The organism is Streptomyces sp. NBC_00076, assembly GCF_045041235.1.
In the GTDB taxonomy this organism is placed as follows: domain Bacteria; phylum Actinomycetota; class Actinomycetes; order Streptomycetales; family Streptomycetaceae; genus Streptomyces.
Window position 1 is genome coordinate 7,184,587 of the sequence record NZ_CP108242.1, and the last position, 461,373, is coordinate 7,645,959.

The following is a 461,373-nucleotide window of genomic DNA, read 5'->3' on the forward strand; positions in this document are numbered from 1 at the left end:
ACTCACCGAGCGCATCAGCTGGTTGAAGATCGCCACGCTGGTCCTCAACATCCTCGCCGTCGTCTACATCGCGCTCGCCAAGCGGCTGTTCGGGCTGCGGGGCGGGCGCGGGGCGTTCGAGGAGGAGCGGCGGAGCGCCTCACTGCTGGAGGTGGAGGAGTCGGCGGGGTCCGCTGACTGATCCTCCGGCGCAGGGGGGGGGCGGCCGACGCGTGGGAAACCTCGGCCGTCGCGGCAGTGACGGTGTTGCCTTGACGTCGGCGTCAAGGCTTACGTTCGACCCATGCGCATCGGCGAGCTGGCGGCGCGGGCCGGGACCACGACCCGGACGCTGCGGTACTACGAGTCACGGGGTCTGCTGCCCGCGAGGCGGAACGGCAACGGATACCGCACCTACGACGAGAACGACCTGAAGCTGCTGAGGCAGATCAGGACGCTGCAGGACTTCGGGTTCGACCTGGAGGAGACGCGGCCGTTCGTGGAGTGTCTGCGGGCCGGTCACCCGGAGGGCGACACGTGTCCCGCCTCGCTCGCGGTCTACCGGCGCAAGCTGGACGAGCTCGACGCGCTGATCGGCGAGTTGCGGGCGGTGCGCGAGCAGGTCGGGGCGCAGCTGGCGAGGGCGGAACGGGCCCGTGACGAGCTGGCGGCCGATGCGGAGGCTCCGGGGGGTCCGGAGCCGGGGTGCGAACTGGGAGGGAACCTCAGATGATCAAGGCGGCGGGTGTGGCCGAGGTGACGGACGCGGACTTCGAGACGGAGGTGGTCGGCGCGGAGCTGCCGGTGCTGGTGGAGTTCACCGCCGACTGGTGTCCGCCGTGCCGGCAGATGGGGCCGGTGCTCAGCGCCCTCGCCGAGGAGGAGGGCGAACGGCTCAAGGTGGTCCAGCTGGACGTGGACACCAACCCGGAGACCACGAACGCGTACAAGGTGCTGTCGATGCCGACGTTCATGGTGTTCCGCGGCGGTGAGCCGGTGAAGGCGATGGTGGGGGCCCGGCCGAAGCGGCGGCTCCTGGAGGAGTTGGCCGACGTCCTCTGAGTCCCCGGCGAGCTCCCGGACGAGCTCCTTCGATACGAAGAAATCCCCCGAGCAATTGCGCTCGGGGGATTTCTTTGCGTATATTTACTGGTTCGCGACTTCACGGGAATTGGTCGCGAATGAGGCTTAGTGAGCACAGTATATCCGGGCGGGAGTGGAATTGTCAAACACCGACTTTCCAGATCGTGAATTGAAGCGCGAACAGGAATTCATCGACGAGCTGTACGCGCGCGTGGACGCCCTGCGCGGCGACACCGAGGTCTCGGTCACGGACGCGCTCGCCCAGGGCAACACGCCCATGCAGTTGCGGCTGGAACGGGACATCCTGGTCGCCGAGCGCTCGGGACTGCTGGCCGCGCTGAACGCGGTGGACGGTTCGCTCTGCTTCGGCCGGATCGACCTCAGCTCCGGCGTCACCCACCACATCGGCCGGATCGGTCTGCGCACCGACGACGCCGAGCACACCCCGATCCTGATCGACTGGCGGGCCGACGTCGCCCGACCCTTCTACCTGGCCACCGGCCACACCCCGATGGGCATCGGCCGGCGCCGGCACATCACCACCGAGGGCCGCACGGTCACCCACCTGCACGACGAGATCCTCGACCTCGGCGACGCCACCCGCACCGGCCACGAGGACCCGACCGGGGACGCGGTGCTGCTGGCCGCGCTCAACTCCGCCCGCACCGGCCGGATGAGCGACATCGTGCAGACCATCCAGGCCGAGCAGGACGAGATCATCCGGGCTCCGCACCGCGGGGTGCGGGTGGTCGAGGGCGGCCCCGGCACCGGCAAGACGGCGGTCGCCCTGCACCGGGCCGCCTATCTCCTGTACGAACACCGGGAACTGCTCGCCAAGCGGGCCGTCCTGATCGTCGGCCCCAACCCCGCCTTCCTCGGCTACATCGGCGAGGTGCTGCCCTCCCTGGGCGAGACCGGTGTCCTGCTGGCCACGGTCGGTGAGCTGTACCCCGGTGTGAGGGCGACGGCGACCGACACCCCCGAGGCGGCCGCCGTCAAGGGCCGTGCCGACATGGCCGACGTCCTCGCCGTCGTCGTACGGGACCGGCAGGCGCTTCCCGACCCGGTGATCGCGATCGAGCACGACCGCGAGATCCTGATGCTCGACGACGACCTGGTGAACATGGCCCGCGAGCGCACCCGGGCCACGGGGCTCCAGCACAACGCGGCGCGCGAGACCTTCGAGGGCCACATCCTCAACACGCTCACCGACATGGTCGCCGAGCGGATCGGCACGGACCCGTACGACGGATCCAACCTGCTCGACCCGAGCGACATCACCCAGATCCGCGACGAACTCGCCGAGAACCCCGAAGTCTGGTCGGCGATCGGCCAGTTGTGGCCGAGGGTGACAGCGCGGCGCCTGGTCGCGGACTTCCTCGCCGCGCCCGAGGGATACCTCGGCGACGAGGACGCGGCCGCCATCCGCCGCCCGGTGACCCGGGCGTGGACCGTCTCGGACGTACCGCTGCTCGACGAGGCGGCCGAGCTGCTGGGCGAGGACGACCGGGTGGCGCGGGCGCGCGCCGAGCGGGAGCGGGAGACGCAGATCGCGTACGCCCAGGGCGTGCTGGACGTCTCGTACGCGTCCCGGACCTACGAGTTCGAGGACAAGGACGAGGAGGACTCCGAGGTCCTGTCCGCGCACGACATCATCGACGCCGAACGGTTCGCCGAACGGCACGAGGAGGACGACCACCGCAGCGCCGCCGAGCGCGCGGCGGCCGACCGCACGTGGGCGTTCGGGCACATCATCGTCGACGAGGCGCAGGAACTGTCGCCGATGGCCTGGCGGTTGCTGATGCGGCGCAGCCCGACCCGTTCGATGACCCTGGTCGGCGACCCGGCGCAGACCGCGGAGGCGGCGGGCGTCGGCTCCTGGGCGGGGATCCTCGAACCGTACGTCGAGGACCGCTGGGAGCACACCCGCCTCCGGGTCAACTACCGCACCCCGGCCGAGATCATGGACGTGGCGGCGGCCGTGGTGCGCGCGGAGCACCCCGGCTTCGAACCCCCGAGTTCGGTCCGGTCGACAGGGGTACGACCCTGGGTGCGCGCCACCGACGACCTGCCCGGCGCCGTGGCGAAGGCGGTGGCGGAACTGACCCCCGCCGAGGGCCGGCTCGCCGTCATCGCGCCCCGCGACCTGCACCGCGCGCTGGCCGCCCGGCTGGACGGAGTGACGGCGGGCGCGGAGCCCGACCTGACGCACACCGTCGTCCTCCTCGACCCCCGCCAGTCCAAGGGCCTGGAGTTCGACTCGGTGCTGGTGGTCGAACCGGCGCGGTACGGCACGAGCGACCTCTATGTCGCGCTGACCCGGGCGACCCAGCGGCTCGGGGTGCTGCACGCCGACAAACTCCCGGCGACGCTGGCCGAGGCGTTCGCGGGCGCGGCGGAGGCGGGCGGCTGAGGGCCTGCCGTGCCGCCTGCCGTGCCGTCTGCCGCGCCGTCCCAGGGAACCGAGCGCCCTGGGACGGCGCGGCAGCCTATGCCGGACGTAGCCAGACCGTCGCCAGCGGCGGAAGCGTCACGCGGATGCTGGCCGCGCGGCCGTGCCATGCCGTCGCCTCCGGCTTCACCGCGTCGGGGTTGGTGACGTCGCCGCCGCCGTACCGCCCGGTGTCGGTGTTCAGGGCCTCGTACCAGGCGGGGACGTCGTCGGGGACGCCCAGGCGGTAGTCGTGGCGGACGACCGGCGCGAAGTTGGACACCGCCAGCAGCGGGGCGCCGTCCGCGTCGTGGCGGAGGAAGGCGAAGACGTTGTCCTCGGCGGCGTCCCCCACGACCCACTGGAATCCGGACGGGTCGGTGTCGCGCTCCCACAGCGCCGGGGTGTGCAGGTAGACGGTGTTGAGGTCGCGGACCAGGTCACGCACGCCCCGGTGGTCGGCCTCCGCCCCGTACGCCGGGTCCAGCAGCCACCAGTCCGGGCCGCGCGCCTCGGACCACTCCGCGCCCTGTGCGAACTCCTGGCCCATGAAGAGGAGTTGCTTGCCGGGGTGGGCCCACATGAAGCCCAGATAGGCGCGGAGGGTGGCGCGCTGCTGCCACCAGTCGCCCGGCATCTTCGACACCAGCGAGCCCTTGCCGTGGACGACCTCGTCGTGCGAGATCGGCAGCACGTAGTTCTCGCTGTAGGCGTACACCATCGAGAACGTCATCTCACCGTGGTGGTACTTGCGGTGCACCGGCTCATGACTCACGTAGTCGAGCGAGTCGTGCATCCAGCCCATGTTCCACTTCAGTCCGAAACCGAGGCCCCCGAAGCCGCCCGGGCCCAGGTGGTGGGTGGCGCGGGTGACGCCGTCCCAGGCCGTGGACTCCTCCGCGACCGTCACCACGCCCGGCACCCGCCGGTACACGGTCGCGTTCATCTCCTGGAGGAACGCCACCGCGTCCAGGTTCTCCCGCCCGCCGTGCTCGTTCGGCGTCCACTGGCCGGGCTCGCGCGAGTAGTCGAGGTAGAGCATCGAGGCGACCGCGTCCACCCGCAGGCCGTCGATGTGGAACTCCTCGCACCAGTACACGGCGTTGGCGACCAGGAAGTTGCGCACCTCGCGGCGGCCGTAGTCGAACTCCAGCGTGCCCCAGTCGGGGTGCGCGGACCGCAGCGGATCCTCGTGCTCGTACAGCGGACGCCCGTCGAACTCCGCCAACGCCCACTCGTCGCGCGGGAAGTGCGCCGGCACCCAGTCCATCAGCACGCCGATCCCGGCCTGGTGCAGCGCGTCGACCAGGAACTTGAAGTCGTCGGGGGTGCCGAGCCGGGCGGTGGGGGCGTAGAAGCCGGTGACCTGGTAGCCCCAGGACCCGCCGAAGGGATGCTCGGCGACCGGCATCAGCTCCACATGGGTGAAGCCCAGGTCCTTGACGTACGCCGGCAGCTGCTCCGCGAGCTGACGGTACGTCAGCCCAGGTCGCCAGGACGCGAGATGGATCTCGTAGACCGAGAAGGGCGCCTCGTGCGCGGGGGCGTCCGCGCGGCGCGCCAGCCACTCCTCGTCACTCCACTCGTAGTGCGACGAGGTCACGATGGACGACGTGCTGGGCGGGACCTCGGTACGGCGGGCCATCGGATCGGCGCGCAGCGTCTTCGAACCGTCGGGCCGGGTGATCTCGAACTTGTACAGCTCGCCCTCGCCGATCCCGGGCACGAACAGCTCCCAGACACCGGTGCCGCCGAGCGAGCGCATCGGGAACGCGGAGGCGTCCCAGAAGTTGAAGGTGCCGGCCACCCGCACGCCCCGCGCGTTCGGCGCCCACACCGTGAACCGGGTCCCGGCCACACCGTCATGGATCATCGGGTGCGCCCCGAGCGCCCGCCACAGCTCCTCGTGCCGGCCCTCGCCGATCAGATGCAGGTCCAGATCGCCGAGCGCGGGCAGGAAGCGATACGCGTCCTCGGTGTCCTGGGCCGCCCCCTCGTACGCCACGAGGAGGCGGTACGCCGGGACGTCCCGCAGCGGCAGCAGACCCGAGAAGAACCCGTCCCCGTCGTCGTGCAGGTCCGCCCGCAGGTCACCGGCGACGACCGTCACGGACCGTGCGTACGGCCGGAACGCGCGGAAGGCGATCCCGCCGGGCACCGGGTGGGCGCCGAGCACCTCGTGCGGGGCGTGGTGGGTCCCGGAGAGCAGCCGCTCGCGGTCGCCGGCGGGTGCCTGTGGCGACGCGGCGGGCTCAGCCGCGGTGACCGTCCTCGCGGCGACCGTGTCGGCGGTGACCTTCTTCGCCGTGGTGGAGGTCTTTTTCGTGGTGGATTTCTTCACGGCGGCCTTTTCGGCGGCGGTTTTCTTCGCGGCGGGCGCGGACTTCTTGGCCGTGGCCTTCTTCGTGACCGCCTTCTTCGTGACCGCCTTGTTGGCGACCGCCTTCTTCGTGACTGCCTTCTTCACGGCGCTCTCCCCGGCCACCGTCTTCTCGGCGGCTTTCTTCACGCTCTTCTGCACACTCTTCTTCTCGGGCTTCTTCCCGGTCGTGTTCGCAGTCGTGCTCTCGGTCTTCTTCCCGGCTTTCGCAGCCGTCTTCTTCGGATCCGAACCGCTGGACGGGGGGCGGGGCGTCACGGGGGAATGCCTCCTCGGCGAAAGTCTGTCGGTCAGATCTGGTCGGATGTGGCGTACCGCTGTATCGCGGTCATCGGTACGGGCAGCCAGTCCGGGCGGTGCCGGGCCTCGTAGACGACCTCGTAGATCGCTTTGTCCGTCTCGCAGGCCCGCAGCAGCACCGGGTCGGTCCGCGGGTCCACGCCGCTGACCTCGGCGTATCCCGAGCAGTAGGCGGCCCGGCAGGTCTGCGCCCAGCCCGGGGCGGGTGGGTCGGCGGAGAGCGCCGCGTAGTCGAAGGAGCGGAGCATCCCCGCGATGTCCCGGGCCGGAGGCTGCGGCATCCGGCGCTCGGCGAGCGGTTTGGACGGCTCGCCCTCGAAGTCGATCAGCGACCACTGCCCGGCGGGCGAGCGCAGACACTGCCCGAGGTGCAGATCGCCGTGCACGCGCTGCGCGGTCCAGGTACGGCCCTCGGCGGCCAGGTCGGCGAGCGCGGTGAAGGCGGAGCGCAGTCCGGGCGCGTACGGTCGCAGCGCGGGCACCGCCTGCGTGGCCGCCTCCAGACGTTCGATCATGCCGTCGACCAGCAGGTTCAACTGGGTGTGGCCGAGGGTCGCGGTGGGCAGCGCGCGGGCGAGTGCCGTGTGCACCTCGGCCGTGGCCCGTCCCAGCGACCGTGCCTCCGCGCCGAAGTCCTCGCCCTTGGCCAGCTCAAGCAGCGCCAGCTCCCAGCCGTCACTCGCGCCCTGCACGAACGGCTGGAGCACGCCCAGGACGTACGACTCCCCGTCCGGCTCCGCCCGTATCCACCCCGTCGGCGCGGGCACCCGGGGGCAGTCCTCCCGGGCCAGCGCCAGCGGCAGCTCCAGGTCGGGATTGACGCCGGGCAGGACCCGGCGCAACAGCTTGAGGATGAACGTATCTCCATAGACGACCGACGAGTTGGACTGCTCGGCGGTCATCAGGCGCGGCACCAGCCCGTCCCGGATCTCCTGCCGCTGGTCCCGTTCGAAGCGCAGCCCGCCGATGCGGGCCTGGGAGCGCATCGCCTCCAGGAGCAGTTCGGCGGGCCGGGTGTCGTGCAGGGCCTCGTACACCGTGTGTCCGGCGAGCGGGCCCTCCTCGACGTGACCGATCAGCGCGGGCGCCAGCCTGGGGGGCAGCGCCTCGCGCACGCCTATCAGGAGCTGGTAGCAGTCGCCCGGGTGGGGCGCGGAGCCCAGGGCGAGCGGCTGGTGGGCACGCACCAGCAGGTGGTAGAGGCCGATCTTGGCTGTGGGCGGCAGCAGCTCGGTGGCGGCCACCAGGGAGAACCCGGTGACCGGGCGCCCCTTGCCCGCGAACCAGCGCTGTCGCGGCAGCCACTCCCGCAGCAGCGGATCCAGTGACGCGAGGAGGCCGGGGCTGCCGGAACTGGATGTGGCGGTACGTATGACGGCTTCCGACATGGCGTCGCGTCCTTTCCCCGGGATGGTCGGGGTGTTCCTTCTGCGTGCCCCGGGCGGGACGGGGGAAACCGTCCCGCCCGGGGTTCGACCGGGCTCGCATGGCCCTACGCGGCGTCCTTGCGGAGCCGGAACCAGTAGAAGCCGTGCCCGCCCAGGGTCAGCAGATACGGCAGCTCTCCGACGGCCGGGAAACGGACCCCGCCGAACAGCTCGACCGGGTGCCGCCCCCCGAACGCGCTGAGATCCAACTCGGTCGGCTGCGCGAACCGGGAGAAGTTGTTCACGCACAGTACGAGATCGTCCTCGTATTCCCGCAGAAAAGCGATGACCGCGGGATTGGAGGACGGGAGTTCCCGGTACGACCCCAGTCCGAAGGCGGGGTTCTGCTTGCGGATCTCGATCATGCGGCGGGTCCAGTGCAGCAGCGAGGACGGCGAGGCCATCGCCGCCTCGACGTTCGTCACCTGGTAGCCGTGGACCGGGTCCATGATCGTGGGCAGGAACAGCCGCCCCGGATCACAGGACGAGAAGCCGGCGTTGCGGTCCGGGGTCCACTGCATCGGGGTCCGTACGGCGTCCCGGTCGCCGAGCCAGATGTTGTCGCCCATGCCGATCTCGTCGCCGTAGTAGAGGATCGGCGAGCCCGGCAGGGACAGCAGCAGGGCGGTGAAGAGTTCGATCTGGTTGCGGTCGTTGTCGAGGAGGGGGGCCAGACGCCGGCGGATGCCGATGTTCGCGCGCATGCGGGGGTCTTTGGCGTATTCCGCCCACATGTAGTCGCGTTCCTCGTCGCTGACCATTTCGAGGGTCAGCTCGTCGTGGTTGCGCAGGAAGATGCCCCACTGGCAGTTCGACGGGATGGCCGGAGTCTTGGCGAGGATCTCCGAGACGGGGTAGCGGGATTCCCGCCGGACCGCCATGAAGATACGTGGCATGACCGGGAAGTGGAACGCCATGTGGCATTCGTCGCCGCCGGTGGCGTAGTCGCCGAAGTAGTCGACGACGTCCTCCGGCCACTGGTTCGCCTCCGCCAGCACCACCGTGTCCGGATAGCTCGCGTCGATCTCCTTCCGGACCCGCTTCAGGAAGTCATGGGTCGCCGGAAGGTTCTCGCAGTTGGTGCCCTCCTCCTGGTACAGGTAGGGCACGGCGTCGAGGCGGAAGCCGTCGATGCCCAGGTCCAGCCAGAACCGCAGTGCGGAGATCATCTCCTCCTGGACCGCCGGGTTCTCGTAGTTGAGATCCGGCTGGTGGGAGAAGAAGCGGTGCCAGTAGTACTGCTTGCGCACCGGGTCGAAGGTCCAGTTCGACGCCTCGGTGTCGACGAAGATGATCCGGGCGTCCTGGTACTGCTTGTCGTCGTCCGCCCACACGTAGTAGTCGCCGTAGGGGCCGTCGGGGTTGTTGCGGGACTCCTGGAACCACGGGTGCTGGTCGCTGGTGTGGTTCATGACGAAGTCGATGATGACGCGCATGCCGCGGTGGTGGGCGGCGTCCACGAACTCCACGAAGTCGGCGAGGTCACCGAACTCCGGAAGTACGGCGGTGTAGTCCGAGACGTCGTACCCGCCGTCCCTCAGGGGTGACTTGAAGAACGGCGGCAGCCACAGACAGTCGACGCCCAGCCACTGCAGGTAGTCGAGTTTCGCGGTCAGGCCCTTGAGGTCGCCGACACCGTCGCCGTTGCTGTCCTGGAAGGAGCGGACGAGGACCTCGTAGAAGACGGCACGCTTGAACCACTCGGGGTCCCGGTCCTTGGCGGGAGTGTCCTCGAAGGTGTCCTGGACGGGCTCGTTGACGATCATGTTGTGGGTGACCCTCCGATCTGCGGGGTGGACGGTCGCAGGACGGTGCTGTGCTCGTCCGAGGACGCCACGTCGGCGGATTCCGCCGCACGGCCCTCGGGCCCTGGGCCGACCGTAAGCACATGTGCCCCGCCAGGCCGAAGGCGCACATAATTGGCCCTGCCCCAGTGATAGGTCTCGCCGGTGAGCTCGTCGCGCACCGGCGCCGACTCGTGCCATTCCAGGCCGAGTTGCGGCATGTCCAACGAGACCGTGGCCTCCTGGGTGTGGTGCGGGTCGAGGTTGGCGACCACCAGAACCGTGTTCGATCCCTGCCGCTTGGAGTACGCGATCACCGCGTCCTTGTCCGCCTGGTGGAAGTGGAGATCACGCAGTTGGCGCAGGGCCGGGTTCGCGCGCCGGATGGTGTTGAGTCGGGTGATCAGGGGGCTGAGGCTGCGTCCTTCGTGTTCGGCCGCCTCCCAGTCGCGGGGTTTGAGCTGGTACTTCTCGGAGTCGAGGTATTCCTCGCTGCCCGCTTTGAGGGGGGTGTTCTCGCACAGTTCGTAGCCGCTGTAGATGCCCCAGGTGGGGGAGAGGGTGGCGGCGAGGACCGCGCGGACCTCGAAGGCGGGCCGGCCGCCGTGCTGGAGGTACCCGTGCAGGATGTCGGGGGTGTTGGCGAAGAAGTTGGGCCGCATGTACGAGGCCGCCTCGCCCGACAGCTCGGTCAGGTACTCGGTCAGCTCGTCCTTGGTGGTACGCCAGGTGAAGTAGGTGTACGACTGCTGGAAGCCGATCTGGGCCAGCGTGTGCATCATCGCCGGGCGGGTGAACGCCTCGGCCAGGAAGATCACGTCGGGGTCGGTGCGGTTGACGTCCGCGATCACCCGTTCCCAGAACACCACCGGCTTGGTGTGCGGGTTGTCGACCCTGAAGATCCGCACCCCGTGCGCCATCCAGTGCCGCAGCACCCGCACCGTCTCCGCGATGAGGCCGTCCAGGTCCGCGTCGAAGGCGACGGGGTAGATGTCCTGGTACTTCTTGGGCGGGTTCTCCGCGTAGGCGATCGTCCCGTCCGGCCGGTGGTGGAACCACTCCGGATGTTTCTGCACCCAGGGGTGGTCGGGCGAGCACTGCAGGGCGAAGTCGAGGGCCACCTCCAGGCCCTGCTGCCCGGCCTGCTCCACGAACCACTCGAAGTCCTCGAGGGTGCCCAGGTCCGGGTGGACGGCGTCGTGGCCGCCCTCGGGGGAGCCGATCGCCCACGGCACGCCGACGTCGTCGGGACCGGGGGACAGGGAGTTGTTGCGGCCCTTGCGGAAGGTGTGCCCGATGGGGTGGATCGGCGGCAGGTAGACGACGTCGAAGCCCATCCGGGCGATCGCGGGCAGCCGGCGGGCGGCGGTGCGGAAGGTGCCGTGCGGCTGCTGCGCGGTGCCCTCGGAGCGGGGGAAGAACTCGTACCAGGCGCCGTACAGGGCCCTCTCCCGCTCGACCAGCAGCGGCAGCGGGTCCGAGGCGGTGACCAGTTCCCGCAGCGGATACCGGGCCAGGACCGCGTCCACCTCCGGCGTCAACGCCGCGGCCAACCGGGTCGCGGCGGGCCGGGTCTCGTCCCTGAGGATGTCGACGGCGGCTCGGAGAACCTGCCGTTTGCCCTTCTTGGGGACACCGGAGGCCGCCCGCTCGTACAGCCGCGCGCCCTCCTCCAGCACCAGTTCGATGTCCATCCCCGCCGGGATCTTGATCTGCGCGTGGTGCCGCCAGGTGGCGACGGGATCGCCCCAGGCCTCCACCGTGTACGACCAGTGGCCGGGTTCGCCGGCGGTGACGGTGGCGCCCCAGCGGTCGGTGCCCGGGGCCAGCTCCCGCATCGGGGTCCAGGGGCCGGGGCGCCCTTCCGGATCTGTCAACACGACGTTGGCGGCGACGGCGTCATGACCCTCGCGGAACACGGTGGCCGAGATCTCGAACGGCTCGCCGGTCACCGCCTTGGCGGGCCTGCGGCCGTGCTGGACGACCGGGCGGACGTCGAGGACGGGTATGCGCCCGACGGCCGTGCCATGACCCGCGGAGGGTGGCTCCGCGTCCGGAGGGCCGTCGACCGGGCGCACGAGGTGCGCGTCGGTAGTGGGTGTCGGGGGTGCTGACGAGTGGTGCGTGGCGGGCATGACCGCTCCTGTCCGCGTCAACGTGGGTGGGCGGATGGCTGTGGGGAGGTGGGTCCTGCGTGGCATCCCCGGGGTGCCTGTGCTGTACCTGCGGGGGTACCGGTGAAGCCTTCCCACCCTATTCGGGTGGGCAATCCGGCAGGTTGCTAACTACTCACACGTACATCAACACACGAGAACGGCCCCGTTCTGGCCGAACGGGGCCGGTGTCGCACGTGGCCTCGGTCAGCGCGGCACACGCAGGAGTTTGTTCGGTGAACCCACGCCACGGCCGGACACCTTGCCGGATGTGGCCGCGCCGACCAGTGCTTTGCCGACCTGGGCGGGGGTGGCCCGGCGATGGTCCGCGAGATAGAGCGCGGCGGCGCCGGCCGCGTGCGGCGACGCCATCGACGTGCCGGAGGAGGTCACGCGGCCGGTGTCGCTCGCGTACGACGCCGAGGTGATCGACACGCCAGGGGCGAACAGGTCGAGGGACGCCCCGTAATTGGAGAATCCCGGTTTGGCGTCTTTTGTGTCGATGGCGCCGACCGTGATCGCCTCCTTGACAGCCGCGGGGGAGTAGAGGGAGGCCGGCAGCCCGTCGTTGCCCGCCGCGACCGTGTACGTCACGCCGGACCGGATGGAGTTCCGCACGGCGGCGTCCAGCTGGGCGTTGCGGTAGCCGCCGAGACTGAGGTTGGCGACCGCCGGTTTTTTGGCGTGTTTCGTCACCCAGTCGATGCCGGCGATGACCCGGGCTGTCGTGCCCGCGCCCGCGTTGTCGAGCACGCGTACGGCGACCACCTCGGCCTTCTTGGCGACGCCGTACCCGGCGCCGGCCACGGTGCCGGCGACATGGGTGCCGTGCCCGTTGCCGTCGCCCGCGTTCCGGTCGCCGCCCACGAAGTCCCAGCCGTGGCTCGCCCGCCCGCCGAAGTCCTTGTGACCGATCCGGATCCCGGTGTCGATCACGTACACGGTCACCCCGGCGCCCGCCGAGGCCGGCGAGGTGTAGCTCCGGTCGAGCGGCAGCGAGGGCTGGTCGATCCGGTCCAGGCCCCAGGACTGCGGGTTCCTCTGCGCCTCGTCCAGGGCCACGCGGCTGTCCTGGACGACCGAGGCGACCCTCGGGTCCGCCGCGAGGAGTCTCGCCTGTCTCTCGTTCGCTCGCACCGCGTAACCGTTGAGGACCGTGCCGTAGGTGTGGCTGATTCGCGCCCCGTACTTCTCGGCGAGGCCCTTTCCGGCCGCGGAGGGCGCCTTCGTTTCCCCCTTGAGTGTCACGAGGTAACTTCCGCCGACGGAGCCGGGCTCTCCGGCGCCGAGTATCCGCCCCTGGGGTGCGGCGTACGCGGGCAGGGTGATGGCCGAAAGCGCCGCGGTGCAGGCCACCGCGGTCAGACCCCCCGCCACGCGCAGACGCCGTGTCCGCGTCCGTGCCATGGCTGTGTACCCCCTCCTGAAGTCGGCGTGGACGGCCGTGTGCCGCCGGGTGCGCCCGGCGGCCGACCGGCACGCCACTGGCAGCCTCTCGTGTGGGTTGAAGCACCACAAGGACGCCTACAGGGGTGGAATCGGCCATATCGGAAGGCTTGGAAGGGGCGGAAGAGGGCGGCAGCGGGCATCTCGGCCAGGCGCGGCCGAGTCATGATCAACAGCCTGATCCCTGACTGGACGAAGACTGACCCCCGGCACGACCCCACCGACCCCCGAGGAGCGACTACCGTCGAAAGTGAAGCTGGGACGCACAGCGCCGTGAGTCCCCTCCGCACGCTTGACGAGGTGGCAAGTGAAGGCGATCCGTCGATTCACCGTCCGTCCCGTTCTCCCCGACCCCCTCCGGCCGCTGAGTGACCTGGCGCGCAATCTGCGCTGGTCCTGGCATGCGGAGACGCGTGATCTGTTCCAGTCCGTCGATCCGGAACGGTGGGCCGCCCAGGGCGGTGATCCCGTGCGGCTGCTCGGCAGTGTGCGGCCCGGGCGGCTCACCGAACTCGCCGAGGACCGTGACTTTCTGCGCCGGCTCACCGCCGTCGCGGACGATCTGCACGACTATGTGACCGGCGACCGCTGGTACCAGACGCAGACGACCGACCTGCCCCAGGCCGTCGCCTACTTCTCGCCCGAGTTCGGCATCACGGCCGCGCTGCCCCAGTACTCCGGCGGCCTCGGCATCCTCGCCGGCGACCATCTCAAGGCGGCCAGCGATCTCGGCGTGCCGCTGATCGGGGTCGGGCTGCTGTACCGGCACGGGTACTTCCGGCAGACCCTGTCCCGGGACGGCTGGCAGCAGGAGCACTATCCGGTGCTCGATCCCCATGAGCTGCCCGTCGCTCCGCTGAAGGAGGCCGACGGCACCCCGGCCGACGTCTCCCTGGCCCTGCCCGGCGGCAAGCGGCTGCGGGCCCGTGTCTGGCTGGCCCAGGTGGGCCGGGTGCCGCTGCTGTTGCTGGACTCCGACGTGGAGGAGAACGACCTCGGCGAGCGTGGGGTGACCGACCGGCTCTACGGCGGCGGCAGTGAGCATCGGCTGCTCCAGGAGATGCTGCTCGGCATAGGGGGTGTGCGGGCGGTGCGGACGTACTGCCGGCTGACCGGGCACCCCGGACCCGAGGTCTTCCACACCAACGAGGGCCACGCGGGCTTCCTCGGTCTGGAGCGGATCGCCGAACTCTGCGACCAGGGGCTGGACTTCGACTCCGGGCTGGAGACGGTCCGGGCCGGGACCGTCTTCACCACCCACACCCCCGTTCCGGCCGGCATCGACCGCTTCGACCGGGAGCTGGTCGCCCACCACTTCGGGCCCGACGCGGAACTGCCGGGGATCGATGTCGGACGGGTGCTGCAACTGGGCATGGAGACCTACCCCGGCGGTGAACCGAACGTCTTCAACATGGCCGTGATGGGCCTCAGGCTGGCCCAACGGGCCAACGGTGTCTCCTTGCTGCACGGCAGGGTGAGCCGGGAGATGTTCTCCGGACTGTGGCCGGGATTCGACCCCGAGGAGGTGCCGATCACCTCCGTGACGAACGGGGTGCACGCCCCGACCTGGGTCGCCCCGGAGGTGTTCCGGCTCGGCGCCCGGCAGATCGGCGCCCAGCGCACCGGGGACGCGATGACGGTCGGCGGCTCGGAACGGTGGGACGCCGTCGCGGACATCCCCGACCAGGACATCTGGGAGCTGCGGCGCGATCTGCGCGAGCAACTGGTGACGGAGGTGCGGGAGCGGCTGCGTGCCTCCTGGCGGCAACGCGGCGCCGGTACAGCCGAGTTGGGCTGGATCGACGGGGTGCTCGACCCCGATGTGCTGACGATCGGGTTCGCGCGGCGGGTCCCGTCGTACAAGCGGCTGACGCTGATGCTGCGCGACCGGGACCGGCTGATGGACCTGCTTCTGCATGCCGAGCGGCCGATCCAGATCGTCGTCGCCGGGAAGGCGCACCCGGCGGACGACGGGGGCAAGCGGCTGGTGCAGGAACTGGTGCGGTTCTCCGACGACCCCCGGGTGCGCCACCGTCTCGTGTTCCTGCCGGACTACGGCATGGCGATGGCGCAGAAGCTCTACCCGGGCTGCGACATCTGGCTCAACAACCCGCTCAGGCCGCTGGAGGCGTGCGGGACGTCCGGGATGAAGGCCGCGCTGAACGGGTGCCTCAACCTGTCCGTCCTGGACGGCTGGTGGGACGAGTGGTTCCAGCCCGACTTCGGCTGGGCGATCCCCACCGCCGACGGCGTGGACACCGACGACCGGCGCGACGACATCGAGGCCGCGGCGCTCTACGACCTGCTCGAGCAGCGGGTGACCCCCCGCTTCTACGAGCGCGGCCAGCACGGCCTGCCCGACCGCTGGATCGAGATGGTCCGCCAGACCCTCACCCTGCTCGGCCCCAAGGTGCTGGCCGGCCGCATGGTCCGCGAGTACGTCGAGCGGCTCTACGCCCCCGCCGCGAACGCCCACCGCACGATGGCCCCCGACTCCGCGCGCGAACTGGCGGAGTGGAAGTCCCGGGTGCGTGCGGCCTGGCACGGGGTGACGGTCGACCACGTCGAGGCGACCGCCGCGACGGCCACCGCGGAACTCGGTACGACCCTGGGGCTGCGGGTGCGCGTCGCTCTGGGCGACCTCGGCCCCGACGACGTCGAGGTGCAGGCGGTCTCCGGCCGGGTGGACGAGGAGGACCGCATCACCGACGCCGCGGCCGTCCCGCTGAAGCCGGTGGGCGGCCCCGACCCGGAGGGACGCCGACTGTACGAGGGACCGCTGTCCCTGGACCGTACGGGACCCTTCGGCTACACGGTCCGCGTCCTGCCCGTGCACCGCCTGCTGGCGTCCGGCGCGGAGCTGGGGATGGTGGCCGTGCCGTCGGAGGAGGTGGTGGAGGCGGCCGGGGTGCTGCTGAGGTGAGGGTGCCGCCGGGTCCCGGCGGTCACTCGAGGTCCGCGCACAGCCTGCGCAGCGCCGCCCCGCAGCGTCGGGCGTAGGCCTGCTGCAGGCCCCGGGTCGCCGGACCGCCCGCCCGGCTGTACCACTTCGCGGCGCGGCTGAAGGCGGAGATCGTCAGCCAGACCGTGCCGTCGCCGGTGCGGTCCACGACGAAGGACTCCTCGCCGCACTCCGGGTGACCGGCCAGGGTGCCGTAGGCCCAACCGACGCGGCGGGGTTCCTCCAGCGTCCAGACCACCCGGCAGGGCGCCTTGATCACGCCGCCGAGGGTGACCGTGACGTCGACGTCGGGAGCGGCACGGTCCGCGCTCACGTCGACGCCCACGCCCAGCGCGCGGTGCATCTCCCAGGTGAGGAGCGCCTCGGAGGCTCTGCGAAAGACCTCCTTGCCCTCGCCGATGCGGCTGCGCACGTGCATGGGGTGGAAGCCGGGCGGGCAGAAGCCGGCTTCCCTGGTCGCGCCGACGTCGTCGTACGTGAAGGACATGGGTCCCAAGAGTAGGGCGGCACCCCGGAACGTCTTCGTTCCGGGGTGCCGCCCCTGTCACGGTGCCGTCAACTGCCCGACAGTCAGCTGACGTTGACCGCCGACCAGGCCGCGGCGACCGCCTTGTACTCGGTGCTGGTGGAGCCGTAGAGGGCACTGGCCGCCGAGAGGGTGCCGGTGCGGGCCGCCTTGTAGTTGGTGGTCGACGTGAAGTACGTCGTCAGCGCCTTGTACCAGATCTGCAGCGCCTTGGCGCGGCCGATGCCGGTGACCGTGGAGCCGTTGGACGTCGGCGAGTTGTACGAGACGCCGTTGATCGTCTTCGCGCCGCTGCCCTCGGACAGCAGGTAGAAGAAGTGGTTCGCGACGCCCGAGGAGTAGTGGACGTCCTTGTTGCCGACGGTGGAGGACCAGGAGTCCGCCGAGCCGCCGTCCTTGCTGGGCTTGTCCATGTAGCGCAGCGGGGAGCCGTCCCCGTTGATGTCGATCTCCTCGCCGATGAGGTAGTCACCGGGGTCGTTGGCGTTGTTGGCGTAGAACTCCACGCCGGTGCCGAAGATGTCCGAGGTGGCCTCGTTCAGACCGCCGGACTCGCCGCTGTAGTTGAGGCCCGCGGTGTTCGAGGTGACGCCGTGGCTCATCTCGTGGCCGGCCACGTCCAGCGAGGTCAGCGGGTTGACGTTGCCCTCGCCGTCGCCGTACGTCATGCAGAAGCAGCTGTCGTCCCAGAACGCGTTGACGTACGCGTTGCCGTAGTGGACGCGGGAGTAGGCGGCCACGCCGTTGTTCTTGATGCCGCTGCGGCCGAACGTGGACTTGTAGAAGTCCCAGGTCTCCTGCGCGCCGTAGGCGGCGTCGACGGCGGCGGTCTGGTCCGTGGCCGAGCTGGAGGCCGTGCCGGTGCCCCAGGTGTCGTCGGCGTCGGTGAACAGGGTGCCGGCCGACGAGCTGGTGCCGTGCGACTTGTTGTACGTCTTGTGGCTGCCGCGGGTGCCGTCGGTCAGGTTGTACGTCGTGCCCGACTTGGTGGTGCCCAGGGTGACCGTGCCCGAGTAGAGGCTCTTGCCGGTGCCGGTCTCGATGCCCTGGTACTCGTAGAGCTTCTTGCCGGTGGCCGCGTCGGTGATGACGTGCAGCTCGTTCGGGGTGCCGTCGTCCTGGAGGCCGCCGACGACCGTCTCGTAGGCGAGGACCGGGGTGCCGGAGGCGGCCCAGACCACCTTGCGCGGGGCCTGGTCGGCGGCGGTCTTCTCGGAGCCGGCGGCCTGTGCGGCGGTCAGCGCCTGCTTCTCCGCCTTGGCGGCGGCGAGCTTCGGCGTCAGGGAGGCGACCTTGACGGAACCCTTGAGCGACTTGGTCACGCCCTTGGTCGTACCGGTGGGCGACTGGTGGACGACCAGGTCGCCGCCGAGGACCGGCAGACCCGCGTAGGTGCGCTCGTAGCGGGTGTGGACCGCGCCGTCGACGTCCTTGACGACGTCCTTGACGACCAGCTTCTCCTTGGCGCCGAGGCCTATCTCCTGGGCGGTGCCGGCCGCGTCGGCCTGCTGCTCCTGGATCAGCGAGGTGCGGGCTGCCGTGGACAGTTGCAGCGGGGCGGCGGCGAGCGTGGATCTTCCGGTGTCCGCCGTGGTCTCGGCGGCGGCTGAGGTACCGGTGGTCAGGCCGGTGGTCAGCAGTGCTCCGGCGGCGACGGCGGTGGCGATGGCCAGAGTGGTTCGCTTGTGACGCGCGTAGAGGGGGGTCACGCATGCTCCTTCGTGGGGAGTCCGTCCGTTGGTTGGGGTCAACGGGCGGAGTGAGTTGTGGAGTTGCTGTGCTGAAGCGGCGTGAGGGAAGACTGGCACTGAGGCGCGTACATGTCATGACCCCCAAGTGATGTTGGCTGAAAACTGACGTTCGAGCGAATATTGCCGTCATGTAAACGGAGTTGACCTCGGTCAAGGGCCAACCGGCGGTGCGTATAGAGGTGGCAAAAAAGGAGGGCGCCGCCCGGGGAGTCGAACCACCGGAGCGGCGCCCTGTCATGGGGGCCCGTGGGGCGCAGGAGGCCCGTGGGGCCTACGGGAAGGTGAGCTTCCAGCTGTTGATGTAGCCGGTGTCCTGGGCCGCGTTGTCCTGGACCCTCAACTTCCACGCACCGTTGGCGACTTCGGAGGACGCGTTCACCGTGTAGGTGGTGTTGAGGTTGTCCGCGCTCCCGCCGGTGCCGTACGCCTTCAGCGTGTACGCCGTCCCGTCCGGGGCGACCAGCTGCACCTGGAGGTCACCGATGTAGGTGTGCACGATGTCGACCGCCACCGCGAGGTTCGACGGCGCGTTGCCCGTACGTCCCGAGACGGTGATCGACGACGTGACCGCGGCACCGTTGTCCGGAATTGATACGTCGGCCGCGTTCTCGAAGGAGGTGCCGCCGCCCCCGCCGCCGCCGCCGTCGGAGCGGGCGCCGACCGCGATGGCCGCCCAGGCGTCCTGCACGGCCTTGTACTCGGCGCTCGTGGTGCCGTACAGCTCACCGGTCGCCGCGAGCGTGCCGGTGCGGGCCGACGCGTAGTTGGTGGTCGAGGTGAACTTCGTGGTCAGCGCCCGGAACCAGATCTTCTCCGCCTTGTCCCGGCCGATGCCGGTGACCGGAAGCCCGTCCGAGGTGGCCGAGTTGTAGGTGACACCGTTGATGGTCTTGGTGCCGCTGCCCTCGCTCAGCAGGTAGAAGAAGTGGTTCGCGGGGCCCGAGGAGTAGTGCACGTCGATCGAGCCGAGGCCGGAGTACCAGCTGTCCTTGGACGCGCCGTCCTTGCTCGGCTTGTCCATGTAGCGCAGCGGGGTGCCGTCGCCGTTGATGTCGATCTCCTCGCCGATGAGGTAGTCACCGACGTCGGACGAGTTGTTGGCGTAGAACTCGACGGTCGAGCCGAAGATGTCGGAGGTGGCCTCGTTTAGGCCGCCGGACTCGCCGCTGTAGTTGAGGCCGGCCGTGTTGGAGGTCAGGCCGTGCGTCATCTCGTGCGCGGCAACGTCGATCGCCGTCAGCGGGTTGGCGTTGCCCGAGCCGTCGCCGTACGTCATGCAGAAGCAGCTGTCGGACCAGAACGCGTTGACGTAGTTGTTGCCGTAGTGGACCCGGGAGTACGCGCCCACGCCGTCGCCCTTGATGCCGCTGCGGCCGTGCACGTTCTTGTAGTAGTCCCAGGTCAGCTGGGCGCCGTAGTGCGCGTCCGCGCCGGCCGACTCCAGGTTCGAGGCGGTGCCGTTGCCCCACACGTCGTCGGGGCCGGAGAAGAGCGTGCCGGTGCCGGAGGTGCCGCGGTTGAGGTTGTACGTCTTGTGCCCGCCGCGGGCGCCGTCGGTGAGGTTGTACGTCGACCCGGACTGCGTGGTGCCGAGGGTGACCGTGCCGCTGTACACCGTGTTGCCGGTGCCGGTCTCGATGGCCTCCCACGAGAACAGCTTCGCGCCGGTGGCCGCGTCCGTGACGACGTGCAGCTCCTGCGGGGTGCCGTCGTGCTGGAAACCGCCCACGACCGTCTCGTACGCCAGGGTCGGCTTGCCGTCGGCCGCCCAGATCACCTTGCGCGGGGCGCGGTTGACGGCGGGGCTCTTGGCGTCCTCGGCCTCGGCGGCCTTGAGTGCCTGCGTCCTGGCCTTGGCCGCGGGCAGCGCGGCCGAGGTGGTGGCCGGCTTGATGGCGGCGCGGGTGGCCTTCACGACCGCCTCGGTGGCGTCGGCCTTCGTGCTCTCGACGACGAGGTCGCCGCCGAGGACGGGCAGGCCGTCGTAGGTGCGCTCGTAGCGGGTGTGGACCGTGCCGTTGCCGTCCTTGAGGACGTCCCGGACGACCAGCTTCTCCTTGGCGCCCAGGCCCAGGTCCTTGGCGGTCTCCGCCTTGGCGGCGTCGGCCTTCCGGATCAGCTCGGCGCGCTGGGCGGGGGTCAGCTTCACGGACTCGGCGCCCGGTATGACCTTGCCCGCGGCCGACGGTGCCCGCTCCGGGGCGGCGGTGGCGGCGCCCGACTGGACGGCCGCGGCGATCAGGGCGGAGACGCCGACCAGGGCGACCGCCGCGGCCTTGCGGCGCGCGGAGTGGGGGACGGCGTGAGAGGTGGTGTGGGAGGTGCGTCTGTGCGAGGAACTTCTCAACACTGACTCCTTCTGCACGGCCGCGGGTCTCGCGGCCAGGGGAGACCGTCGGCGGTGGGCCGAACGGGCAGAACAGGGGCGGTGCGCAGAACCTCGTGCGGGTGCTCGGCCACGGCACAGCGGTGGAACATGTGAGGTTGCTGTGGAGGGGCCGTGGGAAGAGTGGCAGGAGATCGCGGTTTCTGTCAGGAGCGCGTCAGTAACTTGGCCGGAAATCCTCCGTTGTCCGGGAGTTCATGTCCGATATCCGGAATGGTTGGCCGGGCGGTGGTGCCGGCCGGGACCCCTGCCTCAGGTCAGTCGTGCGGGTGCGCGCTCGGCTGCGGGCTCGGGTCGTGGTCCCCGTGCCACGACCACCACAGCGCCGCGTACGCACCCTTCGCCGCCACCAGCTCCTCGTGCGTGCCGAGTTCGGTCAGACGGCCGTCCTCCATCACGGCCACCCGGTCCGCGTCGTGCGCGGTGTGCAGGCGGTGCGCGATGGCGATGACCGTGCGGCCCTCCAGTACGGCGGCCAGGGCGCGCTCGGTGTGCCGGGCCGTCGTCGGGTCCAGCAGGGCGGTGGCCTCGTCGAGGATCAGGGTGTGCGGATCGGCCAGGACCACCCGGGCCAGGGCGAGTTGCTGTGCCTGCGAGCCGTCCGTACGGCAACCGCTCTCACCCAGTTCGGTGTTCAGCCCGTCGGGCAGCTCCCGCACCCAGGCCTCGGCGCCGACCGCCACCAGCGCCGCCCACAACTCCTCGTCCGTCGCGGTGGGTTCGGCGATCAGCAGGTTGTCGCGGACCGTCCCCAGGAAGACATGGTGCTCCTGGGTGACCAGCACCACCTGCCGGCGCAACTGTTCCGGGCCCAGCTCGACGACCGGTACCCCGCCCACCGTCACCGCGCCCGCGCTCGGCATGTCGACGCCCGCCAGCAGCCTGCTCAGCGTGGTCTTCCCGGCACCGGACGGACCGACGACGGCCAGCCGTTCCCCGGGCCGTACGGTCAGGTCCACCCCGTGCAGCACCTCACGCCCCCGGTCGTAGGCGTAGTGCACGCCGGTCACGTCGATGCGGTCGCCCGCCGGAGTGGGGGAGCCGCCGTCCGCGGCGGTGCGCGGCGCCCCGGCCAGGCCCTCCACCCGGGCGAAGGAGGCGCCGCTGCTCTGCAGTTGCTCGACCCGGACCAGGATCTCGTCCAGCGGCCCTTCGAACTGCCGCAGGTACAGCGCGGCCGCCACGACCGCCCCCAGACTCACCGCCCCGTGCGCGTGCAGCACCCCGCCGAGCAGCAGCACCCCCGCCACCGGGAAGAGGTACGCCACCTCCACCACCGGGAAGAACACCGAGCGCAGATACAGCGTGAACAGGCGCCTGCTCCGGGACCGGTCCAGCGCCTCACGGCTCGCCGCGACCCGGCGCTCCCGCAACCGGAACGCCTCCACCGTGCGGGCCCCGGCCGCGGTAGCCGCGAGGATCTCGGCGACGTCCGAGTTCGCCGCGCCCTCGGCGAGATAGGCGTCCCGGGCCCGGCGCAGATACCAGCGCAGGGCGAACCAGACCGGGGTGAGGCCGAACACGCCCACGGCACCCAGCAGCGGATCGATCACGAAGACCGCGCCGAGCAGGAACAGCGCCTGCACGACGTTGATGAGCAGTTCGGGCCCGGCGTCGCGCAGCGTGGTGCCGACGGTGGCCACGTCCGCGGTGCCGCGCGCCGTCAGATCGCCGGTGCCCGCCCGCTCCACCACGGACGCGGGCAGCGCCAGCGTCCGGTCGACGAACTCCTCGCGGACCCGGGCCAGCGTCCGCTCCCCGAACCGGTGCCCGGCGTACCGTGCCCAGCGCGCCAGCAGCAACTGTGCCGTCGCGCAGGCCACGATCCCCAGTGCGGCCCGGTCCACCGCGTCGACACCGCCCCCGGCCCGCACCTGGTCGATGATCCGGCCCAGCAGCCACGGTCCGGCGAGCCCCGCCCCGGCGGCCGCCGCGTTCAGCGCGAGCACCGCGGCGAAGGCACGCGCGTCGGCGCGCACCAGACGCCCGGAGGCCCGCCGCACGTCCGCGGGCTCGGCGATCGGCAACTGTCCCCGCGTCACCCCAGGACCTCCTCGGCGTCCCGGCCGGACCCGTCCTCGCGCGGGCCGGCCTCTTCGATGTCCGCGTCCCGGGTCACCAGCGCCCGGTAGCCGGGCTCCTGAGCCAGCAGCCGCTGATGGCTGTCGGCGGCCGCGACCTTCCCGTCGACCAGGTAGAGCACGGTGTCCACACGGTCCAGCACGAGCGGCGAGGTGGTGGTGACGACGGTCGTACGTCCCCGGCGCGCGTCCCGCAGCCGGGACGCGACCGCCGCCTCCGTGTGCGCGTCGAGCGCCGAGGTCGGCTCGACCGCCAGCAGCACCTCCGGGGCGGCCAGCAGAGCCCGCACCAGCCGGACCCGCTGCCGCTGTCCGCCGGAGAGGTTGCGCCCCTGCGCGTCGACCGCCGAGTCGAGCCCGTCCGGCAGACCCCGCACGAGGTCCTCCGCCGCGGCGGCCCGCACCGCCGCCATGATCTCCGCGTCACCGGGGTCCCCGCGCCCGCCGACCAGTTCACGCAACGGCCCCGCGAACAGGTCGGCCTCGTGGTCGGCGACCAGGATCCGCGCCCGCACCTGCGGCAACGGCACCTCGTCGAGCCGTACGCCGCCCCAGGTCGCCGCCGACGGCGCGTACCGGCCCAGCCGGTCGACGACGGCCGCGGTGTCGGCCGGCCGGGCCCCGGCCAGCGCGATCAGCCGCCCCGGCGGCACCCGTACCCCGGACTCCGGGTCGTACAGCACCGACGGCTCCGCGGGAGCGTCGCACACTCCGTCGTCCGGCTCCGGTTCCACCCGCAGCAGTCGTACGACGCGCCGCGCGGCCACCACACCCCGGCCGAGCTGGTAGGCCCAGTCGATGAAGTACGCCACCGTCGGCACCAGCACCGCGACATAGCCGTACACCGACACCAACTCGCCCACCGTGAGGGCGCCCTGGGCCGCCATCCGGGCCGCCATCCAGGTCACCACCGCGAGGTACAGCGTCGGCAGGCCCACTCCGAGCGCCTGCATCCAGCTGGTCACCGCTCCCACCCGGTACCCCTGCTCGCGCAGCCGCGTCGAGTCCCGCCGGAAGGCGTCGGCGACCAGCCCCTTGCCGCCCAGCCCGTTCAGGACCCGCAGCCCGCCCGCGAGGTCCCCGATCCGCGCGGTCAGCACGCCCTGCCGCTCCCGGTACTCCGACTCCGTGCCCTGCAGCCGGAGCATCAACGGCCCGACGAGCACGGCCACCAACGGCACCCCGAGCAGCACCACCACGGCGAGCTGCGTGGAGATGGTCAGCAGCAGCCCCGCGACCACCAGGTAGGAGACGACCGCGCCGACACCGGGGCCGATCACCGTCAGGGACGAGCTGATCTGCTGCACGTCCCCCACACCGATCGTCACGACCTCCCCGGCCCCGACCCGCCGAGGCAGCGCCGCCCCGAGCCGCACCGCGTGCCCGACGACGACCTTGACCGTGCGGAAGTTGGCGTCCATCCGCACCCGGGTCATCGTGCGGTGCCGCATGATGCTCAGCCAGGCGTTGAAGGTGCCGACCACGACCATCAGACCGGTCCACAGGGCCAGCGCGCCCATGTCCCCCTTCTCCAGGCCCTCGTCCACGGCCCGCGCCATCAGATACGGCGTCGCCGTGAGCAGCACCATCCACACGCTGGCCAGCAGCGCCCCCGCCACCGACCGCCACGGCTGCCGCAGCACCAGCCACCACAGATACCACCAGCCGCCCCGGCTGTCGGGCGTGCCCGGATCCTCGTACGTGTCGATCAACGCTCCCCCTGGAAGATCACGCCAGACTGTCCCGCCACGCCCGGTGCAGGTCCGCGAACCGGCCCGTGCCCGCGACGAGTTCGGCCGGGGTGCCGTCCTCGACGATCCGGCCGTGCTCCATGACCAGCACCCGGTCGGCGATCTCGACCGTGGACAGCCGGTGCGCGATCACGACCGCCGTACGTCCCCTCAGCACCGTCGCCATCGCCCGCTGCACCGCCCGTTCGCCCGGGATGTCGAGCGAGCTGGTCGCCTCGTCCAGGATCAGCACCGCCGGGTCGGCGAGCAACGCCCGTGCGAAAGCGACGAGTTGGCGCTGACCGGCGGAGATGCGGCCGCCCCGCTTGCGGACGTCGGTGTCGTAGCCGTCCGGCAGGGCGCTGATGAACTCGTGCGCGCCGATCGCCTTGGCGGCCCGCTCGATGTCGCCACGGGTGGCGTCCGGCCGTCCGATCGCGATGTTCTCGGCGACCGTGCCGGAGAACAGGAACGCCTCCTGCGTCACCATGACCACACCGCGCCGCAGCTCGGGCACGGACAGCTCGCGCAGGTCGACGCCGTCGAGGAGGACCCGGCCCTCGGAGGGGTCGTAGAAGCGGGCGAGCAGCTTGGCCAGCGTCGACTTGCCCGCGCCGGTCGAGCCGACGACGGCGACCGTCTGCCCGGCCGGCAGCGTCAGGTCGAAGCTCGGCAGCACCTCGCCGCCGGTGCGGTAGGCGAACCGGGTCCCGTCGAAGACCACCTCACGGCCGGGGAGTTCGGTCTCGAGCGACGGAAGCTCCCGGGGAGCCGCCGGCTCCGGCACGGACGGCGTCTGCGCCAGCAGCCCCGCGATCTTCTCCAGCGAGGCGGCCGCCGACTGGTACGAGTTCAGGAACATGCCGAGCCGGTCGATCGGGTCGTACAGCCGCCGCAGATACAGCACCGCCGCCGCCAGCACGCCCAGCTCCAGCGAACCGCCCGCCACCCGCTGGGCGCCCCACAGCACGATCAGGGCGACGGCGGTGTTCGCGACCAGCCGGGAGCTGACGACGTAGCGGGCCATCTCGAGCAGTGCGTCGCCGTTGATCCGCTCGTGCCGCTGGTTGAGGGCGGCGAAGTCGGCGTCGTTGGCGGCCTCCCGGCGGAACGCGCGCACCGGCCTGATGCCGTTCATCGTCTCGACGAACTTCACGATCACGGCGGCGATGGCTGTGGACCGCAACCGGTACACCCGCCCCGCCCGCCGCCGGTACATCCGCACGAGGAGGTACAGCGGCACGAAGGACGCCACCGCGACCGCGCCGAGCGCCAGGTCCAGCCAGAGCAGCAGGGCGGAGATGTAGACGAAGGACAGGATGACCGTGACCAGCTCCTGCAGCCCCTCGCTGAGGAGTTCGCGCAACGACTCCACGTCCGTGGTGGAACGGGAGATGAGCCGGCCCGAGGTGTACCGCTCGTGGAAGTCGATGCTCAGCGCCTGCGCGTGCCGGAAGATCCGGCCGCGCAGGTCCAGCAGCACGTCCTGGTTGACGCGGGCGGAGGCGATGATGAACGCGTACTGGAGCCCTCCGGAGGCCAGCGCGCACAGCAGATAGCCGACGGCCACGGCGACGAGCGGGCCGCTGTCGTGGTCCCGGAACGCCGGGACCGCGCTGTCGATGGCGTACGCCACCAGCAGCGGTCCGGCCTGCACCGCCGCCTGCTGGAGCAGCAGGAGCAGCGTCGTGAACGCGACCCGGGCCCGCATCGGGGCGAGCAGGGAACGCAGCAGGCCGGCGGTGGCGCCCGGGGGAGTGGGCAGGACGTCACGGTCGAAGGGGTCGCCCGACCCGTGGGGCTCCCCGGCCGGCTTCCTCTTGTCCGGTGCGGTGGTCGTGGTCGCCGTCATCGGCCGTCCTCCTCGTCGCTGCCGGCCATCAGATGGGCGTACTCGGCGTTGGTGCGCAGCAGTTCGTGATGGGTGCCGACGGCGGTGATCCGGCCGCCGGACAGCAGCGCGACGCGGTCGGCGAGCAGGACGGTCGACGGGCGGTGCGCCACGATGAGGGCGGTGGTGTCCGCGAGGACGTCCCGCAGGGCGGCCTCCACGGCCGCCTCGGTGTGGACGTCGAGGGCGGACAGCGGGTCGTCCAGGACGAGGAACTCGGGCCGTCCCACGACCGCCCGGGCCAGCGCGAGACGCTGCCGCTGGCCGCCGGAGAGACTGTGGCCCTGCTCGCCGACCTGGGTGTCGGTGCCCTGCGGGAGGCGGTGCACGAAGTCGGCCTGAGCCACGGCGAGGGCGCGATCCAGCTCGACGGTCCCGGCGTCGACTCCGGCGCCCATCAGGACGTTCTCGCTCACGGCGGCGGAGAAGAGGGTGGGTTCCTCGAAGGCCATGGCGACCTTGGACCGGAGCTCTTCCCGGGACATGGCCGTGATGTCCTGCCCGTCCAGGGTGATCCGGCCCGACGTCGCCTCGTGGAGACGGGGGACCAGCGCGGTGAGAGTGGTCTTGCCGCTTCCGGTCGCGCCCACGAGGGCCATGGACTCGCCGGGGAGGATGTGGAGGTCGATGCGGTCGAGGAGGGGCGGGGAGTCCTCGGGGGCGTCGGGGTACCGGAAGCGGACCTGGTGGAAGCGGAGTCCGCTGTCCTCGGCGGGCGTCGCGCCGGTACCGCCCCTCGACTCCGGCTCCTCGTCCATCACCTCGAAGTACCGCTCGGTCGCCGACGCCGCCTCCTGGCTCATCGCCAGCAGGAAGCCGATGGAGTCCACCGGCCACCGCAACGCGAGGGCCGTGGACAGGAAGGCGACCAGTGTCCCCGCCGACAGCTCCCCGTCCGCCACCTGCACGGCGCCCAGCACCAGCGCCGCCCCGATGGCCACCTCCGGGAGGGTCACGATGACGCCCCAGATGGTGGCGAGGAGTCCCGCCTTGCGCAGCTCGGTCCCCCGCAGGGTCCGGGACAGTTCACGGAACGCCCGTGCCTGGCTGCGGTGCCGCCCGAAGCCCTTGATGATCCGGATGCCGAGCACGCTCTCCTCGACGACCGTCGTCAGGTCCCCCACCTGGTCCTGCGCGCGCCGCGCCACCAGGGAGTACCGCCTCTCGAAGACCACGCACGTCACCATCACGGGGACGGCCGGAACCAGGATCACCAGGCCCAGCGACCAGTCCTGCACCAGCATGATCCCCACTCCGACGATGATCGTCACGGCGTTGACCAGCAGGAACGTCAGCGGAAAAGCGAGGAACATCCGAAGCAGCATCAGATCGGTGGTGCCCCGGGACAGCAACTGCCCCGACGCCCACCGGTCGTGGAAGGCGACCGGCAGCCGTTGCAGACGCCGGTACAGATCCGCCCGCATCTCCGCCTCGACATGCGACAACGGCCGCGCCACCAGCCACCTCCGCAGCCCGAACAACAGCGCCTCGGCGCCCCCGAGCAGCAGCAGGTACAGCGCCCCGAGCCACACCCCCGTCCCGTCCCGGTCGGCGACCGGCCCGTCCACCAGCCACTTCAGGACGAGCGGGATCACCAGCCCCGTGCAGGAGGCGAGCACCGCGACGACCGCGGCGGTCAGCAGCCGCGCCCGCACGGGCCGGACGTACGGCCACAGCCGCAGCAGGGTTCTTACGGCAGAGCGGTCCTTGGTGGTGACAGGTGTCGTTGCAGGTGTCGTGGCCATCAACAGCGAGCCTACGGACCGGCACTGACATCGCCCACCGAGTTTTGGGCCGGACCCGGATCACCGCTGGTCCTATGACCTGCATGTTCGAAGAGTCGTACAAGGTCGTGCCGCAGGTCGCAGCACGGCATCAACCGATCGGTTGATGCCGCTTCGAGCGCGACGGCCGATGTGCGCGGGGGCCGCTCGCCGGGACGCTGGTGCCATGTCCGTCATCGAAGTCAGCGACCTGCGCAAGTCCTACGGCGGCCGAGCCGTCGTCGACGGTGTCTCCTTCACCGTCGAGGAGGGCGAGATCTTCGGCATCCTCGGCCCGAACGGCGCCGGCAAGACCACCACCGTCGAGTGCGTCGAGGGCCTGCGCGTCCCCGACGCGGGCCGGATCCGGGTGACCGGCCTCGACCCCGTCACCGAGCACCGGGCCACCCGCGAGGTCCTCGGCGCCCAGCTCCAGCAGAGCGAGGTGCAGGCCAAGCTCACCGTCCGCGAGGCGCTGGAGCTGTACGCCGCCTTCTACCCGAACCCCTCGGACTGGCGACCGCTGGCCGAACGCCTGGGCCTGACGCCCAAGTTGGGCACCCGGTTCGGCAAGCTCTCCGGCGGCCAGAAGCAGCGTCTGTTCATCGCGCTGGCCCTCATCGGCAATCCGAGAGTCGTCGTCCTGGACGAGCTGACCACCGGGCTCGACCCGCGCGCCCGCCGGGACACCTGGGAGCTGATCGAGGACATCCGCGAGCGTGGGGTGACCGTCCTGCTCGTCACCCACTTCATGGAGGAGGCGCAGCGGCTGTGCGACCGGATCGCCGTGATCGACCAGGGGCGGCTCGCCGCCCTGGACACCCCGGCCGGTCTGATCCGCCGCTCCGCGGGCGCCACCGTCATCAGCTTCACCCCGTCCGAGCCCCTCGACGACCGTGACCTGAACGCCCTGCCCGCCCTCGTGTCGGTCGAGCAGCACGGGGACGGCCGGATCACCCTCGCCGGCACCGACGAGACCGTGAACGCCGTCATCACCCTCCTCGCCCGCACCCACGTCACCGCCCACCAGCTCCGCGTCACCGACGCCACGCTCGACGACGCGTTCCTCGACCTCACGAAGGAGGCAGCGGCATGACCACGGCCGTCGTCGACACCGCCGTACTGAAGACCGAGATCCGGCTGTTCCGCCGCGAACCCGGCAGCCTCTTCTGGATCCTGGGGTTCCCGACCCTGCTGCTGGTGATCCTCGGCTCGATCCCGTCGTTCCGCGACCACGAGGCCGACCTCGGCGGCCTGCGCACCATCGACATCTACGTCCCGGTGGCGGTGCTGCTCGGGATGATCGTCGGCGGTCTCCAGTCCATGCCGCAGACCCTCACCGGCTATCGCGAGCGCGGCATCCTGCGCCGCATGTCCACCACCCCGGTCCGGCCCGTCGCCCTGCTGTCCGCGCAGATGCTGGTGTACGGCGGGGCCGCCCTGGCGTCGGCGCTGCTCGCCCTCGCGGTCGGCCGGTACGCCTTCGACGTACGCCTGCCGAAGCAGCCCTTCGGATACGCCGTCGCCCTGGTCCTGGCGATCCTGGCCGCCCTCGCGCTCGGCGCGGTCGTCTCCGCGCTGTCCCGGACCACGAAGATCGCGGGCGCGATCGGCTCCGCCGTGTTCTTCCCGGCGATGTTCTGCGCGGGCGTGTGGGCGCCGGTGCAGACCATGCCGGACCTGCTGGCCCGGTGCGTCGGCTACACCCCGTTCGGCGCGGCGGCCGAGGCCCTGAACCAGGCGGCGGCGGGGCACTGGCCGGGGTGGGGCCACCTGGGCGTGCTGGCGATGTGGACGCTGCTGCTCACGGGCGCGGCGAGCCGCTGGTTCCGCTGGGAGTGAGCGTGCCCGTGCCCGACACTGGGCCCATGGACCAGGACGTGGCGGGAGTCGAGCAGCGGTGGGCGATGGTCAACCACCGGGGCCCGTACCTGCTGCTGCTGATCGGCGCGATCCTCGCGGTGCCGACCGCGGGCATGGTCGGCATGGAGCCCGGCGACTGGTACGCGGTCGGGGGCCTGGTCGCCGCCGGCCTGGCGCTCCAGGTCTGGTGGGGGACCGTCGCCGAGATGCCGAGCGGCCCGTCCGGCACGAGCGTCTGTTACTACGCCGTCCGCTGGGTCATCGCCTTCGCCCTCACCTGGATCAACCCGCTCTTCTCCTTCTACGCGTTCACCGGTTACTTCGGCGCCCGCCGACTGCTGCCGCGACCGCTGCGGAACGTCGGGCTGTTCGCCACCGCCGTCACCATGTCGGGCGCGCAATCCGGCGGGTTGCCTCCGAGCGGGCGGTCCCAGTGGCTGCTGTTCGGGGCGATCCTCGCGGTCACCGTGGTCCTGGTCGCCGTCTCCGACCGCGTGTTCGCCACGGAGGACGAACGCGCCCGCGTCCAGGCCGCCACCATCGCCGAACTCGAGCGCACCAACACGGCGTTGCAACAGGCCCTCGACGAGAACGCCTCCCTCCACGCCCAACTCCTCGTCCAGGCAAGGGAAGCCGGGGTCGCCGACGAACGCCGCCGCCTGGCCGCCGAGATCCACGACACCCTCGCCCAGGGCCTGACCGGCATCATCGCCCAGCTCCAGGTCGTGGCGAACGCCCCCGACCTGGAGATCGCCCGCACCCACCTGGAGCGCGCCTGTGACCTCGCCCGCCACAGCCTCGGCGAGGCCCGCCGCTCGGTGCACAACCTCGCCCCCGTGGCCCTGGAGAACGACGGACTCGCGGAGGCTCTGAAGAAGACGGTCGCCGAATGGGGCGAACGGGTCGGTGTGCGCGCCGAGTTCACCGTCACCGGGACGGCGGAACAGCTCCACGAGGAGGTCGCGGCGACGCTCCTGCGCATCGTGCAGGAGGCCCTCTCCAACGCCGCCCGGCACGCGGCCGCCACCCGGGTCGGGGTGACCCTCAGCTTCCTGGGCGACGAGGTGATCCTCGACATCCGTGACGACGGCCGCGGCTTCGACCCGCTCGCCGTCCCGCCGCGCACCGGAGCGGGCGGCTTCGGCCTCGACGGCATGCGCGCCCGCGCCGCACGCATCGCCGGCGCCCTCACCGTCGAGTCGGAGCCGGGGCACGGCACGGCACTGTCGGCTCGCGTACCGTTGGTCCGCCATGAGTGACGAGGCGTTGATCTCCCTGCTGATCGTCGACGACCATCCCGTCGTACGCGACGGTCTGCGCGGCATGTTCGAGTCGGCGCCCGGGTTCACGGTCCTCGGCGAGGCGGCGAACGGCGTCGAGGCGCTGGAGAGGGCCACCGTGCTCGACCCCGACGTGATCCTCATGGACCTGCGGATGCCGGGCGGCGGCGGAGTCGACGCGATCGCCGCGCTGGCCCGCCGCGGCGCCCGCGCCAAGGTCCTCGTGCTGACGACGTACGACACCGACTCCGACACCCTGCCCGCGATCGAGGCGGGCGCGACGGGCTACCTGTTGAAGGACGCCCCGCGCGACGAGCTCTTCACCGCCGTCCGCGCGGCGGCACAGGGCCGTACCGTCCTGTCCCCGGCCGTCGCCTCCCGCCTGGTGTCCGCGGTCCGCACGCCCCGCGCCCCCGGCAACGAGCCCCTCTCGGCACGTGAGCGCGAGGTGCTGGCCCTGGTCGCCAAGGGCACCTCCAACCGCGAGATCGCCCGCGAGCTGTTCATCAGCGAGGCCACCGTGAAGACCCATCTCACCCACCTGTACGCCAAGCTGGGCGTCAAGGACCGTGCGGCGGCGGTGGCGACGGCGTACGACCGCGGGATCCTGGGCTGATCAGGAGGCCGGGTAGGGCAGCAGCCCGCCGGCGGTCTTCTCCCAGGCGGTCTTCAGCTCGGCCAGCAACTCGGGCCTGTCCGGGGCGAGATCGGCCTGCTCGCGCAGGTCGGCGGCCAGGTTGTAGAGGTGGTCCTGGCCGGCGTCGTCCTGGTAGTACTTCCAGTCCCCGCGTCGCAGGGCCCGGTTGGCCCGCACCCGCCAGAACAGATCCCGCTCCGGCAGCTCCTCGCCCCGCAGCAGATATCCGGCCAGGCTGGTGCCGTCCAGCGGGTACGCCGGGTCCGGCCGGGCGCCGCCCAGCTCCAGCAGGGTCGCCGTCCAGTCGGGGGAGAAGTTCGGCTCGTGGCTGACCTGGTGGCCGTCGATCCGGGCGGGCCAGCGCACGATGGTCGGCACTCGGATGCCGCCCTCCTGGAGGACGAACTTCTCGCCGGAGAGCGGCCAGAGGTACGACCAGCGCTCGCCGCCGTTGTCGCTGGCGAACAGCACCAGGGTGTTCTCCTCCTGCCCGGACCGGCGCAGCGCGGCCAGCACCTCGCCGACGGCCGCGTCGAGGCTCTGCACCATCTGCGTGTACTTCTCGACCGAGCCGCCGTCGAAGTGGTTGAGCGCGGCCGAGACCTCCGCCTGGCTCTTCGCGGCCCGGATCTTCGCCGCGATCTCCGCGCCGGTCTCCTCGTCGCCCTCCGCCAGCCAGGGCCAGTGCGGGGTGGTGAAGTTGAGGTTCAGCAGCCAGGGCCTGTCGTGGTCCCGGCCGACGTACTCCACGGCCCGCTCGGTCAGGACCTCGGTGTAGTAGCGCAGGTCCTTGTACTCGGCGTCGCCCTCGTAGAGGTCGTAGGTGCCCAGCTGGCCGAGCTTGGAGTAGTACTCCAGCACGCCCCCGAAGTTGCCGAAGAACTCGTCCCAGCCCGACTTGGTGGGGCTGTGGTCGGGGAGCCAGCCGCAGTGCCACTTGCCGATCAGGGCGGTGGCGTACCCGGCCTTCTTCAGCAGGGAGGCGAGGGTGGGGTGGTTCGGGTCCAGCCCCTGCGACGTGTTGGCGACGGGCTCGGCGAGGCCACCGGGCGTACGCCCCGGATAGCGCCCGGTGTACAGGCTGAACCGGGTCGGGGAGCAGGTCGCCGACCCGGAGTACGCGTCGGTGAAGCGCACCCCCTGCCGGGCCAGCCGGTCCAGGTTCGGTGTCTTGATGTGCGGGGCGCCGTAGGAGGAGAGATCGGCCCAGCCGAGGTCGTCCCCGAGGATGACCAGCAGGTTGGGGCGCTTGCCGGAGGCGGCGGGGCGTGCCGTGAAGGGGCGTTCGGCAGGGGCGGCGTCGGCGGCCACGGCGGCGGTGGCCGTACCGGCGACGGCGGTCACCGCACCGCCACCGACGAGCCCACCGAAGGTACGACGGGATATTTCGGGCATGCGGAGTCCTTGGTGCGGAAGGCGAAGGAGGGCGAGCACATGGCGCGCGGCTTCCATGTGATCAGCCGACGGACCTCAGGACCAGGGATCCCACCCGGAGTTCATGGGGCTGAAACGTTGCCTCAGCCGACCACCCTCAGCAACAGCACGGCCCGCGCCGGCACCGTGATCGCCGTTCCCGCCCGATGGACGACCCCGGGAGCCTCGCCCTGTTCCTCCCTCGACGTGTCGACGACCACCTCGTAGCGATCCGCCCACGGAGGCCCCGGCAGGACGAAGGCCGCCGGGCGGTCCCCCGCGTGCAGGACGGCGAGGAAGCTGTCGTCGACGATCGGGGCGCCGCGCTCGTCCCGGCCGGGGATGTCCCGCCCGGAGAGGTACATACCGAGGGTGGCGGTGGGCGCGTACCAGTCCCGTTCGGTCATCTCGGCGCCCAGCGAGGTGAACCAGGCCAGGTCCCGCAGACCGTCCGCCGAGTGCGCCCGCCCGGAGAAGAAGGCGCGCCTGCGCAGGACCGGGTGGCGGTGGCGCAGGTCGATCAGGCGGGCGGTCAGGTCGAACAGGGCCTTCCACGCGGGATCCTCCAGCAGCGCCCAGTCGACCCAGCTGATCTCGTTGTCCTGGCAGTACGCGTTGTTGCTGCCGCGCTGTGTGCGCCCCAGCTCGTCGCCCGCGACCAGCATCGGCACGCCCGTCGACAGGAGCAGGGTGGTGAGCAGGTTCCGCAGCTGGCGGCGCCTGAGCGCCCGTATCCGCTCGTCGTCCGTCTCTCCCTCCGTGCCGCAGTTCCACGACCGGTTGTCGTCCGTGCCGTCCCGGTTGCCCTCGCCGTTGGCCTCGTTGTGCTTGCGCTCGTACGACACGAGGTCGCGCAGGGTGAAACCGTCGTGCGCGGTGACGAAGTTGACCGAGGCGTAGGGGCGCCGGCCGCCCCAGGCGTACAGGTCGCTCGAGCCCGACAGCCGGTAGCCGAGGTCGCGTACGTCCGGCAGCGCGCCCCGCCAGAAGTCCCGCACCGCGTCGCGGTACCGGTCGTTCCACTCCGTCCACAGGGGAGGGAACGCCCCGACCTGGTACCCGCCCGACCCCACGTCCCACGGCTCGGCGATCAGCTTCACCCGCCGCAGCACCGGGTCCTGCGCGATGACGGCCAGGAACGGGGACAGCATGTCGACGTCGTGCATGGAGCGGGCCAGTGCCGCCGCCAGGTCGAAACGGAAGCCGTCCACGCCCATCTCCGTCACCCAGTAGCGCAGCGAGTCGGTGATCAGGCGCAGCACGTGCGGCTGGACGACGTGCAGGGTGTTGCCGCAGCCGGTGTAGTCGGCGTAGCGGCGGGCGTCGTCCTGGAGGCGGTAATAGCCCCGGTTGTCGATGCCCTTCAGGGACAGCGTCGGGCCCAGCTCGCCCGCCTCCGCCGTGTGGTTGTAGACCACGTCGAGGATGACCTCGATCCCGGCCGCGTGCAGGGCCCGCACCATCCGCCTGAACTCGCCGACCTGCTGTCCCGTCGTACCGGAGGCGGCGTAGCCCGCGTGCGGCGCGAAGTAGCCGATGGAGTTGTAGCCCCAGTAGTTCTTCAGGCCCTTGCGCAGCAGATGGTCCTCGTGCGCGAACTGGTGGACGGGGAGCAGCTCGACGGCCGTCACGCCCAGCTTGACCAGGTGCTCGATCGCCGCCGGGTGGGCGAGGCCGGCGTACGTCCCGCGCAGCTCCTCCGGAATCCCCGGGTGCAGCCGCGTGAAGCCCCGCACATGCACCTCGTAGATCACCGAGTCCGCCCACGGTGTCTTCGGCCGCCGGTCGTCCATCCACTCGTCCTCGGAGGCGTCGTCGTGGACGACCACGCCCTTGGGGACGTACGGCGCCGAGTCCCGCTCGTCGCGCACGGTGTCCGCGATCTGCTGCTGCGGCCAGTCGCGGACGTGCCCGTACACCTCCGGCGGCAGGCCGAAGTCGCCGTCGACCGCGCGCGCGTACGGGTCGAGGAGCAGCTTCGCCGGATTCCACCGGCCGCCGGTCCACGGATCCCAGCGGCCGTGCACCCGGTAGCCGTAGCGCTGGCCGGGCATCACGCCGGGGACGAAGCCGTGCCATATCTCGTGGGTGAGCTCGGTGAGCCGGGCGCGGGTCTCCTTGCCCCGTTCGTCGAAGAGGCACAGCTCGACCGCCTCCGCCCCGCCAGCCCACAGCGCGAAGTTGGTCCCCGCCACGCCGTCCGGACCGACCCGGAAACGGGCGCCCAGCGGCATCGGAGCACCCGGCCACACGGGGACACCTGGCGCCCTGTGCTGGTGCCTGCCGTTCACCACGGCGGGGCGCCCGTCCTCGGCGGCGCGTTCTTCGGCCACCGCCTTCTGCTCGGCTGCGCTGGACACCGTTCAGCCTCCCACGGCTCGTGGAACGACAGGGAAAAGGGCGTACGGCGTCCCGGTCGTGGCACCCTCTCGAGTCATTCTCCCCACTGTTCTGCCCAGCGCTTGGCTCGCACTCACGTTTCCCAGGAGCATGCCCGCTCGTTGGGGTCGTCGTGAGGCACGTAACTGGGCGCGCAGGGCGCGTGGGGGTCGCACTGACCGCCGTACTGACATGGGCAGGACTCGTCGCCGGAGCCGCGGGATGTACGGCGGACGGCGCGAGCGGCATCGACATCGGCGGACTCGGCAAACCGCCGGCGCCCGAGGACGTCATCCGGATCTCCCCGGACGACGGCGCCAGGAACGTGCGCCCCGGGGAGAGGTTCCGGGTACGGGTGCCCAGCGGGCGCCTGGAGTCGGTCCGGGTCGTCAAATCCCAGGACGCACAGGAGTTCCCGGTCCCCGGGCAGATCTCCGGCGACCGCCTCAGCTGGGAGCCCGACGAGGAGAGACTGGCGCTCGCCGCCGAGTACACCGTCGACGCGGTCGCCCTGGACGGCCACGGCCGCCGCTCCGCCCGGCACACCACCTTCACCACGAAGGTCCCCGAGGAGCGCTTCATCGGGTACGTCACCCCGGAGAACCGCGCCACCGTCGGCACCGGAATGATCGTCTCCCTGGAGTTCAACCGGGAGATCGAGCACCGCGCCGCCGTCGAACGGGCGGTCCGCGTCACCGCGCGTCCGCCCGTGAAGATCCGCCCGCACTGGTTCGGCAACGGCCGCCTCGACTTCCGCCCCAAGCGGTACTGGAAGCCCGGCACACAGGTCACGGTCTCCCTGCGGCTGCGGGACGTCGAGGGGGCACCGGGGGTCTACGGCGTCCAGCACAAGACGTTCTCCTTCACCGTCGGCCGCAGCCAGGTCTCCCTGGTGGACGCGGCCCGGCACACCATGGAGGTCCGGCGGGACGGCGAACTGCTCGCCACCGTGCCGATCACCGCCGGCGCCCCGAAGACGACCACGTACAACGGCCGGATGGTCGTCAGCGAGATGCTCGAAGTGACCCGGATGAACAGCCGCACGGTCGGCTTCGGCGGCGAGTACGACATCCCGGACGTCCCGCACGCCATGCGCCTGACCGACTCCGGTACCTTCCTGCACGGCAACTACTGGGCGCCGGACGCCTTCGGCCAGGTCAACGTCAGCCACGGCTGCGTGGGCCTCATGGACGTGAAGGGCGGCGGGTCGGACACGCCCGCGGGCTGGTTCTTCGACCGCAGCCTCGTCGGGGACGTCGTCGAGGTCGTCCACAGCAACGACAAAGAGGTCGATCCCGCCAACGGTCTCGGAGGCTGGAACATGGGCTGGAAGGATTGGAAGGCGGGCGGGGCGGTGAAGTAGTCCCACAGGGGGGAAGGGTGGTCCGACTGCCCGTTGATGTTGGGACGGAACGGTGACCTTTGGCTCACACGATGCTCAAAACCCTCCGGTTAATATGCGCCGATGCGCGTGCAGCGCGCTTGGGGCGCGGGCCTGACCAGGCCCGTCGAGGGGAGCAGACTTGAACGTGCGACCGATATCGGGGGCGTCGGTTGACGCGCGGGACCGAGGCGGCAGGGGGGCGTTGGCGCTGATACTGGGCGTCCTGCTGCTGACCGTCACCGCGTGCGGCGGGGGAGGCGACTCCGGCTCGGGGTCGGGTGAGGGGAAGAACGGGGACGACGGGGCGGCACAGGCCAAGCAGTCACAGGCCGTTGTCACCATCGCCCCCAAGGACGGCGCGAAGTCCGTCGACACCAGCGGCGCTCTCGAAATCAGCGCCGCCCGGGGCAAACTGATCGAGGTCCAGGTCAAGGACGCCGAGGGCGCCGCGATATCAGGGAAGACAACCGGCGGCGGCGCCTCCTGGACGCCGTCCGCGCACCTGGCCTCCGGCACCAAGTACAGCGTGCACGCGGTCGCCAAGGACTCCGAGGGCCGTACGTCCGCCGAGGACTCCAGCTTCACCACGCTCACGCCGAAGAACACGTTCGTCGGCACCTTCACGCCCGAGGACGGCTCGAAGGTCGGCGTGGGCATGCCGTTCTCGATCCGCTTCACCCGGGGCATCACCCACCCCGAGGACGTCGAGAAGGCCATCAGCATCAAGACCGAGCCGGCCGTCGAGGTCGCGGGCCACTGGTTCGGCAACGACCGTCTCGACTTCCGGCCCGAGGACTACTGGAAGGCCGGCACCAAGGTGACGGTGAAGCTGAACCTCGACGGCGTCAAGGGGCGCGACGGGGTCTACGGCAAGCAGGACAAGACCGTCTCCTTCACCGTCGGCCGCAACCAGGTCTCCGTCGTCGACGCCGACAAACACACGATGAAGGTCATGCAGGAGGGCAAGGTCGTCAAGACCATCCCCGTCACCACCGGCAAGCCCGGCTACGACAGCTGGAACGGCCAGATGGTCATCAGCGAGAAGCTCGCCGTGACCCGGATGAACGGAGAAACGGTCGGCTACAAGGGCGAGTACGACATCAAGGACGTCCCGCACGCCGCCCGCCTGACCAACACCGGCACCTTCATCCACGGCAACTACTGGGGCGGCGACGCTTTCGGCAACTACAACGCCAGCCACGGCTGCATCGGCCTGCGGGACGTCAAGGGCGGCTACGACAGCGGCGTACCGGCCGCCTGGTTCTTCAACCACTCGCTGATCGGCGACGTCGTGGTCGTCAAGAACTCCGACGACGGGACGGTCGCCCCGGACAACGGACTCAACGGCTGGAACATGTCGTGGGAGAAGTGGACGGCGTGAGGCGCGGCGCCTGACGGATGGCGCTTGAGGAATGGGGTCACGGTCCCGGTGTGAGGTACCGCACCGGGACTGTCGCCGTCAGTCCCCGTGCTGTGTCTGCCTGGGGGGCAACCCCCAGACCCCCGGCCGGGTGTGACCCACCGCACCGAGCCCACCCCCGTTAGTCCCCCTTAACCTGCCTGCATGACCGTGAATCTCGAAGTCGCCGAAGGTGTCGGCACGATCCGGCTCGACCGTCCGCCGATGAACGCGCTGGACGTGGCCACACAGGACCGGCTCAAGGAGCTCGCCGAGGAGGCCACGCGGCGTGCCGACGTGCGTGCCGTGGTGCTCTACGGCGGGGAGAAGGTGTTCGCGGCCGGCGCGGACATCAAGGAGATGCAGGCGATGGACCACACGGCGATGGTCCTGCGCTCCCGCGACCTGCAGGACGCGTTCACCGCCGTGGCCCGTATCCCCAAGCCGGTGGTCGCGGCCGTCACGGGCTACGCCCTGGGCGGCGGCTGCGAGCTCGCACTCTGCGCGGACTTCCGGATCGCCGCGGACGACGCCAAGCTGGGCCAGCCCGAGATCCTGCTCGGCCTGATCCCGGGCGCCGGCGGCACCCAGCGGCTGTCCCGGCTGATCGGCCCGTCCAAGGCGAAGGATCTGATCTTCACCGGCCGGATGGTGAAGGCGGACGAGGCGCTGACGCTCGGCCTGGTGGACCGGGTCGTCCCCGCCTCCGACGTGTACACCGAGGCGCACACCTGGGCGGCGAAGCTGGCGCAGGGACCGGCGCTCGCGCTGCGCGCGGCCAAGGAGTCGATCGACACCGGCCTGGAGACGGACATCGAGACGGGCCTGGCGGTGGAACGGAACTGGTTCGCGGGCCTGTTCGCCACGGAGGACCGGGAGCGTGGGATGCGCAGCTTCGTGGAGGAGGGACCCGGTAAGGCGAAATTCCTCTGAACCACTTGCAATTGACGCGCTGTCTGACCCGGGTCCCTCGAAGGGGCGGTTTACCAGAACCTCGGAGCGCCCTTGAGCCCGCCTTTTCGAGGGTTTGTCGATTGCCTCTGGTGCAGCCTTTGTCGCAGGTCGGAAGGGTCATGCAGGGCTCCGAGATGCCGTTGGCATATGCCGTTCGTCTTCTGCGGAATAGGGAATTCCGGAGGGCGTATTCCCCGGGAACAGCCCCGGAGGGTGCTCTGGGCGGCCATGATGGGGGCATGGCGGGGCTGGAGGATGTCGAACAGCCGCGGGGAGAGAGCCGTGCGACCGCGGCGCGCTGGTCTCCGGCGGTCGAGGACGAACGCGCGCTCAAGGCACTCGAACTGTTCGGCAACCCCACGGAGGCGGAGGTTCCGCTCCCGTCCCGCCCCGAGTCCGCGGCCACGGCCCGCAGACTGGCCCAGGTCGTGGTCCTGCGTGAGTGGGGTCTGTCCCCCAGGATGACCGAGGACGCGGTCTTACTCGTCTCCGAACTGGTCGGCAACGCCGTCCGGCACACCGGCGCCCGCGTCTTCGGCCTCCGTATGCGCCGCCGTCGCGGCTGGATCCGCGTCGAGGTCCGCGACCCCTCCCGCGGCCTTCCCTGTCTGATGCCGGTCCAGGAGACGGACATCAGCGGACGGGGTCTGTTCCTCGTCGACAAACTGTCCGACCGCTGGGGCGTGGATCTGCTGCCGCGCGGCAAGACGACATGGTTCGAGATGAGGGTGGCGGACCGCTGACGGTCACCGTCGGCGGTGGGGCGCAGGGCCCGGGCGTGCGCGGTGCGCCGCATGCCTGAGGGGTCTGGAGTCCCCGCCTGCCTGACGGGCCGCCAATCGGGCCAATCGCCCGTTTCTCCCCACGTTCCCCCTTAAATGGTGCGGGTGACCACGACCGACCGCCGGACGGCGCTCCGCACAGGCGTCGCCCTAGTCGCGGCAGGCGCACTGACCGCCGACTGCACTCCCCACGGAGCCGCCGCCCACCCGGCCCCCGCCACCACGTCGCCCGCGCCCACCCACCCGCCCGTGCCCGTCCCCGTCCCGCGCCGCTTCCCCGCCCACCCCACCCAGCTCACCCACGGTCCCCGCACCCGCCCCCAAGTCGCCCTCACCTTCCACGGCCAGGGCGATCCCGGCATCGCCCGGTCCCTGCTCGGCGAAGCCGAACGCGCGGGTGCCCGCGTCACCGTCCTCGCGGTCGGCACCTGGCTCGACGAGCACCCCGACCTGGCCCGCCGGATCCTCGACGGCGGTCACGACCTCGGCAACCACACCCTCCACCACCTCGACATCAACGCCATGTCCGAGGCCGACGCCCAGGCCGAGATCATCGGCTGCGCCGACCGCCTCACCCGCCTCACCGGCTCCATCGGGACCTGGTTCCGCCCCTCCCGCTCCGTCCGGGCCTCGCCCCTCGTCGAACGCCTGGCCGGGCGCGCGGGCTACCCGCACGTCCTGTCCTACGACGTCGACTCCCTCGACCACACCTCGCCCGGCGCCGCAGCCGTCACCCGTCAGGTCCTCGGCGAGATCCGCAACGGATCCGTGGTGAGCCTGCACTTCGGGTTCCCGGACACCGTCGCCGCGCTCCCCGCCGTACTGGAAGAACTCGACCGCCGCGGCCTTCGCGCGGTGACCACCACGGAGCTGCTCAGCTGATGACGCACCGCACCCTCTTCAAGCACGCCCTGATCCGCGGCGCCGCCCTCGGCGCCCTCGCCGCGCTCGCCGCCTGCGGTGCCGGATCCGAGGACCGCGCCACCGAGCCCCCCGGTACCAGGGCCGCCGTCCCCGCGCCGGCGAAGAAGAAGACCGTCCAGGGCCTGCCGGGCATGCCGCCGGTCCTCGATCCGAAGGACGTCTACGCGGCGGACCGCCCGAACCAGCTCTCCCCGGTGGTGAGGGACTTCCCGTCCCGGATCTACGTCCCCAACTCCGAGTCCGACACCGTCTCGGTCATCGACCCCAAGACCTACGAGATCGTCGAGACCATCCCGGTCGGACGCCAGCCCCAACACGTCGTCCCCTCCTGGGACCTGAAGACCCTCTGGGTCAACAACAACCGCGGCCACACCCTGACCCCCATCGACCCGAAGACCGGCAAGGCGGGCAAGGAGGTGAAGGTGCACGACCCGTACAACCTCTACTTCACGCCCAACGGCAGGTACGCCGTCGTGATGGCCTCCCTCGACCGTGAACTCGTCTTCCGCGATCCGCACACCATGAAGACGATCAAGACCGAACCCGTCGCCTGCTACGGCGTCAACCACGCCGACTTCTCCCTGGACGGCCGGTACTTCATCGTCTCCTGCGAGTTCAGCGGCGAACTGCTCAAGGTCGACACGGAGAAGATGAAGGTCGTCGGCAGCCAGAAGCTCCCGTTCGACGGCGCGATGCCGCAGGACGTGAAGATCTCCCCGGACGGCAAGCGGTTCTACATCGCCGACATGATGGCCGACGGCGTGTGGGTCCTGGACGGCGACAGGTTCACCGAGCCGACCCTCATGCGCACCGGCAAGGGCACCCACGGTCTCTACGTCAGCCGCGACTCACGCGAGATGTACGTGTCCAACCGCGGCGAGGGCACCATCTCGGTCTTCGACTTCACCAGGAACAAGCTCACCAAGAAGTGGCACCTGCCCGGCGGCGGCGCCAGTCCGGACATGGGTGGCGTCTCCGCGGACGGCAAGGTCCTGTGGCTGTCGGGACGTTACGACGCCGAGGTGTACGCCATCGACACCCGCACCGGCACCCAGCTCGCCCGCATCCCCGTCGGCAGCGGCCCGCACGGCCTCGCGGTGTACCCGCAGCCGGGCCGCTACTCGCTGGGCCACACGGGCGTCTTCCGCTGACGTACGTCATCGGGGTCCGCCCGGTCGTGCACCGAGCAGCACCTCGGAGCCCACCGGCAGGTGACCGGCCGCCTGGAACGCCCGCAGACTACGGGCGTTCCCCGCCGAGACCTGGGGCCCACACCGGCTCGCCCCCCGCCGAGCTGCCGTGCCGCGCGCACCAGCGCGCGCCCCAGTCCCCGGTGTCGTACGTCCTCGTCCACCTCGACCGAGACCTCCAGCCGCCCCGCGACCCCGCGTCCCAGGACGAGCAGGCCGCCGTCCGCGGCCCACCCCGCACCTCGTCGCGCCGCCCGCGTGAGCTGACGACGCGGGGGTGGCCGGGGTCCTCGATCTCCCGCAGCGCGAGCGGCGGCTCACCCGGCGGCGGGGCGCCCACCGCCAGCACGTCGATGGTGTCGCTCGTGCGTCCGGTCCGCTCCATGAAGGCCGTGAGCAAGCACGCGTTCATGGTCGCGGCGAGCCCGTCGCAGTCGACGAGAATGTCCCGGAGAGTCTCCACGCCCGCTCCTTGAGTCTCCACCCACTGGAGGGCCCACACTCGCAGACATGATCGACGACGGCACCGGACTCTTCACCATCGGCGAGCTGGCCCGGACCACCGGACTGACGGTACGCACCATCCGCTACTGGTCCGACGAGGGCCTCCTGCCCCCGGTGACCCGCTCAACGGGCGGCTACCGGCTGTACGACGCCGCGGCCGTGGCCCGACTGGAGCTGATCCGCACCCTGCGCGAACTGGGCCTCGGCCTGGAGGACGTACACAAGGTGCTGGCCGGCGAGACCACGGTCGCGCAAGTCGCCGCCGCGCACGTGGCGGCGCTGGACACGCAGATCCGGTCGCTGAAGGTGACCCGTGCGGTGCTGTCGTCCGTGGCGCGACGCGGTTCGACCGCGGAGGAGATGAGGTTGATGAACAGACTGGCCCGGCTGTCGGCGGCCGAGCGGAACCGGATCGTCGAGGACTTCATGGCAGAGGTCTTCGACGGTATCGACACGGCCGATCCCGACATCCGTACCCGGCTGCGGTTCGCGTCGGCCGATCTGCCCGACGACCCCACGCCCGAGCAGGTGGACGCGTGGGTGGAACTCGCCGAGCTGATCCAGGACCCGGAGTTCCGGGCGACCATGCGCAGGGCGGTCGAGTTCAACGCAGTGGACCGGGGGCCCGACATCCCGCCGGGCACCTCCCTGTGGTTCATGAGCCGTCTGGTGCAGCTGGCCGGCGAGGCGCTGCGCGCGGGCACCGCCCCAGAGGCACCGGAAGTGGACGAGGTGCTGCGCTCGATGCTCGGCGACGCCGACCTGGACGAGGTGCTGGAGCGCCTGGAGGCGGCCTCGACCGCGCGGCTCGCCCGGTACCGCGAACTGTCGGCCGTGGTGAAGGGACTCGAACCCCAGTCGGCGTACGCCGAGGAGTTCTCCTGGGTGGTCGCCGCACTGCGAGCCCGGACGGGCGGTTAATCTGACCTGCGTCAGTACGGCAGCACGTCATGAACAGCGCTCATGGCCGGCGCGTCATGAGCAGCACGAGAAAAAGGGGCGGATCGGTGGCGGACATCGACGAGGCACGCAAGCACTTCGAGCGGATCGACACGGACGGCGACGGAGTCATCACCGCGGCCGAGTTCAAGACCGCCCTGGCTCAGCAGGGCGACTGGAACGTCACCGAGTCGGTCGCCGAGGTCATCATCAAGTCCCGCGACCTCGACGGGGACAAGGTCCTGTCGTTCGACGAGTTCTGGGCCTACCTGAACAAGTGACCCGAGCGGTAAGGGGGGCGCCCAAGGGTGCCCCCCTTCCTCATGCCCGGCGCGCCACGCGGACGTTCCAGCGGCCGTCGTGCCGAAGCCCTGGATCGCCCGGAATAGCCCTCGGGTACACAGGGTTGACGCACCACAGACGTATGCATGTGCATCGATTCTGGAAGGGTCTTTCATGGAGATCGGCATCATCGGCGCGGGCAACATCGGCGGCAACCTCACCCGGCGGCTCACCGCCCTCGGCCATGACGTCTCCGTGGCCAACTCCCGTGGCCCGCACACGCTCACCGAGCTGGCCGCGGAGACGGGCGCGACCCCCGTCCCGGTCGCGGAGGCGGCGCGCGGCGCGGACGTCGTCATCGTCACGATCCCCTTGAAGGCGGTGCCGGACCTGGCGTCCGGCCTGTTCGACGAGGCGGCGGACGGGTTCGCCGTGATCGACACCGGCAACTACTACCCGCGACAGCGCGACGGCAGGATCGCGGGGATCGAGGACGAGGGGCTCACTGAGAGCCGCTGGACCGCGCGGCACCTCGGCCACACCGTCATCAAGGCCTTCAACGGCACCTACGCCCAGGACATCCTGGACCGGCCGCGCCCGGCCGGCGCCCCCGACCGCCTGGCACTGCCGGTGGCGGGCGACGACCAGGCGGCGAAGAGCAGAGTGCGGGCCCTGATCGACGAGCTCGGCTTCGACACGGTCGACGCGGGCGGCCTCGACGACTCCTGGCGCCAGCAGCCCGGCACCCCGGTGTACGGACTGCGGGAGGGTGTCGACGGCGTCACGAAGGCGCTCGCGGAGGCGAGCCCGGAGCGAGGGCCGGAGTGGCGGCACTAGGATCCCGTCCTCCCGGCGCGACCGGCCCGGTGAGAGGGCTGCATCCGCTCAGGCGTCCGCGGCCCACTCCCGCAGGGCGGCCTTGCTCGCGAAGTTCGCCACGTTCTTGTCCAGCGGATCGTCGGTGTACTGGTGGAAGCGCCACTTCGCCTTGATGCGGGGCTTGCCGGCCGTGACGTAGTCGGCGATCCACAGGCCGTCACCGGCGTACGACGTGTCGTCCACATTGAGCCAGTAGCTGCGGTTGCAGTACAGGACGACCCGGTTGTTCGGCCGCAGCGCCCGGACCTTCCGGATGAAGCTGTCCTTCTCCGCGTTGCTCGCGTGTGTGCCCTCCCCGGACGTCTCCCAGTCGACGGCGAGGATGTCGCCCGCCTTCTCGGGGGCGTGTTTGACGAAGTGCTCCGCCTGGGCGGTGAGGTTGCCCGGCCAGAGGAAGTGGTAGAAGCCGACGACCAGGCCGGCGTCGCGGCCGTGTTTCGTCTGGGCGGCGAGTCTCGGGTTGACGTACGAACGGCCCTCCGTCGCCTTGATGAAGACGAAGGAGAGGCCGTCCGTGCCGTAGGACGAGGACTGGTACGCGCTGACGTCTATGCCACGCAGCATGGGGGCTCCCTGAGTGCCTGTGGGGGGACAGGAGTTGATCCGTAACCGCTGTCCCACCCTGGCACGGGTAATCCTCGCGCGACCTCGAAACGTCGACCCGCGGCCTTTGTCGAACGTCCGGGCGGCCGTGGGCGACGGGGACGTCAGGCTGATGGGCGTCAGCACACCTTCAGATGCCGTGGCCCGCGAAGGCGATGAACTGGGTCACCTGGCGTGCGGCGAAGTTGTCGTCGGAGACCAGGACGACGGTCCGGCGGCCGTCGGGGAGGCGGGGGCCGACGGTGATGCCCTCGACGTTGTCGACTCGGGTCAGCCCGGGGACATCGGACAGGTCGGTCACGAGCGTTTTACGGACCGGCTGCACGGGATGCGCGGAGGTGTCGGTGAGGGAGTCGCGGCCGAGGACGTCGGTGGCGCCGTGGAGGTCGACCAGATAGACGCGGGCCTTCCAGTTGTTGTCGCTGTAGATCGAGGCACGTTCGAGGACCAGGAAACGGTCGTCACCGAGGGCCACGATGTCGCTGACGCCGTTGGTGTCGGTGCTGCCCTCCGGTGGCGTGGCGAACAGCGGTTCCAGGGGGTAGGCGTACTGGGCCAGTGGCAGTCCGGTGCGTGCGTCATGGACGGTGATGCGGGTGAGCGCGCCGTGCTCGGGGGTGGGGTCGTCGCCGTCCTGGTAGAGGGGGTCCTCCATGGCGGTGACGATCCGCCGGCCGTCCGGGGTGAAGGTGACCCCTTCGAGGGTCTGGTTCTTGCGGGGGCCGAACTCCTGGGAGTTCATGTGCAGTTGTGGTGGCAGCGGGAGCTGTCCGGTGGAGGCGCCGGTCGTGGTGGCGCGGCGGATCCAGGGATCGCCGAGGAGGGCGGGCCCGTCGGACGGGACGATGCGCTCGCCCTCGCTCGTCCAGGCCAGGCTGCCGTCGCGCGGGTCCACGGCGATGCCCTCCGGGTCGGGTGCCACCGTGGAGCCGGCGGTCGAGGTCGGGGGGAAGGCGGTGCCGTCCGGCCGGCGCCACACTTGGGTGCCGGTGAGTTCGACGCCGGTCAGGGCGCCGTCGGTGAAGTCGACCTTGGCGGTGTAGAAACGGGCGGGGCCGGTCTGCGACCGGTCGTCGCTGATCACGTAGTACGTGCCGGTCCTCGCGTCGTAGCTGATGGCCGACAGGCCACCGACGGTGGTGCCCTGAAAGGCCATCGCGCTGGGCAGCTCGCGCTCCCCGAGGAAGTCCAGCCGTACGCCGCTGTCCTGGGCGGAGGACGGGGTGCCGACGAGGGCGGGAAGGACGGCGAGTACGACTGCGGAGGCGATGATCCGGGCGCGGGCGGCTCGGACGCTCATGGGGTCTCCAAGGTGGGCAGGGCGGGCGGTGAGATGGGCGCGGCGGCGGTGCGTGCCGCGCTACGGCGGCGCCAGGCGAAGAACGCCAGTGCCAGCAGGGTGAAGACGTACGGGATCGCGGAGACCAGCTGGGACGGGATGTCGAGGTTGCCCAGCTGGACGGCGAGTGCCTCGGCGGCGCCGAAGCCGAGCGCGGCCACGAACACACCCCAGGGACGGAGGGCGCCGAGGAAGACGGCGGCCAGCGCGATGTAGCCGCGGCCGGCGGTCATGCCGGTGACGAAGAAGGACACGGCGCCCATGCTCAGGAACACTCCGGCCGCCCCGGCCAGCGCGCCGCTGAGCGCGAGGGCGCGGAACTGGACCCGGTGGACGTGGATGCCGACCGAGCGTGCCGCCTCGGGGTGCTCGCCGACCGCGCGCAGGTGGAAGCCGAACCGGGCCCGGTACAGCAGCCAGGCGACCGCCGGGGTGGTGGCCAGGGCGGCCCAGGTCAGCACGTTCTGCCCGCTGAGCACCGCACCGAGGCCGGGAACGTCCTCGACCAGCGGCAGCCGGACCGAGGGCAGCGCGCCGCTGTGCAGTCGGCTGGTCCCGCCCTTGTCGCCGAGCAGCGCGTACACGGTGTACGCGGTCGCGCCCGCCGCCAGGAGGTTGAGGCCGATGCCCGCGATGATGGCGTCCGCGCCCAGGTACAGATGCAGCACGCCGAGCAGCAGCGCGAGCAGCGCACCGGCGGCGATCCCGCAGCCCGCTCCGGCCCACACCGAGCCGCTGTACCCGGCGACCAGCGCGCCCGTGCAGGCGGCGGCCAGCATCGAGCCCTCCAGGGCGATGTTGGGCACCCCGGCCCGCTCGGCCAGCAGCCCGCCGAGGGCGGCGAGGACGTACGGCGTCGACACCCCGAGGATCGCCGCGAGGAATCCGGTGCTGAGCACCACGTCGAGGACGGGACCCATCAGCGGGCCTCCCTTCGGGCGAGGTACCGCTTGACGAGTTCGGGCAGTGCCCGGGCGGTCACGAGCAGCACGATGACCGCCTGGATGATGGTCACGGCCTCGGAGCCGACGTCGGTCTGCTGCTCCATCACGTCGCCGCCGACCCGCAGATACGAGTAGAGGAGCGCGGCGGCGACCACCCCGACCGGGTTGTTGCGGCCCAGCAGCGCGACGACGATGCCCTCGAAGGCGAGGCCGCCGGCCATGTCGGGCTGGAGTCCGCCGTAGATCCCGAGCGCGAGGTGCGCTCCGGCGAGGCCGGCCAGCGCGCCGCCGATGACGAAGCTCCACTCGATGGTGCGGGGCACGTCGACGCCGCCGAACCGGGCGAAGTCCGGGTTGGAGCCGGTCATGCGGATGCGGTAGCCGAGCGGGGTGCGGGCGAGCAGGAACCAGACGGCGGCGGCCACCGCGAGCATGCCGAAGAGGCCGATGTTGGCCTGGTCCAGGGGGACGCCGAAGAAGTCGGAGAGGAGCGGCAGCGCCGAGTCGGGGCGTACCGGGGACGACTGCACGGCGGTGCTGCCGGGTGCCTTGAGGTGATCGGTGAGGAGATAGTCGAAGACCCGCACGACCACGGCGTTCAGCATCAGCGTCGCGACGATCTCGTTGGCGCCGAGGCGGGCCTTCATCACCCCGGGGACCGCGCCCAGCGCGCCTCCGGCGAGGGCGGCGGCGCCCAGCGGCACCAGGACGGCGGCGACGGGCGGCAGGTGGAGGTTGATCGCCACCAGGGCGCTCGCCAGAGCGCCGGCGTACACCTGGCCCTCCGCGCCGAGGCTGATCTGCCGGGCGCGGAAGGGAATCGCGACGGACAGGCCGAGCAGCGACAGGGTGGTGGCGTCGGCGAGCCAGCGGCCGATCCGGGGGGTGCGTTCCAACGGGCCGGTGAGCAGGGCGTTCAGCGCGCCGGTGGCGTCCTTGCCGGTGGCCAGGACGACCAGGAAGGCGATGAGGACGGCGACGGCGACGGTCAGCACCGTCATCGTCAGCTCGACGACCACCGTACGGCGCCGGGCGGCCAGGAACTCCCGGCGTCCCTGCGTCTCGGGCCGCCTCTGCTGTTCCGCCGCCGGTTCCAGGGTCGAGGTCATCGGACACCTGCCGTGATCCGCTCGTCCGGGTGCCGCCGCACCCCGAGCATGTACAGGCCGGTGGTCTCCTCGGTGAGTCCGGCCGGGTCGTCGAAGCGGGCGACGAGGCGGCCGTCCTTGACGACCAGCAGCCGGTCGGAGAGCGCGAGGAGTTCACCGAGGTCGGCGGAGACCAGCAGGACCGCCGCGCCCGCGTCACGGGCCTCGACGAGCCGTTCGTACATGAAGTGCATGGCGCCGATGTCGACGCCCCGGGTCAGCTGCGCGGCCAGCAACAGGCGTGGCCGGGCGGACAGTTCGCGGGCGACCACGACCTTCTGCAGATTGCCCCCGGACAGCGCCCCGGCCGCCGCGTCGGGGTGCGGGGCGCGGATCGCGTAACGGCCGATCAGGTCCTCTGCCAGCTCGCGTATGCGACGGGTGCGCAGGATGCCGCGGTGGGCGATCGGGGGCCGGTCGTGGCGGTCGACGATCAGGTTGTCGGCGATGGAGCGGTCCAGGGCCGCCCCGTTGGACAGCCGGTCCTCGGGCACGTGGGCGACACCGGCGCGGCGGTGGCCCGCCGCGTCGAGGTGGGTGACGTCGACGCCGTCCACGGTGACCGAGCCCGCGGTGGGGCGGCGCAGTCCGGCGAGCAGTTCGACGAGTTCGCTCTGGCCGTTGCCCTCGACGCCCGCGAGGCCGACGATCTCACCGGCCGCGATGTCGAGGGAGACCCCGTGCACCGACGGGCCGGAGAGTCCGCGCACCCGCAGCACTCCCGCTCCGGGCCGCGCCGGGGGCTTCGGTACGTCGAGCGAGATCTCCCGGCCGACCATCATGGACGCCAGCTGCGCGGGCGTCGCCTCTTCGGTGCGTACGGTGCCGATCACCGACCCGGCGCGCATGACGGTGACCCGGTCGCTGATCTCCCGTACCTCCTTGAGCTTGTGCGAGATGAACAGCACGGTCATGCCCGAGTCGCGGAGCCTGCGGACCGCCGTGAAGAGGTCAGTGGTCTCCTGGGGGGTGAGCACGGCGGTGGGCTCGTCGAGGATCAGGATGCGAGCGCCGCGGTGCAGGGCCTTGAGGATCTCGGCGCGCTGGCGCATCCCGACGGACACCGCGTCGACCCTGGCCTCCGGGTCGACGGCGAGCCCCGCCTCCTTCGCCAGCTGGGCGGTACGTTCGGCGGCGGCCGCGCGGTCGACCCGGCCCGCCCGGCCCGGTTCGACGCCGAGGACGACGTTCTCGGCGATGGTGAACGACGGGACCAGCATGAGGTTCTGGTGGACCATGCCCACGCCGAGGGCGATGGCGTCCTGCGGCCCGGAGAACCTGACCCTCCTGCCATGAACGCTGAGCTTCCCGGTCGACGGCTGTTCGAGCCCGTACAAAAGCTTCATCAGGGTGGACTTGCCGGCGCCGTTCTGCCCGACGATCGCCCTGATCTCGCCGGCGGGCACCGACAGGTCGACGTCGCTGACGGCGCGGGTGCCGTTGGGGTAGGTCTTGCCGAGGCCGGTGGCCTCCAGGACGGGCGGGGCCGCGTCCCCGGGCTTGTGCAGGGAGCCGTCGGGCTCGGCGGGTTCGGTGGTTGCAGTGGTTGCAGTGGTTGCAGTGGTTGCAGTGGTTGCAGTGGTTGCAGCGGGTACAGCGGTCTCGGCGGTTTCGTTGACGGGTTCCACCAGTGTTCCTCGGAGCTCAGAAGGCCGAAGGGACCTTGACGGCACCGGATTTGACCTTCGCGGCCTGCGCCTTGAGGTCGGCGCGCACGGCGGCGGGGACGAGCTTGTCGAAGTTGGCGTTGTCCACGTAGCCCACGCCGTCCTCGGCCAGACCCACGGCCGCGGGCTTCCCGTACGCCAGCGTGCCGGCCGTGTTCGCCTTGGCCGCCAGATAGAGGGCGTTGCCGGCGTTCTTGAGGATGGAGGTGACGACGGTCTGCCGCTGGTCGGGGTCGGTGAGCGTCTTGTACTGGTCGGAGTCGACGCCGAAGGCGTACCGCTTGGCGGCGACGGCCGACTCGAAGGCCCCGAGGCCCGAGGATCCGGCGACGGGCCACACCAGTTCGGCCCCCTGCCCGTACATCGCCGAGGCGATCTGCTTGCCCTTGGCCGGATCGCCGAACGGGTTGTCGCCGCCGACGTACTGCACGAGGACACCGGAGGACGGATTTCCGCCCGCCGCCTTGAAGCCCGCCTTGAAGCCGACGACGAAGTCCTCGATGACCGGTATCTTCACGCCGCCGATCACGCCCACCTTGCCGTTTCCGGTACTGCCGGGAAGGGCCTTGGCGGCGACCAGTTTGTCGGCGAGGAATCCGGCCAGATAGGCGGCCTCGTTCTGCTTGAAAGTGACGGAGTAGACGTTCGCGCACTTGTTGGAACAGCCGCTCTTGCCCGTGTAGTCGACGGATCCGTCGAAGAGCCAGAACTTCTTGTCCGGGTACTCCGGGGCCAGTTTGGAGACGAAGCCGACGGTGTCGACGGTGCCCGCGGCGAGCACGTCGTAGTCGTCGCCGGCGGCCGCGTCCTCGAAACCGGAGGACCACTTGGTGCGGTCACTGCCCAGCTCGACGACCTTCAGGCTGTAGCCGAGGTCCTTCTCCGTCTTCTTCAGGCCCGCGTAGGCCGAGTCGAAGAAGGAACGGTCGCCGAGATTTCCGTTGATGACGAACTTGATTCTCGGCTTTCCGGATTTCCCCGACTGGGCGGAGTCCGTGGCGGTCGAGGCACCGCATCCGGCGAGGGTGAGGGAGAGCGCCGCGACGCTCCCCAGAATTCTGATCTTGTGCATTGTCCGGATTCTCTTTCTGTAGTGGGATCTTCAGCGGGATCTTCAACGGGGGATTCAGTGGGGGACGTTCTTCGCCATTGGCCGAAAGGTATGCAATGCAAAACGTTTTGGCTATGGGCTTCTGTGTGAGGAGATTGTTTCCGTGATCAGCGCGATGGCCGCGATGGTGACGGCACGGTCGAAGTCCGTCTCGCGCTCGGCCGGAGTGAGTGCCTCCGCGCGGCGCACGTGATCGCTGACCGTCAGCACGGCGAGCGCACGACCGCCCTCGGCGGCGGCGGTCGCGTACAGGCCCGCGGCCTCCATCTCCACGGCCAGCGTGCCGTGCGCCTCCAGCCGCTCGAACAGCGCCGGACGCTCCAGGTAGAAGTGGTCGGTGGTGAACACGGGCCCGATGTGCACGCGAGGTCCGGATCCGCCCCCGGTCGCGGCGGCCCGTGCGGCGGCCCCGGCCAGGTCGAAGGAGGCGACGTGGCTCAGGTGCGCCCCGTCGATACGGTGGCCGCTCATCGCGGAGTCCGTGTGGGCGGCGGTGGCCACGACGACGTCGCGCAGACCCACCGAGGCGGGGATGCCGCCCGCGGTGCCGACCCGCGCGATGCTGCGCACCCCGTAGTGCCGGAAGAGCTCGGTGGCGTAGATGGTCACCGACGGCATCCCCATGCCGGAGGCCAGGACGGACAGCGGCACGCCCCGGTACGTTCCGGTGTACCCCTCGATGCCGCGCACGTCGGTGACCAGGCGCGCGTCCTCGAGGACCGTCTCGGCGATGCGGCGTGCCCGGCGTGGGTCGCCGGGCATCAGCACGTCCGGTGCGAAGTCGCCGACGGCGGCCGAGATATGGGGAGTGACCATCAGGCCACCTCCTCCACCGGGGCCTGCGCCAGCCAGCGCACCAGCCGGTCCCACAGCTCGGCGTAGCCCTTCCACTCGAGAAAGCCGGGCGGGGCCCAGTGGGGCGCCAGATCGGACGTGAAGGCGGCCGATCTTCCCGCGCCGTAGCCGCCGACCGCCAACAGCGGATGGCCCGCGCACTCGACGAGCAGTTCCGACCCGTCCCGCAGCGTCACCTCGTTGAGCCCGAGCAGATCCGGCCAGGTCCCGTCCAGCCCGTCGACCACCGCGTGGCGGGCGACGATTCGCGGTGCGGCCCCGGCGGGCAGCTCCACCCGGTCGTCCCGGTCGTGCAGAGAGACCGGCAGTGCCGCCGCCAGCGGTGTGCGCCCCCAGCGGGCCTTGGCGTCGATGCCGGTGAAGGTGAGGTAGCCGCCCACCATCAACAGGCCTCCGCCGCGCTCGACGTGGGCCCGCAGCAGCTCGGTCCGGTCGGGCGAGGGCACCGAGTGGGTGAAGGTCTCCGGCGTGAGCTGGAAGCTGTTGGCCCCGACATCGCTGATCACGACGACGTCGTAGGGCTCCAGTCCTTCGGCCGTGGTGGGCAGCCTGCTGGGTATCTCGTGCGACGGGACGTAGGTCACCGTGTGGCCCCGGCCGCGCAGCGCGTCGAGGAAGACCTGGGCGCCCTCGGTGTACTCGGAGGTGAAGAAGGAGTCGAACCCCTTCTGGTGGACGGATTGGGTGAACCAGGACTCACCCACGACGAGGACATGGGGCATCGCTGCACGGCCTTTCATGTGAAGTGTGCGGAGGAGGAGAAGAGGGGGAGGGGGCGGCAGCGCCCGGTCAGGGGGTCGGGCTCACGGGAGCCGTGCTGGCGCGGATCTTCAGCCGGACCGGCAGGATGTGCCGGGAGGCAGGGGGCACCTCGTCCCGGTGGACGTAGCTCAGCAGTTGGGCGCCGGCCGTGCGGCCGACGTCGTAGGCGGGCTGGTGGACGGTGGTGAGACGGGGGTGGATGCGGGAGGCGAGCATGATGTCGTCGAAGCCCGCCACCGAGACGTCGTCGGGGACGCGCAGACCCGCGTCCTCCAGGGCGGCGACCGCGCCGAGGGCCATCAGGTCGTTGGCGGCGAACACCGCGGTGAAGCGGCGTCGGCCGCCGCCCTCCAGGGCCGCGGCGACCAGGCTGTAGCCGGACCGCTCCACGAAGGCGCCCTCGACCTCGGTGACCCCCGCGTCGCCGAACGCCTCCCGGAAACCGGCGATCCGCTCCAGGCTGCTGACCAGGTCCACCGGGCCACTGATCGCCAGCACCCGGCGGTGGCCCAACTCCCGCAGGTGCTGCCCGATCAGCCGGCCTCCCGCACGGTGGTCCGCGGTGACGAGGATGGTCTGTTCCAGCAGGTCGGGAACGACCTCGTCGGCCAGGGCGATGGGGAACCGCCCGAGCAGCGACGCCAGCCGGCCTCGGGACGGCGGCGACCCGGAGGCGTACACCATGCCGTCGATGAACCGGCCGCGCAGCATCTCCAGATAGCGGTCCTCGCGGTCCGGGTCGAACTCGGTGTTGCACAGGATGACCCCGTAGCCCAGGTCGTGGGCGGCGTCGTCGACACCCTTGGCCAGTTCGGCGAAGAACTGGTTGGTGATGTCGGGCACCAGCAGGCCTATGACGTTGGTCGAACCGGCCTGGAGATTGCGGGCCGTCGAGGCCGGTACGTAGCCGAGTCGGCTGACGGCCGCGCGGACCCGCTCGGCCGTGTCGTCGGCGACCGGCCGGTTGCCGCTCAGCACGTGCGACACCGTGGTCGGGCTCACCCGGGCGGCGGCCGCCACGTCCTTGATCGACGCGGGCCGCCGCACCCGGCGGCGCCCCACGTCCTGGTCCTGCTCACGGGTCATAGTGCTGGACCGCCCTGCCGTGCGAGGTGTCCAGCAGTGCGGGCACGCGTGCCTCGATCTCGGCCAGCAGCCCCGGCAGGTCCACCGTCAGCAGCCGGCCGTCACGCACCACGACCCGCCCGTCCACCACGACCGTGCGCACATCACTTGCCCGCACGTTGTAGACCAGCGCCGCCACCGGGTCGTGCACCGGCCGGCAGTGCGCCCCGCTCAGATCGACGAGGACGATGTCCGCGGCCCGGCCCGGTTCCAGCGCGCCGATCCGGTCCCCGAGTCCGAGCGCCCGGGCGCCTCCGCGCGTGGCCAGCCGGACCGTGTCGGAGACGGTCATCCAGGTTGCGTCCCGCTCGGCCTGCTTCTGGGTCAACGCGACCAGCCGCATCGCCTCCCACACGTCCAGCGTGTTGTGCCCGGCCGCCCCGTCCGTCCCGGCCCCGACGGCGACACCGGCGTCCAGCAGGCTCCGCACCGGCGTGAGCGGACGCAGGGCGTGCTTCAGATACACCTTCGGGCAGCAGGCCACGCCCGTACGGTCCCCGACCGCCTCCAGCACCGGCAGGTCGGCCGGTGTGATGCCGCATCCGTGCGCGATCAGCGCCCCGGCGTCCAGCACCCCGGTCCGCTCCAGCACCCCGATGGGGGTGACGCCACGCCGCGCCAGGCTCGACTCGGTCTGCTCCAGGTGCTCGGCGGCGTGGATGTGGATCCGTACGTCCATGTCCCGGGCCAGCTCCGCGACTCGGACCAGGTCCGCGTCCTCGACCGTGTACGGCGCGTGCGGGCCAAGCGACGCGGTGACCCGTCCGTCGCCCGTGCCCCGCAGGGCGGCGGCGGTCTCGGCGCTCTCCTCCAGGGCCGCGCGGCCCCGGCTGCTGAAGTACGTCGGTGCGATGTCGGCCCGGATTCCGGTACGCACGACCGCGGCGGCGATCCGCTCGGCGTGGAAGTAGTGGTCGGCGAACGTGGTCACCCCGCTGAGCAGCATCTCCGCACAGGCCAGCTCCGCGCCGAGGCCGATGTCGGCAGGGGTGAGGTTGACCTCCATGGGCCACACCCGCTCGTTGAACCAGGCCTCGACACCCACGTCCTCGGCGGCGCCGCGCATCAGCGTCATCGGGCCGTGCGTGTGGGCGTTCACCAGCCCGGGTACGGCGATCAGTCCCGTACCGTCCACGGTCTCGGCCCCGGCCGCTTGAGGCCCGGCGCCCGCCGGGCCCAGCCAGACGATCACTCCGTCCTCGACCAGGATGTCCTGGCCCGTCTCCACTCGGCAGGGGCCCCGCTCGGGCACCACGAGCACCGAGCAGGACGTCACGATCAGTCGGCGCGTCATGCGGAATCCTTCCGTCCGAACCGGACGCTAAGGATCCAAAACGTTTTGCACAAGCCCCTGAAATGCCGGGTGATCGACGGGCGCCGACGCCGGCACGTCGAACGAACCCACGCAAGGCTTGATCCCTGGAGAGGATGCCACTGCCAACTCCGCGGCAGGCGAACATACGTAGCCGATTGCGTAGTTCTACTGATTTCTTCAGCGTCCGCTCAGGGGAGGGTCTTAACCGAGGATGAGCCGTGCGCGACCGGTAGAGCCACTGAGCACAGGTCGGGATGATGACGTTGCTGGAGTCTGCAGGAGACCGGGTGCGGTGGCTGGTCCGGGCCGTCACTCCAACGGGACGTAACCGGCCGGCTCGGTATGCCGCCGCTCCGGTCACTGCCTTGCTGGCGGCCGTCGCGCTGCTGACGGCCGGCTGCTCGGGCGACGGAGTCGGCACCGACGCATCGGCCGCCACGCCCTCCGTGACGGGCACTGCCACCGCTGCCCCGACCACCCCGTCGGCCACGCCCTCCCCGCTCTACCCGACCAACGCCAAGGGCTGCCACCCCAACGGGGAGTGGACGACGGAACAGGCCGTGAGCTGGGTGCGAATAGCGGCCGATGCCCCCGCCGCAGGCGTCGACACCTCCAAGGATCCGGTCACGATCCACGAGAGCGTGGAGGGCTACAACGGCCCGCTGTGCGAAACAGTCACCGTTCAGGTGGAGTTCTGGAAGCTCACCTACGGCTCGGCGGGCGCCGGAGAGTACACGCCCGGCGCCACGGAGGCCCCGCCGGACTACTACTTCGACATGGACTCCGTGAAGCGGACCGAGCTGCGCATTGACGGACGCAAGGAGCACCTCGTGAAACCGCCGGAGAGGCTCTACGCCGGCGACCGCAGCGTCTGTGTGGGGGCCCTGGTCGCGGTGTACGTCGGCAGGCCCCTCAAGAGCAAGGAACTGCCCGAGCAGATCAGCACCGGGGGCCTCGACATCTACGGCGGGGACGTGAAATTCAGGACCGAGCGGGTGGCCGAGTACGAGCTGTCACCTCCAGCGGCGCCGCACGTCTGCAGCCCCGAGGGCAAGCCCACCGCCGACCCGTACGACGTGCCCGACACCACGGGTGTGCCCGACCCGCTGTACCCGACGCCGACGTTCAGCTTCGACGTGGACGACGTCCTGCGCACCCCGAGTTACGGACATTGAGCATGTGGGGGCCCGGCGTCCGACGGGGCCGTGGGCTCACGGAACAGCTGGTGGGGGAAGGGCCGATCGATTGTCGGGACGGTCCGACAGGTATCTGACATAGGGAGGCTGCTATGGGTAAGCGGGAATTGGGGCCGTATCCAGGTCTGAGATATGCGCACATGGTGTCCAAGGACGTCCACAGCAGCCATGTCGTCCGCCGGTTTGCTCTCCATCCGATCGATATCGAGCGTCCGGAGAAGGGCCGGCGGGTGGAGGCGCGGGAATGCGGGAGCTGCCAGAAGCCGCTGAAGTTCAAGGTGCTCAGTGTCGCGGCGACCAGGAGCCGCCGGTGGGTGTGGCTGGTGCTGGGCCTGGCCGGGGTAGCGGCGGCGCTCGGGTTCGGGGTGGCGCTCTTCGAGGTCGGCGGGCAAGTGGTCGAGGAAGGGGCCCCCAACCCGGTGGGCCCGCTGGTGCTGGGCTTCCTCGCCGGGTTCCTTTCCGGGATCGTCGGCCTGAGCTACTGGTGGTACGAGGACGGGGTGCGCGGGCCCGGCTCGCCGCTGATGTCGTTCGGTGTGCACGTTCTCCGGTGGCCGCGGCACTAGCGCGACCCCCAGCGCGACCCCCTGGCGAGATGCCTGGTAGGCCTCAGTCCTGGGCGGGGATGTCCAGGGCGGTCCCGTACAGGCGGGACACCCGGATCAGGATCACCACACGCCGGTCGGGCAGCGGCTGCTCGCCGGGGGCCGCCCCGTCGGCCGGGTCCACTATCTCCGCCTCGCCCTCCGCGACGGCGAACGACCAGACGTCCGGACCGCTGACGTGCAGTGAGGTGTGCGGGTCGCGGCGCAGCCGGCGGACCTTGAGGCGGTCGGCGGTGGAGGAGACGCGCAGGACGCGCTCCTCGGCGTTCCAGTCGTAGAGGACGGTCGACAGATGCGGGTGGCCGGTGCTCCTGACGCTCGCGAGTACGCCGAACCGCTGCTGCCGCAGTAGCTGGGATAGCTCCTGGTCGGTGAGCACCCGGGGGGCCGGGCCGTCGTTCTTGGTGGTGCCGGGAGTGGTCTCGGTGGCGGTGGTCTCGCTCATGGGGATCAGCCTTTCGGTGGTCGGGGTGTGGATGGGGGAGAGGGCGGGTCAGACGGCTGCGGCGTGGGCGGGAACCTGCGGGTCGGCGGCCGGCTCCTTGGCGGCCTGGCGCTCGGGGCGGCGCAGCATCGTGAAGGCGACGGCGAAGGCGATGACGAGGAGCCCCGCGCCCACCGCGAAGGCGAGCCGGTAGCCGCCGGTCAGCGCCTCGGCCGCCGTCCGGCCGTCCGCCGCGAGGCTCTCGGTGCGGGAGGCGGCCAGGGTGGACAGGACCGCGACGCCCAGGGCCATGCCGATCTGCTGGGTGGTGTTGAACAGGCCGGACGCGAGACCGGCGTCCTCCTCGTTCGCGCCGGACATACCGAGGGTGGTCAGCGCCGGCAGCGCGAGGCCGAAGCCCGCGGCGAGCAGCATGACCGGGAGGAGGTCGACGGCGTAACTGGCCTGCACGGGGACGCGGGCGAGGAGGGCGAGGACGCCGATGAGGAGCACGATGCCCGCCAGCAGGACGTTGCGCTCACCGAAGCGGGCGTTGAGACGGGCGGAGACTCCCAGGGAGACGGCACCGATGACAGCGGCTGCCGGGAGCATCGCGAGACCGGTCTCGGCGGCGCCGTATCCGAGCACCTTCTGGAGGTACAGGGCGACGAGGATCTGGAAGGAGAAGAGCGCGGCGACCATCAGGATCTGGACCAGGTTGGCGGCCAGGACGCTGCGCGAGCGGAAGATCCGCAGCGGCATCAGGGGGTTCTTCGCGGTGGCCTGACGGACGAGGAACGCGGCGAGCAGTACGGCGGCGAGGGCGCCGAAGCCGAGGGTGCGGCCCGAGGTCCAGCCGTACTCCTCGACCTTGACGACGGTGTAGATGCCGAGCATCAGACTGGTGGTGACCAGAGCCGCGCCGAATACGTCCGCGCCCGCTCTGAGGCCCAGACCGACGTCAACGGGCAGGACGCGTAGGGCGATCGCGAGGACGGCGATGCCGATCGGCAGGTTGATGAAGAAGATCCAGTGCCAGTTGAGCGCGTCGGTGAGTACGCCGCCGAGGACCTGGCCGATGGACGCGCCCGCGGCGCCTGTGAAGCTGAAGACGGCGATGGCCCTGGCGCGCTCCCCGGGCTCGGTGAACAGCGTCACGAGGATGCCCAGGCCGACGGCGGAGGCCATCGCGCTGCCGATGCCCTGGAGGAAGCGGGCGGCGATCAGTACGGCGGGCGAGGTGGCCGCGCCGGCCAACAGTGAAGCGACGGTGAAGACGGCGGTGCCGGCCAGGAACATGCGCCTGCGGCCGATCAGGTCGCCGAGCCGGCCGGCCAGCAGGAGCAGGCTGCCGAACGCGATGAGGTAGGCGTTGACGACCCAGCTGAGGCCGGCGGGGGTGAACCCCAGGTCGTTCTGGATGGCCGGCATCGCCACGGTCACGATGGAACCGTCGAGGACGATCATCAGCATCCCGGTGGCGATGACGCCGAGGGCGAGTCGGCGTGAGCGCGGTGCGGCGGGAGAAGCGGGCGACGGCGCGGAGTCGGATGCGGCAGACATGCGGTCTCTCCTGTCAGTTGGGACGACAGGAGAGACCGTAGCAGATGGTTTTGTTGCAGACTATTTTTTTCGGTCTTACTTTAGGCCGCACTCCCCCCGCTCACCTGGACTGGCGCGCCCGGCGGGCGGTGCGCGGGGCCTCGACGGGGGTTGCCAGACTGTCGTCGACCAGGTGATTCAGGGCCCGCAGGAGGGCCTCCCTGTCCCCGCCGGGAAGGGTGGCCAGGGCGTCGCGATGTACGCGATCGACGATCTTCTGGCTCTGCCCGGCGACGCGGGTGCCCTCGTCGGTGACTGCGATGATCCGGGCCCGCCGGTCCGTACTGGAGGGGCGGCGCTCGGCCAGGCCCGCCTTCTCCAGGGCGTCCACCGTCACCACCATCGTGGTCTTGTCCATGTCACCGATCTCGGCGAGCTGGATCTGGGTGCGCTCCTCCTCCAGGGCATGGACGAGCACGCAGTGCATTCGAGCGGTCAGGCCGATCTCGGCGAGGGCGGCGGACATCTTGCTCCGCAGGACGTGGCTGGTGTGGTCGAGGAGGAACGACAAGTCCGGTTCGGTGCGGGCGGGCGTCATGGCGGTCATGTCTGCCAGCGTAGAGCAAATCGATCCGAGGCGGATTATCCAGAAGAGACCTTAATGCGATCGCTGTACCCGTCGACGCGGTGTGAGATCGAGGACACGAAGTCACAGGTTGTCAGTGGCGTACGACAGGATGTGCGGGGGCACCAACTGTCGTGGGGGCGTGAGGATATGGCGACGGAACGGACACCGCTGGTCGGCAGAGAGGCGGAACTCGCGCGGCTCGACCGGCTGCTGGCGGAACTGGTGGGGGACGTGCCCGGCCGCCCGGCGGTGCTGGACGTCGGCGGTGAGGCGGGCATCGGCAAGAGCCGGCTGGTCCACGAGCTGTGCCTGGCCGCGACGCGGCGCGGGGCGGCGGTGCTGCGCGGCCGGGCGACGGAGTACGAACGTCACATCCCGTTCCAGCCGTTCACCGACGCCTTCTCCGACCTCGCCCCGGAGGCCGTCGAATCCTTCCCGGAGGCTGCCGAGGTCGCCCCGGTGCTGAGCGGCGCTCCCCGCAGCACGGACCGCTTCCACCTGCACCGGGCCACCGCCGCCCTGTTGACCCACGCCGCGGCGTCTCCGCTGGTCGTGGTCCTGGACGACATGCACTGGGCGGACGCCGCGTCGCTGGAACTCCTCGACCATCTCGTACGGCACCCCGTGCGCGCCCGCGTCCTGCTGGTCCTCGCCCGCCGCGACCGGCAGAGCCCCGCGCTGCTTGCCGCGACCCTCACCCGCGGCACGGAGACCGGCGCGGTACGGCGGACGGTCCTCGGCCCGCTCGGCGAGCGGGACTGCGTCGAACTGCTCACCCCTGACCTGGCCCGCGACCAGGCCGTACGGCTCTTCACAGCGAGCGAGGGCAACCCGCTGTACCTGCTGACCCTGCTCCAGGCGCACCGCGAGGGCGCGTCGGTGAGCCGACTGTCCACGACCGGCCTCGGGGCGCTGCTGCTCGACGAGTTGACCCCGCTGACGCCGTCGCAGGGCCGGCTCGTCCAAGTGGTGGCAGCTCTGGGCGACCACGCCACGCCCGCGCTGCTCGGCCCGGTGACCGGCCACGAGCCGGGGCAACTGGCCGACGATCTCGCCGTACTGACCCGGCGCGACCTGCTGCGCACCGGCACGCACGGGCGGATCGCGCTGCGTCACCCCGTGCTGCGCAGCCTCGTCCGCGACGGCACCGACCCCTGGCAGCGCACGGAGATCCACCGGCTCGTCGGCGCCGAACTCGCCCGTACCGGCGCCCCGTTGGCCGGGCGGGCGCACCACGCCGAGCAGTCGCTGTCCGGCTGGGACCCGCAGGCGGCGGCGGTGCTGGACGAGGCCGCCGAGCAGGCCGCGCAGACGGCGCCCGCGAGCAGCGCGCACTGGCTCGAGGTGGTGCTGCGGCAACTTCCGCACACGCCGGAACACGCGGCCAGACGGCGCGAGTTGATGCTGCGGCGGGCCCGGGCGCTGGGCGTCGGCGGCCGACTCCGGGAGAGCCGGGACCTGTTGCACCAGGTGATCGCCCTGCCCGACCCGGGCGACGGGACGGGGTCGCGGGCGTCCGCTGTCGTGCTGTGCGCCGTCATGGAGCGCCATCTGGGGCGTTACTCGGAGGCGGTCGCCCTGCTCCGCCGCGAGTTGCACCGCACTGATCCCGCGCCGTCGCTCGCCGACCAGGTGGCGCTGGGCCTGGAGCTGGGCTCCTCGGCCCCGCACGACACCTCGTACCCGGCGGTACGCTCCGAGGTGGCACACACCCTGGAGGTGGCCCGCTCCCTCGGGGACGACACGGGGGTGGCGGGTGCCCTGAGCGTCGCGGCGCTGGGGGAGGCGTACGAGGGGGAGACGGCTGCGGCGGACGACTTCACCCGCCGGGCGGCGGCCCTCGTGGACTCGCTGCCGGACGGTGATCTGACCGGCCTGTGCGAGCCGCTGGTACGGCTGGCCTGGGCGGAGGCGTTCCTGGAGCGCTTCGCCGACGCCGAGCGGCACGCCGATCGCGGCCTGGCCATTGCCCGCCGCACCGGCCAGATCTACCTCCTGCCCCACCTTCTCCTGTGCAAGACACACGTGCGCACCCAGACCTGCCGGCTCGCGTCGGCGGTGGAACTGTCCGAGGAGGCCGAGGACATCGCCCGCGGCATCGGCAGTGACGAACTGCTCGCCTTCGTCCTCGCCACCAGGGCCCACGCCCTGGTCGACGCCTGCCCACCCGGCGATCCGCGGCCACTGGCCACCGCCGAGGAGGCGGTGGCCGCGGCGGGTCTGGGCGTCAACTGGTGGGCGTCCATCGCTTGGTGTGTACTCGGCTACGCGGCGCTCATCGCCGGCGACCCGGCTCGTGCCAGGGAGGCGGTCCTGCGTGCCGGCGGCCCCGGCCTTCGGCGGATGCAGCCCTCCATGCGTCCGCTGTTCCTGGAGGTCCTGGTGACCGCCGCCGTCACCATGGGTGACCTGGACGCGGCGAAGGACTGGGCCGAGCGGGCCCGCGAGGAGGCCGAGCGGCTCGATCTGCCGGTGCAGCGCGCCTCTGCCATGCGCAGCGCCGCGCAGATACGACTCGGTCTCGGTGACGACAATGCGGCGGCGGACCTGTTCGTGGCGGCGGCCGACGAGAGCGCCCGCAGTGGAGGGGTGTTCTGGGAGGCGTTCTCCCTGCTCTTCGGCGCCTCCCTGTCGGCGGCGGACCCGGGCCGCTCGCGGCGCGGGCAGGCGGCCTGGCACCGGGGGCGGCGGCTCGCCGTGGCCGGGGGCTGCGGGATGCTGACCGGTCTTGCCGACGTGGTTGGCCCGGTGGTGGCCGCCGCCGCTGACGGGCCCGAGCGCCGCCTCGCCGAACTGACCGCCCGCGAACGGGAGATCGCCGACCTCGTCGCCGACGGCCTCACCAGCCCGGCGATCGCCGAACGACTCTGCCTGAGCCGCCGCACGGTCGAGACCCACATCTCCCGGGTCTACCGCAAGACGGGAGTCTCATCGCGGGCAGCTCTGGCGGGCCTGATGGCGGGGCGCACGCCGAGGCCTGCCTCGGGAGGATGAGCCACGCACGGTTCGAGCCGCGGATTCCGGGGGTCCTGTGCATCAGCCACACGTCACAAGTCAGCGAGCCACGAGGCGGGACTCCCATCGCGTCGACGCCATCCTCCGCCTTGCAGCTCGACACACCAGGCCCCGCTCGCCTGCGTCGACAAGGCGCCGCAGATTTCCTGCGACCTGATCCGCCGGACAGGCCCTAACACTCGATGATGTTCACCGCGAGCCCGCCCCGGGCCGTCTCCTTGTACTTCACGCTCATGTCCGCGCCGGTGTCCTTCATCGTCTTGATGACCTTGTCGAGGGACACCTTGTGGGAGCCGTCACCGCGCATCGCCATGCGGGCGGCCGTGACCGCCTTCGCCGCGGCCATGCCGTTGCGTTCGATGCAGGGGATCTGGACCAGGCCGCCGACCGGGTCACAGGTCAGGCCGAGGTTGTGTTCCATGCCGATCTCGGCGGCGTTCTCGACCTGTTCCGGAGATCCGCCGAGCACCTCCGCGAGCGCGCCCGCCGCCATCGAGCAGGCCGAGCCGACCTCGCCCTGGCAGCCGACCTCGGCGCCGGAGATGGACGCGTTCTCCTTGAAGAGCATGCCGATCGCCCCGGCGGCCAGCAGGAAGCGGACCACTCCGTCCTCGTCGGCGCCCGGCACGAAGTTGATGTAGTAGTGCAGGACGGCGGGGATGATCCCCGCGGCCCCGTTGGTGGGCGCGGTCACCACCCGTCCGCCCGCCGCGTTCTCCTCGTTCACGGCCATCGCGTAGAGCGTGATCCACTCCATCGCGCGCGCCAACGGGTCGCCCTCCGAACGCAGTTGGCGTGCGGAGACGGCCGCGCGGCGACGGACCTTCAGGCCGCCCGGGAGGATGCCCTCGCGGGACATGCCGCGCGACACGCACGCCTGCATCACCCGCCAGATCGCCAGCAGTCCCTCGTGGATCTCCTCGTCGGTGCGCCAGGCCCGCTCGTTCTCCAGCATCAGCGCGGAGATCGACAGGCCCGTGTCCTTCGTCAGGCGCAGCAGCTCGTCGCCCGTGCGGAAGGGGTACTTGAGGACCGTGTCGTCGAGCTTGATGCGGTCCGCGCCCATCGCGTCCTCGTCCACGACGAAGCCGCCGCCGACCGAGTAGTACGTCTTCGACAGCACCTGCGAGCCCGCCGCGTCGTACGCCCACAGGGTCATGCCGTTCGCGTGCTGGGGGAGGGTCTTGCGGCGGTGCAGGACCAGGTCGTCGTCGTAGGAGAAGGGGATCTCGTGCTCGCCGAGCAGGCTGATGCGGCCCGTCTCCCTGATCCGTGTCACCCGGTCGTCCGCCGACTCCACGTCCACCGTGCGCGGCGAGTCGCCCTCCAGACCGAGCAGCACCGCCTTGGGCGTGCCGTGGCCGTGCCCGGTCGCGCCCAGGGAGCCGTACAACTCGGTGCGCACGGAGGCGACCTGCTCCAGCAGGCCCTCGTTGCGCAACCGGCGGGCGAACATGCGCGCCGCGCGCATCGGGCCGACCGTGTGGGAGCTGGACGGGCCTATGCCGATCGAGAACAGGTCGAAGACCGAAATGGCCACGGTGACTCCTCCGTACGGGGTGGTGCGGGGTGCCGCACACGCCTCTCAGTGTGCGCGGCACCCGGGAAAAGGAACTACTTGCCCAGACCGGGATACAGCGGGTGCTTGTCGGCGAGGGCTTCGACCCGGGCCTTCAGCGCCTCCACCGCGGACCCCTCGAAGGGAGCGGGCGCCTTCAGGGTCTCGGCGATGACGTCCGCGACCTCGGCGAAGTCCGCGGCGGTGAAGCCGCGGGTGGCGAGGGCGGGCGTACCGATCCGCAGGCCCGAGGTGACCATCGGCGGACGCGGGTCGTCGGGGACGGCGTTGCGGTTGACCGTGATGCCGACCTCGTGGAGCCGGTCCTCGGCCTGCCGGCCGTCCAGCTCGGACTCGCGCAGGTCGACCAGGATCAGATGCACGTCGGTGCCGCCGGACAGCACGTTCACGCCGGCCGCGCGGGCGTCCGGCGCGGTGAGGCGCTCGGCGAGGATCCGCGCGCCGTCGACCGTGCGGCGCTGACGCTCCTTGAAGTCCTCGCTCGCGGCGACCTTGAACGAGACCGCCTTGGCCGCGATCACGTGCTCCAGGGGGCCGCCCTGGAAGCCCGGGAAGACGGACGAGTTCAGCTTCTTCGCGAACTCCTTCTTCGCGAGGATGATGCCGCCGCGCGGGCCGCCCAGCGTCTTGTGGGTGGTGGAGGTGACGACGTCCGCGTACTCCACCGGGTTGGGGTGCAGACCGGCCGCGACCAGACCCGCGAAGTGCGCCATGTCCACCCACAGATGGGCCTCGACCTCGTCGGCGATCCGGCGGAACTCCGCGAAGTCCAGCTGGCGCGGATACGCCGACCAGCCCGCGATGATCACCTTGGGACGGTGCTCCTTGGCGAGCCGCTCCAGCTCGGCCATGTCGACCAGGCCGGTGGCGGCGTCCACGTGGTAGGCGACCACGTCGAACTGCTTGCCGGAGAAGTTCAGCCGCATCCCGTGGGTCAGGTGGCCGCCGTGCGCCAGGTCCAGGCCGAGGATGGTGTCGCCGGGCTGGGCCAGCGCGAACAGGGCGGCCTGGTTGGCCGAAGCGCCCGAGTGGGGCTGCACGTTGGCGTACTCGGCGCCGAACAGCTCCTTGACCCGGTCGATGGCGATCTGCTCGGTGACGTCGACGTGCTCGCAGCCGCCGTAGTAACGGCGCCCCGGGTAGCCCTCGGCGTACTTGTTGGTCAGGACGGAACCCTGCGCCTCCAGCACCGCGAGAGGCGCGAAGTTCTCGGAGGCGATCATCTCCAGGGTGGACTGCTGGCGGACCAGCTCGGCGTCGACGGCGGCGGCGACCTCGGGGTCGAGCTCGTGCAGGGGCGTGTTCAGAACGGACATCGGGTGTACGACTCCTCAGCCGGCGGAAAAGGCGGTGTACTCGTCGGCGGAGAGCAGGTCGGCCGGCTCCTCCGCGACGCGTACCTTGAACAGCCAGCCGCCCTCGAAGGGGGCGGAGTTCACCAGCGACGGGTCGTTGACCACGTCCTCGTTGACCTCGGTGACCTCACCGGACACCGGGGAGTACAGGTCGCTGACCGACTTGGTCGACTCCAGCTCGCCGCAGGTCTCGCCCGCGGTCACACCGGCACCGACCTCCGGGAGCTGCACGAAGACGACGTCACCGAGCGCGTTGGCCGCGTGCTCCGTGATGCCGACCGTCGAGACGCCGTTCTCGGCGCCCGACAGCCACTCGTGCTCCTTGCTGTAGCGCAGCTGCTGGGGGTTGCTCATGGCCTGAATTCTCCTGTACGCGGGGGAGTGCTGATGAAGGGGGGACTGCTGGAAACGTACGTGAGCAGCGGAAAGTGCGCAGGGTCACGCACGCCGACTGCTTCCGGCCGCTACTTCTGACGCTTGTAGAACGGCAACGCCACGACCTCGTACGGCTCGTGACTGCCCCGGATGTCCACACCGACACCGGTCGTGCCCGGTGCCGCGTGCGCCGCGTCGACGTACGCCATCGCGATCGGCTTGCCCAGCGTGGGGGAGGGGGCGCCGGAGGTGACCTCGCCGACCACCCGGCCGTCCGCGACGACGTCGTATCCGGCGCGCGGGACCCGGCGGCCCTCGGCGACCAGGCCGACCAGGACCCGCGGGGGGTTCTGCTCCGAACGGGCGGCGGCCTCCTGGAGGGCCTCGCGGCCCACGAAGTCTCCCTCCTTCTCGAACTTCACGACCCGGCCGAGGCCCGCGTCGAAGGGCGTCAACGACGTGGAGAGCTCATGCCCGTACAGCGGCATGCCCGCCTCCAGGCGCAGCGTGTCCCGGCAGGACAGTCCGCAGGGGACCAGGCCGACGCCCTCGCCGGCCTTGGTCAGGGCCTGCCACAGCTCGACGGCGTGCTTCGGCTTCACGAACAGTTCGAAGCCGTCCTCGCCGGTGTAGCCGGTGCGGGCGATGAGAGCGGGGACCCCGGCGACGGTGCCGGGCAGGCCGGCGTAGTACTTCAGGCCGTCGATGTCGGCGTCGGTGAGGGACTTCAGGACACCGGCGGACTCCGGACCCTGTACGGCGATCAGCGCGTACGCGTCCCGGTCGTCGCGCACCTCGACGTCGAAGCCGGCCGCACGCTCGGTCAACGCGTCCAGCACCACCTGGGCGTTGGAGGCGTTGGCGACGACCATGTAGTGAGCGGACCCGGCCTCCGTCTCGGCGAGCCGGTACACGATCAGGTCGTCCAGGATGCCGCCGTCACTCCGGCAGATCATGGTGTAGCGGGCGCGGCCGGTACCGACGGACGCGATGTTGCCGACCAGCGCGTGGTTCAGGAAGGAAGCCGCCTGCGGCCCGGTGACCGTGATCTCGCCCATGTGCGAGAGGTCGAAGAGCCCGGCACGGGTGCGTACGGCGGTGTGTTCGTCGCGCTCGGAGCCGTAGCGCAGGGGCATGTCCCAGCCGGCGAAGTCGGTCATCGTCGCGCCCAGTGAACGATGCAGGGCGTCGAGCGCGGTGTGACGGGGTGCGGTACTGCTCATCGGACGGTCGTCTCCCAAGGCATGACGGCGAGGTCGTTCCTCCCCATCTGTCATCGGAACCTGAGAGGTTCGTCAGGACCCCGCGAAGCGGTGATCATGACTTGCACCTTGGGTGGAGCCACTGTCGCAGCGGCCCGCTTTTCAGATGTGCCTCGCCCGCGCGGTAACGGGGCCTGAGAGATTCAAGGGAGGGACTTGCTCCTTCGGCGCCCGGGCACCCGTACGAGGGACGTACGACCCGGAACTCTCCCGCGCGGATTCAAGCGGCCGGTATGCAGTTGGCGCCGACATCATTGCACGCATCGGTCGAGCGCGGCAGGGCCGCATCTGTAACCGGCTTGTGGCAGGACGAGCACGAAAACACGAGACACCGCGCATTACCTTCTCTTTACACTCGACGGGGAGGGAACTCGTGACCACCCCAGGGGAGGACGACCACGGTGAACAGGACCACGGCGTACGCGACCACCTCGGCTCTCGCGCTGCCCCCGCAGCCGACGGTCCCGGCCACGGAGGCCTGCGGCCCGCTCGGCGCACCCGTCGTCCGCGACCTCCGTGAGCGCGGCGGCCACAGCCCGCACGCACTGCTCTTCGGTCCCCAGGACCTCGTCGCGATCACCGGCCTGCCCGGCAGCGGCAAGTCCACGCTGATGCGACGCACGGTCAAGGGCCTGCGCATCGACTCCCAGGACGCCCGCGACCGCTGGGCGACGCGGATGCCACGCTTCCTGCCGTACGCGGTCTACCGCCCGCTGGTCCGCCTCGCGCACTACGCCGGTCTGCGCCGCGCGCTGCGCTCGGGCGAGGGGGTCGTGGTGCACGACTGCGGTACGCAGGCCTGGGTGCGCGGCTGGCTGGCCCGCGAGGCGCGGCGCCGGGGCGGCACCCTGCACCTGCTGCTGCTCGACGTCACGCCGGACACCGCGCTGGCCGGGCAGCGCGAGCGCGGCCGCGGTGTCTCGCGGTACGCGTTCCTGCGCCACCGGGGTGCCGCCGCGCGCCTGATCGGCTCCGTGGGGAAGGGCGACCTGCCCCCGGGCTGCGGCTCGGCGGTGCTGGTCGACCGGGACGCGGCGAACGTGCTGCGGCGGATCGGCTTCGCCGGTTGAGCCGGATCGGCTCGGTGGCCGGTTCGCACCGGTCGCCCGTCTCTCATGAGCGCTCCGTACCCGTTAGCCTTTTCAGCCACAGCAGGCGGTACCAGGCAGGCGGTAGGCAGGCAGATGGACTTCCCGGCGGATCTCCCCGCTGACTTCCCGGGTTTCCCGGCACAGGCACACCCTCATCCGCACGGCGGATGGCCCGGCAACGAGCTGGAGGAGGTGCTGTCCGCCTCCCTCGGCGTCCCCGGGGCGGGCGGGCGGATCATCGAGGTGCTCGGCCGCAGCTTCGTCTGGGTGCCGCTGCCCAACGGCGGCGGCCCGCACAGCGGCCCGCTGGACCTGCCCACGCTGGAGATCGAGGGCCAGGTGCATGTCCCGGTGTTCAGCTCCGAGGAGCAGTTCCGCCAGGTCGTCGGCTCGCACCTGTCGTACACCATCGCTCCAGCGGTCGAGTTCGCCCGGGGTCTGCCGCCCCAGGTCGGCCTCGCGGTGAACCCGGACGGCACGGTCGGTGTCCCGTTGCCGCCGGCCGCCGTCGCCGAACTGTGCCGGATGGGCCGTACCCCGCTGGACGGTCCCGCGGCCGGCGGCCGGGTCCGTCTGTTCGAGCCGGACTGGCAGGACGACCCGGTCGACTTCCTCGCGACGGCCTCGTCCGAGTTCGCCGCCACGGGAGTGGTGCGCACCGCCCGCCGCTGCCTCGCCGTCATCGAGACGGCCGAACCGGTCATGTTCGTGGGCGTGGAACTGTCCCAGTGGGAGGGCGACTTGAGGGCCCTGCCGATGGAGGCCCTGGCCCGGGCCCTGGGCACCACCCCCGTCCGGTGGCCGGTCAACCTGGTCCTCCTGGACGTGGCGGACGACCCGGTCGGCCACTGGATGCGGCAGAGCGTGCGGCCCTTCTACCAACACGGCTACTGAAACAGCTCAACGGCTGAACCCGGCGGAGCGCCTAAGCTGGGTCCCTATTCAGGGGCCACATCACGAAGGGTCGGTAAAAGGTGAGCGCCAGCAGCACCGCGGCCGGGCAGGTCGAGCACATGCTGCGCCAGGTGACGCCGGGGCGTTACGACGCCTACGAGGCGCTCCTGCGCGCGCTCGCCACCCCGTCCTCCGGACAGGTGTGGATGCTGCTGTGGCACGGCCAGGCCGGTTCCCCCGACGCCCAGTACGGGAACATGCAGGTCGAGGGGTTCGGCTACGCCCCGTGCGTCACCTCCGCCCAGGAGTTGTCGGCCAGCGGCTGGAACAGATCGTACGAAGTGATCGACGGCCTCGACGCGGCCCGCACCCTCTACCCCGACCACTACGGCCTCTGGCTCAATCCGCATGCCCCGGGCGGCGGTGTCGGCATCCCCTGGCTCGACCTGCGCCGCATCGCCACCGGCCTTGAACGCCAGCCGGCCGGGCCCCTCAGGCTCTCCGAACCCGGCATCGAGATCCCGCAGTTCTACGCCCTGCTCGCCCAGAACGCGCACCGCACCCCGGCCGTCCGCGCCCTGCGCCGCGCCTGGGTGCAGCCCGCGCTCGGGGCGCCGTATCTCGCCATCGGTCTCGACGTCTACGACACCAGCCCGCCGGCCGTCGACTCGGTGCGCGCGATGATGCAGCAGTCCATCGGCGCCGTCCCGGACGGGCTGCCGGTGTCGACCGTGGCCATGTCCGACGAGTACGACCCGGTCGCCCTGTGGATGCGGGTCAACGCCCGCCCGTTCTACGACCGCGAGGCACACGCGGCCCCCGCCTCGGCCCCGGCGGCCGGGTACGGGTATCCGCAGGCGGGTGGCCGGTACTGATCGTCGCGGACCCGGGAAAGAGTGCCGGGTCCGCCAATAGGTGATACGTGAATGTGCGGCACCCCGAAAGCCCGGCATTTGAGCTTCCCCTGAGCTTTTCAGGTTTCCAGAGCTGGAGTCCCCTATGCAGTAAGTCCGTTTGGTTCTCGGACGGGCGGAAATGGGATGCGGCGCAGGGGAATTCGTTGCGACGCCTTTGCGGAATCTTGGCTGGTGACGGCTTTCGCACGTCACTTCGACCTCGTAGGTTTTTCCTCGTTGAATCCCTGGGGCGATGACCACGCCCCAGGGCAACGAGCACGGGGAGTGCACACAAATGCATACGACGACGGTACGGAGATATGCCGTTCGCGGCCTGGCCGGAGCGGGTGTGACGTCCTTGTTCGCCCTTCTGGGGGCGACTCCGGCGATGGCGCAGGTCGCGGCGCCTCAGGGCTGCCCGCCCGACCCCACGTACAGCTACTCGAACGTCAGCACGCACCACGTGGGAATGGTGCCCCCGGCGAGCGCGCCGGGCGGACACACCCTCAGCATCGCCATCACCGCCGGGACCAGCGTCACCGGAACCGTCGGCGGTTCGGTCTCGGGTGACGTCCACGCGATCGTGGCCGGCGCCAAGGCCCAGGTGAACGCGTCGATCGCGCTCACCCTCAGCGCGAGCGTCACCTACACCGACTCCTGGAAGGTCCCTTCTTCCTGGCGGATCGGGTACCTGCACGCGGGTGCGCAGCGCAAGGAGATGACCTGGAAGTACGGCCACTACAAGGCCAACTGCGCCTGGCGCACCGACCGCAGCGGTACGGCCAAACTCCCATACCACATCCCGGCCTTCTGGTCGACCAAGGGATGAGCACGAGACGGCGAACCGCCGTCTGCGGGTTGGCCCTGACCCTGTCACTCGCCGCGACAGCCGGTTGCGGGAGCGGGTCACATCGCGCGACGGACAATGCGCACCGCCCGGTAAGCAGCCCGTCGGGGAATTCGACTCCGTCACCCGAAGACGCGAAAGTGGCACCGGTAATTCTCCCGGGCATTGTCGATCTGAAGGGATCGACAACACCGGCGGGTGCCATGGTGAAATCCACTGCCGGAAAAGGCGAGAGTGACGTCGCGCTCACCGCTCTCGCCAAGAAAAGCAAAAAGGTGACCATCCGGTTCGTGTGCTCCGGTAAGGGGCCGGTTAAGGTCACCGATTCCTCCGGCGGCTTCATCCTGAACGTCGCCGGCTGTGACGGCACGTCGGTGTACACCACCGGATTCCGCAGTTCACCGGCAGACGCTCTCGTCCACCTGTCTTTGGAGCAGGGCGTCAACTGGAGATTCGCCGTCTGGGCGGCTTGAAGTGACCGCGGGAGTGGGACTGCCCTCCCGCGGCGGGTATGACCACAACTAGGGGGAGTACACACAAATGCATACTACGACGGTACGGAGATATGCCGTTCGCGGCCTGGCCGGAGCGGGTGTGACGTCCTTGTTCGCCCTTCTGGGGGCGACTCCGGCGATGGCGCAGGTCGCGGCGCCTCAGGGCTGCCCGCCCGACCCCACGTACAGCTACTCGAACGTCAGCACGCACCACGTGGGAATGGTGCCCCCGGCGAGCGCGCCGGGCGGACACACCCTCAGCATCGCCATCACCGCCGGGACCAGCGTCACCGGAACCGTCGGGGGCCAGGTCGAAGGCAGCATCAACGCGATCGTGGCGGGCGCGAAGGCTCAGGTGAACGCGTCGATCGCGCTCAAGCTCGAAGCGAGCGTCACTTACAAGGACACCTGGACGGTTCCGAAGTCCTGGCGGATCGGGTACCTGCACGCGGGTGCGCAGCGCAAGGAGATGACCTGGAAGTACGGCCACTACAAGGCCAACTGCGCCTGGCGCACCGACCGCAGCGGTACGGCCAAACTCCCCTACCACATCCCGGCCTTCTGGTCGACCAAGGGATAGCCGGGCGGCAGGGAGCTCCCAGGCTTCCGTCGCGAACGAAAAGGGACCCCGCACCGGTGCGGGGTCCCTTTTCGTTCGCGACGGAAGCTGATGAGAGGCGGACAGGCCAACCACGCTCGGTGATGTGCGTCACAATGCCGACCGGGCTCCTCTCGTGGAGCATCTGGGTGGTCTCTGCGCGTAGATTGGCTTCTGACAACCCCAATGCTGCCCGTTTCACCCCGGTGTCCCAACTTCCACACGTCCGACAGGTGTTACCCACTGTTCGGATAACGGAATCGCTGGCGGAGCATCACGGTTGCGCATCCATTCACCGCCAAGGCTGGCACCTGATCGCCGAGGCGTTGAAGACTCCCCGTCCAAGGGGGGTCGCCCCTGTGTGTTTGTTGGAAGTTGAGGCCGCTACAGCGGCAAGTGCGGGCCGGCTACCGCCGGTTGAGAGGGGTCCCTGCCATGACGGCGCCATTGCACGACACCGCTGCGGAAGCGGTGCCGACCGCTCCGGTCGATCCCGCGGACTCAGGCGCCAAGAAGGTCGAAGGCCGGTCCCTGAAGCAGATCGCCTGGCACCGCCTCAAGCAGGACAAGGTCGCCCTCGCGGGCGGTGTCACCGTGCTCGTCCTCGTACTGGTCGCCGTGTTCGCCCCGCTGATCGTCTCGCTGCTCGGACACCCGCCGAACGAGTTCCACCAAGAGGAACTCGACCCGCTGACCAACCTGCCGCAAGGCGACTGGGGCGGCGTGAGCGGTGACTACCTGTTCGGCGTCGAGCCCAACAAGGGCCGTGACGTCTTCAGTCGCATCGTCTACGGCGCCCGCATCTCGCTCCTCGTGGCCTTCCTGGCCGCCGTTGTCGCGGTGGTCCTCGGCACGCTCTTCGGGATCGTCGCCGGCTACTTCGGCGGCTGGGTCGACGCACTGATCAGCCGCGTCATGGACGTGCTGCTCTCCTTTCCGCAGCTTCTCTTCATCATCTCCCTGGTCTCGGTCCTCCCGGACGATCTGCTGGGGCTGACCGGTTCGGGCGTGCGGATCGCCGTACTCGTCCTGGTCATCGGCTTCTTCGGCTGGCCCTATGTCGGCCGGATCGTCCGCGGTCAGACGCTGAGCCTCCGTGAGCGCGAGTACATCGAGGCTGCGCGCAGCCTGGGCGGTGGCAGGCGGTACATCCTGTTCAAGGAGCTGCTGCCCAACCTGTTCGCGCCGATCATGGTCTACGCGACGCTGATGATCCCGACCAACATCCTCACGGAGGCGGCGCTCAGCTTCCTCGGCGCGGGTGTCCGGCCGCCGACGGCCTCCTGGGGCGGCATGCTGCGCGACGCCCTGCAGACCTACGAGCACGACCCGATGTTCATGGTCTTCCCCGGTGTCACGATCTTCATCACCGTCCTGGCCTTCAATCTCTTCGGCGACGGCCTGCGGGACGCGCTCGATCCCAAGGGGACCCGCTAGCCCAAGTCTTGCCCCTGCCGCACCGTCAGGTGGCTCTTTCCATGGTTCTCCGGCGCAGGCCCGGGACCGCGAATCTCGGAGGTTACGAGAAAATGCCCACAGGTTCCCCGAAGCGGCGGCTCGCTGCTGGCGCAGCCCTCGTTGTCGCGGCGCTGGTGACCACCACGGCGTGCGGCGGCGGTGACGGTGACGACAAAGGCGAGAAGGGTGCCGGCTACAACGCGGCGCTGAACAAGGTCGTCAACGCGTCCGCCAAGAAGGGCGGGACGCTGAAGTTCGTCGGCAAGCAGGACTTCGACAACCTCGACCCGCAGCGTACGTACTACGGCATGACCTGGGACTTCATGCGGTTCTTCACCCGCACCCTGGTCACCTATGACACCAAGCCGGGCGCGGCGTCGAACAAGCTGGTCGGCGACCTGGCCACCGGCCCCGGCGAGGTCTCGGCCGACGGCAAGACCTACACGTACAAGCTGCGTGACGGTCTCACCTGGGAGGACGGCTCCGCGCTGACCTCCAAGGACATCAAGTACGGCATCGAGCGCATCTGGGCGACCGACACCATCACCGGTGGCCCGGCGTACATCAAGCAGACGCTCGACCCCAAGGGCGAGTACAAGGGGCCGTACAAGGACAAGTCCGCGGACAAGCTGGGCCTGAAGGCGATCGAGACGCCCGACGACAACACCATCGTCTTCAAGCTGCCCAAGCCCAACGGTGACTTCGAGCAGTTCCTGGCCATGCCCACCGGCGCTCCGGTGAAGCAGAGCAAGGACACCGGCGCCAAGTACACGCAGAAGCCGTTCTCCTCCGGCCCTTACAAGATCCAGTCCCGCAAGGCCAACAAGAGCCTGGTGCTGGTCCGCAACGCCGCCTGGAAGAAGTCGTCGGACCCGCTCCGCACGGCCCTGCCGGACAAGATCACCGTGACGATCTCCGCCAACCTGGAGGAGAACGACAAGCGGCTGATGGAGGGCGACTACGACCTCGACGTCAACGGCACCGGCATGACCCAGTCGGGCCGCGTCAGCGCTGTCGAGGACCACAGGTCGGACATCGACAACATCCAGACGTCCTTCGTCCGTTACGTGGCCCTCGTCCACACGGCGAAGCCGCTGGACAACGTCGACTGCCGCAAGGCCGTCTTCTATGCCACGGACTTCGCCGGTCTGCAGCAGACCCGCGGTGGCGCGGTCGCCGGTGGCGACATCGCCAACTCCATCTTCCCGAAGACGATCCCGGGCTACACCGACTACGACCCGTACGGCGTCCTCGCCCGCAAGGGCAAGCCGGACCTCGCCAAGGCCAAGGAGGCGCTGAAGGCGTGCGGCAAGCCGTCCGGCTTCTCCACCAAGCTCTCCGCCCGTAGCAACAACCCGGGCGAGGTCGACGCGGCCGAGGCCCTGCAGGAGCAGCTCGGCAAGGCCGGCATCAAGGTCGAGGTTGACCCGATCGACGGCGCCCAGTCCTCCAGCATCACCGGTTCGCCGAAGGTCGTGAAGGAGCGCGGCTACGGCATGACGATGAGCGGGTGGGGTCCGGACTTCCCGACCGGCCAGGGCTACGCACAGCCGCTGTTCGACAGCCGTTTCATCTTCGAGAACGGCAACTACAACGAGTCGCAGATCAAGGACAAGGCGGTCGACCAGCTCTTCGACGACGCGATCGCCTCGACCGACCCGGCCAAGTCCAAGGGCCTGTACGAGCAGATGAACAAGCGTGTGCTCGACAACGCCGACTGGATGCCATTCATCTACGAGAAGAACATCTCGTGGCGCGGTCCGCGACTGACGAACGTCTACTCGTCCGCCGCGTACAACGGCCGCTACGACTACGTGTCCCTGGGCGTCGTGAAGTAGTCGCCGACCGAAGCTGATTGATCCCTTGCCGCCGAATCCCGCCAGTCCGAAGGGCAGGTGATGGCTCTGGTGGCGGTCGGGACCTCCCACAAGGAGGGCCCCGGCCGCCGCCGGGCCGCGCACAGTGCTTGCTTATCTCATCCGGCGTCTGGTCGCCGTTGTCATCATGGTGCTGGTCGTACTGCTCGCGACCTTCACCGTCTTCTACATGCTGCCCAAGTGGGCGGGACAGGACATCGCCGTCCTCTTCGCCGGCAAGGCCACCGGTGCCGAGCAGGTCGAGGGCATCCGGACCAAACTGGGCCTGGACGATCCGCTGTTCATCCAGTTCTGGGACTTCGTCAAGGGCATCCCACTGGGCCGGGACTACGCCAACGGCAGTGACGTCACGCACTGCCCGGCCCCCTGCTTCGGCTACTCCTTCGTCACGGAGGAGCCGGTGTGGAACACGCTCAAGGAGGCGCTCCCGGTCACCGCCGCGCTCGCCGCCGGTGCGTGCGTCCTCTGGCTGATCGCGGGTGTCAGCACCGGTGTCGTCTCCGCGCTCAAGCGGGGCTCGGTCTGGGACCGTACCGCGATGATCGGCGCCCTCGGCGGCGTCTCCCTGCCGATCTTCTTCACCGGCATGGTGGCGATGGGCATCTTCGTGCACAGCCTCGGGTGGGTGCACATCGAGGACAACCTCAGTACCGATGACTCCATCGGGGTCTGGTTCGAGACCCTGCTCCTGCCATGGATCGTGCTCGCCCTGCTGAACGCCGCGATGTACGCCCGCCTCACCCGGGCCACCATGCTCGACGTGCTCGGCGAGGACTACATCCGCACCGCCCGGGCCAAGGGGCTCGGGGAACGCGTGGTCATCACCCGGCACGCACTGAGGTCCGCGATGACGCCGATCCTGACCGTCTTCGGTCTCGACATCGGCGTCCTGCTCGGCGGTGCCGTCCTGACGGAGTCCACGTTCAACCTTCCCGGCCTCGGTCTCGCCGCGGTCCAGGCCATCAGCAGCAAGGACCTGCCGGTGATCCTGGGGGTGACCCTGTTCGCGGCCCTCGCGATCGCGGTCGCCAACCTCGTCGTGGACCTTCTGTACGCCGTCATCGACCCGCGAGTGAGGCTGGGATGACCGAACTGCACAAGACCGGATCGGCCGTGGGGGAACCCGTGGCCGGCCGGCCCGCACCCACCGCCTTCCTCGAAGTGCGCGACCTGAAGGTGCACTTCCCGACCGACGACGGTCTGGTCAAGTCCGTCGACGGGCTCAGCTTCCAGCTGGAGAAGGGCAAGACCCTCGGCATCGTGGGCGAGTCCGGATCCGGCAAGTCGGTGACCTCGCTCGGCATCATGGGCCTGCACACCGCCGGTCAGTACGGCAAGAAAAAGGCGCAGATCTCCGGTGAGATCTGGTTGGACGGCACCGAGCTGCTGAGCGCCGATCCGGACGCGGTGCGCAAGCTGCGCGGCCGCGAGATGGCGATGATCTTCCAGGACCCGCTGTCCTCGCTGCACCCGTACTACACGATCGGCCAGCAGATCGTGGAGGCGTACCGGGTCCACAACGACGTGGACAAGAAGACCGCCAAGCGCCGTGCGGTGGAGATGCTCGACCGGGTCGGCATCCCGCAGCCCGACAAGCGGGTGAACAGCTACCCGCACGAGTTCTCCGGCGGTATGCGCCAGCGCGCGATGATCGCGATGTCGCTGGTCAACAACCCCGAGCTGCTGATCGCGGACGAGCCGACGACCGCCCTGGACGTCACCGTCCAGGCGCAGATCCTCGACCTCATCCGGGACCTGCAGAAGGAGTTCGGCTCCGCGGTCATCGTCATCACCCACGACCTGGGCGTCGTCGCCGAACTGGCCGACGACATCCTGGTGATGTACGGCGGCCGCTGCGTCGAGCGGGGCCCAGCCGAGGACGTGTTCTACGAGCCGCGGCACCCGTACACCTGGGGCCTGCTCGGCTCGATGCCGCGCCTGGACCGTGAGCAGCAGGAGCGCCTCATCCCGGTCAAGGGATCCCCGCCCTCACTGATCAACATCCCGTCCGGCTGCGCCTTCAACCCGCGCTGCCCGTACGCCGACATCCCCAAGGACAACGTCACCCGCACGGTCCGCCCCGAGCTGACCGAGGTCGGTGGCCGGCACTGGGCCGCCTGCCACATGACGCAGGAGCAGCGGGAGCGTATCTGGATCGAAGAGATTGCGCCGAAGCTGTGAGCGACCAGAAAGCCGAGAAGGCCGGGAAAGCCGGGAAAGCGGGGACGATTCCCGCGCAGAGCGGTGGCAGGCGTCCCGGCGGCGAGGTGCTGCTGAAGGTCACCGGCCTGCAGAAGCACTTCCCGATCAAGAAGGGCCTGCTGCAGCGGCAGGTCGGCGCCGTGCACGCGGTCGACGGCATCGACTTCGAGGTCCGCTCCGGTGAGACGCTCGGGGTCGTGGGCGAGTCCGGCTGCGGCAAGTCCACGATGGGCCGGCTGATCACCCGGCTGCTGGAGCCGACCGGCGGCACGGTCGAGTTCGAGGGCAAGGACATCACCCACCTCGGCGTGGGCGGGATGCGTCCGCTGCGCCGTGACGTGCAGATGATCTTCCAGGACCCGTACTCGTCGCTGAACCCGCGGCACACCATCGGCACCATCGTCGGCGCCCCCTTCAAGCTCCAGGGCGTCTCGCCCGAGGGCGGTGTGAAGAAGGAGGTGCAGCGGCTGCTGTCGGTGGTCGGTCTCAACCCCGAGCACTACAACCGCTACCCGCACGAATTCTCCGGCGGTCAGCGCCAGCGCATCGGCATCGCCCGCGCGCTCGCCCTCAACCCCAAGCTGGTGGTGGCGGACGAGCCGGTCTCCGCGCTGGACGTGTCGATCCAGGCGCAGGTGGTGAACCTGCTGGACGACCTCCAGCAGGAGCTCGGGCTGACGTACGTGATCATCGCGCACGACCTGTCCGTCGTCCGGCACGTCTCGGACCGGATCGCGGTGATGTACCTCGGCAAGATCGTCGAGCTGGCCGACCGTGACGCGCTGTACAGGGCGCCGATGCACCCGTACACCAAGGCGCTGATGTCGGCCGTGCCGATCCCGGACCCCAGGCGCCGGGCGGCCAAGAGCGAGCGCATCCTGCTCAAGGGCGACGTGCCCTCGCCGATCTCGCCGCCGAGCGGCTGCCGCTTCCACACCCGGTGCTGGAAGGCGACGGAGATCTGCCGGACCACGGAGCCGAAGCTCATCGAGCTGAAGCCCGGCCAGCGCGTGGCCTGCCACCACCCGGAGAACTTCGAGGACCAGGCCCCGCAGGAGACGGTCCTGCTCTCCGCCGCCAAGGAGGCGGCGGAACTGGTGCCGGACGCGGTGCTGGAGGAGTCGGCGGAGACGTCGGCGGCGGTGGCCGCGGAGGTGGCCGAACCTGTCGGGCAGACGGAGGTCGCCGAAACCGTCGAATCGGCCGAGTCCGCCGAGCCCGTCACGAAGGCCGATGGCGCCGCTGAGAGCCAGGAGTCAACCGACAAGTAACGCATGACGAGTTGGCAAAGTCATGCACATGCCTAAACGGGAGAGCGCAGAGTCCTCCGTGTCCGAATCAGCGGCACACGTTCGAAGGGACGACTCATGGCGCTCTCCCGTTCGGCACGTTTAGGGGTCCTCGCGACCGCGGCGGCCTCCTTCCTGGTCATCGCCGCCGCCCCCGCCCCGGCCCCGGGCGCACCCGGCATCGGCGACCCCTACTTCCCCGACCTCGGCAACGGCGGCTTCGACGCCCGCCACTACGCCCTCGACCTCGCGTACGCCCCGGACACCGACCGCCTCGACGGCCGTACGACGATCACCGCCCGCGCCACCCGGAACCTGTCCTCCTTCGACCTGGACCTGCAGAAACTGGAGGTCACCAGAGTCGAGGTGAACGGCAGACGGGCCCAGTTCACGCGCGCCGGAGACGAACTGCGCATCACTCCGCGCGCCTTTCTGCGCAAGGGCCGCACCTTCACGGTCACCGTCACCTACGGCGGTGTCCCCGAGCCCCTCGGCGGCCCCATCGTCTTCGGCTCCGACTACGGCTGGATGAAGACCGAGGACGGCGTCTTCGTAGCCTGCGAACCCAACGCCGCCTCCACCTGGTTCCCGTCCAGCGACCACCCCTCGGACAAGGCCGCCTACGACATCCGGATCAAGGCCCCCAAGGGGTTGACCGCGATCTCCAACGGGCGGCTGGTGTCGACGTACGACAAGGGCGGCTCGACGTACACCCACTGGCGCGAGAAGAAGCCGATGGCGACGTACCTCGCGACGGCCACCATCGGGAAGTTCGACGTACGGACCGGGAGGACCCCCTCCGGCATCCCGATCTACGTGGCCGTCGACCCGGTGCTCGCGGACGCCAACACCGTCGACGTGTACGGCGTGACCGCCGCCGCCACCGACTACTGGGCGCAGGTCTTCGGGCCGTACCCCTTCGAGGAGACCGGCGCGATCGTCGACGACATGCCCCAGGCCGGGTTCTCGCTGGAGGTGCAGTCGAAGCCGGTCTACTCGGCGGTGCGCAACGAGACGACGATCGTGCACGAACTGGCCCACCAGTGGTTCGGCGACTCCGTCTCGGTGGCGCACTGGAAGGACATCTGGCTCAACGAGGGCTTCGCCACCTACGCCCAGTGGCTGTGGGCCGAGCACCAGGGCACCCGCTCGGCGCACGACTCCTTCCTCGCCGGCTACAACTCCCGGCCCGCCGACAACGCCTTCTGGCAGGTGACGGTCGGCGACCCGCAGCGCGACACGATGTTCGCCTCGGCCGTCTACCAGCGCGGCGCGATGACCCTCCAGGTGCTGCGCGAACGCATCGGCGACACCGCGTTCTTCAAGCTGCTGCCGACCTGGACGAAGCTGCACCGGTACGGCAACGCCGACACGGACGACTTCGTCCGCCTCGCCGAGAGGATCAGCGGCAAGCAGCTGGACGATCTGTTCCAGACCTGGCTGTTCACCACAGGGAAGCCAGCTTTGTAGGCCTCGTGAAGCCTTTGGGCCTTGTATTGCAAGGAGCACCCGGGTTCTGAGTAACAATATGGGGTGCTTCAGCAACTGTTCAGTCCCTCCGTCCAGCACACGCTCGAGGTCGTCGGCATCTTCGTGTTCGCGATATCCGGCGCGCTGCTGGCCGTCCGCAAGAACTTCGACGTCTTCGGCATAGCCGTCCTCGCCGAGGTCACCGCGCTGGGCGGAGGGCTGTTCCGCGACCTGGTCATCGGAGCCGTGCCGCCCGCCGCCTTCACGGACCTCGGCTACTTCATCACCCCACTGTTCGCCGCCCTCCTCGTCTTCTTCCTGCACCCGCACGTGGAACGCATCCAGGGCGCGGTCAACGTCTTCGACGCGGCCGGCCTCGGCCTGTTCTGCGTCGCCGGCACCACCAAGGCGTACGAGTACGGACTCGGCCTCACCTCGTCGGTGGCCCTGGGTCTGGCCACCGCGGTCGGCGGCGGTGTCCTGCGGGACGTGCTCGCCAACGAGGTGCCGTCGCTGCTGCGTTGGGACCGCGACCTGTACGCGGTCCCCGCGATCGTCGGCTCCACGATGGTCGTACTGTGCCTTCGCTACTCCGCCCTCACCCCGCTCACCAGCGGGTCCGCGGCCCTCACGGCCTTCGTGCTGCGGTTGCTCGCGATGCGGTTCCACTGGCGAGCTCCGCGTGCCTGGCACCGGCGGTCGACGGTACGGGAGGAGTAGCGCCCCGCCCGGGACGGCTCTGGCCCATCTCCACGGTCAGCCAGCGGAACGACGGGACCACCTGGGGCCGCCACAGCGCCATGGTGTGTCCGCCCGCGCTCTTCGGGACGTAGACCACGTGCACGGTCGTCGGCGCCTTCGCGCTCTGTTCGAGAGCCACCGCCGCCTCGTAGCCGTCGTGCGGCTGGCCGGAGAGGTAGAGCGCGATCCGGGGCGGGGTGCGGGCCTCCCTCAGCTTCAGGAGCGGGTTGTTCGCGTTGCGCAGGGCGGGGCTCTGCGCGGTCAGCGAGTTGCGTTCGCCGATCGGGTCGTCGTAGCCGGACAGGCTGACCGCGGCCCGGTAGCGGTCGGGGTGGGCGACGGCGAGCTTCGTCGCACAGTGCCCGCCCGCCGAGTACCCGGCGACCGCCCAGCCCGCCGGAGCCGGCTCGGCGCGGAAGTTGTCCATGACCATCTTCGGCACGTCGACACTGAGCCAGCTGTCGGCGTTCACCGTGCCCGGCAGATTGGCGCAGCCGGTGTCCACCCCGGCCAGCAGGTTGGTGCGCGGCGCGACCAGGATGAACGGCGCGACCTGGCCGTCCTTCATCAGCGGCAGCAACTGCTCATGCACCCGCAGGGACCCGAACCATGCCTTCGCCGACCCGGGATAGCCCGGCAGCAACTCCACCACCGGGAACCTGTGATGACGGTAGGCGGGCTCGTGGTACTGCGGCGGCAGCCAGACGTAGACCTCGGCGTTCACGCCCGACACCCGGCCCTTGAGCTGGGTGACCCGCACGCCGCCCGCGGCGCGCATCCCGGACCCGCCGGCCTGCTCGAACGTCTGCCGGACCTTGGGCAACCGGTGCAAAGCGATCCCGCCGGTGCCGTCGGCGCCCAGGTCGGCGGCCTGCTGGACGTGGTCGCCGGTACCGAGGACGTCGCCCCAGTTGTCGTAGAGGTTGTTCTCGTTGTTGACCAGAACGAAGACCAGGGCCACCGCCGTTCCCTGGGCGAACAGCAGCATCAGCACACGAGCCGCGGCCCGCGCCACTTTGGGTCCCGGCAGCCGTGACCACAGCACGAGCGGCAGCACGACCGCGACGACGGCCAGGGCGATCAGTGTGTAGAGGAAGGTAGTCCCGGTGAGGCTCATGCCCCTACAGAGGGGAAGCCGGGGCCATGGGTTTACGGACGAGTACGGACACTTACCGAGATATTGCCGAGGCCTCACCTGAGATCGAGCCGACCTCGAGCTGACCTCGACCTGATCTCGCCGGAGGGCGTCATGCGCCCGTAACGTTCAAAGCTACCGCTTAGTAATCTACTGTTGTACCGTTCAGGCATGCCAGAAGCAGCTATCGCGCGCGCCGTCGTCGGCGACAGCGAGTTCGACCGGGACACCGCGCTCACCCTCCGCGAGCCCGGGGTCTACGACATCGACCTCTCCGCCGGCTGGACGATCATCAGCGCCGTCAACGGCGGCTACCTGCTGGCCGTCCTGGGTCGCGCGCTCGCGCACGCCCTGCCGCACGACGACCCGTTCACCATCTCGGCGCACTACCTGACCGCCTCCCGGCCGGGCCCGGCAGTGGTGCGCACGGACGTCGTCCGTACCGGCCGCACGCTCTCGACCGGCCAGGCCTCGCTCTTCCAGTACGACGACCAGGGCCGCGAGATCGAACGCATCCGCGTCCTCGCCTCCTACGGCGACCTGGACTCCCTTCCGGACGACGTCCGTACGACCGCGACGCCGCCCGCGCTCGCGCCCGTCGAGCAGTGCTTCGGCCCCGAGGACGGACCCGCCCCGGTGGAGGGCAGTTCGGCCATCGCCGACCGGCTGATGCTCAAGCTCGACCCGTCGACGCTGGGTTGGGCGCTCGGCGCGCCCTCGGGCAAGGGCGAGATGCGGGCCTGGTTCGGGCTCGCCGACGGCCGCGACGCCGACCCCCTCTCGCTGTTGCTCGCGGTCGACGCGCTGCCGCCGACCGCGTTCGAGATAGGCCTGTCCGGCTGGGTGCCCACGGTCGAGCTGACGGTCCATGTCCGCTCCCGTCCGGCGCCGGGCCCGCTGCGGGTGTCGATCACCACGCGCAACCTGGCGGGCGGCTTCCTGGAGGAGGACGCCGAGGTGTGGGACAGCGCGGACCGGCTGGTGGCGCAGTCGCGGCAACTGGCCCGGGTCAGGCTCGGCTGAGCGGTCGGTGCCGGCCGCGTTCGGCCCCTTCTGTCACGGTGCTGTACCAGCGGGTGGATGAGGTGTCCGGGGAGAAGGGCAGGTCAGGGCGCTCCCTATAGGGGCACTTGACCTGGCGCACAGACCCGGCACAGGGCGGCCCCAAGGAAGGCCTAAGCGGCGTTGGTTGAGTGCCCGCCTCAGGACGTCCTCATCTTCCTTGGAGTTGATTCCCATGCGGCGTGTGCGTCTCGTCCCCGCGGTGGCCCTGCTCGCGCTCTCGCCCCTGGTCCTGGTGGCCTGCGGCTCGGGTGACTCCTCGTCGTCGAACAGTGGCAACTCCGGTCAGCAGCAGGCATGCCAGGCGCCGTCCGGAGCGCCGAGCGGCAACCCCTCGGGGATGCCGAGCGGCGCTCCTTCGGGCGCTCCGTCAGGCGCTGTGTCGGGTGCCCCCACCGGCAATGCGACGGGGAAGCCGACCGGCACCCCTTCGGGCATGCCGAGCGGCGCGCCCAGCGGCGGGCAGGGCGGCGGGCAGGGCGGCCCCGGAGGGGGTCAGGGAGGCGGCTGCGGCGGGCCGGGCGGGGGCGGCGGCGCGGGCGGCGGTGGCGCGGCGCCCAGCGGGGCCCCAAGTCGGCAGGCACAGCAGGGCTGACGACCGCGCGGGTCGTGTGCGGGGGCGGAACACCCGGCCGACGGGTGGGCCGCCCTTGTGTGGTGTCCGGGCCCGCCCGTCACGTGTGCGTTGTCCGGACCCGGCCGCGCGAAGGTCGGCCGGATCTGGCCGATGGTTGTCGGCCCTGGACCCTTGGCCCCTTGGCAACTGGTCGTTGGACTGGCGGTTGGCGGTGGCCACCCGGTCCCGCTCAGTCCAGCCAGTGCCGGCGGCCGATGCTGATGAGCCGCATCTGGCGCTCCGCCACCTGTGCGACCCGCTCCCGTTCCTCCTCCGGGGACTCCTGGGCCTCCAGGAACAGCGAGGCGGTGATCAGCATCTGGTCGACGTAGAGGTTGGCGAGCATCAGGAGGTCGTCGTCGTCCCAGTCGGCGGACTCGGGGTCCTTGGCCAGTTCGTCCCTCACCTCCTGGCCGAACCTTGACAGTTGGTCCCGTATCGCCTGCCGGACCGGCTGGACCCCGCCGTGCCGCTCGCGGGCGATGAACCGGACATGTGCGGGGTACACGGCCACGTGGTCGGCGATCAGCTCGATGGCGCGCTCGATGCGCTGGCCGCTGCCGTCGGCGGTGGACACCGTCGTCCGGATCATCGGGTGCAGGCTGCCCAGCGCCTCCTCGACCAGGGCCACGCCGAGATCCGCGATGGAGCGGAAGTGCCGGTAGAAGGCGGTGGGCGCGACGCCGACGGCGCGCGTGACCTCGCGCAGCCCGAGGCTGCTCAGGCTCTGTTCCTCCAACAGGCCCAGCGCCGCGTCCAGGAGGGCCTGGCGGGTCTTCTGCTTCTGGACCTGTCGGATGCCGAGAGTGTGACTCATGACATGCAGTTAACAACTGTTCTCTGGAATTGAAAAGCCATGGGGAGCGCTAGACTGGGAAGTCAGTGAACAACTGTGACTACAACCGTTCACCCAAACGTAACGGAGGGGGATTCCCGCCATGCTGTTCCTCGTTGCCGCGCTCCTGCTGCTCGGCGTCGTCATGGGCACCGTCGCCCACGCGCCGCTGTCCTTCACCCTCGTCGCCGCCGCCGTCATCGCCGTCTGGCTCGGCATCTTCGCGATCCGCGAGCACCATGGCCGCCGTCGCGGCACGACCGCGAACTGACGCGCACCGACGCGAACCGACCAGCCGTCCGCCCGTACGACCTCTCGTCCCCAAGGAGCTGACCCGTCATGCAACTCACCGCACCGGCCAACGCCACCACCACGCGCCGCAGCGGCGCCCGCGACGCCAACGGCATGGCCGTCGCATCCTTCATCCTCGGCCTTCTCGGGCTGCTGGTCCTCAACCTCTTCCTCGGCCCGATCGCCATCGCCCTGGCCGGAGCGGCCCTGTGGCGCGGCACGACCCGCAAGGGCCGTGCGTACCTGGGCCTGGGGCTGGGCGTGGCGGACCTCCTGGTCCTCGTCACCTTCATGCAGATGGACAACACGGTGTCCTGGAGCTTCTGAGGCCGGCCGAGGAGTCTGTCCGGCCGCCCCCGAGGCCGCCTGCTGGCGACCCGTAGAATCGGGGCCACCATGGCATACCTCGACCACGCCGCGACCACCCCGATGCTCCCCGAGGCGGTCGAGGCACTCACCGCGCACGTGGGTACCACCGGCAACGCCTCCTCCCTCCACGCGTCCGGCCGTCGCGCGCGGCGATCCGTCGAGGAGGCCCGAGAAGTCCTCGCCGAAGCGCTCGGCGCCCGCCCCAGCGAGATCGTGTTCACCTCCGGCGGCACCGAGGCCGACAACCTCGCGGTCAAGGGCCTGTACTGGTCCCGCCGTGACGCCGATCCGGCCCGCACCCGGGTCCTCGCCAGCCCCGTGGAACACCACGCCGTCCTGGACGCCGTTCACTGGCTAGGCGAACACGAGGGCGCCACGATCGAGTACCTCCCGGTCGACCCGCACGGCCGAGTCCACCCCGAGGCGCTGCACGAAGCCATCGCCCGCAACCCCGACGACGTGGCCCTCGCCACCGTCATGTGGGCCAACAACGAGATCGGCACGGTCCTGCCGGTCCGTGAACTCGCGGCGACCGCGGCCGAGTTCGGCGTCCCCCTGCACTCCGACGCCGTCCAGGCCTTCGGCCAGATCCCCCTCGACTTCGCCGCCTCCGGCCTCGCCGCGATGACGGTGTCCGGCCACAAGATCGGCGGCCCCTACGGCATCGGCGCCCTGGTCCTCGGCCGCGAGCACACCCCCGTCCCCGTCCTGCACGGCGGCGGCCAGGAGCGACACGTCCGCTCCGGCACCCTCGACGTGCCCGCGATCGCCTCGTTCGCGGTGGCCGGCCGTCTGGCCGCCGAGCAGCGAGAGTGGTTCGCCCGGGAGATCGGCGCCCTGCGCGACAGCCTGATCGAGGCGGTTCGTACGGCGGTCCCGGACGCGATCCTCGGCGGTGACCCCGTCGACCGACTCCCGGCCAACGCCCACTTCACCTTCCCGGGCTGCGAGGGCGACTCCCTGCTGCTCCTGCTGGACGCCCAGGGCATCGAGTGCTCCACCGGCTCCGCCTGCACCGCGGGTGTCGCCCAGCCCAGCCACGTCCTCCTCGCCACCGGCACCGACCCCGACCTGGCCCGCGGCACCCTGCGCTTCTCCCTCGGCCACACCTCCACGGAGGCCGACGTGGAAGCGGTCGCCAAGGTGATCGGCCCGGTGGTGGAACGGGCGCGGGCGGCGGGGCTGACCTAGTGTCCGGGCCCTGGTCCGGGACCAAGGATCGGGACCCCGGGCCGGGCGCGCACGCTCACGCCGCCGCCGTACGGGCCTGCCGGACGAGCTTCATGTACCGGTCCCAGTCCCAGTGCTTCCCGGGATCGGTGTGGTCCGTCCCCGGCACCTCCACGTGGCCGATGATGTGCTCACGGTCGACGGGGATGTCGTAGCGGGCGCAGATCCGGGCGGTGAGCCGCGCCGAGGCGCCGTACATCTCGTCCGTGAAGTCCTCGGGCCGGTCGACGAATCCCTCGTGCTCGATGCCGACACTGCGTTCGTTGTAGGCGCGGTTGCCCGCGTGGTACGCCACGTCCAGCTCGCGGATCATCTGTGTGACGTGGCCGTCCTTGCGGACGATGTAGTGGGCGGCCGCCCCGTGCCCCGGGTCCTGGAACACCTTCACGGCGCTGTCGAAGCTGCCCTGGGTGACATGGACGACCACCATGTCTATGCCGTAGTCGTCGGGGCGGTCCGCGCGCCGCCAGTTCGCGTCGGAGGCGGCCACCCACTTCGCGCCGACGTAGTCGACCTCGCCATCCTTGCGCGGCTTCTCCACGCCGGGCGCGCGCCACCACAGGCGCGCCAGCTCGTCACGGGCCAGCACGGCGGTGCCCGCCGCGGCCGCCGTCCCGCCGATCGGCAGGGCACGCCGACCGATGCGCCGGTCGGCGTCCTTCTCGTTGGCTCGTCTCGCCCCCATGTGATCGTGAACGGATACTCGGCGGTTCCGGTTCCCGCGCCCCCGTACCCTGGAAGGGTTATGACTGACACCACGCAGCCCACCCGTCCGCTCCGCGTCCTCGCCGCCATGTCGGGCGGGGTCGACTCCGCCGTCGCCGCCGCCCGCGCGGCCGAGGCGGGGCACGACGTGACCGGCGTCCATCTCGCCCTCTCCGCGAACCCGCAGTCGTTCCGCACGGGAGCGCGTGGCTGTTGCACCATCGAGGACTCCCGCGACGCCCGCCGCGCCGCCGACGTCATCGGCATCCCGTTCTACGTGTGGGACCTCGCCGACCGCTTCCGCGAGGACGTCGTCGAGGACTTCGTCGCCGAGTACGAGGCCGGCCGTACCCCGAACCCCTGCCTGCGCTGCAACGAGAAGATCAAGTTCGCGGCACTGCTCGACAAGGCGCTCGCTCTCGGCTTCGACGCGGTCTGCACCGGCCACTACGCCCAGGTGATCGTGAACTCCGACGGCACCCGCGAACTGCACCGCGCCTCCGACATGGCGAAGGACCAGTCGTACGTCCTCGGCGTCCTGGACGACCGGCAGCTCGCCCACGCGATGTTCCCGCTCGGCGACACCGTCACCACGAAGGACGAGATCCGCGCGGAGGCCGAGCGCCGCGGCCTCGCGGTCGCCAAGAAGCCCGACTCGCACGACATCTGCTTCATCGCCGACGGCGACACCCAGGGCTTCCTCGCCAAGCGCCTCGGCAAGGCCGAGGGCGACATCGTCGACGAGTCGGGGACCAGGCTCGGCACCCACGAGGGCGCGTACGGCTACACCATCGGCCAGCGCAAGGGCCTCAGGATCGGCACCCCGGCCCCCGACGGCAAGCCGCGCTACGTCCTCGACATCTCCCCGGTCGACAACACGGTGACGGTCGGCCCGGCGGCCGCGCTGGACGTGACCGCACTGACGGCGATCAAGCCACGCTGGTGCGGAGCCGCACCCGTCGGCCCCGGCACCTACACCGCCCAGCTGCGCGCCCACGGCGGCGAGACCGAGGTACACGCGGAACCGGTCGACGGCACCCTGGAGGTGACGTTCGCCGAACCGGTCCGCGGCGTCGCCCCCGGCCAGGCCATCGTCCTGTACGACGGCACGCGCGTGGTGGGGTCGGCGACGATCGCGTCGACGGTGCGGGCGACGGCCGGGGTCGCCTGAACCGACGGCCGGGGCGGCCCGGTCCGTACCCCTACTGACCCAGGAACTCCGCCAGCACAGGTGCCAGCACCTGCGGATCCACCATGTGGGTCTGCCCCTCCAGTACCCGGTACGTGCCCTCGGGTGCCGCCTCGGCGACCGCCTGGGCCGCCTCGCGCAGCCACCCCGGGCTCGCGCCGCCCGCGGCGGACAGGACCGGGACGGTGACCGACGCCAGCAGGTCCCGGGGCACCAAGCCGTCGCCCATGACCGTGTTGTCGTGGGCGAGGCTCGGGGCGATGGCCTCCATGCCGGACCACATGGGGGACTGGCGGGCTCCCTGGATCATCTGCTCGGCCAGGCCGGTCAGCCTCAGGAACAGCTCCACCGCGTCGCCGCGCCGGCCGTGTGCGAGCGCCTCGTCCAGGCGCTCGGTGTACTCGGCGCGCTCCTTGGTGCCGCCCTCGTACACGGCGTACGGCACCTCGTACACGGCCACCCGGCGCACCGGCAGTCCGCTCGCCGCGGCGTGCAGCGCCAGCGCGCCGCCGGACGAGATGCCGTACAGCGCCGCCTCGCCGCCCAGCAGCTCGATCAGCGCGGCCAGGTCCTCGACCTCCCGGTCCACCGCGTAGGGGGCCGTGTCGCCGCTCTCGCCGCGGCCCCGACGGTCGTACACGACGACGTCGAAACGGTCCGCCAGGGCGGCGGCCAGCGGCCGCATAGTGCCGCCCGTCGACATCGCGCCGCTCACCAGGACGACCGCCGGGCCCTGTCCGGTGCGTTCGTACGCGACAGGGGTGCCGTCGCGCGAAAGGGTCTTCTTGTCCATGCCTCAGAAGACTGCCCCACAGCACCGGATTAATCGGTCACCACACCGGCTACTCCACTTCTTCCACTTCGTAGAAGCAGAGGTGGTCCTTGATGCCGGCCACGTCCGGCTTCGGTTCGGGGTAGGCCCACACCACGTCCGCCGCGTCCGGCAGCGACCAGTAGGAGGCCGTGCCCTTGAACGGACAGTACGTGTGGGTGTCGGAGGGGGTCAGCAGGTCGAGCCGTACGTCCTCGGGCGGGAGGTAGTAGCGCACCGGACAGCCCGTCTCCCGCAGGAGAAGGGGCCGTTCACTCTCCGCCAGCACCTGGCCGCCATGGACGGCCCGTACGCGCCGCGTGCCTTGCTCGATGGTGATCGTGTGTCCTTCAGCCATACCGTGAAAGCACTCGCAGGCCCCCGGTTCTTCCCGCGTACCGTGACCGTATGCGAATCTGCGTCTTCCTCTCCGCCGCCGACCTCGACGACCGCTACACCCGCCCCGCGCGCGAGTTCGCCGAACTGATCGGCAAAGGCGGACACACCCTCGTCTGGGGAGGCTCCGACGTCGGGCTGATGAAGGTGGTCGCGGACGGGGTGCAGGAGGCGGGCGGCCGGCTGTGCGGGGTCTCCGTGGACTTCCTGGCGGCCAAGGCGCGGCAGGGCGTCGAGGAGATGGTGATCGCGAAGGACCTCGCCGAGCGCAAGAAGCTGCTCCTGGACAGGGCCGACGCGGTGGTCGTCATGGTGGGCGGCACCGGCACGCTGGACGAGGCCACCGAGATCCTGGAGCTGAAGAAGCACGGGCACACCGACAAGCCGGTGGTCCTCCTCAACACCGCGGGCTTCTACGACGGCCTCAAGGAGCAGTTCCGCCGCATGGAGGACGAGGGATTCCTGCCTCGGCCGCTGACCGACCTGGTGTTCTTCGCCCAGGAGCCGGTGGGGGCGCTGGCGTACCTGGAGGAGAGCGCGGGCGTCGAGTGAGGTGGGTGCGGTGCCCGGCCACGGTGATGCGAGCATGGCGGACATGGCGACACATGTGATCACCGGGGCCGGATCCGGCATCGGCGCGGCCGTGGCCCGCCGGCTGCACGCGCGCGGGGACGATCTCGTGCTGCACGCGCGCGACGCGCGCCGTGCCAAGGAACTGGCGGTGGAGTTTCCCGGGGCGAGGACACTGGTCGGCGATCTCGCGGACCCCGACAAGCTGTCCTGGGCCTTCTCCCACCAGACGCTCCCGGACCGGGTGGACTCCCTCCTGCACATCGCGGGCGTGGTCGACCTCGGGCCGGTCGGCGAGCTGACTCCCAAGTCCTGGCGCCATCAGCTCAACGTCAACCTGATCGCGCCCGCCGAGCTGACCCGCCACTTCCTGCCCCAACTGCGCACCGCCCACGGCCACGTGGTGTTCGTGAACTCGGGCGCGGGGCTGCGGGCGAGCGCCGAGTGGTCCGCGTACGCCGCCAGCAAGCACGGCCTGAAGGCGCTCGCCGACTCGCTCCGCAACGAGGAGCACGACAACGGCGTCCGCGTCACCACGGTCTACCCCGGCCGCACCGCGAGCCCCATGCAGGTCAAGGTCCACCAGCAGGAGGGCAAGGAGTACGACCCCGCGCGGTGGATCGACCCCGAGTCGGTCGCGACGACGATCCTGCTAGCCGTCGACCTGCCGAGGGACGCGGAGATCAACGACCTGACGGTGCGGCCGGGGCGGTGAGGGAGGCTTCGCGGGCGAGGTCGCACCGAGCCCTACGTAGGCTTCACCCGTGAACGCACACTTCAGCTTCGGCCCCGCCACCGGTATCGGCTCCATGCCCGGCGGTGACGCCCGCGAGGCCGCCAAGACCGTCACCGGGTCCTTCGAGGACTTCCCGTTCCTCACCGAGCTGCCCGCCCGGGGGCCGGGCGCGGACATGATCGGCCGCACCGCCGGTCTGCTCGTCGAGCTCTACGCGCGCGTGGAGCCCAGCGGCTGGCGGATCGGTGACCGCCCGGGACGGGACACCAAGCGGGCCCGGTCCTGGCTCGGCGAGGACCTGGACGCCCTGGAGGAGTTCACCCAGGGATACGAGGGCCCGCTGAAGGTCCAGGCGGTCGGGCCCTGGACCCTGGCGGCCGCCCTGGAGCTGAGGAACGGCGAGGCAGCCCTCTCCGACCCGGGCGCCTGCCGTGACCTCGCCGCCTCCCTCGCCGAAGGGCTGCGCGTGCATCTGGAGGAGGTCCGGCGCCGGATCCCCGGCGCCCAGGTCGTCCTCCAGCTCGACGAGCCGTCCCTCGTCGCCGTACTGCGCGGCCATGTGAAGTCCGCCAGCGGCTACCGCACCCACCGCGCCATGGACCGCCAGGTGGTCGAGGACACGCTCCGGGACGTCCTCGGGGTCCACGGCGGCGGACCGGTCGTGGTCCACTCGTGCGCGCCGGACGTCCCGTTCGCCCTGCTGCGCCGGGCGGGCGCGGCCGCGGTCTCCTTCGACTTCTCGCTTCTCACCGAGCGTGACGACGACGCGATCGGTGAGGCGGTGGAAGCGGGGACCCGGCTCTTCGCCGGAGTGGTGCCGGGCACGGACGGCCCATTGTCAGACCCTGCCGGTAGCGTCATGGGTGTCAGAACGCTGTGGCGCAGGCTGGGGCTGCATCCGGGACTTCTCACGGAGGCGGTCACGGTGACTCCGGCGTGCGGCCTCGCGGGGGCTTCTCCCGCGTACGCACGCGAGGCGCTCGCCCACTGCGTCCGGGCGGCGAGATCCCTCGCGGACAACCCTGAGTAACGGGAGGACAACACGGTGGCCGGCGAAAAGCAGGCGGAGACGACGGTGCCCACGGAGGCACGGGAGAAGCACGCGCAGCTCGCTGAGCAGATCGAGGAGCACCGCTTCCGGTACTACGTGAAGGACGCTCCCGTCGTCAGTGACGCGGAGTTCGACCAGCTTCTGCGCACCCTGGAGGAGCTGGAGGAGGAGCATCCGGAGCTGCGTACCCCGGACTCGCCGACCCAGAAGGTCTCCGTCGAGTACGAGACGGACCTCGCCGAGGTCGAGCACCGCGAACGCATGCTCTCCCTCGACAACGTCTTCGACGACCAGGGCCTCGCCGCCTGGGCCGACCGCGTCGCCAAGGACGTGGGCACAACCGGCTACCACCTGCTGTGCGAGCTCAAGGTCGACGGCCTCGCGGTGAACCTGACCTACGAGGACGGCAGGCTCACCCGGGCCGCCACCCGGGGCACCGGCCGGATCGGCGAGGACATCACGCCCAACGTCATGACGATCGCGGAGATCCCGCACCGGCTGAAGGGCGACCGGGTCCCGCGGCTGGTCGAGATCCGCGGTGAGGTCTACTTCCCGATGGAGGCCTTCCAGGACCTCAACGCCCGCCGGGTGGCCGCCGGCGAGAAGCCGTACGCCAACCCGCGCAACTCCGCCTCGGGATCCCTGCGCCAGAAGGACCCCAAGGTCACCGCGACGCTGCCGCTGCACATGGTGGTCCACGGCATCGGCGCCCTGGAGGGCTTCGACGGCATGACCCGGCTGTCCCAGGCCTACGACCTGCTGAAGACCTGGGGCCTGCCGACCTCCCCGCACAACAGGGTGGTCGACGACCTCGACGGCGTACGGGAGTTCATCGCGTACTACGGCGAGAACCGTCACTCCGTGGCGCACGAGATCGACGGTGTGGTGGTCAAGCTCGACGAGATCCCGCTCCAGGGGCGCCTCGGCTCCACCTCGCGCGCCCCGCGCTGGGCCATCGCGTACAAGTACGCGCCCGAGGAGGTCAACACCAAGCTGATCAACATCCGCGTGGGCGTGGGCCGTACGGGCCGGGTCACGCCCTACGCCCAGGTCGAGCCGGTCACCGTGGCCGGTTCGGAGGTCGAGTTCGCCACTTTGCACAACCAGGCCGTCGTCAAGGCCAAGGGCGTGCTGATCGGCGACACCGTGGTGCTGCGCAAGGCCGGCGACGTCATCCCGGAGATCCTCGGCCCGGTGGTCGACCTGCGCGACGGCGGCGAGCGTGAGTTCGTGATGCCGAGCGAGTGCCCCGAGTGCGGTACGGCGCTCCGGCCGATGAAGGAGGGCGACGTCGACCTGCGCTGCCCGAACGCCCGCAGCTGCCCGGCCCAGTTGCGCGAACGCCTGTTCTATCTCGCCGGGCGCAAGTCGCTGGACATCGAGCACTTCGGCTATGTCGCCGCCGCCGCCCTCACTCAGCCGCTCGAGCCCGCCGAGCCGCCGCTCACCAACGAGGGCGACCTGTTCGACCTCACCATCGAGCGGCTGCTGCCCATCAAGGCGTACGTCCTCGACCAGGACAGCGGGCTGCCCAAGCGCGACCCGAAGACCGGCGAGGAGAAGGTCGCCACGGTCTTCGCGAACCAGGAGGGCAACGCGAGGAAGAACGCGCTGGCGATGCTGGAGAACATCGCGGCCGCCAAGGAGCGCCCGCTCGCCCGCGTTCTCACCGGCCTGTCGATCCGTCACGTGGGCCCGGTCGCCGCCGAGGCGCTGGCCCGCGAGTTCCGCTCCATCGAGCGGATCGACCAGGCCACCGAGGAGGAGCTGAAGAACACCGACGGCGTCGGCCCGATCGTCGCCGCCGCGGTCAAGGAGTGGTTCGCCGAGGACTGGCACCGCGAGATCATCCGGAAGTGGCAGGCCGCGGGCGTCCGGATGGAGGCGCAGAGCTCCGGCGAGGACGAGGGGCCGCGTCCGCTCGAAGGGCTCACCCTCGTCGTGACCGGCACGCTCGAACACTTCACGCGGGACGGCGCCAAGGAGGCGTTGCAGAGCCGTGGCGCGAAGGTGACCGGTTCTGTTTCGAAGAAGACGTCATTCGTCGTTGTGGGTGACAATCCAGGATCGAAGTACGACAAGGCGATGCAGCTGAAAGTCCCGGTTCTGAACGAGGACGGGTTCGCAGTCCTGCTGGAACAGGGCCCTGAGGCGGCTGCCGAAGTGGCGCTTCCGGCGGAGGAGTAGCGAGGAACAGCGGTTGAAGGCCACCCGATCAGCGCATACCAGATGCATACGGGTGGCCGGGGCGCATTCGGGCAACCGTTGACGACCGCCGCCCGTAAAAGCCTTCTGCGGCCTACTGTTGAGAGGTGCGCCTGCCGTGCCCAGCTGCGGCCGGGGCATCCCTTTGCTCCTGAAGAGCCTTCAGGGGTGGTGGGAAGGGTTGACCAACGCGGCGCCGTCGAGGGTTGTTGTCGGGCACCGGGCCGCGTGGCGTGGGCACCGCCGGCTGTGAGAGGGACGGGAATGGAACCGAGCGAGAGCGCCGCCCCGGACTCACGGCTGCGCCTGCGCCGGATGGTCGGCGCATGGCGGGAGAGCCGGTGGACCGGGCTGACCGGGGAGCGTCCGGGCGCCGAGGGGCACGCCGCCGGACAGTACCCGGCCGGACCCTACACGGCGGCCGAAGGCCTTGCCGCCTCCCCCCGCACCACCGAACGCACGCCCGGACTGCCGGGCGAGGAACCGGACCGGCACCTGTCCTGGCCCACGCTGCCCGCCGCGATCGTCGCGTCCGCCGGATTCGTGCTGGGCGCCGGCTTCTACCGGGCCTTCACCGGAGGCCACGCGCTCTTCCCGTCCGGCACGGTCGGCTGGTCCCTGGCCGTGCTGACCGGAGTCATCGTCGGCCATCTGGTCGCGCTCGGCCGCGCCCGCTGGTTGGGTGGCACCGGCTCCGGCGCCGCCCTCACCCTCGCCGTCCTGCTGTTGTACGGCTGGGTGTCGGCCGGCCTGGTCAGCCTGACCGTGGTCCTGCTGGTCGGTGTGGCCCGCCGGCACCGCTGGCGACAGGGCGTGCTGCACGGCGCGGTGGACATCCTCGGCATCGCCGCCGGTGCCCTGCTGCTCGGCGCGTTCGGCCGGGTGCCGTCCGTCGAGCGCCCCTGGAACTCCGAATCCTGGACGTTCTACACCGCTCCCCAGGTGGTGCTGGTCGCGGTCGCCTATCTCGCGGTCACCCGCATCCTGGGCTGGTACCTCCACGCCCCGCGCTCCAGCGGTCTGCCGACCGTCGCGCGCACCGCCCTGGTCAGACAGGGCCTGGTCGCCGTCGCGCTGCTCGGCATCGCGCCCCTGATCTGTGTGGTCGCCACCGCCGAGCCCATCCTGCTGCCGCTGTTCGCCATCCCGCTCATCGCCCTCGACTCCACCCTCTGGATGGCCCGGGCCCGGGCCGAGGAGCAGCTGCGCGATCCGCTGACCGGGCTTCCCAACCGCCAGTGGCTGCTGGAACGCATCTGGACCGCCCTGGACGACGCGGAACGCATCGGCGCCCGCTCCGCCCTGATGCTCATCGACCTGGACCGCTTCCGGTCGGTCAACGACACGTTGGGCCACCTCGCCGGTGACCGGCTGCTGTTGCAGATCGCCGACCGGCTCCGGCTGGCGCTGCCCCGAGGCGCGGAGGCGGCGCGGCTCGGCGGTGACGAGTTCGCCGTCTTACTGCCGGTCGCCGACTCCACCACCTCCGCGACCCGGGTCGCCCGCGGCCTCGTGGCCGCCCTCAGCTCCCCGCTCGACCTCGACGGCCTCACCCTCGTGCTGGAGGCCAGCGCCGGAGTCGCCGTCTTCCCCGACCACGCCCTCGACGCCGAGGGACTGCTGCGCCGGGCCGACGTGGCGATGTACCAGGCGAAGCGCGACCGTACGGGCGTCGAGGTCTACGAGTCCAAGCGGGACTCCAACACACCGGACCGGCTCGGACTGCTCGGTGATCTGCGCCGGGCCCTGGACGCCCACGAGGTCCAGCTGCACTACCAGCCCAAGGTCCGCTTCGACGGACAGGTGGCCGGGCTCGAAGCCCTCGTCCGCTGGGTGCACCCCGAGCGGGGCAAGGTCCCGCCGGACGAGTTCATCGCCATCGCCGAGTCGTCCGGGCTGATGCCCTATCTCACGGAGTACGTCCTCGACACGGCTCTCGCCCAGGTCGCGCTGTGGCGCTCCCAGGGGCTGTTCGTCCCGGTGGCGGTCAACGTCTCCCCGCGCGATGTCCACACCCCCGGCTTCGCGGGATCGGTGGCCGCCCGGCTGGCCCGTCACGGTGTCCCCGCGGGAGCGCTGCAACTGGAGATAACCGAGCACGTCCTCCTGGAGGACCCGCAGCGTGCCGCCGACACCCTCGCCGGGCTGACCGCGCACGGCGTGAAGATGTCCCTGGACGACTTCGGCACCGGCTACTCCTCGCTGGTGCACCTGCGTCGGCTTCCCGTCAGCGAGCTGAAGATCGACCGGTCCTTCGTGGCCCGCCTCGCCGTCGACAACGAGGACGCGGCGATCGTGCGCTGCACGGTCGACCTCGCGCATTCCCTGGGCCTCCTCGTGGTCGCCGAGGGCGTCGAGGACGACGAGACCTGGGAGCGGCTACGCGACCTGGGCTGTGATGCCGTACAGGGCTGGCTGGTCGCGGCGGCGATGCCGCCGGAGGAGACGACGGCGTGGCTGCTGGCGCGGGGTTCGCGGGGCTGGCAGCGGCCACGTGCGGCGCTGCCGGCCGCCGAGTAACCGCAGGTACGCCGTCACAACGGCCGGTCCTCGCGGAGTGCGGTCGGGGAGCGGCAGCGCGCAGCCGCCGGTGGTGCGGGGAAACCGTTTAACAGGCACAGCGCGCCGCCCCATAGGATTGGTCCCAAACCACTCACTCACCCCAGAGGATCGCTGCATGCCTGGCATCACGCGCGAGGAGGTCGCCCACCTCGCCCGGCTGGCGCGTCTGGAGCTGAAGCCCGAAGAGCTCGACCACTTCGCGGGACAGCTGGACGACATCATCGGCGCGGTCGCCCGCGTCAGTGAGGTCGCCGACCAAGACGTACCGCCGACCTCGCACCCGCTCCCGCTGACGAACGTCATGCGGAAGGACGAGGTCCGTCCGTCGCTCACCCCCGAGCAGGCGCTCTCCGGCGCCCCGGCCCAGGAGCAGCAGCGTTTCAAGGTGCCGCAGATCCTGGGGGAGGACTAACCGCCATGACGGACAACATCACCATCATCAAGCTCACGGCCGCCGAGACCGCCGCGAAGATCGCCTCCGGCGAGCTCACGGCCGTCGAGGTCGCCGAGGCGCATCTGGCGCGCATCGAGGCCGTCGACGAGAAGGTGCACGCCTTCCTGCACGTCGACCGTGAGGGCGCTCTCGCGCAGGCCCGTGCCGTCGACGAGAAGCGGGAGAGGGGTGAGAAGCTCGGCCCTCTCGCCGGCGTCCCGCTCGCGCTCAAGGACATCTTCACCACCGAGGGCGTCCCGACGACCGTCGGTTCGAAGATCCTCGAGGGCTGGATCCCGCCGTACGACGCGACCGTCACGAAGAAGCTGAAGGCCGCCGACGTCGTCATCCTCGGCAAGACCAACATGGACGAGTTCGCCATGGGGTCCAGCACCGAGAACAGCGCCTACGGCCCGACCGGCAACCCCTGGGACCTCACCAAGATCCCCGGCGGCTCCGGCGGCGGTTCCTCCGCGGCGCTCGCCTCCTTCCAGGCCCCCCTCGCCATCGGCACCGACACCGGCGGTTCCATCCGCCAGCCCGCCGCCGTCACCGGCACGGTCGGCGTGAAGCCGACCTACGGGGCGGTCTCCCGCTACGGCATGGTGGCGTTCTCGTCCTCCCTCGACCAGGGCGGGCCCTGCGCCCGTACGGTCCTGGACGCGGCCCTCCTCCACGAGGCCATCGCCGGGCACGACCCGCTCGACTCCACCTCCATCGACGCCCCGGTCCCGCCGGTCGTCGAGGCCGCCCTGAACGGCAGCGTGGAGGGCATGCGGGTCGGTGTCGTGAAGCAGTTCCGCGGCGAGGGCTACCAGGCCGGCGTCATCCAGCGCTTCGACGAGTCCGTCGCCCTCCTCAAGGAACTGGGCGCCGAGATCGTCGAGCTGGACTGCCCGTCCTTCGACCTCGCCCTGTCGGCGTACTACCTGATCGCGCCCTCCGAGTGTTCGTCCAACCTCGCCCGCTTCGACGGCCTGCGTTACGGCCTGCGTACCGGCGACGACGGCACCCACTCGGCCGAGGCGGTCACCTCCCTCACCCGTGAGGCGGGCTTCGGCCCCGAGGTCAAGCGCCGCATCATGCTCGGCACCTACGCCCTGTCGAGCGGGTACTACGACGCCTACTACGGCAGCGCCCAGAAGGTCCGTACGCTCATCACCCGCGACTTCGAGAAGGCGTTCGAGCAGGTGGACGTCATCGTCTCGCCGACGACACCGACCACCGCCTTCCCGATCGGCGAGCGCGCCGACGACCCGATGGCGATGTACCTCGCCGACCTGTGCACCATCCCGACCAACCTGGCGGGCAACGCGGCCATGTCGCTGCCCTGCGGTCTCGCCCCGGAGGACAACCTCCCGGTCGGGCTGCAGATCATCGCCCCCGCGCTGAAGGACGACCGCCTTTACAAGGTCGGCGCAGCCGTCGAGGCCGCCTTCGTGGAAAGGTGGGGTCACCCGCTGATCGAGGAGGCTCCGTCGCTGTGAGCGCACTGACCAAGGCCAAGGGCTTCAAGAAGTCCAAGTCCGGTACCTACCTGTCCATCGCCGGGACCGCGTTCGGCGCGATCGGCGTCGCCAAACGGCTGAAGAAGGCCCGCGCCGACAAGGACACGCTGGTCCTGGTCGACGCCACCGTGTCCGCCGTCGCCATCGTCACCGGCCTCGCCATCCTCTACCGCGAGCTGAAGCGGCTGGGCGACGACGACGTCCTGCTGGGCTGAGAGGGAAGTTTCACCGTGACCACCACGACCGACCTGGTGTCGTACGAGGACGCGCTGGCGTCGTACGACCCCGTCATGGGCCTCGAGGTCCATGTCGAACTCGGCACCAAGACCAAGATGTTCTGCGGGTGTTCGACCGAGCTGGGTGCCGAGCCCAACTCGCAGACCTGCCCGACCTGCCTCGGCATGCCGGGCGCGCTCCCGGTCGTCAACGCGATCGGCATCGAGTCCGCGATCAGGATCGGTCTCGCGCTGAACTGCGAGATCGCCGAGTGGTGCCGCTTCGCCCGGAAGAACTACTTCTATCCGGACATGCCGAAGAACTTCCAGACCTCCCAGTACGACGAGCCGATCGCCTTCAACGGCTACCTCGACGTCCAGCTGGAGGACGGCGAGACCTTCCGGGTGGAGATCGAGCGCGCCCACATGGAGGAGGACACCGGCAAGTCCATGCACGTCGGTGGCGCGACGGGCCGAATCCACGGCGCCTCGCACTCGCTCCTCGACTACAACCGTGCCGGCATCCCGCTCATCGAGATCGTCACCAAGCCGATCGAGGGCGCGGGCGAGCGTGCTCCCGAGGTGGCGAAGGCGTACGTCCGTGAGCTGCGCGAGGTCATCAAGGCACTCGGCGTCTCCGAGGCCCGGATGGAGATGGGCCAGATGCGGTGCGACGTGAACCTGTCGCTGCGCCCGCACGGCCGCGAGAAGTTCGGCACCCGGTCCGAGACGAAGAACGTGAACTCGCTGCGGTCCGTGGAGCGTGCGGCCCGCTTCGAGATCCAGCGGCACGCTGCCGTGCTGAACGGCGGCGGCACGATCATCCAGGAGACCCGGCACTTCCACGAGGACACCGGGTCCACGACCTCGGGCCGCGTGAAGGAGGAGGCCGAGGACTACCGGTACTTCCCGGAGCCGGACCTGGTACCGGTGGCCCCCTCGCGCGAGTGGGTCGAGGAGATCCGGTCGGGTCTGCCCGAGTTGCCGCTGGTCCGCCGCAACCGGCTGCGCGAGGAGTGGGGGGTCAGCGCCAACGAGATGCAGTCGATCCTCAACGCCGGCGCGCTGGACCTGATCGTCGCCACCATCGACGCCGGTGCCGACGCGGCCTCCGCCCGCAAGCGGTGGATGGGTGAACTGGCCCGCAGCGCCAACGAGTCGGGCAAGGCGCTGGACGAGTTGGCGATCACGCCGGCGCAGGTCGCCCGGGTCACCGAGCTGGTGAGCTCCGGCGACCTGAACGACAAGCTGGCCCGCCAGGTCATCGAGGGCGTCCTCGCGGGCGAAGGCACCCCGGACGAGGTCGTCGACAAGCGCGGTCTGAAGGTCGTCTCCGACGAGGGCGCGCTCACCACGGCCGTCGAGGAGGCCATCGCCGGCAACCCGGGCGTCGCCGACAAGATCCGCGGCGGCAAGGTGGCCGCGGCGGGCGCCCTGGTCGGCGCGGTCATGAAGGCCACGCGCGGTCAGGCCGACGCGGCCCGTGTCAAGGAGCTGATCCTTCAGAAGCTGGGCGTCAGCGAGGGCTGAAGCACGCGACTCGGGGGGCTGTGTCGGCGTACTGACACAGCCCCCCGAGTCGTGTCATCTCACAGACGGCGACCGACGGCCCGTACGAAGCCCAGCGCGCGGCCCTCGTCGACGCGCACCATCTCGCCGACCTCTCGGGCCATGTGCCGGTGGAACTCCTCCGGACTCTCCTCGGCGACCACCTCGCACCAGAGCAGCCAGTCCTTCCAGCCGTCCGGCAGCCAGTCGGCCGCCTCGACCTCAACGGCCCCGCTGCGCGTCCAGTGGCGCCGCCACCAGTCGGCGGTGTGGAAGCACCAGAAGTCGGGCTCCCACCACGGCGTGAGATGCTCCGGCGGCTCGGTGTCCACCGGCTCCTCCCGCAGTGCGGGGACGACCACTCCGATCCGCCCGCCGGGCTTCAACAGCCACGTCAGTGTGGGCAAGTAGAGGTCGTCGGTACCGAAGTACTGGTACGCGTCGATCGACACGATCGCGTCGAAGCTGCCCTCGGCGAACGGCAGGTCGTGCGCCTCGGCGTGCACGGGCAGCACCCGGTCGGCGACGCCCGCCTGGGCGACGCGTACGGCGTTCTCGTCGGGCTTCACCCACAGGTCGGCCGCGGTGACCTGGACGTCGTACTCCTTGGCGAGGAAGACCGAGGTCATCGCGCGCCCGCAGCCCAGGTCGAGGACCCGGGCGCCGGAGGGCAGCGTGTCCAGGCCGAGGGCGGGGGCAAGCCACTCCAGCAGCCACAGCGCGTGCGGGCCCATCTGGTTCTCGATGGTCCAGCGGGCGTCGTAGCGGCTGCTGCGCGGCCAGTGCGGGTGGGTCAGTCGGTTAGTGAGGTCGTCGTTCGAGGTCGTGATGTCGGGTGAGGTGTCGGACATCGGTGAACGGGCTCCTTGAGTCCTCCGTAGGGGAATGTGATGCGTAGGAGCTCGGTCGGACCTTCAAACAATGCACCTGCTTCGGTCGGCGGCGATGTGCCGGAGACGACGGACGTCGGGACGCTAGCAGTGCGCCGTGTCACGGCGCACCCCGTTTCTCGGCCGGAGGCGCTACCCTCGCCCGCCATGAGCGGACGCGGTGATTCCGGGACCTCCGAGCCCCCTGAGGGCATGACGGAGGACTTCGCGGACCCGGTGGAGGACGCGCGGCGGGCTCGCTGGGCGGCGGCCGGGACCGGGGCTCTGCTCGCCCTCGCGGGCCTGGCAGCGTCGCTGCTCCGCCTCACGGGCTCCGTGCCGACGCTCGTCCCCGCCGCCTATGCCGTCGGCGCCGCCGTGTGCGCGCTGGCGTCGGTCCTCGGCTCCCGGGGACGTACGCGAAGGGCCCTGTGGCTGTTGGTCGCCGGTGTGATGGTGATGGCGCTGGGCGATCAGTTCGACTGATGTGACAGAGTGGCCGTTACTGTCCTGTGATCTAAATCCTATTCTTGTGAATAAGCGCACGAACGCCATAAACGATCACTTTCTGCTGCGAGAGTGGTCGTCACATTGCTCATGCGTTCTTTGCGGGCTGTTCACATCATCGAGTGTCATGAACGTCTTTTCCCGGTCAAAGATCCATACAGCCCCCCGGGAGCACGTTCGTGGCAGCCCTCGCACGCTGGTGTGTACGACGACGTCTTGTCGTCGTCCTGCTGTGGCTCCTCACGCTCGGCTCGCTGGGTACGGCCGCCGTCGTCACCGGCTCCGCCTACTCGAACGACTACCAGGTCCCCGGCACCGAGTCGGGCCGCGCCACCCAGCTGCTCCAGGACGGCTTCCCGGGTCTCGGCGGTGACAGCGACACCGTCGTCTGGCACACCACGTCCGGCACCGTCCGCGCCGCCGCCGTCGAACAGACCATGACCCGCGCCCTCGACCGGATCGAGGCCGTGCCCGGGGTCGCCGCCGTCTCCGGCCCCTACGACGGACAGGGCGGCGGCCGGATCAGCGCGGACGGGCACACCGCGTACGCCACGGTCACCTTCGACGACCCGGCCGAGAACATCGACGTGTCCGAGGCGCGGGCCGTGGTGCGGGCGGCGGAGGACGCCGAGACCGGCGGGCTGCGGGTGGAGCTCGGCGGCACCGCCATCGGGCTCACCGAGTCGTCCGGCGGGCATCTCGCCGAGGTGGTCGGCGTGGTCGTCGCCGCGGTGGTGCTGTTCCTCGCCTTCGGCTCGCTCGCCGCCTCGCTGCTGCCCATCGCCACCGCGCTGGTGAGTGTCGGCGCCGCGTACGCCGGGATCGAGCTGCTCGGACACGTCATGACCGTCGCCGACTTCGCGCCCATGCTCGGCATGCTGATCGGGCTCGGCGTCGGCATCGACTACGCGCTGTTCATCGTCACCAGACACCGGCGCGGTCTGAAACGGGGGCTGTCCGTCACCGAGGCGGTCACCAACGCGGTCGCCACCACCGGACGGGCGGTCGTCTTCGCGGGTGCCACCGTTTGCATCGCGCTGCTGGGGATGCTGATCCTCCGGCTCGGCTTCCTCAACGGCGTCGCGATAGCCGCCTCACTGACCGTCGTCCTGACCGTCGCGGCCTCCGTGACCCTGCTGCCCGCCCTGCTGTCCCTCATCGGCCCGCGCGCCCTCAGCCGACGCGAGCGGCGCCACCTCGTGGAGCACGGGCCGCAGCCCGAACTGCCGACGGGGTTCGCCGCCCGCTGGTCGGCGTTCGTGGAGCGCCACCCCAAACTGCTCGGCGGCCTCGCCCTGGGCGTCATCACCCTCCTCGCGCTGCCCACCTTCGCCCTCCACCTGGGCACCTCCGACCAGGGAAACAACCCGCGGGCGTCGACCACCCGACAGGCCTACGACCTCCTCGCGGAGGGGTTCGGACCCGGCGTGAACGGGCCCCTCACCCTGGTCACGCACGTCGACGGGGCCGAGGACAAGCTCGCCCTGGACAACCTCGACGCCACCCTCCGCAACACCGAGGGCGTCGGGTCGGTGACGCCGGTGACGTACGACACCGGCGGCGACACCGGCTACCTCACGGTCATCCCGGAGTCGTCCCCGCAGTCGAAGAGCACCAGTGACCTCGTCGACCGGCTGCGCACCGAGGTGCTGCCGCGCGCCGAGACGGGCACCTCCCTCGACGTCCAGGTCGGCGGCGTGACCGCGGGCTACGACGACTTCGCCGACGTCATCGTCGGCAAGCTGCCCCTGTTCGTCGGCGTCGTCATCGGGCTCGGCTGTCTGCTGCTCCTGTTCGCCTTCCGGTCCGTCGGCATCCCGCTGAAGGCCGCCGCGATGAACGTGGCCGCGGTCGCCGCCGCCTTCGGTGTCGTCGTCGCGATCTTCCAGTGGGGCTGGGGCAGCGAACTGCTGGGCCTGGGGCGCGCGGGCCCGATCGAACCCTTCCTCCCCGTGATCATGGTGTCGGTCCTCTTCGGGCTCTCCATGGACTACCAGGTGTTCCTGGTCAGCCGGATGTACGAGGAGTGGCTGGAGACCGGCGACAACCGGCGGGCCGTCCGCGTCGGCCTCGCCGAGACCAGCCGGGTGATCAACTCCGCCGCGGTCATCATGATCTCCGTCTTCCTCGCCTTCGTGCTCAGCGGCGACCGTGTGATCGCCATGTTCGGCATCGCGCTCGCCGCAGCCGTCGCCCTCGACGCCTTCGTCCTGCGCACGCTGCTGGTGCCCGCCCTGATGCATCTGCTCGGCGGCGCCAACTGGTGGCTGCCGCGCTGGCTGGACCGCCGTATGCCCCGCCTCAGCATCGAGCCGCCCGAATGCCGCACCGCCCATGAGAGGCTGGCCGCTGCGACGGACGCCGAGGCGGCGGACGTACTGGCGAAGGGGCAGCGGCGGGATGTACGCGATATCCCTGGGTGACGACGGAGCCGAACTGCGTCCCCTGGAGCCTTGGCACGCCGAGGAGTTCCTGGCCCACCTGGACCGGGGGCGCGAGTTCATCAACCGTTTCATTCCGTTCGGCGAGAAGGCCACCGACCTGGACGGCGCCCGCGACATGCTCCAGCGGTACGCCGACCTGCGCGCCGCCGACAGCGCCTCCCTGCACGGCCTGTGGCTGGAGGGGAAGCTCGTCGGCGGGGTGCTCTTCCTGAACTTCGACGCGGAGAACGGCAACTGCGAGGTCGGCTGCTGGCTGGAACCCGCCGGCACCGGACACGGTCTGGTCACCCGGGCGATGCGGGTGCTCCTCGACTTCGCGATCGAGCGGCGCGGCATGCACCGGGTCGAGTGGATCGCCGCCGTGGACAACCTCCCCAGCCTGAACGTGGCCCGGCGCCTGGGCATGTCCCGGGAAGGGGTGCGGCGGTCGAGCTACCCGCACCACGGCGCACGACTCGATCTCGAGGTGTGGTCCATCCTCGCCCCCGAGTGGCGCGCAGCATGCGCGCGTGGCGCACACAGCGATCATTAAGAAACTTCTCAGACAGGATCCGTACGGTGCGCACCATGGGAACCAAGACAGCTGACGAGACCGGCACCACCACGGGTGCCGAGACCACGACCGACGAGGAGAAGGTGAACGTCACCAAGGCCGACGAGGTGACGGAGTCCGAAGCAGAAGCAGGCGTCGACAGGGCGGCCGGGGACGCGGACGCCCGGGACGCGGATGTCGAGGATCTCGCTGCGGGGAAGATCGAGGACGAGCGCCCCGCGGGTGTCGGCCAGGGTGCGGGTGCGGTCGTCTCCGCCGCGCTCGGCGTCGTCTCGCTGACCGGCAGCTGGGTCGGCACGATCGCGGCCGCGCGCCAGTCGCTCGTCGGACAGATGGGCGCACAGTCCACCAACTCCTCCGACATCAGCAAGCTGCTCAAGGACGGCTACGGCGACGCCTGGCATGCCACCGCGCTGTGGGGCGGCGTCTTCGCGCTGCTCGCGCTGGTCGTCGGTGTCGTGGTGCTCGCCCGTCCCGCGTTCGGCGCCCCCGGCAAGCCGCAGGCCGTGTGGATCAAGTCGGTCTCCTGGGGCGGTGTCGCCCTCGGCGTCATCGGCCTGCTCCTGGCCGTCCTGAAGTACACCGACGTCCTGCTCGCGCTGCCGTCCGTGCCGTCCGCCGGCTGAATCACCGCAGGTCCTGAGGGGCCTTAGGGCATCCGTAAGCACCTTACGGAGCTTCTGAGGCCCCTCACGCACGTCTAAGGCCCCGGGCGCCCCCGAAGATGCGGAACTCTCCCGATGTGGCACACCCCCCTGGGAGACGAAGGTTGAGGCATCGCAACGAGCGAAGCCGAAACCGACCTTCTCGAGGGACACACCATGTACGAGTACGAGATCCACCAATTTCGTTCCGCCGAACTGATCCGCCGGGCCGAGCAGGACCGGCTGGCCCGCCGGGCCGTCCTCGGCAAGCGCGCCGCCCGCCGCGAAGCGGCCCGACGCACCGCCGAGAGCGATCCGCATACCGGCCGCCCACGCCGGCACCGGTTCGTCCGCACCGCGTGAGCGCGGGGACGGGGACGGCGACGGGGATGGGGACGGCGACGGCGACGGGGACGGGGACGGGGACGGCGACGGGGCCGGGCGACCGTATGACGCCGCCCGTCCCCGTGCGCGCCGAGGCCGTCGAGGTTCTGCCCAGTACGGGTGCCGGGTCGCCGGATCTGCCAACGCCGGGCACCGGACCGTCGGACCTGCCGAGGACGGGTGCCGAGCCGTCGGCCCTGGCGACAGCCCGCGTCGCACTGACGCATCTGTCGAAAACAGGTGCCGCTCTGTCAGACCCGCGTGCGATGCTCGGGCCCGTGGAGACCAGGTCCGTCAGTCCCGTGTTCGTCGGCCGCGCCGATGAACTGGACACATTGAACGACGCGCTCGCCCGTGCCGCCGCGGGCGAGCCGCAGGCGTTACTCCTCGGCGGCGAGGCCGGGGTCGGCAAGACGCGCCTGGTCGAGGAGTTCGCCACCGCCGCCTGCCGCCGGGGTGCCGTCGTCGCACTCGGCGGCTGTGTCGAGATCGGCGCCGACGGCCTGCCGTTCGCCCCCTTCTCCACCGCCCTGCGTGCCCTGCGCCGCGAACTGCCGGACGAACTCGCGGCCGCGGCCGCCGGCCAGGAGGAGGAACTGGCCCGGCTGCTGCCCGAACTCGGCGAGACGGGCCCCGGACGGCACGACGAGGAGGGCATGGCCCGCCTCTTCGAACTCACCGCCCGGCTGCTGGAACGCGTCGCCGCCGACCGCACGGTCGTCGTCGTCCTGGAGGACCTGCACTGGGCCGACGCTTCCACCCGCCACCTCCTCGCCTACCTCTTCCGCACTCTGCGCACCGGCCGCCTCGTCGTCCTCGCCACCTACCGCGCCGACGACATCCACCGCCGCCACCCACTGCGCCCCCTCCTTGCCGAACTCGACCGGCTGCGCACCGTCCGCCGTATCGAACTCGGCCGCTTCAACCGTGCCGAGGTCGGCCGCCAGATCGCGGGCATCCTCGCCTCCGAACCCGACCCGATCCAGGCCGACGACATCTTCGAACGCTCCGACGGCAACGCCTTCTTCGTCGAGGAACTCGCCGTCGCCGCCCACGAGGGCTCCTGCACCGGCCTCACCGACTCCCTGCGGGACCTGCTTCTGGTGCGCGTCGAGGGGCTCCCGGAGAGCGCCCAGCGGGTCGCCCGGATCGTCGCCGAGGGCGGCTCCACCGTCGAGTACCGGCTGCTCGCCGCCGTCGCCCGGTTCGCCGAGGACGACCTCATCGAGGCCCTGCGGGCCGCCGTGGGGGCCAACATCCTGCTCGCCGCGCCCGGTGGCGACGGCTACCGCTTCCGCCACTCGCTGGTCCGCGAGGCCGTCAGCGACGACCTGCTGCCCGGCGAACGCTCCCGCCTCAACCGCCGCTACGCCGAAGCCCTGGAGGCCGACCCCACGCTCGTCCCGGCCGGCGAACGCGTGATGCGCCTGGCCAGCTACTGGTACCACGCCCACGACGCCGCCAAGGCCCTGCCCGCCGTCCTGGCCGCCTCCGTCACCGCCCGCCGCCGGCACGCCTACTCCGAACAACTGGGGCTGCTGGAACGCGCGATGGAACTGTGGGACACCGCGCCCGAGGACGTCCGCGCGCGACTGCGCCCCGTCGACTACACCGAGGTCTATCCGCCCTGCGGTTGCGACCCCGCGACCACTCCGCTCCGCTACCTCGACCTGATGGCCGAGGCAGCCGTCGCCGGACGGCTGTGCGGGGAACGCGAACGCGCCCTGAAGATCATCAAGCGGGCGCTGCGACTGCTGGGCGACGAGGGCGACCCGCTGCGCGCCGCCTGGTTCTGGACCCAGCGCTCCCGCCTTGTCCAGGCGCAGTCCCGCGGCGACGGCTGGGCCGAACTGGCCACCGCCCAGGACCTCGTACGCGGGCTGCCGCCCTCGGAGGTGCACGCCGAGGTCCTCGCCAGCGTGGCCAACTGGTCCATGGTGCACGCCCCCGGCCCCGACGCCTTCACGGCCGCCGAACGCGCGGTGGAGTACGCGCGGATGCTCGGCGTCCGCGACACCGAGATGAACGCCCGCCTCACGCTCGGCGGCCTCATGGTCGAGGCCGGTGACGTGGCGGCGGGTCTCGCCGAGATGTCCGAGGTCAAGGACCGAACGGTGGAGTACGGCATCTCCACCATCGCCGGCCGTGCCTATGTGAACCTGCCCGACGCCCTCGAATCCGTCGGCCGCTCCAAGGAGGCCGTGCCGGTCCTGGAGGAGGGACTCGCCCACGCCCAGAAGTTCGGCCTGCTGGACGCCGAGGCCTGGATCTGGGGCAACCTCACCGAGACCCTCTACTCCCTGGGCCGCTGGGACCAGGCCGCCGAAGCGGGCACCAAGGCCGAACACGTCGGCCAGAGCGCCAAGCCCCGCGGCTTCCACGCCACTCTCCGCGCCGAACTCGCCCTCGACCGAGGGGACCTGACCGCCGCCGCCAGCCATCTGACCGCCGCCCGCGCCCACTTCGGGAACCACCGCGCCCCGCAGAACGAACTCCCCCTCGTGCGTGTCGCGATCGGTATCGCCGCCGCCGAGGGCCGCCTCCTCGACGCCCGCGCCGAACTCGCGCGCGCCCTGGACGCCGGCTTCCCGCCCGGCACCCAGCGCTACGTCTGGCGGATGCTGCTCGCCTCGGCCGCCGCGGAAGCCGACGCGCGCGACCTGCCCACCGTCGCACCCGGCCGCCCCGAGATCGTCGAACGCATCCGCGCCACAGCCAAGCCCCTGACCACCCATGTCCCGGTATGGCAGGCCTACGAACGCTGGGTCCACGCCGAGCTGCTACGAGCAGAGGGCGCCGCCCGAGCGGACACCTGGGCGCAGGTCGTCACCGCCTTCGAGGCCCTGGAGCGCCCCTACGATCTCGCCCGCGTCCGGCACCGCCTGGCCGAGGTCCTCCTGCTGTCGGGGGAGAGCGACGACGACCGGGACCGCGCCACGGAACTCTTGCGCCTGGCCCACGCAGCCGCCGAACACCTCGGCGCGCGTCCCCTTGCCGCATCCACCGCCCGCCTGGCCCAGCGCGCCCGCCTTAGCCTCACCGGCGCCCGCCCCCTGAACGGCGGCCGGACCGCCACCGACGGCGGGGCCGATGACGGCACCCCGGAAGACCCGGCCCGCGCCCTCGGCCTCACCGGCCGGGAACGCGACGTCCTGCGCCTGGTCTCCGCCGGCCGCACCAATCGCCAGATAGCCGAGGCGCTGTTCATCTCCCCGAAGACGGCCAGCGTCCACGTCTCGAACATCCTGGGCAAGCTCGGCGTCTCGGGCCGGGGCGAGGCGGCGGCGGTGGCACATCGTCTGGGACTGTTCGCGGCCGATGTCTCCCATGTGCCGACCTCCGGCTGAGGCGTAGGCTGCAAGTGACTGGCATGGAGGCGCCGTGTTCAACATGTTCGAGGAACTGTTCGCACCGGGCCGCAAGCACACCCGCGACGAGCAGAACCGGCTGGAACTCACCCGGGAGGACGTCGGAGACGGCGATCCCGGGCACGGGCCCATAGACCTCACGTCCGGGAAGGTCGTCGTACGACCGCCGAAGCCGGACGAGGAGCCCTCCTCGCGGGAGTGAGCGCCGGGGCCGGGGCAGGCCCTCAACGCACCTGTATCTCCAGGATCCGGTCGTCCCCGTCCTTCGGGTCCCCGCGGCCGTCCGTGTTGCTGGTCACCAGCCACAGCTTGTCGCCGCCTGCCGATACCACCGTGCGCAGCCGGCCGTACTCGCCCTGGAGGAAGGCCTGAGGGCCGGCCGAGGCCGCCGTGCCCTTGAGGGGGATGCGCCACAGACGCTGGCCCTTCAGGCCGGCCATCCAGACGGAACCCTCGGCGTAGGCGATGCCGCTCGGGGAGGCGTCGTCCGTGCGCCACTGGGCCACCGGGTTCTGGTACTCGGAGCTGTCCGACCTGCCCTCCGCGTCCGGCCAGCCGTAGTTCCCGCCCGGCTTGATCGCGTTCAGTTCGTCCCAGGTGTCCTGGCCGAACTCCGAGGCGAACAGGCGCTGCTTGGAATCCCAGGCCAGACCCTGCACATTGCGGTGGCCGTACGAGTACACGGGGGAGCCCGGGAAGGGGTTGCCCGGCGCCGGTTCGCCCTCCGGGGTCAGCCGGAGGATCTTGCCGCCCAGCGACTTGGTGTCCTGGGACAGGCCGGTGTCCCCGCTCTCGCCGGTGCCCGCGTACAGCATCCGGTCCGGGCCGAAGGCGATCCGGCCGCCGTTGTGGATCACGCCCTTGGGGATGCCCTTGAAGATCGTGTCGGGCGCGCCCAGTTGCTCGCCGGAGGGCTTCTTCTCGTCGTACAGCATGCGGACGACGCGATTGTCCGAGGCCGAGGTGAAGTAGGCGTAGACCATGTGGTCCGAGGCGTAGTCCGGGGAGATCGCGATGCCGAGCAGGCCGCCCTCACCCGCCGGGGAGACCCCCGGCACCTCGCCCAGATCGGTCTTCTTGCCCGACTGCCCGTCGATCCGGGTGATCGTGCCCTCGTCGCGGGACGAGACGAGCAGGTCGCCGTCCGGGAGGGGGGCCAGGCCCCAGGGGCTGTCGAGGCCTTCCGTGACGGTGCGCACCACCTTCACCGAACCCTTGGCGGGGGGTGCCTGCTCAGCGGGTTCCCGGGAGGCCGACGACCCCGAAGCCGTACGACTCGGTGTGGGGCTGCCGGCGCCGGACGACGGTCCGCCGCCTCCGCCGTCGGACGAGCATCCCGCCGTCAGCAGGAGGGCGGCCGCGGCCAACGCGGCCGGTACAGCTCGGTGTTGCACGATTCTGGTCCCTTCGACGGGCGGTCTCGCGGCAGGTTCTACTTGTCATACACCGCTCGCGCCTCACAGGTTCCCGATTCCTAGTCCCAGGATCCCTGTGCCCGTGGGAGCTCCGCCACTTCCGCCAGGTCCTGGGCGGTCAGGCGCAGGGTCGCCGCCCGTGCGTTGTCCGTCACCCAGCGCTCCTGCTTGGCGCCGGGCACCGGGACCACATGCCTGGCCTGGGCGAGGACCCAGGCCAGGGCCACCTGAGCCGGAGTGACGTCCGCGCCGTGGCGGCGGGCCACCCGGCGCAGACCGGCCACGATCGGCTGGTTGGCGGCCATCATCTCCGCGGTGAAGCGGGGGTGGCGGGCCCGCAGGTCGTCCCGTTCGAAGCCCTCGCCCGGCGTGAGCGTGCCGGTCAGGAAGCCGTTGCCGAGCGGCATCGCGGCCAGGAAACCGATGCCGCGGGCCTCGCACCACGGCAGCAGCGACCACGCGGCCTCCGGCGACCACACCGACAGCTCCGCCTGCACCGCGCTCACCGGGAAGACCTGCTGGACCCTCCGCAGCTGCCGGATCGTCGTGTCGTGCAGTGCGCCCTCGGACCGGCGGCCACCTCGCGGACCCATCGCGCACAGCCCCAACGACCGCACCTTTCCGGCCCGCACGAGCTCCGCCATCGCACCCCAGGTCTCCTCGACCGGAACCTCGGGGTCCGCCCGGTGCAGCTGGTAGAGGTCGATGACGTCGGTCTGCAGTCGGCGCAGGGAGGCGTCGCAGGCCCGTCGCACATAGCCCGGGCGGCCGTTGGCCACGATGTGCTGCTCGCCCACCAGCAGGCCGACCTTGGTCGACACGAAGGCGTCCTGGCGCCGTTCCTTCAGCGCCCGCCCGATCAGCAGCTCGTTGGTGAACGGGCCGTACATGTCGGCCGTGTCCAGGAGCGTCGAGCCCAGGTCCAGCGCCCGGTGCACGGCCCTGATCGACTCCTCGCCGCGCTGCCGTGACCCGCTGTACGCCCAGCTCATCGGCATGCACCCGAGTCCGACGGCTCCCACCGCGAGCGCCGCCGCGCCGATCGTCCTGCGCTCCACCTGCTCGTGACCCTCCCTCTCCTGGCCCCCAACCTAACCTCTGCGCTGCCGCGTCCCTGACATAGCCTCCTGACCATGACTGCTGCTGATGTGTGGCTCCCCGTTCCGCCGGAGGAGATCGAGGGAATCCCCGAGGGCCTGAACTACCGCTTCTGGAACGGGGAGGAGGACTTTCCCGCCGACCCCGCCGACTGCGTCTACTACGTGGTCCCCTACATGAAGCCCGTAGAGGTCGTGCTGCGACCGATGCCGCGGCTGAGCTCGGTGCAGGTCGTGCAGACCTTGTCGGCGGGCACCGACGCCGTCGAGCCGGGCCTCAAGCACCTGCGCCCCGGCGTGCGGCTGTGCAATGCCCGCGGGGTGCACGAGGCGAGCACGGCCGAACTAGCGCTCACGCTGGTCCTCGCATCGCTGCGCGGCGTACCGGGCTTCGTCCGCGCCCAGGACCGGGGGGAGTGGCGCGGCGGGTTCCGGCCCGCGCTGGCGGACCGGAACGTCCTGGTCGTGGGATACGGCTCGATCGGATCAGCGATCGAGGACCGGCTCGTTCCGTTCGAGGTGGCGCGTGTGGCGCGCGTCGCGCGCTCCGGGCGCACCACGGCGCGCGGACCCGTGCACCCACTCACCGAACTCCCCTCCCTGCTGCCGGAGGCGGACGTCGTGATCCTGTCCACACCGCTCAGCGAGACCACCCGCCACCTGGTGAACGCCGACTTCCTGGCCCGTATGAAGGACGGCGCGCTGCTGGTCAACGTGGCCCGCGGCCCCGTCGTCGACACCAAGGCACTGCTCGCCGAGCTCGAGAGCGGCCGCCTCACCGCCGCCCTCGACGTCACCGACCCCGAGCCGCTGCCCCCGGGCCACCCCCTGTGGCACGCGCCCGGCGTGCTCATCAGCCCCCACGTCGGCGGACCCACGTCCGCGTTCCTGCCGCGCGCCAAGCGGCTCCTCGTGGACCAGTTGAACCGATTCGTGAACCAGGAGCCGCTGCGCAACGTGATCCTCACGACGGGCGCAACCGGCGCCTGACGCCCACGGCTTGAGCCCCACGCGCGCGATCCGCGCGACGGGCGCAACGGGCGCACAATCCGTTTCCGGCACCCTCCGCAACCTTCCGGACGCGGTCCGTGCCCGCATCGCCGCTGGTCGTCACGGAGCGTAGAGGAACTATGTCCCTGAGTGACGATACTGGTGTATCGTCCCGACAGGGGCTGCGCCGAGAGCCATTCGGCGCCGGGGATGGACATTGCAGAATGTGAGGGGGGCGACGGGCGATGCACGGCCTATGGACGAACGATCCGACGCGGCGAGGCCGCCGGCGACGACCCTGGAACACGGCCGCGCATGGACGCGGTCACCACGGCAGCCACCACGACGGGCATGCCGGACCCCCCGGCCATCAGCATCACAGCCACCACCGCGGGTACGGCAGCCGCAGTAGGCACGCGCACCCAGCGCACCGGGACCCGAGGGACCTCAGGGCGGCGCGGACCGGGAGGGCCCGGTGAGTTCGCCCCCGTCCTCCACGACCACCCTCGACTCGGCGCCGCGGGTCCGGCGCGTAACCGGCCCGTCGACCACCCGCCCACCGGCTTCGGGCAGCGGATCGAGCATGGTCCGCCAACTCGTGCTGGCCCTGGTGTGCGCCGGATACGCCCTGGGTTCCGCGCTCGGCTGGGGCTCGCGCGAAGCCGCCCTGATCATGGGTGACTTCGGGCTCAGTGCCGCGGCGGGCGCCGGGGCCGTCTCCTGCTTCCTCTACGCCCGAAGCCGCCGGATCCGCTTTCGCCCCGCGTGGATGCTGTTCGCCCTCTCGTCGACGATGGCGGCCCTGGGCAACCTGGTGTGGGGGTGGTACGAGGTCGTCCTCGGTATCGAGGTGCCCAGCCCCAGCTACGCCGACCTGTTCTTCCTGTGCTTCGCGCCACCCGCCATCGTGGGACTGCTGGTGCTCGCCAAGCGGCCGGTGACGAAGGCAGGTTGGGTCTGTCTCGGCCTGGACGCCTGGCTGATCGGCGGCTCCCTGCTCACGCTCTCCTGGAGCCTGGCCCTCGCGCAGGCGGCCAGGGTCGAGGGGTCGAGCGTTTCGCACGCCGCGCTCTCGCTCGCCTATCCGCTGCTGGACATCGCCCTGGTCAGCATGGTGCTCGCCCTGCACTTCAGGCGCTCGGCGGTGAACCGGACGGCGGTCAACACCGCGATCGGGGCGCTCGCCCTGACCGTGATGTGCGACGCCCTGTTCACCTCGCCATTGCTGCACCACACGTACCGCTCCGGACAGCTGCTCGACGCCGGCTGGTTCGCCGGCTCGCTGCTGCTCGCGTACGCCCCCTGGGCCGCGTCGGAGTCCGGGGCCGACGCCGACCGTCCACCCCCGCCCGGGGGCACCCGCGTGGTGCGCGAGCACCTGCCCGGACAGCGTCCCGGCCCGAACCACCATCCCCCCGCGCAGGGAGATGATCCCAGCCGGTACCCGACCGCCCGGCCCATCGCCGGCTCCCTGGCCGCCCTCACGCCCTACCTCGCCGCCGCCGTCTGCACCCTGGGGATCCTCTACAACGTCCTCAACGGCCGCAGCGTCGACCGCGTGGTGCTGCTCACCGGCGGCACGGTGGTGCTCGCTCTCGTGGTGCGCCAGGGCATCATGCTGCTCGACAACATCACCCTCACCCAGGAACTGGCGCAGCAGGAGAACCACTTCCGTTCTCTGGTGCAGGGCTCCAGCGACGTCATCATGATCGCCGCACCCAACGGCATCCTGCGTTACGTCTCCCCGGCCGCCGCCGGAGTGTACGGGTGCCCCGCGGAGGAGCTCGTCGGCACGGAACTGGCCGGACTCATCCACCCGGAGGACCTGGGCTGCGTGGTGCACGAGGTGCGCCGCTTCCTCGCCGCCAGCCCCCTGGAGGAGCCCACCACGCGCATCGAATGCCGCTTCCGGTCCGGCGAGGGCGGTTGGCTCAATGTCGAGTCCACGGTCAACCGTCACCACGGCGGCCTCATCTTCAACAGCCGGGACGTGACCGAGAGGGTCCGACTGCAGGCGCAGCTCCAGCACAACGCCGAGCACGACCCGCTGACCGACCTGCCCAACCGCGCCCTGTTCACCCGGCGCGTCCAGCAGGCCCTGTCCGGCCGCCGCGCCTCGGACCGGGGCGCCGCATTGCGCGGCACGGCCGTGCTCTTCATCGACCTGGACGGCTTCAAGGCCGTCAACGACACGATCGGGCACCAGGCCGGCGACGAGCTGCTGGTCCAGGCCGCCCGCAGGCTCCAGGACGCCGTCCGGCACGGGGACACCGCGTCCCGGCTCGGCGGCGACGAGTTCGCGGCCCTGATCGTCGGCGACGGCACCCGTGACCGCCCCGCCCGCGAACGTCACATCCTGGAGCTCGCCGACCGCCTCCGGACCAAGCTCTCGCAGCCGTTCCTCATCGACGGCAACGATGTCCGGGTCAACGCGTCCATCGGCGTCGCCTTCGCCGAACCGGGCCTCGGCGCGGGCGAACTGCTGCGCAACGCGGACCTCGCGATGTACCGCGCCAAGGCGGGGGGCAAGGGCCGAGTCGAGTTGTACGCCCCACAGATGCAGCAGGACGTCGTACGGAAGGCCGAGCTGGCCACGCGTCTGCGGGCGGCGCTGCACGACGGCGAGTTCACGCTGCTGCACCAGCCGGTGGTGTGCCTGGAGGACGGCCGGATCACCTCGGTCTCCGCCCAGGCGCGCTGGCGCTCCTCCCAGGGCGTGCTGTTCACGCCCGCCGAGTTCCTGCGGGTGGCCGAGGACAGCGACAAGACCGCCGAGCTGGGGCGCTGGATGCTGGAGGAGGCCGTCGAGCGGGCGGCCGAGCGGGCGGCGGCCGGCCTGTCCGTACCGGTGGCGGTCCGGATGGGCGCGCGCCGGCTGCTGGACCGCTCGATGCCGCTCGGCTCGACCGAGGCTCTGCTGACCCGGCACGGACTGCCGTCCGGCTCCCTGGTGATCGAGCTGGCCGACATCGACCCCCGGGTCCCCCTGGACGAGCTGGAGCGTCGACTGAGCGCGTTGCGCAGGCTCGGGGTCCGGATCGCTCTGGACGGCTTCGGAAGCGGATACGCGGCCATCACGGCCCTCAGGCGACTCCCGGTCGACGTGCTGAGACTCGACCACGGCCTGGTCGAAGGTGTCGTCGAGTCCGCGCGGCTGCACAAGATCACCAGTGGGCTGCTGAGGATCGCCGGGGATCTCGGGCTGCAGTCCGTGGCGGACGGCGTGGACCTGCCGGAGCAGGTCGTGGCGCTGCGCGCGATGGGCTGCACCCACGGGCAGGGCATGGCGTTCTCGGGTCCGCTGGACGAGCACCGGCTGCGCCGGGCGCTGAGTTCCGGCCACTGCCCGGCGCCGCACGGCCCGGCCGAGCCCGCGTTCGCGGGCGGCGGCGCGGGGGTGTACACCACAGGCGTGGTGTCGGTTCTCGGATGCGGCACGGCCCTCCGCTCACATAATGAGACTCCCGTCCCACCCACTTGACAGTAGGTGCGTGCCGGGGGGAGGGTCAGTGCCATGCGCACCCGAATTCTCGTACTTGGAAAGCGCGTCGGCTGACGCTGGTGACCTCCGGACGGACCCGGAACTCCCAGCGACCCCACCCGGCGCGCTCCCCTCGCTTGCCTTATGGCACGAGGGGTTTTTTGTTGCACAGACACCTCCTGTGCGGCAGCCGAAAACCGCACAAACTTCGCAAAAACCCTCAGCATCGAGAAGAGAATGCCGATGACCGAGCAGGCCACCGGGGCCCATCACCCGCAGCCGCGGCCCCGATCCGGAGGACAGTCCGCCCCCGAGCACGTCACGGGTGCGCAGTCCCTCATCCGCTCTCTCGAGGAGGTCGGGGCCGACACGGTATTCGGCATTCCCGGCGGTGCGATCCTTCCCGCGTACGACCCGCTGATGGACTCCACCCGGGTGCGCCACGTCCTGGTCCGCCATGAGCAGGGCGCAGGACACGCGGCCACCGGTTACGCGCAGGCCACCGGCAAGGTCGGCGTCTGCATGGCGACCTCCGGTCCCGGTGCCACGAACCTGGTGACGCCGATCGCGGACGCCCACATGGACTCGGTGCCGCTCGTGGCGATCACCGGGCAGGTGGCTTCCAAGGCGATCGGCACGGACGCCTTCCAGGAGGCGGACATCGTCGGCATCACGATGCCGATCACCAAGCACAACTTCCTGGTCACCAAGGCCGAGGACATCCCCCGGGTGATCGCGCAGGCCTTCCACATCGCCTCCACCGGCCGGCCCGGCCCGGTCCTGGTCGACATCGCCAAGGACGCCCTCCAGGCGCAGACGACCTTCTCCTGGCCCCCGGTCATGGACCTGCCCGGCTACCGCCCGGTGACCAAGCCGCACGCCAAACAGATCCGCGAGGCCGCCAAGCTGATCACCGCCGCGCAGCGGCCGGTCCTGTACGTCGGCGGCGGCGTCCTGAAGGCCAAGGCCACCGCCGAGCTGAAGGTCCTCGCCGAACTCACCGGAGCGCCCGTCACCACCACCCTGATGGCGCTCGGCGCATTCCCCGACAGTCACGAGCTGCACGTGGGAATGCCGGGCATGCACGGTGCGGTCACCGCCGTCACCGCGCTGCAGAAGGCCGACCTGATCGTCGCCCTCGGAGCCCGCTTCGACGACCGCGTCACCGGCAAGCTGGACAGCTTCGCCCCGTACGCCAAGATCGTCCACGCCGACGTCGACCCGGCCGAGATCGGCAAGAACCGCGCCGCGGACGTGCCGATCGTCGGTGATGCCCGCGAGGTCATCGCGGACCTGGTCCAGGCCGTGCAGAAGGAGCACAGCGAAGGCCACCGGGGCGACTACAGCGCTTGGTGGAAGGACCTCAACCGCTGGCGCGAGAACTATCCGCTGGGCTACGACCAGCCCGCGGACGGATCCCTCTCGCCGCAGCAGGTCATCGAACGCATCGGCCAACTCGCCCCGGCGGGCACGATCTTCGCGGCGGGCGTCGGCCAGCACCAGATGTGGGCCGCCCACTACGTCCAGTACGAGAACCCGGCGACCTGGCTGAACTCCGGCGGCGCGGGAACGATGGGCTACGCGGTCCCGGCCGCGATGGGTGCCAAGGCCGGCGCGCCCGGACAGACCGTCTGGGCGATCGACGGCGACGGCTGCTTCCAGATGACCAATCAGGAGCTCACCACCTGCGCCCTGAACAACATCCCGATCAAGGTCGCCATCATCAACAACGGCGCCCTCGGGATGGTCCGCCAGTGGCAGACCCTCTTCTACAACCAGCGCTACTCCAACACCGTGCTGCACTCGGGCCCCGGGGCCAGCGGCAAGGAGCCGAGCGCCGGCACCCGCGTCCCCGACTTCGTGAAGCTGTCGGAGGCCATGGGCTGCTACGCGATCCGCTGCGAGTCGCCGGAGGACCTCGACAAGGTCATCGAAGAGGCGAACTCGATCAACGACCGCCCGGTCGTCGTGGACTTCATCGTCCACGAGGACGCGATGGTGTGGCCGATGGTCGCCGCCGGCACCTCCAACGACGAGATCATGGCCGCCCGGGACGTCCGCCCCGACTTCGGCGACAACGAAGACGACTGAGCGAGAGAGACCCAAGAGACATGTCCAAGCACACGCTCTCCGTCCTGGTGGAGAACACGCCGGGCATCCTGGCCCGGATCGCCGCCCTGTTCTCCCGTCGCGGCTTCAACATCGACTCGCTCGCCGTCGGTGTCACCGAGCACCCCGACATCTCCCGCATCACCATCGTGGTGAGTGTCGTGGACGAACTGCCGCTGGAGCAGGTGACGAAGCAGCTCAACAAGCTCGTCAACGTGCTCAAGATCGTCGAGCTGGAGTCCGGATCGGCCGTCCAGCGCGAACTCGTTCTGGTGAAAGTGCGCGCCGACAACGAGACGCGCTCCCAGATCGTCGAGATCGTCCAGCTGTTCCGCGCCAAGACCGTCGACGTCTCCCCGGAGGCCGTCACCATCGAGGCCACCGGCTCCAGTGACAAGCTGGAGGCCATGCTGAAGATGCTCGAGCCGTACGGCATCAAGGAGCTAGTGCAGTCCGGCACCATTGCGATCGGACGCGGCGCCCGTTCGATCACGGACCGGTCGCTGCGCGCCCTGGACCGGTCGGCGTAAGACAGCGGAAACGGGCGGTCGCCGCTGTCGGCCGCCCGTATACCGAGACCCCGAAACTTCCCTTCCGCCCTCCGTCATACGGTGGGACGCAACACCTGCACACCAAGGAGAGAACCCAAAGTGGCCGAGCTGTTCTACGACGCCGACGCCGACCTGTCCATCATCCAGGGCCGCAAGGTCGCGGTCATCGGTTACGGCAGCCAGGGCCACGCCCACGCGCTGTCGCTCCGTGACTCGGGTGTCGACGTGCGTGTCGGTCTGCACGAGGGCTCCAAGTCCAAGGCGAAGGCCGAGGAGCAGGGCCTGCGCGTGGTGACCCCGTCGGAGGCCGCCGCCGAGGCCGACGTCATCATGATCCTCGTGCCGGACCCGATCCAGGGCCAGGTCTACGAGGAGCACATCAAGGACAACCTGAAGGACGGCGACGCGCTGTTCTTCGGTCACGGCCTGAACATCCGCTTCGGCTTCATCAAGCCCCCGGCCGGCGTCGACGTCTGCATGGTCGCCCCGAAGGGCCCGGGCCACCTGGTCCGTCGCCAGTACGAGGAGGGTCGCGGCGTTCCCTGCATCGCGGCCGTCGAGCAGGACGCCACCGGCAGCGCCTTCGCGCTGGCCCTGTCGTACGCGAAGGGCATCGGCGGCACCCGCGCCGGCGTCATCAAGACGACCTTCACCGAGGAGACCGAGACCGACCTGTTCGGTGAGCAGGCCGTCCTCTGCGGTGGCACCGCGGCTCTGGTCAAGGCGGGCTTCGAGACCCTGACCGAGGCGGGCTACCAGCCGGAGATCGCCTACTTCGAGTGCCTGCACGAGCTGAAGCTGATCGTCGACCTCATGTACGAGGGCGGCCTGGAGAAGATGCGCTGGTCGATCTCCGAGACCGCCGAGTGGGGCGACTACGTCACCGGCCCGCGGATCATCACCGACGCCACCAAGGCCGAGATGAAGAAGGTCCTCGCCGAGATCCAGGACGGGACCTTCGCCCAGGCCTGGATGGACGAGTACCACGGCGGTCTGAAGAAGTACAACGAGTACAAGACCCAGGACTCCGAGCACCTGCTCGAGACCACGGGCAAGGAACTGCGTAAGCTCATGAGCTGGGTGAACGACGAGGACGCGTAACACTCGGTGAGGTTCGGCCGTGACGTCGGGCCCGCCCGGGCCGCGGCCGAACCGTCCACCGGGGGTCCGACGCGGGGCTCGGCCCCGGACCCCGCCCGGCACGCCCGAGGGGCCGGCTTTCCCGTCCGAGTGATCCTTTCTCGGGCAACGCGAGACGGCCCCTGCCGCGCCACTACACTGCCGTACTACATACGCGTCAGGCCCACAGCGTCGTGCGTCTTCCACGCGGCTAGCACCCCTCCACCGCCTGCGGCCGTCGGGACGGCCGTCCGCACGCAATGGACTTGTGAGGACTCACGTGAGCTCGAAACCTGTCGTACTCATCGCTGAAGAGCTGTCGCCCGCGACTGTCGACGCGCTCGGCCCGGACTTCGACATCCGGCACTGCAACGGCGCCGACCGGGCCGAGCTGCTGCCCGCCATCGCCGACGTCGACGCGATCCTGATCCGTTCGGCCACCAAGGTCGACGCGGAGGCCGTCGCCGCCGCGACCAAGCTGAAGGTCGTCGCGCGAGCCGGCGTCGGCCTGGACAACGTCGACGTCTCCGCCGCCACCAAGGCCGGCGTGATGGTCGTCAACGCCCCCACCTCCAACATCGTGACCGCCGCCGAGCTGGCCTGCGGTCTGCTGCTCGCCACCGCGCGCCACATTCCGCAGGCCAACACCGCGCTGAAGAACGGCGAGTGGAAGCGCAGCAAGTACACCGGTGTGGAGCTCGCGGAGAAGACCCTGGGTGTCGTCGGCCTCGGCCGTATCGGCGCGCTCGTCGCCCAGCGCATGTCGGCCTTCGGCATGAAGGTCGTCGCGTACGACCCCTACGTCCAGCCTGCCCGAGCCGCGCAGATGGGCGTGAAGGTCCTGTCCCTCGACGAGCTGCTCGAGGTCGCCGACTTCATCACCGTGCACCTGCCGAAGACCCCCGAGACCCTGGGGCTCATCGGTGACGAGGCGCTGCACAAGGTCAAGCCGTCGGTGCGGATCGTCAACGCCGCGCGCGGCGGGATCGTCGACGAGGAGGCGCTGTACTCCGCCCTCAAGGAGGGCCGGGTCGCCGGTGCCGGTCTCGACGTGTACGCCAAGGAGCCCTGCACGGACTCCCCGCTGTTCGAGCTCGACCAGGTGGTGTGCACCCCGCACCTCGGCGCGTCCACCGACGAGGCGCAGGAGAAGGCCGGTATCGCCGTCGCCAGGTCGGTGCGGCTCGCCCTCGCCGGTGAGCTGGTCCCGGACGCGGTGAACGTCCAGGGCGGTGTCATCGCCGAGGACGTCAAGCCGGGTCTGCCGCTCGCCGAGCGCCTCGGCCGCATCTTCACCGCGCTCGCGGGCGAGGTCGCGGTCCGCCTCGACGTCGAGGTGTACGGCGAGATCACCCAGCACGACGTGAAGGTGCTGGAGCTGTCCGCCCTCAAGGGCGTCTTCGAGGACGTCGTCGACGAGACGGTGTCGTACGTCAACGCCCCGCTGTTCGCGCAGGAGCGCGGCGTCGAGGTGCGGCTGACCACCAGCTCGGAGTCCAGCGACCACCGCAATGTCGTCACCGTGCGGGGCACGCTCGGCAACGGCGAGGAGGTGTCGGTCTCCGGCACGCTGGCTGGCCCGAAGCACCTCCAGAAGATCGTCGCGGTCGGTGAGTACGACGTCGACCTCGCGCTCGCCGACCACATGGTGGTGCTGCGGTACGAGGACCGGCCCGGTGTCGTCGGCACGGTCGGCCGGGTCTTCGGCGAGGGCGGGATCAACATCGCCGGTATGCAGGTCGCCCGGGCCGCGGCCGGCGGCGAGGCGCTCGCGGTGCTGACCGTCGACGACGCGGTGCCCGCCGGGGTGCTGGCGGAGGTCGCGGAGGAGATCGGGGCGACGTCCGCGCGTGCGGTGAACCTGGTCTGAGACAGCCGTCGGCCGGGGTGAGAGTGGCCGGGGGCAACCGCCCCCAGACTCCCGCTTCGGCCTGAACGGCCCCGTCGTCACACGCCGGACGGGCTGAGGTCACTCAGCTCCTCCGGCGTTTTGCTGTGCGGCCGGACCTTCCGCAGTGTCACCGCCGCCAGCACCGCCGCTCCCGCCAGCACCACCGCACCCGCGATCGCCGCACCCTGCATCCCACTGGTGAACGCTTCCCGTGCCGCCGCGGCCAGGCCCGGGACCCGGTCCGCGACAGCCAGTGCCCCGCCCAGCGTCTCGTGGGCCGGCGCCGGCGCCGAGGCCGGGATCTCGTGGCGGTAGATCGCCGTGCCGATGGCCCCGAGGACGGCCATGCCGAGAGCGCCGCCGAACTCCGTGCCGGTCTCCATCAGCGAGGACGCGGTGCCCGCCCGTTCCACCGGCGCGGTGCCCATCGCGAGGTCCATGATCTGGGACATCACGGTGACGCCGCCGACCGCGAGGACACCGCAGGACGTCAGCACCAGCCACATCGAGTCCGTACCGGCGAGGGCCAGCAGCGCGAAGCCGCACGAGGCGATCGCGAAGCCCGCGGTGACGACGTGGGCGCGGTCGACGCCCCGCTGGACCAGGGCGGCGGCGACCGGCGCCGCGGCCCCGATCGGCAGCGAGGGCAGCAGCGCCCACAGGGCCGCCTCCAGGGCGCTCTTGTCGAGCACCGACTGCAGGTACTGCGTGGTGAAGTAGGCCGACCCCATGAATCCGAACGCCGAGACGAGGTTCAGGGCCACGGACGGCGCGAAGCCGCGGCCGCGGAACAGGGCCGGGTCGATCATCGGTGAAGCCGTGGTGCGCTGGCGGTGGACGAAGAGGGCCGCGAAGAGCAGACCGACGGTGATCGAGACGACGTAGCGGACGTTCCAGCCCTCGGAGGGAATCTCCTTCAGGCCGTAGATCACGGGGAGTACGGCGGCCATCGACAGCGGGACGCTCAGCCAGTCGAAGCGGCCGGGCGCGGGGTCCTTCGACTCGGGCAGCAGGATCGGGCCGAGGACCAGCAGCAGGGCCAGCGCCGGCAGGTTGACCAGGAAGACCGAGCCCCACCAGAAGTGCTGGACCAGGATGCCGCTCATCACCGAGCCGAGCGCGATGCCGGCCGTCATCACGCCGGACCACAGGCCGATCGCCTTCGCCCGCTGGCCCGGGTCGGTGAACATCGTGCGCAGCAGCGCCATCGTCGAGGGCATCAGGGTCGCGCCGCCGATGCCGAGGACCGCGCGGGCCGCGATCAGTGTCTCGGCGCTGTTCGCGTACGCCGCGACCAGTGAGGCGGCGCCGAAGGCGGTGGCGCCGATCAGGAGCAGCCTGCGGCGGCCGATGCGGTCGCCCAGCGAGCCCATCGTCATCAGCAGGCCGGCCAGCACGAACGCGTAGATGTCGAAGATCCACAGCTGCTGGGTGCCGCTCGGTTCCAGGTCGGCGCTGATCGCCGGGATGGCGAAGTAGAGGACCGAGACGTCCATCGAGACCAGCAGCAGCGGCAGCATCAGCACGCCGAGGGCGGTCCATTCGCGGCGGCCGGCCCGGACCGGGGGCGGGGTGGTGCTCGTCGGGTTCGTCGTCATGCCGAGGAATGTACGCACGTCTTAAACGCTTGTCTAGAACGGTTGTGTAATACGTACGTCTAGGACGGTTGTATGGGGCGGCGGTAGGGTGGACCGCATGGGACACCGTGAGGATCTGCTCGAAGGCGCCAAGCGCTGCCTGTTGCAGAAGGGATTCGCGCGGACGACGGCGCGCGACATCGTCAAGGAGTCGGGGACCAACCTGGCCTCGATCGGCTATCACTACGGCTCGAAGGACACGCTGCTGGCGCAGGCGTACGTGTCACTGGTCGAGGGCATGGGCGACGCCTTCGAGGGGGACGGGACCGCCCTGAGCGCCGAGCCAGGCTCACTCGAACGGTTCCAGGAGGTGTGGTCGAACGTCATCGCCACCATGCGGGAGCCGGGCTCGCTCTGGCACCTCAGCATGGAGATCGTGGTCATGGGTGACCAACTCCCCGAGGTGCGCGACCACTTGGCGCGGGCCCAGCGGGAGGCCGGGCGCGGGTTCGTGCCCATGCTCATGGGCGGACGCGAGGAGGACGTCTCGGACGAGACCGCCGACACCCTCGGCATGTTCTACGTGACCCTCATGACGGGCCTCATCGCGCAGTGGACCTTCGACCCGAAGACCGCGCCCGGTGCGGAGCAGATCGCGGCGGGGCTGCGCCAGGTGATCGCCGCGGCCACGAAGAGCTGATCCGCCCGGACCACCATGTCGCTGGTCTCCTCGGCGGCGTCACCCCTTGACGCCGACGACCTGGCGGATGGCGGTGGCGGTGTCCCGGGCGATACGGGTGGGCCGGTAGCCGACCTCGGTCCACGGCAGGCCGCCCGACACCCACACGCTGTGCGCGTCGACACCCTTCGCGCCCCGGACGTCGGCGTGCGGTGAGTCGCCGATCATCCAGGCGCCGCCCAGCTGTGCGCCGACCAGGGACGCGGCCGCGTGGAAGATCTCCGGAGCGGGCTTCTTGTGGCCGACGGCCTCGGAGACCACCCAGCCGTGGACGAGCCGGTCCAGCCCGGTGGTCCGGATCTTCGTCTCCTGCTGGGCGACGCGGCCGTTGCTGACGATCACGCAGGTCCAGCCGGCCGCGACGGCCTCACCGAGAGCACGGTGGGTCGGCTCCGGCAGGGTGACGCGTTCGGCGGCGCCGTGGTCGAGCAGGGCGTGCACGGCGGAGTCGGGGACCGCGGCGCCGTAGCGGTCGATCATGGCCCGGGCGACGTCCGGGCGTGGCGTGTAGCCGCTCGCGTCGAGGGCCAGCAGTCGGGGGAGATCGTCGGCGGGCAGCGCGTACTCGGCCAGGAACGACGCGAGCGCCTCCCGGAAGGCGGCGTCCCGGTCGACCAGGGTGTTGTCGAGATCGATCATCAGCAGGCGCATGTCTGTAGCATCCCGCGGCGCGGCCGTCCCGGACGTGCCTACAACCGTGCCCGCTTCAACACCATGTGCAACAACAGTCGGTCCTCGCCGTCGTCCAGATCGAGACCGGTGAGCTTCTCGACCCGGGACAGGCGGTAGTAGAGGGTCTGGCGGTGGATACCCAACTCGGCGGCGGTGCGGGCGGCCTGGCCGGCGCAGTCCAGGTAGAGCTCGGTGGTGCGGGCCAGTTCGCGGTGGGCGGGGGACAGGAGCGCACGTACGGCGGGGTCCTGGGCCGTCTCCGGAGGCAGTGAGGTCAGCAGGCGGTACGGACCGATGTCCGCCCACTCGGCGACCGGCCCGAACCGCGGTTCCGCCAGGGCCGCTCGGGCGGCGGCCGAGGCCTCACGCCAGGCGGCGCCCAGCTCGGCGAGGCCGACGCGGGCGACGGCGATACCGGCGCCCACCGCGCCGACCCCGTCGCCGGACGTCACCGGGTCCACCGGCCCGCTCCCCGTTGCGGTACCGGCGACTGACGGTCTGCCCCCGGCGCCGCCGCCCGTGACCTGCGTCCCGCCCACGCCTCCGGTCGGTGATCCCGCCCGCTCCAGCAGACGTCCCGCTGCCGACGTCGCCGGTGTCAGGACGTCCGGTGCGCGGAGCCGGACCAGCAGGGCGAGGGAGTGGGCCGTCGCTCCCCAGGGCACCGTGCACAGGGCCGTCGCCCCCGGCACCGTACGGACGGACGGGGCGTCCTCAGGGTCGGCCGACGGCCACGGGGCCACGCAGACCACGGTGTGGAGGGTGTCCGCGCGCGGTCCGAGGGCCGTGCGGAGTTCGGCGACGGCCATGTCGTGCTGCCAGCCCCGCTCGGCGATGAGGACCGCCCGCAGTTCCCTGCTCAGATCCGCGCCGTGCTGCGCCTCGTCCGCGAGCAGCGCGCCGATGCGGGCCGTCACCTCCATCGCCGCCGCCAGCTGCCGCTCGGTCGGCCCCGGGTCGTCGTCCAGCAGCCAGACGTAACCGAGCACGACACCCCGATGGCGTACGGGAAGGCAGATCCGCCCCCGGTGGACGCCCGCCTCGGGGGTCGGCGGGATGCGGACCGGCCCGGTCGCCCGGGTGATGCCGAAGCCCTCGAACCACGAGCGGACGGCGGCCGTGGAGCGCCGCGCGAGGATCGAACGGGTGCGCACGGGGTCCAGCGCCGAAGCGTCCAGGTCGCCCTCACTGTCGTACGCACCGAAGGCGATCAGCTCGAAGTCCCGGCTCTCCAGGGTCGCGGGAGCGCCGAGGAGCTCGGAGATCTCGTCGACCAGCTCCTGGTAGTCACTCACGTTCCTGAAAGGCGCAGCGTCCGACGTCACCCAGGCATTCTCCCCCATCGGCGCGAGGCCTTCATACATCTGTCTGAGATCCAGGCCACGAATGCGTGACAGCTGTCGATGGCACACGATCGGAGAGATCCTTAGGTTTCACGGTGGTTCCCCGTGCCGTTCCCGAATCTTCGGGTATCGGCCTCATCCGGGTTGGTATGTGGAGGTGCCCCGTGCTGGGTCCCGTGATTCTCGCCGCGTCGCGCAGCGACCTGATCCGAAGCCTGATCTCGGCGGCCCCGATGACCAAGCAGGTCGTCGACCGCTTCATCCCCGGCGAGACCGTCGACGAGATCGTGTCGATCGTCCGGGACCTGACCGACAGGGGCCTGGAGCTGACGATGGACGTCGTCGGCGAGGACATCACCACGCCCCGACAGGCCGCCGCCGCCCGGGACGCCTACCTGGAGCTCGTGGACCGGCTCAAGGGGCTGGAGCTCGGCACCCGCGCCGAGATGTCCGTCAAGCTGTCCATGTTCGGCCAGGCGCTCGACGGCGGTCACGAGCTGGCCCTCGCCAACATCCGTCCCGTCGTCGAGGCCGCCGCGGAGATCGGGACGACCGTCACCCTCGACGCGGAGGACCACACCACCCTCGACTCGATGTTCGCCATCCACGAGGACCTGCGGAAGGACTTCCCGCAGACCGGCTGCGTCATCCAGGCCTACCTCCACCGCACCGAGGCAGACGCCCGCCGCCTCGCCGCGAACGGCAGCCGCGTGCGGCTGGTGAAGGGTGCGTACAACGAGCCCGCCGAGGTCGCCCACCAGCACAGGCACGAGATCGACAAGGCGTACGTGCGGATCCTGAAGATCCTGATGGAGGGCGAGGGGTACCCGATGGTCGGGTCCCACGACCCGCGCCTCATCTCCATCGCCCAGGAACTCGCCCGGCAGGCCGACCGCAAGCTCGACGAGTACGAGTTCCAGATGCTGTACGGAATCCGCGGCGAAGAGCACCTACGGCTCGTCGCCGAGGGCCACCGCATGCGCGTCTACACCGCCTACGGCACCGACTGGTACGGCTACTTCATGCGGCGGCTGGCGGAGAAACCGGCCAACCTGCGGTTCTTCGCGCGCAGCATGATCACCAAGGGCTGAGCCCCGGAAACACACCGCTCTAGAAGGAGTACGGAAATCATGGACGCTGTGACCCAGGTCCCCACCCCCGTCAACGAGCCGGTGCACGGCTACGCCCCGGGCTCGCCGGAACGCGCTCGACTGGAGACGAAGCTCAAGGAGCTGGCCGACAACCCCGTTGATCTGCCGTGCGTCATCGGCGGCGAGAAGCGACTGGGCGGCGGTGAGCGCTTCGACGTCGTGCAGCCGCACAACCACAAGGCCCGCCTCGGCACGTACGGCAACGCCACCCGGCAGGACGCCCAGGACGCCGTCGACGCGGCCCTCGCCGCCGCGCCCGCCTGGCGTGCGATGTCCTTCGACGACCGAGCGGCGATCATCCTGCGCGCCGCCGAGCTGCTGGCCGGTCCCTGGCGCGAGACGCTGGCCGCCTCCACCATGCTCGGCCAGTCCAAGACCGCCCAGCAGGCCGAGATCGACACCCCCTGCGAGCTGATCGACTTCTGGCGCTTCAACGTCAAGTACGCCCGCGACCTGCTCGCCGAGCAGCCCCCGGCGAACTCTCCGGGCGTCTGGAACCGCCTGGACCACCGCCCCCTCGAGGGCTTCGTCTACGCGATCACGCCCTTCAACTTCACGGCGATCGCGGGCAACCTGCCCACCGCGCCCGCGCTGATGGGCAACGTCGTGGTCTGGAAGCCGTCGCCCACGCAGACCCACGCCGCCGTGCTGCTGATGCGGCTCCTGGAGGAGGCCGGTCTGCCCAAGGGCGTCATCAACCTCGTCACCGGTGACGGCATCGAGGTCTCCGAGGTCGCCCTGAACCACCGCGACCTCGCGGGCATCCACTTCACCGGCTCGACCAGGACCTTCCAGCACCTGTGGAAGACGGTCGGCGCCAACATCGAGAAGTACCGCACCTACCCGCGCCTGGTCGGCGAGACCGGCGGCAAGGACTTCGTCGTCGCCCACCCGAGCGCCGACCCCGCGATCCTCAAGACCGCCCTGACCCGCGGTGCCTTCGAGTACCAGGGCCAGAAGTGCTCCGCGACCTCCCGGGCCTACATCCCGGCGTCGATCTGGAACAGCGGCTTCCGCGAGGAGTTCGCCGCCGAGGTCGACTCCATCGCCATGGGTGACGTCACCGACCTGTCGAACTTCATCGGCGCGGTCATCGACGAGCGCGCCTTCGCCAAGAACAAGGCAGCCATCGACCGGGCGAAGTCGGACCCGAACTGCGCGATCGTCGCGGGCGGTTCGTACGACGACTCGGTCGGCTACTTCGTCCGCCCGACCGTCATCGAGTGCGGCGACCCGGAGAACGAGGTCTTCACGACGGAGTACTTCGGCCCGGTTCTCGCGGTCCACGTCTACGAGGACGACGCGTACGACGAGATGCTGACCCAGATGGAGTCGGTGTCCGACTACGCGCTGACCGGCTCGGTCATCTCCGCCGACCGCGCGGCGGCGGCGTACACGATGGAGAAGCTCCGCTACGCGGCCGGCAACTTCTACATCAACGACAAGTCGACCGGCGCCGTCGTCGGCCAGCAGCCCTTCGGCGGCGGCCGGGCTTCCGGCACCAACGACAAGGCCGGCGCCCCGCAGAACCTGATGCGCTGGACCCTGACCCGCGCGATCAAGGAGACGTTGGTCCCGCCGACCGACTACCCGTACCCGCACATGGGCTGAGCCCACGCGCACACGGACGGGCCAGGTCGTCGACCTGGCCCGTTCCTGTGCGTCCGCGACGAGGACGGGGCGCAGGTCGGCGCGGTGTTGGGAGGGCGCCGTCTCAGATAGTAGGAAGTCCGAGTAATTGTGGAGACAGACAGGCCGTCCTCCCTTAACTTTGTAGGAGCCGAACGTCTCGCTCGACCCAGCGAATGGCGGTCGTGAGCCGGGCCCCGTGCAGGCAACCCCTGCGGCACCGCTCCCCGCCTCTTCCGGCGTCTCGTAACCCCCTTTGTGCACTCCGGAATCTCGAAGGAGTCGATTCCCCATGGCCGAGACGACCGCCCGCCGTCGAGTCCGTCACACCTCTCGTACCAGCGAGTCGGACCGCAAGAACGCCGCCGCCGCACTCCAGCGCGCCCTCGACCGCCGCGACAACGGCGGCTCGACCGGCCACTGACCTGCGAAAGCGGGACACGCGAGTCCGCAGAGCCTGGATTCGCACAAGACGGGAGCCGCACCCGCATCGAGGTGCGGCGCGGTTTCACGCGCCGCGCCGCACCTCGAAATGGTCGATGCGCTTCCCGTTCTGCGCCAGCGCCGACACCGTGAGCTTCGGTCGCGTACCGCTCTCCGCCTCCACCGAGAGGAGGGAGAACCCGCGGTAGCGCACCCGGGACCACTCGACAGTCTCCTTCCTGGACTGCTGCGTCTTCGTCCACTGGAAGGACTCCACGGACTCGCGGTCCTTGACGTGTCCCTCGTAGCTCTCCTTCACGCCCGCCGGGAAGCCGTACAGGTCCCTGCCGCCGCCGCCCGCCGTGACGTACACGATCCCGTCCCTCGTCGGGTCGGTCGTCGCGCCGATCGGGACCGGCCGGCCCACCTCCCCGTCCCTGATGGCGTCCGTGCGCTCGTAGACGTGGTTGTGGCCGTTGATCACCAGGTCCACCTGGTGCTTGGCGAACAGCGGCAGCCACTCCTTGCGCACGCCCCCGTCGGAGGCGTGCGAGGAGGTCGAGTAGGCGCAGTGGTGGAAGAAGACCACGACGAAGTCCACGGCGGCGTCCGCCCGCAGCTCGGCCAGCTTCCGGTCCAGCCAGGCCGTCTGCTTCCCGCCCGTGTAGCCGAAGTTGGCGGGGATCTCGTACGAGACGTCGTTCGCGTCCAGTGCCACGCAGGCGACGTTGCCGTACCTGAACGCGTACACGCCGGGCGCGGTGCGCGGGTCGAAGCCGTTGTCCGGGAGGGACCAGCGGGCCAGCTGGCCGCCGTAGCCCTCCGGTGAGTACCAGGCCTCCATGTCGTGGTTGCCGGTCGTCACCATCCAGGGGACCGACTTCGCGACGGGCTCGTTCTGCTTGAGGAACAGGTCCCAGTAGGCGGGGTCGTAGCCGTCGCTCTTCTCGCCGTGGCCGGTGCCGTCCGCGTAGCAGATGTCACCCGCGTGCAGGTGGAAGGCGGGCTTCTGGTCCAGCAGGACACGGTCGTTGGCGGCGGCCGCCCGGCTGACCCCCTGGTCGCCGAACGCGGTGAACACGAACCGCTCCGGTGTCGCCGGCGCCGTACGGAACGAGCCGATCGTCGACCGGTGGGCGGGCGCGGCCGGGTCGAAGCCGTCGTGGCCGACGCCGTAGTAGTACGTGGTGCCGGGGAGCAGGCCGTCCAGGGCCGCGTGTCCGTAGAACTGGTCGAGCGCCAGGCGCACCCCGCTCACCCCCGGCGTGTGCAGGTCGCGCACCTCCGCGTCGATCTTCCGGCTCAGGTCGTCGGGCCGGGTGCCGATCCGGACGTACGGCCTGCGCACCGCGAACGGGACCTGCCAGGAGATCCGCATCCCGGTCCGGGGATCGGCGCCGAAGGCGAGATGCCGGCCGAACGGGACGGCGGCCGAGCCATGGGCCCCTGACGCCGACGCCGACGCCGACGAGGCCGAGGTGGCCGTCGGGCTGACCGCGGTGCGCGGCGAGTTGCCGCCCGAACAGCCCGTCAGCAGCCCGCCGGCCACCGCGCCCGCCGTCACCAGGGTGCGCCGCCGGGACAGCTTCGTGCGCAGGTACTCGTGCTGCTCGGCCATGCTCATCCGGCGCGCGAGTTCGGGCGGGATGCCGCAGTCGGGTGTCTCCATGAGGGTGAACTTCCCAGCGGAGCTCAACACCGGTCATACGTACGGGTGAACGCGCGGCAACGGGTTGGCGTGCACGTCCCTCCGACAGTGCTCCCGCATGTCCGTATCGCGGACAACGCATGTCATCCCATGGGACAAGGAGTACGGTGCCGACATGTCTCGCAGCCTCAATCTCGCAGTGATCCCCGGTGACGGCATCGGCCAGGAAGTCGTGGCCGAAGGCCTGAAGGTCCTCTCCGCCGTCCTTCCGCAGGATGTGAAGCTGGAGACCAAGGACTACGACTTCGGGGCCAAGCGCTACCACGCCACCGGCGAGACCCTCACGGACGCCGACCTCGACGCCCTCAAGAAGCACGACGCGATCCTGCTCGGCGCGATCGGCGACCCGTCGGTGCCGTCCGGTGTCCTGGAGCGCGGCTTCCTGCTCAAGCTCCGTTTCGCCTTCGACCACCACGTCAACCTGCGTCCCTCGAAGCTGCTGCCGGGTGTCGCCACCCCGCTGGCCGGCGAGCCGCAGATCGACTTCGTCGTCGTCCGCGAGGGCACCGAGGGTCCGTACACCGGCAACGGCGGCACCATCCGCAAGGGCACCGATCACGAGGTCGCCACCGAGGTCTCCGTCAACACCGCCTTCGGTGTGGAGCGCGTGGTCCGGGACGCCTTCGCCCGCGCCCAGGCCCGCCCGCGCAAGCAGCTCGCGCTGATCCACAAGAACAACGTGCTGACCTTCGCCGGTCACCTGTGGACGAACATCTTCAACAAGGTGGCCGCGGAGTTCCCCGAGGTCACCACCGAGTACATGCACGTGGACGCGGCGACCATCTACCTGGTCACGCAGCCCGAGCGCTTCGACGTGATCGTCACCGACAACCTCTTCGGCGACATCATCACCGACCTCGCCGCGGCCGTCTCCGGCGGCATCGGCGTCGCCGCGAGCGGGAACATCAACCCGTCCGGCGAGTTCCCGTCCATGTTCGAGCCCGTGCACGGCTCGGCCCCGGACATCGCCGGCCAGGGCAAGGCCGACCCCACCGCCACGGTCCTGTCCGTCGCCCTGCTCCTGCGTCACCTCGGCTACGAGGCCGAGGCCGCCCGCATCGACGAGGCGGTCTCCGTAGACCTCGCGGAGCGCACCGGCAAGCCGGCCCGCAGCACCTCCGAGATCGGCGACGCGCTCGCCGTACGCGTAGCCGGCTGACCCGCCGCGCTTCCCGCAAGCCGCCGGGTCACTGAGAACCCGGCGGCTTTCGCATGTCCCCGCCGGGTGCCACCATCATCCCCTGGGTCGCATCTCACGCCGTTCTCGCCCCCGACAGCCTCAAGGGCGCTGGCGGTACCTCATCGGACTCCCGCTTGCGATAATCGAACGCGGAGCCGCGGAATGAGGGAAAGCTCGGACGTCCTAGCACTGGCCACGGGCAGTACGGGCGTGAGCGCGGCCCGTCACTACGACCGGTGAAGGACACCACTCATGACGACGCCCACGACGATCGAGCTCAAGCCGTCCGCCAGCCCGCTCTCCGCCGCCGAGCGCGAGGCGATCCTGGCCAACCCCGGGTTCGGCCGCCACTTCACCGACCACATGGTGACGATCAAGTGGACGGAGGGGCGCGGCTGGCACGACGCGCAGCTCGTTCCGTACGGGCCGATCTCCCTCGACCCCTCCACCCACGTCCTTCACTACGGCCAGGAGATCTTCGAGGGCCTCAAGGCGTACCGCCAGTCCGACGGCTCGGTCGCGGTCTTCCGCCCCGAGGCCAACGCCCGCCGCTTCCGCAACTCGGCCCGCCGGATGGCCATGGCCGAGCTGCCCGAGGAACTGTTCATCGCGGCCCTCGACGCGCTGCTCGGGCAGGACGCCGACTGGGTGCCGCCGCACGGCGGCGAGGAGTCCCTCTATCTGCGCCCGTTCATGTTCGCCACGGAGGCCGCGCTCGGCGTGCACCCGGCGAACGAGTACCTCTTCATGCTGATCGCGTCCCCCTCCGGCGCCTACTTCGCCGGTGGCGTCAAGCCGGTCACCATCTGGGTCTCCGAGGACCATGTCCGCGCCGTCCCCGGCGGCACCGGTGACGCCAAGACGGGCGGCAACTACGCGGCCTCCCTGCTGCCCCAGGCCGAGGCCGCCCGCAACGGCTGCGACCAGGTCGTCTACCTCGACGCGGTGACCCGCACCAAGGTCGAGGAGTCCGGCTCGATGAACATCGCCTTCGTCTACGGCGACCGCATCGTCACCCCGTCGCTCACCGGTTCGATCCTGGAGGGCATCACCCGCGACTCGCTCCTCCAGGTCGCCCGCGACCTCGGTTACACCGCCGAGGAGGATGTCGTCACGCTGGAGCAGTGGCGCGCGGACGCCGCCTCCGGCGCCCTCACCGAGGTCTTCGCCTGCGGCACCGCGGCCGTCGTCACCCCGGTCGGCCACGTCAAGACCAAGGACTCCGCCTGGACCCACGGCGACGGCACCCCCGGCCAGGTCACGCTGCGGCTGCGGGAGGCCCTGCTGGGCATCCAGCGGGGGGTCAACGAGGACAAGCACGGCTGGATGCACAAGCTGGGCTGAGCCGCGCGGATCCGGAGCGCGCGGATCCGGAGCACGCGGATCCTGAGGCCCGCCGCGTCCTGCGGCGGGCCTCGGTTGGTCCGCCGCTTCGCGGGCCGCCCCGGAGCCCGGGCCACCCCGGCCGGGGCGTCGGTGGCAGCTTCTTGCAAGATCACAGGCTCGCATTCTGAGACGGCCGGTGAGCGCCGGGGCGGGTTGTGCCAGACTGCGTCCGTGCTCTCGTTCGCCATGATTATTGGCAGCAGGCGCGCCGGTCCGCAGTGACCGCCACGTACGACCAGGTACGGGCGGACACCGTCGTCCTCGACCCGCGCGCAGACCTCTCGCACCCGCGAGGGGTTTTTCGCTTTTTCTGGCCCACCCGCAGCCGGAGGCGAGAGCGCGAGGGACCATGTGGGGACGGTGGAGCCGGTCATTCCGGTAGACCGAGATCCAACACAGGAGCCTTGACACCATGACCGAACCCAGCGAACTCGACGATTCGTTCCACGTCTTCGACACCACTCTGCGCGACGGCGCGCAGCGGGAGGGCATCAACCTCACCGTCGCGGACAAGCTGGCCATCGCGCGGCACCTGGACGACTTCGGCGTGGGCTTCATCGAGGGCGGCTGGCCCGGCGCCAACCCGCGGGACACCGAGTTCTTCGCCCGCGCACAGCAGGAGATCGACTTCAAGCACGCCCAGCTGGTCGCCTTCGGTGCCACCCGCCGGGCCCGCGCGAAGGCCTCCGAGGACCCGCAGGTCAAGGCCCTCCTGGACTCGGGGGCCCCGGTGATCACGCTGGTCGCGAAGTCGCACGACCGGCACGTGGAACTCGCCCTGCGCACCACGCTGGACGAGAACCTGGAGATGGTCCGCGACACGGTCTCCTACCTGACGGAGCAGGGCCGCCGGGTCTTCGTCGACTGCGAGCACTTCTTCGACGGCTACCGCGCCAACCCCGAGTACGCGAAGGCGGTCGTACGGGCCGCCTCTCAGGCCGGCGCGTCCGTGGTGATCCTCTGCGACACCAACGGCGGGATGCTCCCCGCGCAGGTCCAGGCGGTCGTCTCCACGGTGCTGGCCGACACCGGCGCCCGGCTCGGTATCCACACCCAGGACGACACGGGCTGCGCGGTCGCCAACACCCTCGCAGCGGTCGACGCCGGCGCGACCCATGTCCAGTGCACGGCGAACGGCTACGGCGAGCGGGTCGGCAACGCCAACCTGTTCCCGGTGGTCGCCGCGCTGGAGCTGAAGTACGGCAAGAAGGTGCTGCCCGAGGGCAAGCTCCGCGAGATGACGCGCATCTCGCACGCGATCGCGGAGGTGGTCAACCTGACCCCCTCCACCCACCAGCCCTACGTGGGCGTCTCCGCCTTCGCCCACAAGGCCGGCCTGCACGCGTCCGCCATCAAGGTCGACCCCGACCTGTACCAGCACATCGACCCCGAGCAGGTCGGCAACACCATGCGGATGCTGGTCTCCGACATGGCGGGCCGCGCGTCGATCGAGCTCAAGGGCAAGGAACTCGGCATCGACCTCGGCGGCGACCGCGAGCTGGTCGGCCGGGTGGTCGACCGGGTCAAGGAGCGCGAGCTCCAGGGCTACACGTACGAGGCGGCGGACGCGTCCTTCGAGCTGCTGCTGCGCGCCGAGGTCGAGGGCAGGCCCCTGAAGTACTTCGAGGTCGAGTCCTGGCGCGCGATCGTCGAGGACCGCCCTGACGGCAGCCACGCCAACGAGGCCACGGTCAAGCTCTACGCCAAGGGCGAGCGCATCGTCGCCACGGCGGAGGGCAACGGCCCGGTGAACGCCCTGGACCGGTCCCTGCGGGTCGCACTGGAGAAGATCTACCCCCAGCTCGCCAAGCTCGACCTGGTCGACTACAAGGTCCGCATCCTGGAGGGCGTCCATGGCACCCAGTCCACCACCCGTGTCCTGATCTCCACGTCCGACGGGGCGGGGGAGTGGTCGACGGTGGGTGTCGCGGAGAACGTGATCGCGGCGTCCTGGCAGGCGCTGGAGGACGCGTACGCGTACGGGCTGCTGCGGGCGGGGGTGGAGCCGGCGGAGTAGGACCGCCCCTGGGGGTGGTGCCGACTCGGCGTACCGCGGGGCGTCTTGACGGCCTGAGGGCCTGCCGGTGGAGTTGTGGGGCCAGTGCCGTGCGATTCCCGAGCCGCCCGGAGGGACGTTCATGCGAAGGACAGTCCTGCTCGTCTCCACCGTCTTACTGACCGGTCTGCTGCCCCTTGCCTCCGCGGGATCCGCCGCGGGGGCCCGTGCCGCGGACGACCCCGTTCCCGCCTCCGTCTCCGTCGACCGCTTCGAGGGCGAGGGGGCGTCGCGCGCGAGCGTGGCGACCGACGCCGCTGTCCACCCGGTCGAGGAGGGCGGCACGGCAGGCGTCCGGCTCACCGTCGCCACCACCGGCTCCGCCCCGATCGACGAGCCGGTGACCGTCGCCTACGAGACGACCGGCGGCACCGCCTCGGGCAGCGACTACACACCGATCAAGGGCAAGGTCACGTTCCCGGCCGGCACCGCCTCCGGCACCTCCCGCACCGTGCGGGTCCGCACCCTCGAGGACAGGTCCGCCGAGGCCGCCGAGACGATCCCGCTCAAGCTGACGGTCACCGGCGCCGAGCCCCCCGCCGAGACCCCGCAGGTCGTGGTCGACGCCCACGGGCTGCCGTATCTGAACAGCGCGCTGCCGGTGAAGAAGCGCGTCGCCGACCTCCTGTCCCGGATGTCCCTGGCGGAGAAGGCCGGTCAGATGACCCAGGCCGAGCGCGAAGCCGTCACCACCCCGGGAGACATCGCCGCGTACGGCCTCGGCTCGCTGCTCTCCGGCGGCGGCTCCACCCCGACGCCCAACACCGCAGAAGCCTGGGCGAAGATGATCGACGCCTTCCAACTGCGGGCGCGGGCAACCCGGTTCCAGATCCCGCTGATCTACGGCGTCGACGCCGTGCACGGTCACAACAACCTCGTCGGCGCCACGATCATGCCGCACAACATCGGCATCGGGGCGACCAGAGATCCCCAACTCGCCCGCAGGACCGGCTCGGTGACCGCCGCCGAGGTCCGCGCCACCGGCATCCCCTGGGACTTCGCCCCCTGCCTGTGCGTCGCCCGCGACGAACGCTGGGGCCGCACCTACGAGTCCTTCGGCGAGGACCCCGCCCTGGTCGAGGCCATGGAGACGGTCGTCCAGGGTCTCCAAGGCGCCCGAGACGGCAAGGACTTGAAGAACGACGACAAGGTCCTGGCCACCGCCAAGCACTTCGTCGGCGACGGAGGCACGGCGTACGGCTCCTCCACCACCGGGACGTACACCATCGACCAGGGCGTCACCAAGGTCACCCGGCAGCAGTTGGAGGCAGTCCACCTGGCGCCGTACCAGAAGGCCGTCGACCTCGGCGTCGGCACGGTCATGCCGTCGTTCTCGTCGCTCGACATCGCGGGCGACGGCCAGGGTCCGGTGAAGATGCACGCCCGCGCCGACATGATCAACGGGGTGCTGAAGGGCCGGATGGGCTTCGACGGCTTCGTCGTCAGCGACTGGGCCGCCATCGACCAACTCCCCGGCGACCTCGCCTCCGACGTCCGTACGTCGGTCAACGCGGGCCTCGACATGATCATGGTCCCGTACGCGTACCAGGACTTCCACCGCACCCTCGTCGACGAGGTCGAGGCGGGCCGTGTCAGCGAGCGGCGGATCGACGACGCCGTCTCGCGCATCCTCACGCAGAAGTTCCGGCTGGGGCTCTTCGAGAAGCCGTACGCCGACACCGACGGCGCCGCCGCGATCGGCTCCGCAGGGCACCGCGCCGTGGCCCGCCAGGCCGCCGCCGAGTCGCAGGTGCTGCTGAAGAACTCCGCGGGCCTGCTGCCGCTGAGGAAGAGCCAGAAGGTGTACGTCGCCGGGTCCGACGCCGACGACATCGGCAACCAGACCGGCGGCTGGACCGTCACCTGGCAGGGCTCCTCCGGCGACATCACCCCGGGCACGACCATCCTGGAGGGGATGCGCAGGGCCGGCGGTGACGTCACCTACTCCGAGGACGCCTCGGCATCGACGCACGGTTACGACGTCGGCGTGGTCGTCGTCGGCGAGACTCCGTACGCCGAGGGCGTCGGCGACGTCGGCAACGGCCACGACCTGGAGCTGTCCGCCGCCGACCGGGCGGCCGTGGACAAGGTGTGCGCCGCTATGCGGTGCGCGGTGCTGATCGTCTCCGGGCGTCCCCAGCTGATCGGCGACCGGCTCGGCGACATCGACGCCCTGGTGGCCTCCTGGCTGCCCGGCACGGAGGGCGACGGTGTCGCGGACGTCCTCTACGGCAGGCGGGCCTTCACCGGACAGCTGCCGCTGACCTGGCCGAAGTCCGAGGCCCAGCTGCCGATCAACGTCGGCGACGCGGCGTACGACCCGCTGTACCCGTACGGCTGGGGCCTCACCACGCTGACCAAGGTCCCGCAGGGCGACCGGGCGACGCTGCGGGCGCTGGCGGCGGAGGCCAGGGCGGCGGAACGGGCCGGAGCCCAGGAGAAGGGCCGCGGGCTCGTCACCGAGGCACGGCTGATCGTCCAGCAGAAGGTGGGCCGGCACATCACGGCGGCGGTGGCGAAGCCCTTCGCCGACGCGGACCACCTGCTGCTGACCGGGCGCTACGGAGAGGCGGTGGAGCGGCTGACGGCGGCCTACCGGGCGGTGTGAACGCTTCTCCTGCCGACATGCCTGATTGTCCGCCTTTCGGGTAGTTTCGAGGTATGAAGGCCGCGCTGCTGACTCGAGGCCCGACCCGGTTGCTGCTCGCGCCGGCGCTCGCCGTCCTGGCCCTTCTGACGGGCCTGGCGGTGGGCGCCCCGAGCGCCGACGCGGCCCAGCACACGACGGCGGCGACGAGCGCCATGGCGGTTACGAGTGCCACCGAGGCGAAGCGTGCCACCACTGCCACGAGTGTCTCGGCCGTCGCCGAGGCCCTGCGCGAGAGTCCGGTCTACGTCGACCCGGCCGCCCGCGCACAGCTCTCCGCGGCCGACGCCGCCACCTTGACCCGGCAGATCAAGGACGCCGACAAGCCCTTGTTCGTCGCCGTGCTCCCGGCCGGCTACCCGACCAAGAACCTCTTCACCGACCTGCGCACCGCCACGGGGATCACCGGCCTCTACGCGATCCGCCTCGGAGCGGACTTCGACGCCCGCGCGGACTCCGCGGTCCTGCCCCAGGCTGCCGTGCGGAACCTCGTGACCAGCGTCAAGGGCGAAAGCGACGCCACGAAGCAACTCGACGACTTCACCGACCGCGCCCTGACCAACATGGGCGGTTCGGCGCCCTCCACCTGGGGTTCCTCCTCCGACGGCGCCGGCAGGGTGTCCACCGCCGCGCTGATCACCGTCGGCGCGGTGCTGGTGGTGGGCGGCGCGGGCGCCTACACGGTGGTCCGGCGCAACCGGCGGCGTCACGAGGAGGAGCAGCGGGCCGCGCTGGAGAAGCTGCGGGTCGTCGTCGACGAGGACATCACCGCGTTCGGCGAGGAACTGGACCGCCTCGACTTCCATCCGGCTCAGGCGGGCGCGGACGACGCCATGCGCGCGGACTACGAGCGATCGCTGGACGCCTACGACCGGGCGAAGTCGGCCATGGCGGAGGCCGGGAAGCCGGAGGACGTGCGGGCTGTCACCGAGGCCCTGGCGGACGGCCGCTTCTCGCTCGCCGCACTGGCCGCCCGCCGCGAGAGCCGGCCGTTGCCCGACCGCCGACCGCCCTGCTTCTTCGACCCGCGGCACGGTCTGTCGGTGGCCGACGCGACCTGGACGCCCCCGGGCGGCACGACCCGTGAGGTCCCCGTCTGTGCGGCCGACCGGACCCGGCTGGCCGACGGCCGCGACCCGGAGGTCCGCGAGGTCGACACCGAGCACGGCCGCCGTCCGTACTGGGAGGCGGGCCCCGCCTACGGCCCCTGGGCGGGCGGCTACTTCGGCGGCGGCATCCTGCCCGGCCTGCTCGTCGGCACCCTGCTCGGCAGCATGATGGCCACCCCGGCCTACGCGGCCGACTACGGCTCCGGCTACGGCGACTTCGGCGGCTACGAGGGCGGCGACGTGTCCGGCGCGGACTTCAACTCCGACGACTTCGGCGGCGGCTTCGGCGGAGGGGACTTCGGGGGCGGCGACTTCGGCGGAGGCGGGGACTTCGGCGGCGGGTTCTGACCGCCGGACGGACTGAAGGGGTGCGGGTGCGGGCCCGGCGCGGAATGGCGCGCCGGGCCCGTGGACGTCGTACGAGAACAGACGTGTCAGAGCGAGGACGCGTCAGAGCGAGGAAGGGTCACAGCGTGGACGCGGCCGAGGCGATGGCGGAGGCGAAGGTGGAGACCTCGGTGTAGACGCCGGGGGCGTTCGGCTGGGCGCAGCCGTCGCCCCAGCTGACGATGCCGACCTGGACCCAGGCGTTGGCGGAGTCCCGGCGGAACATCGGGCCGCCGGAGTCGCCCTGGCAGGTGTCGACGCCGCCCGCGGCGAAGCCGGCGCAGATCTCCTGGGCGGAGACGAGGCCGCTGTAGAGGCCGCCGTACGCCTTGCAGGTGGCGTCGCTGATGAACGGCACCGTGGCCTTGAGCATGTAACGCTGCTGGGCGCCGCCCTCGCGGGCCGCTCCCCAACCGGCGACGGTGAAGTCGCCGGTGTTGTACTGCGTGGTGGTGGCGATCTTCAGCGTGGGCAGGTTGATCGGCTGGGCGAGCTTGATGAGCGCCCAGTCCTTGCCGGTGCCGTTGTAGCCGGGGGCCTGGAGGACCCTGGTGGACCTGACCTGGACGCGGCCGGTGCTGGACTGCAGGTCGACGACGCCGGCGGTGGCCGTGATGCTGGTGTTGGCGCCGGAGCCGCTCACACAGTGCGCGGCCGTGAGCACTATCTGCTGGGTGTACAGCGCGCCGCCGCAGCCCATCGAGAGCCGGACCATGAACGGGAACTCGCCCTGCGCGGCGCGGGTGCCGCCGACGACGGGCGAGGGGGCGGCCTGGGCGGCCGAGACGGGCTGAAGACTGGCGACCGCGAGGGCGACGGCGCCGACGGCCGCGCATCTCTTGAGGGCCGTGAGGAGTCTCTTCAACGTGGTGCCCTTTCGTGGGGGTTCAGCTGCGGACTCGTGCATCCGGAAGAGCCAGATTTGGCGTGCGCATGTCATAACGGACTGCAAAAAAACACCCATTGACTGGCATGGGCAGGACAAATTCTGCTGCTGGATTATGAGAACGCTGTGAGCACTCACACAAGGGGCGTGATCCGGCCACCGGTGTCCGGATCGGCCGGGCCCGTGGTCGGCCGAGCCCCTTGCAGGCGGAGACCCTCGCACCGCCCGGATGACGACAGAGCCCGTCGCACCACCCGGTACGGGGGCGGTGCGACGGGCTCATGAGGCTGTGTGGCCACCGGCCACATCACCGCGGCGGTTCAGGCGTTCTTGATCGCCGAGATGTCGAAGTTCAGCTTGATCTTGTCGGAGACCAGGACCCCGCCCGTCTCCAGGGCGGCGTTCCACGTCAGGCCCCACTCGGAGCGCAGGATCTCCGCCTTGCCCTCGAAGCCGACGCGCTCGTTGCCGAACGGGTCCTTCGCGGCGCCGTTGAACTCCAGGTCGATGCTGAGCGGCCTGGTGACGCCGAGGATCTCCAGGTCACCGGTGATGCGGTAGTCGTCGCCGCCCAGGGCCTCGGCGGAGGTGGAGCGGAAGGTCATGGCGGGGAACTCGTCGGTCTTGAAGAAGTCGGAGCTCTTGAGGTGTCCGTCGCGGTCCGGGGAGCCCGTGTCGATGCTGTCCATCGTGACGTCGAGGGACGCGGTGGACGCGGACGGGTCGCTGCCGTCCAGGTGCAGCGAGCCGCTGAAGTCGAGGAACTTGCCCTTGACGTTCGTGACCATGGCGTGCCGGGCCACGAAGCCGAGGGTTGAGTGGGCCGGGTCGATCGTGTAGTCGCCGGTCAGTGCGGCCAGGTCCGGGTTCACGGCGGCGGGCGTCGCGGCGGTCGAGTCGGCGGTGTCCTTGCGGCCGAAGATGCTCATGGTCTGCTCCCGGGAGAGAGGATGTTTAATGTTCAACGACTCCAACAAGGGCGACCATAGACCTATTCCGTACGCACTTCAACACGCCCTTCAACGTCTTTCGCGAAGTGTTGGCGGGCCGGGGACGAGGTGGTAGACGACGAGGCATGACTCCCCAGCGCCGGGCCCCCGCCTCCGTGCGGCCCACCCGCCGAGCCCTCCTGCTCACGGCCGCCCTCATGGCGACGACCGCCGCGGCGACCCCCGGCACGCGGACCGGGGGTGACCCCGCCGCCCCCTTCGCAGCCCTGCGCCGCCGCTGGCTCGACATCACCCTCGGGGCCGGTTACGACCCCGCCGCCGAGCCGTACGCCTCCCGCCTTGCCGAGACCGGCGTGCTCGCCCGCGGCTTCCGCGCCACCATGGCCCCCACCGCGACCTCCCTGTGGCCGGGCCGGCCCTACGACCCACCCGCCGGCATCACCCAGAGCTACGGCCGCCTGTGGACCATGGCCCAGGCGTACGTCCGCGAGGGCACCGGCTCGACCGGCGACGAGGGGCTGCTCACCGACGTGCTCCGCGGGCTCGACCACCTCTCCGTCACCGTCTACAACCCGTCCACCACCCGCTACGGCAACTGGTGGGAATGGCAGATCGGCAGCCCGCGCCTGCTCATGGACATCACGGCCGCCCTGTACGACCACCTCGGCGACGACCGCCGGGAAGCCGCCTGCGCCGCGGTCGACCACTTCATTCCGGACGCGCTGCTGGCCGACTACTCCGGCACCTCCACCGGCGCCAACCGCGTGGACCTGTGCCGATCCGTCGCCCTGCGCGGCATCCTGGGCCGCGAACCCACCAGGATCGCCCTCGCCCGCGACGCGCTCTCGCCGGTCTTCCCGTACGTCACCCAGGGGGACGGCCTCTACGCGGACGGCTCGTTCGTGCAGCACACCTGGGTCGCCTACTCGGGGACGTACGGCCAGGTCATGCTCGACGGACTCGGCCGTCTCTTCGCGCTGCTGGCCGGCTCCGCGTGGGAGGTGACCGACCCCGGCCAGCAGATCGTCCTGGGCAGCGTCGAGTACGCCTACGCCCCGCTGATCCATGACGGGTTGGTGATGGACGCCGTCAACGGGCGTGCCATCAGCCGGGGTTACCTCAAGAGCGACGACCGCCACGTCCTGCGCAGCGACCACTACCACGGACAGGGTCTCATCGCCGCCATCGCGCTGCTCGCCGCCGGCGCGAGTCCCGCGGAACGCGATCGCTGGTACGCCCGCGTCAAGGGCTGGATCGAACGGGACACCGTGACACCGGTCCTGACGGCGCCTCAGTACGACGTGGCCGATCTGGCCCGACTCCACACCGTGGTCGCCTCCTCGGTGCCCGCCGCCCCGGAACCCGTCGGCCACCGGCTCTTCGCCGCGATGGACCGGGCCGTCCACCGCCGCCCCGCCTTCACCGCGAGCATCGCCATGGCGAGCGACCGCATCGCGTCCTACGAGTGCGGCAACGGCGAGAATCCGCGCGGCTGGCACACGGGCGCCGGGATGGTCTCCTGGTGGCCCGCCGGCACCGGCCGGTCCGATCAGTACACCGACTGGTTCTGGCCCACCGTCGACTGGTACCGCCTCCCCGGCACCACCGTCTCCACCAAGCGGCTCCCCGACCGCGCCGGCGGCGAGTGGGGCGCGCCCAAGCCGGACGTCCGCTGGGTCGGCGGCACCACCGACGGCGAGTACGCGGCGGTCGGCCAGCACCTGAAGGGGCTGGACTCCACCCTCCAGGCCCGTAAGTCCTGGTTCTGCGTCGCGGACGCGGTGATCTGCCTCGGCGCGGGCATCACCTGCGCCGACGGCGTCCCGGTCGAGACGGTCGTCGACAACCGCAACCTGGGGGAGGGCGGCACCGCGGCCTTCGTGCGCGGCCACGGCTGGGCCCACCTGGAGGGCCACGGCGGCTGGGTGATCCGCCGGGGCAGCCTGCGGACGCTCCGTGAGGACCGCACCGGTGCCTGGTCCGACATCAACACCACCAGCACGACCGAGCGCCGCACCCGCCGCTGGCAGACCCTCTGGCTGGACCACGGCACCGACCCGACGGACGCCGCATACGTCTACGTCCTGCTGCCCGGAGCCTCCCGCCGTACGGTCGCCGCCCGCGCCGCCGACCGGCACTGGCTGTCGGTCCTCGCCAACGACGCCGCCTGCCAGGCGGTCGGCGTCCCCTCCCTGGGCCTCACCGCCGCCAACTTCTGGCAGTCCGGATCGGCGGGCGGGCTGACCGCGTCCGGCGGCGCGAGCGTGCTGCTCCGGCGCCGGGGGCGTACCGCCACCCTGTGCGTGAGCGAGCCGCCCCGAACGGGCGAACCCCTGGAGATCACCTGGGAGCACCCGGTACGCACGGTGATCCGGGCGGACGACACGGTCGAAGTGCTTTCGGCGGACCGCCGACTGGTCCTCCGCGTCACTCCGGGGAGGGCATCTGCCACCCATGAATGTGAGGTGACTCTCAGCTGACGACTTTGTGCGACCTCTACAAGCGGAAAGCCCCCTGAGCAGTCCGAAGGGGTGTACGCCGCCATGGTTCTGTTCAGTGGCACCAGGAAAACGGTCCGGAGACTGTACGGAGTCAACGGCGAGCTTTTCGCGCTCTGGTTCGTATGGTCGCTACATGACCGTTTTGGATGAGGCGCCGGGTGAGACGACGGGTGAGCCGACGGACGCGCGGGGACGGGTGGCCGAGCTGCACGAGATCCGTGCGCAGGCGCTGGCCGGCCCGAGCGAGAAGGCCACCGAGGCGCAGCACGCCAAGGGCAAGCTGACCGCGAGGGAGCGCATCGAACTGCTGGTGGATCCGGGTTCGTTCCGGGAGGTCGAGCAGTTGCGCCGGCACCGGGCGACCGGGTTCGGCCTGGAGGCCAAGAAGCCGTACACGGACGGTGTCATCACCGGCTGGGGCACGGTGGAGGGCCGTACGGTCTTCGTCTACGCCCATGACTTCCGCATCTTCGGCGGCGCGCTGGGCGAGGCCCACGCCACGAAGATCCACAAGATCATGGACATGGCCATCGCGGCCGGTGCCCCGCTGGTGTCGCTGAACGACGGGGCGGGCGCCCGGATCCAGGAGGGTGTCTCGGCTCTCGCGGGTTACGGCGGCATCTTCCAGCGCAACACCAAGGCGTCCGGGGTGATCCCGCAGATCAGCGTGATGCTCGGCCCGTGCGCGGGCGGCGCGGCCTACAGCCCCGCCCTCACGGACTTCGTGTTCATGGTCCGCGAGACCTCGCAGATGTTCATCACGGGCCCGGACGTCGTCAAGGCGGTCACCGGCGAGGAGATCACCCAGAACGGCCTGGGCGGCGCGGACGTGCACGCCGAGACCAGCGGTGTCTGCCACTTCGCCTACGACGACGAGGAGACCTGCCTCGCCGAGGTGCGCTACCTCCTCTCGATGCTCCCGCAGAACAACCGCGAGAACCCGCCGCGAGTGGAGCCCTCGGACGCCTCGGACCGCCGTTCGGACCTCCTCCTGGACCTCGTCCCGGCGGACGGCAACCGTCCGTACGACATGACCAAGGTCATTGAGGAGATCGTCGACGACGGCGACTACCTCGAGGTCCACGAGCGCTGGGCCCGCAACATCATCTGCGCGCTGGCCCGCCTGGACGGCCAGGTGGTCGGCATCGTGGCCAACCAGCCTTCGTCGCTGGCCGGCGTCCTGGACATCGAAGCGTCGGAAAAAGCTGCACGCTTTGTCCAGATGTGTGACGCTTTCAATATCCCGATCGTCACGTTCCTGGACGTCCCCGGGTTCCTTCCGGGTGTCGACCAGGAGCACGGCGGAATCATCCGCCACGGCGCCAAGCTGCTGTACGCCTACTGCAACGCGACCGTCCCGAGGATCTCCCTGATCCTGCGCAAGGCATACGGAGGTGCGTACATCGTCATGGACAGCCAGTCCATCGGTGCGGACCTGACGTACGCCTGGCCGACCAACGAGATCGCCGTGATGGGTGCTGAAGGCGCCGCCAACGTCATCTTCCGCAGGCAGATCGCCGAGGCGGAGGACCCCGAGGCCATGCGGGCGCGCATGGTCAAGGAGTACAAGTCCGAGCTGATGCACCCGTACTACGCGGCCGAGCGCGGCCTCGTCGACGACGTCATCGACCCGGCGGAAACCCGCGAGATCCTGATCCAGTCCCTGGCGATGCTGCACACCAAGCACGCCGACCTGCCGTCCCGCAAGCACGGCAACCCTCCGCAGTAACCCAGCGGATCCTTCGCGGTACCCCCGCGGAAACCTCTCTCACGGAGACTGACGCCCATGAGCACCCCTGACATTCGTGTCGAGAAGGGCCACGCCGAGCCCGAGGAAGTCGCCGCCATCACGGCCATCCTCCTGGCCCGCGCCGCCGCCCAGCCGTCCGAGGCCCCGGCCCACCGCGGCCACCGCAAGGCCGGCTGGCGCCGCCTGGAGCGCGAGCCCGGCTTCCGGGCACCGCACAGCTGGCACTGACCTTTCAGCGCGTCCACGGCCCCGTTCTCCCTTCGGGAGGGCGGGGCCGTGGTGTGTCCGAGGGGATGGAGACGTCCACTCCGAAGACGTCGAGGGACTCTGGCGCCGCGGACCTCCACGCACGACGGCCCCCGCTCCTCCAACCGGAGAATCGGGGGCCGTCGGGAAAACCCGCAAAGGGCTAGCGCAGGCGGGCCATCAGAGCGTGCTCCACCAGCGTGATCAGCGCAGACTTGGCGTCCGCGCGGTGGCGGGCGTCCGTCGTGATGATCGGGGTGTCGGGGCCGATCTGCAGGGCCTCGCGGACCTCGTCCGGGTTGTACGGCTGGTTGCCGTCGAAGCCGTTGAGGGCGATCACGAAGGGAAGGCCCGAGTTCTCGAAGTAGTCGACCGCGGGGAAGCAGTCGGCGAGACGGCGGGTGTCCACGAGGACGATCGCGCCGATGGCGCCGCGCACCAGGTCGTCCCACATGAACCAGAAGCGGTCCTGGCCCGGCGTACCGAAGAGGTAGAGGATCAGGTCCTGGTCGAGCGTGATACGGCCGAAGTCCATGGCGACCGTGGTGGTCGTCTTGTCCCCGGTGTGGGTCAGGTCGTCGATGCCCGCGCTGGCGGACGTCATGACGGCCTCGGTGCGCAGCGGGTTGATCTCCGAGACGGCGCCGACGAACGTGGTCTTGCCCACGCCGAAGCCGCCCGCCACCACGATCTTCGCGGACGTGGTGGAGCGGGAAGGCCCTCCGCTAGAGCTTGCGAAGTCCACTGAGCACCCTTTCGAGCAGTGTCACGTCTGGCTGGCCGCCGGCGTTCTCGTCGCCGCCGGGCTGATGGATGGCGACCAGGCCCGCCTCCGCCAAGTCGGCGACGAGGATCCTGGCCACGCCGAGAGGGATCGTCAGGAGGGCCGAGATCTCGGCCACCGACTTGATCTCACGGCAGAGGTTGCAGATCCGCTGATGCTCGGGCAGCTGGCCCTGCATCTGGTGCGGCTGCGCGGTGGTGTGCACCAGTGCCTCGATGGCGAGCTGGTAGCGCGGGCGGGTCCGGCCGCCGGTCATGGCGTACGGACGCACCAGGGGGTTGCTGGCGCCTCCAGCGGGTGAAGGCTCAGGGGCGCGGCGGTGCGGCTGCACGGGCTGGATGCGCGGGGCCGGCGGCTGGTCGTACGGCGACGGCCCGGGACCCTGGGGGTTCTGGGGGGCGTACGGCTGCTGACGCCGGTGGCTCGGAGTGGAGGGGAAGTTGTAACGGTTGGGGTTCTGGGAACCGTCGCCCTGACCCTGGCCAGGGCCGTACGACCAGTTACCCGAAGGTGAACCGCCTGGGGGTGTTGCCACTTTCTCTCCTCCTCCGACTGTGCCGGGCACCCATCAACGTGGAGCCGCGTCTCGAAACCTTATGGCCTCAGGACGCCAAAACGCACCGTCTGTCTGTTAGTTGAGCAGGCTCCCCTGGAGCTCCGCACGCAGATCGGGCGTCAGGACCGTCCCGGCACGGTCCACCAGGAGCGCCATCTCGTAGCCGATGAGACCGATGTCCGCCTCCGGATGTGCGAGAACCGCGAGCGAGGAACCGTCCGAGACGGACATGATGAAGAGGAATCCACGCTCCATCTCCACAACCGTCTGGTTCACGCTGCCGCCCTCGAAGATGCGGGAGGCGCCTGCCGTCAGAGACGTCAGACCGGACGCGACGGCCGCGAGCTGGTCGGCTCGGTCGCGGGGAAAGCCTTCGGACATAGCCAGAAGGAGTCCGTCGGCGGAGACCACCACCGTGTGGGACACCCCGGGGGTGTTGTCCACGAAGTTGGTGATCAACCAGTTCAGGTTCTGTGCCGCCTGGCTCATCGGGCTCACACTAACGCTCCTGGTTGTAGGTGCTGTCAGGACCACCGTGTTGATTCCCAGTGGCCTGGCCGTTCGTTTCGCTGCTTGCGTTGCGTCCCCGCTCGACCCCGCGGCGCAGGTTGCTCAACCTGCCCCGGACGTCCTCGGGAGCGCGGGAGACCTGTGGGCCCCCCTGCGGGGTGGACTCGGCGGCTCCCTCGACCAGGTTGGCCTTGGGTACCCGCCGCGGCAGACCGGAGGAGGTCACCCCGCCCGCCTTGGGCTTCCGGAGCTGCGAGGCCTGCTGCCAGCGCGCGTCGTTGGACGAGCGCCAGGAGTCGGTGCCGTTGCTCTCCGGTGTGGGAGTCGACGGCTCCTGGGGCGTGTGCCGCGCACCGCCCGAACCGTTCGCGCCACTCGTGGTCGACCCACGGCGGGGAAGCCCGGCATCGGTCAGCGTGTGGGCGACGGAAGAGGTCGGTCCCGGACGTTCGAAGCCTACGCGGTCCCGCTCACTCACGTCACCGGCCTGCGCAGATTCCGCTTCCGGAGCGTACTGGTCCGGGTAACCGTTGCGGTAGCCGTTCGGCTGCGGCCAGTCGTCCCGGTAGGACTGCTGGTCGAAGGCCGAGAACGCCTCCGGCGCGGCATCGCGGGTCTGCGCGGGCTCCTCCTGGACCGGCTCCGGATACGAGAGCTCCGGGTAGCCACCGTTCGTGGAGAAGCCGTCGCGCTGCGGCAGACCGCCGTTCGGCGCGTAGTACGACTCATCGTACGACGGCTGCTGCCGCTCCTCGTACGGGCGCTGCTGCTCCTCGTACGTGGGCTGACGAGGCTCTTCGTACGACGGCTGACGCTGTTCTTCGTACGACGGCTGAGCAGGCTCCTGGTACGGCTGCTGAGGGTCGTACGAGGCAGGCTGCTCGGGGAAGCCGCCCTGGGCGTTGTCGTAGCCGGGCCGGGCGTCGAACGCCTCCGGGTACGACGGTGTCTCGGGGGCGTCGCCGTGCGACTGGGCCTCCAGGGCCGCACGACGCTCCTCACGCATCAGGGAGCGGCCCACCGGGTCCAGCTCCCGGATGTCGTCCGGGACCTCGGTGTAGCGGCTGTCGTCGAAGCCCAGCTCCGCGGCCGTACGCATCGGCAGGCCGTTGTTGAAGTCCTCGCCCTGGTAGCTCTGCTCCGGGATGATCTGCGAGACCGTGAACTCGTCGCGTGGCTGCTGCTGTTCGCCGCCACCGCCGTGCGTGATCGCGTCCGGCAGCATGACCAGCGAGGTCGTGCCGGCCTGCTCGCCGGAGGGGCGCAGCTGGACCCGGATGCCGTGCCGGTCGGACAGTCGGCCGACCACGAACAGGCCCATGCGCTGCGAGATCGCGGCGTCCACGGTCGGCGGGTTGGCCAGCTTGTGGTTGATGTCCGCGAAGTCCTCGGCGGTGAGACCGATGCCCTTGTCGTGGATCTCGATCATGATGCGGCCGTCGGGGAGACGGGTCGCGGTGACGCGGACCTTGGTCTGCGGCGACGAGAACGTGGTGGCGTTCTCCAGCAGCTCGGCGAGCAGGTGCACGAGGTCGGTGACCGCGCGGCCGTGAATCTCGGCCTCCGGGACGCCGGAGAGCTCGACGCGCTCGTACTGCTCCACCTCGGAGGAGGCGGCGCGCAGCACGTCGACCAGCGGGACCGGCTGGTCCCAGCGGCGGCCGGGCTCCTCGCCCGCGAGGACCAGGAGGTTCTCGCCGTTGCGGCGCATACGGGTCGCGAGGTGGTCCAGCTTGAAGAGGTTCTCCAGCTGGTCCGGCTCGGCCTCGTTGTTCTCCAGGTCGGTGATGAGGGTCAGCTGGCCCTCGATCAGCGACTGGTTGCGACGCGAGAGGTTGGTGAAGATCGCGTTGATGTTGCCCCGCAGCAGGGCCTGCTCGGCGGCGAGCCGGACCGCCTCGCGGTGGACCTGGTCGAAGGCCCGGGCGACCTCGCCGATCTCGTCCCTCGTGGTGATCGGGATCGGCTGCACACGGGTGTCCACGCGGCCGGGATCGGTGCGCGAGAGCTGGTCGACCAGCATCGGCAGCCGCTGCTCGGCGATACCGAAGGCGGCGTTGCGCAGCTGACGCATCGCGCGGCTCATCTGGCGGGCCACCATGCCGGCCAGGATGAACGCGGCGAGCAGGGCGACGACGACCGCGGCACCGGTGATGAAGGCGTCCTGGCGGGCGTTGTCGGAGATGTCCGCGGCCTCGTTCACCGCCGTGTCGGCCAGGTCGGACTCGATCTGGCGGTAGGCGTTGAACTTGAGGGTGGTGACCGCCCACCAGTTGGGCGCGCTGATGCCCTGCGTGGCGAGCGTCTGGCGCGCGGCGGGGTCCGTGGTCTGCAGCGCGGACATGGCCGTGACCATGGTGGTCGGGTTGGACGGCGGCGGAACGTAGTCCGGGTTCTTGGCCTTGGCCTCCTTGGCCAGCGCAGCGCCGTCGGCCTGGATCTGCTTCGTGGCCGTGTCCAGCTTGGCGATGTCCTGCGCGGTACCGCCGCCCTGGTACTCCTGGATGGCGATGCCCTCCAGGTAGGCGTACGAGGTCAGGGCTACCCGCTGCTTGGCCAGACTGCTCTCGCTGGTGCCCGGCTTGATCAGCAGGTGCATGCCGATGGAGCGCTGCAGGGACAGCGCGCCCTTGGTGAGCGAGATGGCGTAGACCGTACGGCCGTAGCTGGTGATGTTTCCGGTGCCCAGACCGAGCTCGTTGGAGAACTCGAGCAGCTTGTGCTCGACCTCGACGTAGCCCTCTTCGGTCTTCACGCCGTCGAGCTTGCCGGTGTACGCCGCCGCACGGATCTTCTGGAGGTCCGGCTCCACCTCACGGAAGCGCGCCAGGCGACGAACCAGGTTCGGCCGGTTCGGCATGCTCTTGGCCGCCTCGTCGAAGGCGTCCGCGGATTCGTCCGTCTTCTTGCGGGCGGCGACGACCGTCTTGTCGTCCTGGCCCTTGCCTTGCAGCAGGGGGGCGGCGGTGACGTCACGCTCGACGAGCAGCTCGTTGCTGTAGGTCAGCGCGGCCCGCACCAGACGCGCGGTGTTCTCCGCGTCCTCGGCCTCCTGCCAGGTGTCGATCGAGCTCTTCACCTGGAAGCCGCCCATGACGAGGCCGACCACCACGGGTATGAGCAGGATCGCGTTCAGCCGGGTCGGTACCCGCCAGTTGCGCGGGGAGAAACGGCCGCCGCTGGAAGCGGAGGGCGCCGTTGGTTCCGATCCGGGTACGGGGGCGGGCGCCGCTCCGCGCGGCGGCGGGGTGAAGTTGCCCCGGGCCGACGGCTCGGGACCGTTCTTGCTTCGCCTCACTCGACCAACAACCTTCCGGCGGTCGGCACCAACGTTGTGCCGCAGTGTCTCAGAGCCCGGTACGCCTCGACGGTGAGTACGTCTTTGACTATTGGGCAGTTCACGCATTCCAGCACGTCGCCCTACGCACCTCCAAACAGTGGAAGGGATGGAATCGACGTGATGTAAGCCCCAGATAAAACGGTCATAAAGAACGAGCCCCGTCAAAAGACGGGGCCTTTGTGCGCGCAGCGAGACCAGTTGACCGCGACGCGTGGCGGTACCATCTGATTCCTCTGCCGAAACGTTATGAACACCGGGGCCGACCGTGTCAAAGGACACAGCCGTCCCCGTGAACATCTACGACAACTGCCGTACGGCACTGACGTTTTGGGTGCGGCCCGCTACCGCAGGCGGGCCATCAGAGCGTGCTCCACCAGCGTGATCAGGGCCCCCTTGGCGTCGGAGCGGTGCCTGGCGTCGGTGGTGATGATCGGGGTGTCGGGGCCGATCTGCAGGGCCTCGCGCACCTCCTCGGGCTGGTACGGCTGGTGTCCCTCGAAGCCGTTGAGCGCGACGACGAACGGCAGTCCGCTGTTCTCGAAGTAGTCGACCGCGGGGAAGCAGTCGGCGAGACGGCGGGTGTCCACGAGGACGATCGCGCCGATGGCGCCGCGCACCAGGTCGTCCCACATGAACCAGAAGCGGTCCTGGCCCGGCGTACCGAAGAGGTACAGGATCAGGTCCTGGTCGAGCGTGATACGGCCGAAGTCCATGGCGACCGTGGTGGTCGTCTTGTCCCCGGTGTGGGTCAGGTCGTCGATGCCCGCGCTGGCGGACGTCATGACGGCCTCGGTGCGCAGCGGGTTGATCTCCGAGACGGCGCCGACGAACGTGGTCTTGCCCACGCCGAAGCCACCCGCCACCACGATCTTGGCGGAGGTGGTCGCCCGGCCTCCGTCAGAGCTTGCGAAGTCCACTGAGCACCCTTTCGAGCAGTGTCACGTCCGGAGCACCGGTGCTCTCGTCGCCACCCGGCTGGTGAATGGCGACGAGTCCGGCCTCCGCGAGGTCCGCGACAAGAATCCGGGCCACACCCAGGGGCATGGCCAGCAGTGCCGAGACCTCGGCTACCGACTTCACCTCTCGGCACAGATGGCAGATGCGCTGGTGCTCAGGGAGCAGCCCCATGAGCGCCGCCGGGTCGGCCGTGGTGCTGATCAGGGCCTCGATGGCGAGCTGGTAGCGCGGCCGGGTCCGGCCGCCGGTCATCGCGTAGGGGCGTACCAACGGCTGGTCGCCCTCATCCTCGTACGGCTCCGCGTACGGATCATGAGAGGCGGTGGGCGGGGTCATGAGTCCTCCGGGCGGGACAGCAAGTCGATAAGCCAAGCCGTCTGACGTGGCCGGTGGGGGGAGTGTGGCGGCCGGACGGTGATTTGGTGAGGCGGGTGGATCCAGGGCGGGTCAGTGGAGCAGACTTCCTTGCAGTTCGGCGCGCAGGTCGGGCGTGAGCACGGCGCCCGCGCGATCGACCAGGAGCGCCATCTCGTAGCCGACGAGGCCGATGTCACAGTCGGGGTGGGCGAGTACGGCCAGGGAAGAGCCGTCCGAGATGGACATCAGGAACAGGAATCCCCGTTCCATCTCGACGACGGTCTGAGCGACTTCGCCGCCCTCGAAGATCCGGGAGGCGCCGGCCGTCAGCGAGGTGAGTCCGGACGCGACGGCCGCCAGTTGGTCGGCTCGGTCGCGCGGGAAGCCCTCGGACATGGCGAGCAGGAGACCGTCGGCGGACACGACGACGGTGTGGGACACCCCGGGGGTGTTGTCCACGAAGTTGGTGATCAACCAGTTGAGGTTCTGTGCCGCCTGGCTCATCGGGCTCAACTAACGCTCCTGCTGGTGAGTGGGGCTCGGGAAGCTGCCGGTCTGGCCGGTACCGGCCTGTCGACCTTGCGCGATGCCCCGACGGAGATTGGTCAGCCGGCCGCGTACGTCGTCAGGCGAACGCGAGACCTGCGGACCGGGTTGGTGCTGTTGCTGCTGAGCCGTGCCCGGTACGAGGTTCGCTCGGGGCACCCGGCGCGGCAGACCGGAGGTGGTGACGCCGCCCGCCGCCGGCTGCCGTACGCGCTCTGCCTGCCGGACGAGATCGTCGTTCGGCGAGCTGCGCCAGGAGCTGGCGACGGGACGTTGAGGGGCCGCCGGGGCCTGCGGCTGCTGCTGCGGGGCCGCCGGGGCGGGATCCGTCGCGCCGCTGCCCTGCTGGCCGTTCTGCTGCCCGTGGAACCAGTTGGTCTCGAGCGTGTCGTACAGCGGCGTGCGGCCGTCACCGGGACCCGCGGGCGGCAGCGCCTCGGACTCCTGTCGGGCGGGCCGCTGCTGCGGACGCTGCGGGGCCGGCGGGCGCGGAGCACCGAAGTCGGTGCCGCGGCCGTTGGTCTGAGGCCGCTCGAACTGGCCCGTCGACGACGAGGTGTTCGACGGGGTCTGGCCGCTCGGCAGGGAGTGCTGGCCGGTGGAGCCGTCCTCGTAGCCGGGCTGGGCGAACTGGCCGGTGGAGCCGCCGTCGTAACCCGGCCGCGGGAACTGACCGCTCGTGCCGTCGTCGTAGCCCTGCGGGGGCGTGAACTGGCCCGGGGCCGACGGTGCTGCCGGAGTGTTCCGGCCGCTCGGGGTGTTCGGGGCGCCGAAGATGTCCGAGCGGACGAACGGGCCGTCCGTGATCTGCTCGGGCCGGCTGTTCTGGCCGGTCTGTCCGTCGCCGCTCGTACCCGGGCGGGCGAACTGTCCGGTGCTCTGCGGGGCACCGGGCGGCGGCGCGTCGTAGTCCGGGCGGGCGAACTCGGAGGTGGACCCGGGACCCTGCCGGCCGTCGAGCCGAGGGATCGCCGGCATCTCCGTGGTCGCGCCCGGGCCCTGCCGGTCATCGATCCGCGGCATCCGGGAGGTCTGTGACGAGTCCTGCTCGTCGTGGCCGCGCGGGGCGTCCAGGGAGGCACGCGGCACCGGCGGCTGGGCGTTCTCGTCGCTCCAACTGGGGGTGCGGGGCTGCTGGTTGCCGCCGGGCAGCTCGGCCCGAGGACCACCACGCCCCGGCAGCTGAGGCCGACGGCGCCGACCCTGCTGCTCGGAACCCTTGTTCGAGGGCGGCGACTGCGGGGGTACGGCCCCCCGGGCACCGCCGAACGAGTCCTGGCTGCTCCCGAAGGCGTCCTGACCGCCGCCGAAGGCATCCTGGCCGCCTCCGAAGGGGGCCTGGCCCTGCGGTCCACCGGTGCCCGCGGCCTGCAGGCCCTGCGGAGCCCCCGGAGCCTGACCGCCGAAGCCGGCGCCCGCACCGGCCGGAGCCGGCCGGCCCTGCTGGGGCGCACCCGGACCCTGCGGTCCGCGCGCTCCGCCCGGCGCACCGGGACGGCCGCCCGCGTCACGCCCGGGCAGCGCGGCCCGCGGTCCCTGACCGGCACCGAGCAGGCCGCCGGGCGCGCCCGCGCCCGGTCCGCCGGGAGCACCGCCGAGGGCGCCGCCGGGCTGGCCGGTGCCACGGCGGGCCGCGGCCACACCGGCGGCCGCGGCGGCGGCACCGCCACCGGCACCCTGACCGGGCTTCGGCTGCGGCTTCTTGCCGCCCTGGGCGACATCGACGGGGAGCATGACCAGCGCGGTCGTACCACCGGAGTCGGACGGGCGCAGCTGGATGCGGATGCCGTGGCGCTGCGACAGCCGGCCGACCACGAACAGACCCATGCGGCGGGAGACGGAGACGTCCACGGTGGGCGGCGAGGCGAGCCGCTCGTTGATCGCGGCGAGGTCCTCGGGGGAGAGGCCGATGCCGGTGTCGTGGATCTCGATCAGGACGCGGCCGTCGGGCAGCGCGTGACCGGTGACCTTGACCTTGGTCTGCGGGGAGGAGAACGAGGTGGCGTTCTCCAGCAGCTCGGCGAGCAGGTGCACGAGGTCGTTGACGACCCGGCCGGCCACTTCGGTGGTCGGCACGGAGGCCAGCTCGATGCGCTCGTACTGCTCCACCTCGGAGGCAGCGGCGCGAAGCACGTCGACCAGCGGGACCGGGCGGGTCCAGCGGCGGCCGGGCTCCTCACCGGCGAGGACGAGGAGGTTCTCGCCGTTACGGCGCATGCGGGTCGCGAGGTGGTCGAGCTTGAACAGGGAGGACAGCTGGTCCGGGTCGGCCTCACGGGACTCCAGCTCGGAGATCAGTGAGAGCTGGCGCTGGATCAGACCCTGGGAGCGGCGCGAGAGGTTGGTGAACATCGCGTTGACGTTGCCCCGCAGCAGGGCCTGCTCGGCGGCGAGCCGGACGGCCTCGCGGTGCACGTCGTCGAAGGCCGCGGCCACCTGGCCGATCTCGTCCCGGGAGTGCACACCGACGGACTCCACGGACGTGTCGACGTCCTGCGGGTCGGACTCGGACAGCTGCTTGACCAGCTCGGGCAGGCGGTCCTGGGCGACCTTGGTGGCGGTCTCCTGGAGGCGGCGCAGCGAGCGGATCATGGACCGGGCGACGACGAACGCGCCGACCAGCGAGATACCGAGGACGAGCAGGATCAGGACACCCGAGATGATCGCGTCACGCTCGGACTCGTTGCGCAGCTCGCGGGCCTTCTGCTCCATGTCCTCGAGCAGCGTGTGCTCGACGTTGCCCATCTGCTCGATCTTGATCGAGCTGTCGTCGACCCAGTCCTTGTAGGAGCGCTTGTCCAGGTCGGCGAGGCCCGAACGCATGGCGCGGTTGCCGTACTGGTCGGTGGCCTGGATGGTCGGGTTGCCCTCTTCGACCGGCTTGAGGAGCTCGATGGCGCTGTCCTGGCCATAGATGCTCTGGAAGCTGGAGAGGTCGGACTCCTCGCTCTCCAGGGCGCCCTCGCCGTACAGGCGGTCGCTCTCGGAGAGCTTGCCGGTCGTGGTGTTGCTGGTGGGCAGCGCCGCCGCGAGGATCGCGCGCTGGATCGACGCGTACTCCTTGGCCGAGGAGAACGCCGCCAGGGCGCGCGTGCGCTGGATCATCTCGGGGTTGCTGGTGGCCTCCGCCATGTCCTGCGAGAGGTCGAGCAGGTGCGTGATGAGGCGGTGGTAGCCCTCGACCGTCTGCGAGGCGTTGTTCTCGGTCGCATAGGCCGAGTTGCGGATCCTCGCGAGGCCGCCCAGGTCGCGCACGAGGCCGACGAGGCTCTCACGGACGCCCGGGAGGTTGGCGGCGTCGATGTCCTCCGCGGCGCCCTTGAAGGTCTCCACGGCCCGGTCGGTCTTGGTGCGGAAGCCCTTGACCGTGAAGTCGTTCGACGCCGAACCGTGGGCCAGCGGGCCGGCCGACTGGTCGCGCTCCGCCTGGAGCGCGTCCGCGAGTTCGGTGGCCTGCTTGGTCATCTCGGTCAGCAGCTTCATGTTGTCCAGCTGCTGGATGTCGTCCATCGAGTCGTTGATGCGCACCGCGCCCAGCGTGGTGGCCGCGACCACCGGGAGGGTGAGCAGTGCGACCAGACGCGTGGAGATGCGCCAGTTGCGCAGGGCTGCTCGCGGGCCCGGGCCGGACGCCCCACGAGGCGGCCTCACCGGTGGTGTGGTCGGGGCGGCCGGGCTGGACGACGTGGACGCGCCGGGGCGCCCGGGGCGCTCACCGCCGTCGCCGGACGGGCCCGGGTTCTGGGCGTGCTGGGGCGAGGAACTGCCGGCCGTCGGGCCAGTCCCGCCGTGCGGCCCCGGCTCCGCCGAAGCACTGCCATCCCTCTTGAAACGTCCCTGCACTAGCGTCGCAACCTCTGGACCAGGCGCCCTCCCGCGCGAACGGAAGGACGGTGTCGGCGTCGTAGGGGGCGTCCTGAAATACGCACCCTGATGGTCGTGAGTGACCGGCGCTGGCTCCCCCATTCTCGCCGCCACTCGGCGCTTCTCTGCGCCCCCTGTGCGCCGGCTCGATCCTGCGGCGGTCCGTGGAATTCCAGCACAGTGCCGGATCTCCAACAAGGCCCACGGGTCAGGCCGTGACGTACGTGACAGAACGTGAGTGCGAAGTCACCACCTGTGTCGCATGATCTCCTCCATAACGGACTTATGCCCGCGAGTCCCCCGGGGATCAAAGGTGTCCCAGTCGCCATGATCAGGAGCGGAATGATGGCTTCAGAGGTGCAATGTCCGTTTCGCTGGGATGGATCGCGGGCCCGCTATGACCGGTTTGACCGTTGAGTCGTGAGGAAACTCACACGCTGATCAAGGGGTGTTCGCGGCTTCGCCTGGGAATCGCGTGTTTAGCCTGACGCTTTACATGGATGGCAAATCCGACAACCCGCGCCGATCGCGGAGCCCCTGGGGGCGCCCGGTGCACGTACAGAACAGGGTCTCGTAAGAACCGTGAAGACGACGATGATGTTCCACAAGATCGCCAACCCGCGGCGCACGACGCTGGCACACCTGAACCACGCCGACGAACTGCGGACCCTGGAGCAGCCGGAGCACTCCGTCGACCTCCCGGAGCAGACCGCGAACCCCAAGCGTACGGTCCTGATGGAGGTCCCCGTCGCCGCGCAGGCTTCCGCCGCCGAGTAGCCGGTGCCGGGTGCCGGTGCCGGGTGCCGGTGCTGAGGGACCGGCGTCGGACGGCTGGTGCTGAGTGACCGATGAGGCTCTCCGGGCGAAGGGGAGCCTCGTTCGATCGGGCACGCCTACCGCCTAAGGGCGCCCTTGCCGCCCCTTTGTACGGGTGACCAGGTGCCCGCCACCGGCCGATGATCACGCCCCTTGACCGGTTAGCCTGGAGCGTCCAGCGTCGGCTCGCGGCCAAGCCGGTCGGCCGACACGCACACCAGTTCTCAGTGAGGGGCGCCAGGATCCCGTGCGCATCGCCAGATTCTCCATCGACGGGAACGTCGCCTTCGGCGCGGTAGAGGGCGACAAGCCGGACGAGCTCGTCCTCGACATCATCAAGGGCATCCCGTTCGCGGACTTCGAGCTCTCCGGTACGAAGGTCCCGCTGGCACCTTCCGACTCGAAGGCGAGGGTGCGGCTGCTGCCCCCGGTGCTCCCCAACAAGGTCGTGGCCTTCGGCCGCAACTACGCGGAGCACGCGAAGGAACTGGGCAACGAGGTCCCCGACGCCCCGTTCGCCTTCTTCAAGCCCTCCACCTCGGTGATCGGCCCCGGCGACGAGATCCAGTACCCCTCCTTCTCCGAGGACCTGCACCACGAGGCCGAACTGGCCGTCGTCATCGGCCGGATGTGCCGCGAGGTCCCGCGCGAGCGGGTCAAGGACGTCATCCTCGGCTACACCTGCGCCAACGACATCACCGCCCGCGACGTCCAGAAGCGCGAGAAGCAGTGGGCCAGGGCCAAGGGCTTCGACACCTCCTGCCCGCTCGGCCCCTGGGTGGAGACGGACGTCGACCCGTCCGACCTCACGATCCAGCTCACGGTCAACGGTCAGCAACGCCAGCTCGGCCGGACCAGCGAGATGATCCACTCCATCGAGGATCTGATCGTCAACATCACCGAAGCCATGACGCTGCTCCCCGGCGACGTGATCCTCACGGGCACCCCGGCAGGCGTCGGGCCGCTCACCGTCGGCGACGAGGTCGCCGTCACCATCGAAGGCATCGGCACTCTCACCAACAAGGTTGTCAAGCGTGGCTAGCGCACCCGTCCCCGCCGTCCGAGTACGTTTCTGCCCCTCGCCCACCGGTAACCCCCACGTGGGCCTGGTCCGCACCGCCCTGTTCAACTGGGCGTTCGCCCGGCACCACCAGGGCACGCTCGTCTTCCGCATCGAGGACACCGACGCGGCCCGCGACTCCGAGGAGTCGTACGGCCAGCTGCTCGACTCGATGCGCTGGCTGGGCTTCGACTGGGACGAGGGCCCCGAGGTCGGCGGCCCGCACGCGCCCTACCGGCAGTCGCAGCGCATGGACCTCTACAAGGAGATCGCGGGCAAGCTCCTGGTCGCCGGCCACGCCTACCACTGCTACTGCTCCCAGGAGGAGCTGGACACCCGCCGCGAGGCCGCCCGCGCCGCCGGCAAGCCGTCCGGCTACGACGGCCACTGCCGCGACCTGACCGCCGAGCAGGTCGCCGACTACCAGGCCCAGGGCCGTACGCCCATCGTCCGCTTCCGCATGCCCGACGAGACGATCACGTTCACGGACCTGGTCCGCGGCGAGCTGACGTTCACGGCGGAGAACGTGCCCGACTACGGGATCGTACGAGCGAACGGCGCCCCGCTGTACACGCTCGTGAACCCGATCGACGACGCGCTGATGGAGATCACCCACGTCCTGCGCGGCGAGGACCTGCTGTCGTCGACGCCCCGCCAGATCGCTCTGTACAAGGCGCTGATCGAGCTGGGCATCGCGAAGCAGATCCCGCAGTTCGGCCACCTCCCCTACGTCATGGGTGAGGGCAACAAGAAGCTGTCGAAGCGCGACCCGCAGTCGTCGCTCAACCTGTACCGCGAGCGCGGCTTCCTGCCCGAGGGCCTGCTCAACTACCTCTCCCTGCTGGGCTGGTCGCTCTCCGCCGACCAGGACGTCTTCGCGATCGACGAGATGGTCGCCGCCTTCGACGTCGCGGACGTGAACCCCAACCCGGCGCGCTTCGACCTGAAGAAGTGCGAGGCGATCAACGCCGACCACATCCGCCTGCTGGACGTGAAGGACTTCACGGAGCGCTGCGCCCCGTGGCTGCGGGCCCCGTTCGCCCCCTGGGCTCCTCAGGACTTCAACGAGGCCAAGTGGCACGCGATCGCCCCGCACGCCCAGACCCGCCTCAAGGTCCTCTCCGAGATCACCGACAACGTCGACTTCCTGTTCCTGCCGGAGCCGGTGTTCGACGAGGCGAGCTGGACGAAGGCGATGAAGGAGGGCAGCGACGCCCTGCTCCGCACCGCCCGCGAGAAGCTGGAGTCCGCGGACTGGACGTCCCCTGAGTCCCTGAAGGAAGCCGTCCTGGCCGCCGGCGAGGCCCACGGCCTCAAGCTCGGCAAGGCCCAGGCCCCGGTCCGGGTGGCCGTCACCGGCCGCACGATCGGCCTGCCCCTCTTCGAGTCCCTGGAAATCCTGGGCAGGGACCGGACGCTGGCCCGCGTCGACGCGGCACTGGCCAAGCTGACGGCGTAACCCGCACACCCGTGAGGTGCGGCGCCCCCGGTGTGGGGTGCCGCACCTTCGTCGTTCCGCCGGACGGGCCACGGATCCCCGCGTTACCGTCGGAGCATGAGCATTCGGGCCGTGGTCTGGGACGTCGACGACACCCTCTTCGACTACACCACCGCCGACCGGGTCGGCATGAGCGGGCATCTCGCGGCCGAGGGCCTGCTCGACGGGTACGACAGCGTCGATCAGGCCATCGCGCGGTGGCGGGAGATCACCGACCGGCAGTGGGCGCGCTTCTCGGCGGGGGAGGCGACCTTCCAGGGGCAGCGCCGGGACCGCGTACGGGTCTTCCTGGGTGACGGCACGGTCAGCGACGCCGATGCCGACGCGTGGTTCGAGCGGTACATCGGCCACTACGAGACCGCGTGGGCCCTCTTCCCGGACGTCCTGCCGGTCCTGGACGCGCTCGCCGCCAGCCACCGACACGCCGTGCTGTCCAACTCCAGCATCCATGTCCAGGACCGCAAACTGCGCGTCCTCGGTGTGTACGACCGCTTCGAGGTCATCCTGTGCGCGGCGGAACTCGGCGTCTCCAAGCCGGCGGCCGGCGCCTTCCTCGCGGCCTGCGACGCCCTGGAACTGGCCCCGCACCAAGTGGCGTACGTGGGTGACCATCCGGAGATCGACGGACAGGGCGCCGACGCCGCCGGACTGCTGTCGGTCTGGATCGATCGCGGGGGTGCGTACGCGACCGTCGCGCCGCCGGTCGGCCCGCGCCGGATCGCCTCGCTGGCCGAACTCCCCGCGATCCTCGGCGCGGATACCCGTTTTGGAGCCCCGTCCACCTTCGGGTAATGTTCTTCCTGCGCCGCCGGGCAGGAACCGAAAGGTTCGGAGCCGGAGGCGCAAGCTAAACAAGATCCCCACAGGGGATTGTGTTTCAGTGGCCTATGGTGTAATTGGCAGCACGACGGTTTCTGGTTCCGTTAGTCTAGGTTCGAGTCCTGGTAGGCCAGCTCGCAGAGCTCATCTGCAACCGCGGAGATCAACTCCGCAAAGCCCCCGTTGTGTAGCGGCCTAGCACGCTGCCCTCTCAAGGCAGTAGCGCCGGTTCGAATCCGGTCGGGGGTACAGATCCATCCCGCGAGGACGGTACGGGTAGCTCCCGCTGACCTCACGGTGACAACATCCGGCTAGCGCCGGGTGAGGATCGCTAGGGCCCCCGTTGTGTAGCGGCCTAGCACGCCGCCCTCTCAAGGCGGTAGCGCCGGTTCGAATCCGGTCGGGGGTACGAACTGGTCTGAACCACATTGGTCTATGGTGTAATTGGCAACACTACGGTTTCTGGTACCGTCATTCTAGGTTCGAGTCCTGGTAGACCAGCTCGGATTCTGCGGAAACGCAAGATCCTCGCCCCCGTTGTGTAGCGGCCTAGCACGCCGCCCTCTCAAGGCGGTAGCGCCGGTTCGAATCCGGTCGGGGGTACGCAAGGCGAAGGCCCTCCACTTCGGTGGAGGGCCTTCGGCGTTCCAGGGTCCGGACGCCGTACGGCTCAGGTCGAGGACGGCCGCCTTGTGCATCAACCGGGCGTAGGACAACAGGAGTTCGGGCCCTCATGTGCAGCCCAGCCGCGGGAGCGCGGCGACCGCCACCACGAGTGAGCGGTAGACGGGGGAGATCGCGACCAGGGCCCGGGCGTTCGACCAGCCCAGCGACTCCAGCAGTTCGGGACGTGTCACCAGCCGGGCATTGTTCGGACGGACAGTGCCGCCATCCGATCCGGGAACCGGGGCGCCGTGCGTGGAGGTGTACGAGTCGATCCGTTCGGAATGAGCTGCCGCGGCGTTGAGGCCGCTCGTTCCTACGGTTCGGTGTGGTGTTTTCAGCCCGTGCGGCGCAGGGCCTCGGAGAGACGGGCGGCGGCGTCGATGACGGCCTGGGCGTGCATGCGGCCCGGGTGGCGCGTCAGGCGCTCGATGGGACCGGAGACCGAGACGGCGGCCACCACGCGGTTGGAGGGGCCACGTACGGGAGCGGACACGGAGGCGACACCCGGTTCGCGCTCGCCGATCGACTGGGCCCAGCCGCGGCGCCGTACCCCCGACAGGGCCGTGGCCGTGAAGCGGGCGCCCTGCAGGCCCCGGTGCAGGCGCTCCGGCTCCTCCCAGGCCATCAGGATCTGGGCGGAGGAGCCCGCCTTCATCGTGAGCGTCGAGCCGACCGGGACCGTGTCCCGAAGGCCGGACAGGCGCTCCGCCGCGGCGACGCAGATGCGCATGTCGCCCTGGCGGCGGTAGAGCTGCGCGCTCTCGCCCGTGATGTCCCGGAGGTGAGTGAGCACCGGGCCCGCGGTGGCGAGGAGGCGGTCCTCGCCTGCGGCCGCGGCCAGCTCGGCCAGCCGGGGGCCGAGAATGAATCGGCCCTGCATGTCGCGCGCCACCATGCGGTGGTGTTCCAGAGCCACGGCCAGCCGGTGGGCCGTGGGTCGTGCCAGCCCGGTCGCCGCGACCAGACCCGCGAGGGTGGCCGGACCGGACTCCAGGGCGCTCAGGACAAGGGCTGCCTTGTCCAGAACGCCGACGCCGCTACTGTTGTCCATGAAACGATACTCGCGTCTCACTCTGTGAAACGCAAGTTCAATTTTCCGTGGAACGCGCCACTCTTGAAGACACAGCGGCCCGCAGCACGAGGGGCCCGGCGGCGGATGCCAGGACGCAGGGGCGCGGGCGCCGCTTACTCAAGATCTCTAGTTGGGCCGGCTCACCACTTGCCGGCCGGAGGGAAAGCGATGGGTAGGACACTCGCGGAGAAGGTCTGGGACGACCACGTCGTCCGGCGCGCCGAGGGCGAGCCCGACCTCCTCTTCATCGATCTGCACCTGCTGCACGAGGTGACCAGCCCGCAGGCCTTCGACGGCCTCCGCAAGGGCGGTCGCCAGGTGCGCCGGCTCGACCTGACCATCGCCACCGAGGACCACAACACCCCGACCCTCGACATCGACAAGCCCATCGCGGACCCGGTCTCCCGGGCCCAGCTGGAGACGCTGCGCAAGAACTGCGCCGAGTTCGGGGTGCGGCTGCACCCGCTCGGTGACGTCGAGCAGGGTGTGGTGCACGTCGTCGGTCCGCAGCTGGGTCTGACCCAGCCCGGCATGACCGTCGTCTGCGGCGACTCGCACACCTCCACGCACGGCGCCTTCGGCGGTCTGGCGTTCGGCATCGGCACCTCCCAGGTCGAGCACGTGCTGGCCACCCAGACGCTGCCGCTGGACCGGCCCAAGACCATGGCCATCACCGTCAACGGCGAACTGCCCGACGGCGTCACCGCCAAGGACCTGATCCTGGCGATCATCGCCAGGATCGGCACCGGCGGCGGCCAGGGCTACGTCCTGGAGTACCGCGGCTCCGCCATCGAGAAGCTCTCGATGGAGGCCCGGATGACCATCTGCAACATGTCGATCGAGGCCGGCGCCCGCGCGGGCATGATCGCCCCCGACCAGACCACCTTCGACTACCTCGAGGGCCGCCCGCACGCCCCCAAGGGCGAGGACTGGGACGCGGCCGTCGCGTACTGGAAGACGCTGAGGACGGACGAGGGCGCCGAGTTCGACGCCGAGGTCGTCATCGAGGCCGCGGAACTGTCGCCGTTCGTCACCTGGGGCACCAACCCCGGTCAGGGCGCGCCGCTTTCGGCCGACGTCCCCGACCCTGCTTCGTACGAAGACGCTTCGGAGCGCGTGGCCGCCGAAAAGGCCCTGGAATACATGGGGTTGGAGGCCGGACAGCCGCTGCGCACCATCAAGGTGGACACCGTCTTCGTAGGTTCGTGCACCAACGGGCGTATCGAGGACCTGCGCGCCGCCGCCGAGATCGTGAAGGACCGCAAAGTCGCCGACGGCGTACGGATGCTGGTCGTCCCCGGTTCCGCGCGGGTCGGTCTGCAGGCCGTCTCCGAGGGCCTGGACGTGGTCTTCAAGGAGGCCGGCGCCGAGTGGCGGCACGCGGGCTGTTCGATGTGTCTGGGCATGAACCCGGACCAGCTGGCCCCGGGTGAGCGCTCGGCGTCCACCTCCAACCGCAACTTCGAGGGCCGGCAGGGCAAGGGCGGTCGTACGCACCTGGTGTCGCCGCAGGTCGCGGCGGCCACCGCGGTCCTGGGCCACCTGGCCTCCCCGGCCGACCTGTCCGACGCCGAGACCCGTACGCCCGCTGGAGTCTGAGATCATGGAAGCATTCACCACGCACACCGGTCGGGCCGTCCCGCTGCGCCGCTCCAACGTCGACACCGACCAGATCATCCCTGCTCACTGGCTCAAGAAGGTCACCAGGGACGGGTTCGAGGACGGGCTGTTCGAGGCTTGGCGCAAGGACCCGCAGTTCATCCTCAACCAGCCCGAGCGCAAGGGTGCGACCGTCCTGATCGCCGGCCCCGACTTCGGCACCGGCTCCTCCCGTGAGCACGCCGTCTGGGCGCTGCAGAACTACGGTTTCAAGGCGGTCCTCTCGTCCCGCTTCGCCGACATCTTCCGCGGCAATTCGCTCAAGAACGGCCTGCTCACAGTGGTTCTGGAGCAGAAGGTCGTGGACTCGCTGCAGGACCTCACGGAGAAGGACCCCGAGGCCGAGATCACGGTGGACCTGGAGGCCCGCGAGGTGCGCGCCGAGGGCATCACCGCCGCCTTCGAACTCGACGAGAACGCCCGTTGGCGGCTGCTGAACGGGCTGGACGACATCTCCATCACCCTCCAGAACGAGCCCCACATCGCCGCGTACGAGGCCAAGCGCCCGTCCCACAAGCCGCGGACGCTCCAGATCTGACCAAAGTGGTCGGCAGAACCAACTGAACAGGTCGAGTTTCGGCCACCGTGACACCCCCGCCGTACCCCCGATCAGCCCCATCGGGGGTACGGCCATGTCTGCACCCGAACGGCCCTGTGCGCCGTTGGGGGGCCTCTCAACTTCCCACGTTAGAAGGGTTGTTGTCGGGGTACGCGTGGTGTGAAGCCGCGGCTTGCCCATGCGCTGCGGAGGTCGTTTGAGGCGGCAGTTGCACCCTGAGCGGGCGACAACTCGCCCCAGATGGCACAATCTGTGCATGGAACACGACGGCCAACTCCAGCTCTATGCGGCAGTCGCGGACCGACTCAAGGAAGCGCACGCAAGGGTGCGCGCACTGCAAGTCCCGGAGGGCGTACGGATGGCGCTGACCCGGAAGCTGCTGGTCATTACGGCCGCGGCCAAGCACGATCTCGCCGATGCGGCAAGGCGTCTGGAGGGGTTCGTGGCAGATCTCGACGCGGGTCGATTCCCCGAAGAGGAATGCTGAACAAGTCCAGAACAGCCGAGTTCGTTGCGGCGCACGGGTGATTAGCCCGTTTCGTGTTTGATTTGCGGTATATATCTGCCTAACGTGCGAAAACGCTTGAACACTTTCGTTCTGGCAATGTCTCCGAAGGGGAAGACGTGAACAAGGCGCAGCTCGTAGAAGCGATTGCCGACAAGGTGGGCGGCCGCCAGCAGGCCGCCGACGCCGTCGACGCGGTCCTGGACGCCATCGTCCGCGCGACCGTAGCGGGTGACCGGGTCTCGGTCACCGGGTTCGGTTCGTTCGAGAAGGTCGACCGTCCGGCCCGTTACGCCCGCAACCCCCAGACGGGCGAGCGGGTTCGGGTCAAGAAGACCTCAGTGCCGCGCTTCCGCGCGGGCCAGGGCTTCAAGGACCTGGTGAGCGGCTCGAAGAAGCTCCCGAAGAACGACGTCGCCGTCAAGAAGGCGCCCAAGGGCAGCCTGACCGGCGGGGCTTCCGCGACCGTCAAGAAGGCCGCGGCCAAGAGGGCCACGACCAAGGCGGCCGCCGCGAAGAAGACGACCGCGAAGAAGACGACCGCCAAGAAGACCACGGCCACCGCGAAGAAGACGACGGCCAAGAAGGCGCCCGCCAAGAAGACCACGGCGACCGCCAAGTCCACCGCCGCGAAGAAGACCACCGCGAAGAAGGCGACGGCCAAGAAGGCCCCGGCGAAGAAGGCCCCCGCCAAGAAGTCGACGGCCCGCACGACCACCGCCAAGAAGGCCACCGCCCGCAAGAGGTAGGGGCACAGGGGCACTCACGCGCCGGGCCGGACTCCGTACGGAGTCCGGCCCGCGGCGTGTTCGGGGGCGCCCGGACAGGGCTCACGGATTTCCGGGGGGGGGCTTCGCTTTCGGCTTCGCTTTCGGCTTCAGAACGTCTGCAGCGTCACGAGCGTGATCCGGCGACCCTCGCTCTCGCCCTCCGTCTCGATGCGCACCCGCTGTCCGGGCCGCAGCAGCCTCAGCCCGCCCGCGTCGAACGCCGGCGCGTCGAAGGGCAACGGGGTGCCGTCGTCGAGCAGCACCTGTCCGCTGCGGCTTTCGGGGTCGTACGTATATGCGGTGGCCTGCATGACGGCAGCCTACTGCCCGGGGATCAACAGCCGCGCTGCCTGAGCCGCCGTGCGGGGGCCGACCCCCAGGGCCAAGGCGGCGCGCAGATCGGCGCCGGTGTCCACGTCCTGCCGTACGGAATCCACCGTGTCTAGGACGAGTTCCTCGGCTCCGGAGGCGCGATGGCGGGCTCGGGAATCCGTACCGAAGGCGGGCCGCAATTCCACGCCTTCCCGGGCGGCCAGCAGAGTGGTACCGATTGCGGCGGCGTCCGGGAGGAAAGCACGGGGGAATTCCGTTGCCGCGTCCAGAACGCGGGCCAATTCCAGGGGACGCAGCGCCGGCAGATCCGCGTTGAGGGCCGCCACGGCGCTTTCGGGGCGTGTGGCGCGCACGACGGCCGCCGCGTGCGCCAGAGCCGCGTTCAGGCCGCCGTGCGGCTCGTCGGCGACGATGCGGGCACCCAGCGCGCCCAGCTCACGGCCTGCCAGGGGGTCGTCCGTGACGACTGCCACATCCTTCACCGCCGGGCAGGCCAGCGCGGCCGCGACGGTGTCCTGGGCGAAGGCGAGGGCCAGCCCTGGGCGCAGCCCGTCGGCGGCGGTGTCCGAGAGCCTGCTCTTGGCCCGCGCCAGGGGTTTAACGGGTATGACCAACGTCCACTGCACGCGTGTTCCGTCCCTCTCTTGTAGCCGCCATTGTTACTCAGCCGTCACCGGTGCATCTGGCGGTGGCGGAGTCGGGGCGTACGGTGTTCTCGACAGACCGGCGGCCTGGGGCGACACTTGTGCGGCCCCCAGGCCCTAGAGGAAGGTGTCCGCGTGACCCGCCGCAGAATCGGGTTCTGGTACCGCTTCGCAGCGGTCCTCTGCAAACCGCCGCTGGTGGTTCTGATCAAGCGGGACTGGCGCGGAATGGAGCACATTCCGGCTGAGGGTGGATTTATCACCGCGGTGAACCACAATTCGCACATCGATCCCTTCGCCTACGCGCACTTTCAGTACAACACGGGCCGTGTTCCGCGATTCCTCGCGAAGAGCGGCCTTTTCCGGAAGGGATTCGTGGGGGCCGCGATGCGCGGCACCGGGCAGATCCCCGTCTACCGCGAGAGCACGGACGCGCTCAGCGCCTTCCGGGCCGCCATCGACGCGGTGGAACGCGGTGAGTGCGTCGCCTTCTACCCCGAGGGCACCCTCACCCGCGACCCGAACGGCTGGCCCATGACCGGCAAGACCGGTGCCGCCCGGGTCGCCCTGCAGACCAAGTGCCCGGTGATTCCGGTGGCCCAGTGGGGCGCCAACGAGGTGCTGCCGCCGTACGCCAGGAAGCCCGATTTCCTGCCGCGCAAGACCCACCGTGTGCTCGCCGGACCCCCGGTGGATCTTCGGCCCTTCTACGACCGGGAGATGACCCCGGAGCTCCTGAAGGCGGCGACCGAGGTCATCATGGCCGCCGTCACCCGCCAGCTGGAGGAGATCCGCGGCGAGAAGGCGCCCGCCACGCCCTACGACCCGCGCCATGAGCGGATCGAGCAGCGGCAAAGGACCCGGGCGCAGACACAGCCGCAGACGCAGGCGCAAACACAGTCGCAGGCGCGGCCGCCGGCGCAGCGGAAGATCGGACAGGAAGAGGGGCAGGGCACGTGAGCAAGCCGGTCAAGGCGACCGTCTTCGGCACCGGATCGTGGGGCACCGCCTTCGGCATGGTCCTCGCCGACGCGGGCTGCGAGGTGACCCTGTGGGGCCGGCGTGCCGACCTCGCGGAAGCGGTCAACTCCACGCGTACGAACCCCGACTACCTCCCCGGCGTCCAACTCCCCGAGAACCTGCGGGCGACCGCGGACGCGGCCGAGGCCGCGCGGGACGCCGACCTCACCGTGCTCGCGATCCCCTCCCAGACGCTGCGTGCCAACCTCGCCGAGTGGACACCGCTGCTCGCGCCGGACACGGTCCTCGTGTCGCTGATGAAGGGCGTCGAACTCGGTTCCGCCATGCGGATGAGCGAGGTCGTCGAGGACGTCGCCAAGGTGGGCCCGAGCCGCGTCGCGGTGGTCACCGGACCCAACCTGGCCCGGGAGATCGCCGCGAGGATGCCTGCCGCGGCCGTGGTCGCGTGCACCGACGAGGGCGTCGCCCAGCGGCTCCAGGCCGCCTGCCACACGCCGTACTTCCGCCCGTACACCAACACCGACGTGGTGGGCTGCGAACTCGGCGGCGCGGTCAAGAACGTCATCGGGCTGGCCGTCGGCATCGTGGACGGCATGGGCCTCGGTGACAACGCCAAGGGCTCGCTGATCACGCGCGGGCTGGCGGAGACGACCAGGCTGGGTCTGGCGATGGGCGCCGACCCGCTGACGTTCTCCGGACTCGCCGGGCTCGGCGACCTGGTGGCGACCTGTTCCTCGCCGCTGTCGCGCAACCACACCTTCGGCACCAACCTCGGCAGGGGCATGACCCTCCAGGAGACCATCGCGGTCACCAGGCAGACCGCCGAGGGCGTCAAGTCCTGTGAGTCGGTGCTGGATCTGGCCCGTCGGCACGGTGTCGACATGCCCATCACCGAGACGGTCGTGGGAATCGTCCACGAGGGCAAGCCTCCCGTGGTCGCTCTCAAGGAGCTGATGTCGCGCAGCGCGAAGCCGGAACGACGCTGAGCGAACCCCCGGGGCGGACGCTGTCTCGGGGCCCTACCACCGGGTACCCTCAACGCGATATGAGCACCGAGAACCTCCCCCAGAACCCTGAGCAGTCGTCTCGCAAGCCGCGCGTGGCCGTCGTGTTCGGCGGGCGCAGTTCCGAACACGGGATCTCCACGGTCACCGCCGGCGCCGTCCTGAGGGCCATCGACCGGACCAAGTACGACGTCCTGCCGATCGGCATCACGCGGGAGGGCCGGTGGGTGCTCACCGCCGACGAACCGGAGCGCATGGCGATCACCGAGCGTCGTACGCCCGATGTCGAGGGGCTCGCCGATTCGAGCGAGGGCGGCGTGGTGCTCCCGGTCGACCCCGCGAACCGCGAAGTCGTCTACAGCGAGCCCGGATCGGTGCCCAAGGCGCTCGGCGAGGTCGACGTGGTCTTCCCGGTGCTGCACGGCCCGTACGGCGAGGACGGCACCCTCCAGGGCCTCCTGGAGCTCTCCGGGGTGCCGTACGTGGGTTCGGGTGTACTCGCCTCGGCCGTCGGCCAGGACAAGGAGTACATGAAGCGGGTGTTCATCTCCTTCGGGCTCCGGGTGGGCCCGTACGTGGTGATCCGGCCGCGCGAGTGGGAGCAGTCCGCCCCGGACGGGGACAAGGGTGCCGCCGCCCGCAAGAAGATCGTCGACTTCGCCGGCGAGCACGGCTGGCCGCTGTTCGTGAAGCCCGCGCGCGCGGGCTCGTCGATCGGCATCACCAAGGTCGACGACCTGGCGGGCCTCGACGACGCGATCGCCGAGGCACAGCGGCACGACCCGAAGATCCTCGTGGAGGCGGCGCTGCGCGGCCGCGAGATCGAGTGCGGGGTGCTGGAGTTCGAGGACGGCCCGCGTGCCTCCGTCCCCGCGGAGATCCCGTCGCCGGACACGCACGCCTACTACGACTTCGAGGCGAAGTACATCGACTCGACGCCCGGCCTCGTCCCCGCGCCGCTGACGCCCGAGGAGACGGCCCGGGTGCAGCGGCTCGCGGTGGAGGCCTTCGAGGCGGCCTCCTGCGAGGGCCTCGTCCGCGCGGACTTCTTCCTCACGGAGGACGGCGAGTTCGTGATCAACGAGATCAACACGATGCCCGGCTTCACGCCGATCTCGATGTACCCCAAGATGTGGCAGGCCAGCGGCATCGAGTACGGCGAGCTGGTGGACCGGTTGATCCAGGCGGCGCTGCGTCGTTCGACGGGCCTGCGCTGACGCCTTCCGTGACCGGCGGAGCATCCGGGAGTGTTTTCCAGGAGGCCTGAGTGTCTAGTCGGCGATCCCCTCGGGGATCGCCTTCTTGACGGCCGGCGCCAGATCGATCAGCACCCCGGAGGTGTCAGGTCCCTTCGGCACCGTCACCTCGACGTAGACGCTGCGGTTGGCGGTGGTGAAGCGGTTCCCCCCGTCGTCCCGCGTCTCCATCAGCCAGTCGACGCCGTTCACGCCACCGGCGACCGCGTCCGGGTCGGCTCCCTCCGCCACCTTGGGGTCGATCATCTTCGGAGGCTGCCGGACACCGCAGCGCAGTATGATCGCCGGGCCTCCCCAGCCCGCGGTCAGTGCGGAGGCCGGATCGGGGTCGTGGCGGGTCTCACCGTCCACTTTCGACGGCAGTACCTTGTCCAGGTTCCGGCACAGCTTCGTGACCTTCGCACTCGGACTGGGAACCGCCGCCGAAGCGGTGTCGTCTGCTGTGGAGCAGCCCGCGACCGTGATCAGCACGGCGATCGCGGGCGGCCCGATGGCAATGCGGCGCCGGTGACGGAAGAAGTTCACCGGTCAAGGGTAGACGGGGGCTACAGATGGACGACCGGACAGGTCAGGGTGCGGGTGATGCCGTCCACTTGCTGGACTTTCGCGACCACCATGCGGCCGAGGTCGTCCACTGTGTCGGACTGGGCGCGCACGATGACGTCGTACGGTCCTGTCACGTCCTCGGCCTGGATGACTCCAGGGAGTTTGCTGATCGTCTCTGCGACGGTCGACGCTTTGCCGACCTCCGTCTGGATCAGGATGTACGCCTGTACCACGGAACCTCCAGGGCGGCCACGAGGATCATGTGGGGAAAAGGAACGCCACGGTATCGCGTCGCAGCTCGCCGCGGGGAGACCCGCGGGGACCAGGACGCCCGCGCCGGGGTACGGGCAGGACAGAAGTTGACGGTCACCTCGACCGTATCGAGGACACTGGTGACGCGCGAGCGGGCACGGACAGGTACAGAAGGGGCGTAAGGGCAATGAAGGGCACTGTTGGTGAGCTGGGGGAGTTCGGGCTCATCAGGGAGCTCACCTCCCGTCTGACCACCACCCCGGCGGTCCGGGTCGGCCCCGGCGACGACGCCGCGGTGGTCGCCGCGCCGGACCGACGGGTCGTGGCCAGCACCGACATCCTCCTGGAGGGGCGGCACTTCCGCCGCGACTGGTCCACCGCCTACGACGTGGGCCGCAAGGCGGCCGCGCAGAACCTCGCGGACATCGCCGCCATGGGCGCCGTACCGACCGCGCTGCTGCTAGGCCTGGTCGTCCCCGGCGAACTCCCGGTGACCTGGGCGAGCGAGCTGATGGACGGCCTGCGCGACGAGTGCCAGGTGGCCGGCGCCTCCGTGGTGGGCGGGGACGTCGTACGCGGTGACACGATCATGGTGTCGATCACCGCGCTCGGCGACCTGCGCAACAACGAGCCGGTCACGCGGGGCGGTGCCCAGCCCGGGGACCTCGTCGCGGTGACCGGATGGCTGGGCTGGTCCGCGGCCGGTTACGCGGTGCTGTCCCGGGGGTTCCGTTCGCCGCGTGCCTTCGTGGAGGCGCACCGGCGGCCCGAGCCGCCGTACCACGCGGGTCCGGCCGCCGCCGGGCTCGGGGCGACCGCGATGTGCGACGTGAGCGACGGTCTGATCGCGGACCTCGGGCACATCGCCGAGGCCAGCAAGGTCCGCATCGACATCCGCTCCGGCGCGATCGACATCCCGTCCCAGATGAACGACATCGGGCAGGCCGTCGGCGTCGACGCCATGCAGTGGGTGCTGACCGGGGGAGAGGACCACGCGATCGTGGCGACGTTCCCGCCGGATGTGAAGCTGCCGGCCCGCTGGAAGGTGATCGGCGAGGTGCTGAACCCGTCGGCGCTGCCCCAGGTGACGGTCGACGGGGCGCCGTGGACCACAAAGGGCGGTTGGGACCACTTCGGGGACATCGAGTCATGAGCGCGCCGCCGAGGGTGCTGACGGTCGCGGGTTCCGACTCCGGGGGCGGAGCCGGGATCCAGGCCGACCTGAAGACCATGCTCGCGCTCGGCGTGCACGGCATGAGTGTCGTCACGGCGGTCACCGCGCAGAACTCCCGCGGGGTGCAGGGGGCTTGGGAGCTGCCGGTGGAGGCGGTGCGGGCGCAGTACCGCAGCGTCGTCGACGACATCGGCGTCCAGGCGGTGAAGACGGGCATGCTCGCCTCGGCCGAACTCGTGGAGGCGGTGGCCGAGTTGGTCGCGGGCACGGATGCCCCCGTCGTCGTCGACCCGGTCGGGGTCTCCAAGCACGGGGACCCGTTGCTGGCCGCGTCCGCGCTGGACTCCGTACGGACCAGGCTGCTGCCGGTGGCCACCGTGGCCACCCCGAACCTCGACGAGGTGGCCCAACTCACCGGCGTACGGGTGGAGTCGGAGGACCAGCTGCCGCTGGCGGCGGCGGCCGTGCTGGCCTACGGGCCCGCGTGGGTGCTCATCAAGGGCGGTCATCTGACCGGTGACGCCGTGGACCTGCTCACGGACGGCTCCGAGGAGCACTGGCTGCGCGCGCCGAGACACGACAACCGGCACACGCACGGCACGGGCTGCACCCTCGCGTCGGCGATCGCGTCGCAGCTGGCGAAGGGGCGGACCGTGCCGGAGGCGGTGGCGGCGGCCAAGGAGTACGTCACCGGAGCGATCGCGGCCGGGTACGCGCTCGGCGGGGGGATCGGCCCGGTGGACCATGGATGGACCTTCCGGCCTCGGGAAGGGTGAGCAGGGCACGGGGCCGGGGCTTGGGGGCCGTCGGGCAGGTGCTGGCCTTACGAGCGTACGAGCAATGCAAAAAGCCGGTCCACACGAGGTGGACCGGCTCAGAGCAGCGAACCAGCTGTGGCCGCGCGCTTAGCTGTGCGTCAGCGCGAGACCTTGCCGGCCTTGATGCACGAGGTGCAAGCGTTCACGCGCTTCGGCGTCCCGCTCACCACGGTACGCACACGCTGGATGTTCGGGTTCCAGCGGCGGGACGTACGGCGGTGCGAGTGCGAGATGTTGTTGCCGAAGCCCGGCCCCTTGCCGCAGACGTCGCAGTTGGCAGCCACGGGTCACTCCAAAGACTTCAGATGCACTTACGGTGGATCCCGGGCATGCCGGGATCGAGATCGCAGGATCAGAGATCTGAGTGGCGGTGCCAGGGAGGTGGCCCGATGTGGATCGGGCAACCGGAGCAGCATACAACGACTGCGCCAGTGGAACGAAACTACCATGGCTGCTCAGGGCTCCGCTCCAGGCCCTCTTCCGGTGGACACCGTCCCGAGGTCTACGCTGCGTCCCACGTCCGGAAGCTCAAGGAGGCGTAGGTGGCGCAGGTGCCGCAGACATTTTTCGATGCTCTCGCGGTGCGCACCTGGTGCTCTCTCGCGCTGGCCGCGCTCGGACGGGCGCGCGAGGAGATCGACGCGATCAACGTCTATCCCGTGGCGGACGGGGACACCGGTACGAACCTGTATCTGACCGTGGAGTCCGCCGTCGGGGCCGTCGAGGCGGTCTTCGCGGGGCACGAGGCGGGCTCCCGGGCCGCCGGAGGGCCGGCGCTCGCCGATGCCGTCCGGGCGATGGCACACGGGGCGCTGATAGGCGCGCGGGGCAATTCGGGGACGATCCTCGCGCAGCTGCTGCGGGGCATGGCGCAGGTGCTCGCCGCCGAGGGTGAGACCGCTCACACCGACGGGCGGGGCCTTGGGCTCGCCCTGCGACACGCGGCCGACTCCGCCCGCCAGGCGGTGGCCCACCCCGTCGAGGGAACGGTCCTCACGGTCGCCTCGGCCGCCGCCGACGCCGCGGCCGTGGCCGAGGGCGACTGCGCGACGGTGGCCCGGGCCGCCTACGAGGGCGCGCGCACGGCCCTCGCCGCGACCCCGGGGCAACTGGCCGTCCTGGAGCGCGCCGGAGTGGTGGACGCTGGCGGGCGGGGCCTGGTCGCGGTCCTCGGGGCCCTGGTGGAGACGTTCACGGGGGAGACGCCGGGCCCGGCATCCCCTTCGCACGCCCACGCCCGCGTGGGACACGGCGACCCGGCGGGATCCGCCGGCACTGTGCCCGGGGCCGGTGCGGACGCCGTTCACGCGCGCGTGGGGCACACCGGGCAGGCGGGACTCGGCGATCGGACGTCGTCCGCGGGCGGGCCCGCGGATCCGGCGGCGGATCCCGACGACGCGGGGGAGTGCGCGGACGGCCCGCACGCCCCCGGCCGGCGTGGGCCGGCCTTCGAGGTGATCTACCTCCTGGAGGCGCGGGACGAGGCGGTCGCGCGGCTGCGGACCCGGCTCGACGCCCTCGGGGACTCGCTCGTCGTGGTCGGCGGCGACGGGCTGTGGAACGTGCATGTGCATGTGGACGACGCGGGCGCCGCCGTGGAGGCGGGCGTCGAGGCCGGGCGGCCCTACCGGATCCGGATCACCCACTTCGGGCTCGGCGACGTGCACACCACCGGTGCCGAGCGGCCGACCGGGGAGCGGGCCCAACGCGCGGTCGTGGCCGTCGTGCCCGGCGAGGGACTGGCCGGGCTGTACACCGAGGCGGGCGCGACCACCGTCCTCGCGCGCCCCGGGGAGCCGCCCGCGAGCGGGGAGCTGGTGGACGCCGTACGGCGGGCCCACGCGCGCGAGGTGGTGCTGTTGCCGAACGACGCGGACCTGCGCCACACCGCCGCGGCGGCGGCCGAGCAGGCCCGCACCGAGGGCGTCCGCGTGGCCCTGATCCCGACCCGCTCCGCGGTCCAGGGCATCGCCGCGCTCGCCGTTCACGAGCCGGGGCGCCGCTTCGACGAGGACGTCGTGACGATGACCTCGGCGGCGGGGGCCACCCGGTACGCCGAAGTCGTGGTCGCGGAGCGGCAGTCCTGGACCATGGCCGGCATCTGCCAGGCAGGTGACGTCCTCGGGCTCATCGACGGCGACGTGGCCGTGATCGGCGCGGACGTCGGGGCGACCGCGGAGACGGTCCTCGACCGCATGCTCTCGGCCGGCGGTGAACTGGTCACCCTCGTCCTGGGCGACGAGGCCCCGGCCTCGGTCGCCGACCACCTCGAGGCCCGCGTACGGGAGTCGTACCTCGCCGTCGACACGGTCGTGTACCGGGGCGGGCGGCAGGGGTCCCTGCTGCTCATCGGCGTCGAATAGCCCCCGGACCCGTCGGCGTCAGCGCGGCCCGTCCCGCCGTCGACGTCCCGGTGCGATACCGCGCGTACGCAGGCTCGGCCGCTCCGTCACGCGCACGGGCGTGGACGATGGGGCACTTCCCTGGCTGTCGGCCGGGACGGGGCGGACCTCCGGCTTGGTCGGCGACCAGCCGGGGCAGTCGGCCCGCGTCGCCTAGCCCGCCGCCTGTTCCTCCACCACGCCGAGCAGTTGCCGTGCCTCGGACCGGCGCGCCCGCGCTGTCTCGTCCTCGTCCTCGTCGTTCGGGTAGGCCGACAGCACGGCACGCGCGCGTGCCGCCGCGTCCGAGGGGCGGCCCAGGTCGGCCTCCAGCCATCCCGCGGCGAGTTCGGCGCCGGTCCGGCTGGGCAGGGCGTCGGCCCCGAGGGCGGCGAAGACGACGATCGACTCCGCCACCTGGGCCAGGGCCTCCTCCAACACCGCCCGGATCGAGTCGTCCTCGGCGTCCTCGGCCACGGAACGGGCGAGCAGGTCGCCGAACTGCCGGTGCGTGTGGCCGAGTTCGCCCACCAGCCGCTGCCGGTCCTCCTCGTCGTCCGCCGCCGGGTCCAGCGCCGCCTCGCACTCCCGGACCGAGACCGCCATCAACTCCCGCGCCGCCTGGGCCCCGTCCTCGGTGCGCAGCGCGAGCCAGGCACGGGCCCGCAGCGAGCGGACCAGACCGTGGACGTTGCCGAGCGTGCGCCACAGCTCGCCCGCGCGCGCGTAGGCCAGGTCCGCCTCGGCGGGCAGCCCCGCGTGCCCGAGGGACTCGGCGGCGAGGTGGGCGAGCGTCGCGTGGTCGTGCTGCTCCGGCCAGTGCCGGGCGATCTCGGCGGCCTGCAAGCGACGTTCGGCGGCCTCGTGGTGTTCGCCGAGCTCGCTCAGACAGTCGCCGAGCCACCACTGCGTCTGCACGATCGCGCCGTCGCCGTGCGTCTCGGCGCCGAGGTCGGTCAACGCCGACTCCAGCACCTCCGCGGCCTCCGCCCACCGCCCCTGCCGCAGCAGGAACCCGCCGAGCTGGTGCCGGGCCCAGGCGCCCAACGTCGGTCCCTCGCCGGCCTCGTCGGCCCAGTGCGCCGCCTCCAGGGCGTGCTCGGCGGCCTCCTCGGACAGTCCCCGACCGCCGACGACCTCGGCCAGCTGGAGGTGCAACTGTGCCCGTCCCGTCGGCTCCAGATGCGGTCCACCGTGCTCCAGGGCGCACCGCAGCGCCCGTTCCGTCTCGGCCAGGTCGCCGAGGTGGTGCGCGAGTGCGGCGAGCCTGGCCTCGTACTCCACGGCGAACCACGGCAGCCCCGCGCCGACGAAGCCCTCCGCGGCCCGCGCGAACAGCTCCTGGGCCGCCGCCATGTCCCCGCCCTGCGCGGCCAGCTCCGCGAGCATCGCCTGCGCCTCGGCGGCCCGCGCGGCGAGCCGGACGTCGTCACCGGTGCGCCCCTCGACCAGCGCCAGCACCTCCCGGGCGGCCCCCTCCGCCTCGGTGAGGACCGAACCGAACGCGGAGCCACCGGCCGTACTCACGCCGCCCCGGGCCGGGTCGGCTCCGGCGGGGCCCGCCGGGAGACCGTCGGTCGCGGCCGGAGCCTCCACCGGGGTGCCGGCGCCCGCCTCGGCCACCACCGGGTCCTCCGGCGGCCCGTCCGTCTCGTGCACCCGTCGCATCAGGATCCGCGCCCGCCCCATCAGCACGGACGCCGTCTGCCGTACGCCCGTACCGTCCTCGGCGTAGAGCGCGAGGACCTCGTCGTAGGGATCGGCCACCGCCGCGAGCGCCTCGGCCACCTCGCCCGTGAGGGCGTGGACGTAGGCGGCACGCGCGCGTGCCGCCAGTGCCTCGCCGGGGTCGCCCGCCTCCGAGTACAGCTCGGCGGCGCGTTCGAACAACGTGATGCCCTCCGGGCCCAGGTCCATCGCCTGGTGGTCGGCGATCTCGGCCCGGTCCCGGGCCTCCAGCTCGACGCCCTTCGCGGCGTGCGCGACGGCCGCCCACGCCTCGATCGCGTGCGGCTGCAAGGTGTCCGAGAGCCGCCGTGCCTCGATGAGCAGCGCGGGCAGATCGGGCTGACCGGGTTGACCGGGCCCCTCCGGGGACGTGGCCCTCGGCGCCGGGGCGACGGCGGCCCTCGGCGCCGAACGCACCCCCAGCGGCAGCCGCTCGGCCAGCGGCCGCTGCGCCATGCGCACGCGTGCCCGCTCGCTGACGTGGCGCGTGCCGTTGCGATCGTCGAAGCGGGCGGCCAGGGCGAGCGCCTCCCCGCGCGCGTGGGCGGCGAGGTCCCGCGCGGTCCACTCCCGGCCGGCCGGCCCGGGCACCCGCTGCTCGCCGAGCCCGAGCTCGGTGAGCCGGTCCATGAGCAGGGCCACCACGGCCATGAAGTCCAGGCCGCTGCGCGGGTCCCCGCCGTCCGTGAAGTACGTCGGCCGCTCCGCGAGCAGCTCCAGGCCACGCGCCTCGTTCCCGGTCAGCGCGCAGAACTCGACATGGTCCGCGTAGGCGCCCCGCATGCTCTCCATCGCCCGCACGAGCCGGAAGCCCCGCAGATGGTGGGCCCGGGCCTCGTCGACGCGGCCCAGCCGCAGCAGGGGCGTCAGGGAGGACGCGAGGACTGTGTGCGGCTCGTGCGCGCAGGTGAACTCGCCCGCAAGGACGGGGCTCCACAACTCAAGCGCCTCGCCGTCCCGGCCCCGCTCCGCCTGCCACCAGCCCTGCCCGTGCAGCTCGCACGCGTGGCAGTCGGCCATGCCGTCCCGGTCGGCGGCCAGCCAGGCGGTGTACGCCCGCTCGGCGCGCGCCACGTCCCCGATGTGCGCGGCCACACTGAACTCGGCGCCGCGCACGGCCCGTTCGGAGTGTCCGGCGAGCCGGTAGCGGTGCTCCATCTCGCCGAGCCACTTCTCGATGGACGCCAGCGGAATGTGCGGCTGGTCGAGCATTCCGGCCGACATCCACTTGAAGACCCAGTGCAGCGAGTGCGTCTCGTACTCGTCGAAGTCCTCGGGCCGCTCGTCCCACATGCGCAACAGGCGCGCGAAGGGGACGAACATCTTGTCCTTCTCGGAGCTGTAGTTGTAGACCTTCAACTGGTGTCCGAGCGCCTCGATCACCGCGAGCGGTATGTTCAGCCGCTCCGCCTCGGCGAGCAGGTGCTCCGCGCGCGCGTTGCGGGCCGGCCCCTCCGGCTGCTCGGAGTTCTCCGCCATCGCCTGACGGAGGTCGTCGAAGTCCGTGATCCGGCTCATGGGTGACCGTCCTCGCTGTGCGTGGCCCACTCCAGGAGGCCGATGAACGCCCGGTTCAGCAGCGCCGAGTCCGCGGGCCTGAGCGGGCGCTGCGCCATCAGCAGCGCCTGCCCGTACAGAGACTCCGTGGCGGTGCCGATCAGTTCCGGGTCGCCGAGTGAACTGATGCGCCGGATCAGCGGGTTGAGATGGTTGAGCACCAGACGCGCGCGCGGTGCGCTGCCGCGCAGCGAACCGAGGATGCCCGCCCACAGGTCGTCTGCCTGCTCCGCGGCCTCCGCCCGGGCCTGCTCGTGGCGGGCCGAGCGGTCGTCCAGATGCAGCGCGGGCACCGAGAGCGGGTGGAAGGCCCGCAGGACGACATCACATCCCAGCGGGTCGAGCTTGGCCCGCGCGGCCGTCAGGAAGCCGGACAGCGCCAGTTCCTCGGCCGGATCGACCGCGTCCAGGTGCGCGGTCACGGTGTCGGCGTCCAGCTCGGCGACGACCGTCCCCGGCCGCACCGACGGCAGTGCCTCGATCAGCTCGCTGTCGTACGTGTAGCCGCCGTTGATCACCCCGACGCCCTGCGCGGACGCGATCGGCGCGACCTGCCGGTACTCCTCGACGGTCCGGGTGAAGTGCACGACCGGGTGTCGCCGCGCGAACTCCTCCAGGGACAGCTGTCCGTCGGTCGTCTCGAAGGGCAGCCACGGCAGCATCGTGCGCAGCACCTCGCTGTCGTGCCGCGCCAGTGACTTCACGCCCAGGTGGTGCACGGCCAGGAAGTCCGCCAGCCGCTCCGGATCGCCGGCCGCCAGGCCCGTCAGCCAGGACCGGATCCGCTCGCCCAGCGCCTCCCGTACCGCGGCCAGCGTCTCGTCCTCGTACAGCGACTCGCGCGAGGCCGTGGGCCGCAGGCTGTCGGTGTCCAGGACGCAGCGCACGAAGAACGCCCAGTCGGGCAGCAGCTGTTCGCCCCGCTCGGTCAGCAGCATGCCCTTCAGGTGCACGCGGTGACCCGCCCGCTGGGCCGGGCTGACCGCCGACGGCAGGACGTACGCCACCCCGCGGATCCCGGCGAGCGGCACGGCAAGGTCGATCGCGTCCAGCGGAGTGAACCCGAACAGGTCGTGACAGTGCCGCGCCAGCGCCACCCGGCGGTTGGCGGGACTCGGATACGTCCGGTCCCAGGGCGCGGGCAGATCGGTGACCGCCTCCTCGCCCACCCGCACGTCGTAGGGCAGCAGCGACCCGAAGTCCCGTGCCAGCGCCAGGACGCGCTCCCCGGTGAGCCACTCGCCGGCACCGGCCCTTGCCGTCAGGTGCACGGTGGTGCCCGGTTCGGGCCGGGCCGTGTCAGGCAGCGTCCGCACGGTGTACGAACCGTCGTCGCTCGCCGTCCACTCCACGGGCGGCGCATCCGGCGTACGAGCGCTGCGGCTGACCACCCGGATCCGCTCGGCGACCACGAAGCAGGCGAGCAGCCCGATGCCGAACTGCCCGAGGAAGTCGGCGCGGACCTCCTGGAGCCCCTCGGCCCGCTTGGAGCTGCGCCCGATGGTCGCCAGCAGGGTGTGCACGTCGGACTCGCTGAGTCCGACGCCCGTGTCCTCGACACGCAGGGAACCGGCTTCGGCGTACAGCCGCACCTGGGCGGGGGCGTCCGGTTCCTCGGCACGCCGGGCGGTGATCGCGTCCACCGCGTTCTGCAGCAGCTCGCGCAGATAGACCTTGGGACTGGAGTAGAGGTGATGGGAGAGGAGGTCCACCAGGCCGCGCAGGTCGACCTGGAACGTGTGAGGCGACTGGGGTGCCTGGGATGACTGTGAGGTCTGGGAGTCCATCGTCACAGCGCCGGTGGGGAGTACTCGACGGCGCGGGGTCGGGCGGTCCCGTATGAGGCGGTGACCGCGGGGAGGGATGGCCGGAGCGCGTCATCCTAGGGCCCGAACGAGCGTCCTGACCAGGGGTTTCCCGGCACGTATACGGCAATGTCAGTGGTGTGGTGTGCAATGGATCTCGTGCCCGCACTGGAAGAACCCCTCAAAAAGGTGCTCGGCCCCGCCACCGCGAAGGTGATGGCCGAGCATCTCGGCCTGCACACGGTCGGTGACCTTCTGCACCACTACCCGCGCAGATACGAGGAGCGCGGCCAGCTCACCGACCTCGCCGACCTGCCCATGGACGAGCACGTCACGGTGGTCGCCCAGGTCGCCGACGCCCGTCTGCACAGCTTCGCCTCGGCCAAGGCCCCTCGGGGCAAGGGCCAGCGCCTCGAGGTCACGATCACGGACGGCAACGGCCGGCTCCAACTGGTCTTCTTCGGCAACGGCGTTCACAAGCCCCACAAGGAGCTCCTGCCGGGCACCCGCGCGCTCTTCGCGGGCAAGGTCTCCGTCTTCAACCGACGCCTCCAACTGGCCCACCCGGCATACGAGTTGCTGCGCGGTGCCGAGGGCGAAGCGGCGGAGGCCGTCGACACCTGGGCCGGCGCCCTCATCCCGCTCTACCCCGCCACCGCCAAGCTGGAGTCCTGGAAGATCGGCAAGGCGATCCAGACCGTCCTGCCGAGCGCCCAGGAAGCCCTCGACCCGCTTCCGGGATCCCTGCGCGAGGGCCGCGGCCTGGTCTCCCTTCCGGAGGCCCTCCTCAAGATCCACCGCCCGCACACCAAGGCCGACATCGAGGACGCCCGCGCCCGCCTCAAGTGGGACGAGGCCTTCGTCCTCCAGATCGCCCTCGCCCGCCGTCGCCACGCCGACGCCCAACTCCCCGCCGTCCCCCGCAGACCGGCCCCCGACGGCCTCCTCACGGCCTTCGACGCCCGCCTGCCGTTCACCCTCACCGAGGGCCAGCTCAAGGTCTCCGAGGAGATCTTCGACGACCTGGCCACCGACCACCCGATGCACCGACTGCTCCAAGGAGAGGTCGGTTCCGGCAAGACCCTGGTGGCGCTGCGCGCCATGCTCGCCGTCGTCGACACCGGAGGGCAGGCCGTCATGCTCGCGCCCACCGAGGTCCTCGCCCAGCAGCACCACCGCTCGGTCGTCGAGATGATGGGGGAGCTGGCCGAGGGCGGGATGCTTGGCGGTGCCGACCAGGCCACCAAGGTGGTGCTGCTGACCGGCTCCATGGGGGCCGCGGCCCGGCGGCAGGCACTGCTCGACCTCGTCACCGGCGAGGCCGGGATCGTGATCGGCACGCACGCGCTGATCGAGGACAAGGTGCAGTTCCACGACCTCGGACTGGTCGTCGTCGACGAACAGCACCGCTTCGGCGTCGAACAGCGCGACGCCCTGCGCGGGAAGGGCAAGCAGCCGCCCCACCTGCTCGTCATGACCGCCACGCCCATTCCGCGCACGGTCGCCATGACGGTCTTCGGCGACCTGGAGACATCCGTCCTCGACCAGCTCCCGGCCGGCCGCTCCCCGATCGCCAGCCATGTCGTGCCGGCCGCCGACAAGCCCCACTTCCTGGCCCGGGCCTGGGAACGGGTGCGCGAGGAGGTCGAGAACGGCCACCAGGGCTACGTCGTCTGCCCCCGCATCGGCGACGAGGAGGACGACCCGAAGAAGGCCGGCAAGAAGAAGACCCCCGAGGACGAGGCCGAGAAGCGCCCGCCCCTGGCCGTCCTCGACGTCGCCGACCAGCTGGCCAGGGGCCCCCTGCAAGGCCTCAAGGTCGAGGTCCTGCACGGCCGTATGCCTCCCGACGACAAGGACGCGGTCATGCGCCGCTTCGCCGCCGGGGAGACCCACGTCCTGGTCGCCACCACCGTCATCGAGGTCGGTGTCAACGTCCCCAACGCCACCGCGATGGTGATCATGGACGCCGACCGCTTCGGCGTCTCCCAGCTGCACCAGCTGCGCGGCCGGGTGGGGCGTGGCTCGGCCGCAGGCCTGTGTCTCCTGGTGACCGAGATGCCCGAGGCGAGCCCGGCCCGCCAGCGGCTGAACGCCGTCGCCGCCACCCTCGACGGCTTCGAGCTCTCCCGCATCGACCTCGAACAGCGCCGCGAGGGCGACGTCCTCGGCCAGGCCCAGTCCGGCGCGCGCACCAGCCTCAGGATGCTCGCCGTCATCGAGGACGAGGAGATCATCACGGAGGCGAGGGAGGAGGCGGCAGCGGTGGTGGCGGCCGATCCCGAGCTACTGGGCCTCCCAGGCCTGCGCACAGCCCTGGACGCCCTGTTGGACGAGGAAAGGGAGCAGTACCTGGAGAAGGGCTAGGGGCGAGCCACTCGAGGGGCGCTGGGCGGTGTCGATCGCGGCCCCGCCGCGTGAGCGCGGCCAACCCCCGTGAACCCGCACCGGCCGACGGTGACCGAGCACCCCTCACCTCCGCCTGCCAGACTGACCGCACGAAGACACCCACGAACAAGGACCCCAGATGACCCGCGTGATCGCCGGCACGGCCGGCGGACGTCGCCTGGCCGTCCCGCCAGGGACCGGCACCCGCCCCACTTCCGACCGCGCGCGCGAGGGTCTCTTCTCCACCTGGCAGTCCCTGCTGGGCGGCCCCCTGGACGGCGAGCGGGTCCTCGACCTGTACGCGGGCTCGGGCGCCGTCGGCCTGGAGGCCCTGTCCCGGGGCGCCGGTCACACCCTGCTGGTCGAGGCCGACGCCCGGGCCGCCCGCATCGTCCGGGAGAACGTGCGGAGCCTGGGCCTGCCCGGCGCGGAGGTCAGGGCGGGCAAGGCTCAGCAGATCATCCAGGTGCCGCCGGAGCAGCCGTACGACCTCGCGTTCCTCGACCCGCCGTACGCCGTCTCGGACAGCGATCTTCGCGAGATTCTGCTCACACTCCTGGCCGGGGGCTGGCTCGCGCCCGAAGCCCTCGTCACCGTGGAGCGCAGCACCAGAGGCGGCGAATTCCACTGGCCGGACGGTTTCGAAGCGATCCGGGCCCGTCGTTACGGCGAGGGAACGTTTTGGTACGGTCGCGCCGCCTCTACGTGCGAAGACGCACGATGACCGGACCGGAGAGCGAGGGATCTCAAGTGCGCCGCGCCGTCTGTCCCGGGTCGTTCGACCCGATCACCAACGGACACCTCGACATCATTTCGCGCGCCTCGCGTCTCTACGACGAGGTCTATGTCGCGGTCATGATCAACAAGTCAAAGAGAGGCCTGTTCGAGATCGACGAGCGGATCGACCTGATCCGCCAGGTCACCGCCGAGTACGGGAACGTCCGGGTGGAGGCCTTCCACGGCCTCCTCGTCGACTTCTGCAAGCAGCGCGACATCCCCGCCATCGTCAAGGGCCTGCGCGCGGTCAGCGACTTCGACTACGAGCTGCAGATGGCCCAGATGAACAACGGCCTCTCGGGGGTGGAGACCCTCTTCGTGCCCACCAACCCCACCTACAGTTTCCTCTCCTCCTCCCTGGTCAAGGAGGTCGCGACCTGGGGCGGCGACGTCTCCCACCTGGTGCCGCCACTCGTCCTGGAGGCCCTCGCCGAGCGGCTCCGGCAGGACTGAGCCGCTGACGGCCCGTCAGCCGGTGTCCGCCGGTCGCGTCATGGCCTTACAGTCGACGGGTCCGTCTCCAACACAGCTGTAGAGAGTGGCGAGCACAGGTGGACGTGCAGAAGAAGCTCGACGAGATCGTGTCCGCGGTCTCCGGTGCCCGGTCGATGCCCATGTCGGCCTCGTGCGTGGTCAACCGCGCCGACCTGCTCGCGATGCTCGAAGAGGTGCGCGCGGCCCTGCCCGGCTCCCTGGCGCAGGCCCAGGAGCTGATCGGTGACCGTGAGCAGATGGTCGAGCAGGCCCGCCAGGAGGCCGAGCGGATCATCGGGCAGGCGCACGCCGAGCGCGGTTCCCTGATCTCCGACACGGAGGTCGCCCGCCGCTCCCAGGCCGAGGCCGACCGCATCCTCGCCGAGGCCCGCCAGGAGGCGGAGGAGGTCCGCGCGGAGGCCGACGACTACGTCGACTCCAAGCTCGCCAACTTCGAGGTCGTCCTCACCAAGACCCTCGGTTCGGTGGGCCGCGGCCGGGAGAAGCTCCTCGGCACCGGCCCGGGCATAGACGAACAGGGCTACGAGGACGAGGACGCCCCCGAGCGCAGCCACGACCCGGAGACCCTGCGCCGCACCGCCGACGAGTACGTCGACGTCAAGCTGGGCGCCTTCGAGGCGGTCCTCGCCAAGACCCTGGAGGCCGTCGGCCGCGGCCGTCAGAAGCTGCACGGCCGGATCGCCACCGACGACCTCGGTGCCCTCGCGGACGACCTCTCCACCGTCCAGCACTCCAGCGACGCCGACTACCTCGCCGACCTCGCGGCCCTCACGCAGCGGGAGACCGCGGCGGCCCCGGTCGAGCAGCCCGTCCCCCAGCAGTACGACCAGCAGGACATGCAGCCGGCCTACGGCTATCAGCAACAGCCCGACACCTACGGCGGCGGCTACCAGCAGCAGTACACAGGTCAGCCGGACCCGTACGGCTACCAGCAGGCCGACCCGTATGCCCCCACCTCCGGCTACGCTCCGGCGGGAGGTGCCCCCTTCCAGGGCTACGACGGTCAACAGGGCGTCTACGACCCGCACCAGGCCCAGCAGGCACACCAGGCCCACCCGGACCACCGCCAGGGAGAGCCGGAGCAGCAACAGGGGTACGTGCCGCAGCAGGCGCACGCCCTCGACGAGACCAGCCTCTTCGACACCGGCATGATCAGCGCGGAGCAGTTGCGGGCCTATGAGCAAGGGCGCGGAAACGGCTGAGCCGCCTCTCGCGGAGGGGCGGCGACCGGGAGACGCACACCGGATTGGGCCGTGAGCGAAAGGTCCAGTATCCTGGCTCTTCGGTCGCGTGTACGTCCGCGATCAACGCTGCCCGGGAACACCGAAGGGCAGCGACCCCGAGCTCAGCAGATCGAAAGTTGGAATGGCCCTGAACGCCCGCCTCGACCACCGCAACCCCCTCGTGTTCGACACACACGAGCTGGGTCGGCGGCCTGGTGCGCTGCAGCGCCTGACCCGCTCGATCGACGCCCCCAAGGATCTCGGTATCCAGGGGGTCGTCGGAGTGCCGGAAGGCGCCCCGATGAAGCTCGAACTCCGACTCGAGTCGGTCATGGAAGGGGTGCTTGTCACAGGCACCGCCCGTGCAACGGCCGAGGGGGAGTGCGTAAGGTGTCTGGAGCCGCTGGAGCTGAAGCTCGAAGCGGACTTCCAGGAGATGTTCTCGTACCCTGACGCCGACGACCGGGGCCGCCCCAAGGCGGAGCCGGCCGACGACGCCGAGGACGACGAGGACATGCTCTTCATCGAGGACGGCCTGTTCGACCTCGAGCCCGTGCTGCGCGATGCGGTGGTGCTTGCACTGCCGATGCAGCCGGTGTGCCAGGAAGACTGCCCAGGACTGTGCGCCCAGTGCGGAGCACGCCTTGCGGACGACCCGGGCCACCACCATGACGCCGTCGACATCCGTTGGGCGGCACTGCAGGGACTCGCCGGTTCACTCGAAGATGGCGAGAAGGACGACACCAGCGACGCCGAAGCGGGCGTCGACGAGAAGCAGGAGAAGTAGCCGTGGCTGTTCCGAAGCGGAAGATGTCGCGCAGCAACACGCGCCACCGCCGGTCGCAGTGGAAGGCTGCGGTCCCCACCCTGGTTGCGTGCGAGCGCTGCCACGAGCCCAAGCTGCAGCACATCGCGTGCCCGGCTTGCGGCACCTACAACAAGCGCCAGGTCCTCGAGGTCTGAGCGGCCGGTGAGAGGCACAGTGTCCACGCCCAAGAAGAACGCGTCCCGCGTGAGCGGGAACGCCCCGGCGGACAACACGGCCTCGTCCCACACGCTGTTGGAAGGGCGGCTCGGGTACACACTCGAGTCCGCCCTTCTGGTGCGTGCGCTGACCCACCGTTCGTACGCGTACGAGAACGGCGGCCTGCCGACCAACGAACGCCTGGAGTTCCTCGGGGACTCCGTGCTCGGCCTCGTGGTCACGGACACGCTGTATCGCATCCACCCCGACCTGCCGGAAGGCCAACTGGCCAAGCTGCGGGCCGCGGTGGTCAACTCGCGTGCGCTGGCGGAGGTCGGCCGCGGGCTCGACCTGGGTTCCTTCATCCGGCTCGGCCGCGGTGAAGAGGGCACGGGCGGCCGGGACAAGGCGTCCATCCTTGCCGACACCCTGGAAGCGGTGATCGGCGCGGTCTATCTCGACCAGGGACTGGACTCGGCGGCGGAGCTGGTGCACCGCCTGTTCGACCCATTGATCGAGAAGTCCTCGAACCTCGGAGCCGGCCTGGACTGGAAGACCAGTCTCCAGGAGCTCACCGCGACCGAAGGCCTCGGTGTCCCCGAGTACCTGGTCACGGAGACCGGCCCCGACCACGAGAAGACCTTCACTGCTGCCGCCCGCGTCGGAGGCGTCTCGTACGGCACCGGCACCGGCCGCAGCAAGAAGGAGGCGGAGCAGCAGGCCGCGGAATCCGCGTGGCGGTCCATCCGGGCCGCGGCGGACGAGCGCGCCAAGGCGGCGGCCGAACCGGCCGCCCAGGACCACGAAGGACCGTCGTCCGTCTCCGCCTGACCGAACAAGCGCGTCCGAGCGCCCGCCCCTGGGCTTTGGCCCCGGGGAGGGCGCTCGCCTCATACACCGCTTCGTGACGGGGGAGCCCATGCCCGAGTTGCCCGAGGTCGAGGTCGTCCGGCGCGGCCTGGCCCGGTGGGTCGCCCACCGTACGGTCGCCGAGGTCGAGGTGCTGCATCCGCGGGCGGTACGCCGTCATGTCGCCGGCGCGGACGACTTCGCGCACCGGCTCAAGGGCCACCGCATCGGCACACCCAGCCGCCGCGGCAAGTATCTGTGGCTGCCCCTGGAGGACACCCACCAGGCGATCCTGGCTCACCTCGGCATGAGCGGTCAGCTCCTGGTCCAGCCGCACGCGGCGCCCGACGAGAAGCACCTGCGCATCCGGGTCCGGTTCGCGGACCCACTGACACCGGACGCTTCCGCGGCGGAGCCCACCGAACTGCGTTTCGTCGACCAACGCACCTTCGGCGGCCTGTCGTTGCACGAGACGAGCTCCGACGGGCTGCCCGACGTGATCGCCCACATCGCCCGCGACCCCCTTGACCCGCTCTTCGACGACGAGGGCTTTCACCAGGCCCTGCGTCGCAAGCGCAGCACCGTCAAACGGGCCCTGCTGGACCAGTCGTTGATCAGCGGCGTCGGCAACATCTATGCGGACGAGGCCCTTTGGCGCTCCCGCATCCACTTCGAGCGCCCGACCGCGAACTTCACCCGCCCACGCACCGCCGAACTCCTCGGCCACATCCGGGACGTGATGAACGAGGCCCTCTCCGTCGGCGGCACGAGTTTCGACAGCCTGTACGTCAATGTCAACGGAGAGTCGGGCTACTTCGACCGGTCGCTCGACGCGTACGGGCGTGAGGGTCTGCCGTGCAAGCGCTGTGCCACACCGATGCGCCGACGGCCGTGGATGAACCGGTCCAGCTACTTCTGCCCGCGCTGTCAGCGCGCCCCGCGCGTCTCGTCGTAACGCTCCCGGGCCGCGAGGACGTCGTCCATCCTGCCCTCCACGAAGTGGATGAGGTTCAGCAGACGCTGGGCGACCTCGTGGCCGAGGGGGGTCAGTTCGTAGTCCACCCGGGGCGGATTCGTCGGCTGGGCCTCACGGTGCACCAGGCCGTCGCGCTCCAGCGCGTGCAGTGTCTGGGACAGCATCTTCTCGCTCACGCCGTCGACCCGGCGGCGCAGTTCGTTGAAGCGCAGCGAGCCCTCGTGCAGGGCGCCGAGCGCGAGCGCGCCCCAGCGTCCCGTGACGTGCTCCAGCGTGCCGCGTGAGGGGCAGGCCTTGGCGAACACGCTGTAGGGGAGATCCTGCGCCTCCGAGCGCTCCTGCGTGATGTCCATAGGTCAAGCGTACGCGAGCACAGCGCTAACCGACAGGTTGCACTAACTAAAAGTTAGTGCAACCTGTCGGTTACTAGTACCCGAAGTCCTGCGTCCACCACGGACCGCCCGACCCGAAGTGCACGCCGACCCCCAGCGTCTTGAAGTCGCAGTTGAGGATGTTGGCCTTGTGGCCGGGGCTGTCCATCCACGCCTTCATCACCGCGGCCGCGTTGGCCTGCCCCCGCGCGATGTTCTCGCCGCCGAGATCGCTGACCCCGGCCTTCGCCGCACGGTCCCACGGGGTCGCGCCACTCGGGTCGGTGTGATCAAAGAACCCCCCCTTGGCCATGGCGTCACTGAAGTCATCGGCGAGCTCGGACAGTGCGCTGTTGGCGGACAGCGCGCTGCAGCCCACCTTCGCCCGCTCCTGGTTGACGAGCCTGAGCACCTGGGCCGCGGCCTGGGTCTCGGCGGACACGGTGACCGGGGCGCTGGTCTGCTCCGGCGCCTTCGTGGCCGCACGGGAAGCGGGGGCCTCAGGCTTCTCGCTGGGCGTGGTCTCCGGCTTCTCCGTCTTCTTCGGCGGAGCCGTGGTGGGCGTCGCCGAAGACGTCGAGGGCGAGGGTGTGGGTGTTACGGAGCGGTCGGAGCCGCGGCTGGTCGAGGTGGAGTCTTCGCGGCTCTCGGCGCTGCCGGAGGTGCCGCCCTGCTCGACCGGGCTGTTGGTCGGAGTGCCGGCGGCCTGCACACTGCCGCCGCCGCTGTTGCTGTCCCCGCCGATCCGGTAGTTGTCGAGGCCGGGCACGGCGCCCGTGGCGACCGCGACCGTCCCGAGCGCGACCGCCGCGGAGACCCCGAGCAGACCGGTCTTTACCGGCGTCGACGTCTTCCTCCTGCGGCGGTGCGACCGACCGGCCCGGGAACCTCCGTCGGGCGTGAAGCCACCGTCACGGGAGGACGCGGCGTCGGTGCCCAGGAACGTGGCGTAGTCCTCTTCCGTCGCGAAGAGATAGGCGGCACTGCGCGCGGAGGTCTCGGTGTACGCCTCGGGGTGCAGATAGGGGGCCGCGCCGCCCGTGGGGTGGCCGTTCCCGGCGTACGGGTCCTGCGGGTCCTGGGCGTACGAGTGCTGCGGGTCCTGAACGGAAGTGCTCCGCGGCCCGTAGTCGACGCTGTACGAGTCCTGCGGGTCGTGGCTGCCCCGGTACGAGCCCTGCGCTGGTGCGACCCCCGTGGCGCGGCCCGTGGCGGCGCGGCCGGCGGCGGAGCGTCGGTGGCGTCCCATGTCCTTGCCTTCCTCGTCCTTGCGGTCGACGCGTCCCCCCGGTCAACCAAGGTCACAAAACTCACACGATGAAGTGAGTTTCGTATGAGATTCATTGGTGGGGGACGGTACCGCATGGCGCCGGAGGAGGAAGTGTCCGAAGAGACATTTGCGCGGCTAGGTTGCACTCATGAGTGACGACGTACGGCTGGTTGCCTGGGTGCGGGGACGCGTCCAAGGTGTGGGTTTTCGCTGGTTCACGCGGGCCAAGGCGCTGGAGATCGGCGGGCTGAGTGGTTTTGCTCTCAATTTGGCCGACGGCCGGGTCCAGGTGGTCGCCGAGGGCCCGCCCACGGGGTGCCAGTGGCTCCTCGACTGGCTCCAGGGTGACGACACGCCCGGGCAGGTGGATGGCGTCACGGAGATCTGGGACACACCTCGCGGGGGCTACGACGGGTTCGCCATCCGCTGAGCCGGTTCTGTAAAACAGCCCAGGCGGAAGCAGAGGGACATGCCACTGGCACGTGCCCGGAGCAGAAAGGGGCTGGTGGTTGCCAAGAACCCCCTTGCGCTGACAGGCTCCCCAGGTAAGGATGATCGCCTCGCCCCGAGGGCCCCGTGGAGAGCCGCAGCGTCGCCGTTCCAGGCCGCGTGGATCCGGGTTGCCCGCCGATACGGGGCGTGATCGTGTTGACCGTCAAACTTTTTGGTGAGACGCTGAAAGCACCCCGCGCACCTTAGCTGTTTGGCATGGATGAACGGCAGCACAACTCAACAGTGCCAAGCATCGCGGGTGCGAATCCCTCACGACCCACACCGCTTCGGTCGGTCACTCATTGTGGAGGACCATCCATCATGGCAAAGGCGCTTCTCGGTTACGTCGGCGGCTCCGACCCTCGACTCCTCGCCGAGATGCGACGGCTCCAGCAGCGCGTCCAGGACCTGGAATCCGAGCTTGTACGGATCCAGGCCGAGAACGACTCGCTCGCGGCTGCCGCTTCTCACGACAGGATCATGGAGAGCATCGACGCACACCAGGCGGAGCCTGCGCTCACCTGATCACTGCATCGCTCCACGACAGCTCACGCAGTGGTTGGGCAGCCTGTATCAACCGCTAAGTTGTCAGAGTTGCAAGGGACGCTTCGGCGTCCCTTCTTTCTTTCCCCCGCCTTCTTCGCCCCCGCATCCTTTCACTCTCTTCAACGTCTGATGTGCCCTGCATGTTCATGAGTGAAACCGCGGGTTCATGGAGTGAGACACCCCCGGAAGGTAGAGTCCAGCGGCGTGCACCTCAAGGCCCTGACCCTCCGGGGGTTCAAGTCGTTCGCCTCGGCGACCACGCTCCGGTTCGAACCGGGGATCACGTGTGTCGTCGGACCGAACGGCTCGGGAAAGTCCAATGTGGTGGACGCGCTCAGCTGGGTCATGGGCGAGCAGGGCGCCAAGTCGCTGCGCGGCGGCAAGATGGAGGACGTCATCTTCGCCGGCACCACCGGCCGTCCTCCGCTGGGCCGCGCCGAGGTGTCCCTGACCATCGACAACTCCGACGGGGCGCTGCCCATCGAGTACGCCGAGGTCACCATCACGCGGATCATGTTCCGCAACGGCGGCAGCGAGTACCAGCTCAACGGCGACACCTGCCGGCTCCTCGACATCCAGGAACTGCTGTCCGACTCCGGCATCGGCCGCGAGATGCACGTCATCGTCGGCCAGGGCCAGCTCGACTCCGTCCTGCACGCCGACCCCATGGGCCGCCGCGCCTTCATCGAGGAGGCCGCGGGTGTCCTCAAGCACCGCAAGCGCAAGGAGAAGGCGCTGCGGAAACTGGACGCGATGCGGGCCAACCTCGCGCGTGTGCAGGACCTGACGGACGAACTGCGGCGCCAGCTCAAGCCCCTCGGCCGGCAGGCCGCGGTCGCCCGACGGGCCGCGGTCATCCAGGCCGACCTCCGCGACGCCCGCCTCCGTCTCCTGGCCGACGATCTCGTACGGCTGCGGAACGCGCTGCAGGCGGAGGTCGCCGACGAGGCCGCGCTGAAGGAGCGCAAGGAGACCGCGGAGCTGGAGCTGAAGAGGGCCCTCCAGCGCGAGGCGCTCCTGGAGGACCAGGTACGGCAGCTCTCCCCCCGCGTCCAGCGCGCCCAACAGACCTGGTACGAGCTGTCCCAGCTGGCCGAGCGGGTGCGCGGCACGATCTCGCTGGCCGACGCGCGCGTGAAGAGCGCGACCTCCGCGCCCCCCGAGGAACGACGCGGGCGCGACCCGGAGGACATGGAGCGCGAGGCCGCCCGGATCCGTGAGCAGGAGGCCGAGCTCGAGGCGGCCCTGGAGGCGGCCGAGCACGCCCTGGAGGACACCGTCGCGCACCGCTCCGAGCTGGAGCGCGAACTCGCCCAGGAGGAACGGCGTCTCAAGGACGTGGCCCGGGCCATCGCGGACCGCCGTGAAGGTCTGGCCCGGCTGAACGGCCAGGTCAACGCGGCCCGTTCCCGGGCGGGCTCGGCCCAGGCCGAGATCGACCGGCTGGCCGCCGCCCGGGACGAGGCGCAGGAGCGGGCCGTCGCCGCGCAGGAGGAGTACGAGGCGCTCAAGGCCGAGGTCGACGGACTCGACGCCGGCGACGCCGAACTCGCCGAGCGGCACGACGTGGCGAAGCACGAGCTCGCCGAGGCCGAGGCCGGGCTCACCGCGGCCCGGGAGTCGGCCACCGCGGCGGAGCGCAGACGGGCCGCGACCCAGGCCCGCCACGAGACGCTGGCACTGGGCCTGCGCCGCAAGGACGGTACCGGCGCGCTGCTCGCGGCGAAGGACCGCCTCGGCGGCCTGCTCGGCCCGGCCGCCGAACTGCTCACCGTGACCCCGGGGCACGAGGTCGCCCTGGCCGCGGCCTTCGGTGCCGCCGCCGACGCCCTCGCGGTGACCACCCCGTCCGCCGCGGCCGAGGCGATCCGCCTGCTGCGCAAGCAGGACGCGGGGCGGGCGGCGCTGTTGCTGAGCGGCGCCGCCGACGACGTACCGCGGGAGGCCCGGACCGACGGGCCGCCGTACGCGGCCGACCTCGTCCGCGCCCCCGTCGACCTCATGCCCGCCGTACGACGTCTGCTGCGCGGGATCGTCGTCGTCGGCACGCTTGAGGACGCCGAGGATCTCGTCTACGCGCGGCCCGACCTCACCGCCGTGACCGCCGAGGGCGATCTGCTGGGCGCGCACTTCGCGCAGGGCGGGTCCGCCGGGGCGCCGAGCCTGCTCGAGGTTCAGGCGTCCGTGGACGAGGCAGCCGCCGAGCTGGAAGAACTGGCTGTGCGGTGCGAGGAGTTGACCGAGGCGCAGCACGCGGCCGTGGAGCGGCGCGGGGAGTGCGTCGCGCGGGTCGAGGAACTGGGGGAACGACGCCGGGCCGCAGACCGGGAGAAGTCGTCGGTGGCCCAGCAGTTGGGGCGGCTGTCCGGGCAGGCCCGCGGTGCCGCAGGAGAGGCCGAGCGGTCCGTCGCCGCGGCCGCTCGGGCGCAGGAGGCGCTCGACAAGGCCCTCCAGGACGTCGAGGAACTGGCCGAACGGCTCGCCGTCGCCGAGGAGATGCCGGTCGAGGAGGAGCCCGACACGTCGGTACGCGACCGGCTCGCCGCCGACGGGGCCAACGCCCGGCAGACCGAGATGGAGGCCCGCCTCCAGGTCCGTACGCACGAGGAACGGGTCAAGGGGCTCGCCGGGCGGGCCGATTCGCTCGACCGGGCCGCCCGCGGGGAACGCGAGGCACGCGCGCGTGCGGAGCAACGGCGGGCGCGTCTCAGACACGAGGCCGCCGTCGCTCAGGCCGTGGCCTCCGGTGCCCGGCAGCTGCTCGCGCATGTCGAGGTCTCCCTCACGCGGGCCGACGAGGAGCGCACCACCGCCGAGGCCGCCAAGGCCCGACGGGAGCAGGAGCTGACCGCCGCCCGCAGCACGGGGCGCGACCTCAAGGCAGAGCTCGACAAGTTGACGGATTCAGTCCACCGGGGCGAGGTACTCGGCGCCGAGAAACGGCTGCGGATCGAGCAGCTGGAGACCAAGGCGCTGGAGGAGTTCGGTGTGGAACCGGCGGGGCTCACGGCCGAGTACGGCCCCCACCAGCTGGTGCCGCCCTCGCCCCCCGCCGAGGGCGAGGAGTTGCCGGAGGATCCGGAGCATCCGCGCAACCGGCCGAGGCAGTTCCACCGGGCGGAGCAGGAGAGGCGGCTGAAGGCGGCCGAACGGGCGTACCAGCAGCTCGGCAAGGTCAACCCGCTCGCCCTGGAGGAGTTCGCGGCGCTGGAGGAACGCCACCAGTTCCTCAGCGAACAGCTGGAGGACCTGAAGAAGACCCGCGCCGACCTGCTCCAGGTGGTGAAGGAGGTCGACGAGCGCGTCGAGCAGGTCTTCACCGAGGCCTACCGGGACACCGCCCGGCAGTTCGAGGGCGTGTTCAGCCGGCTGTTCCCGGGCGGCGACGGGCGCCTGATCCTGACCGACCCCGACAACATGCTCACCACGGGTGTGGACGTCGAGGCGCGTCCGCCGGGCAAGAAGGTCAAGCGGCTCTCGCTGCTCTCCGGCGGTGAGCGCTCGCTGACGGCCGTGGCGCTCCTCGTGTCGATCTTCAAGGCCCGGCCCAGCCCGTTCTATGTGATGGACGAGGTCGAGGCGGCGCTCGACGACACCAACCTCCAGCGGCTGATCCGCATCATGCAGGAGTTGCAGGAAGCCTCGCAGCTGATCGTGATCACGCACCAGAAGCGGACCATGGAGGTCGCCGACGCGCTGTACGGCGTCTCCATGCAGGGCGACGGTGTCTCGAAGGTCATCTCGCAGCGGCTGCGCTGATCTCCTTCATTTCTTCAACTCTTGAACGCAGCACTGTCACTTGCCGGGGTAGAGGTCACAGCGATGGCCTCTTGACTTCGAAACTTGAAGGCATAGTCTCGGCAATGTTGCTTTTACCTTCAGGTACCACCTACCTCGAAGGGCCGACCCCCGCCGGCAGCGTTGCCGGTGGCCCGAGGAGTACACGTGACCAGCACAGCGCAGGGAACCAAGTCAGGAGCCGCAACGGCTCACCCCGATCATCTCGGGCACGTCATCTTCATCGCGGCGGCGGCCGCGATGGGCGGATTCCTCTTCGGCTACGACAGCTCCGTGATCAACGGTGCCGTCGAGGCCATCCGCGGCCGATACGACGTCGGGTCGGCGGCCCTGGCGCAGGTCATCGCCATCGCACTGATCGGCTGTGCCATCGGCGCCGCGACCGCCGGCCGCATAGCCGACCGCATCGGCCGCATCCGCTGCATGCAGATCGCCGCCGTCCTCTTCACCATCAGTGCCGTCGGCTCCGCGCTTCCCTTCGCGCTGTACGACCTGGCCTTCTGGCGGGTCGTCGGCGGCTTCGCCATCGGCATGGCCTCCGTGATCGGCCCCGCCTACATCGCCGAGGTCGCCCCGCCCGCCTACCGCGGCCGGCTCGGTTCCTTCCAGCAGGCCGCGATCGTGGTCGGCATCGCGATCTCCCAGCTGGTCAACTGGGGTCTGCTGAACGCCGCCGGCGGCGACCAGCGCGGCAAGCTCATGGGCCTGGAGGCCTGGCAGGTCATGCTGGGCGTCATGGTGATCCCGGCCGTTCTCTACGGTCTGCTCTCCTTCGCCATCCCCGAGTCCCCGCGCTTCCTGATCTCCGTCGGCAAGCACGAGCGCGCCCGCGAGATCCTCGCGGAGGTCGAGGGCGACAAGATCGACCTTGACGCCCGGGTCGGCGAGATCGAGCTCGCCATGAAGAGCGAGCACAAGTCGACCTTCAAGGACCTGCTGGGCGGCGGCTTCTTCTTCAAGCCGATCGTCTGGATCGGTATCGGCCTCTCGGTCTTCCAGCAGTTCGTCGGCATCAACGTCGCGTTCTACTACTCCTCGACGCTGTGGCAGTCGGTCGGCGTCGACCCGACGGACTCGTTCTTCTACTCCTTCACGACGTCGATCATCAACATCGTCGGCACCGTGATCGCGATGATCTTCGTGGACCGGGTCGGCCGCAAGCCGCTGGCCCTCATCGGCTCCGTCGGCATGGTGATCGGCCTGGCGCTGGAGGCCTGGGCGTTCAGCTACGACCTCGTCGGCGGCAAGCTGCCGGCCACGCAGGGCTGGATCGCGCTGATCGCCGCCCACTTCTTCGTCCTGTTCTTCGCCCTGTCCTGGGGTGTGGTCGTCTGGGTCTTCCTCGGCGAGATGTTCCCGAACCGGCTCCGCGCCGCAGCCCTGGGTGTGGCCGCCTCCGCGCAGTGGATCGCCAACTGGGCCATCACCGCGAGCTTCCCGTCGCTGGCGGAATGGAACCTCTCCCTGACCTACGTGATCTACACGGTCTTCGCCGCGCTCTCCATCCCGTTCGTCCTCAAGTACGTCAAGGAGACGAAGGGCAAGACCCTGGAGGAGATGGGCTGAGTCTCCTGCCGAGGCTCCCCGCACTCGGGGAGAAGGGCCAAGTCCCCGCTGCCCCTCTCCCCGTACCGTCCGCCGCCCCCTGCTCCGCCGCCGAGCGAGCAGGGGGCGGCGGTGTCGTACCGGCGTTCACCGGACGTGCCGCGGGCGATCGCGTCCGCTCGGCGACCGTTCGGGTTCGACGGCTTCGGCCGAGGACCGGCCGGCGATCGGTTGCCGACGCCGGTCAGTCGCCCAGTGCTGGAAGGACCCGCTCCGTGAACAGCCGCAGGCTGCGCCACCCCTCGTCCACCGGCATCCCGCCCGCCAGTGGATGCAGGACCAGGTTGTCAAGGCCCTGAGTCACGCACTCGTCGGGTGTGAGGATCCGGTAGACGCCTTCCGCACGAAGTTCCTCCACCGTCGTGGCCGCGGATCGCACGGCCGAGCGGATGTCGCCGGACTGCCAGGAGGCGTACGTCCGCGCCTCGTGCAGGAAGTGCTCGCCGTACGCCGCCCACGCCTGGTCGGGGTCCTCGGCGAGGTGCAGCAGGGGTGTCTCGGCGGCGGGCATCATCGTCCAGCCCTCGGTGCCGTACTCGACCAGCCGCTCCTTGTAGTACGCCTCCAGCTCCGGCAGATGCGCGCTCGGGAAGAAGGGCAGACCGAGCCGGGCGGCCCGGCGGGCGGCGGCCTTCGAGGAGCCGCCGACCAGGAGCAACGGGTGCGGGTCGGAGTACGGGCGTGGGGTGACCCGTACCGTACGGCCCCGGTACGTGAACTCCTCCCCGGTCCAGGCCTTCAGCAGGGTCTCCAGGACCTCGTCCTGGATCCGGCCGCGGCGTTTCCACTCCACGTCGAACAGGGCGTACTCCTCGGGCCGGTATCCGATCCCGGCGACGGTGACCAGCCGTCCGCCGCTCAGCAGATCCAGTACGGCGATGTCCTCGGCCAGGCGCAGCGGGTCGTGCAGCGGGCCGATGACCGCGGAGACCGTCACCGCGATCCGGCGCGTGGCCCCGAACACCGCGCCCGCGAAGGCGAACGGCGACGGCAGCCAGTTGTTGCCGACGCCGTGGTGTTCCTCGGTCTGCACGGTGGTGATCCCGTGCTCGTCGGCGTAGGCGGCCATCTCCAGCGCGGCCCGGTACCGGGCGCTGAGCGAGGCGGGGGTGGCACCGGGCTCGACCAGGTTGAAGCGGACGACCGTGACGGGCATGGGGAGTCCCCCTTCGCGCGGTGGGCGGGAGCGGATTGGTGTCGATGGGAGTGGCGCGAGAGGACGGTAGCTGACGGGCCATCAGACAACCAGAGGCGCGGGCGCCCGGCAGTGGCCGATGCCGGACCGGCTCTGCCGGGCAGCGGGACTCGATCCGTTCCTTTGGAGGAAGACACAAGCTGGGTTCGATCGGACCCATGGCTGATACTGGGTGGGTTATGGAAATCGTCATCCTTGCTGTAGTCATCGCCGTGGTCGTGCTCGGTGCGCTCGGCGGGCTGGTCGTCGGCAGCCGGCGCAAGAAGTCGCTGCCCCCTCCGCCCCCCTCCGCTCCCGACATCACCGCCCCTCCGGCCGAGCCGCACGTCGGCGACGAGGCCGAGACACCGCGCGACGAACCGCGCCGGACCATAGAGGAGGTGGATCTCCCGGACGGCTCCGCTGGGGCCGTCCTCGACAAACCCGCTGCCGCGGAAGCGCCCGAGATCGAGATCCCGGAGCCCACGGCCGGCCGGCTGGTCCGTCTGCGCGCCCGGCTCTCCCGCTCGCAGGGCGCGCTCGGTCAGGGGCTGCTCACGCTCCTGTCGCGCGAGCACCTCGACGAGGACACCTGGGAGGAGATGGAGGACATCCTCCTGACCGCCGACGTCGGCGTGCAGCCCACCCAGGAACTGGTCGAGGGTCTGCGGGAGCGGGTGAAGGTGCTCGGCACCCGTACTCCGGACGAGCTGCGCGCCCTCCTGCGCGAGGAGCTGCTCAAGCTGGTCGGCACCGACCTCGACCGCACGGTCAAGACCGAGCCGGAGGCGAGCAAGCCCGGCATCGTGATGGTCGTCGGCGTCAACGGCACCGGCAAGACCACCACCACCGGCAAGCTCGCCCGGGTGCTCGTGGCCGACGGGCGCAGTGTCGTCCTCGGTGCCGCCGACACCTTCCGTGCCGCCGCCGCCGACCAGCTGCAGACCTGGGGTGATCGGGTCGGCGCGCACACCGTGCGCGGGCCCGAGGGCGGTGACCCTGCCTCCGTCGCGTTCGACGCGGTCAAGGAGGGCAAGGAGATGGGCGCGGACGTCGTGCTCATCGACACCGCGGGACGGCTGCACACCAAGACCGGTCTCATGGACGAGCTCGGCAAGGTCAAGCGGGTCGTCGAGAAGCACGCCCCGCTGGACGAGGTGCTGCTCGTCCTCGACGCGACGACCGGCCAGAACGGCCTGGTCCAGGCCCGGGTGTTCGCCGAGGTCGTCGACATCACCGGCATCGTGCTGACCAAGCTGGACGGCACGGCCAAGGGCGGCATCGTGGTCGCTGTGCAGCGCGAGCTGAAGGTGCCGGTGAAGCTGGTGGGTCTCGGTGAGGGCGCGGACGACCTGGCGCCCTTCGAACCGGAGGCGTTCGTTGACGCCCTTATCGGGGAGTGAGCACCGCTCCTCCGAACCATCCGAGTGCGCCACCCGCGTACACGTCAAGGCGCCCGCCCCCGACCGCACCTCGGGGGGCGGGCGCCGTGCTGTGTACGGCTGTGCGGCGCGACGTTCGTACGGCTACGCGCGCGACCGGTGGGCCACGTAGGCCAGCGTCCCCAGCAGCAGCCTGGCCGCCGGTGGCTTCGTCGCCGTGTCCAGGGCCGGCGGGCGCAGCCAGCGCACCGGGCCCAGGCCGGCCCGGTCGGACGGCGGGGCCGTGATGTACGTGCCGGGGCCGAGGCCGCGCAGGTCCAGGGAGCTCGGGTCGTCCCAGCCCATGCGGTAGAGAAGCTCGGGAAGGCCGGCGGCGGCGCCGGGGGCCACGAAGAAGTGGACGCGGCCCTCTGGGGTCGCGGTCACCGGGCCGAGGGGCAGGCCCATGCGTTCCAGGCGGACCAGGGCACGGCGCCCAGCGGGCTCGGCCACCTCGATCACGTCGAAGGCGCGGCCGACCGGCAGCATCACCGCGGCGCCGGGGAACTCCGCCCAGGTCCGGGTCGCCTCGTCGAGCGTGGCGCCGGCCGGGACCGGGGGAGCGAAGCCGAGAGGATGGGCGCCGGGGGCGCCGCACTCGGCGCGACCGCACGAGCAGGCGCCCGCCGCGGCGCGCGCGCCCGGTACGACGTCCCAGCCCCAGAGTCCGGTGAACTCGGCGACGGAGGTGCACTCCGACGAGCGGCCGCGCCGACGCGAGCCGGTGCGGATCTCCCGAATGCCGCCGATCGTGAAGCCCATGCCCCCTCCAACGTGTCCGGCGCGCCGTGGTTACGCGGCGAACGCGAGAGGTGACTCTCCGTCGCCACTTTCGGGTTCACGCGGCGCGCGGAGGCCCCCTGGGTGGTGTGCTCGGCCAAGTGCGCCCCTGAGTGCGTCGCTCCGCCCGCTCGCGCTCGTCCTGTGTCAAGTGAATCGTGTGGAGGCCACCGGGAGTTCATTCGAAGGGGTGGCGAATGGTGGCGTTTCCGAGACCGCCATGGCTGGACGCGTGATCGTGGGATTACTTTGAGTGCACGAGTCCTGGGGCACATGCACTCCTGGGTATGCCGGAGGCAAGCCGGGTTCCCGTTCGAAGGATGGCAACCACCGGACGGGAGGCCGTATTTACCGGCATTCTGATAAGGCTTGGCGCACTCAGTGACAAGTGGTCTCAGGGATGGGGGCGTTCCAGTGAGCGGCAACGGCGGTAGCGGGACGAGCGCGACGAACGCGACGGCCGCGATGAACGCGACGACCGCGACGAACGCGACGACTTCGACGAACACGGACAAGCGCCCCAACGAGCTGCTCACGTCGTGGTTCGTGCGCAGCGGGTGGTCCAAGGGCGAGCTGGCGCGCCAAGTCAACCGCCGGGCCCGCCAGTTGGGGGCCAACCACATCTCCACCGACACCTCGCGGGTACGTCGCTGGCTGGACGGCGAGAACCCCCGCGAACCCATCCCCCGCATCCTGTCGGAGCTGTTCTCCGAGCGGTTCGGCTGTGTCGTCTCCGTCGAGGACCTCGGACTGCGCACCGCCCGGCAGTTGCCCTCCGCGACCGGCGTCGACCTGCCCTGGACGGGCCCGCAGACCGTGGCCCTGCTCAGCGAGTTCTCGCGCAGCGACCTGATGCTGGCGCGGCGCGGCTTCCTCGGAACCTCGCTGGCCCTGTCCGCGGGCCCGTCCCTCATCGAGCCCATGCAGCGCTGGCTGGTGCCCGCGCCCGCGGCCTCGCACCAGGAGCCCGAACCGGCCTCGTCCTCGGCCCGCCGCGGCCGGCTGTCCAGGCCCGAGCTGGAGTTACTGGAGTCGACCACGGTGATGTTCCGCCAGTGGGACGCCCAGTGCGGCGGCGGCCTGCGTCGCAAGGCGGTCGTCGGCCAGTTGCACGAGGTGACCGATCTCCTCCAGGAGCCCCAGCCCGAGGCCACCACCCGCAAGCTGTTCAAGGTGGCCGCCGAGCTCGCGGAACTGGCCGGCTGGATGTCGTACGACGTCGGACTGCAGCCCGCCGCGCAGAAGTACTTCGTCCTCGCCCTGCACGCCGCCAAGGAGGCGGGCGACAAGCCGCTCGGCTCGTACGTGCTGTCCAGCATGAGCCGCCAGATGATCCACCTCGGCCGGCCCGAGGACGCGCTGGAGCTGATCCACCTCGCTCAGTACGGCAGCCGGGACTGCGCGAGCCCGCGCACCCAGTCCATGCTGTATGCGATGGAGGCCCGCGCCTACGCCAACATGGGGCAGCCCGGCAAGTGCAAGCGGGCGGTCCGGATGGCCGAGGACGCCTTCGGCGACATCGACGAGTGGGACGAGGCGGACCCCGACTGGATCCGCTTCTTCTCCGAGGCCGAGCTGTACGGCGAGAACTCCCACTCCTACCGCGACCTCGCCTACGTCGCCGGCCGCAGCCCCACGTACGCCTCCCTGGCCGAGCCCCTGATGCGACGGGCCGTCGAGCTCTTCGCCAAGGATGACGAGCACCAGCGGTCGTACGCACTGAACCTCATCGGGATGGCCACCGTGCACCTCCTCCAGCGGGAGCCCGAGCAGGGCACCGTACCGGCCGCGCAGGCCATGCAGATCGCCAAGAAGGTGCGCTCCGAGCGCGTGAACACTCGTATCCGCAAGACCGTCGACACGGCTGTACGCGATTTCGGCGAGCTCGCCGCGGTCGTGGACCTCACAGACCAGCTCGCCGTGGAGCTGCCCGAGACCGCCGAGGCGGTCTGACGGGGGCGGCGCCACCCCTGGACCCCGGCCGCGGCCGGCCCTCCCGAACTGCCCGACTCGGCTCCCCCATGCCAGGTCATCGGAAGGCCGACCGCGGCCGGCCTGCTTCCTGCACCGAAGGTTGCGCCACGATAACGATCGACTCGGCCGAAATCCGCCAGTTCATCGACGCGTAACACAGAAGGCGCCTTCGTCACGGCGGCGAAACAACGAGGGGCTTCCATCGAAATGGTGCTGCGCCAATCTCATGGCGCATAACCGGCCCACCCCTCATACCGCTCAGGCTTCGCCCGCACGGGGCCGTACCAATGACGAGGAGACGCCGATGGCATCAGCCGCCATCACGCTTGCGGCGGAGGCACCCAAGTTGTCGTCCGCCAACACAGGCTTCATGCTTATCTGTTCCGCCCTGGTGCTGCTCATGACCCCGGGCCTGGCCTTCTTCTACGGAGGCATGGTCCGGGTCAAGAGCACCCTGAACATGCTGATGATGAGCTTCATCAGTATCGGGATCGTCACGATCCTGTGGGTCCTGTACGGCTTCTCCCTTGCCTTCGGCACGAGTAACGGCTTCATCGGCTTCAATTCCGACTGGCTGGGACTCAGCAACATCGGGCTGACGGAGCTCTGGGACGGCTACACGATCCCGATCTTCGTGTTCATGATCTTCCAGATGATGTTCGCGGTCATCACGCCGGCCCTGATCAGCGGTGCCATCGCGGACCGCGTCAAGTTCTCGGCCTGGGCGCTCTTCGTCGCCCTGTGGCTCACGATCGTCTACATCCCGGTGGCCCACTGGGTATGGGGCGCCGACGGCTGGGCCTTCAAGCTCGGTGTGATCGACTTCGCCGGTGGTACCGCGGTCCACATCAACGCCGGTGCCGGCGCTCTCGGTGTGATCCTGGTGATCGGCAAGCGCGTCGGCTTCAAGAAGGACCCGATGCGTCCGCACAGCCTCCCGCTGGTCATGCTCGGCGCCGGTCTGCTGTGGTTCGGCTGGTTCGGCTTCAACGCCGGCTCGTGGCTCGGCAACGACGACGGCGTGGGCGCGCTGATGTTCGTCAACACGCAGGTCGCCACCGCCGCCGCCATGCTGGCGTGGCTCGCCTACGAGAAGATCCGCCACGGCGCGTTCACCACGCTGGGCGCCGCCTCCGGCGCGGTCGCCGGTCTGGTCGCCATCACCCCGTCCGGCGGAGCCGTCTCCCCGCTCGGCGCGATCGCCGTCGGCGCCATCGCCGGCGTCGGCTGTGCCGCGGCCGTGGGCCTGAAGTACAAGTTCGGCTTCGACGACTCCCTCGACGTGGTCGGTGTCCACCTGGTCGGCGGTATCCTCGGCTCCCTGCTGATCGGCTTCTTCGCCACCGGCAAGGGCCAGTCCACCGCGACCGGCGTGTTCTACGGCGACCACTCGTTCACCCAGCTGTGGAAGCAGTTCGCCGGTGTCGGCGCGGTCCTCGCCTACTCCCTGATCGCCTCCGCGATCCTCGCCTTCCTCCTCGACAAGACCATCGGTATGCGGGTCACCGAGGACGAGGAGGTCGCAGGCATCGACCAGGCCGAGCACGCCGAGACCGCATACGACTTCAGCGGCGCCGGCGGCGGTGTCGTCGCAGCCTCCGGTCCCGCCCTGGCCGCGACGCAGAGCAAGAAGGTGGACGCATGAAGCTCATCACCGCCGTCGTCAAGCCCCACCGGCTCGACGAGATCAAGGAAGCCCTCCAGGCCTTCGGAGTCCACGGCCTGACGGTCACCGAGGCGAGCGGCTACGGTCGTCAGCGGGGCCACACCGAGGTCTACCGCGGTGCCGAGTACACGGTCGACCTGGTCCCCAAGATCCGTATCGAGGTGCTGGCCGAGGACGACGACGCCGAGCAGTTGATCGACGTCATCGTCAAGGCGGCCCGCACCGGCAAGATCGGTGACGGCAAGGTCTGGTCCCTGCCGGTCGAGACGGCCGTACGGGTCAGGACCGGCGAGCGCGGCCCGGACGCGCTCTAACAGAAGAAACGACAGGAGTCGCTGGGTGACGAGTACGGACGTGCGCAAGGAAGCAGAGGACTCGGGACCCAGCGGCTACGCGGCGGCCCGGCTGCGCCTCCTCACTGAGGGGGCGCAGTCCGGGCCGCCGCGCCGTACGGCGCTCTCCGAACTGACGGACGACTGGCTGTCGGGGCTGTTCGGCGCCGGCGCCGAGAACCTGCGCGGGGTCTCCCTCGTCGCGGTCGGCGGCTACGGCCGCGGGGAACTGTCCCCACGCAGCGACCTGGATTTGCTCCTGCTGCACGACGGCAGCGACTCCGGCGCGGTCGCCGCGCTGGCCGACCGCATCTGGTACCCCGTCTGGGACCTGGGCCTGGCCCTCGACCACTCGGTCCGCACCCCCGCCGAGGCCCGCAAGACGGCCGCCGAGGACCTCAAGGTGCAGCTGGGGCTGCTCGACGCCCGCCACCTCGCCGGTGACCTGGGGCTGACGGCCGGCCTGCGGACCACTGTCCTCGCCGACTGGCGCAACCAGGCCCCGAAACGCCTCCCCGAGCTCCAGGAACTGTGCGCGGAGCGTGCCGAACGGCAGGGGGAGCTGCAGTACCTGCTGGAGCCCGACCTGAAGGAGGCGCGAGGCGGGCTGAGGGACGCCACGGCGCTGCGCGCGGTCGCCGCCTCCTGGCTGGCCGACGCCCCGCGCGAGGGCCTCGACGACGCCCGGCGCCGACTGCTCGACGTGCGGGACGCCCTGCACCTGACTACGGGCCGCGCGACCGACCGGCTCGCACTCCAGGAACAGGACCAGGTCGCGGCCGAGCTCGGCCTGCTCGACGCCGACACGCTGCTGCGGCAGGTGTACGAGGCGGCGCGGGTCATCTCGTACGCCAGTGACGTCACCTGGCGCGAAGTGGGCCGCGTGCTCAGGTCCCGCTCGGTCCGGCCGCGCCTGCGCGCCATGCTGGGCGGCGGCAAGCCGGTCTCCGAACGCTCGCCCCTGGCGGAGGGCGTGGTGGAGCAGGACGGCGAGGTGGTGCTCGCCCGTGCCGCGCGCCCCGAGCGCGATCCCGTCCTCCCGTTGCGTGCCGCGGCCGCGGCCGCGCAGGCCGGTCTTCCGCTCTCCCTGCACGCCGTACGGCGTCTGGCCGCCACCGTGCGACCCCTGCCCACGCCCTGGCCCGCCGAGGCGCGTGAACAACTGGTGACCCTGCTCGGATCCGGCAGTCCCACGATCGACGTCTGGGAGGCGCTGGAGGCCGAAGGCCTGATCACCCGTCTGCTGCCGGACTGGGAGCGGGTGCGCTGCCGCCCGCAGCGCAACGCCGTGCACATCTGGACCGTCGACCGGCACCTCATCGAGACCGCCGTACGCGCCTCCGAGTTCACCCGGCGCGTCCACCGCCCCGACCTCCTCCTGGTCGCCGCGCTGCTGCACGACATCGGCAAGGGCTGGCCCGGCGACCACTCCGTGGCCGGCGAGATCATCGCCAAGGACGTGGCCGCCCGCATCGGGTTCGACCGCGCGGACGTGACCGTGCTCTCCACCCTCGTACGCCATCACCTGCTGCTGGTCGACACGGCCACCCGGCGCGACCTGGAGGACCCGGCCACCGTCCGTTCGGTCGCTGACGCGGTCGGCTCGCAGAGCACGCTGGAGCTGCTGCACGCGCTCACCGAGGCGGACGCGTTGGCCACCGGCCCGGCCGCCTGGTCGTCCTGGCGGGGCTCGCTCGTCGCCGATCTGGTCAAGCGCGTCTCCGCGGTCCTGTCCGGCGACGTACCGGATGACCCGGAGGCCGCCGCGCCCACCGCCGAGCAGGAGCGGCTCGCCATCGAGGCGGTCGCGACCGGCGGCCCGGTGCTGGCGCTGCGCGCACAGACCGAACCGCCGACGGAGGAGCAGCCGTCCGGCGATCCGGAGCCGCTCGGCGTCGAACTGCTCATCGCCGTACCGGACAGAGGGGGCGTGCTGCCCGCCGTTGCCGGTGTGCTCGCCATGCACCGCCTCACCGTCCGCACCGCCGAACTGCGCGCCCTGGACCTGCCGGACGGCGTCGACGACTCCGTGCTGCTGCTGAACTGGCGGGTCGCCGCCGAGTACGGCTCCCTGCCGCAGGCCGCGAGGCTGCGCGCCGACCTCGTACGGGCCCTGGACGGGTCGCTGGACATCGCCGGGCGCCTCGCCGAGCGGGACGCCGCGTATCCGCGCCGCCGGGGTGTCGTGGCGCCCGCCGCGCGGGTGTCGGTCGCCCCGGCCGCGTCCCGGCTGGCGACCGTGATCGAGGTTCGCGCCCATGACGCGCCCGGTCTGCTGCACCGGATCGGGCGGGCGCTGGACGAGGCGAAGCTCCGGGTGCGCAGCATGCACGTCTCCACACTGGGTGCCAACGCCGTGGACGCCTTCTACGTGACCGGCCCCGAAGGGGCGCCGCTGCCCAGCGAGGAGGCGGCCGTGGTGGCGCGGAGACTGGAGGAGACACTGCGCGGCTGACCGGCCAGGACCCGGTCTTCGACCGACCGTGACCCGGTCCGGTGGAGGCGGGATACCCTGGAGGGCGATTCCGAAGCCTGCCACCGACGACCCCGAGGACCGCGAGCGCCGTGTTCGATACTCTTTCCGATCGCCTCTCAGCGACCTTCAAGAACCTGCGCGGCAAAGGACGGCTCTCCGAGGCGGACATCGACGCCACCGCGCGCGAGATCCGCATCGCGCTCCTCGAGGCGGATGTGGCCCTGCCGGTCGTCCGGACGTTCATCAAGAACGTCAAGGAGCGTGCCCTCGGCGCCGATGTCTCCAAGGCGCTGAACCCGGCCCAGCAGGTCCTGAAGATCGTCAACGAGGAACTCGTCACGATCCTCGGCGGCGAGACCCGGCGCCTGCGCTTCGCCAAGCAGCCGCCGACCGTGATCATGCTGGCGGGTCTGCAGGGTGCCGGTAAGACCACTCTCGCGGGCAAGCTCGGCCGCTGGCTGAAGGAGCAGGGCCACTCGCCCCTCCTGGTCGCCGCCGACCTCCAGCGCCCCAACGCGGTGAACCAGCTCAGCGTGGTCGCCGAGCGCGCGAGCGTCGCCGTGTACGCGCCCGAGCCGGGCAACGGCGTCGGCGACCCGGTGAAGGTCGCCAAGGACTCCATCGAGTTCGCCAAGACCAAGGTCCACGACATCGTGATCGTGGACACCGCCGGCCGCCTCGGCATCGACGCCGACATGATGCAGCAGGCCGCGGACATCCGGGACGCGGTGTCGCCGGACGAGATCCTGTTCGTCGTCGACGCGATGATCGGTCAGGACGCGGTCAACACGGCCGAGTCCTTCCGGGACGGCGTCGGATTCGACGGCGTGGTGCTCTCCAAGCTCGACGGTGACGCCCGCGGTGGTGCCGCCCTGTCGATCGCCTCGGTCACCGGCAAGCCGATCATGTTCGCGTCGAACGGCGAGAAGCTCGAGGACTTCGACGCGTTCCACCCGGACCGGATGGCCTCCCGCATCCTCGACATGGGTGACCTGCTCACCCTGATCGAGCAGGCGGAGAAGACGTTCAGCCAGGAAGAGGCCCAGAAAATGGCCTCCAAGCTGGCGTCCAAGAAGGGCCAGGAGTTCACGCTCGACGACTTCCTGGCGCAGATGGAGCAGGTCCGCAAGATGGGCTCCATCTCCAAGCTGCTCGGCATGCTCCCGGGCATGGGGCAGATCAAGGACCAGATCAACAACCTGGACGAGCGCGACGTCGACCGTACGGCCGCGATCATCAAGTCGATGACCCCGGCCGAGCGCCACGAGCCGACGATCATCAACGGTTCCCGCCGCGCCCGTATCGCCAAGGGTTCCGGAGTGGACGTCAGCGCCGTCAAGAACCTGGTCGAGCGGTTCTTCGAGGCGCGCAAGATGATGTCCCGCATGGCCCAGGGCGGCGGCATGCCCGGTATGCCGGGGGTTCCGGGCATGGGTGGCGGCCCCGGCCGCTCCAAGAAGCAGCCGAAGAAGGCCAAGGGCAAGCAGCGCTCCGGCAACCCGATGAAGCGCAAGCAGCAGGAGCAGGAGGAGGCCGCGCGCCGCGCCGCCGCGGCCGAGGGCGGCGCCTTCGGCGTGCCGGGCCAGCAGGCCCCGCAGGACTTCGAACTGCCGGACGAGTTCAAGAAGTTCATGGGCTGACGGATGGTGGACGCGGCTCAGTGCTGAGCCCGTCCGTACGTCGCCGGGGGTGCCTCTCCTTTCACGGAGGGGCACCCCCGGCGCGTACCGCACGCCGGTGAAGCAGGGGCCCACACGGGTCTACGGGACCCGCGCGATCAGGTACCGGAACACGTTGGACATCCACACCGTGCCGTCCCGGCGCTGATGCGGATGCAGCGCCTCCGTCAGTTCCTTGTCCACCTGCGCCTGGTCCGTCGCGGAGATCGCCGCGTCGAAGAGTCCCGTCGACAGCAGCCCCCGTACGGCGCTTTCGGTGTCGGCGTACCCGAACGGGCAGGCGACCCGGCCGGAACCGTCCGGCTTGAGGCCCGTCCGGTGGGCGACCTCCTCCAGGTCGTCACGGAGGGCGGGGCGCCAACTGGCCGCGCCACGCAGTGGATCGGCCAGCTTGGTGGCCACCCGCAGCACGGACGTCGTGGCGCAGCGCTCCGGCGGACCCCAGCCGGCCAGCACCACGGGCGTCCCGCGCTCCGCCAGCGGCGACGCCGAGGCGAGCAGCTCACCGAGCCCCTCCGAGTCACCCGCGAGACATCCGATGGGCTCGAAGGCGGTCACCAGGTTGTACGCGGGCGACTCCGCGTCGGCCGTGTCCTCGGGCGTTCCCTCGACGAGCCGGGCCTCGCCACGCGCGCGCGTGCCCCTCGCCTCCGGCAGCAGCCGCTCACGCGCGAGGGCGAGCCGTTCGGGGGAGTCGTCGACACCGGTGACCGCGGCGCCTCTGGAGGCTGCCATCAGCAGGGCCAGCCCGGAACCGCAGCCGAGCCCCAACAGCCGTGTGCGCGGGCCCACTTCGAGTCGCTTGTGGACGGCCTCGTAGAGCGGCACCAGCATCCGCTCCTGGATCTCGGACCAGTCACGCGCGCGTGCACCGCGGTCCGGACGGAAGGTCTCTCCCGTGCCGGGCCGGTGCTGCCGCACGAGCGTAGGTGTCATAGGTAAGCGCCCCAATCCGCCGAGTTTCCCCTGTGCCCGTTTCCTGAGCCCCCGTGCAGTGCGCTCGCACTTCCCCCGTATGCCAGGTAACTCCGCACTCGACCGCGCGTCCAGGGGTTGTCGAGCCCCGCTTGCGGATGGACTGTGCCAGTGGCGAGATTTCACATGCCGGCAACCTGGGCCCGTACCATCGCGCCATGGCAAAGGCACCCGTTCTCACACCGCGGGCGGAAGACTTCCCGCGCTGGTACCAGGATCTGATCGCCAAGGCCGAACTGGCCGACAACGGGCCGGTGCGCGGCACCATGGTGATCCGACCGTACGGGTACGGACTGTGGGAGCGGATGCAGGCCGAGATGGATGCCCGGATCAAGGCGACGGGCACGCAGAACGCGTACTTCCCGCTGCTGATCCCGCAGTCGTACCTCACCCGCGAGGCCGACCACGTCGAGGGCTTCGCGCCGGAACTCGCGGTCGTCACCCACGGCGGGGGCAAGGAGCTGGAGGAGCCGGCCGTGGTCCGCCCCACCTCCGAGATGATCGTCAACGACTACTTCTCGAAGTGGGTGCAGAGCTACCGCGACCTGCCCCTCCTCATCAACCAGTGGGCCAACGTGGTCCGTTGGGAGCTGCGCCCCCGTCTGTTCCTGCGGACGACCGAGTTCCTGTGGCAGGAGGGCCACACCGCACACGCCACCTACGAGGACGCCCGGGACTTCGCCTCCCGCATCCACCGCGAGGTCTACGAGGACTTCATGGTGAACGTCCTCGCGATGGACGTCGTCCCCGGTCGCAAGACCGTCAGGGAGCGGTTCGCCGGCGCCGTCAACACCCTCACGCTCGAAGGCATGATGGGCGACGGCAAGGCCCTGCAGATGGCGACCAGCCACGAGCTGGGCCAGAACTTCGCCAAGGCCTTCGACACCCGGTACCTGTCGAAGGAGGGCACGCAGGAACTGGTGTGGCAGACCTCCTGGGGATCGACCACCCGCATGATCGGCGCCCTGGTGATGATGCACGGCGACGACAACGGCCTGCGTGTCCCGCCGCGGCTCGCCCAGACCCAGGTCGTCGTCCTCGCCATCAAGGGCGACGACACGGTTCTGGCCAAGGTCCACGAGATCGGCGATCAGTTGCGGGCGGCGGGTCTGCGTGTCCATGTCGACGACCGCACCGACACGCCGTTCGGGCGCCGCGCCGTCGACTGGGAGCTGAAGGGCGTACCCGTACGCGTCGAGGTCGGGCCCCGTGACCTGGAGAACGGCACCGTGATGCTGGCGCGGCGGATCCCGGGCGGCAAGGAGGCGGTGCCCCTGGACGCGTTGCCGGGACTGCTTCCCGCCGTCCTGGAGGAGGACCAGGCGCTGCTGCTGGAACAGTCCCGCGAACGCCGGAAGTCCCGCACCTATGACGCGTCCACGATCGAGGAGGCCGTCGAGGTGACCGGGGCCGGCGGCTGGGCGCGCATCCCCTGGGCGGTGCTCGGCGAGGAGGGCGAGGCCAGGCTGGGCGAGCACGCCGTGACCGTACGGTGTCTGGTCGCCGAGGACGGGTCGGTGCCGGAGGCCGACGAGGCGCCCGGTAACGTCGCGATCGTCGCGCGCGCTTACTGAGGTAACGCCTTCCGGCGGCAGAGCGACCGAAAACGCCTCTTGCGCAACGGCTGACCGCAGGTACCCCGGCGCGTGGACACGATCTACGTGCCGGGTCGTACGGGAGACTACGCACCAGCTTGGTACGAGCTGTGAGGCTTCTCCGCAGATCAGCGCACCCGCCCTCGTCCGGACGCATCAGTGCCAACTGACGGGTACGTGCAAATTATTTGGGATGCCCCGGAATAGGAACACAGCGGCACCCTGGCTCGTTGTCATTACGTGAGCACGACACAGACACCACCTGTTCTCGCCGCAGAGCTGGCACAGGCGTGGGCCGACATTCAGCGGTACCACCCCGAGCTGCCCGATCTTGCCGCGCCAGAGTCCCTGATCGGGGAGTCGTCGTCCGCGTGCGGTCACGAGCTCTCCTTCGAGCGACTGCTTCACGAGGCAGTCCATGGCATCGCCGCCTCGCGCGGCATCCGCGACACCTCGCGGGCCGGCCGCTACCACAACCGCAGATTCCTCGCGATCGCCGAGGAGATGGGCCTGGACCACCCCGAGGAGCCGCACCCCAGCAGCGGTTTCTCCCTGGTCACGCTCACTCCCGAGGCGAAGCGCCGCTACCGCCCGACCATCGAGCGCCTGCAGCGGGCCCTCAAGGCCCACACGGCCGCGACCGCCGCGGACACGGCCCGCTCCTTCCGCGGCCCGGCCGCCCGCCACGGTTCCTCCGGTGGCGGCGTCCGAGTCAAGGCCGTCTGCGACTGCGGCCGCAACGTCCGGGTCGTCCCGTCGGTCCTGGCCCAGGCCCCGATCGTCTGCGGCGGCTGCGGGAAGCCGTTCAGAATCCCGGAGGTCGTGGGCGCGGCGGCGAGCTGACGCGACCGCGAACCGACGCCCCCGCGTGATCGGGTACCGGCATCTCGTGGCTGCCGGTCGAGCCTGAGGCGTGGGCGTGGGTGCCGCTGCGGAGTCGCAGGGGCACCCACGGCGCCGGGCCGTGCGGCTTCGCGACGGCACCCGAAGCGCCGGAAGTGCCGGGTGCACCTCAGACGTGCCCAGCTCCAGCTCCCTGCGGCCCCGGTCCAGAGCGACTCGCGGGGTGTGGCACAATGGCTAGCTGTACTCGACAGCCGCACAGGAACCCTCTCGCCTCCGGCTGACGCGTCCATCGGGCACTCGGGTACCGCAACCCCACGCGGCCATCTGCCGTGCCCAACCACGTCAAAACCAGGAGAACCCACTCCCGTGGCAGTCAAGATCAAGCTGAAGCGTCTGGGCAAGATCCGTTCGCCTCACTACCGCATCGTCGTCGCCGACTCCCGTACCCGTCGTGACGGTCGTGCGATCGAGGAGATCGGCCTGTACCACCCGGTGCAGAACCCCTCGCGCATGGAGGTCGACGCCGACCGCGTCGCCTACTGGCTCTCCGTCGGCGCCCAGCCGACCGAGCCCGTGCTCGCCATCCTGAAGAAGACCGGCGACTGGCAGAAGTTCAAGGGCGAGCCCGCCCCGGCTCCGCTGCTCCAGCCGGCCGAGAAGTCCGCGCGTCCGCTGTTCGAGGCTCTCGGCGGCGACGACGAGGGTAAGGGTGAGGCGATCACCCAGAAGAAGAAGGCTGAGAAGAAGGACGAGGCTGCTGCCGAGTCCCAGTCCACCGAGGCCTGAGCACCATGCTCGAAGAGGCGCTTGAGCACCTCGTGAAGGGCATCGTCGACAACCCTGACGACGTGCAGGTCGCCTCGCGCGACCTGCGTCGTGGGCGCGTGCTGGAAGTCCGGGTCCACCCGGACGACCTCGGCAAGGTGATCGGCCGCAACGGCCGCACCGCACGCGCCCTGCGTACCGTCGTGGGCGCCATTGGCGGCCGCGGTGTCCGTGTCGACCTCGTCGACGTGGACCACGTCCGCTGACGCGTCGCAGCACCGGCTCGGGCCGGGGAGGGCCACTGGGCCGTCCCCGGCCCGTCGTCGTAGATCAGGAGAACCAAGCACAGTGCAGCTGGTAGTCGCTCGCATCGGCCGTGCCCACGGCATCAAGGGCGAGGTCACCGTCGAGGTCCGCACCGACGAGCCGGAGCTGAGGCTCGGGCCCGGCGCCGTACTGCTCACGGACCCCGCCTCGAAGGGCCCGCTCACCATCGAGACCGGCCGCGTCCACAGCGGCCGTCTCCTTCTGCGTTTCGAGGGCGTGAAGGACCGCACCGGCGCCGAGGCGCTGCGCAACACCCTCCTCATCGCCGAGGTGGATCCGGAGGTGCTCCCCGAGGAGGAGGACGAGTACTACGACCACCAGCTGATGGACCTGGACGTGGTGACGAAGGAAGGTGTTGAGGTCGGCCGTATCACCGAGATCTCGCACCTGCCCTCGCAGGACCTGTTCATCGTGGAGCGCCCGGACGGCAGCGAGGTCCTGATCCCCTTCGTCGAGGAGATCGTCACGGAGATCGACCTGGAGGAACAGAGGGCCGTCATCGACCCCCCGCCCGGCCTGATCGACGACCAGGCCGAGGTCGCCTCCGCTCGGGACTCGTCCGGAGAAGAGTCGTAATGCGCCTCGACGTCGTCACGATCTTCCCCGAGTACCTGGAGCCCCTGAACGTCTCCCTGGTCGGCAAGGCACGCGCGCGTGGACAGCTGAACGTGCACGTGCACGATCTGCGCGAGTGGACGTACGACCGCCACAACACGGTCGACGACACCCCGTACGGCGGCGGCCCGGGCATGGTCATGAAGACCGACCCCTGGGGCGACGCTCTGGACTCCGTCCTGGCGGACGGCTACGAGTCGGGCTCCCACGCGCCGGCCCTGATCGTCCCCACGCCCAGTGGTCGGCCCTTCACCCAGGAACTCGCCGTCGAGCTCTCCGAGCACCCCTGGCTGGTCTTCACGCCCGCCCGCTACGAGGGCATCGACCGCCGCGTGATCGACGAGTACGCGACCCGGATGCCGGTCCACGAGGTGTCCATCGGCGACTACGTCCTCGCCGGTGGTGAGGCGGCCGTACTCGTCATCACGGAGGCCGTGGCGCGGCTGCTCCCCGGTGTTCTCGGCAACGCCGAGTCCCACCGTGACGACTCCTTCGCGCCCGGCGCCATGGCGGGCCTCCTGGAGGGCCCCGTCTACACCAAGCCGCCCGAGTGGCGCGGACGAGGGATACCCGACGTGCTGCTCAGCGGTCACCACGGCAAGATCGCCCGCTGGCGACGCGACGAGGCCCTCCGGCGTACGGCGACCCACCGGCCGGACCTCATCGAGCGCTGCGACCCCAAGGCCTTCGACAAGAAGGACCGCGAGATGCTCTCCATCCTCGGCTGGGCACCCGACCCGGCGGGGGAGCCGTACGGCCGATTTTGGCGCAGGCCAGAAGGCATGGAACAATAGACCGCTGTTGTGCGCCGTCTGGCGTGCGCCCCTGCCACAGGGGGACACGACGCCCGCCCCGACGTGGACAGCATCCTTCCGAAACCTATGTGCCGCTGATGACCTGTGGCATCAGCGAAGAAAGCAGACGAAATGTCTCACCTGCTCGACACCGTCGACAACGCGTCGCTGCGCAGCGACGTCCCGGCCTTCCGCCCGGGTGACACCGTCAACGTCCACGTCCGCGTCATCGAGGGCAACCGCTCCCGTGTGCAGCAGTTCAAGGGCGTAGTCATCCGTCGCCAGGGCGCCGGTGTCCGCGAGACCTTCACGGTCCGCAAGGTCTCCTTCTCCGTCGGCGTCGAGCGCACCTTCCCGGTGCACACCCCGATCGTCGAGAAGATCGAGCTCGTCACCCGTGGTGACGTGCGTCGCGCCAAGCTCTACTACCTGCGCGAGCTGCGCGGCAAGGCCGCGAAGATCAAGGAGAAGCGCGAGAACTGATCTCGCGCGGGAGTCCACAGAAGGGCCGGATAGCATCTGGCCTCGATGGACACCGAAGCACAGCCGACGGAGCGCGACCGCTCCTCCCGCCCTTGTGATGCCGAGGAGATCTCGGACACAGGAGGGCCGGAGGACCGGTCGCGTTTCGCGTTGGTGTCGCGGGCCGCCGCATGGCTGCCCGGCGGGCGGATCGCCCTGACCCTGCTGCTCTGTCTGCTGTTCCTGCTGCTGCTCAGCAACTTCGTCGTGCAGCCCTTCCAGATTCCCAGCGGATCCATGGAAAACGGATTGAGGATCGGGGACCGCGTTCTCGTAAATAAGTTGGCGTACCGTTTCGGTGCCGAGCCGCGGCGAGGCGATGTCGTCGTGTTCGACGGAACCGGGTACTTCGGGGACGCCGACTACGTCAAACGCGTTGTCGGGGTGGGGGGAGACCACGTGGTCTGCTGTGACAAGGAGGGATGGATCGAGGTGAACGGTCGGTCCGTCGACGAGTCGACGTTCCTCTATCCCGGTGACAGCCCCTCCACGGTGCCCTTCGACGTGGTGGTGCCCCGCAGTGGTCTCTTCGTCCTCGGCGACCATCGCAGCCGCTCCAGCGACTCCCGCGACCACCTAGGCTCCCCGGGCGGCGGGATGATCCCCGTCGACGACGTCATCGGCCGGGCCGACTGGGTCCTGTGGCCCGCCGGCCACTTCACCCGACTGGACCGGCCCGCCTCCTACGCGCGTGTGCCCGCCGTCGAAGGGGCGAGCGAGCCGACCACCAGGGCGGGCGCCCATGGGTAACCGGGGCAAGCCGCGCGGCGCCTTGACGAGCGCGGCCGACAACCTGCTGCCCACCGGCTCCCGGCGCTCGTCCGCCGGCCCCGCGGACGGACGCAGCCGGGCCGATCGACGCAAGCTCCAGCGCAAGGTCAAGCGGCGCCGCAGGCGCTCGGCCATCAAGGAGATCCCGCTCCTCGTCGGCGTCGCCGTCCTCATAGCCCTCGTCCTGAAGACCTTCCTCGTCCAGGCGTTCGTGATCCCGTCGGGTTCCATGGAGCAGACGATCCAGATCGGCGACCGGGTCCTGGTCGACAAGTTCACCCCGTGGTTCGGCTCCAAGCCCGAGCGCGGGGACGTCGTCGTCTTCAAGGATCCCGGGGGCTGGCTCCAGGGCGAGCAGCCGACCACCAAGAAGGACGACCCCATCGTCGTCAAGCAGGTCAAGGAGGGGCTCACCTTCATCGGCCTGCTGCCGTCCGACGACGAGAAGGACCTGATCAAGCGGGTCGTCGGCGTCGGCGGAGACAAGGTCAAGTGTTGCGACGCGCAGGGACGGGTCACCGTCAACGGCGTTCCCTTGACCGAGACCTACCTGTATCCCGGCAACGCCCCGTCCTCGACCCAGTTCGACATCACAGTCCCGCCGGGGCGGCTGTGGGTGATGGGTGATCACCGGGCCAACTCCGCGGACTCCCGCGCGCACCAGGACACCGACTACGGGGGCACGGTCTCCGAGAACTCGGTGGTGGGCCGGGCCATGGTCATCGCCTGGCCCTTCGGTCACATGACCAAGCTGAAGGAGCCGGAAACCTACTCTTCCGTGTCCGACTCGGCAGTCGGGTCGACCGCTGCCGCTCCGCCGTCGCTTAGGGTTGCACCCGACGATCCGAACAGATCGGTCCAACTCCCGAGCCCTGCGGAACTCCCGCTCGTTATGGGAGTGGTGGGCCTGCGCCGTGTATGGGGCAGGCGGCAGCGGCGCAGAGTAAGGAGTTGGCGTGGGGGATGTGGCGGTTGGCGCACGGTCCGGGCACGACGGCGAGGAGCACCGCGGACGCCCCGCGGAGACAGCCGTCCCGGCCGCGGACAGCGCCGTGACCTCCGGGAGTGACTCCGGGGCTGCCGAGGACGGCGGGGCGACCGAACAGACCGGGACGGGCGGACGGGGGTCCGGTGACTCGGCTCCCGCGCAGAGGAAGCAGCGCTCCTTCTGGAAGGAGCTGCCCATCCTGATCGGTATCGCGCTCGTGCTCGCGCTGCTGATCAAGACGTTCCTGGTGCAGGCGTTCTCGATCCCCTCGGACTCGATGCAGAACACCCTCCAGCAGGGCGACCGGGTCCTGGTCGACAAGCTCACCCCGTGGTTCGGCTCCGAGCCCGAGCGCGGCGAGGTCGTGGTGTTCCACGACCCCGACAACTGGCTGGCGGGCGAGCCGACGACCGACCCGAACGCGGTGCAGACGTTCCTCAGCTGGATCGGCCTGATGCCGTCCGCCGAGGAGAAGGACCTGATCAAGCGCGTCGTCGGCGTCGGCGGCGACACCATCTCCTGTAAGAACTCCGGTCCGCTGACGGTCAACGGCAAGGCGCTGAACGAGACGTCGTACGTCTACCCCGGCAACACGCCGTGCAGTGTCGACGACCAGGGCGGCCAGTTCACCGTGAAGGTGCCCAAGGGCTACATCTGGGTGATGGGCGACCACCGGCAGAACTCGCGTGACTCGCGCTACAACCAGAGCGACAAGCACAAGGGCATGGTGCCGGTGGACGAGGTCGTCGGGCGGGCCGTCGTGAAGGCCTGGCCGATCAACCGCTGGGGCACCCTGCCGGTCCCGGACACCTTCGACCAGAGCGGCCTGAACGCCCAGTCGTCGGCCTCCACGGCGCTCACGGTCGCCCCCGACGGGATCGCGCTCGTCGGAGTCGTCCCCGTGGCCCTGTGGCGGCGCAGGAAGACCAAGGCCGCGGAGACCCGCTGAAGCAGGTGGTGGACCGTGGGCGGCAGGACATGACTTTCCCGTCGTACGGTCAAGGCTCTTCAAACCCTCGGGCCGTGGTGACCTTGGTCGGGCCGCAGGGCTGACCGGGTCAGGTACCGCCGGGTAGGGTGCGGACCCATGGGTGGCGAGAGCACGACGCGTACGGCCCCGCGCAGCGGCGGCACAGGAACGGGCCCGGTGGGCAGCCGGACCGGACAGCGACTGTCCGGAGTGGCCGTCGCACTGGGCCTTGTGCTGTTCCTGGCGGGATTCGGCTGGGGAGTGGTGGTCTACCGGCCGTACACCGTGCCCACCAGCTCGATGACGCCGACGATCAACGCCGGTAACCGGGTCCTGGCCGAGCGGGTCGACGGTGGCGAGATACGCCGTGGCGACGTCGTCGTCTTCAAGGACACGTCCTGGGTGACCAACGCCCTGGTGGTCAAGCGAGTGGTCGCCGTCGGCGGGGACACGGTGTCCTGTTGCACCGACGGCAGGCTGACCGTCAACGGCAAGAAGATCGAGGAACCGTACCTGCCGGCGGGCAGTGTCGCCGAGAGCACGAACTTTCCGGAGGTGACCGTGCCGAAGGGCCGGCTCTTCCTCCTCGGTGACGAGCGCGAGGGCTCCCTGGACTCCACGGCCCACCTCACGGACGCCGCCCAGGGCACGGTGTCGCAGAACGCCGTGACCGCCCGTGTGGACGCCGTCGTGTGGCCCATGGACGGCATGCTGGAGCGGCCCACCGGCTTCGAGACGCTCGGCGCGCTCTCCACACCGGGCCCGCTGCGCACGATCCTCGTCCTGATCGTCGTCGGCGGGGTGCTCGTCCTCGGCGGTGGCGCGTACGGCCCGATCGCCAAGCGAACGGGCGGCCGCTCCCGGACGGAGCCGGCCGGTGCCCGCTGAGGCGGCGGACGGCGCATTCCACGAGGTCGCGCACTCGGGCGGACTGCGCAAGGTGGCCCGGGTGGTGCTGCTCGACCCGAGCGACCGCATCCTGCTCCTGCACGGCCACGAGCCGGACGATCCGGCCGACGACTGGTGGTTCACCCCGGGCGGCGGCCTGGAGGGCGAGGAGACTCGTGAGGAGGCCGCGCTCCGGGAACTCGCCGAGGAGACCGGCATCACCGAGGTCGAACTCGGCCCGGTGCTGTGGCGGCGGATGTGCTCCTTCCCGTTCGCGGGCCGACGCTGGGACCAGGACGAGTGGTACTACCTGGCCCGCACCACCCAGACGACCACTCGGGCGGCGGCCCTGACCGAGCTGGAGCGGCGCAGCGTCGTCGGAGCGCGCTGGTGGACGTGTCGGGAACTGAGCCAGGCACATGAGACGGTGTATCCGACCAGACTCGCCGAGCTGCTCCAGAGGCTGCTCGACGAAGGTCCCCCGGCCGGGCCCGTGACCCTGGACACCGAAATCGCCTAGGGGCTCGCGGGACTGGCGCACAATGGTGGGATCGCACGGCTGAAGGGGAACATGCCATGAGCGCCGAGGACCTCGAGAAGTACGAGACCGAGATGGAGCTCAAGCTCTACCGGGAGTACCGCGATGTCGTCGGTCTGTTCAAATACGTGATCGAGACCGAGCGGCGCTTCTACCTCACCAACGACTACGAGATGCAGGTGCACTCGGTTCAGGGAGAGGTGTTCTTCGAAGTGTCCATGGCGGATGCCTGGGTGTGGGACATGTACCGGCCGGCGCGCTTCGTGAAGCAGGTCCGTGTCCTCACGTTCAAGGACGTGAATATTGAGGAACTGAACAAGAGCGATCTGGAGTTGCCGGGCGGCTGATCGTCCCCCGTGGGGGTGGTGAAGTTTTCCACAACCGGCGAGTAGCCCACCAAGATCAACTCGCCGGGTCCGTGTGCGTGACGGTTGGTGCCGGAGGTGGTGCCGACATGAACACGCATGAGGCACGCGGTAACACGCATCAGGCACGCAGTGCACTCGGCAGGTACGGCGAGACGCTGGCCGCGCGGCTGCTGGTGGCGGCCGGGATGACGGTCCTGCAGCGCAATTGGCGCTGCGGCAGGACCGGCGAGATCGACATCGTGGCGCGGGACGGCGACGTCCTGGTCGTCTGCGAGGTCAAGACGCGGCGGGCAGGGCTCTTCGAGCATCCGATGTCCGCGGTGACACCCGACAAGGCGGAGCGGCTGCGCGGCCTCGCGGAACGCTGGATCCACGCCCACGGAGGAGCGCCGCCCGGAGGCGTCCGTATCGACCTGGTGGGCGTCGTCCTGCCCAGCCGTGGCGCACCCGTCGTCGAGCACGTCCGAGGGGTGGCCTGAGATGGGGTTCGCGCGGACGTGCTCGGTGGCGCTGGTGGGCGTCGAGGGCGTGGTGGTCGAGGTCCAGGCCGACCTCGAACCGGGGGTCGCCGCGTTCACGCTGGTGGGACTGCCGGACAAGAGCCTGACCGAGAGCCGGGACCGGGTCCGGGCCGCCGTGGTGAATTCCGGCGGCGAATGGCCGCAGAAGAAACTGACGGTGGGGCTCAGCCCCGCATCGGTACCGAAGGCGGGGTCCGGGTTCGATCTCGCTGTGGCCTGTGCCGTTCTCGGCGCCGCCGAGCGGATCGATCCGCGGGTGCTCGCCGACATCGTGATGATCGGCGAGCTGGGACTCGACGGACGGGTGCGTCCGGTCCGGGGCATCCTCCCGGCGGTGCTGGCGGCGGCCGACGCCGGCTACGAGCAGGTCGTCGTGCCCGAGTGCGCCGCCGCCGAGGCGGCCCTGGTGCCGGGCGTTTCCGTACTCGGGGTGCGCAGTCTGCGGCAGCTGATCGCGGTCCTCGCGGACGAGCCCGTGCCCGAGGAGGAACCGGACGAGACCGGCCGCCCGGACCCGCTGCTCGCCGGACTGCGGATGCCGGGCACCGGTGCGGCCACGGGCATGCACAGCATGGGTGCCGCCCAGCTCGACCACGGCCACGACCTCGCCGACGTGGTGGGACAGATGTCGGCGCGTACGGCGGTGGAGGTCGCCGCCGCGGGCGGACACCACCTCTTCCTGTCGGGTCCACCCGGAGCCGGCAAGACGATGCTCGCCGAGCGGCTTCCCGCGGTCCTGCCCCCTCTCAGCCGGGAGGAGTCCCTGGAGGTCACGGCGGTGCATTCGGTGGCGGGGTTGCTTCCCCCGGGCAAGCCCCTGGTCGGTGTCGCCCCCTACTGCGCCCCGCACCACTCGGCCACGATGCAGGCGCTGGTCGGCGGCGGTCAGGGTGTCGCCCGGCCAGGAGCGGTCTCGCTCTCCCACCGCGGTGTCCTGTTCTTGGATGAGACGCCCGAATTCAACAGTCAGGCCCTGGATGCCTTGCGCCAGCCCCTGGAGGCGGGGCACGTGGTGATCGCGCGCAGTGCGGGGGTGGTGCGTTTCCCGGCGAAGTTCCTGATGGTGCTCGCGGCCAACCCCTGCCCGTGCGGACGCTTCTCCCGGACGGACGACATGTGCGAGTGCCCGCCCTCGGCGATCCGGCGTTACCAGGCCCGTCTCTCGGGCCCGCTGCTCGACCGGGTCGACCTCCGTGTCGAGGTGGACCGTGTCACCCGCGCCGAGCTGACGGGGCGCGGCGCCCGGGGGGAGTCGACAGCGGCCGTGGCCGACCGTGTCCGGGGCGCCAGGGCGCGGGCACAGGCCCGACTGGCCGACACTCCCTGGCGTACCAACAGCGAGGTGCCCGGGCGTGAGCTGCGCGGTCGCTGGTACGCCGCGTCCGGCGCCATGGACGAGGCGGAGCGGAACCTGGAGCGGGGCGTGCTGACCGCGCGCGGGCTCGACCGGGTCCTGCGGGTGGCCTGGACCGTCGCGGACCTGGTGGGACACGACAGGCCCGACGCGACGGACGTCGCCCTGGCCCTGCAACTGCGTACCGGCGTGCCACGCGGCGTGCCCATGGCCATCGGGGCCCTGACATGAGCGTCGAAGAGGATCCGGGCGAGCGACTGCTCGACCGTGTGTTCCTCACCCGTGTCATCGAGCCCGGAGACGAGATCGCCGGGCGGTGGGTGCGGGAGTTCGGGGTGGAAGGGGTGGCGAGAAGGCTGAGGGAGGGTGAGGAGGCGCTGCCCGGGGTGAGCGACAAGCGATGGGCCGGGCTGTTGGCCAGGGCCGGTCGGGCCGAACCCGGGCAGGACCTCGCCGCCGCTCGGGCATGCGGGGTGCGGTTCATCTGCCCGGGTCACACCGAGTGGCCGGGACAGCTCGACGATCTGGGGGACGCTCGGCCCCTTGGGCTGTGGGTGCGCGGGCTGCCCCACCTCAGGATGTGGGCGCTCAGATCGGTGGCCGTGGTCGGCGCCCGCGCCTGCACCGAGTACGGCGCCCACATGGCCGCCACGCTCGCGGCCGGCCTCGCCGAGCGCGGCTGGGTCGTGGTGTCGGGCGGGGCCTACGGAGTCGATGGCGCCGCCCACCGCGGTGCCCTGGGCGCCGGCGGCGCGACCGTCGCCGTGCTGGCCTGCGGGGTCGACCGGCCCTATCCGCGCGGACACACCCAGTTGATCACCAGGATCGCGGAACAGGGGCTGGTGGTGGGGGAGTTGCCGCCCGGGGAGCATCCGACGCCGAGCAGGTTCGTGCTGCGTAACCGGGTGATCGCCGCGCTCACCCGGGGCACGCTGGTCGTCGAGGCGGCCTATCGGAGCGGTTCCCTGGTCACGGCGCGGGCGGCACAGCGGTTGGGCCGGTACACCATGGGGGTGCCGGGGCCGGCCACCAGCGGACTTTCCGCAGGTGTGCACGAGCTCCTGCGACAGGACGCGGTACTGGTCACCGATGCCGCGGAAGTCGTCGAACTGGTCGGCGACATGGGGGAGCTGGCCCCGGACCGGCGCGGGCCCGTGGTGCCGCGTGACCTGCTCGACGCTGCCGCACTGAGAGTCCTGGCCGCGCTGCCGGGGCGCGGCGCGGCGACGGCCGACGAGATCGCACGCGGCGCGCAGACCACCCCGGACGACGCGATCGCGAGACTGTACGAACTGCGAGCACTGGGTTACGTCGAACGACATGGCGACGGCTGGAAGTTGACACGCCAGTCGATGATCTCCGTACGCGGTGGTCGACATGGGTGCTGACCGAGTGTGTTCGGCCGTCCGGGGGAACCCCGAAGCCCTTGCCGATTCCCGCAGTTGGCCCGATGTCGCCATCACACAGAGCGATCGAAATGACGCGGTGGAGCGTCCGAGGAACGTATCTGCGCACGGTCCGGGCTATGTCCTTCGCGCACCGCGACACTTCAGTCACGCTACGCTCACCAGGATTCCGACGCAGACAGGCAAGTCGGCATCAGACCGACAGCTCACCCAGGCAGCACCACTTCACGGCAGAACGGTACAAGGCGACGAATGCCCCAGCACACCTCCGGGTCCGACCGGGCGGCGATCCCCCCAGCCGCCCGCGAGGGTGGCAGCGTGCGGCCGCCCGCTCCCTCGACGCTCGACGAGCTGTGGCGGTCCTACAAGGCGACGGGCGACGAGCGCTTACGCGAGCAGCTGATCCTGCACTACTCGCCGCTCGTGAAGTACGTGGCGGGGCGGGTGAGCGTAGGCCTGCCGCCCAACGTGGAACAGGCGGACTTCGTGTCCTCCGGAGTTTTCGGGCTGATCGACGCGATCGAGAAGTTCGACATCGACCGGGAGATCAAGTTCGAGACGTACGCGATCACCCGGATCCGGGGCGCGATGATCGACGAGCTGCGGGCCCTGGACTGGATCCCGCGGTCGGTTCGGCAGAAGGCACGAAACGTCGAGCGGGCGTACGCGACGCTGGAGGCGCGGCTCAGGCGGACGCCGAGCGAGGGTGAAGTGGCCGCCGAGATGGGAATCGGCGTGGACGATCTCCACGCCGTCTTCAGCCAGTTGTCGCTCGCGAACGTGGTGGCCCTCGAGGAGCTGCTACACGTCGGCGGCGAGGGCGGCGACCGGCTGAGCCTCATGGACACGCTGGAGGACACCGCCGCCGACAACCCGGTCGAGGTGGCCGAGGACCGGGAGCTGCGGCGGTTCCTGGCGCGGGCGATCAACACCCTGCCCGAGCGGGAGAAGACCGTGGTGACGCTGTACTACTACGAGGGACTCACGCTCGCGGAGATCGGGAACGTGCTGGGTGTGACCGAGAGCCGGGTGAGTCAGATCCACACCAAGTCCGTGCTTCAGTTGCGGGCGAAACTGGCCGGCTTTGGTCGTTGACCTGGCCGAACGACTACCGGTCGGGGCGCGGACTCCCGTCGGGGGTTGTCCCTCCGTAAAGTGGTTCACGTGCCAAGGATTCGAGCGGCCTCCGTGGCCGAGCACCGGTCGATGCAGCGAGCCGCCCTGCTGGACGCGGCTCGTTCCCTGCTGTCCGAGGGCGGGACGGAGGCGCTGACCTTCCCCGCACTCGCCGAGCGGACGGGCCTCGCGCGCTCGTCCGTGTATGAGTACTTCCGGTCGCGGGCCGCCGTGGTCGAGGAACTGTGCGAGGTCGACTTTCCCGTCTGGGCGGCGGAGGTGTCGGCGTCGATGTCCGCGGCCGACGGGCCGGAGGCCAAGGTGGAGGCGTATGTGCGCCGCCAGCTGGCGCTGGTCGGGGACCGGCGGCACCGGGCCGTGGTGGCGATCTCCGCGAGTGAACTGGACGCGGGCGCCCGGGAGAAGATCCGGGCCTCGCACGGGGGACTGGTCGCGATGATCGTCGAGGCGCTGGCGGAGATGGGGCACGAGCAGCCCCGGATGGCCGCGATGTTGCTGCAGGGGGTCGTGGACGCGGCTGTGCGGCGGATCGAGCTGGGCGCCGCGGAGGAACCTGCGGTGATCACGGAGGCCGCGGTGGGGATGGCCTTGCGGGGGGTCCGGGGCTGACATCGCCCGGGGGCGGGCCTGGGTGTGGATCTCGGGGTGGGTGTGTGGCCCGGGGTGACAGGGCCCGCGTTCTTTGGACCGGAACGCTTCGGCTGCACAACCGCCCGCAGCTGGACGAGCCTGACCGACTGGCCGTGCCGGGCGGATGAGGCTAACGGCAGCGGCTGAGCGTCGGGTCCGGGTTACGTCGACGACCAGAAGCGCCATCCGGAGCCGCATCGGCCAACAGTGCCGGCTACTCAAGCCGATGAGTGCCGACCACCGCAGTCAGTGAGCGCCGGTGGCACGGCGGCGGATGTGCCTGCCCGCCGGTCCGGTCGGCGATGAACGCACCTGCCCGGCCGGTCTGGTGGTGGCCGCCGCGCGTGCCTGGTCTGCTGGCGGTCACCGCACCTGCTCCGCCGGTCCGGTCGGCGATGAACGCACCTGCCCGACCGGTCTGCTGGTGGCCGCCGCGCGTGCCCGGTCTGCTGGCGGTCACCGCACCCACCCCGCCCGCAGGCGGCCATAACAGCCGTCCCGCCGGCCGTCGGTCGCCGGGACGGCGGCCCGCTGCGCCGGTCGGCGGCGAACGCACTCGCCTCGCCCGTCGGGGGCCGGTGCACCCCCCCGTTCGGCGATCGGCGCACCGGGCCCACTACGACGGCACAGGCACGCCGATCACCGGCAGTAGGCGTGACGGGCCCCGGCTCAGGAGCCATGGGGGGAGCAGGGACAGCGGGTCCAGGTAGGTCTCGGCTCTTCGCAGGCCCCAGTGGACGCAAGGGGTCGTGCAGTGGGAGCCCGTCGGCTCCACCGTGCCCAGGACCGCGCCCGCGGCCATCTCCTCCCCCTTCTTCACCGACGCCCGGACCGGCTCGTACGTCGTCCGGAGCGGGGGATCGCCGGTCCCGGCCAGCTCCACCGAGACGACCCCCTTGCCCGCCACCCGCCCCGCGAAGAACACCCGGCCCGCAGCCACCGCCCGTACCGGAGCGCCGGGTGCGGCGGACAGGTCGACGCCTCGGTGGCCGCGACCGTACGCCGTAGCCGGAGGCTCCCAGCCACGCAGGACGGCCGGACGGTTGCCGACGGGCCAGGCGCGGCCGATGGCCGGTACCGACGTGTCCGCGGCCGCCGGGGCGAGGGGGACCGCACGGTCTCCGGGCAGGGCCGGGCAGGTCAGCAGGGTCGCCGTGAGCAGCGACAGCGACACCGGCAGTCCCAGAAACCACCGCCACGTTCCCGTCCATGTGCCCGCACTTCGTTTCGCTCTCATGCCCGAACCGTCGCGTATTCGCCCGGTTCGGGGCCGGGACCTGTGGACTACTCCCCGGTTGTGGACAGTGGCGTCACCCGGGGGGTCGCGGGTCCCGTACACTTCCTTTGGCGATCCGGGTCACCGGGTCGACTTCGCACGCCCCGACATCAAGCCGGTTTCCGGCCGGTGTCAGCGCTCCTCGGTCCTTTGCGGCACGGCGCACGCGGGCGTCAGGCGCGGGAGCTATCCGGCACCCGCGGCACAACCGAGAAACACAAGGAGAACGGCCATGGCCGTCGTCACGATGCGGGAGCTGCTGGAAAGCGGCGTCCACTTCGGTCACCAGACCCGTCGTTGGAACCCGAAGATGAAGCGATTCATCTTCACGGAGCGCAACGGCATCTACATCATCGACCTGCTGCAGTCGCTGTCGTACATCGACCGCGCCTACGAGTTCGTCAAGGAGACCGTCGCCCACGGCGGCACGGTCATGTTCGTCGGCACGAAGAAGCAGGCGCAGGAGGCCATCGCCGAGCAGGCCACCCGCGTCGGCATGCCCTTCGTCAACCAGCGCTGGCTGGGCGGCATGCTCACCAACTTCTCGACCGTCTACAAGCGTCTGCAGCGCCTCAAGGAGCTCGAGCAGATCGACTTCGAGGACGTCGCCGCGTCCGGTCTGACCAAGAAGGAGCTTCTCGTGCTCTCGCGCGAGAAGGCCAAGCTGGAGAAGACCCTCGGTGGTATCCGCGAGATGCAGAAGGTGCCCAGCGCCGTCTGGATCGTGGACACCAAGAAGGAGCACATCGCGGTCGGTGAGGCCCGGAAGCTCAACATCCCGGTCGTCGCCATCCTCGACACCAACTGCGACCCCGACGAGGTCGACTACAAGATCCCGGGCAACGACGACGCGATCCGCTCCGTCACGCTGCTCACCCGTGTGATCGCGGACGCGGTCGCCGAGGGCCTCATCTCCCGCTCCGGTGTCGCCACCGAGGGCAAGGGCGACAAGGCCGCGGGCGAGCCGCTGGCCGCGTGGGAGCGCGACCTGCTCGAGGGCGAGAAGAAGGCCGACGAGGCTGAGGCTCCGGCCGCCGCCGAGGCCGAGAAGCCGGCGGAGGCCGAGAAGGCCGCCGAGGACGAGAAGCCGGCCGAGGCCGCTGCGGAGGCTCCGGCCACCGAGGCCCCCGCCGCCGAGGCTCCCGCCGCCGAGGCTCCTGCCGCGGACGCCGAGCAGGCCTGACCCCTCACCACCTTCGGGTTCTGGACGGCGGGGGCCCACAAGCCCCCGCCGTCCGGCACCGGTAGATCTTCAGACTTCGAGAGAGATTCCAGAATCATGGCGAACTACACCGCCGCCGACGTCAAGAAGCTCCGCGAGCTCACCGGCGCCGGCATGATGGACTGCAAGAAGGCGCTGGACGAGGCCGAAGGCAGCGTCGAGAAGGCCGTCGAGGCGCTCCGCATCAAGGGCCAGAAGGGCGTCGCCAAGCGCGAGGGCCGCTCCGCCGAGAACGGCGCGGTGGTCTCGATCATCGCCGACGACAACTCCTCCGGTGTCCTCGTCGAGCTGAAGTGCGAGACGGACTTCGTCGCCAAGGGTGAGAAGTTCCAGGCCGTCGCCACCGCGATCGCCGAGCACGTCGCCAAGTCCTCCCCGGCCGACCTGGAGGCGCTGCTCGCCTCCGAGATCGAGGCCGGCAAGACCGTCCAGGCGTTCGTGGACGAGGCCAACGCCAACCTGGGCGAGAAGATCGTCCTGGACCGCTTCGCGGTGTTCGCGGACGGCTTCGTGACGGCGTACATGCACCGCACGATGCCCGACCTGCCCCCGCAGATCGGTGTCCTGGTCGAGCTCGACAAGCCCAACGCCGAGATCGCCAAGGGCGTCGCCCAGCACATCGCCGCCTTCGCGCCGAAGTACCTCTCCAAGGAGGACGTGCCGGCCGAGGTCGTCGAGTCGGAGCGTCGTGTCGCCGAGGAGACCACCCGCGCCGAGGGCAAGCCCGAGGCCGCGCTGCCGAAGATCGTCGAGGGTCGCCTCAACGGCTTCTTCAAGGACGCCACGCTGCTCGGCCAGCCGTACGCGCTCGACAACAAGAAGTCCGTCCAGAAGGTCCTGGACGAGGCCGGTGTCACCCTGAAGCGCTTCACGCGCATCAAGGTCGGCATCTGAGTCCGTACCGCGCTCGACGCGCGACCCCGATAGGGTCGTAGTAGTCGCCGCGTACGCTCCCACGCACGCGTGCGTGGGGGACGACAGCAGATCTGACGAGGAGGCCATTGCCGCGCATGGGATGCGAACGACACCCCACCGGCAGTGGCCTTCTTCGCATGTGCACCACGTGAAAGAGGCGGGATCTCCATGACCACCAAGGCCCAGAAGAGCGACGACGGCAAAGTGAGCGGCCGGTTTCTGCTGAAGCTGTCCGGAGAGGCCTTCGCCGGCGGCGGCGGCCTGGGGGTCGACCCCGACGTGGTGCACAAGATCGCCCGTGAGATCGCGGCGGTCGTGCGGGACGGCGCGGAGATCGCGGTCGTGATCGGCGGCGGCAACTTCTTCCGCGGTGCCGAGCTCCAGCAGCGCGGCATGGACCGGGCCCGCTCCGACTACATGGGCATGCTCGGCACCGTCATGAACTGCCTCGCCCTCCAGGACTTCCTGGAGAAGGAGGGCATCCAGTCCCGGGTGCAGACCGCCATCACCATGGGGCAGGTCGCCGAGCCGTACATCCCGCTGCGTGCCGTGCGCCACCTGGAGAAGGGCCGCGTGGTCATCTTCGGCGCCGGTATGGGCATGCCGTACTTCTCCACCGACACCACCGCCGCCCAGCGTGCCCTGGAGATCGACGCCGAGGCGCTGCTGATGGGCAAGAACGGCGTGGACGGGGTCTACGACTCCGACCCGAAGACCAACCCCGACGCGGTCAAGTTCGACGCCCTCGGCTACGGCGAGGTCATCACCCGCGACCTCAAGGTCGCCGACGCCACCGCCGTCACACTGTGCCGCGACAACAAGCTCCCGATCCTGGTGTTCGAGCTTCTGGCAGAGGGCAATATCGCCCGCGCCGTCAAGGGTGAGAAGATCGGCACGCTTGTTGGTGACCAGGGCAGCCGGGACTGACGACCCGTTGAACCACCCCGTCCGGGGGACGGACGGGACGGACCCTGGCCGGGGGATGGACAATGTCCTGCCGGTCGGGAACCGTGCAGGAAGAAGACGCGACGCAGCCGGCCGCCGCCCTGACCAAGGAACCGCAGCCGGGCCTACTCAAGACACGCAGGAGCAAGTGGTGATCGAAGAGACCCTCCTCGAGGCCGAGGAGAAGATGGAGAAGGCCGTCGTGGTCGCCAAGGAGGACTTCGCCGCGATCCGCACCGGCCGTGCGCACCCGGCGATGTTCAACAAGATCGTGGCCGACTACTACGGCGCGCCGACGCCGATCAACCAGCTGGCTTCGTTCTCCGTGCCGGAGCCGCGCATGGCGGTCGTGACCCCGTTCGACAAGAGCGCGCTGCGCAACATCGAGCAGGCGATCCGTGACTCGGACCTCGGCGTCAACCCGAGCAACGACGGCAACATCATCCGAGTGGTGTTCCCCGAACTCACCGAGGACCGCCGCCGCGACTACATCAAGGTCGCCAAGAGCAAGGCCGAGGACGCCAAGGTGTCCATCCGCGCCGTCCGCCGCAAGGCCAAGGACGCGATCGACAAGCTGGTCAAGGACGGCGAGGTCGGCGAGGACGAGGGCCGTCGTGCGGAGAAGGAGCTCGACGACACCACCGCGAAGTACGTCGCCCAGGTGGACGAGCTCCTCAAGCACAAGGAAGCGGAGCTGCTCGAGGTCTGATGAACGACTCTTCCTGGGGAGCGCCGCCACAGACCGGGTACTGGGGGCCGTCCGACCAGGGGCCTGCCCAGGGGGCTGTCCCGGCGGGTCCCACGTACGATGCGCATGACGCGCAACACACTCGCCCCATGCCCATCGTGCCCGACCCACCGGCGTATGGCGGTGACCAGGATGACGACCGGGGGGCCGCTCGGTCGGGCGGCCCCTTGTTCCGCGACGACATGCCGCAGACGTCGCCCTACGGGGCGGCGCCGCAGAATCCGGAGCCCATGCCCGACGCCTCGCAGCCGGCGTCCGCGCCGAAGAAGAGCGCGGGCCGTGACCTGGGTGCGGCCATAGGGGTCGGCGTCGGACTCGGTGTGGTGATCGTCGCCTCGCTCTTCGTCGTCAAGGCGATGTTCGTCGGCGTGATCGCGGTCGCCGTAGTGGTGGGCCTGTGGGAGCTGACCAGGCGGCTGGAGGAGCGCAAGGGCATCAGGGTGCCCCTCGTGCCCCTGGCGGTCGGCGGCGCTGCCATGGTCGTCTCCGGCTACGTCCGTGGTGCCGAGGGCGCGTGGGTCGCCATGGCGCTCACCGCGCTGGCCGTCCTGGTCTGGCGGATGACGGAACCGCCGGAGGGCTACCTCAGGGACGTCACCGCGGGCGTCTTCGCGGCTTTCTACGTCCCGTTCCTGGCCACCTTCGTCGCCATGATGCTCACGGCCGACGACGGTCCGTGGCGCGTCCTGACGTTCCTGCTGCTGACCGTCGTCAGCGACACCGGCGCGTACGCCGTCGGCTGGCGCTTCGGCAAACACAAGCTCGCCCCGCGCATCAGCCCCGGCAAGACCCGCGAGGGCCTGCTGGGCGCGGTGTCGTTCGCGATGGTGGCGGGCGCGCTGTGCATGCAGTTCCTGATCGACGACGGCACCTGGTGGCAGGGACTGCTGCTCGGCCTCGCGGTCGCGGCCAGCGCCACGCTCGGCGACCTCGGCGAGTCGATGATCAAGCGGGACCTGGGCATCAAGGACATGGGCACGCTGCTGCCGGGCCACGGCGGCATCATGGACCGGCTGGACTCACTGCTGCCGACGGCTCCTGTGGTGTGGCTGCTGCTGGTGATCTTCGTCGGGTCGGGCTGATCGTCGTGGCCGGCCGGCGTACAGCGTTGTAGTACCTGCTTGTCGTAGTACCAGTTTGTCGTACGGCGTTTTCGTGGGCCCCCGCTTCGGCGGGGGCCCTGCGCGTTCTGGGGAACTCTGGGGAACCGGATTCGCGCGAGCGGCGAAGTACGGGTGAAAGCCCAATTCTTCGGAGCGTGTGAATCGACGAAAGGAGCCCCGATGACCGTCGAACCAGGCGTCAGGGTGGGGCAGGACAGTGACGCCTCGGTGATCGAACGGTCCTGGGACGAGCCCGAGGCCTTCGCCGTGCTCTTCGACCGCCATGCCGACTCGGTGCACAGATATGCGGCGCGCCGACTCGGTGCGGAGGCGGCCGAGGACGTGATGGCAGAGACGTTCACCACCGCTTTCCAACAGCGATTCCGGTTCAACACGGAGTTGGCCGATGCCCGCCCGTGGCTGTTCGGTATCGCGACCAACCTCATCGGCCGCCACAGGCGCGCCGAGGGCCGGCGTCTGAAGGCGATCGGACGGCTGCCTTCGGGCGTCCCCGGTGACCAGGCCGAAGAGACGGTCGCGGACCGGGTGGCGGCGCGGGTCAGCGCGCAGGCGTTACGCCGCGAACTCGCCGGTGCCCTGGCCCGGTTGCCCGCCCGCCACCGGGACGTGCTGCTGCTGGTCGCCTGGGCCGACCTCGGCTACGAGGAGGTCGCCTGAATCAAGGCGGACCGTCCCTGGGCCGTCCGAGGCCCACCAAAGCCGACAGACGCCACCCACAGGTGACCACCCCCACCCCGCTCCGGCCTGGGCTCCCCGAGTTGATCTGCGACACTGGGAGGGTTATGCCTGCACCCGGAGAACTCATGTTCTGTGGGTACGAAGAAGCCCCCTACCAGCGCGTTTGTCGCCAGTAGGGGGCCGTCTTGTGCCTGGTGGGCCGTTTCTGGGCCGTCAGGGCTCCTGGGCCGTGCCGAAGACACCATCCAGGGCCCGGCGGGCTCGCTCGTTACTGCTGGGCATCAGGTGCGCGTACACCCGCAGCGTCATCGCCGGGTCGGAGTGCCCGAGGTATTCGCTCACGGCCTTGATGCTCTCGCCCGCGTCCAGGAGGACCGAGGCGTAGAAGTGGCGAAGGGCGTGCATTCCATGCTGCCGGGCGGAGGCGTACGGCTCGCCGGGTTCGGGAGTCGGGATAAGGCCGGCGGTCGCAAGAGCGGGCTTCCACTCGTGGATGTTGAAGTTGCTCCGCCAAACGATCCCGTCGGCGGTGTTGGTGAAGATCAGACGCCGCTCGACGAGGGGCCCGTCCGGCCTCATCCACGGCAGCTTGATTCCCACGGGCGAGTGCTTCTCGGTGTGCCGCCGCAAGGCCGAGGCAACGGAGGACGGCAGCGGGACGTCTCGCTCCTTGTTGCCCTTGGGCGGGGCGAAGATGGCGACGCCCCGGATCAGCTTGACCTGAGTGGTGACCCGAAGAGTGCCCCTGTCGAGTCGCGCAGCGTCTTCGGCCAGGCCCAGGATCTCGCCCTGGCGGAGGCCGCAGCCGCTGCCGACGTCGACCATGGCCCGGTAGCGCTCGGACAGGGCGTCGCGGACCGCGCGCACCTGGGAGGGGATCCAGGGCACGACCCGGGCGGCGGAGATGGCGGGCGGGCGGACGGAGGCCGCCGAGCACGGATTCCGGGCAAGGTGGCCGTCATCGACGGAGGCCGACAGGACCGCCCGGACGTTGGCGTAGATGGTGCGGGCGTAGGTGCCGGCCATCGGGTCGTGCTCGAGGTCGCGCACGAACTCGCGGATGTGGACCGGACGGAAGGACCCCAGCGGCCGGGCCCCGATGCGCGGGAACGCGTGCAGCCGGAGGCGCGTTTCCACGGCGATGCGGGTGGTCGGGTCGGTCGTCTGACCCGCGATCCAGCGTTCCGCGTACTGCTGGAAGGTGGTCCGGGCAGCTCGGGGATCGACGTACTGACCACGGGACATGTCGGCAGCGGTCTCGGCCAACCACTCTTCCGCCCGGCGCTTTTGACGGTCTGGGAAGGACCTGCTCTTCTCGGTGCCGTCCGGCCCGACGTACCGGGCTCGGTAGCGAAGTCCGTTGCCGTAGCGGTCGGTCTTGACCTTTACCGGCTTGCCGTCCGGACCCGACTCGCTCTTGTACCAGCGGTCTTGGATGTGCCCAGCCATCAGGCAGCCTCCCCGAGCTGGGAGTCCACCCAGGCCCGTACGTCGTTCGGGTCGAAGCGAAGATGCCGGCCGACACGGAAGCCGCGGGGGCCGGTGCGCTTGCGGCGCCACTGGTAGACCGTCTCGACGCTGGGCAGCTCGAACATGTCCACCAGGTCGTCAGGGGTCAGGAAGCGGCGCGGCAGCTCGGAGGTCATGTCACCACTCCCTTTCGTCGGCGGACTGGTCGCGTAGGGCTTCGCGGGCGGTTTCGCGGTTGAGCTGGAGGTCGCGGGCGATGGTGGCGGCGAGGGCGGATTCGCCGGGGGAGTGGCCGTGTCCGGCGTACTGCCAGTCGGCGAGGACGAGGACGGTGTCCGGTTCGACGTCGTCCAGGCCGAGGGCTTCGCGTTCTTGGGCTGCGCGGAAGTCGGCGCGGGCCTGGCGGAGTTCGCCGAGGGTGGTCGAGTAGCGGCGGGACTTCGAGCTGAAGTGGCCCCGGAAGCCGAGCATGTGTGCCCAGGCCCAGATACGGCGGTCGGGGTAGATCGGGTCGAGCCGCTTGCAGGCTTCGATGAGTCGGCGGGTGTGGTCGGGGACTTGGTGGCGGTCGAGTTCGGAGAGTTCGCCGATGCGGCGGTCGAGGGTGCCGGTGTTCTCGGCGGCTTTGGTGGCGTACTTGGCGACGTAGGAGGCGACGGCCTGTTCGGTGATGTCGGAGCCGTCGCCGAAGGCCTTGACCGGGCGTACGTCGAGCTGTGCGCCCCAGCGGAAGGTGCGGGCGGGCTGGTCCTCGGCGGCGGGGACCGAGACCGAGGTGTAGGAGTGCGCGGCGGCGGCATGGATCGCGTCGTCGAGCAGCTGCACGGTGGCCCACGCCGGAGGTGGGGTGCCAGGGCCGTCGGGGCCGTCGATGCGGATGACGGCGTGGAAGTGCAGGGCGCCGCGCTTTTGGAACTCGGCGACCTTGCCGTACGAGACGCGGGCGTGGTCGGCGAGCTCGCCACGGGTGAGTCCGGCGCGGGCGGCGATCTCACGGCGCAGGCGGGTGGTGAAGCGCTGCCACAGGTTGCCTGCGTGGTTGTTGAAGAGGACGGCGCCCGCGTAGTCGTAGGTAGTCGGGTCGAGGGCAGTGCCGAGGGTGCGGTCATCGGCGGGGTGGACGGTGCCGCAGCGGCAGACGCCTTTGTCGGGGCGGTTGTGGACCGGGCCGAAGGAGGGGGCGGTGAGGGTCGCGAAGACGCGGGGGTGGTCACGGACGTTGGCGGGGATGTCGCGGCGGTCGTCTCCGGCCAGGCCCGCGCGAATGAGGTGGTAGGTGTCCCCCGCGTAAGTGAAGGCGCAGGAGGGGCAGCGGGAGGCGCGGCGGTTGCCGCATGCGACGCGGAGGCGTCCGCCGGGCTCGTTCTCGGTGGAGTAGTGGTGCAGGGTCTCGCCGGTCGTCTTGTCCTTGGCGAGGGTCCAGCCGGTGAGGTGGATCGGGTCGGAGCAGCCACCGGTGCGGCGGACCTGTTCGTGCCAGCGGTCGTAGTCATCGGCCGAGGCCACCCTCAGCAGATCGCCGAGGGTGGCCGGGTCGAGGAGCAGGTCAGGCACGGGCGCCCTCCCGGTTGCTGCGGGTGCGGCGGTGGGTAGTGCCGGTGCCGTGGCAGGCCGGGCAGTACGCGGTGATCGTGCGCCGGTTGCCCTGCGCGTCGCGGCCGCCAAGTGTGATGGCGGCGGAGGCGTGCCCGTCGCAGTTGGGGCAGATGCGGGGCGGCGGTGTGGTGCGGTGCGTCATGCTGGGGGTTCCTTCCGGCTCTTCGGTTCGGTAGGGGCAGGGCTCCCGGGCGGCGGAGACTTGGCGGTTGAGGCCGCCCGGGGGCCGGTCAGCGTCGCTTGGCTTCGCTGTTGATGAGTGAGCGGATGACCAGGGCGCAGATGGCGAGCGAGGCGCCGGTGATGGCGACCGCGAGGAGCATGGAGACCAGGACCGCACCGACGACCAGGACTACGGCCGTCCCACCACCGACCAGGGCGACGACGGCGCCGGGGGTCACCTGGACGGTGGGCCGGGTAGACGCCGAAACCGGGGCCGGGGCGACCGGTGCGGGGGTGGTGGTCGGCTGCTGGACGACGGCGGGCGGAGTGGTGATGCCGGTCGGCTGGGGCATGACCGGGATCTTGGGGCGGATCATGGTGGATCTCCTTTCGCGGGTGGGTTACTTGACGGCGGTGTCGATGACGGGGGCGAGGAGGCTGTCGGCGATGAGGTAGCCGCCCAGGAGGAGCACCAGGACCAGCCAGAGCGGCGGGCGGATGAGCTTGCAGCCGAGGTAGCCGACGACGGCGAGGGCGAACCAGAGGGGGACGTCCATGGCGGTGGTCTCCTAGCGGACGGTGCAGCGGTGGGTGCGGGCGGCGAGCTGGGCGGCGCTCTGGCTGGAGTAGTCGGAGGACCAGCCGCAGCGGTCGTTGGTGCACACGGCGGCGTGCTTGGTGCGGCCGTGGCGGTCGCGGTGGGTGCCGATCTGCACGGGGCCGATCCGCATGACGGAGTGGAAGTGATCGCGGGCAGGCATCGAGGACGTTTCCTTTCGCGTTCAGGCGAGTTGGGCGGCGATGGCGTCGGCCAGCTGGGGCGGGACGCCGAGGCGGGCGCGCAGGGTGTCGGTGTCGATCGGCGATCCGGTACGGGTCTGGTGGTCGTCGGCGACCTTGCGGGCGTGGTCGACCAGCGCGGCCGGGACAGACGGAGCCGGGGCGGCAGGCGCAGCCGTGGCGGGCTCCGGGGTCGGGACGGGTTCAGCGGCTGGAAGCGCGGGAGTTTCCTCGGCCTCGGTCACTGCGGCCGGGACGGCTTCCGGCTCAGGCGAGGCGACCGATTCGAGGTCGGGTGAAGTGGCCGGCACTTCGGGCTCGGGGTGGTCGGTGGCGGAGTGGGCGAGGAGGGTTCCGCCCATGAAGGCCAGCGCGGGCCAGGCGGCGACCAGGATCCGCAGCCAGGCTGGTACCTGCTGGAGGTCGAGGAGTCCGGCGGTGGCGACGTTGGCGCCGAGGGAGGCCACCAGCGCGATCACGAACCAGCACCAGGCCAACCGGGACGGGCCGTCCGAGCGCAGCCGCCGCCAGGAGGCGACCAGGAGCAGGTCGACCGAGATCGGGTAGGCCCAGGCCTTCCAGCCGTCTTGTCCGGCAGCGGCGGCGAGGTCGTGCAGGTGGGCGAATGACAGTGCCCCGGCGATGACGGCCTGGACGAGCACGGCGTCGACGCGGAGGGCGGGGCGGGCCATCACGGCTCCTTCCTGTGATGAGGCATGGCGGGGGTAGGGACCTGGCGCGAGGCGGTCACGCCGACCGGGGATGCGGGGTGGTCAGGCGGTGGCGGGGGCTGTCTTGGACAGCGGCACGCGGGCCGAGGGCAGCGGGGCAACCGCGGGGCGGAAGGCCGCCAGGGCGGGAAGGTCCGGGACGCGGTCGGCGTGCTTGTTGCAGATGTTGACGGCTTCGCGCAGCGTGGTGTGCGGGGCGCGGATGCGGGCCCAGCCGCCGGAGGCGTCGCCGGTGACGGCGATGCCGGGGGTGTCGGTGGGGATCTGGATGGCGGCGAGGACGGCGTCCGGGGCGATGTCGCCGAAGGCCATGTTGGCGGAGGTCTCGTCGTTGACGCGGTGGGCGGTGCGGCCGGTGAGCTGGGCGCGGAGCATGGTGATGCCCTTGCCGAGTTCGGAGCCGAAGCGCTGTCCGCAGATCTCCAGGTAGATGCCGGCGGCGCGGCCGAGCTGGGCGAGACGGACCAGGGCGGTGATGATGCGGTCCCGGCGCTTTTCCTCGTCCTTGGTGGCGAACAGGGCGAGTTCGGCGACCTCGTCGACCAGGACTACGACGGGGACCGGGCGTATGTTGTCGGGCAGGTCCCAGATGTCGGCGGCGATCTCTGCATCGGGCACGTTGACGCTGATGCGCTGTTGAGCGCGGATGAGCTGGTAGACGTCTTCCATGTGGGAGACGAGTGCTTCGAGGAGTTCGAGGGCGGTGTCGGGGTTGTCGGCGAGGGCGGAGAACCGGCGGGCGAGCGGGAAGAGTTCGACGCCCTGCTTGCAGTCGATGCCGACCAGGGCGACGTTCCGGGCGGCGAGTCCGGCGACCAGGTTGCGCTGATAGACGGACTTCCCGGACTCGGTGGCGCCCAGGGTGAGCCCGTGAGGAACGGTCCGGTAGTCGCGGTAGTGGATGGCCCCGTCTTCGCGCAGGGCGACGGGGATGCGCATCGGAGCCGAATCGGTCTTGACGGGCATCTGCACGCGCCTGAGGACGTCGTAGCCGGTCATGCGCAACTCAACGACACCGGATCGCAGTTCACGGGACGTGACGCCGTACATCCCGAAGGAGTGCCGCAGCCGGTCCGAGGCCGCCGACACGTCAAAGGCGTCCTGACCCGGGCGGAGCTTGAGCCGCAGGACCAGGCCAGTCCGGGTGGGCCGCAGTCGCAGGATGCGCGGGGCGCGGGACTCCGGCGCCGGACGGTTCGTCATGCGGGCGAGGGCGAGCCGCCAGCGGGAGGGCGGGACGGTCAGGCCGCAGGCGTCCATGACCGAGGCGTAGCGGACCAGGACCCGCAGCGTGGCGAGGGTGACCCCGAAGGTCAGCCAGTACCAGGCGGGGCGCCGCCACCGCAGGATCACTGCGGCAGCGACGACCAGCACCAGAGCGACCGTGAAGGCGGTCATCGTCAGGCCGCCTTGGACTGCGAGGCAGCGGCGGCGAGGGAAGTAACCGCGACTGCGCGGAAGGCGATCCCGTGCCGCTTCTGACCGTTGAACTCGTTCTCCCACGCCGAGGCGACCAGGCCCGTCAGAGCGACCGGGGTACCCATGGTCAGCTCCTCCGAGACGCCCGGCTGAGGCACGGTGAGCTTGAGGATCTCCACCTCGTCCGGCGTGGAGAACATGACCTCCACCGTCATCAGCGTGACGCCGTCCTTGTCGAGGGCGATCTCACCGGTACGACGGTCCTTGACCTTCGGCTGCGGAGCCTTGGCGACCATCACGGTTGCGTTGGAGGTGTCGACGGGAATCTGACGCATGACGCTCTCCTTTGATCGAGCAACTTAACGTACTTAGTACGTCGTCTTGGGTTAGAGGATGGACCTGTACTACTTGGTGTGTCAAGTGATTGTCTCGACGGCTGTCGGCGCGATGTGCTGCACTAGGTACGACAACCACTGAGAGGGGCTATGGCCGACTTCACTGGACGGGCCGCGTACTTGCAGATCGCGGACGACTTCAAGCGCCGGATCCGCGACGGAGAGCTCACACCGGGGGACAAGCTCCCCTCAGAGTCGGACCTGATGGCGCAGCACTCCGTGTCTCGCACAGTCGCCCGGCAGGCGATCTCGCGTCTCCGCGAGGACGGCTACGCCATCTCCCACCAGGGCAAGGGAAGCTTTGCCGCGTTGCCAGGCGAAGGCGGTCCCGCCAAGCGCAGCCCTGAGTTCGAACAGATCACGGAGTTCCTGTCTGAGGTCCGCCAGGATGTGCGTCGCCTTGCGGAGCGGATGGATCAGCTGGAGGACCTGGTTCGGCAGCAGGCTCAAGGGCGATGACCAAGGCGTCAGCTCGACGCGCAACTTCTGCCAGCTCCTCACCGAGTCCCCTTACCTGGTCGATCAGTTCTCGCTTCTCTGCCGCGCTCAGCACGGTCGCAGCCCCTTCGTTGCCCTTTCGATCTGACAGCCTCTCGGCTTGTAAGCAACGCTAGGACCGGACGCACTCACCACCCCGGAAAATCTCTCCGGGGCCGTAGAGAGAGACGGGTGGACGCTCTTCCCATGCGAGGAATGACGACGAACCTGACGATCGGTGAGCGAGTTGCTTGGTACCGCCGTAGGCGCGGCATGTCCCAGGAGGTCCTGGCCGGGTTCGTCGGCCGGACGGTCGACTGGCTGAGCAAGGCGGAGAACAACAGGCTGGAACTGGACCGACTCTCGGTCATCAAGACTCTGGCCGACGCCCTCGACGTGTCCCTGGGCGACCTGCTCGCCGAGCCGACGCTCATGGAGTGGACCCCCGACAGCGGGCACCGCACAGTGCCGGCACTTCGGTCGGCGCTGATGAACTACCGGCAACTCACGCCCTTGTTGGGAGTGCCGACCGAGGGCGAGCCCACGCCACTGGATGAGCTTCGTACCAGCGTCGTCGAGATCATGGACGCCTACCAAGCCTCCCGCTACGGCTTCGCCACCCGCCGCCTGCCTCTGGTGCTGGCTGACGCCCTCATCGCAGCGCAGTCCTACGACGGCCGCGACCGAGAGCAGGCCAACGAGCTGTTGTCGCTGACGTATCAGAGCGCTGCCATGGTCCTCGGGAAGGTGGGCGAGGTAGATCTCGCCTGGATCGCTGCCGATCGAGGGCTGAGCGCGGCGCAGCAGTCCGCCAATCCGGCGATCATCGGATCCCTCTTCCGCTCTGTAGCTCACTGCCTCCTGTCGACGGGGCGTTTCGATGCCGCCGTACAACTCATCGGCGACGCTTCCGACTACCTTCGCCCTGGCCTCTCCGGAGCCAGCCCGGAGTTCCTGTCGATCTACGGGACGCTCTTCCTCGCCGGTTCCATGGCCGCAGCCAGGGCTGACGAGCGCTCGACCGTCCGCGAGTTCCTCAACGAGGCCGATCAGGCCGCCCGCCAGCTCGGTCGGGACGCGAACCACATGTGGACCGCCTTCGGCCCGACCAACGTAGCCATCCACCGGGTAGCCACCGCGGCCGAGCTGGGCGACATGCAGGTAGCCGCCGACCTGGGACCACGCATCGACACCAGCGGCCTCCCGACGGAACGACGCACGCGACACAACATCGAGGTAGCCCGCGCTCTCAGCGCACACAACCGCATCGACGACGCCCTGGCGATGATCCTTGAAGCCGAGTCCTGGGCACCGGAGCAGGTACGCAGCCACTACCTGGCGCGCGAACTCGTACTCACGTGGGTGCGCAACCAGCGCGGCCGACCGAGCCGGAGCATGGCAGATCTCGCAGATCGGCTGCACGTGGTCTAGGTGGGTACGCTCGGCTGCATGGCAGCGAATGAGCACGAAGCGAAGATGGCGCATCCGCGTATGGCAGCGGGTGCGCTTTTCTTTGATGCCGGCGGGCGCGTCCTCATGGTGGAGCCCACGTACAAGGACTACTGGGACATCCCCGGGGGCTACGTCGAGACCGGTGAATCCCCGCTCCAGGCTGCCAGCCGCGAAGTGGAGGAGGAACTCGGGCTCACGCCGACACTCGGCCGTCTCCTGGCCGTCGACTGGGCACCCAACGCCACCGAGGGCGACAAGGTGCTGTACCTCTTCGACGGCGGCGAGCTTGCCCCGCAGGCCGTAGAGGACATCCGCCTACAGGCCGAAGAACTTAAGAGCGTCGTGTTCGTGGCCCCGAGTGAGATCCCAGATCGGACGATCCCCCGGTTGGCCCGACGCATCCTCGCGGCGATCGAGGCCCGAGCGGCAAGCACCCCGGTGTACCTGGAACATGGCCAAGCGCCCAACGACGTAGCGGCGTAGCCGAAACGGCACCCAGTAGTCCCAGCGGGATAAGACTTTCCCTACTTCATCAAGGCCCGCGCACGGCGCGGGCGCGCGCCGCCTCTGCGGCGCGGCCTGCCTCCTGTCTGCGCCCCGGCTGGCCGCGCCCGGCGGCGCGCTGGCGAGCTGCGGGCATGAAGGGGGAGACACCCTCTGGGGCTGGGGCGGTCGGCTCCACGGCTTTAGGCAGCCACTTTGGGGCGAGCCTCTAAGATCATGGCCCCAACGTCGTGCTTTAACGGGCAGGTCCACAGACTGCCCGACTCGCCGGAAGCTTACGGGGCCATGATCACTCGCCCCAAAGCAGCTCCAGCCCAAAGCCGCTCCGCCGACCTACAGTAAGAGGCCGTGCACTTGACGACGTAACCATGACACGCAAGTGCAGCTCGATCTATAGTGTGCCAACCTAGACACCTCCCTTTCGGAGTGCGAGTGGCACAGCTTGAACAGGGTCTACTCGAAGCGGATTTTCCGGACGTCCAGCGTTCGGCAGATGCGGCCTCGATGCAGGGCCAACGAATGTACCTAAGGTTGACCAAGGGACGCCTCTATCTTGTAGTTGCTGCCGCTGTCGCCGGGGCGTTGACTATCGGGCTAACGAGTACATGGCAGAAGCAAACTCTGACGAGCCTATCCCTGTGCTTCTTCCTGCTCGCGTTCGCAGCCGAATTGATCCTTCTGAGTACCCACCCAGAAGATACGTGGTACCACGGCCGCGCAGTCGCTGAGTCGGTGAAGACCCTAGCGTGGAAATTTTCAGTCTGCGCCGATCCGTTCCCTCGTTCCGTCCTATCCAGCGAAGCTGAGCGTCTATTCCACCAACAGCTAAGCGATGTAGTGGCGGAATCGCCGATCTTCGTAGATTACAGTTCAGTCGGCACACAGCAGGTGAGTCCCAAAATGAGGGACCTGCGAACCGCTGAGCGAGCTACTCGAATGAAGGCGTACTGCAATGCGCGCATTGAAGATCAGAGGGCCTGGTACTCGAAGAGCGCGAATCGAAATGAACGAAGTGCATTCCGCTGGCGTGTTGGTCTCGTGAGCCTCGAAGTGCTTGGAGCGACCAGCGCTCTTCTCAGTTTGCTTAACGTTACACCATTCGACATGGGTAGCGCTCTCGCAGCGGGAGTGGCAGCGGGCGGCGCCTGGATCGAAGTGAAGCAATTCGATAATCTTGCGAATGCCTACGCGCTGACCGCAACTGAGCTGGCTCTCGTCCATGCTGCCGCCTCTCACGTCACCGGTGAGGAATCGTGGTCAAAGTATGTAATTTCTGCCGAGCAGGCGATCAGTAGAGAACACACGATGTGGCTGGCGAGGCGGGTACGGACGCGCATGCCGAGGAGGACTACGTGACGTCATTTGAACGCATCTACGCTAACCGGCAGGCCGAGCGTGAGCTGCGCCGAATCTCAAACTACTACGCAAGCTCCAAGGATGCCCCCACACGACACAAATGCTTTATCAGCTATCACCGAGCTGACGCGACCGAAGTTTTGGAATTCGTGCAGCGATTTGAGCAGGTATTTATCCCTCGAGTCATCGGTATAACAGAGGATGACCCGGCGATCAACAGCAACAATACTGATTACATCATGGATACCATCCGCGAGAAGTACCTGTCCGATTCTACTGTCACTATTGCGATGGTAGGCTCGTGCACTTGGTCGCGAAAGTTCATTGATTGGGAGATCTACAGCAGTCTACGGCGAGGTAAAGTCAACCGACTCAATGGAGTAATGGGAGTCGAGCTACCGAGTGTCAAAAACTCAGGAGCCAAACTCCCTGACCGGTTCAGCGATAACCTTGGTAGGCGGAATGGAGACGGTTATGCGTGCTACTGGCCTTATCCACGAAGTGACCAAGATCTACGCGACTGCATCCAGGATGCATTTGATGCGCGCAAAACTCGAGATGACCTGATCGCTAATTCCCGAACCCGGAAGGTGCGGAATTTGAATTGCGATTAACAATTCCTCATCCTCCCGGCTTACGCGACTGTCTTGAGGCTCCTCAAAGATCACCTGGACGTCAGCCGATCCCGAATGTACTCGTACATATCTGACGTCTTGGACAATGGCTTGATACTCATCATTCGGACGTTACCAGCCGCGAGCGTGAAGGTGATCGAAGAGATCCCGCGGTCCACGTTCAAGATGTGGGCATACGGGAGAAAGTATGTCGGAATATCTTTCCGCCAGGGAATTCCGATGATCCTTCGTTGCGTTAGGGATATCAGTGCTCTACGTGTATCTAGGGACCGCGCGGCCTCCATGAACCCTACTGATTCTGGTGTAGAAAGAGCACCCAAGGTTAGATGTGCAATATCTTCATCCGGGTCGACTGTGTCAGCTAGGAGATCGAGTTGCCTCCTTCGACTCGTCGGCTGGATGAAAGGGTCGTGACGATATCGTAGATCCTTAGCGTCGAAGAGAGATCGATAAATCTTGTCGATCTCAGTAAACCTTGACGTTCGGCTGCGCTCTATTCGTTTGGCGTGGCTCGTTTCGAATACCCCGGTGGTGGGGAAATCGAGCGCGCTGATGAGTCGGCGAACGTCATCACTGAACGTGGTGTAAGAAAGTGTAAGGCAGTTCTTATCGCGGATCCTCTCAAGGCTGCTGGGCAGTGCCCCCGGACTCGGAACCTGCGCACCTTGCACAAGGAGCGGGATCACCCTGATTCCTTGATTTAGTGCCGATTCTATCTCAAGACGGACCCAGTCGGCAGGATCTTGTATTCTGCTATTTCCGTCGACAGTGAGGCCCAACCAGTCCGTGCCGATCAAAGCAATGAGTGCGTCGCACGTGGCTATCGCTTGTCCGATGATCCGAGGGAAGTCAGTACCTGGTTGCAGGTATGCAACGTCCATAAAGACCTTTGATGCGCCGTAGTGCTGAGCGAGCCTATCTTGTAGCCACCCAGCGTACGGCGCCGTGTCTTCACGCCTGTAACTGATGAAGATCTTCTTTTCGTCTGCGGCCATAGGTGCTACCAATCAATCCGGGATATATGGCACCTCCAGCCTATCTGAGAGTCGTCATGTTTGGCCTCATGTCGAACCAAGGAATAGGAGCACGCCACCGCAGGTGCGCGCTCCGTCTGACCGCTAGTGCGCCCCCTTGCACTCATTTTCGGCGTGCACTCGCGTCAGCAGGCGCGTTGGCCGACCATCAGGGCAGATGGGTGGCCAAAATTCTGACTTGGTCCCTGCGCTGTGCAGCCGAGTGCCGGCGTCTAGGATGACCCTTAAGCCGGATGGGTCTGGAAATCCTGCAGAGGCGGAATGAGCGCATGCTGACTGTCGGCAACTGCTCGCACTACATAAGTGGGGATGCTCCGCCTGTGCGCTTATTTGAGGTTATTGCTGCCGCAGCGATTAGCGCAAGTGTAGGACTTTCACCGCTTGCGGCCAATCCGGTTGCAAGAAGACGTCATTTCAATGACATCATGCGCATGCCGATAATTCGTTGCAAATCTGCGGGTGTAAAACTTGCGGCCTCCGTGGCGCCGACAGGGGAAAGACGACTGTTGACCTTCATGTGGTGCACCTACTCCACCGGCATTCGTTTAGCTCAAGCCCTTTTCGCGAATGCATTGCGGACAGCAGGCGTACGTCCTGAGAATGTCCTTCTCATGTGGCTTGGCCAACCGAATCGCTTCCCGGAGCTGTTTGCAAATACTTTCATCCCGGAGGCATCCAACTTTTCCGTCATGGCGCCGCGAAATGGATATTCCGCAGCAGCCAAGTCCCGCGTAAGACGTTCCATCCGGCACGAATTGGAGTTCGAATAGCTTGCTGAGGCCTAAGTGCTCAGCTAAAGTCATTGTTCGAACCGTTTCGTCCCATCCCGATACTCTATTCGTGACATTGCAATGTGCTCCCCCGTGCAAGTCAAAACATATAACGGAGTAGTACTCGGTATGCCATCGCTGATCGGCGGGAAGCTTGACGGGTGCGGAAGTTAGTGAGACGGCTACAAGATGTTTTTGGTAGGCCTGTTCGAGGCCCCGAGCCGACGAGAAGTACTCATAAATTCTAGCCATGTAATCCGTGGGGAGTTGACGACGGGGGAGCAATAGCACAATCCGGCCTAGAGGGATATGCTTCGCTACATACGAGATTTCCCACTCGATCCAGCGACCTTCGCTTAACTGGATCATCACCAGACTGGCTTTACCTGTCAAATCCTGGACGGCCTTTTGCCAACTGTCATCCGCTGCGTATAGCCGCTGAGCGCCGGGGAAAGGCAGGCGGTCCCTGGGGCTTCCCAGTCCGATCACTTTTCCGTAGACGCGACTCATAACAGAGCAGAGGAACTGCTCGTCCGTTATGGTGGCTTCCTCGTTGATGGTATGGAAGATTCCATAGTGAAAGGCGGCTGCCGGGTGATCGCTTTGGAACGTCCTCAGATACAGGACGAAGGGGCCGCTAGCCTCGTCTGCGGATACTAACGTAGGTGCTGAAATTCGGTCAGCGAAGCGGGTAATGAAGGCAGGCAGCATTTGAGGTGGGACAACGAGCAAGTCTATCGCAAAATATGTGGCCCCGATGAGAAACATTGGGAGGGCAAAATTTGCGGACCAGTTGGTTTTAGGGCCGTACGTAAGCTCAATGCTTAGCATGCACAAGGTGAAGTTGCGCCGCTCTAAAATCTTTTGAAGAACATGGGAAAGCAATTTCAGTGAGAATACCGTAACCTTCCGCAGCATGCCCCCCCCCGGGGTCCTACCCTGCTCTACCGTCACACCATTTTCCAGGCGTCCTGGGGGACCTGTACCCAATACAAGAGGGGCTTAGGCCATGGTCGCAAATCAGTCTGATGCCGCGCATATGATCTGGCAGGTCAGAGTCAGGGCGCCCGAGGTCAAGCGAGCGACCAACCGCTTCAGGGCGAAGGGGCCAAGCGCAGCAAGTGCTCCGCGTGAGGGGAGATGGTCAACTACGGAGTGGTTCAGTCGAAATGAGGCTCGCGATGGGGAGCGCCCTGGGCCGTCCCTGGGCCGTGGGAAGCCGACCAACGCTGACAGGCGACGCCCACGGGTGACCACCCCCACCCCGCTCCGGCCTGGTCCCCTGGAGTTGATCTGCGACACTGGGAGGGTTATGCCTGCACCCGGAGAACTCACTTTCGTCGCCCCGCGCGGAGCCAAGAAGCCGCCGCGGCATCTCGCCGACCTCACGCCCGCCGAGCGCAAAGACGCGGTGGTCGCGGTCGGGGAGAAGCCGTTTCGTGCCAAGCAGCTGTCGCAGCACTACTTCGCGCGGTACGCGCACGACCCGCAGGAGTGGACGGACATCCCGGCCGGTTCCCGCGGCCGGCTCCAGGAGGTGCTGCTTCCGGAGTTGATGTCGGTCGTGCGGCATCTGTCGACCGACCAGGACACCACCCGCAAGACACTGTGGCGGCTGTTCGACGGGACGCTCGTCGAGTCGGTGCTGATGCGCTACCCGGACCGGGTGACCATGTGCATCAGCTCGCAGGCGGGGTGCGGGATGAACTGCCCGTTCTGCGCGACCGGGCAGGCGGGGCTGGACCGGAACCTGTCCACCGCCGAGATCGTGCACCAGATCGTGGACGGCATGCGGGCGCTCAGGGACGGCGAGATCCCCGGCGGCCCGGCGCGGCTCAGCAACATCGTGTTCATGGGCATGGGCGAGCCCCTCGCCAACTACAACCGCGTCGTCGGCGCCATCCGACGGCTCACCGACCCCGAGCCGGACGGACTCGGGCTCTCGCAGCGCGGGATCACCGTCTCGACGGTCGGACTGGTCCCGGCGATCAACCGCTTCACCGACGAGGGCTTCAAGTGCCGCCTCGCCATCTCGCTGCACGCCCCCGACGACGAACTGCGCGACACCCTCGTCCCCGTGAACACGCGGTGGAAGGTGCGCGAGGTCCTGGACGCCGGCTTCGCGTACACGGAGCGGTCCGGGCGCCGGCTGTCCATCGAGTACGCGCTGATCCGGGACATCAACGACCAGGCCTGGCGCGGTGACCGGCTCGGGCGGCTGCTCCGGGGCAAGCCCGTGCACGTCAATCTCATTCCGCTGAACCCGACGCCCGGGTCGAAGTGGACCGCCTCGCGCCCCGAGGACGAGAAGGCGTTCGTCGAGGCCATCGCCGCCCATGGTGTGCCGGTCACCGTACGGGACACCCGTGGGCAGGAGATCGACGGGGCGTGTGGTCAGCTCGCCGCGACCGAGCGGTAGTGTGGCGATCGTAGGTACATCTTCATATTCCGACAGGGGAGCGCCACAGCGCTGAGAGTGCGGCACCGGCCGCAGACCCTCTGAACCTCGCCCAGGTCATTCTGGGTAGGAAGTTCGGTCACTACTCGAGCTGTTGCGCCCTGCCCGGGAGTCCTCGGTCCGTCCGAGGGCCCGGGCAGGGCCGCGTCTCTTCCTGGTCACCCCAGGAGGAATCCAGTGAGCATCACCCACAAGGCCACGGCCATGGTCGTCGGACTCGGTCTCGTCACGCTCTCCGCGTGCGGGTCGGGGTCGTCCGACGGCGGCAGCGGCGGCGACTCCAAGACCGTGACCCTCGTCAGCCACGATTCATGGGCCGTGTCGAAGAACGTCCTCGCGGACTTCGAGAAGCGGTCCGGCTACAAGGTCAAGGTCCTCAAGGACGGCGACGCCGGCCAGGCCGTCAACAAGGCGATCCTGACCAAGGACAACCCGCAGGGCGACGTCTTCTTCGGCGTCGACAACACCCTGTTGTCCCGGGCGCTCGACAACGGGCTCTTCCAGTCGTACGAGGCGAAGGGCTCCGACCTGATCAAGCCCGAGTACCGGGCCGACCAGGACAAGCACCGGGTCACGCCCATCGACACCGGCGACATCTGCGTCAACTACGACAAGGCGTACTTCAGCGAGCACAAGCTGACCCCGCCCGACTCGTTCGACGACCTGATCAAGCCGGCGTACAAGAACCTCCTCGTCACCGAGAACGCCTCCACTTCCTCCCCGGGGCTGGCCTTCCTCCTCGGGTCCGCGGCGAAGTACGGCGATGGGGGCACCTCCCGCTCGAGCGAAGCCGAGAGTGGGGGAGGCTGGCCGGACTACTGGAAGAAGCTCAAGGCCAACGGCGTGAAGGTCGTCGACGGCTGGGAACAGGCCTACAACGAGGAGTTCTCCGGCTCCGCCGGCGGCAAGAAGGCCAAGGCCGACCGGCCGCTCGTCGTCTCCTACGCCTCCTCGCCGCCCGCCGAGGTGATCTACGCCGACCCGAAGCCGAAGACCGCGCCCACGGGCGTCGCCGCCGGCACCTGCTTCCGCCAGGTCGAGTACGCGGGCCTGCTGAGCAACGCGTCCAACGCAAAGGGCGGCAAGGCGCTCCTCGACTTCCTGCTCACCAAGGAATTCCAGGACGACATGCCGCTGAACATGTTCGTCTACCCGGTACGCAAGGGCGCCCAGGTGCCGCCCGAGTTCTCCGAGTTCGGGCCGCAGGCCAAGGATCCCGAGACCCTGGACCCGGCCCGGATCGCCGACAACCGTGACCAGTGGGTCAAGTCGTGGACCTCGCTCGTACTGAAGTGACCCGGCGCGCCAAGGGGAACGCGGCGCGGCTCGGGCTCGTCGCCCTGCCCGTCGTGTTCTTCGCGGTGTTCTTCGCCTATCCCGTGACCGCGATCGTCGCGCGGGGTCTGAAGGTCGACGGGGTGTGGCGGCTGGGGCGGATCGCCGACGTGGTCGGGCAGTCCGACGTCCGGCACGTGCTGTGGTTCACCACCTGGCAGGCGCTTGCCTCCACCGCGCTCACCCTGCTGGTGGCGCTGCCCGGCGCGTATGTCTTCGCCCGTTTCGACTTCCCCGGCAAGCAGGTCCTGCGGGCCGTGGTGACGGTCCCCTTCGTACTGCCGACGGTCGTGGTCGGTACGGCGTTCCTGGCCCTGGTGGGGCGCGGCGGGCTGCTGGACGAGCTGTGGGGCGTACGGCTGGACACCACCGTGTGGGCGATCCTGCTCGCTCACGTCTTCTTCAACTACGCGGTCGTCGTGCGGACCGTCGGCGGGCTCTGGGCGCAGCTCGACCCGCGCCAGGAGGAGGCCGCGCGGATGCTCGGCGCGTCCCGGTTCGCGGCCTGGCGGTGGATCATCCTGCCCGCGCTCGGGCCCGCGGTGGCGGCGGCCGCGCTGATGGTCTTCCTGTTCACCTTCACGTCCTTCGGCGTGGTGCAGATCCTGGGCGGGCCGACCTTCTCGACCCTGGAAGTGGAGATCTACCGGCAGACCTCCGAGATCTTCGACCTGTCCACGGCCGCCGTGCTGACGATCATCCAGTTCGCGGCGGTGGGCGCGGTCCTCGCGCTGCACGCCTGGACCGTACGGCGGCGGGAGGCGACCCTGCGGCTGGTGGACGCGTCCGTCACCGCGCGCCGGCCGCGCGGGGCGGGGCAGTGGGCGCTGCTGGCCGGCGTCCTCGGCTCGATCGTCGTGCTGCTCCTGCTGCCGCTCGCGGTGCTGTTGCAGCGGTCCCTGGACGCGCCCGACTTCGGCTACTACCGGGCGTTGACCCGCGACGACGGCGGGCTCTTCCTGGTCCCGCCGATCGAGGCGGTCGGCAACTCGCTGCGGTACGCCGTCGCCGCGACCGCCATCGCCGTGCTGATCGGCGGGCTGGCCGCGGCCGCGTTGACCCGACGGGACGCGGGTCGTTTCGTACGGGGATTCGACGCGCTGCTGATGCTGCCGCTCGGGGTGTCCGCGGTGACCGTCGGGTTCGGGTTCCTGATCGCGCTGGACGAGCCGCCGCTGGACCTGCGGTCCTCGTGGATCCTGGTGCCGCTCGCGCAGGCGCTGGTCGGTGTCCCGTTCGTGGTGCGGACCATGCTGCCCGTGCTGCGGGCGGTGGACGTACGGCTGCGGGAGGCGGCGGCCGTGCTCGGGGCCTCGCCGTGGCGGGCGTGGCGCGAGGTGGATCTGCCGATGGTGCGGCGGGCGTTGCTGATCGCCGCGGGGTTCGCCTTCGCGGTGTCGCTGGGGGAGTTCGGGGCGACGGTGTTCATCGCGCGGCCGGACAACCCGACGCTGCCGGTCGCCGTGGCGCGGCTGCTCGGCCGGGCCGGTGAGGTCAACTACGGCCAGGCGATGGCCCTTTCGACGATCCTGATGATCGTGTGCGCGGTGGCGCTGCTGGTCCTCGAACGGCTGCGCACCGACCGGACCGGGGAGTTCTAGATGTTGTTGAGCCTTGAGGACGCGACCGTACGGTTCGGTGGGCGGGCCGTGCTGGACGAGGTCGGCCTCGGTGTCGCCGAGCACGAGATCGTGTGTGTGCTCGGGCCCAGCGGCAGCGGCAAGTCGACGCTGCTGCGGGCGGTGGCCGGGCTGCAACCCCTGGACGGTGGGCGGGTGTCGCTCGACGGCCGCGACCAGGCGGGCGTGCCCGCGCACAAGCGGGGCGTCGGGCTGATGTTCCAGGACCACCAGCTGTTCCCGCAGCGGGACGTGGGCCAGAACGTGGCGTTCGGGCTGCGGATGCATGGCGTGACGAAGAGTCAACAGGACGATCGCGTAAGGGAGTTGCTGGAACTGGTCGGGCTGCCGGGGGCCGGACGGCGGGCCGTCGCCTCGCTCTCCGGAGGCGAGCAGCAGCGGGTGGCGCTGGCCCGGGCGCTCGCCCCACGACCCCGGCTGCTGATGCTGGACGAGCCGCTCGGCCAGCTGGACCGGTCGCTGCGGGAGCGGCTGGTCGTCGAACTGCGGGAGCTGTTCGGGCGGTTGGGGACGACCGTGCTGGCCGTGACGCACGACCAGGGTGAGGCGTTCGCGCTCGCCGACCGGGTGGTGGTCATGCGGGACGGGCGGATCGCGCAGTCCGGTACGCCGCTGGAGGTGTGGGAGCGGCCGGTGGACGAGTTCGTGGCGCGGTTCCTGGGCTTCGAGAACGTGGTCGAGGCCGTGGTGGGCGGGGAGGCCGCGGACACGCCGTGGGGGAAGGTGCCGGTGCCCGCGGGGGCCTCGCAGGGGGAGCGCCGCGTGCTGGTGCGGCCGGCCGGGGTGCGGCTGGTGGCCGCGGACGAGGGGCTGCGGTGTGCGGTGGCCGCGCGGACCTTCAAGGGCACGCATGTCGCCGTGCGGTTGCGGCCGGAGGACGGCGGGCCGGCTCTGGAGGCGGCGTGCGGGCTGCGGGGGGCGCCGGGAGTGGGGGACGTGGTGGGCGTGCAGTTCGACGTGGCCGAGGTTGTGGTGCTGGACTGACCGGCGGTACGGCGTTGCGTGGCCGTACAAGGCTGTGGCCCGCCCCGGAAGGGACGGGCCACAACAGTGTCGGTGCGACGCGGGCGTCAGCGGCCGCTGTTCGCCCCACGGCGACGGAAGCCGAAGAAGACGGCGCCGCCGCCGACGGCGACCAGGGCGACCGCGACACCGGCGATGACGCCGGTGTTGGAGTTCGCACCGGTCTCGGCGAGGTTGGAGTCACCGGCCGCGGGGGACGGGGCGTTGCTCACGGTGCCCGCCGGGGCGGTGCTCTCGTTCTCCGAGGGCGTCGGGCTCGGGGTCGGGCTGTCGGTCTCCTCGGCCGGGGTCGAGGCGGAGTCCGACGGAGTCGGGGTGGGCGTCGGGGTCGGGGTGTCCTCGGTCTTGCAGGCCGTGGACGGGGTGGTCAGGTTGGGCTTGATGTCCTCGTCGACCAGGTTTCCGGCCTTGACGTGGACGCGGTAGACAGCGTTCGGCTGCCAGTCCTCGGCGAAGGTGATGGTGGCACCCTCGCGCGAGCCCTTGACCTCCTGCTGGCCGACCTTCTTCGCGTCGGCGCCGTTCTCCTCCAGGAAGACGGAGACGACGGCCGGGACACCGGAGGGGTCCACGTCGGTGACGGTGATGACACCCTTCGTGCCGTCACACTTCGCCTCGGCGGAGAACTCACTGATGTTGCAGGCCAGCGCGCTGCCGGCGGCGCTGAGCGCCAGCGCGGCCGAGGCGGAGGCGACACCGAGGACGCGGGCGGTGCGTACGGCGGTACGACGGGATATGGGCAGGACTGCCACGTTTGTCCTTCACAGGAAGCGCAAATGCGGGGGGTGGAAGGGGTGGTGAGGTGATGTCAGCACCACATCAGCACCCCCACGAGACTCACAGGTCTATAAGTGCTGCATAAGTAGTGTCAATGCATATGCAGGTTACAGGGGTTGGCTTTGCCGTCTTATTAACCACCGAGACGTTTCAGTGCCCCCGCGGCCTCCTCGATCCGGTCAACCAGGGCGATTCGGGCCTGCATCGACCGATCCCGCGCGAGCGCCTGCAACAGCGGCCACGTGGGCAGCTTCTCCGTCCAGTGGGCCCGGTCCACGAGGACCATCGGCGTGGGCTCGCCCCGCGACTCGTAGTAGTTCGGCGTCGCGTTGTCGAAGATCTCCTGTACGGTCCCGGCGGCGCCCGGCAGGAAGACCACGCCCGCGGTGGAGCGGGCCAGCAGGCCGTCCTCGCGGGTGGCGTTGGCGAAGTACTTGGCGATGTGCCCGGCGAAGGCGTTGGGCGGCTCGTGGCCGTAGAACCAGGTCGGGATGCCGACGGAGGGCCCGCCCTTGGGCCAGCCGGCACGCACCTCGAAGGCGGCCCTCGCCCACTCGGTGATCGAGAGCGTGAAGGTGGGCGTCTTGCCGAGGACGCGGAGCGAGTCGGTCAGCATCTCGTCGTCGTACGGGGCGGCGTACGCGCCGAGGTTCGCCGCCTCCATCGCGCCCGGGCCGCCGCCGGTGGCGACCGTGAATCCGGCGCGGGCCAGCTCCCGGCCGAGCCGCGCGGCACCGGCGTACTCCTCGGTCCCTCGCGCCATCGCATGGCCGCCCATCACGCCCACCACCCGCGCCCCGCGCAGGAGTTCGTCGAGGGCATCCGAGACGGCGTCGTCGTGGATCGCGCGCAGCATCGAGGCGAATATGTCGCCGTCGGCCTTGGTCCGCTGGAACCAGGCGTACGCGCGGGCGTCCGGTGTGGCCTCGTAGCCGTCCGACAGGAAGGCGAAGAGCTCGTCGGGGGAGTAGACCAGGCCCCGGTACGGGTCGAAGGGCAGGTCGGGGACGGGCGGGAAGACCATGGCCCCGTCCGCGCGGACCTTGACGGCGGCGTCCTCGCGCATCCGGCAGCCGAGGAAGACCGCGCCTGCCGTGTCCGTGCCGAGCAGTTCGCGCGTACGGTCCGTCAGGTCGACGGCCTGGACGCGGAATCCGGCGAGCGTGCCGCGCGCCGAGACGGTCGCGTCGAACTCCTCGAGCGTCTCGATCTCACGGTCGTTGTGGTGGGCCGCATGGGCGGGCATCATCTGCACCCGCCCATGCTAGGCGCGGCGCGTCTCAGCCCTCCACGGCAGCCGGGTCCATCCAGATGACCTCCCAGGTGTGGCCGTCGGGGTCGTCGAAGGAACGGCCGTACATGAAACCGTGGTCCTGCGTCTCACCCGCCGGGGAGCCGCCCGCCGCGAGCGCCTTCTCGACCAGTTCGTCGACCTTCTCGCGGCTCTCGGCGCTCAGCGCGAGCAGCACTTCGCTGGACTTCGTCGCGTCGGCGATCTCCTTCTTGGTGAAGGTCGCGTAGAACGGCTTGGTGAGCAGCATGGCGACGATGCTGTCGCTGATCACGACGGAGGCCGCCTTCTCGTCGCTGAACTGCGGGTTGATCGTGTAGCCCAGCTCGGTGAAGAACTTCTTGGAGGCGTCCAGGTCGTTCACGGGCAGGTTGACGAAGATCATCTGCTGGTACGTCGAGGTCATCGGTCTCTCCCATCGGGTGCGTGCTGTTCGGTGGTTAGACGGCGCGTCCCACCGGAACTCATCGGCCACCGGAGAAGTTTTCCTACGGGATTCACGTACGGGATTCACGCACGGGCCGCCCGTGCTGTCAGCGGGCCAGGGGGAGCGCCGCCAGTTCGGCCACGACCAGGGTGAGCGGGCCGAAGAGGGCCAGCAGCGCGCCGGCGCGCAGGGCGGCGGCGCTGCGCAGCGTGGTGCTGGGCGCGCCGAGCCGTACCAGGGCGGCCGTGGTGTCGGCGCGGGCGTGCTTGGCCTCCACGGCGGCGGTCACGAGGGTCGCCACGGTGCAGCCGGTCACCAGGAGCAGGCCGAGGATGGTCAACGGGCCGAAGGAGGGGCCTGACGTGTCGTCCAGCGCGGCCATGGCGTACGCCCCCGACGCCACCGCGCAGACGACGCCGAGGGGTCGGCCGATGCGGGTGGCCTCCGCCATGAGGACGCGACCGGCGAGGAGGCGGAGGGCGCCGGGGCGGGCGGTCTGGAGGAGCCGTCCGCAGAGGTGGGTGAGGCCGGGGCCGGCCAGGGCCAGACCGACGGCGGTGAGGATCCACCCGACGAGGATTCCGGCGGGCCCTGCTGTGGCGAGGCCGCCGGGCATGGTGAGGGCGGCGGTGGGGGCGGGCGCGGTGCGGTTGGCGTAGGCCTCCACGGCCAGGCCCGCGGCGAGGATCGCGATGCCCCAGGGGAGGCCTCGGGGGGCGTCCTCGGAGGCCGGGGGAAGCGCGCCGGGGGCCAGGTCGGCGGTGCCGGTGTCCGGGATGGAGAGAACCGCGGTGCCGGTGCCCGAGGTACAGGTCACCGTGGTGCCGGGTTCGCCCGCGCCGGCCGGGGCGGTGGTGCCGCCGTGACTCGGGCCGGGAGCCGCACCGGCGACCGGACAGTCCGTGTCACCAGCAGTGCCCGGATCCTGAGCCAGCCGCCCGCCCGGCGCCTGGCGGGACCGGAGGCGGACGCCGAAGGTGCCCCGTGCCGCGGGGCCGCCGTACGCCCCGAAGCGGCCGAACGAGCGGACCCCCGTCAGGGCAGCCGCCGGTCGGCTTTCCCGTGGCCGCGACACCAGGCCGACAGCCAGTGACGCGGACGCCGGGACCAGGGCCAGCAACGTCAGAGCGGCGGGGAGCGGCAGGGGCGCGTCCGCCGCCAGGAACTCCGCTGCCGCCCCGTCGAACGGCATGCCCGTCAGGTCGCCCCGGAGGTGGAGGAAGACCAGCAGGGCGAGCATGGAGCCCAGCGTGCAGGAGAGGGCCGTCGTGGTGGCCGAGACGGCCATCAGGCGGGCCGGGCCCAGACCGATCGCCGAGAGGCCGGTGCGCGGCCTGGCGGCCGGGTCGGTGCGGGCCACGGCGAGCGCGAAGTACACCGTCGTGGCCAGGGGGGTCGCGCACCAGGCCAGCCGGAGAAGCGAGCCCGCCGGGTCGTCCGGGTGGCTCATCGCGTAGCCGAGGGTGCAGAGCAGGAGGAAGCCCGTGCCGGCCGACGCCGCCGCCACCAGGAGACGGCGGAGCTGGACGGCCGGGTGGGCGCCGCGGGTCAGACGGAGAGCGAGCACGTGGCCCGGCCTTCCGTCTCGGGCACCGGCGGCAGGTGCACGGTCTTCACACGCCGTCCGTCCAGCAGCGACACCGTGCGGTCGGCGAGGGCGGCCGTCTCCGCGTCGTGGGTGGCGAGCACCACCGTGATGCCGTGCGAGCGGGCCGCCGTGGTGAGCGTGCGCAGGACGTGGGTGCGGTCCGCGCGGTACAGAGGAGCCGTCGGTTCGTCGGCGAACAGCACCGTGGGCGCCGGGGCCAGGGCCCGCGCGATGCAGACGCGCTGGCGCTCGGACTGGCGCAGTTCGTGCGGGCGCTTGCGGGTGGTGTCGCCGACGTCCAGGCGCTCGAGCCACTCCAGCGCCACCGTCCTGGCACGGCGACGGCTGGTGCCGCGCAGCATCAGGGGAAGGGCCGTGTTCTCCCAGACGGTGAGCTCGGGGACCAGCACCGGGACCGGGTCGATCCAGCCGAAGCGGTCCCGCCGCAGCCGCTCGCGGGCCATCGGGCCCATGGTGTGGACGGGTGCGCTGTTGAACCAGACCTCGCCGCGCTGTGCCGGGACCAGTCCGGACAGGCACCCCAGCAGGGTCGTCTTGCCGCTGCCGCGCGGGCCGCTGACGGCGAGGATCTCGCTCTCACGGACGCCCAGCGAGACGCCGGCCAGTCCGGGTGAGCCGTCGCGGTGCGTGAAGTGCAGGGACCGTGCCCAGAGCACGTCGTTGTCCGGCGGGGCCTCCATGGGCGTACACCTCGGTTCTGATCGGAAATGCTGTGCCGTGTCCCCCGGACGGGGGAACGAGCGCCGAGACCCGTGGTCACGGTCTCGGGCCCTCGCAGGAGGCGCGGACAGTACGTCGCGAGAACCAGGCACGTGCTGCCTCCTAGGCGCTTTTGCCGCCCGGGCTGGTCTCAACCCGGGCGGCGTCGATCGCGTCAGACTCGGCCGCTCGTTCAGCGACTGGGCGACGTGAGCCAGGAATCCCCGTCGTCCGACGAAGGGGAGGAGTCAGTCGCACGCTAGGCAGCCCATGTCGGCGGGCCGGACAGCACACGGCCCCGGGCCGCCCTTTCTCACTCGAACGGGCGACACCGGGGCCGTGATTGATCTTCCTTAACGAAGATCCTTCCGGAAGAAGCGAAGATCCCTTCGATGAGGTCAGAGCTTCGTCCACGCCTCCGTCAGCGTCGCGCGCAGGATCTGCTCGATCTCGTCGAACGTCCCCTGGTCGGAGATCAGCGGCGGGGCGAGCTGGACGACCGGGTCGCCGCGGTCGTCCGCCCGGCAGTACAGGCCGTTGTCGAACAGGGCCTTGGAGAGGAAGCCGTACAGGACGCGCTCGGTCTCCTCGTCGTCGAACGACTCCTTGGTGTGCTTGTCCTTCACCAGCTCGATCCCGTAGAAGAAGCCGTTGCCGCGGACGTCTCCGACGATCGGCAGGTCGTGCAGCTTCTCCAGGGTCGAGCGGAAGGCGCCCTCGTTGTCGAGCACGTGCTGGTTGAGGTTCTCGCGCTCGAACAGGTCGAGGTTGGCGATGCCCACGGCCGCGGAGACCGGGTGGCCGCCGAAGGTGTAGCCGTGCAGGAAGGTGTTGTCGCCCTTGTAGAACGGCTCGGCCAGGCGGTCGGAGATGATGCAGGCGCCGATCGGGGAGTAGCCCGAGGTCATGCCCTTGGCGCAGGTGATCATGTCCGGGACGTAGTCGAACTTGTCGCAGGCGAACATCGTGCCCAGGCGGCCGAAGGCGCAGATGACCTCGTCCGACACGAGCAGGACGTCGTACTTGTCGCAGATCTCGCGGACCCGCTGGAAGTAGCCGGGCGGGGGCGGGAAGCAGCCGCCGGCGTTCTGGACCGGCTCCAGGAAGACCGCGGCGACCGTGTCCGGTCCCTCCATGAGGATCTGCTGCTCGATCTGGTCGGCGGCCCAGCGGCCGAAGGCCACGGGGTCGTCGCCGAACAGCGGGGCCCGGTAGATGTTGGTGTTGGGGACCTTGTGCGCGCCCGGGACGAGGGGCTCGAAGGGTGCCTTCAGGGCCGGCAGGCCGGTGATGGACAGGGCGCCCTGCGGGGTGCCGTGGTAGGCGACCGCGCGCGAGATGACCTTGTACTTGGTGGGCTTGCCGGTGAGCTTGAAGTACTGCTTGGCGAGCTTCCAGGCGGTTTCGACGGCCTCGCCGCCACCGGTGGTGAAGAAGACCTTGTTGAGGTCGCCCGGCGCGTGGTCCGCGAGGCGCTCCGCGAGCTCCACGGCCTTGGGGTGGGCGTACGACCACACCGGGAAGAACGCCAGCTCCTGCGCCTGCTTGGAGGCCGCCTCGGCCAGCTCCACGCGGCCGTGTCCGGCCTGGACCACGAACAGGCCCGCGAGGCCGTCGAGGTAGCGCTTGCCCTTGTCGTCGTAGATGTGGGTGCCCTCACCCCGGACGATCGTCGGGACGGGGGAGTTCTCGTACGAGGACATGCGGGTGAAGTGCATCCACAGGTGGTCGTACGCGGTCCTGCTGAGGTCCTTGGGGCTGTCGGTGCTCACGATTATCGGGTTCCCCACATGTAGGTCTGCTTCTTGAGCTTGAGGTAGACGAAGCTCTCCGTGGAGCGCACGCCGGGGATGGCTCGCATGCGCTTGTTGATGACCTCCAGAAGGTGGTCGTCGTCCTCGCAGACGATCTCCACCATCAGGTCGAAGGAGCCTGCGGTCATCACCACGTATTCGCATTCGGACATGGCGGTCAGGGCTTCGGCCACGGACTCCACGTCGCCTTCGACGTGAACGCCGACCATCGCCTGTCGGCGGAAGCCCACGGTGAGCGGGTCCGTGACGGCGACGATCTGCATCACGCCCTGGTCGAGCAGCTTCTGCACGCGCTGGCGCACGGCCGCCTCGGAGAGGCCGACGGCCTTGCCGATGGCGGCGTACGGCCGGCGGCCGTCCTCCTGGAGCTGCTCGATGATGCCGAGGGAGACGGCATCCAGATGCGGGGTGCTGCTGTTCCTGGACTCGCGGGGGGACTCGCGGGACTCCCGTGAGTCCCCCCGTTCTGCGCTTCGACTGGCCACGACGTCACTGTGCACGACGTCTCGACACTTTCGCAAGGCTCCATCAATGAAATTCGTTGTTTACGTGGGTGAGATCTGCGAATTCCGCAGCCTTGGCGTGATCAGGGGTGTTGAAAACGTGGCCCCGCGGATTAGGCTGGGTGTCTCAGTAATCGGACACCCCACAACAGTTCAACCCTGACAGGAGGCCGGCAGTGAGCACCGAGCTGCGTCGTCTGCGCAACCACATCGACGGAGAGTTCCGGGACGCCGTCGACGGACGGACCACCGAGGTCGTCAACCCCGCGACGGGCGAGGCGTACGCGACCGCGCCGCTGTCCGGACAGGCGGACGTGGACGCCGCGATGGCGGCCGCCGCCGCGGCCTTCCCGGCCTGGCGCGACACGACTCCCGCCGAGCGCCAGAAGGCCCTCCTGAAGATCGCGGACGCGTTCGAGGAGCGCGCGGAGGAGCTCATCGCGGCGGAGGTGGAGAACACGGGCAAGCCGATCGGGCTGACCCGCTCCGAGGAGATCCCGCCGATGGTCGACCAGATCCGTTTCTTCGCGGGCGCGGCCCGGATGCTGGAGGGACGCAGCGCCGGCGAGTACATGGAGGGGCTGACCTCGATGATCCGCCGGGAGCCGGTGGGTGTCTGTGCGCAGGTCGCGCCGTGGAACTACCCGATGATGATGGCCGTGTGGAAGTTCGCCCCGGCGATCGCCGCGGGCAACACGGTCGTCCTGAAGCCCTCGGACACCACCCCGGCCTCGACGGTCCTGATCGCCGACATCCTCGGCTCGATCCTGCCCAAGGGTGTCTTCAACGTCATCACCGGCGACCGCGAGACCGGCCGCATGATGGTCGAGCACCCGGTCCCGGCGATGGCCTCCATCACCGGTTCCGTGCGCGCCGGCATGCAGGTCGCCGAGGGCGCTGCGAAGGACCTCAAGCGGGTCCACCTGGAGCTGGGCGGCAAGGCGCCGGTCGTCGTGTTCGAGGACACGGACATCGCCAAGGCCGTCGAGGACATCTCGGTCGCCGGCTTCTTCAACGCCGGGCAGGACTGTACGGCCGCCTGCCGTGTCCTCGTCCACGAGGCCATCCACGACGAGTTCGTGTCGGCGCTCGCCAAGGCCGCCGCCGACACCAAGACCGGGCAGCCGGACGACGAGGACATCCTCTTCGGCCCCCTGAACAACCCCAACCAGCTCGCGCAGGTCGAGGGCTTCATCAGCCGCCTGCCCGCCCACGCGCGCGTGGAGACCGGCGGCAAGCGGGTCGGCGACAAGGGGTACTTCTTCGCCCCGACCGTCGTCTCGGGCGTCAAGCAGGACGACGAGATCATCCAGAAGGAGGTCTTCGGCCCGGTCATCACCGTCCAGTCCTTCACCGACGAGGACCAGGCGGTGGAGTGGGCCAACGGCGTCGAGTACGCCCTCGCCTCCTCGGTGTGGACCAAGGACCACGGCCGCGCGATGCGGATGTCCAAGAAGCTCGACTTCGGCTGCGTGTGGATCAACACCCATATCGCGCTGGTCGCGGAGATGCCGCACGGCGGCTTCAAGAAGTCCGGCTACGGCAAGGACCTGTCGGGATACGGCTTCGACGACTACACGCGGATCAAGCACGTGATGACGTCGCTGGAGGCGTAGTCCGTACGACGTGACGCGCGGCCCCGGACGGGATGGGTTCCCGTCCGGGGCCGCGGCGTTTCCCGGCCCCGGGTCCGACCGGACGACTACAGTTTTGAACATGTTCAATTATAGGCGTACGCTCCCGCCATGAGCGACAGAGCCGCCCTTCTCAAGGGCATCCGCGCCTGGTTGGTCTTCTTCGTCCTGGGTCTGGTGCTCAGCGGCGCCACGGCCTTCCCGCTGGTCCACGAGCTGCGCTGGACCGAGGACCTGCTGCGGGCGCTGTCCGCGCCGGAATTCGTGCCCGCCCTGACGGAGTGGATCGAGCACGTCCGCCAGGGTCTCGACACCGTCGACGCCGAGTACCCCTTCGTGCTGTACGGCACGGACTGGCTGGCCTTCGCCCATCTCGTCATCGCGGTTGCCTTCTACGGCCCCTACCGCGACCCCGTCCGCAACATCTGGGTCGTCGAGTTCGGGATGATCGCCTGCGCCGGCATCGTCCCGCTCGCCCTGATCTGCGGACCGGTCCGGGGGATCCCGTTCTGGTGGACCGTGATCGACATGTCGTTCGGCGTCTTCGGGGTGGTCCCGCCGTACGTCGTACGGAAGAAGATCAAGCGCCTGGAGGCGCTCACCGCGAACGCCCGCCTCGTTCCCGCTACTTGAGCGCAGCGCGATCCGCTCGGTCACCGGGTTCATGTCCTCGCTCTTCACGTCCGTGCCGCCGACGGAGACGACCAGCGTGCGTGACAGGTTCCGGGTCGCGGCGATCACCGTGCCGTAGCCGTACCGGGCGCCCGCCCTGAGCCAGTAGACCCGGCCCTCGAACTCGAAGCGCTGCAGACCGGCGCTCATGTCGGCGCCCTTGATGTGCCTCGGGACCGTGAACATCTCCTTCAGCTGCGGCCGCGGCACCAGGTCGCCGCGGAAGAGGCGCTTCAGCAGCCGCTCCAGGTCGGCGCTGGTGGAGATCATGTCCCCGGCCGCCCACCGGTCGGCCTGGTTCCAGTCGGTCACGTCGACGAGGTCCGTCGTGCCGTCGGCCCGCTTCACCGTCTGGTAGCCGCGGTTGTGCGGTCCGTGGATCACCGGGTCGGTGCCGGGGAAGTAAGTGTCCCGCATCCCGGCGGGCAGCAGCACGCGCCGGGTGGCCTCGGAGGCGTAGGAGTGGCCCGTCACCTCGACAGCAGGCCCGGAAGGTAGTGCTGCACGGGCGTGTTCAGGTGGATCTTCCCCTCCGCCGCGAGCTGCAGGACGACCGCCGCCGTCACCACCTTCGTCGTCGAATCCGCCCGGAACCGGGCGTCCGGGTCCGCCGCCCCGCCGCTCTCCAGATCGCGCACGCCCGCGCTGCCGCGCCGGCTGCCGTCGGTGCCGCCCACCCGGACGAGGGCGAAGGTCGCGTCCTTGTCCGGGAGGCCGACGAGCGCGGCGCGTAAGGCGGCGGTGTCCAGCTCGCCGGTCGTCGTGGCGTGCGCGGCGGCCGGGGCGGACCCGGTCGCGGCCAAGGCGGGGGACGCCAGCGCTGCCGCCCCCAGGGCGAGGACGAGGGACGCGGCGAGGACGGTCGTACGACGACGGATGCGCATGCGGCTGCTCCAGGGTCCGTGGGTATGTGGCGGTGATCATCCTCCGGGCGTACGGCGGTCACCGGATCGTCGGCGAGGAGGGTGCCCGCCCTTGACGCGACCCCGACCAAATGCCGTACAGGGCAAGAGGGTTGTCGGGGGAGGCCCATAAGGGAAGAAAAAACTGTTATCCCGGCGGCCTTCACACCGTCTCCGCACTGTGATGCCGGACATACGACAGTCTCGGCCCGCCTGAGAGGGTGCGTGCACAAGAAATCCGACCTCAACCGTCACACCGGTCACCGAAAGGGCATCGTGGACACGCGGCACTGGAGCTCCACCGTCTCGGCGGCACAGGACGGTGACCGGCAGGCGCTGGACGAGCTGGTCGCGGGCTGGCTGCCCCTGGTCTACAACATCGTCGGCCGGGCACTGAACGGCCACGCCGACGTGGACGACGTCGTGCAGGAGACCATGCTGCGGGCCGTCGACAACCTCGGATCGCTGCGCGACCCGGACAGCTTCCGGTCCTGGCTGGTGGCGATCGCCATGCGGCAGATCCGGGACCGGGCCCGCCGCAGCACGCCCGCCCGGCTGGACGAGTCGGCGCCGCACGAGGCCGCCGACTTCGCCGAACTCACCGTGCTGCGACTTAGGTTGGAGGGGGAGCGGCGCGAGGTCGCGGAGGCGGCGCGCTGGCTCGACGACGAGGACCGGCAACTGCTGTCCCTGTGGTGGCTGGAGGTCGCCGGCGACCTCACCCGGCGTGAGCTGGCCGAGGCCGTCGGCATCAGCCGGCAGCACGCCGCCGTGCGTGTCCAGCGGATGAAGGAGCGTCTGGAGGCCTCGCGCGGCATCGTCCGGGCCCTCGACGGCGCCTGCCCGGACCTGCGCGAACTGACCGCTCGCTGGACCGGCCGCCCCGACTCCGTCTGGCGCAAGCGGCTGGCCCGGCACATCCGCGGCTGCGGGTACTGCGGCGACGCCCGCGAGTCCGTCGTACCGGCGGAGCGCCTGCTCGTCGGGATCGCGCTGGTCCCGCTCCCGGTCGGCTTCACGCTCTCCCTCGCCTTCGGCGGCAAGACGGCCGTGGCCGCCACGGCCGTCGGCACCTCCGTCGGCTGGTCCGCCAAGGTGTTGGGTGTGCTCGCCAAGCCGGCCGTCGCCGTGACCGCGGGCGCGACCCTCGTCGCGGGCGGCGCGTACGTCGTCACCCGGCCCCCGGATCCCGCCCCGCCCCCGCGCGCGGCCCTCACCGCCCCCAGCCGGACGGCCACCTCCGCCCCACCACCCCCCTCGGCTTCAACTCCCTCGGCCTCTCCGACTCCCACGGCCTCGCCGTCGGTGACCCGGTCGAAGAAGGCCGACCTGTACGGCTCCGTCGTCGACGCCGTCGACCGGGCGCCCGACCCGAACGCCGAGCCGGCCGTCCTGCCGCACCGGCCCGAGACAGGCATCACCAGCAGCGGCGGCGCGCACGCCACCATGAACCACCGCGGGGACAGCGTGACGCTCAGCGGCCGGGGCTATGTCCTCGTCCGCTGGCAGATCTCCCCGCAGTACCGGGCCGGCGGCCTGGTCATGCCGACCTGGACCGGGCTGCGGGGCGAGCTCTTCCATGTGGCCTCGGGCGGCGGCCGGCGCATGGACGACCCGGTCAGCGCCACCGACAGCTCCGCCACCGGCATGGGCGACTCGGCCACCGGCTATGCCGTCCCGCCGTCCGGCACCCAGCAGATGTGGCAGAACGAGTACTTCTACGTCGACGGCAGCGTCACCCTCACCGTGAACGAGCGCGGCGCCGACTACGGCCTGAACGTCTTCCCGTCGAGCTGGGACGCGGTGGAGAAGGACGTCACGACGGGCCCCGACCAGGGCGCGAAGCGCTACGGCCTGGTCCGCGACACCGGCAAGGACGACACACCGGTGCCGCAGTACGTCACCCGCGCGACCCCGGCCGATCCGGCGACCGTCCCGCAACGCTCCCGCCTGTAGCTCTCTTCGGTTGCCTCCGGGCCCGGATCAGACGCCGGGCCGCCGGGCGGCCGCTGGTTCGCGGGGCTGGTCGCGATCGCGCGGGTCGCGGTCGCTCAGGGCGCCGTCGCGGAGGGCGCACAGGATGTCGACGCGGTTGGTGGTGATCGAGTCGACGCCCATGCCGACGAGGCGGCGCATCGAGCGGCGCGTGTCGGGAGTCCACACGGAGAGCAGACAGCCGTCGGCGTGGACGCGCTCGGCCAGGGCGCGATCCACCAGCCCGAAGCGGTAGTTGAGCCAGCGCGGGCGTACCGCGTCCAGCAACGCGGGCCGGGGCGGGGCCAGCGTGGTCCAGGTCAACGCGATCTCGGCGGCCGGGTCGGCGGCGCGTACGGCGAGCATGGCCGAGGCACCCGCGCAGTAGTACACCCGCTCCCGCGCCCCGCACTCCCGCACCACGTCCACGACCCGGCGGGCCGCCCGCACGTCCGGCGTGCCCGGCAGGTCGAGCAGCACCCGGCTGCCCTCGGTCGCGGTCAGCGCCTCGGCGAGCGTCGGCACCCCGCCGTCCGTGAGCCCGCGCACCTCGTCCACCGACAGCGACAGCAACGGCCGTTCGTGCTCCCACAGCCGCTTCAGTGAGTCGTCGTGCAGCAGGACGGGCACGCCGTCCCGGGTGAGACGTACGTCGATCTCGACCGCGTCCGCACCCCGTCGGAGCGCGGAACGCAGCGAGTCGACGGTGTTCTCACGGACGCGGTAGGGGTCGCCGCGATGGGCCACGGCGGTCAGCTTCTGCATGCACCCATTGTGGTGCGGTCAGGGGGCGAGCCGACCAGCGGTGTACGTGTCGATCTCGTCCTTGATCCGGGACTTGCCGGTCTCGTCGAGGAACGAGGCCTCGACCGCGTTCTTCGCCAGCTCGGCCAGGCCCCGCTCGTCGAGGTCCAGCAGCCGGGCGGCGACGGCGTACTCGTTGTTGAGATCGGTGCCGAACATCGGCGGGTCGTCGGAGTTGATCGTGACCAGCACGCCGGCCTTCACGAAGTCCATGAGGGGGTGCTCGTCGAGCGTGCGCACCGCGCGCGTGGCGATGTTGGAGGTCGGACACACCTCCAGCGCGATCCGGTGCTCGGCGAGATGGGCGAGGAGCTTCTCGTCCCGCGCGGAACTGGTGCCGTGTCCGATGCGCTCGGCGCGCAGGTGGGTGACCGCGTCCCACACCGTCTCCGGGCCGGTGGTCTCGCCGGCGTGCGGAACGGAGTGCAGACCGGCCGCGATCGCCCGGTCGAAATACGGCTTGAACTGCGGCCGGGGTACGCCGACTTCGGGCCCGCCGAGCCCGAACGACACCAGGCCCTCCGGACGCAGACGCTCGTCCGTGGCCATCCGTACCGTCTCCTCGGCGGACACCAGCCCGGCCTCCCCCGGAATGTCGAAGCACCACCGCAGGACCGTCCCGAACTCGGCCTCGGCCCCCTTGCGGGCGTCCTCGATGGCCTCCATGAAGGCGAGTTCGTCGATGCCGCGCCGGGTCGAGGAGAACGGGGTGATGGTCAGCTCGGCGTACCGCACCTGCTGCCGGGCCAGGTCCCGGGCGATCTCGTACGTCAGCAGCCGTACGTCCTCCGGCGTGCGGATCAGGTCGACGACGGACAGGTACACGTCGATGAAGTGGGCGAAGTCCGTGAAGGTGAAGTAGTCGACCAGCGCCTCGGGGTCGGTGGGGACCTTGGAGTCGGGGTGGCGGGCGGCCAGCGTGGAGACGATGCGCGGGGAGGCGGAACCGACGTGGTGCACATGGAGTTCTGCCTTGGGCAACGAGGCGATGAAGGCCCGCAGATCGCGTGGCGCACGGGCGTCGACGAGGTGCTCGGTCATGGGGGCCTCCCCGGGCAGGGCGCCGGGCACCGGTCGGGGTGCGGCGCGGGTGATCGGCTGATCGAGTGCGGTGACATCGTAGGCCGTGGGCGGGGTGAACCCCGGTGCGGGGCCGGGCCCGCACCGCCTCCGACACGCGGTGGGCGAGGCCGTAGCATGGCGGCACGAACGACCTAGGGGGACATGACGTGACGGACGCAACGCAGCCGAGCGGGGAGGCCGGAGGCGGCCGCGACCCTTGGGCGCCGCCGGAGAGCCGGCCGTCCCTGGACAAGAACCAGGCACCCGGCTCCGGCCAGGCCCCGGAGGCGGGCCAGGGCCCTGGAACCGGTCAGGCGCCCGGCACCGCCCCGGCCCCCGGCACCGCCCCGGCCCCCGGCGCGGCCCAGCCGCCCGGGTCGCCGCCCCCGTCCGTACACGACCAGATCACGGTCACCTCGATGCCCGCCGACGCGTACACCGCACCCGGCTACACCCCGCCGGGCTACCCGACGCCCGGCAGCGCCTACCCGGGTGCGGACGCTCCCGGCGCCGCCCTGCCTCCCCCGCCCGTCGCACCCACCGGCCCCGCGGCTCCCGGCGGCTACGGGTACCCGTCCTACCCCGCCGGCTACGGCTGGCCCGGTATGCAGGCGCCCCCGCAGAACGGCATGGGCGTCGCCGCGATGGTCCTGGGCATCCTGTCCTGCTGTCTGTTCTGCCTCTACGGCGTCGTCTCGATCGTGCTCGGCATACTCGCCGTGGTCTTCGGTCTCAAGGGGAAGAAGCGGGCCGAGCGCGGCGAGGCCGACAACCACGGTCAGGCGCAGGCCGGCCTGATCACGGGCGTCATCGGCATCATCCTCGGCGTCGCGGTCATCGTCCTCATCGCCATCGGGATCACGGCGGCGATCAACATGGACGACGAGTACGACGACTCCTACGGCGCCTTGCGGGCCGTGCCGGTGTCCGTACTCGCCAACGACTGAGGCACCGGCCGAATCAGCCATCGAGCACCGGCCGAAGCACCAGCCGAAGCAACTGCCGGACCCACCCGCCGAATTGACCGGACGAAACGGTGCGCCCCGAGGTGAGCAGGGCCATTACGATGCCCTGGCAGTCAACGAGGGGAGAGCAGTTCATGTCCGACGCCAATCCCGGATCCGGTGGATTCGGGCCACCGCCGTCGCAGCCGCCGCAGCCGCCTCAGCAGCCGGCAGGGGGATACGCCTATCCGCAGTCCGGGTCCGCTCCGGGGTACGGCTACCCGAACCAGGAGCAGGCCTACGCGAGTCCGGCTCCGTCCTACCCGGCCGCCGCTCCGGTGGGCGCCTACCCGCAGATGCCCGGCTACGGCATGCCACCGCAGCCGAGCAACGGCATGGGCACGACCGGTCTGGTGCTGGGCATCATCGGCGTCGTGTGCAGCGTGACGTTCTTCCTCTGGTTCATCGGGGTCATCCTCGGAATCCTCGGCATCATCTTCGGCGCGATCGGCCGCGGCAAGGCCAACCGGGGTGAGGCGACCAACAGGGGAGCGGCGACCGCGGGACTCGTCTGCGGCATCGTGGCCACGGTGATCCTGCCGCTGCTGGGGCTCCTGGTCTTCGCGAGTTTCATGAGCGCCTTCTGACACCGCGGCTGAGGCGGGGCCGGCCCGACGGCCGACCCCTGCCTCAGTCCGTCCGGTCAGCGCGGTCCGCGCGGTCGGCCAGGTCTGTCCGGCCCGTGAGGTCCGTCCCGTCCACGAGGCCGGTCCGCAGCCGCTCCCGCGCCTCCATCAACGCGAACCCGAGCAGGTTCGGCCCCCGCCACCGCCGCGGATCCGAGGCCGCCTCGTCGTCGGCGGCGAGGCCGATGCCCCACACCCGGTCCAGCGGGCTCGCCTCCACCAGTACCCTCTCGCCCGTGGCCAGCAGGAAACCCCGCAACTCGGGATGCGCGGCGAACTTGTGGACGCTGCCCTCGACCACGATCTGGAGCCTCTCGCGCTCCCACACTTCCTCGTCGAAGCCGCGCACCAGCCGCCCCGCCTTCTTGGCCTCGGCCGGGTGCCCGGCCGCCAGCACCCGCTCCTCGGCCTCCGCGTCGTCGAAGAGCCGCGCTTTGCGCGCCATCATCCAGTGCTCGGCACTCGCGTAGGACACGTCGGCCACCGTGAACGGCGAGGGCCACCACTGGCTCAGACAACTCGGCCCCACGCCGCCGTCGCTGCGTGGCCGGTGTCCCCAGAAATGCAGGTACTTGATCCTGGAGCCGGCCTGGATCTCCCTGACCAGCGAATCCCGCGAGTCGATCTTCCCCGTGATCCCTTTCATGCACGCGAGTCTGGCAGGCACCACTGACACAACGTCCTTCCTTTTCGGAGCCGACTCGACACCCGGTCGACAGATTTCGTCGCGTAACCAAAAGGCAACAACGGAATCACTTGTTGGGTGCCCTTTGCTCTGTCAGGATCGGCACTCAAATCGAGCTGGAGCTACGCCTCCCGCATCCATGGACGCGGGGCGACGGCGGAGGAGAGCGACATGCACAACCCGGGCACTGGCACCCCGGACCGGTTCGCGGCCCGGGAGCGCTTCGCCGAGGGCGCCCAGTTCATCGCGGGCCGTCCGACGAAGGGCACCTCCGGCCGTACGCACGCGGTCGTCGACCCCTCGACCGGCGAGGAGGTGTACACGTACGAGCTGGCGGGCGCCGCCGACGTGGACGCGGCCGTGGCCGCCGCCCGCGCGGCCTTCCCGGGCTGGTCCTCGGCCACCCCGGGCGAGCGCTCGGACGCCCTGCACCGTTTTGCCGGCGTGCTCGCCGACCGTGCGGAGGACCTCGCCCGCGCCGAGTCCCTCCAGTGCGGCAAGCCCCTCAAGCTGACCCGCGAGTTCGACGTCCCGGGCACAATCGACAACACCGCCTTCTTCGCGGGCGCCGCCCGGCACCTCCAGGGGCAGTCCGCGGGCGAGTACTCCGGCGACCACACCTCGTACGTCCGCCGCGAGCCGATCGGTGTCGTCGGCTCCATCGCGCCCTGGAACTACCCCCTCCAGATGGCCGCCTGGAAGATCCTCCCGGCGATCGCCGCGGGCAACACGATCGTGTTGAAGCCCGCCGAGCTCACCCCGCTCACCTCGCTGCTGTTCGCGCAGGCCGCCACCCACGCCGGGATCCCCGACGGTGTGATCAACATCGTCAACGGCGCCGGCCGGGAGGCAGGGGAGCACCTCGTCGGCCACCCGGACGTGGCGATGACGTCGTTCACCGGCTCCACCACCGTCGGCAAGCGTGTCGCCGAGATCGCCACCGCCACCGTCAAGCGCCTCCACCTGGAGCTGGGCGGCAAGGCCCCCTTCGTCGTCTTCGACGACGCGGACCTGGAGGCGGCCGTCAACGGCGCGGTCGCGGGCGCGCTCATCAACACCGGGCAGGACTGCACGGCGGCCACTCGCGCGTACGTACAGCGTCCGCTCTACGAGGCCTTCGTCGAGCAGACGGCCGCCCTCATGGAGACCGTCCGCCTGGGCGACCCGTTCGCCCCCGGCACCGATCTCGGCCCGCTGATCTCGCACGTCCAGCGCGACCGGGTCGCCGGGTTCGTCGACCGGGCGCGCGGCTACGCACGCGTGGTGACCGGAGGCGAGGCTCCGCAGGCGGATCTCAAGAACGGTGCCTACTATCGCCCCACCCTGGTCGCCGACGCCGCTCAGGACAGCGAGATCGTCCAGTCCGAGGTCTTCGGGCCGGTGCTGGTCGTCCTGCCCTTCGACACCGACGACGAGGGCCTTCGGCTGGCCAACGACACGCCGTACGGGCTCGCCGCCTCCGCCTGGAGCCGGGACGTCTACCGGGCGAACCGGGCCACCCGGGAGATCAAGGCGGGCTGCGTATGGATCAACGACCACATCCCGATCATCAGCGAGATGCCCCACGGCGGGTACCGGGCGTCCGGCTTCGGCAAGGACATGTCCGCGTACTCGTTCGAGGAGTACACCCAGATCAAACACGTCATGTTCGACAACACGGCGGTGCCCCGCAAGGACTGGCACCGGACGATCTTCGGGGACCGATAGCGACAACGGGCCGTCTGACCTGCGGCCGGACCATCGCACGAAGGACATCAGACACAGGGCAATCTCCCGAAAGGGCACCACGCGCATGGAGCAGTACGAGCCCGACCGCCTGTCCCCGGCCCAGGTGGCCGCCATGCGGCGCAGCCTCAGGAACGGCAGGGCCGCCATGACCCGGCGGTCCGTGCTGCGTGCCTCCGCGGGCGGCGCGTTCGCGATCGGCGGTCTCGGGGCGCTGAGCGCCTGCGGCATCCCCGCGGCCGGCAAGACCCAGGGCGGTGTCTCCGCGGACGACCACTCGGCCAAGGAGAAGACCGTCAACTTCTCCAACTGGACCGAGTACATGGACGTGGACGAGAGCGAGAAGCACCACCCCACGCTCGACCAGTTCACCGAGCGGACCGGCATCAAGGTCAAGTACACCGAGGACATCAACGACAACAACGAGTTCTTCGGCAAGATCAAGCCGCAGCTCGCCGCCGGCCAGGACACCGGCCGTGACCTCATCGTCCTCACCGACTGGCTGGCCGGCCGCCTCATCCGCCTGGGCTGGGTCCAGAAACTGGACCCGTCCCTGCTGCCGCACGCCTACGCCAATCTTTCCGCCCAGTTCCGCAGCCCCGACTGGGACCCGGGCCGCGCCTACTCGTACGTGTGGCAGGGCATCTCGACGGTCATCGCCTACAACAAGAAGGCGCTCGACGGTGTCGAGGTGAAGTCCCTCTCCGACCTGCTCGACAACCCCAAGCTCAAGGGCAGGGTCGGCTTCCTGTCGGAGATGCGCGACAGCGTCGGGATGACCCTGCTCGACATGGGCAAGGACCCGGCGACCTTCACGGCGGACGACTACGACGCGGTGATCGCCCGCCTCCAGAAGGCCGTCGACAAGGGCCAGATCCGCCGCTTCACCGGCAACGACTACACCTCCGACCTGACCAGCGGCGACTTCGCGGCCTGCGTCGCCTGGGCCGGTGACGTGGTCCAGCTCAAGGCGGACAGCCCGGACATCGACTTCCTGATCCCGGACAGCGGCTACATGACGTCCACCGACAACCTGCTGATTCCCAACAAGGCCCGGCACAAGACGAACGCCGAGCGGCTCATCGACTACTACTACCAGCCGAAACCGGCCGCCGAACTCGCCGCGTACATCAACTACGTGTGTCCCGTCGACGGTGTGAAGCCCGAGCTGGCGAAGCTCGACAAGGATGCGGCGAACAACCCGCTGATCATCCCGGACAAGGCCATGGCCGCGAAGTCCCACGCCTTCCGCTCGCTGAGCTCGAAGGAAGACACCGAGTTCGAAGAGAAGTTCGCGAAGCTGACTGGGGCGTGATCACCGTGAAGACGACCGACAAGACCGACCGCGGCGGCGATGTCCGCCTCTCCGGCATAACCAAGACCTACGGCTCCTTCACCGCCGTACACCCGCTCGACCTGACCGTCCCGCACGGCTCCTTCTTCGCCCTGCTCGGCGCCTCCGGCTGCGGCAAGACCACCACCCTGCGCATGATCGCGGGTCTGGAGGAACCTTCCTCCGGCACGGTGTTCCTCGGCGACCAGGAGGTCACCGACCTGCCGCCGTACAAGCGGCCGGTAAACACCGTCTTCCAGTCCTACGCCCTCTTCCCGCACCTGGACATGTTCGAGAACGTCGCCTTCGGCCTGCGCCGGCGCGGCATCAGGTCGGTGAGGAAACAGGTCGAGGAGATGCTCGACCTGGTCCAGCTCGGCGAGCAGGCACGCAAGAAGCCGCACCAGCTCTCCGGCGGCCAGCAGCAGCGCGTCGCCGTGGCCCGCGCGCTGATCAACACCCCCAAGGTGCTCCTCCTCGACGAGCCCCTCGGCGCCCTGGACCTCAAGCTGCGCCGCCAGATGCAACTGGAGCTCAAGCGCATCCAGACCGAGGTCGGCATCACCTTCATCCACGTCACCCACGACCAGGAGGAGGCCATGACCATGGCCGACACGGTCGCCGTGATGAACGCGGGCCGGGTCGAACAACTCGGCTCGCCCACCGACCTCTACGAGAACCCGAACACCACGTTCGTCGCCAACTTCCTCGGCACCTCCAACCTGATCGAGGCCGAGGTCGACTCCAGGAGCGGCGACGACATCGTCCTCAAGGCGGGCGGCGGCAAGCTGGTCCTCCCGAAGGCACGCTGTTCCGCACCGACGACGACCGGCGGCCGGGTGCTCGTCGGGATCCGCCCGGAGAAGATCACCCTCACCCACGCCGACCAGGCGGGCGGGATCCCCGAGGGCCGCAACCGGATCACCGGCCAGATCGCCGACTCCAGCTTCATCGGAGTCTCCACGCAGTACGTCATCGACTCTCCCGTCTGCCCCGAGTTCGAGGTCTACGCCCAGAACATCGACCGCGACGCCCGGCTCGTGCCCGGCGCCGAGGTCGTCCTGCACTGGAACCCCGCGCACACCTTCGGGCTCGACGCGGCCCAGGACATCGACGCCGGCATCGACACGGCGGAAGAGGCGGCCTGATGTCGACGCTCACCGAGGCACCCCCGCCGCTCTCCCCGACGGTCCCGGAGCACAAGCCACCGCGAAAGCGCGGCCGCATGGTGCCGTACTGGCTGCTGCTGCCCGGCATCCTGTGGCTGCTGGTCTTCTTCGCGCTGCCGATGATCTACCAGGCCTCCACGTCCGTGCAGACGGGCTCCCTGGAGGAGGGCTACAAGGTCACCTGGCACCTCGCGACCTACTGGGACGCGCTGAGTGAGTACTGGCCGCAGTTCCTGCGCTCGGTCCTCTACGCGGGCGCCGCCACGATCCTGTGCCTGACCCTCGGCTACCCGCTGGCCTATCTGATCGCCTTCCGCGCGGGCCGCTGGCGGAACCTGATCATGATCCTGGTGATCGCGCCGTTCTTCACCAGCTTCCTGATCCGCACCCTCGCCTGGAAGACGATCCTCGCGGACGGCGGCCCGGTCGTCGGCGCCCTCAACACCCTGCACGTCCTGGACGTCACCAGCTGGCTCGGCTGGACCTCCGGCGACCGCGTGCTGGCCACCCCACTCGCCGTGGTGTGCGGTCTGACGTACAACTTCCTGCCGTTCATGATCCTGCCGCTGTACAGCTCGCTGGAGCGCATCGACTCACGCCTGCACGAGGCGGCGGGCGACCTGTACGCCAGGCCGTGGACCACCTTCCGCAAGGTGACCTTCCCGCTGTCGATGCCGGGCGTCGTCTCCGGCACGCTGCTGACGTTCATTCCGGCGGCCGGCGACTACGTCAACGCCGAACTGCTGGGCTCCACCGACACTCGCATGATCGGAAACGTCATCCAGACGCAGTTCCTGCGCATCCTGGACTATCCGACGGCCGCGGCCCTCTCCTTCATCCTCATGGCCGGGATTCTCCTCATGGTCACGATCTACATTCGCAAGTCCGGGACGGAGGATCTGGTCTAAATGCCCTTCGTCAACTGGCTCAAGCGCCATCTCGTCGTCATCGCCGGACTGGTGACACTCGGATATCTCCTGCTGCCCAACGTCGTCGTCACGGTGTTCTCCTTCAACAAACCGAAGGGGCGCTTCAACTACACCTGGCAGCAGTTCTCCACGGACGCGTGGAAGGACCCGTGCGGGGTCGCCGACATGTGCGGCTCGCTGTCGATCAGCCTCCAGATCGCCTTCTGGGCGACGGTCGGTGCCACCGTCCTCGGCACCATGATCGCCTTCGCGCTGGTCCGCTACCGCTTCCGCGCGCGGGGCACCGTGAACTCGCTGATCTTCCTGCCCATGGCCATGCCCGAGGTCGTCATGGCGGCCTCGCTGCTGACCCTGTTCCTCAACCTGGGTGCGCAACTGGGATTCTGGACGATCCTGATCGCGCACATCATGTTCTGCCTCAGCTTCGTCGTCGTCGCCGTCAAGGCGCGCGTGATGTCGATGGACCCGCGTCTGGAGGAGGCGGCCCGGGACCTGTACGCCAGTCCCACGCAGACCTTCCTGCGGGTCACCCTGCCCATCGCGGCGCCCGGGATCGCGGCGGGCGCGCTGCTGTCCTTCGCGCTCTCCTTCGACGATTTCATCATCACCAATTTCAACGCGGGTTCGACCGTCACCTTCCCCATGTTCGTCTGGGGCTCGGCACAGCGCGGAACTCCCGTTCAGATCAATGTCATCGGTACGGCCATGTTCCTCGTCGCCGTGCTGCTCGTCCTGGCCTCGATGGTCGTCGGCAATCGCCGCAACAGGCAGAAGGCATAAGACCCCGTGGGGAGTTGACATCATGGCCCCAGGCGCCATGAGCCGTTGGACCAAGGCACTGTCCGAAGCCCAGCCGGTCCCGTTCTGGCTGGACGACCCCGGCAAGCCCCACCCCGAACCCGCCCTCACCGGCGTCGAGACCTGCGACCTCCTGGTCGTCGGCGGCGGCTACAGCGGACTGTGGACCGCGCTCCTCGCGAAGGAACGTGACCCCGAACGGGATGTCGTGCTGCTGGAAGGCCGCGAGGTGGGCTGGGCCGCCTCCGGCCGCAACGGAGGCTTCTGCGCCGCCTCCCTCACCCACGGCCTGTCCAACGGACTGACCCGCTGGCCGGACGAGATCCACAAGCTCCAGGAACTGGGCGCCCGCAACCTCGACGCGATCGAGAAGGCGGTCGCCCGGCACGACCTCGACTGCGACTTCGAGCGCACCGGCGAGATCGACGTGGCGACCGAGACGTACCAGGCGCGGGAACTGCGCAGCTGGTACGAGGAGATGGAGCGCACGGGTCTCGCCGACGGCGTGGAGTTCCTGGACGCGGAGGCGGTACGGGAACAGGTGGCCTCACCGACCTTCCAGGCGGGCCTCCACGACCGCCGGGGCGTGGCCCTGCTCCACCCGGCGAAACTCGCCTGGAACCTGAAGCGGGCGTGCCTCCGACTCGGCGTCCGCGTGCACGAGCACACCCCCGCCCTCACCCTGAAGCCGGCCGGTGCCGGGATGGCCGTACGCACTCCGTACGGCCAGGTCCGCGCCCGCAAGGTCGCGCTCGGCACGAACGTCTTCCCCAGCCTGGTCAGACGCGTGCGGGCGTACACGGTCCCGGTCTACGACTACGCGCTGATGACCGAGCCCCTGACCGCCGGCCAACTGGCCTCGATCGGCTGGAAGAACAGACAGGGGCTGGGGGACAGCGCCAACCAGTTCCACTACTTCAGGCTGTCGGCGGACAACCGCGTCCTGTGGGGCGGCTACGACGCGATCTACCCGTACGGCGGCCGGGTGCGCGCCGAGTACGACGACCGTCCGGAGACCTACGCCAAGCTCGCCGGGCACTTCTTCACCTGCTTCCCGCAGTTGGAGGACGTCCGCTTCACCCACGCGTGGGGCGGCGCGATCGACACCTGCTCGCGCTTCTCGGCGTTCTACGGCACGGCCCATGACGGGAAGGTGGCGTACGCGGCGGGCTACACGGGCCTCCGGGTCGGGGCCACCCGGTTCGGCGCCGACGTGATGCTGGACCTGCTGGCGGGGGAGTGCACGGAGCGCACCTCGCTCGAGATGGTCCGCAGGAAACCGCTGCCGTTCCCGCCGGAGCCCTTCGCCTGGACGGGCATCGCCCTCACCAAGTGGTCGCTGGCCCGGGCGGACGCGCACGACGGCCGGCGCAACCTGTGGCTGCGGACGATGGACCGCCTGGGCCTGGGCTTCGACAGCTGATCCGGCGTAGCTGATCCGGTTCACCCCAACGTGGCGTCGAAACCGGCGTAATGCATGCCGACGGCCACCCTCTCCCTCGTGACGCGATCCGCGTGCACAGAGAAAGGGAGGTTCCCTCATGACTGGGGCGAAGACGGCGCTGGAGTGGCTCGCATCCGCCGCACCCGACCCCGGGGCCTGTCGCCGGGAGTGGGAGCGCAGCCCGCTGGGGACCGCGCTCCTGCCCGCCGGCAAGGCCTGGGACGTGGTGATCCTGCCGGACGAACTCGGCTGTCCCACCCTCGACGTGGTCACCCGCATCCTCGCCCGGCCCGGCCCGGTGCTCGTCGACGTCGACCATGCCCGGATGGGTTTCCTCGTCCCGCCGGGCACCGCGGCCGGCTGGCTCGGCACGGGCATCCGTACGGCGGGCGCCGGCACCTGGATCGTGGTGCCGTACCCGGGGCGCTCCACCGGCACAGTCCGCTGGCTGGTTCCCCCCGACGGCTTGGGCACCCTCACCGACCTGGCTCTCCTCGAACTGGCCATGCACGAGGCGGCGGCGGACCTGGCGAGGGAAAGGAGGAACTAGGGCCTGTCCTCGACGTGGCGGTCCGCGCCTCGACCGGCGGGCGTCCTCCGCCCGAGGAACAGCCAAAGCGACGAGAGCAGCACCGCACACAGACACCAACTGGCCACGACATCCAGGGGCCAGTGGTAGCCGCGGCGGACCAGGCCGAAGGAGACACCCAGGACGAGCAGCGCGCAGACGGCGAGGAGGGCGCGGCGGGCGTGGGTGCGCAGCCAGGGCAGCAGGAGCAGGGTCGCGGAGCCGTAGGCGAGGGCGGCCGTGGCGGTGTGGCCGGAGGGGAAGTAGCCGGTGCCGGGAGGTACGGCCGGGGTGCCCGGGCGGTCGACGAGTTCCTTCAATGGGACGATCAGGGCCGGGGCCAGGGCCATCAGGAGGGCGGCGGCGGTGGCCGGGAGCCACCAGCGGTCTGTGCCGGCGCGGCGGGAGCGCCGGGCGACAAGGACCAGGGTGATGACCAGGACCGGGACCGCGACCTGGACGTTGCCCAGGTCGGCGAGGAGTTCCGAGAGGCGGTCCGGGTGGACCAGGGCGCGGCTGACGCGCTCGTCCACGCGCACCAGCGGGCCGTCGGCGGCGACCTGCCAGGTGATCAGCGCGAAGAGAAGGGCCGAAAGCCCCGGAATCCCGAGAAGGAGGAAGGAGGCCGGCCGCCCCGGAACAGGGGGGGTGGTTCCGGGGCGGCCGATCGGATCGGATGGTCGCGCGCCCCGGGGGGTTTGGGGCGAGCGACTGTCCGATCGGTGAGGAGATCCGGAGCCAGAGGCCCCGGTTGTGTGCGCGAGGGCACGACCAGGTCGAAGCTGGGGAGGCCTCAACCTGAACTCGCCCGCGGTTTCCCGCGGACGGGGTGTATCTCTCATCTGGGTAGAACCTACGGCAGGGGGTGGGCGGAGGACAGGCGGATTCGAGTCCTGTCATCTACCTCGCACACTCTCTTCACACCGTCTGCCCGACGCTGCGATCAGGTGTGCGGGGCGACCGTCAGATGCGCGCGAACGCCTGCTCGATGATGTCGAGGCCCTCGTTCAGCAGGTCCTCGCCGATGACCAGCGGCGGCAGGAAGCGCAGAACGTTGCCGTAGGTGCCACAGGTCAGGACCAGCAGGCCCTCCTGGTGGCAGGCCTTGGCCAGCGCGGCCGTCGCGGCCGGGTTCGGCTCCTTCGTCGTACGGTCCTCGACCAGCTCGATGGCGATCATCGCGCCGCGGCCGCGGATGTCACCGATGATGTCGAACTTCTCGGCCATGGCGCCCAGACGGGCCTTCATCGTCGTCTCGATCGCCTTCGCCCGGGCGTTGAGGTCGAGCTCCTTCATCGTCTCGATCGCGCCCAGCGCGCCCGCGCAGGCGACGGGGTTGCCGCCGTAGGTGCCGCCCAGGCCGCCCGCGTGCGCGGCGTCCATGATCTCGGCGCGGCCCGTCACCGCGGCCAGCGGGAGGCCGCCGGCGATGCCCTTCGCCGTGGTGATCAGATCCGGGACGATGCCCTCGTCCTCGCAGGCGAACCACTGGCCGGTGCGGCAGAACCCGGACTGGATCTCGTCGGCGACGAAGACGATGCCGTTGTCGGCGGCGAACCTGCTGATGGCGGGTAGGAAGCCCTTCGCCGGCTCGATGAAGCCGCCCTCGCCGAGCAGCGGCTCGATGATGATCGCGGCCACGTTGTCCGGACCGACCTGCTTGGTGATCTGGTCGATGGCCTGCGCGGCGGCCTCCGGGCCCGCGTTCTCCGGACCGGTCGGCCAGCGGTAGCCGTAGGCCACCGGCACCCGGTACACCTCGGGCGCGAACGGGCCGAAGCCGTGCTTGTACGGCATGTTCTTCGAGGTCAGCGCCATGGTGAGGTTCGTACGGCCGTGGTAGCCGTGGTCGAAGACGACGACCGCCTGGCGCTTGGTGTGCGCGCGGGCGATCTTGACCGCGTTCTCGACGGCCTCGGCGCCACTGTTGAACAGGGCGCTCTTCTTGGCGTGGTCACCCGGCGTCAGCTCGGCGAGCGCCTCGGCGACCTCCACGTAACCCTCGTACGGGGTGACCATGAAACAGGTGTGGGTGAAGTCGGCGAGCTGGGCGGAGGCCCGGCGTACGACGGCCTCGGCGGAGGCGCCGACAGAGGTGACCGCGATGCCGGAACCGAAGTCGATCAGACGGTTGCCGTCGACGTCCTCGATGATCCCGCCGCCCGCGCGCGCGGTGAACACGGGCAGCACGGAGCCCACACCGGCCGCGACCGCGGCGGTACGGCGGGCCTGCAGCTCCTGCGACTTCGGGCCGGGGATGGCGGTGACGACGCGGCGCTCCTGCGGAAGTGCGGTCATGAGAGCTCCCTGAAGATCTTGCGAACCGGAGATTCCGGGTGGGCGTCTTTCGGACGGTTGAGGTCTTTTCTCGCAGGCTAGGACGGGGCATGGGGGGTGGGCATGCTCCATGTGGGCGGTGTCGGCCACGTCTGTTGTCCGCCGTGGACATTGCGGGGGACGCGGCGGCCGGACCGCGCAGCATCGGCCACCCGGCCGGGTAACGGTGAACTCCCCTTCCGGGGGCGTTAGATTGACTCGCTGATGGTGGACGGAACGGCTGGTCAAGGGGCGAGGGCGATGGACAGCGACGGGACGCAGGACGCGCGGGGCACGCATGCGAACCCGGTGCCACGTCCGGCGGGGCCGCCGGAGGTGCCCGCGGTGCCGCCGCGGCCTCCCGCGGCACCGGGCATGCCACCGATGCCGGACGGGTCGGCCTTCCTCACCTGGCTGCGGACCCCGCGCCCGGAGGCGGCACCGGGGATGTGGCGGTTCGGACACCGGCCCCGCCCCGAGGAGGAGCCCGAGCAGATCCCGACGCGGCAGCTGCTCAGCGGTGCGTTGATCGCGTTCCTGGTGGGCTGGCTGGTCTGGTCCCTACTGTGGAACGGCTACCTCGGCGGCTGGTGGGTGCTGCCCCTGGAACTGTTCACCCCGGACTCCTGGCGGCACAGCAACGACCGTGTCGGCAACGCGATCCTCTGGTACGGCTACTACACCCTGATCGCCTTCGCGATCATGCTCGTGGTCGGCCGGCTCGGCCGCTGGGGCGAGATCTGGCGCCGCTTCGGCCCGCCCGCCTGGAGCCGGGCCGTACCGACGCCCGACCGAACCCCCGCCCCCGAGCAGGACCCCGCCGGATGGCCCCAGCTGCGGGCCGCCGGCGCCGCGGACGCCGCCGAACGGCTCGCCGCCGAGGCCCGCGCCGGGCTGATGCGGGACGTCGACCACGCCCGGATCACCCGCGCCTGGCAGGGCGTACGCAGTGGCCGGCACAGCCTCGCCACCTTCACCGGAGCCGTGCTCCAGGAGGGTGCCGCCGCCTGTCTGCACCCCTCCGGCGAACGCGACCTGCCGACCCGGCTCGCCCGCCACGACCTGGTCACCGGCCAGGTACGCCTGGGCACCACGGCCGACGACGCCCGCAACCCGTACGCCTACCGCGGCACCGGCCTCGGCCTCGATCCGGACCTGCTCGGCACCTCCCTGCTCGCCGTCGGACCGGCCGGCTCCGGCAAGACCGGGACCGTCGTGCGGCCGCTCACCGAGTCCCTGTGCCTGCACGCGCTCGCCGGCCGGGCGGCCGTCGTCGTGGTCGGCGCCGCGGGCGCGGGGCTCGGACCGGCCGATTCGTACGACGTCGTCGTACAGATCGGGAATCCGGAGTCCGTCTACGACCTCGACCTGTACGGCGGGGCCGGCGACCCGGACGAGGCCGCCGCCGTGCTCGCCGAGGCGCTCGTCGGAGACCTCGCCGAACCCCACCAGGGCGGGGACACCCGCCGGTCCACCACCGTCCTCGCCCAGCTCCTCGGGCCGTTCCGGGCGGTGCACGGACGCTTTCCGTCCGTCCCGGAACTGCGGCAGCTCCTCGACGGCGCTCCGGTGCCGCTGGCCGCGCTGCGCAAGGGGCTTGAGGACGCCGGCCAGGAGTCGCTGCTGCGCGAACTGGACGCGCGGGAGCGGCAGATGGGGCACCCGGGGGATGTCGGCGGGGTGCTCGCCGACCGGGTCGCGCTGCTCGACCGGCCGGCCTTCGCCGGGTTCTTCGACACCTCCGGACAGTCCCGGCCGTTCTCGCTGAAGGCACTGGACCACCCGGTGCGGGTGCGCGTCGACCTGCCCCAGCGCGGGCACGCCGACGCCTCGAAGATGCTGGCGCGGCTGGTACTGGCCCAGTTCACGGCGAGCGTCGCGGTACGGGACGACCGGTCGCTGTTCGCCTGCCTGGTGCTCGACGACGCGACCGGCGTGGTGACGCCCGAGGCGGTACGGGGCGTCCAGCGGCTGCGGTCGGGCAACGCCGGGGTCGTGCTGACGCTGCGCACCCTGGACGACGTGCCGAGGCCGCTGCGCGGGCCGCTGCTCGGGGCCACCGGCTGCCGGATGGCGCTGTCCGGGCTCACCCCGTGGGACGGGCAGGACTTCGCCGAGGTGTGGGGCAAGGAGTGGATCGACGCCACGGACGTCACCGACCGGCAGATCATCGCGGAGACCCCGGCCGGCAAGGCGCTCCACATGGTCCGACGGGTGATCACCGGGAAGGCGCCGACCGCGCGGGCCGTGACCGTGCGGCAGGTCGAGCGGGAGCGGTGGTCCGCGTCCGAACTGGCGCACGGGGTGCCGCCGGGGCACGCGGTGCTGTCGCTGACGAACGTGAAGGGGGAGCACGCGCCGCCGCTGCTGGTGGACCTTCGGGGCTGAGGTGACGCGCCGACCGTACGGTGAGGCAGAATCACCATAGGTCGTTCATACGTGGCGGCCAAAAGATCACAAAGATCACAACGGTCACACATACCTGAAGGCCTCATGCCCCCGACGCTCGCCTCGCTCGTCCATCACTCCGCGCTCAAGCTGACCGTGCGAGCGGGTGGCGATCGCCTGGACGTCCCCGTCCGCTGGGCGCACCCCAGCGAGCTCGCCGATCCCGTGCCCTACATGGAGGGCGGGGAACTGCTGCTGATCACCGCGCTGAAGCTGGACGCCGAGGACTCGGAGATCATGGGGAGCTATGTGCGGCGGCTGGTCGAGGCCGGCGTCGCCGGCCTCGGGTTCGCCGTCGGGGTCAACTACGAGCAGACGCCCAAGGCCCTGGTCGACGCGGCCGAGAAGGAGGGGCTGCCCCTCCTGGAAGTACCGCGCCGCACCCCGTTCCTCGCCATCAGCAAGGCCGTCTCGGCGGCGATCGCGGCCGACCAGTACCGGGCGGTGACCGCGGGCTTCGCCGCGCAGCGCGAGCTGACCAGGCAGACCCTCACGGACGGCCCGGAGGGGCTGCTCGCCGCGCTCGCGTCCGAGGTGGACGGATGGGCGGCGCTCTACGACGCCTCGGGCGCCGTCGTCGCCACCGCGCCGGAGTGGGCGGGCCGACGGGCCGCCCGGCTGACCGCGGACGTGGAGCGGCTGCGGGAACGGCCCGCCCCCGCCTCGTCGGTGGTGGGCGGCCCCGAGCACGAGGACCGGGTCGAACTGCACTCGCTGGGCACCGGCCGTCGGCCCCGGGCCGCGCTGGCCGTCGGCACGGCCGCGGCGCTCGGTACGGCCGAGCGGTACGCCGTCCACTCGGCCATCGCCCTGCTGACGCTCACCACGGAACGCTCGCGGTCCCTGCACGCGGCCGAACAGCGGGTCGGGGCTGCGGTGCTGCGCATGCTGCTCGCCGGTGAGCCCGACCACGCCCGGGCGGTCGCCGGGGACCTGTACGGGGAGTTGCTCGACGCGCCCTTCCGGATGATCGTCGCCGAGTCGGCCTCCGCGGCGTCGGCCGCACGGGTGCAGGCGGACAGCCACCCGCGTGTGCCGCTCACCAAGCCGACGGCCGCGACGCTGGCCGCCGCCGACGCCCAGGGCGATCCGCTGGGGTCGCTCACCGAGGTCCTGGAGTCGGCGGCTGCGCGGGCCGGGGAGAGCGTGCTGATCGTGCCCCAGGGTGACGGCGAGGGGGAACGGCTGGTGGCGCTGGCCGCGGACCGGGGTGCGGCGGTGGCCGCGTGCGCGGAGTACGCGACGGCGCTGGAGGCCGCGCGGGAGGGGGGCGACGCGGTGGCGGAGCAGGCTGTCGGCACGGGTTCCGGTTCCGCTTCCTCTGCCGCTTCCTCTTCTTCCTCCGGAACCGTCGGCTACGACGACGAGCTGGTCGTGGGGATGTCGGCGCCGGCCGGGCCGATCGCGGCCGCCGCCGCGTACAAGCAGGCCGAGCAGGCGTTGTCGGTGGCCCGGCGGCGGGGATGGGTGTGTGTCGAGCACGAACAGATGGCGGCGGGGTCGGTCGTGCCGTTGCTCGCGGACGACGCCGTGAAGGCCTTCGCGGACGGCCTGCTGCGGGCCCTGCACGACCATGACGCCCGCGGACGGGGGGACCTGGTTGCCTCCCTGCGAGCGTGGTTGTCGCGGCACGGGCAGTGGGACGCCGCCGCCGCGGACCTGGGGGTCCACCGGCACACGTTGCGGTACCGGATGCGGCGGGTGGAGGAGATCCTGGGCCGGTCGCTGGACGACCCGGACGTGCGCATGGAGTTGTGGCTGGCCCTGAAGGCGACGTCGTCGGAGTAGGAGGCGGGGGAGCAGGGGAGCGCGGGAGCAGGGGAGCAGTGGGCCGGCGTGTGAGGCCGGAGGAGAGGTCGGGGCGGGAGGCGCCGGAGGTCGGAGCAGGGCCTCACCGACCCTGCCGAACTGGAGTGCCGCTGAGCCCGATCACTCCACCCCGGCCAACCACCGCCCACCCACCCTCGCCCTACCGTGGTACGCACCGCACCACCCACCCCCAAACGCGAAGGGCCGGGACTCGTACATGCCCAACGACACTGTGGCTGCCACCCACGCCTTCTGGCTCGCCGGCCGCCAGGCCACCGGCGACGACACCTTCGCGGTCACCTCCCCGTGGGACGGCCGTCTCGTCGGCGAGGTCGCCGTACCGACCGACGCCCAGATCGAAGAGGCCGTGGCCGCCGCGTACGCCGTCCGCGAGGACTTCGCCGCCACCCCGGCCCACGTACGCGCCGCCGCCCTCGACCACGTCAGCAGGCGGCTCGCCGAGCGCACCGAGGAGATCGCCCAGCTGATCTCCGGCGAGAACGGCAAGCCTCTCAAGTGGGCGCGCGGCGAGGTCGGCCGGGCCGTCTCCGTCTTCCGGTTCGCGGCCGAGGAGGCCCGCCGGTTCAACGGCGGCGAGGCCCAGCGGCTCGACACCGACGCCGGCGGCCAGGGGCGTCTCGCCCTCACCCGGCGCTTCCCGAAGGGCGTCGTGCTCGGCATCGCGCCCTTCAACTTCCCGCTCAACCTGTGCGCCCACAAGATCGCCCCGGCGATCGCGGCCGGCGCGCCGATCATCCTGAAGCCGGCGCCCGCCACCCCGCTCTCCGGCCTGGTCATCGGCGAACTGCTGGCGGAGACGGACCTTCCGGCCGGTTCCTGGAGCGTCCTGCCCGTCCCGAACGACCGGATGCCCGCCCTCGTCCAGGACGAGCGGCTCCCCGTGATCTCCTTCACCGGTTCCGAGAAGGTCGGCTACGCGATCATGGACTCGGTTCCCCGCAAGCACTGCACCCTGGAGCTGGGCGGAAACGGCGCCGCCGTCGTCCTCGGCGACTACGCCTCCGACGCCGACCTCGACTGGGCCGCCACCCGTATCGCCACCTTCTCCAACTACCAGGGCGGCCAGTCCTGCATCTCCGTGCAGCGGGTGATCGCGGACGCCTCCGTGTACGACCGTCTCCTGCCGCGTGTCGTCGCCGCCGTCGAGGCCCAGGTCACCGGTGACCCGGGCGACGACAAGACCGACGTCGGGCCGCTGGTCAGCGAGGACGCGGCGAAGCGGGTCGAGGCGTGGGTGCGGGAGGCCGTCGAGGCGGGGGCCAAGCTCCTCACCGGCGGCGAGCGGGACGGCGCCTCCTACGCGCCGACCGTCCTGGCCGACGTACCGGCCGACACGACCATCTCCTGCGAGGAGGTGTTCGGACCCGTCCTCACGGTGCGGAAGGTGGACGGGGAGGCGGAGGCCTTCGCCGCCGTCAACGACTCCAAGTACGGCCTCCAGGCGGGCGTGTTCACCCACGACCTCCAGACAGCTTTCCGCGCCCACCGCGCGCTGGAGGTCGGAGGTGTCGTCATCGGCGACGTGCCGTCCTACCGCGCCGACCAGATGCCGTACGGCGGCGCCAAGCAGTCCGGGGTGGGCCGCGAGGGCGTGAAGTTCGCGATGGACGACTACACGTACGAGCGGGTCCTGGTTCTGACAGGCCTCGCGCTCTGAGTCGAGCCGTGGACTGATTCGTGGACCGAGTCGTGACCTGAGCAGTGACCCGAGCAGTGCCCCGAGTCGTGACCTGAGCCGCGATCTGAGTACATGGGCTGACGAAGGGGCCCGGCACCGATGTCTTCCGGTGCCGGGCCCCTTCTCTGTGCCGGCTTCCTCCGGACCCTCAACCGGAGAAGCCGACGTGCGCGAGCCGCAGAGCGCCGCGCAGTCCGATGTGGACGTCCCGTACGCCCTCCGCGGTCATCGCGGCGTCGAGGGTGGTGTAGTCATAGGGGCCGCTCCCGGGCGCGTCCGCCGTGAGGACGGCTCGTGCCGGGCCGCCGTCGAGGGAGATCTCCACCGTGCCCTCACCCGCCACCGACACACTCACCGCCGTCGCTCCGGCGCCGAAGTCGCAGGAGCGGTAGACCAGTTCAGCGGTCCGGCCCGGTGCCGCCGTCACCGCGTCGCCCCGAGCCTTCGTGCGGTCGACGATGTCCACGCCGCTCTGCTCGTCGAAGTCGGCCGCGTCCAGGCGGCGTGCGAGTACGGCACGCGGGGCGGTGGGCTCGCCGTCGAGCAACACCGTCGTACGCAGGCGGACATCCTCGCTGGAAGCGCCGGCCATGAGCTCGTACGAACCCGGCTCCAGGCGTGGGCGGCCCTGCGCCACGTCCCAGAACTCCAAGGCGGACAGGGGGACTTCGAAGGAGAGTTCCGTCCGTTCGCCGGGTGCGAGTGTCACCCGGCGGTGTGCCACCAGCTCGCGGTGCGGGCGCGGGACCGAGGGGTCCGTGGCGTGGATGTAGAGCTGGGGTACCTCGTCGGCCGTCACATCACCGGTGTTCGTGATCGCGAAGGAGACATGCAGGGCCTCGGCGGCGGCCCGCACCGCCAGATCGTCGTAGGAGAAGGTCGCGTACGACAGTCCGTGGCCGAACGGGAACAGCGGGGTGCCCTCGAAATAGAGGTACGTCTGACGGCTGCCGATCACGTCGTAGTCGAGGAGGCCGGGCAGGTCGGCGTCGTCGGCGTACCAGGTCTGCGGGAGTCGGCCCGCGGGTGAGACGTCGCCGGCCAGCACCCGGGCCAGCGCGGTGCCGGCCGCCTGGCCGCCGTGGGCCGTCCACAGAACGGCGGGCAGGTCCGTGGTGTCGACCGCGTACGGGTACGCGGAGGTCAGCGCGAGCACGGTGTCCGGGTTCGCCGCGCGGGCGGCGCGCAGCAGCCGCTCCTGCTGGGCGGGCAGCCGCAGCGTCGTACGGTCCTCGGTCTCGCGGCCGTTGATGTGGGGGTCGTTGCCCGCGACCACCACCACCACGTCGGCCTCCGCCGCGACCCGGGTCACGGCGTCCTCGCCGCGTTCGACGACGATGACCTCGAACGTTTCCGGATTCCCGTCGGCAACCCTTACTCCGTCGGCGGCGACCGACACATGGCGACCCGTACCGATGTGCCTGAGGAGGTGACCGTTCCCATGAGGTTCCTGGGGTTCCTGGGGTTCCGATTGCGGTTCCCCGCGCGGTTCCCACCGGAACGTCTCCTGGACGACCCAGCCCCCCGGCTGGTCGGCGGAGGCGCGCAGCCGGCCGTCCTCGGCGACCGAGAGATAGCGGCCGTCGGGCGCGCGCAGGGTCAGCACGCCCTCGCCCCAGTCGACGAGCGCGAACTCGGTGCCGACCGCGTCGGTGGTGAGCGGGGGCAGGTCCGTGCGGCCGGCGAGCAGCGCCGGGTCCAGGGCGCCCTCGGCGCCGCGCACCTCGTCGGAGACGCCCTCGGCCTCGGGTACGTGCAGAAACGTACCGGCGGAGGTCTTCAGCAGGACCCGGTCCACGCCCTCCGTGAACTCCACGCGCTCGGCGCCGAACCGCTCGTACAGGCCCTCCAGCGGGGTCGAGCGGTGGATGAGGGTACCGCTGTACCAGTCGAGCTTGCACTCGTCGGCGAGCAGACCGACCACGGCGATCCGGGTGTCCGGGGCCAGCGGCAGCACGCCGTCGTTCTTCAGAAGCACGACCGCCTGCTCGGCGGCCTCCTGGGCGAGCGCCCGGTGCTCCGGCGTGTCGAAGTCGCGGGTGCCCGCGTACGGGTCGTCGTGCGGGTCGAACTCGCCGAGCCGGAAGCGGACGGAGAGCTGGCGGCGCACCGCCGCGTCGATGTCGGCCTCGGTCAACAGGCCCCGCTCCAGGGCGCCTTGGATCCGCCGGACGATCTGCGAACTGTCCGTGCCGTGGTCGGTGAAGCTGTCGACACCGGCGAGCAGCGAGGCCGCGGTGGCCTCCTCGTGGGTGTCGAAGTAGTGCTCGGAGTCGACCAGGTTGGTGGGCGCCCCCGCGTCCGAGCAGACCAGCAGCTCCTCGTCGGTCCAGGCGCGCAGGTGATCGCGCAGATACGGCGAGACGTGGTTCGGTCGGCCGTTGACCAGGTTGTACGCCGGCATCACCCCGGCCGTGGCGCCCGCCTCGACCGTCTCCCGGAACGCCCGCAGGTCGTACTCGTGCAGGACCCGCGGACGGACCGAGCTCGACGTGGTGGCGCGGTCCGTCTCGTTGTTGTGCGCGAGCCAGTGCTTGAGGACCGGCGCGGTGCGCCAGTACGTCGGATGGTCGCCGCGCAGGCCACGCGTGTACGCGGTGGCGATGGCCGAGGTGAGCTTCGGATCCTCCGAGTAGCCCTCCTCGTTACGGCCCCACAGCGGGTGCCGGAGCAGGTTCACCGTCGGCGCCCAGACGTTGAGGCCGACCCGGTCGTCGCGGGCGCGCATCGCGCGGGTCTCCTTGGCCACGGCTTCGCCGACCCGGCGTACGAGATCGGTGTTCCAGGTCGCGCCGAGGCCCACGGCCTGGGGGAACACCGTCGCCGGGCCCATCCACGCCACGCCGTGCAGTGCCTCCTGGCCGGTGCGGAAGGCGGCGAGGCCGAGCCGCTCGACGGCCGGGGTGAACTGGTGCAGGAAGCCGGCCTTCTCGTCGAGGGTCAGCCGCGACAGCAGGTCGTCGATGCGCTTCGCGAACGGCAGGGCCGGATCGCGGAAAGGCGGCGTAGGCGGCGTTTGTGCGGTCACGTGGGGTTCCCCTTGCGATGGAGCGGCAGGCGCTTTCGAAGCGCTTCGATGCTCATTCGGTGCGGGGGTGGGTGTCAAGACACCACGGGGCAACAAGTCCGACCCGCCGCCGACATTTCAAGTCGCGTAAGACCTCGGTTGTTTCCTCCATAGCAGGCAGGAATCTTGGGAACGACCCTTGTGCACCCCTGGGTGTTCACTTAACCTCGCAGCAACATCGAAGCGCTTCGACTACGTCGATCGCGAGGCCTGCCCGCCGGACGGCGCGCAGGCCACCGAGGATCAGAGAACCGCTTCGGCTCAGCCAGTTCCACTCAAGACACCGCAGCCGACGACTTCACCGCCGGGTGTCCTGGTGCGCCATGAAGGGTTGACGCAATGACGCCGAACGCCGCTTCCGACTCCTCCGCCCCCAGTCGGAGAAGCTTCCTCGCCTCCACGGCGGTCGCCGCCGCCGCGGTGGCGGGCGGGATGCCGCTGCTCTCCGCCTGCGGCGGTTCGGAGGGCGGGTCGCGCGAGGGGACCACGTCGGGCAAGGACGCGAAGAAGATCCTGCCGGCCTTCGTGGCGAGCAACGTGGTGACACCGGACATCCCGTCCAAGAACGGTTCGTCGATGGGCTTCACCGCCAAACTCGACGGTGCCGCCCTCAAGACCTCGGTCGCGAAGAAGCTGGGCAAGGGCGGCAAGGTCACCATCATGTCGCCGTTCTGGGGCTCCCCGCCCAAGGGGAACAACCCCTACTACACGTCGATGAACGACATGATCGGCGTCGACGTCCGGTGGCGGAACCAGGACGGCAACACCTACGACCAGAAGCTCGGCGCGGTCCTCGCCTCCAGCGACGTCCCGGACGTGGTCGTCGTCCCCAGCTGGAACATGATGGGCAAGATACCCAGCGCCATCATCAGCAAGTTCGCCGACCTCGGCCCGTACCTGTCCGGGGACAAGGTCAAGGAGTACCCCAACCTCGCGGCGATCCCCAGCGACGCCTGGCAGCGCTCCATCTTCGGCGGCAAGCTGATGGGCCTGCCGCAGCCCGCCCCGTCCGTGCCGACCATCGTGCCCCTCTACCGCCAGGACATCTTCGACAAGAAGGGCTACGAAGTCCCGCGGTCCGCCGCGGAGTTCATGGCCCTGTGCAAGGAGATCACCAACGCCCGGGCCAAGGTGTGGGCCTGCGGTGACATGAAGTGGACCGCGATGAACACCTTCGGGGTCCTCGGGGGCGGGGAGAAGCCGCTCTGGTGGAACCTTGTCGACGGCAAGCTGATCAACCGCCTCGAGACCCCGGAGTACCTCGAAGCCATCGAGTGGACGCGCAAGCTGTTCGCCGCGGGAGTCGTCCACCCCGACTTCGAGCTGGGCAAGAGCCAGGCGACCGACCCGGCCCCCAAGTTCGCCGCCGGCGAGTTCCTGATCTGGAACAACAACATCGTCAACTGGTACGGCCAGCAGGCCTCTCAGGCCACCCAGAACCCCGACTTCAAGGTCTGGGGCATGGACATCTGGAACCACGACGGCGGTGACCCGACGCTGTACGCCCAGAATCCGGCCGGCATCTTCTCCTTCATCAGCAAGAAGGCCTCCGAGTCCGTCATCCGCGACGTGCTGGCCGTCGCCAACGTCACCGCGGCGCCGTACGGCACCAAGGAGTGGATGATGACCAACTACGGCGTCGAGGGCACGCACTACACGATCAAGAACGGCGTCCCCGTCAAGAACGACAAGGGCAACAACGAGGTTCTCAACGCCTACGTGATGGTGGCGAGCCCGGCGGCGACCACCGCCCACCCCGACCTGCCGGACGACACCAAGGCCATGGTCGAGTGGGAGCAGCGGATGGGCGCCTTCACCAAGAAGTCGTCCTTCTGGGGCCTGCAGATCACCGAGCCCTCCCGCTACACCAACCTCGCGAACGACTTCGAGCAGCTCGAGGACGACATCATCCGCGGGCACAAGAAGATCAGCGACATGCAACAGGCCGTCTCCGACTGGAAGGGCAAGGGCGGCGACAAGCTGCGCGACTGGTACAAGAAGCTTCTCGACGAGAACGGCACGGCGGCGAGCTGACCAGGCTCTGAGGCGAGGAGAACGGCCGTGTCCAATAGCACGGTGCCTCGGAGCAGTGCCGAGGCCAGCACACCGGTGAAGACCGCGGTGCCGCCCGTCACCGGGGCCCAGAAGGAACAGCGCTCGGGCAAGCTGAGCCTGCGGCTCAGGTTCAGGCGCGACCGTGTCCTGATCCTCATGACGCTGCCGGCCGTCCTGCTGGTCCTGGTCTTCAACTACCTGCCGATCCTCGGCAACGTCGTCGCCTTCCAGGACTACGACCCCTACATCAGCGACAACGGCATCGTCTCCATCCTGCACAGTCCCTTCGTGGGCATGGAGAACTTCCAGCGGATCTTCGAGGACTCGGCCTTCTGGAACGCCGTCCAGAACACGCTGGTGCTGTTCTTCGTCCAGCTAGTGCTGTTCTTCCCGATCCCGGTCCTGCTCGCGCTGCTCATCAACAGCGTGGTCCGGCCCCGGATCCGGGCCGTGGCGCAGGCGGTTCTCTACCTGCCGCACTTCTTCTCCTGGGTGCTGGTCATCGCCGTCTTCCAGCAGATGTTCGGCGGCGCGGGGATGCTCTCCCAACTGCTCAGGCAGAACGGGCACGACGGCCTCAACATCATGACCAACCCGGACACCTTCGCCTTCCTGATCACCGCGCAGAGCGTGTGGAAGGACGCCGGGTGGGGGATCATCGTCTTCCTCGCCGCGCTGGCCTCGGTGCCCACGGACATGTACGAGGCCGCCGCCATGGACGGCGCGGGACGCTGGCGCCGCATGTGGCACGTCACGCTTCCCGCGCTGCGCCCGGTGATCGCCCTCCTGCTCGTGCTGCGCGTCGGCGACGCCCTGACCGTCGGGTTCGAACAGATCCTGCTGCAACGCGACGGCGTCGGAACGGGCGCGGGGGAGGTCCTCGACACCTTCGTGTGGTGGAACGGCGTGCGCAACCAGGACTTCGGCTACGCGGCCGCCGCCGGTCTCGTCAAGGGCGTGGTCAGCATCGGACTGGTCCTCGCCGCGAACAAGGTGGCCCATCTCATGGGCGAGCAGGGGGTGTACAAGAAGTGACGTCCGTGATGTGGGAGCCGAGCCAGGACACCGAGCCGGTACAGCAGAAGGCGCCCCGCTGGTGGGCCGCGCCTTCGCGCCCGGCGTGGGAGGAAGAGCCCTCGAAGGCCGGCCTCGCGGGCAAGGGCATCGCCCTGACGATCGCCTGCCTGGCGGTGGTCTTCCCGCTGTGGATCGTGATCGTCACCAGCCTGTCCTCGCGGAAGACCATCGACGAGGCGGGCGGCCTCGTGATGGTGCCCAAGGGCATCACCTTCGTCGCCTACCAGGAACTGCTCAGCGGCGGCCAGGTCACCCGCGCCACCATCGTCAGCCTCCTCGTGACCCTGTTCGGCACGCTGTTCTCGATGACGGTGTCCGTCCTGTGCGCCTACGGACTGTCCCGCAGCGGATCCCTCGCCCACCGCGGGATCCTGATGACGCTGTTGGCGACCATGTTCTTCAGCGCCGGCCTCATCCCGACCTACCTGCTGGTGCAGTCCCTCGGTCTGACGGACAGCTATCTCGCGCTGATCCTGCCGAGCGCGCTGAGCGTCTTCAACATCCTGGTGCTGCGCAGCTTCTTCATGGGCATCTCGCAGGAACTCGTCGACGCCGCGCGCATCGACGGCGCGGGGGACTTCCGGATCCTGTGGCAGATCGTCATGCCGCTGTCGCGGGCGGTCCTCGCGGTGATCACGCTGTTCTACGCCGTCGGGTACTGGAGCGCCTGGTTCAACGCGTCGATCTACCTGAACGACCAGGACATGATGCCGTTGCAGAACGTCATGATCCAGCTGGTGCAGAAGCAGGAGGCGCCGGTGGGTCTCGGCCAGGCCATCAAGACCGGGCAGCTGTCGGGACTGGCCATACAGATGGCGGTCATGGTGATGGCGCTTCTCCCGGTCGCCGTGCTGTCCCCCTTCGTCCAGAAGCACTTCAAGAAGGGCATGCTCACGGGCGCGGTGAAGGGCTGACCTGCGCCTTTCCAACGGGGGCTTCTGTCGTTCGCCGGCTGCGGGTTGTTTGTGGCTGGTCGTGCCCAGGCGGCGGAGCCGCACATCGATACAGCCCCGCGCCCCTGAGGTGCGTCCACTTCCCCCTTTCTTGCAGATCGAGGTCTGTCATGCGTACGTCCAGCCTGAGTCGCCGTGCTGTTCTCGCCGGGACCGCGGCCGCTGCCGCGCTCACCACCGTCCCGTTGCTCCCCGGGCGTGCGCAGGCCGCTGACAGCGCCGCCGCCCACGCCTACCGCTGGCGCACCGCCGTCATCGGCGGCACCGGCTTCGTCACCGGCGTGCTGTTCCACCCCTCCGTACGGGGTCTCGCCTACGCCCGTACCGACATCGGCGGTGCCTACCGCTGGGACGACCGGGCCGCACGGTGGACCCCGCTGACCGATCATCTCGGCTGGGACGACTGGAACCTCCTCGGTGTCGAGGCCATCGCCGTCGACCCCGCGCATCCGAACCGCGTCTACCTCGCCCTCGGCACCTACGCCCAGTCCTGGGCCGGAAACGGAGCCGTCCTGCGTTCCGAGGACCGGGGCGCCACCTGGTCCCGCACCGACCTCACCGTGAAGCTCGGCGCCAACGAGGACGGCCGGGGTACGGGGGAGCGGCTGCTCGTCGATCCGCGGGACAGCGACACCCTGTGGCTGGGCACCCGGCACGACGGGCTGCTCAGGTCCACCGACCGGGGGGCCACCTGGGCGGCGGTGAGCGGCTTCCCGGGCACGCCGAGCGCGTCCGGCCAGGGCGTCACCTTCCTCGTCGCCGCCGGCCGCACCCTCTACGCCGGCTGGGGCGACTCGGACGGGACGGCCCCCAACCTGTACCGCACCGCCGACGGCACCACCTGGAAGGCCGTCCCCGGGCAGCCCTCGGGCACCTCCGCCAAGGTCCCGATCCGCGCCGCGTACGACAGGACCACCCGCGAGCTGTACCTGTCGTACGCCAACGCGCCCGGACCGAACGGCCAGTCCGACGGCAGCGTGCACAAGCTGCGCACCACGGACGGGAAGTGGACCGAGGTCACGCCGGTGAAGCCCGGCGGGACGACAAGCGACGGTTCCGCGGACACCTTCGGCTACGGCGGCGTCGCCGTCGACGCCTGTCGCCCCGGCACGGTCGTCGTCTCCACCAACAACCGCTGGGCTGCGATCGACACCCTGTACCGGACCACCGACGGCGGCCGTACCTGGACGTCCCTCAAGGACGCCGCCGTGTTCGACGTGACCGAGACTCCCTTCCTCAACTGGGGTGCTGACAAGCCGAAGTTCGGCTGGTGGATCCAGGCGGTCGGCATCGACCCGTACGACTCGAAGCACATCGTTTACGGCACCGGCGCCACCCTCTACGGCACCCGGGACCTCAAGCGCTGGGCCCCACAGATCCGCGGTCTGGAGGAGACGGCCGTGCGCCAGCTGATCTCGCCCCCGGTCGGGGAGGCGCATCTGCTCAGCGGGCTCGGGGACATCGGCGTGATGTACCACGAGCGCCTCACCGCGTCTCCGTCTCGCGGCATGGCGTCGAACCCCGTGTTCGGGTCGGCGACGGGACTCGCGCAGGCCGCGGCCAGACCGGCGTACGTGGTCCGCGCGGGCTTCGGTGACAACGGCAACGGCGCCTACTCGAACGACGGCGGGCAGACCTGGGCGCCCTTCAAGGCCCAGCCCGCGATCGCCAAGGACGCACCGGGACCGATCGCCGCCAACGCCGACGGCAGCGTGCTGTTGTGGTCCTTCGTGCACTGGGACGGCACGAAGTACGCGGCCCACCGCTCGGCCGACAACGGTGCCACCTGGACCGAGATCGCCTCCTTCCCGAAGGGCGCCACGCCGGTCGCCGACCCGGCCGACCCGACGCGCTTCTACGCATACGACACCGACACGGGAACGCTACTCGCCAGCACTGACAGTGGCCTCTCGTTCACAGCGCGTGCGACCGGACTGCCCTCCGGCGACAGCCAGTTCAAGCTGGTCGCGGCGCCGGGCAGATCCGGTGACCTGTGGCTCTCCGCGAAAACGAACGGCCTCCACCGGTCCACCGACGGCGGGGCGACCTTCTCGAAGATCGACAGCTGCTGGGCCTCGTACACCCTCGGTTTCGGCAAGGCGGCCGACGGGGCCGACCACCCGGCGATCTACCAGGTCGGCTCGACCGGGACCATCACCGCGGTCCACCGCTCCGACGACGGCGCCAAGACCTGGGTGCGGATCAACGACGACCAGCACCAGTGGGGCTGGACCGGTGAGGTGATCACCGGTGACCCGCGGGTGTACGGCCGGGTCTACCTCGCCACCAACGGGCGCGGCATCCAGTACGGGGAGCCCGTCTGATGCCCGGCCTGAGCACGGTGACGAACGGCCGCATCCTCTACGGCGGCGACTACAACCCCGAGCAGTGGCCCGAGGAGACCTGGCACGAGGACGTCCGCCTCATGAAGGCCGCCGGCGTCAACTCCGTCACCGTCGGAGTCTTCTCCTGGGCGAAGCTCGAACCCCGCCCGGGGGAGCGGGACTTCAGCTGGCTGGACCGGCTGATGGACCTGATGCACGCGGGCGGCATCGGGGTCGTCCTGGCCACCCCCACCGCCTCCCCGCCGCCGTGGATGGGCCATCTGCACCCCGACACCCTGCCCGTCGACCAGGACGGCCGCACCGAGTGGTGGGGCGGACGCCAGCACTTCTCGCACTCCAGCGCCACCTACCGCCGCTACGCCGCCGCCATCACCGAGGACCTGGCCGCCCGCTACGGCGACCACCCGGCCCTCACCATGTGGCACATCAACAACGAGTACTGCACCTACGACTGGAGCGACGAGGCCGCCGCCCGCTTCCGGGGCTGGCTCCAGGGCAGGTACGGCACCCTCGACGCCCTCAACGAGGCCTGGGGCACCGCCTTCTGGAGCCAGGGCTACGGCGACTGGGCGGAGATCCACACGCCCCGCCACGCCCACTACCTGAAGAACCCGAGCCAGGTGCTGGACTTCAAGCGGTTCACGTCCGACATGCTCCTGGAGTGCTACGTCGCCGAACGCGACATCGTCCGCCGGGCCACCCCGCACCTCCCGGTCACCAGCAACTTCATGCCCCTGTGGGTCGGCCAGGACGCGTGGCGCTGGGCCGAGGAGGAGGACGTCGTCTCCGTCGACCTCTATCCCGACCCGCGTGATCCGCTCGGCGCGCAGAACGGCGCCCTCGTCCAGGACATGACGCGTTCGCAGGCCCGTGGCCCCTGGATGCTGATGGAACAGGCGGCCGGTCCGGTCAACTGGCGGGGCGTCAACCACCCCAAGCCGCGCGGCCTCAACCGACTCTGGTCGCTCCAGGCCGTGGCCCGGGGCGCGGACGCCGTCTGCTACTTCCAGTGGCGGCAGTCCCGGCAGGGCGCGGAGAAGTTCCACTCCGGGATGGTCAGCCACGCGGGGGAGGAAGGCCGGACGTACCAGGAGGTGAAGCGGCTCGGCGCCGAACTCGCCGAGATCGGCGCGGAGGTGACGGGGACTCACACCGCGAACGACATCGCCGTCCTGCACGACTGGCACGCCTGGTGGGCCGGAGCCCAGGACGGCCGGCTCTCCCACCAGGTCGACCACCCCGACCTCCTCAAGGCCTGGCACCGCGCCCTCTGGGAGGCCCACCTCACCACGGACTTCGCGCACCCCGAGCACGATGTGAGCGGCTACCGGCTCGTCGTCGTCCCGCAGTTGTACGCCCTCACGGACGCGGCGATCGACAACCTCCTCGCGTACGTCCGCGACGGCGGCACCCTCGTCTCCGGCTTCCTCACCGGCATCGCGGACGAGGACGACCGGGTCCGGCCCGGCGGCATGGACGCCCGCCTGCGTGAGCTGTTCGGCATCCGCACGCTGCACGAGTGGTGGCCGCTGGACGTCGGCGAGCAGGTCGAGTGCGACGGCTTCCGCGGCACCCTGTGGTCGGAGGAGATCGAGAAGACCGAGGACTGCGCGACGGAGGCGGCCTACAAAGGCGGCGAACTCGACGGACTGCCCGCCGTGCTCCGCAAGGGCCGCACCTGGTACCTCTCGACGCTCCCCGAACCGACCGCGATGCGCGACCTGATCGCCCGGATCGCCACCGACGCCGGTGCCCGCCCCGCGCTCGAGGCGCTGCCCGCCGAGGTCGAGGCGGTCCGCCGCGGTGACCTGCTGTTCCTCCTCCATCACGGGCGCGACTCCGTGACGTTCGAGGTACCCGGCACCCACCGGGACCTGCTGACGGGCGCCTCCGTGACGGACGAGATCACCCTCGGCCGCTACGGAGTGGCGGTGCTGAAGCCATGACCCACGGAGGCGCGACCGAGGCAGCCGCGACCCAGGCAGGCACGACCACCGGTCCCGTCCATGGCACCTGGGAGCCGCGCCCCGCCGCCCGCTGGGAGGACGCCTTCCTGAGCGGCAACGGCCGCCACGGCGCCCTGGTGTTCGGCGATCCGAACGACGAGCGTGTCATCGTCACCCATCACGCCCTCGTCCGCCCCAACGGCGCCGAGCACGCCCGCCCGCCGCAGCTCGCCGCCGAACTCCCCGCACTCCAGGACCGGTTGCTGGCCGGCGAGACCACCGCCGCCGAGACCTTCACCGACGGCCGTGACCTCCAGTGGGTCCAGCCCTTCCACCCCGCCTTCCAGATACGGCTGCGGAGGCCGAAGCCTGCCGAGCCGCGCGGGTACCGCCGGCGTGTCGACTTCACCACCGGCGAGGCGACGGCGGAGTGCGCGGGCCTGCACAGCCGCGTCTTCGTCTCCCGCGCCGACGACGTCGTCGTCCAGCGGATCGACACCCCCGACCTGGACGTCTCCCTCGACCACCGGCTCCCGGGCGCGCCCCACGACCTCGCTCTCGGCCAGGGTGTCGTCCTCACCCCCGAGGGTGCCCTGCTCACCCTGCGCGCCCGCTACCCCGGCAGTGACCGCGCGTACACCGGCGTGACGCTGGTCGTGGTCTCGGGCGGCCGTACCTCCCTCACACCCCCCGGCCTGCGGATCACCGGCGCCGAGTCCGTGCTGCTGCTCACCCGGGTCCTGCGCCACCCGGACCACCAGAACCACCAGCGCGGCCCGGACGCCCCGAACGCCGAAGAGACCGACCCGGACGACCTGGCCCAGGCCCGCGCCCTCGGCGACCTGCTCCCGGCCGACGAGGACCCGTACGCCGTCCTCTTGGCCCGCCACACCGCCCCGCACCGCTCGGCCTACCAGCGGGTGACCCTCGACCTCGCCGCGGACCGGGCCGAACGCGCCCTGCCCGGCTCGGAGTTGCTCGCACGCCCCGACAGCCCCGCCCTCATGGAACGCCTCTTCGCCGCCGGCCGCTACCACCTGCTCTCCGCCAGCGGCGTGCTCCCGCCCCGCCTGGTGGGCCTGTGGACCGGAGACTGGAACACGGCGTGGTCGGGAGCCTTCACCAACGACGCCAACCTCAACCTGCAGACAGCCTCCGCCGCGGCGGCGGCCCTCCCCGAAGTCACCGAAGCGCTCGCTCGCCTGATCGACCGTCAGCTGGGCGACTGGCAGGAGAACGCCCGTGCCGTCTTCGGCACCCGTGGCGTGGTCGCTCCCGCGCACACCGACGGCGAGTCCGGACTGGCCTACCACTTCAGCCGCGAGTACCCCCTCCACCTGTGGACCGCCGGCGCCGACTGGCTGCTCAAGCCGCTCGTCGACCACGACGAGACCCGCGGCGAGCGAGACCCGCGCACCGCCCGCGCGCTCGCCGAAGTCGCCCTGTTCTACGAGGACTTCCTCACGCGCACGGACTCCGACGGGCACCTGGTCGTCGTCCCCTCCTACTCGCCGGAGAACCGGCCGGCGAACGCGAGCTGGGGCACGGTCAACGCGGCCATGGACCTCTCGGCCGCCCGGCACGCCCTGCTCACCGCCGCCGCCTACCACCCGGACCAGCCGGAACGGGCCGACCGCTGGCGCGCGCTCGCCGACCGCCTCCCACCCCACCGGACCAACGCCGACGGCGCCCTCGCCGAGTGGGCCAGGCCCGGCCTCGACGACACCTACGACCACCGCCACCTCAGCCACCTCTACGGCGTCTGGCCGCTGGACGAGATCACCCCGTACGACACCCCGGACCTCGCGGCAGCCGCCCACCGGGCACTCGAACTGCGGGGCTCCGAGAACGACTCGGCGCACGGCCACCTCCACCACGCCCTGGTCGCGGCCCGGCTGCGCGACGGCGAACGAGTCGCGCACGCCCTCGGTCAGGTGCTCAAGGGGGACTTCTTCCACGACTCGCTCATGAGCGCGCACTACCCGGACCGAAACGTCTACAACGCGGACGCCGCGCACACCCTGCCCGCCGTGCTCGTCGAGATGCTCGTCCACTCGACGCCGGACCGGCTGGTCCTGCTGCCGGCGCTGCCGACGACGTACCCCAAAGGCGAACTGCGAGGCATCCGAACCCGGTTCGGGGCGGAGCTCGACCTCGTCTGGAGCCCGCACAAAGTGACCGCGGTCGTGCGCCCCACCCGCACGCACCGGGTCGAACTCAGGACTTCCTCCGGCGCGGAGCCGCTCGACCTCGTCGCCGGAGAAGACCACGTCATCACCCTGAGGGCGTGGTAACTCCCCCCGCGTTTCCCCCCACCCATGGAAGGAACACCATGGCAAAGAGCACACTCCGCAAGCTCACCATGGCCGTACTTGCCCCGGCGATGGCGATCGGCGCCACCGTCTCTCTCGCCTCCGCCCCCGCCTCGGCCGCCGTCTGGAGCTCCTGCGACCAGTGGGGCAACACCAGCCTGAACGGCTACACCCTCTACAACAACATCTGGGGCTCAGGCGCCGGCAGCCAGTGCATCTGGGCCAACTCCGGCACCAACTGGGGAGTCAACGCCAACCACCCCGACACCGGCGGCATCAAGTCCTACCCGAACTCCAAGAAGGTGATCAACAAGTCGATCACCTCACTCGGTTCGCTCTCCAGCAACTACAACGTCACGGTCCCGTCGTCCGGCGCGTACAACACGTCGTACGACATCTGGGACACCGACTACGACTACGAGATCATGCTCTGGGTCAACAAGACCGGAGCCGTCGGACCCCTCGGCACCTCGCAGGGCAATGTGACGCTCGGCGGCCACACCTGGACCGTCTACAAGGGCACCAACGGCGCGAACGAGGTCTTCTCGTTCATCCGCACCTCGAACTCGACCTCCGGCACCGTGAACATCCTGCCGATCCTCAAGTGGATCAAGGACACCAAGGGCTGGTTCGGCAACGAGACCATCGGTGACGTCCAGTTCGGCTTCGAGATCACCTCGTCGTCCGGCGGCAAGGACTTCGCGGCCAACAACCTGACGGTCAGCAGCAGCTGACCGGTCGCCCGGGCCGGGGCCGGCCGTGCCGTCAGGCGCGGTCGACCTCGGCCCGCAGGGTGTTGTAGTCGGCGAACGCCGCCTCGACCTCGTCCCGCGTCAGACCGTAGCGGCCCAGGTCGTAGCGGTGCGGGCGGCTGCCCCTGAGATGGGTCGCCACCTCGGGCAGCCGTGCGGCGTCGGCGTCGGTCCAGCGGGCGCCGACGGCCTCGTACAGCTTCGGGGCGCCGGCCGCCGGGTCGGAGCCGAGCCAGGAATACGGCACGTCCACCACCGCCCCGGGGGGCGCGTCCGCCCTGGCCGCGAGCCCGCGCCGAACCGAGCGGCTCAGCAGGTCGAGCCAGGTGGCCCCCAGGGCGTGCGGGTCGACCCTGCGACGGGACAGGGCCATACCGCACTCGACCAGACTGCAGAACGAGGCGACCGCGGTCACCGGGTCGCGGTGGGTCCACACGAGGGTGGCGTCCGGGAAGACGGTGAGCAGGGCGTCGAGGTTCCCGGTGTGCATGGGGGACTTCAGGATCCAGCGGCGGCGCGGCCGGCCGTACTGAAGCACCTGCAAGCACTCCTTGAGGTGCCGGTAGTCGGGGACGAAGTCCCGCTCGAACTGCCGGGCGTGGTACTCCGGCAGCTGGGCCTGGGACAACGGCACCAGGGCGTGCGGCAGGAGGAAGGTGCACTCCTCGGGGCCCTCGGCGGTCATCGGGTGGATCTCGCGGAAGCGCGGGGTGAGCAGATACGTGCCGTCCAGCATCCGGCGCGCGGACGTGATCGCCTTCTGCCGCTCCCGGGGCGAGGGCGCGAGGCCGGGGGCGAGCAGCTCCCACAGCCGGGGACAGCGGTGCTCGTCGGAGAGGGACAGCACGCCGTGGGTGAGTGTGGTGGCGGTGCGCGGCAGACCGACCACGAACACCGGCTTCTCGACGGGTTCCCGCGCGATCGCGGGGTGCTCGGCGTGCAGCCGCCGGATCCGGGCCCGGTTGGTGAGATGCCGGCGGACGTGGGACCGCGCGGACTGCCAGCCGATCGGTGACAGGCCCTCGTCGGCCGCCCACTCACGCAGCAGCAGCCTGAAGTCGTCGGTGAACCACTCGTCCCCTTCCCGTTGCCCGGCCTTGCCGGCTATCCGGTCGAAGACCCGGTCCGGGTCGCGCCGGGAGGCCAGCGCGGGGCGCAGTAACTGATTGGCCAGCGTCAGAGGGAGGGGAGTGGAAGACACGAGGCGAGTTCCTTTTCCGGGGGCGGGTGGCTCGGCAACAAGTGTGCTGAACAAGCAGGTTGACGAAACCACCGCCCCCCTCGGGGTGCCGCTACTCGGCGACCGGAAGGCTCGCCCCGTCCCGCAGGAACAGCGGGATGCGATCCAGCGGGGCGTCGACCGTCACGGCCGCACCGCCCTCGTACGTCTCCCTGGTCCACGCGTCCGTCCAGGCAGCGCCCGCCGGAAGGTACGTGGTGCGGGTCGTGGCGCCCGCCGTGAGCACCGGCGCGACCAGCACGTCCCGGCCGAACAGGTAGGCGTCGTCGACCGACCAGGCCGCCTGGTCCTCGGGGAACTCCAGGAAGAGCGGGCGCATGACCGGCAGGCCCTCCTCGTGGGCCTCGCGCATGACCTCCAGGACGTACGGCTTCAGTCGTTCGCGCAGCCGCACGTACCGCTCCAGGATCGCCCCGGCCTCCTCGCCGTACGACCACACCTCGTTGGGGCCGCCGGTCATCTCCGGGCCGAGCGGCATCGCCGGGTCGCGGAAGCCGTGCAGGCGCATCAGCGGGGACAGCGCGCCGAACTGGAACCAGCGGACCATCACCTCGCGGTACGCCGGGTCGTCCGGGTCGCCGCCGTGGAAGCCGCCGATGTCGGTGTTCCACCACGGGATGCCGGACAGCGCGGTGTTGAGACCGGCCGCGATCTGGCGGCGCAGGGTCGGGAAGTCGGTGCCGATGTCACCGGACCACAGGGCGGCGCCGTAGCGCTGACTGCCCGCCCACGCCGACCGGTTGAGGGTGATCACCTCGTCCTCGCCGGACGCCAGCAGGCCCTCGTGGAAGGTGCGGGCGTTCTCGGCCGGGTACATGTTGCCGACCTCCAGACCCGGGCCCGCCCAGTAGCGCAGGTTCTCCGGGAAGCCCGGCTTCAGCTCCGGCTCGCAGGCGTCCAGCCAGAAGGCCGTGATGCCGTACTGCTCCAGGTAGTTGCGCCGGACCCGCGACCACACGAAGTCACGGGCGTCGGGGTTGGTGGCGTCGTAGAAGGCGACCTGGACGGTGGAGGCGACCTCCTTGTCCGGCCAGTCGGCGTGCGCCATCGGGCCGTACTGGGTGCCGATGAAGTATCCGCGCTGCTCCATGACGGGGTGGTTCTCGCTCAGCGGGGACACGGACGGCCACACGCTCACCACCAACTTGACGCCCATGTCGTCGAGTTCACGCACCATCGCCGCCGGGTCCGGCCACTCCGCGGGATCGAACTTCCAGTCGCCCAGGTGAGTCCAGTGGAAGAAGTCGCACACGATGGCGGCGAGGGGCAGGCCGCGCCGCTTGTACTCCCGGGCCACGGCGAGGAGTTCGTCCTGGGTGCGGTAGCGCAGCTTGCACTGCCAGAAGCCCGCCGCCCACTGCGGCATCATCGGCGTACGGCCCGTCACCGCGCTGTAGTGGCGCTGGCCGTCCGCCGGATCGCCCGCGGTGATCCAGTAGTCGATCTGACGGGCCGAGTCCGCCACCCAGCGGGTGCCGTTGCCGGCCAGTTCCACGCGCCCGATCGCCGGGTTGTTCCACAGGAGGGTGTAGCCGCGGCTGGAGGTGAGGACGGGGATGCCGACCTCGGCGTTGCGCTGGACCAGGTCCAGGACCAGGCCCTTCTGGTCCAGCCGGCCGTGCTGGTGCTGGCCGAGGCCGAACAGCTTCTCGTCGTCGTAGGCGGCGAAGCGCTGCTCCAGACGGTGGTGGCCGTTGCCGACGGCGGTGTAGAGGCGCGAGCCGGGCCACCAGAAGTGGGCGCGGTCCTCGGCCAGCACCTCGAAGCCGTCCTCGGTGCGCAGAAAGCGGACCAGGCCCTCGGCGCTGACCTCGACGGTCAGTGTGCCGACGGTCAGTGATCCCAGGCCGTCTTCGATCTTGACGGTGGACTCGGTGAGGGGCGGCTCGTCGAGCAGCGCGCCCGGCAGCCCCTCCAGGATCGGACCGCCGAGCCGGGCCCGGACCCGGACCGCGTCGGGGCCCCAGGGCTCGACGCGCACGGTCTCCTGGCGGCCGCTCCACTCCAGCGCGCCGTCCCGCTCCCGGAAGGTGCCGACGGTGGGTGACGACTGCGCGAGGCTGACCTGGGGCTGGTCCCCGGCCAGGTGCTGGGTTTCGGCGGGCTGGTTCACATTGCTCCTTGAAGCAGGGCAGAAGCAGGGCAGAAGCAGGGCAGAAGCAGGGCAGAGGGAGTCAGAAGGAGGGCAGGCAGACAGGGGCCCCTGGCGGGGCGGGGCGTTGCCCGGGCGGGCACGGCGGGAGAGGTGGGCGTGAAGGCGGACGCGAGGCGAGGAGAGGTGCGGGAGAGGAGACGCGGGCGAAGAGGTGCGCGAGGAGGCGAGGAAGGGGCGAGGTCGGAGGGGTCAGGAAACCGTGGACGGAGCCGGTCCCGTGCTCGTCCGGACCGTCAACTCGGGCGCGATCAGCACGACTTCGTCGCTGCCACTGCCGACGAGCTTGGCGATCAGACGCTCCACGGCGTGCCGGCCCATCTCCTGGGCGGGGATGGCGACGGAGGTCAGCCGCACCGAGGCCTGCACGGCGACCTGGTCCGGACAGATCGCCACCACCGACACGTCCTCGGGCACGGCCCGGCCCTGCTGGCGCAACAGGGCGAGCAGCGGCTCGACCGCCGACTCGTTCTGCACGACGAACCCGGTGGTGCCCGGGCGTTCGTCGAGCACCCGGGCGAGGGTCACGGCCATCGCGTCGTACCCGCCCTCGCACGGCCGGTGCAGCAGCCGTACGCCCAACTCCTGGGCGCGGGAGCGCAGTCCGTCGAGGGTGCGCTCGGCGAAGCCGGTGTGCCGTTCGTAGACGGCCGGTGCCTCGCCGATGACAGCGATGTCGCGGTGTCCGAGCTTCGCGAGGTGCTCGACGCACAGCGCCCCCGTCGCCCGGAAGTCAAGATCCACACAGGTCAGGCCGGTGGTGTCGGCCGGCAGTCCGATGAGCACGGACGGCTGGTGGGTGCCGCGCAGCAACGGCAGCCGCTCGTCGTCGAGCTCGACGTCCATCAGGATCATCGCGTCGGCGAGCCCGCTGCCGGTGACCCGGCGTACGGCGTCGGGGCCCTCCTCGCCGGTGAGCAGCAGGACGTCGTATCCGTGGGTGCGGGCCGCGGTGGCCACCGCGATGGCGATCTCCATCATCACCGGCACGTAGATGTCGGTGCGCAGCGGGATCATCAGCGCGATGATGTTCGACTTGCTGCTGGCCAGAGCGCGGGCGCCCGCGTTCGGGTGGTAGCCGAGGTCACGGATGCTCTGCTCGACCCGCTGCCGGGTGGTGGTGGAGATGGACCGCTTGCCACTGAGGACATAGCTCACCGTGCTGGCCGAGACTCCGGCGTGCTGGGCGACCTCGGCGAGGGTGACCATCCAGCTCTCCAAGCTTTGTGAAGCGCTTCGACAGTGCGCCATACGAACAGGGGCGGGTGAGAGTGGTTCGACAGTAGCTTTAGCGGAGGTGGGTGTCCATAGGTTGTCGAAGCGCTTCGACAGAGACTTCCGGACGCGCGGCCGGGATGCGGATTCCTGAGTACCACGACCGGCCGTCGGGGGCCATGGACAGGCCGGACGGGCGGCGGGCCGGGGAACACACCACCACCTCGTACGGCGCCCTCGACGAACCCCTGCGTTCGGGCGCCCGCGGGGCCGACGTCCCGGACACCGCCGGCGGTGGCCTCATCGGCCGAACGGACGCGCGAGGGGTGGTGGGGTCGGGTCGGATCGGGTACATACGAACGGGTAGCACCCGTCAGTAACCAAACGGCCCCAAGGTCCCGATTCGCGGCGAGGTGAGCCTCAATGTCCGCACCACCCACCCAACCCACCGTCACCGAGCGTGAAGCACGCCAGGTGGCGGAGGCCGCCCGGGAGCAGGACTGGCGTAAGCCCAGCTTCGCCAAGGAACTGTTCCTCGGCCGCTTCCGGCTCGACCTCATCCACCCCCATCCGATGCCCCCCGACGAGGCCGCCCAGCGCGGCGAGGAGTTCCTCGCCAAACTGCGCGACTTCTGCGAGACGAAGATCGACTCGGCGCGGATCGAGCGCGACGCGCTGATCCCCGACGAGACGGTCAACGGGCTCAAGGAGCTCGGCGCCCTCGGCATGAAGATCGACACCAAGTACGGCGGCCTGGGCCTCACGCAGGTCTACTACAACAAGGCCCTCGCCCTGGTCGGCTCCGCGAACCCGGCGCTCGGCGCGCTGCTGTCCGCCCACCAGTCGATCGGCGTTCCACAGCCGCTGAAGATCTTCGGCACCCAGGAGCAGAAGGACACCTTCCTGCCCCGCCTGGCCCGCACGGACATCTCGGCGTTCCTGCTGACCGAACCGGACGTCGGCTCCGACCCCGCGCGCCTGGCCACCACCGCCGTCCCGGACGGCGACGACTACGTGCTCGACGGGGTCAAGCTGTGGACCACCAACGGCGTGGTCGCCGACCTGCTGGTGGTCATGGCCCGGGTGCCGAAGTCCGAGGGGCACAAGGGCGGCATCACCGCGTTCGTCGTGGAGGCCGGCTCCGAGGGCATCACGGTCGAGCACCGCAACGCCTTCATGGGCCTGCGCGGCCTGGAGAACGGTGTCACCCGCTTCCACCAGGTCCGCGTCCCCGCGGCCAACCGCATCGGCGCCGAGGGCGCGGGCCTGAAGATCGCGCTGACCACCCTCAACACCGGCCGGCTGTCGCTGCCCGCGATGTGCGTGGGCGCCGGCAAGTGGTGTCTGAAGATCGCCCGCGAGTGGTCGGCGGCGCGGGAGCAGTGGGGCAAGCCGGTCGCGTTCCACGAGGCGGTCGGCTCGAAGATCAGCTTCATCGCGGCGACGACCTTCGCCCTTGAGGCCGTGGTCGATCTCGCGAGCCAGATGGCGGACGAGGACCGCAACGACATCCGCATCGAGGCCGCCCTCGCCAAGCTGTACGGCTCCGAGATGGCCTGCCTGATGGCCGACGAACTGGTCCAGATCCGCGGCGGCCGCGGCTTCGAGACGGCGGCGTCCCTGGCCGCCCGCGGGGAACGCGCGGTACCCGCCGAGCAGATGCTGCGCGACCTGCGCATCAACCGCATCTTCGAGGGCTCGACCGAGATCATGCACCTGCTGATCGCCCGCGAGGCGGTGGACGCCCACCTGTCGGTGGCCGGTGACCTGATCGACCCCGACAAGTCCCTGTCGGACAAGGCGAAGGCGGGCGCGAACGCGGGTGTCTTCTACGCCAAGTGGCTGCCGAAGCTGATCGCGGGACCGGGGCAACTCCCGCGCTCCTACAGTGAGTTCAATCATGAGGTGGACCTCTCCGGCCACCTGCGCTACGTCGAGCGCACCGCCCGCAAGCTCGCCCGCTCCACCTTCTACGCCATGTCCCGATGGCAGGGCCGGATGGAGACCAAGCAGGGCTTTCTGGGCCGGATCGTGGACATCGGCGCGGAACTGTTCGCGATGAGCGCGGCCTGCGTGCGCGCGGAACTCCTGCGCACCACCGACGACCACGGCCGGGAGGCGTACCAGCTCGCCGACGTCTTCTGCCGGCAGTCCCGCATCCGGGTCGAGGAACTCTTCGGCCGTCTGTGGAGCAACACCGACGACCTCGACCACAAGGTCGTCAAGGGCGTGCTCTCGGGCACGTACGAGTGGCTGGAGGAGGGCATCGTCGACCCGTCGGGCGACGGTCCGTGGATCGCGGACGCGACCCCGGGGCCGAGCGAGCGGGACAACGCCCACCGCCCGATCCGCTGACCGACGCATGACAGGACGCGTCCCCTTCGGCCCCCCCATGCGGGGGACGAGGGGGACGCACTGTCCTCACACACCGTCCTTACGGCAACAATGGGGGGATGAGCGACAGTCCAGCCCCCTCAGGGCACGGGTCGGAAGCCCCGTCCACCCCGCGACGCCACGCACTCACTCTCGCCGCACCGGGCCCTGACCCGAGTACGCCCGGTACGAGGACCGGGGCCCGGCACGCCGAGAGCACGCACCGGACGCCGCAGGGCCCGCCCTCCGGGCCGGCCACGGGGCTCGCGACCCGCGCCCTGGCCGACCCGCACCTCGTCTACGACCCGGTCGTGGGCGACGGGCCGAAGGACGTGGTGATCCTCGGCTCGACCGGCTCGATCGGCACTCAGGCCATCGACCTCGTGCTGCGCAACCCGGACCGGTTCCGGGTCACCGGGCTCTCCGCCAACGGCGGCCGCGTCGCCCTCCTCGCCGAGCAGGCGCACCGGCTCGGGGCGAGGACCGTGGCCGTGGCCCGCGAGGACGTCGTACCGGCCCTGCGCGAGGCCCTGAGCGCCCAGTACGGCGCCGAGCGGCTCCCCGAGATCCTCGCCGGACCGGACGCGGCCACCCAGCTCGCCGCATCCGACTGCCACACCGTCCTGAACGGCATCACCGGCTCCATCGGTCTGGCCCCGACCCTCGCCGCCCTGGAGGCGGGCCGCACGCTCGCGCTCGCCAACAAGGAGTCGCTCATCGTGGGCGGCCCGCTGGTCAAGGCCCTCGCCGAGCCCGGTCAGATCATCCCGGTCGACTCCGAGCACGCGGCGCTGTTCCAGGCGCTGGCGTCCGGCACCAGAGCCGACGTACGCAAACTCGTCGTCACCGCGTCCGGGGGTCCCTTCCGGGGCCGTACGAAGGCACAGCTGGCGGACGTCACGGTGGAGGACGCCCTCGCCCACCCCACCTGGGCCATGGGCCCGGTGATCACGATCAACTCCGCGACCCTCGTCAACAAGGGCCTGGAGGTCATCGAGGCGCACCTCCTGTACGACATTCCCTTCGATCGGATTGAGGTGGTCGTGCACCCGCAGTCGTATGTCCACTCGATGGTTGAGTTCACGGACGGATCCACGATCGCGCAGGCGACGCCCCCCGACATGCGGGGGCCGATCGCCGTCGGCCTCGGCTGGCCCGAACGCGTGCCCGACGCGGCGCCCGCCTTCGACTGGAGCAAGGCGTCGACGTGGGAGTTCTTCCCACTCGACAACGAAGCCTTCCCGTCGGTGAACCTGGCGCGACACGTGGGGCAGCTCGCGGGCACCGCCCCGGCGGTGTTCAATGCCGCAAACGAGGAGTGCGTGGAGGCCTTCCGGGCCGGCGCGCTGCCGTTCGACGGGATCATGGACACCGTGACCCGGGTGGTGGACGAGCACGGCACCCCGGACACGGGAACCTCGCTCACCGTGGCGGACGTCCTCGAAGCGGAGACCTGGGCGCGGACCCGGGCCCGGCAACTGGCGGCACAGACGGCGGAGGCCCGTGCATGACGACCCTGATGTTCATCCTCGGCATAGTGCTCTTCGCCGTCGGCCTGCTGGTGTCGATCGCGTGGCACGAGCTGGGGCACCTGTCCACCGCCAAGCTCTTCGGCATCCGCGTGCCGCAGTACATGGTCGGCTTCGGACCGACGATCTTCTCCCGCAAGAAGGGAGACACCGAGTACGGCATCAAGGCCATCCCGTTCGGCGGCTACATCCGCATGATCGGCATGTTCCCGCCGGGCCCGGACGGCCGCCTGGAGGCCCGGTCCACCTCGCCCTGGCGCGGCATGATCGAGGACGCCCGCTCGGCCGCGTTCGAGGAACTCCGACCCGGTGACGAGAACCGCCTGTTCTACACGCGCAAGCCCTGGAAACGGGTCATCGTGATGTTCGCGGGCCCGTTCATGAACCTGGTCCTGGCGGTGGCGCTGTTCCTGACCATCCTCATGGGCTTCGGCATCTCCCAGCAGACCACCACCGTCAGCTCGGTCTCCAAGTGCGTCATCGCCCAGAGCGAGAACCGCGACGACTGTGAGAAGTCCGACGCGGCCTCCCCGGCCGCGGCCGCCGGCCTGAAGGCGGGCGACAAGATCGTCTCCTTCGACGGTGTGCGGACCGACGACTGGAACAGGCTCTCCGACCTGATCCGCGCCAACCCCGACAAGGAGGTGGCGATCGTCGTCGACCGCAAGGGCCAGGAGGTGACCCTGCACGCGAAGATCGCCAGCAACCAGGTCGCCAAGAAGGACTCCAGCGGCCAGTACGTCCAGGGGCAGTACGTCAACGCGGGCTTCCTCGGCTTCAGCGCCGCCACCGGCATCGTGAAGCAGGACTTCGGCGACTCCGTGACCTGGATGGGCGACCGCGTCGGTGACGCCGTCGACTCGCTCGCCGCGCTGCCCGGCAAGGTCCCGGCCCTGTGGGACGCGGCGTTCGGCGACGGCCCGCGCGAACCGGACTCCCCGATGGGCGTGGTCGGCGCGGCCCGGGTGGGCGGCGAGATCTTCACCCTGGACATCCCGCCGACCCAGCAACTGGCGATGGCCCTGATGCTGGTCGCGGGCTTCAACCTGTCGCTCTTCCTCTTCAACATGCTTCCGCTGCTGCCGCTCGACGGCGGGCACATCGCGGGCGCCCTGTGGGAGTCGCTGCGGCGCGCCGTGGCGAAGGTGCTGAGGCGGCCCGACCCCGGCCCGTTCGACGTGGCGAAGCTGATGCCGGTCGCCTACGTGGTGGCGGGTATCTTCATCTGCTTCACCCTGCTCGTCCTGGTCGCGGACGTCGTCAATCCCGTACGGATCAGCTGACAGAAGGTCGTTCTCTCCGCAAGAACGGCCCAAACGGCACCCTTCGCTCGTGCCACACGTACGAGCGAAGGGTGCCGTTTCGTCTGCCCGGCTCTACCGCGACTTTCGTACCCGGCACCGCCGGGCACGGCGAGCGGCCAAGGAGTATGTCCTCCCGATCGACGGCCATGCCCGGTGTGCCGCGATGGGACGCCATTGGGCGAACCGAGGGGACGCCGTGCGCTCGTGTTCACGCTCGTGCCGTAATCTCGAAGCCCGGAGCCCGCTGCTGACGGGACCGGACTTGATCCACGACTTGGGGTTGCACAGCAGATGACTGCGATTTCTCTCGGCATGCCGTCCGTTCCGACCAAGCTCGCCGAGCGCCGCAAGAGCCGGCAGATCCAGGTCGGCTCCGTGGCGGTCGGCGGAGACGCCCCGGTGTCCGTGCAGTCGATGACCACGACCCGTACGTCCGACATCGGCGCCACCCTCCAGCAGATCGCCGAGCTCACCGCCTCCGGCTGCCAGATCGTCCGGGTGGCCTGCCCCACCCAGGACGACGCCGACGCCCTCGCGACGATCGCGCGCAAGTCGCAGCTCCCGGTCATCGCTGACATCCACTTCCAGCCGAAGTACGTCTTCGCGGCCATCGAGGCCGGCTGCGCCGCGGTCCGGGTGAACCCCGGCAACATCAAGCAGTTCGACGACAAGGTCAAGGAGATCGCCAAGGCGGCGAGCGACCACGGCACCCCGATCCGTATCGGTGTGAACGCGGGCTCGCTGGACCAGCGCCTGCTCCAGAAGTACGGCAAGGCGACCCCCGAGGCCCTGGTCGAGTCCGCCCTGTGGGAGGCGTCCCTCTTCGAGGAGCACGGCTTCCGGGACATCAAGATCTCGGTGAAGCACAACGACCCGGTCGTGATGATCGAGGCGTACCGCCAGCTGGCCGCCGCCTGCGACTACCCCCTCCACCTCGGTGTGACCGAGGCCGGCCCGGCGTTCCAGGGCACGATCAAGTCGGCGGTCGCCTTCGGCGCGCTGCTGAGCGAGGGCATCGGCGACACGATCCGCGTCTCCCTCTCCGCGCCCCCCGTGGAGGAGGTCAAGGTCGGCAACCAGATCCTGGAGTCGCTCAACCTCAAGCAGCGCGGACTGGAGATCGTCTCCTGCCCGTCCTGCGGCCGTGCCCAGGTCGACGTCTACAAGCTGGCCGAAGAGGTCACCGCGGGCCTGACCGGCATGGAGGTCCCGCTGCGCGTCGCCGTCATGGGCTGCGTCGTCAACGGCCCGGGCGAGGCCAGGGAGGCCGACCTCGGTGTCGCCTCCGGCAACGGAAAGGGGCAGATCTTCGTCAAGGGCGAGGTCATCAAGACCGTCCCCGAGTCGAAGATCGTGGAGACCCTCATCGAGGAGGCCATGAAGCTGGCCGAGGCGATGGAGGCGGACGGCGTGCTCTCGGGCGAGCCGTCGGTGTCGGTGGCGGGCTGACGGTGTCGGCCGCCGTCTGACGGGCTGGGCGCGGACTTGTGGTTTCGGTGGTGGGCTGACGTCTGGGCTGCGGTCTGACGGGCTCGGTGTCGTTCTGACTGGCTCGGTAGCCGTCTGACGGGGTGGGTCGCGGGCTTGCGGTGTCGGTTGGTCGGCTGACGCGTGGGCCGCAGTCTGACGGCTTCGGTCGAGGGCTGACATGGCCGTTTCCAAGTACCGTCCGGGCAACAACCCCAGCCCGCCCGGCGCTTGCGGAACGAGGTCCGTTCAGGGCCGAAGCAGCGGCTCGGGGCGCCGGCCCCCAGGGCGGCTGCGGCGGCGGATGGCCAAGGGCAAGCGGGTGGCGGCGCACAGGGCGGCGCGGCTCAGCTTCCGCAGGTACAGTGCGGGGACCAGCAGACCCCAGTGTGAGGCCCCGCCCGTGTTGACCCAGACGACCTCCCGGGTCCTCGAACCGAGCGACCTGGATGCCGCGCTCGCCGTCCTCGACCGCGAGCCGGTCGCCAACGCCTTCGTGACATCCCGGATCCAGGTGGCGGGCCTCGACCCGTGGCGGCTCGGCGGCGAGATGTGGGGCTGGTACGAGGACGGCATGCTGACGTCCCTGTGCTACGCGGGCGCCAACCTGGTCCCGATCTGCGCCACCCCGCGGGCCGTCCGGGCCTTCGCCGACCGGGCCCGCCGGGCCGGCCGCCGCTGCTCCTCCATCGTCGGCCCCGCCGAACCCACCGCCCAGCTCTGGCGGTTGCTCGAACCCAGCTGGGGCCCGGCCCGCGAGGTCCGCCGTCAACAGCCCCTGATGGTCGCCGACCGCATGCCGGCCGACACCGCCCCGGATCCCTACGTCCGTCGCATCCGCAAGGACGAGATGGAAACGATCATGCCGGCGTGCGTGGCGATGTTCACCGAGGAGGTCGGGGTCTCCCCGATGGCCGGTGACGGAGGGCTGCTGTACCAGGCCCGGGTCGCCGAACTCGTCGGCGCCGGCCGCTCCTTCGCCCGCCTCGACCACCACGGCAAGGTCGCGTTCAAGGCGGAGATCGGCGCCGCGACCGACCGCGCCTGCCAGATCCAGGGCGTCTGGGTGGCCCCGGAGTACCGGGGCAGCGGCCTTGCCGCCCCCGGCATGGCAGCGGTGCTCGGCTACGCCCTGGCCGACGTGGCCCCGATCGTCAGCCTCTACGTGAACGACTTCAACACGGCGGCGAGGCGCACCTATCGGAGGGTCGGCTTCCAGGAGGTGGGCGCGTTCATGAGTGTCTTGTTCTAGGCGCGCGGTGCCCGGACCCACCCGAAGGGCCGACGGGCCGTATCGATGCGCGGCTCGGCCGCGGGGCTCGACCAGCCACTGATCACCCGCACCCGCCAGGACACGCGCACCCCCCTGTACGCTCCCCGCATGGACCTCGTCATCGGCCCCCTGGACCTCTCCGCCCACGTGGACGAGGCCCTGGCAGTCCAAGCCGTCGCCTTCGGACTCGGCCCCGACGAGGTCGCCGTACGCCGTCAGATCGTCCTCCGCCACATGACCCACCCCGGAGCGAGGGCCCTCGGCGCGAGTGCCGGAGGCAACCTCGTGGGGTTCGTCTACGGCCTGCCCAACAACCGCACCCACTGGTGGTCCACCGTCGTGGAGCCGTATCTCAGGGCGCGGCACTGCGACGACTGGCTCGACGACTCCTTCGTGATCACCGAGCTGCACGTCCACCCCCGCTACCAGAACCGCGGCATCGGCCGGTCGCTGATCACCACGATCACCGACGGCGCCGCCGAACCCCGCTCGATCCTCTCCGCGATCGACACCGACAGCCCGGCCCGCGGCCTCTACCACTCGCTCGGCTACCAGGACCTCGCCCGTCAGGTCCTCTTCCCCAGCGCCCCGAAGCCGTACGCGGTGATGGGCGCCCCGCTGCCGCTCCGCAGGCGGTAGCGACAGCCGAATCGATTTCCAACGGGATGGACCACCCGGCTAACCTCCTGCCAACACCCTTAATCAGCAGGAGTACGGAAACCATGGCGAACGCACCGGTCCAGCGCATGTCCCAGTTGATGGCGAAGACGCTGCGCGACGACCCGGCGGACGCCGAGGTCCTCAGTCACAAGCTGCTCGTCCGGGCCGGCTACGTCCGCCGTACCGCCGCCGGTCTGTGGAGCTGGCTGCCGCTGGGCAAGAAGGTCCTCGCCAACGTGGAGCGGATCGTCCGCGAGGAGATGGACGCGATCGGCGCCCAGGAGGTGCTGCTCCCCGCGCTGCTGCCGCGCGAGCCCTACGAGGCGACCGGCCGCTGGGAGGAGTACGGTCCCGAACTGTTCCGCCTCCAGGACCGCAAGGGCGGTGACTACCTCCTCGGTCCGACCCACGAGGAGATCTTCACGCTGCTGGTGAAGGACCAGGCGTCCTCCTACAAGGACCTGCCGGTCATCCTCTACCAGATCCAGCACAAGTACCGTGACGAGGCCCGCCCCCGTGCCGGCATCCTGCGCGGCCGTGAGTTCCTGATGAAGGACTCCTACTCCTTCGACACGGAGGACGAGGGCCTCGCCCAGTCCTACGCGCTGCACCGCCAGGCGTACCAGAAGGTGTTCGAGCGTCTCGGCCTCGACTACCGCATCTGCGCCGCCACCGCGGGCGCCATGGGCGGCTCGAAGTCGGAGGAGTTCCTGGCCCCGGCAGGCGCCGGCGAGGACACCTTCGCCGACTGCCCGAACTGCGACTTCGCGGCCAACACCGAGGCGATCACGTACGAGCTGAAGACGGTGGACGCCGACGGCGTGGCCGCGATCGAGGAGATCCCGACCCCCGACACCCCCACCATCGAGACCCTCGCCGCGCACCTCGGGGTCCCGGCCTCCGCGACCCTCAAGAACCTCCTCGTGAAGGTCGACGGCGAGATCGTCGCCGTCGGCGTGCCCGGTGACCGCGAGGTCGACCTGGACAAGGTGGAGGCCCACTTCGCGCCCGCCGCGGTCGAGCTGGTCACCGCCGAGGACTTCGTGGGCCGCCCGGAACTGGTCCGCGGCTACGTCGGCCCGCAGGGCCTGGAGAAGGTCAGGTACATCGCCGACCCGAGGGTGGCGCCCGGCACTTCCTGGATCACCGGAGCCAACAAGGAGCACACGCACGCGAGGAACGTGGTCGCGGGCCGTGACTTCGAGGTCGACGCGTACGTCGACGTCGTCGTCGTCCAGGAGGGCGACCCCTGCCCGAAGTGCGGCACCGGCCTCAAGCTGGACCGAGCCATCGAGATCGGCCACATCTTCCAGCTGGGCCGCAAGTACGCCGACGCCCTCAAGCTCGACGTCCTCGGACAGCAGGGCAAGCCGGTCCGGGTGACGATGGGTTCCTACGGCATCGGCGTCTCCCGCGCGGTCGCCGCCCTCGCCGAGCAGACCGCCGACGACAAGGGCCTGTGCTGGCCCGCCGAGGTCGCCCCGGCCGATGTGCACGTCGTCGCCGCGGGCAAGGCCCTGCAGACGGAGCTGGCGCTGGAGGTCTCCGAGAAGCTGCGCGCGGCCGGCCTGCGCGTCCTGGTGGACGACCGGGCCGGTGTCTCCCCGGGCGTGAAGTTCACCGACTCGGAGCTGATGGGCGTACCGCAGATCCTGGTGGCCGGACGGCGTGCCGCGGATGGTGTGCTGGAGCTGAAGGACCGCCGCACCGGTGAGCGCGAGGAGCTGACGGTGGACGAGGCGATCGCGCGCCTCACGACCGCCTAGCGACGAGCGCCGGGGTTCCGCTCCGCCGGAACCCCGGCCCGGCCGGGCCACGCCCTCCGTCGAGCTCATGCCACCCTCGGGCTGATCGCCCGCGGCGGTCCGCCGTGTGGCGCGCAAGCCACGGCGCTGCCCCAGGGACAGGACGAACCCGCACCACCCCGAATCCGTCAGAGCCGCCCTAAAGCCACCCGGCAAACTCCAACAACAACTCCGCATCCTTGGGCCGCCCCACCCGAAGGGCCCGCACCCCGGACTCCACCGCCCGGAACAGCGTCCAGCCCCGCAGCCGCTCCTGGTCCACGTCCAGGGACTCCGCGAGCCGCTTCACCCGCCGCCGGGTCGTCGCCGCGCCCGACGGCGAGGCGATCAGGTCCTCCACCCGGTCCCGCACCAGCCGCGCCAGATCGAAGGCGCACTCGCCGACCACCGGATCGGGCCCCACGGCCAGCCACGGCATCCGCTCCCCGGCGAGTACCTTGCTCTGCCGGAACGTCCCGTGCAGCAACCGCCGTTCGGGGGGCGCGGACAGCAGGTCCGCACGGGCCGCGAGCGCCGCGTCCACCAGCGGAGCCACCTCCGCGTCGGCGGCGGCACTCGCCCGCATCGCCCCGGCCTGCCGCCCGGTCCGCTCGGCCACCGTCTCGAACGCGTGGTCGCCCGGCTCCACCCACAGCCGCCGCAGGGCCCCCGCCGCCTCCAGCAGCGCCTTCGCCTCCGGCAGCGAGCGCACCGACACATCCGGATGCAGTCGCTCCAGGAGCAGCACACCCTCCGCCGTGCGGGGTTCGAGCAGCTGAACAGCGCCCAGGCCGTCCCACTGGACGAGCGCGGCCCGCTCGCTCTCCGGACGGGCCCGGGGCGGGGCCAGCTTCAGTACCGCGGGAGTCCCGTCCGGCCGCCGCACCAGCACCACCAGGCTGCTGCGCCCGCCGGGCACCTGCACCCGCTCCATGGTCGACTCACCCAGCGCGACGGCCTGTCGGGCCGCCTCGGGCAGCTTCTCCAACCAGCCGTCACCGTCCGGTGCCGTCTCACCGAGCGCCCTCACCAGACGCGGCGGCGGTTCGAAAGCCATGCGCGAGCCGTTCCCTTCCCGTGCGAACCGAGCCGTACACCGTACGCGTTACGCAGTACGCGTTACGCGGTGGGCGTGGCCGAGCCGAAGCCGACGTTCAAGCGGTCCCCGCCCGCTCGGCCAGCCCAGGGAAGGCTACGCTCTCGCCGCGCCAGCGCACCGCCCGCACCGCCGCCTCGCGCAGCGCCTCGGCCGCAGTGCCCCGCCGTTCGCCCGTGGCCGCGCGCACCAGATCGGAGTACACCCCTGCCACCCGGTCCTCCAGATCGGCCGCCAGCCGCACCGCCGAGGCCGGGTCCGGCACCGGGAAGGGCAGCGCGTACGCCGCCGCCGCGGACACCGGAGTGCCGTCCAGATCCCGCACCTCCCGGACCAACGCGTCCCGCCTGGCGCGGTGGGCGTCGTAGGCGGCCTGCGCCTCGGTACGCCGGCCCTTAGGGACCCGGCCGCCGACGACCCCGTAGCCGTACACGGCCGCGTGCTCGGCGGCCAGCGCGGCCTGCAGGGCCTTCAGTTCTCGTACAGGCGCCCGTTCCGTCACTTCGTGTCCTCCGTCAGCAGGTACGCGTGCGCCGCCCCGGCCGCCGCGACCGAGGCCAGCAGCCGTGCCAGCTCGCCCGGCACGTCCAGCAGCGCCTTCGCGCGCCGGTCCGCGACGGACCGCTCGGCGGCGGCCAGCTCGGCGAGGGCGTCCCGTTCGGTCCCCGGTACGGCGGGCGACGGGGGAGCGGAGGGCGGAGGAGAGGGAGAGGCCTCGGACGCCTTCGGGGAGGCCCCCTGGGCGGCGACCCTGGGTGCGGTGCCCCCGAACGCCTCCGTGTGCCGCGCGACCGCCGCCCGCAACGGCCCCAGCAGGCCCGCCAGCACGGGATAGGCGGTGAGGACGGCGTCGTACCGCTCGGTCAGTCCCCGGCTGTCCCGGGCCGCACGTGCGCGTGCCCGCGTCTCGGCCGACGGGCTGCTGTCGGCGCTCTCCCCGGATCCGTCGGAACCGGCGGAGCAGCCCGCCGACAGGGCGGCCCCGGCGGCCGAGACGAGGAGCGCTCTTCTGCGCGGCCCTGACGGGGTGTGCGGCGGTGGGGGGTACGGCACGGCAGACGTCCTCGGGAGCTCGTACGAACACACGGGCGGGAAGGGCGGGCCCCGCAGGTGATCACGGTACCCGGGCACCGGCCCGCGGCCGCTCATCGGCGCCGCCCGTGCCCGCACCGGGGGCCGCGGGGCGCACGGTGGACGGCAACACACCCTGGGACCGGATACCCTTTGACCAGACACGCGACGTTCCCACAACAGCACACGCGGCCGAGGAGTCACCCGGATGAGCACCACCCAGAGCGAGAGGCTGCGAGAACTTCTGGAGCCGCTCGTCGGCTCCCAGGGCCTCGATCTCGAGGAGATCGCGGTGGACTCGGTCGGACGCAAGCGTGTGCTGCGCGTCGTCGTCGACTCCGACACCGGTGCGGACCTGGACCAGATCGCCGATGTGAGCCGCGCGCTCTCGGCGAAGCTCGACGAGACGGACGCGATGGGGGCGGGTGAGTACACCCTCGAGGTCGGAACCCCCGGCGCGGAGCGCCTCCTCAAGGAGCACCGCCACTTCGTACGCGCGATCGACCGGCTGGTGAAGTTCCAGCCGCACGAGGGCGACGAGCTGGTCGCCCGGATCCTCCAGGTCGACGACGAGGGTCTCGACGTGGAAGTGCCCGGCGTGAAGGGCCGCAAGGCCACCACCCGCAGACTCGCCTTCGCGGACATCGACAAGGCGCGCGTGCAGGTCGAGTTCAACCGCAAGGACAAGAAGGACATGACGGAAGAAGAGGAGGCGTAGCCGTGGACATTGACATGAGCGCCCTGCGGGGCTTGGTCCGGGAGAAGGAGATCTCCTTCGACCTGCTCGTGGAGGCGATCGAGTCGGCCCTCCTCATCGCCTATCACCGCACCGAGGGAAGCCGCCGTCACGCGCGCGTGGAGCTCAACCGGGAGACCGGGCATGTGACCGTGTGGGCGAAGGAGGACCCGGACGACCTCGAAGAGGGCCAGGAGGCCCGCGAGTTCGACGACACCCCGTCCGGCTTCGGCCGTATCGCCGCCACCACCGCCAAGCAGGTCATCCTGCAGCGGCTGCGCGACGCCGAGGACGACGCGACGCTCGGCGAGTACGCCGGCCGCGAGGGCGACATCGTCACCGGTGTGGTCCAGCAGGGCCGTGACCCGAAGAACGTGCTGGTGGACATCGGCAAGCTGGAGGCCATCCTGCCGGTGCAGGAGCAGGTGCCGGGCGAGACGTACCAGCACGGCATGCGCCTTCGGTCGTACGTCGTACGTGTGGCGAAGGGGGTGCGCGGTCCGTCCGTGACCCTTTCGCGTACGCATCCCAATCTGGTGAAGAAGCTCTTCGCCCTCGAGGTGCCGGAGATCGCCGACGGTTCCGTCGAGATCTCCGCCATCGCCCGCGAGGCCGGACACCGCACGAAGATCGCCGTCCGGTCCACCCGTTCGGGTCTGAACGCCAAGGGTGCCTGCATCGGCCCCATGGGCGGACGGGTGCGCAATGTCATGGGCGAGCTCAATGGTGAGAAGATCGACATCGTCGACTGGTCGGACGACCCGGCCGAGATGGTGGCGAACGCGCTGTCCCCCGCCCGCGTCTCCAAGGTGGAGGTCGTGGACATGGCGGCCCGGTCGGCGCGGGTGACCGTGCCGGACTACCAGCTGTCGCTGGCGATCGGCAAGGAAGGGCAGAACGCCCGGCTCGCGGCCCGTCTCACCGGCTGGCGGATCGACATCCGTCCGGACACCGAGCAGCCCGGGGAATAGATCCAAGCCGCAGGTCGCTCAGATCACGACAGTTTGGTGCGCGGCAACTGTTCGATGCTTGCCCCAAAGGGGTGAGGTCGGTGCGGGGAGGTAGACTTAAGAGTGTCTGGCCGGACGCGAGCCCGCGCATGCCCTGAGCGCACCTGTGTGGGGTGCCGGGAGCGAGCGGCCCAGAAGGACTTGCTGCGGACCGTGGCGATCGAGGGCGAATGCGTCCCCGATGATCGCGGTACGCTGCCCGGCCGGGGTGCGTATGTGCACCCCGCCCTGGTCTGTCTCGACCTGGCGATACGCCGTCGGGCGTTCCCAAGGGCGTTGCGCGCCCCGGGACCGCTCGACACCAAGGCGTTGCGCCTCCACGTCGAGCAGGCAACACCGTAAGAAGCGTCGCGCGGAACCCCCGCGCGGCCCTGGTACCCCGCGAGTTGGAAGTAGGTCGAGATTGCGATGAGCACTCGATGAGCACGCGATGAGTACGCCCATGAAGTAGCGACGGTCCGGACGCAACCCGGACCTAAAAGGAGCGAAGTGGCTAAGGTCCGGGTATACGAACTCGCCAAGGAGTTCGGGGTGGAGAGCAAGGTCGTCATGGCCAAGCTCCAAGAACTCGGTGAATTTGTCCGTTCGGCGTCCTCGACGATCGAGGCGCCCGTTGTACGCAAGCTGACCGATGCCCTCCAGCAGGGCAACGGAGGCGGCAAGCCCGCCGCACGCAAGGCTGCCCCGGCCAAGCCGGGCGCCCCCTCTCCCGCGCAGGCCGCCCGTCCGGCTGCCCCGCGCCCGCCGGCCCCGAAGCCGGCCGCCGCCGAGAAGCCCGCGGCTCCCGCCGCGCCGGCCGCTCCCGGCCCCCGTCCCACTCCGGGCCCGAAGCCCGCGCCGCGGCCCGCCCCGGCGTCCCCGGCTCCGACCACGCCCGAGTTCACGGCCCCCCCGGCGGCTCCCGCCGCACCGGCCGCCTCCTCCGGTGCCGGTTCTGGTTCCGGCTCCGGCCCCCGTCCGGGCGCTCCGCGTCCGGCACAGGGTCAGGGTCAGGGCGGCCAGGGTCCGCGTCCGGGTGCCCGTCCGTCCGGCCCCGGCCAGGGCGGCCAGGGCCGTGGTGACCGCGGCGACCGTCCCGGCGGTCAGCGTCCCGGTGGCCAGGCCCCGCGTCCCGGTGCCCGTCCGGCCGGTCCCCGTCCGGGCAACAACCCGTTCACCTCTGGTGGCTCCACCGGCATGGCGCGCCCGCAGGCGCCCCGTCCGGGCGGCGCCCCGCGTCCCGGCGGCCAGGGCGGCCCCGGCGGCGCTCCGCGTCCCCAGGGCGCCGGTCAGGGCGGTCCCCGTCCCCAGGGCGCGTCGGGCGGTCCCCGTCCGCAGTCTCCGGGCGGCGCTCGTCCCACCCCGGGCGGCATGCCCCGCCCGCAGGGCGGCGGTCCCCGTCCCGGCGGCGGCCCCGGCGGCGCCCGTCCGAACCCCGGCATGATGCCGCAGCGTCCGGCTGCCGGCCCCCGTCCCGGTGGCGGCGGCCCCGGCGGTCGCGGTCCCGGCGGCGGCGGTCGTCCCGGCGGCGGCGGTGGCGGTCGTCCGGGTGGCGGCGGCTTCGCCGGTCGTCCGGCCGGTCCCGGTGGCGGTGGCGGCGGCTTCGCCGGTCGTCCCGGCGGTCCCGGTGGCGGTGGCGGCGGTTTCGCCGGTCGTCCCGGTGGCGGTGGCGGCGGTCGTCCCGGCTTCGGTGGTCGTCCCGGTGGTCCGGGCGGTCGTGGTGGCACGCAGGGCGCCTTCGGTCGTCCCGGCGGTCCCGCGCGTCGCGGTCGCAAGTCGAAGCGGCAGAGGCGCCAGGAGTACGAGGCCATGCAGGCCCCGTCGGTCGGCGGCGTGATGCTGCCTCGCGGCAACGGACAGTCCGTCCGCCTGTCGCGCGGTGCGTCCCTCACCGACTTCGCGGAGAAGATCAACGCCAACCCGGCGTCGCTCGTCGCCGTGATGATGAACCTCGGCGAGATGGTCACTGCCACGCAGTCCGTCTCCGACGAGACGCTGAAGCTCCTCGCGGATGAGATGAACTACATCCTCGAGATCGTCAGCCCCGAGGAGGAGGACCGCGAGCTGCTCGAGTCCTTCGACATCGAGTTCGGCGAGGACGAGGGCGGCGAGGAATTCCTCATGCCGCGTCCGCCGGTCGTGACCGTCATGGGTCACGTCGACCACGGTAAGACCCGACTGCTGGACACCATCCGCAAGACGAACGTCGTCGCGGGCGAGGCCGGCGGTATCACGCAGCACATCGGTGCGTACCAGGTCGCCACCCAGGTCAACGAAGAAGAGCGCAGGATCACCTTCATCGACACCCCGGGTCACGAGGCGTTCACCGCCATGCGTGCCCGTGGTGCGAAGTCGACCGACATCGCGATCCTGGTCGTCGCGGCCAACGACGGCGTCATGCCGCAGACGGTCGAGGCGCTCAACCACGCCAAGGCGGCCGACGTCCCGATCGTCGTCGCGGTCAACAAGATCGACGTCGAGGGTGCCGACCCGACCAAGGTGCGCGGTCAGCTGACCGAGTACGGCCTCGTGGCCGAGGAGTACGGCGGCGACACCATGTTCGTCGACATCTCCGCCAAGCAGGGCCTCAACATCGAGAGCCTGCTGGAGGCCGTGGTCCTCACCGCGGACGCCTCGCTCGACCTGCGGGCCAACCCGGAGCAGGACGCGCAGGGTATTGCGATCGAGTCCCACCTCGACCGTGGCCGCGGTGCCGTCGCGACCGTCCTGGTGCAGCGAGGCACCCTGCGGGTCGGCGACACCATGGTGGTCGGCGACGCGTACGGCCGTGTCCGCGCGATGCTCGACGACAAGGGCGAGAACGTGGAAGAGGCGGGTCCCTCGACCCCGGTCCTCGTCCTCGGTCTCACCAACGTCCCGGGCGCCGGCGACAACTTCCTGGTTGTCGACGAGGACCGCACGGCGCGTCAGATCGCCGAGAAGCGTGCCGCTCGTGAGCGGAACGCCAACTTCGCCCGCCGGGGTGTCCGGTTCTCCCTGGAGAACCTGGACGAGGCCCTCAAGGCCGGTCTGGTGCAGGAACTCAACCTCATCATCAAGGGCGACGCGTCCGGTTCGGTGGAGGCTCTCGAGTCCTCGCTGCTCCAGCTCGACGTCGGCGAAGAGGTCGACATCCGCGTCCTGCACCGCGGTGTGGGTGCGGTCACCGAGTCGGACATCGACCTGGCGACCGGCTCCGACGCCATCGTCATCGGCTTCAACGTCCGCGCTGCGGGCCGCGCGGCGCAGATGGCGGACCGCGAGGGCGTCGACGTCCGCTACTACTCGGTGATCTACCAGGCCATCGAGGAGATCGAGGCGGCCCTCAAGGGCATGCTCAAGCCGGAGTACGAGGAGGTCGAGCTCGGCACGGCGGAGATCCGCGAGGTCTTCAAGTCGTCCAAGCTGGGCAACATCGCCGGTGTCCTGGTCCGCTCGGGCGAGGTCAAGCGCAACACCAAGGCGCGCCTCGTCCGCGACGGCAAGGTCATCGCGGAGAGCCTCAACATCTCCGGTCTGCGTCGCTTCAAGGACGACGTCACCGAGATCCGCGAAGGCTTCGAGGGCGGTATCAACCTCGGAAACTTCAACGACATCAAGATCGACGACGTCATCGCGACGTACGAGATGCGGGAGAAGCCGCGCGTGTAAGCGCTCGGACTTCCGAGACGGTCCGGTCCGGGGCCGGTCGACGGAGATTATTTCCGTCGACCGGCCCCGGCCGTTCGTTGTACGGTTCTGATGTCCCTGCCACATGGATGGCGGGGCCATCGATCCCGGACCGGCGGGTGAACCGGTTACACACATGTATGTGGGGACTCTGTCCTTCGACCTCCTCCTCGGCGACGTACGGTCGTTGAAGGAGAAGCGCTCCGTCGTCCGCCCGATCGTCGCCGAGCTCCGGCGCAAGTACGCGGTGAGCGCGGCCGAGGTGGACCACCTGGACCTGTACCGGCGGTCCGGCATCGGACTCGCGACGGTGTCCGGTGACGTGGGGCACGTCACGGAGGTACTGGACCAGTGCGAGCGGCTGGTGGCCGGGCGGCCCGAGGTGGAGCTGCTGTCGGTGAGACGGCGCTTGCACGGCGACGACGACTAGCTTTTTCGGGCGACCAGATTTTTTGAACGTGGAACAGGAAGAACGGGAGACGACCAGTGGCCGACAACGCGCGGGCTAAGAGGCTGGCGGACCTCATCCGAGAGGTGGTGGCCCAGAAGCTGCAGCGCGGGATCAAGGACCCGCGGCTCGGCTCCCACGTCACCATCACGGACACCCGGGTCACGGGTGACCTGCGGGAGGCGACCGTCTTCTACACGGTGTACGGCGACGACGAGGAGCGGGCGGCCGCGGCTGCCGGACTCGAGAGCGCCAAGGGCGTGCTCCGCTCCGCGGTCGGCGCCGCGGCGGGCGTGAAGTTCACGCCGACGCTGACCTTCGTGGCGGACGCACTGCCCGACACCGCCAAGACCATCGAGGACCTCCTCGACCGGGCGCGTCAGTCCGACGAGAAGGTGCGCGAGGTCTCCGCCGGTGCCCACTACGCCGGTGACGCGGACCCGTACAAGAAGCCGGGTGAAGACGAGGACGACACCGCCGAATGACCCAGAAGAACCAGACGCCCGACGGCCTTGTCATCGTCGACAAGCCGTCGGGCTTCACTTCGCACGACGTCGTCGCCAAGATGCGCGGGATCGCGAGGACGCGGCGCGTCGGGCATGCCGGCACGCTCGACCCGATGGCGACCGGCGTTCTCGTACTCGGCGTCGAGAGGGCGACCAAGCTCCTCGGGCATCTCGCGCTCACCGAGAAGGAGTACCTGGGCACGATCCGCCTGGGGCAGACCACCCTCACCGACGACGCCGAGGGCGAGATCACGAGGTCGGTCGACGCCTCGAAGGTCACCCGCGACGCCGTCGACGCGGGGATCGCCAAGCTGAGCGGCGACATCATGCAAGTGCCGTCCAAGGTCAGCGCCATCAAGATCGACGGCGTCCGCTCCTACAAACGGGCGCGTGAGGGCGAGGAGTTCGACATCCCGGCCCGGCCGGTCACCGTCTCGTCCTTCGCGGTGTACGACGTCCGGGAGGCCGTCGCCGAGGACGGCACCCCTGTCCTCGACCTGGTGGTGTCGGTGGTCTGCTCGTCCGGCACCTACATCCGGGCCCTGGCCCGTGATCTCGGTGCCGACCTCGGCGTCGGCGGTCACCTCACGGCGCTGCGCCGGACCCGCGTGGGTCCGTACAAGCTCGACTCCGCCCGGACTCTCGACCAGCTCCAGCAGGAGCTGACGGTGATGCCGATCTCCGACGCCGCCACGGCCGCGTTCCCGCGCTGGGACGTGGACGCCCGGCGCGCCCGGCTGCTGACGAACGGCGTACGGCTCGACATGCCCGACGAGTACGCGGGCCGGGGTGCCGTGGCCGTCTTCGACCCCGAGGGCGTCTTCCTCGCCCTCGTCGAGGAGCAGAAGGGCAAGGCCAAGAGCCTGGCCGTCTTCGGCTGACGTACGCAGGGCCGGTCCTCCGCCCGTGGAGCGGCAATCACGGGGTCGTCACTGACGCCGCTCCACGGTCCCCCTCGGTTCCCCCACCCCTAGGGTGTCCAGTTGCCCCCGTCCATTCACCCGTCCGGGCAGGCGCTCGGAGTGAAGCGGGGGAGCGGAAGGGGGCGCGTTCGCCAGAGGATCTGTCCCGCTGATCACCTCACACCTACCGTCGAAAACAGGCACGTGCGTGCGTACGGAAGACACGCACACGCGTACGGCGGGGAGGTTCAACCATGGCGGGACTCAGTCCGCCGGCCGGGGACGCCGACGACACCGCACGGCCGCCTGGGCCCGACGACACCGCCCTCCCGCCCCGACCGGCGGACGGCTCCCAGGACGCGCGCGGCGGGTGCGACGAGGCGCTCGTGCGCATCCACGACCCCGCCGGGCGCCCTCGGGGCACCGGTTTCCTGGCCGACCACCACGGCATGGTCGTCACCAGCCACGAGACCGTCGACGGCCTGCCCCGGCTCGCGCTGCACGCCCCCGGGGACCGCAGGTGCGTCGTGACCGCCGACGCGGTGACCCCGTTGCCCGAGCTGGGCCTGGCCCTCGTACGCACCGAGGGCCTCGGCGTGGCCCCGCTCCCCGTGACCGTGCGGGACCGGGTCGAGACCGGCGCGTATGTGCGGATCCCGGCCGGGTGCTGGCGCGAGGCGCGGGTGCTGGGAGCCGCCGGTGTGACGTACGCGGCCACGGACCGCTCGCATCTCCTCGACGGTGTACTGGAGTTGGCGATCGGCACGGCCGGACGGGACGCGTTGCGGCCCGGCGGCGGGGCCTCCGGCGGCCCGGTGCTCGACGCCGGGACCGGCGCGGTGATCGGCGTCCTCGGCACGGCCCTGCGCAGCGGCCACCGGGACGCCGGCTTCGCGGTCCCGCTGCGCCCGGCCCCCGACGGTCCCCTCGCCGCCCTGCTCGCCGAGAACGCGAGCACCGTCCCCGCCTACGGCGCCGACCTCAACCTCGCGGGCGTACTGGAACTGACGGTCACCTCTGTGGCGCAGGACGGGCCGCAGCGGGTGGCGGAGGCCGTCGAACGGGCCGCCACGGCCGCGGAGTTCGCCGCGTTCGCCCAGGGGCCGACCACCGTTCTCGGGCTCGTCGGGGACCCCGGGAGCGGCCGTACGACGGAACTCGCGGCCCTGGCCGACCGGCGCCACCGGTGTGCGGAACCGGCCCCCACACTGTGGCTGCGCGGGGCCGATCTCGAGGACGGGGACCACTCGGTCGAGGACGCCGCGCGCCGGGCGCTGACCCGGGCCGCCCGGATCGTCGCGGCAGCACGGTCCGCCCTCGCCACCGACCTCGGTGACCTCACCCCGGACCGTCTCGCCCGCCTCTCGCACACCGCCGGACGCCCCCTCCTGCTCCTCCTCGACGGCCCCGAGGACATGCCGCGGGTCCTGGCCCGGCGGCTTCCCGAGTGGACCGCCGGCACGGCGACATGGCTGCGGCAGACGGGCGCACGGCTGGTGATGGCGTGCCGAGGAGAGTACTGGGAGGAAGCGGGGGCGGGGTTCCCGGCGGAGATGCTGTACGACCCCAGGGACGGCATGGGCCGGCGTGGCAGGCGTGGGGACGGTGGGGACCGGGACGGCGAGGGCGGGACTTCGCCCAGAGGTGGCATGGGCCGAAGCGGCGGCGGGGGCGAGGCCACCCTGCGGCTCCTCCCTCCCGGTGTGCACCTGGGGGACCTGCGCGAGGACGAGGCCCGCCAAGCACGCGCGCGCTACCGCGTCCCCGACAACGCCCTCGCGGATCCCGACGCCCGTCACCCCCTCACCCTCCGGCTCCTCTCGGAGATCCACGCCGCCCTCCCGGACGCGCCTCAGGCACACCCCCACGTCGACAGAGACGACGTGTTCTCGGCCTACCTCGACCTGATGTGCCTCCGCGTCGCCGTCCGCCTGGCCGCCGCACGCGGGCTGCGCGGCTCCGCCGTGCGCCGGCTCGCCGCCAAGGTCTCCGGGCAGGTGCACGAGGCCGCCCGCCGCAGCCTCGGCTCCCGCCGGGGCGAACTGGACCGGGAGTCGTTCGAGGCGGTGTTCCCGTGGGGTCAGGCCCCCGCGCGGCTCGGCGGTGGCACCGGCTGGGCGTCCGCCGTCCTCACCGAGGGCCTCCTCGTCCCCGCCGGCACCGGCTACCGCTTCGCCCACGAGGAACTCGCCGACTGGCTCCAGGGCACGCACCTCGACCTGGACGAGGCCCTGCGCGCCCTGGTCCACAGCCGCCGCTCCGACCCGCCCGGCACGGCACCCGCAGCGCCCGTACCGCACCACCGCATCGGACCCGTCATCCAGGCCCTGCTGCTTCTGGCCCGGCAGCACGGCGTCCCCCAACTCTCCCGTCGCCTGGAGGAGTTGACCCACGCGCTCGACGCCGACCCGTTCTCCTGGTGGGCCGCCCGCCTCCTCGCCGAGGTCCTGCGACGCGTCCCGGACGCCACCCCGTACACACCCGTCCTGCGCCTGCTCACCGACCGGATCGTGAGCCGGCAGCAACAGGGACGGCCGCTGCCCGCGGAACTCGGGCCCGACTTCTGGATCGCCCTGCCGCTCCCGCAGGACACCCGCCTGGACCTCCTGCGCCGTCTCGTCCTGGCCGACGGCCCTCCGCACGGGGGCGGGCCACGATTCCTCGACGCCGTCGCCAGGCTGCTCACCGCGGACCCCACCGTCGTACAGACGCACCTCATCGGCTGGTTCGACGACGAACGACCGCTGCCCGCCACCCCGCACGCGACCGTCGCGGAGGCCGCGCAGGCCCTGCTGCACACCCACCGGCACCACGCGCTGGACGACCTCACGGAGCTGCTCGTGGCCTGCGCGCACGGACGGGCCGACGAACTGCTCGCCGTACTGGCGGAGGACGAGCCGTCGGCGGTCTGCCGGGCCGTCGACCGGTGGGCCCGCGACGGGTGGCCAGCACGTCGGGTCGCGGCGGTGGCGTACGGGCTGCGGGTCGCTCCGCACGTACGTACCGCCGCCGACCGTGAACTGCTGCGCCACGCCGCCCTCGCCCTGCTCGCCCGCTCCGACGACCGCACGGCGCACGGCGGTGCGCTGACCCTGCTGCTCCGGGATCCGCGCACCCGGGCTCACCATCTCCCGCAGGCGCTCAGGCACTTCGTGGCCGGCGACCCGAACCTCCCGCCGGGCGCCCTCGTCCCCGCCCTCGCGACCCACCCCGAGCCGGTCCTCGACGCCTTCCGCGCGCGGCTGGGCCGCCCGGACGCCGGGGAGGCGCTGCGCGCCCTCGCCGACGCCACCACGCCCGCCCTCGCCCGCCGGGTCGTCGCCCTGGCGCGCGAGGCGGTGGAGCGGCGCCCGGAGACCGCCGTGCACCTGGCCGGGCACGTCGACCGTCGCCTGGACCAAGGGCCCACCGCCCGCGCGGTCCTCCGTCCACTGGTCGCCGGTCTCCTGGACGGCGGACCGGAGCAGCTGCGGGCGGCGCTCGCCGGCGTACTCGCCGCCTCCGGTACGCCCGACTCCCGGCCCCTTCGCCAGGAACTCCTCGAGCTCCTCCTGACCCACGAACACGACCCGTCCGTCCTGCTCGCCGTGGTGCGCGCGGCAGCCTTCCGCGACGACGACCCGGTGGTCGCCCGCGGCCTGGTCCACCGCACCGGTCTCCTCCTGCTCCGCACCCCACAGGGCGCGACCTGCTTCGACCGGAGCCTCGTCGACCTGGGGCGGCAGGTTCCCGGATTCGCCGCGCTGCTGGCCGGTTGGCTGACGGACGCGCCACAGGAGTGGGCGGCGGTGGTGGGGCCCAGCGCCCGCCGGACGATCGAGCACCTGGCGGATGTGCCCGTGTCGGCGTGACGGGGGTGCGGGCGTTGACGTGAAGGCCGGGTGTGCGTCGACGTGACGGGTTTCGGTGCGCCCGTGTGGCTGGGGTGCGTGCGTCTGGACGACTCGTGTGGGTGTGCCCGGGTGGCTGGAGCGCGTGCGCCGGGTCACAGCCCCCGTGCCGATGCCCATGCCGATGCCGGGCCGGGGCGCGCGGCATGGCACCCTTAGACCTGCGTACGAGGCAGAGCGACGGACACAGGTTCGGCGAGGATGCGACGAGGAGCGGTCACAGTGCAGCGCTGGCGTGGCTTGGAGGACATCCCCCAGGACTGGGGGCGCAGCGTCGTCACCATCGGGTCCTACGACGGAGTTCACCGCGGACACCAGCTGATCATCCGGCATGCCGTGGAACGCGCCCGTGAGCTGGGCGTTCCCTCCGTCGTCGTCACCTTCGACCCGCACCCCAGCGAGGTCGTCCGCCCGGGCAGCCACCCACCGCTGCTGGCCCCGCACCACCGCCGCGCCGAACTCATGGCCGACCTGGGCGTGGACGCCCTTCTGATCCTCCCGTTCACGACGGAGTTCTCGAAGCTCTCGCCCGCCGAGTTCGTCGTCAAGGTCCTCGTCGACAAGCTGCGCGCGAAGGCGGTCGTCGAGGGCCCCAACTTCCGCTTCGGCCACAAGGCCGCGGGGAACGTGGAGTTCCTCGTCGGGCAGGGCAAGGTCTATGACTTCGAGGTCGAGATCGTCGATCTGTACGTCCGGGGCGAGGCGGGCGGCGGCGAGCCGTTCTCCTCGACCCTGACCCGGCGCCTGGTCGCCGAGGGTGACCTCGAGGGCGCCGCGGAGATCCTGGGCCGCCCGCACCGCGTGGAGGGCGTGGTCGTCCGCGGCGCCCAGCGTGGCCGCGAGCTCGGTTTCCCGACCGCGAACGTCGAGACCCTCCCGCACACCGCGATCCCCGCCGACGGCGTCTACGCGGGCTGGCTGCACGTGAACGGTGAGGCGATGCCGGCGGCGATCTCCGTCGGCACGAACCCGCAGTTCGACGGAACCGAGCGCACGGTGGAGGCGTACGCCATCGACCGCGTGGGACTCGACCTGTACGGGCTGCACGTCGCCGTCGACTTCCTGGCGTTCGTACGCGGCCAGGCCAAGTTCGACACGCTGGACGCGTTGCTGGAGCAGATGGCCGAGGACGTCAAGCGCTGCAGGGAGCTGGTGGCGGGGGCTGCGGCCGAGTAGGAGGCCTTCGCTTCCCTCTCTGTCTCCGGCTCTGTCTCCGTCCTGATCGCCTTCTCTGGTTCTCCAGCCCCGTCTCCGTATGACAGCGAAGGGCGGCCGGTGCCTCGGGCACCGGCCGCCCTTCGCTCATGCCGTGCGGCCTACTGCTGTGGCGGCGGGGGAGGGGGCGGGGTCTGCCCGTCCGGCTGCGGGTAGCCGTACGCCTGGCCGGGCTGCCCCTGCTGTGGGGGGTACGGCTGGGGACCGGACTGCGGGTACGGATCCCGCTGGCCGGGCTGCCCGGGGTGCCCGGGGTGGGCCGGTGGTTGTCCCGGGTGACCCGGCTGGCCCGGCTGAGGGTAGGGCTGGCCGGGCGCGAACTGTCCCGGTCCCGGCTGGCCCGGTTGTCCCGGCTGCGGCTGCTGCGGGTACGGACCCGGCTGGCCGGGGGCCTGCTGTCCCGGAACCGGCTGTCCCGGGTACGGCTGTCCCTGGCCCTGGTGACCCGGCATCGGCGGCGCGGCCACCGGCGGCGGATTGCCGTCGCTCGTCCACAGACCGTGCGCCTGCTGATGGCGTACCAGGTCCTCGGCGACCATTGCGGCGAGGTTGAAGTACGCCTCCCGCACCTTCGGCCGCATCATGTCGAGGTCGACCTCGGCGCCGGCGGCGAGGTGCTCGTCGAAGGGCACCACGATCACGCCCCGGCACCGGGTCTCGAAGTGCGCCACGATGTCCTCGACCTTGATCATCTTGCCGGTCTCACGAACACCGGAGATGACGGTGAGGGACCGGGAGACCAGGTCGGCGTACCCGTGCGCGGAGAGCCAGTCCAGTGTCGTACTCGCGCTGCTCGCACCGTCCACGGACGGCGTCGAGATGATGATCAGCTGGTCGGCGAGGTCCAGCACACCGCGCATGGCGCTGTACAGCAGGCCGGTACCGGAGTCGGTCAGGATGACCGGGTACTGCTTGCCCAGCACGTCGATCGCGCGCCGGTAGTCCTCGTCGTTGAACGTGGTCGACACCGCGGGGTCGACGTCGTTGGCGATGATCTCCAGGCCGGAGGGCGACTGGGAGGTGAACCGCCGGATGTCCATGTACGAGTTGAGGTACGGGATCGCCTGGACGAGGTCGCGGATGGTGGCCCCGGTCTCCCGGCGCACGCGGCGGCCGAGCGTACCGGCGTCCGGGTTGGCGTCGATCGCGAGGATCTTGTCCTGCCGCTCGGTGGCGAGGGTGGAGCCCAGGGCGGTGGTGGTCGTGGTCTTGCCCACGCCGCCCTTGAGGCTGATCACGGCGATCCGGTAGCAGGACAGCACCGGGGTGCGGATGAGGTCCAACTTCCGCTGCCGCTCGGCCTCTTCCTTCTTCCCGCCCAGCTTGAACCGGCCGCCGCCGGCCGCCGGACGGCTGCTCTTCGCCTTCTGCCTCTTGCTGTTGAGCAGTCGGTCCGAGGACAGCTCCACGGCCGCGGTGTAACCGAGCGGCGCGGCACCGGAATGGGTCGCCGGTCGCTGGTCGTGCTGCATCGGCTGCGGCCAGGCGGCACCGGTGCGGGGGTCGACGGGCGGCTGGGGCTGCTGCCCCTGGGGCTGCTGCCCGTGGGGGCCGGGCTGGGGCTGCTGTGGCTGACCCGGCTGACCGGGCTGCGCCGCGTCCGGCTGCGGCTGGCCCGGCTGGCCCTGCTGCGTGGGCGGCGGCGGGAAGCCGTATCCGCCTGGCTGGGCAGGGGGGTTGGGCGGGTTCGGCGTGGCCGGGGCGGGCGGTGCAGGGTACTGGGGGAAGCCGTACCCAGACTGCTGCGGGCCGGGCTGCGGTTGCGCGGGCGGCGGCGGGAAGCCGTAGCCGCCCTGGGGGTTCGGCGCCGGGGCGGGGGGCGGCGGGAAGCCGTAGCCGCCCTGCGGAGGAGCCGGAGGGGTGGGCTGGGGGGCCGCGGGCGACGGGGAATTGTCGCTGCCGGGCTGCGGGAAGCCGTAGCCGGGCGGCGCCTGCGGGGCGGGCTGTGCCGCGGGGGCGTTCCAGGAGGCCGGCGCGGGCTGCGGGGCCTGCGGCTGGAACGGCTGCTGTTGGGGCGTCTGCTGCTGAGGCGGCGGCGGGAAGCCGTATCCGCCCGGCTGGGCCTGGCCCGGGTCGGGCTGCGGGGCGACCGGAGCCTCCGGCTGGGACTGTGCCGGCCACTGCGCCGCGGGGGCCGGCGCCGCGGGCTCGTAGGACGGCGGCAGCGGCGGGACTCCGCTCTGCGGTGCCGGCGGGGGAGTCCAGGCGGCCGGGGCGTCCGGCTCGGGAGCGGGGAGCCCTACGGGCTGCGCGGAGCTCTGAGCGACCGGGCTCGCGGGCTGCGCGGGGTCCTCAGAGGCCACGCCGGTGGCTCCGGGCGCCTCGGTGCTCTGGGCACCGGCGTCGTCCGGGGTGCCCTCCGGGGCGGCGTTGTCCGGTGCGGGGGAGCCCGGAGCCCCGGCGGACGAGGCGGCCGAGTCGGACGTACCGGATGTGTCGCCGGAGGGCTGGGTGCTCTGGGCTTCCTGGGAGGCGTCGGCGCTCTCGGACACCTCCGGTGTGCCCGTCGGGTCCGCGGGGGACGACGCGTCCCCGGCGCCGGGGCCCTGGGCGTCGTCGGCAGCGCTGAGGTCGCCCGCGGGAGCCGCGGTGCCTTCCGCACCGGCCTCTCCCGCGACGCGCTCGGAACCGGTCTCTGCGTCACCGGCGCCGGTCTGCGCCGCGGCCCCGCCGTTCGTAGGGAGAGGCATCGGAGCGCCGGACGAGAACGCGGTCGGCATCCCCGCGCCGGACTCGGGTTCTTGAGTGGCGGAGTGCGCGCCCGCAGGGTCGGTGCCCGCGGGGTGCCCTCCGGTCTGTGGGTGGGTCCCGGCAGCGGGCGTGGCGGTGCCGTCGCCCGAAGGGGCGTCGGTGTTCGCCGCGGAATCACGCTCGGCGATCTCACGCTTCAGCGAGGAGGCCGAGATCCGCATGGTGGCACCGCTGACGAGGTCGCCGTCCTCGGCTTCCTCCTCGGGCGCCACGGGAGCGGGCGTCGGCGTCCAGCCGGGCTGGAAAGCGCCGTCGGGCGGCAGATGCGGTACGGCCACGGGGGGCCCGACCGGCGGGGGAGGCGTGGCGTGACCGCCCGCCGGGGCCGGTGGCGCGGCGGGCGGCGGAGCCTGGGGGGCCGTGTTCGACGCCCCCGAGGCGTTCTGCGTGTACCAGGCCGGCGGGGCGTAGTCGATCGTGAACTCGCCCGTCATCTCGATGGCGGACTCCGCGTCGGTCTGGTCGTCGTCGGGTGTGTCCCAGCCCCCGCGGATCCCGTCCCGATCGCTGTTCACAGTTCCTCCTGGTGTGGTCGAGCACCCTCATGCCGTGCTGGGGCGACCGTTACTGTCGTCCGATTCGCCGGGCCATCCCCCTTCGGGCCCCGGGCCTGTCGTCGCAGAGCCCGCATCGCCCGCTCGCGGGTACTCGCGACGTGCTCTGCCCCAGCCTAATCATCAAAACCGCGTGCCCGGCAGGCCCGCCCACCCGGCGGGATTCCTCAAAGTGCCCCAATGTCTGCGAGAACCCACCAAGTTGGACATGACAGCCAGGTCGGATGTGTACTCGTGGGACCTGACAGCCCGGCTTGAATCGCACGCTCGGACATCACGGTCCGCATGCAAAAGCGTCCGGCACCCCTCAGACGAGACAGCCCGCATGCAAAAGCGTGGCGCACCCGCAGACAAGACGACCCGCCCGGAAGGACGTGGCGCGCTCTCGGAGATGCGTGGTGCGCCTCAGACAAGACGACCCGCGAAGGACTTGGCGCGCCGCTCGGACCTGCCTGGCGCGCCCCTCGGACATGCGCGGCCCGCCCTGAGGAACCGGGCAGCTCCCATGCCGGGCTTCCCCCAAAGAGCCGCCTCAGCCAGCGCGGCCCGTCCAACCGACGCGGCCACTCGGCCGATTCAGTCCATGCGGCGGGCCACGCCCAGCAGTCCGGTCTCGGCGTCCGTCGCCTGCGTCAGCACATACTGCCGGTCCCGCTCCGTGCACCACAGGGTGAGACCGTCCTGCAGGGTGGGCAACGACTCGATCTCGGGGCGGGGCAGCCCTATCACCCGTCCGATCTCCGCGGCCTCGTCCGGCGACACCCGCTGCACGCCGACCAGACGCGCCTGGCGCAGCAGGCGTGGCGCGACCGGGCTCAGATACGGAAGCAGCGTGAGCACGGCCTGCCAGGGCGCCGACACCACGCGTCCGCGCGGCGGGCGCATACCGCAGTCACGCACCACCAGCACGGGCGTGCCGGCCGACGCACCCTGCGGGGGCACCCGGCCGACCTCGTACACGGCCAGGCCGTTCTGCCCGCCACCCATGGCGTGCACCATCGGCATCCAGGCCTGCGGCCGACCCGTCTCCACGGCCACTCGGGCACCCGTCGCCGCCGCACGCAGCGCCAGTACCTGGGCCGTCCACAGACCGCCGATGAGGAGGATGTCGTACGGCGTGGGGCGGTTGACGCCGAGCACCGCGGGCTGGCCCTCGGCGTTCACGCCCGCCACCACACCGTCGTCCCCGAGGGGCAGGGAGAGCGCGCTCATCTGCTCCACGGGCAGCGTGTGCCGCGGATGCCGGGGGCCGATCAGCCCGAACCCGGTACGCAGCCGCTCCCTGAAAGCGGCCCCGCCCTCGGACGAGGACGACTGCGTCGACGTCGTCATGGCCATCAGCGGGCACCTCCGAGCGGCAAGGTGGCGAGAACGCCGGGAAGTTGTTCACGGTCCAGTCGGGCCAGCCCGGTCCGCACCTGCCGCGCCGCCTGTTCCAGATCGCGTCGCGCGTTCGTCAGTTCCTGGTTGCTGCGGCCGGTGATCCGGAGGTGACCGGCGACGGACACGTCCTTCCGGTCCCCCCGGGCGAGGGTCAGGCTGAAGGTCGTCGCCAGCGCGGGAACGGCGGTGAGCTGAGCCACCAACTGCGCCAGTGACGTACCTGAATCGCCCAGCTGAGGCCAGCGCCGCACCCAGTACGTGGTGTGCCGCCGGTTGTCGCAGCGCCAGCTACGGCTGGTCTCCTCGGTCCGCCGCTGCGGCACCTCGCCCCGCCCGGCCTGGGCGGCCTGCGCGGTCACCATCGGGTTGGCGCACGCGGAGGTGGCGATCGCGGCCGTCACCTCCTCCTCCGTGAGGATGTTGGCGAGGAACCCGGCGCCGGTCAGCCGGCTGGCCAGATGCTCCGCCGACCGCACCAGACACTTCTGCGCGCCCAGCAGGCCACCCCCGCGGGCGGCCACCGCCTCCGGGCACAACTCGGGGTCCAGCTTCAGCGCGATCCACATGATGCGCACCGAGGGAGAACCCGTCTGGGCCTGCAGCGGGGCGTAGTTGCTCACCACGACGGACTGCTGGGGCAGATGCAGCGCGGGCGCCGGCTGGGTGTGCACCACGATCTGCGCCGACTCCAGAAGGATCCCGTCGACGTCGAGCGCGTCCTGCACGAGCGCGACGGGCAGCGGCCGACGACTGCGCTCCGCGCGCAAGGCACCGGCGTCCGACTCCACCTGGAGCAGCGCGGTGAGAAAGCCCCCGTCGCCCACCATGCCCACCGGCCGTCGCTGATCGCGGTCGTCGCCACGGCTGTGGCTGTAAGTCCTCAGGTTCGGGTCGCATTCCACGACGGGCGCCAGGCCGGAGTCGGTGCCCGGCGGGAGCGGTGTGTTCGCGGCCCTGCGGGTACGGGCCCGCAGCGCCAGCAGGGCGCCCAGCCACTCGGGCAGGGAGAGCCCACGGCGTCGTACGAGAGCGAGCACCACGAGGGCCGCGGCGACCAAGCCGGTCGGCACCAGCGCGACCGGGCCGATGAGCCACCCGACAGCGACGAGGGCCGCCGCCAGCTCCAGCATGACCAGTCGCTGCACCGTGAACGAACCACCGCGCCCCGAGCGCGACTTGAGGTGCGGAGCGACGGACCCCTGGTACGCGGCGGAGGCGGCGTGGGTCGCGCCCGACCGTGCCGTCGGGGGCTGGGGCGAGGACGGGCCGGGGGAACCCGACCGGCGCGCGCGATTCGATCTCGACCCCGATTGCGATCGCGACCGGGCCCGCGTTGCGGAAGCCATCACTCCAAAACCCCCGAACTCTCCCTAAAACCCGTGCCCTTCGGCCCCTTCCAGGCCTGAGCACCCTACCCGTGCCACCAGCACGGTCACGCAACAGGCATAGTAGGGGGCGGCTCTGACAGCCCAGGCATCAGAGGCAACAGAGGACGGGGTCGAACCTTCACAGGTCCCCCACGGCTCCGCACGGGGAGAGAGCGGACACAGATGGCATCACGGCGGGACGAACTCAACGCCTACACCTTCGCGAAGCGCCGTACGCTCGCATCCTTTCTGCAGCCCTCTCCGACGGGCTCGGAGGAAGGCGCACCCAAGCCGCTGAAGGCACTGCTGCCGGGCACCATCGTCGGCGTGGTGATCCTCGCGGTGTTCGGCGGCATCGGCATGTTCAGTCCGACCGCGCCCAAGGGCTGGGACACCCCTGAAGAGCACGTCATCGTCGCGAGCGACTCGACCACCCGGTACGTGGTGCTGAAGACGGGCAAACAGAAGCAGCTGCACCCGGTCCTCAACATGGCCTCGGCCAAGCTCCTGCTGGACCCCGGCAAGGCCGACGTCATCACCGTCGACGAGAAGATCCTGGACAGCGGCAAGCCGCCGCACGGCGCCACGATCGGCATCCCCTACGCCCCCGACCGGCTGCCCTCCGCCGACGAGGCCGAGACCGCCAAGCGCTGGGCGGTCTGCGAGCGTCCCGGCGAGGGCGGCCGCGCCATCCAGAAGGCCGCGTTCGTCTTCGCCAAGAAGGAGTTCGGCAAGACGGAGGGGCGCGACAAGCTCACCGGCGGCGATCTGATGTACGTCGTCGGCCCGGACGAGAAGACCCAGTACGTGGTCGACGCGAAGGGCACGGCGTACCAGATCAAGGACACCGGCGACACCGAGCTGCTCAAGGCCCTCGACACCCAGGGAAGGAAGCCGCAGCGGGTGTCCCAGGAGTGGCTGAACACCCTGCGCAAGGGCGACCCGCTCTCCATCCCGTCGGTCGACGGCGTACCCGGGGCGGTGGCGAACGCGGGCCTCCCCGAGCAGTTCGACAAGGTCGGTGAGGTCGTCAAGGCCCCCAACGGCTCGCGGATGCAGTACTACGTGGTCGAGGCGGGCCACGTGGCCGAGATTTCCGAGTTCGTCGCCACCCTGCTGCTCAACAGCGGCGACCTCGTCGCCGTCGGACAGGCCGGTGAGGCGCAGCAGGTGGGCCCCGCGGCGGCCGACGAGAGCACGCCGTTCAAGACGGCGACGAACACCTGGCCGACGCTCACGCCGAAGATGGTGAACGACGGCACCAGCGCCACCTCCGGCCGCAACACCGTCTGCAACGTCCTGCTCTCGGTCGGCGGCAAGGGCAAAACGTCCCTGTCCACCTGGGCGAGCACGGACTTCCCCGCCCAACTGCCCACGGGTTCCTCCAGCGGCTACGTCACCGCCGGCTCCGGTCAGCTCTACCGCCAGTTCCAGGGCACGGAGACCAACGCGGGCGGCGTCTTCCTGGTCACCGACACGGGCCTGCGCTACGCCCTGCAGTCCAACAGCGACCGCGCCACCGACGACGAGGGCGTCGGCAGCTCCGCCAAGCAGCGCGAGGAGGAGTTGCGGGAAGCCAAGATCGCCCAGACCCGGCTCGGCTACGAGAAGGTGACCCCCACGCCCGTCCCCGCAGTGTGGTCGACGTTCCTGCCGACGGGCCCGCGCCTGTCGGAGGCGGCGGCACGGCTGCCGCAGGGCTCGTAGCGGCGGGGCGGAGGAGAACGAAGCGATGCTGAACGCAAGGACGTCGGCGATCCGGGGGCAGGGCAGGAGGGCGGCGGCACTGGCCGCCGCCACCACGATCGTGGCAAGTGTCTCGGTGGTCGCCCTGCCCGCGACCGCCGCCCGCGCGGAAGAGGAGTGCACGTTCCCGTCGAAGCCGTACGGGGGCCGCCCCTGGGCACTGCAACGCGTCAACCTCGACGAACTCTGGGCGCAGTCCAGGGGCAAGAACGTCCAGGTGGCCGTGATCGACACCGGCGTGGACGTCAAGAACCGGCAGCTCACGAAGGCCGTCGAGGCGTCCAAGGGCGCGAACCTCCTGCCCCCGAAGAACTCCAAGGGCGAGAAGATCGACCGCGGCAACAGCCAGGGCACCACCGACACGGTCGGCCACGGCACACGGGTGGCCGGCATCATCGCGGCCCGCCCGATGAAGGGGACCGGCTTCGTGGGCCTGGCGCCCGACGCCATGATCATCCCCATCAAGCAGAACAACGCGGAGGGCGACGGGACGGCCATCTCCCTGGCGGACGCGATCAAGCACGCGGTCGCCGAGGGCGCCGACGTCATCAACATCTCCCAGGACACGGCCAACGCCGTGAAGCCCGACTCGCGCCTGGAGGACGCCGTCAACTACGCCCTCGGCCAGAAGGTCGTGGTCGTCGCCTCGGCGGGCAACGACGGACTGGGCGGCAAGGTCCAGATCACCTACCCGGCGTCGTACAAGGGCGTCCTCGCGGTCGCGGCCTCCGACCGCAACAACGAGCGGGCCGCCTTCTCCCAGTCAGGAGATTTCGTGGGAGTCGCAGCCCCGGGTGTCGACATGATCTCCACAGTTCCCGGCGGCGGTCACTGCTCCGACAACGGCACGAGCTTCTCAGCGCCGTACGTGGCGGGTGTGGCCGCGCTCCTCAAGTCCAAGTACCCCACGTGGACGGCCCAGGAGGTCGTCGCGCAGATCGAACAGACGGCGGAACGCTCGATCCCCGGCAACGACCGCAACGTCGGCTGGGGAGTCGTCGACCCCGTCAAGGCACTGACGGCCGTGGACCCGGAAAACCCCGTCCAGTCCCCCAAGCCGGAGGACGGCGTCACCAGGGCCGAGGCCCCGTCCATCACCCCGCTGCACTTCGGCGAGACGGCCGAGGAACGCAACACGCGCCTGGCGACGTACGTCGTCGTGGGCGGGCTGGTCGTGGTGGCCGGGCTGAGCGGTACGGCGGTGGCGGTGCGGGATGCCCGACGGCGGCGGGGGCGGCTCGGGGGCCAGGTGTGACCGTGGCGGGCGCGGCACGGAGGCCAGGCGTCACGGTGGTGGTGCCGCGTGGAATACCGGGTCGGCGTGAGCGGCTGGAGGGCGGCGTATGGACGCGCTGACCAAGCTGAACATTCTGGGGCTGCTGCTGGCGGCCGTATTCCTCGGCATGGCCTGCGTGAGGTCGCAGCGGGTGCGCGCCTGGCGGGCCGCCGTCAACCCGTCGGCCGAGGAAGTTCCCGACTCCGCATTCACCGTCGCCCGCGTCACCTTCGTCGCCCTGGCCGGCATCTGCGTCTACATGGCGGTCCAGGGCTTCGGGGTCTCCGACGACGCGTCGTGGGACGACAGCGAGCTGACCAGCGCGGTGAACGGGGCCACGGATGCCTTGGACGGCAGCTTCACCTATGGCGACCCGAACGAGGACGCGACCACCGAGTTCGACGGTGATGAATACGCCACGACGATCGAGGAAGAAATCGTCGAACACGGCGGCGGCGACGCCCCCCAGTACGGCGCGGACGCCGCTCTCACCGGCCCGCCCCTGTCCGGCCAGGCCTCCTACCGCATCACGGCCAACGGCGCGAACAACAGCTACTGCGTACGCGTCACGCGCACCCATTCGGGAGACGTCGAGACGGTCGCACCGGGCCTGCCGGGTGATCAGGCGGCGGTGACGATGCCGAAGTACACGTACGCGGTGTCCAGTCAGGCGGGGGAGTGCTGACTCGGGGTGTCCGTCCTGACGCCGTAGCGCCGGTGACGCCATGACGACGTCACCGGTGCTACGGCGTCACCGGTGTGCTCCACGCCCCGCTCACGAGCACGCGTAAGCGATCTGCACTCGCGAGCGGGTAGGTCGGACGGTCGAACGGGACAGACTCAGCTGTCAGTTCGCAGCCGGGGAAGGCGCGTCGTCGGCCTTGATGTCGAAGTTGATGTTGTCTCCATCGACAGAGGAAACCTTGACGGTCACGCCCAAAGTGCTGCCGTCGGACGCCGTGAGCGTGCAACGGGTGGTGGTGCCGACCTTCCCGGCGAGGTCCTCGGGGCAGGTGACGTCCGGCTTCGGCTGGCCCGTCGTGGCCGCGAGTTTCTCAGCGACCGTGGTGGCCAGCTTGTCCTTGGAAATCTTCGCCTCGGACTTGTCAGCGCTGACCGAGGCCGAGCAGCCGACGAGCAGCACGCCGACGGCTACCGCCGAGAGGCTCCAAGTTGCTGCGGACAAGCGGGCCATGGCCATGAGGGCTCCATTCCTGGGATCAAGACAAGAAGACGCCAGAAGCATACGGGGCGGAACTAGTCAGGTCGTATTGCTGGATGGGGGCCTGGCTTGCAACCTATAGAGCTTCATGACCTCTTCATTATCTCCGCAAAATATCTTCACCACTAATTCCGCATTGATTCACTGCCGGGTGGGCCATTTCGCGATCGCGGAGGAGGTGCTTGCAGCAGGCGAGCCCGCCGGAAAGACGGTTGCCAACCGGGAAGCCGCCCGGCGCGGTCCTGAGCTGCTGCGTAGCTGATTGGCGGGAGTCGTGAGGGGGCGGTGAGCGAGCCCCCTTTTAGTGTGATCTTGGTGCTAGCGTCAGGGAGACTTTCAGCCAACATGTAGGCGCACAGGCTGAGTTACAGAAAAAGGGGGTCTCGCCGTGGGCGGTCTCGGAGTAGGCCCAGGGGTCCTCAAGAAGGGCGCTTCGGGCATTCTGGAATGTCTCACACCAGTTGAGAAAGTAGACCTGAAGGATCCGGCCGGGGAGGCCAGTTCACTCGGGGAACAGTCGGCGGCCGACGCGTTGACGGCATTCTGCGCCACGTGGGAATTGGGGGCCGGGTTCCTCTCCGACTGCGCGGCGACCCTCGCGGAAGGTCTGAACTCGGCCAACACCGACTTCGCGGCGACGGACGAAGCCATTCGTGACGCGGTGAATTCGGTCAAGTCGGACTTGGGTTAGTTTTAGAGACGGGGAATCCTCATCCATGGCAGCCGCATTGGGGTCGACGACCGACCCCAAGGAGCTCATCCCGGGCGACACCAAAAAACTGGGGGAGCTGGTCACCACCCTCAACAGTTGGTCGGGCAAATTCGACGGAGTCGGCGACGGCCTGCGCGACCTGAGGATTTCGGGATGGACTGGTAAGGCCAGTGACGCATTCTGGCCCACCCTGTCCAAAGAGAAGAGCAACTGGTATCTCGCCGCCGACGCGATGTCGGGGGCCGCCACCGCGGTTTCCTCGTATTCCTCCACTCTGAGCTGGGCGCAGCAGCAGGCCGCGACAGCGATCGAGCAGTGGAAGTCCGGGGATCACGACGCGGCGGAAGCGACGCTGAAGGCCGCACACGCGCAACTCGACCCCGAGGCCAAGGCATTGGCCAAGAAGCTCGACAACCTCGCGGGAGGCGCCTCCGACAGCCCTGGCTGGCTTGCCGACGCCAGGCAGTACGTCGATACCCAGAAATGGGTCAGTGATCACAGTGCCGGAAAGACCAATCAGACCCGGTGGATGGCGGAGCGGCAGAAGTGGTTGGGCGGCGAGGAAGGCCGCTGGCGCCAGGACAAGCAGTGGGGCAAGGACGAGAACGGCAACTGGTTCATCAAGGACAAACCCGCGGGGGCCGACGAGGGAGACCCCGCCGCACCGGGCAACAAGACCAACACGACCGTCAAGCTCGCCGAATGGTCGGGCGGCGCCAGCGCCTGGTCGGACGGCGTCTCCAGAGAGGGAAAGGTGGGCGGCGCCGACCTGAAAGGCAGCGCAGGGGTTTCCGCACTCGGAGTGGACGGATCCGTCGCCGCGAGCGTCGCGAACGGACGGTTGCAGGCCGGCGCGTCGGGGACCGCGTATCTGGCACAGGCCAAGGCGAACGGCAGCGCGGAATACGGCGTCGCCGCGGTCCAGGGCGAGGCGAAGGCCTTCGCGGGTGCCGAGGCCTCAGCCAACCTCGGCGTCGGCAAGGACGGACTGCACGCCGGCGCAGAGGCGTTCGCCGGAGCCAAGGCCACCGGGTCGGTCTCGGGTGACGTCGCCGGCGTCGGTGCCGGTGTCAGCGGCGAGGCATGGGCGGGCGTGGGTGCTTCCGCCACCGCTGACCTGGGCATGACGGACGGCAAGTTCACCATCGGCGGAGATCTCGGAGTCGGACTGGGCGTCGGCGGCAAGGTCTCCTTCGACGTCACCGTCGATCCCGGAAAGATGGTCGACTCGGTCGGTGACGCGGCTGACGCAGTGGGCGACGGCTGGGACAACACGGTCGGCAGCTGGCTCTAGTCTGAGCTGACGCTCATCAAGGAAGTGGATTCACGATGGCTACCACGTTGCCGGTCAAGATCTCGTTCTCGCTGCCGGACGGCTGGCAGGCCGCGCCTCCGGACGAGGTGGGAGCACCCGGTGCCGCCTTCGTTGCGCTCCATCCCGCCTCCATCGACGAGGGGTTCACGGCGAACCTCACCATCGCGGGGCGGATGCGGAACGACAGCGCCACCATGTGGGATATCGCCGCCGAGTCGGTGCAGCGGCTGGGACAGGCAGGGACCGTAGAGGTCGTCAAGAAGTCCGAAGTGGGCGCCCCGGACATCCCGGGCCTGACGGACTCACCCGGGGTGGTCCAGAACCTCCGTCTCTCCACCACTCTGAGGGGAGAACCTCTGGAGCTGCTCCAGAGCCAGGTGTACCTCGGCATGGAGGACGTCAAGAATCCAGCGAAGCGTGCGGTCATCGAACTCGTCCTCACCGCGAAGCCGGCCCAACTCGACGACGTGATCGGGGACTTCAAGGAGTTCCTCCGGACGGTGCACCCGGCCGACGACACTCCCGCCTGAGCGCCTCCTGGACGACTGAGTGCCCCTTGTCCCGGTGAACCTTCGGTACCGGGACGAGGGGCACTCAGCTTGCTCAGGCGACTTGCCCGGGCGGCCGACTCAGGCGGCAGTCCAAGCCTGTGCCGGAATCCGTTCCAGCACATCGCACAGGAAGTTCAACCGCTCCTCGACAGCCTGCGGAGACAAGGTGTCGGTGTACCACGTGAACAGGTCATCGCCACGCAACGCAATCGGGGAATCCTTGGCTCGCGGGTCCGAGAGCAGGAAGGGCACCAGGTCACCACTCAGAACGCCGCGAACAGACGCCTCGTCCTTGGTGGCGATGCAGAATTCCTGATCGAACTCCGGTACTCCGAGCTGAATCTTGGTCCTCCGGTCCATCATCCCGTCCAGCTTGCCCGGGCGGTATATCTCCACCTTCGGTCCAGGGCCGGGCGCCGTGACGGCGAAGACCGATTCGACGATGAGCTGCTTACGCTCCGCAACTTCACCGCCCGACATGGGATTGTTGTATCGGTACTCGAAGTACTTGAAGGAACGGCCACGGAACTGTCCCGTGGTGTAGTGGTAAGCGCGCAGGTTCTCGCCGGAGCGGGGGAAGGGCCCTACGCCGCAGTACTGATCGATCTGCCCCTGCGCACGCGCCGTGTAGGCCCAGCCGCGTTCCGCAGCCATTCGGGGAAGCTGTGCGTACTCCTCCCCGACCTGCGCCGCTTGCTTTCGTCCACGTCTGGACATCACGAAGACGAGGGTGAACATGCCCGCGATGAAAGCGAAGAGCAGCCCCTTCACCAGAATCCCTACCAGTTGCTCCATGACACAAGACTATGGCGGACGTGAGCGACGCCGTAAACCGACCCTGATTAGGCAGCGGGGCCCGGCCGCTGCGCAATCGGGTTTTTCGCCTGCAATGCCCGGTGTTGGTGAGGGTGGGAGGTCGCGTAACGCTGCGAGGATGTGCTGGATGCCGCGGGCCCAGAGGCTATGGGTGGCCCTACTTCCTGCTCTTCATCGAGGGTCCGGCCGTCGGGTGGCGGTCGGGAGCCCAGAGCCTTCTGCGGCTTCAGCTGCCGCCCCGAGGGACGGACAGGACGTGTATGTCTGCCTGCCAATTGTGAAGGTTCGCAGGAGGCATGTCCGGGTGCCGACGGCGATGTCGAGCGGGCTAGGCGGCGCGAAGGGCGATCAGGTCGTGGACGGAGGGCTCGCTCGGAGACTCAGACGTCATTCAAAGTTGATGAGGGGGTTTTCCCCTCCTGGACCTGGTGGGAGCGTTGTGCAAAATTAGTGGTGAACTTTTCCAGAAATGCTGTCACAACTCACCGATTAAGCACTGCGGAAGAATTACGTTTAGTAATCAACGGCATGCACTAGAACTCTCAAGTGCCTTAGTGAAGGAAATGATCAGCTTCTTCATTGTGTCAGGATCAACCCGGTCGGGGGTGAACACCTGGGTTACGCCGTACAGGTCCTGATCGGGATGCTTCGCGGACTTACAGGATGCCGCGGTCTTCCCCACACCGCCAGTGCCTGAATAGAGATACCGATCGTCGTCGGTTACTTGGCTATTCTCAGTCCTGTCGTACGCACCCGCGACAGTGGCAGCACTCTCTCCGTCACTCCACCACGTCTGGGTTTCACGTACCGCGATATCGCCGTCGATTATCACGTCACATTGCTGCGTGCCCCCATTTGGATACGACGACTTTACGCTGATCGAATCGCCTCCCGGCAGGAAGGGATTTAGAAGTTTGGGATCCGAGGAAATATCACATAGAGCGACGGGGACTGAATAGTTCTTCTCGTCATTGCCGCTGCTCGAGCATGCTGAGAGCAGCAGGGACCCGGCCAGGGCGACGGCAACTGTAACTGACGCTCGGACGAGTCGTATGGTTGAGGGGAGTCGGGGGTCGAACATGGGTATCTCCTCTCGCGGGGTCTCAGATTTCGGTCTTGAGGTGCGGTGCCATGTACTCAGCATTGACGCCGGCATCCCTAAATCCCTGCTGCGCAGCTACGCGTGCCTTCTCGTCAATATTTGTGTCTTGCAGGTCAGTTCGTTGTGTGCCTTGGCCGCAACTTCTGCAGCGTTCTCGGTATATGACGCGTTCTGATTGAGACCGCTTCCTCACTTCTCCCCCTAATAGGTCCCGCGCTTTCCTTTGCGTGGCCTTCCGCATCCTGAAGAAGTTCTTCGAGGTCCAATCTGCTGACTGCGCTGGCGGCACCGCCAGCAGTCGCACCACCTACTTACCGTGGTCGAAGCCCTCGCCTGTCTGCTGTGTCACGTCACACTGCATGTCCGTCGGATCCACGCCAACTGGGGTGCCGGCGGCCTGAAGTCCGTTCGACGCCTGGACAAGAGCGTTCTGGCGGGCCTTGAAGGAGGACATTCCCGACCAGGCTCGACCCGCTGGAAGCGCTGGCGGATGCGCAGGAAGCCTTGCTCGAGATGGTTTCAACTGCATGCTCGTTGATCACTCCAGGGGATTGCCCTCGCCTGTGTCATTACCAACGGCGGCTTTACACGATTGAGGCGCAGCGCGGGATAGAGAACACCGGCCGGAGCCCAGCCCAGTACACTGACCCAAACCGCCCCTGAACAGCGGAAACTTCGAACTGCTACTGGAGTATTAGTTAGGCGCCCGTCCATACCTGTGCGGGAATCTGGTCGCGCACGTCGCACAGGTAGTTCAGCTTCTCTTCCAGGTCCTGCCGAGACAGTGTGCCCGTGTACCACGTGAACAATTCGTTGTCACGCAGCTGGAGAGGGGACTTCCTGCTGCGCGGGTCCATGAGCAGGAAAGACGTCATGGAACCGCTCAGTATGCCCCGGGCGAAATCCTCGTCTTTGGTGGTGACGACCCGGAAGGTGTCATCGAATTCTGTTATGCCGAGTTGCATCCGAGGCCTCCGGTCGAGCAGTACGTCCGTCTTGCCCGGCCGAAGAATCTCCACAGGCTGCCCCGACCCGGGCAACGCGATCATGAAAATGGCTTCGATGGTGGGCCGCTTGCGTTCGCCAGCATTCCCGGACATGGGACTGTTGTAGCGGTGCTCGAAACACTTGAAGGAGTGGCCTCGGAACTCCCCTGTGATGTAGTGCCAAGCACTCAGGTTCGAACCGCTGCCAGGCATGGGGCCCACACCGCAGTATTGAGTGGCCTGCCCTCGCGCGCGTTGTTCATAGGTCCAGCCGCGCGCTACGGCGACCTGCGGGAGTTCCGCCCAGGCACGCCTGATCCGCTTGTCCTCCTTGTTGCTACGCACGAACACCCAGATGACGAGGGTGAACATCCCGACAATGAAAGCGAAGAAGACCACCTTCGCCAAGATCCCTAGCAGTTGCTCCATGACCCGAGATTATTGCGGACTCCATGTGCTCCCGTGAACTGACGCTTCCTCGATGTCTAGGCGGCGAACCATCGTCAGCGCGGGTTCTTCGTGCGCCGCTCAAATAGTGAAGACCATCTGTATGCGAGGCAAAATGACAGAAACCGGGAAAAGAGGCACTAGTGGAGGAAGGGGAGTCGCATGCGCTTGCGAGGTGCGCCGCTTTCGATCAGGCGGTGACTGCTGAGGCCCGCTGCTCGAGTTGGTAGGCCCGGCGTTCATTGATGTCAGTCACCTCGCGCGACTTACTCACACGCACTGCACCAGGTTGCCAACCGTGAGGATTCGCAGGAGATTCTCACCTGTGGTGGGCGATCTCTCCGGAACGCAGCGGCATGCGCGGCGTACTGATTTCAGGATCGCTGACGACATAACTCTTGCTTCACTCGGGCGCCGGGGAGCTGGGGAGCTGGGGGAGCCTTCTCCAGTAGATGGTGAGCGCTGTGGCCCATGGTCAGACCCGTTCGATGCGGACGACGCAGCGGGCGTGGTGGGCGCGGTGGGAGTGCAGGCGGTTGGGGTGAAAGCGCCCAGGTGCGTCGGACGTTCGCGCGGCCCGCCAGCCCCCACTGTCATGTCGTGACAGGCACCCGCTGTCTCAGTCTCACCGGCAAGCGCTGGATTGTTCAACCGCCTTGGTGTAGCCGATGATCAGCTTCTTCATGGCTGCCGCGTCGCTGTGCTTTGAGCCGACGGCTTGAATAGCAGTGTAGAGGACCTGGTCATCGCGTTGGTTATTGCGGCATTCTTCTGTTTTACCGAAAGCTTGATTCCCCGAGTAGGCGAAACGTCCGTCGTCTGTCTGGTGATCCAACTTGTCGAGGGTTAGACCTTGGGAGAATTCTAGTACCGTCATTTCATTCCACCACTCTTGGGCGGTATAGATGATCCTTTTTCCGTCCACCGAAACAGAGCATCGACTGGCTGTGGATGTAGTGTCCGTTGCCTTCGTTGAGATTTTCTTTCCGGGAGGGAGGAACTTGGAGAGCTCTCCAGCATCGATCGCGGTTCCACACAGGGACTGTGGGGTGGTGTATTCGCGTTTCTGCTCATCCTCGGAGCATCCCGAGAGTGCGACGAGAAGGGCAGATATTGCAATAGCTGCCCCCGTCCGATGGCCGTGACGATGGATCAAGGTAGCATTCATTGCTCTCTCGCAACTCATTTGGTTTCAAGAAGGGGTTGTGCTGCCGGGAGCTTGGCCTTGCAAAATAGAACGGGAGTTGATGTAGCCCTGGCGGGCACCTTCTCGAGCCCACGTTCCGATGTCGTCAGAATTCGCCAAGTGATACCTGTCGGCTGCAGTTTGCGCACCCAGGGCTACGTATTCATTGTTTCTCGTCAGGCCAGCCTGCCAGCGGCTTCCCATTTCTTCGCTGGCGTTCTCAAGCGCATGCCCTTCGGCGTCCTTGAAGACATGTTCCAAAACCACGCTGGTGACTGTCCCAGCCGCGCCGCCAGCAACCGCACCGACCCAGGGAGTTGCGACGAACGACGTTCCCACACCAACGGCCGTACCCACTCCACCCGAGATCAAGTTCTTCCGTTGCGAGACACTGTAGTCGTAGTCGCTGTCCGTTTCGCTGGCTGGCTTTGCGATTTCCTCCTGCCGTCCGAGGCCTAGAACACCCGACACCTCACCGGATCGCTCGGAGATATATTTGACGGTGGTCTCCTGATCCTGAGAAAAGCGCTGATCCGTTGGGAGGTCCGGATCGAGGTGATACGCCATGAGTTTGGACATGTAGGCCTCCTGCCCAACTTCGACGGCGGCGTACCCTGCTGGATTTTGACCAACGGCAAAAAGGAACTTGCTCACGTCTCGATGGTGCACTCCGGAATCCGCACCTGCGATCGGGTAAAGCTTCTCGATTTGCTCCCAGTCTTTCGAATCCCTGCTCACGTCAGTGGTGGCCCGGTTGATGTCCGGGAGATATTCGGAAGCGATCTGGCCCATGCTGTCAGACATGTAATCGCGACCGGTGATCCGTTCCGGATCGTCTCCCACCGAGGAAATTATAGAATTGAAGAGTTTGGCCTGTTCCTTGTCGTGTGCCGGGGTGTCGAGTGTGGGGATTTCCCCCGCGGGATGCCCAGTCGTCGCGGCCTCCAGAGCCGATGCCAGGTTGTTTCGCCCGTCGTCACTCCCGTGGCCGCTGAAATCGTTCTCGATTGCCTGGGGCCAGTGACGCTCTTCAAAGAGGTACTTGAAGTTGGAGACAGCGTGTTTGTGATCGTCGTCCTTCGGGATGAAGTTATCGTTGAAGAACTCGGTAGCGGCATCCGGGCTGTTGGATAGTCCCTTCAGGTATCCGTTCATCGGGTCCCATCCCGTATCGCCGCCCATCCGGTTTAGATAGGGGTCGGGGCCCAACTGCTGCCAGGCAGTGTGCTGGCCATCGTCTGTGAATTTCCGTTCGGTCGCCATCAAACGCTTGCCGTATTCGGTCATGAAGGAGTCGTCATAGTCTCCTGCGCGCATGAGGTTACTCATTACCTGGAATCCAAGGACGTTTCCTCGGTGGCCGACTTGGTGGTCACCCAGCTCGATGGCGTCGCGCTTCCACTGCGTCATCGCTGTTGCGTCGCTCTGGCTCGCTGTAGCCAGCGTCAGGCTCAGATTGTTCTGCAATTCACCAAACTTTTCGCGTCGTTCGCGAGTTAGGTCGGGTGCTACCTGCGGATCAGCGACCCCGGCCCAGAATTCCAGAGTTTTCTTCGGGCCGAGATCGGTGGCGAAGCGCTCTGCGAACAGCGGATCATCGTGAAACTTTTTCAGCCCGGCATTTAGGCGGTCGAATTCCTTGACCGTGAGGTCGTCTGGATCTTTCTTCGCGAGCTTGGCCAGCTCGTCTGCTTCCTTGAGGGCATCTGCCGCGGTGTCCCGATCCTTGTAATTGGCGTCGGAGAAACCCATCTCGGCCTGGTCGGCGACTGCTTTCAGTACTGTCTGGGCTGAGTTGTCGCTCTCGGTCGCTTTCCGTAGGATATCCTGCACCTCGTCCCGTAGAGCTGTGACGTCGCTCTGGTCGTGTTCAGGGACGGCAGTGCCTTTCGCGGCTCGGTCAGGGTGGATGTTCATGGTGACCGTGAAGCTCCCGTTGCCGGTATCCATTACGGTCAAGTTCTTCTTCTGGCCTCGCTCGATGGCTGCCTCGAGGTCGTCGTGGTATTGCTTCAGCTCTCCGACCGTGTCACTGAGGATGCTGTGAATCGTCTTCGCCTGTTTGTGGGCGTCGGCGAACTCGCCGGCGGTCTTGCCGATGAACTCCTTGGTGACCTGAGCGTTGACACCGGCCCAATTGGCCTTGTTGGCGGCCTGATGCAGCCCTTGTTCGGCTTGCTTCTGGAGGTCTTCAAGATTTCTGACCAGTGTCGACCAGTCTGTTACGGCCTCGTTGATCGTGGAGAAGTTGGCGAAGCGTAGCGTGTCGAGATCCACAGATACGGGTCCTTACGTGGGGATGAGAAAGGCAGGCGGACAGGCATTGCGTCGTCATCCGCCGGGTTTCTCTCCCTTGTCCTGCTTGCCGTAATGGTTCTTCGCGCCCGGCTCGCCGACCCGTTCATCAAATCCAGCGTCTAGTGCGTCAATACTGCTCATCTGCCGCTGGATGTAGTGCTCGTCGCCAGCATGGACCTTCTTGGTGGTCTGCATATGGTTCGAGATCTGAGCGCAGGCATCCATGAGGGACTTCAGCTGCTCGTCCCAACGGTTGGATACATGCTGCAGACCGCTTCCGAGGGCGAAGCCCTGCTTCGACAGGTTGCTCGCCGCCGAGTCGCTGCTGGAGATGCTGACGCGCGCCTTATCCCACAGCTGGTTGTAAAGCTCGTGCGCGCTCTTACCAATCTTGGCCAGATCACCGTGGCCGACTTTTAGGTCGCCGGTCTGACTCGGCACCACGTACGGCCCGTACGTGCCATCCCCGTCGGGCACGCCGTTCAACTGCATGTTTGTCGGCTCGTGCTTGGCCTTGAGTGCTTCCCACTCATCCCATGCCATTGGTGGACCTCTTCCCCCGTGCGCTCTGTTCCCGGCCCCAGCGTCGACATACGCTGCCGTCCGGTCTGCGGTAGCTCATCAAGTTAGCAACTCGGACCATGGCGGATTGAGGATCATGTCTGCGATGTGGAGATTGCCGGTTGTGGAGGTTCGCGGATGGACACGTACGTGTGACACCGACCGGTGGCCGACTACCCAGCGTTCACGGATTGCGGCAGGCTGCAGAACTCGGCCCTGCCCAGGGCGGTTTCAAAGTCTGGCTGCTTACGCATCGGTCCTGGTCAGCGGGGTCCGAGGAGAGCCAGGGGGCGGTCTGGTAGGACATCTCGCGGAGGGGATGTCGTGGTGCCCGGCTGCGCGGAGGGGGGTTGATCGCGAAGCTGCGCAACGTGGCGATGTTCACGCGGGTCTCTTTGCGGCCGGCTGCCCCGCTACGGTCGTAGAATTTCGCGGTCACCTCCGCCCAGGAGCGGCGTGTACAGCCGCTCGTAGAAGCAGGCCTGGTTCTGCTTCACGCACAGCGCGCAGTGCACCTTCTTGTCCTCGACCAGGAAGCGTGCATGGCCGTGTTGTGCATGCAGGGTATCGGCCGTCACGGTGATCCCGGTCAGGTCGACCGGGGCCAACGGGCCTGCGAAGCAGGTGATTTCATTCGTCCTGTCCGGCACCCGCGACTGCGTGACGGTCATCCCTCACCGGTCATGGCGGCGAGCAGATGCGCGGCGGGAGCGTCGACGTGGCGCGAGCCCTGGGCGCTCTTGCCATCCACCGCCAGGGTGTCGGCGTCGGACGGATCGCCCCCAGCAGGTCGGCGAGACCACCTGGACACCCGGTTGATCATCCGGCGGATCGTCGCGATGCGAACGGTGAAGGGAACACGGTCTGGGCGCCGTGCCGGGACAGGGTGTACTGCGGAGCGCTTCGAGCCCACTGCCCGAACGCTGTGGTAGGGCCAAGCCCCGCACATGGCCGCGGAGCAGGCCAAGAACCCTCACGAACGGGTAACACTTGCGGCGCCGGTCACGTGGATCGGGCAAGATCGCCAGCCGCGACGGCAGATCGTCGTCGCGCGATGCCGACTTGACGACAGCCCCTATGGCGCAAACTGGTTCAGGCGCATGTGCGCCGAACCTCGTTCGACAGCTTGTAACTTGAGCTGCCCCCACTTGTCCCATGCTATGCGCGGCACAGGAGTGCAGCACGCTAGCAAGCCAGCGAGTGCTGGAGGGGGTTGCTGCGCAGTCGTGATCGGTCTCCTGTAGAAGTTTGATGAAGATCGCGAAGTGCGCTGTTCCGTCGGCACCGACAGTGGTCACGATTGGTCAGCACCTTGGCTCCGCACGGCGAGGTGTCTCAGCAACCAGCTGACGCAAACTCGCAAGTCGGGCAAAGTACTACGCCTGCCTGAGTCTCGTAACCGACTTAACACACAACGCTGTTGGCCCCGTTGTACAGGTTGACTACAGTGGTAAACGCGTTGTGAGACATGGCTTGCTTTGCAATCGTACGGCGAGTGGGTTGGTCGGTCCCGGACTGGTTGGGGCTGATGGGTGTACGGGGAAACGGGGAGGGGTGTCGTGGGCCGACCGGACGACACGGCGGGGGCCGCGTCCGCGAGTGGGGCGACGGACCTGGACGTCCGTAACGACATGCTGCAGGACTTTGTGGACAAGGTGGATGCGGCACTCCGCAAGCTCGAAGGGTCGGCCGGTAACCCGACCAAGGTGAGTGCTCAGACCATCAAGCAGACCTCCTTGAGCAGTGGGTCGCACAGCTTTGGCGCGGCAGAGGGCCTGTACAAGGAGTACAACCGGGTCCACCGAGAGCTGACCGATCTTTCCCGGACCCTCCATCTGCAGATCGAGGCGATCGGGATCGCGGTGCTTGGTGCGAAGCACGGTTTCGAGGGGCTCGAAGAGGAACAGCGTCAGCGCTTCTGGCAGATTCAGACGCAGATCCGGCAGATCCAAAGCGCGAAGGATGGCGGGCAGCACACCGGCACTGGCGACTCCGGGAGTCTGTAACGATGACTGACAAGCACGCGCAGGATGTGCAACGGGTCTCCGCGGAGAACACCTTCACCGATGTCACCAGGACGGGCGAGCATCTGTCACAGGGTGGGCTGTTCACCCGGATGGTGAACGGTGTCGTCATCATGATCGCCGAGGCGAACCCGCATAAGGGTCAGGTCTGGGAGAAGACGGACTTCGACCAGCAGAACCTCACACTCAATCAGATGCTCGACCTCGTCGAGGGCACCGACCCGGAGGACCTGGAGACCTCGGGCAAGGCCCTGTGGGACGCGCGTGATGCCATCACAGAGGCCGCCGACGAACTCGACGGGCGCATCGACAAGCTTCCTTGGACCGGGGAGTCGGGTGACGCCTTTCGTGGATGGGGCAAGGCTCTGGTAACGAGCACTCGAGCCCTCAGTACCTTCGCCGGAAACGCTGGTGACCAGATCACCGCCGCCGGTATGGGCCTGGCCTCAGTGCGTGGGTCCATGCCGTCTCGTGACACGCGACCTGATCAGCGGAAGCCCGAACAGTTCACCGAGGCCGAGAAAGTCGCGAACAAGGACGAGTACAACGCTGCAGTACGGGTGGAAAAGGATCGCCAAGAGGCGATCAACCAGATGAATCGGCTGGCGTCCTACTACGTCGTGTCCGAGGGGCAGCTGAAGGACGCTACTCCGCCGACGTTCAAGGCCATGCCGGATGTGGGCGTGCCCAAGCCTCACGTCTACCAGGTCGTGGGTCCATCGGAAAACAGCGGGCCGGCGTCGGTCGGGAGCCATCACCCGACGGTCGAGCAGGCGACGCGCGTCGGTGCGCATGACACGAGCGACACGCCAGTGCCTTCGAAGGACGTCACGGGCAGAGTTGCCCACCCGGACATCACCGTCGGCACGAACATCGACAGTGTCGGCACCTTGCCGCCGTCCACGACGCCACCCGTGACCGGCCACACCCCGCCGACATTGGGCACCCCTGCGCCAACTGGCGGCCAACCGAGCTCGTTCGAGGGTGGGTTGGGGACTCCTCTCACTAATCGCTCACAGAGCAGGAATCTGGGTGGTTCAGGCGGCTTGCGTACTCCTTCGTCCGCTCAAGGGCGTACTGGCACGTCTGGACTGAACAATCCGAGCCCTGGCCGCTCTGGGGGGCAAGGCTCCACGAACCAGATGGGGCGCGCCACATCGACCGGTCAGTCGGCCGCCAAGGGCCTTGCCTCTGGGGCGAAGTCGTCCCCTATGGGTGGACGAGGTATCAGCGGCGGCACGCCGCGATCCGGCAGCACGACTACGCCTCGGACGGCCAGCGGTCCGGCGACTGGGGCCGGTCGGTCCAACGGGGTCGTCGGAGGACGCCCCGCTGCTGGTGATGCGTCAGCGAAGGGCGGATCGAGGATTCCTCGCGGCACGGTCGTCGGTGGCGAGGGAGCAGCCAATTCCCGGTCCGTATCCGGACGGCCTGGTCAGCGCGGCATCTTCGGAACGCCGGAGCCCACCACGAGGCCCGGTTCCGGCGCGAACAACTCTCGTGTGGGCGCCGGATCGCCGGAGGCTGTCACAGGCAGGCCGACAACACGCAACTCGCCTGCGGGAGCCGAGCGCAACGGCATGACGCGTGGTGGTGCCGGTCTCGTGCGCGGTCCTGGTCAGAACGGGAAACCCGGCGATGACAGCAACGCTCAGGGTTCGTCGCGCCCTGACTATCTGGTCGAAGCCGAAGAGACTCACCTGCCCAACAAACCGCGGCGTGATGTGCCGCCGGTCGTCAACTGAGCGCAAGCGAGGACACGGAACACAATGAAGTCAGGGATCAGCCGGCGAGTCGAGCGAACTGCGCTCCTCAGGGCACGCTGTGGTAGACGAGCGCGCGCTGTGGGCGCCGCCCTTGGCGCCCTGACCGCTGTGAGCGTGGGGTTCGCTCCCCATGCTGCTGCGTACGACGCCCAGTCGAAGCAGTGGTACCTGAAACCGATGAAGGCCGAGCAGATGTGGAAGGCCAGCACAGGCAAGGGCATCAAGGTTGCCGTCATCGATACAGGGGTGAACGCGAACACGCCGTCACTCAAGGGGCAGGTTCTGGCTGACGAAGTACCGAAGTCAGTCGCGTATCACGCCACGGAAGACTACAACGGGCACGGGACAACAATTGCTGAGCTGATCGCCGGTAGCGGTGCTGAGGGGAGCCTCAAAGGCTTGGCTCCGGGAGCGAAGATCGTTCCCTACCGCATCCAACTCGAAGGCCTCAAAGGCGGGTCAGAGCGTGATAAAACGCCCGACGCTGCGACGGCACTCAGAGCGGCCGCCGACACCGACGCGAAGATCATCAACATGTCGTTCGGAGGCATGACCAGTGATGAGGACGAGGAAGCAGTCAAATATGCTGCTTCCAAGGGCAAGTTGCTGATTGCTGCTGTTGGTAACCAAGGGAATGCTGGGGCGGACAAGAATTACATCGATTATCCTGCGGCATTTCCCTATGTGGTTGGCGTAGCGTCGATCAACGAATCTGGCAAGGTGTCGAAGTTCTCTTCCTCTGGCGGTCGTGTCGACCTCGGGGCGCCGGGGCAGGACTTCCCTGGGTGGTGCAACGCGAAGTTCGATTCGTACTGCGGCATTGAAGGCACGAGCGCATCCGCGGCAATTGCGTCAGCGTCCGCCGCGCTGATCTGGTCCGCTCACCCCGACTGGACTGTCAACCAGGTAACTCGCGCCCTGATTGATACCGCCGGCCGCAAATACGATAAGGATGACCCAAGCAAGTATCTCGGCTACGGGGTCGTTCGCCCGCGCATGGTCCTTGAGAAATCCGACTACGACGCCGGGCCTGCAAACGTTGACCCTCTTGCGGAGGCGAATGGCGGTGACCTGCTGGCCAAGTCCGCAAGCTCATCGTCGTCTTCTTCTGCACCCTCCTCTGCATCAACCGCGTCACAAGCCCCAGAAAAGGGTTCCACAGGCGGCACTTCGGCCGCAGGATCGAACTCGGAGTCTTCCAGCGACAGCAACACCCTGTGGATCGCTCTGGGAGCAGCCGGCGCGGTCATCGTCATCGGTGGTGCAGGCGCGGCCGTGCTGCGGGCACGTCGCGCCAGGTGACCTCAACGTCCTCAATCGTCAACGGCCCTGTGCTGTTCGGATAGGGCGTGCACTACGTGCTTACCACTGTGAAGCAACAAACACAGGGGTGAGCCGGAACAATCGAATCAATAACAGCCTTAGAAAGGGTGATCATGGCCGGCGGAAAGCAGAAGCTCGAAGATGCCGCAGTAGTCCAACTCCAGAAGCAGATGTTGGAGAAGTACGAAGGCATCACGAAGCGTGTGCACGGCCTTCAGGGTGTGATCGACGGCCTCGAGGGCCAGTGGCAGGGAATCGGTCGCGCCGCGTTCGACAAGAAGCAGTACGAGATCAACGAGTCGCTGCAGAACATCGGCAAAATCCTCGGTGATGTCATCGAGGCGATGACCGCGACCCGCAACATCAAGGACAGCAAGGAAGACGAGGTGCGCGCGGCGGTCAGCAAGATCGACGTCCAGGACGGCGCTCCGACGGTCCAGTCGTCCTCGCTCAGCTCCTACTGAGCCGAGCGGCGTTCAGACATTTGCCGGGCACCCGGCAGCCACCAAGCACACCCAGCGAGACGAGGTAAACAGGCATGGCCAACAACGCCGATGGGCTGCAAGTCACTTATGACGGGCTCGATGTCGCCGCTACCAAGATCGGTAATGAGGCGAGCCAGCTCGAGCAGGACCTGCAGGAGCTCAAGAAGCTGGTCGTGAGCAGCCTTCAGTACTGGGAGGGTGACGCTCAGAACACCTTCAACGAGAAGCTGCACCGGTGGGACAAGGAAGCCAACGACATCCACCAGGCGCTCACCGGTATCGGCCACGTCGTCGCGACGTCGGGCGGTACGTACATGCAGGGTGACAAGAAGGCGGCCAGCTACTTCCAGTAGGAAGACGGCCGTAGCGGATTCCAGGGTGGGCGCGCGCGGGAGGCGCCCACCCTGTCGCTGTCCGAGTGCGCGGATCGGAACACCTTCGCCGACGCAGACGCGACATCGCGAAGACAAGGACGGGGAATCAGTTGCACGCGGCAGGTGCTGAAACCGGCCAGGCGCAGGCGGGCGTCACGGCCTCGCGTCGGTTCGGCCCGTACGTCCTGATCACCTCCTTGGACGATCCACACACCCGCATCCCAGTGCCGGAGCGGCGCTACATCGCCCGCAGCCACGACGGTGAGCACACGGTCCTGCTCGGTGCTCCGCCTCGAGGCACCGATCCTCAGCGCTTCATGGCGGAGGCTGACGCCTCCCGCTACCTCCTCGGGCCGTACGTGGCGCCCGCAACCACCTGCGCCGCCCCGGGGGAAGCCGCCTGGCATGCGCGGCCCTACCTGCCCGCCCTCCCTCTACCCACTGCCCTTGCTGTCAATGGCGGGCCGTTCGCCGAGCGAACCGTTCGTGCGCTCGGGGCCGCACTCGCCGAGACCTTGGCCGTTGTGCACGGGCAGGAACTGACGTACGCGGGTCTGTCACCGGCCGCCGTGTTGCTCGCCGCCGACGGGCCACGCCTCACCTGCTTCGGGGCCGTACGGACCGCTGCACCGGACGGCACGCCACGCTCCGGCCTGCCGGGGCTCGAGCCGGGAAGCCTGCCGCCGGAGCAGGCGGCCGGCGGGCACCCGCGTCCTCTCGGCGATGTCTTTGCGCTCGGCGCGACACTCGCGTACGCAGCGACGGGCCACACGATCCCCGAACGCGACGAACTCCCACCCGCTGTGCGCACGGTCATCAGCCGCTGTCTTGCGCGGGATCCGGCGGCCCGGCCCCAACTGGCGGAACTCCTGGACGTGTTCGCTCCCAACGCGGCCCACGAGTCCACCGGTGCCGGGTTCGCCACGAGAGCCGCCGCCCTGCTCGGCCCGGGTTGGCTGCCGAGTCGCGTGGTCGCTGCCCTCTGCCACCAGTCGGCCGCCGTACTCGCCACGGAGATCCCGCGCCCCACCGTGCCCACCTCCCGCCAGGACTGACGACGCCCGTATGCCTACTCCGCTCACTCACGACGACCCGCAGACATTCGGTGGGTATCGCCCCCTGGTCCGCCTCGGCAGCGGCGGCATGGGCACGGTCTACCTGGCGCGCTCCGCGGGCGGACGCACCGTTGCGATCAAGACGATGCACGCGGGCATCGCCACGGACCCCGCCTCGCGCACCAGGTTCCGGTTGGAGGCCGATGCGGCCCGAGTCATCGGAGGACAGCACGGCGCCAAGGTCCTGGACGCGGACACGAATGCCGAAGTCCCCTGGTTCGCCACCGAGTACGTACTCGGGCCACCCCTCGACGAAGCGGTTGAACTCGCCGGACCGCTGCCTGAGGCATCCGTGCGCGCGCTCGGAGCCGCTCTGTGCGGAGCCCTCGGCCAACTGCACGGCTCCGACGTAGTGCACCGTGATCTCAAGCCGTCCAACATCCTGGTCACGGCCTATGGACCGAAGGTCATCGACTTCGGAATCGCCCGAGCGATCGGTGACGAACGCCTCACCAGCCTCGGCGCCGCCGTCGGCACTCCGGCCTTCATGTCGCCGGAACAGGCGGGCGGACAGGAGCACACCTCGGCAGGCGACGTGTTCGCGCTCGCCGGCGTGCTTGTCTTCGTCGCCTGCGGACACGGTCCGTTCGGCCACGGTCAGCCGGCGGATCTGCTCTACCGGGTCCGGTACGGCGATCCGGACCTGAGTGGCGTACCCGCGGGCCTGGTGCAGATCCTGAGCCGGTGCCTTGACAAGAATCCGTTCCGGCGGCCGACCACGGTGGAGCTGGCCGCGCAACTCCATGATGGAACGGGCGAGTTCGCAGACCACCTCCCTGATGTCCTGCTCGCGGAGATGGCGCGCCGAGCCACCGAGGTCTGGCTGATCACGCCTCGGCGGCTTCCGGCCCCGCCCGAACCACAGGCGGAGACAGCGACCGCGCCCACCACGAGCGTGACCCGTCGGCGGGCGCTGCTGGCAGGCGGCGGTCTGGCGGTCGGAGCGGTTGCCGCGGGGGCGGGCGCGTGGGCATGGAGCCGGCGGTCCGGGCCGGAGCGGGAGGCGCCCGTGGCGGGCCCGAGCAACAGCCTGTTGCCTAAGAAGAAGCTCGACTCGATCTGGCAGCGTCAGGTCGCCGACCCACCGTGGGGCACCGTCCCAGCCATGGTGCCGCTCGCCGTGGGGAGCCTGGTCACGCTGGTGGCAGGGCAGGGGCTGGGCGGGATCGACGCCAGAACGGGAAAGATCATATGGACGTCGCGCCTGATGGAGAGCCACTGGCAGGTCGCGACGGACGGTGAGCGGCTCGTCCGGATGGTGGCACCGGAAGGTTCCGAGTACAACGCGGGAAAGCCCGGGGGATTTCCCCTGATTCTCGCGTCTGTCAACCTCGTCTCGGGGAAAGCGGCCGAGCCGTTCGCCCAGTTCACCGACTTCAACGGTGTCATCTCCTACAACCAGGTGCTGTGTACGGCTGACGGCGTCGTCTATGCGGCGGCAGGCCGGGGAGAGTACGACACGTACTTCTTGGCATCCCAGTCCTGGTCCCTCTTCGCCGTCGAGATCAGCACGGGGAAGAGGCTGTGGACCAAGCCGCTGCCCTCGCGGCCGGACAAGACCGAGCGTCTGCACTTCCTCACCGCCCGAGTCGTCGGCGACGACCTGGTGGCTCTTCAGGAGACCAACAACGGCAAGGTCCGCATCGTCGTGCGAGACACGCGTACGGGTGCTGTTCGCTGGGAGAGGCCTTTTGACGGTGTTGCGCCGGACCGGGTGCAGCGGCCGCTGGCGACTGACTCCGGGAACCTGTACCTGGGTACCGGGCGGTTGCAGGCTCTACGGCTGAGGGACGGTACTCAGGTGTGGGACTCCAAGGCGGAACGCCCCGGTCGTAGGTACGGCCTTCCAGCCGTCAAAGACGGTGTGGTGTATGCCGTCGAGGAGGGTCTCGGCCTCGTCGCCTTCGATTCCCGCACTGGGCGGACGCAGTGGGAGGAGAAGGGCGGTGGCGGCGCGAAGGCGGATCTGACCGCCGCACCCGTGATCGGTGCCGACCACGCGTACAGCAAGCGTTCTTCGGCGCTCTGGGCGATCGATCTTTCGTCCCACACGCCCACAAGAACCTACAAGACCACGGGGGACCGCTTCATCGCCCACGAGCAGGCCAAGGTCACCATCGCTCTGGGCGGCAAATTCCTGGCGGCTTACCCCCTGGAGTGAGCGGTCGTCCTCCATGAACCGAACAGAAGGCAGTCAGAGATGAGACCCCTGGGCACGGGCGACCCCATCCGCCTCGGCCCATACCGCCTACTCGGAGTGCTGGGCGAAGGCGGTATGGGCAAGGTGTACGTCGGCCAGGACGGTGCGGGGGCCGTTGCTGCGGTGAAGGTGCTGCGCCCGGAACTCGCCCACGACTCCGGTCTCAGCCGGCGCTTCGTCCGCGAGGCGCTCGCGGCGCAGGCGGTACGGAGCCCGGGCGTCGCCGCGGTCCTGGGCGCGCAGACCGAGGGCGGTCGCCCCTGGATCGCCACTGAGTTCCTCCCCGGGCCGACCCTGGACGAAGCCGTTGCCGGACACGGACCTCTCGACGAGACGGCCCTGCGTGTCCTGGCCGCGTCGATCGCGCGCACTCTGACGGACATTCACGCGGCGGGCTTCGTCCACCGTGACCTCAAACCCCAGAACATCGTGCTGACGTCCACCGGTCCGAGGGTGATCGACTTCGGCATCGCACGCCCCGAGCACGGCCTGACCCTCACCACGACCGGACAGATCCCTGTCACGCCCGGGTACGGCGCCCCTGAACAGGTGCTGGGACGGCGGGTCACGCCCGCAGCCGACGTGTTCTCCCTGGGTGCCGTCCTCGTGTACGCGGCCACCGGACGGCGCGCGTTCGAGGGCACGCACGTAGCCGCCGTGCAGTACGAAGTCGTCCATGGGGAGCCGCGCTGGGAAGGCGTGTCCCCTCAGCTGTACGCGCTCATGGCCCCCTGCCTGGCCAAGGACGCTGTGTCGCGGCCGGCCCCCGGACAGATCGCCGCGGCGTTCGCCCCGCCGAAGAACACCGACCGGGTGTGGCGAAGAGGCCCGGTGGCGGACGACATCAAGGAACGAGAACGTCAGGTACGAGAGCTCACCGCGTCGCCTACGACGGGCACTGTGACGACCGTTACAAGGCGGCGTCTGCTCACCGGCTTCGCAGCCGGCGGCACGGTGCTCGCGGCAGGGGGCGGCACGACGGGATGGTTGTTGCTGCGGCAGCAGACGCGTCAGGAGAAGAAGGACGACCCGTTCGACATTCCGGCCGCCGTAGCGACACCGAAGGCACGACTGCTCTCCGCAGATGACGGTGACTACATCGTCGGTGGGTCCCCGAAGGCGCTGTGGAGCCGGAGTGGCGTGGTGGACCAGGATTCCCGCGCTCCACTGCCCGTGCGTGATGTCGTCGTGATCGGGCAATCCGGCTACGGAGATGCTGGGATCGCGGCCTACAACGTCGTTGACGGGAAGCAGCGTTGGGAGGCGGGAGGTGTACTGCCCGGCCACTATCTCTCGCTGTCCGACCGCCTGGTGGTGGCCTTGGACGCCGACGGAGTGCTGCATACGTACGTCCCCTCCACAGGTGAAGCCAAGTGGACGGCGGCAGCCGATGCGAAGGCTCTCCTGACCGCGGACGATCACGCGGTCTACGTCGTGACCGGGGACCACCGGCTGCGTAGCGTCGGACGCTCGGACGCCCGGATCCGCTGGACGGCACAGGTTCCGGCGCGGTACCGCGGCAAGCTCACTGTGAAGACAGCCATCGGCGGTGGACGGCTGGTGCTCTCGACGGTCGACGGCCACGTGCTGGTCGTGGCGACCGATGATGGCCGCTTCGTCTGGGAGCGACGTGACCAGGCGGAGAAGGCCTCACTCAGTCCCGCCGCGCGGGACGGGATCGTGTACGTCAACGGCAGGACGCTGACCGCGTTCAGGATTACCGACGGCAAGAAGATCTGGTCCCGCCGGACCGAAGACATGTACAGCAAGCCCGCGGAATGGGGCCCGGTGAGCGTCTATGGAGAGTCGGTCTACGCGGCCGGCGGGATGCTTCCCGAACGCCTGGCCGTCAGCGATGGCAGCCCTGTCTGGAACTCCCAGCAGGCGGGCAGCAGTAGTGGCGACAGCCTCATTCTCCTCCAGGGCACTGGCCTGTTCATGATCAACGACGACTACCGGACCGAGGTGAACGCCGTGACCGTGGAGTCGGCGTGGGAGGGCTGGACCTACGAGCTCCCCGAAGCCGAGCACCACGGGATCGCGGTCGGCGGAAACAGGGCCTTCGTCAGAAACGACGACTTGCTCTGCGCACTGCCGGTCTTCTGAACCGCGAGGTTCTGGAACTGCGAGGTTCTGGAAGCCCGAACCTGCCACGCGAAGGGCCGCGACCGCCAAAGCAGCCACGGCCCCAAGCCCCGTAAGTCAGCCCGCCGTCACACGTTCCCGTCCTGCACGAGGCCCACCTGAACCAGCGGCTTCCCCCGCTTGCGGGACACGAACACGCCCCGTCCCGCGGGCATCGGGCGCGGCCGTACGTTGCCCAGCACGTCGCCCTCCGCAGGGTCGCCGGCGAGGACGACGCCCTGCGCGCCGAGTTCCTTGATGCGCTGCATGAAGGTCTCGTAGCCCGCGCGGCCCGCGCCCGCGGTGGAGCGGGCGATGATGAAGCGGACGCCGACGTCACGGGCGAACGGGAGGAGATCCGTCAGGCCCGCCAGCGGGTTGCCGCTCGACGTGGACACCAGGTCGTAGTCGTCGACGATCACGAACACCGTCGGGCCGCGCCACCAGCTGCGGTCGCGCAGCTGCTCCGCCGTGACGTCCGCGGTGGGTGTGCGGCGCTGCATCAGGTCGGCCAGGGCGTCCATGTGGTGCTGCATCTGGTTCGACATGGGGATGTACTCCGCCAGGTGGGAAGGCGGGGTGACACCCAGCAGCGAACGGCGGTTGTCGACCACGAACAGCTTGCAGCTGTTGCCGTCGTACCGCTCGGTGATGCGCTTGATGAGCAGCTTCAGCAGGTTCGACTTGCCGGACTCGCTCTCGCCGAAGACGAGGAGGAACGGGTCCTGGTCGAAGTCCACGAACACCGGCTCGAGGTTGTCCTCGTCGAGACCGAAGGAGACGCCACGGTTCGGGAAGCGGTCGCCCGGGGGCAGCTGGGCCGCCGGGAACTCCCTGGGCAGCAGGCGCACTTCGGGGGCACCGGGCTGCTGCCAGTGGCGGGAGACCTCGGCCGCCAGGGCCTGGGTCGCCTCCGCCAGGTCCGTGTCGGAGGACAGGCCGTCGATGCGCGGGACCGCCGCCATGAAGTGCTGCTTCTGCGGCGTCTGACCGCGTCCCGGCACACCCGTGGGCACGTTGGCCGCGACCTTGCGGTCGAACTCGGAGTCCATCGCGTCGCCGAGCCGTAGCTCCAGGCGGTTCATCAGGTGGTCCTTGAGGTTCGCGCGGACCTCCATGGAGCGCGAGGCGGTGAGGATCAGGTGGATGCCGTAACCCAGGCCGCGCGCCGCGATGTCCAGGACCAGCGGCTCCAACGCCTCGTAGTCCTGACGGAAGTTGCCCCAGCCGTCGATGACCAGGAAGACATCGCCCCAGGGCTGGTCGGTCACCGAGATGTCGCCCCGCGCGCGGCGGGTGCGGAACTCGGCGATCGAGGAGATGCCCGCCGAACGGAAGTACTCCTCGCGGCGGGTCAGGATGCCGTACACCTCGGCCGCCGTACGCCGTACCTTCTCGGGGTCCAGGCGCGAGGCCACACCGCCCACGTGCGGCAGGCCGGCCACCGACGACAGACCGCCACCACCGAAGTCCAGCCCGTAGAACTGCACTTCGTGCGGGGTGTGGGTGAGGGCGAACGACGCGACGATCGAGCGCAGCAGGGTCGACTTGCCGGACTGCGGACCGCCGAGGAGCTGCATGTGACCGGCCGCGCCGCCGAAGTCGGCCCACAGCGGGTCACGCCGCTGCTCGTACGGCTTGTCGACGAGGCCGACCGGGATGACGAGCCGGCCCGCGCCCTCGTAGCCGGGCTGGGTCATGCCGCGGCCCTGCACCGGAGCGAGTCCGGGCAGCAACGAGTCCAGCGACGGCGGACTGTCCAGCGGGGGCAGCCACACCTGGTGGGCGGCCGGTCCCTGGGCCTCCAGGCGCCGCACGATGACGTCCAGCACGGTGTCGGCGAGCGCGTCGTCCTTCTGCTCGTCCGGCTCCTCCTGACGCTGCTGCGGGATCGGCGAGTACTGCACCGGGACCTCGGCCGCGGTGAACAGGACCGGCCGGCGGTCCACCGGGAGCGGTCCGCCGGGTGCGGCGGACTGCTGCGAACTCGTGCGGTAGACGCCGGAGACGTACGCCGCCTTGAAGCGCACCATCTCCTCCGTGCCGAACTTGAGGAGACCGGAGCCGGGGACGTTCGGCAGCTCGTAGGCGTCCGGGACGCCGATCGCGGCGCGGGACTCGGCCGCGGAGAACGTCCGCAGACCGATCCGGTACGACAGGTAGGTCTCCAGGCCGCGCAGGCGGCCCTCCTCCAGGCGCTGCGAGGCCAGCAGGAGGTGCACGCCCAGCGAGCGGCCGATCCGGCCGATCTGCACGAACATCTCGATGAAGTCCGGCTTCGCGGTGAGCAGTTCGCTGAACTCGTCGATGACGAGGACGAGGGAGGGGATCGGCTGCAGGGGAGCGCCCGCCGCGCGGGCCTTCTCGTAGTCGTGGATGTTGGCGTAGTTGCCCGCGTCGCGGAGCATCTCCTGGCGGCGGTTCAGCTCGCCGCGGATGGAGTCGCCCATGCGGTCCACGAGGGTCAGATCGTCCGCGAGGTTGGTGATCACGGCTGCCACGTGCGGCATCTGCGCCATACCGGCGAAGGTCGCACCACCCTTGAAGTCCGCGAGGACGAAGTTCAGCGTTTCGGAGGAGTGGGTCACGGCCAGGCCGAGCACCAGCGTGCGCAGCAACTCCGACTTTCCGGAACCGGTCGCGCCGACACACAGACCGTGCGGGCCCATGCCCTCCTGCGCGGCCTCCTTGAGGTCGAGCATCACGGGCCGGCCGTCCTCGCCGAGGCCGATCGGCACCCTCAGCCGCTCCGACTGCGAACGCGGCCGCCAGGTGCGCCGCGGGTCCACCGAGGCCGCGTCACCCAGGTTCAGCAGGTCCGTGAACTCCAGGTTGGCGAGCAGCGGTTCGCCGTCGTCGCCGCCCGTGCCCATGCGCAGCGGTGCCAACTGCCGGGCGAGCGCCTCCGCGGCCTCGTACGACAGGAGGTCCGGCATGCCCTCGTAGACCATGCCGTGCGACGACTCGAGGCGCAGTTCCTTCGGGTGCACGATGACCGAGAGGTCCCCGCGACCGAAGCTGAGGTCACCGGGCACGACCTCCACGACGGTCACGCCCTGCAGGCCCTCGGGACTGGCCAGCAGGGAGGTGGGCGGCAGGGAGACACCGTCGAGCACGACCACCAGGTGAGGCTGGTCGGCGACCGGCGGAGCGGCGGGGTGGAAACGCGGGCGGCCCTGCAGGAGGGTGTCCAGCCGCTCCTCCAGCTCCAACGGATCGCTCGCGATCAGGCGCATGCTGCCCGCGCCGTCCGTGACACCCCGGGTCTGCAGGTGCGGCAGCCACTTCGCCCATTCCCACTCGGGCGCCGACTCCCGCCCGGCGGCGACGGCGATGACCATGTCCTCGGGGGAGTGCAGCGCGGAGAGGCAGGCGGCCACGGCACGGGCGGTGCCGCGCACGGTGCGGGGCTCGCCGGAGATCGTCACGTGGTAGAAGGCGCGCAGCGAGACCGCCATCGGCAGGTCTTCGAGGGTGCTGTGCGTGGCGAGGAAACGCTGCATGGCGCCGGTGGTCAGCGGCTCCAACTCGTCGACCGGCGCGGTCTGCGGAGGAACCAGGGGAGTGGCCAGGGCCTGCGGGCCGAGGCCCACCCGCACCTGCCCGAAGTCCTCGTCACCGGTGCGCCGTTCCCACACCCGGCTGCCCTCGGCGACCAGGGCCCACAGTTGCTCCGGTGAAGGGTGCAGGTAGTACTGGGCGTCGCGCTGGACCTGGGCGGTGTCCAGGGCCTGGCCCCGGGTCTGCGACAGATAGCGGAGGTAGTCGCGGCGCATGTCCGCCAACTGCCCCTGGTTGCCGCGGCGGTAGCGCACCAGCATCGCGATGCCCATGGCGACCGTGGAGGCCACCATCACCATGCCCATGATCTTCATGAAGGGCTGGGCCTGCGGGTTGAAGAAGAACACCACGGAACCGCCCATGCCGAGCATGGGCAGGAGCTGCATCAGCGCGCCCTCCTGCTGCCCGCGCGGAAGCTCCGGCGGAGCCTGGAGCATCACCTCGTCCGTGGGCACTTCCTTCGGCAGTGCCCGCGGCGGGCGCTTGACGACGATGTGGCTCACTACGCACCAATTCCCTTGCCGGACCGAGTTGTTTCGTCCGCCGCCCCGTGTCGGGCGGACGTCGATCGCGAAGCGTGATCCTACTGACAACCGCTGACACCGGCGGGCGGTAGGGTGCCGGTGAGACGCGTGAGCAGTTGCGAATCGCCCAGGAAAAATCGGGCAATCCGCAACGGTTCGAACCAAGCGCCTCCCCGTAATTCCCGGGTGCGACGGCATCGTTGCCCGGCTGCGCGGGTGGCGCGACGCAACCTACACAGGATCTTTACGGGCGGAAGTGGGCGCGGCAATACCGCGAGCCGCCCCATCACCGACGAGGGGGAACAGCAGGTGAGCATGACGGCCTCCGCGCCGGCCGGCGCGGCCGGCGGAACGGGCACCGGAGCCCCGTCCGGGGCGGGCGTGGGACTCGGCTTCTGCCGGGTCACCATCGTGGCGCCCGACAGCCGCATCGACGTGGCACTGCCGGACGACGTACCAGTCGCCGACCTGTACCCGGAGATCCTGCGGCTGTCCCAGCAGGGCCCCGCCGAGGGCGCCCCGGTCGGGTACCACCTCGTACGCCGTGACGGCACCGTCCTCGACGGCTCGCGGTCCTTCTCGGCCCAGCGCATCCTCGACGGCGAGCTGCTCACCCTGCGCCCGTTCGCGGAGTCGCTGCCGCCGGCCGTCATCGACGACGTCTCCGAGGCGGTGGCCGCCGCTGTCACCCGCGACCGCACCCTGTGGAACGGCGACCTCACCCGGGTCGCCGGCCTGGTCGCCGGCGGCATCCTGCCCGCGCTGCTGGCCTTCGTGGCCTGGAGCTCCCAGATCCGCCACGACATGCACAGCCTCCAGGGCGTCGTCGCCGCGGTCGCCGGCGCCCTGCTGATCACCATCGCCTGCGTACGGGCCCGGGTGTACGACGACCGGGGCTCCGCGATCGCCCTCGGTCTGGGCGCGTTGCCGAACGTCGCGGTGGCCGGTTCCGGGCTGCTGCCGCTCTCCGCGGGCGAGGGCATCGGGCGGCTGCAGTTCCTGCTCGCCTGCACGGGGGTCCTGGTCGCCTCCGTGGTGCTCACCCTCGTGTCACCCGGTGGCGACGGCCCGTTCGTGGCCTTCGTCTTCGCCTCCGTGATCGGGCTGGTCACCAACTTCATCGCGATCCTCACGGAGTTGCGGCCCATCGAGACGGCCGCCGTCTGCGCCCCGCTCTCCGTCGTCGCGCTCGCCTTCCTGCCGGGCCTGTCGATGCGTTTCGCACGCCTGCCCATCGGCTTCGAACCGCCCAACCCGTCCCGCGGCGGCTACGACGCCGGCGAGCCCGCAGCGCAGGAGCCCGTCGACGTCGAGCGCGTCGCGGCCCAGGCCCGCCGTGGTCACGAACTCCTCGTCGGCCTCGTCGGCGGCTGCGCGGTGGTCTCCGTGGGCGCGTCGATCGTCCTCGGCTTCTCCGACAACGTGTGGGCGGAGCTGCTTGCCCTCGCCACAGGTGTGGCGATGCTGATGCGTGCCCACCTCTTCCGCTACACCGCGCAGGTCGGCGCCACCCTGGCCGCGGGCCTCGCCGCCCTCGTCTTCCTCGGCCTCGGGCTCGCCCTCAATCCGCCCCGGGACTTCCTGCGCGACGCCTTCCTCGGCGACACCACCGCCCTCGACATCCGCAGCGTCTGGCTCGCCGCGGCCATCGCAGCCGCCGCCGCTCTGGTCACCGCGATCGGCCTGATCACCCCGCGGCGCGGCGTCACCCCCTTCTGGGGGCGCTTCCTGGAGATCGCCGAGAGCTTCGTCCTGCTCACGCTGATCCCGTTGGCCCTGGCGGTCTTCGACGTGTACGCACGAGCCCGGGCCATGACCAGCTAGTGCCGTGCCAGGCGTCGCGACGGGACGAGACATTGCCTGCCGCGGCACTGGCGACGTAGAGCTTCTCGCAACAGACGTAGAGCTTCTGGCAACAGAGCCGTGTCCCCCTCCAGGGACACGGCTTTGCTGTCACCGGGCCCGGCGGCCCGGACCTACGCCTACGTCTACGCCGGCAGGCTCCCGTCCTCCGGCGCCGGCTCCAGGTCGAACTCCCCGTCCCGCGCGCCGAGTACGAACGCCCGCCACTCCGCCTCCGTGTACCGCAGCACGGTGTCCGGGTCGAGCGAGGACCGCATCGCCACCGCCCCGCCGGGCAGATAGGCGATCTCGACCCGCTCCTCGTGCTCCTCGGTCCCCGGCGCGCTCTGCCACTCGACACCGGAGATGTCGAGGGCGTACAGCTCGTCCCTCTCCCGCTCCTTGCGCGCCTTGGTCTCCTCTGCCGTCTCCGCCATGCCGCAGCGACCCCTTCCCGACGTACCAGCCAACGATCCGACGGCTCACCCTAGTGGCGCCCGTCACCCCGCCCGCGGGCATCCAGTACCTGGGCGAATGCGCCCACCAGTGCCTGGTACCCTGGCTGACGGCCGTTTGTGTACGCACCCCCGGAGCCCCGCTCCGGAGGCCGCGCCCAGCGGATCCCCGCCTCCCGAGTAACGGAAGCTCCCCCGAGACACAGACCGGGGGCACTCGGTGGCCATTCACAGACTACGAGGAGTACGCGTGCCGCTCGACGCCGCTACGAAGAAGCAGATCATCAGCGAGTTCGGCCAGAAGGAGGGCGACACCGGCTCCCCCGAGGTCCAGGTCGCGATGCTCTCGCGCCGTATCTCGGACCTGACCGAGCACCTCAAGACCCACAAGCACGACCACCACTCCCGTCGTGGTCTGCTCATCCTGGTCGGTCAGCGCCGTCGGCTGCTGCAGTACCTCGCCAAGAAGGACATCCAGCGCTTCCGTGCGCTGGTCGACCGCCTCGGCATCCGCCGCGGTGCGGCGGGCGCCAAGTAAGACGCCGTGAAGGGGAGCGGTTCCCGAGGGTATGGGGACCGCTCCCTTTTGCTGTACACGTTGCTCTGCTGGGATTTCCCGCTCTGCGCGAAGCCGGCCCGCACGTGCGAAACGTGCGGAGTGTCACCGGCGCTTTGTAGTGTGGTAGGCACAACCGCAATACGTACGACACAGCGTGATGGCCCGTACCCGCAGGGGTAGGGCGCATCACACCCACGAGGAGAAGCGCACCTCGCCGCCGCCGGTCCTCGGTAGTGGCCCCCGGGGGAAGTGAGCCCGGGTGCTTCGATCGAAGACCGGCCCGCACCAGACGGAGCGCTTCTCCGCACCGTCCCCCTGCCATACGGGCAGTGAGGGACAAAAGACGACAAGTAACGGAGAAAACGCTAGTGGAGAACGAGACCCACTACGCCGAGGCCGTCATCGACAACGGCTCCTTCGGCACCCGCACCATCCGCTTCGAGACGGGCCGCCTGGCCAAGCAGGCCGCCGGTTCCGCCGTGGCGTACCTGGACGACGACACCATGGTGCTGTCGGCCACCACCGCCTCCAAGAACCCCAAGGACCAGCTCGACTTCTTCCCCCTCACGGTGGACGTCGAGGAGCGGATGTACGCCGCCGGCAAGATCCCCGGCAGCTTCTTCCGCCGTGAGGGCCGTCCCTCCGAGGACGCCATCCTCACCTGCCGCCTGATCGACCGCCCGCTGCGCCCGTCCTTCAAGAAGGGCCTGCGCAACGAGATCCAGGTCGTCGCCACGATCATGGCGCTCAACCCCGACCACCTGTACGACGTCGTGGCGATCAACGCCGCCTCCGCGTCCACGCAGCTGGCCGGTCTGCCCTTCTCCGGCCCGATCGGCGGCGTCCGCGTCGCGCTGATCAACGGCCAGTGGGTCGCGTTCCCGACGCACACCGAGCTCGAGGACGCCGTCTTCGACATGGTCGTCGCGGGCCGCACCCTGGAGGACGGCGACGTCGCGATCATGATGGTCGAGGCCGAGGCCACCGAGAAGACCATCCAGCTGGTCAAGGGCGGCGCCGAGGCGCCGACCGAGGATGTCGTCGCCTCCGGCCTGGACGCCGCGAAGCCCTTCATCAAGGTGCTCTGCAAGGCCCAGGCCGACCTCGCCGCGAAGGCCGCCAAGCCGACCGGTGAGTTCCCGGTGTTCCTCGACTACCAGGACGACGTCCTGGAGGCGCTGACCGCCGCCGTCCGCCCGGAGCTCGCCTCCGCGCTGACCATCGCGGGCAAGCAGGAGCGCGAGGCCGAGCTGGACCGCGTCAAGGGCCTGGCCGCCGAGAAGCTCCTGCCGGAGTTCGAGGGCCGCGAGAAGGAGATCTCCGCCGCGTACCGCTCGCTGACCAAGTCGCTGGTCCGTGAGCGCGTCATCAAGGAGAAGACGCGCATCGACGGCCGCGGGCTGACGGACATCCGTACGCTCGCCGCCGAGGTCGAGGCCATCCCGCGCGTGCACGGTTCCGCGCTGTTCGAGCGTGGCGAGACCCAGATCCTGGGCGTCACCACCCTGAACATGCTCCGGATGGAGCAGCAGCTGGACACCCTCTCCCCGGTGACCCGCAAGCGCTACATGCACAACTACAACTTCCCGCCGTACTCCGTCGGCGAGACCGGCCGCGTCGGCTCCCCGAAGCGCCGCGAGATCGGCCACGGCGCTCTCGCCGAGCGCGCCATCGTGCCGGTGCTGCCGACGCGCGAGGAGTTCCCCTACGCGATCCGTCAGGTGTCCGAGGCCCTCGGCTCCAACGGCTCGACGTCCATGGGCTCGGTCTGCGCCTCCACGATGTCGCTGCTGAACGCCGGTGTGCCGCTGAAGGCCCCCGTCGCCGGTATCGCCATGGGCCTGATCTCCCAGGAGATCAATGGAGAGACGCACTACGTCGCCCTCACCGACATCCTCGGTGCGGAGGACGCCTTCGGCGACATGGACTTCAAGGTCGCCGGCACCAAGGAGTTCGTGACCGCCCTCCAGCTCGACACCAAGCTGGACGGCATCCCGGCCTCCGTCCTGGCCGCGGCCCTCAAGCAGGCCCGTGACGCCCGCCTCCACATCCTCGACGTGATGATGGAAGCGATCGACACGCCGGACGAGATGTCCCCCAACGCCCCGCGGATCATCACCGTCAAGATCCCCGTGGACAAGATCGGCGAGGTCATCGGCCCGAAGGGCAAGATGATCAACCAGATCCAGGAGGACACCGGCGCCGACATCACGATCGAGGACGACGGCACCATCTACATCGGTGCCCAGCAGGGCTCGCAGGCCGAGGCCGCCCGCGCCACGATCAACGGCATCGCCAACCCGACCATGCCGGAGGTCGGCGAGCGCTACCTGGGTACGGTCGTGAAGACGACCACCTTCGGCGCGTTCGTGTCCCTGCTCCCCGGCAAGGACGGTCTGCTGCACATCTCGCAGATCCGCAAGCTCGCCGGCGGCAAGCGCGTGGAGAACGTCGAGGACGTGGTCGGCGTGGGCTCCAAGGTCCAGGTCGAGATCGCCGAGATCGACTCCCGAGGCAAGCTGTCCCTGATCCCGGTCATCGAGGGCGAAGGCGACGACGAGAAGAAGGACGCCGCGACCGACGGCGGCTCCGCTGCGGGCGACAAGTGACATCGAGTAACCCCACGGCGACGGCCCGCACCTCCTCGGAGGCGCGGGCCGTCGCCCGTACGCAAACCCTGATCAAGGGGACAGGCGGCATCGGCACCGTCCGCAAGACCACCCTCCCGGGCGGCCTGCGCATCGTCACCGAGACCCTGCCCTCCGTCCGCTCGGCGACCTTCGGCATCTGGGCCCACGTCGGCTCCCGTGACGAGACGCCGGCCCTGAACGGCGCCACCCACTACCTGGAGCACCTGCTCTTCAAGGGCACCTCGAAGCGCAGCGCCCTGGACATCTCCTCCGCCATCGACGCCGTCGGCGGCGAGATGAACGCGTTCACGGCCAAGGAGTACACGTGCTACTACGCACGCGTGCTCGACACCGACCTGCCGCTGGCCATCGACGTCGTCTGCGACATGCTGACCGGCTCACTGATCGTCGAAGAGGACGTCAACGTCGAGCGCGGCGCGATCCTCGAAGAGATCGCCATGACCGAGGACGACCCGGGCGACTGCGTGCACGACCTGTTCGCGCACACCATGTTCGGCGACAACCCCCTAGGCCGCCCGGTCCTCGGCACGGTCGACACCGTCAACGCCCTCACCGCCGACCGCATCCGCCGCTTCTACAAGAAGCACTACGACCCGACCCACCTCGTGGTCGCCTGCGCCGGGAACGTCGACCACAACACGGTCGTACGACAGGTCCGTGCCGCCTTCGACAAGGCGGGCGCCCTGAAGAACCCGGACGCGGCGCCCATCGCGCCCCGTGACGGCCGCCGCGCCCTGCGCACCGCGGGACGCGTCGAGCTGATCGGGCGCAAGACCGAGCAGGCCCATGTCGTCCTCGGCATGCCGGGCCTGGCCCGCACGGACGAGCGTCGCTGGGCACTGGGGGTGCTCAACACGGCCCTCGGCGGCGGCATGTCGTCCCGCCTCTTCCAGGAGGTCCGCGAGAAGCGCGGCCTGGCCTACAGCGTGTACTCGTACACCTCCGGCTTCGCCGACTGCGGCCTGTTCGGCGTGTACGCGGGATGCCGACCGAGCCAGGTGCACGACGTGCTCAAGATCTGCCGCGACGAACTCGACCACGTCGCCGAACACGGCCTCTCGGACGACGAGATCGGCCGCGCCATCGGGCAGCTCCAGGGATCCACCGTCCTCGGCCTGGAGGACACCGGAGCGCTGATGAACCGCATCGGCAAGAGCGAACTGTGCTGGGGCGAGCAGATGTCGGTCGACGACCTGCTGGCCAACATAGCGTCGGTCACCCCGGACGACGTCCGCTCGGTCGCCCGCGAGATCCTGGGACGTCGGCCGTCGCTGTCGGTCATCGGCCCGCTGAAGGACAAGCAGGCGTCCCGTCTGCACGAGGCCGTCGCCTGATCACCTCCACCCTCCGACACTGAAGACCCTCCGGAACACCGGTAAGGAAGCAAGAAGATGAGCAAGCTGCGCGTGGCGGTCCTCGGTGCCAAGGGCCGGATCGGTTCCGAGGCGGTACGGGCGGTCGAGGCCGCCGAGGACATGGAGCTGGTCGCCGCCCTCGGCCGGGGCGACAAGCTGGAGACGCTCGCCGAGACCGGCGCCCAGGTCGCCGTGGAGCTGACCACGCCGGCCTCGGTCATGGACAACCTCGACTTCTGCGTACGGCACGGCATCCACGCGGTCGTCGGTACGACGGGCTGGACCGACGAGCGCCTGGCGAAGCTGAACGGGTGGCTCGCCCAGTCCCCGGAGACGGGCGTGCTCATCGCGCCGAACTTCTCCATCGGGGCGGTCCTGACCATGAAGTTCGCGCAGATCGCCGCGCCGTACTTCGAGTCCGTCGAGGTCGTCGAGCTCCACCACCCGAACAAGGTCGACGCCCCGTCCGGTACCGCCACGCGCACCGCCCAGCTCATCGCCGAGGCCCGCCGCACAGCCGGCTCCGCCCCGGCGCCGGACGCCACGGTCACGGCCCTGGACGGGGCGCGCGGCGCGAACGTCGACGGTGTCCCGGTGCACGCGATCCGCCTGCGCGGCCTGCTGGCCCACCAGGAGGTCCTGCTGGGCGGCGAGGGCGAGACCCTGACCGTCCGCCACGACTCGCTCCACCACAGCAGCTTCATGCCGGGCATCCTGCTGGGCGCCCGCCGTGTGGTGACCAGTCCGGGCCTCACCTTCGGCCTGGAAAACTTCCTGGACCTGAACTGAGCCCCTGACAGTCATGCGCGCGAAGCTCTCCTACGCCGTCACGGCGGCCGTCCTGCTCTTCTACTTCGTCCTGGTCGGCAGCCGCGGTGTCATGCTCATCCAGTCCGGCACGCTCCTCACCGTGACCTTCGGCGTCGCGGTCCTGATCCTGCCGGTCATCGGCCTGTGGTTCCTCTGGAAGAACACCCAGTTCGCCCGCAAGGCCAACCAGCTCGCCGCCGAGCTCGACGCCGAGGGCGGCCTGCCCGTCGACGAGCTGAAGCGCACCCCAGGCGGCCGCGTCGACCGTGACTCGGCCGACGAGGTCTTCGCCCGCCGCAAGGCCGAGACGGAGGCGGCCCCCGACGACTGGCGCAGCTGGTTCCGCCTGGCCGTCGCCTACCACGACGCCCGCGACACCCCGCGCGCCCGCAAGGCGATGCAGCGGGCGATCGCCCTGCACGAGGGCAGGCCCGTCCAGGTCTGACCCCGGTACGTAGAAAGGGCCGGCCCGCGATGCACGCGGACCGGCCCTTCGTGTTGTCGAGGCGGTCAGCTCCCGTGGTGCTCGTCCGCCCAGGCCTCCACCGCGTCCGCCGCCCGGTCGAAGGCGCCGTGGCGCGCCAGGAAGTCCGCGTTGTGCGTGGTCAGCAACACCGGCCTGTCCGCCGCTCCACCATCTCGCCGTACGAGGGTCAGCGCCTGCCCCTGCACGGTGCGGGGCAGCCCGAGCCAGCGCACCGGCTGCTGCACCGTCCGCACGGCGACGACCCGCTCCCAGGGCACCGTGCGGGTGAGGAGGAAGCCCACCTGCCGCAGCCCTCGTGCGCTCACCCACACACCCATCCGCAGCAGCCGCAGCGCGCCGATGATGATGAGCACCGCGATGCCGAGGACCACTCCGGCCTCGGACACCGAGCCGGTCAGGGCGATGATGACCGCCGCGAACAGCACGTACGAGGCGAGCAGCAACGAGATCGCGGCCACACCCACACGCCACGGGCCGGGGCGGTACGGGCGCCGCCAGCGGTCGCGGTCGTCGAAGGGCAGGGCGTAGTCCTCCGCCGCTTCGAACGCGCGGTCGGCCGTCAGGAAGGGCAGGGGCACGACTGGTCCTCACTCAATCCATGCTTGGGCTGTGCCCGGTGAGGTTATCTACCTGCGTACCCACTCACCACCTCAGGGGGGCCGGACGGGGTCAGTCCGGTTCAGTGCCCCTCGGACGCCTGGGACTGCTGCGTATGCGCGGGCGACTGGTCCTGTGACAACGCCGGCGTCCCGATGACCAGGGAGCCCGCGAGTCCGGCGACGATGGTGAGGCCCAGGAGCCAGCGCCCGGCCATCTGTCCGAGGGACGCCCGCGCACGGGGCGGGGGAGTGACATTGCTGCGGAACCTGTCGGCTTCGGCGAGGAAGGCGAACGGCACGGGTTCGCGCCGACGGAACATCGGGATCGCTTCTCCTTCGGGGATCGAATGAATCACTGCTGTCCATACAGACGATCGGGTGCCACAAACGGTGCCCTCATGCACCGAATTCACTGAAGTTGTCGCGGACCGGCACCGAATGCCCCGATGTCAGTGCCGGGTCGTAGAGTGGGCGCCGCCCGAGAGAAGTGATGGAAGGACCCGCCGAGCCGTGACCGACACCCCCGCCGACGACCCCAAGCCCAGCTTCCGGAGCGACGTCACCGTCGAGCTGGTCAAGCACACCGCGTCCGACGCCGACGTGCTCTTCGCCGCCCGTGTCTCGACCGCCGGAGAGCAGTCCCTGGACGAGCTGGGCAAGGACCCGGAGCGCTCCAAGGGCCTGATCAACTACCTGATGCGGGACCGGCACGGCAGCCCCTTCGAGCACAACTCGATGACCTTCTTCATCAGCGCCCCGATCTTCGTCTTCCGCGAGTTCATGCGGCACCGCGTGGGGTGGTCGTACAACGAGGAATCCGGCCGCTACCGGGAGCTCCAGCCCGTCTTCTACGTGCCCGGAGAGTCCCGCAAGCTCGTCCAGCAGGGCCGCCCGGGCAAGTACGTCTTCGTCGAGGGCAGCGAGGCCCAGCAGGAGCTGGTCACCCGCACCATGGAGAACACCTATCGCGAGGCGTACGAGGCCTACCAGGAGATGCTCGCCGCCGGTGTCGCCCGCGAGGTCGCCCGCGCGGTCCTCCCGGTCGGCCTGTTCTCCTCGATGTACGCCACCTGCAACGCCCGCTCGCTGATGCACTTCCTCGGCCTGCGCACCCAGCATGAACTGGCCAAGGTCCCGTCCTTCCCGCAGCGGGAGATCGAGATGGTCGGCGAGAAGATGGAGGCGGAGTGGGCCAAGCTGATGCCGCTCACGTACGCCGCCTTCAACGCGAACGGCCGAGTGGCGCCGTAACGCGCCCTCGTTCCCTCCCCGGGCACAGATGTACGGGTCAGCCTCGCGAAGTGTCCGTATTGCGGCGTTTGGAGAAGTTCATCTAGCCTGATCAAACGGACCCGGCACTGCTTGAACCCCCGAGCAGGCAGTGCCGGGCTCCGCATTTGTCACCACTTGTCGCCTGCCCCTAGGGCAGACCCCACCTTGAGCAACGAGTAGCGTGTTACCCATGGCTCCGACCTCCACTCCGCAGACCCCCTTCGGGCGGGTCCTCACCGCCATGGTCACGCCCTTCAAGGCGGACGGCGCACTCGACCTCGACGGCGCACAGCGGCTCGCCACCCACCTGGTGGACGCAGGCAACGACGGCCTGATCATCAATGGCACCACCGGCGAGTCCCCCACCACCAGCAACGCGGAGAAATCGGACCTCGTACGGGCCGTCCTGGAGGCCGTCGGTGACCGCGCCCACGTCGTCGCCGGCGTCGGCACGAACGACACCCGCCACAGCATCGAGCTCGCTCGTATGGCGGAGCAGGTGGGCGCACACGGCCTTCTGCTCGTCACGCCCTACTACAACAAGCCCCCTCAGGAGGGCTTGTACCGCCACTTCACGACCATCACCGACGCCGCCGAGCTGCCGGTCATGCTGTACGACATCCCGGGCCGCAGCGGTGTCCCGATCAACACCGAGACACTGGTCCGCCTCGCCGAGCACCCGCGGATCGTCGCCAACAAGGACGCCAAGGGCGACCTCGGCCGCGCCAGCTGGGCCATCGCGCGATCGGGCCTCGCCTGGTACTCCGGCGACGACATGCTGAACCTGCCGCTGCTCTCCGTGGGCGCGGTCGGTTTCGTCTCGGTCGTGGGCCATGTGGTCACCCCGGAGCTGCGCGCCCTGGTCGATGCGTACATGGCCGGCGACGTCCAGAAGGCGACCGAGATCCACCAGAAACTGCTCCCGGTCTACACGGGCATGTTCCGCACCCAGGGCGTCATGACGACGAAGGCCGCGCTCACCCTCCAGGGCCTGCCCGCCGGACCGCTGCGCGCCCCCATGGTCGAGCTCATGCCCGAAGAGGTCGAGCAGCTCAAGATCGATCTTGCCGCGGGCGGGGTACAGCTCTAGTACCAGACTTCGCGCGCCCACTCGCGCACCCAGACTTCACAACTGAATAGGCAGGCCACCGGTGCCTGCGTCCACAACGACAACTGCTTCTGCACGAACGTCATGCGCGCCACGTGCCCACCGGTACGTGGCGTGTGTGGTGAGGAGAGTCTTTTGAGTCATCCGCATCCTGAACTCGGCCCGCCCCCGCCGCTCCCCACGAGCGGCCTGCGAGTCACCCCGCTCGGCGGTCTCGGCGAGATCGGCCGAAACATGACGGTCTTCGAGTACGGCGGCCGCCTGCTGATCGTCGACTGCGGAGTGCTCTTCCCCGAGGAGGAGCAGCCCGGAATCGACCTGATCCTGCCGGACTTCTCGTCCATCCGGGACCGCCTCGACGACATCGAGGGCATCGTCCTCACGCATGGTCACGAGGACCACATCGGCGGAGTCCCCTACCTCCTGCGCGAGAAGCCGGACATCCCGCTGATCGGCTCCAAGCTGACCCTCGCCCTGATCGAGGCGAAGCTCCAGGAGCACCGCATCCGCCCGTACACCCTCGAGGTGGCGGAGGGGCACCGTGAGCGCATCGGCCCCTTCGACTGCGAGTTCGTCGCGGTCAACCACTCGATCCCGGACGCTCTGGCCGTCGCCATCCGTACCCCGGCCGGCATGGTGGTCCACACGGGCGACTTCAAGATGGACCAGCTCCCGCTGGACAACCGCCTCACGGACCTCCACGCGTTCGCACGACTCAGCGAGGAGGGCATCGACCTGCTCCTCGCGGACTCGACGAACGCGGAGGTCCCGGGATTCGTTCCGCCCGAGCGGGAGATCTCCAACGTCCTGCGTCAGGTCTTCGGGAACGCCCGCAAGAGGATCATCGTGGCGAGCTTCGCCAGCCACGTCCACCGTATCCAGCAGATCCTGGACGCGGCCCACGAGTACGGCCGCCGGGTCGCCTTCGTCGGCCGCTCGATGGTCCGCAACATGGGCATCGCACGGGATTTGGGCTATCTGAAGGTCCCGCCGGGTCTGGTGGTCGACGTGAAGACGCTCGACGACCTTCCGGACCACGAGGTCGTCCTGGTCTGCACGGGCTCCCAGGGCGAACCGATGGCCGCCCTGTCCCGCATGGCCAACCGGGACCACCAGATCCGCATCGTCCCCGGCGACACCGTGATCCTGGCGTCGTCGCTGATCCCCGGCAACGAGAACGCGGTCTACCGCGTGATCAACGGTCTGACCCGCTGGGGCGCCAACGTCGTCCACAAGGGCAACGCCAAGGTCCATGTCTCGGGCCACGCCTCGGCCGGCGAGTTGCTGTACTTCTACAACATCTGCCGCCCGAAGAACCTGATGCCGGTCCACGGCGAATGGCGCCACCTGCGCGCCAATGCCGAGCTGGGCGCGCTGACCGGAGTCCCGCACGACCGGATCGTCATCGCCGAGGACGGCGTGGTCGTCGACCTCGTCGAAGGCAAGGCGAAGATCTCCGGCAAGGTCCAGGCGGGCTATGTCTACGTCGACGGGCTCTCCGTCGGGGACGTGGGCGAGCCGGCCCTGAAGGACCGCAAAATCCTCGGCGACGAGGGCATCATCTCGGTCTTCATGGTCATCGACTCGTCGACCGGGAAGATCACGGGCGGCCCGCACGTCCAGGCGCGCGGCTCGGGTATCGACGACTCCGCCTTCGCCGACGTGCTTCCCAGGATCACGGAGGTCCTTGAGCGCTCGGCCCAGGACGGCGTGGTCGAGCCCCATCAGCTCCAGCAGTTGGTGCGGCGGACCCTGGGCAAGTGGGTCTCGGACACGTATCGGCGCAGGCCGATGATCCTCCCTGTGGTGGTGGAGGTCTGACGGTCCGTCGGACTCTCGTCCGCGTGAACTCGGAGCGGGGAACCTCGATTTGCATCGGGGCGCCCCGCTCCAGTAGGTTTACGGCTCCGCCCGAGGGGGAACCCGGCAGCTTCATGAGCCGGAACCAGTCCCCTGGGGGGTGGAAATTCCGACTCAGAACTTCTGATAAAGTCGGAACCGCCGGAAAGGGAAACGCGAAAGCGGGAACCTGGAAAGCACCGAGGAAATCGGATCGAGAAAAGGTCTGATAGAGTCGGAAACGCAAGACCGAAGGGAAGCGCCCGGAGGAAAGCCTGAGAGAGTCTCTCGGGTGAGTACAAAGGAAGCGTCCGTTCCTTGAGAACTCAACAGCGTGCCAAAAGTCAACGCCAGATATGTTGATACCCCGTCTCCGGCCGGATTTCCGGTTGGGGCGAGGTTCCTTTGAAGAAAACACAGCGAGGACGCTGTGAACGGCCGGGCTTATTCCGCCTGGCTGTTCCGCTCTCGTGGTGTCATCCCGATTACGGGAGAACATTCACGGAGAGTTTGATCCTGGCTCAGGACGAACGCTGGCGGCGTGCTTAACACATGCAAGTCGAACGATGAACCACTTCGGTGGGGATTAGTGGCGAACGGGTGAGTAACACGTGGGCAATCTGCCCTTCACTCTGGGACAAGCCCTGGAAACGGGGTCTAATACCGGATAACACTTCCATTCTCCTGAATGGTGGTTAAAAGCTCCGGCGGTGAAGGATGAGCCCGCGGCCTATCAGCTTGTTGGTGAGGTAATGGCTCACCAAGGCGACGACGGGTAGCCGGCCTGAGAGGGCGACCGGCCACACTGGGACTGAGACACGGCCCAGACTCCTACGGGAGGCAGCAGTGGGGAATATTGCACAATGGGCGAAAGCCTGATGCAGCGACGCCGCGTGAGGGATGACGGCCTTCGGGTTGTAAACCTCTTTCAGCAGGGAAGAAGCGAAAGTGACGGTACCTGCAGAAGAAGCGCCGGCTAACTACGTGCCAGCAGCCGCGGTAATACGTAGGGCGCAAGCGTTGTCCGGAATTATTGGGCGTAAAGAGCTCGTAGGCGGCTTGTCACGTCGGGTGTGAAAGCCCGGGGCTTAACCCCGGGTCTGCATTCGATACGGGCTAGCTAGAGTGTGGTAGGGGAGATCGGAATTCCTGGTGTAGCGGTGAAATGCGCAGATATCAGGAGGAACACCGGTGGCGAAGGCGGATCTCTGGGCCATTACTGACGCTGAGGAGCGAAAGCGTGGGGAGCGAACAGGATTAGATACCCTGGTAGTCCACGCCGTAAACGGTGGGAACTAGGTGTTGGCGACATTCCACGTCGTCGGTGCCGCAGCTAACGCATTAAGTTCCCCGCCTGGGGAGTACGGCCGCAAGGCTAAAACTCAAAGGAATTGACGGGGGCCCGCACAAGCAGCGGAGCATGTGGCTTAATTCGACGCAACGCGAAGAACCTTACCAAGGCTTGACATACACCGGAAAGCATCAGAGATGGTGCCCCCCTTGTGGTCGGTGTACAGGTGGTGCATGGCTGTCGTCAGCTCGTGTCGTGAGATGTTGGGTTAAGTCCCGCAACGAGCGCAACCCTTGTTCTGTGTTGCCAGCATGCCCTTCGGGGTGATGGGGACTCACAGGAGACCGCCGGGGTCAACTCGGAGGAAGGTGGGGACGACGTCAAGTCATCATGCCCCTTATGTCTTGGGCTGCACACGTGCTACAATGGCAGGTACAATGAGCTGCGATACCGTGAGGTGGAGCGAATCTCAAAAAGCCTGTCTCAGTTCGGATTGGGGTCTGCAACTCGACCCCATGAAGTCGGAGTTGCTAGTAATCGCAGATCAGCATTGCTGCGGTGAATACGTTCCCGGGCCTTGTACACACCGCCCGTCACGTCACGAAAGTCGGTAACACCCGAAGCCGGTGGCCCAACCCCTTGTGGGAGGGAGCTGTCGAAGGTGGGACTGGCGATTGGGACGAAGTCGTAACAAGGTAGCCGTACCGGAAGGTGCGGCTGGATCACCTCCTTTCTAAGGAGCACTTCTTACCGATCCCTCCGGGGTGAGGTCAGAGGCCAGTACATCGGCGAATGTCCGGTGCTGGTTGCTCAAGGGTGGAACGTTGACTATTCGGCATACTTGATCGTCTTCTCCTTCCAGTACTGCTCTTCGGAGCGTGGAACGTTGAGGGAAGCGGCAGGGATGCCGGGCACGCTGTTGGGTGTCTGAGGGTACGGGCTTGAGAGTCTGGATCTTCAGTTGCCGGCCCCAGTGCACTCGAACCGGTTGGTTCGGGGTGATGGGTGGCTGGTCGTTGTTTGAGAACTGCACAGTGGACGCGAGCATCTGTGGCCAAGTTTTTAAGGGCGCACGGTGGATGCCTTGGCACCAGGAACCGATGAAGGACGTGGGAGGCCACGATAGGCCCCGGGGAGTCGTCAACCAGGCTTTGATCCGGGGGTGTCCGAATGGGGAAACCCGGCAGTCGTCATGGGCTGTCACCCTTGCCTGAACACATAGGGCAAGTGGAGGGAACGCGGGGAAGTGAAACATCTCAGTACCCGCAGGAAGAGAAAACAACCGTGATTCCGGGAGTAGTGGCGAGCGAAACCGGATGAGGCTAAACCGTATACGTGTGAGACCCGGCAGGGGTTGCGTATGCGGGGTTGTGGGATCTCTCTTTTACGGTCTGCCGGCCGTGAGACGAGTCAGAAACCGTTGATGTAGGCGAAGGACATGCGAAAGGTCCGGCGTAGAGGGTAAGACCCCCGTAGTCGAAACGTCAACGGCTCGTTTGAGAGACACCCAAGTAGCACGGGGCCCGAGAAATCCCGTGTGAATCTGGCGGGACCACCCGCTAAGCCTAAATATTCCCTGGTGACCGATAGCGGATAGTACCGTGAGGGAATGGTGAAAAGTACCGCGGGAGCGGAGTGAAATAGTACCTGAAACCGTGTGCCTACAAGCCGTGGGAGCGTCGCGCATCAAGCTTGCTTGGTGCGTCGTGACTGCGTGCCTTTTGAAGAATGAGCCTGCGAGTTTGCGGTGTGTTGCGAGGTTAACCCGGGTGGGGTAGCCGTAGCGAAAGCGAGTCCGAACAGGGCGTTTCAGTAGCACGCTCAAGACCCGAAGCGGAGTGATCTAGCCATGGGCAGGTTGAAGCGGAGGTAAGACTTCGTGGAGGACCGAACCCACCAGGGTTGAAAACCTGGGGGATGACCTGTGGTTAGGGGTGAAAGGCCAATCAAACTCCGTGATAGCTGGTTCTCCCCGAAATGCATTTAGGTGCAGCGTCGTGTGTTTCTTGCCGGAGGTAGAGCACTGGATAGGCGATGGGCCCTACCGGGTTACTGACCTTAGCCAAACTCCGAATGCCGGTAAGTGAGAGCGCGGCAGTGAGACTGTGGGGGATAAGCTCCATGGTCGAGAGGGAAACAGCCCAGAGCATCGACTAAGGCCCCTAAGCGTACGCTAAGTGGGAAAGGATGTGGAGTCGCACAGACAACCAGGAGGTTGGCTTAGAAGCAGCCACCCTTGAAAGAGTGCGTAATAGCTCACTGGTCTAGTGATTCCGCGCCGACAATGTAGCGGGGCTCAAGCGTACCGCCGAAGTCGTGTCATTGCAGCATGAGGGCCAACGCCCGCTGTGATGGGTAGGGGAGCGTCGTGTGCCGGGTGAAGCCGCCGTGTAAGCGAGTGGTGGACGGTTCACGAGTGAGAATGCAGGCATGAGTAGCGATACACACGTGGGAAACGTGTGCGCCGATTGACTAAGGGTTCCTGGGTCAAGCTGATCTGCCCAGGGTAAGTCGGGACCTAAGGCGAGGCCGACAGGCGTAGTCGATGGATAACCGGTTGATATTCCGGTACCCGCTGTGAAGCGTCAAACATTGAATCAGGCGATGCTAAGTCCGTGAAGCCGTTCCGGACCCTTCGGGGAAAGGAAAGTGGTGGAGCCGACGGACCAGACTTGTAGTAGGTGAGTGATGGGGTGACGCAGGAAGGTAGTCCATCCCGGGCGGTGGTTGTCCCGGGGTAAGGGTGTAGGACGTCAGGTAGGTAAATCCGCCTGGCAATAGTCTGAGACCTGATGCCGAGCCGATTGTGGTGAAGTGGATGATCCTATGCTGTCGAGAAAAGCCTCTAGCGAGTTTCATGGCGGCCCGTACCCTAAACCGACTCAGGTGGTCAGGTAGAGAATACCGAGGCGTTCGGGTGAACTATGGTTAAGGAACTCGGCAAAATGCCCCCGTAACTTCGGGAGAAGGGGGGCCATCACTGGTGAGAGGACGTGCTCCTCGAGCTGGGGGTGGCCGCAGAGACCAGCGAGAAGCGACTGTTTACTAAAAACACAGGTCCGTGCGAAGCCGTAAGGCGATGTATACGGACTGACGCCTGCCCGGTGCTGGAACGTTAAGGGGACCGGTTAGTCAGGATTCGTCTTGGCGAAGCTGAGAACTTAAGCGCCAGTAAACGGCGGTGGTAACTATAACCATCCTAAGGTAGCGAAATTCCTTGTCGGGTAAGTTCCGACCTGCACGAATGGCGTAACGACTTCTCGACTGTCTCAACCATAGGCCCGGTGAAATTGCACTACGAGTAAAGATGCTCGTTTCGCGCAGCAGGACGGAAAGACCCCGGGACCTTTACTACAGTTTGATATTGGTGTTCGGTTCGGCTTGTGTAGGATAGCTGGGAGACTGTGAAGCTTGGACGCCAGTTCAGGTGGAGTCGTCGTTGAAATACCAGTCTGGTCGTGCTGGATGTCTAACCTGGGTCCGTGATCCGGATCAGGGACAGTGTCTGATGGGTAGTTTAACTGGGGCGGTTGCCTCCTAAAGAGTAACGGAGGCGCCCAAAGGTTCCCTCAGCCTGGTTGGCAATCAGGTGTTGAGTGTAAGTGCACAAGGGAGCTTGACTGTGAGACCGACGGGTCGAGCAGGGACGAAAGTCGGGACTAGTGATCCGGCGGTGGCTTGTGGAAGCGCCGTCGCTCAACGGATAAAAGGTACCCCGGGGATAACAGGCTGATCTTCCCCAAGAGTCCATATCGACGGGATGGTTTGGCACCTCGATGTCGGCTCGTCGCATCCTGGGGCTGGAGTCGGTCCCAAGGGTTGGGCTGTTCGCCCATTAAAGCGGTACGCGAGCTGGGTTTAGAACGTCGTGAGACAGTTCGGTCCCTATCCGCTGCGCGCGTAGGAATATTGAGAAGGGCTGTCCCTAGTACGAGAGGACCGGGACGGACGAACCTCTGGTGTGCCAGTTGTTCTGCCAAGGGCATGGCTGGTTGGCTACGTTCGGGAGGGATAACCGCTGAAAGCATCTAAGCGGGAAGCCTGCTTCGAGATGAGTATTCCCACCCCCTTTGAGGGGTTAAGGCTCCCAGTAGACGACTGGGTTGATAGGCCGGATCTGGAAGCACGGTAACGTGTGGAGGTGACCGGTACTAATAGGCCGAGGGCTTGTCCTCAGTTGCTCGCGTCCACTGTGTTGGTTCTGAAACCACGAACAGCCCCATACCCAGGGCCACGGGTGTGGTGCGGCAGTTCAGTTTCATAGTGTTTCGGTGGTTTTAGCGTGAGGGAAACGCCCGGTTACATTCCGAACCCGGAAGCTAAGCCTTACAGCGCCGATGGTACTGCAGGGGGGACCCTGTGGGAGAGTAGGACGCCGCCGAACAATCATTCAAAGGGTTGGATCCTGAACTTCGGTTCGGGGTCCAACCCTTTTTTGTTGCGCGTCACTTGAAGTTCACGTTGCGCAACCAGCATCCGAAGCATGGGTACTGCTGCAATGCTCAGGGCCGCCGGCGTCGGAGTCGGTGACGAGGTCGTCGTACCGGCGTTCGGGAACGTGGAGGTTGCCGAGGCCGTGGTGTTGGCCGGGGCGCTTCCGGTGTTCGCCGACATAGAACCGCTGACCTACTGCCTCGCCCCCTTCGCTGTCGAGGCGGCCGTGACTTCACGGACGGCGGCTGTCGTCGTCGTACACCGCTTCGGTCAGCCGGCCGACATGGCGCGACTGCTGGGGCTCGGGGAGCGGCACGGGCTTCTCGTGTTGCAGGAGGGTGAGTCCGAGGCGCCTTACGACGAGGTCGCTCAGCGCCGGCAACGGGCGGCCTATCTCGATACGAAGTTGCGGGGTGTGCGGACGCCCGACGGGGGTGTCGGCCACACCTACCAGCAGTACGTGGTGCGGGTGCCGGGGAATGGGCGGCCGGACCGGGATGCATTCGCCCGTGCCGTGCGCGCTCGGGGTGTCGACTGCCGGGTTCCGGTGAAGACGCCGGTGCACAGGCTGCCCGAATACCGTCGGTGCGTGTCCCTGCCCGAGACCGAGCGGGCCGCCGACGAGACGTTGGCGCTGCCGGTGGAAGCGTCCCTGACCAAGCGGGACATGCAGCGGATTGTGGGCGCGTGCAATGCCCTCGGCGGGCTGCTGCAGCCGGCCTTCTGAAGGCCGCTGGCCCGGTGAACGTGGTTGGGAGCACAGACCTGTTCGGGGTATGATCTATTCCGTTGCCGCGAGGGAGACCTCGAAGGCGACCGGCCCCCATAGCTCAGTCGGCAGAGCGTCTCCATGGTAAGGAGAAGGTCAACGGTTCGATTCCGTTTGGGGGCTCCAGAAGAAGAAGGCCCTCGCCCTTTCGGGCGGGGGCCTTTCGCGTGTCCTCGTCGTCCTTCGTCAGTCCTTGTGGAGGCCGGGGACGCGCATCGCGAGGATGGCCATGTCGTCTGACGGGGCGTCCGACGCGAAGCGTTCCACCGCGCGCATGATGCGGGCCGCGACCGCGCCCGCCGTGAGGCCCGTGCAGGTGGTGAGGACATCGGCGAGACCGTCGTCGCCCAGCATGCGGGTTCCCTCGCGACGTTCGGTGACGCCGTCCGTGACGCACAGGAGGACGTCGCCGGGATCGAGCGTGACTGTCTGCTCGTACAGCTCCAGGTCGTCCATGACGCCCAGGAGAGGCTGGGGTTCGGCGGCCGGTTCGACCGTGCCGTCCTGGCGGAGCCGGAGCGGGAGGGGGTGGCCCGCGCAGACCACCTTCAGCTTGGCGCTGCCGTCCTCCTGGGGCCACAACTCGCCGTAGAGGAGGGTCAGGAAGCGGCTGCGGGCGCCCTCGTCGAGGATCGCGGAGTTCAGGCGCTCCAGGACCGCCGGGCCGCTGAGGCCCTCGCGGGCCAGGAGGCGCAGGGCGTGACGAGCCAGGCCCGTGACGGCCGCCGCGTTCGGGCCCGTGCCGCAGACGTCTCCGATGGCGAAGCCGTAGGCGCCGTCGCGGATGGGGAAGAGGTCGTAGAAGTCACCGCCGACCTCGTTGCCCTCGCCGGCCGCGCGGTAGATGACCTCGACCTCCACACCGTCGATCTCGGGGAGTTCGGGCGGTAGGAGGCTGCGCTGGAGGGACTGGCTGATCGCCGTGCGCTCGGAGTAGAGGCGGGCGTTGTCGAGGGCGAGGGCGGCCCTGCGGGAGAGGTCCTCGGCCAGCTCCAGGATCTCCTGGCGGAAGTGTTCGTCCGTGGGCTTGCCCAGCGTCAGCATGCCGATGACGCGGTTGCGGGCCACGAGCGGGAGGACGACGGTTTCGCCGCCGACCGCGGAGGCCGTGGCGAGCGTCGGGCCGATGCCGGAGGCGATCTGACGGGTCGGGCCGCCGTTGAGGCCCAGGCTGCGCATGGAGCTGCGCAGGGCCGCCTGGTGGGCCGCCTCGCCGGGCGCCGACCAGACCCGGGCGCCTGGGGTGGGAACCGGGTCCGGCGGGGGCACCTTCGACAGCAGGGACTTGATGCCGTCGATCAGGTCCTCGTCCTCGTGCAGGACGTACGACAGGTACGGCTCGGAGGACTGGTCGGCGATCGTGTACACGGCGCACCAGGTGGCCAGGGTCGGGACCGTCATCTGGGCCATGAGGGCGAGGGTCTGGTCGCGGTCCAGGGTGCCGGCCAGAAGGTCGGAGGCCTCGACGAGGAAACCGAGGGAGCCCCGGCGCAGGCCTTCCAGTTCGCCGAGGCGGGCGGACTCCACCGCCAGCGCGATGCGGTCGGCGGCGAACTGGAGGCGCAGGGCCTCCTCGTTCGAGTATCTGCCAGGGGCCTCCGCCGCCACGCCCAGGGAGCCAGTGAGACGTCCCTCGACCTTGAGCGGGACCGTGACGACCGAGCGCATGCCGGTGCCGTTCAGCAGCGGTACGGCGCCCGGTACGGCCGTCAGGTCGTCGTGGACGGCCGGCATGCGGGCCGAGCCGTAGCGGCCGGGGCCGGCCTCGACGGGGACGCGGGCGAAGCGCTGGCGGGCGGAGGGCAGGCCTGTGGAAGCGCGGACCTCCAACACCGTTTCGTCGTCGGTGGCCAGGAGCAGGAAGGCGGAATCGGCGTCGAGCATGTCGCGGGCGCGTTCCACCGTGCGCTGGAGGAGACCGTCGAGGTCGTCCGGGGCGGGTGAGCCGATGAACACCTCGAAGGGGTCGGTGCTCTGACCGTCGGAGGACGTGGTCGTGTCGGAGGAGGGCACGCGCGACGGCGTCTGCAGGACGGCTCGCTCGTGGTCCCTGACGAGAAGGCAGACCGTGGAGGGCTCGCCGGTCGTGTCACGGACACGGAGGTGGGAGGCGTAGACGGAGGTGACGCGGCCGGTGGATGCCCGGATACCGTAACTGCCCTCCCAGCGCGAGAGTTGGAGGGCCTCCGCGATGCCGGTGCCGGTGCCGGGGGTGTGCGGCCAGGCGGCGAGGTCGGTGAGGGGCTTGCCGATGACGTGTTCGGCGGCGTAGCCGAAGAGTTCCTCGCCGTCCTCGTTCCAGGACGTGATGGCGCCGGTGCGGTCGATCTGGACGACGGCGACGCGGACGCGGCCGTCGGCGAGCGGGAGGAGGGCGGCGGGCAGCGACGGGCCGGCGGCGCGGGTGCCCACGGGGCGTTCGGGGAGGTCGAGTTGGAACCAGACCTGTTTGTGGGTGGGCGTGTACTCCACGCCCCAACGACCGGCCAGCGCCGCGCACAGTTGGAGGCCGCGGCCGCCCTCGCGGTCGAGGTTGCCCATGTTGACGGCCTGGCCCTGGAGGGGGATCTCGCGCTCCGGATAGCGGTCGGCCACCTCGACCCGTACGCCATCGTCACTGCGTAGACACAGGACGTCCGCGGCGGTGCCCGCGTGCACCACCGCGTTGGTCACCAGTTCGCTCGTAAGGACGACGGCGTCGTCGATGATGTCGGCGAAGCCCCAGCCCTGCAGGGTGTCGCGGACGAAGGAGCGGGCGCTCGCGACCGATCGCCCGACGGGCTCGAAGCTGGCGGCCGCGCGCGCGGTGATCACTGAACTCCTCGGCCTGTTGTCGACGTGAAGGGCTGCCTGGCCGACCGGCTCGTGCCGCTGTTGCGGCAGGCCGCCCGTCGGCCGGGGGTCCGGGGGCTGTTCCCCAGGGATCAGTCCGGTGGTCATGTGTGCGGCCGCCCCTCCGTGCCCGCTCGTTCTTGTGCCACCGCCCAGGCCGGACGGACCGGCGCGGCTGGACAGCCGCAGGCAAGGTTACTTACCTTCCCCGTCCCTGCGGATGCCGGTCGGCGGTGTTTCCGCCCGGAGGGTGTGCGGACGATGTGCGAAGCTGCCGAACTGTTATGGCCTGGTTCGGCCAGGGTGAAACACTGGGCAAGCTTCCGGTGAAGGTACTGGCAGGCTGAGTGAGGTTTGCATGCGGTGGGCAGCAGCCCCCTGGTGCACCCTGGTATAGCGGACATACATACCCAGCAGTAACTCGTACGCCGAACAGTAGTACGCGAGCACAGCAGTAACGGTCGACCCCTGCGGGAGGGACACAGTGGAGTCTGGCGCAGCGACGCGGGGCACTAAAACGCGCGCGAAAGGCGGACAGTCCCCGAGTAACCAGCGCAAGGCGCGTGGTGGGACCACCGCGGTGGACACGGCTGCCCTGAACAGACTGATGGTGGCTCTCGTGGCGATGCGCGACGGGAACTTCCGTAAGCGGCTCACGGTGACCGGTGACGGGCCGATGTCGGAGATCGCCGCGGTTTTCAACGAGGTGGCCGACCGTAATCTTCATCTGACGGGTGAGCTGGCGCGTGTGCGGCGCATGGTGGGGCGCGAGGGAAAGCTCACAGAACGGCTGGAAACAGGCGCCTGTGAGGGGTCCTGGGCGGCCGCCATCGACAACTCGAACGCCCTTGTGGACGATTTGGCACGGCCTGTCTCCGAGGTCGGCCGGGTGCTGTCGGCGGTGGCGGAGGGCGATCTGTCGCCACGTATGGAGTTGCGGACGCAGGTCCCGGACGGGGCCGGGCATCCGCTGCGCGGCGAGTTCCTGAGGGTCGGGCGGACGGTCAACAACCTGGTCGACCAGTTGTCGACGTTCACCGACGAGGTCACGCGTGTGGCCAGTGAGGTGGGCACCGAGGGCAAGCTGGGCGGTCAGGCCCGAGTGCGCGGTATGTCCGGTTCGTGGAAAGACCTCACCGAGTCCGTCAACACCATGGCGTACCGGCTGACGGCGCAGGTGCGGGACATCGCGCTGGTGACCACGGCGGTCGCCAAGGGTGACTTGTCCCGGAAGGTCACGGTTCATGTCGAAGGCGAGATGCTGGAGCTGAAGAACACCGTCAACACGATGGTGGACCAGCTGTCCTCGTTCTCCTCCGAGGTGACCCGAGTCGCGCGAGAGGTCGGTGTCGAGGGCGAGCTGGGCGGCCAGGCGCAGGTGCCCGGTGTGGCCGGTGTGTGGAAGGACCTCACCGATTCGGTGAACCTCATGGCCGGCAACCTGACGGCCCAGGTGCGCGGGATCGCCCAGGTGACGACTGCGGTCGCCAACGGTGACCTGTCGCAGAAGGTGACGGTGTCGGCGCGCGGCGAGGTCGCGCAGCTCGCGGACACGATCAACCAGATGACCGAGACGCTGCGGATCTTCGCGGACGAGGTCACGCGCGTGGCCAACGAGGTCGGCGCCGAGGGGCAGCTCGGCGGGCAGGCCAACGTGCCGGGCGCGGCGGGGACGTGGAAGGACCTCACCGATTCGGTGAACACGGTCTTCCGGAACCTCACGACGCAGGTGCGGGACATCGCCGCCGTGACGACGGCGGTGGCCAACGGTGACCTGTCGCAGAAGGTCACCGTGGACGTGGCCGGTGAGATGCTGGAGCTGAAGAACACCGTCAACGGGATGGTGGACCAGCTCTCCGCGTTCGGCGCCGAGGTCACGCGGGTGGCGCGCGAGGTCGGCGTCGAGGGTGAGCTGGGCGGTCAGGCGCAGGTGCCGGGGGCCGCCGGGACGTGGAAGGATCTCACCGACTCCGTCAACACCGCGTTCCGGAATCTCACCGGACAGGTGAGGAACATCGCGCAGGTCACCACGGCGGTGGCCAACGGCGACCTCTCGCAGAAGGTCACCGTGGACGTCTCCGGTGAGATGCTCCAGCTGAAGAACACCGTGAACACGATGGTGGACCAGCTGTCGGCCTTCGCCGACCAGGTGACGCGGATGGCCCGGGACGTGGGCACAGAGGGACGGCTGGGCGGTCAGGCCGTGGTGCCGGGCGTCTCCGGTACGTGGAAGGAACTCACCGACTCCGTCAACTTCATGGGTGGCAACCTCACCTCGCAGGTGCGGCAGATCGCCCAGGTGACGACGGCGGTGGCCCGGGGTGACCTGTCCCAGAAGATCGACGTCGACGCGCGCGGCGAGATCCTGGAGCTGAAGAACACCATCAACACGATGGTCGACCAGCTGTCCGCCTTCGCCGACCAGGTGACCCGGGTCGCCCGCGAAGTGGGCACGGCCGGACAGCTCGGCGGACAGGCGCAGGTGCCCGGCGTCGCCGGTGTGTGGCGTGATCTGACGGACTCCGTGAACGGAATGGCGTCCAACCTGACCGGCCAGGTGCGCAACATCGCGCAGGTCGCGACGGCGGTGGCCCGGGGTGACCTGTCCCAGAAGATCACCGTGGACGCGCGCGGCGAGATCCTGGAGCTGAAGAACACCCTGAACACGATGGTGGACCAGCTGTCGTCGTTCGCGGAAGAGGTCACGCGTGTGGCCCGTGAGGTGGGAACGGAGGGCATCCTCGGCGGTCAGGCCGAGGTGCAGGGTGTCTCCGGTACCTGGAAGGACCTCACGCAGTCCGTGAACTTCATGGCGAACAACCTGACGATCCAGGTGCGCAACATCGCCGAGGTCACGACCGCGGTCGCCAAGGGTGATCTGTCGAAGAAGATCACCGTCGACGCGAGGGGCGAGATCCTCGAACTCGTCACCACCGTGAACACGATGGTGGACCAGCTGTCGTCGTTCGCCGAGCAGGTGACCCGGGTGGCCCGCGAGGTGGGGACCGAGGGCATCCTGGGCGGCCAGGCGCACGCGTCGGGTGTCACGGGCATCTGGAAGGACCTCACCGACAACGTCAACCTGATGGCCAACAACCTGACCGTGCAGGTGCGGAACATCTCCCAGGTCGCCGCGGCCGTCGCCAACGGTGACCTGACGCGGACGGTGACGATCGAGGCGCGCGGGGAGGTCGCTCAGCTCGCCGACACCTTCAACACCATGGTGAAGACGCTGAGTTCGTTCGCCGACCAGGTCACCAAGGTGGCCCGCGAGGTGGGCACGGACGGCATCCTGGGCGGTCAGGCGCGGGTGCCGGGAGTGGCCGGTACGTGGAAGGACCTCACCGAGTCGGTGAACCAGATGGCGTCCAACCTGACCGGTCAGGTGCGGAACATCGCCATGGTGACCACGGCCATCGCCAAGGGTGACCTGACAAAGAAGATCGACATCGACGCCCGCGGTGAGATCCTCGAACTCAAGACGACGATCAACACCATGGTCGATCAGTTGTCCTCGTTCGCCGAGGAGGTCACCCGAGTCGCCCGAGAGGTGGGCACGGAAGGCCAGCTGGGCGGTCAGGCACGCGTGCGGGACGTCGACGGCACCTGGCGCGACCTCACCGAGTCGGTGAACGAGATGGCCGGGAACCTGACCCGGCAGGTGCGTGCCATCGCGCGCGTGGCGACCGCGGTGACCCGTGGCGACCTGAACCTGAAGATCGACGTGGACGCGTCCGGGGAGATCCAGGAACTCCAGGACTACATCAACAAGATGATCGCCAACCTGCGCGACACCACGATCGCCAACAAGGAGCAGGACTGGCTCAAGGGCAACCTGGCCCGTATCTCCGCGCTGATGCAGGGCCGCCGCGACCTGGCGGACGTGGCCTCCCTCATCATGAGCGAGCTGACGCCGGTGGTGTCCGCACAGCACGGCGCGTTCTTCCTCACGATGCCGCTCCTCGACGGCAAGGACATCCGAGCCGAGAGCGAGGACGCGTACGAACTGCGCATGCTCGGGTCGTACGGCTACTCGATGGGTTCCATGCCGACGTCGTTCCGGCCGGGTGAGGCGCTCATCGGGACGGCCGCCCAGGAGAAGCGCACGATCCTGGTGGAGAACGCGCCCAGCGGGTATCTCAAGATCTCCTCCGGTCTCGGGGAGGCGCCGCCCGCACAAGTGATCGTCCTTCCGGTGCTGTTCGAGGGGCAGGTGCTCGGAGTCATCGAGTTGGCCTCCTTCACTCCCTTTACGCAGATTCAGAGGGATTTCCTCAACCAGATCGCCGAGATGATCGCGACCAGCGTCAACACCATCTCCGTCAACACCAAGACCGAGGTGCTGCTGAAGCAGTCGCAGGAGCTCACCGAGCAACTGCGCGAGCGGTCGGCCGAGTTGGAGAACCGGCAGAAGGCTCTCCAGGCCTCGAACGCCGAACTCGAGGAGAAGGCCGAGCTGCTGGCCCAGCAGAACCGGGACATCGAGGTCAAGAACACCGAGATCGAGGAGGCGCGCCAGGTCCTGGAGGAGCGCGCCGAGCAGCTCGCCGTGTCGATGCGCTACAAGAGCGAGTTCCTCGCGAACATGTCGCACGAGCTGCGCACGCCGCTCAACTCGCTGCTGATCCTGGCCAAGCTGCTCGCCGACAACGCCGAGGGGAATCTCTCCCCGAAGCAGGTCGAGTTCGCGGAGACGATCCACGGGGCCGGTTCCGACCTGCTCCAGCTGATCAACGACATCCTGGACCTGTCGAAGGTCGAGGCGGGCAAGATGGACGTCTCGCCGACGCGTATCGCGCTGGTCCAGCTCGTCGACTACGTGGAGGCCACCTTCCGGCCGCTGACCGCGGAGAAGGGCCTGGACCTGTCCGTGCGGGTGTCGCCGGAGCTGCCCGCCACGCTGCACACCGACGAACAGCGGCTGCTCCAGGTGTTGCGCAACCTGCTGTCCAACGCGGTGAAGTTCACCGATTCCGGGGCGGTCGAGCTGGTCATCAGGCCGGCCGGCCGGGATGTGCCGCCGGCGATCCGCGAGCAGCTCCTGGAAGCCGGTTCGCTGCGGGATCCGGGCGCCGACCTGATCGCGTTCTCGGTGACCGACACCGGTATCGGGATCGCCGCCAGCAAGATGCGAGTGATCTTCGAGGCGTTCAAGCAGGCGGACGGTACGACCAGTCGCAAGTACGGCGGTACCGGTCTGGGGCTGTCGATCTCGCGGGAGATCGCACAGTTGCTCGGCGGTGAGATCCACGCGCAGAGCGAGACGGGACGTGGCTCGACGTTCACGCTGTATTTGCCGCTGTACCCGAGCGAACTGCCGCCGCAGGGCTATCAGCAGCTCGCGCCCGCCCTGGGGGCCGGCGACCTCGTGGCGTCCGCTTCGAGGCAGCTCGAGTCGATCGAGTTGTCCGACGTGGAGATCGAGACGCCGGCCGAGGTGAAGTCGTACCGGGAGACGCAGAACGGCGCCGCCGCGCTCTTCCGTCGCCGCCGCAGGCCCGTGCAGGAGATCGAACAGCGGCACGCGCAGCTGGAGCAGTGGCCGACGGCCATGGAGCAGGAGACGACGCCCAAGCCGCGCCGCGGCATCCGGTTCGGCGGGGAGAAGGTGCTGATCGTCGACGACGACATCCGTAATGTCTTCGCGCTGACCAGCGTCCTCGAACAGCACGGGCTGTCCGTGCTGTACGCCGAGAACGGTCGCGAGGGCATCGAGGTGCTGGAGCAGCACGACGACGTGGCGGTCGTCCTGATGGACATCATGATGCCCGAGATGGACGGTTACGCGACGACCACGGCGATCCGAAGGATGCCGCAGTTCGCCGGGCTGCCGATCGTCGCGCTGACCGCGAAGGCGATGAAGGGGGACCGGGAGAAGGCGATCGAGTCGGGTGCCTCCGACTACGTCACCAAGCCGGTCGATCCGGATCACCTGTTGTCGGTGATGGATCAGTGGATGCGTGGCGAGTGACCGGCGGATGCATGAGGAGTGACGGGAACGGTCGGGCCGTGTTCGGGCTTCGTGCCGATGTGGCGGGGGCCCTCGGCGGAAGCAAGAAGTTGCTGATCCAGGGTGGTCGGAGTCGTGTAGAAGTACGGGATTCGGGGAACCTTCTGGTCTCCCACTACGTTTCTGCTATGTGCACCGTGACATCACGGTGACAGGGTGTGGCGACAGGCGGGGTGCGGCTACGATGACCGGCACAAGGACGGGCGGCGCAAGGGAGTCGTCCCCGGGGGCGGCGCCGGTCGGCGTCACCCCGAGTCCTGCGGACAGGGGAGGCCCCACGCCGGGGCGAGGAGGGCGGGCCATGGTGCAGAAGGCCAAGATCCTCCTGGTCGATGACCGGCCGGAGAATCTGCTGGCGCTGGAGGCCATCCTCTCTGCGCTCGATCAGACGCTGGTGCGGGCATCGTCCGGGGAGGAAGCGCTCAAGGCGCTGCTCACGGACGACTTCGCGGTCATTCTGCTGGACGTCCAGATGCCGGGCATGGACGGATTCGAAACGGCCGCGCACATCAAGCGGCGGGAGAGGACCCGGGACATCCCGATCATCTTCCTCACCGCGATCAACCACGGACCGCATCACACCTTCCGCGGGTACGCGGCGGGCGCGGTCGACTACATCTCGAAGCCGTTCGATCCCTGGGTGCTGCGCGCCAAGGTGTCCGTGTTCGTCGAGCTGTACATGAAGAACTGTCAGCTGCGTGAGCAGGCGGCGCTGTTGCGGCTCCAGTTGGAGGGCGGGGGCGGCAAGTCCGAGGCCGGCGAGGCCAAGGAGCCCGCGGGACTGCTCGCCGAGCTGTCCGCGCGGCTCGCGGCCGTCGAGGAACAGGCCGAGGCGCTGTCCAAGCAGTTGGACGACGATTCCGCGGACGCGGCGGCGGTGGCCACTGCGGCCCATCTCGAACGCAAACTCACGGGGTTGCGGCGCGCGCTGGACGCGCTCGAGCCGGGCACCGGGAGTGCTTCCTCACTGCCGTCGCAGAACTGACGCATGCCCGCAGCCGGCGTGGCCTAGGGGCCGGCCGGCTGCAGTGCCGTTTTCGCGTGACTCTGCCGCACTTTGGGCGATTCTGTTGCCCTGTTGGTGGCGCCGAGCGTGAGCGGGCGTCAATTCTGCTCCCAATAAGGGGCGACACGAACGGGTGAAGCAGTGGGCACACGTGTCCGCCGTCGTCTCCACCGGTAACCTCACACCTATGGCCTCACGTCCCTCCGCAGCCAAGAAGCCCGCCAAGAAGGCGGCCGCTCCGGCGAAGGCTCCGGCAAAGAGGGCCGCTGCGAAAAAGGCCCCCGCGAAGAAGGCGCCCGCCAAGAAGGCCGCGGCGAGGAAAACCGCGCCCCCGAAGCCGGCGCCCAGCCCGACCGGGGGCATCTACCGCCTCGTCCGCGCCGTCTGGCTCGGGCTGGCGCACGCCGTCGGCGCGGTGTTCCGCGGGATAGGGCAGGGCGCGAAGAACCTCGACCCCGCCCATCGCAAGGACGGCGTCGCGCTGCTGCTCCTCGGCCTCGCGCTGATCGTCGCCGCCGGCACCTGGTCGAACCTGCGCGGGCCCGTCGGCGACCTCGTCGAGATGCTGGTGACCGGAGCCTTCGGCCGGCTCGACCTGCTCGTGCCGATACTGCTCGCGGTCATCGCCGTACGGTTCATCCGGCACCCGGAGCAGCCCGAGGCCAACGGGCGCATCGTGATCGGTCTGTCGGCGCTGCTCGTCGGCGTGCTCGGCCAGGTCCACGTCGCCTGCGGCTCGCCCGCCCGCAGCGCCGGAATGCAGGGGATAAGGGACGCCGGCGGCCTCATCGGCTGGGGAGCGGCCACCCCGCTGACGTACACCATGGGCGACGTCCTCGCCGTACCGCTGCTCGTGCTGCTCACCGTCTTCGGGCTGCTCGTTGTCACGGCCACTCCGGTCAACGCCATTCCGCAGCGGTTGCGGCTGCTCGGCGTGAAGCTCGGCATCGTCCACGACTTGGCCGAGGACGAACTGGGCGAGGACGACGAGCGGTACGACGAACAGTGGCGCGAGGCGCTGCCCGCGCGCACCCGCAGGCGCGGTTCCGCCCCGGCGGCGTACGACCCCGACGGCGCGGAGCAGGACGCGCTCTCCAAGCGCCGCGGTCGTCCACGGCGCTCGGCCGTGCCGCAGCCCGACATGAGCCGTCCCCCGGATGCCGTGGACGTCGCCGCGGCGGCCGCCGCGGCGCTCGACGGTGCCGTCATGCACGGCATGCCGCCCTCGCCGATCGTCGCCGATCTCACCCAGGGGGTGAGCGTCGGGGACCGTGAGGAGACGACACCGACACCGACGCCCGTACCTGCGCCGGCCTCGCGACCCAAGCAGGAGAAGCTCGAGACACCCCGCAAGGGGGAGGTCCGGGACCTCACGAAGTCGCCGCCCAGCGAGCCGCGCGAGCTGCCGGCGCGGGCCGAGCAGCTTCAGCTGTCCGGCGACATCACGTACGCGCTGCCCTCGCTCGACCTCCTCACACGCGGCGGCCCCGGCAAGGCGCGCAGCGCCGCGAACGACGCCGTGGTCGCCTCGCTCACCAACGTCTTCACCGAGTTCAAGGTCGACGCCTCCGTCACGGGCTTCACCCGCGGGCCGACGGTCACGCGCTACGAGGTGGAGCTCGGGCCCGCGGTGAAGGTCGAGCGGATCACGGCCCTCGCCAAGAACATCGCGTACGCCGTCGCCAGTCCGGATGTGCGCATCATCAGCCCGATCCCCGGCAAGTCGGCCGTCGGCATCGAGATCCCGAACACCGACCGCGAGATGGTCAACCTCGGTGACGTGCTCCGGCTGGCCGAGTCCGCGGAGGACGACGACCCGATGCTGGTCGCCTTCGGCAAGGACGTCGAGGGCGGCTACGTCATGCACTCGCTGGCGAAGATGCCGCACGTGCTGGTCGCCGGCGCGACCGGTTCCGGCAAGTCCTCCTGCATCAACTGCCTGATCACCTCGGTCATGATGCGGGCGACACCCGAGGACGTCCGGATGATCCTGGTCGACCCCAAGCGGGTCGAACTGACCGTCTACGAGGGCATCCCGCACCTGATCACGCCGATCATCACCAACCCCAAGCGGGCCGCCGAGGCACTCCAGTGGGTCGTACGGGAGATGGACCTTCGCTACGACGACCTGGCGGCGTACGGGTACCGGCACATCGACGACTTCAACCGCGCCGTGCGCGAAGGGAAGGTCAAGCCTCCGGAGGGCAGCGAGCGGGAACTCTCGCCCTATCCGTACCTGCTGGTGATCGTCGACGAGCTCGCAGACCTGATGATGGTCGCACCGCGGGACGTGGAGGACTCCATCGTGCGCATCACACAGCTCGCGCGCGCGGCCGGCATCCACCTGGTGCTCGCCACCCAGCGACCCTCCGTCGACGTCGTCACCGGTCTGATCAAGGCGAACGTGCCGTCCCGGCTCGCCTTCGCCACGTCCTCGCTCGCCGACTCGCGGGTCATCCTCGACCAGCCCGGTGCCGAGAAACTGATCGGCAAGGGCGACGGGCTGTTCCTGCCGATGGGGGCCAACAAGCCGACCCGTATGCAGGGCGCCTTCGTGACCGAGGAAGAGGTCTCGGTGGTCGTCCAGCACTGCAAGGACCAGATGGCGCCGGTCTTCCGCGACGACGTCACCGTGGGCACCAAGCAGAAGAAGGAGATCGACGAGGAGATCGGCGACGACCTCGACCTGCTGTGCCAGGCGGCCGAGCTGGTCGTCTCCACCCAGTTCGGGTCGACGTCGATGCTGCAGCGGAAGCTGCGGGTCGGCTTCGCGAAGGCGGGGCGGCTCATGGACCTGATGGAGTCCCGGGGGATCGTCGGACCGACCGAAGGCTCAAAGGCTCGTGACGTTCTTGTGAAGCCTGACGAACTGGACGGAGTGCTCGCGGTGATCCGCGGGGAGGCTTAAAGAGAGTCCCAGGGCAGGTGGTCGATCGTGACTCACTCGTAAGGGATCATTGAGCAACCGTTTCCCTTCGGCGTACGTCAAGTTGAGGGAAGCGAAAACCACTGCCCGCCATCGGCGTGTCCGGCCATACCGATGGCGTACAAAGTCCCACCGTCCGGTTGCCCCACCCTTTCGTACCCCCCATAGACTGAACCTCCAGCACAGGCGGCTAAAACGCTCGAAAGGCGCCCCCGTGTCCCTCGGCAACTCCCCTGAAGACGAGCGTCCGTTCGAAGACGACCGTGAGGAAGCCCGCCTCTCCATCGGTCGTGTCCTCCAGCAGGCACGTATCGCGGCCGGGCTGACGGTCGACGACGTCAGTTCCGCCACCAGGGTCCGCCTGCCCATCGTGCACGCCATCGAGGCGGACGACTTCGGTCCGTGCGGCGGAGACGTGTATGCCCGCGGGCACATCAGGACCCTGGCCAAGGCCGTCCGGCTAGATCCTGGACCGCTGCTCGCCCAGTTCGACGCCGATCACGGTGGGCGTCCGGCCCCCACTCCTGCCGCGCCTCTCTTCGAGGCGGAGCGCATCAGGCCGGAGCGCCGGGGACCCAACTGGACCGCGGCCATGGTCGCCGCGATCGTCGCCGTCGTCGGTTTCGTCGGATTCACCGCGGTCAAGGGCGGTGACGACGACGGAGGCAAGAACACGCAGGTCGCCGACGGCGTCAAGCCCTCGACCAGCAAGAACACCTCGCCCACTCCTAAGAACGACAAGCCCGAGGGCTCGAAGCCGGACGCCTCGGACAGCGCCATCGCGGCCGCGCCCCAGGACAAGGTGACCGTCCAGGTCAGCGCCGCCGACGGCAAGAGCTGGATCTCCGCCAAGGACCACAACGGCCGACTGCTGTTCGACGGACTGCTCAAGCAGGGCGAGTCCAAGACCTTCCAGGACAGTGACAAAGTCAACCTCGTCCTCGGTGACGCGGGCGCGATCCAGCTGTATGTGAACGGTAAGAAGATCGAGAACGACTTCCAGCCGGGGGCCGTGGAGCGGCTCACGTATACGAAGGGCGACCCTCAGGTCGGGTGAGACGCTCCGGTGCCGGTCAGGGGCGCTGGGGTGCGGAAGGGGGCCGGCCGGGATCGGTCGGCCCCCTTCGACATGGGGTGTCAGTGGGACGAAGTAGTCTTGAGCCCATGCCTGAACGCCGTACCGTCGCACTCGTCACTCTTGGCTGCGCCCGTAACGAGGTGGACTCGGAGGAGCTCGCAGGCCGCTTGGAGGCGGACGGCTGGGACCTCGTGGAGGATGCCTCCGACGCGGACGTCGCTGTCGTCAACACGTGCGGCTTCGTCGACGCCGCCAAGAAGGACTCCGTCGACGCCCTTCTGGAGGCCAACGACCTCAAGGGGCAGGGCAGCAGAACCCAGGCCGTCGTGGCGGTGGGCTGCATGGCCGAGCGGTATGGCAAGGACCTCGCCGAGGCTCTCCCCGAGGCCGACGGTGTGCTCGGCTTCGACGACTACGCCGACATCTCCGACCGCCTGCAGACCATCCTGAACGGCGGCATCCACGCCTCGCACACCCCCCGTGACCGGCGCAAGCTGCTGCCGATCAGCCCGGCCGAGCGGCAGGAGTCGGCGGCGTCAGTCGCGCTGCCGGGCCACGGTCCGGCCGAGCAGGATGCCCCGGCCGCCCCCGCCGATCTTCCGGAAGGGCTCGCTCCGGCCTCCGGGCCCCGCGCGCCCCTGCGCCGCCGTCTGGACGGCTCCCCGGTCGCCTCGGTGAAGCTCGCCTCCGGCTGCGACCGGCGCTGCACCTTCTGCGCGATCCCGTCCTTCCGCGGCTCGTTCATCTCGCGTCGGCCCTCCGATGTCCTGAACGAAACGCGTTGGCTGGGCGAGCAGGGCGTCAAGGAGATCATGCTGGTCTCCGAGAACAACACGTCCTACGGCAAGGACCTCGGCGACATCCGCCTGCTGGAGTCGCTGCTGCCCGAGCTCGCCGAAGTGGACGGCATCGAACGGGTGCGGGTCAGCTACCTCCAGCCGGCCGAGATGCGGCCCGGGCTGATCGACGTCCTCACGTCAACGCCCAACGTGGCGCCGTACTTCGACCTGTCCTTCCAGCACTCCGCGCCCGACGTGCTGCGCGCGATGCGCCGCTTCGGTGACACCGACCGCTTCCTGGAACTGCTCGACACCATCCGCAGCAAGGCCCCTCAGGCGGGCGTGCGCTCCAACTTCATCGTGGGCTTCCCCGGCGAGACCGAGGACGACCTGGCCGAGCTGGAGCGCTTCCTCAACAGCGCGAGGCTGGACGCCATCGGCGTCTTCGGGTACTCCGACGAGGACGGCACGGAAGCCGCGACGTACGAGAACAAGCTGCACGAGGACGTCGTCGCCGAGCGGCTCGCGCGGGTCTCCCGGCTCGCCGAGGAACTCGTCTCCCAGCGGTCCGAGGAGCGTGTGGGCGAGACCGTGCAGGTGCTCGTGGAGTCGATCGACGACGAGGGTGTCTACGGCCGCGGGGCGCACCAGGCGCCCGAGACCGACGGCCAGGTGCTGCTCACGAGCGGCGAAGGACTGAGCGTCGGCCGTATGGTCGAGGCGAAGGTGGTAGGTACGGAGGGCGTCGACCTGGTGGCCGAGCCCCTGCAGGGCTCGTTCGCGGGTAGTGAGGAGGCGGGCAGATGACCGGAGTACCGGCGTCCGCCCCGGGTGGCTCCTCCGCCGCCAAGGGCGCGACCGCGGGTGCGGCCGCGGCCGGGGCCGCTCCGGCCTCAGGTGCTCAGCCCGTGCCCGGTGCCGCCTCCGGTTCGGCCGGCCCCGCTGGTGTGGTCCCTGGTCCTTCCGGTGCGTCTGGTCCCCCCGGTCCCGCTGGTGCTGTCGGCGTCTCCGGTGCTGACGGCGATGCGAAAGCCGCGCGCGGCGCGAAGATCGCGGCCGCGGCCGTCAACCAGGCCAGTGTCTGGAACATCGCCAATCTGCTGACCATGCTCCGGCTGCTCCTCGTGCCGGGCTTCGTCGCGCTGATGCTGGCCGAGGGCGGATACGACCCGGCGTGGCGCTCGCTGGCCTGGGCGGCCTTCGCCATCGCCATGATCACCGACCTGTTCGACGGGCATCTGGCGCGGACATACGACCTCGTCACCGACTTCGGGAAGATCGCCGACCCCATCGCCGACAAGGCGATCATGGGCGCGGCGCTGATCTGTCTGTCCGCGCTGGGGGACCTGCCGTGGTGGGTGACGGTCGTCATCCTCGGCCGGGAACTCGGGATCACGCTGTTGCGTTTTCTGGTCATCCGGTACGGCGTCATCCCGGCGAGCCGAGGCGGCAAGCTGAAGACCCTCACGCAGGGCGTGGCCGTCGGGATGTACGTCCTGGCGCTGACGGGGTGGCTGGCGACCCTGAGGTTCTGGGTGATGGCGGCGGCGGTCGTGCTGACCGTCGTGACCGGGCTCGACTATGTGAGACAGGCCATTGTGCTGCGTCGGCAGGGAATCGCCGAGCGCAAGGCGGCGTTGGAGGAGACGGAAGCGTGAGTTCCCCGGCCACCGAAGTGGTGCGACTACTCACGGTGAGGGGTGAGACGCTCGCTGTCGCCGAGTCGCTCACCGGCGGACTGGTTGCGGCGGAGGTCACGGCGGCCCCCGGGGCCTCCCTGGCTTTCCGGGGATCGGTGACCGCCTACGCCACCGAACTCAAACATCGACTGCTGGGTGTCGACGCCACACTGCTGGCGGAGCGCGGAGCAGTGGATCCGCAGGTCGCGGCCCAGATGGCAGCCGGAGTGCGTAGAGCGCTCGGTGCCGACTGGGGCATCGCGACCACCGGAGTCGCCGGGCCGGAACCGCAGGACGGCAAGCCCGTCGGCACGGTTTTCGTGGCCGTCGACGGGCCGTCCGCCCCGGATTTCGGAGACACCGGTGGCGGGAAAGTGACCGCACTGCGGTTGAACGGCGACCGGGCGGAAATTCGTATGGAGAGTGTACGGAGCGTACTCGCACTGCTCCTGGAGGGGCTTGCGGGCGAACAGACCGGGAATGAGCGGGCACAGGATACGGAACGGAACGGGGGGTTTTGATGTTTGCAGCCCTGAGTGAACACGACATCGCTCCCCGCACGGCCGCGGCGCAAGGCGGTACGGTGGGGCGTAATGGATGCGGCTACGCGGTCCGAGGAGGGAGCCACCGATGATTCTGCTCCGTCGCCTGCTTGGTGACGTGCTGCGTCGGCAGCGCCAGCGCCAGGGCCGTACTCTGCGCGAAGTCTCCTCGTCCGCCCGAGTCTCACTCGGCTATCTCTCCGAGGTGGAGCGGGGGCAGAAGGAGGCTTCCTCTGAGCTGCTCTCCGCCATCTGCGACGCGTTGGACGTACGGATGTCCGAGCTCATGCGGGAAGTGAGCGACGAGCTCGCCCTCGCCGAGCTGGCCCAGTCTGCTGCGGCCACCCCCAGCGAGCCTGTGACCACGCCGGTTCGCCCGATGCTGGGTTCCGTCTCGGTGACCGGTGTGCCACCGGATCGGGTGACCATCAAGGCGCCGGCCGAAGCGGTGGACGTGGTCGCCGCGTGACAGTGCGCGGGCGTGCGCATGAGCTGACGATGCGCTGAGAAGTGTGCGGGCCCCGGCCGGGGTTTCTTCGGATGATCCGGAAACAGATCATCTGGAGAGGCGCTGGTCGGGGCTTTCGTGCATCGTGGACCCGGTGAGCGAGTTCCGCCTGCGACCGTGGCCGTTCGTGTGCCCTCTTTGCGGGAGTGGACGGCGGTCTGGCGTCGGGCTGGAGGTGGGTCCATGGCACGGCAGATAGCGGGGTGGAGGGTTCGCCGGGTCCGGGGGGCCTGGGCTGCTTGGCGGGTTTGGGGCCCTCGGGGTTTCGGGGGGTCATGGGGTGCTTGGGACTCCCGGGGCTATAGGAGCCCAAGGGGTTGGTGGGGTCTCTGGGGTTTCTACGGGGCGGTTCTGGGGCTGGGGCTGCTGTGGTGGTGGGCTGTGCTGCGGCTCGTGCTGTCGCCGGACGCCGGGGCGCTGGAGGGGGCGGTCGCGGCCGGGGGGTGGGGGCTGAGTCTGCTGCCGGTGCACTGTGTGCCGAAGGCGCGGGCAGCGGGCGCTCTGGCCGCGGGGCGGTGGGGGCACGCATGGCGTGCGGCCGGATCTCCCGCGGCGTTGGCGGGAGGGGGAGCGGGGGCGGCGTTGTGTGGCGGGGCTGTGCGGGCGGCAGGGGGTGAAGGGGCCCCCGGGGCCTCGGGAGGGGCTTCGGGAAGCGGTCCGGGTGGGGGTGCTGGGGAGCCTGACGGAGGGGCTGGGACGGCGTCTCCGGGTGGGTCTTCGTGAACGGGTCCTGGTGGGGGTGCTGAGGCGTCTCCGGGTGGGTCTTCGTGAACGGGTCCCGGTGGGGTTCGGAAGCGTCCCCGGGTGGGTCCTCGGTCACGGGCTCCGGTGGGGGTTCGGCGGCGTCTTCTGGCGGGTCTTCGGTGGCAGGTTCGGGCGGGCCGTCGGCAACGGCTTCTGGCGGGGCTGGGGGTGGGGTGTCTCCCGGTGGGGCTACCAAGGCATGGCCACCCCGCCGTTCGGACGCAGGATCTGGCCCGTCGTGAAGGCTGAGGCGTCGGACGCCAGGTAGAGCACGGCGTGGGCGATGTCCTCGGGTTCACCGACCCGGCCCAGCGGTGACATGCGGGCCATCAGCGACTCGGTGCGCGCCTGTGCCTCGGCGTCGTGGCGGTCGGTCATAGGGGTGCGGATCCAGCCCGGAGCGACCGCGTTGACCCGGATGCCGTGCCGGCCGAGCTCGGTCGCCAGCGTCTTCGTCAGTTGCACGACGGCCGCCTTGGCCGCGCCGTAACAGAGCAGGCCGGCGCCGCCCGTATCCACGGCTCCCGAGGCCATGGTGACGATGCTGCCCCTGACCTCCCGGGCGAGCATCAGCCGGGCGGCCTCCTGGCAGGAGTGCAGCACACCCTTGAAATTGACGTTCAGCACCCGGTCGAGATCCTCGTCACGGGTCTCCAGAACCGGGCTGCTGTGCATGATCCCGGCGATCGCGGCCATCACGTCGAGACGCTCGCAGGAGGCGACGGCCTGGCGGAGCTGGTCGCGGTCGGTGACGTCGAGGTGATGGCGGTGGGCGGTGCCTCCCACGTCCTTGATGGTCCTCGCCGTCTCCTCCAGGCCGGGTGCGTCGAGGTCCGCGCAGTGCACGGTGGCGCCGGCCCGGGCCAGCAGGACGGCGGACGCGCGGCCGATGCCGCCGGCGGCGCCGGTGACGAAGGCGGTGCGTCCGGTGAGGTCGTACGCGCTGACGGCCATGAGGGGACGGTACGAGGGTTTCTGACGGGGCGTCAATTAGTCGTACGGGGCTGTGCGGGGTGGGCCAGGTCGGATTGGTCCGGTGGGTCGGGTGGCTCCGGTGGTCCGGCGGGTCGGGTTCAGGCCGGTGTTCGGCGGGCGCCCGGTGCCGGAGCGGGGCCGGGCTGGCAGGTCGGGCACCAGTACGTGGGGCGTTCGCGGGAACCGTCGCCCTGGTCGGCCACGCGGACGGGCGTACGGCAGCGGAGGCAGGGACGAGGGGCGCGGCCGTACACGAACAGGTCCTGGCCGTGGCGGCCCGTCGTGACGCGGACCGGCCGGTCCCTGTTGGCCTCCAGGAGCTTCTTGGCCAGCACCGGCAGGTGCGTGGCGCGGTCGCCGGGGAGGGCGCCGACGGGCAGCCAGGGGGTGACGCCGAGGAGGAAGCACAGCTCGCTCTTGTACACGTTGCCGATGCCGGCGAGATTGCGCTGGTCGAGCAGCGCCTCGCCGAGGGGGCGGGCGGGGTCGGCGAGGAGGTTGGCCAGGGCCAGGTCCGGGTCCCAGTCGGGGCCCAGGAGGTCGGGGCCGAGGTGGCCCACGACGCGGTGTTCGTCGGCAGTGCGGAGGAGTTCGAGGAGGGGGAGGCGGTAGCCGACGGCCGTGCGGTCGGCGGTTCCGAGGATCACGCGGATCTGGTGGGTGGGGCCGCCGGTCCAGCGTTGGTCGTTGGCGTACACCTTCCAGGATCCGTCCATCCGCAGGTGCGAGTGGAGGGTGAGACCGCCCTCGACGCGGGCGAGGAGATGCTTGCCGCGCGGGGTGACGTCCAGGACGGTGCGGCCGGTGAGGTCGGCGGTCGCGTACCGGGGCACCCGCAGGTCGCTACGGGTCAGCATTTTGCCGGCGAGGGCGGTGTGCAGCCGCCTCGCGGCCTGCCAGACCGTGTCTCCTTCGGGCATGGGTCAAGGGTGGCACGGTGGGGGTAGGCCGTGCGTGGCACGCCTCCTGGGGCATCAGGGACTCCGGCGTCGACGGGCGTACGTCCGGGACTCCGGTGTACACGCGCGTACGTCCGGGGGATCTAGTCCTGCCCCAGGGTCACGCTCGCAGGCGCAGGCCGCGGGGGGTGGCGATGAAGCCCGCTCCTTCCAGGAGAGTGCCGAAGGGGGATGTCAGGGCCGAGGCGCCGTTGACCCGTTCCACGGTGACCGTCCCGAGAGAGCCCGCCTTCGCGGCCTTGGCGAGTGCCTCGCTCGCGGCTCGCAGACGGGAGTCTTCGGCGGCTGTGCCGTCGGGGTCGGCGGGCCAGGCCAGCAAGGTCTTGCCGCCGCGCTCCATGTAGAGGGCCAGCTCGCCGTCGACCAGCACCACCAGGGAGCCCGCCTTGCGGCCCGGCTTGTGGCCGGCGCCCGTCGGGGGTTCCGGCCACGGAAGAGCCGCGCCGTACGCGTTCGCGGGATCGGCGGCGGCGAGGACGACGGCTCGGGAGTCGGGGGTGGAGCGAGGGCGGCGGCCGGTCGTCGCAGAGCTGTACGGCGTGAACGAGCTGTAGGGGCTGTACGGGCCGGTCTGCGGGGCGAGGTCGCTGGGGGACGTCCATTCGCTGCGTGAGATGGGGCCGGGGAAAGGAGGCCGGCCGTCGTCGAAGCCGGAATCGGCGGGGGCGGTCCGGCCGTCGGGTCGGTCCTGTCCGGCCGAGGGGTTCTGCCCGTCGGTCCCGGTTTCGGTTCCGGTCCCGGAGGCGGCGGGTCCGCTGAAGGCGTCTTCGGGGAAGTCCGGAAGAGGGCCGAAGGCGTCGGGGCCGAAGTCGGTGTACGGGGCGGAGCCACCCTGCGCGGTATCGGGATGGGGGGCGAAGCCGTCGAGAGTGCTGCCTGGGGTGCCGTCGGTCCGGGGCGGGAGCGGCAGGGCTTCGCCGCGGTCGCGGGCGTTGGCCACCGCGCGGAGGCGGTCGACCGCGCCGTCCATGGCGAACTGGGCGGCGCCAAGGCCCTCCACCACATAGCCACGGCGTGCCTGACCGCTGTCCTCGAAGGCGGACAGGATGCGGTACACCGCCGAGAAGCCGCCTTCCACGCCCTCCGCGGCGACCGCTCCCCGGGTCACCACGCCGTGCCGGTCGAGCAGGACGCGGGCCAGGGCGTGGGCACGCACCGTGAGATCGTCCTCGCGGTGAGGGAGCAGGGACCAGCGGCCCGCGACAGTCGGCGGTCCGCCGCGGGAGGCGGGGCGGGCGGCGGCGGTCAGCGAGCCGTAGCGCCCGCGCGGGATCGTGCGCTTGGCGCGGTGGGCCGTGGAGCCCGCGGTGCGACCCGAGCCCAGCAGGGAGCGCATGGGGGTCAGCGTGTCGTTGGTGAGCCTGCCGGACCAGGCCAGGTCCCAGAGAATGTCGGCCAGTTGTGGATCGGTCGCGTCGGGGTGCGTGGTGGCACGGACCTGGTCGGCGATCTGCCGGAAGAACAGGCCGTAGCCCCCCGAGAGGGCGTCCAGGACGGACTGGTGGAGCGCCGTCAGCTCCAAGGGGTGGGGCGGCGGGAGGAGCAAGGGAGCCGCGTCCGCCAGATAGAGCGAGACCCAGCCGTCCTTGCCGGGGAGGGAGCCTGCTCCGGCCCAGACGATCTCTCCGGCGGCGGTGAGTTCGTCGAGCATCGCGGGCGTGTAGTTCGCCACGCGAGAGGGCAGGACGAGCTTCTCCAGGGCGGACGCCGGCACGGACGCGCCCTGCAGCTGCTCGACGGCCCGCACCAACCCGTCGATGCCGCGCAGCCCGTGGCCCGTGCCGATGTGCTGCCACTGGGGGAGGAACTGTGCCAGCGCGGGCGGGGGCACCGGCTCCAGCTCGTGGCGCAGGGCGGCGAGGGAGCGGCGGCGCAGGCGGCGCAGGACCGTCGCGTCGCACCACTCCTGGCCGATCCCGGCCGGATGGAACTCCCCCTGGACGACTCTCCCCGTCGCCGCGAGCCTCTGGAGGGCGCCTTCGGTGACCGCCACGCCAAGACCGAAGCGGGCCGCGGCCGTGGCCGACGTGAACGGGCCGTGAGTGCGCGCATGGCGCGCGAGGAGGTCGCCCAGCGGGTCCTTGACGGGCTCCGTGAACGCCTCCGGTACGCCCACCGGGAGCGCCGTGCCCAGTGCGTCGCGCAGCCGGCCAGCGTCCTCGATCGCCGCCCAGTGGTCGGCGCCGGCGATACGGACCCGGATCGCGCGACGGGCGGAAGCCAGCTCCCGCGCCCACTGCGGCTCGGCGCCCCGCTCGGCGAGCTCGTCCTCCCTGAGCGGACCGAGGAGGCGCAGCAGGTCGGCGACGCCCTCTGCGTCCTTGACGCGGCGGTCCTCGGTGAGCCACTGGAGCTCCTGCTCCAGCTCGGTCAGCACCTCGGCGTCGAGCAGTTCACGAAGTTCCGCCTGGCCGAGCAGCTCGGCCAGCAGACGCGAGTCCAGGGACAGGGCGGCGGCGCGGCGCTCGGCGAGCGGTGAGTCTCCCTCGTACAGGAACTGGGCGACGTACCCGAAGAGGAGGGAGCGGGCGAAGGGGGAGGGCTCGGGGGTGGTGACCTCGACGAGACGGACCTTGCGGGACTCCAGGTCGCCCATCAGCTCGACCAGGCCGGGGACGTCGAAAACGTCCTGGAGGCATTCACGGACCGCCTCCAGGACGATCGGGAACGAGCCGAACTCGCTTGCCACCTGGAGCAGTTGGGCGGCGCGCTGGCGTTGCTGCCACAGCGGCGTGCGCTTGCCAGGGTTGCGGCGGGGCAACAGCAGCGCACGCGCCGCGCACTCACGGAAGCGGGACGCGAACAGTGCCGAGCCGCCGACCTGGTCGGTGACGACCTGGTCGACCTCGCCCTTGTCGAAGACGACGTCCGCCGCTCCTACGGGTGCCTGCTCCGCGTCGTACTCCGTGCCCGCCTTCATGGGTTCCTGGTCGAGCAGGTCCAGGGTCATCAGGTCGGCGTCGGGCAGCCGGAGGACGATGCCGTCGTCGGCGTGCATGACCTGGGCGTCCATGCCGTACCGCTCGGAGAGCTTGGCCCCCAGGGCAAGGGCCCATGGGGCGTGCACCTGGGCGCCGAAGGGGGAGTGCACCACGACCCGCCAGTCGCCGAGCTCGTCGCGGAAGCGCTCCACGACGATCGTGCGGTCGTCCGGGATGTGGCCGCACGCCTCTCGCTGCTCGGCCAGGTAGGACAGGACGTTGTCGGCGGCCCAGGCGTCCAGACCCGCGGCGAGGAGGCGGAGGCGGGCGTCCTCCTGGGGGAGGGATCCGACCTCGCGGAGGAACGCCCCCACCGCACGGCCCAGTTCGAGCGGGCGGCCCAGCTGGTCGCCCTTCCAGAAGGGGAGCCTGCCCGGGACGCCGGGGGCGGGGGAGACCAGGACGCGGTCGCGGGTGATGTCCTCGATACGCCACGAGCTGGTGCCGAGGGTGAAGACATCGCCGACTCGGGACTCGTAGACCATCTCCTCGTCGAGTTCACCGACCCGACCGCCGCCCTTCTTCGGGTCGGAGCCCGCGAGGAAGACCCCGAAGAGGCCGCGGTCGGGAATCGTGCCCCCGGAGGTCACGGCGAGGCGCTGGGCGCCGGGGCGGCCGGTGATCGTCCCGGCCACCCGGTCCCAGACCACGCGTGGACGCAGCTCCGCGAACGCGTCGGACGGATAACGGCCGGCGAGCATGTCGAGGACGGCGGTGAACGCGGACTCGGGGAGCGAGGCGAAGGGGGCGGCCCGGCGGACCATGGCGAGCAGGTCGTCCAGCTGCCAGGTGTCCATCGAGGTCATCGCGACGAGCTGCTGCGCGAGGACGTCCAGGGGGTTGGCGGGCACCCTGAGGGACTCGATGGAGCCGGTGCGCATCCGTTCGGTGACGACCGCCGCCTGGACCAGGTCGCCGCGGTACTTCGGGAAGACCACGCCGGTGGAGACGGCTCCGACCTGGTGTCCCGCGCGGCCGACGCGCTGGAGGCCGGATGCCACGGATGGGGGCGACTCGACCTGGATGACAAGGTCGACCGCGCCCATGTCGATGCCCAGTTCGAGGCTGGAGGTCGCCACCACGGCGGGCAGGCGGCCGGCCTTGAGGTCCTCCTCGACGAGGGCGCGCTGCTCCTTGGAGACCGAGCCGTGGTGGGCGCGGGCGATGACCGGGGGAGCGCCCTGTGCCGCGCCCGAGCCGCCCATGAGCTCGGCGGGAGCATGGTGCTCGTCGAGGGGTTCGCCGGTGGCTCGCTCGTAGGCGATCTCGTTGAGCCGGTTGCAGAGCCGTTCGGCGAGGCGGCGGGAGTTGGCGAACACGATCGTCGAGCGGTGCGCCTGGACGAGGTCGGCGATGCGCTCCTCGACGTGCGGCCAGATCGACGGGCGTTCCGCCCCTTCGCTGCCGTCGGCGACCGGGGAGCCGCCCAGTTCGCCCAGGTCCTCGACCGGGACGACGACCGAGAGGTCGAACTCCTTGCCGGACTTGGGCTGGACGATCTCCACCTTGCGGCGGGGGGAGAGATAGCGGGCGACCTCGTCGACCGGGCGGACCGTCGCCGAGAGGCCGATGCGGCGGGCCGGCCTCGGGAGGAGTTCGTCCAGGCGCTCCAGGGAGAGCGCGAGGTGGGCGCCGCGCTTGGTGCCGGCGACGGCGTGGACCTCGTCGAGGATCACCGTTTCGATGCCGGTCAGCGCCTCGCGCGTGGCCGACGTCAGCATCAGGAACAGGGACTCCGGGGTGGTGATCAGGATGTCCGGGGGGCGAGTGGACAGCGCGCGGCGCTCGGCTGCGGGGGTGTCGCCGGAGCGGATACCCACCTTGACCTCCGGCTCGGGCCGGCCCAGTCGGACGGATTCCTGGCGGATTCCGGTCAGAGGGCTGCGGAGGTTGCGCTCCACGTCGACGGCGAGGGCCTTGAGCGGGGAGACGTACAGGATGCGGCAGCGCTTCCTGGGGTCGGCGGGTGGGGGTGTCGAGGCCAGCTGGTCGAGTGCGGCGAGGAAGGCGGCCAGGGTTTTGCCGGAGCCGGTGGGAGCTACGACCAGCACGTCCGAGCCCGCCGCGATGGCCTGCCACGCGCCCGCCTGGGCGGCGGTGGGCGCGTCGAAGGCACCCGTGAACCAGCCGCGGGTCGCGGGGGAGAAGCCGTCCAGGGCTTGGTGTGCGGAACTGACCATGTGTCCATCCTGCACCTCGGGACTGACAATTCGTTTGGCCTGCGGGTGCCTCCGGCGGTGGGGCGGGGTGGCTGCGGCGGACTGTGGGGGTTCGGTGGGGGTGGCTGTAGCAACGCATGAGTCACACGAACCGCGATCCCGGGCCCGAGCGCACCACAGGGCCGCCAGTGCCGCTCCGGTGCCGGTACGGTCGCCGTTGCGCCCGCGCAGCAGCTCGCCGCAGGTGGGTTCGGTGGGGTGACTGTTCTGCGGGTTCGATGGGGTGCATGCCTGCGGCGCCTGTGCGGGTTCGGTGGGGGTGCGTGTAGCGCCTGCGGTTCGGGGGTGGTTGGGGCCGGGACGGGGGTGTCCGTCCTCGGAACGTCGCGGAATCGGTTTCTCAGTGAGGGGGCGGTGTTGACGCGACAACCGCTGCGGGCGGACACCCCCGTCCCGTCCCCTTCCCGCCGTGCGCGGCGCGGGCGCCGATGGGGTGGCTCTCGTCCCGTCGGACGCACGGTCCTCTCGTCCCGTCCCCTTCCCGGCGTGGGCGGGCGCGGGCGCGTGGAACCCCGCCCTGGGCGGCTATCGGCGTGGCGGAGAATGGCTGCATGGCGGGTTCGGGTGAGTTGGCGCGGCACTGGCGGTACGCCGAGTTGCCCGGGGTCGATCTGCTGCGGGCACGGTATGTCCGGAAGGCCTTCGTGCGGCACACCCATGAAGAGTTCGTCATCGCCGCCATCGCCCACGGGGTCGAGGTCTTTCGCCATCGTGGGGCCGATCAGTACGCGGGGGCCGGGGCGCTTGCGCTGGTCAATCCGGATACTGCACACACGGGGCGGGCCGGGGTGCCCGAGGGATGGCGGTACGGGGCCGTGTACCCGTCGCCGGAGGTGGTGGCCGAGATCGCTGCCGAGACGACGGTGATACGGGGGACGCCGGGGTTCGTCCGGCCGGTCCTGGATGATCCGTATGCCGTTGAGCTGGTGCATCAGGTGCTGCGGGCCGCCGAGGAGGGGAACGCGCTGGCCGCGGACACGCTGTTGCGGGTCGCCGTGACGCGGCTGCTGCGGTTGAACGGCGGGGCTCTTCCGCAGCGGGAGGTGCGGACGGCGGGCGCCAGGGTCGCGGCACGCGCGCGTGCCGTGCTGGAGGAGCGGATGGTGGAGCCGCCGACGCTGGAGAGGCTGGCCGGCGCTCTGGAGACCAGTCCGTTCGCGTTGTTGCGGGCGTTCCGGGAGACCTACGGGATGCCGCCCCATGCCTGGCTCACGGACGCGCGGGTGCGGCGGGCGCGGCGGTTGCTGGACGCCGGGGCCGCTCCGGCGGAGGCCGCCGTCGAGGTGGGGTTCACGGATCAGCCGCATCTGAACCGGCACTTCACGCGGATCGTGGGTGTGCCTCCGGGGGCGTACCGGCGTGAGCGCAAGAACGTACAAGACGCTCGGGGCGGGCTGCTCCTACCGTCCGGTGCGTGACAGAACAGACAGCTTTAGTGGACAAGCGTGACGGTGGGGACAAGCCAGACTCCGCCGTCGTCAGGGACGCGCTCGGGGTCGGGGTGGCCGTCGGGTTGTCAGGGTTCGCCTTCGGGGTGACCTCGGCAGGGAGCGGACTCACGCTCCTGCAGACCTGTGCGCTCAGCCTCCTGGTGTTCACGGGAGCGTCGCAGTTCGCGCTGGTGGGGGCGCTCGCGGCGGGCGGGAATCCGCTGACGGCCGCCGCGGGGGCGTTCTTTCTGGGGGTACGCAACGCCTTCTACGGACTGCGGTTGTCGCAGTTGCTTGCCCTCCCGCGCGCGGTGCGGCCGTTCGCCGCCCACTGGGTCATCGACGAGACGACGGCGGTGGCGCTTGCGCAGCCCACACGGCGAAGCGTGCGGATCGGGTTCACCGTGACGGGGCTCAGCCTGTACGTGCTGTGGAATCTCACCACCGTGCTCGGCGCCCTGGGGCCGAGGCCATCGGTGACACCGAGGCCTGGGGGCTCGACGCGGCGTCGCCCGCCGTGTTCCTGGCGCTGCTGGCGCCCATGCTGAAGACCGGCGTCGAGCGGGGCGTCGCCGGGCTCGCGGTCCTCCTGGGGCTCGGCCTGCTGCCGGTGCTGCCCGTCGGCGTGCCCGTTCTGGCGGCCGCGCTGGCGGCGCCGTTCGTGCTGTGGGCGCGGGGGCGGCGCAGGGGCGCGGCCGTCGGGGAAGGGGACCGATGAGCGTCTGGATCGCGATCGGTGTGACCGCCCTCGGGTGTTACGCCGTCAAGCTCGTCGGCCTGCTCGTGCCCGTCGGTGCCCTTGAGCGGCCTCTCGTGAAGCGTCTCGCCGCGCTGCTGCCCGTGGCTCTGCTGGCCGCCCTCACGGCTCAGCAGACCTTCGCCGACGGGCATGCGCTGGTGATCGACGCCCGGGCCGCGGGACTCGCCGCTGCCGCCGTGGCGCTGGTTCTTCGGGCCCCCTTCCTGCTGGTCGTCGCGGCCGCGGTGGTGGTGACCGCCGGAGTGCGGGCCATGGGCGGATGAGTTCCGGGTCGGCGTGTACGCCCTGCGGTGGCGCCTCCAGAGGGACCTGGCTCTGAGCGTGTCCGCCCCGCTTGACCGGGGCGCGGGGTCCTGCGGCGGCGCCGGGGCGGTGTCCGCGGGGTCAGCCCACGTGGCGTCCGTACGCGCGCAGGGTGCGCAGTGCCTCGATCGTCACCGCGGGGCGTGCCTCCAGGGCGGTGGACTGAGCCCACTGGCGCCAGCGGATGGGCCAGCCGCCGTCCTCCTGCTGTGCGCCGACCAGGAAGTCCAGGGAGCGTGCCATCTCGTCGTCCGTGAACCACGCGCGCGCGAGTGAGGTCGGCGTCTTCGCGTAGTCGTACGGGAAGTGGTGCTCGCCCGGGGCGTAACCCGGCGCGACCGGGAACGCGTCGAGGCGGTCCGGGTCGAGCGCCGCGAGTCGGTCCTCGCGTACCAGGCGGCCCAGACGGTCGGCGGCCGCCTCGGCGCGCGGGCGGTCGGGAACGGAGTCCAGGAAGATCACGGCGGCCTGGATCTCGTACGGGTGGGACCGCTGCATGGACTCCACCGCCTGCCAGCAGAAGTCCGTGGCCCGGAACAGCCAGGCGTGCCACACGTCGTTGTGGTGCAGGAGGCCCACCACCGGTCCGGTGGCGAGAAGTGCGCTCGGCGGGTCGTCCGGGACGGGGATGAACGGGGCCGTCGGATAGCCGCGCTGGCTGGGATGAATTGCCGGCAGGGCGCCCTCCCGTGTGGTCACCGAGGTCAGATACCGGCACACGCGCTCCACGCGCTGACCGCCGCAGCGTCCGATGGCGTCCAGGACCCGCAGGGCGTGGCCGGTGTGGAGCGGCTGGCTGACCGGGCCGCGCAGATCTGGTTCCAGCGCATGGCCGTACCCGCCGTCCGTGTTGCGGTAGGCGTCCAGCGCCGTCTCCACAGGGTCGGCGCTTCCGTTGAGGAAGTGGTACGCGAAGAGACGCTGTTCCAGCACGCGCGCGGTGAGCCAGACGAAGTGCTCGGCGCGTGCGAGCGGGGAGCGCGCCGGGGGCGTCGGGGGGAGTGGGGAAGCTCCTGTTTCGGCCATGCGTCAGACCGTAGGGCGGAAAGCGGTCTCGGCAAGGGGTCCCGGCTCAGGCCCACCCTCAGGGGCGGGATACTGGAGGCATGCGGTTGACGGTCTTCTGGCAGCGGATGGCGGATCACTTCGGTCCGGGCTACGCCGACACCTTCGCGCGCGATCACGTGATGACGGAACTCGGCGGGCGGACGGTGCACGAGGCGCTGGACTCCGGCTGGGACGCCAAAGACGTGTGGCGTGTGATCTGCACTGTCATGAACGTCCCGGGAGAAAGACGCTGACCGGTCGTGAACGTTCTGCGCGAACCGCACTGATCGGTCACGAAGATCGCACGACGGCAGTCGATTGTCAGTCACGTGGGCGAGACTTGCACTGTGGCACCAACTGACGAGACCGACAGCCCGCAGGCATCCCCGTCCGGCACGACGCCGCCCACCCGGCCCCCGGCCGCCGGCGGCGCCGGGCCGAACGCTCGCATGCCCCGCTGGCTGCCGCGCGCCATGGTGCTCGCCCTCACTCTCATCGCCGTGTTCCAGCTGGGCAGTTGGGCTTTCCATCAGCTCACCGGCCTGCTGATCAACATCCTCATCGCGTTCTTCCTGGCCCTGGCCATCGAACCCGCGGTCAGCTGGATGTCCGCGCGCGGCGTGCGCAGGGGCCTGGCCAGCTTCGTCGTGTTCTTCGCCGTGCTCATCGTGGCCGCCGGCTTCGTCACGCTGCTCGGCTCGATGCTCGCGGGCCAGATCATCAAGATCGTCGAGGATTTCCCGGCCTATCTCGACTCGGTCATCCACTGGATCAACACGCACTTCAACACCGAGTTGAGACGGGTGGACGTCCAGGAAGGACTGCTCAAGTCCGACTGGCTGCGCAACTACGTCCAGAACAGCGCCACCGGCGTCCTCGACGTGTCCGCCCAGGTGCTCGGCGGGCTCTTCCAACTGCTCACGATCGCGCTCTTCTCGTTCTACTTCGCCGCGGACGGGCCCCGGCTGCGCCGCACGATCTGCTCCCTCCTGCCGCCCGCCCGACAGGCCGAGGTGCTGCGCGCGTGGGAGATCGCCGTGAACAAGACCGGCGGCTACATATACTCGCGCGGCTTGATGGCCCTCATCTCCGGAGTGGCGCACTACGTCCTGCTGGAGGCGCTGAGCGTGCCGTACGCGCCCGTGCTCGCCGTCTGGGTGGGCCTGGTCTCGCAGTTCATCCCCACCATCGGCACCTACCTCGCGGGCGCCCTGCCCATGCTGATCGCCTTCACGGTCGATCCCTGGTACGCGCTGTGGGTGCTGATCTTCGTCGTGATCTACCAGCAGTTCGAGAACTACGTGTTGCAGCCCAAGCTGACCTCGAAGACCGTCGACATCCACCCCGCGGTCGCCTTCGGCTCGGTCATCGTCGGTACCGCCCTGCTCGGTGCCGTCGGCGCACTGATCGCCATCCCGGCGGTCGCCACGCTCCAGGCGTTCCTGGGGGCGTATGTGAAGCGGTACGACGTCACCGACGACCCCCGGGTGCACGGGCATCGGAGAGGCGGACCGGGAGAGGGGCTGTTCACGCGCGCGCGTGCGCTGTGGGGGAGGCGGCGAGGGACACAGGACTCGGCCGACGGCTCCTCCCAGGGGGGCACCTGAGGTTGGTCCGACTGGTACGTGAGGCCGTGCCAGTACGTGAGGTCGGTCAGTACGTGAGGGCGGCCCGGATCCCGGCGCCGACGACTGCGACGGCATAACAGCCGACAGCCGCGGTGACGATCCGCCGCCGGGCCGTCTCGCTCCAGGATGTGCGTGACAGCAGCCAGGCCAGTGCCGGCAGCACCAGGACGGCATGCAGGCTGACCCCGTGCAGCGGCTTGAGCGGGGCCGTCGAGTGGTACGCGGCCTCCTGATGGCCGGTGCGGGTGAGTACGACCCCACGCGCGATCATCGCGGCACCCGAAGCCAGGGCGACGAGCAGGATCGCGAACCCGGATCGCACAGCCAGGGCCATCCCCGTGGGCCCCGCGGGCCGGTGCCGGAACGACGCGAGCGCGAACACGGTGAGCAGCACCACGAGGACGCCGCCCCCCGCTGCCAACGTCATGGACACCGCCGTGTCGTACGGCGTCTCCATGTCGAGGTGTGAGGGAACTCGCCGCCACGCCTGGAGGGTGATGCCGCCGACCTCCACGGCACAGTCCGCGGCGAACGCGAGCAGGAGCGCGGTGCGCAGCCGCGGCTCCACGCGCACGTACGACGTGACCCAGGTGACGGCGATCAGCGTCAGCCCGAAGGACAGCCCGAACGTCACCGGCTTGCGCCAGGAGACCGGCCCGGTCCAGGGGCCGCCGTCGACGGCGAACACCACCAGATGGAGGAGACCGGAGAGCACCAGGAGGAGGGCGATGGCGTGGCACAGGCGTTCGGCCCGGCGTACGCCGGGCGCCCACGGTGCCGGCGCCGTCGAGCCTGTCCGCGACATCGGCGCGTGCGAGGTGTTCTCCATGCGCCTAGCGTCGCGAGATCGCTCCGCTCCGCCGTCGTCCCGTCGAAGACACCTGTCGTACACCGTGGGAAGCAGCGGGACGGGAGGCGCCCGTGGGGTCTCGGGAGTGCCGGGTGGCACGCTTGACACGAAAATCGAACATCCATTCTTATAGGGGTTCCGGCGAGCCTCTCGGATGGGCACTTCACCATGGTTTGGGCGGAGAAGTGCCTGAGTTATCCACAGGTCGGACGAGCGTCGGGGCGCATTGTCAGTGGCAGGCGCTAGCGTCTTTGACGTGAAGCGATCGACTCAAGCAAATCGGGTGGAACCCATGGCAGGTACCGACCGCGAGAAGGCCCTTGAAGCCGCACTCGCACAGATTGAACGGCAATTCGGCAAGGGCGCGGTCATGCGCATGGGCGATCGGTCGAAGGAGCCGATCGAGGTCATCCCGACCGGGTCGACCGCGCTCGACGTGGCCCTCGGCGTCGGCGGCCTGCCGCGCGGCCGCGTCATCGAGGTCTACGGACCGGAGTCCTCCGGTAAGACGACCCTGACCCTGCACGCGGTGGCGAACGCCCAGAAGGCCGGCGGCCAGGTCGCGTTCGTGGACGCGGAGCACGCCCTCGACCCCGAGTACGCGCAGAAGCTCGGCGTCGACATCGACAACCTGATCCTGTCCCAGCCGGACAACGGCGAACAGGCCCTGGAGATCGTGGACATGCTGGTCCGCTCCGGCGCCCTCGACCTCATCGTCATCGACTCCGTCGCCGCGCTCGTCCCGCGTGCGGAGATCGAGGGAGAGATGGGCGACAGCCACGTCGGCCTGCAGGCCCGCCTGATGAGCCAGGCCCTGCGGAAGATCACCAGCGCGCTCAACCAGTCCAAGACCACCGCGATCTTCATCAACCAGCTCCGCGAGAAGATCGGCGTGATGTTCGGCTCCCCGGAGACCACGACCGGCGGCCGGGCACTGAAGTTCTACGCCTCGGTGCGGCTCGACATCCGTCGCATCGAGACGCTGAAGGACGGCACCGACGCGGTCGGCAACCGCACCCGTGTCAAGGTCGTCAAGAACAAGGTCGCACCGCCCTTCAAGCAGGCCGAGTTCGACATCCTGTACGGCCACGGCATCAGCCGTGAGGGCGGCCTGATCGACATGGGCGTGGAGAACGGCTTCGTCCGCAAGGCCGGCGCCTGGTACACGTACGAGGGCGACCAGCTGGGCCAGGGCAAGGAGAACGCGCGCAACTTCCTCAAGGACAACCCCGACCTGGCCAACGAGATCGAGAAGAAGATCAAGGAGAAGCTGGGCGTCGGAGTGCGGCCGGAGGAGCCCACTGCCGAGCCGGGCGCGGACGCCGCGGTCTCCGCCCCCGCCGACGACGCCGCGAAGGCGGTGCCCGCCCCGGCGGCGGCCAAGGTGGCCAAGACCAAGGCCGCGGCGGCCAAGAGCTGATCCATGACACGGCGAACCGACTGGGCCGAGTACTCCTACCCCAACGCCCCGCAAGAGCGCGGTGGCAGAGGCGTCAGGGGCTCCACCGGTCCGAGCGGCGATGACTCTGCCCACGGCATGGACGGCGACCACCGCGCGGCGTCGTACGGCACCCATGGGTCGTACGGCGGAGAAGCGGGCGGTGAGCCGCGCGGTGGCCGGTGGCCGGACATGCTGGAGGACGGGCCGGACAGCTTGGAGCACGGGCCGGACGGCGACTCGGCGTTCGGCGCCGATTCCCCCGGCCGTGGCGCGCGCCGCAGGGGCGGGGCTCGCGGCGCGGACGGCTCACGCGGGCGTCGTCGGCGCGGCCGCGCGGAGCCGTTCGGTGAGGACGGGGGTTCCTCCTTCTCGTCGAGGGCCGAGAAGGAGGAACCCTCAGCGGACCCGGTCGAGCGGGCACGGGCGATCTGCCTGCGCCTGCTCACCGGGACCCCGCGCACCAGGAAGCAGCTCGCGGACGCCCTGCGCAAGCGGGAGATCCCGGACGATGCCGCCGAGGAGGTGCTGTCACGGTTCGAGGAGGTCGGCCTGATCAACGACAGCGCGTTCGCGGACGCCTGGGTGGAGTCCCGGCACCACGGCCGAGGACTCGCCAGGCGGGCGCTCGCCCGGGAACTGCGGACCAAGGGCGTCGACTCGACCCTGATCGACGCGGCCATGGCGCAGCTCGACTCCGAGCAGGAAGAGGAGACCGCCCGCGAGCTCGTGGCCCGCAAGCTGCGCTCCACCCGTGGCCTCGACCGGGACAAGCGTCTGCGCCGCCTCGCGGGCATGCTGGCCCGCAAGGGCTACCCCGAGGGCATGGCCCTACGAGTGGTCCGGCAGGCACTGGAGGAGGAGGGCGAGGAGACGGAGTTCCTCGGCGACGAAGGGTTCTGAAGGGTGTCAGCGGGGGGCACGGAAGGCGCCTGCGGCAGTGCCGGGCGTGGGCGCTGGCCTCGCCCGGGCACATGGGCGATCACGCGCTGCTGACAGATGACAAGGGCCCGGCCCCGTCGTGGAAGGTGGGCGCAACCCGCGCGGCAGCGCGACCCGGGCAGCGAAACGACGGCCACCGAGCCCGGCCACCCCGCCTCTCCGGCACCCGGACAACCCCCCTTACGACGTGACCGGAAGCCCCGCCGCCTTCCACGCCTGGAACCCGCCGACCAGATCGGTGGCCCGGCGCAGACCCAACTGGTGCAGGGACGCGGCCGCCAGGCTGGAGGCGTAGCCCTCGTTGCAGATGACCACGACGCGCAGGTCGTGGCTCGTGGCCTCGGGGGCGCGGTGGCTGCCTCGCGGGTCGAGGCGCCACTCCAGTTCGTTGCGTTCGACGACGAGGGTCCCGGGGATCAGCCCGTCCCGCTCACGCAGAGCCGCGTACCGGATGTCCACCAGCAGCGCGTCCCCGGCAAGGAGGGCGTCGTGCGCCTCCTGCGCCTCGATCCGCTCGTATCCCTCACGCACCCGCTCCAGCAACTCGTCGATGCCGACGGGCTGTTCGTCCGAGCCAGGTATTCGCCGGGCCTGAAACGCGTCGGCACCGAGCGGCCGTTCACCCGTGCCGCCCGTCCCCAGTCCTTCCGTCCCGCTCACCGCGGCTTCGGCCCCGCTCACTGCCAGTCCTCCGGACGCTCCACCTGCTCCAGCCGCAGGACCGGACCGCTGCGGCTGTAGCGGCGGATCTGCGGCAGGGGCGGGTAGTAGGCGTGGACGGAGATCGCGTGCCGTTCGGCGGATTCGTTGAGCACCTCGTGGACGTGATGGTGGCCGAAACCGCGGCCCTTGCCGGTCGGCAGCCGGCGTTCGCGGTCCACGTCCTCGGCGAGTTCCAGGGTCTTCCAGCCGTCGGTGGGCAGCCGGGCGGCGAGGGAGTTCTCCTTGAGTTCACCGGCGGCGGTCACGAAGGCGCCGACCGAGTCGGCGTGGTCGTGCCAGCCCGTGCCGCTGCCGGGCGGCCAGCCGATCAGCCAGGCCTCGCTGCCGCCGGGCCCCTCCAGCCGCACCCAGGTGCGGCCCTCCGGGTCGAGGGGCAGGGAGTCGATCAACTCGGCGTCGGCGGCCGTACGTCGTACGAAGTCGAAGAGGTCCGCCTGCGTCGGGGCGGAGAGAGCGGCAACAGTGGGGGATGCAGACACGGGCACCGTCCTGAGGAGCGTTCGCGTGGGAGCGCGCTCCAGCATCGAGCGGCGCGCGCGGGAAGAGAGGGATGCGAAATCAGCAGGACGGGCGACACACGCAGCCCGCATAGCGGATGAGGTCCATATGGACCCTCCGCCACAGGCGCACACAGGTGTCGGTCACGATCCGGAGTACACCACGCACATGCGGACGGGTCAACTCACTGTCACTATGTGGACGCACAGTGATGACGGACACGTACACGCTGGAACGAGGTGCCCCCACGAAGCAGGGGCGAAGCGTTCCCTCGCGGATTCGACGCGAATCCCTCGCTACCCTCACGCGGATCCCTCGCACACCTCAGCGCGACCCGGCCCTGGCCCCCACCCCGGCCTCAGCCCCGGCTCCTGCCTGCGCCTTGGCGGGGCCGCCGATCGCCGCCTCGGCCGCCGCGTACAGGTCGGCCGGCCGGACCCCGGTGAGAGCGGCGACCAGGTGACCGTCCGGTCGTACGAGAAGGACGGTGTGAGGTGCGGCGCCGGGGTACTCCTCGGTGACCAGCAGTTCCGCGGGATGCGGCAGCGCGGCGACCGCGGCCGCCAGCCGGGGCATGATCCCGGCGCTCACCCAGTGCTTGCGTTCCCACACGCCGGTGCCCGGCGCGACCAGGACGACGAGCAGCGCGCCACGGCCGAGGCGGTCCCGCAGCCGTACGAAGGAACCGTCCTCCGCCGTGACCCGTACATCGGTGACGGGAGCACCGGGTGCCGTGGCGACGGGGGCCTCTCCTTCGAGGTGCCGGGGAGCGAGCGGTGAGTCGGCGTACGCCCCCGGCGCACCCAACGCTCCGCGCCCCAAGTGACCGTCCGTGAGGAGTGCGTCGTGGCCGCGGGCCGAACCGGGGACGTAGGCGCGCAGCCCCCCGCCGCCACGCAACAGCGGCAGCGCCTGATCGGCGGCGCGCAGCCGGGCGGCGACGACCGCGCGCCGTTCCGCCTGGTAGCTGTCGAGCAGCGCCTCGTGCGGCCCGTGGTGCCAGGCCAGCGCCAGCTTCCAGGCGAGGTTGTCGGCGTCCCGGAGCCCCTCGTCGAGCCCGTGCGTGCCGAGCGCGCCGAGCAGGTGCGCCGCGTCCCCGGCTAGGAAGACGCGGCCCGCGCGCCACCGCCGGGCCAGCCGGTGGTGGACCGTGTGGACGCCGGTGTCGAGGAGCTCGTAGGGCGGTGTCGGACCGTCGGTCCAGCCGGCCAGGGTCTCCCGGACGCGTGCCACCAGCAGCTCGGGCGTGACGAGGTCCTTGCCCGGCGGCAGCAGCCAGTCGAGGCGCCACACCCCATCGGGCAGGGGGCGACCGGTGATCTCGCCGGCGGAGGGGCCGGAGGTGCGCCACGGGGGCATCCGGTGGAGCAACGCCTCGTCGGGACGGGGGAGTTCCGCGCGCAGGGCGGCGACTGCGTGCCGTTCCACCGCCGTACGGCCCGGGAAGCGGATGTCCTGAAGCTTGCGGACGGTCGAACGGGGACCGTCGCAGCCGATCAGGTAGCTGCCGCGCCACCAGGTGCCCTTGGGGCCGCGGGTGTGCGCGGTGACGCCCGAGGGCTCCTGTTCCACGCCGTCGAGACGGCTGTCCACGGCGATCTTGACGAGTCGTTCGCCGAGGAGGGCGGCGCGCAGGGCGCCGGTCAGCACGTGCTGGGCGATGTGCAGGGGTGCGGGGCCGGCGTCGAGGGAGGGGTCGTCGTCGGTGACCGTCGCGCCGAAAGTGACCTCGCGCATCACCTGCTTGCGCCGCAACGACCGCCATCCGGCCCAATGGACGCCGGCCTCGGCGAGCTGCCTGCCGGTCAGCCGCTCCATGAGGGCGGTGGTGTCCTCGCGCAGCACGACGGTGCGGGCGAGGCGCGGTTCGTCCTTGCCCGGTCCCTCGTCGAGCACGACGGTCGGCACGTTCTGACGCGCCAGCGCAAGGGCGAGCGTGAGCCCGACGGGCCCCGCTCCGACGATGATCACCGGGTCCACGGCGCGGCGCCCCCTGCTCGCAGCGGTGTCCCTGGGGACGTGAGTGAACAGGAGGTTGGAGCAGGGTGCACGATCACAGAACGTATGCAACCCATTGCCGAAGCTTGCGTCAAGTGACGAAGGCGGTTGCCCGGGTGAGCCGCCCTACGCCAACTTCCATGCGAAAGGGATCGTTCATTGCCCATCCGGTGTGGCCCGCCAACCATACCGAGCTGAGAAGTGAGGCGTTTTCCAGCGGTGTGCGCGAGAGGGGAAGAGTGCTGATCAGGCCTGCTTGGGGTGTGATTCCACCGCCACTCCGACCGCTTTGCGGTTCTCGGTAGCAGGGGGCTTCCGGTTTTTTCCAGTTCCCGGAGAAGGGCTGCTGGGCTCGCTACGCTGTTGCTGCCTTGGTGGGTTCTTCCGCTTCCGGAAAATTGAAACAGCTGCTTGGTGCCGGCGGATTTCTGCGCCAGTTCCGCCGTCAGCAATACGTGGCGGAGGAAAGGGCCCTCTGCCATTTGGGAAGGTGCTCGCGGGTGGGAGGGGCCGGTACGTGCGTCCGTGCGGGCGCGGCCCAGAAGGCGTGCCGCAGCAGACGAAACAGAATGTCGGAGGCAGTGGCGATCTCGCCACTGCCTCCGACAGTACAGGTCATGCGACATGACGGGTCATCAAATGACCGTCAGATGGATCCTCCCGCGCCGGTTCCGAAGCTTCCCTGCACTGCAGCCGGGTTCACTTCCACGTTGTCCTCGCCGAGGACCACGCCGGTGCCCTTCTTGCTGCGCCGCAGACGGCGTTCCAGCCAGCTCGCGAAGCTGGTGAGGAGGAAATTGAGCACGATGTAGATCACGGCCACGACGATGAAGCTGGGGATGACGTTGGCGTAGACGGCCGCCAAGGTCTGGCGTGCGTTGAGCAGCTCGGTGAAGCCCAGCATCACGCCGCCCAGCGCGGTGTCCTTCACGATGACGACGAGCTGGCTCACGATGGCGGGCAGCATCGCGGTGACTGCCTGCGGCAGCAGGACGCTGGTCATCGTCTGGCCCTTGCGCAGACCGACCGCCATGGCGGCCTCCGACTGCCCCTTGGGAAGGGAGAGGATGCCGGCTCGGACGATCTCGGCCAGGACCGACGCGTTGTAGAGCACCAGGCCGGTGACGACCGCGTAGAGGGGCCGGTCCTCGCTGCTGATGCCGGAGGAGCGGACGTAGAGTTCGTTGGCGAACAGCATCAGCAGCAGGACGGGGATCGACCGGAAGAACTCGACCACCGTGCCGGCCGTGGCCCGCACCCACCGGTGGTCCGAGAGGCGCGCGATGCCGAAGAAGGCGCCCAGCGGGAGGGCGATCACCATGGCAAGCGCCGCGGCCTTCAATGTGTCGGCGAGGCCCGGCAGCAGATACGTCGTCCAGGCCTGTGACTGGGTGAACGGCTTCCACAGGGCCCACGCCAGCTGGTTCTTCTCGTCCATCGTCTGCCAGACCCACCACAGGAGCAGGGCCAGCAGGACGAAGAAGACCACCGAGAAGAGCACGTTGCGCCGTTTGGCGCGGGGGCCCGGAGTGTCGTAGAGAATGGAGCTCATCGCTTCACCGCCAGTCGCTTGCTCAGCCAGCCGAGGATGAGGCCGGTGGGAAGGGTCAGCACCACGAATCCGAGGGCGAACACCGCGCCGATGGCCAGCGTCTGTGCCTCGTTCTCGATCATCTCCTTCATCAGGAGGGCAGCCTCCGCGACACCGATCGCGGCCGCCACGGTGGTGTTCTTGGTCAGCGCGATCAGTACGTTGGCCAGCGGTCCGATGACCGAGCGGAAGGCCTGCGGCAGGACGATCAAGCCCAGGACCTGGCTGAAGCTCAGGCCGATCGCGCGTGCTGCCTCGGCCTGTCCGACGGGCACCGTGTTGATACCGGAGCGGATCGCCTCGCAGACGAACGCGGCGGTGTAGGCGACCAGACCGAGAACGGCCAGCCGGAAGCCCTGGGCCGTGAAGTCGTCGGACGCGCCCATCGTCATGCCGAAGACTTGGGCGAGACCGAGCGAGGTGAAGACGATGATGACCGTGAGGGGGATGTTCCGGACGATGTTCACGTAGGCGGTGCCGAACCCGCGCATGAGCGGGACCGGGCTGACCCGCATCGCGGCGAGCAGGGTGCCCCAGACCAGGGAGCCGACGGCGGAGAGGGCGGTGAGTTTCACCGTCATCCAGAACGCCCCGAGGACGTCGTAACCTTCAAGAAAGTCGAACACGATCTCCCGCGCTTCCGGGTGTGTGGCGTACGTGGAGGGCGGCGCGGCGCGCCGCCGCCGTGATCGCGGTGGGCGGCGGCGCGCCGGGTGGGCCCTGCGTTACTTGACGATGTTGCCGATCTTGGGCGCGGGCTCGTTCTTGTAGTCGGCCGGACCGAAGTTGTCCTGGACCGCCTTGTCCCAGGCCTTGTCGCTGACCATCTTCTCCAGCGCGGTGTTGATCTTGTCCACCGTCGCGGAGTCGCCCTTCTTGACACCGATGCCGTAGTTCTCGTTGCTCAGCTTGAGGCCGGCGAGCTTGAACTGGCCCTTGTACTGCTCCTGCGCGGCGAATCCCGCGAGGATCGAGTCGTCGGTGGTCACCGCGTCCACGGCGCCGCTCTGCAGGCCCGCGATGCACTCCGAGTAGCCGCCGTACTGCTGCAACTGGGCCTTCGGGGCGAAGTCGTTCTTGACGTTCTGCGCCGAGGTCGAGCCGGTCACGGAACACAGCTTCTTGTCGTTGAGGTCCGTGGCCTTGGTGATGTCCGAGTCCTTCTTGACCAGCAGGTCCTGGTGGGCCAGCAGGTACGGACCGGCGAAGTCGACCTTCTTCTTGCGCTCGTCGTTGATCGAGTACGTGGCCGCGATGAACTTCACGTCGCCGCGGGCGAGGGCGTTCTCGCGGTCGGCGCTCTTCGTCTCGACAAACTCGATCTGGTCGGGCTTGTAGCCGAGCTCCTTGGCCACGTAGGTCGCCACGTCCACGTCGAAGCCGGAGAAGGAACCGTCGGGCTCCTTCAGGCCGAGACCCGGCTGGTCGTACTTGATGCCGATCTTGATCTGTCCGCCGCCGGTGGAGCCCGAGCTGGATTCCTTGCTGTCGTCGCCGCCGCAGGCAGTGGCGGTCAGTGCGAGCGCGAGGACGGTGGCCGAGGCGGCGGTGACCTTGCGGAGCTTCATGGTGAACATCCTTTGCGTGGTGAAGAGCGAGCCGTCAAGGCGGGTGACGCAAGTCGTCAGGCCCCTGGGAGGGCCGTCAGTGGTGCAGGATCTTGGACAGGAAGTCCTTGGCGCGGTCGCTGCGCGGGTTGTTGAAGAACTGGTCCGGCACAGCCTCTTCGACGATGCGGCCGTCGGCCATGAACACCACCCGGTTGGCAGCCGAACGAGCGAAGCCCATCTCATGGGTGACGACGATCATGGTCATGCCGTCACGCGCGAGCTGCTGCATGACCTCCAGGACCTCGTTGATCATCTCCGGGTCGAGCGCCGACGTGGGCTCGTCGAAGAGCATGACCTTGGGGTCCATGGCCAGGGCCCGCGCGATGGCGACGCGCTGCTGCTGGCCGCCGGAGAGCTGCGCGGGGTACTTGTCGGCCTGCGTGGCCACGCCCACCCGGTCGAGCAGGGCGCGCGCCTTCTCCTCGGCTTTCTTCTTGTCCGTCCTGCGGACCTTGATCTGGCCCAGCATGACGTTCTCGAGCACCGTCTTGTGCGCGAACAGGTTGAAGGACTGGAACACCATTCCGACGTCGGCGCGCAGCCGGGCCAGCTGCTTGCCCTCCTGGGGCAGAGGCTTGCCGTCGATGGCGATCGCGCCGGAGTCGATCGTCTCCAGGCGGTTGATGGCGCGGCACAGGGTGGACTTCCCGGACCCGGAGGGCCCGATGACCACGACGACCTCGCCGCGGGCGATCGTGAGGTCGATGTCCTGGAGCACGTGCAACGCGCCGAAGTGCTTGTTGACGCTCTTCAGGACGACCAGTTCTCCGGTCGCGGCCACATCTTCCTTGGCCACCGATACTTCGGTCATCGCTCTAAGGCTCCGTCCTCCTCGGTTTCGGAGGACCTTAGTGACCCCACGCGACCAGCGTCATTACATCTGAGGGGAATCTGAGCATCACGATCCGATAGCAATCGGACACGTGTTGTAGCACTTGTGAGCTGGACGCGTATCGGCCGGGTAACGGAAGGCGCGCGCAACCGGAACCCTCTTGACGCCGTCCTCTTCCATCAGCGTGACTGCACAGGGCGTGCACGCGCGCGTGCACGCGTTTTATACACATTCAGATAGTACGTCCGATGAACCGAAGGGAGTCCGGATGAGACTTCTCCTCGTCGAGGACGACAACCACGTTGCCGCCGCACTGTCCGCGGTCCTGGCGCGACACGGGTTCGACGTCACACACGCGCGCAGTGGCGAGGAGGCCCTCCAGGCGCTCGTCCCTGAGGGCGCGGGCTTCGGCGTCGTCCTGCTCGACCTGGGCCTGCCCGACCAGGACGGCTACGAGGTGTGCGGCAAAATCCGCAAGCGCACCGCCATTCCGGTGATCATGGTCACCGCCCGCGCGGACGTCCGCTCCCGCATCCACGGCCTCAACCTCGGCGCCGACGACTACGTGGTCAAGCCGTACGACACCGGCGAACTGCTCGCCCGTATCCACGCCGTCAGCCGGCGCACCGTCCAGGAGGACACCCCGGGCGGTGGCGAGAGCGCGCTGCGCCTCGGTCCCGTGCACATCGAGCTGCCCACCCGCCAGGTCAGCGTGGACGGTTCGGTCATCCAGCTGACCCGCAAGGAGTTCGACCTCCTCGCGCTCCTCGCCCAGCGCCCCGGTGTGGTCTTCCGCCGGGAGCAGATCATCAGCGAGGTGTGGCGCACCAGCTGGGAGGGGACCGGGCGCACCCTGGAGGTGCATGTCGCGTCCCTGCGTGCCAAGCTGCGCATGCCCGCCCTGATCGAGACCGTGCGAGGCGTGGGCTACCGGCTCGTCGCCCCCGGTTCGTAGCGGGGCCGGGTGCGCACACGTCTTCTCCCGCTGCTCATCATCCTGATGGCGGCCGTGCTGCTGGCGCTCGGCGTCCCCCTCGCCGTGAGCGTCGCGGGGGCGCAGCAGCAGGAGGTGGTCGTCGACCGGATCGACGACACGGCGCGCTTCGCGGCGCTCGCCCAGTTCGTCACCAACACCCCCGGTGAGTCGAACGAGCGCCGGGTGACCCTGGACAGCGAGCTCACCAGCTACTTCGAGGTCTACGGAATCCAGGCGGGTGTCTTCTATGCCAACCAGAGCGCCATGGCCAAGGCGCCGAAGAGCTTTGCTCTCCCCGCGGCGGGCGTGGTGCGCGACGCGTACGACGAGGCGCTGCTGAGCCGGCGCAGCCATGACCCCCACCAGGTGTGGCCCTGGCAGCGCGGCCGCCTGGTCGTCGCCTCGCCGGTCATCCGGGACGGCGATGTCGTCGCGGTGGTGGTCACCGACTCGCCCACCGGGCAGATGCGGTCGAGGATCCTGCAGGGCTGGCTGGTCATCGGCGCGGGGGAGATCGCCGCGATGCTGCTGGCCGTCGGCGCCGCCCTGCGGCTGACGGGCTGGGTGCTCAGGCCCGTGCGCATCCTGGACACCACCACTCACATGATCGCGAGTGGCGCCCTGAAGTCCCGGGTCGCCGCCGCCGGCGGCCCGCCGGAGCTGCGCAGGCTCGCCCGGTCGTTCAACGAGATGGCGGACAACGTCGAGGACGTCCTGGAGCAGCAGCGCGCCTTCGTCGCCGACGCCTCGCACCAGTTGCGCAACCCGCTCGCGGCGCTGCTGCTGCGCATCGAACTGCTCGCCTTCGAACTGCCGGAGGGCAACCAGGAGATCGCCTCCGTCCAGGCTGAGGGCAAGCGCCTGGCCCAGGTCCTCGACGACCTGCTCGACCTGGCCCTCGCCGAGCACACCGAGGCGGACCTGAGGATCACCGACATCGGAGCGCTGACCACCGAGCGGGTCGCCGCCTGGTCGCCGACCGCCGAGGCCAAGGGCGTACGGCTGGTGGGCGACTGCCCGCCCACCACCGCGTGGGCCGACCCGGTCACGCTCTCCAGCGCGCTGGACGCCGTGATCGACAACGCGGTGAAGTTCACGCCGGAGGACGCGACCGTGGAGGTCACGGTCGCCTCCGACGGCGACACCTCCACCGTCGTGGTCAGCGACCGCGGCCCCGGTCTGACCGACGAGGAACTAGCCCGCATCGGCGACCGCTTCTGGCGCAGCGGCCGCCACCAGAACGTGAGGGGCTCCGGCCTCGGCCTGTCCATCTCCCGGACGCTGCTCGCGGCGGGCGGCGGCTCGATCTCCTACGACCACCACGAGCCGCACGGGCTGACGGTCACGGTGCGGGTGCCGCGGTCGGGCCCGGTGGTGTGAGGTGGGGTACGGCGTGCTCGGCGGCCTGTCTGCGGCGTTCGCGTGAGGCTGGGCGGCGGCTCGTGTGGGACTCCGCCCACGGCGGGCGGGCGAGACGTCGTACGTAGCCGTCCGCGGTGACGGTACGTCAAGTGCGTGTGCTGCCCTACGGCTTGACGGACTGGTAGTAGCGCCGGGCGCCGTCGTGCAGGGGCAACGGATCCGTGTAGATCGCCGTGCGTACGTCGACCAACTGGGCGGAGTGGACTTCTTCGCCGATGCGGTCCCGGCTCCTGATCACGGTCCGGGTCAGCCACTCGGTGAGCCTCGGGTCCATGTCCGCGCGGGTGATCAGCAGATTGGACACCGCGATCGTCGCCACCGTGGCCCCCCTCTGCACCGACGGGTAGGCCGACGCCGGCATGTTGGTGGCCCGGTAGTAGCGGCTCGCGCCGCCCTGGTCGTGCAGCTTCGTGACGAGGCCGGCACCGATCGGTACGAAGCGGAAGGCGAAGGTCTTGGACAGGGTCACCAGCCCCCCCGTCGGCAGTCCGCTCGACCAGAAGAACGCGTCGATCCCGCCCCGCTTCAACCGGTTCGGGCCGTTGTTGATGCCGTCGGAGAACGGCGTGACGTCCTTCTGGGCGTCGATACCCGCCGCCTTGAGCACCCGTTCGGCTATCAGCCGCACACCCGAGCCGGCCGGCCCTATGGCAACGCGCTTGCCCTTCAACTGAGCCACGGAGCGGATGGAGGAGTCGCGCGGAACGACGAGCTGTACGTAGTCGTCGTACAGCCGCGCCACCCCGCGCAGCCGGTCGGCATCGGCACCCTTTTCGAGCTCGTACGTCTTCACCGCGTCGGCTGCGGCGATGGTGAAGTCGGCCTTCCCGGTCGCCACGCGTCTGACGTTGACCTGTGAGCCTTCGCTGTCCTTCAGCTGGACCTTGAGGGCAGGCATGTCCTTGCCGAACGCGTCCTTCAGCATCTCTCCGTACTTCTGGTACACGCCGGCCTGCGTTCCCGTGCTGAACTTGATCGTCCCGCTCGGTGGCTCCTCGCCCAGGGGCAGCAGCCACCACAGGAGCAGCCCGAACGCGACGAACGCGGCGGCAGCGCCCTGCAGGGCCCGGCGCCTGCTGATACGGGGGAAGCCTCTGGACATGCGCGCGATCCTGCCAGCCGGGACGCGGTGCTGGCCAGGGGACGGGGGACCGGTGGACGGGAGACACGGGCGGATGCCGAGGCCGGGGGCTTCCCGCGGCGGCGGGGGAGGGGGCCGGGAAGAAGAGTGTTCCGTCGGCCTCCGCAGCGTGCCGGTCCCGATGCTCAGTCGCCGCCGACCGAGGCCCTCGCCTCCGCCTCCGCCGTACGCGCAGAGCCTTCTGGTACCTGCGTACGGTCGCCGAAGCGGTCGGCCCACCAGGACGCCAGGGGCTCCGTGAAGCGGGCGGTGAGCGGGCCGAGGACGACCAGGATGAGGACGTACGCCGTGGCCAGGGGCCCCAGCGAGGGCTCGATGCCCGCGCTGACCGCCAGCCCGGCGATGACGATCGAGAACTCGCCGCGCGCCACCAGCGCGCCGCCCGTCCGCCAGCGGCCCTTGACGGAGATCCCGGCCCGCCGGGCCGCCCAGTAGCCGGTGGCGATCTTCGTGGCGGCGGTGAGCAGCGCCAGTGCGAGCGCGGGAAGCAGGACCGGCGGGATGCTGGCCGGGTCGGTGTGCAGTCCGAAGAAGACGAAGAACACGGCGGCGAAGAGATCCCGCAAGGGGCTCAGCAGGGTGTGCGCGCCCTCGGCGACCTCGCCGGACAGCGCGATGCCCACCAGGAACGCGCCCACCGCGGCCGACACCTGGAGCTGCTGCGCGACACCGGCGACCAGAATGGTCAGGCCGAGCACGACCAGGAGCAGCTTCTCCGGATCGTCGCTGGAGACGAAACGCGAGATCAGACGGCCGTATCGCACGGCCACGAAGAGGACGAGTCCCGCCGCGCCCAGCGCGATCGCGAGGGTGAGGCTGCCGGCCAGCAGCCCCGCCCCGGCCACCAGGGCGGTGACGATCGGCAGATAGACCGCCATCGCCAGGTCCTCCAGGACGAGGACACTGAGGATCACCGGGGTCTCCCTGTTGCCCACCCGGCCCAGGTCCCCGAGCACCTTCGCGATGACCCCGGACGACGAGATCCAGGTGACGCCGGCGAGTACGACCGCGGCCACCGGACCCCAGCCGAGCAGCAGTGCCGCCGCCGCTCCCGGGACGGCGTTGAGCGCGCCGTCGACGAGCCCGGCCGGATAGTGGGACTTGAGATTGGTGACCAGGTCACTGGCCGTGTACTCCAGGCCGAGCATCAGCAGGAGCAGGATGACGCCGATCTCGGCACCCGTCGCGATGAACTCCTCACTGGCCCCGAGCGGAAGCAGTCCGCCCTCGCCGAAGGCGAGCCCGGCCAGCAGGTACAGCGGAATGGGGGAGAGGCGGAAGCGGGCGGCGAACCGGCCGAGCAGGCCGAGGCCGAGAATGATGGAACCGAACTCGATCAGCAGAACCGCGGAATGCATCGGTTCACTCCCGACCGAGTATCGCGGCGGCGGCGTCGACGCCCTCACGGGTGCCGATCACGATGAGGGTGTCACCGCCGACGAGCCGGAAGTCCGGCGCCGGCGACGGGATGGCCTCGGTTCGCCGCAACACCGCCACCACGGAGGCGCCCGTGTCGGTGCGCATCCGCGTGTCGCCCAGGACACGTCCGTTCCACCGAGAAGCCGCCGCCACCTCCACCCGCTCGGCGACCAGTCCCAGGTCGGTCGTGTAGAGCAGGCTCGGACTGTGGTGGGACGGCTTCAACGCGTCGATCAGCGTTCCCGCCTCGGCACCGGTCAGGCGCAGCGACTGGGCACAGGAGTCGGGGTCGTCGGCCCGGTACACGCTCAGCGTGCGGGCGCCGTCGCGGTGCGCCACCACGGACAGGTGGCGTTGTTCCCGGGTGACGAGGTCGTACTGGACCCCGATACCCGGCAGCGGCGTCGCCTTCAGGCGTGGAGCAGACACGTTTCTTCCCCTTGCTCGTCCGTGCACGTGGTGTGTGAGTGGGCTGGGCGGCTCGTGGTGCTCGATGATCACGCCTACCCCCTCTGCATGCTGTCAGCCACCCGTACGGTGGCGATATGGGTGTTGTCACGGATATGCGCGGCCGACGCGCGGCCGCGAGGCTGCTGGCAGCCGCTCCGCACACGGTGGGGGCGGCGGGCGGGCCGGACTTCGGACCGGAGGGTGCGGGAAGGGACGGGAGGGGCGGAACCAGGGTCGTGTCGCTGTTCTGGCGGATCTTCTCGCTCAACGCCATCGGCCTGGTCGCGGCCGCCGCGCTGCTGCTGGGCCCGGTGACCGTGTCGACCCCCGTCCTGCCGGGCGAGGCGCTGGCCGTCGTCGTGGGCCTCGCGGCCCTGCTGGCCGCCAACGCGCTCGTGCTGCGTGTCGGCCTCGCCCCTCTTGAGCGACTGGGCCGGGCCATGGCCGCCGCCGACCTGCGGCGTCCCGGAGCCCGGGCCCCGGTCGCCGGCCCCGCCGAGGCGGCAGCCCTGATCACGACGTACAACACCATGCTCGACCGCCTGGAGGCCGAGCGTGCCGCGGGCGCGGCCCGCGCGCTGTCCGCCCAGGAGCGTGAACGCCGGCGCATCGCCCGCGAGCTGCACGACGAGGTCGGACAGACCCTGACCGCCGTCCTCCTGCAGCTCAAGCGGGTCGCCGACCGGACGCCCGAGCAACTGCGCGACGAGGTCGGCCAGGCGCAGGAGGCCACCCGCGCGGGCCTCGACGAGATCCGCCGCATAGCGCGCCGACTGCGCCCCGGTGTCCTCGAGGAACTCGGCCTGACCAGCGCCCTGCGCTCCCTCGCTGCCGAGTTCACCACCCGCGGCCTGACGGTCCGTCACCACATCCCCGGCGACCTGCCCCAACTGACCGAGGAGTCCGAACTCGTGCTCTACCGGGTGGTCCAGGAGGGCCTCACCAACACCGCGCGGCACTCCGCCGCCGACCGCGCGGAAGTCCGGCTGCGGTCGGTGCCGGACGGTGTCGAACTCCTCGTACGCGACAACGGCAAGGGCCTCGACGGGGCCTCGGAAGGCTCCGGCATCAGCGGTATGCGTGAACGCGCGCTCCTCATAGGGGCCGCGCTCTCCCTCGGGCCCGCTCCGGTACGGGGCACCGACATACGGCTGCGCGTCCCTGTCGCGACCGGGGACGGCTGCTGATGACGCCGCCGCCGACCACACCCCCCGTCCGCGTTCTGCTCGCCGACGACCACACCCTCGTACGCCGAGGTGTGCGCCTGATCCTGGAGGGCGAGCCGGACCTCACGGTCGTGGCGGAGGCCGGTGACGGGGCGGAGGCGGTGGAGCTGGCACGCGCGCGTGACGTCGATCTGGCCGTCCTGGACATCGCGATGCCCCGTATGACCGGCCTGCAGGCGGCCCGCGAACTCTCCCGCCGACTACCCGGCCTGCACATCCTCGTCCTCACGATGTACGACAACGAGCAGTACTTCTTCGAGGCCCTCAAGGCCGGCGCCAGCGGCTATGTCCTGAAGTCCGTGGCCGACCGTGACCTCGTCGAGGCGTGCCGGGCGGCCGTACGCGACGAACCGTTCATCTACCCGGGCGCTGAACGGGCCCTCGTGCGCTCCTATCTGGAGCGTCTCCACCGGGGCCACGGCCTGCCCGAACGGGCCATCACCGAGCGCGAGGAGGAGATCCTCAAGCTGGTGGCCGAGGGTCACACCTCCAAGGAGATCGGCGAACTGCTCTTCATCAGCCCCAAGACGGTCGAACGCCACCGTGCGAACCTCCTCCAGAAGCTCGGCGTGCGCGACCGGCTGGAACTGACCCGCTACGCGATCCGGGCCGGTCTGATCGACCCGTGAACCCTCACAGGAGCGCGTTCCAGTCGCCGTCGAACCCGGCCGCGTTCAGGGGGATGAGCTCCGATATGCCGGCCATGTCGGCCTCTGGGTCCGGTGCGTCGTCGGGGCCGGCCAGCGGCTGTTCGGTCCAGATGCACTTTCCCGTGGGTGTGTAGCGGGCGCCCCATCGGCCGGAGAGCGCCGTGATCAGCTGAAGCCCTCGGCCTCCCTCGTCGGTCTCCGTCGCCCGGCGGATGCGCGGCATCGTCTGACTGCCGTCGAAGACCTCGCAGACCAGCTCGGCCGCGTACAGCAGACGCAGCCGGACCGGGCCCCTGGCATGGCGGACGACATTGCCCACCAGCTCGCTGACCAGGAGCTCCGTGGTGGGGGCCAGGTCGTCCAGGTTCCAGGCGGTGAGTTGTTCGCGGACATGACGGCGGGCCTGTCCGGCCGCTCTGGGCTCTCCGGGCAGCGGCCAGGAGGCCATCCGGTCGGAGGGCAGGGAGTGCAGGCGGGCGACGAGGAACGCCGCGTCGTCCGCCGCCTGCTGGTCGACGGGCAGGAGCCCGGCCGTCAGCGTGTCACACAGACGTTCGAGGTCCGCCGCGGTGCCGTCCTCCTGGGCCGCGCGCAGCATCCGGGCCAGCTCCCCCATGCCCTCGTCGATCTCCCGCCTCGACGACTCGACCAGACCGTCGGTGTAGAGCACCAGCAGGCTGCCCTCGGGCACGCGCAGTTCGACCGTCTCGAACGGCGGCTCCGCGGCCCCGAGCGGCGGATCGGCCTCCGGCTCCGGGAAGTGCACGCTCCCGTCGGGATGGACCAGGGCGGGCGGTGGGTGCCCGGCGCGGACGACGGAACAGACCCCGGTGGTGGAGTCGTAGAGCGCGTACAGGCAGGTGGCGTACGACGACTCGCCCATGCCGGAGACGATGTCGTTGAGGTGCCCCATGATCTCGTCGGGGGCAAGCTCCAGGTCGGCCAGGGTGTGGACGGCGGTGCGCAGCCGGCCCATGGTGGCCGCCTCGGGCAGGCCGTGACCCATGACGTCGCCGACGACCAGCGCGACCTGTCCGCCGGAGAGCGGGATGATGTCGTACCAGTCTCCGCCCACGTCCGCGCCCTGCCCGGCCGGGAGGTAGCGGGCGGCGGCCGTGCACGCGGGCAGCTCGGGCAGTTCCTGGGGGAGCAGACTGCGCTGGAGCTCCCGGGACCGGGTGTGCTCGGCGTCGTAGAGACGGGCCCGCTCCAGGGACTGGGCCACAAGCGCGCTGATCGTGGTGAGCAGCGCGCGTTCCTCGTCCGTGAGCAACCGCGGCCGTTCGAAGGCCACGACGCACACACCGAAGGTGTGACCGGATGCCGTCAACGGCAGGAACGCCCACGCCTGCTTGCCGGAGCGGTCCACCAGGGAGACCAGTTCGGGGTAGCGCGCGATGAACTCCCGTGCCGACGACAGGAACAGCGGTGTGCCGGAGGCGATCGCGTCCCAGGCCGGGTCCTGCGGCGCCCGGGGGCGACTGTCGAGGATGTCGAGGAGGTCGTGCGGGTACCCCACAGCCCCGACATGGTGGAGCCGGTCGCCCTCGACGACCTGGACCAGCAGGCTCGTGGCGGCGAACGGCGGCAGCACCCGTCGGGCCACCACGTCCACGACGTCCTGCGAGGTCGTCGCCGTGGCGAGCTCCGCGGTCAGCTCCCCGATCCGGGCCGCCCGTTCGACCGCGGCGCGCTCGGTGGCCTGACGCTCCTCCGCCAGTCGGCGCTTCTCGGTGACGTCGGTGAAGTAGAGGGTGCGTCCGTCGGGACCCGGCACCAGCCGCAGGTGGTACCGCTGCCCTGAATCCTGCATGTGCACGTCGAAACCGGCGGGCTTCTCCTCGGCCGCGGCCTCCCGGCAGCGGCTCTCCAGGCCGGGAACCTCCCGAGCGGAGGGCAGGTCCCACAGCCGGCGCCCGAACAACTCCTCCTCCGAGAAGCCCAGGAAACGTTCCGCCTCCAGGTTGGCGAAGGTGATCCGCCACCCGTCGTCCACCGCCAGGAAGCCGTCGCTCATGTGCCGCAGGGCCCGGCTGAGCGCGTCCCGGGCGGTCCGCGACTCGTTGCTCTCCCAGCCGACGCCGATCATCCGGAGGGGTTCGCCCTGCTCGTCGTACGTGGCCCTGCCGCGCGCCTGCGTCCAGCCGTACGTGCCGTCCAGGCGCCGCACCCGGTACTCCGCCTCGTACACGGTGTGGTCGAGGATGGCCCGCTGCGCCGCCGCGAGCGTGGGTGCCAGGTCGTCCGGGTGGACGATCCGCATCCAGTTCTCGATCTTTCCGGTGAAATCGGCCGGCCGGGTGCCGTACAGCTCCAACGCCGCCTCGTCCCAGATCAGCTCGCCGGTGCGGACGTCCCAGTCCCACGATCCGACCTGGACCTCTTTCAGGGCCCGCCGCAGGCGCTCACCGCTCAGTTCGGTCTGCGCGGGTCCGGACGGCGGCGGCGCCTGGGCGATGCGGTCCTCGGTCCAGGCGACCACGGCCCGGAGGAAGTCCCACTGGTCCGGGGTGGGCTCGCCCCGCTCGCCCACCAGCACGGTCAACGCCCCGATGCTGCGTCTCCCGCTGAACACGGGCAGGGCGGCGAGGCCGGCGCCGGGCCAGGTCATGCCGGCGGCGTCCGCCTCGGGCCGGGCCACGGCGGAGGTGCCGGCAGCATCGCCTGAGCTCATCGGCAGCCACACGCCACTGCCCTGATGGAGCGCGCGGGCCGGGGCCAGCGGTCCCTCCTGGTCGACGATCTCCCAGGAGCGGGTGAGACCGGGAGGGAGGCCGACAGCCGACACCAGGCGCAGCGCGGACATCGGGCCGCGCAGGTGCATGGTTCCGCCGAGTGCGCCCAGCTCGCCCACCGCATGCTGAAGCGCCAGTCGGAAGACCTCGCTCTCCGTGACACCGGGGGCCACCGTGCTGAGCAGAGCGAGCCGTGCGTTCATGCAGGGAACGTATCGTTCCCGTTCTTGTTCGAAACCTGTTTCACAGATTCTCACCGGCGCTTACCCGTCGTGACCATGCATCAACAGACCGGAGAACGCCGCGAGTTGTTGAAAGGGGGACCGTGTAGCGTGCCGCCGCTGGGGCAGGTCTCCGATCATGGACGGAGGCCCAGCGTGTCTCCCCCGACCCTCTGAGGAGCGGCATGGACATCGGCGTCTTCATCCCCATCGGCAACAATGGCTGGCTCATATCGAAGAGCTCGCCGCAGTACCTGCCGACCTTCGAACTGAACAAGGCGGTCGTGCAGAAGGCCGAGGAACACGGATTCGACTTCGCCCTCTCGATGATCAAGCTCAAGGGGTTCGGCGGCGACACGGAGTTCTGGGACCACTGCCTGGAGTCGTTCACCCTGATGGCAGGCCTGGCCGCCGTGACGGAGCGGATCAAGTTGTACGCCTCCACGCCGATCCTCGCACTGGCGCCGGCGATCGTCGCGCGCATGGCGGTCACGGTCGACTCCATCGCCCCCGGGCGCTTCGGCGTCAACATCGTCACCGGCTGGGCGCCCGGAGAGTACGCGCAGATGGGCCTGTGGCCCGGGGACGAGCACTTCGGCAACCGCTACGCCCGGGCCGTCGAGTACGTCACTGTGATGAAGGAGCTGTGGAGCGAGGGCGTCAGCGACTTCAAGGGCGACTTCTACGAGATGGACGACTGCGTGCTGTCCCCGCGACCGGCGAACGGGCACATCGACATCGTCGCCGCCGGGCAGAGCAGCACCGGGATGCGGTTCGCCGCCGAGCACGCCGACTACAACTTCATCCTGGGCAGCGGCGTCAACACCCCGCTCGCGATCTCGGGAACCACAGCGGCCCTCGTCGACGAGACGAGCAGGACCGGCCGCGACGTCGGGGCGCTGTCGCTGTTCATGGTCGTCGCCGACGAGACCGACGAGGCGGCACGCGCGAAGTGGCAGGACTACCACGACAACGCCGACCACGCGGCACTGGCGTACATGGCGGGGGAGTCGGCGACGGACACGACGGCCGACGACTCCTCCACCGCCCGGACCATCTCGCTGCCCGAGGGCGCCGTGAACTTCAACATGGGCACCCTCGTCGGCTCGTACGAGACCGTCGCGGGCATGCTCGACGAGATCGCCGAAGTCCCCGGCACCAAGGGGATCATGCTCGTCTTCGACGACTTCCTCGAAGGACTCGAGAACTTCGGCACGCGCATCCAGCCGCTGATGAGGTCCCGGTCGGGACGGCCGACCGCGGCCTGAGACTCCGGTTGTCCACAGGGCGACCGAAGCCACTTCCGGCACCGCCTACCCTTGTCACATGAGCAGCAGTGACCGGAGCCAGGCAGTGGGCGTGAAGACATACGAGGTGCGTACCTACGGGTGCCAGATGAACGTCCACGATTCCGAGCGATTGTCCGGGCTGCTCGAAGACGCCGGTTATGTACGAGCCCCCGAGGGGTCGGACGGCGACGCGGACGTCGTGGTCTTCAACACCTGCGCGGTGCGGGAGAACGCGGACAACCGGCTGTACGGCAACCTCGGCCGTCTCGCCCCGAGGAAGGCCTCACGACCCGGCATGCAGATCGCGGTCGGCGGTTGTCTGGCGCAGAAGGACCGCGACACCATCGTGAAGAAGGCGCCCTGGGTGGACGTCGTCTTCGGCACGCACAACATCGGCAAGCTGCCGGTCCTGCTGGAGCGCGCCCGCGTCCAGGAGGAGGCGCAGGTCGAGATCGCCGAGTCCCTGGAGGCGTTCCCGTCCACCCTGCCGACGCGGCGCGAGAGCGCGTACGCCGCCTGGGTGTCGATCTCCGTCGGCTGCAACAACACCTGCACCTTCTGCATCGTCCCGGCCCTGCGCGGCAAGGAGAAGGACCGCCGCCCTGGAGACGTTCTCGCCGAGGTCGAGGCCCTCGTCGCCGAGGGCGTCTGTGAGATCACTCTGCTCGGCCAGAACGTCAACGCGTACGGCTCCGACATCGGTGACCGCGAGGCCTTCAGCAAGCTGCTGCGCGCCTGCGGGAACATCGCGGGCCTGGAGCGCGTCCGCTTCACCTCCCCGCACCCGCGCGACTTCACCGACGACGTCATCTCGGCCATGGCCGAGACGCCGAACGTGATGCCGCAGCTGCACATGCCCCTGCAGTCCGGTTCGGACACGGTCCTGAAGGCGATGCGCCGCTCCTACCGCCAGGACCGCTACCTGGGGATCATCGAGAAGGTCCGCGCCGCCATCCCGCACGCGGCGATCACCACCGACATCATCGTGGGCTTCCCCGGCGAGACCGAGGAGGACTTCGAGCAGACCCTGCACGTCGTGCGCGAGGCGCGGTTCGCGCAGGCGTTCACCTTCCAGTACTCCAAGCGGCCCGGCACCCCGGCCGCGACCATGGACGACCAGATCCCCAAGGAGGTCGTCCAGGCGCGCTACGAGCGCCTCGTCGCCCTCCAGGAGGAGATCTCCTGGGACGAGAACAAGAAGCAGGTCGGCCGCACCCTCGACCTCATGGTCGCCGAGGGCGAGGGCCGCAAGGACGGCGCCACCCACCGCCTCTCCGGCCGCGCGCCCGACAACCGTCTTGTGCACTTCACCAAGCCGGACCAGGACGTCCGCCCCGGTGACGTCGTCACGGTCGAGATCACGTACGCCGCTCCGCACCACCTCCTCGCCGAAGGCGCCGTCCTCGGCGTGCGTCGCACCCGCGCGGGCGACGCGTGGGAGAAGCGCAACGCGGAGCAGGCCGCGAAGCCGGCGGGTGTGCTGCTCGGCCTCCCGAAGATCGGGGTGCCGGCACCGCTGCCCGTCGCGACGGGCAGCGGCTGCGGCTGCGACTGACCGGACACGGCCGGATGTCCTGACCGCGTACGCTGCCGATCATGCTTGTCGCCGCCGCAGTCTGCCCCTGCCCGCCCCTCCTGGTGCCCGGCATCGCCGCGGGTGCCGCGTCCGAGCTGGATGGTGCGCGTGCCGCGTGCACGGACGCGCTCGGTGTTCTCGCCGCCGCCAGGCCGGACCGGCTCGTCGTCGTCGGTCCCGCCGACAAGAGTGGACGCGGCCCGCATCCGCAGGGCGCACGGGGATCGTTCCAGGGGTTCGGCGTGGATCTGGGCGTACGCCTTGGGACAGTTGAGGGCGCGGGCGACAGCGCGGGCAAGGGCGCCGGCAAGGGCGCGGCTGAGGGTTCGGGACAGGGTGAGGAAGAGGGCAGGGCGAGGAACGAGGCGCCGGAGCGTTCGCTTCCGCACTCGCTCGCGGTGGCCGCGTGGCTGCTGGAGCGCACCGGGTGGTCCTACGCCCCGGTCGAGGGACTCGGCGTGGGGGAACCTCTCGCGCCCGAGCGGTGTATCCAAGTCGGAAGGGACATCGCCGCTGGGGACGAGCGGGTGGCGCTGCTGGTGATGGGCGACGCCAGTGCCTGCCGCACGCTCAAGGCCCCCGGCTACTTCGACGAGCGCGCGGCACCTTTCGACGCCGAGGTCGCGCGTGCGCTGGGCGCGGCGGATGTGGCGGCCCTGCACTCACTGGACGCCGAGCTGGCGTACGAACTGAAGGCCTCCGGCCGCTCCCCCTGGCAGGTCCTGGCGGCCGCGGCCGAGGGCGCGGGACTGGGCGGCACCCTGCTGTACGAGGACGCGCCGTACGGCGTGGGATACGTGGTCGCGACCTGGTCCTGACACCGAGGGCCGCTGGACCGAGGCGGATGCGGACTGGAAGGAGCGGCCGGGAGGCCGCCCGGACCCGACAGCCCGGGGAACTCCCCAGACCCGGCGGACCCGGCGGACCCGGCGGACCCGGCGGACCTGCGGGCCCTACGGACGATAGCGAGTCTGCGGTCGTCGACGCACTGGAGCCCTGGAGAGCCGAGAACGAAACTCCGAGCGCGGCGGGACAACAGGCTCGACACGGCTCCCGTACGGGACGGGCTGACGTGGGTGCCGGGATGCCGCCGGTAGCGGCCGGACTTGGGGCCGGTCAGCGCCCGGAGACGGCTGACGGCAGTCCGGACACCGTTGCCGCCCGCCCGGATGGAGCCGGGGGCATGCCCGCACACGGCTGGCCTGCGCCCGGACGCCGTTGACGGACGGACAGACAGGCGCAGGTGCCGTCGCCGGCGTCTGGCGCGACGTCACCCGTCTGCGCCGGCCGTACGCCCGGAGTGGACGGTGAGCGGGGCCCCTCCCGACCAGGACGGCCGAGGAACGGACGCGGCGGACGGCCGGGAGCGTGGTGCTCCGCGGCCGTCCGCCGATACGCCGTGCCGTTCAGGAAGCCGGCGGGGGCGAGGCGGGCGGCGGCGAATCTGACGGCGGCGAGGCCGGGGGCGTGCCCTTCTCACCGCCGAGGCCGCTGCCGGTGCCAGTACCGGTACCGGCACCCGTGTCACCCGGGCCCGTGCCGTCCTTGTGCGCGAGACGGTCCATGGCGCCCTTGGCCTTGCCCGTGCCGGCCTGGATCTTGCCGCTGTACTTGCCCTTGGTCTTCTCGTCGACGACCTTCGCCGCCTTGTCGAGACCACGCTCGACCGTGTCGCCGTGCTGCTTCGCGAGGCCGGAGACCTTGTCCTTGGCCGGGCTGATCTTGGCCTTCACATTGTCCAGGAGACCCATGATCCACCTCCCTGCAGGCGATAGCGGGTGATTACGTGCGGGCGCTCTCTCCGGCCCCGCTGTCGGCAACCTCCTCGGCGGACTGCTGCTTGGGGATCTCGACGCCATCGCCCGTGGTGTCCTCGGCGGGCGTCGTCGCCGTTTCCTCCACCGAGTCCTCGGTCTTGGCGTCGGCGTCGGCCATGGCCTCGGTCTCCGTCGACCCCTTCGCCTCCGCCGCCTCCTGGGCCGCGGGCTCGGGCGTCGATACGTCGGCCTGCGCCTCGGCCGTTGCCGACTTCTCCGTGGTCTTCGACCTTCGGAAAAGTCGTGCGAAAACGCCCATATCCACTCCATACGTTACTCGTGCGGGCGAAATCCCGCGTCGTCCGGTGCGTCCGGTTGCGCCGCCCGGGTCGCCGCCTCTGTGCTCGGGCGGCGGAAGACCTCGCAACTGGGAACGACCTTCGCCCCGGACCGTCACGTAACTCGTTCGAGGCCACTGGTCGAGGTTTGCGAGACTGGGGCAGTGAGAAGCGCACCCCCCGCCCCCCGCGTCATCGCCGTCGTCGGACCGACCGCCGCCGGAAAGTCCGATCTGGGCGTGTTCCTGGCCCAGCGGCTCGGCGGCGAGGTCGTCAACGCCGACTCCATGCAGCTCTACCGAGGGATGGACATCGGCACCGCCAAGCTGACGCCCGAGGAGCGTGCAGGCGTACCGCACCACCTCTTGGACATCTGGGATATCACGGTCACCGCGTCCGTCGCCGAGTACCAGAGGCTGTCCCGTGCCCGAATCGACACCCTGCTCGACGAGGGCCGCTGGCCGATCCTGGTCGGCGGTTCCGGTCTGTACGTCCGCGGGGCCGTCGACAACCTGGAGTTCCCCGGCACCGACCCCGACGTCAGGGCCCGGCTCGAGGACGAACTCGCCCTGCGCGGCTCCGGCGCGCTGCATGCCCGCCTGTCCGCCGCCGACCCGGAGGCCGCGAACGCGATCCTGCCCAGCAACGGCCGCCGTATCGTCCGGGCCCTCGAAGTGATCGAGATCACCGGTCGGCCCTTCACCGCCAACCTCCCCGGCCATGACTCCGTCTACGACACCGTCCAGATCGGCGTCGACGTGGCCCGCCCGGAACTCGACGAGCGCATCGCGCGCCGGGTCGACCGGATGTGGGAGGCCGGGCTCGTGGAGGAAGTGCGCGCACTGGAGGCGCAAGGGCTGCGCGAGGGGCGTACGGCGTCGCGCGCGCTCGGCTACCAGCAGGTGCTCGCGGCGCTCACCGGGGAGTGCACCATGGAAGAGGCGCGGGTCGAGACGATTCGTGCCACCAAGCGCTTCGCGCGCCGTCAGGATTCATGGTTCAGGCGCGATCCGCGGGTGCACTGGTTGAGTGGGGCTGCGGCGGATCTCACAGAACTTCCGCAGGTGGCGCTGGCGCTGGTCGAACGACCGGTTACAGCCTGATCACGTCATGGCATCGGGACGCTCCGGCCGTCATCGCGGCCTCCGGTGCCGTGCCATCATCGAGCTTCGATCGACCAAGTGGAGTCCAAGTTGGGAGGGCGCGTGGCGATGGAGGCCGGCCCTCGCAACACCGCACAAGGCACCGAACACCTCACCGCGGAGAGCGGCGAACCGGAGCAGGACGAAGCCCGTCTGATCTCCGACGGACCCGACGAGACACCGGACGGGGTGACTGCCGACGGCCCTGAGCCGGAGGAGATGTTCCCCGGCGGCCCGGAGGTCGAGGTCGAGCTCCGTCCGCAGCGCCGGCTGCGCATGTGGCAGCTGGCCCCCATCGTGAGCCTCGCCGCGGTCGGCTCCCTGATGTTCGCCTTCCCGCTCGCCTTCGACTTCGGCGACAGCGGGGCCGTGATCGCCATGCTGGGACTGCTGATCTGCTCGTGTGCGGCCGGCTGGGGCATGATGGCCGCCCGCCGCGTGGGTTACACGTGGCCCGGGCTGCCGCAGCGCGGTTCCGGTCGCCGCCCGGACTGGCGCGTGGTGATCGCCTACGTCGTGCTGGTCGCCGCCGTGGTCGTGCTCGCCGTCTGGCGCGTGGCCCGGCTGCGCTGATCCCCACGCGCGCGGGGGTATCGTACCCACCCCGTACGATCGAGGAATGAGCACGCGGATCGCCTTCCTCAAGGGGCACGGCACGGAGAACGACTTCGTGATCGTCCCGGACCCCGAGAACACCGTCGACCTGTCCCCGGCCGCTGTCGCCGCCCTGTGCGACCGCCGCGCGGGCATCGGCGGCGACGGTCTGCTGCACGTCGTGCGGTCCGCCGCACACCCCGAGGCAAAGGACATGGCGGCCGAGGCGGAGTGGTTCATGGACTACCGCAACGGCGACGGCTCGATCGCGGAGATGTGCGGCAACGGCGTGCGGGTCTTCGCGCGCTTCCTCCAGCGCGCCGGATACGCCGGGGAGGGCGATCTCGCGATCGCCACGCGCGGAGGTGTGAAGACCGTGCACATCGCCAAGGAGGGCGATGTCACGGTCGGCATGGGCAAGGCGCTGCTCCCCGAAGGGGACGTCACGGTCAGCGTCGGCGAGCGCGACTGGCCCGCACGGAACGTGAACATGGGCAACCCGCACGCGGTCGCCTTCGTGGACGACCTCGCGCACGCGGGCAGCCTGTACGACCCACCGCCGTTCAGCCCGGCCGCCGCCTATCCGGACGGGGTCAACGTCGAGTTCGTGGTCGACCGCGGCCCAGGTCACGTGGCCCTGCGCGTGCACGAACGGGGCGCCGGTGAGACCCGCTCGTGCGGCACGGGCGCCTGCGCCGTAGCCGTGGCCGCCGCCCGTAGGGACGGAGCAGACCCGGCCGTCACCGGCACCCCGGCGACGTACATCGTCGACGTGCCCGGCGGCACCCTGGTGATCACCGAGCGGGCCGACGGCGAGATCGAGATGACCGGCCCCGCCGTGATCGTCGCCGAAGGGGAGATCGACATGGAGTGGCTGGGAAGCGCGCTTCACTGACCGATTGAGGTCACAAAATGCGCAATCGTAAACCTATATACCTTCGCTCGAATGGGTGATCCGTTTCACGCTCGCCGGGAGGAGGTCCGTCGGCCGTGATGGGCTCGGTAGCATCAAGCACCGGCCCGGACGGGGGACCAATGCCATCCCCTGAGCCGCGTCAGCTCTGGGGCACCCGTCCGCCGGTCCACAGCCGGAGGTGCCCATGAGTGCAGAGGCCACGAACCCTGCGACCCCGGGCCCGGTGGTGACATCGGGTCCGGCCACAGCGGATCCTGCCCTGCCCACGGCGCCCCGCAGGAAGGCCCGGGCCCGGATCGACCTGCGCCGACTCGGCAGGGCCGCACTGCTCGGCCCCGCCGCCCGTGACCGGCTGCCGGATGCCATCGGCCATGTGGCCGAGGTGCATCGCGCCCATCATCCCGACGCCGACCTCGAACTCCTGCGCCGCGCCTACGTCCTGGCCGAGTCCTCGCACCGGGGCCAGATGCGCAAGAGCGGCGAGCCTTACATCACGCATCCGCTCGCGGTGACCCTGATCCTCGCCGAACTCGGCGCCGAGACCACCACCCTGACGGCGTCTCTGCTCCACGACACCGTCGAGGACACCGACGTGACGCTCGATCAGGTCCGCGAGCAGTTCGGCGAGGAGGTCCGCTTCCTCGTCGACGGCGTGACCAAGCTGGAGAAGGTCGACTACGGCGCCGCCGCCGAGCCCGAGACCTTCCGCAAGATGCTCGTCGCCACCGGCAACGACGTCCGCGTGATGTCGATCAAACTCGCGGACCGACTGCACAACATGCGCACCCTCGGTGTGATGCGTCCCGAGAAACAGGCCCGCATCGCCAAGGTCACGCGAGACGTCCTCATCCCGCTCGCCGAACGGCTAGGTGTCCAGGCACTCAAGACCGAACTCGAGGACCTGGTCTTCGCGATCCTGCACCCCGAGGAGTACGCGCACACCCGGGAGCTGATCGTCGGCAACGCCTCCCGGGTGGACGACCCGCTCGCCGAGACGGCCGACGAGGTGCGGACGGTCCTGCGCGACGCCGGCATCCAGGCCGAAGTCCTCATCCGGCCACGGCACTTCGTCTCGGTGCACCGCGTGGCCCGCAAACGCGGCCGGCTGCGCGGCGCCGACTTCGGCCGCCTGCTCGTGCTGGTGAACGAGGACGCCGACTGTTACGGCGTCCTGGGCGAACTGCACACCTGCCTGACCCCCGTGGTCTCGGAGTTCAAGGACTTCATCGCCGTACCGAAGTTCAACCTGTACCAGTCACTGCACACCGCGGTGGCCCGCCCCCGGGACGGTGCGGACTCGTCCGGCAGCGCCCCGGGGGCCGGTCAGGTGGTCGAAGTCCTCATCCGCACCCACCAGATGCACAAGGTCGCCGAAGCCGGCGTCATCGCGCTCGGCAATCCCTACGCTCCGCCTTCGGAGGAGCAGACCGTCGCCGGAGACGGCGAGCGCGTCGACCCGACCCGGCCCGGCTGGCTCTCCCGCCTCCTTGACTGGCAGGAGGCCGCTTCCGACCCGGACACCTTCTGGTCCACGCTCCGCGAGGACCTCGCCCAGGACCGCGAGATCACCGTCTTCCGCCCCGACGGCGGCACCCTGGGACTGCCCGACGGCGCGACCTGTGTGGACGCCGCGTACGCGCAGTACGGCGAGGACGCGCACGCGTGCATCGGCGCCCGCGTGAACGGCCGCCTGGCGACCCTGAGCACGGTCCTGCGCGACGGTGACACCGTGCAGCTCCTCATGGGCCAGGATCCGGCCTCCGAGCCGTCCAGGGAGTGGCTGGAGCATGCCCACACGCCCGCCGCCCGGATCGCCATCCAGCGGTGGATCGCGACGCATCCGGTGCCCGCCGCGGCGCCGGGGGACGAGCACGCGCCGGCCGTCCAGGCCTCCGAGGCAGCCTTCAGGCCCGCCGCCGACAACCTCGACCCCCGGAACGCCTCCCGGAACGCCCCTCGGACCAGCGTCGAGCGCCTGGCCGCGCAGACTGACGAGCCGGACCCGACCGGCAGCCCCGCCGCGGACGCGGTCGTCGACCAGCCGGGCGCGAGCGTACGCCTCGCCGGTTGTTGTACGCCCGTACCGCCCGACGAGGTGACCGCCTTCGCCGTGCGCGGGGGCGCGGTGACCGTCCACCGCGTGGAGTGCGTGGCTGTGGAGCGCATGAAGCTCGCGGGGCGCGCGGAGCTCGGCGTGCGCTGGGGGGACACCACCGAGTGCCGGGTCACCCTGTTCGCTGAATCGTTCGGCCGCCCGCATCTGCTCGCGGACCTCACCGAAGCGATGGCTTCGGAGGGCGCGGAGATCGTCTCGGCGACCGTCGAACCCCCGAGCCGCCAGCGCGTCCGCCACACCTACACCGTCCAGCTTCCGGACGCGGCCCACCTGCCGGCCCTGATGCGGGCCATGCGCAACGTGCCCGGCGTCTACGACGTGAGCCGGGCACAGCCCCAGGCGCTGGAGGACTGAGGGCTGGAGGACTGAGGGCTGGAGGACTGAGGGCTGGAGGACTGAGTCACCCGCCCACCCGATCGGGTGGGGCGATCGCGCGCCGCCGCCGCAGGCCACACGCGCGCTGGTAGCGGTGGTGCATGCTGCTCACCCCCCGCACCCAGGCTCCCCCGGCCCGCCGCAGGAGCCTCCGCCGCCTCAAGGCGGTGGTACTGCTCGCCGCCGCCGTCGGCCTCGTCGCCGCGAGTGCCCCCGCCGCGCCGCTCGGCGTCGGCGACCGCCTCTTCCCGTACCTCGGCAACCCCGGGTACGACGTGGCGTCGTACGACCTGTCCTTCGTCTATCCCGGCACCAACCGCGAGCCGCTCCAGGCGGTCACCACGATCGACGCGCGGACGACGACCTCACTGGACCGCGTGAACCTCGACTTCGCGCACGGCGAGGTCGACTCGGTCGACGTCGACGGAGAGCCCGCGACCTTCGCGAGCGTCGGCGAGGACCTGGTCGTCACGCCCGAGGAGCCGCGGCCGGAAGGCAGCTGGATGCGGATCACCGTCCGGCACACCAGCGACCCGGTGTCCGCCGCGGACCGTGACGGCGGCTGGCTACGCACCGCGGACGGTCTCGCCATGGCCAACCAGGCCGATGCCGCCCACCTGGTGTTCCCGTGCAACGACCACCCTTCCGACAAGGCCATGTTCACCATCCGGGTCACCGCGCCGGAGGACTACACGGCGGTGGCCAACGGCCTGCCCACCGGCGTGCAACGGGTTGGCCGGGCGACGACGTGGACCTACCGGACCCAGCACCCCATGGCCACCGAGCTCGCGCAGGTCTCCATCGGCCGTTCCACCGTGCTGCGCCGCAACGGTCCCCACAACCTGCCGGTCCGTGACGTCGTGCCCACCAGGGACCGGGCCGCACTTGAACCGTGGCTGAAGAAGACCCCCGACCAGATCGCCTGGATGGAGGGCAAGGTGGGGCCGTACCCCTTCGAGACGTACGGCCTGCTCATGGCCAAGGCCGCCACCGGTTTCGAGCTGGAGACGCAGACCCTCTCGCTCTTCGAGAGGGACCTGTTCACCGAAGGCGGCTACCCCAAGTGGTACGTCGAGTCGATCATGGTGCACGAGCTGGCCCACCAGTGGTTCGGCGACAGTGTCAGCCCGCGCACCTGGTCCGACCTCTGGCTCAACGAGGGGCACGCGACCTGGTACGAGGCCCTGTACGCGGAGGAGAAGGCGGACCAGTCGATGGCGGCCCGTATGAAGGAGGCCTACAGCGCCTCCGACCGGTGGCGCGCGGACGGCGGGCCCCCGGCGGCCCCCAAGGCTCCCGAGCCCGGCCAGAAGATCGGCATCTTCCGCCCGAACGTCTACGACGGTGCCGCACTCGTCCTGTACGCCCTGCGCCAGGAGATCGGCCAACCGGCCTTCGAACAGCTGGAACGCCTCTGGGTGAGCGGCCACCAGGACGCCACGGCGACGACCGAGGACTTCGTGCGCCTCGCCTCCCAGATCTCCGGCCGAGACCTCGGCGGCTTCTTCGAGCCCTGGCTCCACGGCGGGACGACCCCGCCGATGCCCGGCCACCCGGACTGGAAGTCGGCCGCACCCCGGCGAGCGGGCACGGAATAAGTCAGTGACGAGACGAGCCGTGCCGTGCGACCATCGTCAGGTCGGCGCGGCACGGGGTACGGGAATCTCCCGGGGCACTCGTGCGTTGTGAGTGGTGACGCAGCAGCTCAGAAGCTCCGCTTCCGCTCTGCCGCCGCACTGTCGGAATCCCCATCGACGTAAGGACCCAATGACCTCCTCTTCATCTTCTTCCCAGGACAACCAGCGCCTCGCGGATGCCTACCACGAAGGTCTTCGGGCCGATGCCCTGATGGAAGAGGACGTCGCCTGGAGCCACGAGACCGACGGAGAGCGGGACGGCGAGCAGTTTGACCGCTCCGAGCGCGCGGCACTGCGCCGTGTCGCGGGCCTCTCCACCGAACTCGAGGACGTCACCGAGGTCGAGTACCGCCAGCTCCGCCTGGAGCGGGTCGTGCTCGTCGGCGTCTGGACCTCGGGGACCGCGCAGGAGGCGGACAACTCCCTCGCGGAGCTCGCAGCCCTCGCGGAGACCGCGGGCGCGCTCGTGCTCGACGGCGTCATCCAGCGCCGCGACAAGCCCGACGCGGCCACCTACATCGGCTCCGGCAAGGCCGAGGAACTACGCGACATCGTCCTCGAGACGGGCGCGGACACCGTCATCTGCGACGGTGAGCTCAGCCCGGGCCAGCTGATCCACCTCGAAGACGTCGTCAAGGTCAAGGTCATCGACCGTACGGCGCTGATCCTCGACATCTTCGCCCAGCACGCCAAGTCCCGAGAGGGCAAGGCGCAGGTAGCGCTCGCGCAGATGCAGTACATGCTGCCGAGGCTGCGAGGCTGGGGTCAGTCGCTGTCCCGTCAGATGGGCGGCGGCAAGGGCGGCGGCCTCGCCACCCGTGGTCCCGGTGAGACCAAGATCGAGACGGACCGGCGTCGGATCCGCGAGAAGATGGCCAAGATGCGCCGGGAGATCGCGGACATGAAGACCGGCCGCGAGATCAAGCGCCAGGAACGCAAGCGTCACAAGGTGCCGTCGGTCGCCATCGCCGGCTACACCAATGCCGGCAAGTCGTCCTTGCTCAACCGCCTCACGGGTGCGGGAGTGCTGGTCGAGAACGCCCTGTTCGCGACCCTCGACCCGACCGTGCGCCGGGCCGAGACCCCGAGCGGCCGGCTGTACACGCTGGCCGACACGGTCGGCTTTGTACGGCATCTGCCGCACCACCTGGTCGAGGCGTTCCGCTCCACCATGGAGGAGGTCGGCGAGTCCGACCTGATCCTGCACGTGGTGGACGGCTCGCACCCCGCCCCGGAGGAGCAGCTGGCCGCCGTGCGCGAGGTGATCAGGGACGTCGGCGCCACCGGCGTGCCCGAGATCGTGGTGATCAACAAGGCGGACGCGGCCGATCCGCTGACGCTTCAGCGACTGATGCGGATCGAGAAGCGTTCCATCGCGGTCTCGGCCCGTACCGGCCGGGGCATCGACGAACTGCTCGCGCTGATCGACATCGAACTGCCGCGACCGTCGGTCGAGATCGAGGCACTCGTGCCCTACACGCACGGCAAGCTGGTCGCCCGCGCGCACGACGAGGGCGAGGTGATCTCCGCGGAGCACACCCCGGAGGGCACTCTGCTCAAGGCGCGGGTGCACGAGGAACTGGCGGCGGATCTCGCGCCGTATGTTCCGGCGCCGCTCGCCTGACGGGCTTGACGGCGCAGTTCTCCGAGAGCTCGGAAGGCCCGCCCTGCTTGTCGCAGGGGCGGGCCTTCCCGTGCGTACGCGTCACCGACCGCCGTATGTCTTGCTCATGTTCTCGTAGAGCGCCTTGGCCTCCGTGCCCAGCTGTGGGCCGGCCAGCCACGTGTTGTCCGTCGGGCCGATCGACGTGTTCGATACCAGCTCGGTGGTGCCGTTCACCACCCGGAACCAACCGCCGCCGGACGAACCTCCGGTCATGGTGCAGCCGATGCGGTACATCGTCGGCAGGCTCGGGCTGAGCGAGAGCCGGCCGGGCCGGTCGAGGCACTTGAACATCTTCAGACCGTTGTACGGCGGCGCCGCCGGATAGCCCCAGGCACCCATCGAGGCCACCGAGGTCACAGACGGGGCGGAGAAGTCGACGTCCAACGCCGCCCCGACCGTCTCCTCCAGGGACTTGGACCCGGAATCGGGCTTCACGTGCAGCACGGCATAGTCGTACGTGGCACCCGCGCCGCCGCTCTCCGAGCCGCCCTTGATCCACTCGTTCGAGGTGGAGGCCCAGTCCGCCCACCAGTTGCCGTAGGGCGCGATCTCCGAAGCCGCGGCGTTGCCCAGCTGTGCCTGGGACCTGCCGAGGTCGTTGTAAGCAGGCACGAACACGAGGTTGCGGTACCAGCCACCGCCGCCCCCGGCGTGCACGCAGTGGCCCGCCGTCCACACCAGGTTCGACTTGCCCGGGTGGTTCACGTCCTTCACGACCGTGCCGGAGCAGACCATCGGGCCCTCAGGAGAGTCGAAGAAGATCTTTCCTACCGGGGCCGCGTTCTCGTGGTACGGCGCCTTCTCCGCCTCCGCCGTCACAGGCTCGGGCTCCGGATCGCTGACACCCTGCTCGGCTGTCGCGTCCTTTGTCGAGACGGTCTTGTCGGCCTCCTTCGCGGACTGCATCCGCTTGGGCTTCCACAGACCATCGATCACCGGATTCACGAAGTCCTTGGCCTCGCTGAGCCACTTGTCCTTGTCCCAGTTCTTCCAGCCGCCGGCCGCCCAGTCGTCGACATCGACGCCGTGTTCCTTGAGCTTCTCGGCGATACCGGCCGGAATCCTGGCCTTGCCCTGGTCGGCAGCCTGAGAGGTGGCTGCGCCGGGCTTGTTGCCCGCGGTGTCCTCACCCGAGCCCTCGCAGGCTGTCGAGGTCAGGGCCAGTGCGGTGACGAGTCCGGTGGCGGCGAGGAGAGTGCGGGTGCGACGCCCGCGCCGTCGCGCTGAGGGCGTGCGTGTGGAACCCATGGTGCGGTGACCCCCGTGAGATGTGAATGCAATGTGCCGGCCGTCCGGCAGGGGACCCTGTGGATCTCCCGCGCGGACGACACCCCACTATGCCCGGGGAGTTGAGGGTGAACGGCGGTGAGCAGGTGAAGGTTTCCCGGGCCCCGCCGCCGTACGCAACATGCCTCAGCAGGGTGGACCGGCCGGCGGGCAGGCCCACCCCGAGGTCACCGGCCCGCGAACTTCTTGCTGACCGAGTCGTACACACCCTTGGCCACGTCACCCAGACGCGGACCGGCCAGCCAGCCGGCGGTCGCCGGGCCGATCGAGGTGTTGGAGACCAGCGCCGGTTTGCCGTCCGAGCCCGTCGAGACCCAGCCGCCGCCGGACGAACCGCCCGTCATGGTGCAGCCGATCCGGTACATGTTCGGGTCGGCCTTGTTGATCGACAGCCGTCCCGGCTTGTCCTGGCACTGGAACAGCGTCTCCCCGTCGAACGGCGGCGCCGCCGGATAACCCGTCGCCGTGACGCTGTTGACCTTGGTCACCGCCGGAGCTTCGAAGTCCACCGGAAGCGCCGAACCGACTGTCTCCTCCAGGGACTTGCCGTTGCTGCCCGCCTCCGGGGTCACATGAATGACCGCGAAGTCGTACGAGGCACCGTCACCGCCCGTAGCACCACCCTGCTCGATCCACTGGTCCGAGGTCTGCGCCCAGTCGCCCCACCAGACGCCGTACGGAGCGACCTCCTTCTGTGTGGCGTTCCGCAGTTCCTCGCCCGACTTGCCCCCGTCGTTGTACGACGGCACGAACGCGATGTTGCGGTACCAGCCGCCGTTCTTGCCGGCGTGCACACAGTGGCCCGCCGTCCACACGGTGTTGGACTTGCCGGGATGCGCGGGGTCCTCCACGACCGTCGCCGAACAGACCATCGTGCCCTCGGGGGAGTCGAAGAACACCTTGCCCGCCTCGGGCGCGTTGGCATGGTACGTAGGCGATACGGCCTTCGCGTCCACAGGCTCGGGAGTCGGGTCGGTCACGCCCTGGTCACCGGAGAGGTCGCTGTCGTCGACGGCGTTGTCCGGGTCATCGGCGCCCCGCATCCGGTCCGGGTTCCACAGCCCCTTGATGATCGGGTTGATGTACTCGTCGGCCTCACGCAGCCAGTCGTCCTTGTCCCAATTCTTCCAGGCGCCGTTCTTCCACTTGTCGATGTCTATGCCGTGCTCTTTGAGCTTGTCCCTGATGTTGTCCGGGATCGTGATCTTGCCGTCACCCTCGGACGCCGCGGAGGCGGTGGCCCCGCTGCCCGCTTCGGCATCTCCCGAGTCGCAGGCGGTGGCGGTGAGCGCGAGCGCCGACGCGAGCGCGACCGCAGCCAGCACGGGGGAGGTGTTGCGGCGCGCGTACCTTCCCCGACGAGCGGTGAACGACGGCCTTGTGGATCGCATGTCTGACTTCCCCCTGAGTGGACGAACGTGGTGCTGTGGCCGTGACCGCGGGCTGGACACTGCCGATCTCGCACTGATCTCACGGCAAGTCCCTACCGCTCTCACGGACTTCGGGAACGGCCTCACACGATATGCGCTCGCTGTGGGGGACTTCCCCCGGAACAGCAACGGTTCCGTCACGGCAAGGATCTTGAGGAAACCCGTAACCCGGTGTGCGGCTCGGGGTTGGTAGCGGTGGGGGCCTGCCGCCGGTGATGGTCGGCTCGGTGCCTTGTGCCCAATTCCCCGGAGACTTCGAGTCAAGGCTCGCTGGGGTGCGTATGTCGGGACGGGCGGGGACGCGAGGGAGCGCACGCCCCTGGACAGCGGGAGGACGGGGAGAACCGTGACGGAGACGGCGCCCGGGAAGACCACTGCGGGTACGCGGACAACCGCGGACGTGACCGACGGGGTCGCCTTCGTGGCTCGCGGAGATGCCTCCGCCGATGCGCTCGCAGGCGCCATCGGCGACAGGTCGGGAAGTGCCTCCGCAGGCGGCCCGGGAAGCGCCGTGGCTGACGTGCCGGGAAGGGGCGCGGTCACTGTGCCGGGAAGGGCTGAGGGCACCGGTCCTGCAGTACCTGCGGGCGCTGTGGCCGGAGATGCCCCCGTTGCTGTGATCGGAGATGCTGCCGACAGCACACATGGGGGTGTGGAATCCGGCCTGGGGGATGGCGGAGCCGCTGAGCTCGGCATGGCAGTGGTGCGCCGTGCCGACGGCGGTGCCGGGGCTCCCGCCGGGACGCGTTCCCCGTACGAGGGCATCCTGAGGCGTCAGTCGGCGCGCGAGTCAGCGGCGCGCACCTACGCGCGCGCCCTACCCATCGTCCCGGTGCGCGCGCGTGGGCTGACCATCGAGGGTGCGGACGGCCGCCGTTACCTGGACTGTCTCTCGGGCGGGGGGACGCTCGCTCTCGGGCACAACCATCCCGTCGTCCTGGAGGCGATCCGCAAGGTCCTCGACTCGGGCGCGCCCCTGCACGCCCTCGATCTGGCGACCCCGGCCCAGGACGCCTTCACCGCCGAACTGTTCCGCACCCTGCCGCCCGGACTTGCCGGCCGCGCGCGGATGCAGTTCTGCGGGCCGAACGAAACGAGCGCGGTGGAAGCAGCCTTCAAGCTCGTCCGCGCCGCGACCGGCCGCAGTGATCTGCTCGCCTTCACCGGTGCCTCGCACGGTGCAACCGCCGCGGCGGTGTTCGATGCACCCGGGGGCGCCCGCGACGCCTGGTTCGTCCGTCTGCCCTATCCGCAGGACTACCGTTGCCCCTTCGGTGTCGGTGGCGCTCGCGGCGCCGAACTCGCGGCCCGTTGGACCGAGTCCGCCCTTGACGACCCCAAGTCGCGCACACCCCTGCCCGCAGGGATCATCCTCGAACCCGTCCAGGGTGAGGGCGGGGTGATCCCCGCCCCGGATGAGTGGATGCGCCGCATGCGTCAGATCACCGCCGCACGGTCCGTCCCCCTGATCGCCGACGAGATCCAGACCGGCGTCGGTCGCACCGGAGCCTTCTGGGCGGTGGAGCACAGCGGTGTCACCCCTGACGTGATGGTCCTGTCCAAGGCCATCGGCGGCAGCCTGCCCCTGGCCGTCGTGGTCTACCGCGACGATCTCGATTTCGGGAGACCCGGCGCCCACACGGGCACATTCCGCGGAAACCAACTCGCCATGGCCGCGGGAACGGCGACCTTGGCCTATGTCCGTGAAAACCGCCTCGCCGAGCGCGCGGCCACGCTGGGCTCCCGCATGCTCACACAACTCCGTCAGCTGTCCCGGGAGTTCGCGATGATCGGTGAGGTGCGGGGGCGGGGGTTGATGATCGGTGTGGAGATCGTGGACGCGGCGGGGACGGTGGAGGGGCCGGAGGGAGAGGGGGCCGGGCGTGGTGGAGGTGCCGACGGGGTCGCGCTGGAGGCGGCGACGGATCCCGCTCGAGGGCCTCAGAACGCCGCCCCCGAACTTGCGGCCGCTGTCCAACGGGAGTGTCTGCGACGCGGCTTGATCGTCGAACTCGGCGGTCGTCACGCGAGCGTCGTACGGCTGCTTCCGCCGCTGACAATCAGCGACGAACAGGTGACTGCGGTGCTGGACAGACTGGCCGACGCGGTGGAGAAGGTGGCCCGCGCTCACGCACATGGCCACAAGCAGCGCCAACCGTGACAGGGCCAGTGTGCGGGCAGTCCGCCGGTGCGTCCCAGCGGGCTTGCGCACTCCCTGGGGCTCGTGGAGCTGCATGGAGGCACGGTCCCGCACGGAGGTGCGCGCCCGCATGGGGTCACGCGTCGACGTCAGCGTGTACCCATGCGTCCGCGCGGGCTGACGCAGTCCACGTTGGCCTGTGCGTGCGCGTGGGCTTGAGCGTCCACAACCGCTCGTCCGTCCGCACGGACTTGCGTGTCCACAACCGCTCGGGTGGCCGTGCGGGGCCTGTCGTCCACGCAGGTCGCTACGAACGTGTCGGCGTGGTCGGCTCACCTTCGCCGACCAACAAGTCCTGAACACCGCGCGCACCTCCAACCAGCCCCTTCGACTTCAGCAAGCCCCAATCCCAACCCCGCGGAACGCCCTGTACGCCCGCATGATGTCGACTCGTCCCGGCCGCACGAGCCAGAACCACCCCGAGGAACACACCTTGAACGTCAGCTTCACGCCCGAGGGCGGATTCCCCGCTCCATCGCGAGAATGCTCCAGCTCCGTTTCGCCAGATGTCCGCGACGACCAGACCTCCCGCCAGGCGCCGCCCGCGCCGACCGCCACCTCGATCGAGCGACGAGCAGTTGCGCCCTCGGTCCAAGGAGGAGACCCCTCGCCAGTGCGAAAGGAGACCCCTTCGCAGAACGCGCCGGCCCAGACGGCTCCGGCCCAGGGGAGCGCTCGGGCGGCCGAGCCGTTGCGTGGGGCCGACCACGACCTCCTGGAGCATCCCGACCCGCACACGGCTGCCGGGGCTGCGGCCGTGGAGAACCTGCTGCGCTGCTGGGCACGCGAGGCCGACCTCGCCGCACCCGGCAACGGCGTCCTGCGCATCCCGCTCCGGGCCAGCGGCACGACTCTTCTCGCCCCCGTCCACTACTGGTCCCCGACGGGATGGCACCGTTTCGGCCTGCCGTACCTCGCCGACGCCCCCGAGGAGTCCCCGCCGGCCGACGCGGTCACGATCGCCGCCCTGCTCGCCAGGGAGACGCTGAACGACACACACCAGGCTCTCGGCACCGCCGACGGTCCGGGACCGAACGTCACCCCCTCACCGCAGCTCGATATCCCGACACCTCCCGCCCACGCCGCGATCACACCCTCGATCAACTCCGCCAACTCCGCGACCACACACCCGGCTGACACGGCTTCGCCCGCGACCGGTGTATCCGTTCCCGAGGCCACTGCCCCGCCCCGCCCCCGTCCGGCCGTCGACGCAGTCGACCTCGTTGCGCGTGTAGCGGACTCCGTTCGCCGAACCGGCACGTTCCTCAGCGAGCGCCGTAAGCACCCGGCCGACGCCCCCGACCTGTTTCTCGCCGCCGAACAGGCGCTCACGTTCGGACACCCCCTGCATCCGACCCCCAAGAGTCGCGAGGGTCTGTCCGAAACCGAAGTCCAGCTGTTTTCACCCGAGTTGCGTGGCTCCTTCCCTCTGCACTGGTTGGCTGTCGCTCCGTCCGTCCTCGCCTCCGACTCGGCCTGGACCGAGCGTGGCCGCCCCGTCCCCGCGGCCCAGCTCACCGCACGCCTCGCGGGACCAGGTCTGCCGCTGCCCGAAGGCCACACGGCCCTGCCGCTGCACCCCTGGCAACTGCGCGAGGTCAGGCATCGCCCCGAGGCAGCGGCGCTGTTCGAGGCCGGGCTCCTCCAGGACCTCGGCGCCCACGGCGCTCGCTGGCACCCCACCTCCTCGCTACGAACGGTGCACCGCTCCCACGCCCCGGCCATGCTCAAGCTCTCGCTGGGGCTGCGTATCACCAACTCCCGCCGTGAGAATCTCCGCAAAGAACTCCACCGAGGCGTCGAGGTCCACCGGCTGCTCCGCAGCGGCCTGTCCAGGCAGTGGCACGCCGCTCACCGTGGCTTCGACATCGTCCGCGATCCGGCCTGGCTGGCCGTCGACTCGTCGGACGGCAACCCGGTGCCCGGACTCGACGTGATGATCCGGCACAACCCCTTCAGCCCTTCGGACGACGTCTCCTGCATCGCCGGGCTCGTTTCACCTCGCCCCCATGTCCCACCATCAGCCGCAGGAGGCCAGGACCCCGACCGGCCGGTTCTGGGATCCCGACTGGCCGAGATCGTCACACGCCTCGTCGGCCGAACCGGACGTCCGCGAAGGGCTGTCGCAGCCGAGTGGTTCCTGCGCTACCTCGAGCGGGTGGTCCGTCCGGTTCTATGGCTGGACGCGGAAGCGGGGATCGCCCTGGAGGCGCACCAGCAGAACACCCTGCTCCTCCTGGACGGAGACGGCTGGCCCGCCGGGGGCCGCTACCGCGACAACCAGGGCTACTACTTCCGAGAGTCCCGCCGCGCGGAACTCGACGCCCGGCTGCCCGGAATCGGCGAACACAGCGACACCTTCGTCTCCGACGAGGTCACCGACGAGCGATTCACGTACTACCTCGCGATCAACAACGTGCTCGGTCTCATCGGCGCTCTCGGCTCCCAACGTCTGGTCGACGAACGGCTTCTGATCGCCGCTTTCCGCCGCTTCCTAGCCGACGTGGCCCATGGACCGGCCCGCCTGCGCGGCAGCCTGCCCGCCCGCCTCCTCGACTCACCCGTCCTGCGCTGCAAGGCCAATCTGCTGACCCGTCTGCACGGCCTCGACGAACTGGTCGGCCCGGTGGACACCCAGTCCGTCTACGTCACCATCGCCAACCCCCTGCACTCCTGACCGGTACGCCTGATCAGTGCCAACTCACTTCTCCCTTCATCACTGAGGAACATGCCCCACCCCGCAATCTGAGAGGAGCGTCGCCGTGCCTCCCACCGACGCCGACGTCAACGCCTGTACCAGTCCCATCAGGGACACCGGTGGCGGCGCGAGAGCTCGTACGGGCGAGAGCAGGACCGGCATGGGCGGCCGCCCGGTCGGTCCGGACGGTGAGGACACACTGGACCTGTGCCTGCCCGACGAACTGTTCGCGCACGTCCATGAGGTGGGAGTCGGCGCTGGCTCCGCACGGTTCGGGACCGCAGGCACGGCACCGCTCACCTCTGCCCTCCCGAGAGCTGACGACTTGCTCGACGGAATCGCCGCCTGCGGGCCGATTGCCACCCGTGTGGGCGTGTTCCAACTCGTCCCGGTCCTGATCGAACGGGACCTGGCGCTCGTAAGCCGGTGGATGAACGACCCCGCCGTCGCGGAGTTCTGGGCGCTCTCAGGGCCTCAGGCCACCACCGAGGAACACCTGCGGGGGCAACTTGTCGGTGACGGTCGCAGCGTCCCGTGTCTCGGCGTGCTGGACGGCACGCCTATGAGCTACTGGGAGATCTACCGCGCGGACCTCGATCCGCTGGCCCGTCACTATGCTGCTCGCCCTCACGACACCGGTATCCATGTTCTCCTCGGAGATGTCTCCGATCGTGGAAGAGGACTCGGCAGCGCTCTGCTCAACGCTGTCGCCGATCTGGTGCTCGACAAGCGTCCTACCTGTGCCCGCGTCGTCGCGGAACCCGACCTTCGCAACATGCCCTCCGTCGCAGCCTTCCTGGGCGCTGGCTTCCGCTTCTCCGCCGAGGTCGACCTGCCCGCCAAGCAGGCCGCCCTCATGGTCCGAGACCGGTCCCTTCGCCATCTTCTGTAACGCCACGTTGCAGCGTCATCACTTTTGGTACACCGCTCGCGCCGACGCGGTTCCCACTCACGCCGAACGACTTTCCAGCCGAACAGATCTCGGCTGAACCGATCTCAGCCGAACCCGTCCTCGCGATCTGGCCCCAGCTCCACAGGAAATAGGCTGTGACCTGCAATATCTCCGCTCAGACCTGGAGACCTCCGCCGCAACCAGGCAGGGGTGCCGCCGGTATCGACTCCGCGATTCGTGCCTCGCCCTCCGTACCGAATTCGCCGGGACCAGCAGTCTTTGCCGTGCCCGGCCCCGTCCCGAAAATCCGACCGACTCATCGCTGCACGAAACCGTCGCGGACCCGCCCAGCAAGTGATCCGCCCCGAACCCGAACCTGTCAACTCCGGCTGCCGTCGGACTCATTCGACCCCCACCACAGGAGCACCAGGTCTTGATCCCGTCCCTCCGCCCTGCCGTGATCCCCCCTTTGTCAGTGCCGGGCCGTAGGGTGGTCGCGCTATGACGAAGCCCTCACTCCCTGAACTCCTGCATGCTGCCGTCACTGCCGTCGGCGGTACGGAGCGCCCCGGCCAGGTGACCATGGCCGAATCCGTCGAGGATGCGATCGACGACGGCTCCCATCTGCTGGTCCAGGCCGGCACCGGCACCGGAAAGTCGCTGGGCTATCTCGTGCCCGCGCTCGCGCACGGGGAACGCGTCGTCGTAGCGACCGCCACTCTCGCCCTGCAGCGCCAGCTCGTGGAGCGGGACCTGCCACGCACGGTGGAGGCATTGCATCCGCTGCTGCGCCGCCGTCCTGAGTTCGCGATGCTCAAGGGCAGATCGAACTATCTCTGTCTGCATCGCCTGCACGAAGGAGTCCCGCAGGACGAGGAGGAGGGCCTCTTCGACCAGTTCGAGGCTGCGGCACCGACCAGCAAGCTGGGCCAGGACCTGCTGCGGCTGCGTGACTGGTCGGACGAGACCGAGACCGGCGACCGCGACGACCTCACGCCCGGCGTGTCCGACCGTGCCTGGGGTCAGGTGTCGGTCTCCTCGCGAGAGTGCCTGGGCGCGTCGAAATGCGCTTACGGCGCAGAGTGCTTCGCGGAGATGGCCCGTGAGCGCGCCAAGCTCTCCGAGGTCGTCGTCACCAATCACGCGCTGCTCGCGATCGACGCCATCGAAGGCGCGCCGGTCCTCCCGCAGCACGAGGTGCTGATCGTCGACGAGGCGCACGAACTGGTCTCCCGGGTCACGGGGGTCGCCACTGGGGAACTCACCCCCGGCCAGGTGAACCGCGCGGTACGCCGCGCCGCGAAGCTGGTCAACGAGAAGGCCGCCGATCAGCTCCAGACCGCCGCCGAGGGCTTCGAGAGGCTGATGGAGCTGGCCCTGCCGGGCCGCTTGGAAGAGATCCCGGAAGATCTCGGCTACGCGCTCATGGCACTGCGCGACGCCTGCCGCGCGGTGATCTCGGGGATCGGTGCCACCCGCGACAAGTCCGTCCAGGACGAGGACGCGATCCGTAAACAGGCGCTGGCCTCCGTGGAGACCGTGCACGACGTGGCGGAGCGCATCACGAACGGCTCCGAGTGGGACGTCGTCTGGTACGAGCGCCACGACCGCTTCGGTGCCTCCCTGCGTGTCGCGCCCATGTCCGTCTCGGGCCTGCTGAGGGAAAAGCTGTTCGCGGACCGCTCGGTGATCCTCACGTCAGCGACCCTGAAACTGGGCGGCGACTTCAACGGCGTCGGCGCCTCCCTGGGCCTCGCCCCCGAGGGCGCCGAAGGCGAGGACGTACCGCAATGGAAGGGCGTCGACGTCGGCTCGCCCTTCGACTATCCCAAGCAGGGCATCCTGTACGTCGCGAAGCACCTGGCGCGCCCCGCGCGGGACGGCGACCGCGCGGACATGCTCGACGAGCTCACCGAGCTGATCCAGGCGGCCGGCGGTCGCACGCTCGGCCTGTTCTCCTCGATGCGCGGCGCCCAACTGGCCGCGGAGGAACTGCGCTCCCGCATCCCCGAGTTCCCGATCCTCCTGCAGGGTGAGGAGACCCTCGGTGAGCTGATCAAGAACTTTGCGGCGGATCCGCAGACCTGTCTCTTCGGCACGTTGTCGCTCTGGCAGGGCGTCGATGTGCCCGGGCCCAACTGCCAGCTGGTCGTCATGGACAAGATCCCCTTCCCGCGGCCGGATGACCCGTTGATGAGTGCCCGCCAGAAGGCGGTCGAGGACGCCGGCGGCAACGGCTTCATGGCGGTCGCTGCCACCCACGCCGCGCTGCTCATGGCTCAGGGTGCCGGTCGTCTCGTACGGGCGTCGGGGGACCGCGGTGTGGTCGCCGTGCTGGACCAGCGACTGGCCACAGCGCGATACGGCAGCTACCTCAAGGCGTCACTGCCTGACTTCTGGTACACGACGGACCGTAACCAGGTCCGCAAGTCGCTGGCCGCGATCGACGCGATGGCGAAGCGGGCGGAAGACGCAACGGAGAAACAGGCGGGAGAGCACGAAGCGCAGTAGGGGGGTGGCCTGTCCCGAAGCCGGGACAGGCCACCCCCCTACAGCGCCGGCAGCAACCTGAGGCTCACACAGCACAGGGCCCCGGAACCGGCGCAGAGGTCCCGGGGCCCGGTCAGAGGGCGGGGGCCTTCGAGGCCACCCGCCGCAGCCGTCACACGCGCCGCAGTACGGCGACCACCTTGCCCAGGATGGTCGCGTCGTCGCCGGGGATCGGCTCGTAGGCGGAGTTGTGGGGCAGGAGCCAGACGTGGCCGTCCTCGCGCTTGAAGCGCTTGACAGTGGCTTCGCCGTCAAGCATCGCGGCCACGATGTCGCCGTTCTCGGCGACCGGCTGGCGGCGGACGGTGACCCAGTCGCCGTCGCAGATCGCGGCCTCGATCATGGAGTCGCCGACGACCTTGAGGACGAACAGCTCACCGTCGCCGACCAGCTGGCGTGGGAGCGGGAAGACGTCCTCGACGGATTCCTCGGCGAGGATCGGGCCACCGGCGGCGATGCGGCCGACCAGCGGCACGTACGACGCTGCGGGCTTGCCGGCGGTGTCGGTGGGCTGCACCGACGAGGCCTGGTCCGATCCGCGTACCTCGTAGGCGCGCGGGCGGTGCGGATCACGGCGCAGGAAGCCCTTGCGCTCCAGCGCCATCAGCTGGTGGGCGACGGAGGAGGTACTGGAGAGACCGACGGCCTGGCCGATCTCCCTCATCGACGGCGGGTAGCCGCGCCGCTGCACGGAGTCCCTGATGACCTCGATCACCCGGCGCTGTCGGTCGGTGAGTCCGGAACTGTCCGCCCGGATGCCTGGAGGTCGGCCCGGCAGGGAGCGCTTTTGCCCCTCGGGATTCGTGGCTTCGTTCATCGCATGCACCGGCTCAAGTCGGCCCTGGGAGCTGTCCTGGGCAGTGATGGTGGCACTGTCTGCGGTGGTGGTCACGTCGGCCCCTCTCGATGGTCTCCCTGCCGGACAACGGTAGTTGCTTTCGAAAGGTTGCGCCAAACACACGTTCGAGTGAAAAACCGCGAATAATCCGCCTGGATCATGTGTCGGGGTGTATGGCTGACGTGCCACCTAGCGGGCAAAAAGGGTCATTATTGTGCTCTTCGCCGCCAGGATGGTGACCTCGTGGGCGCCGCCCCAGTCTGCCATCCGCGATCCCGGCAACCTGGAACCGGCCCTCATCTCTGCGGGAACCCCACGCGTCCTCCGTGCGGCGCTCACGCTATCTCCGCATGAGGTGAAGCGATACTGCTGCGCGCTGCCGAGTGTCGGCGTGGCATCGGGGTCGGCGGCACATGCCAATGCCGGTGCGACACGTGCGAGCGGTGTGTATGTATGGGCCAATCCCCACATCTAGTGGTTGGATTGCAGCAGTGGCCCAGAAGTTGTGGTCCCCCGGGTCTTCGGGCCCTCGGCGATCGCCTATGCTTGGGGCTGCTTCGTGGGGCCCGAGAGGCCTCCTGAGGCTATTGAGTCTGCTGTGAGGAGGGTTGGAAGATCATGCACTGCCCCTTCTGCAGGCACCCCGACAGCCGCGTCGTCGACAGTCGTACCACCGACGACGGGACGTCGATCCGTAGGCGCCGCCAGTGCCCTGACTGCTCCCGTCGTTTCACGACTGTGGAGACGTGCTCGCTCATGGTGGTCAAGCGGTCCGGAGTCACCGAGCCTTTCAGTCGTACCAAGGTCATCAACGGCGTGCGCAAGGCATGCCAGGGACGGCCTGTCACCGAAGACGCACTCGCTCAACTCGGCCAGCGGGTCGAGGAGGCGGTGCGGGCCACCGGGAGCGCCGAACTGACCACCCACGACGTGGGGCTGGCCATACTCGGCCCGTTGCAAGAGCTCGATCTGGTCGCCTATCTGCGATTCGCTTCCGTCTACCGGGCGTTCGACTCGCTCGAGGACTTCGAAGCCGCGATCACGGAACTCAGGGAGACGGAGCGCCCCACAGCGGACGAAGAGGACCGCGTGGACGCTGACGACGGCGAGGACGCTGTCGTGGGGGGACAGGAAGACGACCGCGGGTCCGGAGGGGCTGCTCCAGTCCTCGAACCCGCGCGCGCCGCCGACTGACCGGCGGGCCGGACCGGAGCCTCGGGCTGCGGATCCGGGCGGCGGCGGCGGCGAGGAGAAGACCTGTTGTGGGCCGTAGCTAGAGGTGCCCGCAACACCAGACAGAACACCGTGCCCGGGAACATCGGGGCACTTCAGGGCGTTTTAGCCCGTACAGGGAGGCGGCATGACAGAGACGGCGAGCGGTCCGGCACGGAGTTCCCGCGCCAAGGGCACCAAGGCGACCAAGGGACTGCGTATCGAGCGCATCCACACGACCCCCGGCGTGCACCCGTACGACGAGGTGTCCTGGGAGCGCCGTGACGTCGTCATGACCAACTGGCGCGACGGCTCGGTCAACTTCGAGCAGCGTGGCGTCGAGTTCCCCGACTTCTGGTCGGTGAACGCGGTCAACATCGTCACCAGCAAGTACTTCCGCGGTGCCGTGGGCACCCCGCAGCGCGAGGTGAGCCTCAAGCAGCTCATCGACCGCATTGTGAAGACGTATCGGAAGGCGGGCGAGGACTACAAGTACTTCGCCTCGCCCGCCGACGCGGAGATCTTCGAGCACGAGCTGGCGTACGCCCTCCTGCACCAGATCTTCAGCTTCAACAGCCCCGTCTGGTTCAACGTCGGCACTCCTCAGCCGCAGCAGGTCTCCGCCTGCTTCATCCTGGCCGTCGACGACTCCATGGAGTCGATCCTCGACTGGTACAAGGAAGAGGGCATGATCTTCAA

Annotated in this window: 371 protein-coding genes, 6 tRNA genes, 3 rRNA genes, 5 pseudogenes and 2 riboswitches (2 of these 387 cut by a window edge); of the genes and pseudogenes, 246 read left to right on the forward strand and 139 right to left on the reverse strand. The window is 69.9% G+C overall.

Features of this window, described 5'->3' with window-relative positions:
• The 4 genes from OHA64_RS32885 to OHA64_RS32900 form a co-directional block, all read left to right on the forward strand.
• Positions 1 to 181, forward strand: partial view of a DUF2127 domain-containing protein gene (locus OHA64_RS32885; protein WP_405619318.1) — the 3' end only. The gene continues 584 nt to the left of window position 1, outside the view; the window shows 181 of its 765 coding nt (coding positions 585-765); the start codon falls outside the window, past its left edge; it ends in the stop codon at positions 179 to 181.
• Between the two features lie 102 nt (positions 182 to 283).
• Positions 284 to 712, forward strand: a complete 429-nt coding sequence (locus OHA64_RS32890; RefSeq protein WP_405619320.1) for a MerR family transcriptional regulator — start codon at positions 284 to 286, stop codon at positions 710 to 712.
• A 14-nt stretch (positions 713 to 726) separates the two neighbouring features.
• Complete coding sequence (locus tag OHA64_RS32895) at positions 727 to 1,041, forward strand: thioredoxin family protein (protein WP_405624217.1); 315 nt, start codon at positions 727 to 729, stop codon at positions 1,039 to 1,041.
• 190 nt (positions 1,042 to 1,231) lie between these two features.
• Positions 1,232 to 3,475: a HelD family protein gene (locus OHA64_RS32900; RefSeq protein ID WP_405619322.1), complete on the forward strand. Its 2,244-nt coding sequence runs from the start codon at positions 1,232 to 1,234 to the stop codon at positions 3,473 to 3,475.
• 76 nt (positions 3,476 to 3,551) lie between these two features.
• Here OHA64_RS32900 and glgB read toward each other — a convergent pair whose 3' ends face one another.
• The 5 genes from glgB to OHA64_RS32925 form a co-directional block, all read right to left on the reverse strand.
• A complete protein-coding gene (gene glgB, locus OHA64_RS32905; RefSeq protein ID WP_405619324.1) occupies positions 3,552 to 6,131 on the reverse strand; it encodes a 1,4-alpha-glucan branching enzyme in 2,580 nt (859 codons plus the stop codon).
• A gap of 32 nt (positions 6,132 to 6,163) precedes the next feature.
• The gene (locus OHA64_RS32910; protein ID WP_405619326.1) at positions 6,164 to 7,561 is read right to left on the reverse strand and encodes a maltokinase N-terminal cap-like domain-containing protein; all 1,398 of its coding nucleotides are present in this window, start codon (positions 7,559 to 7,561) and stop codon (positions 6,164 to 6,166) included.
• 104 nt (positions 7,562 to 7,665) lie between these two features.
• Entirely contained in the window at positions 7,666 to 9,366 is a 1,701-nt protein-coding gene (gene treS, locus OHA64_RS32915; RefSeq protein WP_405619328.1) for a maltose alpha-D-glucosyltransferase, read from the reverse strand.
• A complete protein-coding gene (locus OHA64_RS32920; RefSeq protein WP_405619330.1) occupies positions 9,363 to 11,519 on the reverse strand; it encodes an alpha-1,4-glucan--maltose-1-phosphate maltosyltransferase in 2,157 nt (718 codons plus the stop codon). The genes treS and OHA64_RS32920 overlap by 4 nt, the downstream gene beginning before the upstream one ends.
• 225 nt (positions 11,520 to 11,744) lie before the next feature.
• Positions 11,745 to 12,944, reverse strand: a complete 1,200-nt coding sequence (locus OHA64_RS32925) for a S8 family peptidase (protein ID WP_405619332.1) — start codon at positions 12,942 to 12,944, stop codon at positions 11,745 to 11,747.
• Between the two features lie 346 nt (positions 12,945 to 13,290).
• Here OHA64_RS32925 and OHA64_RS32930 point away from each other — a divergent pair, with 346 nt between their 5' ends.
• Entirely contained in the window at positions 13,291 to 15,906 is a 2,616-nt protein-coding gene (locus OHA64_RS32930; RefSeq protein ID WP_405619334.1) for a glycosyltransferase family 1 protein, read from the forward strand.
• Positions 15,907 to 15,928: 22 nt separating this feature from the next.
• Here the strand turns inward: OHA64_RS32930 and OHA64_RS32935 are convergent, their stop codons facing one another.
• The 7 genes from OHA64_RS32935 to OHA64_RS32965 all read right to left on the reverse strand — a co-directional run bounded on the left by OHA64_RS32935 (position 15,929) and on the right by OHA64_RS32965 (position 28,055).
• On the reverse strand, positions 15,929 to 16,432 hold the full coding sequence (locus OHA64_RS32935) for a DUF1990 family protein (RefSeq protein ID WP_405619336.1): 504 nt from the start codon (positions 16,430 to 16,432) through the stop codon (positions 15,929 to 15,931).
• Positions 16,433 to 16,515: 83 nt separating this feature from the next.
• The gene (locus tag OHA64_RS32940; RefSeq protein ID WP_405619338.1) at positions 16,516 to 18,180 is read right to left on the reverse strand and encodes a M4 family metallopeptidase; all 1,665 of its coding nucleotides are present in this window, start codon (positions 18,178 to 18,180) and stop codon (positions 16,516 to 16,518) included.
• A 313-nt stretch (positions 18,181 to 18,493) separates the two neighbouring features.
• Positions 18,494 to 20,572 (reverse strand): M4 family metallopeptidase, encoded by a 2,079-nt coding sequence (locus OHA64_RS32945; RefSeq protein ID WP_405619340.1) that lies wholly within the window; start codon positions 20,570 to 20,572, stop codon positions 18,494 to 18,496.
• A gap of 293 nt (positions 20,573 to 20,865) precedes the next feature.
• Positions 20,866 to 22,650 (reverse strand): ABC transporter ATP-binding protein, encoded by a 1,785-nt coding sequence (locus OHA64_RS32950; RefSeq protein WP_405619342.1) that lies wholly within the window; start codon positions 22,648 to 22,650, stop codon positions 20,866 to 20,868.
• Entirely contained in the window at positions 22,647 to 24,401 is a 1,755-nt protein-coding gene (locus OHA64_RS32955) for an ABC transporter transmembrane domain-containing protein (RefSeq protein WP_405619344.1), read from the reverse strand. The genes OHA64_RS32950 and OHA64_RS32955 overlap by 4 nt, the downstream gene beginning before the upstream one ends.
• Positions 24,402 to 24,417: 16 nt before the next feature.
• Complete coding sequence (locus OHA64_RS32960) at positions 24,418 to 26,271, reverse strand: ABC transporter ATP-binding protein (protein WP_405619346.1); 1,854 nt, start codon at positions 26,269 to 26,271, stop codon at positions 24,418 to 24,420.
• Positions 26,268 to 28,055, reverse strand: coding sequence for an ABC transporter ATP-binding protein (locus OHA64_RS32965; RefSeq protein WP_405619348.1), 1,788 nt, complete (start codon positions 28,053 to 28,055; stop codon positions 26,268 to 26,270). The genes OHA64_RS32960 and OHA64_RS32965 overlap by 4 nt, the downstream gene beginning before the upstream one ends.
• 205 nt (positions 28,056 to 28,260) lie before the next feature.
• On the opposite strand from OHA64_RS32965, the gene OHA64_RS32970 reads away from it, so the two are divergent.
• From OHA64_RS32970 to OHA64_RS32985, 4 genes are read left to right on the forward strand one after another with little or no spacing between them, the layout of a single operon-like run.
• Positions 28,261 to 29,169, forward strand: a complete 909-nt coding sequence (locus tag OHA64_RS32970; RefSeq protein ID WP_405619350.1) for an ABC transporter ATP-binding protein — start codon at positions 28,261 to 28,263, stop codon at positions 29,167 to 29,169.
• Positions 29,166 to 29,915, forward strand: a complete 750-nt coding sequence (locus OHA64_RS32975) for an ABC transporter permease (RefSeq protein WP_405619352.1) — start codon at positions 29,166 to 29,168, stop codon at positions 29,913 to 29,915. The genes OHA64_RS32970 and OHA64_RS32975 overlap by 4 nt, the downstream gene beginning before the upstream one ends.
• Before the next feature lie 26 nt (positions 29,916 to 29,941).
• Positions 29,942 to 31,195, forward strand: a complete 1,254-nt coding sequence (locus OHA64_RS32980) for a sensor histidine kinase (RefSeq protein ID WP_405619354.1) — start codon at positions 29,942 to 29,944, stop codon at positions 31,193 to 31,195.
• The gene (locus tag OHA64_RS32985) at positions 31,188 to 31,832 is read left to right on the forward strand and encodes a response regulator (protein ID WP_405619356.1); all 645 of its coding nucleotides are present in this window, start codon (positions 31,188 to 31,190) and stop codon (positions 31,830 to 31,832) included. The genes OHA64_RS32980 and OHA64_RS32985 overlap by 8 nt, the downstream gene beginning before the upstream one ends.
• On the opposite strand, the gene OHA64_RS32990 is transcribed toward OHA64_RS32985, so the two are convergent.
• Together OHA64_RS32990 and glgX are read right to left on the reverse strand one after the other, a co-directional pair.
• Positions 31,833 to 33,248 carry a sulfatase gene (locus tag OHA64_RS32990; protein WP_405619358.1) on the reverse strand — a complete coding sequence of 472 codons (1,416 nt, stop codon included), beginning with the start codon at positions 33,246 to 33,248 and terminating at the stop codon, positions 31,833 to 31,835.
• A gap of 122 nt (positions 33,249 to 33,370) precedes the next feature.
• Positions 33,371 to 35,626: a glycogen debranching protein GlgX gene (gene glgX, locus OHA64_RS32995; RefSeq protein ID WP_405619360.1), complete on the reverse strand. Its 2,256-nt coding sequence runs from the start codon at positions 35,624 to 35,626 to the stop codon at positions 33,371 to 33,373.
• Positions 35,627 to 35,778: 152 nt separating this feature from the next.
• Here glgX and OHA64_RS33000 point away from each other — a divergent pair, with 152 nt between their 5' ends.
• The 6 genes from OHA64_RS33000 to OHA64_RS33025 all read left to right on the forward strand — a co-directional run bounded on the left by OHA64_RS33000 (position 35,779) and on the right by OHA64_RS33025 (position 42,239).
• On the forward strand, positions 35,779 to 37,008 hold the full coding sequence (locus OHA64_RS33000; RefSeq protein WP_405619362.1) for an Ig-like domain-containing protein: 1,230 nt from the start codon (positions 35,779 to 35,781) through the stop codon (positions 37,006 to 37,008).
• Between the two features lie 160 nt (positions 37,009 to 37,168).
• A complete protein-coding gene (locus OHA64_RS33005) occupies positions 37,169 to 38,410 on the forward strand; it encodes an Ig-like domain-containing protein (protein WP_405619364.1) in 1,242 nt (413 codons plus the stop codon).
• A gap of 183 nt (positions 38,411 to 38,593) precedes the next feature.
• Complete coding sequence (locus OHA64_RS33010) at positions 38,594 to 39,361, forward strand: enoyl-CoA hydratase/isomerase family protein (RefSeq protein ID WP_405619366.1); 768 nt, start codon at positions 38,594 to 38,596, stop codon at positions 39,359 to 39,361.
• A 260-nt stretch (positions 39,362 to 39,621) separates the two neighbouring features.
• A complete protein-coding gene (locus OHA64_RS33015) occupies positions 39,622 to 40,125 on the forward strand; it encodes an ATP-binding protein (RefSeq protein ID WP_405619368.1) in 504 nt (167 codons plus the stop codon).
• Positions 40,126 to 40,260: 135 nt separating this feature from the next.
• Positions 40,261 to 41,046: a polysaccharide deacetylase family protein gene (locus OHA64_RS33020; RefSeq protein ID WP_405619370.1), complete on the forward strand. Its 786-nt coding sequence runs from the start codon at positions 40,261 to 40,263 to the stop codon at positions 41,044 to 41,046.
• Positions 41,046 to 42,239, forward strand: a complete 1,194-nt coding sequence (locus OHA64_RS33025; RefSeq protein ID WP_405619372.1) for a YncE family protein — start codon at positions 41,046 to 41,048, stop codon at positions 42,237 to 42,239. Before OHA64_RS33020 ends, OHA64_RS33025 begins: the two co-directional genes overlap by 1 nt.
• Positions 42,240 to 42,245: 6 nt before the next feature.
• On the opposite strand, the pseudogene OHA64_RS33030 reads toward OHA64_RS33025, so the two are convergent.
• Positions 42,246 to 42,717: pseudogene (locus OHA64_RS33030) on the reverse strand (GNAT family N-acetyltransferase); the annotation flags it as partial.
• A gap of 71 nt (positions 42,718 to 42,788) precedes the next feature.
• On the opposite strand from OHA64_RS33030, the gene OHA64_RS33035 reads away from it, so the two are divergent.
• The 3 genes from OHA64_RS33035 (at position 42,789) to OHA64_RS33045 (ending at position 44,840) form a co-directional block, all read left to right on the forward strand.
• A complete protein-coding gene (locus OHA64_RS33035) occupies positions 42,789 to 43,703 on the forward strand; it encodes a MerR family transcriptional regulator (protein WP_405619374.1) in 915 nt (304 codons plus the stop codon).
• A gap of 86 nt (positions 43,704 to 43,789) precedes the next feature.
• On the forward strand, positions 43,790 to 44,002 hold the full coding sequence (locus tag OHA64_RS33040) for an EF-hand domain-containing protein (RefSeq protein ID WP_405624218.1): 213 nt from the start codon (positions 43,790 to 43,792) through the stop codon (positions 44,000 to 44,002).
• Positions 44,003 to 44,177: 175 nt separating this feature from the next.
• Entirely contained in the window at positions 44,178 to 44,840 is a 663-nt protein-coding gene (locus tag OHA64_RS33045; RefSeq protein WP_405619376.1) for an NADPH-dependent F420 reductase, read from the forward strand.
• Between the two features lie 48 nt (positions 44,841 to 44,888).
• On the opposite strand, the gene OHA64_RS33050 is transcribed toward OHA64_RS33045, so the two are convergent.
• From OHA64_RS33050 to OHA64_RS33095, 10 genes are all read right to left on the reverse strand, one after another.
• Positions 44,889 to 45,446: a glycoside hydrolase family 25 protein gene (locus OHA64_RS33050; protein ID WP_405619378.1), complete on the reverse strand. Its 558-nt coding sequence runs from the start codon at positions 45,444 to 45,446 to the stop codon at positions 44,889 to 44,891.
• Between the two features lie 169 nt (positions 45,447 to 45,615).
• Positions 45,616 to 46,785 carry an esterase-like activity of phytase family protein gene (locus OHA64_RS33055; protein WP_405619380.1) on the reverse strand — a complete coding sequence of 390 codons (1,170 nt, stop codon included), beginning with the start codon at positions 46,783 to 46,785 and terminating at the stop codon, positions 45,616 to 45,618.
• The gene (locus OHA64_RS33060) at positions 46,782 to 47,744 is read right to left on the reverse strand and encodes an ABC transporter permease (RefSeq protein WP_405619382.1); all 963 of its coding nucleotides are present in this window, start codon (positions 47,742 to 47,744) and stop codon (positions 46,782 to 46,784) included. The genes OHA64_RS33055 and OHA64_RS33060 overlap by 4 nt, the downstream gene beginning before the upstream one ends.
• Positions 47,744 to 48,877 (reverse strand): ABC transporter permease, encoded by a 1,134-nt coding sequence (locus OHA64_RS33065; protein ID WP_405619384.1) that lies wholly within the window; start codon positions 48,875 to 48,877, stop codon positions 47,744 to 47,746. The genes OHA64_RS33060 and OHA64_RS33065 overlap by 1 nt, the downstream gene beginning before the upstream one ends.
• Positions 48,874 to 50,424, reverse strand: coding sequence for an ABC transporter ATP-binding protein (locus OHA64_RS33070; protein ID WP_405624219.1), 1,551 nt, complete (start codon positions 50,422 to 50,424; stop codon positions 48,874 to 48,876). The genes OHA64_RS33065 and OHA64_RS33070 overlap by 4 nt, the downstream gene beginning before the upstream one ends.
• Before the next feature lie 136 nt (positions 50,425 to 50,560).
• Complete coding sequence (locus tag OHA64_RS33075) at positions 50,561 to 51,655, reverse strand: BMP family protein (RefSeq protein ID WP_405619386.1); 1,095 nt, start codon at positions 51,653 to 51,655, stop codon at positions 50,561 to 50,563.
• 111 nt (positions 51,656 to 51,766) lie between these two features.
• Positions 51,767 to 52,510 carry a purine-nucleoside phosphorylase gene (gene deoD / locus OHA64_RS33080; protein WP_405619388.1) on the reverse strand — a complete coding sequence of 248 codons (744 nt, stop codon included), beginning with the start codon at positions 52,508 to 52,510 and terminating at the stop codon, positions 51,767 to 51,769.
• Positions 52,510 to 53,289, reverse strand: a complete 780-nt coding sequence (locus OHA64_RS33085; RefSeq protein WP_405619390.1) for a glutamine amidotransferase — start codon at positions 53,287 to 53,289, stop codon at positions 52,510 to 52,512. Before OHA64_RS33085 ends, deoD begins: the two co-directional genes overlap by 1 nt.
• A 49-nt stretch (positions 53,290 to 53,338) precedes the next feature.
• Positions 53,339 to 54,397: a LacI family DNA-binding transcriptional regulator gene (locus OHA64_RS33090; protein ID WP_405619392.1), complete on the reverse strand. Its 1,059-nt coding sequence runs from the start codon at positions 54,395 to 54,397 to the stop codon at positions 53,339 to 53,341.
• Entirely contained in the window at positions 54,387 to 55,730 is a 1,344-nt protein-coding gene (locus OHA64_RS33095; RefSeq protein ID WP_405619394.1) for an amidohydrolase, read from the reverse strand. The genes OHA64_RS33090 and OHA64_RS33095 overlap by 11 nt, the downstream gene beginning before the upstream one ends.
• A gap of 386 nt (positions 55,731 to 56,116) precedes the next feature.
• Here OHA64_RS33095 and OHA64_RS33100 point away from each other — a divergent pair, with 386 nt between their 5' ends.
• Complete coding sequence (locus tag OHA64_RS33100; RefSeq protein WP_405619396.1) at positions 56,117 to 56,926, forward strand: hypothetical protein; 810 nt, start codon at positions 56,117 to 56,119, stop codon at positions 56,924 to 56,926.
• Positions 56,927 to 57,039: 113 nt separating this feature from the next.
• On the forward strand, positions 57,040 to 57,513 hold the full coding sequence (locus tag OHA64_RS33105; protein ID WP_405619398.1) for a hypothetical protein: 474 nt from the start codon (positions 57,040 to 57,042) through the stop codon (positions 57,511 to 57,513).
• 43 nt (positions 57,514 to 57,556) lie between these two features.
• On the opposite strand, the gene OHA64_RS33110 is transcribed toward OHA64_RS33105, so the two are convergent.
• The 3 genes from OHA64_RS33110 to OHA64_RS33120 form a co-directional block, all read right to left on the reverse strand.
• Positions 57,557 to 57,997 carry a pyridoxamine 5'-phosphate oxidase family protein gene (locus OHA64_RS33110; RefSeq protein WP_405619400.1) on the reverse strand — a complete coding sequence of 147 codons (441 nt, stop codon included), beginning with the start codon at positions 57,995 to 57,997 and terminating at the stop codon, positions 57,557 to 57,559.
• Between the two features lie 48 nt (positions 57,998 to 58,045).
• Positions 58,046 to 59,539 (reverse strand): MFS transporter, encoded by a 1,494-nt coding sequence (locus OHA64_RS33115; RefSeq protein WP_405619402.1) that lies wholly within the window; start codon positions 59,537 to 59,539, stop codon positions 58,046 to 58,048.
• Positions 59,540 to 59,639: 100 nt separating this feature from the next.
• Positions 59,640 to 60,125, reverse strand: coding sequence for a MarR family winged helix-turn-helix transcriptional regulator (locus OHA64_RS33120; RefSeq protein ID WP_405619404.1), 486 nt, complete (start codon positions 60,123 to 60,125; stop codon positions 59,640 to 59,642).
• A gap of 168 nt (positions 60,126 to 60,293) precedes the next feature.
• On the opposite strand from OHA64_RS33120, the gene OHA64_RS33125 reads away from it, so the two are divergent.
• A complete protein-coding gene (locus OHA64_RS33125) occupies positions 60,294 to 63,140 on the forward strand; it encodes a helix-turn-helix transcriptional regulator (RefSeq protein ID WP_405619406.1) in 2,847 nt (948 codons plus the stop codon).
• 193 nt (positions 63,141 to 63,333) lie between these two features.
• Here OHA64_RS33125 and OHA64_RS33130 read toward each other — a convergent pair whose 3' ends face one another.
• The 4 genes from OHA64_RS33130 to gcvT form a co-directional block, all read right to left on the reverse strand.
• A complete protein-coding gene (locus OHA64_RS33130) occupies positions 63,334 to 64,701 on the reverse strand; it encodes an L-serine ammonia-lyase (protein WP_405619408.1) in 1,368 nt (455 codons plus the stop codon).
• A gap of 74 nt (positions 64,702 to 64,775) precedes the next feature.
• Positions 64,776 to 66,056, reverse strand: a complete 1,281-nt coding sequence (glyA, locus tag OHA64_RS33135) for a serine hydroxymethyltransferase (protein WP_405619410.1) — start codon at positions 66,054 to 66,056, stop codon at positions 64,776 to 64,778.
• A 15-nt stretch (positions 66,057 to 66,071) separates the two neighbouring features.
• On the reverse strand, positions 66,072 to 66,449 hold the full coding sequence (gcvH, locus tag OHA64_RS33140; protein WP_405619412.1) for a glycine cleavage system protein GcvH: 378 nt from the start codon (positions 66,447 to 66,449) through the stop codon (positions 66,072 to 66,074).
• Positions 66,450 to 66,559: 110 nt separating this feature from the next.
• Positions 66,560 to 67,693 (reverse strand): glycine cleavage system aminomethyltransferase GcvT, encoded by a 1,134-nt coding sequence (gene gcvT / locus OHA64_RS33145; protein ID WP_405619414.1) that lies wholly within the window; start codon positions 67,691 to 67,693, stop codon positions 66,560 to 66,562.
• Between the two features lie 151 nt (positions 67,694 to 67,844).
• Positions 67,845 to 67,955, reverse strand: a riboswitch (glycine riboswitch).
• Positions 67,956 to 68,133: 178 nt separating this feature from the next.
• Here gcvT and OHA64_RS33150 point away from each other — a divergent pair.
• From OHA64_RS33150 to OHA64_RS33210, 13 genes are all read left to right on the forward strand, one after another.
• Complete coding sequence (locus tag OHA64_RS33150) at positions 68,134 to 68,802, forward strand: AAA family ATPase (protein WP_405619416.1); 669 nt, start codon at positions 68,134 to 68,136, stop codon at positions 68,800 to 68,802.
• A 114-nt stretch (positions 68,803 to 68,916) separates the two neighbouring features.
• Positions 68,917 to 69,717 carry an enhanced serine sensitivity protein SseB gene (locus OHA64_RS33155; protein ID WP_405619418.1) on the forward strand — a complete coding sequence of 267 codons (801 nt, stop codon included), beginning with the start codon at positions 68,917 to 68,919 and terminating at the stop codon, positions 69,715 to 69,717.
• A gap of 80 nt (positions 69,718 to 69,797) precedes the next feature.
• Positions 69,798 to 70,592, forward strand: coding sequence for an enhanced serine sensitivity protein SseB C-terminal domain-containing protein (locus tag OHA64_RS33160; RefSeq protein WP_405619420.1), 795 nt, complete (start codon positions 69,798 to 69,800; stop codon positions 70,590 to 70,592).
• A 316-nt stretch (positions 70,593 to 70,908) separates the two neighbouring features.
• Positions 70,909 to 71,442 (forward strand): hypothetical protein, encoded by a 534-nt coding sequence (locus tag OHA64_RS33165; protein ID WP_405619422.1) that lies wholly within the window; start codon positions 70,909 to 70,911, stop codon positions 71,440 to 71,442.
• A 158-nt stretch (positions 71,443 to 71,600) separates the two neighbouring features.
• Complete coding sequence (locus OHA64_RS33170) at positions 71,601 to 71,933, forward strand: hypothetical protein (protein WP_405619424.1); 333 nt, start codon at positions 71,601 to 71,603, stop codon at positions 71,931 to 71,933.
• A 67-nt stretch (positions 71,934 to 72,000) separates the two neighbouring features.
• A complete protein-coding gene (locus OHA64_RS33175; protein ID WP_405619426.1) occupies positions 72,001 to 72,534 on the forward strand; it encodes a hypothetical protein in 534 nt (177 codons plus the stop codon).
• A 453-nt stretch (positions 72,535 to 72,987) separates the two neighbouring features.
• Positions 72,988 to 73,989 (forward strand): ABC transporter permease, encoded by a 1,002-nt coding sequence (locus tag OHA64_RS33180; RefSeq protein ID WP_405619428.1) that lies wholly within the window; start codon positions 72,988 to 72,990, stop codon positions 73,987 to 73,989.
• Positions 73,990 to 74,081: 92 nt separating this feature from the next.
• Positions 74,082 to 75,848, forward strand: coding sequence for an ABC transporter substrate-binding protein (locus OHA64_RS33185; protein WP_405619430.1), 1,767 nt, complete (start codon positions 74,082 to 74,084; stop codon positions 75,846 to 75,848).
• Between the two features lie 124 nt (positions 75,849 to 75,972).
• Positions 75,973 to 76,974 carry an ABC transporter permease gene (locus OHA64_RS33190; protein ID WP_405619432.1) on the forward strand — a complete coding sequence of 334 codons (1,002 nt, stop codon included), beginning with the start codon at positions 75,973 to 75,975 and terminating at the stop codon, positions 76,972 to 76,974.
• On the forward strand, positions 76,971 to 78,068 hold the full coding sequence (locus OHA64_RS33195) for an ABC transporter ATP-binding protein (RefSeq protein WP_405619434.1): 1,098 nt from the start codon (positions 76,971 to 76,973) through the stop codon (positions 78,066 to 78,068). The genes OHA64_RS33190 and OHA64_RS33195 overlap by 4 nt, the downstream gene beginning before the upstream one ends.
• A 47-nt stretch (positions 78,069 to 78,115) precedes the next feature.
• Entirely contained in the window at positions 78,116 to 79,360 is a 1,245-nt protein-coding gene (locus OHA64_RS33200) for an ABC transporter ATP-binding protein (RefSeq protein WP_405624220.1), read from the forward strand.
• A gap of 96 nt (positions 79,361 to 79,456) precedes the next feature.
• Complete coding sequence (locus OHA64_RS33205) at positions 79,457 to 80,848, forward strand: M1 family metallopeptidase (protein ID WP_405619436.1); 1,392 nt, start codon at positions 79,457 to 79,459, stop codon at positions 80,846 to 80,848.
• Positions 80,849 to 80,911: 63 nt separating this feature from the next.
• Positions 80,912 to 81,568, forward strand: a complete 657-nt coding sequence (locus OHA64_RS33210; RefSeq protein ID WP_405619438.1) for a trimeric intracellular cation channel family protein — start codon at positions 80,912 to 80,914, stop codon at positions 81,566 to 81,568.
• Here OHA64_RS33210 and OHA64_RS33215 read toward each other — a convergent pair.
• On the reverse strand, positions 81,477 to 82,706 hold the full coding sequence (locus tag OHA64_RS33215; RefSeq protein ID WP_405619440.1) for an alpha/beta hydrolase: 1,230 nt from the start codon (positions 82,704 to 82,706) through the stop codon (positions 81,477 to 81,479). The genes OHA64_RS33210 and OHA64_RS33215 overlap by 92 nt on opposite strands.
• Positions 82,707 to 82,895: 189 nt before the next feature.
• Here OHA64_RS33215 and OHA64_RS33220 point away from each other — a divergent pair, with 189 nt between their 5' ends.
• Together OHA64_RS33220 and OHA64_RS33225 are read left to right on the forward strand one after the other, a co-directional pair.
• Positions 82,896 to 83,747, forward strand: coding sequence for a thioesterase family protein (locus OHA64_RS33220; protein ID WP_405619442.1), 852 nt, complete (start codon positions 82,896 to 82,898; stop codon positions 83,745 to 83,747).
• 214 nt (positions 83,748 to 83,961) lie between these two features.
• Entirely contained in the window at positions 83,962 to 84,381 is a 420-nt protein-coding gene (locus OHA64_RS33225) for a hypothetical protein (RefSeq protein WP_405619444.1), read from the forward strand.
• Between the two features lie 211 nt (positions 84,382 to 84,592).
• Here OHA64_RS33225 and OHA64_RS33230 read toward each other — a convergent pair whose 3' ends face one another.
• Positions 84,593 to 85,219, reverse strand: coding sequence for a TetR family transcriptional regulator (locus OHA64_RS33230; RefSeq protein WP_405619446.1), 627 nt, complete (start codon positions 85,217 to 85,219; stop codon positions 84,593 to 84,595).
• A gap of 121 nt (positions 85,220 to 85,340) precedes the next feature.
• Here OHA64_RS33230 and OHA64_RS33235 point away from each other — a divergent pair, with 121 nt between their 5' ends.
• The 3 genes from OHA64_RS33235 to OHA64_RS33245 all read left to right on the forward strand — a co-directional run bounded on the left by OHA64_RS33235 (position 85,341) and on the right by OHA64_RS33245 (position 87,088).
• Positions 85,341 to 85,508, forward strand: a complete 168-nt coding sequence (locus tag OHA64_RS33235) for a hypothetical protein (protein WP_405619448.1) — start codon at positions 85,341 to 85,343, stop codon at positions 85,506 to 85,508.
• A 68-nt stretch (positions 85,509 to 85,576) separates the two neighbouring features.
• On the forward strand, positions 85,577 to 85,855 hold the full coding sequence (locus OHA64_RS33240) for a DUF4190 domain-containing protein (RefSeq protein WP_405619450.1): 279 nt from the start codon (positions 85,577 to 85,579) through the stop codon (positions 85,853 to 85,855).
• Between the two features lie 69 nt (positions 85,856 to 85,924).
• Positions 85,925 to 87,088: a cysteine desulfurase family protein gene (locus tag OHA64_RS33245; RefSeq protein WP_405619452.1), complete on the forward strand. Its 1,164-nt coding sequence runs from the start codon at positions 85,925 to 85,927 to the stop codon at positions 87,086 to 87,088.
• A gap of 55 nt (positions 87,089 to 87,143) precedes the next feature.
• On the opposite strand, the gene OHA64_RS33250 is transcribed toward OHA64_RS33245, so the two are convergent.
• The gene (locus tag OHA64_RS33250; protein ID WP_405619454.1) at positions 87,144 to 87,812 is read right to left on the reverse strand and encodes an N-acetylmuramoyl-L-alanine amidase; all 669 of its coding nucleotides are present in this window, start codon (positions 87,810 to 87,812) and stop codon (positions 87,144 to 87,146) included.
• A gap of 60 nt (positions 87,813 to 87,872) precedes the next feature.
• Between OHA64_RS33250 and mnmA the strand changes: the two genes are divergently transcribed.
• On the forward strand, positions 87,873 to 89,003 hold the full coding sequence (mnmA, locus tag OHA64_RS33255) for a tRNA 2-thiouridine(34) synthase MnmA (protein WP_405619456.1): 1,131 nt from the start codon (positions 87,873 to 87,875) through the stop codon (positions 89,001 to 89,003).
• Positions 89,004 to 89,034: 31 nt separating this feature from the next.
• On the opposite strand, the gene OHA64_RS33260 is transcribed toward mnmA, so the two are convergent.
• Together OHA64_RS33260 and OHA64_RS33265 are read right to left on the reverse strand one after the other, a co-directional pair.
• Positions 89,035 to 89,814 (reverse strand): alpha/beta fold hydrolase, encoded by a 780-nt coding sequence (locus tag OHA64_RS33260; protein ID WP_405619458.1) that lies wholly within the window; start codon positions 89,812 to 89,814, stop codon positions 89,035 to 89,037.
• Between the two features lie 49 nt (positions 89,815 to 89,863).
• Entirely contained in the window at positions 89,864 to 90,190 is a 327-nt protein-coding gene (locus OHA64_RS33265) for a DUF427 domain-containing protein (protein WP_405619460.1), read from the reverse strand.
• 50 nt (positions 90,191 to 90,240) lie between these two features.
• Between OHA64_RS33265 and OHA64_RS33270 the strand changes: the two genes are divergently transcribed.
• From OHA64_RS33270 to gatB, 9 genes are all read left to right on the forward strand, one after another.
• The gene (locus OHA64_RS33270) at positions 90,241 to 90,780 is read left to right on the forward strand and encodes a TIGR00730 family Rossman fold protein (protein WP_405619462.1); all 540 of its coding nucleotides are present in this window, start codon (positions 90,241 to 90,243) and stop codon (positions 90,778 to 90,780) included.
• A 34-nt stretch (positions 90,781 to 90,814) separates the two neighbouring features.
• Entirely contained in the window at positions 90,815 to 91,513 is a 699-nt protein-coding gene (locus OHA64_RS33275) for an SDR family oxidoreductase (protein ID WP_405619464.1), read from the forward strand.
• A 49-nt stretch (positions 91,514 to 91,562) separates the two neighbouring features.
• Positions 91,563 to 92,564: a methionine synthase gene (locus OHA64_RS33280; protein ID WP_405619466.1), complete on the forward strand. Its 1,002-nt coding sequence runs from the start codon at positions 91,563 to 91,565 to the stop codon at positions 92,562 to 92,564.
• Between the two features lie 15 nt (positions 92,565 to 92,579).
• A complete protein-coding gene (ligA, locus tag OHA64_RS33285; protein WP_405619468.1) occupies positions 92,580 to 94,772 on the forward strand; it encodes an NAD-dependent DNA ligase LigA in 2,193 nt (730 codons plus the stop codon).
• Positions 94,773 to 95,054: 282 nt separating this feature from the next.
• Complete coding sequence (locus tag OHA64_RS33290; protein ID WP_405619470.1) at positions 95,055 to 97,310, forward strand: putative bifunctional diguanylate cyclase/phosphodiesterase; 2,256 nt, start codon at positions 95,055 to 95,057, stop codon at positions 97,308 to 97,310.
• Positions 97,311 to 97,467: 157 nt separating this feature from the next.
• Positions 97,468 to 97,764, forward strand: a complete 297-nt coding sequence (gene gatC / locus OHA64_RS33295) for an Asp-tRNA(Asn)/Glu-tRNA(Gln) amidotransferase subunit GatC (protein ID WP_016432511.1) — start codon at positions 97,468 to 97,470, stop codon at positions 97,762 to 97,764.
• A gap of 5 nt (positions 97,765 to 97,769) precedes the next feature.
• Positions 97,770 to 99,272 (forward strand): Asp-tRNA(Asn)/Glu-tRNA(Gln) amidotransferase subunit GatA, encoded by a 1,503-nt coding sequence (gene gatA / locus OHA64_RS33300; RefSeq protein ID WP_405619472.1) that lies wholly within the window; start codon positions 97,770 to 97,772, stop codon positions 99,270 to 99,272.
• A complete protein-coding gene (locus tag OHA64_RS33305) occupies positions 99,269 to 99,508 on the forward strand; it encodes a hypothetical protein (RefSeq protein WP_405619474.1) in 240 nt (79 codons plus the stop codon). Before gatA ends, OHA64_RS33305 begins: the two co-directional genes overlap by 4 nt.
• Before the next feature lie 15 nt (positions 99,509 to 99,523).
• Positions 99,524 to 101,038: an Asp-tRNA(Asn)/Glu-tRNA(Gln) amidotransferase subunit GatB gene (gene gatB, locus OHA64_RS33310; RefSeq protein ID WP_405619476.1), complete on the forward strand. Its 1,515-nt coding sequence runs from the start codon at positions 99,524 to 99,526 to the stop codon at positions 101,036 to 101,038.
• A gap of 59 nt (positions 101,039 to 101,097) precedes the next feature.
• Here gatB and OHA64_RS33315 read toward each other — a convergent pair whose 3' ends face one another.
• Complete coding sequence (locus OHA64_RS33315; RefSeq protein WP_405619478.1) at positions 101,098 to 101,907, reverse strand: SAM-dependent methyltransferase; 810 nt, start codon at positions 101,905 to 101,907, stop codon at positions 101,098 to 101,100.
• 186 nt (positions 101,908 to 102,093) lie between these two features.
• Between OHA64_RS33315 and OHA64_RS33320 the strand changes: the two genes are divergently transcribed.
• The 7 genes from OHA64_RS33320 to OHA64_RS33350 all read left to right on the forward strand — a co-directional run bounded on the left by OHA64_RS33320 (position 102,094) and on the right by OHA64_RS33350 (position 110,027).
• Positions 102,094 to 102,411, forward strand: coding sequence for a hypothetical protein (locus tag OHA64_RS33320; protein WP_405619480.1), 318 nt, complete (start codon positions 102,094 to 102,096; stop codon positions 102,409 to 102,411).
• 200 nt (positions 102,412 to 102,611) lie between these two features.
• Complete coding sequence (locus OHA64_RS33325; protein WP_405619482.1) at positions 102,612 to 104,855, forward strand: MMPL family transporter; 2,244 nt, start codon at positions 102,612 to 102,614, stop codon at positions 104,853 to 104,855.
• Positions 104,833 to 105,408 (forward strand): GNAT family N-acetyltransferase, encoded by a 576-nt coding sequence (locus tag OHA64_RS33330; protein WP_405619484.1) that lies wholly within the window; start codon positions 104,833 to 104,835, stop codon positions 105,406 to 105,408. Before OHA64_RS33325 ends, OHA64_RS33330 begins: the two co-directional genes overlap by 23 nt.
• Positions 105,409 to 105,443: 35 nt before the next feature.
• Positions 105,444 to 106,055, forward strand: coding sequence for a hypothetical protein (locus tag OHA64_RS33335; RefSeq protein WP_405619486.1), 612 nt, complete (start codon positions 105,444 to 105,446; stop codon positions 106,053 to 106,055).
• Positions 106,056 to 106,250: 195 nt separating this feature from the next.
• Positions 106,251 to 106,436, forward strand: coding sequence for a hypothetical protein (locus OHA64_RS33340; protein ID WP_405619488.1), 186 nt, complete (start codon positions 106,251 to 106,253; stop codon positions 106,434 to 106,436).
• 287 nt (positions 106,437 to 106,723) lie between these two features.
• Positions 106,724 to 109,804: an AAA family ATPase gene (locus tag OHA64_RS33345; protein WP_405624221.1), complete on the forward strand. Its 3,081-nt coding sequence runs from the start codon at positions 106,724 to 106,726 to the stop codon at positions 109,802 to 109,804.
• A 34-nt stretch (positions 109,805 to 109,838) separates the two neighbouring features.
• Positions 109,839 to 110,027: a DUF6191 domain-containing protein gene (locus tag OHA64_RS33350; protein WP_405619490.1), complete on the forward strand. Its 189-nt coding sequence runs from the start codon at positions 109,839 to 109,841 to the stop codon at positions 110,025 to 110,027.
• 22 nt (positions 110,028 to 110,049) lie between these two features.
• Here the strand turns inward: OHA64_RS33350 and OHA64_RS33355 are convergent, their stop codons facing one another.
• Both OHA64_RS33355 and OHA64_RS33360 read right to left on the reverse strand, forming a co-directional pair.
• Positions 110,050 to 111,219 (reverse strand): PQQ-dependent sugar dehydrogenase, encoded by a 1,170-nt coding sequence (locus OHA64_RS33355; protein ID WP_405619492.1) that lies wholly within the window; start codon positions 111,217 to 111,219, stop codon positions 110,050 to 110,052.
• A gap of 80 nt (positions 111,220 to 111,299) precedes the next feature.
• Positions 111,300 to 112,298 (reverse strand): aldo/keto reductase, encoded by a 999-nt coding sequence (locus OHA64_RS33360; protein ID WP_405619494.1) that lies wholly within the window; start codon positions 112,296 to 112,298, stop codon positions 111,300 to 111,302.
• 75 nt (positions 112,299 to 112,373) lie between these two features.
• On the opposite strand from OHA64_RS33360, the gene OHA64_RS33365 reads away from it, so the two are divergent.
• The 6 genes from OHA64_RS33365 (at position 112,374) to serA (ending at position 122,457) form a co-directional block, all read left to right on the forward strand.
• The gene (locus OHA64_RS33365) at positions 112,374 to 113,327 is read left to right on the forward strand and encodes a 2-hydroxyacid dehydrogenase (RefSeq protein ID WP_405619496.1); all 954 of its coding nucleotides are present in this window, start codon (positions 112,374 to 112,376) and stop codon (positions 113,325 to 113,327) included.
• 475 nt (positions 113,328 to 113,802) lie between these two features.
• Positions 113,803 to 116,808, forward strand: a complete 3,006-nt coding sequence (locus OHA64_RS33370) for a putative bifunctional diguanylate cyclase/phosphodiesterase (RefSeq protein WP_405619498.1) — start codon at positions 113,803 to 113,805, stop codon at positions 116,806 to 116,808.
• A gap of 237 nt (positions 116,809 to 117,045) precedes the next feature.
• Positions 117,046 to 118,899 carry an acetolactate synthase large subunit gene (locus OHA64_RS33375; RefSeq protein WP_405619500.1) on the forward strand — a complete coding sequence of 618 codons (1,854 nt, stop codon included), beginning with the start codon at positions 117,046 to 117,048 and terminating at the stop codon, positions 118,897 to 118,899.
• Positions 118,900 to 118,919: 20 nt separating this feature from the next.
• A complete protein-coding gene (ilvN, locus tag OHA64_RS33380; protein WP_405619502.1) occupies positions 118,920 to 119,447 on the forward strand; it encodes an acetolactate synthase small subunit in 528 nt (175 codons plus the stop codon).
• A 120-nt stretch (positions 119,448 to 119,567) separates the two neighbouring features.
• Positions 119,568 to 120,569: a ketol-acid reductoisomerase gene (ilvC, locus tag OHA64_RS33385; RefSeq protein ID WP_405619504.1), complete on the forward strand. Its 1,002-nt coding sequence runs from the start codon at positions 119,568 to 119,570 to the stop codon at positions 120,567 to 120,569.
• Between the two features lie 298 nt (positions 120,570 to 120,867).
• Complete coding sequence (serA, locus tag OHA64_RS33390; RefSeq protein WP_405619506.1) at positions 120,868 to 122,457, forward strand: phosphoglycerate dehydrogenase; 1,590 nt, start codon at positions 120,868 to 120,870, stop codon at positions 122,455 to 122,457.
• Between the two features lie 77 nt (positions 122,458 to 122,534).
• On the opposite strand, the gene OHA64_RS33395 is transcribed toward serA, so the two are convergent.
• Positions 122,535 to 124,076: an MFS transporter gene (locus tag OHA64_RS33395; protein WP_405619508.1), complete on the reverse strand. Its 1,542-nt coding sequence runs from the start codon at positions 124,074 to 124,076 to the stop codon at positions 122,535 to 122,537.
• Between the two features lie 97 nt (positions 124,077 to 124,173).
• Here OHA64_RS33395 and OHA64_RS33400 point away from each other — a divergent pair, with 97 nt between their 5' ends.
• Complete coding sequence (locus OHA64_RS33400) at positions 124,174 to 124,755, forward strand: TetR/AcrR family transcriptional regulator (RefSeq protein WP_405619510.1); 582 nt, start codon at positions 124,174 to 124,176, stop codon at positions 124,753 to 124,755.
• 39 nt (positions 124,756 to 124,794) lie between these two features.
• Here OHA64_RS33400 and OHA64_RS33405 read toward each other — a convergent pair whose 3' ends face one another.
• Together OHA64_RS33405 and OHA64_RS33410 are read right to left on the reverse strand one after the other, a co-directional pair.
• The gene (locus OHA64_RS33405) at positions 124,795 to 125,445 is read right to left on the reverse strand and encodes an HAD family hydrolase (RefSeq protein WP_405619512.1); all 651 of its coding nucleotides are present in this window, start codon (positions 125,443 to 125,445) and stop codon (positions 124,795 to 124,797) included.
• 38 nt (positions 125,446 to 125,483) lie between these two features.
• Positions 125,484 to 126,809, reverse strand: coding sequence for a PucR family transcriptional regulator (locus OHA64_RS33410; RefSeq protein ID WP_405619514.1), 1,326 nt, complete (start codon positions 126,807 to 126,809; stop codon positions 125,484 to 125,486).
• A 164-nt stretch (positions 126,810 to 126,973) separates the two neighbouring features.
• Between OHA64_RS33410 and OHA64_RS33415 the strand changes: the two genes are divergently transcribed.
• The 3 genes from OHA64_RS33415 (at position 126,974) to OHA64_RS33425 (ending at position 130,013) form a co-directional block, all read left to right on the forward strand.
• Positions 126,974 to 127,900, forward strand: coding sequence for a proline dehydrogenase family protein (locus tag OHA64_RS33415; protein WP_405619516.1), 927 nt, complete (start codon positions 126,974 to 126,976; stop codon positions 127,898 to 127,900).
• 39 nt (positions 127,901 to 127,939) lie between these two features.
• Positions 127,940 to 129,571 carry an L-glutamate gamma-semialdehyde dehydrogenase gene (pruA, locus tag OHA64_RS33420; RefSeq protein WP_405619518.1) on the forward strand — a complete coding sequence of 544 codons (1,632 nt, stop codon included), beginning with the start codon at positions 127,940 to 127,942 and terminating at the stop codon, positions 129,569 to 129,571.
• Positions 129,572 to 129,881: 310 nt separating this feature from the next.
• The gene (locus OHA64_RS33425; protein WP_020121043.1) at positions 129,882 to 130,013 is read left to right on the forward strand and encodes a hypothetical protein; all 132 of its coding nucleotides are present in this window, start codon (positions 129,882 to 129,884) and stop codon (positions 130,011 to 130,013) included.
• Between the two features lie 84 nt (positions 130,014 to 130,097).
• Here the strand turns inward: OHA64_RS33425 and OHA64_RS33430 are convergent, their stop codons facing one another.
• Positions 130,098 to 131,681, reverse strand: a complete 1,584-nt coding sequence (locus tag OHA64_RS33430) for a purple acid phosphatase family protein (protein WP_405619520.1) — start codon at positions 131,679 to 131,681, stop codon at positions 130,098 to 130,100.
• 154 nt (positions 131,682 to 131,835) lie between these two features.
• On the opposite strand from OHA64_RS33430, the gene OHA64_RS33435 reads away from it, so the two are divergent.
• From OHA64_RS33435 to OHA64_RS33455, 5 genes are all read left to right on the forward strand, one after another.
• Positions 131,836 to 132,879 (forward strand): 3-isopropylmalate dehydrogenase, encoded by a 1,044-nt coding sequence (locus tag OHA64_RS33435; RefSeq protein ID WP_405619522.1) that lies wholly within the window; start codon positions 131,836 to 131,838, stop codon positions 132,877 to 132,879.
• A gap of 273 nt (positions 132,880 to 133,152) precedes the next feature.
• On the forward strand, positions 133,153 to 134,244 hold the full coding sequence (locus OHA64_RS33440; RefSeq protein ID WP_405619524.1) for a branched-chain amino acid aminotransferase: 1,092 nt from the start codon (positions 133,153 to 133,155) through the stop codon (positions 134,242 to 134,244).
• A gap of 454 nt (positions 134,245 to 134,698) precedes the next feature.
• Positions 134,699 to 136,303, forward strand: coding sequence for a citramalate synthase (cimA, locus tag OHA64_RS33445; RefSeq protein ID WP_405619526.1), 1,605 nt, complete (start codon positions 134,699 to 134,701; stop codon positions 136,301 to 136,303).
• Between the two features lie 121 nt (positions 136,304 to 136,424).
• On the forward strand, positions 136,425 to 138,950 hold the full coding sequence (locus OHA64_RS33450) for a glycoside hydrolase family 3 N-terminal domain-containing protein (RefSeq protein WP_405619528.1): 2,526 nt from the start codon (positions 136,425 to 136,427) through the stop codon (positions 138,948 to 138,950).
• A 53-nt stretch (positions 138,951 to 139,003) separates the two neighbouring features.
• Complete coding sequence (locus OHA64_RS33455) at positions 139,004 to 140,446, forward strand: hypothetical protein (RefSeq protein ID WP_405619530.1); 1,443 nt, start codon at positions 139,004 to 139,006, stop codon at positions 140,444 to 140,446.
• Between the two features lie 118 nt (positions 140,447 to 140,564).
• Here OHA64_RS33455 and OHA64_RS33460 read toward each other — a convergent pair whose 3' ends face one another.
• On the reverse strand, positions 140,565 to 141,350 hold the full coding sequence (locus OHA64_RS33460; RefSeq protein ID WP_405619532.1) for a S1 family peptidase: 786 nt from the start codon (positions 141,348 to 141,350) through the stop codon (positions 140,565 to 140,567).
• Positions 141,351 to 141,691: 341 nt separating this feature from the next.
• On the reverse strand, positions 141,692 to 142,300 hold the full coding sequence (locus OHA64_RS33465; RefSeq protein ID WP_405619534.1) for a YceI family protein: 609 nt from the start codon (positions 142,298 to 142,300) through the stop codon (positions 141,692 to 141,694).
• A gap of 146 nt (positions 142,301 to 142,446) precedes the next feature.
• Here OHA64_RS33465 and OHA64_RS33470 point away from each other — a divergent pair, with 146 nt between their 5' ends.
• The 3 genes from OHA64_RS33470 (at position 142,447) to OHA64_RS33480 (ending at position 146,800) form a co-directional block, all read left to right on the forward strand.
• Positions 142,447 to 144,801 (forward strand): polysaccharide lyase 8 family protein, encoded by a 2,355-nt coding sequence (locus tag OHA64_RS33470; RefSeq protein ID WP_405619536.1) that lies wholly within the window; start codon positions 142,447 to 142,449, stop codon positions 144,799 to 144,801.
• 154 nt (positions 144,802 to 144,955) lie between these two features.
• Positions 144,956 to 146,551: an acyl-CoA carboxylase subunit beta gene (locus OHA64_RS33475; protein ID WP_405619538.1), complete on the forward strand. Its 1,596-nt coding sequence runs from the start codon at positions 144,956 to 144,958 to the stop codon at positions 146,549 to 146,551.
• Positions 146,552 to 146,608: 57 nt separating this feature from the next.
• Entirely contained in the window at positions 146,609 to 146,800 is a 192-nt protein-coding gene (locus OHA64_RS33480) for an acyl-CoA carboxylase subunit epsilon (protein ID WP_405619540.1), read from the forward strand.
• 181 nt (positions 146,801 to 146,981) lie between these two features.
• Here the strand turns inward: OHA64_RS33480 and OHA64_RS33485 are convergent, their stop codons facing one another.
• The 8 genes from OHA64_RS33485 to OHA64_RS33520 all read right to left on the reverse strand — a co-directional run bounded on the left by OHA64_RS33485 (position 146,982) and on the right by OHA64_RS33520 (position 157,711).
• Positions 146,982 to 147,563 carry an ATP/GTP-binding protein gene (locus OHA64_RS33485; protein ID WP_026248371.1) on the reverse strand — a complete coding sequence of 194 codons (582 nt, stop codon included), beginning with the start codon at positions 147,561 to 147,563 and terminating at the stop codon, positions 146,982 to 146,984.
• Positions 147,544 to 148,137 (reverse strand): DUF742 domain-containing protein, encoded by a 594-nt coding sequence (locus OHA64_RS33490; protein WP_405619542.1) that lies wholly within the window; start codon positions 148,135 to 148,137, stop codon positions 147,544 to 147,546. The genes OHA64_RS33485 and OHA64_RS33490 overlap by 20 nt, the downstream gene beginning before the upstream one ends.
• A gap of 96 nt (positions 148,138 to 148,233) precedes the next feature.
• On the reverse strand, positions 148,234 to 148,647 hold the full coding sequence (locus OHA64_RS33495) for a roadblock/LC7 domain-containing protein (RefSeq protein WP_005479603.1): 414 nt from the start codon (positions 148,645 to 148,647) through the stop codon (positions 148,234 to 148,236).
• A gap of 10 nt (positions 148,648 to 148,657) precedes the next feature.
• Positions 148,658 to 151,966, reverse strand: coding sequence for a nitrate- and nitrite sensing domain-containing protein (locus tag OHA64_RS33500; RefSeq protein ID WP_405619544.1), 3,309 nt, complete (start codon positions 151,964 to 151,966; stop codon positions 148,658 to 148,660).
• Positions 151,967 to 152,349: 383 nt separating this feature from the next.
• On the reverse strand, positions 152,350 to 152,925 hold the full coding sequence (locus tag OHA64_RS33505; protein ID WP_405619546.1) for a GTP-binding protein: 576 nt from the start codon (positions 152,923 to 152,925) through the stop codon (positions 152,350 to 152,352).
• Positions 152,906 to 153,301 carry a DUF742 domain-containing protein gene (locus OHA64_RS33510; protein ID WP_030611532.1) on the reverse strand — a complete coding sequence of 132 codons (396 nt, stop codon included), beginning with the start codon at positions 153,299 to 153,301 and terminating at the stop codon, positions 152,906 to 152,908. Before OHA64_RS33510 ends, OHA64_RS33505 begins: the two co-directional genes overlap by 20 nt.
• 111 nt (positions 153,302 to 153,412) lie before the next feature.
• On the reverse strand, positions 153,413 to 153,826 hold the full coding sequence (locus OHA64_RS33515; protein WP_356777409.1) for a roadblock/LC7 domain-containing protein: 414 nt from the start codon (positions 153,824 to 153,826) through the stop codon (positions 153,413 to 153,415).
• Between the two features lie 9 nt (positions 153,827 to 153,835).
• On the reverse strand, positions 153,836 to 157,711 hold the full coding sequence (locus tag OHA64_RS33520) for a nitrate- and nitrite sensing domain-containing protein (RefSeq protein WP_405619548.1): 3,876 nt from the start codon (positions 157,709 to 157,711) through the stop codon (positions 153,836 to 153,838).
• Positions 157,712 to 158,314: 603 nt separating this feature from the next.
• Between OHA64_RS33520 and OHA64_RS33525 the strand changes: the two genes are divergently transcribed.
• The 9 genes from OHA64_RS33525 (at position 158,315) to OHA64_RS33565 (ending at position 162,528) form a co-directional block, all read left to right on the forward strand.
• Positions 158,315 to 158,509, forward strand: coding sequence for a hypothetical protein (locus OHA64_RS33525; RefSeq protein ID WP_405619550.1), 195 nt, complete (start codon positions 158,315 to 158,317; stop codon positions 158,507 to 158,509).
• A 286-nt stretch (positions 158,510 to 158,795) separates the two neighbouring features.
• Positions 158,796 to 159,590, forward strand: coding sequence for a fumarylacetoacetate hydrolase family protein (locus OHA64_RS33530; RefSeq protein WP_405619552.1), 795 nt, complete (start codon positions 158,796 to 158,798; stop codon positions 159,588 to 159,590).
• Entirely contained in the window at positions 159,583 to 161,067 is a 1,485-nt protein-coding gene (gene gltX / locus OHA64_RS33535) for a glutamate--tRNA ligase (protein ID WP_405619554.1), read from the forward strand. The genes OHA64_RS33530 and gltX overlap by 8 nt, the downstream gene beginning before the upstream one ends.
• A 96-nt stretch (positions 161,068 to 161,163) precedes the next feature.
• Positions 161,164 to 161,898 carry an HAD family hydrolase gene (locus tag OHA64_RS33540; protein ID WP_405619556.1) on the forward strand — a complete coding sequence of 245 codons (735 nt, stop codon included), beginning with the start codon at positions 161,164 to 161,166 and terminating at the stop codon, positions 161,896 to 161,898.
• Positions 161,899 to 161,987: 89 nt separating this feature from the next.
• Positions 161,988 to 162,059: transfer RNA gene (locus OHA64_RS33545), tRNA-Gln, on the forward strand.
• A 42-nt stretch (positions 162,060 to 162,101) separates the two neighbouring features.
• A tRNA-Glu gene (locus tag OHA64_RS33550) sits at positions 162,102 to 162,174 on the forward strand.
• Between the two features lie 87 nt (positions 162,175 to 162,261).
• Positions 162,262 to 162,334 (forward strand) — tRNA-Glu (locus OHA64_RS33555).
• 20 nt (positions 162,335 to 162,354) lie between these two features.
• Positions 162,355 to 162,426: transfer RNA gene (locus tag OHA64_RS33560), tRNA-Gln, on the forward strand.
• 29 nt (positions 162,427 to 162,455) lie between these two features.
• Positions 162,456 to 162,528: transfer RNA gene (locus OHA64_RS33565), tRNA-Glu, on the forward strand.
• Between the two features lie 128 nt (positions 162,529 to 162,656).
• Here OHA64_RS33565 and OHA64_RS33570 read toward each other — a convergent pair.
• Both OHA64_RS33570 and ndgR read right to left on the reverse strand, forming a co-directional pair.
• The gene (locus OHA64_RS33570; RefSeq protein ID WP_405619558.1) at positions 162,657 to 162,782 is read right to left on the reverse strand and encodes a hypothetical protein; all 126 of its coding nucleotides are present in this window, start codon (positions 162,780 to 162,782) and stop codon (positions 162,657 to 162,659) included.
• A 143-nt stretch (positions 162,783 to 162,925) separates the two neighbouring features.
• Positions 162,926 to 163,642 carry an IclR family transcriptional regulator NdgR gene (gene ndgR / locus OHA64_RS33575; RefSeq protein ID WP_007384919.1) on the reverse strand — a complete coding sequence of 239 codons (717 nt, stop codon included), beginning with the start codon at positions 163,640 to 163,642 and terminating at the stop codon, positions 162,926 to 162,928.
• A 189-nt stretch (positions 163,643 to 163,831) separates the two neighbouring features.
• Between ndgR and leuC the strand changes: the two genes are divergently transcribed.
• The 4 genes from leuC to OHA64_RS33595 all read left to right on the forward strand — a co-directional run bounded on the left by leuC (position 163,832) and on the right by OHA64_RS33595 (position 167,135).
• Complete coding sequence (gene leuC, locus OHA64_RS33580) at positions 163,832 to 165,262, forward strand: 3-isopropylmalate dehydratase large subunit (RefSeq protein WP_405619560.1); 1,431 nt, start codon at positions 163,832 to 163,834, stop codon at positions 165,260 to 165,262.
• A gap of 4 nt (positions 165,263 to 165,266) precedes the next feature.
• Positions 165,267 to 165,860: a 3-isopropylmalate dehydratase small subunit gene (gene leuD, locus OHA64_RS33585; protein ID WP_405619562.1), complete on the forward strand. Its 594-nt coding sequence runs from the start codon at positions 165,267 to 165,269 to the stop codon at positions 165,858 to 165,860.
• A 277-nt stretch (positions 165,861 to 166,137) separates the two neighbouring features.
• Positions 166,138 to 166,368, forward strand: a complete 231-nt coding sequence (locus OHA64_RS33590; protein WP_405619563.1) for a hypothetical protein — start codon at positions 166,138 to 166,140, stop codon at positions 166,366 to 166,368.
• 137 nt (positions 166,369 to 166,505) lie between these two features.
• Complete coding sequence (locus tag OHA64_RS33595) at positions 166,506 to 167,135, forward strand: HU family DNA-binding protein (protein ID WP_405619565.1); 630 nt, start codon at positions 166,506 to 166,508, stop codon at positions 167,133 to 167,135.
• Positions 167,136 to 167,263: 128 nt separating this feature from the next.
• On the opposite strand, the gene OHA64_RS33600 is transcribed toward OHA64_RS33595, so the two are convergent.
• Positions 167,264 to 167,467, reverse strand: a complete 204-nt coding sequence (locus tag OHA64_RS33600; RefSeq protein WP_405619567.1) for a hypothetical protein — start codon at positions 167,465 to 167,467, stop codon at positions 167,264 to 167,266.
• Positions 167,468 to 167,476: 9 nt separating this feature from the next.
• On the reverse strand, positions 167,477 to 168,115 hold the full coding sequence (gene cofC, locus OHA64_RS33605; protein WP_405619569.1) for a 2-phospho-L-lactate guanylyltransferase: 639 nt from the start codon (positions 168,113 to 168,115) through the stop codon (positions 167,477 to 167,479).
• Between the two features lie 153 nt (positions 168,116 to 168,268).
• Between cofC and OHA64_RS33610 the strand changes: the two genes are divergently transcribed.
• From OHA64_RS33610 to OHA64_RS33620, 3 genes are read left to right on the forward strand one after another with little or no spacing between them, the layout of a single operon-like run.
• On the forward strand, positions 168,269 to 169,093 hold the full coding sequence (locus OHA64_RS33610; protein ID WP_405619571.1) for a lysophospholipid acyltransferase family protein: 825 nt from the start codon (positions 168,269 to 168,271) through the stop codon (positions 169,091 to 169,093).
• Positions 169,090 to 170,100: an NAD(P)H-dependent glycerol-3-phosphate dehydrogenase gene (locus OHA64_RS33615; RefSeq protein ID WP_405619573.1), complete on the forward strand. Its 1,011-nt coding sequence runs from the start codon at positions 169,090 to 169,092 to the stop codon at positions 170,098 to 170,100. Before OHA64_RS33610 ends, OHA64_RS33615 begins: the two co-directional genes overlap by 4 nt.
• A gap of 59 nt (positions 170,101 to 170,159) precedes the next feature.
• Positions 170,160 to 171,335 carry a D-alanine--D-alanine ligase family protein gene (locus OHA64_RS33620; RefSeq protein ID WP_405619575.1) on the forward strand — a complete coding sequence of 392 codons (1,176 nt, stop codon included), beginning with the start codon at positions 170,160 to 170,162 and terminating at the stop codon, positions 171,333 to 171,335.
• Between the two features lie 54 nt (positions 171,336 to 171,389).
• Here OHA64_RS33620 and OHA64_RS33625 read toward each other — a convergent pair whose 3' ends face one another.
• On the reverse strand, positions 171,390 to 171,899 hold the full coding sequence (locus OHA64_RS33625) for a DUF3515 domain-containing protein (protein ID WP_405619577.1): 510 nt from the start codon (positions 171,897 to 171,899) through the stop codon (positions 171,390 to 171,392).
• Between the two features lie 20 nt (positions 171,900 to 171,919).
• Positions 171,920 to 172,153 carry an Lrp/AsnC ligand binding domain-containing protein gene (locus OHA64_RS33630; protein WP_324788849.1) on the reverse strand — a complete coding sequence of 78 codons (234 nt, stop codon included), beginning with the start codon at positions 172,151 to 172,153 and terminating at the stop codon, positions 171,920 to 171,922.
• A gap of 206 nt (positions 172,154 to 172,359) precedes the next feature.
• Between OHA64_RS33630 and OHA64_RS33635 the strand changes: the two genes are divergently transcribed.
• Both OHA64_RS33635 and thiD read left to right on the forward strand, forming a co-directional pair.
• Positions 172,360 to 173,325 carry a thiamine-phosphate kinase gene (locus OHA64_RS33635; protein WP_405619579.1) on the forward strand — a complete coding sequence of 322 codons (966 nt, stop codon included), beginning with the start codon at positions 172,360 to 172,362 and terminating at the stop codon, positions 173,323 to 173,325.
• Complete coding sequence (gene thiD, locus OHA64_RS33640; RefSeq protein ID WP_405619581.1) at positions 173,322 to 174,122, forward strand: bifunctional hydroxymethylpyrimidine kinase/phosphomethylpyrimidine kinase; 801 nt, start codon at positions 173,322 to 173,324, stop codon at positions 174,120 to 174,122. Before OHA64_RS33635 ends, thiD begins: the two co-directional genes overlap by 4 nt.
• Positions 174,123 to 174,262: 140 nt before the next feature.
• Here thiD and rpmB read toward each other — a convergent pair whose 3' ends face one another.
• A complete protein-coding gene (gene rpmB / locus OHA64_RS33645) occupies positions 174,263 to 174,448 on the reverse strand; it encodes a 50S ribosomal protein L28 (RefSeq protein WP_003973430.1) in 186 nt (61 codons plus the stop codon).
• Between the two features lie 258 nt (positions 174,449 to 174,706).
• Here rpmB and OHA64_RS33650 point away from each other — a divergent pair, with 258 nt between their 5' ends.
• Positions 174,707 to 176,527, forward strand: a complete 1,821-nt coding sequence (locus tag OHA64_RS33650; RefSeq protein WP_405619584.1) for a DAK2 domain-containing protein — start codon at positions 174,707 to 174,709, stop codon at positions 176,525 to 176,527.
• A 192-nt stretch (positions 176,528 to 176,719) separates the two neighbouring features.
• Here the strand turns inward: OHA64_RS33650 and OHA64_RS33655 are convergent, their stop codons facing one another.
• Both OHA64_RS33655 and OHA64_RS33660 read right to left on the reverse strand, forming a co-directional pair.
• The gene (locus OHA64_RS33655; RefSeq protein ID WP_405619586.1) at positions 176,720 to 179,791 is read right to left on the reverse strand and encodes a tetratricopeptide repeat protein; all 3,072 of its coding nucleotides are present in this window, start codon (positions 179,789 to 179,791) and stop codon (positions 176,720 to 176,722) included.
• Positions 179,788 to 181,617 (reverse strand): HSP90 family protein, encoded by a 1,830-nt coding sequence (locus tag OHA64_RS33660; RefSeq protein ID WP_405619588.1) that lies wholly within the window; start codon positions 181,615 to 181,617, stop codon positions 179,788 to 179,790. Before OHA64_RS33660 ends, OHA64_RS33655 begins: the two co-directional genes overlap by 4 nt.
• Before the next feature lie 168 nt (positions 181,618 to 181,785).
• Here OHA64_RS33660 and recG point away from each other — a divergent pair, with 168 nt between their 5' ends.
• From recG to mutM, 8 genes are all read left to right on the forward strand, one after another.
• Positions 181,786 to 184,002 carry an ATP-dependent DNA helicase RecG gene (recG, locus tag OHA64_RS33665; protein ID WP_405619590.1) on the forward strand — a complete coding sequence of 739 codons (2,217 nt, stop codon included), beginning with the start codon at positions 181,786 to 181,788 and terminating at the stop codon, positions 184,000 to 184,002.
• A 160-nt stretch (positions 184,003 to 184,162) separates the two neighbouring features.
• Positions 184,163 to 184,747, forward strand: a complete 585-nt coding sequence (gene rsmD / locus OHA64_RS33670) for a 16S rRNA (guanine(966)-N(2))-methyltransferase RsmD (protein WP_405619592.1) — start codon at positions 184,163 to 184,165, stop codon at positions 184,745 to 184,747.
• A 26-nt stretch (positions 184,748 to 184,773) separates the two neighbouring features.
• Positions 184,774 to 185,253 (forward strand): pantetheine-phosphate adenylyltransferase, encoded by a 480-nt coding sequence (gene coaD, locus OHA64_RS33675; protein WP_362448540.1) that lies wholly within the window; start codon positions 184,774 to 184,776, stop codon positions 185,251 to 185,253.
• A gap of 98 nt (positions 185,254 to 185,351) precedes the next feature.
• Positions 185,352 to 186,497 carry a cell division initiation protein gene (locus OHA64_RS33680; protein WP_405619595.1) on the forward strand — a complete coding sequence of 382 codons (1,146 nt, stop codon included), beginning with the start codon at positions 185,352 to 185,354 and terminating at the stop codon, positions 186,495 to 186,497.
• Between the two features lie 163 nt (positions 186,498 to 186,660).
• On the forward strand, positions 186,661 to 187,305 hold the full coding sequence (locus OHA64_RS33685; RefSeq protein ID WP_405619597.1) for a YceD family protein: 645 nt from the start codon (positions 186,661 to 186,663) through the stop codon (positions 187,303 to 187,305).
• Between the two features lie 2 nt (positions 187,306 to 187,307).
• The gene (gene rpmF / locus OHA64_RS33690; RefSeq protein ID WP_006139588.1) at positions 187,308 to 187,481 is read left to right on the forward strand and encodes a 50S ribosomal protein L32; all 174 of its coding nucleotides are present in this window, start codon (positions 187,308 to 187,310) and stop codon (positions 187,479 to 187,481) included.
• 7 nt (positions 187,482 to 187,488) lie between these two features.
• On the forward strand, positions 187,489 to 188,313 hold the full coding sequence (gene rnc, locus OHA64_RS33695; protein ID WP_405619599.1) for a ribonuclease III: 825 nt from the start codon (positions 187,489 to 187,491) through the stop codon (positions 188,311 to 188,313).
• 88 nt (positions 188,314 to 188,401) lie between these two features.
• Positions 188,402 to 189,286: a bifunctional DNA-formamidopyrimidine glycosylase/DNA-(apurinic or apyrimidinic site) lyase gene (gene mutM, locus OHA64_RS33700; protein WP_405619601.1), complete on the forward strand. Its 885-nt coding sequence runs from the start codon at positions 188,402 to 188,404 to the stop codon at positions 189,284 to 189,286.
• Here mutM and OHA64_RS33705 read toward each other — a convergent pair.
• Entirely contained in the window at positions 189,259 to 189,660 is a 402-nt protein-coding gene (locus OHA64_RS33705; RefSeq protein ID WP_405619603.1) for a winged helix-turn-helix transcriptional regulator, read from the reverse strand. The two genes, mutM and OHA64_RS33705, sit on opposite strands and share 28 nt — an antisense overlap.
• A gap of 73 nt (positions 189,661 to 189,733) precedes the next feature.
• Positions 189,734 to 190,927, reverse strand: a complete 1,194-nt coding sequence (locus tag OHA64_RS33710; protein ID WP_405619605.1) for a CAP domain-containing protein — start codon at positions 190,925 to 190,927, stop codon at positions 189,734 to 189,736.
• A gap of 169 nt (positions 190,928 to 191,096) precedes the next feature.
• Here OHA64_RS33710 and OHA64_RS33715 point away from each other — a divergent pair, with 169 nt between their 5' ends.
• The 4 genes from OHA64_RS33715 to OHA64_RS33730 all read left to right on the forward strand — a co-directional run bounded on the left by OHA64_RS33715 (position 191,097) and on the right by OHA64_RS33730 (position 197,350).
• Positions 191,097 to 191,378: an acylphosphatase gene (locus OHA64_RS33715; protein ID WP_405619607.1), complete on the forward strand. Its 282-nt coding sequence runs from the start codon at positions 191,097 to 191,099 to the stop codon at positions 191,376 to 191,378.
• A gap of 383 nt (positions 191,379 to 191,761) precedes the next feature.
• Entirely contained in the window at positions 191,762 to 191,965 is a 204-nt protein-coding gene (locus OHA64_RS33720) for a hypothetical protein (RefSeq protein WP_030667279.1), read from the forward strand.
• Positions 191,966 to 192,190: 225 nt separating this feature from the next.
• Complete coding sequence (smc, locus tag OHA64_RS33725; protein WP_405619609.1) at positions 192,191 to 195,745, forward strand: chromosome segregation protein SMC; 3,555 nt, start codon at positions 192,191 to 192,193, stop codon at positions 195,743 to 195,745.
• 186 nt (positions 195,746 to 195,931) lie between these two features.
• Positions 195,932 to 197,350 (forward strand): sugar porter family MFS transporter, encoded by a 1,419-nt coding sequence (locus OHA64_RS33730; RefSeq protein ID WP_405619611.1) that lies wholly within the window; start codon positions 195,932 to 195,934, stop codon positions 197,348 to 197,350.
• Positions 197,351 to 197,573: 223 nt separating this feature from the next.
• On the opposite strand, the gene OHA64_RS33735 is transcribed toward OHA64_RS33730, so the two are convergent.
• Positions 197,574 to 198,545: an LLM class flavin-dependent oxidoreductase gene (locus OHA64_RS33735; RefSeq protein WP_405619613.1), complete on the reverse strand. Its 972-nt coding sequence runs from the start codon at positions 198,543 to 198,545 to the stop codon at positions 197,574 to 197,576.
• Between the two features lie 218 nt (positions 198,546 to 198,763).
• Here OHA64_RS33735 and ftsY point away from each other — a divergent pair, with 218 nt between their 5' ends.
• A complete protein-coding gene (gene ftsY / locus OHA64_RS33740) occupies positions 198,764 to 199,966 on the forward strand; it encodes a signal recognition particle-docking protein FtsY (RefSeq protein ID WP_405619615.1) in 1,203 nt (400 codons plus the stop codon).
• Between the two features lie 123 nt (positions 199,967 to 200,089).
• Here ftsY and OHA64_RS33745 read toward each other — a convergent pair whose 3' ends face one another.
• Positions 200,090 to 200,746 carry a bifunctional DNA primase/polymerase gene (locus OHA64_RS33745; RefSeq protein ID WP_405619617.1) on the reverse strand — a complete coding sequence of 219 codons (657 nt, stop codon included), beginning with the start codon at positions 200,744 to 200,746 and terminating at the stop codon, positions 200,090 to 200,092.
• Positions 200,747 to 201,178: 432 nt separating this feature from the next.
• Between OHA64_RS33745 and OHA64_RS33750 the strand changes: the two genes are divergently transcribed.
• From OHA64_RS33750 to ffh, 5 genes are all read left to right on the forward strand, one after another.
• Complete coding sequence (locus OHA64_RS33750) at positions 201,179 to 202,717, forward strand: hypothetical protein (RefSeq protein WP_405619619.1); 1,539 nt, start codon at positions 201,179 to 201,181, stop codon at positions 202,715 to 202,717.
• A gap of 325 nt (positions 202,718 to 203,042) precedes the next feature.
• A complete protein-coding gene (locus tag OHA64_RS33755; protein ID WP_405619621.1) occupies positions 203,043 to 204,383 on the forward strand; it encodes an ammonium transporter in 1,341 nt (446 codons plus the stop codon).
• Positions 204,380 to 204,718: a P-II family nitrogen regulator gene (locus OHA64_RS33760; protein WP_003997576.1), complete on the forward strand. Its 339-nt coding sequence runs from the start codon at positions 204,380 to 204,382 to the stop codon at positions 204,716 to 204,718. The genes OHA64_RS33755 and OHA64_RS33760 overlap by 4 nt, the downstream gene beginning before the upstream one ends.
• Positions 204,719 to 204,743: 25 nt before the next feature.
• Positions 204,744 to 207,191 carry a [protein-PII] uridylyltransferase gene (locus tag OHA64_RS33765; protein ID WP_405619623.1) on the forward strand — a complete coding sequence of 816 codons (2,448 nt, stop codon included), beginning with the start codon at positions 204,744 to 204,746 and terminating at the stop codon, positions 207,189 to 207,191.
• A 110-nt stretch (positions 207,192 to 207,301) separates the two neighbouring features.
• A complete protein-coding gene (gene ffh / locus OHA64_RS33770; protein WP_405619625.1) occupies positions 207,302 to 208,852 on the forward strand; it encodes a signal recognition particle protein in 1,551 nt (516 codons plus the stop codon).
• Between the two features lie 120 nt (positions 208,853 to 208,972).
• On the opposite strand, the gene OHA64_RS33775 is transcribed toward ffh, so the two are convergent.
• On the reverse strand, positions 208,973 to 209,827 hold the full coding sequence (locus OHA64_RS33775) for a methyltransferase domain-containing protein (RefSeq protein WP_405619627.1): 855 nt from the start codon (positions 209,825 to 209,827) through the stop codon (positions 208,973 to 208,975).
• A 197-nt stretch (positions 209,828 to 210,024) separates the two neighbouring features.
• Here OHA64_RS33775 and proS point away from each other — a divergent pair, with 197 nt between their 5' ends.
• From proS to OHA64_RS33865, 18 genes are all read left to right on the forward strand, one after another.
• A complete protein-coding gene (proS, locus tag OHA64_RS33780) occupies positions 210,025 to 211,440 on the forward strand; it encodes a proline--tRNA ligase (RefSeq protein ID WP_405619629.1) in 1,416 nt (471 codons plus the stop codon).
• Positions 211,441 to 211,701: 261 nt separating this feature from the next.
• Positions 211,702 to 212,304, forward strand: a complete 603-nt coding sequence (locus OHA64_RS33785) for a hypothetical protein (RefSeq protein WP_405619631.1) — start codon at positions 211,702 to 211,704, stop codon at positions 212,302 to 212,304.
• 369 nt (positions 212,305 to 212,673) lie between these two features.
• Complete coding sequence (rpsP, locus tag OHA64_RS33790; protein WP_405619633.1) at positions 212,674 to 213,093, forward strand: 30S ribosomal protein S16; 420 nt, start codon at positions 212,674 to 212,676, stop codon at positions 213,091 to 213,093.
• A gap of 5 nt (positions 213,094 to 213,098) precedes the next feature.
• Entirely contained in the window at positions 213,099 to 213,338 is a 240-nt protein-coding gene (locus OHA64_RS33795; protein WP_005479813.1) for an RNA-binding protein, read from the forward strand.
• 82 nt (positions 213,339 to 213,420) lie between these two features.
• Entirely contained in the window at positions 213,421 to 213,975 is a 555-nt protein-coding gene (gene rimM / locus OHA64_RS33800; protein ID WP_405619635.1) for a ribosome maturation factor RimM, read from the forward strand.
• Complete coding sequence (trmD, locus tag OHA64_RS33805; protein ID WP_405619637.1) at positions 213,975 to 214,808, forward strand: tRNA (guanosine(37)-N1)-methyltransferase TrmD; 834 nt, start codon at positions 213,975 to 213,977, stop codon at positions 214,806 to 214,808. The genes rimM and trmD overlap by 1 nt, the downstream gene beginning before the upstream one ends.
• A 132-nt stretch (positions 214,809 to 214,940) precedes the next feature.
• Entirely contained in the window at positions 214,941 to 215,291 is a 351-nt protein-coding gene (gene rplS / locus OHA64_RS33810; RefSeq protein ID WP_405619639.1) for a 50S ribosomal protein L19, read from the forward strand.
• A gap of 45 nt (positions 215,292 to 215,336) precedes the next feature.
• On the forward strand, positions 215,337 to 216,080 hold the full coding sequence (gene lepB / locus OHA64_RS33815) for a signal peptidase I (RefSeq protein ID WP_405619641.1): 744 nt from the start codon (positions 215,337 to 215,339) through the stop codon (positions 216,078 to 216,080).
• Positions 216,073 to 217,170 (forward strand): signal peptidase I, encoded by a 1,098-nt coding sequence (gene lepB, locus OHA64_RS33820; protein ID WP_405619643.1) that lies wholly within the window; start codon positions 216,073 to 216,075, stop codon positions 217,168 to 217,170. Before lepB (OHA64_RS33815) ends, lepB (OHA64_RS33820) begins: the two co-directional genes overlap by 8 nt.
• Entirely contained in the window at positions 217,058 to 218,038 is a 981-nt protein-coding gene (gene lepB / locus OHA64_RS33825) for a signal peptidase I (RefSeq protein ID WP_405619645.1), read from the forward strand. Before lepB (OHA64_RS33820) ends, lepB (OHA64_RS33825) begins: the two co-directional genes overlap by 113 nt.
• 138 nt (positions 218,039 to 218,176) lie before the next feature.
• Positions 218,177 to 218,947 carry a signal peptidase I gene (gene lepB, locus OHA64_RS33830; RefSeq protein WP_405619647.1) on the forward strand — a complete coding sequence of 257 codons (771 nt, stop codon included), beginning with the start codon at positions 218,177 to 218,179 and terminating at the stop codon, positions 218,945 to 218,947.
• Entirely contained in the window at positions 218,937 to 219,467 is a 531-nt protein-coding gene (locus OHA64_RS33835; protein ID WP_405619649.1) for an NUDIX hydrolase, read from the forward strand. The genes lepB (OHA64_RS33830) and OHA64_RS33835 overlap by 11 nt, the downstream gene beginning before the upstream one ends.
• 56 nt (positions 219,468 to 219,523) lie before the next feature.
• Positions 219,524 to 219,832 (forward strand): DUF2469 domain-containing protein, encoded by a 309-nt coding sequence (locus tag OHA64_RS33840; protein WP_003965949.1) that lies wholly within the window; start codon positions 219,524 to 219,526, stop codon positions 219,830 to 219,832.
• Positions 219,833 to 219,939: 107 nt separating this feature from the next.
• Positions 219,940 to 220,332, forward strand: coding sequence for a YraN family protein (locus OHA64_RS33845; protein WP_405619651.1), 393 nt, complete (start codon positions 219,940 to 219,942; stop codon positions 220,330 to 220,332).
• 1 nt (position 220,333) lies between these two features.
• The gene (locus OHA64_RS33850) at positions 220,334 to 221,959 is read left to right on the forward strand and encodes a YifB family Mg chelatase-like AAA ATPase (RefSeq protein WP_405619653.1); all 1,626 of its coding nucleotides are present in this window, start codon (positions 220,334 to 220,336) and stop codon (positions 221,957 to 221,959) included.
• A complete protein-coding gene (dprA, locus tag OHA64_RS33855; RefSeq protein ID WP_405619655.1) occupies positions 221,956 to 223,116 on the forward strand; it encodes a DNA-processing protein DprA in 1,161 nt (386 codons plus the stop codon). Before OHA64_RS33850 ends, dprA begins: the two co-directional genes overlap by 4 nt.
• 270 nt (positions 223,117 to 223,386) lie before the next feature.
• Complete coding sequence (gene whiG / locus OHA64_RS33860) at positions 223,387 to 224,229, forward strand: RNA polymerase sigma factor WhiG (protein WP_405619657.1); 843 nt, start codon at positions 223,387 to 223,389, stop codon at positions 224,227 to 224,229.
• A gap of 93 nt (positions 224,230 to 224,322) precedes the next feature.
• Positions 224,323 to 224,880, forward strand: a complete 558-nt coding sequence (locus OHA64_RS33865; protein ID WP_405624222.1) for a TetR/AcrR family transcriptional regulator — start codon at positions 224,323 to 224,325, stop codon at positions 224,878 to 224,880.
• 637 nt (positions 224,881 to 225,517) lie between these two features.
• On the opposite strand, the gene OHA64_RS33870 is transcribed toward OHA64_RS33865, so the two are convergent.
• Positions 225,518 to 226,138 carry a murein hydrolase activator EnvC family protein gene (locus OHA64_RS33870; protein ID WP_405619659.1) on the reverse strand — a complete coding sequence of 207 codons (621 nt, stop codon included), beginning with the start codon at positions 226,136 to 226,138 and terminating at the stop codon, positions 225,518 to 225,520.
• A gap of 271 nt (positions 226,139 to 226,409) precedes the next feature.
• Between OHA64_RS33870 and rpsB the strand changes: the two genes are divergently transcribed.
• From rpsB to OHA64_RS33900, 6 genes and pseudogenes are all read left to right on the forward strand, one after another.
• On the forward strand, positions 226,410 to 227,360 hold the full coding sequence (rpsB, locus tag OHA64_RS33875; protein ID WP_405619661.1) for a 30S ribosomal protein S2: 951 nt from the start codon (positions 226,410 to 226,412) through the stop codon (positions 227,358 to 227,360).
• A 96-nt stretch (positions 227,361 to 227,456) separates the two neighbouring features.
• On the forward strand, positions 227,457 to 228,293 hold the full coding sequence (tsf, locus tag OHA64_RS33880) for a translation elongation factor Ts (protein WP_405619663.1): 837 nt from the start codon (positions 227,457 to 227,459) through the stop codon (positions 228,291 to 228,293).
• Between the two features lie 189 nt (positions 228,294 to 228,482).
• Positions 228,483 to 229,241 (forward strand): UMP kinase, encoded by a 759-nt coding sequence (pyrH, locus tag OHA64_RS33885; RefSeq protein WP_356767430.1) that lies wholly within the window; start codon positions 228,483 to 228,485, stop codon positions 229,239 to 229,241.
• Positions 229,242 to 229,410: 169 nt separating this feature from the next.
• The gene (gene frr / locus OHA64_RS33890) at positions 229,411 to 229,968 is read left to right on the forward strand and encodes a ribosome recycling factor (protein ID WP_405619665.1); all 558 of its coding nucleotides are present in this window, start codon (positions 229,411 to 229,413) and stop codon (positions 229,966 to 229,968) included.
• A complete protein-coding gene (locus tag OHA64_RS33895) occupies positions 229,968 to 231,089 on the forward strand; it encodes a phosphatidate cytidylyltransferase (protein ID WP_405619667.1) in 1,122 nt (373 codons plus the stop codon). The genes frr and OHA64_RS33895 overlap by 1 nt, the downstream gene beginning before the upstream one ends.
• 201 nt (positions 231,090 to 231,290) lie before the next feature.
• Positions 231,291 to 231,785: pseudogene (locus tag OHA64_RS33900) on the forward strand (RNA polymerase sigma factor); the annotation flags it as partial.
• Between the two features lie 237 nt (positions 231,786 to 232,022).
• Here OHA64_RS33900 and OHA64_RS33905 read toward each other — a convergent pair.
• The 10 genes from OHA64_RS33905 to OHA64_RS33950 form a co-directional block, all read right to left on the reverse strand.
• The gene (locus OHA64_RS33905) at positions 232,023 to 233,258 is read right to left on the reverse strand and encodes a tyrosine-type recombinase/integrase (protein ID WP_405619669.1); all 1,236 of its coding nucleotides are present in this window, start codon (positions 233,256 to 233,258) and stop codon (positions 232,023 to 232,025) included.
• Positions 233,258 to 233,455, reverse strand: coding sequence for a helix-turn-helix transcriptional regulator (locus OHA64_RS33910; RefSeq protein ID WP_405619671.1), 198 nt, complete (start codon positions 233,453 to 233,455; stop codon positions 233,258 to 233,260). Before OHA64_RS33910 ends, OHA64_RS33905 begins: the two co-directional genes overlap by 1 nt.
• A 1-nt stretch (position 233,456) precedes the next feature.
• On the reverse strand, positions 233,457 to 234,833 hold the full coding sequence (gene repSA / locus OHA64_RS33915) for a replication initiator protein RepSA (protein WP_405619673.1): 1,377 nt from the start codon (positions 234,831 to 234,833) through the stop codon (positions 233,457 to 233,459).
• Positions 234,826 to 235,017 carry a hypothetical protein gene (locus OHA64_RS33920; RefSeq protein WP_405619675.1) on the reverse strand — a complete coding sequence of 64 codons (192 nt, stop codon included), beginning with the start codon at positions 235,015 to 235,017 and terminating at the stop codon, positions 234,826 to 234,828. The genes repSA and OHA64_RS33920 overlap by 8 nt, the downstream gene beginning before the upstream one ends.
• A gap of 88 nt (positions 235,018 to 235,105) precedes the next feature.
• Positions 235,106 to 235,414 carry a SpdD-like protein gene (locus OHA64_RS33925; RefSeq protein WP_405619677.1) on the reverse strand — a complete coding sequence of 103 codons (309 nt, stop codon included), beginning with the start codon at positions 235,412 to 235,414 and terminating at the stop codon, positions 235,106 to 235,108.
• Between the two features lie 24 nt (positions 235,415 to 235,438).
• Entirely contained in the window at positions 235,439 to 235,594 is a 156-nt protein-coding gene (locus OHA64_RS33930; RefSeq protein ID WP_356776911.1) for a hypothetical protein, read from the reverse strand.
• Positions 235,595 to 235,606: 12 nt separating this feature from the next.
• On the reverse strand, positions 235,607 to 235,798 hold the full coding sequence (locus tag OHA64_RS33935) for a mobile element transfer protein (RefSeq protein ID WP_190172747.1): 192 nt from the start codon (positions 235,796 to 235,798) through the stop codon (positions 235,607 to 235,609).
• 21 nt (positions 235,799 to 235,819) lie between these two features.
• Positions 235,820 to 236,509: a DUF2637 domain-containing protein gene (locus OHA64_RS33940; protein ID WP_405619679.1), complete on the reverse strand. Its 690-nt coding sequence runs from the start codon at positions 236,507 to 236,509 to the stop codon at positions 235,820 to 235,822.
• A gap of 81 nt (positions 236,510 to 236,590) precedes the next feature.
• Positions 236,591 to 237,946, reverse strand: coding sequence for an FtsK/SpoIIIE domain-containing protein (locus OHA64_RS33945; RefSeq protein ID WP_405619681.1), 1,356 nt, complete (start codon positions 237,944 to 237,946; stop codon positions 236,591 to 236,593).
• A gap of 2 nt (positions 237,947 to 237,948) precedes the next feature.
• The gene (locus tag OHA64_RS33950) at positions 237,949 to 238,302 is read right to left on the reverse strand and encodes a hypothetical protein (protein WP_384304174.1); all 354 of its coding nucleotides are present in this window, start codon (positions 238,300 to 238,302) and stop codon (positions 237,949 to 237,951) included.
• A 150-nt stretch (positions 238,303 to 238,452) separates the two neighbouring features.
• Here OHA64_RS33950 and OHA64_RS33955 point away from each other — a divergent pair, with 150 nt between their 5' ends.
• The 5 genes from OHA64_RS33955 (at position 238,453) to OHA64_RS33975 (ending at position 242,765) form a co-directional block, all read left to right on the forward strand.
• A complete protein-coding gene (locus OHA64_RS33955) occupies positions 238,453 to 238,821 on the forward strand; it encodes a winged helix-turn-helix domain-containing protein (RefSeq protein WP_405619684.1) in 369 nt (122 codons plus the stop codon).
• A gap of 234 nt (positions 238,822 to 239,055) precedes the next feature.
• Positions 239,056 to 240,270 (forward strand): helix-turn-helix domain-containing protein, encoded by a 1,215-nt coding sequence (locus tag OHA64_RS33960; RefSeq protein WP_405619686.1) that lies wholly within the window; start codon positions 239,056 to 239,058, stop codon positions 240,268 to 240,270.
• 18 nt (positions 240,271 to 240,288) lie between these two features.
• Entirely contained in the window at positions 240,289 to 240,774 is a 486-nt protein-coding gene (locus OHA64_RS33965; RefSeq protein ID WP_405619688.1) for an NUDIX domain-containing protein, read from the forward strand.
• Positions 240,775 to 241,227: 453 nt separating this feature from the next.
• The gene (locus OHA64_RS33970; RefSeq protein WP_405619690.1) at positions 241,228 to 242,151 is read left to right on the forward strand and encodes a DUF4231 domain-containing protein; all 924 of its coding nucleotides are present in this window, start codon (positions 241,228 to 241,230) and stop codon (positions 242,149 to 242,151) included.
• A complete protein-coding gene (locus tag OHA64_RS33975) occupies positions 242,148 to 242,765 on the forward strand; it encodes a TIR domain-containing protein (protein WP_405619692.1) in 618 nt (205 codons plus the stop codon). Before OHA64_RS33970 ends, OHA64_RS33975 begins: the two co-directional genes overlap by 4 nt.
• A gap of 50 nt (positions 242,766 to 242,815) precedes the next feature.
• Here OHA64_RS33975 and OHA64_RS33980 read toward each other — a convergent pair whose 3' ends face one another.
• A complete protein-coding gene (locus OHA64_RS33980) occupies positions 242,816 to 243,781 on the reverse strand; it encodes a toll/interleukin-1 receptor domain-containing protein (RefSeq protein ID WP_405619694.1) in 966 nt (321 codons plus the stop codon).
• Positions 243,782 to 244,053: 272 nt separating this feature from the next.
• On the opposite strand from OHA64_RS33980, the gene OHA64_RS33985 reads away from it, so the two are divergent.
• The 5 genes from OHA64_RS33985 (at position 244,054) to OHA64_RS34005 (ending at position 251,007) form a co-directional block, all read left to right on the forward strand.
• Positions 244,054 to 244,590, forward strand: coding sequence for a hypothetical protein (locus OHA64_RS33985; protein WP_405619696.1), 537 nt, complete (start codon positions 244,054 to 244,056; stop codon positions 244,588 to 244,590).
• A 1,312-nt stretch (positions 244,591 to 245,902) separates the two neighbouring features.
• A complete protein-coding gene (gene rlmN / locus OHA64_RS33990) occupies positions 245,903 to 247,009 on the forward strand; it encodes a 23S rRNA (adenine(2503)-C(2))-methyltransferase RlmN (protein WP_405619698.1) in 1,107 nt (368 codons plus the stop codon).
• Positions 247,010 to 247,033: 24 nt separating this feature from the next.
• Positions 247,034 to 247,139, forward strand: a riboswitch (TPP riboswitch).
• 86 nt (positions 247,140 to 247,225) lie between these two features.
• On the forward strand, positions 247,226 to 248,344 hold the full coding sequence (locus OHA64_RS33995; RefSeq protein WP_405619700.1) for a thiamine ABC transporter substrate binding subunit: 1,119 nt from the start codon (positions 247,226 to 247,228) through the stop codon (positions 248,342 to 248,344).
• Positions 248,320 to 249,984 carry an ABC transporter permease gene (locus OHA64_RS34000; RefSeq protein WP_405619702.1) on the forward strand — a complete coding sequence of 555 codons (1,665 nt, stop codon included), beginning with the start codon at positions 248,320 to 248,322 and terminating at the stop codon, positions 249,982 to 249,984. Before OHA64_RS33995 ends, OHA64_RS34000 begins: the two co-directional genes overlap by 25 nt.
• Positions 249,985 to 251,007 (forward strand): ABC transporter ATP-binding protein, encoded by a 1,023-nt coding sequence (locus OHA64_RS34005; protein ID WP_405619704.1) that lies wholly within the window; start codon positions 249,985 to 249,987, stop codon positions 251,005 to 251,007.
• A gap of 86 nt (positions 251,008 to 251,093) precedes the next feature.
• Here the strand turns inward: OHA64_RS34005 and OHA64_RS34010 are convergent, their stop codons facing one another.
• The 7 genes from OHA64_RS34010 to OHA64_RS34040 all read right to left on the reverse strand — a co-directional run bounded on the left by OHA64_RS34010 (position 251,094) and on the right by OHA64_RS34040 (position 258,163).
• The gene (locus OHA64_RS34010; protein WP_405619706.1) at positions 251,094 to 251,798 is read right to left on the reverse strand and encodes an LAETG motif-containing sortase-dependent surface protein; all 705 of its coding nucleotides are present in this window, start codon (positions 251,796 to 251,798) and stop codon (positions 251,094 to 251,096) included.
• Between the two features lie 158 nt (positions 251,799 to 251,956).
• Positions 251,957 to 253,078 carry an LOG family protein gene (locus tag OHA64_RS34015; RefSeq protein WP_405619708.1) on the reverse strand — a complete coding sequence of 374 codons (1,122 nt, stop codon included), beginning with the start codon at positions 253,076 to 253,078 and terminating at the stop codon, positions 251,957 to 251,959.
• A 25-nt stretch (positions 253,079 to 253,103) separates the two neighbouring features.
• Entirely contained in the window at positions 253,104 to 253,520 is a 417-nt protein-coding gene (locus tag OHA64_RS34020) for a VOC family protein (RefSeq protein ID WP_405619710.1), read from the reverse strand.
• Positions 253,521 to 253,647: 127 nt separating this feature from the next.
• The gene (locus OHA64_RS34025; RefSeq protein ID WP_405619712.1) at positions 253,648 to 255,108 is read right to left on the reverse strand and encodes a hypothetical protein; all 1,461 of its coding nucleotides are present in this window, start codon (positions 255,106 to 255,108) and stop codon (positions 253,648 to 253,650) included.
• On the reverse strand, positions 255,090 to 255,830 hold the full coding sequence (locus OHA64_RS34030) for an ABC transporter ATP-binding protein (RefSeq protein ID WP_405619714.1): 741 nt from the start codon (positions 255,828 to 255,830) through the stop codon (positions 255,090 to 255,092). Before OHA64_RS34030 ends, OHA64_RS34025 begins: the two co-directional genes overlap by 19 nt.
• Before the next feature lie 417 nt (positions 255,831 to 256,247).
• Entirely contained in the window at positions 256,248 to 257,621 is a 1,374-nt protein-coding gene (locus tag OHA64_RS34035) for an aspartate aminotransferase family protein (protein WP_405619716.1), read from the reverse strand.
• Between the two features lie 2 nt (positions 257,622 to 257,623).
• Positions 257,624 to 258,163 (reverse strand): Lrp/AsnC family transcriptional regulator, encoded by a 540-nt coding sequence (locus tag OHA64_RS34040; protein ID WP_405619718.1) that lies wholly within the window; start codon positions 258,161 to 258,163, stop codon positions 257,624 to 257,626.
• 179 nt (positions 258,164 to 258,342) lie between these two features.
• Between OHA64_RS34040 and OHA64_RS34045 the strand changes: the two genes are divergently transcribed.
• Together OHA64_RS34045 and OHA64_RS34050 are read left to right on the forward strand one after the other, a co-directional pair.
• A complete protein-coding gene (locus tag OHA64_RS34045; RefSeq protein ID WP_405619720.1) occupies positions 258,343 to 259,782 on the forward strand; it encodes a gamma-aminobutyraldehyde dehydrogenase in 1,440 nt (479 codons plus the stop codon).
• Positions 259,783 to 259,911: 129 nt separating this feature from the next.
• Entirely contained in the window at positions 259,912 to 260,433 is a 522-nt protein-coding gene (locus tag OHA64_RS34050) for a hypothetical protein (RefSeq protein ID WP_405624223.1), read from the forward strand.
• Here OHA64_RS34050 and OHA64_RS34055 read toward each other — a convergent pair.
• Positions 260,425 to 261,356, reverse strand: a pseudogene (locus tag OHA64_RS34055) (serine hydrolase domain-containing protein); the annotation flags it as partial. The gene OHA64_RS34050 and the pseudogene OHA64_RS34055 sit on opposite strands and share 9 nt — an antisense overlap.
• A 294-nt stretch (positions 261,357 to 261,650) precedes the next feature.
• Between OHA64_RS34055 and OHA64_RS34060 the strand changes: the two are divergent.
• Entirely contained in the window at positions 261,651 to 263,330 is a 1,680-nt protein-coding gene (locus OHA64_RS34060; RefSeq protein ID WP_405624225.1) for a sigma-70 family RNA polymerase sigma factor, read from the forward strand.
• Positions 263,331 to 263,357: 27 nt separating this feature from the next.
• Here OHA64_RS34060 and OHA64_RS34065 read toward each other — a convergent pair whose 3' ends face one another.
• Positions 263,358 to 264,113 (reverse strand): glycerophosphodiester phosphodiesterase, encoded by a 756-nt coding sequence (locus tag OHA64_RS34065; RefSeq protein WP_405619722.1) that lies wholly within the window; start codon positions 264,111 to 264,113, stop codon positions 263,358 to 263,360.
• A gap of 18 nt (positions 264,114 to 264,131) precedes the next feature.
• Positions 264,132 to 265,193: an adenosine deaminase gene (locus tag OHA64_RS34070; protein WP_405619724.1), complete on the reverse strand. Its 1,062-nt coding sequence runs from the start codon at positions 265,191 to 265,193 to the stop codon at positions 264,132 to 264,134.
• A gap of 188 nt (positions 265,194 to 265,381) precedes the next feature.
• On the opposite strand from OHA64_RS34070, the gene OHA64_RS34075 reads away from it, so the two are divergent.
• On the forward strand, positions 265,382 to 266,161 hold the full coding sequence (locus OHA64_RS34075; RefSeq protein WP_405619726.1) for a DUF4190 domain-containing protein: 780 nt from the start codon (positions 265,382 to 265,384) through the stop codon (positions 266,159 to 266,161).
• Positions 266,162 to 266,313: 152 nt separating this feature from the next.
• Entirely contained in the window at positions 266,314 to 266,805 is a 492-nt protein-coding gene (locus OHA64_RS34080; protein WP_405619728.1) for a DUF4190 domain-containing protein, read from the forward strand.
• Between the two features lie 43 nt (positions 266,806 to 266,848).
• Here OHA64_RS34080 and OHA64_RS34085 read toward each other — a convergent pair whose 3' ends face one another.
• The gene (locus OHA64_RS34085) at positions 266,849 to 267,490 is read right to left on the reverse strand and encodes an NADAR family protein (RefSeq protein WP_405619730.1); all 642 of its coding nucleotides are present in this window, start codon (positions 267,488 to 267,490) and stop codon (positions 266,849 to 266,851) included.
• 210 nt (positions 267,491 to 267,700) lie between these two features.
• Here OHA64_RS34085 and OHA64_RS34090 point away from each other — a divergent pair, with 210 nt between their 5' ends.
• The 7 genes from OHA64_RS34090 (at position 267,701) to OHA64_RS34120 (ending at position 275,477) form a co-directional block, all read left to right on the forward strand.
• On the forward strand, positions 267,701 to 269,236 hold the full coding sequence (locus OHA64_RS34090) for a gamma-aminobutyraldehyde dehydrogenase (RefSeq protein WP_405619732.1): 1,536 nt from the start codon (positions 267,701 to 267,703) through the stop codon (positions 269,234 to 269,236).
• Between the two features lie 85 nt (positions 269,237 to 269,321).
• The gene (locus OHA64_RS34095) at positions 269,322 to 270,569 is read left to right on the forward strand and encodes a PotD/PotF family extracellular solute-binding protein (protein WP_405619734.1); all 1,248 of its coding nucleotides are present in this window, start codon (positions 269,322 to 269,324) and stop codon (positions 270,567 to 270,569) included.
• Positions 270,566 to 271,735, forward strand: a complete 1,170-nt coding sequence (locus OHA64_RS34100; protein WP_405619736.1) for an ABC transporter ATP-binding protein — start codon at positions 270,566 to 270,568, stop codon at positions 271,733 to 271,735. Before OHA64_RS34095 ends, OHA64_RS34100 begins: the two co-directional genes overlap by 4 nt.
• Positions 271,735 to 272,664: an ABC transporter permease gene (locus OHA64_RS34105; RefSeq protein ID WP_405619738.1), complete on the forward strand. Its 930-nt coding sequence runs from the start codon at positions 271,735 to 271,737 to the stop codon at positions 272,662 to 272,664. The genes OHA64_RS34100 and OHA64_RS34105 overlap by 1 nt, the downstream gene beginning before the upstream one ends.
• Positions 272,665 to 273,465, forward strand: a complete 801-nt coding sequence (locus OHA64_RS34110; protein WP_405619740.1) for an ABC transporter permease — start codon at positions 272,665 to 272,667, stop codon at positions 273,463 to 273,465. It abuts the gene before it with no gap.
• A gap of 22 nt (positions 273,466 to 273,487) precedes the next feature.
• Positions 273,488 to 274,906: an NAD(P)/FAD-dependent oxidoreductase gene (locus OHA64_RS34115; protein WP_405619742.1), complete on the forward strand. Its 1,419-nt coding sequence runs from the start codon at positions 273,488 to 273,490 to the stop codon at positions 274,904 to 274,906.
• A gap of 118 nt (positions 274,907 to 275,024) precedes the next feature.
• Positions 275,025 to 275,477, forward strand: coding sequence for a hypothetical protein (locus OHA64_RS34120; protein ID WP_405619744.1), 453 nt, complete (start codon positions 275,025 to 275,027; stop codon positions 275,475 to 275,477).
• On the opposite strand, the gene OHA64_RS34125 is transcribed toward OHA64_RS34120, so the two are convergent.
• Both OHA64_RS34125 and gabT read right to left on the reverse strand, forming a co-directional pair.
• Positions 275,474 to 276,337: a phosphatase PAP2 family protein gene (locus OHA64_RS34125; protein ID WP_405619746.1), complete on the reverse strand. Its 864-nt coding sequence runs from the start codon at positions 276,335 to 276,337 to the stop codon at positions 275,474 to 275,476. The genes OHA64_RS34120 and OHA64_RS34125 overlap by 4 nt on opposite strands.
• Before the next feature lie 121 nt (positions 276,338 to 276,458).
• On the reverse strand, positions 276,459 to 277,793 hold the full coding sequence (gene gabT / locus OHA64_RS34130; protein WP_405619748.1) for a 4-aminobutyrate--2-oxoglutarate transaminase: 1,335 nt from the start codon (positions 277,791 to 277,793) through the stop codon (positions 276,459 to 276,461).
• Positions 277,794 to 278,072: 279 nt separating this feature from the next.
• Between gabT and OHA64_RS34135 the strand changes: the two genes are divergently transcribed.
• From OHA64_RS34135 to OHA64_RS34145, 3 genes are all read left to right on the forward strand, one after another.
• The gene (locus tag OHA64_RS34135) at positions 278,073 to 280,199 is read left to right on the forward strand and encodes an ATP-binding protein (RefSeq protein ID WP_405619750.1); all 2,127 of its coding nucleotides are present in this window, start codon (positions 278,073 to 278,075) and stop codon (positions 280,197 to 280,199) included.
• Between the two features lie 105 nt (positions 280,200 to 280,304).
• Positions 280,305 to 282,047: a PucR family transcriptional regulator gene (locus tag OHA64_RS34140; RefSeq protein WP_405619752.1), complete on the forward strand. Its 1,743-nt coding sequence runs from the start codon at positions 280,305 to 280,307 to the stop codon at positions 282,045 to 282,047.
• A 253-nt stretch (positions 282,048 to 282,300) separates the two neighbouring features.
• Positions 282,301 to 283,746 (forward strand): aldehyde dehydrogenase family protein, encoded by a 1,446-nt coding sequence (locus OHA64_RS34145; RefSeq protein WP_405624226.1) that lies wholly within the window; start codon positions 282,301 to 282,303, stop codon positions 283,744 to 283,746.
• Positions 283,747 to 283,915: 169 nt separating this feature from the next.
• Here the strand turns inward: OHA64_RS34145 and OHA64_RS34150 are convergent, their stop codons facing one another.
• Positions 283,916 to 286,795, reverse strand: a complete 2,880-nt coding sequence (locus OHA64_RS34150; RefSeq protein WP_405619754.1) for a glycoside hydrolase family 3 C-terminal domain-containing protein — start codon at positions 286,793 to 286,795, stop codon at positions 283,916 to 283,918.
• Positions 286,796 to 287,173: 378 nt separating this feature from the next.
• On the opposite strand from OHA64_RS34150, the gene OHA64_RS34155 reads away from it, so the two are divergent.
• From OHA64_RS34155 to OHA64_RS34185, 7 genes are all read left to right on the forward strand, one after another.
• Positions 287,174 to 288,868: an extracellular solute-binding protein gene (locus OHA64_RS34155; RefSeq protein ID WP_405619756.1), complete on the forward strand. Its 1,695-nt coding sequence runs from the start codon at positions 287,174 to 287,176 to the stop codon at positions 288,866 to 288,868.
• A 27-nt stretch (positions 288,869 to 288,895) separates the two neighbouring features.
• Complete coding sequence (locus OHA64_RS34160; protein WP_405619758.1) at positions 288,896 to 289,924, forward strand: ABC transporter permease; 1,029 nt, start codon at positions 288,896 to 288,898, stop codon at positions 289,922 to 289,924.
• An 8-nt stretch (positions 289,925 to 289,932) separates the two neighbouring features.
• Positions 289,933 to 290,880 carry a carbohydrate ABC transporter permease gene (locus OHA64_RS34165; RefSeq protein ID WP_405624227.1) on the forward strand — a complete coding sequence of 316 codons (948 nt, stop codon included), beginning with the start codon at positions 289,933 to 289,935 and terminating at the stop codon, positions 290,878 to 290,880.
• 149 nt (positions 290,881 to 291,029) lie between these two features.
• Positions 291,030 to 293,243 (forward strand): 1,4-beta-glucanase, encoded by a 2,214-nt coding sequence (locus OHA64_RS34170; RefSeq protein ID WP_405619760.1) that lies wholly within the window; start codon positions 291,030 to 291,032, stop codon positions 293,241 to 293,243.
• Positions 293,243 to 295,210 carry a beta-galactosidase gene (locus OHA64_RS34175; protein ID WP_405619762.1) on the forward strand — a complete coding sequence of 656 codons (1,968 nt, stop codon included), beginning with the start codon at positions 293,243 to 293,245 and terminating at the stop codon, positions 295,208 to 295,210. The genes OHA64_RS34170 and OHA64_RS34175 overlap by 1 nt, the downstream gene beginning before the upstream one ends.
• On the forward strand, positions 295,207 to 297,504 hold the full coding sequence (locus OHA64_RS34180; RefSeq protein WP_405619764.1) for a glycosyl hydrolase family 95 catalytic domain-containing protein: 2,298 nt from the start codon (positions 295,207 to 295,209) through the stop codon (positions 297,502 to 297,504). The genes OHA64_RS34175 and OHA64_RS34180 overlap by 4 nt, the downstream gene beginning before the upstream one ends.
• A 38-nt stretch (positions 297,505 to 297,542) precedes the next feature.
• Positions 297,543 to 298,256: a glycoside hydrolase family 12 protein gene (locus tag OHA64_RS34185; protein ID WP_405619766.1), complete on the forward strand. Its 714-nt coding sequence runs from the start codon at positions 297,543 to 297,545 to the stop codon at positions 298,254 to 298,256.
• Between the two features lie 31 nt (positions 298,257 to 298,287).
• Here the strand turns inward: OHA64_RS34185 and OHA64_RS34190 are convergent, their stop codons facing one another.
• From OHA64_RS34190 to OHA64_RS34200, 3 genes are all read right to left on the reverse strand, one after another.
• Positions 298,288 to 299,475 (reverse strand): sulfotransferase family protein, encoded by a 1,188-nt coding sequence (locus tag OHA64_RS34190; protein WP_405619768.1) that lies wholly within the window; start codon positions 299,473 to 299,475, stop codon positions 298,288 to 298,290.
• Between the two features lie 91 nt (positions 299,476 to 299,566).
• Positions 299,567 to 301,627: a TIM-barrel domain-containing protein gene (locus tag OHA64_RS34195; RefSeq protein WP_405619770.1), complete on the reverse strand. Its 2,061-nt coding sequence runs from the start codon at positions 301,625 to 301,627 to the stop codon at positions 299,567 to 299,569.
• A gap of 231 nt (positions 301,628 to 301,858) precedes the next feature.
• Complete coding sequence (locus tag OHA64_RS34200; protein WP_405619772.1) at positions 301,859 to 302,875, reverse strand: LacI family DNA-binding transcriptional regulator; 1,017 nt, start codon at positions 302,873 to 302,875, stop codon at positions 301,859 to 301,861.
• A 429-nt stretch (positions 302,876 to 303,304) separates the two neighbouring features.
• Between OHA64_RS34200 and OHA64_RS34205 the strand changes: the two genes are divergently transcribed.
• From OHA64_RS34205 to OHA64_RS34235, 7 genes are all read left to right on the forward strand, one after another.
• The gene (locus OHA64_RS34205; protein ID WP_405619774.1) at positions 303,305 to 305,236 is read left to right on the forward strand and encodes an acyl-CoA dehydrogenase family protein; all 1,932 of its coding nucleotides are present in this window, start codon (positions 303,305 to 303,307) and stop codon (positions 305,234 to 305,236) included.
• Between the two features lie 98 nt (positions 305,237 to 305,334).
• Positions 305,335 to 306,765, forward strand: coding sequence for a 1-deoxy-D-xylulose-5-phosphate reductoisomerase (gene dxr / locus OHA64_RS34210; RefSeq protein ID WP_405619776.1), 1,431 nt, complete (start codon positions 305,335 to 305,337; stop codon positions 306,763 to 306,765).
• A gap of 8 nt (positions 306,766 to 306,773) precedes the next feature.
• Positions 306,774 to 308,066 carry a M50 family metallopeptidase gene (locus tag OHA64_RS34215; protein WP_405624228.1) on the forward strand — a complete coding sequence of 431 codons (1,293 nt, stop codon included), beginning with the start codon at positions 306,774 to 306,776 and terminating at the stop codon, positions 308,064 to 308,066.
• 312 nt (positions 308,067 to 308,378) lie between these two features.
• On the forward strand, positions 308,379 to 309,536 hold the full coding sequence (gene ispG / locus OHA64_RS34220; RefSeq protein WP_405619778.1) for a flavodoxin-dependent (E)-4-hydroxy-3-methylbut-2-enyl-diphosphate synthase: 1,158 nt from the start codon (positions 308,379 to 308,381) through the stop codon (positions 309,534 to 309,536).
• A gap of 421 nt (positions 309,537 to 309,957) precedes the next feature.
• Complete coding sequence (locus tag OHA64_RS34225) at positions 309,958 to 310,806, forward strand: GNAT family N-acetyltransferase (protein WP_405619780.1); 849 nt, start codon at positions 309,958 to 309,960, stop codon at positions 310,804 to 310,806.
• A 129-nt stretch (positions 310,807 to 310,935) separates the two neighbouring features.
• Positions 310,936 to 311,466 (forward strand): GNAT family N-acetyltransferase, encoded by a 531-nt coding sequence (locus tag OHA64_RS34230; protein WP_405619782.1) that lies wholly within the window; start codon positions 310,936 to 310,938, stop codon positions 311,464 to 311,466.
• Between the two features lie 83 nt (positions 311,467 to 311,549).
• Positions 311,550 to 313,253 (forward strand): proline--tRNA ligase, encoded by a 1,704-nt coding sequence (locus tag OHA64_RS34235; RefSeq protein ID WP_405619784.1) that lies wholly within the window; start codon positions 311,550 to 311,552, stop codon positions 313,251 to 313,253.
• Between the two features lie 178 nt (positions 313,254 to 313,431).
• Here OHA64_RS34235 and OHA64_RS34240 read toward each other — a convergent pair whose 3' ends face one another.
• The 3 genes from OHA64_RS34240 to OHA64_RS34250 all read right to left on the reverse strand — a co-directional run bounded on the left by OHA64_RS34240 (position 313,432) and on the right by OHA64_RS34250 (position 315,420).
• Positions 313,432 to 314,328, reverse strand: a complete 897-nt coding sequence (locus OHA64_RS34240) for an aminoglycoside phosphotransferase family protein (protein WP_405619786.1) — start codon at positions 314,326 to 314,328, stop codon at positions 313,432 to 313,434.
• A 97-nt stretch (positions 314,329 to 314,425) separates the two neighbouring features.
• Positions 314,426 to 314,869, reverse strand: coding sequence for a ferritin-like domain-containing protein (locus OHA64_RS34245; RefSeq protein ID WP_405619788.1), 444 nt, complete (start codon positions 314,867 to 314,869; stop codon positions 314,426 to 314,428).
• Complete coding sequence (locus tag OHA64_RS34250) at positions 314,866 to 315,420, reverse strand: hypothetical protein (protein WP_405619790.1); 555 nt, start codon at positions 315,418 to 315,420, stop codon at positions 314,866 to 314,868. The genes OHA64_RS34245 and OHA64_RS34250 overlap by 4 nt, the downstream gene beginning before the upstream one ends.
• A gap of 226 nt (positions 315,421 to 315,646) precedes the next feature.
• Between OHA64_RS34250 and rimP the strand changes: the two genes are divergently transcribed.
• The 9 genes from rimP (at position 315,647) to OHA64_RS34295 (ending at position 327,754) form a co-directional block, all read left to right on the forward strand.
• Positions 315,647 to 316,156, forward strand: coding sequence for a ribosome maturation factor RimP (gene rimP, locus OHA64_RS34255; RefSeq protein WP_405619792.1), 510 nt, complete (start codon positions 315,647 to 315,649; stop codon positions 316,154 to 316,156).
• Positions 316,157 to 316,158: 2 nt separating this feature from the next.
• Complete coding sequence (gene nusA / locus OHA64_RS34260) at positions 316,159 to 317,145, forward strand: transcription termination factor NusA (protein WP_030667106.1); 987 nt, start codon at positions 316,159 to 316,161, stop codon at positions 317,143 to 317,145.
• 102 nt (positions 317,146 to 317,247) lie between these two features.
• Positions 317,248 to 317,526 carry a YlxR family protein gene (locus OHA64_RS34265; protein WP_405619794.1) on the forward strand — a complete coding sequence of 93 codons (279 nt, stop codon included), beginning with the start codon at positions 317,248 to 317,250 and terminating at the stop codon, positions 317,524 to 317,526.
• Between the two features lie 147 nt (positions 317,527 to 317,673).
• Entirely contained in the window at positions 317,674 to 320,814 is a 3,141-nt protein-coding gene (gene infB, locus OHA64_RS34270) for a translation initiation factor IF-2 (protein WP_405619796.1), read from the forward strand.
• Between the two features lie 154 nt (positions 320,815 to 320,968).
• Positions 320,969 to 321,262 carry a DUF503 domain-containing protein gene (locus OHA64_RS34275; RefSeq protein ID WP_405619798.1) on the forward strand — a complete coding sequence of 98 codons (294 nt, stop codon included), beginning with the start codon at positions 320,969 to 320,971 and terminating at the stop codon, positions 321,260 to 321,262.
• A gap of 56 nt (positions 321,263 to 321,318) precedes the next feature.
• Positions 321,319 to 321,765 (forward strand): 30S ribosome-binding factor RbfA, encoded by a 447-nt coding sequence (gene rbfA, locus OHA64_RS34280; protein WP_405619800.1) that lies wholly within the window; start codon positions 321,319 to 321,321, stop codon positions 321,763 to 321,765.
• Entirely contained in the window at positions 321,762 to 322,667 is a 906-nt protein-coding gene (gene truB / locus OHA64_RS34285; RefSeq protein ID WP_405619802.1) for a tRNA pseudouridine(55) synthase TruB, read from the forward strand. The genes rbfA and truB overlap by 4 nt, the downstream gene beginning before the upstream one ends.
• Before the next feature lie 275 nt (positions 322,668 to 322,942).
• On the forward strand, positions 322,943 to 326,539 hold the full coding sequence (locus tag OHA64_RS34290) for a trypsin-like peptidase domain-containing protein (protein WP_405619804.1): 3,597 nt from the start codon (positions 322,943 to 322,945) through the stop codon (positions 326,537 to 326,539).
• A 261-nt stretch (positions 326,540 to 326,800) separates the two neighbouring features.
• The gene (locus OHA64_RS34295; RefSeq protein WP_405619806.1) at positions 326,801 to 327,754 is read left to right on the forward strand and encodes a bifunctional riboflavin kinase/FAD synthetase; all 954 of its coding nucleotides are present in this window, start codon (positions 326,801 to 326,803) and stop codon (positions 327,752 to 327,754) included.
• A 140-nt stretch (positions 327,755 to 327,894) separates the two neighbouring features.
• Here OHA64_RS34295 and OHA64_RS34300 read toward each other — a convergent pair whose 3' ends face one another.
• The 3 genes from OHA64_RS34300 to eccE form a co-directional block, all read right to left on the reverse strand.
• Positions 327,895 to 331,059, reverse strand: coding sequence for an SCO5717 family growth-regulating ATPase (locus tag OHA64_RS34300; RefSeq protein ID WP_405619808.1), 3,165 nt, complete (start codon positions 331,057 to 331,059; stop codon positions 327,895 to 327,897).
• Positions 331,060 to 331,674: 615 nt separating this feature from the next.
• On the reverse strand, positions 331,675 to 332,436 hold the full coding sequence (locus OHA64_RS34305; RefSeq protein WP_405619810.1) for a hypothetical protein: 762 nt from the start codon (positions 332,434 to 332,436) through the stop codon (positions 331,675 to 331,677).
• Entirely contained in the window at positions 332,436 to 333,827 is a 1,392-nt protein-coding gene (gene eccE, locus OHA64_RS34310) for a type VII secretion protein EccE (RefSeq protein WP_405619812.1), read from the reverse strand. Before eccE ends, OHA64_RS34305 begins: the two co-directional genes overlap by 1 nt.
• A 204-nt stretch (positions 333,828 to 334,031) precedes the next feature.
• On the opposite strand from eccE, the gene eccB reads away from it, so the two are divergent.
• From eccB to OHA64_RS34325, 3 genes are all read left to right on the forward strand, one after another.
• The gene (gene eccB, locus OHA64_RS34315; RefSeq protein WP_405619814.1) at positions 334,032 to 335,555 is read left to right on the forward strand and encodes a type VII secretion protein EccB; all 1,524 of its coding nucleotides are present in this window, start codon (positions 334,032 to 334,034) and stop codon (positions 335,553 to 335,555) included.
• A gap of 25 nt (positions 335,556 to 335,580) precedes the next feature.
• Entirely contained in the window at positions 335,581 to 336,849 is a 1,269-nt protein-coding gene (gene mycP / locus OHA64_RS34320) for a type VII secretion-associated serine protease mycosin (protein WP_405619816.1), read from the forward strand.
• 88 nt (positions 336,850 to 336,937) lie between these two features.
• Complete coding sequence (locus tag OHA64_RS34325) at positions 336,938 to 337,555, forward strand: hypothetical protein (protein ID WP_405619818.1); 618 nt, start codon at positions 336,938 to 336,940, stop codon at positions 337,553 to 337,555.
• Between the two features lie 162 nt (positions 337,556 to 337,717).
• Here OHA64_RS34325 and OHA64_RS34330 read toward each other — a convergent pair whose 3' ends face one another.
• A complete protein-coding gene (locus OHA64_RS34330) occupies positions 337,718 to 338,071 on the reverse strand; it encodes a DUF4333 domain-containing protein (RefSeq protein WP_405619820.1) in 354 nt (117 codons plus the stop codon).
• A gap of 109 nt (positions 338,072 to 338,180) precedes the next feature.
• Here OHA64_RS34330 and OHA64_RS34335 point away from each other — a divergent pair, with 109 nt between their 5' ends.
• The 4 genes from OHA64_RS34335 (at position 338,181) to OHA64_RS34350 (ending at position 340,649) form a co-directional block, all read left to right on the forward strand.
• Positions 338,181 to 338,354, forward strand: a complete 174-nt coding sequence (locus OHA64_RS34335; protein ID WP_405619822.1) for a hypothetical protein — start codon at positions 338,181 to 338,183, stop codon at positions 338,352 to 338,354.
• Between the two features lie 126 nt (positions 338,355 to 338,480).
• Entirely contained in the window at positions 338,481 to 338,783 is a 303-nt protein-coding gene (locus tag OHA64_RS34340) for a hypothetical protein (protein ID WP_405619824.1), read from the forward strand.
• A gap of 25 nt (positions 338,784 to 338,808) precedes the next feature.
• On the forward strand, positions 338,809 to 340,098 hold the full coding sequence (locus tag OHA64_RS34345) for a putative T7SS-secreted protein (RefSeq protein WP_405619825.1): 1,290 nt from the start codon (positions 338,809 to 338,811) through the stop codon (positions 340,096 to 340,098).
• 35 nt (positions 340,099 to 340,133) lie between these two features.
• Positions 340,134 to 340,649 (forward strand): hypothetical protein, encoded by a 516-nt coding sequence (locus OHA64_RS34350; protein WP_405619827.1) that lies wholly within the window; start codon positions 340,134 to 340,136, stop codon positions 340,647 to 340,649.
• A gap of 99 nt (positions 340,650 to 340,748) precedes the next feature.
• On the opposite strand, the gene OHA64_RS34355 is transcribed toward OHA64_RS34350, so the two are convergent.
• From OHA64_RS34355 to OHA64_RS34390, 8 genes are all read right to left on the reverse strand, one after another.
• Positions 340,749 to 341,465 carry a hypothetical protein gene (locus OHA64_RS34355; RefSeq protein ID WP_405619829.1) on the reverse strand — a complete coding sequence of 239 codons (717 nt, stop codon included), beginning with the start codon at positions 341,463 to 341,465 and terminating at the stop codon, positions 340,749 to 340,751.
• Positions 341,466 to 342,006: 541 nt separating this feature from the next.
• Positions 342,007 to 342,567 carry a hypothetical protein gene (locus tag OHA64_RS34360; protein WP_405619831.1) on the reverse strand — a complete coding sequence of 187 codons (561 nt, stop codon included), beginning with the start codon at positions 342,565 to 342,567 and terminating at the stop codon, positions 342,007 to 342,009.
• Positions 342,568 to 343,286: 719 nt separating this feature from the next.
• Complete coding sequence (locus OHA64_RS34365) at positions 343,287 to 344,003, reverse strand: hypothetical protein (protein ID WP_405619833.1); 717 nt, start codon at positions 344,001 to 344,003, stop codon at positions 343,287 to 343,289.
• A gap of 643 nt (positions 344,004 to 344,646) precedes the next feature.
• Positions 344,647 to 345,189, reverse strand: coding sequence for a hypothetical protein (locus OHA64_RS34370; protein ID WP_405619835.1), 543 nt, complete (start codon positions 345,187 to 345,189; stop codon positions 344,647 to 344,649).
• Positions 345,190 to 345,213: 24 nt separating this feature from the next.
• The gene (locus tag OHA64_RS34375) at positions 345,214 to 347,484 is read right to left on the reverse strand and encodes a hypothetical protein (protein ID WP_405619837.1); all 2,271 of its coding nucleotides are present in this window, start codon (positions 347,482 to 347,484) and stop codon (positions 345,214 to 345,216) included.
• A 54-nt stretch (positions 347,485 to 347,538) separates the two neighbouring features.
• Positions 347,539 to 348,048, reverse strand: coding sequence for a hypothetical protein (locus tag OHA64_RS34380; RefSeq protein ID WP_405619839.1), 510 nt, complete (start codon positions 348,046 to 348,048; stop codon positions 347,539 to 347,541).
• A 431-nt stretch (positions 348,049 to 348,479) separates the two neighbouring features.
• Positions 348,480 to 348,737, reverse strand: a complete 258-nt coding sequence (locus tag OHA64_RS34385; RefSeq protein ID WP_405619841.1) for a hypothetical protein — start codon at positions 348,735 to 348,737, stop codon at positions 348,480 to 348,482.
• Entirely contained in the window at positions 348,734 to 348,877 is a 144-nt protein-coding gene (locus tag OHA64_RS34390) for a hypothetical protein (RefSeq protein ID WP_405619843.1), read from the reverse strand. The genes OHA64_RS34385 and OHA64_RS34390 overlap by 4 nt, the downstream gene beginning before the upstream one ends.
• 748 nt (positions 348,878 to 349,625) lie before the next feature.
• Here OHA64_RS34390 and OHA64_RS34395 point away from each other — a divergent pair.
• The 8 genes from OHA64_RS34395 to OHA64_RS34430 all read left to right on the forward strand — a co-directional run bounded on the left by OHA64_RS34395 (position 349,626) and on the right by OHA64_RS34430 (position 359,459).
• The gene (locus tag OHA64_RS34395; RefSeq protein WP_405619845.1) at positions 349,626 to 350,072 is read left to right on the forward strand and encodes a hypothetical protein; all 447 of its coding nucleotides are present in this window, start codon (positions 349,626 to 349,628) and stop codon (positions 350,070 to 350,072) included.
• A 2-nt stretch (positions 350,073 to 350,074) separates the two neighbouring features.
• Complete coding sequence (locus tag OHA64_RS34400; protein WP_405619847.1) at positions 350,075 to 351,835, forward strand: hypothetical protein; 1,761 nt, start codon at positions 350,075 to 350,077, stop codon at positions 351,833 to 351,835.
• Positions 351,836 to 351,934: 99 nt separating this feature from the next.
• Positions 351,935 to 353,158 (forward strand): S8 family serine peptidase, encoded by a 1,224-nt coding sequence (locus OHA64_RS34405; protein ID WP_405619849.1) that lies wholly within the window; start codon positions 351,935 to 351,937, stop codon positions 353,156 to 353,158.
• Positions 353,159 to 353,292: 134 nt separating this feature from the next.
• Positions 353,293 to 353,643 (forward strand): WXG100 family type VII secretion target, encoded by a 351-nt coding sequence (locus OHA64_RS34410; protein ID WP_405619851.1) that lies wholly within the window; start codon positions 353,293 to 353,295, stop codon positions 353,641 to 353,643.
• 74 nt (positions 353,644 to 353,717) lie between these two features.
• Positions 353,718 to 354,017 (forward strand): WXG100 family type VII secretion target, encoded by a 300-nt coding sequence (locus OHA64_RS34415; protein WP_405619853.1) that lies wholly within the window; start codon positions 353,718 to 353,720, stop codon positions 354,015 to 354,017.
• Positions 354,018 to 354,148: 131 nt separating this feature from the next.
• Positions 354,149 to 355,093 (forward strand): serine/threonine protein kinase, encoded by a 945-nt coding sequence (locus OHA64_RS34420; RefSeq protein ID WP_405619855.1) that lies wholly within the window; start codon positions 354,149 to 354,151, stop codon positions 355,091 to 355,093.
• Between the two features lie 10 nt (positions 355,094 to 355,103).
• Positions 355,104 to 357,314 carry a protein kinase domain-containing protein gene (locus OHA64_RS34425; RefSeq protein WP_405619857.1) on the forward strand — a complete coding sequence of 737 codons (2,211 nt, stop codon included), beginning with the start codon at positions 355,104 to 355,106 and terminating at the stop codon, positions 357,312 to 357,314.
• A 39-nt stretch (positions 357,315 to 357,353) separates the two neighbouring features.
• A complete protein-coding gene (locus tag OHA64_RS34430; protein WP_405619859.1) occupies positions 357,354 to 359,459 on the forward strand; it encodes a protein kinase domain-containing protein in 2,106 nt (701 codons plus the stop codon).
• Positions 359,460 to 359,566: 107 nt separating this feature from the next.
• Here the strand turns inward: OHA64_RS34430 and eccCa are convergent, their stop codons facing one another.
• Positions 359,567 to 363,541, reverse strand: a complete 3,975-nt coding sequence (eccCa, locus tag OHA64_RS34435; protein WP_405619861.1) for a type VII secretion protein EccCa — start codon at positions 363,539 to 363,541, stop codon at positions 359,567 to 359,569.
• A 336-nt stretch (positions 363,542 to 363,877) separates the two neighbouring features.
• On the opposite strand from eccCa, the gene eccD reads away from it, so the two are divergent.
• Positions 363,878 to 365,386 carry a type VII secretion integral membrane protein EccD gene (gene eccD / locus OHA64_RS34440; RefSeq protein WP_405624230.1) on the forward strand — a complete coding sequence of 503 codons (1,509 nt, stop codon included), beginning with the start codon at positions 363,878 to 363,880 and terminating at the stop codon, positions 365,384 to 365,386.
• 164 nt (positions 365,387 to 365,550) lie between these two features.
• Here eccD and OHA64_RS34445 read toward each other — a convergent pair whose 3' ends face one another.
• On the reverse strand, positions 365,551 to 365,841 hold the full coding sequence (locus OHA64_RS34445; protein ID WP_405619863.1) for a DUF397 domain-containing protein: 291 nt from the start codon (positions 365,839 to 365,841) through the stop codon (positions 365,551 to 365,553).
• Positions 365,842 to 366,109: 268 nt separating this feature from the next.
• On the opposite strand from OHA64_RS34445, the gene rpsO reads away from it, so the two are divergent.
• The 5 genes from rpsO (at position 366,110) to OHA64_RS34470 (ending at position 371,679) form a co-directional block, all read left to right on the forward strand.
• On the forward strand, positions 366,110 to 366,397 hold the full coding sequence (rpsO, locus tag OHA64_RS34450; RefSeq protein WP_015657483.1) for a 30S ribosomal protein S15: 288 nt from the start codon (positions 366,110 to 366,112) through the stop codon (positions 366,395 to 366,397).
• Between the two features lie 389 nt (positions 366,398 to 366,786).
• Positions 366,787 to 369,027 (forward strand): polyribonucleotide nucleotidyltransferase, encoded by a 2,241-nt coding sequence (locus OHA64_RS34455; protein WP_405619865.1) that lies wholly within the window; start codon positions 366,787 to 366,789, stop codon positions 369,025 to 369,027.
• Positions 369,024 to 370,403 (forward strand): M16 family metallopeptidase, encoded by a 1,380-nt coding sequence (locus tag OHA64_RS34460; protein WP_405619867.1) that lies wholly within the window; start codon positions 369,024 to 369,026, stop codon positions 370,401 to 370,403. Before OHA64_RS34455 ends, OHA64_RS34460 begins: the two co-directional genes overlap by 4 nt.
• A 57-nt stretch (positions 370,404 to 370,460) precedes the next feature.
• Complete coding sequence (dapB, locus tag OHA64_RS34465; RefSeq protein ID WP_405619869.1) at positions 370,461 to 371,213, forward strand: 4-hydroxy-tetrahydrodipicolinate reductase; 753 nt, start codon at positions 370,461 to 370,463, stop codon at positions 371,211 to 371,213.
• Positions 371,214 to 371,226: 13 nt separating this feature from the next.
• Complete coding sequence (locus OHA64_RS34470) at positions 371,227 to 371,679, forward strand: hypothetical protein (RefSeq protein ID WP_405619871.1); 453 nt, start codon at positions 371,227 to 371,229, stop codon at positions 371,677 to 371,679.
• 65 nt (positions 371,680 to 371,744) lie between these two features.
• Here OHA64_RS34470 and OHA64_RS34475 read toward each other — a convergent pair whose 3' ends face one another.
• Positions 371,745 to 372,299, reverse strand: a complete 555-nt coding sequence (locus tag OHA64_RS34475) for a hypothetical protein (RefSeq protein ID WP_405619873.1) — start codon at positions 372,297 to 372,299, stop codon at positions 371,745 to 371,747.
• 101 nt (positions 372,300 to 372,400) lie between these two features.
• Positions 372,401 to 372,640: a hypothetical protein gene (locus OHA64_RS34480; protein WP_405619875.1), complete on the reverse strand. Its 240-nt coding sequence runs from the start codon at positions 372,638 to 372,640 to the stop codon at positions 372,401 to 372,403.
• Between the two features lie 190 nt (positions 372,641 to 372,830).
• Between OHA64_RS34480 and thyX the strand changes: the two genes are divergently transcribed.
• The 8 genes from thyX to OHA64_RS34520 all read left to right on the forward strand — a co-directional run bounded on the left by thyX (position 372,831) and on the right by OHA64_RS34520 (position 383,159).
• A complete protein-coding gene (gene thyX, locus OHA64_RS34485; RefSeq protein ID WP_405619877.1) occupies positions 372,831 to 373,571 on the forward strand; it encodes an FAD-dependent thymidylate synthase in 741 nt (246 codons plus the stop codon).
• Between the two features lie 211 nt (positions 373,572 to 373,782).
• A complete protein-coding gene (gene dapA, locus OHA64_RS34490; RefSeq protein WP_405619878.1) occupies positions 373,783 to 374,682 on the forward strand; it encodes a 4-hydroxy-tetrahydrodipicolinate synthase in 900 nt (299 codons plus the stop codon).
• 153 nt (positions 374,683 to 374,835) lie between these two features.
• Positions 374,836 to 376,521, forward strand: coding sequence for a ribonuclease J (locus OHA64_RS34495; protein WP_405619880.1), 1,686 nt, complete (start codon positions 374,836 to 374,838; stop codon positions 376,519 to 376,521).
• 516 nt (positions 376,522 to 377,037) lie between these two features.
• Positions 377,038 to 378,563: ribosomal RNA gene (locus OHA64_RS34500) — 16S ribosomal RNA — on the forward strand.
• 319 nt (positions 378,564 to 378,882) lie between these two features.
• Positions 378,883 to 382,005: ribosomal RNA gene (locus OHA64_RS34505) — 23S ribosomal RNA — on the forward strand.
• A gap of 92 nt (positions 382,006 to 382,097) precedes the next feature.
• Positions 382,098 to 382,214, forward strand: a 5S ribosomal RNA gene (rrf, locus tag OHA64_RS34510).
• Together the 16S, 23S and 5S rRNA genes form the textbook arrangement of a ribosomal RNA operon.
• Before the next feature lie 114 nt (positions 382,215 to 382,328).
• Positions 382,329 to 382,991 carry a DegT/DnrJ/EryC1/StrS family aminotransferase gene (locus tag OHA64_RS34515; protein WP_405624232.1) on the forward strand — a complete coding sequence of 221 codons (663 nt, stop codon included), beginning with the start codon at positions 382,329 to 382,331 and terminating at the stop codon, positions 382,989 to 382,991.
• Positions 382,992 to 383,083: 92 nt separating this feature from the next.
• Positions 383,084 to 383,159, forward strand: a tRNA-Thr gene (locus OHA64_RS34520).
• A gap of 60 nt (positions 383,160 to 383,219) precedes the next feature.
• Here the strand turns inward: OHA64_RS34520 and OHA64_RS34525 are convergent.
• Positions 383,220 to 385,973, reverse strand: a complete 2,754-nt coding sequence (locus tag OHA64_RS34525; RefSeq protein WP_405619882.1) for a SpoIIE family protein phosphatase — start codon at positions 385,971 to 385,973, stop codon at positions 383,220 to 383,222.
• A gap of 376 nt (positions 385,974 to 386,349) precedes the next feature.
• Here OHA64_RS34525 and OHA64_RS34530 point away from each other — a divergent pair, with 376 nt between their 5' ends.
• The 8 genes from OHA64_RS34530 to OHA64_RS34565 all read left to right on the forward strand — a co-directional run bounded on the left by OHA64_RS34530 (position 386,350) and on the right by OHA64_RS34565 (position 400,354).
• The gene (locus tag OHA64_RS34530; RefSeq protein WP_405619884.1) at positions 386,350 to 391,836 is read left to right on the forward strand and encodes a HAMP domain-containing protein; all 5,487 of its coding nucleotides are present in this window, start codon (positions 386,350 to 386,352) and stop codon (positions 391,834 to 391,836) included.
• A 340-nt stretch (positions 391,837 to 392,176) separates the two neighbouring features.
• Positions 392,177 to 392,860 (forward strand): two-component system response regulator, encoded by a 684-nt coding sequence (locus OHA64_RS34535; protein WP_405619886.1) that lies wholly within the window; start codon positions 392,177 to 392,179, stop codon positions 392,858 to 392,860.
• A gap of 208 nt (positions 392,861 to 393,068) precedes the next feature.
• Positions 393,069 to 395,789 (forward strand): DNA translocase FtsK, encoded by a 2,721-nt coding sequence (locus tag OHA64_RS34540; protein WP_405619888.1) that lies wholly within the window; start codon positions 393,069 to 393,071, stop codon positions 395,787 to 395,789.
• Positions 395,790 to 396,021: 232 nt separating this feature from the next.
• Positions 396,022 to 396,864 carry a helix-turn-helix domain-containing protein gene (locus OHA64_RS34545; RefSeq protein WP_405619890.1) on the forward strand — a complete coding sequence of 281 codons (843 nt, stop codon included), beginning with the start codon at positions 396,022 to 396,024 and terminating at the stop codon, positions 396,862 to 396,864.
• A gap of 107 nt (positions 396,865 to 396,971) precedes the next feature.
• Positions 396,972 to 398,471, forward strand: a complete 1,500-nt coding sequence (gene rimO, locus OHA64_RS34550; RefSeq protein ID WP_405619892.1) for a 30S ribosomal protein S12 methylthiotransferase RimO — start codon at positions 396,972 to 396,974, stop codon at positions 398,469 to 398,471.
• Complete coding sequence (gene pgsA / locus OHA64_RS34555) at positions 398,468 to 399,322, forward strand: CDP-diacylglycerol--glycerol-3-phosphate 3-phosphatidyltransferase (protein WP_405619894.1); 855 nt, start codon at positions 398,468 to 398,470, stop codon at positions 399,320 to 399,322. Before rimO ends, pgsA begins: the two co-directional genes overlap by 4 nt.
• Positions 399,319 to 399,864 carry a CinA family protein gene (locus tag OHA64_RS34560; RefSeq protein ID WP_405619896.1) on the forward strand — a complete coding sequence of 182 codons (546 nt, stop codon included), beginning with the start codon at positions 399,319 to 399,321 and terminating at the stop codon, positions 399,862 to 399,864. Before pgsA ends, OHA64_RS34560 begins: the two co-directional genes overlap by 4 nt.
• A gap of 109 nt (positions 399,865 to 399,973) precedes the next feature.
• The gene (locus OHA64_RS34565; RefSeq protein ID WP_405619898.1) at positions 399,974 to 400,354 is read left to right on the forward strand and encodes a helix-turn-helix domain-containing protein; all 381 of its coding nucleotides are present in this window, start codon (positions 399,974 to 399,976) and stop codon (positions 400,352 to 400,354) included.
• 972 nt (positions 400,355 to 401,326) lie between these two features.
• Here OHA64_RS34565 and OHA64_RS34570 read toward each other — a convergent pair.
• The 3 genes from OHA64_RS34570 to OHA64_RS34580 all read right to left on the reverse strand — a co-directional run bounded on the left by OHA64_RS34570 (position 401,327) and on the right by OHA64_RS34580 (position 408,232).
• A complete protein-coding gene (locus tag OHA64_RS34570; RefSeq protein WP_405619900.1) occupies positions 401,327 to 402,091 on the reverse strand; it encodes an SDR family NAD(P)-dependent oxidoreductase in 765 nt (254 codons plus the stop codon).
• Between the two features lie 119 nt (positions 402,092 to 402,210).
• A complete protein-coding gene (locus OHA64_RS34575) occupies positions 402,211 to 403,032 on the reverse strand; it encodes an Fpg/Nei family DNA glycosylase (RefSeq protein ID WP_405619902.1) in 822 nt (273 codons plus the stop codon).
• A gap of 139 nt (positions 403,033 to 403,171) precedes the next feature.
• The gene (locus tag OHA64_RS34580) at positions 403,172 to 408,232 is read right to left on the reverse strand and encodes an ATP-dependent helicase (protein WP_405619904.1); all 5,061 of its coding nucleotides are present in this window, start codon (positions 408,230 to 408,232) and stop codon (positions 403,172 to 403,174) included.
• A gap of 590 nt (positions 408,233 to 408,822) precedes the next feature.
• Here OHA64_RS34580 and OHA64_RS34585 point away from each other — a divergent pair.
• From OHA64_RS34585 to OHA64_RS34595, 3 genes and pseudogenes are all read left to right on the forward strand, one after another.
• Positions 408,823 to 409,809, forward strand: a pseudogene (locus tag OHA64_RS34585) (AraC family transcriptional regulator).
• Positions 409,773 to 410,419, forward strand: a pseudogene (locus OHA64_RS34590) (AzlC family ABC transporter permease). Before OHA64_RS34585 ends, OHA64_RS34590 begins: the two co-directional pseudogenes overlap by 37 nt.
• Positions 410,416 to 410,724: an AzlD domain-containing protein gene (locus tag OHA64_RS34595; RefSeq protein WP_405619906.1), complete on the forward strand. Its 309-nt coding sequence runs from the start codon at positions 410,416 to 410,418 to the stop codon at positions 410,722 to 410,724. Before OHA64_RS34590 ends, OHA64_RS34595 begins: the two are co-directional and overlap by 4 nt.
• Positions 410,725 to 410,845: 121 nt before the next feature.
• Here the strand turns inward: OHA64_RS34595 and OHA64_RS34600 are convergent, their stop codons facing one another.
• On the reverse strand, positions 410,846 to 411,790 hold the full coding sequence (locus OHA64_RS34600) for a hypothetical protein (RefSeq protein WP_405619908.1): 945 nt from the start codon (positions 411,788 to 411,790) through the stop codon (positions 410,846 to 410,848).
• 80 nt (positions 411,791 to 411,870) lie between these two features.
• Here OHA64_RS34600 and OHA64_RS34605 point away from each other — a divergent pair, with 80 nt between their 5' ends.
• Entirely contained in the window at positions 411,871 to 412,065 is a 195-nt protein-coding gene (locus tag OHA64_RS34605) for a DUF3046 domain-containing protein (RefSeq protein ID WP_405619910.1), read from the forward strand.
• A gap of 93 nt (positions 412,066 to 412,158) precedes the next feature.
• On the forward strand, positions 412,159 to 413,418 hold the full coding sequence (locus tag OHA64_RS34610) for an AI-2E family transporter (protein WP_405619912.1): 1,260 nt from the start codon (positions 412,159 to 412,161) through the stop codon (positions 413,416 to 413,418).
• 46 nt (positions 413,419 to 413,464) lie between these two features.
• Here OHA64_RS34610 and OHA64_RS34615 read toward each other — a convergent pair whose 3' ends face one another.
• Positions 413,465 to 414,244, reverse strand: a complete 780-nt coding sequence (locus OHA64_RS34615) for a hypothetical protein (protein WP_405624234.1) — start codon at positions 414,242 to 414,244, stop codon at positions 413,465 to 413,467.
• A gap of 337 nt (positions 414,245 to 414,581) precedes the next feature.
• Here OHA64_RS34615 and recA point away from each other — a divergent pair, with 337 nt between their 5' ends.
• A complete protein-coding gene (gene recA / locus OHA64_RS34620) occupies positions 414,582 to 415,709 on the forward strand; it encodes a recombinase RecA (RefSeq protein ID WP_405619914.1) in 1,128 nt (375 codons plus the stop codon).
• A 3-nt stretch (positions 415,710 to 415,712) separates the two neighbouring features.
• Positions 415,713 to 416,630 (forward strand): recombination regulator RecX, encoded by a 918-nt coding sequence (gene recX, locus OHA64_RS34625; RefSeq protein WP_405619916.1) that lies wholly within the window; start codon positions 415,713 to 415,715, stop codon positions 416,628 to 416,630.
• Positions 416,631 to 416,849: 219 nt separating this feature from the next.
• Here recX and OHA64_RS34630 read toward each other — a convergent pair whose 3' ends face one another.
• From OHA64_RS34630 to OHA64_RS34665, 8 genes are all read right to left on the reverse strand, one after another.
• Positions 416,850 to 417,251 (reverse strand): rhodanese-like domain-containing protein, encoded by a 402-nt coding sequence (locus OHA64_RS34630; protein ID WP_405624235.1) that lies wholly within the window; start codon positions 417,249 to 417,251, stop codon positions 416,850 to 416,852.
• Positions 417,252 to 417,346: 95 nt separating this feature from the next.
• Entirely contained in the window at positions 417,347 to 417,871 is a 525-nt protein-coding gene (locus tag OHA64_RS34635) for a cysteine dioxygenase (RefSeq protein WP_405619918.1), read from the reverse strand.
• A gap of 79 nt (positions 417,872 to 417,950) precedes the next feature.
• On the reverse strand, positions 417,951 to 418,211 hold the full coding sequence (locus OHA64_RS34640; RefSeq protein WP_405619920.1) for a putative leader peptide: 261 nt from the start codon (positions 418,209 to 418,211) through the stop codon (positions 417,951 to 417,953).
• Positions 418,212 to 418,214: 3 nt separating this feature from the next.
• Entirely contained in the window at positions 418,215 to 419,870 is a 1,656-nt protein-coding gene (locus OHA64_RS34645; protein ID WP_405619922.1) for an FAD-dependent monooxygenase, read from the reverse strand.
• A 664-nt stretch (positions 419,871 to 420,534) separates the two neighbouring features.
• A complete protein-coding gene (locus OHA64_RS34650) occupies positions 420,535 to 421,440 on the reverse strand; it encodes an amino acid ABC transporter permease (RefSeq protein ID WP_405619924.1) in 906 nt (301 codons plus the stop codon).
• The gene (locus OHA64_RS34655; RefSeq protein ID WP_405619926.1) at positions 421,437 to 422,105 is read right to left on the reverse strand and encodes an amino acid ABC transporter permease; all 669 of its coding nucleotides are present in this window, start codon (positions 422,103 to 422,105) and stop codon (positions 421,437 to 421,439) included. The genes OHA64_RS34650 and OHA64_RS34655 overlap by 4 nt, the downstream gene beginning before the upstream one ends.
• Positions 422,106 to 422,204: 99 nt before the next feature.
• On the reverse strand, positions 422,205 to 423,047 hold the full coding sequence (locus OHA64_RS34660) for a glutamate ABC transporter substrate-binding protein (RefSeq protein WP_405619928.1): 843 nt from the start codon (positions 423,045 to 423,047) through the stop codon (positions 422,205 to 422,207).
• A gap of 76 nt (positions 423,048 to 423,123) precedes the next feature.
• Positions 423,124 to 423,900, reverse strand: coding sequence for an amino acid ABC transporter ATP-binding protein (locus OHA64_RS34665; protein ID WP_405619930.1), 777 nt, complete (start codon positions 423,898 to 423,900; stop codon positions 423,124 to 423,126).
• Between the two features lie 289 nt (positions 423,901 to 424,189).
• Here OHA64_RS34665 and OHA64_RS34670 point away from each other — a divergent pair, with 289 nt between their 5' ends.
• Entirely contained in the window at positions 424,190 to 424,876 is a 687-nt protein-coding gene (locus tag OHA64_RS34670; RefSeq protein WP_405619932.1) for a response regulator transcription factor, read from the forward strand.
• A 9-nt stretch (positions 424,877 to 424,885) separates the two neighbouring features.
• Positions 424,886 to 426,277, forward strand: coding sequence for an ATP-binding protein (locus tag OHA64_RS34675; protein WP_405619934.1), 1,392 nt, complete (start codon positions 424,886 to 424,888; stop codon positions 426,275 to 426,277).
• 145 nt (positions 426,278 to 426,422) lie between these two features.
• On the opposite strand, the gene OHA64_RS34680 is transcribed toward OHA64_RS34675, so the two are convergent.
• The 3 genes from OHA64_RS34680 to OHA64_RS34690 all read right to left on the reverse strand — a co-directional run bounded on the left by OHA64_RS34680 (position 426,423) and on the right by OHA64_RS34690 (position 429,308).
• Positions 426,423 to 427,421, reverse strand: coding sequence for a TAXI family TRAP transporter solute-binding subunit (locus OHA64_RS34680; protein WP_405619936.1), 999 nt, complete (start codon positions 427,419 to 427,421; stop codon positions 426,423 to 426,425).
• A 164-nt stretch (positions 427,422 to 427,585) separates the two neighbouring features.
• Positions 427,586 to 428,818 carry a cation:proton antiporter gene (locus tag OHA64_RS34685; RefSeq protein WP_405619938.1) on the reverse strand — a complete coding sequence of 411 codons (1,233 nt, stop codon included), beginning with the start codon at positions 428,816 to 428,818 and terminating at the stop codon, positions 427,586 to 427,588.
• A gap of 4 nt (positions 428,819 to 428,822) precedes the next feature.
• Positions 428,823 to 429,308: a cation:proton antiporter regulatory subunit gene (locus OHA64_RS34690; protein ID WP_405619940.1), complete on the reverse strand. Its 486-nt coding sequence runs from the start codon at positions 429,306 to 429,308 to the stop codon at positions 428,823 to 428,825.
• A 257-nt stretch (positions 429,309 to 429,565) separates the two neighbouring features.
• On the opposite strand from OHA64_RS34690, the gene OHA64_RS34695 reads away from it, so the two are divergent.
• Together OHA64_RS34695 and OHA64_RS34700 are read left to right on the forward strand one after the other, a co-directional pair.
• Positions 429,566 to 430,516, forward strand: coding sequence for a sensor histidine kinase (locus OHA64_RS34695; RefSeq protein ID WP_405624237.1), 951 nt, complete (start codon positions 429,566 to 429,568; stop codon positions 430,514 to 430,516).
• Positions 430,516 to 431,184 carry a response regulator gene (locus tag OHA64_RS34700; protein WP_405619942.1) on the forward strand — a complete coding sequence of 223 codons (669 nt, stop codon included), beginning with the start codon at positions 430,516 to 430,518 and terminating at the stop codon, positions 431,182 to 431,184. Before OHA64_RS34695 ends, OHA64_RS34700 begins: the two co-directional genes overlap by 1 nt.
• Positions 431,185 to 431,188: 4 nt before the next feature.
• Here OHA64_RS34700 and OHA64_RS34705 read toward each other — a convergent pair whose 3' ends face one another.
• Entirely contained in the window at positions 431,189 to 434,143 is a 2,955-nt protein-coding gene (locus OHA64_RS34705) for a SpoIIE family protein phosphatase (RefSeq protein ID WP_405619944.1), read from the reverse strand.
• A 203-nt stretch (positions 434,144 to 434,346) separates the two neighbouring features.
• Here OHA64_RS34705 and rutA point away from each other — a divergent pair, with 203 nt between their 5' ends.
• From rutA to OHA64_RS34720, 3 genes are read left to right on the forward strand one after another with little or no spacing between them, the layout of a single operon-like run.
• Positions 434,347 to 435,429, forward strand: a complete 1,083-nt coding sequence (gene rutA / locus OHA64_RS34710) for a pyrimidine utilization protein A (protein ID WP_405619946.1) — start codon at positions 434,347 to 434,349, stop codon at positions 435,427 to 435,429.
• A 58-nt stretch (positions 435,430 to 435,487) separates the two neighbouring features.
• Positions 435,488 to 437,005, forward strand: coding sequence for a tRNA (N6-isopentenyl adenosine(37)-C2)-methylthiotransferase MiaB (gene miaB / locus OHA64_RS34715; RefSeq protein WP_405619948.1), 1,518 nt, complete (start codon positions 435,488 to 435,490; stop codon positions 437,003 to 437,005).
• 41 nt (positions 437,006 to 437,046) lie between these two features.
• Positions 437,047 to 437,844, forward strand: coding sequence for a class III extradiol dioxygenase subunit B-like domain-containing protein (locus OHA64_RS34720; protein WP_405619950.1), 798 nt, complete (start codon positions 437,047 to 437,049; stop codon positions 437,842 to 437,844).
• Between the two features lie 588 nt (positions 437,845 to 438,432).
• Here the strand turns inward: OHA64_RS34720 and OHA64_RS34725 are convergent.
• Together OHA64_RS34725 and OHA64_RS34730 are read right to left on the reverse strand one after the other, a co-directional pair.
• Positions 438,433 to 438,777: an antitoxin gene (locus OHA64_RS34725; RefSeq protein ID WP_405619952.1), complete on the reverse strand. Its 345-nt coding sequence runs from the start codon at positions 438,775 to 438,777 to the stop codon at positions 438,433 to 438,435.
• 31 nt (positions 438,778 to 438,808) lie between these two features.
• Positions 438,809 to 439,102: a hypothetical protein gene (locus OHA64_RS34730; protein ID WP_405619953.1), complete on the reverse strand. Its 294-nt coding sequence runs from the start codon at positions 439,100 to 439,102 to the stop codon at positions 438,809 to 438,811.
• Positions 439,103 to 439,285: 183 nt separating this feature from the next.
• Here OHA64_RS34730 and miaA point away from each other — a divergent pair, with 183 nt between their 5' ends.
• From miaA to hflX, 6 genes are all read left to right on the forward strand, one after another.
• Positions 439,286 to 440,224 (forward strand): tRNA (adenosine(37)-N6)-dimethylallyltransferase MiaA, encoded by a 939-nt coding sequence (miaA, locus tag OHA64_RS34735; protein WP_405619955.1) that lies wholly within the window; start codon positions 439,286 to 439,288, stop codon positions 440,222 to 440,224.
• A gap of 108 nt (positions 440,225 to 440,332) precedes the next feature.
• Complete coding sequence (locus OHA64_RS34740) at positions 440,333 to 440,836, forward strand: hypothetical protein (protein WP_405624239.1); 504 nt, start codon at positions 440,333 to 440,335, stop codon at positions 440,834 to 440,836.
• Between the two features lie 46 nt (positions 440,837 to 440,882).
• On the forward strand, positions 440,883 to 441,752 hold the full coding sequence (gene dapF / locus OHA64_RS34745) for a diaminopimelate epimerase (RefSeq protein ID WP_405619957.1): 870 nt from the start codon (positions 440,883 to 440,885) through the stop codon (positions 441,750 to 441,752).
• Between the two features lie 205 nt (positions 441,753 to 441,957).
• A complete protein-coding gene (locus OHA64_RS34750) occupies positions 441,958 to 444,243 on the forward strand; it encodes a RelA/SpoT family protein (protein WP_405619959.1) in 2,286 nt (761 codons plus the stop codon).
• Between the two features lie 122 nt (positions 444,244 to 444,365).
• Positions 444,366 to 445,862 carry a M1 family metallopeptidase gene (locus tag OHA64_RS34755; RefSeq protein WP_405619961.1) on the forward strand — a complete coding sequence of 499 codons (1,497 nt, stop codon included), beginning with the start codon at positions 444,366 to 444,368 and terminating at the stop codon, positions 445,860 to 445,862.
• Positions 445,863 to 446,031: 169 nt separating this feature from the next.
• Entirely contained in the window at positions 446,032 to 447,525 is a 1,494-nt protein-coding gene (hflX, locus tag OHA64_RS34760) for a GTPase HflX (protein ID WP_405619963.1), read from the forward strand.
• A gap of 81 nt (positions 447,526 to 447,606) precedes the next feature.
• Here hflX and OHA64_RS34765 read toward each other — a convergent pair whose 3' ends face one another.
• Positions 447,607 to 448,815: a trypsin-like serine peptidase gene (locus OHA64_RS34765; RefSeq protein WP_405619965.1), complete on the reverse strand. Its 1,209-nt coding sequence runs from the start codon at positions 448,813 to 448,815 to the stop codon at positions 447,607 to 447,609.
• A gap of 206 nt (positions 448,816 to 449,021) precedes the next feature.
• The gene (locus OHA64_RS34770; RefSeq protein ID WP_405619967.1) at positions 449,022 to 450,245 is read right to left on the reverse strand and encodes a trypsin-like serine peptidase; all 1,224 of its coding nucleotides are present in this window, start codon (positions 450,243 to 450,245) and stop codon (positions 449,022 to 449,024) included.
• 733 nt (positions 450,246 to 450,978) lie between these two features.
• Between OHA64_RS34770 and OHA64_RS34775 the strand changes: the two genes are divergently transcribed.
• The 4 genes from OHA64_RS34775 (at position 450,979) to OHA64_RS34790 (ending at position 458,585) form a co-directional block, all read left to right on the forward strand.
• The gene (locus tag OHA64_RS34775; RefSeq protein WP_405619969.1) at positions 450,979 to 452,445 is read left to right on the forward strand and encodes an aminotransferase class III-fold pyridoxal phosphate-dependent enzyme; all 1,467 of its coding nucleotides are present in this window, start codon (positions 450,979 to 450,981) and stop codon (positions 452,443 to 452,445) included.
• A 730-nt stretch (positions 452,446 to 453,175) separates the two neighbouring features.
• A complete protein-coding gene (locus tag OHA64_RS34780) occupies positions 453,176 to 455,161 on the forward strand; it encodes an IucA/IucC family protein (protein ID WP_405624240.1) in 1,986 nt (661 codons plus the stop codon).
• An 85-nt stretch (positions 455,162 to 455,246) separates the two neighbouring features.
• Positions 455,247 to 456,074 carry a GNAT family N-acetyltransferase gene (locus tag OHA64_RS34785; protein WP_405619972.1) on the forward strand — a complete coding sequence of 276 codons (828 nt, stop codon included), beginning with the start codon at positions 455,247 to 455,249 and terminating at the stop codon, positions 456,072 to 456,074.
• 501 nt (positions 456,075 to 456,575) lie between these two features.
• Positions 456,576 to 458,585: an ATP-dependent DNA helicase gene (locus OHA64_RS34790; protein ID WP_405619974.1), complete on the forward strand. Its 2,010-nt coding sequence runs from the start codon at positions 456,576 to 456,578 to the stop codon at positions 458,583 to 458,585.
• Positions 458,586 to 458,736: 151 nt separating this feature from the next.
• Here the strand turns inward: OHA64_RS34790 and lexA are convergent, their stop codons facing one another.
• Positions 458,737 to 459,516 carry a transcriptional repressor LexA gene (gene lexA / locus OHA64_RS34795; protein WP_405619976.1) on the reverse strand — a complete coding sequence of 260 codons (780 nt, stop codon included), beginning with the start codon at positions 459,514 to 459,516 and terminating at the stop codon, positions 458,737 to 458,739.
• 564 nt (positions 459,517 to 460,080) lie between these two features.
• Here lexA and nrdR point away from each other — a divergent pair.
• Both nrdR and OHA64_RS34805 read left to right on the forward strand, forming a co-directional pair.
• Complete coding sequence (nrdR, locus tag OHA64_RS34800; RefSeq protein ID WP_405619978.1) at positions 460,081 to 460,656, forward strand: transcriptional regulator NrdR; 576 nt, start codon at positions 460,081 to 460,083, stop codon at positions 460,654 to 460,656.
• A 166-nt stretch (positions 460,657 to 460,822) separates the two neighbouring features.
• A protein-coding gene (locus tag OHA64_RS34805) for a vitamin B12-dependent ribonucleotide reductase (protein WP_405619980.1) crosses the window boundary here: on the forward strand, positions 460,823 to 461,373 show its beginning. Its footprint extends 2,350 nt past the window's final position; only the first 551 of its 2,901 coding nucleotides appear in the window; it begins with the start codon at positions 460,823 to 460,825; its stop codon lies beyond the right edge, outside the window.

Bases quoted from the DNA above. Each gene is read 5' to 3' on its own strand.
- OHA64_RS33410 (WP_405619514.1), bottom strand. From the start codon at position 126,809: ATGGGGGAGAATGCCTGGGTGACGTCGGACGCTGCGCCTTTCAGGAAC.
- OHA64_RS34750 (WP_405619959.1), top strand. From the start codon at position 441,958: ATGAGTGCAGAGGCCACGAACCCTGCGACCCCGGGCCCGGTGGTGACA.
- ispG (WP_405619778.1), top strand. From the start codon at position 308,379: ATGACTGCGATTTCTCTCGGCATGCCGTCCGTTCCGACCAAGCTCGCC.
- OHA64_RS33025 (WP_405619372.1), top strand. From the start codon at position 41,046: ATGACGCACCGCACCCTCTTCAAGCACGCCCTGATCCGCGGCGCCGCC.
- OHA64_RS32990 (WP_405619358.1), bottom strand. From the start codon at position 33,248: ATGCCCGAAATATCCCGTCGTACCTTCGGTGGGCTCGTCGGTGGCGGT.
- OHA64_RS33165 (WP_405619422.1), top strand. From the start codon at position 70,909: ATGCATACGACGACGGTACGGAGATATGCCGTTCGCGGCCTGGCCGGA.
- OHA64_RS34085 (WP_405619730.1), bottom strand. From the start codon at position 267,490: ATGAAAGGGATCACGGGGAAGATCGACTCGCGGGATTCGCTGGTCAGG.
- tsf (WP_405619663.1), top strand. From the start codon at position 227,457: ATGGCGAACTACACCGCCGCCGACGTCAAGAAGCTCCGCGAGCTCACC.
- rimP (WP_405619792.1), top strand. From the start codon at position 315,647: ATGAGCACCACCCAGAGCGAGAGGCTGCGAGAACTTCTGGAGCCGCTC.
- OHA64_RS33265 (WP_405619460.1), bottom strand. From the start codon at position 90,190: ATGGCTGAAGGACACACGATCACCATCGAGCAAGGCACGCGGCGCGTA.
- OHA64_RS33180 (WP_405619428.1), top strand. From the start codon at position 72,988: ATGACGGCGCCATTGCACGACACCGCTGCGGAAGCGGTGCCGACCGCT.
- OHA64_RS33045 (WP_405619376.1), top strand. From the start codon at position 44,178: ATGGAGATCGGCATCATCGGCGCGGGCAACATCGGCGGCAACCTCACC.
- OHA64_RS34325 (WP_405619818.1), top strand. From the start codon at position 336,938: ATGGACGCGCTGACCAAGCTGAACATTCTGGGGCTGCTGCTGGCGGCC.
- OHA64_RS34155 (WP_405619756.1), top strand. From the start codon at position 287,174: ATGACGCCGAACGCCGCTTCCGACTCCTCCGCCCCCAGTCGGAGAAGC.
- recG (WP_405619590.1), top strand. From the start codon at position 181,786: ATGGATCTCGTGCCCGCACTGGAAGAACCCCTCAAAAAGGTGCTCGGC.
- gabT (WP_405619748.1), bottom strand. From the start codon at position 277,793: ATGACCGCACTTCCGCAGGAGCGCCGCGTCGTCACCGCCATCCCCGGC.
- OHA64_RS34755 (WP_405619961.1), top strand. From the start codon at position 444,366: ATGCTGCTCACCCCCCGCACCCAGGCTCCCCCGGCCCGCCGCAGGAGC.
- OHA64_RS34305 (WP_405619810.1), bottom strand. From the start codon at position 332,436: ATGGCCATGACGACGTCGACGCAGTCGTCCTCGTCCGAGGGCGGGGCC.
- mycP (WP_405619816.1), top strand. From the start codon at position 335,581: ATGCTGAACGCAAGGACGTCGGCGATCCGGGGGCAGGGCAGGAGGGCG.
- OHA64_RS33465 (WP_405619534.1), bottom strand. From the start codon at position 142,300: ATGAGCATCTTCGGCCGCAAGGACACCGCCGACTCGACCGCCGCGACG.
- OHA64_RS33945 (WP_405619681.1), bottom strand. From the start codon at position 237,946: ATGACCGCCTTCACGGTCGCTCTGGTGCTGGTCGTCGCTGCCGCAGTG.
- OHA64_RS33220 (WP_405619442.1), top strand. From the start codon at position 82,896: ATGCCAGAAGCAGCTATCGCGCGCGCCGTCGTCGGCGACAGCGAGTTC.
- OHA64_RS34360 (WP_405619831.1), bottom strand. From the start codon at position 342,567: ATGTTCGACCCCCGACTCCCCTCAACCATACGACTCGTCCGAGCGTCA.
- OHA64_RS32960 (WP_405619346.1), bottom strand. From the start codon at position 26,271: ATGACGGCGACCACGACCACCGCACCGGACAAGAGGAAGCCGGCCGGG.
- treS (WP_405619328.1), bottom strand. From the start codon at position 9,366: ATGATCGTCAACGAGCCCGTCCAGGACACCTTCGAGGACACTCCCGCC.
- OHA64_RS32980 (WP_405619354.1), top strand. From the start codon at position 29,942: ATGGACCAGGACGTGGCGGGAGTCGAGCAGCGGTGGGCGATGGTCAAC.
- OHA64_RS33240 (WP_405619450.1), top strand. From the start codon at position 85,577: ATGCAACTCACCGCACCGGCCAACGCCACCACCACGCGCCGCAGCGGC.
- OHA64_RS33515 (WP_356777409.1), bottom strand. From the start codon at position 153,826: ATGAGCCAGGCGGCACAGAACCTCAACTGGTTGATCACCAACTTCGTG.
- OHA64_RS34385 (WP_405619841.1), bottom strand. From the start codon at position 348,737: ATGACCGTCACGCAGTCGCGGGTGCCGGACAGGACGAATGAAATCACC.
- OHA64_RS34770 (WP_405619967.1), bottom strand. From the start codon at position 450,245: ATGCGATCCACAAGGCCGTCGTTCACCGCTCGTCGGGGAAGGTACGCG.
- OHA64_RS34115 (WP_405619742.1), top strand. From the start codon at position 273,488: ATGGCCCCAGGCGCCATGAGCCGTTGGACCAAGGCACTGTCCGAAGCC.
- miaB (WP_405619948.1), top strand. From the start codon at position 435,488: ATGAGCAGCAGTGACCGGAGCCAGGCAGTGGGCGTGAAGACATACGAG.
- OHA64_RS34095 (WP_405619734.1), top strand. From the start codon at position 269,322: ATGGAGCAGTACGAGCCCGACCGCCTGTCCCCGGCCCAGGTGGCCGCC.
- rimO (WP_405619892.1), top strand. From the start codon at position 396,972: ATGCCTGAACGCCGTACCGTCGCACTCGTCACTCTTGGCTGCGCCCGT.
- OHA64_RS34200 (WP_405619772.1), bottom strand. From the start codon at position 302,875: ATGGTCACCCTCGCCGAGGTCGCCCAGCACGCCGGAGTCTCGGCCAGC.
- OHA64_RS34330 (WP_405619820.1), bottom strand. From the start codon at position 338,071: ATGGCCATGGCCCGCTTGTCCGCAGCAACTTGGAGCCTCTCGGCGGTA.
- OHA64_RS34775 (WP_405619969.1), top strand. From the start codon at position 450,979: ATGGCAGTGGTGCGCCGTGCCGACGGCGGTGCCGGGGCTCCCGCCGGG.
- OHA64_RS34165 (WP_405624227.1), top strand. From the start codon at position 289,933: ATGTGGGAGCCGAGCCAGGACACCGAGCCGGTACAGCAGAAGGCGCCC.
- OHA64_RS33095 (WP_405619394.1), bottom strand. From the start codon at position 55,730: ATGACGCGCCGACTGATCGTGACGTCCTGCTCGGTGCTCGTGGTGCCC.
- OHA64_RS33710 (WP_405619605.1), bottom strand. From the start codon at position 190,927: ATGGGACGCCACCGACGCTCCGCCGCCGGCCGCGCCGCCACGGGCCGC.
- OHA64_RS33120 (WP_405619404.1), bottom strand. From the start codon at position 60,125: ATGACCGCCATGACGCCCGCCCGCACCGAACCGGACTTGTCGTTCCTC.
- OHA64_RS34205 (WP_405619774.1), top strand. From the start codon at position 303,305: ATGTCCGCACCACCCACCCAACCCACCGTCACCGAGCGTGAAGCACGC.
- OHA64_RS34575 (WP_405619902.1), bottom strand. From the start codon at position 403,032: ATGCCCGAAGGAGACACGGTCTGGCAGGCCGCGAGGCGGCTGCACACC.
- OHA64_RS34070 (WP_405619724.1), bottom strand. From the start codon at position 265,193: ATGACCGAGCACCTCGTCGACGCCCGTGCGCCACGCGATCTGCGGGCC.
- OHA64_RS33245 (WP_405619452.1), top strand. From the start codon at position 85,925: ATGGCATACCTCGACCACGCCGCGACCACCCCGATGCTCCCCGAGGCG.
- OHA64_RS33735 (WP_405619613.1), bottom strand. From the start codon at position 198,545: ATGCCCGTCACGGTCGTCCGCTTCAACCTGGTCGAGCCCGGTGCCACC.
- OHA64_RS33125 (WP_405619406.1), top strand. From the start codon at position 60,294: ATGGCGACGGAACGGACACCGCTGGTCGGCAGAGAGGCGGAACTCGCG.
- leuC (WP_405619560.1), top strand. From the start codon at position 163,832: ATGGGTAGGACACTCGCGGAGAAGGTCTGGGACGACCACGTCGTCCGG.
- OHA64_RS33435 (WP_405619522.1), top strand. From the start codon at position 131,836: ATGTCTCGCAGCCTCAATCTCGCAGTGATCCCCGGTGACGGCATCGGC.
- OHA64_RS33425 (WP_020121043.1), top strand. From the start codon at position 129,882: ATGGCCGAGACGACCGCCCGCCGTCGAGTCCGTCACACCTCTCGTACC.
- OHA64_RS34175 (WP_405619762.1), top strand. From the start codon at position 293,243: ATGCCCGGCCTGAGCACGGTGACGAACGGCCGCATCCTCTACGGCGGC.
- OHA64_RS33440 (WP_405619524.1), top strand. From the start codon at position 133,153: ATGACGACGCCCACGACGATCGAGCTCAAGCCGTCCGCCAGCCCGCTC.
- OHA64_RS33290 (WP_405619470.1), top strand. From the start codon at position 95,055: ATGGAACCGAGCGAGAGCGCCGCCCCGGACTCACGGCTGCGCCTGCGC.
- eccB (WP_405619814.1), top strand. From the start codon at position 334,032: ATGGCATCACGGCGGGACGAACTCAACGCCTACACCTTCGCGAAGCGC.
- OHA64_RS34355 (WP_405619829.1), bottom strand. From the start codon at position 341,465: ATGGAGCAACTGGTAGGGATTCTGGTGAAGGGGCTGCTCTTCGCTTTC.
- OHA64_RS33720 (WP_030667279.1), top strand. From the start codon at position 191,762: ATGGCAAAGGCGCTTCTCGGTTACGTCGGCGGCTCCGACCCTCGACTC.
- OHA64_RS33315 (WP_405619478.1), bottom strand. From the start codon at position 101,907: ATGTCCGACACCTCACCCGACATCACGACCTCGAACGACGACCTCACT.
- OHA64_RS34180 (WP_405619764.1), top strand. From the start codon at position 295,207: ATGACCCACGGAGGCGCGACCGAGGCAGCCGCGACCCAGGCAGGCACG.
- recA (WP_405619914.1), top strand. From the start codon at position 414,582: ATGGCAGGTACCGACCGCGAGAAGGCCCTTGAAGCCGCACTCGCACAG.
- thiD (WP_405619581.1), top strand. From the start codon at position 173,322: ATGAGCGCGCCGCCGAGGGTGCTGACGGTCGCGGGTTCCGACTCCGGG.
- proS (WP_405619629.1), top strand. From the start codon at position 210,025: ATGGCAAAGGCACCCGTTCTCACACCGCGGGCGGAAGACTTCCCGCGC.
- OHA64_RS34660 (WP_405619928.1), bottom strand. From the start codon at position 423,047: ATGAAGCTCCGCAAGGTCACCGCCGCCTCGGCCACCGTCCTCGCGCTC.
- OHA64_RS34425 (WP_405619857.1), top strand. From the start codon at position 355,104: ATGCCTACTCCGCTCACTCACGACGACCCGCAGACATTCGGTGGGTAT.
- OHA64_RS34515 (WP_405624232.1), top strand. From the start codon at position 382,329: ATGCTCAGGGCCGCCGGCGTCGGAGTCGGTGACGAGGTCGTCGTACCG.
- OHA64_RS33930 (WP_356776911.1), bottom strand. From the start codon at position 235,594: ATGGACGTCCCCCTCTGGTTCGCCCTCGCCGTCGTCGGCTACCTCGGC.
- pgsA (WP_405619894.1), top strand. From the start codon at position 398,468: ATGACCGGAGTACCGGCGTCCGCCCCGGGTGGCTCCTCCGCCGCCAAG.
- mnmA (WP_405619456.1), top strand. From the start codon at position 87,873: ATGACTGACACCACGCAGCCCACCCGTCCGCTCCGCGTCCTCGCCGCC.
- OHA64_RS34685 (WP_405619938.1), bottom strand. From the start codon at position 428,818: ATGCATTCCGCGGTTCTGCTGATCGAGTTCGGTTCCATCATTCTCGGC.
- OHA64_RS34595 (WP_405619906.1), top strand. From the start codon at position 410,416: ATGAGCGTCTGGATCGCGATCGGTGTGACCGCCCTCGGGTGTTACGCC.
- OHA64_RS34700 (WP_405619942.1), top strand. From the start codon at position 430,516: ATGACGCCGCCGCCGACCACACCCCCCGTCCGCGTTCTGCTCGCCGAC.
- OHA64_RS32925 (WP_405619332.1), bottom strand. From the start codon at position 12,944: ATGGCACGGACGCGGACACGGCGTCTGCGCGTGGCGGGGGGTCTGACC.
- OHA64_RS33715 (WP_405619607.1), top strand. From the start codon at position 191,097: ATGAGTGACGACGTACGGCTGGTTGCCTGGGTGCGGGGACGCGTCCAA.
- OHA64_RS33155 (WP_405619418.1), top strand. From the start codon at position 68,917: ATGGACTTCCCGGCGGATCTCCCCGCTGACTTCCCGGGTTTCCCGGCA.
- OHA64_RS33230 (WP_405619446.1), bottom strand. From the start codon at position 85,219: ATGAGTCACACTCTCGGCATCCGACAGGTCCAGAAGCAGAAGACCCGC.
- OHA64_RS34215 (WP_405624228.1), top strand. From the start codon at position 306,774: ATGTTCATCCTCGGCATAGTGCTCTTCGCCGTCGGCCTGCTGGTGTCG.
- OHA64_RS34335 (WP_405619822.1), top strand. From the start codon at position 338,181: ATGACCTCTTCATTATCTCCGCAAAATATCTTCACCACTAATTCCGCA.
- OHA64_RS34050 (WP_405624223.1), top strand. From the start codon at position 259,912: ATGAGCGACAGAGCCGCCCTTCTCAAGGGCATCCGCGCCTGGTTGGTC.
- OHA64_RS33115 (WP_405619402.1), bottom strand. From the start codon at position 59,539: ATGTCTGCCGCATCCGACTCCGCGCCGTCGCCCGCTTCTCCCGCCGCA.
- OHA64_RS34730 (WP_405619953.1), bottom strand. From the start codon at position 439,102: ATGGGCGTTTTCGCACGACTTTTCCGAAGGTCGAAGACCACGGAGAAG.
- dxr (WP_405619776.1), top strand. From the start codon at position 305,335: ATGAGCGACAGTCCAGCCCCCTCAGGGCACGGGTCGGAAGCCCCGTCC.
- eccE (WP_405619812.1), bottom strand. From the start codon at position 333,827: ATGGCTTCCGCAACGCGGGCCCGGTCGCGATCGCAATCGGGGTCGAGA.
- OHA64_RS33905 (WP_405619669.1), bottom strand. From the start codon at position 233,258: ATGGCTGGGCACATCCAAGACCGCTGGTACAAGAGCGAGTCGGGTCCG.
- gcvH (WP_405619412.1), bottom strand. From the start codon at position 66,449: ATGAGCAACCCCCAGCAGCTGCGCTACAGCAAGGAGCACGAGTGGCTG.
- OHA64_RS34105 (WP_405619738.1), top strand. From the start codon at position 271,735: ATGTCGACGCTCACCGAGGCACCCCCGCCGCTCTCCCCGACGGTCCCG.
- ndgR (WP_007384919.1), bottom strand. From the start codon at position 163,642: ATGGACAACAGTAGCGGCGTCGGCGTTCTGGACAAGGCAGCCCTTGTC.
- OHA64_RS34350 (WP_405619827.1), top strand. From the start codon at position 340,134: ATGGCTACCACGTTGCCGGTCAAGATCTCGTTCTCGCTGCCGGACGGC.
- OHA64_RS34240 (WP_405619786.1), bottom strand. From the start codon at position 314,328: ATGGCTTTCGAACCGCCGCCGCGTCTGGTGAGGGCGCTCGGTGAGACG.
- cimA (WP_405619526.1), top strand. From the start codon at position 134,699: ATGACCGAACCCAGCGAACTCGACGATTCGTTCCACGTCTTCGACACC.
- OHA64_RS33205 (WP_405619436.1), top strand. From the start codon at position 79,457: ATGGCGCTCTCCCGTTCGGCACGTTTAGGGGTCCTCGCGACCGCGGCG.
- OHA64_RS33755 (WP_405619621.1), top strand. From the start codon at position 203,043: ATGGCATCAGCCGCCATCACGCTTGCGGCGGAGGCACCCAAGTTGTCG.
- OHA64_RS33685 (WP_405619597.1), top strand. From the start codon at position 186,661: ATGGCCCTGAACGCCCGCCTCGACCACCGCAACCCCCTCGTGTTCGAC.
- OHA64_RS34525 (WP_405619882.1), bottom strand. From the start codon at position 385,973: ATGACCACCGGACTGATCCCTGGGGAACAGCCCCCGGACCCCCGGCCG.
- OHA64_RS33105 (WP_405619398.1), top strand. From the start codon at position 57,040: ATGGGTAAGCGGGAATTGGGGCCGTATCCAGGTCTGAGATATGCGCAC.
- leuD (WP_405619562.1), top strand. From the start codon at position 165,267: ATGGAAGCATTCACCACGCACACCGGTCGGGCCGTCCCGCTGCGCCGC.
- OHA64_RS33090 (WP_405619392.1), bottom strand. From the start codon at position 54,397: ATGACCCGTGAGCAGGACCAGGACGTGGGGCGCCGCCGGGTGCGGCGG.
- OHA64_RS34090 (WP_405619732.1), top strand. From the start codon at position 267,701: ATGCACAACCCGGGCACTGGCACCCCGGACCGGTTCGCGGCCCGGGAG.
- OHA64_RS34235 (WP_405619784.1), top strand. From the start codon at position 311,550: ATGGCGAACGCACCGGTCCAGCGCATGTCCCAGTTGATGGCGAAGACG.
- OHA64_RS33225 (WP_405619444.1), top strand. From the start codon at position 83,962: ATGCGGCGTGTGCGTCTCGTCCCCGCGGTGGCCCTGCTCGCGCTCTCG.
- OHA64_RS34445 (WP_405619863.1), bottom strand. From the start codon at position 365,841: ATGGCGGAGACGGCAGAGGAGACCAAGGCGCGCAAGGAGCGGGAGAGG.
- OHA64_RS33330 (WP_405619484.1), top strand. From the start codon at position 104,833: ATGTACGCGATATCCCTGGGTGACGACGGAGCCGAACTGCGTCCCCTG.
- OHA64_RS34605 (WP_405619910.1), top strand. From the start codon at position 411,871: ATGCGGTTGACGGTCTTCTGGCAGCGGATGGCGGATCACTTCGGTCCG.
- OHA64_RS33985 (WP_405619696.1), top strand. From the start codon at position 244,054: ATGGGTCTGGAAATCCTGCAGAGGCGGAATGAGCGCATGCTGACTGTC.
- OHA64_RS33110 (WP_405619400.1), bottom strand. From the start codon at position 57,997: ATGAGCGAGACCACCGCCACCGAGACCACTCCCGGCACCACCAAGAAC.
- OHA64_RS34650 (WP_405619924.1), bottom strand. From the start codon at position 421,440: ATGAGCTCCATTCTCTACGACACTCCGGGCCCCCGCGCCAAACGGCGC.
- OHA64_RS33600 (WP_405619567.1), bottom strand. From the start codon at position 167,467: ATGCAGGCCACCGCATATACGTACGACCCCGAAAGCCGCAGCGGACAG.
- OHA64_RS33195 (WP_405619434.1), top strand. From the start codon at position 76,971: ATGACCGAACTGCACAAGACCGGATCGGCCGTGGGGGAACCCGTGGCC.
- lepB (WP_405619643.1), top strand. From the start codon at position 216,073: ATGGGTAACCGGGGCAAGCCGCGCGGCGCCTTGACGAGCGCGGCCGAC.
- OHA64_RS33745 (WP_405619617.1), bottom strand. From the start codon at position 200,746: ATGGGCTTCACGATCGGCGGCATTCGGGAGATCCGCACCGGCTCGCGT.
- OHA64_RS33870 (WP_405619659.1), bottom strand. From the start codon at position 226,138: ATGAGAGCGAAACGAAGTGCGGGCACATGGACGGGAACGTGGCGGTGG.
- OHA64_RS34580 (WP_405619904.1), bottom strand. From the start codon at position 408,232: ATGGTCAGTTCCGCACACCAAGCCCTGGACGGCTTCTCCCCCGCGACC.
- OHA64_RS34030 (WP_405619714.1), bottom strand. From the start codon at position 255,830: ATGGAGGCCCCGCCGGACAACGACGTGCTCTGGGCACGGTCCCTGCAC.
- OHA64_RS34705 (WP_405619944.1), bottom strand. From the start codon at position 434,143: ATGAACGCACGGCTCGCTCTGCTCAGCACGGTGGCCCCCGGTGTCACG.
- OHA64_RS33965 (WP_405619688.1), top strand. From the start codon at position 240,289: ATGGCAGCGAATGAGCACGAAGCGAAGATGGCGCATCCGCGTATGGCA.
- OHA64_RS33455 (WP_405619530.1), top strand. From the start codon at position 139,004: ATGAAGGCCGCGCTGCTGACTCGAGGCCCGACCCGGTTGCTGCTCGCG.
- OHA64_RS33840 (WP_003965949.1), top strand. From the start codon at position 219,524: ATGAGCGCCGAGGACCTCGAGAAGTACGAGACCGAGATGGAGCTCAAG.
- hflX (WP_405619963.1), top strand. From the start codon at position 446,032: ATGACCTCCTCTTCATCTTCTTCCCAGGACAACCAGCGCCTCGCGGAT.
- OHA64_RS34740 (WP_405624239.1), top strand. From the start codon at position 440,333: ATGGAGGCCGGCCCTCGCAACACCGCACAAGGCACCGAACACCTCACC.
- OHA64_RS33185 (WP_405619430.1), top strand. From the start codon at position 74,082: ATGCCCACAGGTTCCCCGAAGCGGCGGCTCGCTGCTGGCGCAGCCCTC.
- OHA64_RS33375 (WP_405619500.1), top strand. From the start codon at position 117,046: ATGCCGATGACCGAGCAGGCCACCGGGGCCCATCACCCGCAGCCGCGG.
- OHA64_RS34565 (WP_405619898.1), top strand. From the start codon at position 399,974: ATGATTCTGCTCCGTCGCCTGCTTGGTGACGTGCTGCGTCGGCAGCGC.
- OHA64_RS33635 (WP_405619579.1), top strand. From the start codon at position 172,360: ATGAAGGGCACTGTTGGTGAGCTGGGGGAGTTCGGGCTCATCAGGGAG.
- OHA64_RS32970 (WP_405619350.1), top strand. From the start codon at position 28,261: ATGTCCGTCATCGAAGTCAGCGACCTGCGCAAGTCCTACGGCGGCCGA.
- OHA64_RS33480 (WP_405619540.1), top strand. From the start codon at position 146,609: ATGAGCACCCCTGACATTCGTGTCGAGAAGGGCCACGCCGAGCCCGAG.
- OHA64_RS33795 (WP_005479813.1), top strand. From the start codon at position 213,099: ATGCTCGAAGAGGCGCTTGAGCACCTCGTGAAGGGCATCGTCGACAAC.
- OHA64_RS33275 (WP_405619464.1), top strand. From the start codon at position 90,815: ATGGCGGACATGGCGACACATGTGATCACCGGGGCCGGATCCGGCATC.
- pyrH (WP_356767430.1), top strand. From the start codon at position 228,483: ATGACCACCAAGGCCCAGAAGAGCGACGACGGCAAAGTGAGCGGCCGG.
- OHA64_RS34080 (WP_405619728.1), top strand. From the start codon at position 266,314: ATGTCCGACGCCAATCCCGGATCCGGTGGATTCGGGCCACCGCCGTCG.
- OHA64_RS33895 (WP_405619667.1), top strand. From the start codon at position 229,968: ATGAACGACTCTTCCTGGGGAGCGCCGCCACAGACCGGGTACTGGGGG.
- OHA64_RS33055 (WP_405619380.1), bottom strand. From the start codon at position 46,785: ATGAGCGTCCGAGCCGCCCGCGCCCGGATCATCGCCTCCGCAGTCGTA.
- nrdR (WP_405619978.1), top strand. From the start codon at position 460,081: ATGCACTGCCCCTTCTGCAGGCACCCCGACAGCCGCGTCGTCGACAGT.
- rplS (WP_405619639.1), top strand. From the start codon at position 214,941: ATGTCTCACCTGCTCGACACCGTCGACAACGCGTCGCTGCGCAGCGAC.
- OHA64_RS33015 (WP_405619368.1), top strand. From the start codon at position 39,622: ATGGCGGGGCTGGAGGATGTCGAACAGCCGCGGGGAGAGAGCCGTGCG.
- OHA64_RS33085 (WP_405619390.1), bottom strand. From the start codon at position 53,289: ATGAAAGGCCGTGCAGCGATGCCCCATGTCCTCGTCGTGGGTGAGTCC.
- OHA64_RS33940 (WP_405619679.1), bottom strand. From the start codon at position 236,509: ATGGCCCGCCCCGCCCTCCGCGTCGACGCCGTGCTCGTCCAGGCCGTC.
- dapF (WP_405619957.1), top strand. From the start codon at position 440,883: ATGAGCACGCGGATCGCCTTCCTCAAGGGGCACGGCACGGAGAACGAC.
- OHA64_RS34185 (WP_405619766.1), top strand. From the start codon at position 297,543: ATGGCAAAGAGCACACTCCGCAAGCTCACCATGGCCGTACTTGCCCCG.
- OHA64_RS34400 (WP_405619847.1), top strand. From the start codon at position 350,075: ATGACTGACAAGCACGCGCAGGATGTGCAACGGGTCTCCGCGGAGAAC.
- OHA64_RS34365 (WP_405619833.1), bottom strand. From the start codon at position 344,003: ATGGAGCAACTGCTAGGGATCTTGGCGAAGGTGGTCTTCTTCGCTTTC.
- OHA64_RS34680 (WP_405619936.1), bottom strand. From the start codon at position 427,421: ATGTCCAGAGGCTTCCCCCGTATCAGCAGGCGCCGGGCCCTGCAGGGC.
- OHA64_RS34415 (WP_405619853.1), top strand. From the start codon at position 353,718: ATGGCCAACAACGCCGATGGGCTGCAAGTCACTTATGACGGGCTCGAT.
- OHA64_RS32935 (WP_405619336.1), bottom strand. From the start codon at position 16,432: ATGTCCTTCACGTACGACGACGTCGGCGCGACCAGGGAAGCCGGCTTC.
- OHA64_RS33475 (WP_405619538.1), top strand. From the start codon at position 144,956: ATGACCGTTTTGGATGAGGCGCCGGGTGAGACGACGGGTGAGCCGACG.
- lepB (WP_405619647.1), top strand. From the start codon at position 218,177: ATGGGTGGCGAGAGCACGACGCGTACGGCCCCGCGCAGCGGCGGCACA.
- gatA (WP_405619472.1), top strand. From the start codon at position 97,770: ATGACGGACAACATCACCATCATCAAGCTCACGGCCGCCGAGACCGCC.
- OHA64_RS32890 (WP_405619320.1), top strand. From the start codon at position 284: ATGCGCATCGGCGAGCTGGCGGCGCGGGCCGGGACCACGACCCGGACG.
- rpsB (WP_405619661.1), top strand. From the start codon at position 226,410: ATGGCCGTCGTCACGATGCGGGAGCTGCTGGAAAGCGGCGTCCACTTC.
- dapA (WP_405619878.1), top strand. From the start codon at position 373,783: ATGGCTCCGACCTCCACTCCGCAGACCCCCTTCGGGCGGGTCCTCACC.
- OHA64_RS33345 (WP_405624221.1), top strand. From the start codon at position 106,724: ATGCTCGGGCCCGTGGAGACCAGGTCCGTCAGTCCCGTGTTCGTCGGC.
- OHA64_RS33850 (WP_405619653.1), top strand. From the start codon at position 220,334: ATGGGGTTCGCGCGGACGTGCTCGGTGGCGCTGGTGGGCGTCGAGGGC.
- rsmD (WP_405619592.1), top strand. From the start codon at position 184,163: ATGACCCGCGTGATCGCCGGCACGGCCGGCGGACGTCGCCTGGCCGTC.
- lepB (WP_405619641.1), top strand. From the start codon at position 215,337: ATGGACACCGAAGCACAGCCGACGGAGCGCGACCGCTCCTCCCGCCCT.
- dapB (WP_405619869.1), top strand. From the start codon at position 370,461: ATGAGCAAGCTGCGCGTGGCGGTCCTCGGTGCCAAGGGCCGGATCGGT.
- OHA64_RS33760 (WP_003997576.1), top strand. From the start codon at position 204,380: ATGAAGCTCATCACCGCCGTCGTCAAGCCCCACCGGCTCGACGAGATC.
- OHA64_RS33405 (WP_405619512.1), bottom strand. From the start codon at position 125,445: ATGCGCCTGCTGATGATCGATCTCGACAACACCCTGGTCGACCGGGAC.
- OHA64_RS33320 (WP_405619480.1), top strand. From the start codon at position 102,094: ATGAGCGGACGCGGTGATTCCGGGACCTCCGAGCCCCCTGAGGGCATG.
- OHA64_RS32985 (WP_405619356.1), top strand. From the start codon at position 31,188: ATGAGTGACGAGGCGTTGATCTCCCTGCTGATCGTCGACGACCATCCC.
- glyA (WP_405619410.1), bottom strand. From the start codon at position 66,056: ATGTCCGTTCTGAACACGCCCCTGCACGAGCTCGACCCCGAGGTCGCC.
- OHA64_RS33075 (WP_405619386.1), bottom strand. From the start codon at position 51,655: ATGCACAAGATCAGAATTCTGGGGAGCGTCGCGGCGCTCTCCCTCACC.
- deoD (WP_405619388.1), bottom strand. From the start codon at position 52,510: ATGGTCACTCCCCATATCTCGGCCGCCGTCGGCGACTTCGCACCGGAC.
- OHA64_RS33960 (WP_405619686.1), top strand. From the start codon at position 239,056: ATGACGACGAACCTGACGATCGGTGAGCGAGTTGCTTGGTACCGCCGT.
- OHA64_RS33340 (WP_405619488.1), top strand. From the start codon at position 106,251: ATGTACGAGTACGAGATCCACCAATTTCGTTCCGCCGAACTGATCCGC.
- OHA64_RS33430 (WP_405619520.1), bottom strand. From the start codon at position 131,681: ATGGAGACACCCGACTGCGGCATCCCGCCCGAACTCGCGCGCCGGATG.
- OHA64_RS33510 (WP_030611532.1), bottom strand. From the start codon at position 153,301: ATGACCCCGCCCACCGCCTCTCATGATCCGTACGCGGAGCCGTACGAG.
- OHA64_RS33920 (WP_405619675.1), bottom strand. From the start codon at position 235,017: ATGACGCACCGCACCACACCGCCGCCCCGCATCTGCCCCAACTGCGAC.
- truB (WP_405619802.1), top strand. From the start codon at position 321,762: ATGACCCAGAAGAACCAGACGCCCGACGGCCTTGTCATCGTCGACAAG.
- OHA64_RS33050 (WP_405619378.1), bottom strand. From the start codon at position 45,446: ATGCTGCGTGGCATAGACGTCAGCGCGTACCAGTCCTCGTCCTACGGC.
- whiG (WP_405619657.1), top strand. From the start codon at position 223,387: ATGCCCCAGCACACCTCCGGGTCCGACCGGGCGGCGATCCCCCCAGCC.
- OHA64_RS33590 (WP_405619563.1), top strand. From the start codon at position 166,138: ATGGAACACGACGGCCAACTCCAGCTCTATGCGGCAGTCGCGGACCGA.
- pruA (WP_405619518.1), top strand. From the start codon at position 127,940: ATGGACGCTGTGACCCAGGTCCCCACCCCCGTCAACGAGCCGGTGCAC.
- OHA64_RS32965 (WP_405619348.1), bottom strand. From the start codon at position 28,055: ATGGCCACGACACCTGCAACGACACCTGTCACCACCAAGGACCGCTCT.
- rlmN (WP_405619698.1), top strand. From the start codon at position 245,903: ATGCCTGCACCCGGAGAACTCACTTTCGTCGCCCCGCGCGGAGCCAAG.
- OHA64_RS33495 (WP_005479603.1), bottom strand. From the start codon at position 148,647: ATGAGCCAGGCGGCACAGAACCTGAACTGGTTGATCACCAACTTCGTG.
- OHA64_RS33395 (WP_405619508.1), bottom strand. From the start codon at position 124,076: ATGACGACGAACCCGACGAGCACCACCCCGCCCCCGGTCCGGGCCGGC.
- OHA64_RS33705 (WP_405619603.1), bottom strand. From the start codon at position 189,660: ATGGACATCACGCAGGAGCGCTCGGAGGCGCAGGATCTCCCCTACAGC.
- OHA64_RS33020 (WP_405619370.1), top strand. From the start codon at position 40,261: ATGGTGCGGGTGACCACGACCGACCGCCGGACGGCGCTCCGCACAGGC.
- OHA64_RS34110 (WP_405619740.1), top strand. From the start codon at position 272,665: ATGCCCTTCGTCAACTGGCTCAAGCGCCATCTCGTCGTCATCGCCGGA.
- OHA64_RS33910 (WP_405619671.1), bottom strand. From the start codon at position 233,455: ATGACCTCCGAGCTGCCGCGCCGCTTCCTGACCCCTGACGACCTGGTG.
- OHA64_RS33845 (WP_405619651.1), top strand. From the start codon at position 219,940: ATGAACACGCATGAGGCACGCGGTAACACGCATCAGGCACGCAGTGCA.
- OHA64_RS34290 (WP_405619804.1), top strand. From the start codon at position 322,943: ATGGCGGGACTCAGTCCGCCGGCCGGGGACGCCGACGACACCGCACGG.
- dprA (WP_405619655.1), top strand. From the start codon at position 221,956: ATGAGCGTCGAAGAGGATCCGGGCGAGCGACTGCTCGACCGTGTGTTC.
- OHA64_RS34540 (WP_405619888.1), top strand. From the start codon at position 393,069: ATGGCCTCACGTCCCTCCGCAGCCAAGAAGCCCGCCAAGAAGGCGGCC.
- trmD (WP_405619637.1), top strand. From the start codon at position 213,975: ATGCGCCTCGACGTCGTCACGATCTTCCCCGAGTACCTGGAGCCCCTG.
- OHA64_RS34670 (WP_405619932.1), top strand. From the start codon at position 424,190: ATGAGACTTCTCCTCGTCGAGGACGACAACCACGTTGCCGCCGCACTG.
- mutM (WP_405619601.1), top strand. From the start codon at position 188,402: ATGCCCGAGTTGCCCGAGGTCGAGGTCGTCCGGCGCGGCCTGGCCCGG.
- OHA64_RS34720 (WP_405619950.1), top strand. From the start codon at position 437,047: ATGCTTGTCGCCGCCGCAGTCTGCCCCTGCCCGCCCCTCCTGGTGCCC.
- OHA64_RS33235 (WP_405619448.1), top strand. From the start codon at position 85,341: ATGCTGTTCCTCGTTGCCGCGCTCCTGCTGCTCGGCGTCGTCATGGGC.
- ftsY (WP_405619615.1), top strand. From the start codon at position 198,764: ATGGAAATCGTCATCCTTGCTGTAGTCATCGCCGTGGTCGTGCTCGGT.
- OHA64_RS33010 (WP_405619366.1), top strand. From the start codon at position 38,594: ATGACCGTGAATCTCGAAGTCGCCGAAGGTGTCGGCACGATCCGGCTC.
- OHA64_RS34275 (WP_405619798.1), top strand. From the start codon at position 320,969: ATGTATGTGGGGACTCTGTCCTTCGACCTCCTCCTCGGCGACGTACGG.
- OHA64_RS34430 (WP_405619859.1), top strand. From the start codon at position 357,354: ATGAGACCCCTGGGCACGGGCGACCCCATCCGCCTCGGCCCATACCGC.
- OHA64_RS34665 (WP_405619930.1), bottom strand. From the start codon at position 423,900: ATGACCGAAGTATCGGTGGCCAAGGAAGATGTGGCCGCGACCGGAGAA.
- OHA64_RS33335 (WP_405619486.1), top strand. From the start codon at position 105,444: ATGGGAACCAAGACAGCTGACGAGACCGGCACCACCACGGGTGCCGAG.
- OHA64_RS34725 (WP_405619952.1), bottom strand. From the start codon at position 438,777: ATGGGTCTCCTGGACAATGTGAAGGCCAAGATCAGCCCGGCCAAGGAC.
- OHA64_RS33540 (WP_405619556.1), top strand. From the start codon at position 161,164: ATGAGCATTCGGGCCGTGGTCTGGGACGTCGACGACACCCTCTTCGAC.
- OHA64_RS33660 (WP_405619588.1), bottom strand. From the start codon at position 181,617: ATGGACTCCCAGACCTCACAGTCATCCCAGGCACCCCAGTCGCCTCAC.
- OHA64_RS33400 (WP_405619510.1), top strand. From the start codon at position 124,174: ATGGGACACCGTGAGGATCTGCTCGAAGGCGCCAAGCGCTGCCTGTTG.
- OHA64_RS33175 (WP_405619426.1), top strand. From the start codon at position 72,001: ATGCATACTACGACGGTACGGAGATATGCCGTTCGCGGCCTGGCCGGA.
- OHA64_RS34765 (WP_405619965.1), bottom strand. From the start codon at position 448,815: ATGGGTTCCACACGCACGCCCTCAGCGCGACGGCGCGGGCGTCGCACC.
- OHA64_RS32920 (WP_405619330.1), bottom strand. From the start codon at position 11,519: ATGCCCGCCACGCACCACTCGTCAGCACCCCCGACACCCACTACCGAC.
- OHA64_RS34480 (WP_405619875.1), bottom strand. From the start codon at position 372,640: ATGTTCCGTCGGCGCGAACCCGTGCCGTTCGCCTTCCTCGCCGAAGCC.
- OHA64_RS34125 (WP_405619746.1), bottom strand. From the start codon at position 276,337: ATGAGAGATACACCCCGTCCGCGGGAAACCGCGGGCGAGTTCAGGTTG.
- OHA64_RS33620 (WP_405619575.1), top strand. From the start codon at position 170,160: ATGAGCACCGAGAACCTCCCCCAGAACCCTGAGCAGTCGTCTCGCAAG.
- OHA64_RS33035 (WP_405619374.1), top strand. From the start codon at position 42,789: ATGATCGACGACGGCACCGGACTCTTCACCATCGGCGAGCTGGCCCGG.
- OHA64_RS33470 (WP_405619536.1), top strand. From the start codon at position 142,447: ATGACTCCCCAGCGCCGGGCCCCCGCCTCCGTGCGGCCCACCCGCCGA.
- OHA64_RS34615 (WP_405624234.1), bottom strand. From the start codon at position 414,244: ATGTCGCGGACAGGCTCGACGGCGCCGGCACCGTGGGCGCCCGGCGTA.
- rutA (WP_405619946.1), top strand. From the start codon at position 434,347: ATGGACATCGGCGTCTTCATCCCCATCGGCAACAATGGCTGGCTCATA.
- OHA64_RS33655 (WP_405619586.1), bottom strand. From the start codon at position 179,791: ATGAGCCGGATCACGGACTTCGACGACCTCCGTCAGGCGATGGCGGAG.
- OHA64_RS34120 (WP_405619744.1), top strand. From the start codon at position 275,025: ATGACTGGGGCGAAGACGGCGCTGGAGTGGCTCGCATCCGCCGCACCC.
- OHA64_RS33270 (WP_405619462.1), top strand. From the start codon at position 90,241: ATGCGAATCTGCGTCTTCCTCTCCGCCGCCGACCTCGACGACCGCTAC.
- OHA64_RS34380 (WP_405619839.1), bottom strand. From the start codon at position 348,048: ATGGCATGGGATGAGTGGGAAGCACTCAAGGCCAAGCACGAGCCGACA.
- OHA64_RS33450 (WP_405619528.1), top strand. From the start codon at position 136,425: ATGCGAAGGACAGTCCTGCTCGTCTCCACCGTCTTACTGACCGGTCTG.
- recX (WP_405619916.1), top strand. From the start codon at position 415,713: ATGACACGGCGAACCGACTGGGCCGAGTACTCCTACCCCAACGCCCCG.
- OHA64_RS34065 (WP_405619722.1), bottom strand. From the start codon at position 264,113: ATGCAGAAGCTGACCGCCGTGGCCCATCGCGGCGACCCCTACCGCGTC.
- OHA64_RS34345 (WP_405619825.1), top strand. From the start codon at position 338,809: ATGGCAGCCGCATTGGGGTCGACGACCGACCCCAAGGAGCTCATCCCG.
- OHA64_RS33955 (WP_405619684.1), top strand. From the start codon at position 238,453: ATGGCCGACTTCACTGGACGGGCCGCGTACTTGCAGATCGCGGACGAC.
- OHA64_RS34410 (WP_405619851.1), top strand. From the start codon at position 353,293: ATGGCCGGCGGAAAGCAGAAGCTCGAAGATGCCGCAGTAGTCCAACTC.
- OHA64_RS32910 (WP_405619326.1), bottom strand. From the start codon at position 7,561: ATGTCGGAAGCCGTCATACGTACCGCCACATCCAGTTCCGGCAGCCCC.
- OHA64_RS34005 (WP_405619704.1), top strand. From the start codon at position 249,985: ATGTTGTTGAGCCTTGAGGACGCGACCGTACGGTTCGGTGGGCGGGCC.
- OHA64_RS34570 (WP_405619900.1), bottom strand. From the start codon at position 402,091: ATGGCCGTCAGCGCGTACGACCTCACCGGACGCACCGCCTTCGTCACC.
- OHA64_RS33365 (WP_405619496.1), top strand. From the start codon at position 112,374: ATGACTGCTGCTGATGTGTGGCTCCCCGTTCCGCCGGAGGAGATCGAG.
- OHA64_RS33060 (WP_405619382.1), bottom strand. From the start codon at position 47,744: ATGGGTCCCGTCCTCGACGTGGTGCTCAGCACCGGATTCCTCGCGGCG.
- OHA64_RS33775 (WP_405619627.1), bottom strand. From the start codon at position 209,827: ATGACACCTACGCTCGTGCGGCAGCACCGGCCCGGCACGGGAGAGACC.
- OHA64_RS34470 (WP_405619871.1), top strand. From the start codon at position 371,227: ATGCGCGCGAAGCTCTCCTACGCCGTCACGGCGGCCGTCCTGCTCTTC.
- OHA64_RS33925 (WP_405619677.1), bottom strand. From the start codon at position 235,414: ATGATCCGCCCCAAGATCCCGGTCATGCCCCAGCCGACCGGCATCACC.
- OHA64_RS34600 (WP_405619908.1), bottom strand. From the start codon at position 411,790: ATGGCCGAAACAGGAGCTTCCCCACTCCCCCCGACGCCCCCGGCGCGC.
- OHA64_RS33250 (WP_405619454.1), bottom strand. From the start codon at position 87,812: ATGGGGGCGAGACGAGCCAACGAGAAGGACGCCGACCGGCGCATCGGT.
- OHA64_RS34230 (WP_405619782.1), top strand. From the start codon at position 310,936: ATGGACCTCGTCATCGGCCCCCTGGACCTCTCCGCCCACGTGGACGAG.
- gatC (WP_016432511.1), top strand. From the start codon at position 97,468: ATGCCTGGCATCACGCGCGAGGAGGTCGCCCACCTCGCCCGGCTGGCG.
- OHA64_RS33980 (WP_405619694.1), bottom strand. From the start codon at position 243,781: ATGGCCGCAGACGAAAAGAAGATCTTCATCAGTTACAGGCGTGAAGAC.
- OHA64_RS33215 (WP_405619440.1), bottom strand. From the start codon at position 82,706: ATGAGCCTCACCGGGACTACCTTCCTCTACACACTGATCGCCCTGGCC.
- OHA64_RS33950 (WP_384304174.1), bottom strand. From the start codon at position 238,302: ATGCGTCAGATTCCCGTCGACACCTCCAACGCAACCGTGATGGTCGCC.
- OHA64_RS33935 (WP_190172747.1), bottom strand. From the start codon at position 235,798: ATGCCTGCCCGCGATCACTTCCACTCCGTCATGCGGATCGGCCCCGTG.
- OHA64_RS33065 (WP_405619384.1), bottom strand. From the start codon at position 48,877: ATGACCTCGACCCTGGAACCGGCGGCGGAACAGCAGAGGCGGCCCGAG.
- OHA64_RS34140 (WP_405619752.1), top strand. From the start codon at position 280,305: ATGCCCCCGACGCTCGCCTCGCTCGTCCATCACTCCGCGCTCAAGCTG.
- eccD (WP_405624230.1), top strand. From the start codon at position 363,878: ATGACGGCCTCCGCGCCGGCCGGCGCGGCCGGCGGAACGGGCACCGGA.
- gcvT (WP_405619414.1), bottom strand. From the start codon at position 67,693: ATGAGCAGTACCGCACCCCGTCACACCGCGCTCGACGCCCTGCATCGT.
- OHA64_RS34535 (WP_405619886.1), top strand. From the start codon at position 392,177: ATGGTGCAGAAGGCCAAGATCCTCCTGGTCGATGACCGGCCGGAGAAT.
- OHA64_RS34370 (WP_405619835.1), bottom strand. From the start codon at position 345,189: ATGAATGCTACCTTGATCCATCGTCACGGCCATCGGACGGGGGCAGCT.
- OHA64_RS34170 (WP_405619760.1), top strand. From the start codon at position 291,030: ATGCGTACGTCCAGCCTGAGTCGCCGTGCTGTTCTCGCCGGGACCGCG.
- OHA64_RS33260 (WP_405619458.1), bottom strand. From the start codon at position 89,814: ATGGACAAGAAGACCCTTTCGCGCGACGGCACCCCTGTCGCGTACGAA.
- OHA64_RS34020 (WP_405619710.1), bottom strand. From the start codon at position 253,520: ATGACCTCGACGTACCAGCAGATGATCTTCGTCAACCTGCCCGTGAAC.
- OHA64_RS34790 (WP_405619974.1), top strand. From the start codon at position 456,576: ATGACGAAGCCCTCACTCCCTGAACTCCTGCATGCTGCCGTCACTGCC.
- OHA64_RS32975 (WP_405619352.1), top strand. From the start codon at position 29,166: ATGACCACGGCCGTCGTCGACACCGCCGTACTGAAGACCGAGATCCGG.
- ilvN (WP_405619502.1), top strand. From the start codon at position 118,920: ATGTCCAAGCACACGCTCTCCGTCCTGGTGGAGAACACGCCGGGCATC.
- OHA64_RS34135 (WP_405619750.1), top strand. From the start codon at position 278,073: ATGGACAGCGACGGGACGCAGGACGCGCGGGGCACGCATGCGAACCCG.